This window comes from Hyphomicrobium sp. 802, assembly GCF_000526135.1.
In the GTDB taxonomy this organism is placed as follows: domain Bacteria; phylum Pseudomonadota; class Alphaproteobacteria; order Rhizobiales; family Hyphomicrobiaceae; genus Hyphomicrobium_B.
Window position 1 is genome coordinate 1,882,416 of the sequence record NZ_JAFM01000001.1, and the last position, 457,686, is coordinate 2,340,101.

Genomic DNA, 457,686 nt, shown 5'->3' on the forward strand with positions numbered 1-457,686 from the left:
GAAAGCCGCGTGGCGCAGGCGCAGAAGATGGAAGCGGTCGGCAACCTTGCGGGCGGCATCGCACACGACTTCAACAACGTGCTGACGGCGATCATCGGGTTCTCGGATTTGCTGCTGCAGACGCATCGCCCGAGCGATCCGGCTTATCGCGACATCAAGAACATTCAGTCGGCGGCCAATCGCGCGGCTGGTCTGGTCAAGGGGCTGCTCGGTTTCTCGCGTAAGCAGACGCAGCGGGTCTCGGTCTTCAATGTCGGCGAATTGACGTCCGACATGCTGCCGGTGCTGAAAACGCAGTGCGGCGAGAAGATCGAGCTCAAGACGCATTCCGAGCGCGACCTGTGGTACGTGCGGGCCGACAGCGACCAGCTTTACCAGGTCATTCTCAATCTCGTTCGCAACGCGCGTGACGCGATGCCGAACGGCGGCAAGCTGACGATCAACACGCGCAACGTCACGGAACGCGAAAGCCAGAAGATGCGCGACGTCGTCGGCTTTACACCGGGCGAATACGTGCTGGTCGAAGTGGCCGATACCGGCACCGGCATGAGCCCGGAAGTTATGGCCAAGATCTTCGAGCCGTTCTTCACGACGAAGGGTGTCGGCAAGGGCACGGGTCTTGGTCTCGCGTCGGTCTACGGTATCGTCAAGCAGTCGGGCGGCTTCATCCAACCGGAAAGCGAGATCGGCAAAGGCACGGCCTTCAAGATTTTCCTGCCGCGGCATTTCGTGGAAGAAGGCGAGGAAGTCGCGAATGCAATGCCGGAGTCGATTGCTGCCGCGAAGAAGCAGCTTAAGGCAACGGACCTGACCGGCACCGGCCGCGTGCTGCTGGTCGAGGACGAAGTCGAGGTTCGCCAGTTTGCAGTTCGCGCGCTGAAGCGGCAGGGCTATCAGGTGTTGGAAGCGACCGATGGCGTCGAGGCGCTGGAGATCATGGCCGAGAACGAAGGCATGATCGACATCGTGGTGTCTGACGTCGTCATGCCGGAAATGGATGGGCCGTCGCTCTTCAAGGAGCTGCGCAAGCGCAATCCGTCGATCAAGGTGATCTTCGTGTCGGGCTATCCGAACGAAGCATTCCGCGAGTCGATGGGCTCGGACGATTTTGCGTTCTTACCGAAGCCGTTCTCGCTGCCTCAGCTCGCCGCGAAGGTGAAGGAAGAACTCGCGAAGTAGTTTTCGATGGCGCCGGGCGACTCTCCTCCGGAGAGCCGGCCGCCCGGCGCGAGGCTTGGATTACACCTCGCCCTTGAGGCCCTTCTCGAAGTATTTGTGAATGATCTTGTCCTGGTTTTCGAGCAGCCAGTCGATGTCGGGCTTGAAGTTCATCGCCTTGTGAATGGCGAGCGCGGTCGCCTTGCGATGGATGTCGAACAGGATCTTGTGATCAAGCTTGTCGATCGTCGAGACGACGGGGTTCAGCCACACCGAAACGATGATGCCGAGATCATCGACTTTGTCTTTCGGCAGGTCGCCGGCGCGTACGGCGTCGAGGACGCCCATCGCGGTCGCGTATTGCACGGTGCCCATCAGGATGTTGGTGTAGCGCTCGTTGTCGACCGTCACCTTGCTGACGCACAGCGTCGGCGGACGCACCATCACGTCGGTGTTCAGAAGCGACAGCACGCGGCTGTGGCCCTTTACCTGGTCGCCGAGAAGCGTCGCGAAGGCGGTGCCGAAGGGGCCGTCCATTTCGCCGATCGCGACTTCGGGTTCCGCTGCCGTTCCCGGAGGGCCGCCTGCGACCAGGGCCTCGCCGACGCGAATGCCAAAACGCCCCGACGGGCGCGATGCAATGCTCATATGTCACCACCTTGTGCTCGGTTATCAATTGAGCGCCGAAGCCGACGCACGGGGTGGGCTTAAACCAGAGTGGCCAGAGACGCGCCATAAGTTCTGGTTATGGCGCGTCTCACGGTCGCGATGCGATGGGGGGGCAATCGCACGCGCTAGTCGCAGGGAATTTCGATGACGCTGTCGGCAGCGGCGGAATAGCGGCGGCAGACTTGCGGTGCGGCTGCTGCTGTTTTCGTTGCGGTCGCGGTTGCGTTTGAGGCCGTCGAGACAGGCAGCAGATCGCTTTTCTTGGCGATGTTCGTGGCGTCCGTCGATGCCGTTTGCTGCGCGATCGTTTTCGTTCGTGTGGCTGCAAGCGTCTGAGCCTGCTTTGCGGCTGCAGCTTTCTTTTGGGCGAGCGCTGCGAGACGGGCGCGTTTTGAGGCAAGGGCCGCAGCCTGTGCGCGTTCGGCGCGTAATTCGGCGAGCCGCTTTTCACGCGCTCTCGCAAAGGCTTCTTCGAGATTGCGGCGCTTGTCCTTCTCGCAGGGCTGGGCCGGCTGGCGGCCCTGGTTGCGGAAGAACGGGCTGGCATAGAACGAGCCCATGCCGTGTGCTTCCGCGTTCGATGCGACGGTGCTGGCGACGACCAGAACGGCGATGAGTGTCGAGATCTTGAGCATGGGTGCCTCCCACGAATTTGCGATGGAGGCATCTTGGAGCAGCGCGATTTTTCCCGCTGTTTCGGACGGAACACGTCTGCAAATCGTGCTGGGGTGTTGAAAATAAAAACGCGGCCCGGCCGAAGGACGGCGAGCCGCGTTTTATGAGTGAAGGGCGAATGCGAATTACTGGCAGGGCGCCTCGATCACACTATCGGCAGCTGCCGAATATTTGCGGCAGGTGACGGTCGTGGCGGCCGGAGCGCTCGGTGTCGTCGATGACGTTTCGATAGCGTTCGACGGTGTCTTTTCAACTGTCGTCGTCTGCGCTGAGCTATCTGCCGTTGTGGCTGCAGGCGTACTGTCGCCCGAGGTCAGCCGGTCGCCCTTTTTGAGCGCGGGCTTGTCGTCGCTCGTCGTGGATTGGGATGCAGTCTCGGCAGCGGCGATCTGGGCCGCTTTCTGCTTCTGCAGCGCGATCTGGCGGGCGCGTTCGCGTTTGGCGGCCGCGGCGGCGATGGCGCGCTGGCGGGCACGTTCGCGGGCGGCGATTTCCCGGCGAGCGCGCATTCTCTCGTAAGCTTCCTCACGACGGCGCTCCTCGGCGGCGTGCGCGAGCATGCTGGCGGCCGCCATGCCGCCGAGGAAGAACCCAAGGCGGCGGCCGGGGCCGGCTTCGGCGGCTGATGTGAACGACGCGGCGACGACGGCGATGGAAATCAGAACTGCGAGCAACTTGGACACGGGCTGTCTCCTTCGGCTTGGGTTGCCAGGAGAGTGCCGCGAGTGGCCGCGACGCGCTGTCCCTAAGGAAACATGTGCGCAAGAGTGAGAAAATTCGGCGCGGAGACTCCACAATGAGAACAAAACGTGATTGACAGAGGTGGAACAAAAAGTGTACGTTTATCCTTAATTGATGGCGCGCGGCGCTTGCCATAAGGGATTGAGGGTGACGACATGGAACGGCCGGACTTGACTGTGCTCGAAGGGGGCAAGATGGACAAGAAGCAGGCGCTGGAGCAGGCACTCGCGCAGATCGACAAGACCTTTGGCAAGGGGTCGATCATGCGGCTCGGCGCCAATGAGAAGCTGGATATCGAAGCGATCTCCACGGGATCGCTCGGGCTCGATATTGCGCTCGGCATCGGGGGATTACCGAAGGGACGCATCATCGAAGTCTATGGACCTGAATCCTCGGGCAAGACGACGTTGGCGCTGCAAGTCGTGGCGGAAGCGCAGAAGAAGGGCGGCACGTGTGCGTTCGTCGATGCCGAGCATGCGATTGATCCGGGCTATGCCAAGAAGCTCGGCGTCAAGGTCGAGGATCTTCTGATTTCGCAGCCGGATACCGGCGAACAGGCACTGGAAATCGCTGATACGCTGGTGCGTTCGGGCGCCGTCGACGTGCTCGTGGTTGACTCGGTTGCCGCTCTGACGCCGAAGGCCGAACTCGAAGGCGAGATGGGCGACAGCCTGCCCGGCCTGCAGGCCCGCTTGATGAGCCAGGCACTCCGGAAGCTCACGGGCTCGATCTCGAAGTCCAATACGATGGTGATCTTCATCAACCAGATCCGCATGAAGATCGGCATCATGTTCGGCAACCCTGAGACGACGACGGGTGGTAACGCCCTGAAGTTCTATGCCTCCGTTCGCCTCGATATTCGCCGCATCGGCCAGATCAAGGAGCGCGAAGAGACGGTCGGCAACCAGACGCGCGTCAAGGTCGTCAAGAACAAGGTGGCGCCGCCCTTCAAGCAGGTCGAATTCGATATTATGTATGGCGAAGGCATCTCGAAGGTCGGTGAGCTGATCGATCTTGGCGTTAAAGCCGGTCTCGTCGAAAAGTCGGGTGCGTGGCTGTCGTACAACGGCGACCGTATCGGCCAAGGCCGGGAAAACGCCAAGACGTACCTCAAGGAAAATCCGCGCGTCGCGGCAGAGATCGAGCGGGCTATCCGTGCCAACGCCGGGCTCATCGTCGAGAAGATGCTGGCCAATCCGGAAGCCGGTGAGGACGACGGCGAAGAACCCGACGAGGACGGGGTCCTTCCCGACGAATCGGGCAAGAAAGTCGCCAAGGCGAAGCGGTAGAGTTTTGAGTGGCGCCATCCGACTTCCCTTCGGGAAGCCGGCCGGATGGCGCAGAAGCCGGCCGTCAGCGCCTGTCGTTCCGCCGCAGGCGGACGGCCTGCCGCAAGGACCGCCCCTTCCTAGACATGCCTCAGGGCCGCCGCTACAACGGCGGCCTTAACCCGTTTCGGGGCTGTGTCCCGGAACATGTTTTTTATCCAGATCAGGCCGAAAGCACCACATGGCTGGCGTCAGCGAAATCCGCGCTTCGTTTCTCGATTTCTTTGGCAAGAACGGACACGAGATCGTGCCGTCGTCGCCGCTCGTTCCGCGCAACGACCCGACGCTGATGTTCACGAACGCGGGCATGGTGCAGTTCAAGAACGTTTTCACGGGGCAGGAGACGCGGGCCATTCCGCGTGCGACGACGTCGCAGAAGTGCGTCCGTGCTGGCGGCAAGCACAACGACCTCGACAACGTCGGCTATACAGCGCGCCACCACACGTTCTTCGAGATGCTCGGCAACTTCTCGTTCGGCGACTATTTCAAAGAGCGCGCGATCGAGCTGGCCTGGAACCTGCTGACGAAGGATTTCGGCCTCAAGAAAGACAAGCTGCTCGTCACGATCTATCACACCGACGACGAAGCCTATCGCATCTGGAAGAAGATCTCCGGGTTCTCCGACGACAAGATCATTCGCATCGCGACGTCCGACAACTTCTGGCAGATGGGCGACACGGGGCCGTGCGGTCCGTGCTCGGAAATCTTCTTCGATCATGGCGACAAGATTCCGGGCGGTCCTCCGGGCTCGCCCGACGCCGATGCCGATCGGTTCATCGAAATCTGGAACCTCGTGTTCATGCAGTTCGAGCAGATCGCACCGGGCAATCGCGTAGACCTGCCTCGGCCGTCGATCGACACGGGCATGGGCCTTGAGCGCATCGCAGCGGTGCTGCAAGGCAAGCACGACAACTACGATATCGATCTGTTCCAGCATCTGATCCAGGCCATCCGCCAGGAAGCGGCGAAGGTTGGCGCGAAAGAGAACGCGGCGACGAAGGATTTCGATCACGTCGCGCGGCGCGTCATCGCCGACCACCTGCGCTCGACGAGCTTCCTGATCGCCGACGGCGTGCTGCCGTCGAACGAAGGCCGTGGCTACGTGCTTCGCCGCATCATGCGCCGCGCCATGCGCTATGCGCACCAGATGGGCTGCACCGATCCGCTGATGTATCTGCTCGTCCCGTCGCTCGTCCGCGAGATGGGTGACGCCTATCCGGAACTCGTGCGCGCGCAGCCGCTCATCACCGAGACGCTGAAGCTCGAAGAGACGAAGTTCAAGCACACGCTCGACAACGGCCTAAAGCTGTTGGGCGAAAGCTCGGCGGGTCTCACGAAGGGTGCAGTGTTCCCCGGCGATGTCGCGTTCAAGCTCTACGACACGTACGGCTTCCCGCTCGACCTGACCGAGGACGCGTTGAAGCCGCGCGGCATTACTGTCGATACTGGCGCGTTCGATGCAGCGATGAAGAAGCAGAAGGATGCCGCCAAGGCCGCCTGGAAGGGTTCGGGCGAAGCGGCGACGGAAGGCCTCTGGTTCGAAATCAAGGACAAGACCGGCGCGACCGAGTTCCTCGGCTATGACACCGAGAGTGCGGAAGGCATCGTCACGGCCGTCGTGGCAGGCGGCAAAGAGGCCTCCGAACTCAAAGCCGGTGAGGAAGGCGCGATCATCGTCAACCAAACGCCGTTTTACGGGGAGAGCGGCGGTCAGGTCGGCGACCAGGGCGTCATCAAAGGTCCGAAAGGCACGCTGTTCCGCGTGACCGATACGCAGAAGAAGCTCGGCGATCTGTTCGTGCATTTCGGCAAAGTCGAGAGCGGAGCGTTCAAGGTCGGCGAAGCGGTCGAGCTCGAAGTCGATCATGGGCGGCGCTCGGCGACGCGCGCCAACCATTCCGCGACGCATCTTCTGCATGAGGCGCTGCGGCAGGTGCTCGGCACACACGTCGCGCAGAAGGGCTCGCTCGTTTCGCCGGATCGTCTGCGCTTCGACTTCTCGCATACGAAGCCGATGTCAGCGGACGAGATCAAGCAGGTCGAGGACATGGCGAACGCCGTGCTGCTCGAAAACACGCCGGTCGTCACGCGGCTGATGGCGCTTGACGATGCGCGCGCGACGGGCGCGATGGCGCTGTTCGGCGAGAAGTACGGCGATGAAGTGCGCGTCGTGTCGATGGGTGCGACGCGGCCCGGCGCCAACAAGGCGTGGTCGGTCGAGTTGTGCGGCGGCACGCACGTATCGCGCACGGGCGATATCGGTCTCATTCGCGTCGTCGCCGAAAGCGGTAGCTCGGCGGGCGTCCGCCGTCTCGAAGCGCTGACGGGTGAGGGCGCGCGCGCCTATCTCGATGAGCAGGATGCACGCGTGAAGGAAGCGGCGAGCGTGCTCAAGACACGGCCGGAAGATCTCGTCGATCGCTTGAAGCATCTCGTGGAAGAGCGCCGCAATCTTGAAAAGCAGCTTGCCGATGCGAAGCGCCAGATCGCGCTTGGCGGTGGTGCGGGCGCGGATGGCGCGGCAACGAATGGCGAAGCGATCCGCAATGTCGGCAACGTCAAGCTGCTCGCGCGTACGGTGCAAGGGCTCAATCCGAAGGACCTGCGCGGCCTCATTGATGACGGCAAGAAGCAGGTCGGCTCGGGCATCGTCGCCGTCGTTGGCGTGACGGAGGACGGCAAGGCGGGCCTCGCGGTCGGCGTCACGGACGATCTCGTCAAGACGTGGAGCGCGGTCGATCTCGTCAAGGCCGGTGCGGAAGCACTCGGCGGCAAAGGCGGCGGCGGGCGTCCCGACATGGCGCAGGCGGGCGGACCGGACGGCGCAAAAGCGGGCGATGCGCTAAAGGCCATCGAAGAACGGCTCGCGAGCTGACACTGTCGTCATTTTCGGTCGAGCGCGGCGAAGCGTAATGCTGCGGTGCGGAAGCTTTTTCCCGTTACCTTGCAGGCATTTCACTAATGACCGTCGGGAAAATTGGGTATATACGGCCCGCTTTCGCCAACGAGGAATTTGAAATGTTTCGCATGGGTTCGCTGGCTTTTGCCGCTCTTTTGATCGCCGCCACTTCGGCTTTGGCCGATGATTCAATCGTGAAGCTTCCGGCAACTCCGGCACCTTCCGCGGGGCCGACGATGATGGCTGCGCAGGAATTCTGTGGCGAGGCTTCGGGCAAGGCGGAAGATCTGATTTCGCGCTACACGTCGAAGGCTGGCCTGCAGAAAGTGTACGAGAGCGATCAATACCTCGCGTATTCGGACGATCCGAAGAACGCGACGGTGATGTATACGTTCACGACCAAGAAGAATCCGGCGTATCCGGCTGCTGTCTGCCGCAAGATCGAACACAAGGGCGACAACCTTGTGATCGCGATGAAAGTCGTCTGCGATGGCAACGGCGAGGCCTGCGCGAAACTTCAGAACGACTTCAACGTGATGAATGCGCAAATGCAGGCGCAGGTCGATCAGCAGATCGCGGGCCAGAAGAAATAGTTTTACGTTTGCGCTTGGCGACTCCCCTCTGGGGAGCCGGCCGTCGAGTGCGGGGCTAGACCTGCTTGCTACGGGCGAGCCAGATCGTGTGGCCGCCGGCAGTCGGGTCGTTCTCGACGTAAGTGGCGACCTCGAACCCCTGTGCATCGAGTAAAGCGCGGTATTCCTCCGGCGCGAGGCTCGCGTGATAGAGCGGTTCGCCGCCGAATGTGCCCATCGCCACGCCATTCTCCGTTCCGCTCGTGAACATCAGAGCCGCGCCCGGTGCTGCGTGCGCGCTGAAAATCGTGAACATGCGGCGTTGATCGTCCTGGGTCAGATGGAAAAAACTGTCCCAAGCAAGAATGCCGTCGAACGTTTGGCCGAGCGCGAGGGTGCGCATGTCGGCGACGCGCCAGTCGCTTTGTGGAAAGCGGGCTTTGCAGCGCGCGATCATCGCCTGCGAACTGTCGACGCCGTGAACGCGATAGCCTGCGCGAACGAAGAAGCCTGCGATCGGTTCGCCTGATCCGCAGCCGATGTCGAGAATGGAGCCGCCGGCAGCGATCGACGCAAGGAAGCGGTCGAGCCATTCTTTTTCGAACAGGCTTCGCGATCGGACCTCGTCCCAGGTGTGGGCGTGTCTTTCGTAAAGAGCGATGATGTTCGCCGCGTCCGACGTCATGGCGTTGGATGTTTCTCCAAGGGCGTCGGTCAGCGTTTCACCTTTTCCCAGTCGATGATGGCGAAGTCGGTGATGAGGGCGACGACGCGCCCGTCTTTGTCGTAGCCGAAATAGGATGCGTAGAAGCCGTCACCCCAGCCGCTGGCGAACATCGCAACGTTCGTCTCGCCAGCAGGGAGCATCAGGAAGAGGTTCGGTTTGAGGTGCGCGGCCTTACCGTTGGCCTCGCCCTTGTCCTGCCACTCCTCCCAGGCGTCGGGGTTCGCTTTAAGGACGGATGTCAGCGTCTCGCCGGCTTTTGGATCGTAGAAGGCGCCGGTTCCGGCATCGACCGGATAGCCGAAGATTTCGCCGCCAGCGAGCGTGGACGCGTCTTGGCCGTCGGTCACGGCCATTTTCCATTTCACTGCCGGAGTGTCTGCGAAGTCGATGCGAGCGAATGCGATACGGCCATCGTTAATGCCGCCGACCGCGAGCGCGAGGCGGACCGGAAACGATCCGTTCGGCACCGGCTCGGAAAACGGCAGCCGCGCGTCGATCGAAACGAACGGATCGCAAGCGGCGATCCGGCCGCTCACGATCTTTAGATTGCCGAGTTCGAGGGTGCGAAAGGACGTCGGATGAAGACGTGGCGGCTTGCCTTCATCGGCCTCGTCGACCGTCAAGCGGTACGTCGCGTCGAAGGCGCGGGTGAAGGCCTCTGCGTAGTCGGGAACAGCCCCGGAAGCTCCATGTCCGGCGAGCAGCGTGAACACGGACGAGAGAAACGAGCGGACGCCGGCCACTTTGCTCTCCTCCTTTTCGACGCATCATCGTATCCCGCGCGTTACCATTATGTTGACTTTGCCATCGCTGCCTTCAGGTTTTCATCGACCTTGTCGAGAAAGCCCGTCGTCGACAACCATTTCTGCTCCGGCCCGACGAGAAGCGCCAGGTCTTTCGTCATGTAGCCTGCTTCGACCGTTGCGATGCAGACCTTCTCGAGCGTCTGACAGAATTTCAGAAGAGCATCGTTGTCGTCAAGCTTAGCACGATGGCCGAGGCCGCGTGTCCACGCAAAGATCGATGCGATCGAGTTCGTCGACGTCTCCTTACCCTTCTGATGTTCGCGGTAATGGCGCGTGACCGTTCCGTGCGCGGCTTCGGCTTCAACCGTCTTGCCGTCCGGTGTCATCAGAACGCTGGTCATCAGGCCAAGCGATCCGAAGCCCTGCGCAACCGTATCCGACTGCACGTCGCCGTCGTAGTTCTTGCAGGCCCAAACGTAACCGCCCGACCACTTGAGTGCGGAAGCCACCATGTCGTCGATCAAGCGGTGCTCGTAGGTCAGCTTGCGCTTCTGAAATTCTTCCTTGAACTCAGCGTCGTAAACCTCCTGGAAAAGATCCTTAAAGCGGCCGTCATAGGCCTTCAGGATCGTGTTCTTGGTGGAGAGATAGACGGGATAATTGCGCGAAAGGCCGTAGTTCAGCGAGGCGCGTGCGAATTCGCGGATCGATTCATCGAGGTTATACATCGCCATCGCGACACCGGCGCCGGGGGCTTTGTATACTTCCTTCTCGATGACATTGCCGTCTTCGCCGACGAACTTGATCGTCAGCACGCCCTTGCCGGGGAACTTGAAATCGGTCGCCTTATACTGGTCGCCGAAGGCATGGCGGCCGACGATGATGGGCTGCGTCCAGCCAGGGACGAGGCGAGGGACGTTTTTGCAAATGATCGGTTCGCGGAAGATGACGCCGCCAAGGATGTTGCGGATGGTGCCGTTCGGGCTTTTCCACATTTCCTTCAAATTGAATTCTTTTACGCGTGCTTCGTCGGGCGTGATCGTTGCGCACTTGATGCCGACGCCATGCTTCTTGATGGCGTTGCCGGCATCGATCGTCACTTGGTCCGCGGTCTTGTCGCGATTTTCGACGCTCAGGTCGTAGTATTCCAGGTTAACGTCGAGGTAGGGATGAATGAGCTTGTCCTTGATCAGCTTCCAGATGATGCGGGTCATCTCGTCGCCGTCGAGTTCAACGACGGTGCCTTCAACTTTGATTTTCTGCATTGGATGTCTCGCGGAGCGATTTGAGGACGGTGGATCTTGTTCTATGACGCAGGTGCGCAAAGCTTAATCGCTCATCACGCACTTGCGAAGAGAACCTTCGGCGAAGTGGTGCGTCAGATCAAGACGCGTTTCAAGTCTTGCTCGGCGGCGCCAAGTTCGTTCCACCTGCGCGGCGTGGTTTGTGCTGGGGAACGCCGGAGCGTTCTTGCCTGTCCGCAGGCGTGTCGCGCTGGGCCCTTGACGTGCGCTCCGGAATGACACCCTGTCCTGGCATATGGACGATGCGGGACGCCGGTCGAGTTACCGAGACCCACCTGGAGGAAACGATTGAACGTCGAGACTGAGACTTCGGCAGGCGATGCGCTCCGCATCATGGTCGGCAGCGGCGAGCCTGTGCTCGGACCGCGGGCGACGCGCGTTTGCGAAGTCGTTCACGCCTGTCACGCCGGCTCGATCGATCAAGGGCTTGAAAAGCTCGCCATTCCAGGGCTGACGCGCGATACGCTCGAACCCGTCTTGCAATACTGCGCCAGCCTCACGTGCATCTCGGACGAGGTGACGTGTCCGGGCTGCAAGCGGCGCACGGAAGTTCAGGGCATCGAGACGCTCGATCAATTCGTTCTCAGCAAGAAAGAAGTGATCGTCGGGCATGGGCGCGTGCGCCTGAAGGGGGAGGGGACGGAAACGGTCTCGACGCCATGTCTCGAAACGCTCGCCAAGCAATGGTCGGGTGAGAATTATTGGTTCTGGGCGCGGCGTGTCATTCGCAAGCTGCGTCACGGTTTGCGGCGGGCAAATATGCGCGGCGAGCCGGTGGCGGGCGAGGGCGAGACGCCGTCGGTCATTCTCATGGAGCCGCAGCTTGCCGACAACATCGGCATGGTGGCGCGCGCCTGCGCGAATTTCGGTCTCGACGATCTTCGACTCGTCAGTCCGCGCGACGGCTGGCCGAACGAGAAAGCGCGCATTGCGGCCTCGGGCGCCAATTACATCATTGACGACGCGCGCGCCTATTCCAGTCTCGACGAGAGTATTTCGGATCTCAACTGGATCGCGGCGACGACGGCGCGGCAACGGGATCTGCGAAAGCCGGTCCTGACACCGGAGCAGGCGATCGCCGAGATGCGCACCCGGATCGGCCGAGGGGAGCGGTGCGGGATTTTATTCGGGCGTGAGCGTAATGGGCTGGAGACCAGCGAAGTTGCCCATGCAGACGCTTTGATCATGATTCCTGTCAATTCCCGGTTCGCGTCGCTTAACCTTGCCCAGGCTGTGCTGCTAACGGGATACGAGTGGATGCGGGGGGATTCTGGGCGAAGCCTCGGCCGTGTCACAACCTATGAAAAGCCCCTGACCGAGGGGCTTTACATGGGCCGGGACAGGCCGGCGACGAAAGAGGAACTTATTGGACTATTTGAACATTTAGAACGGGAGCTGGAAGCGAGCGGGTTTTTCAATCCAGCCCACCGCAAGACGGTCGTGTCGCAAAATCTTCGCACACTGCTGACCAGAATGAACGCGACGGAGCAAGAAGTCCGCACCCTTCGTGGCATAGTTGCAACGCTCGCACAGGGCAAAGGAAAGGCCCGAAAAGGGGGGGATTAAGTGCCTTCATATGGCCAAGTTTTGGGCCGAGCGATGCCAAGCCGAGAGGCATACTCGCGATATGCAACGCGGCTGCCCATTGGGTCGCGCCCGAAACGTATTTTTGCAACGAGATAAAAAACGCAGAGGCTCAACTGGAGATGTGGATGAACACGAGGGCGGGGGTTGTGTTGGCGGGCGTGGCAGCGCTGTCGCTGTGGGGATCCACAGTGTCGGCTGGCGCGCAGGAACTCAGTGAGCATGCCGTAAGATCATTCATGGAGTATGCGTGGTCGCTTACCCCGCAGCAGTTCTCCAAGCCGGATGGATCGGTCATCGTTATCGACAAGAACAAGAAGGCGCAGGTCGAGGTCCCGCTCGATGTTGCGCGCCGGGTGATTATGGCTGGCCGCCTTTCGGCCCATGCTCAGATTTGCGACTTGCGCGACGAGCAGGTTCAGAACCACCGTGCCCTGATGCGCCGGGAAGAGGCGACACGGAAGTGGACGCAGCAGCAACTCGTTTACATCAGCCAGTTGCATCTGACGACGCTGATGCTGATGACCGGCCGTATCAAGCTGGTCGAGCAGGAAGGCGACAAGCAAGTCGTTGTCGACGAAAAGAAATCGCCGCCGCAGACGTGTACGCCCGAGCAAAAGGAAAAGGTTAAGGAGCTGATCGAGGCGTACGTCGCCAGCAGCCCGCCGCCGAATTTCGCTCAGGCGGGCCAGAAGCCGCCGGCCGGGGCTCCTCCTGCAGCCGGTGCGCCCGTTTCGACCGGGTCGACGTCCGTCAGCGAGACGACGATCGAGAAGAAATAAGCTTTCGAGGCGGTTCGGGGGCGGTTGACGCGGCTCTCGATGACCGTTATCAAGCACAACCTTCGCGGGCCTTCGGGCCCGCGTTTGATTTCTGCGCACCCGTGGCGGGACTGTCGAAGGTCCATGCCTGTCAAATCCCGAGAGGGGTTAGAGGAGGGGGCGCTCCAATCGGCTCCGGCTCTTCGGCCGGACCATAACTCATGGAGTGCTAGAAGATGACGAAGCGCATTCGCGCCAAGCATAAGATCGACCGCCGCCTTGGCGAGAACATCTGGGGCCGTCCGAAGAGCCCGCTCAACCGCCGCGAGAGCCGTCCGGGCCAGCACGGCGAGCGCCGTTCGGGCAAACTGTCCGACTTCGGCCAGCAGCTCAAAGCCAAGCAGAAGCTCAAAGGTTATTACGGTTCGATCTCCGAGCGGCAGTTCCGCGCCGCTTACGATGAGGCTTCGCGCCTCAAGGGCTCGACGTCCGAGCACCTGATCGGCCTACTGGAGCGCCGTCTCGACGCGCTCGTCTACCGCGCGAAGTTCGTGCCGACCGTGTTCGCTGCGCGCCAGTTCGTCAGCCACGGCCACGTTTCGGTCAACGGCCAGCGCGTCACCGTTCCGAGCTACCGCCTGAAGGTTGGCGACGTCATCGAAGTTCGCGAGAAGGCGAAGCAGATGACGCTCGTGCTCGAAGCGATCAAGAGCGCCGAGCGTGATGTTCCCGATTACGTCAACGCTGACCACGGCAAGCTGACGGCGTCTCTGACGCGCGTTCCTGCTCTGTCGGACGTGCCGTATCCGGTTCAGATGGAACCGAACCTCGTGGTCGAATTTTATTCGCGCTAGTTTTTTGTTTGTCGCTTCCGACTCCGCTTCGCGGAGCCGGCCGGAAGCGACGGACGTATTTCACCACGGCCCTTGGCCGAAGTGGATCGAGTTTCAAAAAGGCCGCCTTTCAGGGCGGCCTTTTTCATGGCCGGTGGCGATGCCGCCTATCGGTTCCGTCATGCCGACGAAGGTCGGCACCCAGACAACGATCCTCAATCAATCTGTTGATGCTTGGCTGGATCCCGGCCTGCGCCGGGATGACGGCAGGTTGCGTTAGGCGGCTGTGCGGCGGCGGGGTTTTGGGCCGGGCGCAATGGAGATGCCGGGGTTGGGCGTGATGGCTGGGCCGCCGCCGTCGCGGCGCTTGCGGCGACGCCGGGATGGCGTTTCAGCGTTGGCCCAGGCGTAGGCGAGCATCGTCATCAGCGCGGATGCGGCAAAGAAATAGACGCCCGGCAGCACTCGCGCTTCGGTGTAGCCCGACGAGTTCACGTAGAAGATCATCAGCGCCAGCACCATGACATCGGTCATCGAATAGCGGCCGATCCATTCCATCGTCGCGAACGATTTGCGGCGAAACTCCTGCGGCATGTCGTGCGCGGTAATGAGCGTCAACAGATAGAAGAGCTTCAGGAACGGGAAGAACACCGACACCGCAAACACAACTGAGCAGAGGAAGTATTCGTTGTTCTCGAACAGCGCGTAGATGATCGTCAGGATCGAGTGCTCGTTGGTCCAGACGTAGACGGTCGTAAAGCGGATCGACGGCATGATCAGGCCGAGCGCGAAGAACACCGTTGCGAGAATAATCAGGAAGCTCAGCGCGAAGTTACGCCACGCGGGCCGCGTTTCCTTCTGGCCGACGTCGGGCTGCGGCAGCACGGGGACGAGTTCGGGCGCGGCGGCCATGCCGTCTGTTCTGATCCAGGCATAGGCGAGGATCATCAGCACGACGGCGGCGGTGAAGAAATAGACGCCGTTGAGGCTCGATGCGTCATAGACCTCCTGGCTCTTGATGAAGAAGATCGTCAGCGCCAGCACGAGCACGTCATGCATCGACCATTTGCCGAGCCATTCGAGGGCGCGCAGCCGCGTCTGGTGGCGGACAATTTCGGCGGGCGGCAATGTCGAGACGAGCAGCAGGTAAAGTAGCTTGGTGACGGGCAGGAGGATCGAGAAGACGAGTACGATGAGGCCGAGGAAGGTCTGGTTGTCCTTCAGCAGTACGTCGACGGTCGAGAGCAGCGAATGCTCGGTCGTCCAGATGCCGAAGCTCGTCAGTTTCAGGATCGGCAGCGTGATGCCGAGCGCGAGGCAGACGCTGGCTGTCAGGATGGTCAGCGAAAGAAAGAAGCGCCTGCCGCTCAGCCACATGACCTGCACGATCGGTCTCCTTTCGCGGCGAAGCGGGCCATGCTCTGCCATGCCATCGAGGCATCATCCGGTTAGGGCAAAATTGAGACACTGCGGGTCAAGTCGCAAGCGCATTTGGAGGCTAGGGATGGGAGAGCAGAACAGGTGAGAGCATGACGGACAGCAGTACGACGCGTGATCCCGCGAAATTCGGTTCCACAGGCAAGCCGCGGGCGCGGGGGCTCGGATTGCCGATGCCAGGTGTAACGGGGCCGTTGAACGCGATCACGGACGTCGGCGGCGTGACGGTCGGCTTCACGACGCTGCGCAATGACGGCGGAAACGTGCACACGGGCGTGACGGCGATCCTGCCGCGTGCGCCGGAAAATCTGGCGCATCCGCTGTGGTCGGGCGTGTTTTCGATGAATGGCAACGGCGAGATGACGGGCGCGCACTGGATCCGCGATGCGGGCTGGTTTACAGGGCCGATCACGATCACGAATACATTCTCAGTCGGGCTTGCACATCATGCGACGCTGAAGTGGATGGCCAAGCGCTTCTCGGCGCTGGGGGAGGATCTTTGGGCATTGCCGGTCGCAGCCGAAACCTATGACGGGTTTCTGAGCGACATCTCGGGGTTTCATGTCACCGAAGCGCATGTGATGGCGGCGATTGATGGTGCGCAGCCGGGACCGGTGGCGGAGGGCTGTGTCGGCGGCGGCACGGGCATGATCGCCTATGAATTCAAGGGCGGAACGGGGACGGCGTCGCGGATCGCGAAGACGCGGCTCGGCGAACACACCATCGGCGCGCTGGTGCAGGCGAACCACGGCATTAAGCCGTGGCTGACGGTGTGCGGGAAGCCGGTCGGCGATCTGCTGCCGGGCGAGCGGGTCTATTCGATGGAGAAGGGCTCGATCATCGTCATTATCGCGACGGATGCGCCGCTGCTGCCGGGACAGCTCGAACGCCTGGCGCGGCGGGCGTCGATCGGCATTGGACGTGGCGGCACGCCGTCGGGCAATTCATCGGGCGATATCTTCATGGCATTTTCGACGGCGAACGATCCGGGGCAATTGCCGGAGCCTGCGGCGTTGACGTTCACGGCCGTCAGCAACGACGATCTCGATGCGGTTTATCTGGCCGTGGTCGAAAGCGTGGAGGAAGCGGTGTTGAATGCGATGCTCGCGGCCGAGACGACCACGGGCAAGCACGGTCGCGTCGTCAAGGCGATCGACACCGAGAAGCTGAAGGCGCTGGTCGTCGGATGAGTTTCGATTTGCGGAGCGATCCAGCGTTCTTCGAACTGCTGACAGGCAGTTATGCGCGGCTCGTCGGCGCGTCGCTGGTGCCGGAGGGCGCAAACGCGCAGTGGCTTTACGAGGACGCGCCGTTCGTCGTCGTGGCGCATAACACGGATGCCGATCCGCGCTTCGTCTATGCCAACAAGCGGGCGCAGGCGTGTTTCGAATATCCGTGGGACGAGTTCATCACGTTGCCGTCGCGGCTGTCGGCGGAAGCGCCGAACCGCGAGGAGCGGGCGCGGATTTTGGAAGCTGTTGCGCGCGACGGGTTCGTGCGCGGCTATCGCGGCGTGCGGATTTCGAAGTCGGGCCGCCGGTTCTGGATCGACGACGGGATCGTCTGGCAGTTGATCGACGCCGACGGGGCAAATCGCGGGCAGGCGGCGACGTTTGCATCGTGGACGGACGTTTGAATTTTGTTCGCAGCCGCGCTCCTTACCGCGCCATAAGGGGAGCGAGTGTCCAGTCGTCTCGCATCGTCATCCCGGCGCAGGCCGGTATCCAGTCAGACAGAAACAGTTTCTGTGCCGATGCTTGTCTGGGTGCCGGCCTCCGTCGGCATGACGGAGTGTATGTTTTGTTTTTGGAGACGTTCGACGAGGATGACGGGACCGCCAAAAACAAAAGCGGAGCTGAAACAGCTCCGCTTGGAATTTCACACTTGATTGCGAAAACTCAGCCGTGGTGGTGGCTGTGGGCGATGCCCTTTTCGCAGATAAGGTCGTGCAGCTCGCCGGCCGAATACATCTCGCGCATGATATCGCAGCCGCCGACGAATTCGCCTTTGACGTAAAGCTGCGGGATCGTCGGCCAGTTCGAAAACGTCTTGATGCCTTCGCGGATGCCTTGGTCTTCGAGCACGTTCACATCTTTGAACGGCACGCCGAGGTGCTCAAGGATCTTCACGGCGGTAGCGGAGAAACCGCACTGCGGGAACTGTTTCGTTCCCTTCATGAACAGGACGACGTCGTTGTCGGCGATCGTCTTGGCAATCACGTCATTGGCGGTGGTGGTGTCAGAGGCCATTCCGGGGCTCCTATCGTGCCGGGGCGGCCGTAGCGGCGCACCCGTGAAAGGTTGAGATGTGGGCGAGAGTTGTCCGATAGTCAATCGGGCGCTTTAGCTGGCGCGCCGGTCATTCGGCCGGCAGGGCGGTTGTCAGCTGCAGGGCATGCAAAACGCCACCCATGCGGCCGCCAAGCGCGTCGTAGACCATCTGATGCTGCTGGACGCGGCTCTTGCCCTTAAAGGCCGCCGAGACGACGTGCGCCGCCCAGTGGTCGTTGTCGCCCGCTAGATCCTTCAAGTGGATTTCGGCGTCGGGAAAACGGGCTTTGATCATCTTCTCGATATCGGCCGCGGCCATCGGCATTGGTGGTGAACTCCCGGTTTGATCGTGATCTGGAAGGTTTTCTGATCTATGGCGCTTCCGATCAGCTCCGGCAAGGGCTTCGATCAGGCAATCTTATGGAATTCTCACGTGATTGCGATTGGACGTTATCGGAGATCAGGTCTATCCCATACGCTATGTGGAGTGAGAAACTCCCTCAAAGTCTAATGGAGGACACCATGAAGACCTGGACAAAGCCTGAAGTTCGCGAGCAGGAAGTCGGCCTCGAAGTGACGTCGTACCTTCCGGCTGAGATCGACCTCATCTAAGGCGATCCGAGCGATTTGAATTTGGACGCGGTGGCAGGAAACCCTGCCGCCGCGTTTTCTTTTGTTAGCTTTTCAGGGTTTTCAAAGGGGTGAGACGCTCGCCACCTGCAGGTGTAGCGAGCGTCTCTGAAACGCCGAGAACGGGGGGAGGCCTCGGCGCAAGCGGACTTTCTTCGATCAGCGGTCGCAGTCGAGCGTGACCTTCACCCATGGAAGGTCGAGCTTGCATTTGCCGTCCTTCGTCTTCGTGAAGACCTTGTCCAGCTCCGTGCCGCCGATCTTCATTTTGCCGAGGTCGCTGCCGCTTGTGTCGCTGTCTTTCGCGGGTGGCGGCTCGTCAGCCTTGGCAGTTTCCTTGGGCGGTGTCTTACCCTGATCGGGTGATGCCGAAGGTTCTTTTGCTTTGGCTGTTGTGTTGGTCGCCGGTGCAGCGGCGTTGGCGTCAATGCCTGTGCCTGGCGACGGAACCGCGCTCTTGCCTGAAGTATTGGCGTTCGGTGTGATCGTAGGTGGGGCGGATGCGTTGGTCGCGCCGCCGTTGTCGGCATTGTTCGGCGATGTGTCGGTGCAAAGCTGAAGGTCGGTCGGCGCCGGCGTCCAGATCATCGTCCGCGACAGGAATTTGAGGCCGGCATAGCCGACAACTTTGAGATTGCCGTTGGAAAGCGGCGTCAGCTCGACATCGTACTTGCGGCCCTTTTCCGGCGAGTAGATCCAGCCGTTGTCCCAGTGGCCGCTGCCCGCGGGCGTGACGTTGCCTATGATCTGCTTGCCGCAGCCATCGTTATCCGTCGACGATTTCACCCAAACGACGTTGCCGCACAGCGCGTTGCCGCACGGCTTGATCTCGACGGCGCCGCGGCCGGTGTCGTCCAACCAGACGCCGACCGGATCGGAGCCGGCAAATGCGTTAGCGAACGTGGCCGGCGCCAGCGACAGGGCGATCGCGGCAGGGGCAATCAACTTTATGATCCGCATGACAAGATCCTTTTCGTAAGATCAGGTTTGCTCTGGATGACCGATGTTGCTGCCGTTGTGCCCTGGATCGTCGGAACCGGAAGTTCCTCCCGGAACACACTGATCGAAACGGCTATCGGCACGGTCGTGGGCTCCTCGCATTCCTTAACGTCCGCCGCGGAAACTTTCGCTGAAACTTTCTCCGCCAGCGCCTGAAACGAACCTCAAAAGCCCGACGTACCGATCATGCAAGAGCGAGAAACAGTCGCAGCTCGATGCGGCGGTCGAGCGTTTCACCGTACTGCGTTCCGGTCGCGCTCTGGACTGAACAATTTTTAACTTTTGAGATCAGGAGCTTGTACGATGAAAACGACGATTTTTGCAGCTTTGCTGTTGGCCCTTTCCGGTTCGGTTGCGCTCGCAGAGGACGGCAATCTCACCACCAAAGCGATGAAAGATCTTCCCGGCACGCATGGCGGTTCGACCGCTACGCCGACGGCCAAGCCGAACTCCGGCAGCCTGTCCGAAGCCCAGATGCAGCGTCAGCCGGGCGTCAACAGCGATAAAACCGGCAAGACCGCGACGCCGAACGCCAAGCCCGAGGACGGCTCTCTTGCTGGCGCTGAGATGGAGCAGAACGTCGGCGCCCATAAATAACATTCGATCTATATTCAAATTTCCACGGGAGCGACGACCTCGGCTGTGTGCTGACGGTCGTCGTTCCCGTTTACGAGGGTGTCTGGGAAGTATCTTCACGCGTTCGCGAGCGTAATCTCAAATTTTAATCACCAATGTTCACCTCCGGTTGCCGTCGGGTGGGCGTGTTTCATGACGATTGCGCGCAATCTCGAATGTTCCAGCCGCGGAGCGAAATATTTTTTTGGGGAAGGTGGCGATACGTAAACAGGCTCGGCCGCATGTCGCCCGAGGCTGCTAAGCGGAAGCGACAGAAAGCAGAATGCCGATTGCGACAATCTTAAGCTTCCATCGCGCCATGCAGTCCTTATGGGACGGCTATATCTTTGCGCCGGACCTCCCGTCGAAACTTTATGGGTAGGTGCCTACGTTTCTGTCGTGTGCCGATAACGCACATAGAAACGGTTAGAACCATGTCCAGCGATTTACTCAAATCCAAACAGCGCATCGGGCAAGCGGTACAGATGGTCCCGGCCAAGAAGCGCGATAAAAGCGAAGGGCCGCTTATTCTTGCGCTTCTGATCGGCGCTTGTGCGGCGCTCGGAATTATCATCGCCGCCAACAGCGAACCTGACGAGACTGTTTCCAATGCCGCGCCGACGCAACAGCTCGATGGCATCCGCCACTAGCAGGGAGGCCTTGTGCCATGCTCGCGATCAGGCATCACGCGCATATCCTGGAATATTGCGTGCTTCACAATACGACGCCGGAAGGCCCGGTGATTGGCCGGCTCGATGGGAGCGATTTTTCGGAATTCGTGTTGGATGAGTTCGGGCGGCGATTTGCCTATTCGGGCGTTGCGCCGCGCCTCAGCAACGGTCAATTCGACGATGCGGCCCTGAAAGACGGCGAATTTATCGTGCCGCCGGGGCTGATCTACAAGTATCGCGGCTACGCCGACAAGAGACGGCGCCTGCTGGGCTTTGCGACGACGACGTCGGCCTAGACCAAGTGAACGTGAGCCAGTCTGTCTGCTTCAGCGATTGATCGAATCGCAGCATATCTTTCCACCGGGATCAAACGCATGGCGCCTGATAGCTGTGGATGCCGCAGCGCGGGGCGGTGCTTGTTCGCTTGGGGGCTGAGATGCGGACGGTTGTTTGCCACTTCTTCAACGAGGAATATCTGCTGCCTTGGTGGCTCGCCCATCATCGCCGGATTTTCGATCACGGCATCATGATCGACTACAATTCGACGGATGCGAGCCGAGACATCATCAAGAAGATGTGCCCGGAGTGGGAGATCTATCCGACGCGGAATGCCTACTTCGACAGCGCCTGCATCGACCGCGAAGTGGAAGACTATGAGCGGACCTGCAGCGGCTGGCGGATGGCGCTGAATGTGACCGAGTTCCTTTATGGCAACGTGGCGCAGCTCGATAAAATCACGGTGCCGGCGCAGCACTTCATCGGCAACTATGTTTTCGTCGAGCCGCAGGGCGGCTATCCGGCGCCGCTCGATCACAGCAGGCCGCTGCACGAGCAGGTGCGCTTCGGCTATTACGAAACGGATCCGCGTCCGTGCGATAAGCTGAATTTCGGGTTGCGGGCCAGCCGCAGCATCCACAATTACCCCATCGCGTATGCGCGCGAGGGCGGCCGGCACTGGTATCAGATGCCGACGCTCGGCGATCTGGCGATCTTCTATTACGGCTATGCGGTGCTCAACGACAAGGGCATTTCCCGCAAGATGCAGATCAAGACCAAGATGAGCCCGGAAGAACGGCAGGCTCGCGGCGCTGAGCATCCGAACATGGTCACGCCGGAGCGCTTCCTGACCAACATCGAACGCTTCCACCGGCCGCGCTGCTCGGACCTTTCCGGCGTCGTTTCGCGGGTGGCCCGGCATCAATATCCGGCGGAGGCCCCGGTGTTGGCGACCTCCGCCGCATAAGGTTATTTCACGCCGAGCAATTCGACGTCGAAGATCAGCGTGGCGTTCGGAGGGATGACGCCGCCAGCGCCGCGTGCGCCGTAGCCGAGCTGCGGCGGAATGATGAGCGTGCGCTTGCCGCCGACTTTCATGCCAGCAACGCCTTCGTCCCAGCCCTTGATGACACGGCCGGTTCCGATCGGGAATTCGAACGGCTGGCCGCGATCGACAGACGAGTCGAACTTCGAGCCTTTCTTGCCGTCAACATAGAGCCAGCCGGTGTAGTGCATGACGCAGATCTGCCCGGTCTCGGGCGTCGCGCCGGTGCCGACGACGGTGTCTTCGTATTGGAGGCCGGACGGTGTGGTGGTCATTTTCGATCCTTGCGTTTGTGCGATTGCCTGGTTGTTGGGAAGGATGGCGCTCACGATAGCGAGCGTGGCGGCGATGGCCATCATGGTGGGGAAGCGGGCGTAGCGCATGTTGGTTCCTCTATGGGTGCGGCGCCCTTTGGCGGGCATTCGTCTTGTTTTTTCGTTATCCCGGCAAAGGCCGAAGTCTCGACAAACTTCAAAATTCGTTTGCAGGTCGGTGTCGTGGCTGGTCGCCTCCCCGGCCATGACGATTAAGAGATCGTTTTGCCGCGGAGATCGCGTGTTGCGCACGCCCGATTAGGATTGTGCCGCGGCCTTTTTCTGCAGCTCGGCGAGGCGACGCTGGTATTCTTCCTCCATGGCGAGGACGTGCTGATAGACGTTGTCGAGTTCTTCTTTGCGCACCCCGTCTTGGGCTTCCTCGACCCATGTCGCGAACTCTTCGCGCAGCGTAAAGAGTACGTCGAGGGCGCCCTTGATTTCGCTGAGTTCCTGCTGGGATTGCGGATTATCGCCGGTCGCCATGGTCCGTACTTTCCTTCCGTGTCAGCTAGCCAACTCACCCTGCATCAGCTTCGGCAGGAAGCCTTCGTTGGCGCTGCGGAGTTCGGAGAGCGGTAGTGCGCCTTCGCCTTTCAATGCAATGGTGTTGCCAGCGACGCGACCGATGATGCGGGCCGGGAGTTCAAGCAGTCGCGCGCGTTCAAGCACTTCCTCGGCTTTCTGCGGCGTTACCTCGACAACGTAGCGGCCCTGATCCTCGCCGAACCAGACGGCGTGCGCGGGAAGTTTGCCCTCGTAGGCGAACAGTTCGACACCAAGGCCTGATGCTTCGCGCGAAAGACCGTTCTTGCCGCCCGCAAGCGCCATTTCGGCGATGGCGACGAGCAGTCCGCCATCGGCGCAGTCGTGCACCGAGAGTGCGCGGCCTTCGCGGATCAGCGTGCGGATCAAACGTCCGGCCTTAATCTCATCTTCGAGGTTGACCGGTGGGGGTGCGCCTTCGAACTTGCCAGACGCGTATTGCTGATAGAGCGATTGACCGAGGTGGCCTTCCTCCCGGCCGATGACGATCAGCACATCGCCTTCGTTCTTGAGGCGAATGTCGGCGAGCTTCGCTGAATCGGGCACGAGACCGACGCCGCCGATGGCAGGCGTGGGCGGAATGCCGACGCCGTTCGTCTCATTGTAAAGCGAGACGTTGCCGGAGACGACCGGATAGCCGAGCGCGTTGCAGGCTTCCGCCATGCCGCGGCAGCTTGCAACGAACTGACCCATGATCTCTGGGCGTTCGGGATTGGCGAAGTTCATATTGTCGGTGATGGCGAGCGGATCGGCGCCGACGGCGGTCAGGTTGCGCCAAGTTTCGACGACGGCCTGCTTCGTGCCTTCTTCCGGATCGGCGGTGACGTAGCGGGGCGTCACATCGCAGGCGACCGCGATGGCTTTCTTCGTGCCGTGCACGCGGACAACGCCCGCGTCGCCGCCCGGCCGGCCGACGGTGTCGCCCATAACCATGTGATCGTACTGTTCCCAGATCCAGCGGCGCGACGCGAGGTGATGTCCTGCCATCAGATCCTTCAGCGTGCCGAGGATTGCGTTCGGCGCGGGCACCCATTCGGGTAAAATCTTCGCGGGCTTCTTCGGCTCGACATGCGGGCGCGTGTACATCGGCGCGGAGTTCGCGAGCACCGGCACGGGCAGATCGGCTTCGACCTCGCCCTTGTGCTTGATGATCATGCGCTGGGTATCGGTGGTGTGGCCGATGACGGCGAAGTCGAGGCCCCATTTCTCGAAGATCGCTTTCGCGTCGGCCTCGCGCTCGGGCTTCAGGATCATCAGCATGCGTTCCTGGCTTTCCGAGAGCATCATCTCGTAAGCGGTCATGCCGGTTTCGCGCTGGGGCACGAGGTCGAGGTTCAACTCGATGCCGACGCCGCCCTTGTCGGCCATTTCCGAAGTCGATGACGTGAGGCCCGCGGCGCCCATGTCCTGAATGGCGATGATCGAGTCCGTCGCCATCAGTTCGAGGCAGGCTTCGATCAGAAGCTTTTCGGTGAAAGGATCGCCGACCTGCACGGTCGGGCGTTTCTCATCGGACTTCTCGTCGAACTCGGCCGACGCCATCGTCGCGCCGTGGATGCCGTCGCGGCCCGTTTTCGATCCGACATAGACGACGGGGAGGCCGACGCCCTTGGCGGCGGAATAGAAAATCTTGTCCGTCCGCGCGAGGCCGACGCACATGGCGTTGACGAGGATGTTGTTGTTGTAGCCTTCGTCGAAATTCGTTTCGCCGCCGATGGTCGGCACGCCGGTGCAGTTGCCGTAATGCGCGATGCCCGCGACGACGCCTGAAACCAGGTGGCGGGTCTTGGCATGATCGGGGGCGCCGAAGCGTAGCGCGTTCATGTTGGCGACGGGGCGTGCGCCCATCGTGAAGACATCGCGCATGATGCCGCCGACGCCGGTCGCCGCGCCCTGGAATGGCTCGATGTAGGAGGGGTGGTTGTGGCTCTCCATCTTGAAGACGACGGCGTCGCCGTCTCCGAGGTCAACTACGCCCGCGTTCTCGCCCGGTCCCTGGATGACCTGGGGGCCGGACGTCGGCAGCGTTTTCAGCCAGACGCGGGAGGATTTGTACGAGCAATGCTCGCTCCACATGACCGAGAAGATGCCGAGTTCACAAATCGACGGCTCGCGGCCGAGGATTTCGAGTAGCCGCTCGTATTCGTCGGGCTTCAGGCCGTGCTCGGCAACGATTTGCGGGGTGATCTTGCGGGTGGTGGTCGTCTCGGTCATTCAGGATCTCGGGCAAATCTCTTGGGGCGCGCTTGATTTGCGACCGCTTATATGGGGTCGAGGCCGGTTTGTCGCCCTTTGGTTGCCACCTTGCGACTCCGCTTCGCGGAGCCGGCCGCAAGGCGCGGGTTTGCGGCTTCATTCTTCGCTGGCGGGCGGTTGCGAGCCCTCGTGCGAGACCCGGGACTTAGAATGCTTGGCCTCGGTATGGCCCTGGGGCCCAGCCCTTCGCTACGCCCCGGCCGGTATGGCAACCGCCATAGGGTTCACTTCGCGTTCTTGGCGAGCCAGGTTTTCATGAACGCGATTTCGGTTTCCTGGGCTTTGATGATGTCCTCTGCGAGCTTTCGAAGCTCGGGGTCCTTGCCGTACTGAAGCTCGATCTTGGCCATGTCGACGGCACCCTGGTGGTGCGGGAGCATGCCCTTGACGAAATCGACGTCGGTATTGCCGGTGAAGGACATCATCATGTCCTTGTGCATCTTCGCGTCCGCTTCTGCGAAAGCCTTGGACGACGGCGCGGCGTCGGCGGACGTACCCATATCCATCTTCATTTGGCCGCCCATGTTCATGTGGTCCATGGACTTCATGTCCATGTCTTCCGCCAGGGCAGGCGTCACGAGGAAGAAACCGAGGCATAGCAGTCCGGCAATGGTTTTCACGGGGTAAGTGTCCTCCTCGTTTGGATTGTCGTCGAGCCGAATATGGGCGTGCCCGGCGATAAAATAACTGTCGTAGTCGGACGCACTTTATAGCGGCGCATCGCGGTGTTGTCGCGGCCGCCGGCTTCGAGAAATGCTCCGTGCGGATCGCTTCAAAATTTCTGAATGCGATATGAACCGGCTGCACCCTATGCCGCGGCGGCTCAGCGCTGCTGACGGCGCATTTCAGTATTGCGGCGAGATGCCATTTTATTTGGCAGATTCTGCATCCTATATGCTCGTCAAATCGGCAGTGCAGGGAGCGACTGGATCTCCCTCAGCTGCGCATATGATGGGTCAGAAGGTCTACACACATGTCGTCGGGGAAGTTCGAGAGGCGCGCATCGTTGCTCGCGGGTGTTTCGTTCGCAGATGTTTGGCGAGCTGCCAGGTATCACCAACTCGGCGGCCATGGAGAGCATCCGTCGTCGCTCGAAATCGCGCACGCATCGCGCTTTGCGGCACCGGGGCAGCCTTTTGCCTCTGAGGCAAGTGTTGCCGGTGAGCCCGGACGTGCAGCCGACATCCGGCGTTATCGTCAGGCCGCTTGAGCGATTTCGTCACGTGGAATCGTGCGGCGTTTTTGCCGGCTCGGGGCATTTTGGGGCTGACGGACTATTTTGCGTCGCAAATCAGCCTTCGGCCAAGGTCCGTTGCCCAGTTATGGGGCAGGTTGGCACTTTCCGTCCTACCCGTTCGTACTGTGACCGTTTCGCGCTGCAAAAGGCGCAACACGGACTTGCGGGTATGGGGTATTTTGCTAATCAGCTCAGATGGTTATGTAATTCCGTGAAACGTGGCGCTACGTCTATCAGCCGTAGTGCGGACTTGAACATCGATCAATGCCGACGGCCCGCGAACTCGCAGTTCAGGATTGTCGGAAGGAATTGAGGGTTCGTTCGCAGAGTAGCGCCTTCGCGGTTGCGAAATCCGGCAGCGGGTTTGTCTCGGCGCTTCCAAGTCCACGCTTGCAAGCCTTCGAGCAAGGGAGGGAGTTACAACTCTCTCCCTTTTTTTATTTACGCTTTAGTCGCTGTAATCGTTGAGTTTTTGCGACACCCCCCGCGACAGAGGCGCGCTGCTGGGCGTGCATGATAGAGCTGCTCGGCACCCCCCTGGCGCGACGCACACGGATCACCTATCTACACTGTAGAAGAAAGCGGCCCGGGGGCTAATCCCGGGAGTTAGGTGGGGTTCTCCCGCTGGCTAGCTCAAAACAGGTGATACTATGAAGGCCATCGTGTTCGCTGTGTTCAACTCGCTGTCGTTCGGCTCTCAGCCGACGCGCAAAAACCAGCGGCGCGGGAACAGCCGCTAATCGAGCGGACTGTTTGACTGCACGGAAAAGGGGCCAGAGGGCCCCTTTTTTGTTTGTGCGCGACGACTCGCGTTCCGCGAGCCGGCCGTCGCGCACGGGGATGTTGCGAAAGCCGTTGCCGAGCCCTGGCGACTCCCCTTCCGGGAGCCGGCCGAGTCTCTTTGGAGGTGCTCGGCGACACGCGTTCCGCGCGCCGGCCGCCGAGCACAGGCTCGGTATCTCACCAATGGCCCGAGAGGGCGGGGGCGGAGCGGACGTTGCGGAAGACGACGTCCGGGCGCAGACGGGGGGCGGACGCCATCGCGATGATCCGTTTCTCCGTCAGGCTTCTGAGCCGACGTGAAATCATCAGATAGACCTGCTTCATACGCATCAGCCGGATGGCGTTTGGCGCCGATGACTGCTGTTCGCGGTCGATCAACTCGCGAATGCGGGCGGCTCGTTCGAGAAGGACCAAGAAGCGACGGGACATAGTTTTCCTCCGGTTCGGAATGTTGGAGGTATGTCCGGTGGAAAAAGTCGAAGCACCGGGCACACCCGATGCGGTCCGACATCGCAGCACCGTTTTGGTGCATGCCAGAGGGGCCCGGCCCCGCAATCTTCCAATGATTTAGGTGCGCTTGCGTGGGGCGCAAGTGGCCGCCCGCAAATGCCACCGAAAGATCACAATTGCGCGGCGAAAGCGGCTTTTCGGGCGGCTGCGGCCTTCGGCGCGTGTCATGTTTTGGCGGGGGTCAGAGCGAGCAAATTCCGCAGGGCCGGATTGAGATTGCCGGGCCGCCAGACAAGGACATGCTCGACGGCGGGGGCGTTCTTAAGCGACAGGAACGAGACGCTGGGCACCGTCAGCTTGCGCATGGAATCGGGGACGAGTGCGACGCCGAGATTTTCCGCAACGAGATTGACGATCGTGTTCTGCAACTGCGCTTCAAGGCGAATTGCGGGGACGTAGCCGCCGCTGCGGCAGTAGTCCTCGACGGCTGTGCGCGTCGTCGTTGCAGAATCGGCGGACGTGACGATCAGCGGCTCGCCTTCGAGATCGGAGGCGTTCGCCGTCTTGCGCTGCGCGAGCGGGTGGCTGTCGTGAACAGCGAGGCAGAGCTTCTCGTGAAAGATCGGACGGGTTTCGAGGCCGTGCACGGGACCGGGTGAAAACATGATACCGGCGTCGTAACGCGCGGCCAGCACGTCTTCGACGAGAGCATTCGGCACTACTTCGCGCAGTTTTAGGTCGACGTCGGGATAGGCAGCCAGAAAGCGGCGCGCGAGCGCAGGCAAAACCGTATAGGCTGCGTGCATCATGAAGCCGATGGAGAGGCTGCCGGTCTCGCCGCGGTCGGCGCGTTTGGCGTTATTGCAGGCCTGATCGAAGGCGGCCAGCACAGCGCGTGAATCTTCGAGAAAGCCTTGGCCTGCGCGCGTCAGTGATGCGTGACGCGAACTGCGGTCGATGAGCTTGACGCCCAGTTCCTTCTCAAGTGCCGCGATCTGTCGGCTGAGCGGCGGCTGCGTCAGGTGCAGGCGCTCGGCGGCGCGACCGAAGTGCAAGGTTTCGGCGAGCGTCACGAAATAACGCATCTGGCGGATGTCGATCATGATACCGAAAAGGTATGAATGGGGTCCAGAAACGGCATTGGATTATATCGAAGCCAAACCGTACGTATAGCGGCCTTTGTTTTCCTCAGAGCCGCATTCGATGCTGTCGACACTTCTGATCGTGTTGCCGATTTTCGCGCTGGTGCTCGCCGGGTGGCTCGCGCGGCGGATCGGCGTGCTCGGCCCGAACGCGACGACGGAGCTCAACCGGTTCGTCGTCTATCTGGCGTTGCCTGCGCTGCTGTTCGACATCACGAGCCACGCGCATTGGAGCGATCTCTGGCAGCCGGGCTTCATCGCTGTATTTGGGATCAGCACGCTGCTGATCTTTACGGTGACGGTTGCCGCGCGTCTGCGATCGCCGCGGCATCTGGCCGATGCGGCGATCGATGGGCTCAATGCCGGATATGCGAATACGGCCTACATGGGCTTTCCGATCACGCTTGCAGTGCTCGGCCAGCAGGCGCTGGCGCCGACGACGATCGCGTCGATCATTACGGTCTGCGTGGTGTTTGCCATTGCGATCGTGCTGATCGAGGTCGGGCTGCAGAGCGAGGCGCGGGCTCTGCATCTCGCGCGCAAGGTCGGCCTGTCGTTGATGCGCAATCCGCTGCTGGTGGCGCCGGTGCTCGGCGCGCTTTTTCCGGCGAGCGGATTGACGGTGCCGGTACCCGTCGAAACGTTCCTGAAGATGCTCGGAGGCGCAGCGTCGCCGTGTGCATTGGTGGCGCTCGGCTTGTTTCTCGCCGCCAAGACCGAACAGGAAGCCGACGTAACGCGCTCGACCGCAATGCTCGTCGGATTGAAGCTTGTGCTGCATCCGATTATTGCGTGGGTCTTGGCGAGCATGGTCTTTCATCTGTCGCCGACGCTGACGCGGACCGTCGTTTTGCTCGCGGCGCTGCCGACGGGGACAGGGCCTTTCATGCTCGCGGAATTTTATGCCCGCGAGGCGGCCGTTACGTCGCGCGTGATTCTCGTTTCGACAATGATCTCTGTTCTAACTGTTTCAGCATATCTCGCGATGTCGGCTTGAAGCTCGCCCGCTGCCAGAAATCATTGAGTTTTTAACTTATTCGCAAATTGTTTCAGATCACAGAATTACCCCGAAGCTGGCTTACAAGCCGTTCAAGCGCGGTTCATTGATCAAAGATCAGAATTGCGCTTCGAGGGACGAAGGGGAACTTCGATCATGAAACGCATTTTTGGCGCGGCTGTTGCCGCGGTCGCGATGATGGGGCTGGTGGCTCCCGCACACGCCGGTGGTGGAGACTTTGCTGCCGGGCTTTTTGGTGGTCTCGCAGCCGGGGCTATCATCGGCTCGACGGCGCGGCCCTATTACTACGATCCGCCGCCGCCTCCGCCGCCTGCATACTACTACGGCGGTGGTTATGGCGGTCCGTGCCATTGGGAACGTGGTCGCCGCTACTGGGATGACTATGAGGGCAGGTGGCGCTGGTCGCGCGTCCGCGTCTGCGACTAGGTTTGTCATTTGAATAACGCCTCTCCCTTAGGGAGAGGCGGACGCGGAGCGTCGGTGAGGGCGCTTCGCGACGATGAGCCTTGGTCCACGCCCATCCCCCCACTTTGGCCCTCTCCCCAACCAAGGTGAGAGAGGAATAAAAAATCAAGCAGCTTCGAGGGTCGAGAGCAGGATGCTTTCGAACACGCGGCGGCCATCGGTGCCGCCGAGAGCGCTTTCGTAAAGACGCTCGGGGTGGGGCATCATGCCGAGCACGCGGCCGGTTTCGTTGGTGATGCCGGCGATGTTGCGCTGGGCGCCGTTCGGGCAGGTCTCGGCGCTGACGGTGCCCTCGCTATCGGAATAGCGGAACGCGACGCGGCCTTCGCCTTCGAGTCGGTCCAGCGTCTCGCTGTCGGCGAAATAGTTGCCTTCGCCGTGCGCGACCGGAACCTTGATGACTTCGCCGTTGCGGTAGCACTTCGTGAAGAACGAGGTGTCGTTCTCGACCTTCAGGAACACGTCGCGGCAGATGAAGTGCAGCGAGGCGTTGCGCAGCAGCGCGCCCGGAAGCAGGCCCGACTCGCACAGGATCTGGAAGCCGTTGCAGATGCCGATGACGGGCGTTCCGGCGTTGGCCTTGGCGACGACGTCTTTCATGATCGGCGAATGCGCCGCCATCGCGCCGCAGCGCAGGTAGTCGCCGTAGGAGAAGCCGCCCGGCAGCACGATGACGTCCGAGGAGGGTACGCTGGCATCGCCATGCCAGACCATCTTTGGCGCAAAGCCCGTAACCCGCGAGATCGCGGTTTCGACGTCGCGGTCGCAGTTGGAGCCGGGAAAGACGATGACGGAAGCGCGGAGCATCCTGGATAGCCTCGGTTGGCGATTTCGATCGCTGGCAGGTGTCGTTGATTGACGGGCTTCAAGTAATGCGACTCCGGCCGCAAGTCCACTTGCGGGGCTGTCACAGTCCTTGAGGCGTTTAAGGCCCGCCGAGCGGCGACTGCTCGCGCTTTTGCTTTTCGACTTCGGCGCGGGAGGCGTTGGTCAGCCGCGTGTCCTCGGCTTTCATCGCATCGACAAGGGCCATGTATTCGGCCTGATTGCCGTAGCCGCATTCCTTGCTTTGCGCTGTCCAGACGCCGGTGACCTGTTTTATGAACTTGCGCAGGACAACGGCGGGGTGGGCGGGTTGACCCGGTTCGGTGAAGGTGATTTCGACGCGCCAGACGTCCGGGTTTTCAACCGTGACGACATTCGGATTGGCGGCTTCCTGTTTGGCGCCCGGCAGCCATGCGGACCAGTTGCGCAGCGCCTTGAAGCCCATTTGGCAATCGAGATCGGGTGCGGCCGCAGGCTGGGAGAGCGCCGGGCTGGACCCGAGCGCTGCGATGGCCAGCGCGATCCCGAGCGTTGCCCGCATCGTCAGCCGATTTCGTAGCTGTAGTTTTCGATGACGGTGTTGGCGAGCAGGTCCTTGCACATCTGCTCGACGAGGGCTTTCGCCTTGGCAGGGTCGGTTTCGGACAGATCAACTTCGATATACTTGCCCTGGCGCACGTCGCCGACGCCGGAGATGCCGAGGCCCTTGATGGCGCCTTCGATGGCTTTGCCCTGAGGATCGAGCACGCCGTTCTTCAGTGTGATTTTGATTTTGGCTTTCATCGTTGTTCCAAATTGTCATCCCGGCCGAGCGTAGCGAAGAGCCGGAACCCAGACGATGAACTCTCGCACATTTTGATTGAGTGAGCCTGGCTCCCGGATCGGCCTTTCGGCCGTCCGGGATGACAGGTGTGTTTAGTTCGGCTTGCCGTTGATGGGCGCGACCGGGCCGTTCGACGTTGCATTCGAGGCGACAAGCACGGGGCCTGCACCACGCGGACGCGGCGTTTCGGTCAGAACGCCGAGGCGGCGGGCAACTTCCTGATAGGCTTCGAGAACGCCGCCGAGATCGCGACGGAAACGATCCTTGTCGAGCTTGTCGCCCGACTGCGCATCCCAGAGGCGGCAGCAATCGGGACTGATCTCGTCGGCAAGAACGATCCGCACCTGCTCGTTGTCGTAGAAGCGGCCGAACTCAACCTTGAAGTCGACGAGGCGGATGCCGATGCCGAGGAAGAGGCCGACGAGGAAATCATTGATGCGCAGCGCGAGCTGCATGATCTCGTCGATTTCCTGCGGCGTGGCCCAGCCGAACGCCGTGATGTGCTCTTCCGAGACCATCGGGTCGTTCAATTCGTCCTTCTTGAAGTAGAACTCGATGATCGAGCGCGGCAGCTGCGTGCCTTCTTCGAGACCGAGGCGCGTTGCGAGCGAACCGGCCGCAACGTTGCGCACGACAACTTCGAGCGGCACGATTTCAACTTCGCGGATCAACTGCTCGCGCATGTTGAGCCGCTTGATGAAATGCGTCGGCACGCCGATCTCACCGAGCTTCATGAAGATGTATTCGGAGATACGATTGTTGAGTACGCCTTTGCCTTCGATCAATGCGTGCTTCTTCGCATTGAAGGCCGTTGCGTCGTCCTTGAAATGTTGAATAAGGGTGCCGGGCTCCGGACCTTCGTAAAGGACCTTCGCCTTGCCCTCGTAGATGCGCCGACGCTTGTTCATTCCTGGACCTCTGAGGATCAACAGATTGCTCTCACTCATTGCGGTATACAGATCTTCTCACGAGTTCGTACGCTGACGCTGACGCCTTGATTTTCCAACGTGTTTTCTTCATGTCGGGAAAGGAAGGGCGCACCTTTTTCGCGCTCGGATGTCTTGGGCGGACACTAGCCGAACGAGGGGGGCGACACAATGTAGACCATGAGCCGCAGCGGTGCTTATGGTGACTAAACGCCAAGCCGTTGATTTAGCTCAGGGCGCGCGGTAACGCTGCCGTAGATATGCGTTTTGCGGGCAGCTGAAATGCTCGTAGTGCTTGCGGAAATAGAGTTAATACAACCAAGGGTCAGGCGCCGCGGGGCGCTCGGGAGATCAGGGAGCAAACGGACATGACGACCTTCAACGAGCGCGAAAAGGGCTTCGAGAATAAATTCGCTTACGACGAAGAGCTGCGCTTCAAGGCGGAAGCGCGCCGCAATCGTGCTGTCGCGGAATGGGCGGGCGCGAAGCTCGGTCTGACCGGTGATGCGCTCGACGCGTACGTCAAAGAGGTGCGCAAGGCCGACCTTCTCGAGAAGGGCGACGACGATGTCTTCCGTAAGGTCAAGGCCGACCTTACGGCGAAGGGCATCGCGGTCGACGACACCGAGCTTCGCTCGATGATGTCGGAAGCTTTGGCGAAAGCTGTTTCCGATCTCGAGTCGGCGAAGGGTTGAAGTCTTAGTTTGCGCCCGGCGACTCCCGTTCCGGGAGCCTGCCGCCGGGCGCGGACGCTAGCCTAGCTTTTTCAAGAATTGTCCGAACTGCAAAAGACCTTCCGGCCAGGGACCGTGGCCGGAGGCGATGTTGATGTGACCGCTTTCGCCCGCATCGCTGATGGTTGCGCCCCATTTGTTTGCGAGGTGCTCGGCGCGGGCGTAGCTGCAATAGAGATCGTTGTTGGCAACGACGACGTGCGCGGGAAACGGTAATTTCCGTTCGGGCATCGTCTCGAAGCCGCGCGTGCCTTTTTCCGGCGGCCAGCGCTTGCCGCCGGTGTCGGGCCAGAAATCGGCGTGATCGACGTCGGCGGGCGCCACCAGAAAGGCGCCGATGACGCCGTTTTTTCTGAGCTTGTCGGCTGCAAAGACGACGGCCGGCACACCCACGGAATGGGCAACGACGACAACCGGCTGCGTGGCGCCGCCAGCGAATTTCGCGATCCTGTCACCCCAGCTTTCGACGTCCGGGTTCTCCCAGTCATGCTGGATGACGCGGCGCGCCGTCTTGAGATTGCGCTCCCAACGGCTTTGCCAGTGATCGGGGCCGGAATCCTGCCAGCCGGGTACGATAAGAATGTCGATTTCTGATGTTTTCATGGGCGGCTCTGATTAACCGAGAGCGCCGCCGGAGGGAAGAGTGGCGGAGAGGCCGAAAACGGGTTCCCGCGGTGCAGCGGGAATGCGCGGAATTTTTTCCGCGTGATCGGGCAATCGGAAGGCACTCGCGCTGGGAACCGGACGGCAGGCATGACGTTGCCCGGTGACACATAGTCCGTACCGTGAGGAGACGCCCCCCATGAAAGTCGAAAACCTCGAAGACCTATTCAATCATACGCTCGAAGACATTTACTTCGCCGAAACGAAGCTGGTGAAGGCGCTGCCGAAGATGGCCAAGGCAGCGGATTCCGCGCAGCTTGCCAAAGCCTTCATGGGACATCTCGAAGAGACGAAAGAGCATGTCACGCGTCTGGAAGAGGTGTTCACGAAGCTCGGCCGCAAGCCGAAGGCGACGGAGTGCCCGGCGATCAAGGGTATTCTGACGGAAGGCGAGGAGCTGATGTCGGAGATCAAGGATGCCGATACGCGCGACGCGGCGATGATCGCGGCGGGGCAGGCGGCGGAGCATTACGAGATCACACGCTACGGCACGCTCGTGTCGTGGGCGAAGCTGCTCGGCCACAAAGACCTCGCAACCATTCTCGAAAAAACGCTGAAGGAAGAATACGCAGCCGACGACAAGCTGACGAAGCTTGCCGAAAGCAAACTCAACAAGGAAGCGGCGTAAATTCTTTTTCTTTCCGGTCGTTTTTGAGTTGGCAGCATCGGCATCGTAACCATTCGACGTGCCGATGCTGACACATGCGAAAAGCGCATATACTCTGCCCACATATTCCGATTGATGTTTTGAGTTGATGTTGGGCAGGGGCAATATGCGCGAAATTTTCGCGTTGGCGGCGTGCGCCTTTGTGTTGTTGCTCGGCGCAAGAGACGCGCACGCACAATCCGCATCGGTGGTTGAACGCGAGGATGCAGAGCGTTTTTGCCCTCTCGTCTCTAAGCAACTGGCGGCAAAAGCGGCTGAAGCCGTCAAGACGATGAGCCATTGCGAAGTCTACTGTAGCGGATGCGGCTGCAAGGGTGGTCCTGGGTATCGCAGTAACAGCACGGGGCACTGTGTCGGCTGGAAAGACATCGTCTCGGTGTGCGGTCCGCCCCCTCATGCGCGGTGCACGCGAGAATGCGCGCCGGTTGTGGCGGGTTGCGTCGGGCGCGCATGGGTGAAGGTGCTTGCCGCCAAGATGGGTCTTGCAGCTCCGCTGTTTCTTCCTGGAACGAAGAAAGCAGATTCCGCGGATCGTCAGAGTGGAAATCCGGATACAAAGCATAGCGCCCCGGAAACGCTCATGGACCAAAAGGCGGGTGCTGCAACGTCATCTCAGCCTTGCGGCACGAAGAGAACGTGCCGCGAAATGTCGAGCTGTGAGGAAGCGCGCCACTATCTTCGCGACTGCGGCTTGAGGCGTCTTGATGGAGATGGCGACGGCGTTCCCTGCAACAGCCTGTGCCGAGGGCGCTAGAACTTATCGTCCATGGCGAGCGGCGGGGCGATGGGGTCGGAGACGAGATAGAGAACGTAGGTCGCGCCGCCGCTGCCGTTGTGGCGGGTCAGCGTGCCGATCTTCTCGATCTTACCGAACTTGCTCTTGAGCAGCGGAAGATCGACGCGGCGTTCAAGCTCGACGTAGAGCGCGGGCCGGTTGACGACGGTTTCGGGTAGCGAAGGTAGAAAGGCGTAGCGGATGCGCTCGTCGAGCTGCGCGACGGGACTGCGGCCTTTGATGGCAGACATGAGTTGGCCTGTCGTGGCGTAGCTGGATGTTGCCAGCCACGCTGCGCCGGTTTCCTCGCGTTTCTTTTCGATGGTGTCAGCGAGCGCGGGCCATCCGCGCATCTGTTCCGTCGGGTCTTTCGGAGAACTGAATAACGGGTGCAGCGCGTGGACGTAGATCACGGCGGTCATCGCAAAACCGAGCGCGAGTGCTGAGACAAACGCGGTGCGGCGCCACGCGACGGGAAGCGCTGCCACACCGAGCGCCGCGCAGATGGCGAATGATGGATAGAGCGGTCCGGGCCAATTGCCCTGCACACGATCGTGCAGCGCGTGAATGCAAAAATAAAGCAGCATCGGCACGATGGCCGTGGCCAGCAGAACATCGCTTCGGCTGCGATCCGATATCGCTCGGCGCATGACGCCGATGAAGCCGACGAGCGCGAGAAGAGCGATCAGCGGACTTTCCAGCAGCGCGAAGCCTCCGATCAGTTCGACGAGGTAGCCGACACCCGCTTTACCTTCGCGGCCGACGCGGCCGAACTGCTTGATGAAGGAGACCCAGCCGTGCTCGGCGTTCCAGATCACGACCGGGCTCGCGGTCAGTGCTGCGATGATGCCGCCGATCCAAAGTTCGGGCGCACGAAACCATTTCCGATTGTCGGGCGTGGCGAGAAGCCAGAGTAGGATCGTCGCGCCGAGAAAGAGGTTGGTGTATTTCGAGACAAGGCCAAGTCCGGCGAACAGGCCGATGGCAAGCCACCACCTGGCGTTACGGCTGCGGTCGAGTTCGGCTAAACCCCAGACGACGAGACCGGCGAAAAGAACGCTAGGCAAATCCGGCGTGACGATGATGCCGCCGACGGCGAGCAGGGGCATCGCGAGCAGGAACCAGACGGCGCGGCGGCCGATGTCTGGGCCGTAGAGAAGATAGGCCGTTCGCCAGAGAACCGCGGTGCCCAGAAGCAGGATGATCGGTGCGAGCAGGCGGACACCCAACGTGCTGTCGCCTGCGATGGCGCGTCCGGCCCCGATGACCCAGGCGATCATCGGCGGGTGATCGAGATAAGAGAGCGACGGGGCGAGCGACCAGATCCGATAGTAGGCCTCATCATCGACGAGGCCCGTGAAGCTTGCGATAGCGAAGCGCACTGCCGTCAAGCCGAGCAAGACGGCCAGCAAGACATTGTTCGCGGCGAGACCATTGCGCGGTCCTGCGGCCGGATGAATTCTGCTCGGCGCTGGCGAGGCCGCGACGTCCATCAGCGCCGCCACGTCAGCGCTGAGCTTGCTGCGTAATTGAAGACGGCGGCCATCAGTGCACCGGCGATGCCTGCGCGCCACCAGTTCGGATCGTGATTGTAGACGAGATCGGCGACGCCAATGTTCGCCAGCGTGCCGACGCTGCAAACGACATAGAACGTCAGCAGGCCGCTTATTATGTCGACACCTGAAAGGCGGCGATCACGGAACGTCAGGGCATTGTTCAAGAAGAAGTTGAAGGTCATGGCAACGAACGCGGCGAAGATCTGCGCCTCATTGAATGAGGCACGGGCCAAGACGATAGCGCTGCGCAGCGCCGCGAGGTGAATGATGAGGCCCGTTGCGCCGACCAGCGCGAACAGGAAGAAGCGCGGGGGAACGAGGTTGCCGGTCGTTTTTGTAAGCAGGAGGCCGAGGAAGTCGGCGATGACCAGACCGTCGAGCTTCGACTGGCCGACCTTGCGCGGACGGAACACATAGGGCTTTTCGGAGACGCGCACGCCTGAGGGAGCGGACGCCAGAATATCGAGTAGCAGCTTGAAGCCGCCGGGAGAGAGTTTTGGGGCGATGGTATCGATAATGCTGCGCTTCAACATGAAGAAGCCGCTCATCGGGTCGCTGACGTTGGTCTTGAGCAGCATGTTCGTCAGCGCGGTCGCGAGCATGCTCGATACGCGACGCGTCGCCGAGAAGCCTTCGCGGGCATCGCCGGTCTGATCGTAGCGTGTGCCGATGACGATGTCGGATTTGCCCGTCTCGATATCGCGCAGCATGTCGGGCAGGAGCTTTTCGTCATGCTGAAGGTCGGCATCGACCACGGCGACGATGTCGGCGCCGGACGCCAGCATGCCTTCGATCACCGCACCCGCCAGTCCTCGGCGGCCGACGCGACGCAGGGCACGGACGCGGCCATCGTGGGCGCCGATTGAGCGGATGGTGCTCATCGTGCCGTCGGGACTGTCATCGTCGACGAAGATGACTTCCCAGTTGATGCCGGCAAGCGCGGCATCGAGCGCCGAAATCATCGACGCGATATTGCCGGCTTCGCAGTATGTCGGCACAACGACCGACAGCTGTAGGCGCGCGGGTAAATTCGCTGCGCGAGGCGGGCGTTCTGTCTGCGTTTCAGTCATTACCACAGGCGCTGTCCCGTCAAAGGATCTTGTATTTTCTCGCCACGCCGGGCGTCGCGCTTTCGTGCGATCGTCCGAAAGACAAGATAAATGGCTACTACCGTCAGCGCCATCGTTACGCCGGCGAAGATCACGTCGGACAGAAAATGTGCGCCTTGCGATATGCGAATGAAGCCCGCGAGCAGTCCGAAGGCGACGCCGGCTGCGACGAGGGCGCCACCGATAGCAGGAAAAATAAAGGCGGAAGCGAAGAATGTTGCGTACATCATCGATGCTTCACCCGCGACGAACGAGCAATTGCGGCGGCATTGATCCGACCGAACGATGGGCAGGGAATACTTTTTCGAGCCGCCGAACTCTTTGATTTGAACGGGGCGAGCGCGGCCCCAGCCATCCTTCAGCATTACATTGCCGACGAGGCCCGGTCCGAGCGCGAGGCAGGCGGCGAGGAAAAGCCATCGCACGAAGCCGAGGCCAAACACGTCAGACTTCAGAACGGAGGAGGCGATCAAGCCGATCACGTTCACGACGCAGACGGCGATAAAGGAAAAATAGAGGGTGAGGCGGACGTAGTCGGCCAACGTCCTGGGTGCGCCACCGGCGAAGACACCGCCGCCTTTGCCGGAAAAGACGCCGTTGCCGAGGTAGAAATATCCGGATGTTGCGAGATCGAGCTGCGGGTACAGGCAAAACAGCAGACCCGCTACAATGGCGACGATCAGCGCACCCCAGAGCAGGATGGAGACGATATTGCCGTGGGCGTCTCGCTCCTGTCGTCCCAATCCGGATTGTGCCGTCATGATCCTCATCGGGTTCCCCGCCCCTCCGTCAGAGGTTCGCTTAGACTTTCGGTCTCAAGATGTCACGCGGAAGCGTTTCAAAGGCGAATTGGCCTAGGCCGTGCCTTGCTCGATCGGTCGTAGGCGTTCGGCGTCGAGCGCCTCAAAAACGATTTGAACACAGGCGGCTGTGATCGCCATTAGAACTCCGGCGAAGACGACGTCGGACAGGAAATGGCCGCCTTGTGCCATTCGCGTCAGGCCGGAGAGACTGCCGAAGACGATGCCCAGCGTGGCAAATTTTCGCGAACGCGATTTGAACAGAAGGGCGGCAGCGAACATGACGATGTAGATCGAGGAAGCCTCTCCCGAGACGAACGAGCAGTTATAGTCACATTGACCAGAGGGCTGGAACGGCGGCGTGAAGGCCTTCGAGCCGGCAAATTCAACGATCTGGCGCGGGCGGGCGCGGCCCCAATGATCCTTGAAGCCCAGATTGGTGACGACAAGCGGTCCGGTGACCAGACAGAGCGCGACGAACAGCCAGTTCCGCATTGAAAGGTCGAGCCACGGTCTGGCGTGGCGAGCGGCCATCACCAGGCCGACGACCGTCAGTGTGCAAACCAGATAGAAGAAGATCTGGAATGCCAAGCGGAGCAGCAGAAACACGTCGAGCTCATTGCCGATGAAGTGGCGATCGCCGACGTAGAATAAGCGAGCGACGACGAGATCGATGTCGGGTGCGAATACGAACAGTATCATCGCGAGTGCGCCGACCGTCAGCGCGCCGCGGAGCATAGCCGTTGCCGTTACGGGCGGCCGGGCAACGGCTTCGTCACTGTCATCGCCACGCTCATGCCAATCGAACGCAAAGTTCGGCGCCCACATCCCCGACTGTCCTGATTTTCCCCCAAAACTGCGGGTACCGTTATCAGTCGGCGTGTCAGAGGCATGTCGGTTTGATTACGGATTGGTGACAATAGCGAGTGCGCGGCTAGCCGTGTCTCAGGTCACCTCTCCCTTATTAGGGAGAGGTGCTTTTCTTGCCACTTCAAGCCGATCCGAACACGCGCTTGAAGATCGTGTCGACGTGGGCGGTGTGGTAGTCGAGGTCGAACATGGCATCGAGGTCGGCGGGCGAGATTTTCGTCGTCACGTCCTTGTCCGCCTTCAACTCGGCCAGGAAGTCCTTGCCTTGCTCCCAGGTCTTCATGGCGTTGCGCTGAACGAGGGCGTAGGAGTCTTCGCGGCTGAGGCCAGCCTGCGTCAAAGCTAGCAGTACGCGCTGCGAATTGTGCAGGCCGCCGAGCTTGTCGAGATTCTTCTTCATGTTCTCGGGGTAGACGACGAGCTTCTCGATGACGCCGGCCAAACGGGCGAGCGCGAAGTCGAGCGTCACCGTTGCGTCGGGGCCGATCATGCGTTCGACGCTCGAATGCGAGATGTCGCGCTCGTGCCAGAGGGCAACGTTCTCCATTGCCGGAATGGCGTAGGCGCGGACCATGCGGGCAAGACCCGTCAGGTTTTCCGACAACACGGGATTGCGCTTGTGGGGCATGGCCGACGAGCCCTTCTGGCCCGGCGAGAAATACTCTTCGGCTTCGAGCACCTCGGTACGCTGCAGGTGGCGGACCTCGATTGCGAGGCGCTCCATGCTGGAGGCAATGACGCCGAGGGTGGCGAAATACATCGCGTGGCGGTCACGCGGGATGATCTGCGTCGAGACGGGCTCTGGAACGAGGCCCATCTGCTCGGCCACGTATTCCTCGATGCGCGGATCGACGTTGGCGAAGGTACCGACGGCTCCGGAGATGGCGCAGGTCGCGACTTCCTTCCGGGCGGCGACGAGACGTTCACGCGCGCGCTGGAATTCCGCATAGGCGAAGGCGAGCTTGATGCCGAATGTGGTCGGCTCCGCGTGGATGCCGTGGCTGCGGCCGATCGTGATCGTGTTCTTGTGCTCGAAGGCGCGGGTCTTCAGCGCAGCGAGCAGCCGGTCCAGATCGGCGAGCAGCAGATCGGCGGCGCGGACCAATTGCACGTTGAGGCAGGTATCGAGGACGTCCGACGACGTCATGCCCTGGTGGACAAACCGGGCTTCCGGACCGACGTGCTCGGCGAGATGGGTCAGGAAGGCGATCACGTCATGTTTCGTGACTGCTTCGATTTCGTCGATGCGCTTCACGTCGAAGACGGCGGCCGAACCTTTTTCCCAGATTTTTTTTGCCGCGGCCTCGGGAATGATGCCGAGCTTGGCGCTGGCGGTCGCGGCGTGGGCCTCGATTTCGAACCAGATACGGAAACGGGTTTCGGGCTCCCAGATGCGGGTCATCTCGGGGCGGGAGTAGCGGGGAATCATTGAGCTAAATCCTTGATGCAACGCGGGAGGCGTAGCAGACGTGCAACGGCGCATCAATCTCAAGGCTGCCCAATGCCGCCGTCTGGGGGTGAGGGCCGCGCCATTCATGCTGAGATCTCGCGTGCTGCTTCGCAGCTAACGCTTTGCAACAATTCGTGAAGAGTTATCCAAAAGTCGCCCGCGTGCCGCCACGAATTGCTGGGCTAATCGACAGATTACGAGGGTGGCAATTCTGTTTCTTGTTCAGGCTGTATTCAGGGCAGATTAGTCACACTCGCAGAAATCGTCGGTGCACGTTCGAATCTGCCGTTCTTTTCGGAGATGGGTGCGCCTACATTCGAAGACCCAAGGAAGTAATGAGTCGAGGCGTTTTCAGGCGGGCTGGAAAAGCCCCCTGCGCTTCAGAAAGAATCAAAAGCGGGAGACTAAACGGATATGTCGGAACAGATGGGCAGCGGGGATCTTGCTGAATTGGTCCATCAGATGGAGCAATCGGAAGACGATCCGCGCCAGTGCTACGCGCTTGTCAAAGAGAGAATTAGCGAATTCCGGGATTCAGGTCGTGCCGTTCCGGACGAATTGAAGAAGCTCGAAAGGCGCTTCATGACGGAATGCATGCTGGCCTCGCAAGGCCGGTGAGGGACGTCGCATCGCAGGTCCGAGAGAACCTGCTCTCAATTTCATTTGGTCAATACATTTGGAAATGATCGAGGCTGACTGGCGCGAGTGTTCGCGCGAGGCGGCCTCTTTTCTTATGGCTCCTTTTGCGGGCTGACCTTGGCCGCGGCGCGGTCCCGATGGTGGCCGAGCTCTTCTGTTCGATAAAAGTGGGCAAGGCCCGCGGGCGACGCCAGCCTGATCTTCGGCAGGTTGATAGCATCGAACGTCGCGCGGTTGCGTTGGCGGTTCTTTCGGGTGGTGACCGCGATATGGCGGATCATCTCCCATTTCACGCTGTCCTGGCCGCCCTCCAGCGCTCCCACGCGTTCGCGCTCGAACCATGAGCGGCGCAAGTAGCGAAACAGGCTCGTGAGGGTGGAGGCGTCGAGCTGGATGACGCCTGTCGCCCGCGCGAGGCGCTGCGGCAGCAAGCGGGAATAGTTGCCATCCATGACCCAACGCTCCTGCAGGATGGCGGCGTCATGCAGGACTTTGAATTCCTCGTCGGGCCGTTCCTGCCAATCCGTTTGGGGCAGATGGCGAAGCTGGTCCAGATGGACGGGGACAAGGCCGCGCGCTCGCGCGATCGCGGCCGTGAGGGAGGACTTGCCGCTGTTGGACGGACCCATGATGCAGATGCGGGGTCCGAGATCGTCGAGCGTCACTGCCAGGCCTCCGTGATTGCGGTGATACCGCAGCGGTCTGCGCCTGCAAGGAGACGGGCCCGTCAGCTAAAAGATGCTGAGATCACAAGACGTTATGCGTGCCGTCGCAATAGGGTTCGTCGTCGGTGGCCTTGCAGCCGCAGAGATTGAATGTGCCGGTCCGGTCCGGGACGAAACGCAAGGGCTCGAAAGACGTCCCCTCATGCGAGCCGTCGCAGAACGGCTGCGTCTTCGAGCGACCGCAACGGCAATACCAATATTCCTGCCCTTCCGTCAGCTCGACTTGGAAAGGACTCGTTTGGGCGACGACGGCCTCGTCGGACATGGCATGCTCCATTATTGGCTCGGGGGCTCAGGCCCCCTGGCTCGTTCGAAGTTTAGACTCGCTATAAGGTTTGAGCGTGCGGGGCAAGGCTACAGCTGGACGCGGAATAAGCTGAATTTCTGACATCGGTCGTCGGCGCTGCCTAACATCTGGGCGGGCAAAATTATTCGGCAGCCCGGTTGTAGACATCGGCAAAGGCCTGGGCGAAGCTCGGCGCGAGCGGGAGACTCTGTTCATCGGCGCGACGGGGGGCTTTGCGGCCTGCAGGTGCACGGAGGACCCTCACGATGGCGGCCGCAAGGCCATAGCAGCCCGGACCTCTTACTGCGCGGGGGGACGTTCACATGAGGGGACCATTTCAGATGTCAGATCTGTTTCGGAAGAAACCTGTCGGCTATGACGGTGCCGACTACGGGCTGAAGCGCGTCTTGAGCGCCTTCGATCTGACGCTGCTTGGGATCGGCGCGATCATCGGTACCGGTATTTTCGTGCTGACCGGGCATGCTGCCGCAACTCAGTCGGGGCCTGCGGTCGTGTTGTCGTTCATCGTGGCAGGCGTCGCCTGCGCCTTTGCGGCGTTGTCCTATTCGGAACTCGCGGCTTCGGTGGGTGGCAGCGGAAGCGCCTATGGCTACAGTTATGCGGCGTTCGGTGAACTCATCGCCTGGATCATCGCGTGGGACCTGATCCTCGAATATGGCGTTTCGGTTGCGACAGTCGCTAACGGCTGGTCGGGCTATTTCAATAATGCGTTGACGGCAATCGGGATCGGATTGCCCGAGCAATTCACCAAGGGACCGTTCGACGGGGGCGTGGTCAATATACCGGCGATCATCGTCATCCTTATTTTGATGGTTCTGCTGATCATCGGTGTGAAGGAGACCGCACGGATCAATGCGGCTGCCGTGGGAATTAAGCTTTTAGCCGTTGCGATCTTTGTCGGGGTCGCAGCCTTTAACGTGCATCCGGCGAACTGGTCGCCGTTCCTGCCGTTCGGCTGGTTCAGTCATAATGGGGAGGGGCAGCCGGTGGGCGTTCTCGCCGGGGCTTCGCTCGTTTTCTTCGCATATGTCGGCTTCGACGCCGTTTCGACGGCCGTCGAGGAGGCGCGTGATCCGCAGCGCGACGTTCCGATCGGAATTCTCTCGGCCCTGGCCTTTTGCACGATCATTTACATTATCGTCTCGGCGTTGATGACAGGGATCGTGCCGTATCAATCGCTTAACGTGCCTTCGCCGGCGTCGTCGGCGCTCCTTCAAATCGGGCACGATGCCGCTGCAGGTCTGGTCGCCGCCGGGGTTATTTTCGGACTGACGACCGTGATGCTCGTGCTCTATTACGGGCTGACGCGGATCATCACCAACGTGTCTCGCGATGGGTTGTTGCCGCCCTATTTTGGTGTCGTCCATCCTCGGACACAGACCCCTGTCCGCACGACGGTGTTGACGGGCATCGTGATGGCCGTCATGGCGGGTCTCATCCCGCTTGGCGTACTGGCAGAACTCGTCAATATCGGAACGTTGGCAGCGTTTGTGCTGGTCTGCGCGGGCGTTATTACGCTGCGCACCTCCCACCCCAATCTGCATCGTCCGTTCAAGACGCCGGGGGGCATTATTCTGCCCGCGCTCGGCGTGCTCTCGTGCGGAGCATTGATCGCGTTCCTGCCGTTTGAAACGCACCTGCGCTTTATCGTTTGGCTGGCGCTGGGTCTGATCATCTACTTCGTCTATTCGGTCAAGCACAGTCGCCTCGCGACCGCATAGGGTTAAGGCGTCATCGAATAGTCATATAAAAACCCTTCCGCCGCAGGCGGCGCCGACTGGAAAAACGTCGGCGCCGGGGTTAGGGTCGCGCCGACTCGGCTGCCGGGAGGCCGTTTCGCGCCACCCGGGCCGATACCAAGGACAATCGACAATGGACTGCGACAGTCGCAGTGATGCTTCGCTTTCGCCAGCATCCTCCAGGCGCACCTGATGGCATAGGTGGCTCGGTCGGCTGCGCGGTGGCCGTCAACCGAAAGAGAGCCCGATGCTGCGCAGCTATCGTCGCGAAAACTCACACATCGTCCTGCAGCACGAAGGTATTCCGGCCGACGGTGTAGCTCCCATTCCGGGGCAAGCGGTCTGGATCGATCTTTACAATCCGGCGCCGCAGGACAATCGTTTCGTCGAGCAGCTTTTGTCGATCGATCTGCCGACGCGCGAGGAGATGCAGGAGATCGAGGTTTCGGCGCGTCTCTATCAGGAGGACGGCGCGGAGTTCATGACGCTGACGGCCGCGTCGCAGCTCGAAACTGACGAGCCGATGACGTCGCCGATTACGTTCGTGCTGAAGGGCAGCACTCTGGTGACGATGCGCTACGCCGAGCCCAAGGCGTTCGCCAATTTTGTGACGCGCGCGCAGCGTCCCAACAACGTGCCGGTCGCCAACGGCGAGCAGATCATGATGGGCCTGATCGAGGCGCTGCTCGACCGCATGGCGGACGCGCTGGAGCGGGTCGGCACGAATATCGATCAGGTTTCGCGGCAGGTCTTCCGCAAAGGCAAGATGAAGGCGGCGCCGTCGAGCGACGATCTGCAGCTTGCGATCGAGCGCATCGGCCAGGACGGCGACCTGCTGACGAAGGTTCGCGAAAGTCTCGTCAGCATCAACCGCGTGCTGACGTATCACACCAATGTCGATCAGCAGGTCGACAAGAAGGTGACGAAGGAAGCGAAGGCGCGCACCAAGGTGCTCTATCGCGATGTCGTCGCCTTGACCGATCAGGCGACGTTCCTGTCGAGCAAGGTGAACTTCCTGCTCGACGCGACGCTGGGGCTCATCAACCTGCAGCAGAACCAGATCATCAAGATTTTCTCGGTGGCTGCCGTAGTGTTTCTGCCGCCGACGCTGGTTGCGTCGATCTACGGCATGAACTTCGAGGACATGCCGGAATTGAAATGGCTGTTCGGGTATCCGTGGGCGCTGGCGATGATGGTCGTCTCAGCGATCCTGCCGTACCTCTACTTCAAGCGGCGCAGGTGGCTTTAATGATTGGCATCGGGGACACGCGTTCCGCGCGCCGGCTGCCGATGCCGACGAAATGTCTGAAGGGGAGCCGGCCGGAAGCGCCGGCTGTGTTTCGTCGTCCTTAAGCTGGACAGCGGCGATAACCATCCGCGCGCGAGCCGCTGATCGGGGCACAGCATTATCGACCCTGTCATGCCGACGCAGGTCGGTACCCAGACAAGCATCCAAATTCTCATTGTGAATGGCTGACGGGATCCCGGCCTGCGCCGGGATGACGGAGTGTTTGTAAACTTGTGAGCAGCGGGCGTCCTGGCAGTGTGAGCTAGGACTCGAGCAAGCGGCGCGCGGCTTTGTCGGGGGACATGGTGCCGGAGAGAACGGCGTCGGCGAGAGGGTCGAGGCCGTCCTTGCCGCCGGCTTTGATGCGAGCGGCGACGATGTCGGCGGCGGCGCGGGCGATGAGGTAGCGCGCGCGGCGGCGGCGGCGATGCAGGGCGCCACCCGCAACGACGCGCTTGCCGATGGTATCGAAGGCGTCGACAAGCTGGCCCACTCCGTCGCCGTTGATGGCGCTCGTCTTCAGTACCGGCACCTTCTCGTTTGGCATCGCGCGGATCGACAGCGCGCCGATCAACTGCTGCATCGTCTGTTCGGCGCCCGGGCGGTCGGCCTTGTTGACGACGATGATATCGGCGATTTCGAGCAGGCCCGACTTCATCGCCTGGATATCGTCGCCCAGGCCTGGCGCTGCGATGACGACGCGAATGTCGGCGACCTCCGCGACGTCGATTTCGTTCTGACCGGTGCCCACGGTTTCAAGAAGTACGATGTCGAAGCCCGCGCCGTCGAGGGCGTCGACGATACGGACCGCAGCCGGCGACAGGCCGCCGAGATAGCCGCGTGAGGCGAGCGAGCGGACGAAGACGCCGTCATCATCGAGTGCGGCGGTCATGCGGATGCGGTCACCGAGAATGGCGCCCCCCGAGATCGGGCTCGATGGATCGACGGCGATGACGCCGACGCTGCGACCCTGCTGTCTCAGATGCGCGATGACGGCGTTGACAAGGGTCGATTTGCCGGCGCCCGGCGGTCCGGTGAAGCCGACGACGAGGGCGTGGCCGAGGTGCGGCTGCAAAGCCTGAAGCAGGCCCGGCGCGGCTGCCGATAGGCGTTCGAGCTCGGTGATTACGGTCGCAATGGCGCGGCGCTCGCCGGCCCGCATGCGGTTAACGTAACCGGCGATATCGGCGTCGCTGATGCGGGCGGCTGGGGGAGGTGTTTCTGCGGTCGTCTTGGCCATAAGCGCTGATAAAAGGGAAGCGGCCGGAAGGCAACGGTTAGGATGTTTTGGCAGGCGGTAGTGCACTTCCTCCACAGGCCGGGGCGTGCATTCCCGGACGTCCTATGCAACGCTCGCTTCCAACGGGGGAATGGGGGAGTGAGACGGGTGTTAAACGTCAACCGGGCAGCCGCACCGGCACATGCCGGGTCGGCATCTCATTATCGGACCTGTTCCGGAGAATGTTTTCAATGCCAGCCTAGCGTTTGCTCGTCATCGCGCTTGGAACGAGCCTCTGCCGCAGAAGACAGCATTATCCGATTTCTTCGAACGCGAGCGGCACGTTTTGCCGGTGTTGGCCAAGCTCGACGCGATGCCGAATGTTCGAGTCCTCTATCTGCATCTGCTTCTCTGTGATGAGCTGGTCTGCCGCTACGGCAAGAGCGGACGTCCGCTCTATCGGGACGCAAATCACCTCAACGCTGATGGGCTCGCCGAGCTTGCGAGCTTCTATCCGAAGCTGTTTGCGTCCGATGCGATGGGTTTTGATCGAACAGTCGACAGCGCCTTTTCTTCCGAGATGGCAAGTCGCGGCCTCTAGAACTTCCGCAGCAGCTCCTGCTCTTTGCTCTCCGACGTCGGGGCGGCCTTGCCGAGGATGGTGGGCAGGATCTCTTCCGCCGTATCGACGACTGAGAAATGGACATCCAGTCCGGCGCGAATGAAGGTTTCGGCCTTCATGTGATCGAGCAGGTTCAGGAATGGATTCCAGAAGCCGTTGATGTTGGCAACGACGATGGGCTTGGAATGGCGTCCGAGCTGCGACCACGTCAACTGCTCGACGAGTTCTTCAAGCGTGCCGACGCCGCCGGGAAGCGCCACAAAGGCGTCTGCGCGGTCGAACATCAGCTGCTTACGGACGTGCATGTTCTCGACGACGATCAATTCGTCGACATCCTGCAGCATGTGCTCGCGGCTGCCGAGAAATTCCGGGATGATCCCCGTTACCTTGCCGCCCGCTCCGAGCGCGGCGCGCGCGACTTCGCCCATCAGGCCGAGACTGCCGCCGCCATAGATCAAGCGGATGCCGTTATCGGCGAGCGTCTTGCCGAGCTTTCGCGCTGCGATGGTATAGGCGGTATCGAGGCCTTTGCCAGAGCCGCAGTAGACGCAGACGCCTTCAATCCTGGCGGGCGTTTCAGATTTCAGAGCTGAATTTTGGATGGTCTTGCTGTCGGCCGGTTTCGTGACCGGCATTTTTGTCATTTCGTTCATAAGTATTCCGATCTCAGACGATCTGTCTGCATTATTTAGTGTCGCCGCGCCGCTCTGCCCAGGTGCGCCGGAGGGTGCCACCCTCAGATGTCTCATGTGACCGTTGTGAGCATCCGGTCACGCTTCCGAATCAATCCACGGTCATTACGCCGGGAAGCATGGCGCCGCTACAAGACGTGTGCTTAGGTCCCTTAATATAGGGGCTACAAGGCGATGTTATGAAGGACGGGGAACCTTCAGAAACGGCAGTGAAAACGGCGTTTCGTTACGCTCGAACGGGCGCTGCTGCGGGCCTTCTCGTCTCCGCGGCGCTGTTGGCGTTGCCGCTCGATGCTGCCAGTGACCGGCCGGACGCAGAGCGGGGGCTATCGCTGCCGGTTATCGACCGAAATTTTCGCGCTGTGGTCGCTCTCAATGACGAGGACACGCTGGAGTCTGCGCAGGCCTCGCAGCGCGTGGTGGCGCAGGATGCTCCGGATGAGATACAGGCCCAGGCGGACACTCCGGCGCAGCCCGATCCGAGCGACAAGCAAACGCCGTGGCAAACGCGCGAGCTAGGATTGGTCGATCGCCTGCAGGATTGGCTGGCGCGTGCCAATCGCGAGTTTCAGGGCGTCATCATCCGGCGATTGTCGGTCGCGCCTCCAGGCGGGGGCGGCGACGACATCGCGCGCAAGCTGGAACAGGTAAAAGAGGAAGACGCCGAAACGGCGCGGCAGCATGCAGAGGAGGCCATCCTCGCGGCACAGGCGAAGCGGGCAGCCGACATCAAGCATAGCCAGGAGCTGGCGGACGAAGCGAAACGCAAGGCTGACGCAGCCGAGGCCGAACTGAAGGCCGAGGACGAGGCGGCGAAACGCAAAGCGGCGGCGCTGGCGGAAGCGCAGCGTCGCGAGAGCGAGCGTCTCGAGGCCGAAGCAAAACGTATCGAAGACCAGCAGCGACAGGCGGAAGAGCAGCGCAAGGCCGACGAGCAGAAGCGTCTCGAAGCGGCACGTCTGGCAGCACAGGCGCAGCATGACGCCGAGGAAAAAGCTGCCGCCGAAAAGAAGGCCGCTGACGAAGCGGCGCGCGAGGCGGCTGCGAAAGCCGAAGCTGAGCGTCAGACTCAGGAAGCGAAAGCCCGCGAACTCGCCGACGAGCAGCGCCGTCGTGAGGAAGAAGAGCATCGGCGCGCTTTGGCCGAGGCCGCGTCTGCGAAGGCTGCAGAGGAGAAAGCCAAGCAGGAAGCCGCCGCCCGTGCCGCCGCTGAAAGGCAGCGGGTTGCCGAAGAAGAAGCGCAGAAAGCGCGGATCGCGAAAGAGGCCGAGGAAAAAGCTCAGGCGGAAGCCGCTGCGAAGGAAGCCGCCGAGAAGCAGCGCCTCGCCCAAGAGGAAGCTGCTGCCGCCAAAGTAGCGGCAGAAAAAGCCCAGCAGGAAAAGCAACGGCTCGCAGACGAGGAAGCGGCGAAGGCGGTTGCCGCGAAGGTTGCGGCGGAACAGCAGCGTCTCGCTGAGGAAGAGGCAGCAAAAGCTGCTGCTGCAAAGGCCGCCGAGGACAAGGCCAAACAGGAGGCTGCGGCAAAGGAAGCGGCGGACCGTCAGCGCATTGCCGAAGAAGAAGCCGCGAAAGTGGCTGCGGCGAAGACCGCCCAGGCGAAGACTGCCGCGGCTTCACCGCCTGTCGCCGACCGCCAAACGCCCGCCATCGAGGCGAAGACGCCTAAGGCGCATGCCATCCGGGAGGCCCGAAACACGCACGTTGCGCACGGCCCGGTCGTCAAGCGCTGGGTGCGTCGGGCGCGCGTCCGCCGTGCCGCGCCGAGCCAATGCCGATATGCCGGGCGCAAGGCGTTCGTGCCGGGCCGTTACGTCGTCGCGCGCGGCGATACGCTGTGGCGGATCGCGCTCCGCCACTACCGCAACGGCCTCTATTACATCCGCATCTATCGCGCCAATCGCGACACGATTCGCAATCCGAACCGGATCTATCCGTGCCAGACCATTTATCTGCCGCGAAAGCGGGGGTGATGGACTTTCCAGCCGGTTGACCCTATTTCAGGCCGAATGCAGAGAACTTCCGTCAGCGTGCGCGCGCCCCGAAGCGGGCTTTTGGCGCGCCTTATTCCGTCCACCGAAACATCTCGGGTTTTGAGGGCCTTGTGGCCCTATGTCTGGCCGCAGGACCGGCCGGATCTGCGGCGCACTGTGGTCTGGTCGTTCGTCATCGTCGTCATTGCGAAAGCGGTGACGGTCGGCGTGCCGTTTACGTTGAAGTGGGCGACGGACGCTCTGGTCGCTGCGTCGGGCGGCCATGTCGCATCGAACCAGACGCTGCCGTGGCTCGTCGGTGCGCCAGTGCTGGCTGTGCTGTTCTACGGCATCGCCCGCATCGTGATGGCGCTGTTGGTGCAGATCCGTGAAGGCATGTTCGCGCGCGTCGCGATGCATGCAGTACGCAAGCTCGCCTTGTCGACATTCGAGCACATGCACCGGCTGTCGCTGCGGTTCCATCTCGAACGCAAGACGGGCGGTCTGACGCGTGTGCTCGAACGCGGACGCACCGGCATCGAAAACATCAGCCGTATGGCGCTGATGACGCTGATCCCGACGATCGTCGAGTTCTTCATGATCATCGCAGTGTGTGCGTATGAATTCGACTGGCGCTACATTGTGACCATCGTCGGCATGATCGCTGCGTATCTGTGGTTCACGATCCGAGCGACCGATTGGCGGCTGTCGATCCGCCGCGTGATGAACGAGAGCGACACTGACGCCAACACCAAGGCGATCGACAGTCTGCTGAATTACGAGACGGTGAAATATTTCGGCGCCGAGGGCCGCGAAGCCGGGCGCTACGACAAGTCGATGGCTGCTTACGAGAAGGCGAGCATCAAGACCTACACGTCGCTCGCGGTGTTGAACTCAGGGCAAGCGGTCATCTTCACGATTGCGCTGACGATCTGCCTCGTGATGGCGGCGAACGATGTCGTCGCCGGCAAGGATACCGTCGGGCATTTCGCGATGGTGAACCTGCTGATGTTGCAGCTCTTCATGCCGCTGAACTTCATGGGCATGGTCTATCGCGAGATCAAGCAGGGGCTGACCGACATCGAACGCATGATGGAGGTGCTGGAGCAGAATCCGGAAGTTGCGGATCGGCCGGGCGCGAAGCGGCTCGATGTTTCGGGCGGCGCGATCCGGTTCGATCATGTTCGCTTCGGCTACGATCCTGAGCGCATTATTCTGAAAGACGTATCGTTCGAAGTGCCGGCGGGACAGATGGTCGCCATCGTTGGGCCGTCGGGTGCGGGCAAGTCGACGGTCGGGCGGCTGCTGTTGCGTTTCTATGATGTAACGAGCGGGCGTATTCTGATCGACGGGCAGGACTTGCGCGACGTGACGCAAGCCTCGCTGCGGGCGGCGATCGGCGTGGTGCCGCAGGATACGGTGTTGTTCAACGATACGATTTTCTACAACATCAAGTATGGCCGCGCCGACGCCACGGACGAAGAGGTTTACGCAGCGGCGAAGCTGGCGCAGATCGACGATTTCGTGCGGGCGCTTCCCGACGGCTACGAAACGATGGTCGGCGAGCGCGGGTTGAAACTCTCGGGCGGCGAAAAGCAGCGTGTTGCGATTGCGCGGACGATTTTGAAGTCGCCGCCGATCCTGCTGCTGGACGAGGCAACGAGCGCGCTCGACAGCCATACGGAAAAGGAAATTCAGGACGCGCTCGACCGTGTGTCGAAGGACCGGACGACGGTGGTCATCGCGCACCGTCTATCGACCATCGTGCATGCGGACATGATTTTGGTGTTCGAAGATGGACGCGTTGCGGAGCAGGGAACGCACGTCGAGTTGATCGCCAAGAACGGGCTTTATGCGAGCCTGTGGGCGCGTCAGCGGCAGGCGGAGAAAGCGCGTGAGGATCTCGTGCATGCGCTGGAAGAGGCTGGCGAGCTGCCGCGGCGCTCCGATGTCAACGACGCGTCGTTACTGGAGCGCGCCGAGCAAGAGTAGGCGCTCGGGCAATCGTACTGGCGGAGGAATGGATCCTCGGCATAAGCCGAGGATGACATTTTGGGGTTGGACGGAGATCAGTCTTCGACGACGATCCAGTTGTCGGGATTTGGAAGTTTCGCGCGTTTCGTTTCGGCTTCGTCGCGGGTGGCGAAACGGATAGCGAGCGGGCGGCCGACGAAGACATCGCCGTTTCCGAGATAGGTGTGGCGATTGCCCGGCGCGACCAAGTCGCGCCGCTTCTCTTCAAGCAAATAAGCCATGGGCAATCATCCTCGCGTTTCAGCAGAGGCAGAATAACGCAAAGCCTGCAAAAGTCGCATTGCGTTTGATCATTGCGAGGCCCTGAAATGAAAAAGCTAACCCCGAGATCTGGGGCCGGGAGACCCATCTCGGGGTTAGCACGAGCTTAGCCTTCGGCCCTTCCAGGACAACCTCGGGCTCTACTCGATTCCGTTACGGCGTCACCTTCGCGACTTCGGCGTCGAGACGCTGTTTCGCCTTGCCCGTTGCGACGAATGACTTCACCGCGTCGAGGTTGACGGGCTTGCCGATCTGGACGAGGGCGACCATGCCCATGCCGTAGTGGGGCAGGCATTTGAAAACGTAGAGGCCATCTTTCTCGGCCTTGAAGACGACTTCCTTGCTAAACGGGCCTTTCACTTCCGGTACGTCTGCCGGCCAGATGTTCGGCACGCTCTGAGCGTTGTGGCCCTTGTCGGTCGGGACGAACTTAATGGTGTCGCCGACTTCGGCCTTCACGAAGCCTGGAACGAAGACCATGAGATTGCCGGCGTCGTCCTTGTTGCGCATTTCAATGATGTGCTCGGTAGCGCTGGCGACATGCGGAGTGGAGACTGCAGACAGGGTGATGGCCCCCGCCATCAGAATTTGATGGGTTAGCTTCATGTGTTTCCTCACCCCGGCTTTTTGTTTACGAAAAACGTATAGAATAGGATCGCCGACTTCTCAAGCGCCGTTTTGCCGCGCTCTTTAGGTTGCGCGTCTGACTCCCGGCCGGAACGCGCATATCGGGCGCTGCCAAAAAGACGCGCGGCGCACGGGGGGCGGAAACACTTATCCCCGGTTCAGCAGCGGATGATACAATTCGCTTCAGTCGCCAGCATGGTTTTGAAAGAGCGAGAAACGGTTGAGTACGGATCAATTTCGGCAGACGGTTAAAACGATTCTCGGCGCTCTCTGGCGCGGTACGGTCATTGCGATCTGGACACTTCGCGAGCTTCTGCGGACGGCCTGGAGCATCGTGCGCGGGCCGCTGATAACGGCGCTTAATATTACTGCAGCGCTGATCATCCTTTTCGAAGAGTGGGGATGGCGGCCGCTTTCGAACCTGCTCGGGAGGCTCGCAGCGTTCGCGCCGATCGCGGCGATCGAGCGGTTGCTGGCGCGTCTGCCGCCTTATGCGGCGCTCATTGCGCTGGCCTTGCCAACCTCGCTGTTGCTGCCGCTGAAGTTCGTGGCGATCTGGCTGCTCGCGAATGAGCATTTTCTGTCGGCGACCTTGCTGTTCGTCGGGGCCAAGATCGCGTCGACGGCGCTTATCGCGCGCGTCTTTCTGTTGGTGAAACCGGCGCTGATGCGGATCGGCTGGTTTGCTGCGCTCTTCAACTGGTTCATGCCCTGGAAGGATGCTCTTTATGCGCAGATCCGGGCATCGTGGGTCTGGCGCTACGGTCGTGTCGTCAAGGCGCGGGCGATGGCGGAGGTCCGGAAGGCCTGGGCGGCCGCACGTCCGCAAGTTGCGGCGGTCTGGCGGCGGTGGACGGGGCGGGAGCTGCCCTTTTCTGACGCGGCGCGCAAAAGCGCTGATCTTTCTTCGAAGTGATTCGTGCTTCGCCTGCGCCGGAAGATGAGACGCCTACTGACGGATGGAAAAGTTCCCGCTCTGCGACATGTCGGACCTGATCGGCATCCCCAATGATTGCAAAATGGCAACAGCTCCTCGGCAGGCAGTGGGCAACGATGCTGTTTTTGAATTCCAATGTTGACTGGTTGCGTCAAGTATCTTCTGTTCAGTTCATTGGGCCGGGAGGCAACAGGTTCAATAGCCGGGACGTCGAGGTGCGGGGTCCGGCGTTTGGGGGAATGACGATGGGATCGAAACTCGTGGCCGGCATCTTGCCGGTCTTTGCGCTGGGCACTCTCGTGTCCACCGTCGCCGCAAAGGCTGACGACGCTTCTGCCAACGGCGTGCCGGAGGATTCGATTGCTCACGATTGGGATGATCCGATGCGGGCCTCATTGGCGAAGCAGGGCATCCTCTACGGTGTGGGGTACATCGGCGAGTACTGGAATGTCGCTAAGGGCGGCAACTCGCAGGGCTCGAACTACGACGGCTTGGTTTCCGCGTTTACGGATTTCGATCTCGACAAGATGTTCGGCTGGAAGGGCGGGGCTATTCACGCCAGCGCCTATTACCTGAACGGTGTCGGTCCGGCGACGCAGCGCATCGGCAACATCTTCCCACCGAGCAACATCGAAGGCGACGAGCGGTTGCGCTTGTTCGAGTTGTGGTTCGAGCAGTCGCTGCTGGATGACAAGGTGAAGGTGCGTATCGGTTCGCTGGCAGCCGATAGCGAATTCTTTATCAGCGATACGGCTGCTGTGTTTCTCAACAGCACGTTCGGGTGGTCGGCAGCGACAGCCAACAACATGGCTGCCGGTGGTCCTGGATATCCGCTGGCGTCGCTCGGCGTGCGTGTCCAGTATCAGCCGACGGATAATCTCAACATTCTCGCTGCGGTGTTCAACGGCAGCCCGGCGGATCCGTTTGCGGATGATCCGCAGGCCGACAACCCGCATGGCGTGAACTTCCGTCTGCAGGATGCGCCGCTGCTGATGGTCGAAGCGCAGTATAAATATAACATCGGCATGCCCGGCACGTTCAAGTTCGGCGGCTGGAAGCAGTTCAATCATTACGCGCCGGAATTTCTCAATCCGAACGAGCTGGATACCAGCTCCGGCGTCTATGGCATCATCGACCAGCAGATCTGGAAGGGTGCGCATGATGACGCGGTCAGCGCATTCGTTCGCCTCGGTGGTTCGCCGGATAAGCAGAACCTGATCAACACCTACGTCGATACCGGCATCGTGTTCACTGGCTTCGTGCCGGGGCGCAAGGATGATTCATTCGGCGCCGCCTTTGCCTATGGCCATGTCTCGAACAAGCTGCAGCAGGCTCAGATCGATGATGGCCAGACGGTCATCTCCGACTACGAGTCGGTGGTCGAACTGAACTATACTGCGAAGATCTCGCCCGGCTTCTCGGTTGCGCCTGATTTCCAGTATATCTGGAACCCCGGTGGTCGGGTGCCAAGCGAGAACAATCCGGCCGTGCCGGAGAAAGACGCGGCCGTGTTCGGCGTCCGGACCACGCTCAATTATTAATCTGACTTCTACCGTCTGACTTGCGCCTCCTAGTGCCACAGCGCTAGGAGGCCTTTTCATGAGTAGCACAGAAACAGACCTGCGCCCCATTTTGATTGCCGGCCCGACGGCCAGCGGCAAGTCGGCGCTCGCAATGGCGATTGCGGAGCAGGTTGGCGGCACGATCATCAATGCCGACAGCATGCAGGTCTATCGGGAGCTGCGCATTCTGACGGCGCGTCCGACGCCGGCCGACGAAGCGCGGGTGCCGCATGCGCTCTATGGCTTCGTGCCGGCGCAAGAAGCGTATTCGGCCGGCCGTTTCGTCCGCGATGCGGCAGAGGCGATTGCAAGCGCCCAGGCGCAAGGACGGCGGCCTATCGTCGTCGGGGGCACCGGGCTTTACTTCAAGGCACTGCTCGAAGGGCTCTCACCTGTTCCCGAGATCGATGAAGACGTGCGCGCGCATTGGCGAGCGGAGGCGGCACGGCGCGGTGCAGAGGCGATGCATGCAGAGCTTGCGGAGCGGGATGAAGTCATGGCAGGGCGGCTTCAATCCGCGGATACGCAGCGGATCGTGCGTGCGCTCGAAGTTCTGGAGTCTACGGGGCGGTCGCTGGCCGAGTGGCAAACCCTGAAGGGCGCGCCCGTCTTGAACGAAGCGGAGACTGTGCGTCTGGTGGTTCGCGTCGACCGGGCTGAGCTTCACGCTCGTGCGGATACGCGTTTCGCCGCGATGATGCGCCAAGGGGCGGGCGAGGAGGCTCAAGCTTTGTCCGAGATGCAACTCGATGCCGGGTTACCGGCGATGCGGGCAATCGGCGTTCGGCCGCTGATCGGAGTTTGGCGAGGCGAGATAAGCGTCGAGGAGGCGGTGGCGGCCTCGCAGGCGGAGACCCGTCAGTACATCAAACGGCAGGAAACTTGGCTCAAAAGTCATATGATTTCTTGGATGCCTGTCCATACGAAATATATGGAAAGTTCACTGCGTGAAATTTTCGCATTTATTCACCGTTAGCGTTGACCAAATAGGATCGTGCGCCTAGGTTCCCCGCAATTTCGAAATGTTGGCAGGCGGCAAGCCTGTAGAGGAGTTTGACGATGGCACGCACGATGACCGGCGCGGAAATGGTGTTGACTGCGCTGGCTGACCAAGGCGTCGAGTTCGTTTTCGGGTATCCGGGCGGCGCCGTTCTTCCGATCTATGATGAGCTTTTCCAGCAGGAGAAGGTTCGTCACATCCTGGTTCGCCAGGAAGGCGGGGCGCTGCATGCGGCTGAAGGCTATGCGCGCTCAACGGGGAAGGTCGGCGTCTGCCTCGTGACGTCGGGGCCCGGCGCAACCAATGCGGTGACGGGCCTTGCCGATGCGCTGATGGATTCCATTCCGCTCGTCTGCATCACCGGCCAGGTGCCGACGCACCTCATTGGCAACGACGCGTTCCAGGAATGCGATACGGTCGGCATTACGCGGCCGTGCACGAAGCACAACGTGTTGGTGAAGAACATCAACGACCTCGCTCGTGTTCTGCACGAAGCCTTCCACATCGCGCGTACGGGCCGTCCGGGTCCGGTGGTGGTCGATATCCCGAAGGATGTGCAATTTGCGACGGGCAACTACGTTGGGCCCTCCAACATCCAGCACAAGACCTACCGCCCGAAGCTGAAGCCGGAACAGCAGTCCGTGCGCGAAGCGGTCGATCTGATCGCGAATGCGAAGCGCCCAGTGTTCTATACGGGCGGCGGCGTCATCAACTCCGGACCGAAGGCGAGCCAGCTGTTGCGCGAGTTCGTGCGGCTGACAGGGTATCCGATCACGTCGACGCTGATGGGGCTTGGCGCTTATCCGGCCTCGGATAAGCAGTGGCTCGGCATGCTCGGCATGCATGGCACCTACGAAGCGAATCTGGCGATGCACGACTGCGACGTGATGATCAACATCGGTGCGCGCTTCGACGATCGCATCACCGGCCGTGTGGATGCATTCTCGCCGAACTCGAAGAAGATCCATGTCGATATCGACCCGTCGTCGATCAACAAGAACATCATGGTCGATATTCCGATTATCGGCGATTGCGCCTACGTGCTCGAAGACATGCTGCGTGTGTGGAAGGCGAAGGCGCCGATCCTCGACAAGGCTGCGCACAAGGCGTGGTGGAAGCAGATCGACGGGTGGCGGACGAAAAAATCGCTGTCTTATAAGAACTCCAAAGACATCATCATGCCGCAATATGCGTGTCAGCGGCTCAACGAACTGACGAAGAATCGCGACACCTATTTCACGACGGAGGTCGGGCAGCATCAGATGTGGGCGGCGCAGTTCCTCCACTTCGATGAGCCGAACCACTGGATGACGTCGGGAGGCCTCGGTACGATGGGCTATGGATTGCCCGCCGCGATCGGCGTACAGCTTGCGCATCCGAAGTCGCTCGTCATTGACGTTGCGGGCGATGCGTCGATCCTGATGAACATTCAGGAGTGCTCGACGGCGGTGCAGTACCGTTTGCCGGTCAAGGTGTTCATCATGAACAACGAGTACATGGGCATGGTGCGGCAGTGGCAGCAGCTTCTGCACGGCAATCGCCTATCGGAAAGCTACACCGAAGCCTTGCCGGATTTCGTGAAGCTTGCCGAAGCCTACGGGTGGACAGGCATGCGTTGCGAGCATCCCGCCGATCTCGATGATGCTATAAACGAGATGATCAACACGAAAGGCCCCGTGATCTTTGATTGCCGGGTTGCAAAGCTTGCGAACTGTTTCCCGATGATCCCGTCGGGGAAGGCCCACAACGAAATGCTTCTCGGCGAGAACATCACGGACGACGAAGTCGAGAATGCGATCGGCGAAGCAGGAAAGGTGCTGGTTTGACAAAGCACGGGGGAACAGGTTTCGGAATTTTTGGCGCCGTCATCGCGGTTTTCGCGATGGCACTCCTCGTCATGCCGGGGACGTTGGCTGCCAAACAAACCTGGGACCACGTCGCCAACATCAAAGATGCAGCGCGGCGGCTTGGGGCGCTGCATCAGCGTGAAGGCTCGGCAGGCGTTCTGAAGTTTCTCGACGCCTGCTACCGGACGCAGATGCTTGCCAGCGAGTATTCGCCGGGGCTCGAGTCGTGCTTGGCGCAGGACTACATGCACAGCCAGGTGCTGGCGCAGATCTATGCGCGTATTCCACAAGCAGACCGCGTGCGCATGGGAACTCCGGCGCCGGAAGACATCGCGCGCGGTATGGGCGCCCGCTTCGTCGCGGCGTTCCGGCAATACAAGATTTCGACGAAGCAAGCCGAGGCTCTCAAGAAGATGATCGACAAGGACGGCATGCCGATCTTTCTGAAGGCTGTGTTTCCGCCGAGGAAGCCGGGCGAGGCCGACAGTGACGACACGACGGGCAGCGGCAAATAACGATGTTGAAGCTCGTCATTGGCAATAAGCTCTATTCGTCGTGGTCGCTCAGGCCGTGGCTTGTGCTGTCCCACTTTGACATTCCGTTCGAGGAAGAAATCATTCCGCTGCGGATGCCGGAGAGCCGCGGGCGGATGCTGGAGTTTTCGCCCTCGGGTAAAGTTCCCACGCTTGTCGACGGCGATGTGGCTGTCTGGGAAAGCCTCGCGATCATCGAGTATCTCGCAGAGAAATTTCCGGACTTTGCGATCTGGCCGCGGAACGGCAACGCGCGGGCGCATGCGCGTGCGGTTTCCAATGAGATGCACTCGGGCTTTCAGGCCTTGCGGCAAGCGTGCCCGATGCACCTCGGCGCGCGCTTTGCAACACCACCGATCACCGAGGCTTTGCAGGCCAATATTGATCGGGTCGAAGACATTTGGTCGGAGGCCCGCAATCGCTTCGGCGGCGGACAGCCATTCCTTTATGGGGCGTTCTCGGCGGCGGACGCCATGTATGCGCCGGTCGTCACGCGCTTCGACAGTTATCAAATTCCGGTCCGCGAAGCGACGCGAACGTATATGGATGCGATGCTGGTGCATCCATCGTTCGTTGCTTGGCGCGACGCAGCCCTCGCCGAGCCGTGGAGCATTCCCGATTATGCTGCCGGCCACACCCTCGTTGAAAGTTTTGTTTGAGAACGCAGAGACCGACGATGTCCGAACCTTTAAAGCAGTCGCACTATCCGAGCCCCTCCCGTTCGCAGGAGATCGTGTCGCGGACGCTGTCCGTCGTCGTCGACAACGAGCCGGGCGTGCTGGCGCGCGTCATCGGTCTGTTCGCTGGGCGCGGCTACAATATCGAGTCGCTGACGGTGACCGAGGTCGAGCATGAGCGGCATCTGTCGCGCATCACCATCGTGACCAACGGCACGCCGGCGGTGATCCAGCAGATCAAAACGCAACTTGAACGCCTCGTGCCGGTGCATCGCGTCCGCGATCTGACGGAAGAGGGCGCTTCGATCGAGCGAGAGCTGGCACTCGTGAAAGTCGGCGGCAAAGGCGAGAAGCGCATCGAGGCGCTGCGGCTGGCCGAGATTTTCCGGGCGAAGGTCGTTGATACGTCGACGGAGCATTTCGTTTTCGAGGTCACCGGTAAGTCCTCGAAAATCGAGACGTTCATTCAACTGATGTCGGAGCTGGGCCTCGTCGAGGTTTCCCGTACCGGCATCGCAGCGATCGGCCGTGGCGCCGCAAGCTGAGTTCTTTCCTTCGGCGGCAGTTTCCTTTCTAGATCGGGACGCGCAGCCGGTTCACCGTGCTGGTGAAGAGACATGTCTCACGAACTTTTCCTCTCACTCGTTGCGTTTGCGTTCGTATCGGCGATGACGCCGGGACCGAACAATACGATGTTGCTCGCGTCCGGTGTGAACTTCGGTTTTTTCCGAACGCGCGCGCACATTCTCGGCGTCGTGATCGGCTTTACCGTTCTGCTGCTGGCGATTGCGCTCGGCGTGGGGCGGTTGCTCGTTCTGGTTCCCGGTCTTTATTCCGTTCTTCGCATCGTCAGCGTTGCTTATCTTCTCTGGCTGGCTTGGCGTATTGGAACCGCCGGCGCGACCGATCCGATCGCCAGCGAGGATGCGCGGCCTATGACCTTTCTGGAAGCGGCCTTATTCCAATGGGTCAATCCGAAAGGATGGATGGTTTGCCTCAGCATTGCAGCCAATTACATCACGCCGGATAACCCATGGGCGGATATCGCGACGCTTGCGACCGTCATTACGATCATGTCGACCGTTTCGGCGTCGAGCTGGGCGTTCTTCGGCACATCGCTGCGTCCGCTTCTCAAGGATGAGCGGTCGATGCGTATTTTCAACGTCGTCATGGCCGTCGCGCTCGTCGCGTCGCTATGGCCTATCGTGAAGGAGATGATCTGAAGGTTCGAGGACGCATTTTGGGTTAATTTCGCTATGCAGCATGGGCGAAAGGCTGCGGTGAAATATCCGAGTTTCGGCCTGCCGCCAGTGTCCGCGGGCCGTTGAATCCTCGATCCGATGTCTGTAGGTTCCGCCCAGATTTCAGGGCGCCCGGTTTCAGAACCATCCGGGCCGCCATTGCTTTCAACCCAGCCCGAACGTCGATTTCGACCGGGGAACCCGAGAGGCCGCCCATGCGCGTCTATTACGATCGTGATGCCGACATCAACCTCATCAAATCAAAGAAGGTCGCTATTGTCGGCTATGGCAGCCAGGGCCATGCGCACGCGCTGAACCTCAAAGACTCCGGCGTGAAAGACATCGTCATCGCGCTGCGCAAGGGATCGCCTTCGGCGAAGAAGGCAGAGCAGGCCGGTCTCAAGGTCATGGAAGTCGCGGACGCTGCGAAGTGGGCAGACGTCATCATGATGCTGACGCCTGACGAATTGCAGGCCGATATCTACAAAGAGCATCTTGAAGCCAACATGAAGAAGGGCGCGGCGCTGCTGTTCGCGCACGGCCTCAACGTGCACTTTAACCTGATCGAGCCACGCGAAGACCTCGACGTCGGCATGGTCGCGCCGAAGGGCCCGGGCCACACGGTGCGCGGCGAATACCAGAAGGGCGGCGGCGTGCCGTGCCTCGTCGCGGTGCATCAGGACAAGAGCAGCAACGCGCTCGACCTGTTCCTCTCGTATGCGTCGGCGATCGGCGGCGGCCGTTCGGGCGTGATCGAGACGACCTTCAAGGAAGAATGCGAAACGGACTTGTTCGGCGAGCAGGCCGTGCTGTGCGGCGGTCTCGTCGAGATGATCCGCGCCGGTTTCGAGACGCTGGTCGAAGCGGGCTATGCGCCGGAGATGGCGTATTTCGAGTGCTTGCACGAAGTGAAGCTGATCGTCGACCTCATCTACGAGGGCGGCATCGCCAACATGAACTACTCGATCTCGAACACGGCGGAGTACGGTGAATACAAGACCGGTCCGCGGATCGTGACGCCGGAGACGAAGGCGGAGATGAAGCGCGTGCTCGCCGACATTCAGACGGGCCGTTTCGTGCGCGATTGGATGCTCGAGTGCAAGGCAGGCCAGCCGAACTTCAAGGCGACGCGCCGTATCAACGATGCGCACCAGATCGAGGAAGTCGGCGCGAAGCTGCGCGGCATGATGCCTTGGATCGGCAAGAACAAGCTTGTCGACAAAGGCAAGAACTGATCCGCGACGCGCTTTGGCGCGCAGGAAGGTTTCGTTCGACAGACACACGGCGGCCTTTCGAGGCCGCCGTTTTTTTTCTGTTCTTAGATCCTCGTGGTCTGAACAGGCGAACGCCGTGCATCACAACTGTCGCCTATGTGTCACTTCGTGACGATGGAGTGCCCACGATGCGGCGATGACGGCTTGTTCTATACAAATTTGGTATATAATTGGGCATCGCGGGCTTGTTTTCGCGGGGGATGCACCGGCTGACGCCACAGACTTACAGGATACGTATATGTCTCGATCTAAGTACGTAAGTGTTGCCGCGTCCGTCGTTTTCAGCTCCGTCGCTTCTTCATGGCCGGTCTTCGCACAGACGGCGGAAACCGATCCTTCAGCCGCTGCCGGATCGCCTTCAGTCGGCGCGCCCGATAGTCCCCCTTCCGATTCGCCTCCGACCCCGGACGTGCTGCCGAGCATGGTCGTAGAGGGAAAGGTACAGAAGAAAAAGATTTCGAAAGCCAAAGCGAAGACCAAGCCGGTTCAGGCGGTGACGACGTCACAGCCATCCGCCGCCCCAAAGCCAGCGGGCATCATCAATTCAAGAGCGGGACGGAATACGCCGTACGGTCCCGTCACAGATTATCTTGCTGCGGCTACCGAAACCGGCATGAAGACCGACACGCCGCTTAACGAAATACCGCAATCGATTTCAGTGGTCGGTGCCGAACAGATCCGGGATCAGGATGCGCAGAGCGTGCAGGATGCCTTGCGCTACGTTCCCGGCGTGGTGGCAGATGGCTACGGCCTCGATAGCCGCACCGACGGTCCCATTATCCGCGGCAGCACCGAAGTTCCCGAATATCTCGATGGCTTGCGCCGCACCTTCAGCTATTACACCTACAATTACCGGCTTGAGCCCTATTTCCTCGAACGCATTGAAGTGCTTCGAGGCCCGGCATCCGTGCTTTACGGACAAGCGGCGGTTGGCGGCATCATCAATTCCGTCTCGAAGCGACCGCAGTCCGAAACCGCGGGCGAGATCGGCGTGCAATACGGTTCGTTCGATTTCAAGCAGGTCAATTTCGATCTGACCGGACCGATGACCACGGACGGCAAGTGGTCGTATCGACTAACTGGCGTTGCGCGCGATGCTGATACCCAGGTGAAGTACGTTCCCAACGATCGCTACGCCCTGGCCCCGGCCATCAGCTATCGTCCGGATAACAACACCACCATCACCGTCATTGGAGACTTTCAGCGCGATCGCACGGGCTCCACCGCGCAATTCTTCCCGCACATCGGCACCATCTTCCCCAACGTGAACGGGAAGCACATCAGTTGGGACACGTTCGCCGGGGAGCCGGGCGACCACTACGACACCGACGCCATGGCAGGCACAGTGCTCGTCGAGCACAAGTTCAACTCGTGGCTGAAGTTGCAGCATGCCTCGCGCTACGCCGATATTCACAATGACTACAGCGCCGTCGCTGTTAATTGGGACTATCTCGATGCGGCGCAGGAGGAGCTATCGCGGTATCGCTGGATGTCGATCACCGATACTCAGGTCTTCAACCAGGATACTAACCTCGAAGCTAAGTTCGGAACCGGTCCGCTGGAGCACAAGGTGCTGGCCGGTGTCGACTTCACACACTTCCATGCGACCCAGGGTTGGGATTATGCGTACGACGCGAACCCCGATTTTTCCGAGAGGCCGTTCAATATCTATCACCCTGTTTACGGCCAGGCGAATTGGGTGGGAGCCAATTGCGCGGGTGAAGCGTATGCTTTTACGGCAGCGCCTAAGACACCAGCTTGCGACCGGCAGTCGGTTGTCCAGACCGGGCTCTATGGTCAGGACCAAATTCGTCTTGGGAACTGGCTCGCGGTGCTTGGTTTGCGCCACGACTGGGTGGACAACACGACAAACGGCTCAAGCCAAGCGGACGAGGCGACGACATATCGTGCCGGGCTGATGTATGAGTTTTCGAATGGCTTCACGCCATATTTCAGCTATGCCGAGTCGTTCATACCGGTCGTTGGCTTCGCCCGAACAGGCGCTGCATTCAATCCGCAAGAAGGCCGCCAATATGAGGTCGGCTTCAAGTATCAGCCAGTCGGTTCAAATTTTTCCATCAACAGCGCGATCTACGACATCAACGATACCGGCCGCCTTGTCGCGGACCCGATCAATCCTAACTATTCTGCCCAGATCGGCAAGGCCGAAGTCAAAGGCTTCGAAATCGAGTTGGTTGGCAGGCTGACGAAAAATCTCAAGAGCGTTCTCGGCTATTCGTATACGCAAGCTGAATACGCTGGCGATTACGAGTACGCGGGCAACCAGATCGAATCGATCCCCAAAAATGTTGCGTCGCTTTGGGCGGTCTGGGATTTCGATCAGCCTGGTCTTAAGGGCTGGTCCATGGGCGGCGGCGTTCGTTACATCGGCGCATCGTGGGACGAAACGAACACGATACAAGTTCCGGATGTGACGCTCTTTGATGCCATGATCGCTTATGAAACCGAACATTGGCGCTGGCAGCTCAACGGCAAGAACCTCGAAAACAAGCTGTATTACAGCACTTGTCTCGCTCGTGGCGACTGCTTCATCGGCGAGGCCCGTACGATTACGACCAGCCTGACCTACAAATATTGAGCATTCATCGCGGGTTTTTCCTCTCGCACGATGCGCACCAGGTCGAGGAGGTCGGCGCGAAGCTGCGCGGTATGATGCCTTGGATCGGCAAGAGCAAGCTTGTGGACAAGGGCAAAAACTGATCCGCGACGCGCTTTGGCGCGCAGGAGGGTTTCAAAAAAGCGCGGTGGCCGTCCCGGCTGCCGCGTTTTTTGTTGCGCATTTGATTTCAGATGAAAGTGTCATCCTGGGGCTCGGCCCAAGACTCCGTTTCCATTGAGCGGCAAAGCTTGCGGCCGCCAGCAAATCGTCGAGCGGGCCGCGGCGTGATCTCGGGAGAGCTATGCGGCTGCATCCCGCCTGCGCCGCCCGATGACGTTAGGTCCAAAGTACAGGGATGGAGCGGGAGACTGTCAGCGATAACGCGGAACCAACCCGCACTGCCGCGCTCTTGGGGAGGGTTTACGTGCGGCAGCGCGGGCGGTCCACGTCATTTCCAGCCTTGGCCCTTGCGGGCGCAGGCCGGGACTAACGCGGGCGGCAGAGGAGCGGGGACCTCTGCCGCCCGTTTCCGAATACTGCCGCATACACGGCATCTTCGGATTTGAAGGGGCTCTGACGCAGCGCGACCGCTGCGTGAGCCCGATGGAGTTTCCATCGGGCGGCAGATGATCCCATGGGCACCTCACCGCTCTACAACCCTGGCGCAACACCAGGATTTGAAACCGGCTCAGAGGTGCTGGGAGATCTTGACTGTCGCCCCCCAGCGACGCTGTCGTTAACGGTATATGGCTGTCGAATCTTGGCCGCGTCATGACCAAACTTGGCTCAACAAAAGGCTGACGTGAAAATCTGCGAAAAGAGTCCGGAGCCGAAATCGATCCGAATATCGGCATGTTGAGCATTTGAATTTGCATGGAAGTGGCGCTTTTCGGTTTTAATCAAACCGAGACTTAATTGTGGCTGATGCGGCGGGGATTTTTTCTCCGCGCTGCCTATAAAGAAGGGTGAGAATGCAAGATATGTCCGAAGGCGGCTTTCCGCACGAAAATGGCGTGAAAGTCGTATCGAATTGCATGCTGAAGGTGATCGACGCGCCTTGGCCATTTGCCGAAGAGTATGCAGCGGAGATCAAGGCCAATTGGGAAAAGGCGAAAGCCTTCAATTCGAATTATTTCAACGGCATCGTTTATCTGACGAAAGACGCACGCTCTGTCGGCAGCGAAATTCACGCTACGCTCATTCGGACCGATTTCAAAAGCTATCTCTATTGGCGCGGGCAGGGATTTCCAGAATCCGGCGTTATCGACGGCTTTGGTTCGGCGCTGATTCGCTCGTCCGACGGGAATTTCATGCTGATCATGCAGCGGCCGGGGAACGTCAATCACGGTTTCGCCTATCTGCCGTCGGGCTTCATTGATCAGAACGATGTTCTTCCCGATGGAACGATTGATATCGGCCGCAGCGTCGAGCGCGAGGTCGATGAGGAAATCGGGGAAGCCGGAAGCAGCTTGAAGCGCGAAGAAGGCTTCATCGTTGCGCGGGCAGGCGTACACCTGTGCTTTGCGGTGCCGTTCTATCTTCCGATGACGTCGGAAGAGTTCGTCTCGCGGGTTGCGCGCCACAATGCGACGACGGACGATCCCGAAATCGAGAGCGTCATTCCGGTCGGCCACCTCGACGATCTCGCAAATCTCAAGGTTCTTCCGCATGCGCGTGTGTTACTCGAAGCACTTTTGGTCGGGCGCTAAAGAGCTTTCGAATGGGAAAAAAGGGCTTGGCGCAGGCAAAACCTTGCCGCATGGTGCCGCCGCTCGCGCGGGGTTTGGCTGCGCAGCCGACAGCGGGGAGACCGGCGCGTGGCGCTTAACTATCACGTTCTTGATGTTTTCACGGAGCGGCCGTTCGGCGGCAATCCGGTTGCGGTGGTTCTTGGCGCCGATCATTTGAGCGCCACGGAAATGCAGACCATTGCGCGCGAGTTTAATCTCTCCGAAACGGTCTTCGTGTTGACCTCGACGAGTCCCGGTCACACGGCGCGCATTCGCATCTTTACGCCAACGCGTGAGCTGCCGTTCGCCGGTCATCCGACGATCGGAACGGCGATCCTGTTGGCCGAGTTGCGTGCGCCGCTTGGCAACGGCCATGGCGATGCGATCATCGCGCTCGAAGAGGAAGTCGGCAGCATTCGCGTCGGCGTGCGGATGCGGGGCGGTGGGGCATCGTTCGGCGAGTTCGACGCGCCGAAGATAACGAACCCGATCGAATCGCTTTCCGAACCGGAGCAGATCGCGGCATCGGTCGGGCTCATTCCGGCGGAGATCGGGTTTGAAAATCACAAGCCGACGCTGATCCGCGGCGTTCCAGCGTTTGCCTACATTCCCGTGGCCAATCTCGAAGCGATGGCGAAGGTTCGCGTCGCGCCGCAGCACTGGGCGAGAGCGTTCGGCGACCGCGGGATTTTGGGCGTCTATCTCTACACGCGTCAGTGCGTGCGCACGCAATCGGCGTTTCATGCGCGGATGTTCGCGCCCGACATCGGCGTGCCGGAAGATCCGGCGACGGGGTCGGCGGCTGCAAGCTTTGCCTATGTTGTCCAAGGCTTCGACGCGCTTCCCGACGGCATGCACAAGCGCCCGATCGAGCAGGGCTTCGAGATGGGCCGGCCAAGCGCCATTTCGCTGACGATGTCGATTGTGCGTGGCAAGCTCGACGGCGTTCGCATCGGCGGCTACGCGGTGCGCGTGGCCGAGGGCGTGCTCAAGCTCTGAGCGCCTTGTCATCCTCGGCTTTATGCTGAGGACCCATTTTGATGGGGGTGGCGATGCCCGAGGGATCCTCGGGACAAGCCCGAGGATGACAGTGGTAAGCGGCGATATCTGACATCACAATCTCCTCTCTCCAGTGGGAGAGGAGATCACTTCAGCGCGCCGGCCGCACCATCCGTATCAGCGTGTTGTCCCTCAGCACGTAGTGGTGGAACAACGCGCCAACGGCGTGGAGGCCGATTACATAGTAAAGAGCGTTGCCGATGAACTCGTGGATTTCTTCCAGATTGTGGGAGAGGGCTTTATCCTCACCAACTATTGGCGGAAGTGAAAGCCCGTAGAAGGGCACGGAGTGACCGGCCGCGCTTACCATGATCCAGCCAAGCAGAGGCATACCGATCATTGCGGCGTAGAGGATGAAATGGGTCAGGTGTGCGATGGCGGTCTGCCATACTGCCGGGCGAGGAATGATCGGCGGCGTGCCGTTGTGCGAGCGAATGCCGATGCGGATGATGACCAGCAGCAACACCGTGATGCCTAGCATCATATGAATTGAAGCAAGAAGAGCTCGTGTCTCGCTGCCCTTCGGATAGTAGCCCTTCAGTTCGATGGCGGTGAATACAGCCGCGATCAATACTGCCATGATCCAGTGCAGCGCGATCGCTGACGGAGGGTAGCTGCTAGAGTTGACAGATGAATTTGTGGCGACGGTCACGAAAAATTCTCCACGAAACCTATTGGACTACACCGGCATATAAGCGCTCGGGCCGAATTGAGGCTGATCAATGTTGGCAATGTTTCAAAATTGGATGGCTTGAGGTTATGAAACGGCAAAGCCTGTAAAATCCGTCTCGGCGCCAGTTTGGCCCCCCGCAGCGGCGCGACGGTAGGACAGCTTGATTTTCGGGGGGCAGATCGGCTATTGACGCCAGACTGGACCTTTGGCCGGTTTTCTTGGATTAATTGCCGTTATGGCTTGCGCGACCGACATCGCCGTTTCTTTTGCGCCGCTTTCGAGCACGCGCGGCGGATCTTTTGCGCCCAAGCTCCTGCTTTCGCTTCTCCTTACCGGCCCCTGGGCCGCATGACGCCCGGCTGTCCGCCGGGTTGGTGCCCAGGGGATTGGACGGCCAGGACTTCGAGATTGAGAGCGATCGGTGGCGAGCCCCAGAGGTCGCCCGGCAAAGGATGAATACAATGACGTCCCCAAGCAAAGGCGCTGCGCCCGAACAGCAGCGCGACGACGATAAGATCATCATTTTTGATACAACTCTGCGCGACGGTGAGCAGTGCCCCGGCGCTACGATGACGTTCGAGGAGAAGCTGCAAGTCGCCGAGCTTCTCGATTCCATGGGTGTCGACATCATCGAAGCGGGCTTTCCGATCGCGTCGGAAGGCGACTTCGAGGCGGTGACGGAAATCGCCAAGCTCGCCAAGCAGTCGGTCATCTGTGGCCTGGCGCGAGCGAACTTCAACGACATCGATCGGGCGGGCGAAGCGATCAAGCCAGCGAAGCGTGGCCGCATTCACACATTTATCGGCACGTCGCCGCTGCATCGCCAGCACCAACTCCAGCTCAGCCAAGAACAGGTCTATGAGCGCGTCGTCGCTTCGGTGACGCGGGCGCGCGGCTACACCGACGACGTCGAGTGGAGCGCGATGGACGCCACGCGGACCGAGCACGATTATCTGTGTCGTGTGGTCGAAGCAGCGATCAAAGCCGGTGCGACGACGATCAATATTCCCGACACTGTCGGCTACGCGCTGCCGGAGGAATATTTCGACCTCATCACGATGCTGAAGACGCGCGTTCCGGGCATGGACAAGGTTGTGATCTCGACCCATTGCCACGACGACCTCGGCCTCGCGGTGGCGAACTCGCTGGCAGGTATTCGCGCGGGTGCGCGACAGATCGAGTGCACGATCAACGGTCTCGGCGAGCGTGCAGGCAACGCGGCGCTGGAAGAGATCGTCATGGCGATCCGCACGCGCCACGATCTGCTCTCCTATCACACCGGCATCAAGTCGGAGATGCTGTCGCGGGCCTCGAAGCTCGTGTCGGCAGTCACGAATTTCCCGGTGCAGTACAACAAGGCCATCGTCGGCCGGAACGCCTTCGCGCACGAGAGCGGCATCCACCAGGATGGCGTTTTGAAGAATACCGAGACGTACGAAATCATGACGCCCGAGTCCGTCGGCGTCATGAAGTCGTCGCTCGTCATGGGCAAGCACTCGGGTCGCGCAGCGTTTAAGTCGAAGCTCAAGGAACTGGGCTACAATCTCGGCGATAACGCTATGGAAGACGCCTTCAATCGCTTCAAGGCGCTCGCCGACCGAAAAAAGCACATCTATGACGAGGACATTGAAGCGCTGGTCGATGAGGGCGTCGCGCACATGAACGATGCCGTGAAGGTGACGGCGTTGACGGTCATTGCCGGAACGATGGGACCCCAGACGGCGACGCTGACGCTCGATATCGACGGCCAGTCGAAGACGGTGCAGGCTGTCGGCAACGGACCTGTTGATGCAACTTTCAACGCCATCAAGCAACTGTTGCCGAATAACGCGCGCTTGGCACTCTATCAGGTGCACGCGGTGACCGAGGGGACGGACGCCCAAGCTGAAGTTTCGGTGCGGCTCGAAGAAGAGGGCCGGGCTGTAACGGGGCGGTCGGCCGATCCCGATACGCTCGTCGCCTCGGCGCGGGCCTACGTCGCAGCGCTCAATAAGCTCGTCGTCAAACGCCAGAAAACGGCGCAGGCACAGCAGGCGTTCTAAGCAAAAAGCCCGAATTTCGTCGGACTTTGGTCGGGGCAGCGTGCCACGTTCGTAGCATGCTACCCCGCCGGCGCTTGCCTGTGTATGAACATGCTGTGACCGGTAACCATTCGGGCACTCAAGTCGTTCTCGATGGTGGGCGACCTTGATTAACGCCGTACGTCCCATAAGCTGGGCGACATGAAGTGGGCCGGATTCACGGGATGTTTGGTTTAGGTGTCAAAAGAGCTTTCTCCGACAGCATTGCCATCGATCTCGGCACGGCCAACACGCTCGTTTTCGTCGCCGGACGCGGTGTGATCCTGAACGAGCCTTCGGTGGTCGCCATTCGCTCGCGCGGCGGCGTTCGCGAAGTTCTGGCCGTCGGCGAGAAGGCGAAACAGATGCTAGGGCGGACGCCGGAAAGCATCGAGACGATTCGGCCGCTGCGCGATGGCGTCATCGCCGATTTCGTCGCCACGGAAGAAATGCTGCGGCAATTCATCGGCCGCACCAAGTCCCTCGTTGAGTTCATTCGGCCGCGCATCCTGATCTGCGTGCCTGCCGGCGCGACGCCCGTCGAGCGGCGCGCGGTCTATGAAACCGCGATGCTGGCGGGGGCGCGGAAGGTCTACCTGGTCGAAGAACCTGTGGCGGCCGCTATCGGCGCTGGGCTGCCGATTGACGAGCCTAAGGGCTCGATGGTGGTCGATATCGGCGGCGGTACGACGGACGTTGCGGTGCTGTCGCTAGGTGGCGTCGTGCAGGCCAGCTCGATCCGCTGCGGCGGCAATGCGATGGACGAAGCCATCGTGCGCTATGTCCGTCGCCGTCATCAACTGCTGATCGGCGAAGCGAACGCTGAGCGCATCAAGATCGAGGCAGGGTCGGCGTCGCGCGTCGTCAACGGCGAGACGGCCGAGATCGTCATTCGCGGCCGCGAGATTCGCGAGGGTAAGCCCAAGACGGTCACGCTGAGCCCGCAAGATATCGCGGAGGCGCTTGAGCCGCCGATCGAGAAAATTGCCGAGTTCATACAACACACCATCGAGGACCTTCCGCCCGAGATTTCGACCGATATTTGCGAGCGCGGCATTCACCTGTCGGGAGGCGGATCGAAGCTTGCAAAGCTCGATCAGGAACTCGAACGGCGGATCGGCGTCAAAGTTCATGTACCCGAACAGCCGGAGCAGTGTGTGATCTCCGGATCGGCCGCTATTCTGGAAGCGCTCAAGGAGCGCGAGCATCTTTTGATCAAGCCTTGAGTTTGATCGACGTTCGAATTTGAGAGCAGCGGAACCCCTTTATGACGCGCCTCAAGGAAGGTCATGTTTACTTCGGGCGCGGCGATGGCACGGCGTCGCGACGGCGTTTGCGTCCGCTGCTGCTTTTGCTCATTTTCATTTCAACAGCATTGATGCTGCTGAGCCGGCTCGATCACAGCATGCTCGGCGATGTGCGCTGGCAGATCGCGTCGTGGATGACGCCCGTATTCAAGACCGCGATGATACCGGTCGAGCCGATCCGCGAGATGGGGCACGCGATCTCGACGCAAGTGTCGCTGCAAGACGAAGTCGACCGGCTGCGGAAAGAGAACCAGAAACTCGGCAGTTGGGAGTGGCGGGCGCGCCAGCTTGAAGCGAAGCTTGCCGGTCTCGAGGCGATTGCGAAAGTTGTCCCGGAGCAGAAGCTCGATTTCATCACCAGCCGGGTGATCGCCGACTCGAGCGGCGCGTTCGTGCATAACGTCACCATCGACGCCGGGCGCGCGCGCAAAGTGAAATGCGGCTATCCGGTCGTCAATGCCGACGGGCTGATCGGACGCGTCGTCGATATCGGCCCCAATGCGGCGCGCGTGCTGCTGGCGACCGATCTTAATAGCCGCATTCCTGTGGTCGTCGGGCCGAAGGCGGTGCGCGCGATCATGGCGGGCGACAACAACTCGCAGCCGCGGCTGATCTACATTCCAGACGGCGCGAAGATTTCGCCAGGCGATGACGTTTCCACCTCAGGGCAGGGCGGGCTATTTCCAATCGGGCTGCGTCTCGGCGTTGTTGCTGACGGTGCGAAGCCGCGCGTCGCACTGCGCGCCAATCTTGATCGTCTCGATTACGTTAGCGTGCTTTTCTACGACGATCCGTCTGCGCATCTGACCGACGATCTCATGGGCGGCAAGGCTGCAAGCGACGCCGCGGGCACGGTGCCGAAATCATTCGAGAGAGCGGGCCCATGAGGTGGCTGCGGTTCCTGATGCCGGTCGCTTCCGTCGCAGCGCTGACGATCGTTGCGATCCTGCCGTGGGGCCTGCCGACAGTGGATCGCTTCGTGCTCCCGCTGCTGCCGGTCGTCGCCATTTATTATTGGACGCTCGATCGCGACGCATGGCTGCCGGAATGGAGCATTTTTCTAGCCGGGCTTTTGCTCGATGTGCTGACCCAGGGGCCACTCGGCTATTGGGCGCTCGTCTATCTCGTCGCTTATGTCATTGCGGTTTACTGCTCGCGCTTCGCGGTTGATACCACGGCGCTGAGGCTGGCGCTTTTCACCGGCGCGATCATCACCGTAACGCTCTTTGCGTGGCTTGCTGCTTCGGCGTATTTCATTGCGTTTCTCGATGCTGAACCCTATGTGCGCGGCGCTGGCGTCGCGGTGCTGGCTGCCTCTCTTATCACGCTGTTGCGCGGCGTTGCCCGATCCGCAGGAGCACCCGCCCGTCCCGTTCGACTGACGCGGGGGGATTGATGGCGGACAAGCCTGACGACGATCTGAGGCGAAAGAACCAGTTCACGCGGCGGTCGGTGCTGCTGGGCTGCGCGCAGGCGGCGGGGTTTGGGTTGATCGGCTGGCGTCTCTATGACCTGCAGGTGGCGAATGCACGCCGTTACGCGCCGATGGCGGAAGAAAATCGCCTTAACGTGCAGGTGCTGACGCCGAAACGCGGTCGTATTCTCGATGCATTCGGACGCGTGCTGGCCGACAACGAAGAACTGTTTCGCGTGACGATCACGCCGGCGCTGGCGAAGGACGTCGGCGGCGTCCTGCAGCGCGTCGGACAGATCGTGCCGCTGACGGACGATCGTATCGCGCGGATCATTGCCCGCGCGCGCAAGCAAAACCGCAATCTGCCGACAACCGTCGCGTCGGATTTGTCATTCGATCAGGTGGCGAAGATCAACCTTTATGCGCCGAGCCTTCCCGGCATCAAGACCGATTTCGCCTGGCGCAGGCGCTATCGCGACGGCGCGGCGCTGAGCCATGTCGTCGGCTTCGTCGGTAGCGTCGAGCGCTTCGGCATCGATGATGATGCCGTGATCCGCATTCCGGATATTCGCATCGGCAAGAGCGGCGCAGAGCTCGGTTTCGACGCCGATCTTCGCGGCACGGCAGGTACGCAGAAATCCGAAGTCGATGCTCGCGGACGCGTGGTGCGGAATATCGAGACTGTCGATCCGGTTGCCGGGAGCGATGTGCATCTCACGCTCGACAGCGAATTGCAGCGGCGCGTCGTCGATCGCATGCAGCGCGATGGACTGGCTTCTGTCGTTGTGCTGGACATCGCAACGGGTGCGATCCCGATCATGGCCTCGGTGCCGGGCTTTGATCCGGCGCAAATCGCGGGCGGCATCTCGGAAGCCGATTGGACGAAGCTTTCAGCGTCGGACGACAAGCCGCTGCTCAACCGGGCGGTCGCCGGTCTTTATACGCCGGGTTCTACATTCCTCATCGTAACGGCTTTGGCGGCGCTCGAAGCCGGCGTCGTTTCGCTCGACGAGCCCGTGTCATGCAGCGGTCGATACGAATATGGCGGGCAAATCTTTCGTTGTTCCAATCCGAACGGACACGGCAAGATCACCTTGCAGGAGGCCATCAGCGCGTCATGTGAGGTGTTCTTTTGCGAGATGTCGGCGCGGCTCGGCATCAAGCGCATCGCGCGTGCTGCGCGTGCGATGGGTTTGGGCGCGACGAACAACATCGGACTGCCTGACGAAAAGCCCGGCATCGTTCCGGATCGCGATTGGAAGCGCGGCAATCTCAATGCTGGTTGGCTCGGCGGTGAGACGCTGCTGACAGGCATCGGCCGCGGTTATCTGCAAGTCACTCCGCTGCAACTTGCCGTCGTCGCGGCGCGGATGGCGAGCGGACGTGCCGTCGTTCCGGTTCTGCGCAAGCCTGACAATCCGGCGGCGACGCAAGCGGTTGCGTTTGCCGACCTGCCTTTCCGATCCGCAGATTTCGACGCGGTGCGTGGCGGCATGTCGGCTGCCGTCAACGACACGAAGGGTTCGGCGACGGCGGCGCGGCTTGGTGACGGCAAAGGACCCGTTGCGGGCAAGTCAGGCGTTTCCGAGATCGGCGCGCGCGGGACGGATAGCGCCGACCGATCGAGACGCAATCACGCATTGTTCGTCGGCTACGAGCCCGCAAATGCGCCGCGCTATGCGCTTGCTACTGTCATCGAGCATGCCGGTGACGGCGCGGTAGCCGCGGTTCTTGCGCGCGATGTCCTTGCGCTTGTCATCGACCGTGACGATCACGATCGCAGCAAATCGGGTGCCGATGGCAGCGAGGTTCCGCCGTTGAGTAAGCGCGCGGAGGAGGCGGGGTAATGGAGACGATCTATTCCGCGTGGAATACCGGCCAGCCGCTTCGCATCGGCGCCAAGCTGTTGCGTATCCATTGGCCCGTGATTGCCACGGTGTGCCTGCTTGCGGGAATCGGCACGGCGACGCTTTATTCCGTGTCGGGCGGCTCGTTTGTCCCGTGGGCGGAGCGGCATACGCTGCGTTTTCTCGTCATGCTCGCCGTCGTCGTCATCATGGCGACGGTACGTCTCGAAGTCTGGATGAAACTCGCCTATCCGGTTTATGCGGTGGCCCTGCTGACGCTGGCCCTCGTGCCGTTCGTCGGTGTCGAGGCGCTCGGCGCGAAACGCTGGATCGGGGCGGGCGCGATCTCGTTTCAACCCTCAGAGTTGATGAAGCTCGCTTTGGTGGCGGCGCTCGCGCGCTACTATATGTGGCTGCCGCAGGAAGACGTGCGCCGCGTGCGTTATATTCTCATTCCTCTGGCAATGATCGGCATTCCGGTGCTGCTGACGCTGCAGCAGCCGGATCTCGGCTCGGCAGCGTTGTTTCTGGTGTTGGGGCTGTCGCTGATGTTTCTCGCAGGTGTGCCGCTGCGCTATTTCGCGCTGGGCGCGATCCTGGCCGTTGCGGCGATGCCGGCGATCTGGTCGGGCATGCACGGCTATCAGAAGCGTCGCATCGAGGTCTTTCTCAATCCAGGGATGGACCCACTCGGCGCCGGCTATCACATCATGCAGTCGAAAATCGCACTTGGCGCAGGCGGGATCGCTGGCTCGGGCTTCATGCACGGCACGCAGAGTCAGCTCGATTTCGTGCCGGAGAAGCACACGGATTTCATCGCCAGTATCATCGGCGAGGAGTGGGGTTTCACGGGCATGATGCTGCTCATCGCCATCTATGCGGCGCTCATTCTGATGATGATGCTGATGGCGCGCCGGTGCGATAACCGTTTTGCGCGCTTGGCCATCGCAGGCTCGGCGATGACGTTCTTCATATACGTCTTTATCAATCTGGCGATGGTGACAGGCCTCGTGCCCGTCGTCGGCATTCCACTGCCACTCGTGTCTTATGGCGGGACGTCGATGACGACGCTGATGATCGGGCTCGGCATTGCCATGTCGGCCTATGTGCACGGGCGCGACGGACGGCGCTGAAAGCCGCGGAACTTGCCCGTCCGGTCGTCCGGCGGGTGGTCAAAAAGCCCCATTTTCTCAATCGCGTGGCGAATGTGAGGGAGGGGGGTGGACAGAGCCCGCCAGCGATGCTATGCGCTCCGGTCTCGGGGCCCGTTCGGGCCCCTTCGCCGTCCTTGGAGGCTTCGCGCCTTCGATATTCAGGCGGTGTTGGTACGGGTGATTAGCTCAGTTGGTAGAGCAGCTGACTCTTAATCAGCGGGTCGAAGGTTCGAGTCCTTCATCACCCACCAATCAAAGATATTTCGCGTGAATTCAGCAAGCTAAGTCTTACAATTGCAGCTGATTAAAAAAATTCGCTGATTTTCTCGAGCTTAGGCGAACCGCTCCGGGTTACGAATTGTCCGTGAGGACAGGTCGCCCCTTCGAAGCGGAGCCGACAGCTTTAATCGTGCCCGCGTGTCTCGGGTCTGCTTGCTCTGTAGTCCCGCAAGCGTTCTCGCTGGAACAGGTCAATTTTGACAGCATGTTCAAGTACAGATGACTTAGACCAGCGATGTCCCCCTAGAAGCGTTGTCGGGCCTGCGGTTGTTTTGCTTGTCTGTCTCGATTGCGCACAGAATTTTCTGTAGCGGACGTAGTGTCACGGACATCCATCTTTTAGAGTAGCCGTAAGTCGGAGGTGGCGGCGAATAGTTTGTTTCGAGGTCACGGGGACAGGTGTCATGGCCGCTTTGCAGACTCAAAGTGTTTGCGGTGTCTCGGTCGTGATGCCCGTTTATAACAGTGCACGTTATCTCGACGCCGCAATCGACAGCATTCTGCGCCAGACATTTTCGGATTTTGAATTTCTTATCATCGACGACGGGTCCACGGACGGCTCCTACGAACGTCTTCTGGAATGGCAAAGGCGCGATGAGCGCATCCATTTGATTGGTCGTCCACATCGGGGTATTGTCGCTTGTCTGAACGAGGGACTCGCGGCTGCACAAGGCGCGATCATCTCGCGCATGGATGCAGACGATGTGTCTTTCCCCCAACGCCTCGAGCGACAAGTCGCGTTTCTGAAAGACAATCCCGGCATCGCTGTCGTGGGTTCGGCAATTCGCTTTATCGACATCGACGGAAATCCGCTTTCGACCGCCGCATATCCCACAACGCCGGATGAGGCGATGGTGGCGCTCGATCGGGGAAACGCGCCTGTAGCGCATCCCGCGATTGCGATGCGCCGCGATGCGGCACTCGCCGTTGGGGGATATCGGCCTCTCTTCGATTTTGCTGAAGATTTCGACTTGTGGCTCCGGCTCGTCGAGCACCATCAGATCAGCAATCTGCCGGACGTGCTGCTCGAGTTTCGCGTGCATGGTAAGAACGTCTCGACCACGCGACGTTGGGAGCAGGCACTGGCGGCACATATCGCCAGATTTTCTGCGAAGCGCCGACGAGCCGGGTTTCCGGACCCGGTCGAGGGCGTATCGAATTTAAAGTTGGAGCATCTTGAAGAATTACATCTTTCGGCTGCGGAACGTTCTTCTGTTCTTGCTGATCTGGCCGAAGCCGCGCTGGTTTCGTATGAGGCTGGGAAACGGCATAGCTATCTTCTGCATGCGTTCGATAGTCTCATGGCCAAAGATGAGCTAAAATCCTCACGAGACCGCCGTTCCGCACGAAAGCTCATCGCACGATTGTGGATGACGAGCGCACCATCAGATGCAGCTCGCCTTACGGCGCAGATTACGAGAAAACTCGCAACAGGGCGGGATTTGCGAGCCATGTCAAATCAGGACGCTGTCCATCGCTGGCTTCTGCACGGTTCTGATCCGACAGGGCCGCTGACAGGCGCCCCGCGGGACCTGCTGTCGGCCCAAGGGATGCAGCAGCTCGTGATTGAGGGAGACGCACACGGCGTTCTTCCTATCCTGATGGACAACATCCCCGGCCTCAAAGACAACGACGATTATGAGCTTGCCCGGAACGACGCGCTATCGAGAAGGCGCATCGGTACGACATTCTCCGCAATGCTGCGCATCCACTGCGATGCGATACTCCGTGCGGCCAAAGATCTTCCGCTGACTGTCGTTAAGGGACAAACCTTCGCGCGAGTGCTTTACCCGAAGCCTTCTTTCCGGCCGTTCACCGATATCGATCTGCTTGTTGCGCCGGATGCTGTTCCGGCTATCAGCGAAATTCTCGCAGGCCACGGATTCGTAATGGTCGAGGACGGTCATGATCCCGTACGGCTGGAAACGAAATGGCTCCATCGCGACAACGCGACGTTGATGGTCGAAGTGCACACGAACCTGGTCCATCATCCGAAGTTGAGGTCAGCTCTTTCGCTAGCTTACGAGGACATCGCCGATGGACCGGAGTCGGCCGCTGCTTTAATGACAATTGCGGCCCTCCATGGAGCGTTACATCGGTTCGAACGCCTCCGGCAAGTCGTCGATATCTGCCAAGCCGCCAGGCATCTTTCGACACCTAAAGACGAAGCTCTGTTCGCGCGGATGCTGGACAAGAGCGGGGCAAGATTTGCGGCGGTCGCTGGACTGGAACTAGCTTACAGCATTTTCGGTGAACCGCGTTGCCGGGAAATCGCGCGTGAGATCGGTCCGACGAGATATACTTTTTTTGCGCGGGCACTCGTTGGGCGATCGGCAGTCGTCTCGACAATGAGCAGCGCTCGCTTGTATCATTCCTGGCGACGGCAGTTATTCCGGATGATGCTCATGAAAAGTCGGACCTTCCAAGGGAGGCGTAACATTGCACACCCGGAAGGGGCCTTCGACCCGGCAGACACGTTGGTGCAAAATCGTTTAGAGTGAGGGTATCTCATGCTCCATCGAACTGTTCCCAGGCAAGCCTTCGGGTTCTTTACCGAAGAGATGGACGGCGAAAGCGTTCTGTTTCGTCTCGGCAGGCCTAAGGCCATTCACCTGAACGAGACCGCCGCTTTGATCTGGAAACTGAGCGATGGTACACGGTCGGTCCAGGATCTGATTGATTTTCTGAAAGCCGAATATCCGGATGCGCAGTCCGACGTGGAGGTCGATGTCGAGCGCGCGGTCGCCGACCTGATGCGGGTAGGCGCGCTTCTTTCAACGGAAGCAAAAAGCGCAACGCCTTAGAGAACGAGAGAAGCCGGCGATGACCGCTACAGGACGGAGATGGAGAACTCGCGTTCGATGTCATCGAAAATGCGGTCGGCCGGTCCAGCGCCTAGAAGCTCGCGAAAATGTTCTTTGATCTCGGCGGTCGGTAAGCCGAGCTCGTGAAATCCAAGCATGTAGTTTCTTATCCGGTCTTCCCAGATGTTTCGGTAGGGCGTGCCCATGGGCCGCTGAAAGCGATGGAGCCATCTGAGAAAAGGCAGACAGAGCGTACGTCCTCCGCGTTGCCTGAATTTCTCGTGGATATAGCCTTCCTCACCTCCGAACCCACGGAACAGCGGATTGAAGCCGGGCCAAACAGTGCGTCGGCACGCGAATAAGCCGAGCCCTTGCATGGGAATGTCAAAAGGTGGCGCGTCCACATGGACGGCGCGCTCGTCCGTCCCCCAATAACCGTACATTCCTCCGCGCCAAGCAGGCTCGAAATGTGTCGCCAGTTTTGTTAAGTCATCATAGACGAGGGGGCCTTGGACGAGGTCGCGGGTGTCTGGATTGGTGTCGAAGTAGTCGAGGAGCTTGGCGATCGCGCCCGGCTCGAGGAATACATGACAGTCCATGCACATGACAAACTTGCCGGTTGCTTCTTCGAATACCGCATCCCTGATGGCGGTTCCGGCGCGCGTGTTCGAAGGGACGTAGCGATAGTTTGAAATATGCGTCTCGAGCAGCTTCAGAGATTCCGAGCAGGGGCCGTCCGGGTGATTGTCAACGACCAGAAAGTCCGTCCGGTCGAGGATTTCCGGATGATACATCCGTAGAGCCTGCAGAGAAAAATAGACCCCGTCATAGTCGTCATAGGTCGCCATGCCGATCGTCAGCTTGCGCGGCTCCTTGCGCGGTGTCGGCGCTGGAATGGGGAAAGTCTTTTCCTTCTGGGCCGGTTCGGCGGCTGCGCCTTCGCGTCTTGGAAAAATAGACAGGAAGCGTCGCTTTTGATCGGCATTTTGATTGCCCTCGAGAAGCAGCCTGGCCAGCTCGTCGACTGTTCCGTCGAGCTGGCCAAATTCGCCGTAGCGCAGACCTATAGCCGGAGCTTTCCGTGCTAGTTGCGCGATGGCTCGGAATCCTCCGTCGGGGAGATTGCGGGCATTGAGATTGCATCCAACCAAGCGTGCCAGTGTTTCTGCTGAACTCAGGCTATGGATTTTAAGATCGGATCCCCGCTTGAACTCGGGGAAGATGATAAGCCCGCATTGACTTCTTTCCGTCGGCGATCTGGTCGCCGACTGAGGTCGCATCAGCGTGTGTTCACCGGCTGCGAACGTGATCTCGTTCCGAAAGTTCGGAAACTCCGCGACGCGTTCGGCCGCGCCGGGCTTGAGAACGAGTGCTCGCGGAAATCCCAATAACTTTGCGGTGTCGTCGGTTAAGAGGACGACTTCGTCTGTGAGGTAGTCGAAGCCACGTGCCGAAAACCAAGAAGTCAGGGACGATTTGCCGGCGCCGCTCTCACCGGCCAACAAAATCGCTTTATCGCCCCAGGCTACGGCACCGGCGTGAAGCGCGACCGCGCTTGCTAGGTCCGTCACGAGATCACGGACAACTGCTTCCATCACGAACGTGAGAAGATCGCCTTCGGTCAGGTCCGAAACGGTCTCCGCATTCCTGCTGCTCAGGGAAAAGAGCCCGTCGTCTTGCACAGAAACATCGATAGTACACGCGCGAGCTGATGGCTCGCCCGTGAGGTTATCTTTGAAGATCCATTTGACGGTCGAAGAGATCGCAGGGACACAACGGACCCCGACGATCTGATCATGCAGCTTGACCCATAAGGTCTTTGAAGCAACGGCATCCATAACCGCACCGCAGAACTAAAACTCATGGCATTTTGTTCAGAGGGCCCAGCCGCGTTACGGTATCGGCGCCGCTGTCGTCGTAGTAGTCACTGTCGTTGTTGGAGTGGGTGTGGTTGTTGGAGCGGCTGTCGTCGTCGCAGGTGCAGACGCCGCTGCGTGGGCCGGGACGATCACGCTGTTGACCAGCGGTTTGGTCCATTTCGAGGGCATCATGATGGTCGCGAGAACGCCACCAATGAGCACTGTTCGCATAACCTGTCGTCGATCAAATTTCTTGTCTTCGCTGTCCATAATGGCCCCGCGTTTTTGCCCAAAAAATTTCGACAAATGCATTACGAATTTGTAAATTATAGCCGATTCCGAATGTATAAATGTTGCGTAAAATCTACTTTCCACATTTTTTGAATCGACCTGCTGTCAGAAACAAAGGGGCTATGGCCTAAGAGCGAGGGCTTATATCGGCGGACCCACGTAAATGCTGCGTTGGCGACTGCCCGCAGACGTCGGCTCCCCAGAGCATAGCGGCACAGCGGAAATAAGTCGTCCGGGTTCGGATTTTGCTTCGGCAGCGGCTTTGGTGCTCTGGGCTTTGTAAACGTGCGGCACCCGTGATCACTCTTGACGCCCGCTGACTTCTCTTGACGATATCGAAGTGCAAAACCCAATTGAATTCGTTCGAAATTACGTTGTCTCTTAATCAGCGGGTCGAAGGTTCGAGTGCTTCATCGCCCACCATTTGATTCAACCGCTTAGCCCAAATGCTGCCTTTCATTCCGACTCTGTAGTCAACGTTCCATTCCGACTCTTGTCCGCCGATTGTTCTCGATTTCGGTTGCTTCCGATCCACGCACGGCGGCCTCTTGCAGGGGCGATGCGCTGGGTCTCGGTCCGCTTCACGTAGAGCCTGACTGCTTCCGGAGTTTTGCGCCCGGAAAGCGCCATTACACCTTGTTCGGTGAGTTCGGCATTCGCGAGTTCCGTGAGACCGCAAGCAAATCAATGGGACCGCGGCGAGATGTAGTTCGCCTGCTGTGACGAGCGCCTTGTGGAGTGCATCGGCTTCTTCGCGTGACGCCGGTCGCGTAGCTTGAGCATAGCTCTTGCCGAGGGATTGGCGATGAATTGGGCACCCCTGCTTTTAGATCACGAGTGGCAGGGGCCCAATTCTTCCTTGGCGCGGTTACCGGGCGACGATTTTGACCCTAAGCGGACGTCGCCTATCGCTCACCTGAGATATGCAGTGTCTGTAACTCCAACTCCAATCTGCGCATGGTTCTGCGCTTTTGTGGGCAGTCGCCAACCTTTCACCAATCCATAGATCGCCGGTATCACGATCAACGTCAGTAACGTGGATGAGACCATACCGCCGATCATTGGCACGGCGATACGCTGCATGACCTCAGAACCTGTGCCGGTGCTCCACATGATGGGCAGCAATCCAGCCATGATAGCAACAACCGTCATCATCTTCGGTCGGACGCGTTCAACTGCGCCGACCATGATGGCACGGTAGAGGTCTTCACGCGTGAATTGCCGTCCTTGAAGCAGACATTCCGCCTGGACTTCGCGCTTGGCGTTATCGAGATAAATCAGCATCACGACGCCGGTCTCGGCCGCAACGCCGGCAAGAGCGATGAAGCCAACGGCAACTGCTACCGACAGATTGAAGCCCAGCCACCATATCAGCCAGAAGCCGCCGGCGAGTGCGAATGGCAGAGACAGCATGACGATGAGCGTTTCAGTCAGTCGCTGAAAGTTCAGGTAAAGAAGTAAGAAGATGATCATCAGCGTTACCGGCACGACCATCTGCAAGCGTGCCTCGGCGCGCTCCAGGTATTCGAACTGTCCCGACCACACAAGATAGGTGCCGGGCGGCATCTTCACCTGTGCGTCCACCGCCTTCTTGGCATCGGCGATGTAGCCGCCGAGGTCACGGTCGCGGATGTCGACGTAAACGTAGGTTGCGAGCTTGGCGTTCTCGGTGCGGATCGTGGTGGGGCCGCGGGTAAGTTTAATATCGGCGACTTCCCCTATCGGAACCGTACCATTGCCGCCGGGCAACGAGACCACGACATCCTTCGCGATCGCCTGCGGATCGGAGCGCAGATCGCGTGGGTAGCGGATCGCAACCGTATAGCGCTCGCGGCCTTCGACAGTTGTCGTTATTGGCTCGGCGCCAAGCGCCATCGCCACGACATTTTGCACGTCGGCGACCATCAAACCATAACGGGCTAGCCGCTCTCGGTTCGGAATGATCTCCAGGTAATAGCCGCCCAACGTGCGCTCGGCATAGGCGCTTGAAGTGCCTGGTACAGACTTAACAGCCGCTTCGACCTGTCTTGCGACGTTGTCGATTTCGTCGAGATTATTGCCGATCACCTTAATCCCGACCGGCGTGCGAATGCCGGTCGAGAGCATATCGATCCGCGCCTTGATCGGCATCGTCCAGGCATTGGACACGCCGGGAAACTGCAGTGCTTTGTCCATTTCAGAGATGAGACTGTCCGTCGTGACACCCGGTCGCCATTCTTCCTTTGGCTTGAGATTGATGATGGTCTCGAACATCTCCGTCGGTGCGGGATCGGTGGCCGTTTGCGCGCGGCCCGCCTTGCCATAAACAGACGCCACTTCTGGAAAGGACTTGATGATACGATCCTGCGTCTGCAACAAATCAGCCGACTTCGTGATCGAGAGACCCGGTAATGTCGTCGGCATGTAGAGCAGCGTTCCTTCATTGAGATTCGGCATGAATTCGGTGCCGACCCTGCTCAGCGGCCATATCGAGATCGCGAGAAGGATTGCCGCCAGCGCAATGGTCAGCGTCTTCGCCTTCAGAACACCCTTGATGATGGGACGATAGACCGCGATCAGTGCGCGGTTGATGGGGTTCTTTTCTTCGGGAATGATCCGGCCGCGTACGAAGATGACCATCAACGCCGGCACCAACGTCACCGACAGAAGTGCAGCAGATGCCATTGCAAAAGTTTTGGTGAAGGCTAGCGGCCCGAACATCCGCCCTTCCTGTGCTTCAAGCGTGAAGATCGGAAGGAATGAGACTGTGATGATTAGCAGCGAGAAGAACAAGGCCGGTCCCACCTCGGCAGCGGCCTCGGTGAGGATTTGAATTCTCGGCTTGTCCTTTGGCGCTCGTTCCAAATGCTTGTGGGCATTCTCGATCATGACGATAGCTGCATCGATCATTGCGCCGATGGCAATAGCGATACCGCCAAGACTCATGATGTTGGAGCCTATGCCGAGTACCCGCATCGCAACAAACGCCATCAGGATGCCGACCGGCAACATCAGAATGGCGACTAGCGCACTTCGAAAATGCAGCAGGAACACGATGCATACGGCAGCAACGACGAGACTTTCTTCGAAAAGCGTATGTTTGAGCGTTTCGATGGCCCGGTGGATCAGCTCGGAACGGTCGTAGACCGGCACAACTTTCGTTCCCGCCGGTAGCGAAGGCGCGATCTCCTTCAGTCGCTCTTTGATATTGTCGATAACGGTGAGCGCATTGGCACCATAGCGTTGCAAGGCGATTCCGCTTGCCACCTCGCCGTTGCCGTTAAGTTCGGCAATGCCGCGGCGTTCGTCACCGGTTGTTTCGACGTGCGCGACGTCCTTCAAGAGAACAGGCGTACCGCCGTCAGACTTGACGACGATGTTCTGAAGGTCTTTGACGCCTTTGAGATAACCGCGCCCGCGCACCATGAACTCGTGCTCGGCCAACTCCAGTGTCCGTCCGCCGACATCCATGTTGTTGTCTCGAATGGCATCGCGGACTTTGTCTAAAGGAATATTGAAGCTTCGGAGCCGGCTTGGATCGACGACAACGCTATACTGTTTAACGAAGCCACCGACACTTGCGACCTCGGCGACTCCTTCAGCCTTCGACAATCCGTAGCGAACTTCCCAATCCTGCATCGAGCGCAAATCTGCGAGCGACTTATTCTTGGATTGCAAGGCATACTGATAGACCCAGCCGACCCCGGTAGCATCCGGCCCGAGCGTCGGAGTGACGCCGCTCGGCAGACTCTTTGCTGCGGTATTCAGGTATTCAAGGACACGCGAACGCGCCCAATAGATGTCGGTACCGTCTTCGAAAATGACGTAGACGAACGAGACGCCGAAGAAGGAAAATCCTCGCACCACTTTGGAACGGGGAACTGTCAGCATTGCGGTCGTCAGAGGGTAGGTGACCTGATCCTCGACTACTTGCGGCGCTTGACCCGGGAACTCGGTATAGACGATGACTTGCGTATCGGAGAGGTCGGGGATGGCGTCGAGCGGAAGTGTCTTTACCGCCCAGATCCCTGCCACCACGGCAAATGCGGCTGCGATGAACACCAGCATAAGATTCTTCGCCGACCAGGCGATGAGGCGCGCGATCATTGGCTGGCCTCCGTCGTTTGGTGCGTTTCGAAGCCCTTCAATGCCGATTGCAAATTACTTTCGGCGTCGATGAGGAAGTTGCCGTTGGAGACGACACGATCCCCTTCCACAACGCCGCTCATGACCTCGATATAGCCGTCGCCGCGCCGACCGAGCTTCACTTCTCGGGGCTCATAGCGACCGTTACCGAGATCAACGAGAACGACCTGTCGATTTCCGCTGTCGATCACTGCACTCGACGGCACGGTTAGCGTGGTAGCATTACCGGTGGAGATATCGACGTCGCCGTACATGTCCGGAAGCAGTGCCAGGTCCGAGTTTGGCAGTTCGATCCGCACTGGAATTGTACGCGTCTCCTTGTTCAATTGCGGATAGATGACTGTGACTTTGCCTTTGAATGTGCGGCCTGGACGCGCGCGCGCCGTGACCGTCACGGGTTCTCCTGGCTTCACGCCGTTTATGTCGCCTTCGGCAACATCAGCCATCATCCACACGACCGAAACATCGGCGATCCGGAAGCCAACATCGCCGGCTTTGAAGCCTTGTCCATCGCTCCAGTTCCGTTCGAGGACATATCCGTCAATGGGGGAGCGATACGTGAATGTGTCTGGCACGCTCCGCTCACGCTTCACCTCGTCCATGAATTCTTCCGGCACGCCGAGATTCTGCAGTCGACGTGTGGCTCCGACGACGCCGGCAGGTCCTTTGAGTCCTGGGAGCTCGGATGCTTCGTCAATTTTCGTCCAAGTCTGCTCGATCAACAGGCGCGCGGCTTGGTTCAAGACTTCTTGGCCGAACACCTTAGCCAACGCGTCACCTTTCATGACATGTGTGCCTGTCGTTACCGGTCCAACCGACACGACGTACCCGTCGAACCGCGGCGCCAACACGGCAATGCGTTGCTCATCAAGCTGCACCACACCAGGTGCCTGGATGGTTCTGACCAGCGGTCGTCTCGTTACCGCGACGGTCTCAACGCCCGTACGTTGAATTTTGCCGGCTGAAACCTTGATGGAGCCGTCGTCGCTATCCTCGCCTTCGTAGACGGGAATGTAGTCCATCCCCATCGAATCCTTTTTCGGCACGGGCGATGTGTCTGGCAGGCCCATGGGGTTGCGGTAGAATTTGATTTTCCTGGTGCCGCCGCTGTCGACAGGTTTCGTTTCCGGCTTTGCTGTCGGTGAAGACGATGTCCCGTCTTCACCGACATGAACAGCAATGTAAGGCCTGCCGTCATCGGTCGTTTTGGGTGTCGGCGAATAGAGCGGCTTGCCGTCGGGATCGCGGTAATAAATGACAGGCCGCGATTCCTCGGCGCGCGCTTCGGTAATGACCGCTGCGGGAGTCAGCGGAAGTTTGAGCAGGTTTGTTTGACCCGCCCAAATACCAGCTCCCGTCGCAGCCGCTAGCGCTGCGACGGGAGCCGTTCCCCTTATCAAGGCGTTCATTGGACGGCCTTGACGACGAGCTTGTTTTCGACTGTGCCAGTCTCGCCTTGCACCTTCGCGCCAAGTGAGAGCGCCCATTGGCCGGCCATGCCGAGATCGGTCTTGAACTTGTAGACACCGGGTTCCGTCGACGAAACCGCCTCGATTGGCGCGGTCATCGCTTCCATACCGTCAGGACCCATATCGATACGCTTGGCAAAGATCACAGCGTCAGCGACTGCGCGGCCGGACGGCTTGTGCACGAGCTTCACCGAAATGACGGCAGCGCCCTGCTTCACTTCCTTGTCCAGGAGCTGGAATTCGTAGTCCTTAGTGTCGGCAAGGGCCGAAGCGGCCATGCCCATGAGAAGCGCGACGCCGAGGGCAGCCGCACGCAATGAACGACGTTGCATATTGGTTGTCTCCGATTGTCATTGAGCCCGCACAGGCCGTCATGGCCATGCGTATGAGGGGCACGGCGACGAGCCGCGACCGCACAATCACGCTGACTGCGTGGGCTCAGACGCTCGGAGGTCGAAGTAAGGGCGGGATTTGAGAACCAGCGGTGACCGGCGTAGGCGCAGGCGCCACTCCGCGGCTGACAACATCACGATGAAAATGGGCATCAGAAATCGGTGCCGACAACGGCTGAAAACATTTAACGAGGCAGTTCGCCATCTCGGGGCAGAACTTCTGCGGGCAATGAGGGCAGGACTTGCCGGTTTTGTGGCAAGGCATCGCGTCAGATTGACCGGACATCGTCGTGTCGGCAGAGGCTGTCGCACCGCTTGAGATGGCGAAGGCATAGGTCGCCGTAAGCGGCATGGCAATGAGAGCGCTCAGTATGGCAAGCATACCGAGAATCCCAAACCAGCGCTGAAACAGACGCATCCTCATGGGGTGCAGAGTGCCATACCTCGTCGTGCGCCGCAATAAGGGGAGTGAGGCCGTTCAGTGGCTTTTGCTGACGCAATGCTTATGCTGCGACAGCACGTCGATGATGCGGCATTCCGCGATGCGGCCCTTCGCACAGCTACGGATCATCGTCTCCAGCTCGTTCTTCAAGGCCTGCGCCGAGTTACGGCACGCTCATCATAAAGCCGCCATTTGCCCTCGGGCCTTGGCGCCTCCGGCATCCGGCACTTTTAAAGCCTGTTGCCGCAATGAACCGACCGCTGGAAATATCCTTGGGAGCGCACCTCGATTACATTTTTGCATTAGTGCAGACGGCGGCCAAGGAACATGAGTGCTTTCATGGTGGCGTGTTGCCCCAACACCGACGTATCGCGATGGCCCGCATTGTAGTCATCGATAATTGCTTGAGCGATAATTTCGAAAAGTGATGCAAGCTCTTCATCTTCGACACGGTGTATTTCGATAAGTTCGGTACACGCGAGCCGTATTGCGGCCTTGAGTTCGATCGTTTCGAGATCGCCGCTCATCAGGCGGGAGCAAACGAGCTTCACGACAACACTCCCGTGCAGTTGAAGGCGGGAGCGTATCGATAATCACTCTCAGTCAGCAGAGCCCTTGCTGTGTAACTGCCGATGGTTTCGTTTATCAGAGTGCAGATGGAATGTCAGCTGCAACTCGCAAGTCTCAGCCAACCTGGGGCGACGTATTATTTTTCGCTCTTGTAATGCGATGATTACTACTTACATTGCATTGATCGAGCTTCGCTGAAACCGACTTGGCCTCGCCCGCGGAGCGCGCTTGACCGACGACCTTCCAAAAGAGTCTCGACCAACTCTTCCTGACTTCGTCGGGGGGCAAACGCGTTCATCTAATGAGAAATTTTATCTATGCAAACTGGAACCGTGAAGTGGTTCAATAGCCAAAAAGGCTTTGGCTTCATCCAACCTGAAGACGGCGGCAACGACGTATTCGTCCATATCAGCGCGGTAGAGCGTGCAGGTCTGGGAAACCTAAGCGAAGGGCAAAAAGTCTCTTTTGACGTTGTTGCCGATCGCCGTAGCGGCAAGTCTTCCGCAGATAACCTTCGCGCCGTGTAATGGCATGCCGGAGAAATAGATCGGGCTCGACCACGGATGTACTGGCGATAAGTTCGATCGAATGGACCCGCGCCTGGCTTAGCCGCCAGTTGCGGGTTTTTTGTTTTTTTCGAGCGCGTAGGAGACAAGCTGAATGGCAATGACGCCGAGAAATCCGACCAACACTGCCGCTACAAAGTTGCGCCGGGCTCAAGAAGCGTCGAAGGCAATGAAAGACCATGAAGCGGAGCGGCACGCTGTACGGGCGAAAACGGAACGTCTCCGTGCAGAGCGATTGGCGCGAGAGGCCATCGCCCCGACCAATAAGAAGAAGTCAAAAAGATAACCGCGCCATCAATAAGGAATATCGCGGTAATACACACCTTCCCGTTTCATTTTCCACCAATGCCGCATCTGAAGTGGGCCTATGTAGACACAGTCGCCCATCGCTATGCTAATTTCCAGCTTGTCGCCGCGCGCATCAAATTCGCTTGCCGCCATCGCGAACGCCTCGGCCTCGATATCAAACGACACTTCGCGACCGTCTATTGTAAGCGTGTAGGAAGGAAGCGCCATTTAGCAATCTGCCTTTCAATATGCTTCGTGACCCAATCAAAACTTGATGGCGCCGTAGGATCGGCCGCAACCGGTTGTGGTTAGCTGGATCCTCGGTGATGCTTCGGCAAAGTTCGCGTATCTTCGACCGGGCGAGCAACGTGATAGCCGTAGGACCTCAAGTCCGAGAGTGCTGTCATTGAATCGATGCGGAAAACATCTAGCGCGGCATCCGACATTCGAACTTCATAAGCGCGGCTCCAGTTCTCTTGATACGATGCGGCTGGCGGCAGATCTGATCCACACTTTTGGAGCGAAAAGCCAAGCACGCCGGAATTCCCGCTCGTGAATACGTAGACCATCGGTGCCAGCTCCATATTTCGACAATCCTCAGAAGAGCAACGACGTTCTAGTTGACAGATTTGGAAGTTGCAGACAGGTGGCGTGGTCGACCGGCTCTTGCGAACCCAATTGCGGCCGCAAGAGAATTCAGGGCTTTTTCTTTCCGCTGGTGCTCATCGTCGAGCCAAGTGCGGCGCTCTGGAACCTCGGCACGCCCGGACCTGGCTTCGGTTTGTCCGCCTTCGGTTTCCTAATTTCACGATTGCTTCTTCGCTGACCTTTGGGCATTCGTTCCACACCGGTTTTGAGAAAAAATCACATGGGTTAAACTTAACCGAGGCGGGGCCACCGATAGCCACGGTCCAAAAGCGACAAGTAATGTTCCATTGCCGGTCTGATGTCGGACAAGCGATCAGCACGATAGTCTTTGACCAGATGCTCGACTTCCTCCCAGCTGAAGAGCTGAGAGGGTTTCGATGCCGTGACATTTGCCGATCGGGTTTCTACAACTGCATCATTGTATGCTCTGATGAGGCAAACACTGCGCTCCCGCTCTTCGCTGGAGAGCAGTGCGAAGGATGCTAAACAACTGCTGATATCCGGCATTTGCGCGCTCCAAAATTCCTTGAGCTAAGCCATATCGTCGGTGGAGGCTTGTGGTGCTTCCACCTCGTCGTCATCTTCGATCTCAATTAAAAGATCTTCAGAAGGCGACGGGATTTCTGATTCCTTCTCGGCGCTCTCATCGGCCATTCCCGACTCATCGACGTCGTTTATTGGGACTTTGGCCTGAGGTTTTGTTGGCTCTGGCGGACGTTTGAACCTACCTGGCCGTTGTTTTCCGAGCGTCTCGAAATCGACCCGAACGATCGACGAGGTGTTGGAAATCGTGCCGCAGTGCGGACAAGCTGGCTGCAGGCTCATCAGATCATAGTATCGGCTGCCACAGGTTTCGTTTCCGCAAGTCTGCTTTGTCCCGCGCTTAGTCTGCAGGGCGGATCTTGTGACGACGTGACTTGGGAGCATATTCGTTACCTCTCGCCGGCGTTGGAGCGACGTGCACATGACGGCGGCGAAATGCACGGGGTCTTGAATTCATTCTGCTAGTTGAGAATCCTCGGGTAGGTGAGACTTGAAGACGACTGCCGAACTCCAATTCCAAATTTATCGTCGACAAAAAGCGCCAGCTTACGCGAAAACGAAATCGCACGTGCGTAAGCCACCGCGTGGGCTTTCACTCTGAATGCAAGCAGCGCGAGACCCTGGGAGCCGCGAAATACGGCCCAAGCGCCGTCACTGCGTCGCGTGACGCGAATAAAATCATTTTTCATAGCAGGGCTCCTTACGCGCTCCGGAACAAACAATCCGGAACGGGCTAATGATCAAAGCGATTCAAGCCAATAGCTGTCAGCCTGAGAAAGGCAGCATTGGCAGAGGCCCGAATTCGGGACGGAGCAGAATAATGCCAATGCTTAAGGCGCTGTTGAAGCTCGTGCGCCATATATCAAAATCACAGTAGACCTTTGGCATCGGGATGTCCAACCTTTAATCCCTTCGCCGAACGAGACTACTTCTAACAGTTCGATATGTCGTCAGCAGCTCGCTTGTCAGGCGGAATATCAGGTGATGGCCCGATGTTCAGAAGGCCGGAAGGTTCGAGTCCAAATCCCAATCTTGAAGTGTCCGCTTCGCGTTGGCGGGCGACTATAAAAATCTTGAGTACTAGTTGTCCGCTGGCGGGTGGCACCGTTACTCGGGATAGGATTTTTCAGTGTCGGCATGAACGCCTTCGTGCTGTGGTGCGCCCGGCTGACTAAATAGTATGAACGCCAGCACGTTGCCGGGATCTGACGAGGCGTCGGTGCGATAGGCGGCCAATTTGCCATTCACCGCGGTGGTATACTCGGCGACCACTTCGCCAAACATATTCCGCTGCACGGCGATGGTCTGACCAGCTTTGACGTCCTCGTCGAGCTTTGCGTGAAATTCGACTAAGCCCCCATGCGTAGCAATGATTGGAAACGCGGCGTTGCCAATGAGCATTTTTGCGTCTGCCGCGGTTCGGCCGATAGGCCCGCTAACGACGCCATAATGTTTGAGGACGTTCAAGGTCCCTTCGACGAACAGGGCGATCATATCCCGATCGAGGATGCGCGCCGCTCCGACTTCCGGCGTGAAGCATGGAATGCCGACGTCGACGAACGCGTTGTGCAAGACGCCCGGATAAGCCGCGTCATCCCACATCAAGCCGACGGGATAGAGGTCGGCCATGGTCTTCACGTCGGGGAGGTGGCGATCCCCGATGAGGAAAGCAGCGACTTCCAGACCGGTCGTGCCGGTGTGGAAATCAATCGCCAAGTCGGAGTTCGGTTTCAGGAGGCGATTGAACAAAAGGCCCGCGTGACGGCTTGTGGCGCTTGCGCCGTTCTCGTCTCCCGGCCATTCCCGGTTCATGTCGATGAGATCGGTCCCGCGCCCCGAATTGGGCCAGCGGCGCTGCATGCTTTCGACGGCCGGGCGTGCAATGTCGAGAACGGCCATGACTGTGCCTGACATCTGCGCCGGATCCAGCCGGTCGATCACCGTCTGGACCGTTTGGATCGAGCTCATCTCGTCGCCGTGCACGCCGCTGGTCAGGGTGAAGCGCTTGCCGGGCCGAACGCCCTTGGCAACGACAACGGAGACGTACCAGTGCTGGCCGCCAGGCGTCTCAACGCCTTGGAAATAGAGAAAATGTTTTCGACCCGGTTCGAGGTCGTCGACGTTCAGCCGACTGACAACTTTCTTGCCTTGGATAGACTCGCCCGTGAAAACGGTTTCCGAGTTTGAGCCAACAGTCTTCGCAGTTTCTTCAGAAGCCGCCGCGACAGCGTCGCTGGCGATGATTGCAGAGGTGCCGGCGAGGGCAATCGAATGGGTCATGAAATCGCGACGATCAATCTTGTTAGGCGACATGACAGAGGCCTTTCGTCAGATGGATCCGATAGCTACTGGCAGACCATTTTCGTGTAGCGGCAGGAGAGCGCTGGGAACGGCGGGCGTCAAACGAATTCGCGACGCGACCGTTGCAAAGATTAACCGGCTGTGAAGCTTGGACCCTTCATGAGATCATTGAGACAATGGCTATCGGCCCAGAGTTTAGACCTCGGCAGGTTGGACATGTTGGAGGCAACCTAAAGACATCCTTTGCAATAGGTCTCGCCGAGGCGATCGTCCGTTTCACTTTGTTGCGGGCCGACTTCCGAGTGAAGCCCACGCTCTCAAGGCGTCCAGCGCCGGGCAAAGATCTTGTCCCCACTGCGTCAGTGCGTATTCGACCTTAGGCGGGACTTCCTGATGAATCGTTCGCGCGACCAGACCGTCGCGCTCGAGTTCCCGCAACTGTTGAGCGAGCATCTTCTGGGTGACCTCGGGAATTGCGCGTTCGAGTTCCGAGAAGCGCATCACGGGAGTGGCGTTGAGGTTGAAAAGGATGCGCAGCTTCCACCGGCCATCAATCGCCCTCAGCGCATCTTCGGCAGTGCGCGAAGCATTATCTGTTGGGGCAACGGTATTGCGGCGGGTAAGGGACCTTACTTTTTTGTGCGTACTTGTCATGGAGAAACGATCATCGCTAAGAGGTCCATCGTTAAGCGTTGCGTGCTGTCGATAGGGTCGAAATCCGGCTTATTCGATGCGCGCAATTGGAGGAAGCTTCAGATTGGAGACAATATCCCAAAAATCGACGAACCAACAATGTGACGTCAATCACTCATTCCAAGATGAGGGCGATCGGCTGCACATCGCGGGCAGTATCTGCCGAACAATACGCAGATGGACCTGAAGACGCGATGAGACACGCGGCTATCGAATAATGAGCCGTGGCCTGGAAACGGGAATAACCGGCCGGATCAAGTCAGCAGTACCAACATTTAAATAACGTTCGCCGTCGCGGCGCGCGACTGCGGGCGATTGGCAACCCTCATGGAGGTCTAATGAGCGCCAAAGCCGTTTTCTTAAGTAGCGTTTGCGGTCTGTATCTGATGATCGGTTCCGCCTACGCTGCCGGTCCAACGCAAGAACAGCTGAACAATGCGGAGAATGACGGAGCCAATTGGCTCTATGCCGACCATGACTATCGCGGCCATCGGTATTCGCCGCTCGGTCAGATCAATACGAAAAATGCCGCGGACTTGGCTCAGGTCTGCAGCTACCGCTTCCCTGAGAAGATGCCCGCGCAGACTGCGCCCATCGTGTATAATGGCGTCATCTTCGCAACGACGGCACACTACACGGTGGCGCTCGATGGTGCGACTTGCAAGCCAATCTGGCAGTATCAGTGGAAGCCGCGGGATCACGAAACATTCGTCACGCAGCGTGGTGCTGCGATCAAAGACGGCAAGATCGTGCGCGGCACGGCGGATGGCTATCTCATCGCGTTAGACGCAGAAACCGGCAAGGAAGTCTGGGTCAGGCAGGTCGTCAAACCGACCGACGGCTATTTCTTCAGCATGCCTCCGCTGATTTATGACGACCTCGTACTCATCGGTCCTGCAGGTTCGGAATTTGCCAGCAAGGGCTGGGTCGGTGCGTTCAAGCTGAGCGATGGCGAGCAAGTTTGGAAATTCAACAATGTGCCGGATCCGGGCGAACCCGGTGCCGAAACGTGGGGACCGGATCCAAGCATATTGAAGCACGGTGGCGGCAATCTCTGGACTCCGATGTCGCTGGATGTCGAGAAGGGCTGGCTTTATGTACCCGTCGGTAACCCGGCGCCGGACTTCTTCGATCGGCATCGTCCGGGCGACAATCTCTATACCGGCTCGGTCGTTGCGTTGGATGTCCACACCGGCAAGCTTGCCTGGTATTATCAGGCCGTCCCGCATGACGTGCGTGACTACGATCTAAGTCACGCGTCGCCGGTTTTCACGACGAACATTGATGGCAAGGCGCACACGCTCCTGGCTCTCAACGGCAAGGATGGTCTGCTGCGCGGGTTGGATCGCGACACGCGCACGATTGTCTACAGTGTGCCGTTCACCACGCGCGAGAATGCCGAGGGTGACTTGAAGCCCGAACTTGGACGCGTTTGTCCGGGTCTTCTTGGTGGCCATGAATGGAATGGCGGCGCCTATAGTCCACGTCTGCATGCCTTGTTCATGCCCGCGACCGACTGGTGCAACCACATCGTTCCGGATAAGGAGGCGCCGAGTCCCAAAGGCCAAAACAAGCAAGGTCAGTTCTTCGGCGGAAAGTTCGAGTTTGAGCCTTGGGACAAAGCGCGAGGCTGGGTCGGTGCCTTCGACGATGCGACGGGCAAAAAGCTCTGGCAGTATCAATCTGCGAAGCCGGTGATCGCCAGCGTTGCCGCGACAGGTGGCGATCTGGTTTTTGTTGGCGAGTTGACCGGTGATTTCCTGGCCTTCGACGCCAAGGACGGCAAAGTCCTGTTCAAGCACGATCTCGGCGGACCTGCTGCAGGCGGCGTTGTAAGTTACGCGGTCGGCGGCAAACAATACGTCGGCGTCGTCTCAGGTTTTGTGGGCGGCTATTATCATCAGTTGGCGCCCGCCATCGAGGGCGGCAACCCGACGATTACAGTTTTCACGCTGAAACCGTAACGAAAATCGCTCGGCGCTTCCCTCGGATGCCAAGGTACTTGGAGCGCGGCCGGAGATTTTTCGGCCGCGCTGTTTTTGGGTAGAGATAAAGAAACCTGCGTCGTTGCCTTTGATTAAAGCTCTAGCTTGCTCTTCGTCTTCCAGATTTCACTTCTTATTCGCGCAAGCTTGTAGGCGTCGGGGATCGACAAAGCCCAGACGAAAAGTCCCGCCGCCGCGCGACCGACGAATGATTGGGCCGGCGTCGAGAAATGCCACGTCAGAGCCGCGAGCAGCATCGTGAAGAAGGCAAAGCGCAGTCCTCGTTGCGGTTCGCCGATCGCAACGTGACCGGCGCCTGGTGCTAGGATCGCAAGAGCCAACACAAGATAGGGGTTAAGCGGTCGACGCTCGATCGCAGCAATCATGCGGCCTGCGCCTCATCTGGTGTGTCTAACGAAGAACTGAGATCGCCCAGAGCTGAGAGGAGGCTCTCGAAGATCTTGGGATCGACGCCGGAGCTGTCAAAGCGGCATTGGCGAAAGAGCAGATGTTCGCCGCGTGCGCCTTCGGCGGCCTGCCAGACGAGGCGAAGTCCCCGGGCTGTCACTGCTGCTTCTTTCATCCGAGGATCGGCGAAAATGCGCCGAAGCGCAGGCGCGGAACCGTCGAGCGAGTTTTGCGACGCGTGAGCGCTGCCCTTTGCGAGAATTTCAGCGGCGATGCCGGTCGGTGGATCGAGGACGACGGCATGCGCAGCCGTCAGCGAATAGAATTCGGTGCCGCAAGGTCGAATGAGCAATGAAAATTCCGGAAAATGCGGGCGGGGTTCGATCCGCGTCAATTTCAGCCACAACTGAGGCAATCGACGAATGGTCATCGTATCGGGGACCAGCTCGGCGCGGAGATAGTGTCCGCGGTGAAGTCCTTCAAGCGTCGGGAAGCCGTCGCCGCCGTGTGTGATCTTCGCTTCGGATAGCGCTGCAGCACAACCGTCCAGCAGCGGGCGTCGGGCCGCGATAATCCTTCGGTGCTCCCGCATCGCGACGTTGACGACGATCACGAGGCCGATGAGGGCGAATGTCAGAGATAAGGTCAAGGAATGTCTCCAGCCTGAAAGAGAATGGCGGCGCCGACCGCCATTCCCTTTTTCACCTTCAATAGCCCTGTGGTCGGGGCCATTGCATCGTGAACTGATCTCCACGCCGCACATATTGATAGCGGTGGAAGTGGAACCAGAGCGACGCGACCATGAAGAAGACGAGCATCGCGATGAGCTGGGTTCCATATCCGAGGAACACCGCGAAATATGTTGCCGAGCATAGGATCAGCAACACCAACGCGGGCAATGGGTGGAAGGGATGGATGTAGCCCCGCTTGATCGTTCCGAGTGGCCATTTTCTGCGGAACAGGATCACGTTGAGCGACATGTATGTGTAGCCAAGTAGGCCCGACAGGATCGAGAACGTGATGACTTGGTCGAGCGGCGCGAAGTAGGCAAACACCAGTGCTACCGGAACGAGGAACACGATCGATCGATAGGGTGTCCGGTTCTTCGGATGTACAGCACCAAACCAGGTCGGAAGATAGCGATCGCGCCCCATCGAGAACCACGCGCGGGATGCGTCGTTGATGCAGCCATTCGCCGAGGCGAGTGTCGAAAATACGGTTCCGACGAACAGCAGCACCATCAGCGGCATCGAGCTTGTAAGCCGTGCGGCATCGAACAACGGCGTGACGGCTTGGCCGAGATATTCCCACGGCATCAAGCCCGAGCAGATGTACCACGTCATCGTCGCCGCGATCAGGAGCGTGATGATTCCGGTCATGGTGCCGAGAGGCAATGAGCGCGCTGGTGAGCGAACCTCCTCTGCGGCCTGACAGGTTCCTTCGATGCCGAGGTAATACCACAGGCCAAAATGCAGCGATGCGATGACGCCAAGCCAGCCGTAAGGAAGACCGTTCAACAGGTCCTGATGATGCAGCAGGTCGTTTGTCCAAGGCTTCACCGCTGTAAACAAGATCAGGATCGCGATGAAGGCCACGGCGGTCAGCACCAAGTTCACGGTCAGCGTCGCGTAAACGCCGCGATAGTTGAGCCATGCGAGGAACATGATCGTCAGCACGATGAAGGGCTTATCGTGCACGTCGGCAAACCCGGCCATCGTCCCGACCGTCTGCACGAGATACCCGAGCGTAATAGCATTCGCCGCTTCGAGCATCGTGTAGGCAAACACCAGATAGAGTCCGACGTTGAACGCCATAAGCGGTCCAACGATATGTTTCGCCTGGGCGTACTGCCCGCCGGCTGCTGCGACAGTCGATGTCACTTCGGAATCGATCATCGCGACGCAGGTGTATAGCAAGCCGGCAACCCAACATGCGATAAGCGCCGCGATCATGCCGCCCTTGCCGACGGCGAAGTTCCAACCCATGTATTCGCCGACCAACACGATGCCGACGCCAAGTGCCCAGACATGGCCCGGGCCGAGCACACGCAGCAGAGAGATTTTCTCGCCGTGAACCGCAGTAGACTGTGTCATCGATGGCCCCCTTGGTGCGGCGGATCAATGACAAGCGTGTCGTCGATTTCACCTTCTCTGGATGAGGTCAGAAGCTCTTCATCGTAGGACCTGTCGGTGCTGATCATATCGAAGAGCATCCATAGCCCGAGGATCGCAGACAGAGCCCAGGCCGCGTATTCCAAAAGTACGAAACTATTCATGAGATGCCTCACTTTTTGCCGAAGCGTTCTTCGATGACGTCGCGGTATTCAGTCCGTGAGAAAATGAAGAGCAGGACGAAATACCCGATGATTACGACGGCAGTGACGGCAAGCTCGGCGGTGTTGAAGCTGTAGTCGAAGCGCGATGTGATGAGCGAGGCTGCTGTGTCAGGCGTGAAGCCCAACTTTTCCCATTGAGCCTGTTGCACGGCATTCTGGCCGAGTCCGGCCCATGTCGATTTGTCGGCAACGGGGAGATCAATCTTTCCGCCGCCGGCAAGTTTCAGATAGAGCGGCGTGAACAATGCCGCGAGAACGAGCACGAGAAGAAACAGACTGTCGACGAGCTGGCCGAAGGCAGATTGCTTCGGAGGCTCGTAGTGTGAGTTGGCCACGTTTCCACCTATCAATTCGAATTTGTTATTTTTTCTTGAGGTCGAGGTAGTGCAGGTCGAGACCGTAGATCTCGTCGCGCTCTTCGCTCAGGTGGAAGAGCATCGCGAGGATGGCTGCGGTATTGAAAAGGATGACCAACGCCCCCGCGACGAGGAGCGCGCCGACAACTTCCGATGAGCCCGCGTAATCTTTGATCTCGTAAAAGACGAATGCGTAGAGAAGCCAGAGCACGATAATCGCGGACAGAGACCACATGCGATCGCCGGAGAACTTCCCGGTGATACGAGGGTCTGAATTCGTTTTTTGCATTTTTTCTCCCTTCGCCTCACAGTGCTGCTCGGGTGCAAGGCCGTTGGCGCGCTCTCCCAAACGTTGCGATTTGAGCGTTGCTCCCTGCGACATAAGTGGCGCAGGGGGGCGGCGTTTCGTCAATATTTTTTCGTGATAAGAAACAAATATTCGATGCTGCGATGCGCATGTTCGTGCCGCAGAGCACCAAGCAACTTTAGCCAAAATCAAAATGTTACGCTGCGTGCGCTGCAATGACGTGCCCGGTATTTGAGCAAGATGTTTTATTGAGCGGGCGTCAGCGAGCGTTCATTGGGCGTTTGCGAAGTTATCGGGATGCGAATTTCGCAAGTGCAGGACGGCGGCGGATTTGGGCCTTGCGCTTCTTAGTCAGCCGCTTGATTGGCGTCGGTCGGATAGGAATGAGATGATGATCGCTCGTGCGATCAGTCCGACGGGATAGCGCTTTCTGTTGGCGTTGGGACAGACGCCGACCTGATGAATAAAGAGCGTCAAGTTTTCGTGCGGCTCATTTCCAAGCCTGCAACAAATTCTTTGTTCGGGCATGGGTGCGCTGGGCCCAACGCACCGGCTGTCGGAAGCATCCGTCCATTGTTATCTTCATGCATCGTTGCCTTCTATGCATCGGGTGCTGAGTGCCTCACGCGTATCGCAGCATGAGGCGGAGAGCGCGCGGCGTGCCGATCCACAATCGATTTTTTGACGAGCCGACAGTCGCCGTTGAACGAGCGCTGGCGTCCTCAGTGTTTCTACGGAGGTGTCCAACCGGGGTCTTATCGTTACACGCCTGTTAACGCCCACTGATGACCTGCTCGTACCGGGCAATCGAACAAGGATGCACGTCAGCACACTGCTGTCTTGCTCGCTTCGACAACCGGGGCCGCGCTGCTGAGCGCGGTGAGGGGGTTTCTTCAGGGGAGAATTCAACTTATGAGCTACCGCATCGGCAGAGCGCAATTGGCTCTTTGCACTATGTTTGGTACTGCGGCTTGTGCATCGACTGGTGCCTTCGCCGCGGATCTTTCAATTCCGAACGTTCCCGATGACGAGCAAGTCGTGACGGTCATGCCGAACGGCACTATTCGTCTCGGTGCGATCAAATTGAAGTTCGGGGGCTTCAGCGAATTCGCAACGTTCTGGCGCTCTCGCAACGAAACGGCGGACGTCGGTAGCTCGTTCGGTGGAATTCCATTCGGCAATAGTCCGTTGGCGCATGAGCATGAGACCCGCTTCAGCGCCCGTCAAAGCCGTATTTCGGCGTTGGCCACGGGTGATCTCGACCAATACACGCATCTGTCGATGTATGTTGAGTCGGACTTCCTGGCTGCCGGTACGACGTCCAATTCCAACGAGAGCAACAGCTATACGCCGCGCATTCGCCATTTCTACGGTGCCTACGATAACGACCTGACGGGCTGGCACGTTCTCGCTGGTCAGACGTGGAGCCTGCTGACGACGAATACGAAGGGAATTCAAGCGCGCAACGAAGACATCCCGCTGACGATCGATGCGCAGTACGTCGTCGGCTTCAATTGGACACGAAATCCGCAGTTCCGCGTGGTGAAGGATATTGCTCCGTGGCTTGCGGCCGGCGTTTCTATCGAAAGCCCGTCGACGCAAATCGCCGGTTCGCCTCCTTCGGGCGTCGATGCAAACCATCCGGGCGGATCGCTGCTTAACAGCACGGCGAACTACAGCAACGACATCATGCCTGACGTTGTCGGTAAGTTGGCGTTCGATCCCGGCTGGGGGCACTATGAAATCAAGGGTATCGTTCGTGGGTTTACGGATCGCGTGAACCATAGCAACAACACGATCCTTGCAGGCGGTGGCGGCGCCTCAGCATCGCTGCCGATCATTCCGAAGGCGCTGGAACTGCAGGCGAGCTTCATGGCCGGCAACGGCATCGGCCGCTATGGCGCGGGGCAACAGCCGGACGTCACCTTCAACAGTGATGGAGACTTCGTCGCAATTCCTGCGGTGCAATTGCTGACGGGTCTGGTTGCGCATCCGTTCAAGGGCGACACCATGTATGCCTATGGCGGCCTCGAGCAGAACTTCAAGAAGGTCGATGGCGACGTCGGCTATGGCCTCGATACCGTCAACAACTCAGGTTGCGATATCGAAGGGGGAACGTGCCAAGCGCAAACTAAACGCCTCTGGGAAGTCACGGGCGGCGTCTGGCAGGATATCTATAAGGGCTCGTTCGGGCGTGCCGCTGTTGGTGCGCAGGCCGAGTACATCAAGCGTGAGGCTTTCGATAGCACAGATGGCGGCGCGCCGACGACCGATGACATGATCGTGCTCGGATCGTTCCGCTACTATCCCTTCCAGTAAAGACACTCACCGTCTCTACACTCCAGGCGCTGCTTCGGCAGCGCCTCTTTTTTGAGGGGCTGAGACACACGTCAACTTCCCAAGCGCGAAAACATGCAGCTGCTCGTGCATGTTTCGGAGAACACACGCCGTCAGTATTTACGCGGATGTACGTCTGCGTTCGTCATCTGTCGGACGGCATCGAGCGGAATAACGCTCCATCGGCGATCAAACTAAATTTGTCTGCACGCAATCGAATTGCGCCGGTGGCTACGTTCGCGCTCATGCATTTGCGGCTTGCGAGCACCGAACTTTCAAACTCCCGGATGGAGTGTTCGCAATGCATAAATTTTCACTCGCAGTCTCTGTTTCTTTGCTTGCTCTTGGTTTCGCCACGGCTGCCAGCGCTCATGCCCGGTGCGACGGCGATTTTCAATTCATAAATGGCAGTTGGATCGCAACGCGATATTGCCAACGAGCGGAAGCTGAGCATGTCGCAAGAGCTGAGCACACGCATATCACCCATCATACGGTGAGTTCACGCGACGAGACGCCGGAGGAGTTCTGCCGGTGGCACAACGGTCAAATCGAGACCGATACCTATTGCTCCAGCTACAACGACTGATCCTGTCTCGGAGGGCATCACCGGCGTTGTTTGCAGTTGCAAACGGCGCCGGTCATGCTGAAGCATTCGGTTGCGTCGTAAGGATCAGGCGCTTTCGGTGTTGCCCTGATGCCGATTTTTTTCTGCTCGCATCGGAAGCAACATCTCTTCGAAGCGTACGGCAATCCGCACGAGATCGGCGATGTTGCGAGCGCCCGTCTTTTCCATCACCCAGGCGCGATATGTTTCGACGGTACGTGGGCTGATTTTTAGTGTCAGAGCGATTTCCTTGTTCGAAAGGCCCTTGACGGCAAGATCCATCACTTGCCGTTGACGGTCCGAGAGCTCGTTGACACGGGTCGCGAGCTTGACGGCCTCCTGGTCGTGGTTGCGCTGATTTTCGGTCTCATTAATTGCCGACGAAATGCTTGCGATCAGGCGGTCGGGTGAGAAGGGCTTTTCAATGAAGTCGCGGGCACCCGCTTTTAGCGCTGCGACCGCCATCGCGACGTCGCCGTGTCCGGTAATGAGCACTAGCGGAATCATGGGCCATTTTTTTGCGAGTTCTTTCTGAAGTTCCAGGCCGGACATTCCGGGCATGCGGATGTCGCAGACGACGCATGAAGGAATCTCATTCGCTTGCAAGGCAGAGAGAAACTGTTCGGCCGATGCGAACGAGCATACGCCGAAGCCGTGATTGCTGAGCATCAGAGACAAAGAATCTCGGACGGGTTCGTCGTCATCGATAATCGCGACTGCTGATGCGAGTGTCATGATACAGTACCCCTTGGGAATGAATTTAATCGAATGCGAACGAGGGCACCTTTGCCTTCGTTTTCGAGGATGAGCTCGCCTCCGTGTCCTTCGACAATCGTTTGGCTGAGCGAAAGGCCAACTCCGAGGCCGTCTTTCTTGCTGGACGAACGAATTCCGGATTTTTTCAGATTGAAACCCGGGGGAAAGCCGGGGCCGCTGTCACGAACCTCGATTTCAATGCGGTTGCCGTCGATGTTGTTGGCGCTGATGCTAATCAGTCGATCCTTCGAGGGATCATTTTCGCTCATCGCGTCGATGGCATTGGAAATGATATTCATAAGGACCTGCTCGATCTGCAGCCGATCAACGGCGGCGTTGCGGATATCGCGTGCAACGGTGACCTTTACCGAGGCGCCGGTCCGTTGAAGGTTGGGTTCTAAGAGATCAAGCGCCTCTCGAATTAAAAGATGCGGAGATTGCTCGCCGATCTGCCTGCGTCCCAATCTGATGAAATCGCGAAGGTTGCGGACGACGGCTGCGGTGCGATCCACCTGGCTTGCGACTTTCGAGGCGGCTTCGATAGCGATCTTCCGATCGCCTTCGCCCTTCACGAGATATTCCTGCACCAGCTGAGTATAGTTCGAGATGGCGGTCAAAGGCTGGTTGATTTCATGCGCGATGGCAGTCGTGACTTCGCCGGCGCTGCCCAGGCGGAAGATCTGCGAGACCGAATCCTGGTTGAGGCGCAAGTCCTGTTCGAAGCGGCGACGGTCGGTCACGAGACCGCCGATGGCCAGTCCGGTAAAGGCCAGCACAAGCATCAGCGACTGGTACGTTGTCACGCCCGCAACCTGCGGTCCTGAAATCAGAAGCGCAATGATCAACCCGACCTCTGTCACCACAAGGGCGTAGGTTGCGCCTTTCAGGCCATGGCGCAGCGCAATCCAGATGATGGGGAAGAACATCACGTTGAAGAGCCGAAAATGGGGAAGGCTGCTGAAGCCGAATGCAAAGACGAGCGCGGCGACGATCGCCAATCCTTGGATGCAGGCTTCGAAATTCGGCTTCGGAATTCCGCCGGTGCCTGCGACGATAAGAATGAAGGGTGTGATGATCGAGACACCGATCAGGTCGCTAACGGCGTACCTAAAAATATTGTAAGGAATTCCGGAAGCCGTAAGAACTCCTGAGGCGTAAAGGAGCATTACCGATGCGGTGGCCACGAGGGCAGAACTGATAATCGCGGTCGCCTCGAGGAGCAAAACGTCGCGCAGCGTTCCGAGTCGGATGTCGAATTGCCATCGCGAATGCTGGACCCAGTTCAGCGCGACCGCGTATCCCCCGCCTACGATGATCGGTGAGAGAAGTTGCGCAAGAAGCGGGAGATCGCGGCGCAGAATTATGTCTGAGGCTGCAACGGCAAGTAAGAGGTAAGGCCAGAATCGCCTTCCGAACATAAGGAACGCGGCGAAGGTCAGGCCGATTTCAGGGCTCCACGGCACGATATCGAATGACCGGGTGGATGAGATGATGCTCAGCCATTCCAGTACGACGTAGGCAATGATGTAGGCGGGGCCAATCAGCCAAATCGGGGCAGCTTGCATTCGAGCCATACGATTCGCATGCGTTCTTTCTGTCACCACTACTTGCGACATCGTTCTTTTCCTACGCTGCCTAGCGTCCCGCCACTCCGTACGGGAACGGAGGCTTAGTCACGGACGGTGCGCCACGCAAGCGGACGGCCGGAATTTCCCTCGGTGATAATGGCTCGAATATAGGTTGCTGTCGCGGCGCATTTCGTGCGGCGCGTCGCAACATGACATGATTGTAATCGAGTGCGCGTCTCTGCAATCGGCGAGGTCCAGCACACGGGAAGACTTCCACCGATCGAACGGCGACGAAGCTTGGATTGTGTGCGAGCGAGAGAGCGTCGGGTCGGACGAAATTAGCCGCAGAAACTTCGAGCATCGAACGCAACGCTCGGGGCGGTCGGCTGCAGAAGGTCTGTAACGGCGGAATGAGCCGCCTAGGAACATAGAACGCATGTCGCTGCCAAAATTTTCTTTAACTCATCCGCATTCGGTGGCGGCGATCATCATTCTTATTTGCCTGCTCGGGTTCGGCGCGGTGTCGCGCATGCCGACGGACATTTTTCCGGAAATCAACATTCCAGTCGTCAGCGTCGTGTGGACGTACAGCGGAATGAGTGCGGAAGAAATGCAGGACCGCATTCTCATCAAGCACGAGCGGCAGATGGCGTCGCTCGTTGATGATATCGATCGGATCGAGGCCAACAGCTATACCGGCGTCGGCGTCATCAAGGTCTATCTGCATGAGGGGGCCGACGTCAGCCGCGCCATTACGCAGCTGTCGAGTTGCGCGCAGACTGTGCTCAAGAGCATGCCGCGCAATATCACGCCGCCGCTCATCGTCCGTTATAGTGCTACGGACGTTTCGGTTATTCAGCTCAGCCTCGCGAGTAAATACCTGCCCGACTCGCGCCTGACCGATCTCGGTCAGCAGGTGCTCAGACCCAATCTTGCGGTCGTGCATGGCGCACAGGTTCCCTATCCCTATGGCGGCAAAATCCGCGTCATCATGGTCGATCTCGATCCGCATGCGCTGCAGGCGCGCGGGCTGACGCCGGCGGAAGTTTCCGATGCGCTGGCGAAGCAGAACATCATCGTTCCGTCGGGCGATGTGAAAGTCGGCCAGAATGACTATCCGGTCGCGATGAACAACACGCCCAACGCCATCGCGACGATCGAGAATTTTCCGCTGAAGCAGATCGACGGAAAGACGATCTTCGTCCGTGACGTCGCGCACGTGCATGACGGACATCAGGTGCAGACCAATTCGGTCAGCCAGAACGGCGCGCCGGGTGCGCTGATGCTCGTGCGAAAGACGGGTGGAACATCAACGCTGGACGTTATCAACGGCGTCAAAGCGGCATTGCCTGGCCTGCAGCGGATGATGCCGAAGGGCGTGACAATCAAGGCGATCTTCGATCAGTCAATTTTCGTCAAAGCGGCGTTGAATAGCGTCGTGATGGGCGGCTTGATGGCAGCCGGACTGACAGCGTTGATGATTCTGCTATTCCTCGGCAACTGGCGGCTGACCATCATCATTCTGGCATCGATCCCGCTGTCCATCATCACTGCGCTGTTGATGCTCTGCCTCGCCGGACAGACGCTCAATACCATGACGCTCGGCGGTTTCGCGCTGGCGGTGGGCATTCTCGTCGACAACGCGACGGTGGTGATCGAGAACATCGAGCGTCACGTTGGACTGGGCGAGGAGATCGAAGAGGCAATTCTCAATGGCACCTCGGAAGTCGGCATTCCGACACTCCTTTCAACTCTGTCGATCAGCGTCGTCTTCGTGCCGGTTTTTCTTCTGACCGGCACCGCCAAGTATCTGTTCTCGCCACTCTCGCTGTCGGTGATCCTGTCGTTGTTTGCGAGCTTGTTGCTGTCGTTCACGCTCGTACCCGTGCTCTTCATGTATTTGATGCGGTCGCAGGTCGGAAAGCATGGCGGAGGACACGGCGAAGAGCACAAGCCGTCGCGCTTCAATCCGTTCAGCATAATTCATCGCGGTTTCGAAACCGGCTTCGGCGCTTTCCGCGAGAGGTATCGCAACGCTGTGTCGTGGTCCGTGAACCATCCTATTCCAACGATAGTTTTCTTCGCGGTTCTGCTCGGCGCGACCGTTCTGCCGTTAATGAACCTCGGAATGGATTTCTTCCCGCAGATCGATGCCGGACAGATGCGGCTGCATGTTCGCGCACCGCCTGGGACGCGCATCGAGGATACGCAGAAGGACTTCAGCGAAGTCGAGCAGGCTATCCGCAAGATCGTCGGCAACGATCAGATCGATGTCATTCTCGACAACATCGGCCTGCCGTACAGCGGCATCAATATCGCCCTTAGCGATACGGCTACCGTCGGTCCGATGGATGGCGAAATTCTCGTGTCGCTGAAGGAGAAGCATACTTCGACACCTGCTCATATTGCAGAACTTCGCCGTAAGTTGCCGCGGATGTTCCCTGAGCTTCAGTTCTTTTTCCAGCCGGCTGATATCGTCAATCAGGTCTTGAATTTCGGGCAGCCTGCACCGATCGACGTTCGTATTTCCAGCCGGAACGCGGATAAGGCGTATGCGCTCGCATCCAAGATTGCGCACGATTTAAAGTCGGTGCCGGGCATCGTCGATTCGCATGTCTTCCAGGTGCCCGATGCGCCTGCCATCAAAGTGGACGTCGATCGCACAAAGGCGAGGGATCTCGATCTCGATCAGCATGGTCTGGCAAACGACGTGCTTGTCACGCTCAATTCCAGCGCGCAGGTCTCTCCGAATTTCTGGCTCAATCCGCATAATAACGTCAGCTATCCGCTGGTCGTGCAAACGCCGACATATCGCGTCAAATCAACGAAGGATTTGTGGACGCTTCCCGTTACGGCGCCGAACGGCAAACATTCCCAGCTTTTGATGAATGTCGCCAAGTTCGGCCGAACGAAAGTGCCGATGGTGGTGTCGCAGTTGAATATTGCGCCGGTGTTCGACGTCGACGCCGACGTTCAAGGCCGGGATCTCGCATCGGCAGCCGATGCGATCGACAAGGTGCTTGCGAAAGATCGCCCGCCGGTGACGAGCGGCATCAAGGTGAAGCTTAGCGGACAGATTGAAACAATGCGTCAGAGCTTTGCAGGATTGTTCGGCGGCATGGGCCTCGCCGTCGTCCTGGTGTTTCTGCTGCTGGTCATCAATTTTCAAAGCTGGCTCGATCCGATCATCATTTTGCTGGCGGTACCTTTTGCTCTCGCCGGCATCGTCTGGATGCTCTTCCTCACCGGAACGCACATCAGCGTTCCGGCACTGATGGGCAGCCTGATGTGTATCGGTTTGACGACCGCAAACGGCATTCTTGTTCTGACATTTGCTAATCAGCAGGTCGCGCTTGGGATTGATCCGATGCATGCGGCAATCGAAGCGGGCTACACGCGACTTCGGCCAGTTTTGATGACTGCGGGCGCGATGATCCTCGGTATGATCCCGATGGCTCTGGGCGTGGGCGAAGGCGGAGAGCAGAACGCGCCTTTGGCTCGCGCGGTCATCGGCGGCCTTTTGCTAGCAACGGTCGCGACACTCATTGTTGTCCCGACGATGTATCGGCTTTTGCGCCGTGACACTTCTCGAAAAACCGCAGACGGGAGGATGCCCCTTGCGCACGCTTAAGAAGAGCGAGACTGACGTGAACGCCCTGCAGACGGAGCCTTGCGAGGCTGATCCACTTGCGCCTTCGGACTTTCCGGCGAAGGAAGGGCTCGGCGACGTCGCGAAAGAAGATTATCCGAAATCAACAGGGCGCTGGATGACGATGATCGCGATCGTTGTCGGGCTCGGATTGACTGCCGGCTTTGTCGAGGTTAGCCGAATTAAGGCTCAGGAAGCTGAGAACCTAGCGCAGGAAACGCAAAAGAACGTCGCGATGCTTCCGCTGGTCGACGTTGCTGTCGCCCAGTCGGGACCAGCATTCAAATCCCTTATTCTCCCGGGCGATACTGCGTCCTGGTATCGGACGATACTGTATTCGCGCGTGAACGGTTACCTGGCAGACTGGAAGGTCGATATTGGGGACAAGGTGAAGAAGGGGCAATTGCTCGCCACGATCGACACACCTGACCTAGATTCGCAGTTGGTAGCGGCGCGCGCGGAACTGGAAGCGGCAAAAGCTGAGGCCAAGGTCCGGCAAGCGGATGCCGATTTTGCGAAAAGCAGTTACGATCGCTGGCGTGATTCGCCAAAGGGCGTCGTTTCTGATCAAGAGCGAGAAGAAAAGAAAGCCGCTAACGACAGCAGTCTTGCGAAGCTCAATGCCGCGATTGCGCAGGTGGCGGTCGATCAGGCCAAGGTTGATGGGTTGATGACGCTCACGCAATTCAAAAATGTGACCGCGCCGTTCGACGGTATTATCACGGATCGCCGCATCGATCCCGGCGATCTGGTGACGGCGGGCAGCTCCGCTAATACATCACCGCTTTTCGTTATTCAGCAAACCGATCAAATCCGTATTTTCTCGCGCGTTCCTCAGGGCGTGGCTGAGCGGCTTACGATCGGCTCTCCCGTGAAGGTTATGACCGCAGACGGCTCCGGCCGCGTTTATGAGGGCAAGATCGTGCGCACGACCGGATCGGTCGACCCGCATGCGCGCACGATGCTGGTGGAGGTCGTTCTGCCAAACAAGGCTTATGCGCTTTCACCGGGCATGTACGTCCGCGCCGAATTTCAGGTCGCGCAGTCGAAGAGCGTTGTTGTGCCGGCTGCCGCGATTTTGTTCCGGGGCAAGGGCGCTCAGGTCGCGGTGATCGAAGACGGCCGGGTTGCGTTTAAGAATGTTTCCATCGCGACTGACGATGGCGACAGCGTTGAACTGGCATCAGGCATAAAGGTCGGAGATCACGTGGCGCTCAATATCAACAACCAGATTTCCGACGGCGACAAAGTCGAGGTCAACGGCTCCGGGAAGGCCCAAAGCTGATGATGAGACGGGGGGGACTGAAATTTCTCCTGCCAATCCTAGCCGGGGGGCTTACGGGTTGTGCAGTCGGGCCGGACTATCTGATGCCGCATATCGGCACGCCGGCGATGTTTACGACCGGTAGCCTCGGCGGCAGCTCGGGCGGTGCTGTGTCGGTGGCGCAATCGCAGTCGCCCGCGATCGCCAGGTGGTGGTCGTTGCTTCGGGATCCGCAACTTGAAACGCTGATCCAGCAGGCTGTCGTCGCGAATCCGGATATCGAAGTTGCTGCCAATCACATCCGCGCAGCCCGCGCCAATGAGGTCGCGGTTCGTGGATTGGCGCTGCCGATCGTAGAAGCGAATGCCGCGGCAGGCCGAGGTACCGGTACAAATTCGACGAAGGGACGCGTCGCTGGTCCGTTGAACGCCGGGACGAACACCAACGGGCTCGAAGAGATTACACACGTCGCTGGCTTTGACGCCGCATGGGAGCTGGATCTCTTCGGCAAGAACAGGCGCGCATACGAAGCAGCCCAATATTCGACGGATGTTGCCATCGAACAGAGGCGTGCGGTTCTAGTCTCAGTCGTTGCGGAAGTCGCGAGAGCTTACGTCGAGACGCGTGGCATTCAAGCCAAGATAAAAGCATCGAAAGAGAACGTCGCGCGGGCGCAGAAGATCTTCGATCTGATGAAGACGCGTTTCGATCGGGGCCTGACGAACGAACTCGACGTCAAGCTCGCATCGCGCCAGCTTGCGACGCTCAAGGCGGAACTCGCACCGCTTGCGAGCGAAGAATATGCTGGGTGCGCACGCATTGCGGTTCTGCTTGGAACCTATTCCGGCGGTGTTTGCCAGGAGCTCAGTGCTTACCGGCAGATTCCCACAACGCCGAGCCGTTTGAAAACGGGATTGCCGGCGAGCGTGATCCGCCGTCGCCCGGACGTTCGCGCGGCGGAACGCCAGCTTGCGGTCGAGACGGCGAGGATTGGCGTTGCTGTCGCGGATCTCTTTCCGCGCGTCGAGATTACGGCGGGTGGCGGCTTACAGGGACAGGGTATCGGTGTTGTGCCTGTGGTCACCAAGAGTATCTATTCGGTGGGACCTTCGGTCTATTGGCCGCTGCTCGACTTCGGGACGCTCGATTCGCTCGTGCACATTCAGCAGCTGCAGGCGGATTCGCAGTTCCTCACATATAAGCGCGTCGTTATTTCGAGCGTCGAAGAAGCGAACGTTGCGCTGTCGCGTTATCGCGCGGCGATGGCCACTCTCAGGTCTCTGGGCATCGCTGTCAAGGAGAGCAAGGGCGCGGTCGATCTCGCAACAGAGCGTTATGATCGCGGCGTAACGGACTCGCTCAATGTGCTGGATGCCGAGCGGCAGGATGACGAACTTCAGCTGCAGTATGTCCAGGCGAAGGCCGACGCGGCCACGGCGTTCATTGCGCTCTACAAAGCTCTAGGCGGCGGCTGGGAAATGTTCGAGCAGGATCTTCCTGCGCCGCGTGCAAGGCCCGCTGTTCTTGCCGCGTTCGATCACTTGCACGATCACTGAAAAATGCAGCGATAAATCCTGCAGGCGCCGTGGATGCGCCTGCGGGAGGTTTGCGTCCCTGTTTTTATTTGGTCGTTGTCGCGATTGATTGACCAAGCGGTGCGCGAGACTGACTTTCGCGCAATTTCTCAATCGCGAGCTTATTGGTAATCGCTGCATTGTTCATCGGATCGATGGTGAGAACGCGATCGAAGTCAGCCTCGGCATTTTTCAAGTCGTGGCCGGCGGCGCGCGTATTTCCGCGGGCGATGTAGGCGTTCAAAAACTTGCCGTTAAGTGTGATGGCATAATCGTAATCGTGGATTGCATCCTTCGCGCGACCGAGCGCGCGTAGTGTATTTCCCCGATTGAAATAAAGGGTCGGTTCATTTGGGGACAGCTCAATGGCGCGATCATAGCTTGCTAGCGCGTCCTGCAGATGCCCCTCAGCCTTATATGCGTTCGCTAGGTTGTTGTACGCCCGCGTGCTTAGCGGATCGATATCGATAGCTTTGCGGTCATCTGCAATTGCATGTGTGTAGTCGCGCTCCGAGGCGAAGACGATGGCACGCGCTTCATAAGCGCCGACATCTCGCGGAGCTAACGCGACGGCCTGATCGAAGTCGGCAACGGCCTTCGGAAAGTCCTTCGTGGCAAAATAGGCGAGACCGCGATTGACATACGCAATCTCGACTTTCTGAGAGTCCAATGCGTTACCTTCGATGGTCGCGGTGCATGCAAAGATGTGCAGTGCAGGCGTCGCCGCATCGGCACATTGGTCGCCGCCCGCCGCCCATGCAGATGACGCTGCCGATAGCGACGAGACGGCTATCGCGAGGGCGAACATGTTGATTGATGTGCGCGAGAAGAGCATGGCGTTCGGTCTCCGACGTGTTGGCAATCGGGACAGCGCAGCGGCGATAGAGGATGCCGCTATTGGTTCTCGAACAGCCCCGGAATAATCCCCACGAATGGTCTCCTGCCCACCTGCATCCGGCTTTCCTAGATCCGTATGAATACGGACCAGCTATTACCGATGTGATGTTCCCGGCGCGACGGTTGTGAGACTCTCGCGATATAGCTTTGAGGATATATGCCTCTGGGGGACTGCAATGGGGATAGCTAAAGCGCTTGGGACGACGCTCGTGTTCATGGGAGTCGGCGTCGCTCCGGCTACTGCAGGCGATTTGCTGCAAACATCGGCGAACGGCAGTTCATCTCTTCACGATTTGAATATTCCGTCACCCAGCTATCTCGGCGCGACGTCGTCCGATGAGGACGCAGGGGACGCCATCCAGGACTTCTTTCAGCGTTGGCAGGAAATTGCGCACGCCGCAAAAGCCTCACAGCCGGATTGGATGACACCGCTCGCGACCGTGACGCCGCGGTTAGAACAAGAGTTTCGGTCCGACCAGTTTTTTGAGCAGATGGGAAATGGGGCGCATCAGAATGTCTACGACGGCGGCAAGGGCTTCGAATTCATTCCGACGATGACCAATGAAGTACTGATCAACCTGCCACCCTATGAAGAGCGGACGCATGCCAAACAGGCGTCCGGTTGGGGGGACTGGCCCGCTGTCACCATCAAGCAGCGGCTTATCAGCGCCAACAAAGAAAATGGCGATTACATCGTGTCGGCGTTTTTCGGCGTGCAGGCTCCGACCGGCGACGATCCTTTTACGAACGATGCGTGGGTCGTGACGCCGACGTTGGCGGCGGGCAAAGGCTGGGGCGATTTCGATATTCAGGCGACGGTCAGCGTTCCCATTCCGTTGGAACGCGAAAGTGAAATCGGGACGTCCGTCGTTACCAACGTCGCGTTTCAATATCATCTTGCGAAATATTTCTGGCCCGAATTCGAAGTCAACTATACGCATTGGGCCGACGGCGAGCGAAGCGGCAAAGACCAAGTCTTTTTGACGCCCGGTCTCATTCTTGGTCGTTTCAAACTGTGTGACGACAGCAATCTGATCGTCGGCGCAGGCTATCAGTTTGCGGTTTCGCCGAAGACGACATCCCCGGTTCTCACGCCGACTTACGATAGCAACTGGATCGTCACGACACGGCTTTCGTTCTGACGACGTAGAACTACGGAGGGGCTTGCCGGGTGTTTAATACCATGCCGGTTTGCTTAATAGTCCCAGCGTTACAGACCTCAACTTTGGCCCCGGCTTTTACCCGAAGTCCGGGGCCTTTTTCTTTTTGAGTTGTCTCAATCGATGTAAAAATTGAGATGCAAGGGCGCCAAGAAAAGACGAGTTGCCGTCAAGGCGGTGCTGCAGCGATTAGCGCGGATACGGGATCGTCGTTTGCAGCCGGCTTTTGCTTGCCTCGGAGGGCGAGCGCTGGTCCCGCGCGGATGGAGAGCGATCCGAATGCGGCGGCCAATTGCGCGGCAGATTATCGGAGACATGGCAATAGGCACGTCTCGCCATATGATGGCAATGGCGGTAGTCGCGCGCATCGACAGGGTTGAGAGTCGCTGCCTTGTCGCCGACAAAAAATGCCGGAGCGTATGAGTTCGCCGCCGCCGATACCGTACCTGCAAAGATGAATGCGAATGCCGCGCAAGCGGCGAGCGAGCGGTTTTGTTTGTGGTTCAGTGTCATTGTCAAAGATCCTTTCGAATGGGTTCACATTTCGGCGGGACGCTTATTTCCATGCGTCATGCGCACCGTGAGGCGATTGTCTTTAGTGGAATTCAGGATGACGGTGTGGACGTCACAGCCGTGGTGATGCGGCGTCCAATATTCGAGATGTTCTGAACCGGCTCCGTCAGCGGTCTCCACGGTGGCTGTTTTGGTCGCCGCCGTCTCGGTGTGTTCGTTAAAAGCCGCTCTAAAATCCTTGAACAGATGAGGCGTGATGCCTTCGATCGTAATGGAACAGACAGTCCGTCCCGGTTGCTGGACAGATTGTGCAAGGACAAGACGTGCTTTGCCAAAGCTTGTCTTGCCGGTCCAGGTTTTCAGTCCAGCCGATGTCATTGTCGGTTGGCCCCGCCAAGGCGTGGCTTCAACAGCGCGGCCTAGAGCACGGGTGTCCTCGCCGTTGGTGAAGCATGTCTCGTCGATGTCCCGAATGAGGTCCGCGATCAGTTTGGCGTGTACAACTTCTCTCGAGAGACGATCGGCGGCGGCTGTATTATCATCGAGCCTCTTTAGTCCAGCTTCGGCGCGTGCGTTTGCGGGCTGGTATTTAAGCGTGGTCTCGAATTGGGTTCTGGCTTTGTCGCTGTCACCTTGTTGCAGAGAGAGAAAGCCTTTCTCGGCGTAGGCGGGTGCATAGGTCGATGATACCTCAAGCACGCGGTCGAAGGCTTTGTTCGCTTCTTCCAACCGCCCTTGCTGCGCCAGGATCAAGCCGCGATTGTAGGCGATGAAGCGATCGTCGGGTCGTATCTTGGCCGCGGTGTCGTAATCCGAAAGTGCTTCGTCGAAGCGCTTGGCTCGAAAATGAAGGCTTCCGCGATTAACTAGAGCGGCTGCGAAATCCGGCGCGCGGGCGATGGCAGCGGTATAGTCAGCGAGCGCCCTATCGAACTCATCCAGCTTGGAATAGCTGTTCGCCCGATTATAGAAGACGCGCGCGTCGTTCGGTTGGAGCTGAAGAAGCACGGAATAGAGCTCCACTGCAGTTTTGTATTCGCCACTGCCGTAGGCACGGTTTGCCTTGTCAGCGAGGTGTTGTGCGCGTTGCGTTTCGATAGCTGCTGTCGACGCCGGTGCGTCATCAGGCGTTGCGCCGAGCGCGATGTGTGAGCTGAAAGCGGTTGCAGTGAGTGCAATTGCTGTGCTCAGCGCCGCAGTCAGGAGTGTCGTCGGCGATATGGCTGGGATCGTCGTTGCGATCTTGGACGCTTGGCGAGCCAAGGCAGCAGAACACGACCTCTCCCTGCCAACAAAAATTGGCATGAGTTTTTCTCCAATAAAGCAAGATGGATTTGCCCGCGCCAGCGGCGCGGAGCGCAATCAATGCACTGGGGGCCGCGCTCTAAATCTGGAGAACAATCGTGCGGCGGTCGCTAAGCGTGGACCGCAGATGGAGCGGATCATCAAACGTTGCGTGTGAGATGGCGCAGTGAAAGCGCGCGGCAAGCAGCTCGCCGGACGTGGGTAGAAGAGCCGGTGCGTAACCACCTAAATTCGCGCCATTCCGGTCAGACGGCTTGGACTGATGCGGTTGTTTGAAAAACGATGCATGCTGAAGCCGGTAATCTGTGCAGGGCTCGGATTCGGCTTGCGCGTGGGAATTCGAGAAGAGAATGAAGTGATCGTTCGATCCGGATTGCGTGTCGTGGTGAAGACGCTCGATCTCGACCGCAACGCTATGGGTGCTGCTCACACACAGAACCAGCGGCAAGCCTGCGACGGATGTCGCGAGCAGGACCGCTGATGTGATCAGATATCTGACGAAGCGAGTGAGCATGCGCTATTTAAACATCTTCCAATTCATATTGCCGCTGGAAAGTGTTTGTAAGATGTCGCATTGGCAATCCCGTCGCGACATATCTTTCGATATGTTGTGAGCTTGCAACAAAATCAATCCCGAACTGCGCAGTACTCTTTCGGTTTGGCCGAAACATTTGGAGGCAGAGTCCATGTGACGGTTCGCTGTCGGCGGTTCAGGGTCTTGACTAAGTAGAGTTTGGACATAAACCTAATCGCGATGCACCATTCGGCAAACCACACCTCAAAATCGTCTCTCGCTGCCACACGCAGCGGACGGTCGGTCGTGTGTGCGTTGCTTGCATTACTTATGATGGCTCTCAGCGGTCCCTTCAGTCTGTCGCATGCGGTTGCCGAGCATGGGCATGAGAATTGTGCAGGCCATGGCATCGACGCGAAAAAAACATCGCAAGATTCGGAGGTTCCTCAGGGGCTCTCAGGGCAGCATTGCGTGCTTTGTTTTTCCGTTCAGCATCTGATTTCGAAACCGAGTCTCCCCACCCGCACCGAGGCTATCGCGCCGGTCACCTATACAGCATGGGAAACGCTCGATGGGCCGTTGGAAGGTCCGGGGCCGCTGTTCAAGCCGCCGCGCGTTTAAAGCGCTTTTCAATCGCGATGACGTGGCTGCGCAGTCTCTTTCTGCGCGCCGCGATCGCGTGAACCTCCGTCAAAATCGCAACGCGGCGCCCTAAGCGGTCTCCGCAACACGGGATTGTTTCGACATGCAGCGAATGCTGATCGCTGGTGGCGGGCGCTTGTGCGCCGCTGCTCTGGCACTGGCCGTGCTTTGCGCGGCTACTTTCGCACCTGGCCTTTCCAGGTTTTTCACCATCTCAAGCGACGCCAAGGCGCACGCGCCAGCGGAGACCAAGGGTCATTCGGAAGGCGGACATCAGCATGACGAGGGGCATGCACGTGACGCCGGTGGAGAGGCCGTAAACGAGGAAAACGGATCGGATGCTGCGCACGGCGAAGAAGCCGGTCACGAGCATCATGAGGGCCTCGAAGTCTCGCAGGATCGGATCGATGCCGAAGGCATTGCGTTGACGGAAGCCGGAGCGGGTGTGCTCGATCGGAGCCTGACAGTGCCGGGAACGGTGATCGCAGACCGCAATCGCGTGGGGCGCGTTGCAGCCCAGGTTGTCGGCACAGTGGCCGAGTTGAAGAAGCGCCTTGGCGATGTCGTCGCGAAGAATGAAGTCGTCGCCATCCTGGACAGCCGGGAAGTGGCCGATGCGAAGAGCGAATACATCAACGCGCTTGTCAACGCGAACCTGCAAGAGACGCTCTTCGATCGCGAAAAAACGCTCTACGAGAAGCAGATTTCGGCGGAGCAGCGCTATTTGCGGGCGCAGGCTACCGATACCGAAGCGAAAGTCCGATTAGGCGTCGCGCATCAGAAGCTTGCTGCTCTGGGCGTCAGCGAATTGGACATCCAAACGTTAAAGCAGCGCGGCCAATCCGCAACGAACCTGCAACGTTACGAAATTCGCGCGCCGATCGGCGGGCGCATTGTCGAGCAGCTTGTCGATCTCGGAACACCCGTCGGTCGCGAGGGCGAAGCCAAGGAGCTTTATGCCATTGCCGATCTTTCGGTGGTGTGGATCGAGCTTGCCGTTTCGATCAGTCACCTTCCCGATATCAAGGAGGGACAGAGCGTGCTGGTCAGCGGCAGCCAACCGGCTGAGACGACATCAGGAAAAATCATCTTTACGAGCCCGATGATCAATGAGGAGACGCGGACGGCGCGCGTTATTGCGTCGGTCGAGAATAGGGATCTGGCGCTGCGGCCGGGTTCGTTCGTCAACGCCGACATTCTTTTTGGAACGAAACCGGTTGGGCTGAAGCTTCCGAAAACCGCGCTGCAGACAGTCAAGGGTGAGACGATTGTTTATGTCCGCACCGAACACGGCTTCGAAGCGCGCAAAGTGGCAGTGGGCGGCACTGATGGCTCGTCTGTTGAGATCGTCGCCGGGATAGAGCCGGGTGAGATGGTCGCGGCGACGAACACGTTCCTGCTCAAGGCCGAGAGCGGGAAATCCGAAGCTACGCATTCGCATTGAGGACGTTCCGATGATTGCACAGGTGCTCGAATTTTCGGTCCGCCGCCGTTGGCTCGTCATTCTCCTGACGCTGCTCGCCGCAAGCTACGGCGTGTGGTCGCTTAATCGGCTGCTGATCGACGCCGTTCCCGACATCACGAACAATCAGGTTCAGATCAATACCGTCGCGCCATCGTTGCCGCCGTTCGATATCGAAAAGCAGGTGACGTTTCCGATCGAGACGGCGCTTGCGGGGATACCGGGTCTTGAATACACGCGCTCGCTTAGTCGCAACGGCTTTTCGCAGGTCACGGCGGTTTTTACCGAAAGCACCGATATCTATTTCGCGCGCCAGCAAATCAGCGAGCGCTTGCGCGAAGTGGACGAGCGACTGCCGGCAGATGCTAAGCCGAGCCTTGGTCCGATTTCGACCGGCCTTGGTGAGATCTATATGTGGACCGTGGCTTTCGCGTCCAAAAGCGAACAGATGGGCGAGGTCGGGCCTCAAAGCGACGGCTCTTATGTGACACCCGAGGGTCAACGTCTGACCAACGATATCGAGCGTGGCGCCTATCTGCGTACGGTCCAGGATTGGATCATCAAACCGCAGATCGCGAGCGTTCCCGGAATCGCTGGCGTCGACGTTGTCGGTGGATACGAGAAGCAATATCTCGTGCAAGCGGATCCCGCGCGTCTGACAGCCCTCAATCTTTCCTTTGGTGACATCGTCGAAGCGCTTGAGAAAAATAACGTCAACCGCGGGGCCGGCATTTTCGAGCAAAGCGGCGAGGGGCTTGCGGTTCTCAGCACCGGACGGCTCGAAAACATGCCCGATATCGGCAACGTCGTCGTGACGACGCGTGGCGGATCGCCGGTGAGGATTAAAGACGTCGCGCAGGTCACGATCGGCCGCGAGTTGCGCACCGGCAGCGCAAGCATTAACGGGCAGGAGGCCGTCGTCGGCACGGCGCTAATGCTGATTGGCGAGAACAGCCGGACGGTGTCGTCGGCCGTCAGTAAAAAGATCGACGAGCTTTCGAAGTCGCTGCCACCGGGCATTGCGTTGCGACCGGTGCTTGACCGGACCGTGCTGGTCGATGCCACCATTTCGACGGTCGCAAAGAACCTGCTCGAAGGTGCGCTTCTTGTCGTTGTTGTTCTGTTCGTTCTGCTCGGGAATATTCGTGCGGCCGTTATAGCGGCGCTGGTCATACCCATTGCCATGCTGCTGACGCTCACCGGGATGGTACAGGCGAAGATCAGCGCCAACTTGATGAGCCTCGGTGCGCTCGATTTTGGTCTGATCGTCGACGGTGCTGTCATCATCGTCGAGAATGCACTGAGACAGATTTCTGAGCGACAGCACGCTTTGAAGCGTGTGCTCAGTCTCGATGAACGCTTGGAAACGGTGACCAAGTCGGCGGAGGAGATGATCAAGCCGTCCGTCTACGGTCAGGCGATCATTATTCTAGTTTATGTGCCGCTGCTGACGTTTTCCGGCGTTGAAGGAAAAATGTTCGAGCCGATGGCGGTCACCGTTATCATGGCGCTCATCGCGGCTTTCGTTCTGTCGCTGACATTCGTTCCAGCGGCCATTGCGGTTGCAATCAGCGGGCGTGTTGTCGAGGCCGAGAGCTTGCCTGTTCGGGCGATCAAGAGTGTGTATGAACCTCTGCTTCGCGCGACGCTCAACAGGCCTTTGCTACCGATCATGGTGGGCGTGGCGCTCTTTGCCGGAGCGCTGATGCTGTTCGGACGGCTCGGGCAGGAGTTCATCCCGACGCTTGATGAGAAGAACCTCTCGATGCATGCGATGCGGATACCGAGTACGTCGCTGACGCAATCGCAGGATATGCAGCTTAGAGTCGAAAAAATCGTCAGCTCGTTTCCGCAGGTTTCGCTTGTGTATTCCAAGACGGGCACTGCCGAGGTTGCATCCGATCCGATGCCGCCGAACGTTTCGGATACATTTATTATTCTGAAGCCGGAATCGGAATGGCCTGATCCTTCGCTCAGCAAGCAAGCGCTCGTTGGGAAAATTCAGGAGAAGCTCGAAAAGCTTCTAGGAAATAACTTTTCGTTCTCGCAACCAATTCAGATGCGCTTCAACGAGCTGCTAGCCGGTGCGCGTGGTGATCTCGCCGTTAAAGTTTTCGGCGATGAATTCGGCCAGATGCTGGAGGGCGCAAATGCGATCGCCCGGATTTTACGCGGCACGGAGGGTGCGACGGACGTCAGTATCGAACAAGCTCAAGGTCTGCCGTTCCTTGAGATCAAGCTGAAGAAGAACGAGATCGCGCGGTTCGGATTGAGCGCGTTCGCTGTGCAAGAGGTGATCGGCGCGGCGATGGCCGGGCGCTCTGCCGGGGTGATTTTCGAAGGCGATAGGCAGTTTCCTGTTGTCGTCCGGTTGCCGGACGCGATGCGCGCGGATCTCGAAAAGCTGAAGCACATTCCTGTTGCGTTACCGCCGAACAGCGCAGGCCGCATTGCCACCATTCCGCTGGAACAAGTTGCGAGCTTTGCCGTGACTGAGGGACCGAACCAGGTCTCACGCGAGAATGGCAAGCGGCGCATCGTCGTGACGGCAAACGTGCGCGGGCGCGATATCGCGTCCGTCGTCGCGGAGGCACAAACGAAGGTCGCAGAAGAGGTGAAGCTGCCGACGGGCTATTACATCGCCTGGGGCGGCCAGTTTGAAAATATGGCTGCAGCGCAGCAGCGTCTCGCCGTCGTTGTGCCAGCCTGTTTTCTGCTGATCTTTCTGCTGCTCTATTCCGCCCTTGGCTCACCACGCGATGCCATCCTGGTATTCAGCGCTGTCCCACTCGCTTTGACCGGCGGCGTCATTGCTCTTTGGTTTCGCGACATGCCGTTCTCGGTTTCGGCCGCGGTCGGCTTTATCGCGTTATCGGGTGTCGCGGTTCTCAACGGGCTCGTCATGCTGACATACATCAAGCAACTGATGGCGGCGGGATTGCCGGCGGCGGAAGCAATACGCCAGGGTGCGCTGGCCCGTTTGCGGCCTGTCGTGATGACGGCGCTTGTCGCGTCGCTCGGGTTTTTGCCGATGGCGCTCGCAACGGGAACGGGGGCGGAAGTGCAGCGGCCGCTGGCAACGGTCGTCATTGGCGGGTTGTTGAGCGCAACGCTGCTGACACTGCTCGTACTGCCGGCGCTGTCAATTTGGTTTGGTTCGCGTGCCGCAGCGGCGAAACGGACGCCAACGGCTGTTCCTGCGGCCGCGGAATAGGTGCGGGCTGCAATCAGGCCGTCAACCGCGCCGTCGCTTCGTTATCCTTGAACCAGTTGTAGGCTTCGGTGAGGCCGTCGCGCAGGCCGTAGCGCGGCGTCCAGCCCGTGGCCTTCAGCTTGGAGACGTCGAGCAGCTTGCGCGGCGTGCCGTCGGGCTTCGTCGGATCGGTGACGATCTTGCCGTTGAAGCCGACGACGTCGCATACCAAGCGCGCTAGGTCGAGAATGGTGATGTCTTCGCCCGTGCCGACATTGACATGCTCAGAACCTGAATAGACTTTCATCAAATGCACAACGGCGCGGGCAGCATCATTGACGTGAAGAAATTCGCGTCGCGGTGTGCCCGAGCCCCAGATGGTAATTTCTCCGGCGCCGGACTTCTTCGCGTCATGTACTTTGCGTAAAAGTGCCGGGATGACATGGCTTTTGAGCGGATCATAGTTGTCGCCCGGGCCGTAAAGATTGGTCGGCATCGCCGAGACGAAATCGGCGCCATACTGACGGCGATAGGCTTCGCAGAGTTTCAGCCCGGCGATCTTGGCGATGGCGTACCATTCGTTCGTCGGCTCCAGACTTCCCGTCAGAAGGGCGCTTTCGGGGATCGGTTGCGGCGCGAACTTCGGGTAGATGCATGAGGAACCGAGATACAAAAGCTTCTCGACGCCGCTGCGGAAGGCTGCGTCGATAACGTTCATTTCGATGGCGAGATTGTCGTAGAGAAATTCCGCCGGGTAGGTGTCGTTTGCGAGAATGCCGCCGACTTTCGCTGCCGCAAGAAACACGGCGTCCGGCTTTTCGCGATTGAACCACTCTCTGACGCGCGCTTGATCTCGGAGATCGATCTGGTCGCGACCAACCGTCAGGACGATGCAGTTTTCGTTCTGTAGCAGACGGAGGATCGCCGATCCGACCATGCCGCGGTGGCCGGCGACGAATATGCGCTTGTTGGTCAGATCAAAAGACATCGCTTCCTCGCATGGTCTTCGCACTTGCTATTCGTTGAGGCTATTGCGCCAGCTTTCGCGTTCGAGGAGCGCGAGGTCGGCGGCGACCATTTCTTTAACGAGCTCCTGGAAGCCGACCTTGTGGTGCCAGCCTAGTTCGTTGCGGGCCTTGCTTGGATCTCCGAGCAAGAGATCGACTTCTGTCGGACGAAAATAGCGCGGATCAATGCGAACCAACTCGTCACCGGTTTTGACATCGTAGCCGATCTCATCGACACCGTGGCCCTTCCAGGCGATGGACTTGCCGACTTCGGCAAATGCTAGCCCAACGAATTCGCGCACGGAATGGGATTCTCCCGTTGCTAGCACGTAGTCGCCCGGTTTTTCGTTTTGGACCATCATCCACATGCCTTCGACGTAGTCTTTCGCGTGGCCCCAATCGCGTTTGGCGTCCAGATTGCCAAGATAAAGTGCTGACTGCAAACCTGCGGCGATGCGAACAACGGCGCGCGTGATCTTGCGGGTCACGAAGGTTTCACCGCGGAGCGGACTTTCGTGGTTGAACAGAATGCCATTCGAGGTGTGCATGCCGTAGGCTTCGCGGTAATTGACGGTGATCCAGTAGGCATAAAGCTTGGCGACGCCATAAGGCGAACGCGGATAAAATGGCGTCGTTTCCTTCTGCGGCGTTTCATGCACCTTGCCGTAAAGCTCGGATGTGGAAGCCTGATAGAAACGGACCGAATTCTCGAGTTTGAGGATGCGTAGCGCTTCGAGGAAACGCAGCACGCCCATGGCGTCGGCGTTTGCCGTGTATTCCGGCGTCTCGAAACTTACCTGGACGTGGCTTTGTGCGGCGAGATTATAGATTTCATCGGGCCGGGTTTCCTGGACGAGGCGGATGATGTTGGTTGAATCCGTCAGGTCGCCATAGTGCATGAAGAATGACGTGCTCGCCTCATGCGGATCCTGATAGATTTCGTCGACGCGTTGGGTGTTGAATGATGACGATCGTCGCTTAATGCCGTGGACGACGTAGCCCTTATCGAGAAGAAAGCGCACAAGGTAGGCGCCGTCCTGACCGGTGACACCCGAAATCAATGCAGTCTTGCTTTTGCTCATGCCATTTCCCCCAAGTCCCGCCGAGATTTATGTGGGGTTGTCGCTTTGAGCGCAATACGAATGCGCGAGATTCTTTTTTTGTTTGATCAGTCCGTAGACATTTTTTGGGAGGGCTGAAACGGCGGCACGGTCCGTCCGAGGCTGTTGCGAAGCTTGCAGTTATTTTCGAAACTGATGCCGATGAAATTTGCGGCAGAAACTTACGTCGCTCTCGGTATTCCGAAAGTTATCGGCTGGCGGTCGCTGTATGAACCGGTTGGTGCCCTTCCGTCGCCTTCATGAAGACGACGGCAATTGCTGCGACCACCAGGACGACGGCCATGACATAGAACGCGTCGGAGAAAGCCATGATCAGCGACTGCTGGGCGACAAGGTTGCCGAGCAGAATTTCTGCTTGATGGTAGGCGCGTCCGGAGTCCGGCAAGCTGTGAGCTTCGAAATAGTGCTGCATGCGGGTAAGGAAGGATTGATCCGTCAGATTGTAAGGCGTTACCGACTGACCGATGATATTGGAATGAAATTGTTCGCGCTTGGTGATGATGGTCGCGAGAGCCGCCGTCCCGATCGCGCCTCCAAGGCTGCGCAGCATGTTGAATAAGCCTGACGCAGCTGCGGACTCTTTCGGAGCCACGCTGTTCGTCGCCAGAACCGAGAGCGGCGAAAGTAGGATCGCCTGGCCGAGGGCGCGTACGATGTTGGTATAGAAAAACTGTTGTCCCGCGTCGTTGAAGCTCAAATGCGTATTCATGAAGCAGCTGACTGCGAAGATGCTGAGGCCTGTGCAAACGATCAAGCGGGCATCGAAACGCTGCAAGAGGAAGGGGACGAATGGAATGATGAGCAGCTGCGGAAGTCCGGCCGATGCGAGCACGAGGCCGATCTGTTGGGCGTTGTAGCCCTGGACCTCGTCGAGATACGCCGGAAGCACATAGATTGATCCGAACAGCGCGAAGCCGACGAGTGTATTCGCCAACGTTCCGAGGCCGAAACTCCGTCGAGCGAGCAGGCGAAGTTGCACGGCGGGCTTCTCGACGGTGAGTTCAATGACGACGAAGATCGTCAGCATGACCGCCGAGATGATCGCAAGATGCACGATGAATGGCGAGCCAAACCAATCGTCCTTGTTGCCTTCATCCAGGACGGTTTGCAGGCAGGCGAGACCGATTGCCATTGTCGCGATGCCGAACCAATCGCCTTCCCGCAAAAGGCGAAGCTGCATCGGTTGACGATCGAGCGTCGGGTAAAGCAGTGATAGCATCACCGCGCCGGGAACAAGATTGACGAAGAAGATATAGGGCCAGCCGTATTGTTCGGTGAGAATGCCGCCGATGGTCGGGCCGATGGCGGGGCCGAACGTGGCGGTGAGCGCGAATGCAGCCAAGCCGATGGGGCGCTGGCTTTCGGGGAGCTTTGTCAACACGGCCGTGAAGGCCATCGGGATCATGACGCCGCCGGTGAAGCCCTGGAAGCCGCGCATCACGATCATGGTGCTGAGATTGCCCGCAAAGGCGCAGGCGACTGAGAAGATGAGGAACAGCACGACGTTCGACAACAGGAAGCGGCGGAAGCCAAACACGCGGCTGAGGTAATCCGTCAACGGGATCATGATGATTTCGCCGATCAGATACGAGGTCGAGATCCAGGTTCCATTATCGACTCCGGTGCCGATGCCGCCTTCGATTTCAGGCAGGGACGAATTGACGATCTGGATATCGAGGACGGCGATAAGCGCACCCAACATGCATCCCGAAACTGCGATCCATGTCCGTAGCGAGGCCCGCTCGCTGTCTGGGCTGGCGGGAGCATCGCTCATGGCGCTTGCTTCGTTGTGGGCTTTGCGGACGGCGTTTTGTGGCGTGTGTCGATCGTCGTGATAACCGACATGCCGGGACGCAGCTTGCCGGCAAACGGATCGTTCAGGTCGACGTATATCTTCACCGGGATGCGCTGGACGATTTTCGTGAAGTTGCCCGTTGCGTTGTCCGGTGGGAGAAGAGCGAATTCCTGGCCGCTCGCCGGAGCGATGCTGCCGACATAGCCCTGTACGGTGTTGTCGTCGAATGTGTCTACGGCAATCGTGACCGGCTGCCCGGGGCGGACATCAGCGAGTTCCGTTTCCTTGAAGTTGGCAATGATGTAGGCCTTCTTGAGCGGCACCACCGCAAGCAGCTCGGTTCCGGGTTGGGCATACTGACCGACCCGCACCGTGCGATCGCCGATGATGCCATCTACCGGTGAGGTAATCGTCGTATAGCCTAGGTTGATCTCCGCCTGTTCAAGCGTCGCATTGTTCTGCGAAAGCATGGCCCGTGCTTGCTTGAGTTCGGCAGTCAACGTCGCAATCTGTTTTTTGGCTGCTTCCAGTGCCGCCCTATCTTTCGCAAGCGTGGCCTGTGCCGTGCCGATTTGCGAGGCCGCCTGTTGCTCGTCTTGAACGGAACCGTATCCTTCGTTTGCGAGTGTGCCGAACCGCTGATTGTTCTGTTGGGCGTATTTTTCGGTCGCTTCGTCGGCCTTGATGGTCGCCTCGGCTTCGCTCACGATGGCTTGCTGTTCGCCGATCTGAGCCTGGTCGGTGGCAATGGCCGCTTCCGCCTGTCTGACGCCGGCTTTCGCCTGATCGACGGCCGCCTTGTAATCGCGCTGATCAATGATTGCGAGGACCTGGCCGGCTTTGACGCGCTGATTATCGTCGACGTACAGAGCGGCGATATCGCCGGATACTTGTGGAGCGATGGCGACGACGTCAGCTTGCACATATGCGTCGTCGGTCGAGACTTCAAAGCGCCACCCGGTCCAATATTTCCAGCCGGTATAGATGCCGCTGCCGATAACTGCCGCAGCAACAACAGCGATAAGAATGTGCCGGGGACCGAAGGGTAGCCAATGATGCGATTTTCCCGCCGTGTTTGCAGAATCCTGATCCGGTAAAGCGCTCGGCGCGGGCGCGATTATTTCCCTTGCCGTCGGGACCATGCTTTCAGACTTCGCAGTCTCGTGCGCCATTACGTGCGTCGTTTCGGGTGCCGCCTCGGTTGCGACGATGTCGGTGCCTGCGGTCAACATAGTCCACATCTCCATCTCGGCTCTTGCCAAGATATAAAAGACCACTCGGCAGCTCAGCTATTTAACCTTTGGCGCCGTTGGCCATACGTTTGGAAAGACCAGCTATACGTGTGTTTAATGATGTGCCCGCTTTGCGCCGACGTCGGCGAGAATGAAGAAAAGGGGCGCGCCGTTCAGCGCTCCCCCTCCGAGATGCATCTTCTTTTGTAGGCTTATGTCTTGCGGTTTTACCGGATCACGAAACACTGTGCCGTGCCGGACGTCTTGAAATCACCGTTGCAATGGGGCGATGCGAATGCGCCCGAAACACCAGAGACCAGAAGCGCCACTGCGAGGATTGCGACTTTCATTTTCATATCTCCAATTCACCCAAGCGCCGTTTCGTCCCTGACTGGATGTCGGCGCTGTTGAAAGCGATGCATTGGAGATAAGTGCGGTCGGCGCCCATTCCATAATCTCTTGGTATATGGGGCAGATGGCGTCATGCGATCGTTCGTCGGCGGCATACCGGAACGTTCACTCGGCAGGCTCACCAAATCTCAAGATGGTTTGGTTTAAGCTCTTGCTGCTGCACAGCGGGCGAGGCGACCACCGCCTCGCCGCCCGGCGCTGGTTATGCAGCGGGGAGCAGTCAACCAGCACCGTACCGGGACCGGCTACACATTTGTGTTGTCGGTCTCGGGTTCCTTCATTGGTGCATGGATGAGCCGTTACCCCGCCCGGATCAGCCTCGGCGAGAGGATGCGCAGGAGATGGTTTCCAAGTTTTAAACCTAAGGAAGATTTACGAACACTCGCGCAATTGCTCCGACTGTAGAAAACATAAATGCCGGAGTTGCTGTCGTGCGCCGAGCCAAAGCTGACTCGGCAAAACAAAACGGCACAGGCTCGCTTGTGCCTGCGCCGTTCGCGGGAGGAGAGAGGAAGAGGCGATCAGATGCGAAGCGGCGAAGTTTTGCCGCCTCAGTGCACCGCCGCGATCGCGATTTCCGTGAAGAGAAGCGAAAACAGCAACACGCCAGCAAACATGCCGAAAAAGCTTTGTCCGGTCGGTTTCATTGTTATTCTCCCATTCGGGCATCGTGGCTAATGGAAGTCGTACGCGTCGCTTAGCCACCTTGTTACGAGATGGGGGCTTTCAGTTGGCGAGCAACAGCGTCCTCACGCACTTGTGCGCGTTTTGCCCTTACGGATTGGACAGCTTTCGGATAGGGCCGCCGGGTTTAGAGATTGCGGCTCGGCGATGGGGTTACTCTGCGGCGGCAGCGCTCTTTGGCGGTACCGCTAGCGCCTGCTCTTCATCGCTCGCGCTTGCGGAGACGTGAACGACGCGGTCGTGAAGCTGCAGCAGCGACGAGCGATGGCCGATGGAAACAATGGCCGTATCGGGCAGCTTGTTTCGTATCGCGGTCAGGACGCGCGCCTCGGCGGCCTCGTCGAGCGCAGACGTTGCCTCATCGAGGAAAAGGATATCCGGACGGAGCAGAATGGCGCGTGCAAGCGCGATGCGCTGCTGCTCGCCGACTGAGAGGATATTGTTCCAGCGATCGACGACGTTAAGAGATGGCTCCAGGTGTTCGAGGCCCGTAAGTTTTAGGATGTCGGAGATTTCTTCGTCCGACGGTTGGGCTTCCGTCGCTGGGTAGGTGAGCACGCTATGGAGGGAGCCCAGCGGGAAATAGGGCTTTTGCGGCAGCGCGAGGAGGCGGGCGCCGGATCTGGTGAGGATCTCGCCCGTCGCGTGGGGCCAGTAGCCAAGAATGGTGCGCAGCAACGTTGTCTTGCCGGCGCCTGATGGAGCCATCAGGAGCACCGACTCGCCCGGTTCGATATTGAGATTCACCGAGTTCAACAGCTTCTTGCCGCCGGGCGTCGCAAGCGAAATGCCGGCAAGGCTCAGCACCCCGTTGGCATTCGTCGTGCCCATCGAGACAGCGGATGTCTCGCTCGCGGTCGAGGCGAGCTGCATCTGATCGGAGAAGCCGGAAAGCCGGTCGACGACGGCGATCCATTCCGCCAAGTCGGTATAGGAATTGACGAAGAACGACATCGACGATTGCACCTGGCCGAACGCGCCCGCCGTTTGAGTCATGACGCCGAGCATGATTGCGCCTGCGAAGTAATGCGGGGCCATGATGAGAAACGGCAGCACGACAGCGATCTGATTGTATCCAGTCGTGAAGAACGTCAGAAATTTCTGGCGCCGCATGATGTCGTGCCAGTTGGTGACGATATCGGAGAAACGATCGCGCAGGATATTACGCTCTGCGTTCTCGCCGCGCAGCAATGCGATCTGTTCGGAGTTCTCGCGAAGGTGCACCAAGCCGAAGCGAAAATCGGCTTCGCGCCGCTGGCGACTAAAGTTGAGGCTCGCCAATGTGCGGCCGATGAGATGCGCACCGACGCTGGCCACGAGCGCGAATATGGCTGCGAGCCAGACGAGATAACCATGGGCGCCGATGTGATATCCGGCGATCTGCAGCGGGACTTCGGCTGAAATTCCCCACAGGATGATGCTGAATGAAACGAGGCTCGTGATCGACGACAGGAAGCCGATGCCGAGGGAGAGTGTTCGTCCGATATAAAGCGCGATGTCCTCAGCGATACGCTGGTCGGGGTTGTCGGCTGTCTCGCCGTGAAGACGCATGCGGTAGTGGGTGCTGTTCTGGAGCCAGCGGTGAACATAGCGCTCCGTCATCCAGCGCCGCCACCGGATCTGCAGCCATTGATTGAGATAGAGCTGATAAACCGACGAGATGATGAAGGCCGCGGCGATCACCGAGAATATGGCGAGCTGGTGCCAGAAGGCGCCGACGTTTTTCGTCTGAAGCGCGTTGTAGAACTCGGCGTTCCAGCTGTTGAGCAGGACGGACAGCCCAACCTGGCCGAATTCGATGGCCAGGACGACTAAGAGAAGGCTGCCGCCGATCCAGCGTTCCGCAACGGTGAATTTCAGTCGGGAGCTAATGCGAACGACACCCGGATCTTTCGAGAAGAAGTAGGGCGTCGTCAGTTGCCAAACCGCGCTCAGGCGCGAGCGCGTATCATTTCCCATCACAATTCCACATCACGGTTGCCTTGCATCCTCAGCTGGCCAGCTGCGGTTTTGAACCATCCGCAAGGCCGTGTGGCTCCTCATTTCGTCGAGGGTGGCGCGAGGCACATTTCCGGAGGGTGGCCAGAACCTTAATTATTTGCAAGCGTTGGCGGGATGCCGCGCGACTTGGCTGGGCCGTCAAACGCCGATGCACTCGTGACGCACACAAGCTAGTTTGGGCCGTCCCGAAAATCGTGTACTTGAGTAAGCGATGGGGATGGGGTTCCCCCGATAACCGCCATTGTGGCTGATGACTCCTACGATAGCCGTTTCCGACGGGAGACGGCCGTTGGCTGAAATGCTGAAGAGGAGCCTCATATGAATTTCACGACATGTCTTGTCGTTATGTTCGGCGGAGCTATCGGGACTTTGTGTCGGTATGCCGGGTCATATCTTGCCCTTCCGATCAGCGGCACGCTGCCGTGGGGCACGATCCTTATCAATATCGCCGGGTCATTTATCATAGGCTTTTTCGGCACGCTGACCCTGGCGCATGGGCGTTATCCGGTCAGCGAAGAATTCCGCCTGTTCGTGATGGTGGGGATTTGCGGGGGCTTTACAACTTTTTCGTCATTCAGTCTGCAGACGCTCGATCTCCTCCGCTCGGGCGCTATCGGGCGCGCCGCGATCAACATTGGGTTGTCCGTCGTGCTTTGCATCCTGGCCGTGGCGGCAGGACACTTCGTCGCCGCCTACTTCAACGGCGGCGCAACGGAAATTGCACAGACGACATTGGAAGAAGACGCCTAGGGCGTCTCCTTTCCTTCGGCGCAGTGTGTCAGGTCGCGATCTGGGACTTCGCCAGCGTGACGTTGATGCTGTGCACTGCGCAGCTTTGAGCGAGGTCGGCTTTTTCTCCGGGGTTGAGGACGTTGATATTGGCTCCGGAGGCTGATGCCTTCGGCCATTGGCCTTTGGGTGCCAGCAGCACGCCCGCTGGAACCGCCGATGAAATGCCAACACTCAACTCGATGGAGCCGGTCTTGCTGCTCACCTGCAACCGGTTCCCGGATTCGACGCCGATCGTTTCGGCGTCGGAGGGATTGAGCCAAGCTTCGCACATTTGCAGACGGCGGGCGATCTTGCCGTCATTGGCGTAGCTGCTGTTCATAAGCCATTCGGAGGCAGGCGACAGCATGCGGTATTCGCCCAGAGCCGGACGGCGCTCCGATAGTGGGGCAGGGGCTGACGGCAATCCGGCCTCGACAAATTGCGCGCCGGTCATTTCGATCTTTCCTGACGGCGTGCGATAGTCGTGGGATGCAAACTGAACATTCGGGTCTTCGGGCACGTACATCGTGCCTGCGGCTGCGAGTGTTTTGAAATCGAGTCCTGGGCGCGCTTGGCTCAGAATCGTTTCGATGATGACGCCGTCGGTCTCACGCAGCTCAGGATCGGTGAGACCCATTGCAGCCGCAAGGCGCCGGAAGATCTCCTGATTGGGGAGCGCGTCTCCTAGCGGCGGAAGGGCTGCAACCTGTGCCGAGACGGAATGAGTAAAATACGACATGACGACGTCGTCGAACTCCAGAAAGCTTGCCGCGGGCAGAACGAAATCCGCGTAGTCGGCCGTATCAGTCTGGAATAGATCGACCGTGACTTGGAGAAGATCCTCGCGCCTCAGCGCCTGACGCAATCGCGCCTGCTCCGGGCTCGAGGCTGCGATGTTGTTATTCCAGGTGAAGAGCGCTTTCGTCTCGCCGCTTTCGAGCCGCGCCGCGAGATCCATATGGCTGACGGATTGGGGATCGGCGTTGAGATGCGAAGCGGAAAGATAACCGCCGTCGACGCCTCGGGCGTCCCAGCCGTTGAGATAGAGGAAACCGGCGCCGAGCTTTCCGATGTTGCCTGTCGCTGGTGGCAGCAGGCCCACCGAACGCATGGCGTTGCCGCCGAATGTCTGGCGCTGGAAGCCTTGTCCCATCCATAGCAGCGATGGGCCGTCCGCATAGAGCAGCGCCGCTTTTTCGATGAGGGACGCAGGAACGCCGGTCGTTGCCTCCGCCCAACTCAACGTGCAAGCGTCGAGCTGCGGTTCGATGTCGTCCCAGCCGATACAATGGCGTGCAAGAAAATCGCGGTCGAGCTTTCCGGCCGATTTGATGACGGCGAGCATTGCGAAGGCAAGCGCCGCGTCGGTGCCGGGAAAGAGCTGCAGATGAATGTCGGCCGCTTCAGCCGTCGCGTGGCGGATCGGATCGACGACGATCGTTGGGACGCCGCTGCGCGCTACCCAATGCTCATGGACGTGAGGCGCTGAGGCTGACGGGTTCGCCCCCCAGATCAAGACGCACTTGCTGGAACTGACCGTGCGTGGGTCGAACCCGCGGGTCGATTCCCCGAATGCGAGTTGAAGCGCGACGTGGCCCGCCTTGTTGCAGACCGTGTCAGGGTCGACTTCAGTCGCTCCGATGCGATTGAAGAAACGCAGCGGAAACAGCCCGGCGATCAGCGAGCACGTTCCAGTGTAATGGGTCTGCAGGATGGCTTGGCCGCCGTCGGTCGCGATAATGCTCTGCAGCCGTTGCGCGATCTCCGATATGGCATCATCCCAGGAGACCTCGGCAAACTGTCCCGATCCTTTCGGGCCGACACGCTTCAACGGAGTCGTAAGCCGATCCGTCTTGCTGCGCCACACGCCGTTGTAGGCAATCGAGCACTTGCCGCAAAGCTTGCCGCGACTCATGTCGTGATCGGGATCGCCGACAACCGAGACCGCGCCGTCGCTCGCCATTTTTACGATCATGCCGCACGCGTCGTAACAGTCCCGGGGACACGTTGTCTTGACGATTGCCTGCGTTGCCATTGCGCCGAACCTTCCTGGAAGCGTAGAGCCGCTTTAAATCTAGTCCGGAATTTCAGCGCCGGTAAAGGCTTTCGCGTCGGGCGCACGTTCGGGATTGGCGAGGGGTGATCGGAGCTTAGGTTATGCATGAATGCACCGCACGATGGCGTTTTATCCGGCAGTAGAGGCATCCACGAGCAGGCAGGCTTGCATCGTGTTCTGTGTCACCCGTGAGCCCCAGATGGAGACTGACGGTATGACCCGCGTCGCTCGCAAACGACGACGCGATGATCTCAGGCCTTCGGGACGATTGCTGTGTCCGAGGCGAGCTTCGATGCTTTGCATCTTGGTCGCCTCTGCTCTGCACGAGGTTTTCTGGTGCGGCTTGTCGCAACCGCGCCATGCCATGTGCTGCTATTCTTAGCGGGTTGAGCCGATTCTTTTTTGCCGGGAGCCGTGATGCGGGGACGCTTGGTTTTTCCCGCAGCTTGTCTTGCGTTCTGTCAGCTGCTGTGGGGATGCGCGATCGAAAACGCCGACATCGCCTTGCGTGGGAAGTCGGAACTGGTCGGACTTCGTGAGCGGGACGTTCTGATGTGCGCCGGGCATCCGACGAGCGAGGATAGCATACCCGGCGGCAAGATCTGGATGTACGAACACGGACAGGCGACCGGCGGCTTCACGGTTCAGCCGGTCATTCCGTTGGCAGGAGCGCAACTCTCGGACCCCAACAGCGGCTATTGCCGCGTCCAGTTCCGCTTCTCAGGCGGCAAGGTCGCCGAGGTCTCCTATGCGGGTGCGACGAGTTCCTGGGGCCGCAAAGACGCCGTTTGCGCGCCGATTATCCGCAACTGTCTCGATTATCGGGGACGGTAGGTAGTGCCGTTTCAAGACCAGACCGCTACCTGAACACGCGCGCGGCGAGCGCCTTGGCGACGAGGTGCGGCTTGATTTGGGTAACGGCCGTCGACGCTTTGCCTGAAAAGATGAGCTGAAGGACCTGAGCTTTGGTTTGCTCCGTCAGCTCGAATTCCAGTCCGAAGCCGTTTGCCGTCGATCGGCGGATGTGGGCGTCGACGTCGATGCCGGCGAAGTGGGCGTTGACGGTACTACCGATCGGAAGCGGCGCATTGCCGAGAAGATGCATTCCGCTCACAGATATATCGGATGCGCGATAGACGGCGCTCGAAGTTTTCGCCGACAACCTGACAGGAAGGTCCATTTCGAAGCGCTGACCAGTGCGCCGCTGTTGCTGCTCGCTACAGACGTAGCAGCAGAGCGTGAGCACGACGATGTTATACCAGCTCCAGAAAAGAGCGATGGCGCTCGACTCTGCAAGCGGGCGTGATTGATCCATAAGAAACGCGTGGGCAATGCCGAGCATCGTAACGACGAGGAGCGTGCCGAAGATGCGCAGCAGCGGCCACTGGACGAAATGCCGGCTGCGATCGCCGCCCTTTGCCGTGACTTTGAATTTCTGGCCTTTCGGCTTGACGAGGCCGGAGACGACAGCTTTCAAGACGTCCATGGAACAGAGCATCTGATAGAGGTCCGTCATCAGCGGCAGCACGCGGCCTTCCGTCAACCACGTGAAGATCGCCCACTGCGCGACGAGGAACGGCGCCAGATACCAGATCGCATCAATGACGTTTGCGTGGACGGCCTCTATCCCAAACAGCAGATAGAGAGCCGGCACAATCACACCGAGAAGTCGAAAAAGGTGGGTCGCCGACCAATGTAGGAACGTCTCGCAGAGCATGATGCGATCGACGATCGGCAATTTGTTCCCGAGGCGTAGCGGTCCGCTCGGGCCGCGGCAGATTTGAACGAAACCCAAGGCCCAGCGGCTGCGCTGGCCGCTATATTCGGCGAGGCCCTCGGGTGCTAAGCCCAGTGACAGGGCTTCGTTCAAGTAGACGGTCCGGAAGCCCTTTTCGCGCAAGCGGAGAGAGAGGAGATAATCCTCGGTGACGGAATCGGTCGGAAAGCCACCAATGCGTTGCAGTGCGTCGAAGCGAATGACTGAGGACGTGCCGCAGCAGAAGGCGGCGTTCCAGGCGTCCTTCGAGGCCATGACGATATCGAAGAAAAAGCGCTGCTCATCCGGCCAGACGCGCGTTAGCGCGAGATTGCTTTGCACCGGGTCGGGATTGAAGAAATGCTGGGGCGTCTGGACGACGCCGACGTCGGCATCGAGCGCCAGCGATACAGCGCGTGTCAGAAATGAGGGCAGTGGTACGAAATCCGCATCCAGGATCGATACGAAGTCGGGCTTTTCATCGAGCTTGGCGAGCTTTTTCAGCGCGGCGTTGATGTTGCCGGCTTTGGCGTGGGAATTTTCTTCGCGGGTGATGTAGCCGACGCCATGATGCTCGCAGAGCGCTTTCAGCCAGGCCCGGCGTCCGTCGTCGCAAACCCAGACGCGGAAATTCGGATACGTCAACGCGAGCGTGCCGATGATGGTGCGCTCGAGAATGCTTTCGTCTTCGTTATAGGTGCAGATCAGGACGTCGACTTTAGGCGGCTCGTGCAGGGCTAGCAGGCGCGGGACGTTGCGATCGGCGTCGCCAGAGCGGTTGCGGGTGCGCGTCAGGAACAATTGCGAGATGGTCGCGCCGATCATTGTCAACGCTTCGACGGCTGTGAAAATCACGCCGGTGGTGAAATTGACGGGATTGTCTGCTGAGGGAAGGGTATCGAAAATGCGCCATGACATATATCGCCAGCCAAGTGCGATGCCGAAGAGAATGGCGCAGGTGCGAATGATCGTGTTGTTGCGATTGACCCACGGCAGGATGGCTGTCGCCAGTAGGGCAACAATCAGCGCCGGCAACAGCGCGTCGGCATATCCCATTCCTGCGGCAGCGCTCATTGTGCGGTCCGTCAGTAGAGGCTGCCAGCGAAGACGCTGCCGCCGTCGGCGAACTTGACGAGGCCAGATCGGCCAACCCTGCAATCGAAGCTCTTCGACAGTTCTGGAAACTTGAGGCTGACGTGATAGGGCTCGCGCGAGAGGGCGCTCTGCTGGATTGCAGTATTGGACTCGACTGCAGCGAGACCATTCAAGCCGACCACGATGCCATGCAACTCAGGGCCGCCATCGCGGGGCGTAAACGTCGCCGGTTGGCCGATCGAGAGGCGCTCGTAGGCCGTCTCGCTGACGCTGGCAGTGACGATGGCGCTTCCGCAATCGAGGAGCTTCATCAAATCCTGTCCGGCATTGACGTGCTCGCCCGGGGCGGTGAGCATTTCCCAGACCCGTCCATTGACGCTGGCGTGAATATCGGCTTTCGCCAATTCCGCCTGACGGGCTTGTTCGGCGGCAATCGAAGCGTCTATAGCGGCGAACTGAATTTGACTGCCATCGAGGCGAGCCTGAACGTCGGAAAGTTCAAGGGAAACTTCCATTTTACGCTGCGCCGATTGCGGTGTGTCGTTATAGCTGTCGCCGACGTAGGTTCCATTTTTTGCGGCATTAAGTTCGACGAGAATGCCCTTCTTGTGCTCGATTTGCGCCTGGATGGCTTGCTCAGTTACATGAGCTTCGCCCTGGGCCTTATCGAGGAACGCTTGGCTGGCGGCGTCGGTCTTTCGCAATGCAGCTGCTCGTTTCAGCGCTTCGGAAGCAACCGCGTATTGGGCCTGTGCCGAAGCGATATTGGCATCTGCTTCCCGTACGCGCTGCTCTAGCTGAGCGATGCGCCCGAGGCGAAATCGCTCTTGCTGGGCATTGAGTTCTTCCAGGCTGCTGCGAAGCAGATTTTTCTTAGCTTCGAGCGCGCCAATGTTCGTGCGCAGTTGGTCTCGATCCCGCTGCAGGTTCGTCAGATGTACTGAATCGGCGCGGGTGTTGCGGATCGTCAGGATATTCTGATCGGCGCGAAAAGGACTGCCTATATCCGTGCCGTTTTGCGCCATCGTTACTTCACCTTCGATCGGCGCCCTTATCGTGATGATGCGGGCGTTCACGACGGCTTCGGCGCTGGTCGTGGCAAGAAGGCGCTGAACAGGGAACCATCCGAGCGCGATCGCGACTGCGACGGCAACGAGAGATTTCAGTAGAGTCATCGACCTGACGGCGGGGCGCGACGACAGCTTCGGAGGCGTGTCAGCGGGTGGCTCAGCATCTGCTGCAGGAGGCGGCGCGGCGTTTGGCGCTTGCCATTCGTTTACGACTGACTCGAGATACGCGAGTTGAGCGGTTGCCGTAAATTTATCGTCGGCCAGGGTCTCGGCGTCTGTTTGCTCAGCGCTCGGAAGCTCCGGCGGCGGCGGCTGTACGGCGCGGATCTTCGCGCCGCGGGCAAATGCGGTTCGGCGTTCGACGGGTTGGGAGGACATTGGTACCCACGCAAGCAAAATTGTCTGCGTGGAATGTTACATTCGATATATAAATTAATAATCGCATATTTTCTAAATTAGATATTAAACCGGCAGTAAAAATGATCCGAATAGAGACGATTTTCTGACCGTATATATGCTTATTTAAGCATGTCTGTCTTTTGGTCCTGAGAGGATTGACGTATTTGAATCCGGCCTGAAACGACCGGTGAGGCGACTTTTGGGGACGAGTGCATGCTAACGACGCGATACGCGAAAATTATGATGTGTTTCGTGCTGGGCCTGTTTTGCCTGCTGGTCGCATTCAACAACATCACGGACTACGGAACGAATTATGTGTTTGTGCAGCACGTTCTAAGCATGGACACGACACCGACTGCCAGCGCTCTCAAGTATCGGGCGATAGCAGAACCGCTGCTTTGGCAGATCGCGTATGCCGCCATCATCACGGCCGAGGCGTTGACCGGTATTTTGTTCGTTGCGGGGGCGACGGCGTTGTGGCGTGCGCGTCGCGCCTCTGCCGAAACATTCAATGACGCGAAACGCTATGCTGTTGCTGCGTCCACGCTAGCGTTTCTGATCTGGTTCTTCGGCTTCATGGTGGTGGGCGGCGAGTGGTTTGCGATGTGGGAGTCGCCGGCTTGGAACGGTCAGCAGGCGGCTTTTCGGTTTTATGTCTCCGTGCTCGCCGTCTTGATCTTCGTGAATCAATCCGATCGCGATCTTCCCTGAAACGTTGCCGCGACCGAGGCGGCGTGGCGTCGGTCGCGACTTGAACTCAGAGCAAGTGTTCGGCGACCCGCGTGAGAAGTTCCTTCTTGCCATGCTTTGCTTTTCGTTCAGCGAGCAGCCCCAGATAGTGCTGCAGGACGGCTGCGCCTGCGATCGACGTGACGTCGGCGTGGTCGTAGGCTGGGGCAACCTCTACGACATCCGCGCCGACGATGTCGAGATCGCCTAAGCCGCGTAGGATCATCAGCGCTTCGCGCGATGACAATCCACCGGCGACCGGCGTGCCCGTGCCCGGTGCATACGCCGGGTCGAGGGAGTCGATGTCGAACGTCACATAGGTCTTGGCGTCGCCGACGCGCGCCGCGATGTGCTTCAGGACGCCGGAGACGCCGAGGTTGGCGACGTCATGCGCGTAAAGGATCTCGATGCCGCAATCCTCTGGCGCGTGCGTTCTGATGCCGACCTGGATCGAGCGTTCCGGCATGATGATGCCGGCGTGGACTGCGCGCGCTACAAACGAGCCATGGTCGATGCGTTCCTCCTCGTCGAACCAAGTATCCTGGTGAGCGTCAAATTGCACCAGCGCCATAGGTCCATGCTTTTCGGCGTGTGCTTTCAGCAGTGGCCAGGTGACGTAATGATCGCCGCCGATCGACAGGAGCGTCGCACCAGCTTGAACGATCTCTCGCGCCTGGCCTTCGATCTGCGCGGGTACGTCGAAATGCCGGCCGTAATCGAGCGAGCAGTCGCCGTAATCGACGACGGCCAGCGTTTCGAACGGGTCGGCGTGGAAGGGGTACTGCGGGTCTCCTTCCAGGATCGCCGAGGCGCGGCGCACGCCTTGCGGTCCGAAGCGTGCGCCGGGCCGGTTCGAGACAGCGGCGTCGAAGGGGATGCCCCAAACGGCGACGTCGACATTGCGCAAATCGCGGGACAGCTTGCGGCGCATGAATGACAGCACGCCGCCGTACATCGGTTCGTGCGAGCCGCCCATGATGTTTGGAGCGAAGACGGCCGAGTCGGTTTCCCTCGGGCGGAGCGGAGCGTGGGACGTTTTCGACATTGTTTCTCTCCTGTCTTGATATGCAGGGTATTGAATACTGGGGCGCTGCTGTCGGCGTTATTCGCCGGTCATGAAGCGCGTCCAGATGCGATTGATGTCGCGGAGCGATTTCGGATCGCGGGGGCGGGCGGCAAAGAGCTTGGCCATCATGTCCTTGGGCGGATAGATGTTCGGATCCGACTTGATGTCCGCGGTGACGAACTCCGTCGCGGCGGTGTTCGCGTTCGGATACCAATAGTTGTTAGTGAATGTCGCGATGTTCTTCGACGCCAGAAGAAAATTGATGAACGCATAAGCGTTCTCGGGATGCGGCGCGTCGGCGGGAAGCGTGATCATGTCAGCGAAGATTTCGGTGCCTTCTTTCGGGATCGAATAGCGCACCTCGACGCCTTTCTTGGCGTCGGCGGCGCGGCCTGCAGCGATATAAGCGTCGCCACTCCAGCCGAGCGCCAGGCAGACGTCGCCCTGGGCGAGGTCGTTGATGATTGCGCCGGTTTTGAAGTGACGGATATAGGGGCGAATGGAGTCGAGCAACTTGCTCGCCTTTTCGAGTTCGGCTTTGTCGGTCGTAAACGGATCGAAGCCGAGATAGTTGAGCGTAATCGACATGACGCCTTCAGGCGAGTCGATCATGGCGATGCCGCAGTCTTGAAATTTCGCTGCAAGCTCGGGCTTGAAGATAATGTCCAGGCTGTTGACCGGCGCGTTCTTCATGCGCTTCTCGATCAATGCCGGATTATACATGATGCCGGTGGTTCCATAAGCGTAGGGCACACCGTATTGATTGCCGGGATCTTCAGTCGCGACGAACTTCATGATGTCGGGATTAAAGTCTTTCAGTACGGCGAGCTTGCTCTTGTCGAGCTTCTGGAGCGCGCCTGCCTGGATGAGCCGGCCGATTGACGAGGCGGTCGGCAGGACGATGTCGTAACCGGTTTTTCCGGTCAGGACCTTTGTCGTCATCATTTCCGTCGACTCGAACGTGTCGTAAACGACCTTGTCGTCGGTTTGCTTCTCGAAGTCCTTGATCACGTCCGGCGAGACGTAGTCGTACCAGAAGTAAATGTTGACGTTCTTGTCTTCGGTCGAAATGGCATTTGCCGCAGGCGAAGCTGCGACCAGAGAAAGTGCAATTGCACAAGATGCGAGCAGGCCGAGCCGACGCATGACGTCACCCTCCAGAAAAGGTTGAAGACCGGAATTGCGAATGAATGAAGCAAACGATGCGGCTTGCACGTTGCGGCGACAAACGGTATTTCCTGAGGAATGAGTTGAGTAAAACTCATCTGAAGGCCCGTCTTGCATGCCATTGCCTTCTCTCAACGCGATCCGCGCATTCGAAGCCTCGGCCCGGCTGCTGAGCTTCAAGGATGCGGCGGAGGAATTGAAGCTCAGCCCATCGGCTGTGAGCCGCCACATCCGTACGCTGGAAGATGCGCTGGGCGTTCCTCTCTTCGAGCGCGGGTTCCGTCAGGTGCAATTGACGGAAAAGGCCGTGCATTACGCGCGCCGTCTCGGCGAGGCGTTCAAGATCATTCAGGATTCAACAGAAGAAGTGAGCGCTTACGGTCCGGCGCGGCGGCGCAAGCGCCAGCGGGTGACGCTGTCGATCAATGCGACGTTCATGAACCTATGGCTTGCGGATCGGCTGCCGCAGTTCCGGGCGCTGCATCCGGAGTGCGAGCTTGAGGTTTCGACACATGACGACGCCGGCAAGGGTGGCAATGCGCGGGCCGATCTGCGCGTGCTTTTTACGAGCGACGAGATTGACGATCCGGCGCTGACGCCTCTGCTCAAGCTGATCATCATTCCGGTTTGTGCGCCGTCGCTGACGACCGGCAGAAAGGCGCTCCGAAACCCGCGCGACCTGGCGAAACATCGTCTGCTTCACGAAAACACGACGGCGTGGTGGGAGGAGTGGATCGTCGGAGAGGGTGCCAAGGGTGTTGATCCCAATACGGGGGCGATTTTTCACGATCCGTCGCTCGCCATTCGAGAGGCCGTCAATGGCGGTGGCGTTGCGCTTGCCGATAATATCATGGCTGAAGATCTGTTGGCCCGCGGGCTGCTGGTCGAGCCATTTCGCATTCGGCGGCGCATTCCCAATTGCTACAGTCTTGCCCAGCGATCGGGGGCGTCTTCACATGCCGGGGTCCGTGATTTCCGCGCGTGGCTGATCGCTGAGATCGCCCGGCATAAGGCCGTCATGGGGCTCAATTAGGAGCTGTGATTTGATTCCTGGTGGTGGCCGGAGATTTGTGTGCTCGCTGCACAGCACCAGTGAGACGCACATCTGGACTTAAGTGCACAAGACAAATGCCGGCGCCGAGGTTCTTAGATTCGTAGCGAGCAATACCCGCAGCTTTTGGGGCTGTCGCAAAACCACCACGGCGTGCTCGGTTTTACTGGATCGGGTATTTTGTCGAGCAGAAAATGAGTGCCCGGACTTTCATCGCGTTTGATGTGTATTCTTCATGTGCAATGTTAGCTTTTTCATTCAAGCACCTGATGTGAATAAATTTTTCTTCCGTTTTTTCTAGAGTGCCCGGCGTGCCCAAAAAGCACGCATCCGCTGATCCAATTTCGAGCACGCAAGCTATTGGATTCGTTTCGGAATTTCCGGAAGCGTGACTAGAGTCTTGGAGCTGCAGATTTTCAAGGTGCCGAGTTTGGCACTGCCGTCTGCTTCGAATTTCACGCTTTTGGCTCTCGTCGAATTCCGGGGGGAATTTTCTGATGACACGATCTAGGTGGGGATTGGCTGCGGCCGTCTGCACGTTGGTTCTCGCAAGCGGTTCGGCCGCTTCTGCAGGAGAGAAATTTCAGCTTTGGGACGATGACTCTTGGATCAGCTTCGGCGCTGGCATTCGAGGGCAGTACATCTACAACCCGGATGCCAAAAACACCGATGACTTTTCATTGAACAGCGCTCGCATCTACGCCAACGGGCAGTTCACCAAAATCATTGGCTTTACCTACAACACGGAAATTGATCACGCGCCGGACGACACGTCGGACATTTCTCGCATAAGGACGCTCGACGCGATTTTGCGCCTCGAGTTTACCCCGTCGTTCAACATCTGGGCAGGCCGCATGCTGGCGCCGAGCGATCGCGCCAACCTTGACGGTCCGTACTATTTGGGAACCTGGGAATATCCGTTTGTCAGCGCCTACCCCGCGATCTTCGCCGGTCGCGACAACGGCGGCTCCGTTTGGGGCGACATCGGCAAGTTCAAATATGAGCTTGGCGGATTTCAAGGCTGCACGGCCGGAGACAACAGCTGCAGTACGCCAACTGCGAGTGGGCCGTTGTTCGCGGGCCGTTTGCAGTATGACTTCTGGGACAAGGAGTCTGGCTACTACACGTCGAGCGACTACTACGGCGAGAAAGAAATTCTCTCAGTCGCGGTGGTTGGGCAGTATCAAAGCGGCGCGGCAAGCGACGGAACGCACTCCGGCGACTTTGGTGGCTTTAACATTGACGCCTTGATGCAGAAGAAAGTTTGGGGCGGTGACGTCTTCACGCTCGAAGGTGCCTATTACGTCTATGATACGAGCGGCATCGATACATCGCTCCCGACGGGCAATGGCTTGGCGGATGGCACGAGCTACATGCTGCTCACGAGCTATCTCATCAATCAGAAGGTCGGGCCGGGTAAATTCCAGCCGGTGTTCCGCTACCAAGAGTTCGACCAGGATCACGGTCCGGACATCAGCGAATATTCGGTGGGTACCAACTACATCATCAAAGGCCACGATGCGCGCCTGTCCGCTCTCTATTCCCGGCAGAACGTCGACAACGCAGGAGACAGAGATATCGACCGGTTCATAGGCGGTCTGCAGCTTCAGTTCTAAGAAAACACTTCTGCCACTTAGGAGACATGCGCCTTCATCCCTTCTCCCGGGAGGTTCGCATGTCTCCTTTTATTTTTCTGATGATTTAACGAGAAAGACCCTTCATTCATTCTCTGTAAGCCAATCGCGGGACGACCGCCGCCGGTGATTTCTTGTTTGCGAAGCAGGAGGGAAACCGCCATCATCGCCGTCCGCAGGACTTCGAATTTGCGCAAGAGTTGAGTGACGGCTTTGTTGCAGTCATCTCTTGCAGTCGTGGAGCGAGGCTTTATCGTGTTATCCGGTGGCCAAGCAGAGTTGCAATCGCCCGATGTTCGCCAACGCGTTTCAGTCTAGCCTTCCGGCCATCCCCTTTTATGTGCGTGCGAGCGCCGAGGTACGCGGCACGTTCGCGTGCGCCGGGCGCACGACCAAGCTGATCGATACGTTCGAAACCGGTGGCTTGCGCCTCAGAACTCCCAAGGCCGGAGAATGGTGCGAGGCTGTCGTGTTGAATACCGCTGGTGGGCTGGCTGGCGGCGATGAAGCGCGGATGAGCTTCGTTGCTGAGAGTAACGCCAACGTCTGTATCACCACACAATCGGCCGAGAAGATCTATCGCGCGGAGGACAAGCCCGTTGTACTGGCGGCGGACGTTCACGTCGGCGACGGCGCGAACCTCGTATGGATGCCGCAGGAGACGATCCTGTTCGATGGTAGCGGGCTCGAACGTTCGCTGATGATCGAGATGGCCGAGAATGCCTCCGTTCTTGCGGTTGAAAGCACAGTGTTCGGTCGCGTGGCGCGCGGCGAAAGATTGAGTTCGGGTGCATTTCGCGATCGCTGGCGTATTCGCCGCGGCGCTGGGCTGGTATTCGCCGAAGACGTCCGACTAGCCGGCGCGATTTCAGAAATTGCGGCTAAGGCAGCGGTCGGTAATGGCGCGTGTGCGATCGCTACTCTCGCGTTTCTATCGCCGGACGCCGAAGAGTGTTTGCCGATCGTACGATCCGTTGTCGAGACCGACAGTGTCGATGGCGGCGCCAGCGCCTGGAACGGCATGCTGATCGTCCGTCTCGCCGGTCGCGATCCGTTCGATGTCCGAGCCGTCGTCACGGCGGTTTTGCGGCGGTTGTCGCGAATTCCGTTGCCACGTGTCTGGTCGATTTAGCTTAAGAGGGCCGAATGCTTCTAACTCCGCGAGAGAAAGACAAGCTGCTGATCGCGATGGCTGCGGATGTGGCGCGGCGCAGGCTCGCGCGCGGCGTCAAGCTCAATTATCCGGAAGCGATCGCGCTGATCACCGATGCAGTGGTGGAGGGCGCACGCGACGGCCGGTCGGTTGCTGAGCTGATGCAACAAGGTGCGCGTGTACTGACGCGCGATCAGGTGATGGACGGCATAGCGGAGATGATCGAAGACGTGCAGGTCGAGGCGACGTTTCCGGATGGAACGAAGCTCGTCACCGTCCATCAACCGATCCGGGGCGGCAGCGATGCGACGACGATCATCGCGGGCGAATTCATTACACCCGATGGCGACATTGAACTCAACGTGGGCGCGTCTACGGTGACGCTGAAAGTTGCGAACACAGGTGACCGCCCGATTCAGGTTGGCAGCCATTATCATTTCTTCGAAACCAATCCGGCGCTCGAATTCGAACGCGAGAAGGCGCGCGGCATGCGCCTCGATATCGCTTCCGGTACGGCCGTGCGTTTCGAGCCGGGACAGACGCGGGAAGTAACGCTGGTTCCCTATTCGGGAGCCCGAACGGTTTATGGATTCCGCCAAGACGTGATGGGAAAACTCTGATGGCCGCCCGCATTTCTCGCGCCGCTTATGCCGACATGTTCGGCCCCACGACCGGCGACAAGGTTCGCTTGGCCGATACGTCGCTCTTCGTCGAGGTCGAGAAGGATTTCACAATCTACGGCGAAGAGGTGAAGTTCGGCGGCGGCAAGGTCATTCGCGACGGCATGGGGCAGTCGCAGGTGTCCCGCTCACAGGGCGCCGTCGATACGGTGATCACGAATGCGCTGATCATCGACCACTGGGGAATCGTCAAGGCCGATATCGGTCTGAAGGACGGATTGATTGCGGGCATCGGTAAGGCCGGTAATCCTGATGTTCAGCCGGGCGTCGACATCGTCATCGGGCCGGGTACGGAGGTGATTGCGGGCGAGGGCAAGATCGTTACCGCAGGCGCGTTCGATACGCATATCCATTTCATCTGTCCGCAGCAGATCGACGAAGCGCTGGCGGCTGGCATCACGTCGATGCTCGGTGGCGGCACGGGGCCCGCGACCGGAACCAATGCCACCACGTGCACGCCGGGCGCTTGGCATCTTCAGCGCATGATCGAAGCGGCCGACGCTTTTCCGATGAACCTCGGGTTTGCGGGTAAGGGCAATGCGTCGCTGCCGCAAGGATTGGTGGAGCAGGTCGAAGCCGGCGCGTGCGCGCTGAAGCTGCATGAAGATTGGGGGACGACGCCCGCAGCCATCGACTGCTGCTTGTCCGTCGCCGACGAGCACGACGTGCAGGTGATGATCCATTCGGATACGCTCAACGAAAGCGGCTTCGTGGAAGATACGATTGCCGCTTTCAAGGGGCGCACGATTCATGCGTTTCATACCGAAGGTGCGGGCGGCGGCCATGCACCGGATATCATGAAGGTTGCGGGATACGCGAACGTCTTGCCGTCGTCGACCAATCCGACGAAGCCGTTCACCGTCAATACGCTCGACGAGCATCTCGATATGCTGATGGTTTGCCATCATCTTCATGCGTCCATTCCCGAAGATCTGGCATTTGCGGAAAGCCGGATCAGGAAAGAGACGATTGCAGCGGAAGATATTCTGCATGATCTCGGCGCGCTCTCGATGATGTCGTCGGATAGCCAAGCCATGGGGCGTATCGGCGAGGTGATCATTCGCACGTGGCAAACCGCAGACAAGATGAAGAAGCAGCGTGGCGCGCTTCCCGGCGATGGCGAGAACGATAACCAACGGGCGAAGCGCTATATCGCCAAGTACACGATCAATCCGGCTATCGCTCACGGTGTATCGCAGCACATCGGCTCGGTCGAGGTCGGCAAGCTTGCCGACCTGGTGATCTGGTCGCCGGCGTTGTTCGGAGTAAAGCCCAATCTTGTCTTGAAGGCGGGTTCGATTGCCGTCGCGGCAATGGGCGATCCGAATGCTTCAATCCCGACGCCGCAGCCTGTCCACTACCGGCCGATGTTTGCATCCTTCGGCAAATCGCTGACGCGAAGCTCGCTAACGTTCGTTTCGAAAACGTCGCTCGACAAAGGCTTGGCGGATCGACTCAAGGTCGAAAAGAAGCTCGTTCCGGTTGAGAACGTGCGAGAGGGGATTTCGAAGAAGAGCATGGTTCACAATGGCGCTACTCCGCATATCGAGATCGACAGCGAAACTTATCGGGTGACGGCAGACGGCGAGCTTCTTGTTTGCGAACCGGCCAAGGAGCTACCGATGGCGCAACGCTATTTTCTGTTTTGAGGCGAACGATGCTTCGTGCCATTGCATGCGAGCCCCAGGGCGCTCGTCACGGGTTGATCGATGATGAGGTAACGCTCGATTTCGACAATCGCCATCGCCGTCGTTTGGCGATGACGGGAAAAGATGGACTTGAATTTTTGCTCGATCTGCCGCGTGCGCATCGGATTCGACAGGGCGATACGCTCCTGCTGGAAGACGGCCGCAGAGTTCGGGTAATGGCGGCAAAAGAAGAACTTACGGAAATCACGACGACATCGGCTGCCGATCTCGTGCGCGTTGCCTGGCATCTCGGTAATCGCCATCTGCCGGTCATGCTGCTGCCGGATCGCATCCTGATCCGCCGTGATCATGTTATTGAAGATATGGTCCGGCTTCTCGGTGCTTCGGTCGCGATGGTCGAGGCAGCGTTCGATCCGGAAGACGGCGCGTACGCAGGCGGCGGCCATCATCACCACCATCATGACGACGATCACGGCCATGGATGACGTGTCCGAGCGTCAGCATAAAATAGGCGGCGAGCTTTCGTCTCAAGACGCGTCTACGCCGGTCGTGAAGGAAGATAAGTCATCCGATGCGGCTGCGAAGCTGCTGATCTGGCTTTCTCCTGCATTTCCTGTTGGAAGCTTTGCATTCAGTCATGGCCTGGAATGGGCGGTCCAAGCTGGGCAGGTTAGAAACGTCGCCACAGTCATCGCGTGGCTCGATGCTCTTCTTGAGTATGGAGGGTTACGTAATGATGCAATCTTTGCCGCGCATGCGTGGCACGCTGCGATGGTTCGCGACGCGCGTGCGCTCATTGAGGTCAACGAGCTAGCGCTAGCGATGGCCGGTTCGAAAGAGCGGTATTTGGAAACAACAGCGCAGGGTAATGCCTTCGTCACCATTATCCGAGAGGCATGGCGCGCACAGGATTTCGATTGGGGGATTGCGTCGGTACGAGGAGATGTCGCTTATCCGGTCGCAGTCGGCTTGACCGGTGCGGCACATGAGATTTCCCGGCACGAGATGCTGCGCTGCTTCGTGCTCGCCCAGGTTCAAAATCTGGTGTCGGCTGTGATCCGCCTCAGCGTCATCGGGCATACGGACGGACAGCACGCGATTGCGTCGCTGCTTCCCGCGATCGGGCGGCTGGTTCTTGTGGCAGAAACTGCTACCCTCGACGATATCGGTGGCGCCGCGTTTCAGTCGGACATCGCCGCCCTTCGGCATGAAACACAATATTCAAGGCTCTTTCGCTCATGACCTCCTTAGATCACGGACCTCTGCGGGTCGGCATTGGCGGTCCGGTCGGCGCAGGAAAAACAGCCTTGATGGAAGCGCTGTGTAAACAGTTTCGCAGCGAGCTCGATATCATCGCGATTACAAATGACATTTATACCAAGGAAGATGCGTTGATCTTAACGCGTGCCGGTGCGCTGCCGTCGGAACGCATCATGGGGGTAGAGACGGGCGGTTGTCCGCACACCGCTATTCGTGAAGACTGCTCGCTCAATCTCATGGCGATAGCCGAGATGCGCAGCAAGTTTCCGAATGCCGATCTGGTTCTGATCGAGTCGGGAGGTGACAATCTGGCCGCGACCTTTTCACCGGAGCTGGCCGATATAACGATCTACGTGATCGACGTTGCGCAAGGCGAAAAAATTCCGCGCAAGGGTGGTCCAGGGATCACGCGCTCCGATCTGTTGGTGATCAACAAGATTGATCTTGCTCCATATGTGGGCGCGAGCCTTGAGGTAATGGAGCAGGACACCAAGCGGATGCGCGGCGAACGGCCGTATGTGTTTACGAATATCAAGGATGGCAAGGGCGTGAGCAAGGTTGCAGAGTTCATCATTCGCTCGGGCGGCCTGTCGCTGACGAGGCCCACCGCGACCTCAGGCCATTAGCATGCTGGCCAATCCGTTTGACGACCAGCCGACTCGCGGTGTCGCGAAAGCCGTGGCGATGTATGCGTTGCTGATCGCCTCGAACGTCGGTGCATGGGTGTGGGCATTCGCTGCTTTTTCCTATCGGCCGACGCTGATGGGGACGGCGCTGCTCGCCTACGTATTTGGTCTTCGACATGCGTTCGATGCCGACCATATAGCGGCTATCGATAACGTCGTTCGTAAGCTGATGCAGGAGGGAAAGACGCCGTATTCCGTCGGCTTCTTCTTCTCTCTCGGGCACTCGACCATCGTTATTATCGCTTCGATTGTCATTGCGGCCACTGCAGCGGCTATGCAGGGGACGCTTGAAGAGTTTCACGGCATCGGGGGCATTATCGGAACAATTGTGTCGGCACTGTTTCTGCTTGTCATCGGGATCATCAATCTCTTGATCCTGAAGAATGTCTGGGCGGCGTTTCTGCGCGCACGTCGCGGCGAGCGGCTTACGGACGCGGATCTCGAGACGTTACTTGCGGGACAGGGCGTCTTTGCGAGATTTCTGCGGCCGCTATTTCGGGTCGTGTCGCGATCCTGGCATATGTATCCGGTCGGCTTCCTGTTCGGTCTAGGTTTTGACACCGCGACGGAAGTTGGATTGCTCGGAATTTCCGCTGCTCAGGCCGCCCAGGGCATGTCGTTCTGGACTATCCTGGTTTTTCCGGCGCTCTTTACGGCCGGAATGTCGCTGATGGATACGACGGACAGCATTCTGATGACGAAGGCCTATGGCTGGGCGTTCGTCAATCCGATCCGCAAACTCTGGTACAACATGACGATCACGGCGGCGTCGGTCGTTGTCGCCATCTTTATTGGCGGCGTCGAGGCGCTCGGGCTGATCGGGGACAAGCTTGGGCGCACGGACGGGATCTGGGGCGTCGTCAGCGAGTTGAACGACAACCTGACGAATTTTGGCTTCATCGTGGTCGGCATTTTCATGGCGAGCTGGATGATTTCGGCGATCGTCTATCGCGCCATTGGTGTCGAGACGCGAGAACGCTCTGCGCGGTAAATGACACGCGAAGCAATAATCTCGTGTGCTGACCTCAGGGAAGATGGCGGACGGCAGTTGCGGCCGCGGCGGCGCGGTTCTCGACGCCGAGCTTCACGTACACCTGTTCGAGATGCTTGTTCACGGTGCGCGGACTCATTCCGAGGATCTGGCCGATATCGCGGTTCGATTTGCCGCGCGCGATCCACAACAATACCTCGGCTTCACGCGTCGTCAGACCTAGCTTTTCCTTCAGCAGGCTTGCGTCAGCGGATGAGCTTTCTTCGGAAACGCGCATGAGGCGCTCGTCGCCGCTCATGCGGCCGACGAATGAGAGACTGAGTGTTTTCTGCTCTGCGCCGATTGTGAGTGTACTGGACGACGGGTCGCCGCTGCCTTCGATGCGCGCTGCGAGCCATTTGACCACTAGGGATGGGAACGCGAAGCTTCGCTCGTCGAAATCTTCAAATGCGGTTCCGAGAAGCTTGCTCGCCTGCGGTGTCGACCATAAGAGGCGTCCGGCGGAATCGGCGGCGAAGAGGTAACGTCCGGTGGTATCCAAGGCCGCGCGTGCGCTACGCGACATGCGCGCGTTGCCGACATGGACGCGGATTCGTGCAAGAAGTTCTTCGATGATGACGGGTTTTGTCACGTAGTCGACGCCGCCGGCTTCGAGCCCTTCGATGATGCGCTCAGTGTCGCGAAGGCCCGTCATGAATATGATCGGAACGTCTGCGAGCGCCGGCAGTCGCTTCATGCGCCGGCATGTTTCGAACCCGTCCATGTTCGGCATAACTGCATCGAGCAAGATGATGTCGGGGACAATGCGCGCCACAGTTGTCATGGCACGTTCGCCATCAGTTGCAATCAGGACTAACGCACCGATTTGCTCGAGGGCGGCTGTGAGCATTGCGAGCGTATCGGGATTGTCGTCGACGACGAGGACGATCGTTTTCGCTTCAGCGTCAGTCATCGGCGTGCTCGGGCTCGGCGGGCTGTGCGAGGAGCGCCATGTAGCCGCGAAGGTCGAAGGCGCGAATACGATCTCGTGCGGCATTGATGAATACGAGGGAGCCGTTGCCGGCAGCCTCCAGCTCATCGAGCTTGGACTCGATGCCGGAGACAAAGCCGATTTCGCCAAGCCGCATGAGTTCCTCGATTTGACGGGCATCAGGACGGCTTGCGTATTTGATTCCCTGGGGCGGGGCCGAATATTCTGGCGCGCTGGTCGCTGTGACCACCCGGAGGTTCAGCAGCTTTCGGATGTGATTGAGCAGCGTCTGCATGTCGACCGGCTTTGACAGGGCGGCATCGTGATCCGGTACGTCATCGCCACGTGGAGCCTGGTCGCCGATGTTGGCGGACATCATCAGAATTGGAGCGGTGTGGCCAATTTCTCGGAGACGTTTTGCCACCTCCCAGCCGGACATGCCGGGCATCGAGATATCGAGAATGAAAAGATCCGGTGCGCACTCTTCGGCAATGGTGAGCGCGGAGGAACCGTCCGGCGCGGAGATGATGGAAAATCCGACCGGCTCCAAAGCTTCCTTGATCAGCTCGCGATGATCGGTGTCGTCGTCCACGATCAAGATCAGCTTGCGCTTGCCGAGATAGCCGACGATACGCTCCTGAGCTTTTGCGGGCGGACGCGAGTCGGCGACGTGCGCCAGCAGCAATTTGATGCGAAACTGGCTCCCCTGGCCAGGTGTGCTCTTGACTGAAATTTCACCCCCCATGATTTCGACAAGCAGCTTCGTAATGGTGAGGCCCAACCCCATTCCGGGTCTCAGTTTGGCGCGCATGATCTCGCCGCGCTCGAACGGTTCGAAGACGCGTTCCAGATCTGTCTGCATGATGCCGATGCCGGTATCTTGGATTTCGAATTCGGCAACTTGACTGCGATAGGAGACGCGTAGCGCGACGCTGCCCGTATCGGTGAATTTGACGGCGTTCGAAAGCAAGTTGATCAAGATCTGGCGAAGGCGCTTCTCGTCGGTGCGCACCACGGGCGGAAGCGACGACGCGCCTTCGAAGATGAACTCGATCCCCTTCGAATTGGCTTGCAGGCGGAACATGTCTGCAAGCTGATCGAGAAAGTCGCGGATACGGACTTCGCTGGTGGCAAGTTCGAGCCGTCCGGCTTCGACCTTTGAAATGTCGAGCAGTCCGTCGATCAGGCCGGAGAGGTGCTCGGCGCTGCGACGAATGACGCGGACGCCTTTCTGGGCCTTGACGGGCAGCATGTCGTCGACATCGAGAAGCTGCGCATAGCCAAGCACTGCATTGAGCGGCGTGCGTAGCTCATGATTGATGGCGACGACGTAGCGGCTTTTTGCGAGGTTGGCGGCTTCGGCGACTTCTTTCGCCTTATGCAGTGCGCGGTCCGTGCGTTTATGGGCTTCGATTTCGCGGGTGAGCAATGTCGTCTGGCGGGCGGATTCGTCCTGGGCGATTTTGCGACTTTCCTGAGCGAGAACGAAAAGCCAGCTCGCGACGCCCGCGATGATTGCAAGGATCAGGAACGTTGCCCAGAGCGTGCCGGCAATCGCGCCGGCGTCGTGCGGAACGGCCGTCACCGCCAGATAGTGCACTAGCAAAAGCACAAGCCCGAGAATGGTGCAGAACAGCGTGAAGACGCCGAAGAAGTGACCCGTTCGTGAATTGAGCCCCTTGACCAGATGTGGGGGCAGGGCGCCGCGCAGGAGATTGACGAGCTGCACCTGATAGCGTCCGTGCGGCTTGCAGCCGTCGCGGCAGCGGGCGTCGATCGAGCAGCAGAGCGAGCAAATCGGACCCGAGTAGACCGGGCAGTGCGCCATGTCCTCGGGTTCGAATTCGTGTTCGCAGACAATACAACGGATTGCGGACTTCTGGCCCCAGGATGCGCGCGGCTTGCGTGCGAGATAGTATTTTCCGTTGGTCGCATAGGCGATGGCAGGCGCCGTGATAAGCGCTACGATCAAGGCTACCAATGGCGCCAGTGACTGGGCATAGATCCCAAAGGTGCCGCTGTACGAGAACATGGCCGCGGCCGTTGCGATGATCATCGCGCCGACGCCGACGGGGTTGACGTCGTAGAGATGGGCGCGTTTGAACTCGATGCGCTTGGGGCTCAGTCCGAGGGGCTTGTTGATGCAGAGGTCGGCGACGATAGCGCCGAGCCATGCCACTGCGACGACCGAATAGAGACCTAGAGTGTGCTCAAGTGTTTTGTATATTCCAGCCTGCATTAGCAGGAGCGCGATGGCGACATTGAAAAACAGCCATACGATTCGGCCGGGATGGGCGTGCGTCAGCCGTGAAAAGAAATTCGACCAGGCAATCGACCCGGCGTAGGCGTTCGTGACGTTGATCTTCATCTGGCAGAGCACGACAAAGGTTCCTGCCAGTGCGAGAGCCAACTGTGGAGAGTTCGTCACGTAGCCGAATGCGACCAAGTACATCTGCATCGGCTCGCCGGCCTGTGAAACAGGGACGCCGTGCCGGAGACACAGGACGGCAAGGAACGATCCGATCAGGATTTTGATGGCGCCGGGGACGATCCATCCGGGGCCGGAGACGAGGAGGGCGGTCCACCAGGCCACGCGGCCCGTTTTCTCCTTCGGCGGCATGAATCGCAGGATGTCGACCTGTTCGCCGATTTGCGCGATGAGAGCAAAAACAACGGATCCGGCAGCGCCGACGCCCAGCAGGTTGAAGGTTGCGCCCGGCACAAGATCGCCGCGATAGCCGATCCAGGCGTCGAAATTCTCCCGGTGTTGTAATGCAATGATGATGGGCGGGGTCAGCTGCAGCAGAATCCAGAACGGCTGTGTCCAAAGGTGGAACCGGCTGATCCACGTGATGCCGTGGGTGACGATTGGGATGACGACGATGGCGCTGATCACGTAACTGACGGCCAGCGGAAACCCAAAGCAAACGCTCAGCGCGAGAGCCATAATTGCGGCTTCGATCGCGAAGAAAATGAACGTGAAGGAGGCATAGATCAGCGACGTGACTGTCGAGCCAATATAGCCGAAACCGGCACCGCGGGTCAGCAAATCGATGTCGACGCCGTCACGTGCGGCATAATAGGCAATCGGAAGGCCCGTCAAAAAGATCAGGATCGAGACGGCCAGAACGGCCGTAACTGCGTTCGAGAAGCCATAACTTATGGTGATGGCGCCGCCGATGGCCTCGAGCGCCAGGAATGACACTGTTCCGAATGCTGTATTCGCAACGCGCGCAGCGGACCACCGGCGCGCACGTTTGGCGGTGAAGCGAAGCGCGTAGTCCTCCAGGGTCTCGTTGGCGACCCACTGGTTATAGCTGCGGCGAACAGGAACTATCCGAAGCCGGTTAGTCATTCACTCAAATCGCCTCCCCCCGAACGGTAACCATACCGCGCCGCAAAAATGTAGCTGTCGCTGAAACCTACCTCTCACACTCCCTGAGACAAACCTATTTCGATCATGCGGTTGGTTCTCGTCGAGCCGTCTGCCACGCGCGCGGGCGCGCGTAGGCAACCTACGCAGGGGGTGCGGCGCACCATATACGTTAACTGACGTATGTGCTGCGGCGCAAAATCCGTTTCCTATGTTCGCGCGATGTCCGGGGTGGGCAGTTCGAACGGAGGATCTTGATGGCGACGGAAGATAACGGACCTCAATCGCGGCTACGGCGTAAATTGTTGATGGGTATGGCCGCGGCTCCGTTTGCCGGGTTGTTGCCGAAAGCCGCATTTGCCGACGCACCAGCGACGTCGGCGATCAATACGACCGGATTGGCGGTCACCGACAAAGAAGTGACGGTCGGTATTCTTCACTCGGTCACGGGCACGATGGCCATCAGCGAGACGGGTTCGGTCGAGGCCGAGAAGCTCGCGATCCAGCAGATCAACGATGCGGGTGGCGTGCTAGGTCGTCAGATCAAGATCATTCAGGAAGACGGCGCCAGCGATTGGCCGACATTTGCGGAAAAAGCGAAGAAGCTACTCGTCAACGACCACGTCGCGGCGATCTTCGGTTGCTGGACGTCGGCGTCTCGCAAGGCGGTGCTGCCGGTTCTCGAGCAGTACAACGGCATGCTCTACTATCCAACCTTCTACGAGGGCCTGGAGCAGTCGAAGAACGTCATCTACACCGGCCAGGAAGCGACGCAGCAGATTCTGTCCAGCTTGAACTGGATCAACAAGGAGAAGGGCGCCAAGACCTTCTACCTGATCGGCTCGGACTACATCTGGCCGCGCACGTCCAACAAGATCGCGCGCAAGCATATCGAAAACCATCTGACGGGCTGCAAAGTCGTCGGTGAAGAGTACTTCCCGCTCGGCGCGACGCAGTTCAACTCGGTCATCAACAAGATCAAGTTGAAGAAGCCCGACGTGATCTTCATGGACGTCGTCGGCGGTTCGAACGTCGCCTTCTACAAGCAGCTCAAGGCGGCGGGCATCAACCTCGACAAGCAGCTTTTGCTGACGATCTCGGTTACGGAAGACGAAATCGACGGCATCGGCGGCGAAAACATCGCGGGCGCCTACGCCTCGATGAAATACTTCGAGTCGCTGAAGAACCCGAACAACGAAGCCTTCGTTAAGGCGTTCCACAAGATGTGGGGCGACAAGACGGTGATCGGCGACGTGACGCAGGCGGCCTATCTCGGCCCGAACCTGTGGAAGCTCACGGCTGAGAAGGCAGGCAGCTTCGACGTCGACAAAATCGCCGCGGCATCGCCGGGTATCGAGTTTAAGGGCGCTCCGGAAGGCTACGTCAAGATCCACGAGAACCACCATCTCTGGAGCCGCGCACGTATCGGTCGGGCGCGGATCGACGGTCAGTTCGATCTGGTCTACGAGACGCCCGAGCTGATCGAGCCCAATCCGTTCCCAAAGGGCTACCAGTAAGGTCCTTTCCGGCGGGCTTTCGAGTCCGCATCGCTTGAGTGCTTCGCGCCGATACGCACATGCGCGGCGCGAAGCCATCAACGTCCGATACTCCGGAGCGCGCAATGTTCGGCGATTACTCGTTCAGCGATCTTGGTTCAATCTTTGTGATGCAAGGCTTCGCGGGATTGATCCTGTTTTCGGTCTTCGTGCTCATGGCGCTCGGACTGGCCATCATTTTTGGCCAGATGGGCGTGATCAACATGGCGCACGGCGAGTTCATGATTCTCGGTGCGTACGTCACCTGGATGACGTCGGAGTTCTTCAAATCGCACTTGCCGATGCTCTTCGGCGGATACTTTTTCGTCGCGATGATCCTGGCATTCATAGCGGCTGGTGCGCTTGGGATGTTCGTCGAGTGGGCGCTGATCCGACATCTTTATAAGAGACCGCTCGATACCTTGCTGGCTACGTGGGGCCTCAGCCTCATTCTGCAGCAGGTTTATCGCTCTGTTTTCGGCGGCCGCGAAGTCGGCGTCGATCTGCCTGAGTGGATGATGGGCTCCTGGCAGGTGACGGACACCATCCAGATTCCCATCAACGGCATGTTCGTGATGGCGCTGACATTAATCATCACGCTGATCGTCGGCTACATCATGTATTATTCCAGCTGGGGTCGTCAGGTTCGCGCCGTGATGCAGAACCGCGTCATGGCCAGCGCCGTCGGCATCAATACCGAACGCGTGGATCGCTTTACCTTCGGGCTCGGTTGCGGAATTGCCGGCGTCGCGGGGAGTGCCTTCACGATGATCGGCTCGACCGGTCCGACGTCGGGTCAGCTTTATATCGTCGATACGTTCCTTGTCGTCGTCTTCGGCGGCGCTGCCAGCTTGCTCGGCACGATCGCATCGGCCTTCACGATCTCGCAGACGCGTTCGACGCTGGAGTTCTTCACCTCCGGATCGATGGCGCAGGTCATCACGCTTCTTGCGGTCGTCATCATCCTGATGCTGCGTCCACAAGGACTGTTCGCCCTCAAGGTCCGCAAATAGCCGCCGCCGACTTCAGATCCAAGCGCGAGAGCACACTGACATGAACGCCAATCCTCGCTTCTTCTCCCGTTCCGAGTTGGTCGGCCTCGCCGTCCTGGCATTGCTATTGGTTGTCGTGCTGCCGATGACGCTCGATAATTTCCGCCTGAACCTCGTGGCGAAATATCTGACCTATTCGTTCGTCGCGCTCGGCTTGGTGATCTGCTGGGGATACGGTGGCATTTTGAGTCTGGGGCAGGGCGTGTTCTTCGGCATCGGCGGTTACTGCATGGCGATGTTTCTCAAGCTCGAAGCATCGAGCGTCGCCAACACGAAAATCCAGTCGACGCCCGGTATCCCGGACTTCATGGACTGGAACCAGATCACGCAGCTTCCCTTCTTCTGGGAGCCATTCCACAGTTTAACGTTCGCGATCCTGGCCGTGTTCGTCGTGCCGGCGGTGTTTGCATTTATCATCGGCGCGGCGATGTTCAAACGTCGTGTCAGCGGCGTCTACTTCGCGATCATCACGCAAGCGATTGCTGCCATTCTAACGATCCTTATCGTCGGGCAGCAGGGCTACACGGGCGGCATCAACGGCATAACCGATCTTCGCACCTTACATGGGTGGGACATCCGGACCGACAGCGCCAAAGTCATTCTCTATTTTGTTGAAGTCGCGGTGCTGTTCGCCTGCCTGCTGGTGGCGCTGTTCGTGAAGCGTTCGAAACTCGGGCGCATTCTGGTGGCGATGCGCGAGAAAGAGGATCGCGTGCGGTTCTCGGGTTATAGCGTCGCCAACTTCAAGATTTTTGCATTCTGTTTGTCGGCCGTGTTCGCGTCGATCGGCGGCGCGCTGTTTACGCTTGAAGTCGGTTTCATGTCGCCGTCATTCGTCGGCATCGTTCCCTCAATCGAAATGGTCATCTTCGCGGCGGTCGGCGGCCGCATGTCCATCTTCGGCGCGGTCTACGGCACGCTGCTCGTCAACTATGCGAAGACGAGCCTTTCTGAAAGCTTCCCGCAACTTTGGCAGCTGGGTTTCGGCGCGCTCTTCATTGCCGTTGTGCTGCTCTTCCCAGGCGGCCTGGCGGGCGCTTGGAATGACTATGTCCAGCCGACAATCGACAGGCTCTTCTCGCGGAATAAAGGCAAGTCTCTTGCGAGCGGCCAGCCGATCGCAGACGGCGCACCGGCAGAATAGGAGAGCGATATGGAGATCGGTCAACAACCTCGGGATTTCCTGCTCGCTGTCAGTGGGCTGACGGTATCCTTCGACGGCTTCAAAGCGGTCAACGATCTGTCGTTCTATGTCGATGAGAACGCGATCCAGGTCATCATCGGACCGAATGGCGCGGGTAAGACGACAGTGCTCGATTTGATCTGCGGGAAGACCAAAGCGACTTCCGGATCCATCACCTTCCGCGGCAAGGAACTCACGAAGCTATCCGAGAACGCCATCGTGCATGCGGGCGTCGGCCGGAAGTTCCAGACGCCGTCGATCTACGACGATCTGACGGTTTTCGAAAACTTGGAAATCTCTTATCCGCGCGGACGCAGCGTGTTCGGCGCCTTGACGTTCAAACGCGATGCTGCCGTGCGTCAGCGCGTCGAGGAAGTCGCGGAGATGATCTTCCTGAAAGACAAGCTCGGCATGAGCGCGCAGCTACTAAGTCACGGCCAGAAGCAGTGGCTGGAGATAGGCATGCTGCTCATCCAGGATCCCGAGCTTTTGATGCTTGATGAACCCGTCGCAGGTATGAGCGTCAGCGAGCGCGAAAAGACCGCCGAGCTTCTGCATCGGATCATCAAGGATCGTTCGGTGCTGGTGATCGAGCACGACATGAAGTTCGTCGAAGACATCGCGCACAGGGTGATCGTGCTCCATCAGGGCAAAATTCTATCGGAAGGCTCGATGGAGAAGGTCCAGAACGATCCCAAAGTGATTGAAGTCTATCTCGGCCATTAAGGAAGCAATCGACAATGCTGGATATCTCCGATTTCCACGTCGCCTATGGCCAGAGCGAAGTTCTGCACGGCCTCAATCTGTCGATTGCGCCCAATGAGATCGTCGCGATCATGGGCCGCAACGGCATGGGCAAGACGACCATGATGAAGGCCCTTATGGGCATCCTGCCGACGAAGCAGGGTTCGGTGTCGATGAATGGCGCCGACATCACCAAGCTCAAAAGCTACGAGCGTGTTGCGAAAGGTTTGGCCTACGTTCCCCAAGGTCGAATGATTTTTTCGACCATGACAGTCGAAGAGAATATCGAGACGGGGCTTGTAGTCCACGGCGGCAGCAAGGTTTCGCCCGATATCTACGAGCTTTTTCCGGTTCTGCTCGAAATGAAGAAGCGCCGCGGCGGTAACCTGTCTGGCGGCCAGCAGCAGCAGCTTGCGATCGCGCGCGCGCTTGCGACCAAGCCGAAGGTCCTGCTGCTCGATGAGCCAACGGAAGGCATCCAGCCGTCGATCATTCGCGAAATGGCGCGGACGCTTCGGCGCATTCGCGATGAGCGTGGGCTGTCGATCATTGTGTCGGAACAGGTTTTGAGTTTTGCGCTCGATGTCGCCGACCGCGTGCTCGTCGTCGAGAACGGCGAGATCGTACACGACGAGCCTCGTTCATCGGTCGATGAGGGGAAAGTCGCGAAGTATCTCTCAGTTTAAGTCTGAATTCGGGTGTCTGCAGAAATAGAAGGGGCAGTATGAATGACCGAAACGCTCATTAAAGTCGACCTGTCGAAGTCCGCTTATGAAAACGACATGGTTCACAATCGATGGCATCCGGACATTCCGATCGTCGCCTGGACCGAGCCTGGTTCGGACTTCATCATCGAGACGTACGACTGGACCGGCGGCTTCATCAAGAACAATGACGATGCGTCGGACGTGCGCGATATCGATCTGACGATCGTGCACTTTCTCTCAGGCCCCGTTGGCGTCAAGGGCGCGGAGCCTGGCGACTTGCTCGTTGTCGAGATCCTCGATATCGGCGCGAAGCCGGAGAGCAATTGGGGTTTCAATGGCTTCTTTTCGAAGAACAACGGCGGCGGCTTTCTGACCGAGCATTATCCCTCGGCGCAGAAGTCGATCTGGGACTTTGAAGGCATGTTCACGAAGTCACGCCACATTCCAGGCGTGCGGTTTCCGGGACTCATCCATCCCGGCTTGATCGGCTGCTTGCCCGATCCTGCACTGCTCAAGACCTGGAATGATCGCGAAATTCCGTTCGTGGAGGCTAATAAAGATCGTGTGCCTCCCGTCGGCACGGTGCCCTTTGCGCCGACCGCGCACATGGGCCGCCTCAAGGGTGATGCGCGGGACAAGGCTGCAGCCGAAGCGGCGCGTACGGTTCCGCCACGTGAGCATGGCGGCAACTGCGATATCAAGGATCTGTCGCGCGGCTCGAAAGTATTCTTCCCGGTCTACGTACCCGGCGGCGGCCTTTCGATGGGCGACCTTCACTTCAGTCAGGGCGACGGCGAAATCACGTTCTGCGGTGCGATTGAGATGGCCGGTTGGCTGCATCTCAAGGTCGACGTGATCAAAGACGGCATGTCGAAGTACGGGATCAAAAATCCGATCTTCAAGCCGTCGGTCATCACGCCGAAGTACGACGACTATCTGATCTTCGAGGGCATCTCGGTCGACGAGATGGGCAAGCAGCACTACCTCGACGTCCACGTCGCGTATCGTCAGGCCTGTCTCAATGCCATCGAATACCTGAAGAAGTTCGGCTATTCGGGCGCGCAGGCTTACTCGATCTTGGGAACGGCGCCTGTGCAGGGGCATATCTCCGGCGTCGTCGACATTCCGAACGCCTGCGCCACCCTGTGGGTGCCGACCAAGATCTTCGATTTCGATATCAATCCCTCTGCCGCAGGACCGACAAAGTTCCTCGACGGATCGATCCAGATGCCGATTGCGCCCGACGCGTAAGCGCGTTCGAACGTACACGAAAGCTGGGTTGGCTGTGTTGGCCAACCCACCTCAAGGGAGCCGCCAATAATGCCGGTTTACGATTATGATTGTCCCAATTGCGGACCGTTCTCAATTCTACGTTCGATGTCTGAGTTCGAGTTGCCGCACGATTGCCCGGATTGTGGGACCGAGGCGCCGCGAGCGATTTTAACAGCACCCGCCATAGCGGGAATGAGCCGGGCTCGCCGCATTGCAGCTGAGACGAACGAGCGCTCATCGCACGAGCCGCGAAAGTCGAAAGGGCATGCGCCGGGATGCGGCTGCTGCTCCAAGACGAAAGCCAAGCCAAAACAAGACGGCGGGACCGCGATGAAGAGCTTTCCTTCGTCCCGCCCCTGGATGATCAGCCACTAATCCTGCGATTCAGCAGCTGTTCGCGGCGGTTTGTAGGTTACGGATGGATCATAGCCCGACACCAAAGAAGAACGCGAAAACGCCCCGGGGGGCGAACTCGCACGATAGTGGCCAGTGTGCTGTTTCGGATATGCGGCGGCCCGGCGCTTCTCGGTGCGATCGCGATCCGATCTTGGATGTTGGATATCTCAGCTCTGCGCGTTGCCGGACGTCGATGTCAACGAGGACCACAAAGTTTCTGACGGATTGGCTGCGGTGGCACGTCGTGGGGCGCGTCGCGAGCGCCGAGGATATTCCCGCGCTCGCTGCGAAGTGTCTCCATGATGCTTGGAGCGAAGGCATATCTCGATACGATCTCGAAGGCGCCGTCGGCTCCCTCGAAGACTGCATTCGCGAGGGCCTGCTTCAGGTCAAGAAGTGAGCGCCACTATATTTGCGTGCCGACCTTGGACCGCGCATGCCTATAACTTCGCCTTGCGACGCATGAAGTCCGTTATCTGGGCGGCGATAAACGTGCTGTGCGTGGCGATCGCGAAGTGGCCGCTGTCGACGAACTTGATTTCTGCGTCAGGGATATCGCGCTTGAATGCTTCGGCGCCGGGAGGAATGAAAAAGAGATCGTTCTTGCCCCAGACCGCCAGCAGCGGCGGCTTGCTTTCCCTGAAGTATTTCTGCCAAGCTGGGTAGAGCGCAACGTTGTTGCGGTAATCGTAGAAGAGATCGAGCTGAATCTCATCGATGCCTGGCCGCTGAAGATAGGCGTAGTCGAGCATATAGCCGTCCGGAGACACCAAGCCTGCATCGGCGCCGTGGAGATACTGGTCTTTTGTGGCGTCCAGAGTGAGCACGGCGCGCAGCGCGTTGCGGTTTTCAAGCGAAGCGTCTTTCCAATACGCCTGGATGGGTTTCCATGCGTCGCCCAATCCTTCTTCGTAGGCGTTACCATTCTGGGTGATCAGCGCGCTGACACGTTCGGGGTGCGCGGCGGCAATGCGGAACCCTATCGGTGCGCCGTAATCGAACAGGTAAAGTGCATATCTCTTCAAGCCTAACGCATCAGTGAAGCCGTCGATGGTCTTGGCCAGATTGTCAAACGTATAGGTATAATGCTCGCGATCGGGTGCTTTCGTCAGACCGAAGCCCGGCAGGTCCGGTGCGATCAGCCGGAATTGGCCCGCGAGTTGAGGAATGAGGTCCCGGAACATGTGACTGCTCGTCGGATAGCCGTGAAGCAGCAGGATGACTGGTGCATCTGCAGGACCGGCTTCGCGGTAGAAGACTTCGACATCGCCAATCTTCACCGTTTTATAATGAACGGAATTCGGAGGAACGGAATTGCCGAAGGTCACGATGTCTCCCGCATTGACGGCACTCGCGCGCAATGTCAGCCAGGCGGTGGCGGCTGCGGCTCCAAAAATTTTTAGCGCAACTCTGCGATCGGTCTCGGTCAGCATGCTCAACCTCCATTGAAACTAGGTAGGGAGGTAGGCGATCGGCACTCGGGCCTAAAGCCGGAGATGTTGGGAGACACAATTCCAGATTTTGGAAGGGGGACACGGCATTCTCGTGCTTCGCATACCCACGTTTTTGCTAATGGTGCGGGGTAGTCGTGGACGGGGCGTCGAACAAGGCCATATGTTTTGTCGTCTCTCGACTGGGTTTGCGTTCGCCCCGGCATGGTAAATCGTGCGAATTCGCAATGCGTGATCGATATTTGAAAGATTATCGTCGCAGTTGCAGGATATCGCTGCGCTAAGCCACCACCGCATACTTTCATCACAAGCAATAGCGAGGTCTCAATGTCAGACTCTCACCGATCACCGCCACTTGGTTCGTTGGCGCTGATCGCTGTCGTCATCGCAGGCGGCGCGGCAGCGTTCGCCTATACGGCCGGCTGGTTTTCACCACACCGTCTCACTCCGATGAAAATGGTCGAGGCTTTTGCCCCGCCTGGCGGTCCGGCTCTGGGCCATCGCCGTAACCATGCCAAAGGCATCTGCTTTACCGGTGAGTTCGAAGCGAACGGCGCCGGCACCGAAATCTCGAAGGCGGTTGTTTTCGAGAAGGGGGAGTATCCTGTCGTCGGGCGCTTCAATCTAGGTACTCAGGACCCTAATGTAGACGACGCTACTGTTCGTGTGCGCGGCATCGGCCTGCAGATCACAACTCCGGATGGGCAGGTCTGGCGAAGCGCCATGATCGATCCGCCATTCTTCCCGGTTTCGACGCCGCAAGCGTTCTACGATTTGCTGAAAGCATCGAAGGACAAGGCTGCGGACGCGATGAAAAACTTTATAGCGGCCAATCCCGAATTTTCGCATTTTGCTTCGTGGGCGGGTAGCGCGCCGTGGACGGCGAGTTACGCTGAGGAGCCCTACAACAGCCTAAACAGCTTCGTCATGACAAACAAAGAGGGCGAGCAGAAGACAGTTCGATGGGGGATCGTGCCGGAAGCGCAAGTCGTTCCGGTATCGCAGGATGACCTGAAAAAGCTAGGGCCGAATTTCCTCGACGTTGATATCGCCAAGCGTGTTGCGGCTGCGCCTCAACGCTGGAAGCTGGAAGTGATCATCGCAAATCCAGGAGATCCGACGGCAGATCCCAGTAAGGAGTGGCCTGCCGACCGCCGCAAGATCGATGTCGGCACGCTGACGGTTACGAAAATCGAACCGGAGGCGGACGGTCCGTGTCGAGAGATCAACTTCGATCCAACCGTTTTGCCGACGGGCATTACGACATCCGACGACCCGTTCCCGGCCGCACGGTCAGCGGCGTACATGAAGTCATATGATCTGCGTACGGCTGAATCCAAGTACTATCCCCGCACCCCGACTGGAGAAAAGCAATGACCGGAGAAACGCCGCGTTTCAATCCATTGCAGCGCCTTCTGCATTGGGTGATGGCCGTTTGCATTCTAGCGATGCTGTTCATCGGCGTGGGGATGCTCTCGACCGTCACACCGAAGTTTTTGCCGCTGATGGAGACGCACAAATCGCTTGGTGTCGTCATCCTCGTGCTCGTGCTCATTCGGCTTGCGGTACGGTTGCGGTACGGCGCGCCGGCGTTGCCGAAGGATTTGCCGGAGCCGATGAAGCTCGCGGCAGAACTGTCTCACTACGCACTCTATGCGCTGATGATCGCGATGCCGTTGCTGGGATTGGCGCTGTTGTTTACCGCAGACTATCCTGTCGTGATCTTTGGGCGCACCTGGGTTCCACAGATCCTGCCGCAAAGCGACAGTCTTCATACCCTGTTCTGGAACGCCCACTACTATCTGGCGTTTTGTTTCTTCGCACTGGTTTTGCTGCATATCGCGGCGGCGCTCTATCACGCGCTCGTCCGGCGTGACGGCGTGTTCGAGGCAATGGCCTCTGTGTCGACGCATCATCAGTCGGCTGCCGCCGAGTGAGGGCGTGAAGCACATCTGAGGACGCGTCGTCCACGAACCTATGATGGGTCTTCCTGCAAATGTCGGCAGGGAGGCCCATTGCATTTTTATATCTCTCCATGTCGAGGCACATGGAATCCCTATGCCGGTGTTCCTAGTTTGATGGCAAAGCGTCCACACTGGAGGCGGCCATGGAAAAAGACCTCGAAAGCGTCCCTGCGGCGTCCGATGTGTCTCCTCGCATTGAGGCATGTGCGGAGTGGTCTGACTGCGAACTCAAGGATGCGCCCGCTCACGCTGTGGATTGGTCGACGCGGACCATCGGCCTGACAGACGATCAGATGCGGAGTGCTGCAATGCTCTTTGGCGTGATCATTCTGTTCTTTGCCGGGATCGGAATCGCTTTAACGGAATTCATGTCGGCTGAACCGCAAGTGGCGCTTATGGATTGCGTTCAAATCGTTGGCGATACCGAGCGACTCGCTTGCTACGATAAAGCGGCAACGCAATCGTCGGCGCCTTTCAAGGGGGGATCGCCCTTTTCCACTTATTCACGACCGGACGTCGATGGTGGCTAAGAGCTCTTCTCTATCCGGCAATCGGTTGCGGGACAGCTGACGCTATCGTCGCTGCGAAATGTCTCGCGTGACGCTCGGAAGAAGTCCTTAGTTCCCGCATTTTGAGGGAAATTTTCCCATAAATTTCAATTCCGTTGCCACGATGCCACGGGAGGGTTGGGAATGCGGCGGCCGGGAAAAAGTCAGCCTGTGCATCGGATTGACCCACCCAACCAAAATCCATTTTGCTGACTTTGGGGAAAATGGTCCGAGTCGAGACCAAAGGGGAAGTTCGCGTTGCGATGCCTGCCAGGGAAGCAGGGGATTGTGATGCGCAGATAAAGGGAACCGGGGGATGATGCGTCAGTTAATGGCTTCGGCCGCGGCTGTGGCGCTGTTCGCAGCCAGCGGAACGGCCGTCGTTTTTGCTCAGGATGCGGACGGGACGGGGGCAGCGCAGCCAGCGCCTCAGCAAGGTCAGCAGCTTCCTGAAGTCGAAGTTATTCAGGGACAGCCCAAGCCGAAGCCGACGCAAGTAAAGAAGGCCACCAAGCCGAAGGCCAAACCCTCCACCGCGGCGGCGGTGACGGCTCCATCAGCAGCGCCGGATACTACGGGATTTGCGACCGAGAGTTCGCAGGAGTTTGCTGCCTCGCCTGAATCGAACACGGTGAAGATGTCGCCGGTCGGCGGCACGATCCCGGTCGATAAGGTGCCGGGCAGCGTCTATCAGATGAATTCGGAAGCGCTCAAACGTGGCGAGCAGGTCATTCTGCAGGACGCCCTTACGAGCCAGATCCCGGGCCTGATCGTCAATGACCTTCAGGGCAACCAATTCCAGACCAACATCCAGTTCCGTGGGTTTGAAGCATCGCCCGTCAACGGTGTTGCGCAGGGGCTTGCGGTCTATCAGAACGGCGTCCGCATCAACGAATCCTTTGGCGATATCGTCAACTGGGACTTCCTGCCGTCGAACGCGATCAACAACGTTGCCGTTGTCGTCGGCAATCCGGTGTTCGGACTTAATGCGCTGGGCGGCGCCGTCGTTGTCGATATGAAGGACGGCTTCAATTACCAGGGTTGGGACGTCGATACGATGTTCGGCTCGTTCGGACGCAAGCAAGTCTCGACGGAGGCCGGATATCGCAGCGGCAACTGGGCGGCTTACGGCGCCTTCGAGGCCATCGACGATGATGGGTTCCGCGATTTTTCCGATGCGCAAATCCGCCGTGGATACTTCGATGTCGGCGTCAAAGGCGATAACGCCGAGTTTCATTTCAACTTCACCGGCGCAGACAACAATGTCGGCGTGACGGCGGCGGCGCCTGAACAGCTTCTCGACATTAGCCGCAGCCTGACGTTTACATCGCCGCAGACGACCGAAAACACGATGCAGATGTACTCGGTCAACGGCAAGGTGCGGGCAACCGATACGTTGACGCTGTCCGGCGTCACCTATTACCGGCATTTCAATCAGAAGCATCTCGACGGTAACCTCTTTGACGATCCCGAAGAGTGCGAAGGCGCCGGCCAAGAGGGAACGCTGTGCTCCGGAGATGATCAGGTTCTCAATGCAGCCAACGGCAGCCCGATCCCGTTTACGGACAATGTTTACGGCTCGATCGACCAGACGTCGCAGAATGCCGATACGGCTGGCCTGACGCTGCAGGCCCAAGAGAACGCCAAGCTTTTCGGACACACGAACCAGTTCATTGTCGGCGTCAGCTATGATCATGGCCGCGTCGCCTATACGGCGAAAAGCGAACTTGGGTTCATGGAGCCGAAGTTCGTCGTCGACGGTCAAGGTATCATCATGACCGGTACGGATGATTTCAATCCGCGCTCACTCACGACGACGAACGATTATTTCGGCGCCTACTTCACGAACACCTTCGACATCACTGATCAGTTGGCTTTGACTGTCGGAGGTCGTTACAACTTTGCACGAATCGAGATCGAGAATACCGGCAGTCCGGAAAACGACGAGCTCAATGGCGTCAACAAGTACAACCGCTTCAATCCGTCGGCAGGTCTGACCTACAAATTCTCGCCGGGCCTCAACTGGTATGGCGGATACTCGGAAGCCAACCGCGCGCCGACGGCTGCGGAGCTGGCCTGCGCTGATCCTGAAAATCCGTGCTTGATCGAAAGCTTCCTGACAGCCGATCCGCCGTTGAAGCAGGTCGTTTCTCATACCTGGGAAACGGGCTTCCGCGGCACGATCAAGAACTGGCAGAACCGCTCGCAGTGGGATTGGGGTATCGGCCTGTTCCGTACGCTAAACACCGACGACATCTTCGATGCGGCTTCAACCGATACCGGCCACGGCTATTTCCAAAACGTTGGTAAGACGCTGCGTCAGGGCGTCGAGGCAAATATCGCGTACCGCACACAACGTGTCTTTGCTTACGCGAACTACACCTATACGGACGCAACGTTTGATACGAATGCGATTTTTCCATCACCCAATAATCCGCTGCCGGGTAATGTTTCGTGCGGCGATGCAGGTGGCGGTGGTGATGACGATGAAAACGGACCTGGCAACTGCTTCCTGGTTCACAAGGGCGACAGGCTCCCCGGTATTCCTGCGCATACCTTCAAAGCCGGTGTCGATTACTGGATGACGCAGAAGTGGAAGGTCGGTGCGGATTTGGTGGCTGCCAGCGATCAGATCTTCTTCGGTGACGAAGCGAACCTTAATCGTCCGCTGGCAGGCTATGCGAAAGTCAATCTGCACACGTCCTACGACGTCACGGATCACGTGCAGATCTATGGCCTGTTCGAGAACCTCTTTGACAAAGACTATAATATCTACGGAACGTATTTCAGTGTGGACGATGCCAACGATCTGACGCCGGCAACCGGTGTCGCGTTCAATGAGAACAATCCGCGGACCGTCGTTCCGGCCATTCCCTTCGCGGCTTATGGCGGTGTGAAAGTGAAGTTCTAGACTACTCTACCTCTAAGACCTATCCCGAAACTCGATGCGGCGGACCCCAAAGTCCGCCGCTTCTTTGTTTGCAGCCCTGGACAGCGACGAAGCACTCAGAATTTACCGTCTGCCATGTGAAACACCGTCAGGCAGATGACGGCGGTGAGAACGAACAGCAGGGTGATGGCGATCTTATCCATATGAGCACTCCTAATAGGTTATATCGAAGCATCTTCTTTATATGATCGTCCCGCCGGGGAGAAGTTCGGTGGCCGCAGGTGCCGTGAGTGCGGCTGTTACAGCGTTGGCGATTGAAGGCGCGCGCTTATCGCGGTCGCTGCGGCCTAGTCCAAATAGCCGATAATCGCTTTGCGCCCATTGTACCAATTTGCAGAGCGGCGTTCATCAGAGCGCCATGTGCCGGCCGATAAGGTCCAGGACGCCGTGGGATGTCTGCGAAGGAACAAAAAGTGACGGAAATATATCATTGCTCCCCCATGTCACTGGTGCGGTCCGTTCCTACATCTCCCTGCGTTGCACAATACCTAGCCGATGTCGGCTAATTACAGCGGAGGCGATCCCATGAACCGGGAAGAACAGCAACTAATTGAAGATTTGTTTTCCCGCCTGCGCAGCTATGGAGGCTCGGGCGGCAAGGATCCGGAAGCCGAGGGCTTGATCAACGATCTCATTCGCAGGTCGCCGGATGCCCCTTATTACCTAGCCCAGACGGTCATTATTCAGCAGCAGGCGCTCGAGCGGGCGGAAGCCCGTATGCGCGACCTCGAGGAAGCAGCGGCGCGTCAGCCGCAATCTGCGTCGGGGCGCGGCAGTTTCCTTTCTGGTGGATCGGTTCCGTCGGCCGGTGGCCGCTTTGGTAGCCTTGGCGGTTCTGCGCCAGAGCCGCAGCGCGGACCGGAGCCGATGCCGCCTCCGCAGCAGTCGCGTAGCCCTTGGGGCTCTGCGGCCCAATCCGGAGGGGGCGGCGGTTTCCTGTCGTCAGCTCTATCGACGGCAGCAGGCGTCGCCGGTGGCGTTTTCCTGGCGGATGGCATCCGCAGCCTCTTCGGTGGCAGCAACGCCTACGCCTCGGGCGGTGGGACAAACGCCAACGATCAAGCGACTATCGATAGTTTACAGGATCAGCTGCAAGACGCTCGCGACGATGACAAGCAAAATCAGAAAGACCTTGCTGCGGATGACGCCGAGCTCGATCAGATGCAAGACGCGCAGGATGACGACGACGATACGTGGACCGATGACGACAGCATGGATGTCTGACGTTCCGTACGCCAACTGACGTTTCCGCTCATCGTGCGATGGCAAGTACGATGAGCGGCAATAAAAGTGCGGCAGCGATCCCGCCGATGAACACGGCGCGCTGCCAGGGTTGTTTCAAGATGATTTCGCCCTGCGATGCCTTTTCCGCGGGGTAGGCTGGGGCGTCCGGCTTTTTCGTGGTTTGTGCCATTATCGTCAGTCCGGGTTTCGCGTCGTTATCAGAATAATCCGCAGACGCGCCTTTCGTTGCTTCGCAAATTGAGGACGTTGGATTTCTGCCGCCTGCAGACGGCTAAGCTTCGCTTCGTCCGCACGCTTACAAAAACGTCACACACGCTTTGCGGGAAACATCGGAACCGCCTTGCTGCAGGACCGTTGGCCAAGCAGTTGTCGAGCTGCGTGTTGAAAAGCGCGGCGCGTGGCCGGCGGCAGTGGCCTGAAACAGCAGGCAACCTGAAACACGAAAGCAAAAGGTAGTTGTGATGGCTCAAGAGGACAGAACATCAAAACGCGGCTTTGCTTCGATGGATGAAGCCAAGCAGCGCGAGATCGCCCGAAAAGGCGGCGCAAGCGTTCCCGATCATGAGCGCAGCTTTTCGAAGAATCACGATCTTGCCGTGTCCGCCGGCCGCAAAGGCGGCCATGAAAGCGGCGGCAATTTCAAGCACGATCCGAAGCGCGCCGCTGAAGCCGGTCGAAAAGGCGGCCAGCACTGATGGTGTGAGCGTATTATTAGAGACTATTGCGGGAGGCCGGAGCGATGCTCCGGCCTTGTCGCGTTTCATCGTCAGGCGCTGCTCGAAGCGGTCAACCATTTCGGATTGAACCAGCGGTCGGCTGGGCCATCGTACGGGAGACGAGTAACGTCCCAGTGGCTCACATATTTGGCGTAGATGTCCCAGACAGGCGGGCCACCCCCGATGAAGACGACGCGGCCGGCGTACTGCTTCAGTGTCTCTTCGGGGTCCATGTGGGAACGCAGGACAACGAGCGTGCGATCGGTACGTGCGAATTCGGGGACAGCGCCGATGGTTTTCGGCCCGGCCATTAAAACATGGCCGCGGGTGATATCGAAAAAGCGCGCGACATCGGCGACGTATTCCGGATCCGTATTACCCTCCCAGGGGAGTTGGCCATGAAGGCCGAGTTGGCCCGATTGGCCAATCGCGCAGATGACCCGCACGATCGTTTGCTGCATTTTGCACTTCCTTCAATCTGTCGTTCAGCACGCGTCGATCCCACGCGATGGGCGTGGGCGTCTATTCGCACAACTGCCTTCTCTGTGTGAAATTCGCCGATAGATGTAAAGGCCGGGCCGCGTCGTCAGCGCAGCAGATAGCGGATGACCCAATCGGACGTGCGGTTGAAGGGGGGGCGTAACAGACCACCGAGGTTCCAGCGGCTTTGCTCGAAGACGCCCTTCGCGTGGCTGAGCGATTTAAACCCTTCGATACCGTGATAGGCGCCCATACCGGACATGCCGACGCCGCCGAACGGCAGCGCGTTCTGAACGTAATGCATCAAGGTATCGTTGACGGTGACGTTGCCTGAGGTCGTGCGTGTGAGAACCTTCAGGCGATCCTCGCTGCTGTTGCCGAAATAATAAAGCGCCAGCGGCCGGGGCCTGTGGTTGATGTAGGCGATGGCTTCATCGAGCGTGCGATACGTCACGATGGGCAGAATCGGTCCGAAGATTTCTTCGCGCATGATCGCCATGTCGTCGGTGACGTTCAGGACGATCGCGGAAGGGAGCTTTCGCGTCAGGACAGCGGTTTGAGGTCCAGTCTGGATAACGCGAGCGCCCTTGTTCTCGGCGTCTTCGAGGAGACGGCGGAGACGGGTGTAATGTCTCGCGCTCGCAATGGCAGAGTAGTTCTTGTCGGCGGCGCCGTCGGGATAAAATGCTGCTGCCGTTGCGTCGTAACTGGCGACGAATGATGCAGCGTCTTTCTCGTGGACAAGTACGTAGTCGGGAGCGATGCAGGTCTGACCGGCATTCGCAAGTTTGCCATAGGCGACGCTGCTGGCCGCGGTCTCGATATCGGCGTCTGGCCCGATGAGCGTCGGTGATTTGCCACCGAGTTCCAACGTTACCGGAACGAGGTTTTCGGCGGCTTCACGCATGACCATGCGGCCGACCTGCGCGCTGCCGGTGAAGACGAGGTGATCGAAGGGGAGGCGCGAGAAGGCGGCGCCAAGCTCCGGGCCACCGGTGACGACGGCCACTTGGTCTTCCGGGAAGATATCACGCAATGTTGATTTCAAGAGTTCGCTCGTCGCGACCGTTAGCTCCGAGGGCTTTAGGATCGCGCGGTTGCCAGCCGCAATTGCGGACAGCAGTGGCATGATGGCGAGCGAGAGCGGATAGTTCCACGGCGACACGATTCCGACGACGCCTAGCGGCTGGTAATGGACGCGGGCGCGACCGGGAATGAAGTGGAGCGAGATGCGCCGTTTCTCTGGCCGCATCCATTTTGCGACGTTGCGGCGAAGGAAGTTGATGGCCTGGATGATGGGAATGACTTCCATGATCCGGGTTTCGTATGCGGACCGGTAGCCGAAATCCTTGCTGATGGCGGCTTCGAATTGAGCGCGGCGCGCGAGCAATGCGCGTTTGAGCTTGCGAAGGTCGGCTCGGCGCTGTGCAGCAGACGGCGGCCCGTCGCGCATGAACGCGGCTCGCTGCTTCGCCAGCAGCGGGCTTAGCAGGAAGTCATCTTTGACCGGGAATTGAGCAGTCATTAATCGGTCTCCAATGTAGACGGTGAGAACATATAGCGATTCAGGACGCTACGTTTCTCCGTCGACACGAGTATGTGGGCTTTCGCCTTCGGCATCGTCCGCCTGCCATCATGCCCAACGACCATACGATCGTGGCGATCTCAAGCGCGCATGATCGAAACGCCGATCGGCACGCTTGTGGACGGGATAGCCGGCAATTTATCCTGCGCGAAGTGGCGCAGCACCCGGGTCAGCCCCCGAACTTCGTAAATAAGCTCCTCGCCAGCAATGCGGAAGCTTCACTCTGAGATTGTTGCGTATTTTATCTGCAACTTTTTGGCGAGCAAGGCTCGGCAGTAGAAAAGAGCGTTGAGGGTACGCGGCCGGTCAAGGCCCCCGGTCTATTCGAGGAATAGCGGCTCAGGGTGCGCAGCGATCAAGCGGCGATGTCGAGCGTGCCGAGAACCCACTTCTCGTACTCATCGCTCAGATCCTGCAGCCACTGCTTGGGCACAGTGTCGATCTTCTTACTGCCGTTGTTCGCGCGGACAGGAAGCGTGACGAGGATCTGCTTGTAGCCATTCTCCATCGGGGGCGAGGAGATCGTGCCGCCGATGTGGCCAATCGAAAGTGCGGCGCGGAGATAGTCGCTGGCGCGCTTCGGCGCGGTGTGCAGTGGTGCCGTAAAGAGCACGCAATCCTGAATCGCACGCTGAGGTTCGCAGTTGCGCAATTCGAACTGGAGTTCCACGCTGGCGTCTTCGCTGTTGTGCGTATCGCTCTTGATGTTGACCTGAACCGTGCTGCCGGACGACGGCCAGAGGCTCATCGGCTCCATCAGCTGAATCATGATCTTTTGCATCGTCGTCGGGTCGGCAGCGACGATCATCTCGGGCTTATCGGCATTGACATAGATCTGCTGCGCGCCAATCTCACGATTGATTGCTTCCGCGCACGACGTCACGATCGAGACGATGTCGGCGTCGTGACCCGGACCGATATCGGCATGCAGCGTTTCGCGTGACAGTTCTTCAGAAAGATCGATGGCGCGCTGGGTTTCTTCGACAGGAATGCGCCAGTGGTCGCGAATACGAAGCTGCGACCAGAGTTTCTGTGCGGACGGGCGCCACGACGTCTCGGCGATCGCATCCTTCAAGTAGTGGTACATCGTCAGGGGGGCGTTGTTATACGGCAGTAGCCCCGAGAGCATCGCAAGATCGTTCATGCGATCGCGCAGCAACGTACGATGCAACGCGCTGAGCTTGTCGCGCAGAAGCATATCGTATTCGTTCTTCAGCAGATAGAACGTGATCGCCTGCTCGATTTCGGCTTCGAGAACGCGCAGGTCCCAGGGTTTCGAGATGTAGCGGAGGATCTCGCCCTTGTTGACCGCATCAATGGCGCTGTCGAGATCGGCGTACGCCGTCGTCAGCATGCGAATGATATCGGGCCGTTCATTGCGGATGCGGTTCAGCAGGCTGACGCCGCTGCGGCCGGGCATACGCTGATCGGAAATGACCAGTCCGATGTTGTGATTGCCGGACAGGATCAAGGTTTCGGCTTCGTCGGCGCTTGTCGCAGTCAGTACATCGTACTTCGCGCCAAACGCCTTCTTGAAGTATTTGACCGCCTGCGGTTCATCATCGACGATGAGAATCTCGACGGGCTGGTCAATACGAAACGACTCCATGGGAGACCTGGTCTTCTCTTTCCGACGCGATCGGCAAGTTGAAACGGAACTCGGTCCACTCTCCAAGACTACTCTTAACACTCAGTGAACCGCCGTGGTTGGCGATGATCCGGTGGCTGACCGCCAAGCCTAAGCCCATGCCTTCGCCGACGTCCTTGGTGGAGAAGAACGGATCGAAGATCTGGCTCTGGATTTTCGGGTCTATGCCGGTGCCGTTGTCGCGGACGGAAACGATGATTTCGTTGCCTTCGACGGCTGTCGTGATCGAGATTTCAGGCTTTCGCTGCTCTTCGACGGTGCGGACGGCCGCCACGGCATTGACGATGAGGTTGACCAGCACCTGCGCGATTGTGGATTGCGATCCAAAGACCTCGCCTTGCGCGGCGATATCTTTCTTTATGGTTATTCCTTTCTGAACGTGTGCGGTGAAGCGGAGCGCGTGGTCAATGGCGGATTCGATATGGAACGGCCGCGGATGCTCGGGGCGGTGGGGCGCCGTGAAGCCGCGAAGGTCGGTCACGACGCGATGAATGCGATCGTAGCCGGCGTGAATGTCCTTCAGCGTGTCGGCGGTATCTGGATCGGATTGAATCGTCGGGTCGCGGGCGGCGAGCTGCAGTGCGGTACCCATGAAGTTCAGCGGATTGCCGATTTCATGCAGCAAACCGGCGGCCATCGTGCCGAGCGCGCTTAGGCGTGCGTTCTGAACGAGGGCAGCCTCGGTTTCACGCAACTGCTGCAAGCTCTGCTTCAACTCGGCGTTGGTTCGGTGCAGGTCGCTTTCGAGCTGGGAAGCACGGATGAGGTTCGCGATGCGTGAGCGGACTTCCAGTCCGCTGAACGGTTTGATCAGGAAGTCGTCGGCGCCGTGCTTCAGCGCGATGATCTTGGCGTCCTCGTCGACGCGGGCCGTCAAGACGATGATCTTGATGGCACGCGTTTCCGCGCGCTCTTTCAGAGACCGGCAAACCTCCAAGCCGCTGACGCCGGGCAGCATGACGTCAAGCAGGATGAGGTCGGGTTTTTCCTGCTTGGCTTTTTCCAGCGCGCTGATGCCATCGGGGGCTTCGATGACGCGATAACTTTCGCGCAGCATCGATACGAGGTAGCGGCGCATGTCGGGCTCGTCGTCAACGACGAGAAGGAGGGGAAGTTCGGATCGTCCGTCGGGCTGGTTGGCGGCGTTTGACGCCGTCGGATCCGACGTCAAGCTGGGGTTCTCGGAAACCATTATTGCTCGCGCGGAAGCTTTGCGGTCGAAGGCCCGCAATGGATCGTCAGCGAGGCGATCAGGCTTCTCTTCGGAGTTGGTCATGTCAAATTGCGTATCCTCTAGGGCGTGAGGAAAACGTAAAACAAATGTCGTGCCGTGGCCCGTATCGCTTGTGGCGGTGACGTCGCCACCGTGGCGGGTCATCAGCTCGCGTACCAATGCCAAGCCGAGCCCGAGACCCTGATGGCGCCGCGTCGCGGAGCCATCGACCTGATAGAAACGATCGAAAATATGCGGAAGCTGCTCGGCCGGGATGCCGATGCCGGTATCTGAGACTTTGACCGTCACGAAGTTTTCTTCGCGGACTGCTGAAATATCGATCCGGCCTTCGGGCGGCGTAAACTTGATGGCGTTGGCGATGACGTTGCTGACGATCTTCTCAAGCGCATCCTGATCGGCGTTGATCAGCAGGTCGCCTGGCGGTTCCTGCAGATCGAGATGAACGCCTTTTAGCGCCGCGAGATGCTTCATCGAGGCAGCGGTGTGCTTCAGGAAGTGGCCCATGTCGATCGGCCTCTTCGCGAGCGTAGCCCGACCTTCCTCCAAGCGAATGAGGCTCAGAATGTCGTTGACGAGGCGCAGCAGTCGCAGCGCGTTGTTCTCGATCACGTCCAGGAGCTGCTGTGACGATGGGCCGAGACGGGCGGCGTCGGACTTCAGCTTTTCGACAGGCGCGAGAATGAGCGTCAGCGGTGTCCGCAACTCGTGGCTGACGTTAGCGAAGAACTGGGATTTGAGGCGGTCGAGCGCCGACAGCTCCTGATGCTGGGACGCCAGCTTGTACTTTAAGCGGAATTCGTTGAAGCGCCGCCGGTAGTTGAAGTGAACGGCCGTGACCGAGATGATGCAGGTCAGGACGAGAAAATAGAGGTTGTTCAGAAGCGTATTGGTGGTGTCGTGGGCGCTCGGCACGCGCGAACAGGCGATGATGTAGATGCCCAGCGTAGAAATGCAGAGCAGGGCCGCTTCGAACGGCTGCATCGGCGCCAAGACGCCGACAGCGAACAGAATAAGAAACAGGCCGTTGTAATAGGTCGAGTTGGCGCCGTCTGTGATGCCGATGATGACCGCGATCGAGGCGACCGCGATCAGCAGGCCCGCCATCGTCAGATAGCGGACGTAGACAGCCGATTTTTCCCAGAAGTGCAGGGCATAGAGAATTGCGATCAGCCCGGCCGCGACGAGGCGAATAACGGTCAGCGTTCCGAGCTGATCGGCATAGGTAATGCGATCGAGCGCAATACCCGCAGGTATGAGGACGATGCCAAGGATGCAGGCGACCTTCGACTGCCTTAGCCGAAGCTCGTGCTCCTCAGCCTCGAAGGCGCGTCTCAGGTCGGTGCGGTCATCCATGCGGTCAGACGAGTGGTTTGTCGATCTCCAGGAATACGTTGATACCCGTGTCGTCTGTATAAATCTTTAGCGGACCGAGATCCGGTGCAAGTCTTTCCATGTCTGCTTCGTCGCGCAGAACCAAGTGCCATTCCATGACGTGCTCCATCAATCCTTTCACAGGGTTTGACGAATGCACATTTGTGACAATCACCCGGCCGCCGGGTTCGCACCACTGGTAGAAGAGGCGTACCAATTTGGTGCAGACGCGATCGGAAAGGTAATCAAAGAGGCCGGCGCAGTAGATGATGTCATAGGTTTTGGCAGCTTCGGGCAGCTCGATGGCCTGCCGAAGAAGCTCCTGCACGGTCTTGAGGATGTAAGTGACCTTCGGCGGATCGTCCTGACTGTCGGTGATCGCCTCGATCTGATTTTGGGCATAGGCAAGCGTCTCGGCATTGAAGTCGAGCAAGTCGAACGAGAAACGCTTGGCTTCCTTGTTGTTGGCAAAGAACAGCTGGAGTTCCTGAACGGGACCGCAGCCGACATTGAGGACACGCACTTCTTTGTTGGCGGCTACCGCGTCCTCGGCGGCCTTCGACAGCATCTTTTCGAGCATATAGATGCGGTTGCGATGGGCTTCCGGCGGGCCGCCGTTGAGCAGCCAATCGTTGATGATCTGGCCGTACGTCGTCTTGCCGCCGCGCTCCTTGCGGAACATCATGTTGACCATTTCGTAGTCGCCCGCATAGCCAAGCGGCTTCGAATAGACGCGATTGAAGAAGGGCGAAGCCATCATCAACGGCAGAAGATCGCGCTGGGCGAGCTGTTTGTGGTTTTCGACTTCGTCGGCTTCGAGCTGTCGGCAGGCCTTTTCAAGCTCAAGGAAGAGCTCGGTGATACGCGGCATCACTGGCGCCTTGATTTCCTCAAAGCGTTCGGCATCGAGCATCGCATTGCCTGCGCCGGGTTCGCCTTCGATGGCCAGGTCGACCTGGTCGAGCCAGAAGCTCAGGTCGCTCAGAAAAGACCGGAGATCGGCGACTTTCAGCTGGTAGTTCGGATCGAGCTTGTTGACTCGTTCCCATTCTTCGACAAAGCGCCCGACTTCCGATCCGAGCCCGGCGGGGTCGGAGATGATAGTGTCGATTGCCGACCATTGATTGACCAGCGTTGCTGAGACAACCACCAAGATGCTCGTTGTAACGACCCCCGTTACGACGGCGTCTCCCTGGTAGACCAGGTTCTTGCCGCGGCGCACCTTAAGGTCGCTCAATACCTCGCTCGTCTGGACGGGCGAAAATGGATTGTAAATCTCAAAAACAATGTTACGCCGCGACAGCTTTCTGAGGGTGCCCCGGAAAATAGTACCTTGGCTACTTCTAAAGGAAACCGTGCGATCAATATCTCGCTCGATGCGCAAGGGGTGTGCTCCTACAACTGAACGATGTGGACTTCGCGAACGTAAGGTTACCACAATCGTTCAGTTTTGCGCCGCGTGATTTAGAAACAGTTGAGATGATTTCTAAGCATCAATGGCTTGGAGGTACATCTTTGCTACGCCTCCTTAGGGAGGCACACCGTGAACGTTGATTTGCACAAATTTTCATCGCTGGAAGTCAGCAGCTCGCCGCCGAAGGCCCAAAGGGCGCTGCGGATCGTCCGCCACGTCTGATGATCCTCCAGAGTGCCAGGCACATCCTTGGCCGGCACGCTGAGCCGCACTTCGTTGTGTGCGGCACCGCAAAAGAGTTCGATCTCAGCCGATGGCGTCGACTGGCGGCCGTTGGCGCCGCTGTTTCGCAGCAGGTTGGCGAGGATGAATTTCATAATCTCGCGCGGCATCCGATAGGTGAAATCGCCGGAGGTAGCGAGCGAGAGGCCTTTGGCGGGCCCTCTTACATTTTGCTCGATCACTTCGTGCAGCGTATCCGCCATGGAGGAGGACTGGCCAGCCGAGGCTTGGACGAGGCCGCGGGCGAGTCTGCCGATCGAATTGGCCATGGACCTGCATTGCTCCACGTCTTGCAAAATTTGCCCCGAGCATGCTGCGATTTTGGACTGACGCAGGCGCGCCGACCAAGATTCGAGGTACGCATTCGTATTCTGCGGCGCTTCCAGCGATCCTTGTCCAGCGAGATGGGCCAAGTGCTGGGCCTCGCTGTGAAGGGATTTCAAAGGTGCGTCCAAACCACCGGCAAGAATGGACAGCAGTGCGAGATTAGCTTCGCTGGCATCGCCGGTTGAGATCGGGCCGACGACGGGTTCTGCAAGCTTGGATGCCGAACGTTCGACGCTCAGCGCGTCCTGCATTGCCGCGCAAAGCTCATCGAGGTTCCAGGGTTTCGGCACGAAGCGGTAGATCGCTGCATCGTTGATGGCGTGCTGCAGATTGTCGATGTTGGCGTAAGCGCTCGTCAGTACGCGGATGGTTGACGGCCAGGACTTGCGGACATCGCTGAGAAAAGAAACGCCGCTGTCGCGCGGCATGCGTTCGTCGCTGACGACGACGGAAATCTCGTCGCCCTCGGACTCGAGAATTTCCATAGCCGCATCGGGACTGCTGGCCGTTCGGACGTTCGCATATTTGCCGACCGACGCCTTGAAGTATTTCAGCGATAAGGGTTCGTCGTCGACAAAGAGAATTGTGGGGTTCTGCTTGTCGCTCGTCTCTGAGCGGTTTGACATGGTTCAAGAGGCCTTGCTTGAGGCGAAGTGTGAAAATGACTTCTGATTTGCGTGCATGCCTTGGATATATATACGTGCCTAGATAATTCAATCTGGCTACTGATATTCAAAATCAATATCGGATTGAATGAAAATTTGAGATGTTGGCAGTCAATCTTAATAGTTTCTGACTGCTATTTTCATAGCGATACAAAATGGAGTTCGGCGTATGGCGGAGGCATACTTCGCTAAGGCGGGCGGAGCCGATGAGCAAGGAACTCGTTAACGTCTGCCTATGCAGCCTGACAGTATCTTTATCTTTTGGAAATTCGGAAATCGCTGTCGTTTCTGCGAGCGCCGACGTGGGCGCTCGCTATCGGAATAGGATCGGGCAGCCGGTCCTCAGACGCTGAGCAGCAGATGTTCTCGCTCCCAAGGGCTGATGACGCGCATGAATTCTTCGAATTCACTGCGCTTCAGGGCCAGATACACGTGGCAGAAACGTTTTCCGAGAATGTCGTGAAGGGCCGTGCTTTCCTCGAAATCGGTCAGCGCTTCGAGCAGGCCGCGTGGTAACTGATGATCGTTGCGGTAAGCGTTACCGACCACGGCTTGGCGTGGTTCAAGCGCATTCTTCATTCCGAGGTAGCCGCACGCGAGGCTCGCGGCGAGTGCCAGATAGGGGTTTGAATCGGCGCCCGCGAGGCGGTTCTCGACGCGCCGGGCCGAGGTGTTGGCGACCGGCACGCGCAGGCCTGCAGAGCGGTTGTCGAAACCCCATTCGACGTTGATTGGCGCAGCTCCATTCGGCACGAGGCGGCGATAGGAATTCACGTACGGGGCAAGCAGGCACATGGCTGCCGGAAGGTACGTTTGCTGACCGGCGAGAAAGTTGAAGAATAGCTTGCTCGGTTCGCCGCTCTCCAGCGTGAAGATGTTTTTTCCGGTCTTGGCGTCGACGATGCTTTGATGCACGTGCATGGCGCTGCCGGGCTCATTGGCGAGTGGCTTTGCCATGAAGGTCGCGTAACAGTTTTGCGCGAAGGCGGCTTCGCGGATTGTCCTTTTGAAAAGGAAGACCTGATCGGCGAGGTCGACAGGGTCACCGTGAAGGAGATTGATTTCGAGCTGCGCGGCGCCGCCTTCCTGGATGATGGTGTCGATCTTGAGGTACTGGCGCTCGGCGAATTCGTAAATGTCATCGACGATCTTGTCATATTCGTCGACAGCGCCAAGGCTGTAGGCTTGGCGGCCTGCGCCAGGACGACCGGAACGGCCCGTCGGCGGCTCCAAGGGATAATCGGGATCGGGGTTGGTTTTCGTCAGATAGAATTCGAGTTCCGGCGCAACGACTGGCACCCAGCCTTCCTTGGCGTAGAGATCGACGACGCGCTTCAAGACGTTGCGCGGTGCTATTTCAACCGGACCGCCGCTCTGCCATTGGGCGTCGTGAATGACCTGCGCGGTTGGGCTCGAAGCCCACGGAGCTGGGCGGATGGTTGACAGATCGGGAACCATCATCAGGTCGCTCTCGGCGTAAAGCTCCTGACCGTCTTCTTCGAAACCGACGTAGTCGCCGGTGATAGTCTGATGAAAAATCGATATCGGAAGATGGACCGCATCGAGTTTCACGAATTTCTCAGCGGGCATCGTCTTGCCGCGCGCGACACCTGCAATATCGGGCACTGCACAATCTATTTCTTCGATGCGATGTTCGCGCAGCCAATCCCGAAGTCCTTCAGGAGTGGAGCCGACGCCGAAATCACTTTCCTCGTGGATGGGACGTACTGGTGGGGCGTTCATGGAGCACCTGGGTATTGTTCAACTATATTCGGCTGACGCGTTGTGTTCGGTCTAACGAACGTCATCGCCAAGCGTCGAGGTCATGTGACAGCCATGGCTTTGATAAGGAGGGCTTGCCCTCTAAGTTCAGACATCGGTCAGACGCATTGAGCCGTCGCTCGGTAGGCTAGAAGAGACTTAACCTTTTACATGGGGGGACCTCAATAGCCGCCACGATGACATATCTTATCGCCAAATATCGTTGCCGTCGCCCAATAGGGCGGCGCCCTGACTTGAGATCGGGCAATCGTCCATTGGACGAACGTTTTTCGTTGCGCGTCGCAGTGCAAACAAGAAATCTCCGACAAGCCCCGTTGTGCTTCGCAATTTAAATGCGCAGTATGGTCGGTGTTTAGCAAAACGCTGTGCGAGCGGCGTTGGGTGTGGTCCGGCCGTTTAACGTGGCCGGGTATGGGACTGATCCGTGGAGGATTTCGGATGTTGTGGCTCAGTAAGGCGGCGCGTAGCGTCGCGTACTCTATTGTTGCGGCTGTGGCGACAGTCGGACTCGTTGGCCATCACGCGCAGGCAGCTGATAGAGTCGTAAAAGTCTACAACTGGTCGGATTATATCGATCCTTCGATCCTTACCGATTTCACGAAGGAAACCGGTATCAAGGTCGTTTATGACGTCTTCGACAGCAACGAAGTTCTGGAAACAAAGCTTCTCGCAGGCGGCAGCGGATATGACGTCGTCGTTCCGACCGCATCGTTTCTTTCGCGCCAGATCAAAGCCGGCGTGTTCCAGAAACTCGATAAGGCCAAGCTTCCAAACTTAAAGTACGCATGGCCCGAAGTTTATAATCGTATCGCGCAGTACGATCCGGGTAACGAATACGCCGTCAACTGGATGTGGGGTACCACGGGCGTCGGCTATAATGAAGGCAAGATCAAAGAGCGCATGGCTGATGCGCCGGTCAACTCACTCGATATGATCTTCAAGCCGGAGATTGCCGCGAAGTTCAAGGACTGCGGCATCTATATGCTGGATTCACCGGAAGACATCATTCCGGTTGCACTCAATTACCTCGGCCTCGATCCGAATACGAAAAATCCGGAAGACTTCCAAAAAGTCGAAGATATGCTGCTGAAGATCAGGCCGTATATCAAGAAGTTCCATTCCTCCGAATACATCAACGCGCTGGCGAACGGCGATGCTTGCATGGCGCTCGGCTGGTCGGGCGATATTCTTCAGGCCGCGTCGCGCGCTGAAGAAGCGAAGAATGGCCAAGTCATCAAGTATAATATTCCGAAGGAAGGTACGCAGATGTGGTTCGACATGATGGCGATCCCGGCGGACGCCAAGGATGTCGACGAAGCTCTGACCTTCATCAATTATCTCAACCGGCCAGAGGTCATGGCGAAGGCTTCAAACTTCGTCCAGTATGCGAACGGCAACCTCGGTTCGCAGAAGTTCATCGATAAGAGCGTCCTCGATAACCCGGCGGTCTATCCGGATGCCGATACGATGAAGAAATTGTTCGTCCACTTGACGTGGGATAATAAAACCCAACGTGTCGCCACGCGAATGTGGACGAAAATCACGACAGGCCAATAAGTTCAGGGCCGCGCCAGAAACATACTGGCGCGGCTTTTTCTTTCTTCACTGTCGCCGGTGTCCCGGCGGTCAATTTCGATCGGTTGAAGGGAACTCTCATCATGTCTGTTGCGACTGCTCCATCCCAGGCGAACGCTGCTTCCTCGCAACGTGCAGGTCCGCGGACGGCCGCACCGCAGACCGGGTTCGCGCCGTGGAAGAATCCAGACCTTCCGCCGATGGTTCGCTTCGAAGGCATCACGAAACGGTTCGATGACTTTGTCGCCGTCAATAATGTGACACTCGATATTTATGAGAAAGAGTTCTTTGCGCTTCTTGGGCCTTCTGGGTGCGGAAAGAGTACGCTTCTCCGAATGCTCGCCGGGTTCGAGCGGCCAACTGAGGGTCGCATCATCGTCGCCGGGCAGGACATCACCGACATGCCTCCCTATGAGCGGCCGGTAAACATGATGTTCCAGTCGTACGCGCTGTTTCCTCATATGACGGTCGAGCGCAACATCGGTTTCGGCCTCAAACAGGAGGGGATGCCGAAGGACAAGATCGAAGAGCGCGTCGATGAAGCCATGGGGATGCTTGAGCTTCGTCAGTTCGCGAAACGCAAGCCCAATCAGCTGTCCGGCGGCCAGCAGCAGCGCGTGGCGCTTGCGCGCGCCATCGCCAAGAAGCCGCGCCTTGTTCTGCTCGACGAGCCGCTCGGCGCGCTGGACAAGAAGCTGCGGCAGCAGGCTCAGTTCGAATTGATGCGTATTCAAGAAACGACGGGGACGACCTTCATCATCGTCACGCACGATCAGGAAGAGGCGATGACGGTCGCGAGCCGCATCGCCGTGATGGAGAAGGGCCTTCTTCAGCAGGTCGCGACGCCGGGCGATATCTATGAGAATCCGAAGACGCGGTACATCGCGGGCTTCATCGGCGACGTGAATGTCTTTGAAGGCACCGTCTCGAATGTTTCGGAAGGCTGCGTCGAAATCGATGCGGCGGACGGCTACAAGTTCAAGACAAGAAGTGCAGAGCCCGTGACCGTTGGGCAGAAAGTCGGGCTGGCGCTGCGGCCTGAGAAAATCCGGATCGGGCGTGAGAAGCCCTCATCAGACGTCAACGCCATTCCCGGCAAAGTCGAAGATATCGGCTACCTTGGCTCAATTTCGCATTATCACGTTCGTACGGCTTCGGGCGAACGCATAACGGCGCTTCGTGCCAACGCGGCACACACGGTCGAGCAATCGATCACCTGGGAGGACGGCGTCTGGCTCGATTGGCCGGTCGATGCAGGCGTGGTGCTGACGGGCTGAGGTTGCACATATGCGTTCAAAAACTTCCGATCTGAAGCGCTGGTACGTGATCGGCGCGCCGTTTCTCTGGTTGCTCGTTTTCTTCCTCATTCCGTTCTTTATCGTCTTCAAGCTATCGCTTTCCGATGTCGCGACCGCGATCCCGCCGTACACGCCAACGTTCAGTTGGTCGAAGGGGATCGGCACGTTCCTCTCGCAGCTCGATTTCGAGAACTACACATTTCTTTTCAGCGACTCTCTTTACATCAATTCGTATCTCTCGAGCCTCAAGATCGCGTTCTTTTCGACGATCCTGACCTTGCTTGTCGCGTACCCGATGGCTTACGGCATGGCGCGGGCGCCGAAGTCTTGGCAGCCGACGTTGATGATGCTCGTTATCCTACCGTTCTGGACCTCATTTCTGATCCGCATTTATGCCTGGATCGCGATCCTGAAGCCCGAGGGCTTTCTGTCGTTGTTCCTGATAAAGCTCGGCATCATCAGCGAGCCCTTGCAAATCATGAATACGACGACGGCGGTCTATATCGGCATCGTGTATTCCTATCTGCCCTTTATGATCTTGCCGCTCTATGCCAGCCTCGAGAAGATCAATCCGTCGTTGCTTGAGGCCGCGCAGGATCTCGGCTCGCAACCGTGGCGCGCCTTCTGGCAAGTGACGTTTCCATTGTCGATGCCCGGCGTATTCGCTGGATGCCTGCTCGTTTTCATTCCGGCGGTTGGTGAGTTTGTCATCCCGGACCTGCTTGGCGGCTCGGATACGCTGATGATAGGTAAGACGCTGTGGACGGAATTCTTCAATAACCGCGACTGGCCGTTGGCGTCGGCGGTGGCGGTGCTGCTGTTGCTGGTGCTGATCATTCCGATCGTCCTGTTCCAGCGGCAGCAGGAAATGCAGCGGGAGGCCGGACGATGAAGGGACGCTTTTCCTGGTTCAACGCGACTTCGATCACGTTCGGATTTGCGTTCCTTTACATTCCGATCCTGCTGTTGGTGATCTTCAGCTTCAACGAGTCAAAGCTCGTTACCGTATGGGCCGGATGGTCGACGAAGTGGTACGGCTCGCTGCTTCAGAACCAGGGTCTCAAAGATGCGGCGTGGGTGACCATTCGTGTCGCCATTGTTTCGGCGACAGTCGCGACGGTGCTCGGCACGCTTGCGGCCATCACGCTTGTCCGCATGGGACGGTTCCATGGTCGAACACTTTTTTCGGGAATGATCTTTGCGCCGCTCGTCATGCCGGACGTTATCACCGGCCTGTCGCTGCTGCTGGTGTTCGTGGCGCTGGGCTTCGATCGCGGCTTCTGGACGATCACGATCGCGCACATCACATTCACGATGTGCTACGCCGCTGTCGTCGTGCAGGCGCGCCTGCAGGACTTCGACAAGTCGGTCGAGGAAGCTGCGATGGATCTCGGAGCGACGCCGGTCGGCACGTTCTTTCAAATAACGCTGCCGATCATCGCGCCATCGGTCGTATCGGCATGGTTGCTTGCGTTCACGCTTTCACTTGATGATCTCGTGATTGCGAGTTTCACGACAGGCCCGGGTGCGACGACCCTGCCGATGAAAATTTACAGTCAGGTCCGGCTTGGCGTGACGCCGGAGATCAACGCCATCTCAACGATCCTGGTCGGCATCGTAACGGTTGGCGTACTTTCCGCGGCGTTCTTTACCAAGCGGCAGACGGATCGGGCTGAGCGCGAGCGCCGGAAGGCTTTTGGTGCCACGGGCTGAGTTGCGACGAGCGGGTGGCTTAACGGCCGCTTGGCGGTATTGCTTCTATCCATTGCAAGGGCGGATTCCGATTGCGCGGAATAGGGAGCGGTGCGCGATGCTGGAGATGAGAAGTCGCATTTGTCTTTCGCGCCAGAGCGCGCTAAGCACCGGGCCATCGTGACAGCACAAGATTACATACGTTCCTATTACGCCGCGACGGCCAATGACCAGACGCGCTATCCGGTGCTCGAAGGCACCGTTAAAGCCGATGTCTGCATCGTTGGCGGCGGTTTTTCCGGCGTAGCGGCGGCGCTGACGCTGGCGGAGCGCGGACGGTCAGTCGTTCTGCTCGAAGCCAACCGCATCGGGTGGGGCGCGTCGGGACGCAACGGCGGCCAGATGATCGGCGGCATCAGCGGCGAAGAGGCAATCAAGCGGCAGCTTGGTTCGGCGGGCGCCAAGCTCGTGCGCGATATGCGGTATCGCGGGCATCAGATTATCGAAGAGCGGGTCGCTAAATATAAAATCGCCTGCGATCTGGCTTACGGCTGGATGGAGGTCGCGGCCCGGCCGAAACATATGGATCATATGCGCGCCTACGTCGAAGGCCGGATGAAAGATGGCGACGGCGATCAGATCGAGGTCGTCGAGAAGCATCGGATGCCCGAAGTTCTCGGCACGGAATCCTACTATGGCGGTTACATCGACCGGCGCAGTGGTCATGTGCATCCACTCAATCTGTGTCGCGGGGAAGCAGCGGCGGCGGCTTCGCTCGGCGTCAAGATTTTCGAAGGAACGAAGGTCGTCAATCTGTCGGGCGGCGCAAGGCCCTGGGTTCAGACCGAGCGAGGCCGCGTCGAAGCTGGAACTGTCATCATCGGCGGCGAGATTTTCGAAAAGTTCGGCCAGCCGGGGCTCAAGGGGTTGATGCTGCCCGCGGGCAGCTACATCATCGCGACCGAACCACTGACGGGCTCAGAGACGGCATCCGTCGATCCGCAAAATCTCGCGGTCGCTGACAGTAACGTGGTGCTCGATTATTTCCGGATGTCGGCGGATCGCCGCATGCTGTTTGGCGGCCGCTGCAACTATACCAACCGCGATCCGAAAGATATCGCTGCGGTCATGCATCCGCGAATGGTGCAGGTGTTTCCGCAGCTCAAGAATGCGCGGGTGGAATTCAAGTGGGGTGGGACGATCGCGATCGTCGTCAATCGCGTGCCCGCCGTCGGGCGGCTGTCACCGAACCTTTATTACTTCCAGGGCTATTCGGGGCACGGCGTCAACGCTACGCACATCATGGCCGAAATCGTTTCCGACGCCATTTGCGGTACGACAGAGCAGTTCGACCTGATGTCGCGGATCAAGCATGTGCGGCTGCCGCTGAGCGACGTGTTCGGCAACTACATGCTGGCGCTCGGGATGCTCTACTACCGCATGCGCGATTTGATGTAAGCGCCGCAGCAGCAGCGCCAACTACCAGCGAAGGACGCGCGGTCCGAGCAACGCGCCGAGGCCCGTCATCACCAGAACGCCGATCGAGTACCAGACCGCCAGAAACAGCGGGCTGTCGTCCGGGCAATGCGCTGCATAAAGCGTTGCGGATATGCCTGCCGATAGCAGGCCGCCGACGGCGCCGGCAATGACCGGGTGGGTCGTCGCGCCGTTGCGCAAGGCATAAAGCACGGCGACCAGCGGCGTCAGCGACAGCAGCGGAATGACGATCAGGCAGAAGACGGCGTTGTGTCCGACCATATTGGCGCGCCAGGCATCGCTCGGCAGGGCGAAAAGTTCGAGGAGGACACCGACGGCAAGCACCAGCGGTGCCAGGGCTAGCCACCACATCATTTTGCCCGGCTTAAAGTCCGGCCGCGCCAAGTCGCGAACCAAGAAGAACGCGGGAATGGCGACGCTCAGCGTCAGAACGAATTTGAAAAGGAAGCGCGGCGACGAGGTCACCAGTTCCATGAAGTGATCGCGAATGCCGAACAGACCGTAAAACACGAGGGCCGTGATCAACGTGCCAACGCCGACCGCCGTCGCCAAGGTCTGGGCGACAGGCGGCTCGACGCTTTTGGCGTCGGCAGCAAGGGCTTTGATCAGATCTTCGGTTCTCATATCTTCTTCTCTTGATAGGTCTCCGAGAGGGCCTTCAGGCTTCGGTGCAAAGCGACGCGTACTGCGACTTCCGTCATTCCAAGGCGTTCCGCGACGTCGCGTGCGGAATGCCCATCGATGCTTATGGAACGTACGATATCGCGGTTTTTCTCCGACAGACCATCGAGGATGCGATCCACGTCGCGGGCGTCGATGGAGGCCTGCTGATCGTCGCCTTCGATGTCGAATTCGGTGAGATCAACTGCCACTTCGGGACGTCGGCCGCGACGGCGCAAGTCGTCGATCATCTTGTTGCGCGAGATCGCCGAGACCCAGGGGCCAAGCGGCATCGATTGATCCCACGTATGCCGTTTCAAATGGATGGCAAGCAAAACGTCTTGCACCACATCCTCTACGTCATCACGCGGCACACCGATGCCGGCAAAGCCGCGCCGAACAACCCCTCTCAGAACCATCGACAGTTCGGACAGGAGTTTATGGTAAGCGTTCTCGTTGCCCGCGATCGCCGCGCGCATCAAGGTCGACCACTGAGCGTCTCGAGCCTTTCGGTCCAAAATAGCCCTTCTTCGTCGTCTTCGCTGCTCGTAGAGCAAACGTTACATCGTGAAGAAAATATTTCTGCTGCCGCCGAACAGCATATTTCGACTCCGCGCCGCATATGGCAGGGATGGCATAAACTGCGCAAGGTGACACGAAGCAAAAAACGCACTTTGGGGGTTAGTTAGCGGGCAGCCAAAGCCAGAGAATGGCGATGTAGGTCAGTCCGTGGAGAAGCTGGTCAATCCCCAAGGCCCACCAGAAGCCCGTATCTTTCGGCGTCCAGCCTTCGCGCGCGACGAGCCGCTGTTTCAGCCAATCGATATGATAGTGCAGGAGAAATTCGCCAGCGAGGAGAGCGGCGGCAAGCGGCAGGCCGCCACCCGGAAACAGCCAAAAAACGGGCGCCGTCAATACGATATGGATGAAGGCATGCAGCAGGCCGCCGGGCGCGCCATAGTGCCCTTTCTGCCGGAAAATCCCATCCGATTGCAGGATGAAGTCCGCGACGGCATGTTTCACAAGCAGATAGGTGATCGCGGCAAGCGCCGCGTGACCGGGTGACATGAAGCTCCATCGCTGCCGGACGGCGATGGGCAGACACCGCTCGCTTCGTCCTTTTTCGTGGTTTTTAGCGTAACCGGGCTGTCTGGAATGTCACCTGGGGAACAGGTGGCCTGGGCAACGCGGTGCCGCCCAGGACCAATTTCGGTGTGCAGATGGCGTCTTAATTCACGCGCTGAACTTCGACGAGGTTATCGGAGAACGTCGGGGCGCGGCCTAATCCGCTCCAGGCGTCCGACGAGATGCAATTGACGGAACCATCCGAGCGATTGAGCGACCGCCAATACCCGAGCGTCGCGACGACAACGCCGTCGGGAACGTCATCTGTTACGCGCGCGACGCCTTCGAAGTCGCCGCGGTCGTTGTAGACGCGAACCGGATCACCGTCGCGCACCGAACGCCTCTGGGCATCCCCGGGGGAGATCATCACGAACTGGTCGCCCTGCACTTTAACCTTGTGCGGCTCGTTGGCGTAGCACGAGTTCAAGAACGCGTGGCTTTTCGGCGAGATGATGTTGAGGGTATAGAGTTTGGCGCGTGTTGGGTTCGTTTCGGGCGTTTCGCGCGGCGGTACGAAGCCGGGAAGGGGATCAACAGGTTCGCCCGATTGCTCGCCCTCGTACATGGCGCGGAAGGGACCGGCTACGAAGTTTTTAGCGTCGTGCAACAGGAACTCGACCTTGCCTGACGGCGTCGGGAAGTTGCCGTTGGCGTGTGGAGTGCGGGTGTCGGCTGCCCCGACGTTGATCTTGAAGTAGCCGTGGGTCTTGAAATACTCCATGTCGACGCCGCCCATCTTCGGGTCGGTCCAATTTATGTACTCGGCGCACAATTCGCTGTCGGTCATTTTGAAGACGGGATCGTCGAAGCCCATTTCCTTCGCAAGCATCCGCCAGAGATCGCTCGTCGGCTTGCATTCGCCTGGCGGCTCAACGGCCTTCTGATTGTACGTCAGATAGAAGTGGCCCCACGACCACATCATATCCTCGGCTTCACCTGCCATCGCTGCGGGTAGGACGATGTCGGCATATTTCGCGGTGTCGGTGAGGAAGTGCTCTGCGACGACCGTGAACAGGTCCTCGCGCTGCAGGCCTTCGACAATTTTGTTCGTCTCGGGCGCCTGACTGACCGGATTGGTGCAGAAGACGAAGAGGCTTTTGATCGGCGGATCCAGCTGCATTTCGCCGGTCAAAGCCGCACCGAGACGCAAGTTGTTGACGACGCGGGTGCCGGGTTTGATCCATTCGGGGCGTGCGGCTTTTACCCAATCGATCGGGAAATCCCAGAGCGGCATCTGCAGCAGGCCGCCGCCGACGTGACGCCAGGAGCCGACGAGGGCAGGCAAGCTGCAGACGGCCCGGATCGCTTGACCACCGCCCGCGCTGCGTTCAAGCGCAACACCCAAGCGAATGACGGAGGGCTGCGCTGTTGCGAATTCACGAGCGAATTTTTCAATGTCCCCGGCGGGGACGCCGGTCGTGCGTGCAACGTACTCGGGCGTGAATTCGGCGGCGCGTTCTTTCAGCTCGGGAAAGCCGTAGGTGTGATTGTCGACGTAGTCTTGATCGACCAAGCCTTGTGCGATGATGGAATTGATGAAGCCCATTGCCAGCGCGCCGTCGGTGCCGGGCTTCGGGCAGATGTGCCAGTCCGCGGCTTTTGCCGTGCGCGAGCGATAGGCGTCGATCACAACGAGCTTCGCGCCGCGTTTCTGCGCTTCGAGCACGAACGGCCAATGATGCAGATTGGTCGAGATCGAATTGGACGCCCAGATCACGATGAATTTGGCGTGGACGAAGCTTTCCGGATCAACCGCGCCGGTCGGTCCGACTGTCAGAAGCCATGCCGTCGAGGAGCCCGAGGCGCAGAACGTCTTTTCATTCACGGTCGTGCCCAGGCGATTGAAAAACGGGTCGCCCGAATTGATGCCCTGCACGAGGCCCATATTGCCGAGATAGCTGTAGGGCATGATTGCCTGAGAGCCATGCTCCGCGATGATGTCGCGCCAGCGCGCGCCGATCTCGGAAATGGCCTCATCCCAGGAAATGCGTTTGAATTCTTTTGAGCCTTTGGGGCCGGTGCGTTTCAGCGGATAGAGCAGGCGGTCTGGATTATGATGATGGTCGGCGAAATCCTTGAGCTTCACACACAGGCCGCCGCGGGTCATCGGATGCTGTTTGTTACCGCGAACCTCGACGAGGCGGCCATTCTGGACCTCGTAGACCATTGCGCAGGTGTCTGGACAATCGTGGGGGCAGGCGCCGAAGAATTTCTCCCGCTGCGGTTGCTCGTTCATGTTTCCTCCGTGGAAAGCCCGCCCATTCTTGAGGCGTGTTCTTAACGTGCGTCAGTTTGGCACCGAAGCGACGGAGAGCGCAACGCGAAAGCGTTTTGGCGACAGAGAGGGAAACGCGTTCAGAGGTCGGCGGGAAATAAAAGTGGTCCCGCCATTGGGCTGAATTGGCACGAAAGTCTGAAAGCGCGCCATCTTCTGTCTTCAGATGAATTCACTAGCTTTTCCGGCATGCTAAGACGACAAATTGGGAAGACCGCGTGGGAAGGGTCGCAGGATATGTCGAAGGCGCTATTTCCAGGGCGACGGGTGCTTTGGATGCCCTTGAATCTCGATTGGGCGCCTCCCAGTCGGGCCGTCCAGCACTGTTGCGCCTCAATGGTCGATGCATTGCGATTCGACTGCAAGGACCATGAGGATCCCTTCGCGTGCGCGGATTCGCTGATCGTCTACAATGAGGTCATGAACGAATACGGGCTGATCATCCACGACGGCACGGCATCGTATGTCTTGATCGATCGATGCCCGTGGTGCGGGACGCGCTTGCCGCAGAGCCTGCGGGATGAATGGTTCGATGCCGTCGATGCGCTGCATCTGGAAGATGGCGTGCCACCGCCTGAACGTTTCCTATCGAGCGCGTGGCGCAGGATTTGATCGCGGCTGGCGATCAAGGGACGTCCGGAGCGGCGCAGGCATCCTCGTAGACGTGTATTGCTCCCTCGCGGTCGACAAATATTTCGCTGCCGTCTGCAGCAGTCTTCGAATGTCGCTCGACCGGGACCTTGCCGTGCGCGCCTGGAAGGTCGAGCACGTAGGTTGGCAGCGCCAAGCCTGAGAGGCGGCGGCGCAGTTCGATCATCAGTTGGCGGCCTTCGGCGATCGTTGTCCGAAAGTGCGTGGTGCCCGGGGCGAGGTCACCGTGGTGAAGGTAATACGGCTTCACGCGCAATTCGACGAGGCGGCGCATCAGAGCTTCCAGCGTGTCGGCATTGTCGTTGATGCCTTTGAGCAGCACGGTTTGGCTGACGAGCGGTATGCCAGCATCGACGAGGCGGTCGATTGCGCCGCGCGCCGAGGCGTTCAACTCTTGCGGATGGTTTGTGTGCAAACCAACGAATACCGTCAGCCGCGATGCTTTCAGCGCCGAGATGAGATCGTCCGTCACGCGCTCGGGATCGACGATCGGTACGCGGGTGTGCCAGCGCAGGATTTTAACGTGCGGGATATTTGAAAGCGCCTCCGTGATCTCGCGGACGCGGCGCGGCGAGAGCACGAAGGGGTCGCCGCCGGTCAGGATCACTTCCCAGATTGCCGGCGTTTTCGCGATGTAGTCGAGCGCCGCGTTGAGTTCCGCGGCGGAGAGCGCTTCACCGTTGTCCGGTCCCACCATCTCGCGGCGGAAACAGAAACGGCAGTAGACGGGGCAGACGCTCGCGATTTTCAGCAGGACGCGATCGGCGTAGCGATGGACGACGCCGGGGGCCGGACTTTTGATGCGATCACCGATGGGGTCGTCGCGCTCATGCGGATGCAATTCGAGTTCGCGGGCGCTGGGGACGAATTGGCGGCCGATGGGATCATCCGCAGAAGACGGATCGATCGCATTGGCGATGGCGGGTGTGATCGCAACGGCGTAACGCTTGGCGATATCGTGCAGTGTGGCACGATCTTCGGCGCGGGCGAGGCCCGCGTCGATGAGATCGTCAATCGATGTCAGCTTGCGTTCGATCAGCGTCATTTGGGCGGCCAGATCTCCGTATCGTGATCGGGGTGCTGGTAGGAGACGAGCGTTTTAAGGAACGGCGCCGCGTTCGGGTCTTCGAGCGTCTCGTGCTGCGGAAGACCCGCAACCCAATCGACATAGGGTAGCTTGGCTTCGGTGCCCCATTGGATTTTCGGGACGATTGTTTCTGGGTGATCGAAAGCGCCGATCGCGATTGCAACGCCGTCCGGCGCTTCGTAGGTTAGAGGCGTGCCGCAATCGGCGCAGAAGCCACGCGCGGCCGCGTTTGACGATTGGAATTTTTTCGGTTCACTGCGCGTCCAGACGAGATTGGCGCCGCGCACGCTGACCAGCGGCGCGTAGAAGCTGCCGAACGCTTTCTGGCACATGCGGCAATGGCAGACCGATGCGTCGATGAGTTCGCCCTCGACGCGAAAGCGGACCGCGCCGCATTGGCAACCGCCGGTGTGGATCTCTTTGGTCATCGGTCAATTCTCCCTCTCCCCATTCTCCTGCACTTTAGAATGGGGAGAGGGGACTTTGGCTGAGCTTATTTGCCTGGTTCCGGAAAGGGCGTCCATAATACTTGATCAATTCGCTCGGCGCCGGTGGCGAGCATGACCAGACGATCGAAGCCGAGCGCACAGCCTGACGATGGCGGCATGACGCTCAGAGCTGCGAGGAAATCCTCGTCGATCGGATAACGCTCGCCGTAGATGCGTTGTTTCTCCACCATCCACATTTCGAAGCGGCGGCGTTGTTCGTCGGCGTCCGTCAACTCGCCGAAACCGTTCGCGAGTTCGACGCCACAGGCGAAAAGCTCAAAGCGTTCGGCGACCTGCGGATCACTCGATACGGGGCGTGCAAGCGCAGCCTCCGCGACGGGATATTCATAAAGGATCGTCGGTGCGGGTGACCCGAGGCGGTCGTCGATCTTCTCGACGAGCACGCGGCTGAAGATATCCGACCATGTATCGTCAGAGGCAATGCGAATGCCGGCAGCTTCCGCGGCGGCGGCAAGTACTGCGCGGTCGAGAATGTTCTGCGATATCGCTTCGCGCAGCGGCATCCCGGCGAATTGCAGAAAAGCTTCTTCCAGCGTCAGCGCTTGGAACGGCGCGCCGGGATTACAGGTCTTGCCGCGAAAGGTCCAATTCGAGTGCCTGGCTGCTTCGGAGGCGATTTTCAAGATCGTCGCACAATCGTCCCAGAGCGTTTGGTAGGGCTCGTCGGCACGATACCATTCGAGCATGGTGAATTCCGGGCTGTGCAGGCTGCCGTGTTCGCGATTGCGAAACACCGGTGCGAACGCGAAGATTTTCGTTTCGCCGGCCGCCAGCAGTTTCTTCATCGCAAGCTCGGGCGACGTATGCAGATAAAGTTCGTGCCGGGAAAGATCCGTACCGATCAGATCCGTCCGGAAGGCATGGAGGTGTGTTTCGTTGCCGGGCGACACCTGCAGAATGCCAGGCTCGACCTCGGTAAAGCCTTCGCCCACGAACCAATTGCGGATTGCGGCCTTGATACGGCCCCGCCCGGCCAGAAATGGGCGGCGGTCGGCGTGGCGTTCGGGGCTCCACCAGGGGGATTGCTGCGACATGCTTGCAAATTGGGCGTTCAGGACAGGGTTGCCGCACTTGGCGGCAAGGGGCTAAGCGGGTATGAGACGCGACAGATTCCCTGAAGGCTTCCGCCGGCTGGCCGCCCATGAGGCGGCCGCAGCGCTTTGATTAAAACGGAGACGTACCCGTGGTGAAGGTTATTGCAAGCTCGGTCCGCAAAGGCAATGTGCTCGATCTGGATGGCAAGCTTGCCGTCGTGATGCATGCGGAAAATATCCATCCGGGCAAGGGTACGCCCGTCACACACCTTGAAATGCGCCGCATCGCCGATGGCGTGAAGGTTACCGAGCGCTACCGCACGACGGATCAGGTCGAGCGCGCCTACCTCGACGAAAAAGACTTCAATTTCCTTTATGAAGACGACATGGGCTACAACTTCATGCAGCCCGAAACCTTCGACCAGATCACCATTCCGAAGGATGTGCTCGGCGATCAGGGCCAGTGGCTGCAGGAAGGCATGACGTGCCTCGTGTCGCTGCACGAGGGCAATCCGATCTCGGTGGAACTGCCGCAGCGCGTGACGTTCGAGATCGTCGAAGCCGATCCGGTCGTCAAAGGCCAAACGGCGTCATCTTCTTATAAGCCCGCGAAGCTTTCGAACGGCGCCCGCGTGATGGTGCCGCCGCACATCGGCGCTGGCACTCGCGTCGTCGTCATGACGGAAGACGGTTCGTACGTCGAACGCGCGAAGGATTAGTTTTTGTTTACACCGGGCGCTCCCCTCCGGGGAGCCGGCCGCTCGGCGTGTTTTTTTAAGCCGCGCGTGACGAGAGTTCTTCGGCGCGCTGGGGCGCGACTTCCTCACAAATGACCTTGAACTCGGCCAGATAGTGCTGGCCGAACGACGTCACCATCGCGACGTCGGCAGCGTCGCGGCCGCGCGCGATGACGATGCGGCCGGTGCGCGGAACATTATGGCGCGCGTCGAACGTGACCCAGCGATGGTCGACGTAGGCTTCGAACCAGGCGCTGAAGTCCATCGGAGCCGGATCGGGCGGCACGCCGATATCGCCGAGGTAGCCGTTGACGTATGCCGCGGGAATGTTGAGGCAGCGGCAGAACGCGATGGCGAGATGCGCGAAGTCACGACAGACGCCGGTCCCTTCTTTGTAAGCTTCGAACGCCGTGCGGGTGGAGCGCGCCTGCTGATAGTCGAAGCGAATATGATTGTGTACGAAATCGCAGATCGCTTTCACACGTGCGTAGCCGGGCGGCACGTTGCCGAAGAGTTGCCAAGCGATCTGTGTCAGCTCATCGGTCTCGCAATAGCGGCTGCCGCTGAGGAAGTGCATGGCGTAATTCGGCAGGTCGGCGACGGGAATTTCTCGGGCGCCAAGTGGCGCTTCTTCCTGCTCACCGCTGTCGCGCACCACGGCGCGATAGCTCAGCTTCAGTAAGCCTTTGGGCGCAACGAGGCGCTGAGTGCGGTTGCCGTAAATATCCAGTCCGCGTTCGATAGCGATATCGGGAACGTTGAGTGCATCTTCGTAGATGATATCGCGACGACGGCCGGGGTGGACGTCGAGAAGCAGGAGCAGTGGCGTGGGGGCAGAAACTTCAAGTCCAATATCGTATCCGACATGAATGAGCATAATCGTACGCCCTCGCGACAAACAAGTTTGCCAAAAAACGTCATGCAGCAGTCGAATGTTCCGAAATAAAAGGCTGAGATCTGCACAAATATCCAGCAAAAATGCGCTGTTTGGCGTGTTCAGCCAACAAATCCGGCGCACACGGCCAACTTTAGTTCTGATTTTGCGCCGCGTTTTATTTTGCGTTGAAGATACTCAGCACGCAATCAAATATCCAACCGCAGTACTTTCACGGTCGTTCCGGCATGGAGCGATGGCGCGTCCGCGGGGATTACAACGAGGCAATTGGCGCGCTGGAGAGATTTGACGAGGCCGCTGTCCTGGTTTGTGAACGGCGTGACACGAGCTGGTGACGTCGAAACATCAAGCAAGCCGCGCATATAGTGTTCGCGTGGGCCGTTGGCGGGCACGGGGTCTGTCAGCGCAGCATCGATGGCTTGGAACGGCTTCTCAAGGCCGAGCAGACGACCGATGAGTGGCACGAGAAAAACGCGCGCACAGATCATCGCAGCAACGGGGTTTCCGGGGAGACCGAGGCAGTATTGCAGTTTACCGCCGACGTGACGTGAGCCGAAGAAGAGTGGCTTTCCCGGGCGCATCGCGATTTTGTAGAAGTCGAGCTTAGCGCCTGCGTTCTCAAGTGCCGGTCGAACCAAATCGTGGTCTCCGACGGACGCACCTCCGCTCGTGACCAATACATCGGCATCGCCGGCGGCTGAGATGAATTCTTCAAGCGAAGCAAGTGAATCGCGCGCGATGCCGAGGAAGCGCGCTTTGCCGCCCACCATTTCGACGACGGATGCGAGACCGTATGCGTTTGACCCCGAGATCTGGCCGAGGGCCAAAGGGTTTCCCGGAGTGACCAGTTCATCGCCTGAGGAAAGGATCGCGACAACCGGCTTGCGGACAACAGAGAGTTCACCGTAGCCACAAGACGCCGATATCAAAACATCGCGTGCGGTCAGGAGACGACCGGGTTCGATAAGGCACTCGTCCTTCGCAAAGTCCTGGCCTTTCGGGCGGATGTTGGCGCCGCACTTCGCGGTTTCTAGAACGGTAACGGTCGGGCCTGACGCGGTGGTGTTTTCCTGAATGACGACGGCGTCGGCGTCGTCTGGTACGCGGCCACCGGTAAAAATGCGGACCGCTTCGCCCTTACCAAGAGAACCATCGAAAGGATGGCCTGCACCTGATTCACCGACGAGGTTGAGCGTAGCGGGAACGCTCGCGATATCGTCCGCGCGGACGGCGTAACCGTCCATAGCGGAGGCATCAAAAGGTGGGTTGTCGACTTTTGAAATGACTGGGCTCGCCAGCGTGCGACCGTGGGCACGGAGCAGATCGACCGTCTCGGCGCTGAGCGTCGTGGCGTTTTCAAGGATGCGTTGCAACGCGACGGAAACGGGAAGCAAAGCCATGTGCGTCAGCCGCCTGCCGGGCGGAGACCGGCTTTGTAGGTGCCCGACTTGCCACCCTTTTTTTCTACGAGGCGCACGTCGCTGATGACCATGCCGCGGTCTACGGCTTTCAGCATGTCGTAGAGCGTGAGGCAGGCGACGGAAACAGCCGTCAAGGCTTCCATTTCGACGCCGGTCTGGCCGGATACTTTCACTTCCGACGTGACGCGAATGCCGGTCGGCGCATGCGAGATTTCGAAATCGACGGTCGCCTTCGTGATGGCGAGCGGATGACAGAGAGGGATCAGCTCATGCGTGCGCTTGGCCGCCATGATCCCCGCGATGCGGGCAGCAGCGATGACGTCGCCTTTCTTGGCTGTTCCGGTTTCGACGAGAGCGAGCGTCTCGGGCCGCATCGCGATGAAGCCTTCGGCGACGGCGTGACGTGCGGTGACAGCCTTATCTGATACGTCGACCATGCGGGCGTCGCCCTTGTCGTCGATGTGCGAAAGCTTGCTCATGACACCGGCGCGAGCAGGGTTTTGGTCGCGGCCGTCACGTCGGACTGCCGCATCAGGCTTTCGCCCACCAGGAAGGTATTGACGCCGACCTTTGAAAGACGCGCAAGATCAGCCGGTGTGAAAATACCGCTTTCGCCGACGATGATGCGATCGGCCGGCACTTGCGGCGCCAGATCTTCCGTCGTCTTGAGCGTCACTTCGAACGTTTTGAGATTGCGATTGTTGATGCCGACTAGGCGACAGTCGAGTTTTAGCGCGCGTTCAAGCTCGGCGGCGTTGTGGACCTCGGCGATGGCGTCCATGCCCCAGTCTTTCGCCGCTTCGGCGAGGTCGTGGGCCGTCGCGTCGTCGACTTCGGCGAGGATGATCAGGATGCAGTCGGCGCCCCAGGCGCGGGCTTCGGCGACCTGATAGGTATCGATCATGAAGTCCTTGCGCAGAACGGGAAGCGAGGTTGCTTCGCGCGCCGCCGTCAGGAATTCGGGCGCACCCTGGAACGACGGCCGATCGGTCAGCACTGAGAGGCAAGCCGCACCGCCGGCCTCATAGGCTTTTGCAAGCGCAGGAGGATCGAAGTCGGCGCGGATCAGGCCTTTCGAAGGTGAGGCCTTTTTGACCTCGGCGATGAGCGCCGGTTTCTTTTTCGCATGCTTCGCCGCAATGGCATCGGCAAACGGGCGTACGTGCGGTGCGGAGCGAGCGTATTCGGCAATGACGCGCAGCGGCTTGATGGTCTTCGCGCGCGCGACCTCATCGAGCTTGTATGCGGTGATTTTGTCGAGGATGTCGGCCATGGCTTAGATCCGGTCGTTCGTTACCGCGACGAGGCGGTCGAGCGCTCTAGCCGCGCGACCGCTGTCGATTGAAGCTTCGGCTTTGGCGATGCCGTCCGGCAGCCCATCGGCCTTGTCGGCGACGACGAGCGCGGCGGCGGCATTCAGCACGACGATATCGCGATAGGGGCCGGGCTCGCCCTGCAGCAGCGAATGGATAGCGGCAGCATTTGTGGCCGCATCACCGCCTTTCAGCGCTTCGATAGTGCTGCGCTTCAGGCCCGCGTCTTCCGGCGTCAAGTCGAAGGCGTAGATGTCGCCGTCCTTGAGTTCGGCAACGTGAGTGATGCCGGTCGTCGTCAACTCGTCCATGCCGTCCGCGCCGTGTACGACCCAGGAATGAACGGAGCCGAGCTTGCGCAGCACCTCTGCGATCGGTTCGACGAGTTTGCGGTCGTAGACGCCGAGGATCTGGCGCTTCACTTGCGCCGGATTACACAGCGGTCCGAGCAGATTGAAGATCGTCCGCAGGCCGAGATCGGTGCGGATCGGTGCCCAGGCCTTGAACGAGGGGTGATAGAGCGGCGCCCAGAGAAAGCCGACACCGGCATCGGCAACGGCCCGCGAGACCATGACGGGCGGCACGTCGAGCTTGACGCCGAGGGCTGCCAGAACGTCGGAGGCACCGGAAAGGGATGTCACGGCGCGGTTGCCGTGTTTCGCGACGATCGCCCCCGCGCCGGCCGCAACAAACGTTGCCGCTGTCGAAATGTTATAGGTGCCGCGGCTGTCGCCGCCAGTACCGACGATGTCGATGGCGCCGGGCGGCGCGTCGACCGTCGTCATGCGGCTGCGCATGAACTTGGCAGCGCCGGTGATCTCTTCCGTCGTCTCGCCGCGGACACGGAGGCCCATCAGAAAGGCGCCCATCGCGACAGGAGGGGCGATCCCGGACATCAGCAGGTCGAGGGCCTGTTGCGTGCCTTCGTCACCGAGCGTTTCGCCATCGGCGATGCGGTTCATCAGGCGCTTCAGTTCGCGCGCGGGATTTGTGACGGTGCTGGTTGCTGTCACGGGTCAGGCTGCCTTGCGGCTCTTGGGAGCAAGTCCTGCGAGGTCGAGGAAGTTGGCGAGGAGGGCGTGACCCTGCTCGGAGGCAATGCTCTCGGGATGGAACTGCACGCCGTGCACCGGATGCGACTTGTGCTGCAGGCCCATGATCAAGCCGTCGTCCGTTTCGGCGGTCACCTCAAGGCAGTCCGGAAGTGTCGCCCGGTCGACGATCAGCGAGTGATAGCGCGTGATCTCGAAGCGTTCCGGTAGGCCCTTGAAGATGCCTTTGCCGGTATTGGTGATGGCCGACAGCTTGCCGTGCATCGGGCTTGGCGCACGGACGACGTTGCCGCCATAGGCCTGGCCGATGGCTTGGTGACCGAGGCAGACGCCGAGCAGTGGAATGGTCGCGCCCGCCTTCTTGATGAGGTCGAGGCAGACACCGGCTTCGTTTGGGGTACAGGGACCGGGCGACAGCACGATGGCTTTCGGCTTCTGGGCCAACACCTCTTCGGCGGTAACCTTGTCGTTGCGAATGACGACGCTTTCGGTGCCAAGCTCGCCCAGGTAGTGGACGAGATTGTAGGTAAAGCTATCGTAGTTATCTATCAGGATCAGCATATTGGCCCTTGGTCTGCCGACATCCGACGTGCGCGCTGTCCTTCTAGCAGACCATGACATGCGCGCGACACGGAAAAATATGGATATCAGGACCTTCGTTTCAACGTTTGCAGCGTTCAGGTCTGCGGACGCTTAGGCGCGGTCGCGAGGCGTCAGGAAGGCTTCCAGATGCCCTGAAGCCGGCAGGAGGTCCTGCCAGCTTGTTTGCTCGAACGAGAAAACGGCCAGGGCGCAGGTGGGGAACTTGTCTTCCAGGCGGGAAATGGACTTGGCGTCGCCGGTTCCGGTGAGAAACAGCGCGAGGCCGTGCATGCCTGGGTTGTGGCCGATCATTAGCACCCGTTTGATGCCGGCGGGGACGGCCTTCAGGCGGCTGTAGAGGGTTTCTTGGCTGGTGAGATACAACTGATCGTCAAACGTCACTTCGGCGTCTTTAACGCTGGGGGTAATGAGCGCCAGCGTCTCGCGGGTCCGTTTTGCGGACGAGCAGAGAATAAGCTCGGGAGCGAAATTCAGCTCTTTAAGGGCCGCGCCCATCAACGGAGCCGCCATCCGTCCGCGATCGTTCAGAGGCCGATCGAAATCGTCGATGTCGGTGGCGTCCCAGCTCGATTTGGCATGGCGCAGAAGGGCGAGTGACAGCATTTCGGCCTTGGGCTGGCGTTGTGCGACGAGCGAACCTTATAGCAGGTCGCTCGTGCCGTTAAGCGATAGGCCATAGATTCGCGCCGTCGTCATGACAAGGTCCATCAGCAATGGATTACCTTCTGGCGCCGCTTTTCTGGATCCTGGGTCTCATCGCCAGCATCGTCTGGTGGGTGATCGTACAAGTTTTATGGATCGTGCTGTGGCTGCTGCTGCCGCTGGCGGTCGTCGCATTCATCGGTTTGCGCGTGGCCGAGCGCGTGCTCGGGCAGGAGAAGGTGCGGGGCTGGGTCAAGACCCGGACGCAGCGCTACGGCTCGGCAGCTTCGAAGCGGATGCAGCGTTGGATTTTCGCGCTCGGGGTGCTGCCGATCCGCGTGCTGTTCTGGTTTCCGATCTATGCACTCTGGCACAGCATCGTCAGCCTGCTGTGGCGGCCGAAGTGGTCGCCGTGGCAGCGGGCCTGGGCCAAGCGTTGGAAGGCAGATGCAAAGCCGCGCGGGGCGGGTAAATCAGCGACCTGAATACGGCACGTTCGATGCGCGCGATGCGAAGCGCACGGCTTCTTCGGCGGCGCGAACAACAGCCATGGCCTTATTGATGCATTCCTGTTGCTCGTTCTCGGGCACGCTATCGTGCACGATGCCGGCGCCGGACTGCACGTGGATCATGCCGTCCTTCAGAATGGCCGTCCGCAAGACGATGCAGGTATCCATTTCGCCGTTGGCGGAGAAATAGCCGACGCAGCCCGCATAAGGTCCGCGCTTGCCCTTCTCGAGTTCCGCGATGATTTCCATGGCGCGGACTTTCGGCGCGCCCGACACGGTGCCGGCCGGAAAACCCGCCATCAGCGCGTCGATGGCGTCGTAGTTTTTTTCGTCGAGCTTGCCGATGACGTTCGAGACGATGTGCATCACGTGGCTGTAGCGCTCGATGATGAACTTGTCGGTGACGGTGACGGTGCCTGGCTCGGAGACGCGGCCGACATCGTTGCGACCGAGATCAAGCAGCATCAAATGCTCGGACCGCTCTTTCGGATCGGCAAGCAACGCGGATGCGAGAGCTTTGTCTTCGGCATCGGTGGCGCCGCGGCGGGCCGTGCCGGCAATGGGGCGGATGGTGACGACGCCGTCGCGGGCACGAACGAGAATTTCGGGCGACGAGCCGACGAGCTGCATGTCGCCGAAATCAAGATGAAAAAGGAACGGCGACGGGTTGAGGCGGCGAAGCGCGCGATAGAGCGCGAACGATGGCAGATCGAACGGTGCGGAGAAGCGCTGCGAGAGGACGACCTGAAAGATGTCGCCCGCCTTGATGTATTCCTTCGCCTTCGCGACCATCGCCATATATTCGGCGGGTGCGGTGTTCGATTGCGGCTCTTGCAGCGCGGCGCTTGGGGACATCGTTGATGTCGAATGCGGGAGGGGCGCTTCGAGACGATCGATCGCGGCGGTGATGCGTTTCAGTGCCGTCGCATAAGCGTCTTCCGCTGGGACGTCGGGATGCGGCCGGACGGGTGAAACCAGGATCATCTCATCTTTGACGTTGTCGAAGATCAGCATCAACGTCGGGCGGATGAGTATCGCGTCGGGCACGCCGAGCGTGTCGGGCAGCATTTCCGGCAGGTTCTCGATCAGCCGGACGGTATCGTAGCCCATGTAGCCGAAAATACCGGCGGCCATTGGCGGCAGCGCTTCCGGCAACGTGATGGCGCTTTCCTGCAGCAGGTTGCGCAGCGATTGCAGCGTCGGACGATCGTCGCGCTGGAAGGCATCAGGGTTGGCTTCGGGCGAGCGATTGATTTCGGCGGTGTCGCCGTTCGCTTTCCAGATCAGGTCTGGGGCCAAACCGATGACGGAATAGCGGCCGCGCGCCGAGCCGCCCTCGATCGATTCCAGCAGGAAGCTCATCGCGCGATGCTCGGCGAGCTTCAAGTAAGCTGAAACGGGTGTTTCGAGGTCGGCGATGAGGCGCGTCCAGACGACCTGGGGTTTGCCCTCATCGTAGATGCGCGCGAACGCATCTGCGGGCGGACAGATTTCCGTTGCGGGTAGGGCCGAAAGGACGCTCACGTCATTCTCACTCGTCGCTGACGCCAATTGCCGACTTCAACTCAGCCTCGTTGACGGAGGCGCCGAGCTGTTTTTTCAACGTTTCGGTGTATTCCGTCAGCGTCTGGTTCGCGAGTTCCCGATCGAGCTGTTTGTTCAGCTCATCGGTTTCCGTCAGCGACGCCGGGGGCGCTGGAATGACCTCGGTGACCTTGAAGACGACTTGGGTCGTGTTGTCCGGCGACGGACCATAGCTCGCCTTGCCTTGCGGCAGAGCGAACGCTTGCGTGACGACGCCTTGAGATACGCTCGGCGGAATGGTCTTGCGTGTGAGCGGATCTGTCTTTTCGACCTTGTTCTTGGCTTCCTCCTCGATCGCTGTCATCGGTTCACCGCCGTTGACACGATCTGCAAGCTTTTTGGCGAGTTCGTCGATGAGGCGGTGGCGTTCGGCCGTGATGAAATCGGTTTTGACCTGATCCTTCACGGCGTCGAAAGTCTTTTGCTTCGGTGCATCGGTCGAAAGCACGTTGACCCACGCAAAGCCGTCGTCGCCAAGCTCGATGCCGGCGTCGTCGTTGCTGCTGTCGGGAGCGAAGGCGCGTGAGACGATCTTGCGAAGGTTCGGCGTCTCCATCACGGGCTTGCCGTCAGGCCCCAGCCCGGTGGCATCCGTCGCGGGAATTTCCTTGAACGGCAGCTTCATGCTGTCGGCGATCTCTTTCAGAGATTTGCCGGCGATGCGATTGTCTTCGATCTCGTCGTGCTTGTCCTGCAACTCGGCCTTGGCCTTTTCGGTGGCGAGCTTGTCGCGCACCTGATCCTTGACGTCGGCGAGGGTGCGGGTCACCCCCGGCACGATCTGGGTGACGCGCAGGATGACCGTCGCAAAGCGGCCTTCGACGACGTCGGAATACTTGTCCTTTTCGAGCGAGAAAGCGACGTCGGCGACCTTTGGGTCGATCAGAGACTTTTTCGCGACGAGACCGAGATCGACGTCGGTGTCCTTGGCGCCGGTTTCCTTGGCGATGTCGCCGAACGTCTTCGTGCCGTCTCGAAGGGCTTTCAACGCCGCTTCGGCTGTCGCTTTGTCTTTGAATGAGATCTGCTGGATGCGGCGCTCTTCGGGCGTATCGTAGGTCGCTTTGGACGCTTCATAAGCCTTGGCGATATCTTCGTCGGTGATATTGATCTGCTTCTTCAACGCGTCGACGTCGAGGGTGAGCACCTGGATCTTGCGATACTCAGGCGTCATGTATTTCGACTTGTCCTTGTCGTAGAGTTCCTTGAGCTTGGCTTCCGTCGGGTCGGCAACGGTCACGGCCTCGGGATCGATCTTGACCCATTCGATGACGCGCTTTTCCTGGTTGTAGGCGTGCATCAGATCGAACAGCGGTTTGGGAACCGTCTGAGCTTCGACCATGGAACGGATGATGGCCGCGCGCAGCTCGTCCTTGCGGCGCAGGGAGAGGAAGCCCTGTTCGCTCATGCCGATTTGCTGCAGCAGCGATTCGAAATTCTGTCGCGAGAATTTGCCGTCGGTCTGGAAGTCGGGATCGGACTGGATGCCTTCGACGAGCGTTTTATCCGACATCGCAAGGCCGAGCTGTTTGGCGTGCGCCTCAACGGCCGCTCCGGCAATGAGCTGCGCCAGCACGCGGCGGTCGAGACCGAACGCATGGCCTTGCTCGGCCGTGATGCGGCGCCCGGCCTGCTGCGAGAACCGGTCGAGTTCGTTCTGGAAGGTGCGACGGAATTCTTCGTCCGAAATTTCGGTGCCGCCGACCTTGGCGACGAAGCCCCGGCCCCAGCCGTTGAACACGTCATGGACGCCCCAGATGCCGAAGCTCATGACGAGCAATCCGAACAGCAGCTTGGCGACCCGGGTTTGGGCGCCGCGTCTGAGAGCTTCGAGCATGGGTAATGACGTCCCGTTGATGGAAGCGTGACGCAGCCGCGCGGAACGGCGTAGGGTCAGCAGGCTTCGAATGGCAGTTTCCGCGCGGGGCGCGGGTTGGATGGGCGTGATATGAAGCCCAGGCCGTTTCGGATTGCAAGGGTGCCTCTGATGAGGTTACGGAGTGTTCACTGGGGTGAGCCTCTAAAGAGGGCATGTTAGCGTCCGCAAAACGAGGAACGGCATGGGGAAAACTGGGCGCGGAATTCGGCCTCTGGTTGCGGGAAACTGGAAAATGAACGGCCTGAAGGCGAGCCTCAGTGAGGCGATGGCCGTGCGGGAGGCCCTTCAAGGGCCGCTCGCGTCGCTCCCTGCCGAGGTGATGATCGCCCCACCCGCGACGCTGATTGCCGGGTTTGCGGCGGCGCTGGGGAGCGGCCCGGTGCTGCTCGCCGGGCAGGACTGTCACCCGAAGCCGTCAGGCGCCCATACGGGCGATATCGCCGCCGAAATGCTGAGAGATGCGGGGGCCTCGGCCGTCATCGTTGGGCATTCCGAACGGCGAACCGATCACCGCGAGACGAGTGCAGACGTCAGGGCGAAAGCCGAAGCCGCCCACCGCGCAGGGCTCGTTGCTATCGTTTGTATCGGGGAGACGCATGCGGAGCGACTCGCTGGTTCGACGCTCGCCGTTGTGTGTGGGCAACTCGAGGAATCGATGCCGGAATCGTCCACCGCGGCGAATACGGTCGTCGCCTATGAGCCGGTCTGGGCCATCGGGACCGGGCTGACGCCATCTCCGGACGACGTGAAAGACGTTCATGGAGCGATTCGCGCGCGCCTGGTCGCACAGTTCGGTGCGGAAGGCGAGGTGATGCGCATTCTCTACGGCGGGTCGGTCAAACCCGACAACGCGGCGACGCTGATGGCGGTGGAAAACGTCGATGGCGCGCTCGTCGGTGGCGCCAGCCTTAAGGCGAGCGATTTTCTCGCCATAGTTCGGGCATATGAGAACGTCTGATGCACTTTATTCGCCGAACCATTCTCGTTGCCGTGCTGGTCCTTGCGCCGAGTGCCGCTTGGGCCACGAAGCCGAAGCTCGATCCGGAAACCTGCAACTCTTTGAGGCTTGAGCAGATCAAGTTTCGGCAGTCGGGCATCCTTAACGACATGAGCAAGGGCGCAGCCTGGGGTAAAGCCAACCTGTCGCCGGAACGGTTGCGCGAGATCCAGCACTATCTGGAGCTCGACGAGCAGGTTCAGTTCGGCTGCCGTGATGCGAAGGTAACCGCCGAGGCGAAGCGCGCCAGCGAGGCCGCGGCCCGGATCGAAATCAATTCCGACGCCGATCCGACGGCGCCGGTTGCCAAGGACCCGCCGAAGCCTGGGGCGGCAGGGGCGGACGGCAAGGACACGGCCCCTAAGAAGGCGGCCAAAAAGACCGTTCACAAAAGCAAACCGACGAAATCGTCAAAGGCGAAGAAGGCTGGCGACAAAGAGTCGAATGCCGGCTCGAGCAAGGGGGCGAATGCAAGCTCCTCTGTCGCGGAGGGTGAGGTTTTGCCCTGGGCATCACCTTGAATTGATAAGATATATGACCGATATCCCGTAGCTGCGTCCGAACGGCTTTTCGGCGCGGATTTGAGGACTGGCCGATTGGGCGAGGGTGGTGTATAGCCCGTCGCTCATCGGGTCTCGACCCGAACATTTCTGGAACCGGATTTCATGGCTACCGTACTCCTCGTCATTCATTTGATGATCGCCGCGACGCTTGTCGGCGTGGTGTTGCTGCAGAAATCGGAGGGCGGTGCCCTCGGAATCGGCGGTGGCGGCGGTGGCGGCTTCCTGACGGGGCGGGGCACCGCCAATCTTCTGACGCGGACCACGGCAGGCCTTGCGGCAGCCTTCTTCACGACCAGCATCCTATTGACGTTGCTCGCTAATCATTCGTCGCCGCGCGGATCGGTGTTCGATTCGGTTCCCGGTGCGGCGGCACCTGCGAACGGCTCGGCGCCTGCTGCCGGCAAGACCGAGCCGGGCCGCGGCGGTATTCTGGACAAGCTCGAACAGCCGCACGGGCCGCTCGTTCCGCAAAACCAGTAGTTCGGTTTCTGCACGTTTTATGTGCGTGACTTGAGCCTATAGATCGCGAGGGTCTGGACCCTCGCAGTGTTCCCTGCGAATGTGCGCCGGTGTGGGGGACTTGATCATGGTAGATATGAGCATGGGCAGGCTTTCGGCTGTGCTGCGCGCTGCGCGGCTTTTTCCAGCTTTTGCGGTCGCGTCCGGCGTCATCGCGGCTCTCAGTCTTGGGGGATGCGGCTCGAGCTTGAGCGATCTCACTACAGCGTCGGTGACCAATTATGAGGCTGCGAACCTTTTTGCGCCGGCTGGATACAGCATCTCGCAGAATTCCGATGGCAGTCTCCATGTCACCGCTGCCGGTTCGCCGAGCACGCCTGCCGACCGGCTAAGCAAGATCGCGATGGCGGCGGCGGCCGATTACGGCGACCAGCAGCACCAAAAGACGTTTACCGCGACGCCGCCGCAGACGACGTTCAAGTGCGGAAAAACAAAGACGACCGACAAAGGCAAGGTCATCGACATCAAGCCGATCGACCTCCGGGTCGTTTCGATCGACGTGACCTACGGACGGGATGGGATCGCGCCCGCGGCGCGGAACTCGAAAGAGACGGCGGCGCAGCTCAAGTCCGAGCTGGCGTCTGAGACCGTTCCTCCCGACGTCCAGGCGGCCGCGACACAAGAGGTCGCCCAGCAGTGCGGACGGAGTTAGAGTGGCCCGTTTGTTTCACTTCTGAGCGTTGCGACCTTTTCTATTGGTGAAGGTGCAAAAAAACCGCTTCCGAATCCGGGGGCGGGTGTGCCACAACCAAGGCCCATGCAGCGGTATATCTTCATCACCGGCGGCGTGGTCTCCTCTCTCGGCAAAGGCCTAGCGTCCGCCGCTCTCGGCGCGCTTCTTCAGGCGCGTGGCTATTCGGTTCGGCTCAAGAAACTTGATCCCTATCTGAATGTCGATCCAGGGACCATGAGCCCCTATCAGCACGGCGAAGTGTTCGTCACGGACGATGGCGCCGAGACGGACCTCGACCTTGGTCATTACGAACGTTTCACCGGCGTGCCGGCGAAGCGGTCGGACAATGTCACGACCGGTCGGATCTATCAGGACATTCTCGCGAAAGAGCGGCGCGGCGATTATCTTGGCGGCACCGTGCAGGTCATTCCGCACGTCACCGATGCAATCAAGAATTTCGTGCTGTCGGGGAACGAGGACGTCGACTTCGTCCTAACGGAGATCGGCGGCACGGTCGGTGACATCGAAGGACTGCCGTTCTTCGAAGCCATCCGCCAGCTCGGTAACGAGCTGCCGCGCGGCGCGTCCGTCTTCATCCATCTGACGCTGATGCCGTACATCCCGTCGGCGGGCGAGCTGAAAACCAAGCCGACGCAGCACTCGGTCAAAGAATTGCGCTCGATCGGCATTCAGCCCGATATTTTGCTCTGCCGTTCGGACCGCGATATTCCGGTCGGTGAGAGGAAGAAGATCGCGCTGTTCTGTAACGTCCGGCCCGAGGCGGTCATTCAGGCGCTCGACGTCGCGTCGATTTACGACGTGCCGCTAGCGTATCACCGTGAGGGCCTCGACCGCGAGGTGCTGCACGCGTTCGGCATCACCGGCGCGCCGAAACCTGATCTGGCGCGCTGGGAAACGATCTCCCGCGGCGTCGCCCAGCCCGAAGGCCAAGTGACGATTGCCATCGTCGGCAAGTACACCGGCCTCAAGGACGCGTACAAATCGTTGAACGAAGCGCTGGTGCACGGCGGCATCGCCAATCGCGTCAAGGTCAGGCTCGAATGGATCGAAAGCGAAATCTTCGAGAGTGAAGATCCCGCACCTTATCTCGAAGGCGTCCACGGCATTCTGGTGCCGGGCGGCTTCGGCGAGCGCGGCTCGGAAGGCAAGATCTTAGCGGCGAAGTTCGCGCGCGAGCGGCGTGTCCCGTATTTCGGCATCTGCTTCGGTATGCAGATGGCGTGCATCGAGGCGGCTCGTAATCTCGCGGGCATCAAGGATGCAAGCTCGACGGAATTCGGCGAAACCAAAGAGCCGGTCGTCGCGATGATGACGGAATGGATGCGCGGCAACGAGCTTGAGCAGCGCCGTCAGGGCGGCGAGCTCGGCGGCACGATGCGGCTTGGTGCTTACGAGGCGCTGCTTGCGGAAGGCAGCAAGATCGCGAGCATTTACAAGTCGAACGACATCTCGGAACGGCATCGCCACCGCTACGAAGTCAACATGCGGTATCGCGCCGATCTAGAGAAAGCGGGCCTGCGCGTTGCGGGCACATCGCCGGATGGTTTGCTGCCGGAGACGGTCGAATACCCGGACCATCCGTGGTTCATCGGCGTGCAGTACCACCCGGAGCTAAAATCGCGGCCGTTCGATCCGCATCCGCTGTTCGCGAGCTTCATCACCGCGGCCGTGGTGCAGAGCCGGTTGGTGTAGGTCGAAGGCTTTTCCATGCCTTTTGTCCGTGACTATAAGTTAGTATGGCTGTCGTATCCATTGAAAGACTCATCTCACACAAATCGTATTTGATGGGGCATTCCGTGTTAGCATCTCTCACCGTTGAGCAATGGAAAAGCCTCGAAAAGGCTACGCTAAATATAGATCCACTTACTGTTCTTATCGGAGCGAATGCGAGCGGCAAGTCGAACGTTTTGGACGCCTTGTCGTTTCTGGCTCGCATCGCAAGTGGTGCGTTGTTGACGTCGGCTTTGCAGGGTGATGGCGCCTTAACACAACTCCGCGGCGGGCTGGAATGGGCGCCGCGGCGGCCGGGCACCACGTTTGCGATCAGTGCAACGGTTCGCGTTGGTGAGGGACAAGACTTAGAATATAAAATTGAATGTGAGGTGAGTAGCAAGCAGTGCCAGCTTGTGTCAGAGAAATTGCTGCGAACCAAATTTCGGCAAAACAAATCAGGAAAGCGTTTGGGTGCAGCGTCCAGTATAACCCTTTTTTCTACTGATCCGGTTACTACGGATTCTCCAACAGTCACTGCTCGCCTTTATAATGCTAAAAGTGGAACTAAGCGGCAGCTGAGTCGCGCCATCAGTGTTCTTATGCAGCTTTATGGGCAAAGCACGCTGGCTGAGACTCAGGAAGGAATCGAAAGAGTCTTAGGGACGTTGAGAAATATATTCATTCTTGATCCCATTCCTTCGCATATGCGCGATTTTTCGGTGCTTTCTGAGAAGTTGAACCCAGACGCGGGCAACATCGCGGGAGTTCTTGCGGCATTGCCGCCTAGAGAAAAAGCGACGATAGAAAAGACACTTACGGAATACGTGTCTCAATTGCCAGAAAAAGAAATTGTCAAAGTATATGCTGAAGCTGTGGGCAAGTTCGCTTCAGATGCGATGCTTTATTGCGAGGAACATTATGGCTCTTCAAAAAAAAATACGCTTGTGGATGCGCGCGGTATGTCTGATGGGACACTGCGTTTTCTTGCAATCCTGACTGCGCTTCTCACTCGCCCTCCGGGCAGTTTGCTTGTGATAGAGGAGGTCGATAATGGGTTGCATCCCTCGCGTTCGAATCTTTTGCTGACGGTCCTTCGCAAAATTGGCAAGAGTAGATCTGTCGACGTGATGGTCACGACGCACAATCCAGCTCTACTGGATGCTATGGGAACCGAAATGATTCCTTTTATTACAGTTGCTCATAGGGATGCGCGGTCTGGAACAACCGAACTAACTTTGCTGGAGGACATCGCGCAATTGCCCAAACTCTTGGCACAGGGGCCGGTGGGACGGATTTCGAGTAAGGGTCTAATCGAGAAAGCACTAGAGAAGGCGGTCGGAGAAGATCTCTAATGCCGTTGCGTGTATTAATATTAGACACGTCGGTATTGTGTTGCCTGCTCGAGATTCCCGGCAAGGAAATCTGTGGGCCAGACGGCGATAAATGGGATAAGGAGCGTGTTACCAAGTTGCTTAAGGAAGAAAAAGGAAAAGGCAGCTCTTTTGTTATTCCTTTAGCGACAATAATTGAAACTGGAAATCATATCGCGCAGTCTCCAAAGGGTCGATTTGAACTCGCGACTGCGTTTGGTGGCTATATGAAAAAGGCTGCTGATGGTTCTAGCCCGTGGGCGGCGTTTATCGAGCAGGCCGATCTTTGGACGGCGGAGAAACTCAATAGTCTAGCCGATAATTGGCCTACGCTTGCTGCAGCTAAGACATCTCTCGGGGATGCCACGATCATGGATGTAGCTGAGTTCTATGCCAAGGGTGGTTTCGATGTCGAAATTGTTACCGGCGATTTAGGCCTTAAGTCATATGAACCGAGAAAAAAGCCTATGATCCCGCGTCGACGAAATTAAACAATTACAGTGTCTCCGCAAACGCCGCCGCCAACGCCTTGGCACCCGGCAATTGCGCTTCGCTTTCCATCTTGGCATCGGTTGCGGCCAAGAGCTTCGCGACCGTGTTGTTGCGGATGGCGACGGGGTTTCGCTCGTAGCCGCCCTGCTGGAAGAAGTTCGATGTTGGAACTTTCTTGCGCAGCGCGTCCGACATCGTGACCATGTCGAAGCCGTTGCCGTCGCCGGTCAGGTTCATCATTTCAAGCTCGGCGGCGGTGAGCGGCGCCGTATAACCCTTCCGCTTCGCGTAGTTGACCGACGTCAAAAGTTTGTGGACCTGTAGCAGCGGTCCGACGTCGACATCGAGAATGAGCGCGTGGATGGCCAGCCCCTTCGACGTGCGCGCAAGGCGGGCGTGGGCGGACCAGCGATCCGGTACGCTGCGGCTGAAGGCGATCATGCGTTTGAGGGTGGCGATTTTGTCCTCGAGGTTGGCCTGGCGCGGGCCGCTGGCATCTCGCACTTTTGCGCGCAACGCCGCGAGGATCTTGTCACCCGCTTCCGCAAGCAGCTCGATGCTGTTGGTGGTGAGAAGCTGGTTGTAACCAAGGGCAGTCGTGATGGCGCGCGCGCCGGGGCGATCGTATTCGAGGCCTGCCTGCACGGCGTAGCCGCCGTTGCCGCCGGATTCAAAGGCGTAGACTTTCACGCACTGCTCTGGCGTCAGGCCTGCCGCAAGCGCTGCGCGCGCGTAGGCGCGGCGGTAGGCATCGTCCGATGATGGTTGGTCCGGCGTAAAGCCAAAGTATGCCTGCGCTTGTTCCAGGAAGTCGGCGGCGACGGGGACATATTCGCCTTCGGCGCGCGGACTTTCAGGATTGATGGGCTTCGGAGGCCCGGTATAGAGCGGCGGCTGTTCGAGCACGTAATCGGCGGCAGTTGGTTGCTCGCCATTTCGCTGTTTGGCGATGCGCCGTTTCCGTTTGCTTTCGACGACCGTCCAGTAGGGATCGGCCAACTCGTCATAAGCCGCACGCGCTGCTTTGTAGATTGCCAGCTTCTGCCTGTAATCGGCTATCTGCTGCGTGAGGTCGTCGGCGTGCGCGTTAAAGGGCACAGGGGAGAGCGCGACGAAAGCAACCGCAGCGCACACGCTCGCGAATGCATTTCGAATTTTGGTCCGCAAGCTGCCCATCGTTCGCACCGTATGTGGATTTGCGCCGTTCATGCCCTCGTGCCGCTGCAATCGCGTGCCCTTCTTTTCCAAGCGGGACATGCCCTTTTCTTATGTTCAGAGTGGATCAATCCGAGGGGGTTTTTATGTTCAGTCGCGAGTCACGAGCAGAAACGGCACGACAAACGTCAACACCAGCGGCCCCGCCGCGATTTTCCGGACCGATGGGAATCGTGTCGAATAATCCGAGTTCAGGCTATTCATCCGTGTCCCCCGACCGGCCGACATCTATCCTTGGGCCGGATATTTCGATCTTCGGGCAGCAGCTTATCTTAAAGACCAAAGGCTCGCTGCTGATTCAGGGCCACATCGAGGGCGACGTTCACGGCGAGTCCGTGACGGTTGATAATGGCGCACACGTCAAAGGTGTCATCACCGCGCGCACGATTGCCATTCAGGGCGGCGTCAAAGGCGAACTGAAAGGCTCGAACGTCATTCTGCATGAGCATTCGGTGGTGGAAGCCAGCATCGTGCAGGAAAAGCTGACGATCGCCGAGGGTGCGCACTTCGAAGGTAGCGTCAAGAAAGCGAAGGACGCCAGCGAAGTCACGCCCGATCTTTCGTAATCGCGCGTTGCCTTGCGAAACAAAAATCCCGGCGCATCGGCGCCGGGATCGCATGTCGTACAATCGGTTTTCTCAGACGCGCGTTATGGCGTCGTTGCCGGAGCGGCTGGCGCAGCCGGAGCGGTGGTGGCAGGTGTCTCGGTCGTGACCGTCGTCACGTCGAGCGTCAGGATGCCGGTGTAGAGCAGGCCGCCGAAAACGATGGCGAATATGATTGCCGTCGCGAGAGCGTTCAGCACGCGGTTCGAGAATGAAACCAAGTTCCCCACGAGATCGAGGATGAATACGATCACTGCACCGAGCAGAACGGGTTCCAGCCAAGGATATTTTTCGAACATCTTCGTAGTCCTCACCTATTTATTTTTGCCGCCTCCCGAGTCGCGGCTTGCCGTGCAGCCTTACCATGTCTGATGCGCCGTCGAGGCGACAACGGGTTTTAATGGCATTGTGAGCGGCCCGGCTGACGCTCCAGGAGCACACCTGACTGCCTCCCTGTGGTTATCGCCGACGCGTTCAAACAACCTCAAATAAGTCCGTTTGCAGGCCAGGGTTGTTGCAAAATCGCATTGCATCGGTGACGGGAAATCGATTGCAGATTCAAAAGCTCAGCGAATGAAACGATATAACGCATCACCATTTCGTGATCACGAAAAGTTTGAGCGGCGTTAGCGAAAAGAGATTGGAATTTTGGCAGTTATCTAACTATGTGAGTTCGCAACAGGAACAAACCTGTCGGAATACGTGGAGGACACACCATGAAGACCTGGACGAAGCCGGAAGTTCGCGAGCAGGAAGTTGGTCTGGAAGTTACGTCGTACCTTCCGGCTGAGATCGACCTGATCTAACGAATTCGAACCTTTTGGTTCCTAAAACGGCGGCCTTGGGTCGCCGTTTTTGTTTTGGGGAACTCGGTGTCGGGGGTCGCGGACGGCCGTGTCGGCGGCTATAACCCTCGCCATGACACAGCATGAGACCCTAAAGCCTGCTCGCGAGGTGCGCGTCAAAGATGTCCGCTTTGCGAATGATGCGCCGATTGCGGTGCTCGCCGGGCCTTGCCAGATGGAGAGCCGGGCGCACGCGCTGGAGATGGCGGCGGCGCTAAGCGAAATCTCAAAGACGCTCGGAATCGGCCTCGTCTACAAATCGTCCTTCGACAAGGCCAATCGGACATCGCTGACGGGGCGGCGCGGCATCGGGCTTGAGGCTGCGTTGCCGGTCTTCGCTGAAATCCGCGAGACGTTCGGGCTGCCCGTCGTGACCGACGTGCATGAAGTTGGGCAATGCGCGGCTGTTGCCGAGGTGGTCGACGTCCTGCAGATCCCGGCATTCCTGTGCCGGCAGACGGACCTGCTCATCGCGGCAGCTAAGACCGGGCGTGTCGTCAAGATCAAGAAAGGGCAATTTCTCGCGCCCTGGGACATGAAGAATGTCGTCGCCAAGGTAACGGGCTCGGGCAATCCGAATGTTTTGGTGACGGAGCGCGGGTCGAGCTTCGGCTACAATACGCTCGTCGTCGATATGCGGGCACTGCCGCAAATGGCGGAAACCGGTGCTCCGGTCATTTTCGATGCGACCCATGCCGTGCAGCAGCCGGGCGGGCAGGGGACGTCGTCGGGCGGAGATCGGCGGTTCGTGCCGGTGCTGGCGCGGGCTGCGGTGGCCGTGGGCGTTGCGGGGTTATTTATCGAGACGCACCAGGATCCGGATAAGGCGCCGTCCGACGGCCCGAACATGGTTGCGCTCAAAGACTTCGGTGCGCTCATTGCCGAACTGCAGGCGATCGACAACATCGTCAAAGCACAAAAGGCCGCGAGCCAGACCTGAAGCTCGCGCCCTTCTGTACGTGCCTAGCTCTTTTGGTTCCGCTCCAGCCGGTTCGGAGCACGACCAAAAGGCTTCGTTTGGTCTTGTCGTGTATCGAGTGACTTCCGTCCGTGCGCCCGGACGGCATGCTTTCTATGCGGGTCGTGACTTCAAGAGTGCTTCAAAGTCGTAGTGGCCTTGGGCATTTCCCTCTTGCCGCCGTTTCCGCACGAGCCGTCGCGATCGGCTTTTGCATCCGCATCGGCGAGAGTATTCGTTTTTCAGGCTTTGGCGGACCAGAGCTCAGTAGCCAACGCATTGACTTGAGCGGGGCTCGTGAGAGCGCCGAACTGTCCGTCCTTCGTGACCATGATGCCGGCAACGCAGGCATGCTGGGCGCAGGAAGACAGCGACGTTCGTCCGACGTTGATGGCGGCGATCGCCATCGACGTCATGAGCAGGCTCATCGTCGAAATGCAGGAGACGTAGGCAAGGGCACGCGAGACAAGTTCTTGGTGCATGGTCAACCTCACAACGCGAGACTAGGGATGACGACACGTTTCACTTGCGGTGTTGGCTTCGGGGCCGGAACAGAACCGGCGGCGAGAGCCGATGTGTTGACAGTGCATCAACCTTGGTTAAGGACGCGTTAAGGCTAACGAAGCGTGAATAAAAAAATCGGGCGGCGCGTCACCCGCCGCGCCACCCGAATAGAGCCGTTGATGGTTGAAAACGAGCGCCCTAGCTTTTCATCTCGGCGCGAATGGCACGAGCGAGGGCGCCGGCGCGTTCGTCAATCAGCTGGGGAATTTCACACGCAATCGGGATGTTCGCCTGCTTCTCCTGGAAGGTGCGAATTTCCCATTTGTATTTTTCCTGCTTGTTCGAAAGCTTTGAAATTTCGCCGGCGGGTCCGCTCGACTCGTCGGTTATGCCCATTTCGTTTTCCGGCGGAAGCTGCAGCCCTTCGGCCTCAATTTCTTTTGCGCGCTCCATCTGGCGTTTATGGAAGCGCTCGATACCCGACATCACGACCTTGCGGTTTTCGTTGGTGCGGGTCAGGACGGCCGAGAAGAGTTCCGTCAGCTTTGCGTCGCGCTGATCAGCGGGAATGCTGGCGGCATACTTTTTGATCGCGGCTTCGGCGTCTTCTTCCTTGATGCGACGCGAGATCAGATACTGCGAAAGCGTGCGGATTTTTTCGTCGTTCCGCCAGCTCTTCGTGTCTGTGATTTCGGGACCATCCCAGATCGTGGCCGCCGACAGCATCGGCACCTTGCGGTAAACGCACGGCCACTCATTCTTGTCCGGTTCATCGGCGAATGCGGGCGATACGGCGGACCATGTCAGCGGTGCCAGCATAACGAATGCGGTTCCCAGGGCGGCGCGACGGAGAAAGTTCATTTTCATTGTCAATCAAACCTCAGGCTGCTCCTCCAGGGCCGCCGCGCCGAGCGATCAACCCTTTCGAGGGATTATAGGCAAATACCGCCGCGGCAAGGAAAACGATCGTGCAGCCGACGACGATGGCAAGGGACACGGTATCGACCTGTCCATATAGCCCAAAGCGGATGAGTTCTACTGCATACGTGAACGGATTGAGGCGGCAGATCTCGAAAAGCGCAGGGCTCGCTTCGCGGATGCGCCACAGCGGGTAGAGCGCGGACGACGCAAAGAACATCGGAAAGATCACGAAATTCATGACGCCCGCAAAATTCTCAAGTTGCTTGATGACCGACGACATCAGGAGGGCCAGGGAGCCCAGCATTAAACCCGCCAGCACGATTGCGGGAATTACAGTTATGTAACCTGCAAACGGCTGGATGAAGTCGGGCAACGAGAAGAGTGAGGTCGTAACGGGATCGGACATGGTCGGGATCACACCGCCTGCCCAGGTCGGCGGATCGTAGAACGTAAAGAGCTTCACATCGGTGATGGGCGGTGGCTCGATGCCCCAGAACCATGCAACCAGCATGAACGCGTAGGCTTGCAGCAGAGCAACACACACGCCGCCGAGCAGCTTCGAAAGCAACAGGAACGAGCGCGGAAACGGACTGACGAGCAATGTCCGCATCGTACCCGTCTCGCGGTCATAGACCATCGATAGCGACGACTGCATGGCATTGAAAAGGAGGATCATCGCGATCAGGCCAGGTGCGATGAACTCTTCATAGAGGACATAGGTCTGGTAGGGCGGGATGATCGAAATGCCGAGCGTCTGGCGGAAGCCAGCGGCAAAGATGAAAAGCCAGATCAACGGTCGAACAAGGGCGGACAGGAACCGTTCGCGCTGATGCAGATAGCGAAGAATCTCGCGCCAGACGATGCCCTTGAAGCAGGCGAAATAACCCGCGATGCCAAGACGGCGGCGCGCGTCGTCCTCGCTGCCGTGATACATGGCGGAAATGTTATCGGGACTCGTGGTCGCCGCTTGCGATGACATCAGGCGGCCTCTTCGATCGTTGTTTTGGTTCCCGTCACCGTGCGAAACGCTTCGCGGACGCTGGACGTTCCCGTCAGCGTCAGGAGCTGCGGTACCGGGCCGTTATAGAGAATGACGCCCTTGTGCAGAATGACGACCTGATCGGTGCGCAAGACTTCGTCCATCAGGTGGGTCGCCCATAAAACGCCGAGCTTTTCCTTGGCGACGAGATCGCGGACGATCTTCAGGACGCTTTCGCGCGAGCCGAGGTCGAGGCCAACGGTTGCCTCATCGAGCAACAGCAGATCGGGACGGTGCATCATCGAGCGCGCAATCTCGACGCGACGGACCTGACCGCCGGACAGCGCGCGGACTTTTTCGTTGGCGCGATCCGCCAGTCCGACGAGCTCCAGCGCTTGTTGCGCGCGCCGTGTCGCCTCGCGGCCAGCGAAGCCATGCAGGGCGGCATGGTACTTCATGTTCTGCATCAGCGTCAGATCGACGTCGAGCGTGCGGCTCTGGAAGACGACGCCGAGGCGTTGCAGCGCCTGCGACGCCCGTCTGCGGACGTCGAACCCGCGAATGAAGATTTCGCCGGTGACGTTGTCATAGAGGCGCGTGATCAACGAGAACAGCGTCGATTTTCCTGCACCGTTGAGGCCCAACAGCACGACGAACGCGCCTTGCTCGACAGTGAGCGAGACGCGATCGAGAACCTTCCGGTCACCGAAACTGTGGCTCACGCCGTTGACGACGAGGGCCGGCGTTTGCTCGGCTTCGGCCGTGACAGTCGATGCCATAATTGTATTCAGTCCTTTTCGTTCGTTACTTCGGCGAGACCACGACGCCCCAGGGATAGCGACCGACCTTGATCGATTTGATCGCCTTCAAGTTGGCAACGTCGATGGCGGTCACATCGTTCGAAGCGCCGTTGGTCGTGAATAAAAGCTTGCCATCGGGGGTGAAGTACATCTGCCAGACGCGCTGGCCAACCAGAATATACTTCAAAACTTTGAACGTCTTCGTGTCGATGACGGCCACGCGGTTGGCTGGGCCGAGCGCGACGAAGGCGATCTTGTCATCCTTGGTGATGCGGATGCCAACCGGCTGGATCGCTTCCTGCTCGATGCCCGGGATAGAGAAGTTGATCTTGGCGATGATCTTGCGATCAGCCGGATTGATTACCGCCACCGTGCCGCCGACCTCAGATGACACCCACAGCTGGGTCTGGGCCGAATTGAACATTGCGACGCGCGGGCGGCTATCGACGAGGACGTTGTCGAACAGCTTGTGCGTGGTGGTGTCGATGAAGTGGGCCATGTTCGTCGTTTCAGACGTATTGACCAGCACTTTGCCATCCGGGCTCATGCCCATGCCCTCGGGTTCGACGCCGACGGGAATTTCGGTGATGACCTTCGAGGTTTGGATGTCGACGACAGTTACGAGGTTGTCGTCCTCATTGGCGATGTAAAGGCGACGCCCGTCGGGGTGCAGCGTGAGCAATTCCGGATCGGGTCCCGACGGAAGAGATTTTATGTATTGGAGCGTTTTTGCGTCGTAGACCTTCACGTCGTTGTCGTCGCTCGTGCAGATGATGATCCACTTGCCGTCATTCGACATGACGATGCCGCGCGGGCGCTGGCCGACTTTTGCGGTCTTGATGACTTCGAGTTTGTCGGTATCGATGACCGAGACGGTGTTGTCTTTTTCGTTGGTGACGTAAGCCGTATAGGCGTCGGCAGGCGTCACGCCGAAAGATGCAATCGCGGCGGTGACCAGCGCGGGCATGAGCGTTGAAAGTCGCGACATTCTAAACTCCGGTTGAGAAATACGCGCCGAATGACGGGCGCGCGAACGACTGCGGATCATTGCGTATAGGTTTTGCACTTGGTCTCCGGCTTATCGATGCCGAGCGTATCGAGCAGACTGAACTGATGCAGGAAACCCGGTTGTGGGGAGACGCTGACAAATATCTTCTGGGTGCTGACGAGCAGCGGTTCGCGGAGCTGGCCGTTCCAGCCGCGGAAGCTAACAGCGACTCCTTTGAAGGCGGCAACGTCGAATTTCGGCGAGTGAATGAAGTCGTGCAGCGTTTTGAAGTCGGTCGACCGCGTCCGTGATGCCGCTTCGCCGACGACACGCGTTGCAATCCAAGCGTCGTAATCGAGCGGTCGCATGATGCGGCCGGTCAAACGTTTGAAGCGGTTTTGGAACTGGGTCGCGCCCCATTGTTCAAGCGCTGGGTGCCAGCTTCCGGGAACGAGGCCCGCAGAGCCGACGATCGGACGCGGAACCCAGGTCCGATAGGGGAAGTAGTCGCCGAAGATCTGGTCTTCGTCGACAACGAGGACGACGTCGTGGTCCTTGGCCCCCTGCATGAATTGCGAGATTTGCTGCTGGATTTGCTCGAATCCGCCGTCGGCGCGGCGGTTGCCGGTGTCGACGTTGAACTTGCGCTCCTCGACGATTTTTGCGCCGAATTTTTTCGCTGAGCGGCGGTAGGCATCGGCCAGAAGCTGGTCGTTGGCGCTCGGGCCGATGACCATCAGCATGTTCGGCCAGCGCTTCCAGACCAGATACTGCACGAGTGCATCGGCCAGCATCGTGCGTGTCGGCGCCGTATGCAGGACATTGGCGCGGCAGTCTTCCTCACGCAGGCGATCGTCCGGGTTGCCGACGTTGAAAATCTGCGCAGGCTTGCCCTTCATGCCATCGGCAAACTTCAAGAGTGAGTCCGGTCCCATGTCGGCGACGATGAAAGAGTTGCCGGCGGCGACCTTGTCGGTCGCCTGCTTGATCAGGTCGTCGATGTCGCTGCCCTCGATGACATCGAGCCTGAAGGTTTGGTTGAGAAAACGGCCCGTCGTGTTGTCGTCGGCGATGCCGAGTTTGGCACCCGCGATGCCGTCATCGGCGTTGGGCTGATCGAGGAGCGAAAGAGGCAACTCCTTTTCCCGGTCCTCTTTCACGTAGAGCATCTGGATAACCGCACCTTGCGGTTGCGATGTCTGCGTCGGGATCGGGATAGGCTGCGGCGTCGTTTGCGCTGCAGCATAATTGCCAAAAGCAACGCTGGCGGCCGCAAAAGCCGTGAAAAAGACGCCGAAAATAGCTGTTTTGGATGACATCAAGCGTATGAAAGGGCCGGGAGTTGCAATGGGCAAATGATCAAACTCCAATTCGCCTCGCAGCACACGGCAGCGAAGCTCTCGGGCGTCAAAGTGTTACTGTGTTGCTAAAAGGGGGCCGTTGGCCGCCTTGTCAAGCTGGAGGCTTTCGCCTCGCGCGTTTGTGACCAGTCATTCTATGCAAACGGCGGGTGAACCTCTTGCAATGGCGGGGGGTTAGCGGGCACCTACAGTCTTAGAGCGCTTCGGCCGGGCGCGATGCTCCTCTTACTGTATGAATCCGCTCAGTTACGTGGAAACGAATGCATATGCCCTTGCTCAAGCGCACTTTTCTCGTCTTTTTCGCATCTTTGTCGATGACGCCCGCAGCTCATGCCGTCACGAAAGCGGCGGTCTTTCCGTTCGATCTTCACGATGCGGAGCAGGACGGACAGCTTATTCCGCAATACAACCCGGAGGATTTGCGGCGACTGAAGCTGATTGCCGACGAGCTTCGCTCGCTGATGCAGAAAGACGGCAAATACCAGGTCGTCGATCTGTCTTCGAAAGAGAAGGAAATCGAGACGGCCGCGCCGTTCAATCAGTGCAATGGCTGCGAAGTGCCGATTGCGAAGGAAGCGGGCGCCGACATTGCTGTCACGGGCTATGTCGATAAGGTCTCAGGCGCGTTGATCAATCTGGCGATCGTGGCCCGCAACACGAAGACGGGCGAACTGACGAAAACGATGTCGGCCTCGATCAACGGCAACTCCGATGATCTTTGGCTGCACGGCGTGCGTTATCTCTGGAGAAACCGGTTCAACGTCGAGGCGACCTCAAAATGACGATGCTCAACCGCCGAGGCATTCTGGCGGCCGGTTCCGCGCTTGCAGCCTCCGTCATGATACCTCGCTTCGCATTCGCGGCCGCTCCAGTGCGCCTAACGTCGGTTAAATTTGGCTCGTTGAGCTGGGTGATCGATACAATCCGCACGCAAGGGATCGACAAGAAACACAAGCTCGATCTCGATGTGGTCGAGGTGGCGAACAATCCGGCGGCGCCGGTGGCGTTGCTGTCGGGCGCCGCTGACGTGATCGTGAGCGATTGGACCTGGGCGCTTCGTCAACGCGCGCGCGGCGATGATCTGAAGTTTTTTCCGTACTCCTCGGCGCTCGGCAGCGTAATGGTCGCCAAGGATAGTCCGATCAAGTCGCTTGCGGATCTCGAAGGAAAAAAGATCGGCGTCGCGGGAACGGGCATCGACAAGAGCTGGATCCTGCTGCGCGCCTATTCGCGCAAGAAACTTGGCAAGGACATTGCCGATTTTGCAGAGCCGGTGTTTGGAGCAGCGCCGCTCGTGTCGGAAGAATTCAAGAACAAGCGTCTGGACGCGGTGCTGAACTTCTGGACCTATGCGGCGCGCTTGAAGGCTGGCGGCGCCGAAGAATTGCTGGCGATGTCGGACGTCATCAAGGGGCTCGATGTGTCGCCAACGCCGGCGCTCGTCGGATTCATCTGGTCGCAAAAGGAGGTTCGCGCTAAGGGGGTGCCGGTTGACGCGCTTCTGGCGGCTGTCTCCGACGCCGACGCGGTGCTGGCGACGTCGGATGCAGCTTGGGAGCGTTTGCGGCCGTTGATCAAGCCCAGCTCAGACGCCGAGCTTGTCGCGATCAGAGACTACTATCGGTCGGGCATCACGCGCTCGTGGGGGCCGGAAGATACCGCGGCGGCGGAGAAGCTTACGAACCTTCTCATTGAACTTGGCGATACGGAACTCGTTGGTGATGGCACCCATTTCGACCAGGATCTCTTCCACACCTAGGCTGATGGCGGCGCCGACGGGTTTCACGGCATCGCTTGAGAGGCTCGCGTGGATGGCCGGGTCGCTGCTGGCGCTGGCTGTTCTCTGGCAGATCATCGCCGTGTACGCGGACAATCGCTATCTGCCGACGCCGCTCGCCGTGTTTGACGTGCTCTGGCGGGAAGGCGCGAACGGCAATCTCTGGAAGGATACATCGGCAACGCTGGCGCGCGTCGCGGTGGCGTTCGTCGTCTCGATGTTCATCGGCACGACGATCGGGATTTTTCTCGGCCGCTACCGGACAGCCGATAAATTTTTCGACGCATGGCTGATCCTGTTTCTCAATCTGCCGGCGCTCGTCACGATCACGCTTTGCTACATCTGGTTCGGGCTGACGGATGCGGCGGCGATCACGGCGGTGGCGCTGAACAAGATTCCGAACGTCGCCGTCAATATGCGCGAGGGCGCGCGCAGCCTGTCGAAAGATCTCGACGAGATGGCGCAGATCTACAAATTCGGCTGGTGGAAGACGTTGCGTCACGTGACCCTACCGCAGCTCGCGCCGTTTTTCGCGGCGGCGGCGCGATCCGGCCTGTCGCTGGTTTGGAAGATTGTGCTGGTGGTCGAAGCCTTCGGGCGGTCGAGCGGTGTGGGTTATCGGCTCAGCATCGCGTTTCAGGAATTCGACGTAAGCACGATCCTGGCGTATGCGCTGGCGTTCATTCTGGTGGTGCAGATCATCGAGTTTGCGGTGTTGCAGCCGCTGCAGGAACGGGTGACCGCATGGCGCCGATGAACGGAGTGAATCGGTCTTCGCCCATACGCGTCGAAGTTCGCAGTAAGGTTTTTCCGGCCGTCGGCAACAGGCCGCCGCAACCCGTGCTGAAGGATATCGCGTTCGAGGTGGCGCCGCGGTCGTTCCTCGTCATCACGGGGCCGTCGGGCTGCGGAAAGTCGACGCTCCTGAACGTCATCGCCGGGCTCGACAAGGATTTCGAAGGCAGCGTCGATCTTGGCGCAGCGAAGGATAAGCTGACCTTTATTTTCCAGACGCCACGTCTTCTGCCCTGGCGGACGGTTTACGAAAACATCGCGCTGGTCCTGCCGGAGGGCGATCCGCGCCACGCAGAAATTCCCGACATGCTCGAGCGCGTCGGGCTGAAGGACGCCATGAACGCTTATCCAGAGCGTCTCTCGCTCGGGATGCAGCGCCGGGCGTCGCTGGCCAGGGGCTTTATCGTGGAACCCCAGATCCTGCTGATGGATGAGCCGTTCGTCTCGCTGGATGATCCGACGGCGATCAGCCTGCGGGCGCTGTTGACCGGGCTCTGGCACCGCCATCCGACCACGGTCATTTTTGTTACCCACGACCGGGCCGAGGCAATTCAGCTCGGAACGCGCATCTTGCGCTTGGCGCCCGGAAAGGCGAGTGTGGCGCAGGATGTGACCATCAACCTGACCGAGGCGCAGCGACACGACCGGGCTGCCGTCCTCGCGGAGCAAAATCGCATCTTCGCGGCCTGAAGGCCGTCGGCGGACCAATCTCGGAACGACGAAATGATTGACGGTTTGAGACGAGGCACGCCAGCCTTTCTCGCCAGCGTGACGACCGCGGGCGAGGCGGAGATCGCGCTGGCCGGCGGTGCCGACATCATTGATTGCAAAGATCCGGCAGCCGGGGCGCTGGGAGCGCTTAGCGCCGCGACGGTTCGTGAGATCGTGGCAGGCGTCGGCGGCCGCTTGCCGGTCAGCGCAACCATCGGCGATCTGCCGCCCGAACCTGATGTTCTGACGAACGCCGCATCCGATATGGCCGCGACAGGTGTCGATATCGTCAAGATCGGCTTTTTCGGCAGCGAGGACCCGCGGCGCGCCATTGCAGCGTTAGGGGCGGCGCATGCGAGGTCGACAAAGTTGGTGGCGGTCCTGATGGCCGACCAGAATCCGGATTTTGCGCTGGTTGCCGATTTGGCGGCCGCAGGATTTTCCGGTGTGATGGTCGACACGGCGGATAAGTCCGCAGGCAGACTGACGACCGTATTATCCGCGGCGCGATTAATGGAATTTGTACGTTTGGCGCGGGACAATCGGCTTTTTGTCGGGCTTGCCGGATCGTTGCGAGAGCGCGACATCGACGTGCTGGCCGGCCTTGGCCCCGACTTGCTCGGTTTTCGTGGTGCGTTGTGTGCTCAGGGGCGCGTGAGCGCCATCGAACTTAGCCGTGTGGTTTCAGTTCGCCGGGCGCTCGATAATGCAAAGCTGTCACTGGCGCGGGAGACGTCCGTCGCATGAAAGACAAGAGAAAGCCAGTCAAATCCAAGGCCGCCGATGTCAGCAACGCACTGAAGCTCAAGAAGGCGACGGCGAAAGCGCGGGAAATCGGCGATACCATTTTTGTCAACGACTTCGTCGTCGATTGCAATGTCGGCGTCTATGCCGAAGAGCAGGGCGTGACTCAGAAGGTGCGGTTCACCGTTGAAGCGCGGCTGGCACCGGACGTGTTCAGCCTCGATGACGAGATGGCCGAGGTGCCGTCCTATGCCGACATCATCGACATGATCGTCGACTTGGCGCGCGGCGGGCATATCAATCTCGTCGAGACGTTCGCCGAACGGATTGCGTCGCGGGTGCTTGTCGATCCACGCATCGCTGCCGTGCGCGTTGCGCTTGAGAAGCTGGAGCGTGGACCCCGGCGCGGCGTTGAAATCATTCGTCCGGCAACGCGTGCTGCTGCGCGCGAGTTTGGCCGTGGCTGAGCGCCATGCGATGAGCGTTCGGCCGCTCGTCATCAAGATCGGCGGCAGCCTAGCCGAGACGGGGCGTCTGGCACCCGTGCTCGCGATGATCGGTGGCGCGCGCATTCCTGTCGTGATCGTGCCGGGCGGCGGTCCCTTTGCCGATGCGGTTCGCCATCTGCAAGCGGAAATGCGGTTCGACGATGCTGTCGCGCATCGTCTCGCCATGCTGGCGATGGAGCAGATGGCGGAATGCATCGTGGGGCTGCAGCCCGGCATGACGGTTGCGCGATCGCTGGACGACATTTCCGAAGCGGTGATGGATGGACAAATTCCGGTCTGGGCGCCGCTGCAGATGATCGGCAGCGATAAGACGATACCCGAGAGTTGGGATGTTACGTCAGATGCGCTTGCTGCGCGGCTGGCGGAATTGCTTGAGGCGCGCCTCGTGCTTTTGAAATCGGTCGGTGCGAGGGATATTTCATCAGCAAAGGACCTGACGCGCGAGGGGATCGTCGATCCGGTCTTTCCGGAAATTGTTGCGCGCGCCGATCTCGGCTGGTCTATCTTCGGGCCAAACGACGACGCCGCGCTGGCGGCACTTCTGACTGGTGAAGGAAACACCTGATGCCTCGGATCGTCGAAACGATCGTTACGACGTTTAACGCCAACGGCGAAGCGCATATCGCGCCGCTCGGTTTGATCGACGATGGCGAGCATTGGGTGATTGCGCCGTTTCGACCATCAACGACGCTTGAAAACCTGCGCATCAATCCGTTCGCGGCTGCGAGCCACACGGACGATGTGCGCGTGTTTGCGGGTGCCGTTACAGGGCGCAAGATCTGGCCGCTCCTGCCGACCCGAACGATCAAAGGCGAGCGGCTTGCAGATTGCGTTTCGCATTGGGAGTTGAACGTCGAGAAGGTCGTTGAGGACGAGCAGCGTCCGCGCTTTCTGTGCACGATCGTCGACGAAGAGATGCATAAGGCGTGGGAAGGCTTCAATCGTGCGCAGGCTGCCGTTCTCGAATTGGCTGTGCTGACGACGCGTCTTCACATGCTGCCGCCGGAAAAGGTGGAGAGCGAGTTGAAGTATCTCGAGATTGCGGTTTCGAAAACGGCAGGCCCTCGCGAAGACGAAGCCTGGGAATGGCTGATGGAGAAGGTTTCGGCGTGGCGGCAAGCGCGTTTCGATCAGAAAACGCCATGACTTCTGCAACAGATGTGAAGGGCGAATTTATCTCGGCGCTCGCGGCGGCTGCCGATGACGGTTCGTTCGCCAAGCTGGCGCTGGGAAAGTTTCGCGGCGAAGGGGACACGCGTAAGGCGGTCGCGACGCTCGTTCTCATAAAGGATAAGCCGCATCTGAAGCTCGTCACCAGCTATCCGCGCAAGGATGAAACGAAGACACTCACCATCGACGAAGGCGTCGAATTCATCGCGGATCTGATCGGTGCGGATTATATGAGTGCGACGCTGTTTACGAACGTGCGGGATGTTCGTCTCGACTACAGCCGCAAAGGTGTGCCGCACCTCAGCACCGGCAAGCCGACGATGACGTCATCGGCGCCGCAAGCCCATGACCGGCAGAAAGCTTATCTCGTTCCGGCAAATCGGCCCTATCTCAAAGGGCTGGAGGTTGCCGATCGCGATGGCCGCATTAAGCCGACGATGCAGGGTAAATATCGCCAAATTTGCCGCTTCATCGAAATTGCAGCGGATCTCATTCCGGAATGCGCGTTCGAAAAATCAACGCCAATTACCGTTGTCGATATTGGCGCAGGCAAGGGCTATCTAACATTCGCGTTTTACGACTATGTCACGACGATCTTGCAGCGCTCATGCCGATTGACGGGCGTCGAGCTGCGCAGCGATCTCGTGACGCTATGCAATAACCTTGCGCGCGATCTTCATTTCGATGGATTGAAATTCGTCGCAGAGGAAGCAGCGCAGGCCGAATCGCCGGTGGTCGATATCGTGATCGCGCTGCATGCCTGCGATACCGCAACAGACGATGCTATGGCATTCGGGATCCATTCGGGAGCGCGGCTTATCCTTTCCGCGCCCTGCTGCCAGCATGAAATTGCACCGCAAATCAAAGATACCGGCGAGGGATTGAAAGGGCTGATCAAATATCCGCTTTTAAAACAGCGCCAAGCTGATCTCGTGACCGATGCGGCGCGGGCGTTGCTGCTTGAAGCCTCGGGCTACAAGGTCCGGTTGATTGAATTTGTTTCGACCGAACACACCTCAAAGAATATTCTGATCGCGGCTGTCAAGTCGGCAACCGTTGATCGTTCTGCTGCACTTCAGCAATTCCGGGCATTGCAGAATACAATCGGCTTCTCGGCACATCATCTCGCATCACAACTCAAGGATGCCGAATAGGCCGTATTGGACTTTTTGGCCTCGCCTCATTTGTTGCTCACTGACATGGAAAGCATGTAAAGGGAACTGAACCGGATTAGCTGTGTTTGTTTCCGGTCACCCCCCAGAATGAGCAATACCCAAGAGAAGGCAGAATTCGATGATTGAAGTTTCCCGTATCGTGCGCCTCGCGTGTGCCGCGACCGCCATTGCGCTGGCCACGGCTGTGCCCGCGAGCGCTGGCCACCGTCATGTGGTCCAAGATGATCCGGCTATCGTCGCTGACAGACTGCATCACATGGGCTTCGTCGAGTGGCGCAAGCTCCGTTGGGACAACGACGGTTACTGGAAGATCGACGATGCCCGTCGCGAGAACGGCCATGTCTATGATCTGATCCTCGAGTCCGGCTCGTTCGATCTCGTTCGTCTGAAGCGCGAACGCGGCTGAGCCTCGTCGGCTTTTTGAGAATTCGGCCGCGGCGGTGACGCTGCGGCCGATTTTTTATGCACCGAGCAGGAGCGCGACCGCGACAGCCGGTGCGCAGCGGGTCGCCCAGGGCTTCTGATCGCCGTCAGATGATTCGATCAGATCGCCGAAAAATTCGGAGGGGAGGCCGAGGCGCATGGCGATTTGCTTTGCGGCCGAAGCGCCTATCCCTGCGGCGATCACGCTTTCGACCGTGCTCCCAGGTCGCGACAGAACTTGCAGCACACCGTCGTGCATCGACCTCAGCTGCTGCTCTTCGATGTAAGCGGCCGAGACCTGCCACGTCGAAAGATGGCGGATGTCCGCGTCGCGTCCAAAACCGCGCGCGAAGCGTTCCAGGCTTTCCTTCTGCGTCTTGCCGCGGCCATCGGCTGTTGCGTGCTGATCGACATCGTCAGGCAGCGTGCCGAGGATGCGGCGCACGTCCGCCATGCTGGCGAAGGCGTCGCGGGCGAGGCTTTGCCATTGTCCGGCGAGTGGCGCACGTGTCGAGACCGACGGCACAGCCGTCCGCGTGAAGCCCGTGTAGACGAGTTCGCCGGTTTGCATGCGCTCGGCATCGCTGAGGCCGAGAGGGCGATCGCAGGCGATGATGTCTGTCGTCGTCGAGCCCATGTCGATCAGGAGCGATCGCGGGCGCAGGCGCGAGACAAGGGCCGCTGTCGCGAGAAAATTCGCGGAGGCGACGGACAAAGGATCACCGGCGGCGACGTTGGGCGCGGCGAGCCCTTTCAATCCCATATAGATTCGAAGTTCGCCCTGTAGTCTTTCGCGCAGATGGTTGAGAATCGCGAGAACACCAGACTCGCGGCTTTCGAAAATCTCGGTTAGCTCCGCCGTCATCGTGATGGCGAAGGCATCGGCGCCGCCTATCAGTGGTGCGGCTTCGCGAATGGCTTTATCCAATTGATCGAGGCCCTGCCAAAGCGGGCAGGCGATCTGGCGGACAGCAACAAGGCGCGTGCCTTCGACGCGTGCGACCTTCAAGTGCGCGCCGCCGACGTCGAGACCGATGGTTACCTTGCTCATTTGGGCCTTCGCTTCCTTATCTCAAGCCGTGATACACTCGCCGGGTGAGGAGGCAAGCGGTGGACGTAATTCCGGTTATTGATGTCGCGCGCGGGCAGGTCGTTCGCGCGGTGAAGGGCGTGCGATCCGCATATCAGCCGATCGAAACCCCGCTTGCGCCGTCGTCGGAGCCCGTGGACGTCGCGCGTGGGCTGGCGCGGCTCTTTCCTTTCCGGAAGCTCTACCTTGCCGATCTCGACGGCATAGAGGGACGCGGCCGCAATACGCATATCGTGCCTGTGCTCAGTCAGGCATTGCCGCGTGCGGAAATCTGGATCGACGCCGGGACGGGCTCACGCAGCGCGGCGCGCGCGGTTCTGGCGGCTCCTGTCGCGACGCTCGTCGTTGGAACGGAGAGCATCGAAACGGTGCGCGGCTGGGAGGATATCGTCGCGGAAGCGCCGTTGCGCACGGTTCTCTCGCTCGATTTCCGCAATGGCGAATTCATGGGGCCGGAAGCGATGCTCAACGATGCTTCGCTGTGGCCGTCGCGCGTGATCGCCATGACGCTCGACCGCGTCGGCGCCAACGAAGGCCCCGATCTCAATCGGCTGCACAATATCGTGACGCGGGCCAAGGGACGGCGTGTCTATGCGGCGGGCGGTGTTCGCGACCGCGGCGATCTCGATGAGATTCGAAAAATCGGCGTTTCGGGAGCGTTGATCGCTTCCGCACTGCATTCCGGAAAGATTTCGGCCGACGACCTCAAGGAGATCGCCGGCCGATGAATGTCCGGTTTCAGTGAATTGGCAGGAGCCACTCCAGCCGAAAACAAATCCCAGTTGCGGCCAAGGTTTGTTTTCGAAGTTAACCGCTGTAACGGCCCGAGAGCAGTCTACCCAATCGCTGCAGCAGACCCCCCTTCATGGGAGGGGCAGTCTCATTTTTGTTTTCTACCTGCTGAGGACGGTTTCCGCTTCAAGCCTTCGCACCGAACGGATGCTGGACCGAGTTACGCTGAGCGGTCGCTTCGGCAGCCGTCGGCTTGCCAGCAACAGCGCGCGCGATCGATTCCTTAACGGCGCGATAGTTGTAGTCCTGGATCTTCGCGTCGTCGGCAGCTTCCCAGTGGATGAACACGCCAACGGCGATGTAGAGATCATCAGCTTCAGCAGCCGGGATCACGCCTTCAGCAACCGAGTCCTGAACGGCCTTAGCAACGCCGTACTGAGCCGGTCCGAACATCTGAACGGCCTGACGGGCGTCCTTGATCGTGACCTTGTTGTAAAGGATCGTGTTCGGCTTGCAGGGGAGGTTCGGCGCAATGACGGCGAGAAGAGTCGTGAAGCCGTCCTTGTTGTTCGTCAGGGCGTTGCAGAACGCCGTCTCAGCAGCCGAACCGCGCGGTCCGATGATGAGGTCGATGTGAGCGACTTCGTTGCCGTCGCCGACGAGCGACTCGCCGACCATGACTTTGTTGATTTTGGCCATCAGGGGGGTTCCTCCCACGAATGAAACGATATGGATATGAGCAACAACGCTCCCCCGTCAGAAGTCGGGACTTCGCTGTACTGCTCTGGCGATGAATATCCACGCGCTTAGCGCCCAGGTTGTCATGAGTACCAGCCTCGGCGCGTTGGATCGGCCCGCGGAGTGCGCGGACACGGCGCCTGTATTGCCCTAGGTCACCGGGAGAGACAAGCCCTTAAGTTGGGGCCAATCGCCGTTCAGGTGCGTTTCCGCTCGATCAGCGCGTCGGCAAAAAGGGTCGTGACCACAAAATCGGCAGTGGTGCCGGGATTGAGGCCCTCATGTTTCAATTTTGCGTCGAATTCCTGAAGCGCCGGTAGCGATTTCGCAGTTGCAGCAGGTGACCACTGCGGCCTTAACACGCGTGCTTCGTTTTGCACCTTCGCGGCAATTTCGGCACCGAATTTGCGTGCAATATGCGTATCGGGAAATTCGGCAAGCAGCGCCATATGCAACGTCGTTACCGCTAAAGTCGCATCGCGACCAGATACCGCTTTGGCATCGCGAAATACCGGCAAGGCAAAATCGAAAACATCTGCGTACACGCTAATGTAGGCGTTTGCGATGCGGTCACGTTCGGCTGCGAGCTCCATGGCGCCGAGCAACGTCAAATGCTGCGGTTGCGAATGGACGTCGCCCTGTTCGACCTTGCCCATGCCGGCCGGATTGGCGACGCGGATGGCGGCGAATGCATCTTCGGCGTCCTGCTCATCGAGCGACATTAGAATCATGCCAAGGCGACGGCGCAGGCCGACATCGAAGGTAGTCTCGCTCGCAGCTTTCGCGAGAGGTGCGCAAAGCAGCACGATGCCGAGGTTGGTGTTGATGCCCGTTGCAGCGACGCTTGCCTCCGTCGCGCGAAGGATGCGTTTGCCGACGCTCAATTGCGGGTCTGCGATCGGCCCTGCCGCAGCGTTTGCGGCCTGTTCGAAATGCAAAACCTCCATGCCGTGACCGGCGGAGTAGCGATGGACGTTGCCCGGCTTCAGCGCTTCGAGTTCAGCGTTGCACGCGTATAAAAACGCGGCGCTGATTTCGGCAGCGGTTCGGGCGGCTTTCATGAGACTGCTGCGACGGCAGGCACGTGCAATGCCGCGCGATGCGCAACGACTGTTTTCAGAAAGTCCTCGGCGATGGCCCAGGCGATATTAACGTCAGCGACGCCTTGAAGGCCGCGCCATGCCGGATTTGAATTTACTTCGAGGACCTGCAATTCGCCCGATGCCGAGCGAATAAGATCTATTCCGGCGTAGTCGGCATCGACTGCGCGCATGGCGGCCATCGAGATGCGAGCCATCTCGTCGTCAGGCAGATGGACGCGCGCCTTGCCGCCCTGATGGATATTCGTGACCCACGTCGTGCCCCGACGCGTCATGGCGGCGACGACGCGATGGCGTGTCGCAAGCACGCGCCAGTCTTCGTAGAAGCCATCCTTCGGCGGGACGTAATCCTGCATGTAGTACATCTGATCGACTGTCTCGGGGGCCGGCAATTCGCTTTGCTGCGCGATCATGCCGATGCCTTTGCCCTGACTGCCGAACAGCGGTTTCAGGACAAGCGGACGGTCGAGACCCTCGGTATATTCGAGGGCATGGGGAAGCGTTTCGCAAACGCGCGTGCGTGGCGTCGGAATGCCGTTCTTGTGCAGAAGAAACGTCGTTTGCGATTTGTCGACACAACGCTCGATCGCGCGCGCGTCGTTCCAGACGCGAACGCCGCTTTCGCGCAGCGCATGCAGAAGGCCTAAGCGAAATGTGATCTGCTCAAGCGTTCCGGCAGAAATCGAGCGGACGAACACGCCATCAGGCAGGCGGCCCTGAAAACCCGGAATGTCGATGCCGCTTTCAAGGCCAGTATCGAATGCGCAGTGTGGAAGCGATGAAACGGTGACGCGCGCGCCCATCGCTTCGAGCGAACGGACGATGCGGCGCGCATGCCATTCGCCTCGCCCCTCTTCGATCAGAAGGGCGAGGTGAAGTCCATCCCCTAGGCCTGGCAGAGTGTCAGGCTGTTTCTCAGCGGAAGCTCGCATCGACGACTCCCGGCGCCAGTTCGCCAGCACGGAAGGTATTGCCTGTTTCGACGTTCGACACCATCACCTGCGCGGGTGAGAACAGCATCGGGTCGATCTTGTAGAAGTCGCCTTTGACGTCGGCGAAGATTTCAGCGAACGGCTTGCCGTACGCTTCGCTGTTGCTCGCGGGCAGGCTTTCGGCGAGACGCTTCGCGTCGCTGTCCGGGCCTTTCACAAAGAGATGAATGCGGCCGCCATAGATGATGGCGTCGTTCGTGCGACCCATGGCCTTGACGAAATCGGGGATGGGCGGCGCGATCGGTGTGGTACCCATGCCGTCGAGAATGTTCTCAAGCGGGAAATGCAGAGCGTGGGCTTTGTGGATCGCGACTTCGAGAACGCGCGAGGCGATCTGGACGATGCCTGCGAAGCTCCACGTCGTCGCGTAGATGATCGTCAGTCGCGTCGGGTTGATGCCGCAGTTCTCGGAGATTTTTTTGATTGCGGCTGCGGGCGGGGCCTTGTCGCCTTCGATGACGAGCGTCGTCTCAGGATTGCGGTCGGCGTAGCCCAGTTCCTTGAACAACTCTTCGACGCGCGAGACGGCGCGGGCAGGACCGGAGCCGAGCGCGAAGAAGCCGCTCGCCTCATCCGAGATCGACCAGCCAGCATATTGGCTGCCGAGGCAGGCGATAACCGGATCATTCGACGTCACGACGACGCCGAGGGGCCAGTTCGCAAGCCCGGACGATTGCGTGATCGCCACCTGACCCAGGCCGCCCATGCAGACTTCGCCGAGGCGACGGCCGGCTTCGAGACCGCCGACGACTTTGGCGCCCATATCGATCAGGCGTTCGCCTTCGCTGCCCGTGCTCACGTCGATGCGAAGGGCATCGGCGTCATTCACGATGCTCTCTACGAGCTTGGCGGCGCGTGCCGAGACGCTGGGCTGCTTAACCATCTTTGAAACTCCCGTCAGGTCAGGATTTTGCGTGTCCGTATATCAGGTCTTCGAGTTCCGCCAAGCGCTCACGGGCGAGGGCTTCTGCCGCATCGGCGGTTGGGGCCTCGGCAAACGCCGTCGCGAGAGGGGCGCCGAGGGGAACAAAAGTGCCGGGTGTGCCACGGTCGGTGCTCCAGGCGGGCCACGGCGTGTCACCAAGCGTTGTCTCTCCGCGGTCAGCGTGGAGGATCGCTATGGCTTTGGCGGGGGAAGGATGGCCTTGTTGCGACGATACCGGCTTGCCCGTGTAGGCGGCGATATGTCTTGCGAACAAAGAGCCGAAGCGATCGTCGAGAACGTCAAGTGATGCGCCGGGCCGCGGGTTCACTTCCAACAGGTAAGGCACGCCTTGCGCGGCGATGAAATCGAACGATACGAGGCCGCGCAATTGCAGTTTTTCAGAAAGTTCGCGGGCATAGCGGATCATCCCGGACGATAACGAATCATCGATGGCGGGCGCGGAGACGCAGCCGCCGAAGCGATAGGGGTGTGCAGGTGATGGAGATATCCATTGCCGGCTCACAGCGAATGTCGATGAGGCTGCGCCGTCCCCCGCGCACAATGCGCCGACGGAATAGCGCGTGCCGGTCAGTCGCTTCTGAAAGTAACGGCGCGGTTTTGCGTGTGGGGTGCCGGCGCAATCGCGAATATGTCGGCCGCCGCTGCCGCCGATGCGCTTCGAGATCCAGCCCGATGCGTCCCCCGGCGGTGTGCTTTGCGTCTCGGGGTGCTGGATTGCAAGGTCGTCGAGAAGTGCGAAGAATTTTTTCGGATCTTTGCAGGTTGCGAGCGTCCGCGCATCGCAGCCAAGCAGGCGAAAGCGCGATGCAAGGGCATCGACAAGCCGCGGCTTATCTTCAAGGCCCGAGCCGAGCACGAGGCCAATCGGCGCTGCGGGCGCCGATTGAGAGAGTTCGTTCAAAGCAGCGATCAGCGGCTTCGTGCGGAAACCGGTCTCCATCGCGCCATCTATAACGCGAAGACCTTCCGCGGCATCGCGGGTGTCGAGATCGCCGAAAGCGTCGACGACGAAGGGCCTAAATCCAGCGCGCCGGGCGGATTGCGCGAGGCTCCGCCCGGAAAATGCTGCGATCAGGACAACGTCGCCGGTCAATCTCAAGCCAACCCGACGAGCTTCTTCGACAGCTCGTACGCGTGACGGAAGTCGAGAGACAGCGGCACGTCGGAATCGATCATCTGCTTGAACAGGCCCGATTCACATTTGTACTTGATGTCGCCGATGGCGAGCGGGCCGACGCCGAGCGTTTCGGTATCGAGCAGCTTCTCGCCATTCATGAACAGTTCCATGCCTTCGACGCCCGGCGGCGGAACGGCGTTGACGTCGGCCATGACCAAAAGATTTTTGGCCTTATGCATGTTCTCTTTCGAGACGACGCGGACGCCAGCGGCGGCGGCTGCGAAGATCACTTCGGCGTTGGCGATGATCTCGCTCTTCTGCTCTTCTGTTTCGCCGGGTACGGGTTCGAGATCGACACCGAAGCGCTCTTTCGAAATCTTCGCGTTCTTGATGACGCGATCGATACCGCGATGTGCAACGAGCTTTACTTCCGCACCTTCAAGAGCGGAGATGATCGAGGACGCGAAGCCGACAACGCCGGTTGCGCCGAATACGGCAACCTTCGTGCCTTTCCACGTCTTGCCGAACTTTTCCTTCAGCACCTTCTCGACGCAGGCGACCATCGCAGCGGCCGTGGTGAACGAACCGGCCGGGTCGGCGAAGCACGAGCATTCGAACGGGGGCACCATCGCCTTCTTGGCGGCTTCGAGCATGTCGAGCGCGAGGATGGCGTCCTTGCCGCCCATGAAGAAGCCGGTGCGAACGCCGTAGTTCGGGGGGCGCGAGAAGATGGCGTCCTGGATCAGCCCGGTGACTTCCGCAAGCTCGACGTTGATGTAGGGAATGATCACCTTGTAGCCGGCGTCGGCTGCCATGTTCACGTCGAAGGGGCTCATATGCTTCTGCGGCGCCAGCATGTGCAGGATTGGGGTTGCGTCGCTCATTTGTTCTAATGCTCCGTTCGTTATGAATTGCGCAGCGTTTCGATGCTGGCGCCGGTGTTGCGGCCATGAATGATAAGGATTTCGAGCCCGTCGCGTTTAGCGTCTTCGCCTAAAGAATGATAGAGGCGTTCTGCCGCTTTCTGGCTCTCGACGAAGGCGAATCCGGTCGGCCCCCAGGAGCTTTGGCCGATGCCGGTTGCGCCCATGTCTCGCATCCGCGAAGCGATTTCGCCGACTGCCCGGCTGGTCCACGGGCTGCCCCCTTGTTTCGACGCAAAATGCCCGCCCACGATTTCCTGGATTTCGGTGATGGCCGAGCCAAAGGCCTCGATATCCAATTCCTTCAAGCCGGGAACGAGCTTCATCAGGACGAGGTGGCAAATGTGCGCCGCCTGACGTTCCGGGAAGGGCGGTAGACCAGCGAATGCGGTCGTTTCGGCTTCACCGGAGACGCCTGAGAAATTCGGATCGAGGATCAGCATCACGCGCCAGTCCTTGGGGAAATCCGTGCGTAGCGTCAGCGGGGGCGGGCGGTCGGTTTTGCCTTTGCCACCATCAATGATGAAACCGCCGGAAGCAAAGGCTTCGAGGCCGATGCCCGAGCGGGCGCCGCGCTCGCCCAAGGAGGCGAGGTCGGCGGGGGAAAGATTGCGGCCCTGGAGGCGGGCGATGGCTGCGCCGACTGCGAGCGCGAGCTGCGTGCCGGAGCCCAGGCCCGCGTGTGCCGGGATGGCATTCGCGATATCGACGGCATAAGCGCCCGACTTGCCGTCGTCGGTATATTTGCGCAGCAGCTTGAGGACACGCCGGCTTTCGGGGCCGGTCGCGGAATTCTCCGTCGACGGGGTTATGGTGAGGTCGGTGCTGGGACGGTCGATGGCGATGCCGATGCTGCCGTAGCGCCGCCCGATCTCGCCATTCAAGTCGAGGAAGCCTAGGTGCAGCCGCGCCGGAGCTGTAACGCGGAGCGCGGCAGAAGTTGCCGGAATAGGCTTCACGTAAACCAGTCCTTTCTTTTGAATTTCCGCCTGTTCAGGCCGTTTGCCATCCTGGCTACGGGGGCGGTAGGATTTCGGAACCGAGTTGTCCGATAATTGGAGGTCGAGGGCAAGATGAGTGCAGAACGCGAAAAACCGATGGCGGAAGCCGATGTCAAGGCATGGCTTGCCGCCAACTTGCCGGCCTGGAAGCTCGAAGACGGGTGGATCCGGCGCACCTACAAGACGGCGAGCTGGAAAGGCACGCTCATGGTCGTCAATACAATCGGCCATCTGGCAGAGGCCGCGTGGCACCACCCGGATATCACCTGTTCGTATGCCTGGGTGGAAGTGCGGTTGATGACGCATTCGGCCAAGGGCATCACGTCGAAAGACCTCGAACTCGCGAAAAAGATCGAAGAGGTCGTGCATTGGCAGCCGGGCAAGGAAGGCAAGGGTCTCGAAGGTACGCCTGAGAGCGATATGCGATTTGCGTACATCAAATACGATTGATCCGCGCATGGGGCTTGAGATGGGAGCCTGAGATGGCGGAGACGAATTGTGCTTCGGCGGCCGTGCAGGGAATGCCGCCGACGCTTGACGCCATCCTGGCGCTCGGCACGAACATGGGAAACCGTGTCGAGAACATCGACGATGCCGTGCGCAGGCTGGAAGCCGACGGTTCGATCATCGTCGTCGCGCGTTCGAAGCTTTATCGCACGGCGCCATGGGGTGATACGGATCAGGACTGGTTCGTGAATGCCTGTATCGGCGTGCGGACTGCGCTGTCACCGCATGAGCTGTTGAAGCGCTGTCAGGCGGTTGAAAACGACATGGGCAGGGTGCGCACACGGCATTGGGGGCCGCGGATTATCGATGTTGATATTCTGGCGATTCGAGATCGTCAGATCCGCGATCCGGATCTTGCCGTACCGCATCCGCTCATCGCGGAACGGGCATTCGTTGTTGTGCCGCTCAGGGACGTCGCGCCTGCGCTCACGATCGGCGGCAAAACGCTCGATGACATGATCGAAGCTCTCGACGCTAGCGATGTGACGCCGCTTCAATAAGCTCTGATAAAAAGAAAGCACCGCGGAGAACCCCTTCCCCGCGGTGCTTTCTGCAGTCGTTACGAAGCACGAATTACTTCAACGTCGCGAGATACGCGATCAAATCGGCGCGCTGCGTTGCATCCTTGACGCCCGGGAAGATCATCTTCGTGCCGGGAACGTCCTTGCTCGGGCCCTGGAGCCACTTGTCGAGCGAAGCTTCATCCCACGTGATGCCCGACTTCTTCAGGGCTTCAGAGTAGTTGTAGCCTTCAACCGAACCAGCCTTACGGCCGATCAAGCCGCCGAGGTGCGGGCCAACGCCGTTCTTGTCGACTTGGTGACAAGCCTTGCATTTCGCAAAGACCTTCTCGCCGGCAGCCGCATCAGCGGCCATGCCAGCGCTCGGTGCAACAGCGATCATTGCGATCGCCAGAACCCACTTGCGCATTTTTGAATTTTCCTTCCCGTTTCGCCTGAGCGATACTTTAGAAACGTTGCAACTCATAGCTCAGTCTCTGGAAATTGGCATTTAATTTCTGAACTTCGCCCGAACAGAATGCCGCACCGACTAGTGAATTAGTCGGATGTCTTTTGCGTCGCAAACACACGTCAAGCGGGCGTTTTCTTACAAATTATTCAGCCGCCGGCGCCTTCACTGGGCTCATGCGCCGATAGACGAACGGCGGCGGCGTCTGCTCGGCGCTTTCGCGTTCGGCGGCGGCCACGAATGCTTCGTGGTAAGGTGAGAGCTTGCACGCCGGATCTGTATTTGCTGCGTCGCCGGTGAAAGCCATGGCCTGGCAGCGACAGCCGCCGAAATCGATTTCTGCGCGCGGACAGCCGCGGCAGGGTTCCTTCATCCAGCTCGTGCCACGATACATCTGGAAGGCTTGGCCGTTAAGCCAGATATCGGCCAAGCGGCGATCCTTAACGTTATCGAAGATAAGTCCCGGAACGGTCTCCGATGCGTGGCAGGGAAGGACGCGCCCCTGTGGTGTGACGTTCATCACGCCGCGACCCCAGCCGCCCATGCAGGGTTTCGGTGTTTTGGCGTAATAGTCCGGCACGACGAAGTCGAAGACCATGACGCCCTTCAGGCGCTCTTTTGCAGCTTCGACGATTTCAGCGCTTTTCAGAACTTGGGCGCGAGTCGGCATCAGCGCGGCGCGATTCTTCAATGCCCACGCGTAGTATTGAATATTGGCGACCTCGATGCGGCCAGCGCCCATCTCGACGGCGAAGTCGATGATGTTCGGCAGGTTCTCGATGTTGAGGCGATGGATCGGCGCATTGATGGTGAGCGGCATCTCAAGCTCGCGCACCCACTTGCCGACTTCGCGCTTCTTGGCGAGGCCGTTTTTGTAGGCGGAGATTTTTTCGGCATTCACATCATCAACGTCCTGGATCGACAGCTGGACGTGGTCGAGGCCCAGGTCCTTCAGGCGTGCGAGGCGATCCCGCGTCAGCGTAACGCCGGCGGTGATAAGATTGGTATAGAGGCCAGCCTTGGCCGCGACTTCGACGATGTCTTCGAGATCCTTGCGAACCGTCGGCTCGCCGCCGGAGAGATGGATTTGCAGGATGCCAAGCTCGGCAGCCTGACGCATCACGTCCTGCCACTGCTCCGTCGTCAGCTCGCTGTTGACGCGATCAAGCTCAAGCGGATTTGAGCAATAGGGACATTGCAGAGGGCAACGATGCGTCAGCTCGGCGAGGAGGCCGACCGGGGCTCGCGCACAAGCCTCGACAACGGGCTTTTCGGAGAATTGCTCCATCGGCGCTATTTCGTTCATGACGTCAGCTCCGTTCTGTTCCTCAAGCAGCTTTGATCACGCCTTTGTCCGAAAGCTCCTGAAGCATGGCTATCGTGTCGATCAGAATTTCCTGCACAGGCGCGTTGTAGTCTTTGGCAAGATCATTCGCGATCTGCTCGACCGAAGTGACGCCGTCACAGCGCTTCAGGATTTCGATGGCGATCGGGTCCGGTTCGAACACGCGTTCCGGTGCCAGAACATGCCAGCGACCGCGTCCGGGATCGTGTCTCAGCTTAATGTGGGGTGGCAGCGCCGGTTTTGAAGCCGGCGCTATAATCACGCGTGTGCGAGTGGTTTCGCTCATCAATCAAGCCTCTGGCCGGAAGGCGCCGGGCGGAATGTGTCCGTCGACGTAGGCATGATAGAGGGCGTCGAGCTGCACCCACAGCACGTTGCACTTGAAGCGCAGAGCTTCGATGCAGGCTTCCTGCTCGTCGCGGGTCTTGGCGTTTTTCAGCACGTATTGCAGCGCGAAATCGGCATCGCGTGGCGCTTGCGTCAGGCGGCGCTTGAAATACGCCATTACCTTATCGTCGATGAAATCGTAGTTTTCGAGCATGCCGACGATCCGCTCTTTGTGGATCCTTGGAGCGAAAAGCTCGGTGAGGGAGGAGGCCACAGCGATGGTCAGCGGCTGTTCGCGAACGAACGTGACATAGGCCTCAACCGCGAAAACCGTGGCGGGAAGAGCGCCGCGGCGCGAGATGACGTATTCGCGGTCGAGGCCCAAGCCGTCCGTCAACACCAGCCAGCGTTCGATGCCGCCTTGCTCGTCCGGCAGCAGTCCATCGTGATCGAGGATGCGATGCGTCCACTCGCGGCGGAGTTCGCGGTCGTAAACGCGGCTGACGAGAGCGGCGTCCTTTCGCGGCACGGCAGACTGATAGCAGTAACGATTCAGCGCCCAGGCCTGCACCTGGCCCTTATTCAGCTTGCCGCCATGCAGCATGTGATGAAACGGATGCAAGTCGTGATAGCGCTCGGGGCCGATGGCGCGAAGTGCTGCTTCAAAATCGGATGTCGACATCGGCGGCTCGTTGCCAAGCCGTTCTGCGGTTTTCTTTTCGAGACTGACCGGGTTCATAGGCGGACCTCCATGCCATCGAAGCCGACTTCCCAACCGGATGCTTCGACGACTTTACGGGCTTCTGAATTTTCGTCCAGGATTGGGTTGGAATTGTTGATGTGGACGTAAATCCGGCGCTTCACGTTGAGCTTGCTCAAGGCGGCGATCGAGCCATCGGAGCCCGACACAGAGATGTGACCCATGCGCTTGCCGGTTTTGTTCAGCAGCCCCTGGGCCAGCATTTCGTCATCGGTAAACAGCGTGCCGTCCAAAAAGATCAGCTCAGCGCCGCGGATTTTTTCCGCCAACGGCGGATCGATCTCGGCGACGCCCGGAATATAAAAGAATGCTTTGCCGGTTTTGGCGTCGGTAATCTTGAGGCCGATCGTGTCGCCATCGCGACTGCCGAAATTGTTGCTGGCGTCGCCCTTCTCAAGGAACAGCGCGATTTTGCCGGGGACCGCGAAAGCTTCAACGACGAGACCGAGATCCTGGCCTGCGCCTTCGAGGCGGGTCGGCTTGTCGAGTTCGAAGGTGATGCGTTTGACCTTATCCGCCGCCAGGACGTCGAAGATCGAGTTGGCGGCGAGCGTCGCGAGCACGCGATCGGAGCCGTAAATCGAGAACGGCTGACCTTCGCGCAGGCTCAAGAGGCCGGTGATGTGATCGACGTCGGCGTTGGTGACGACGACGGCCTTAATGGGTGAAGTTCGCAGCGGACCGGAGCGCGCCGGCTGAAGCTCGGGCGTTTCGTTGATCTGCTGACGAATATCCGGGGAGGCATTGAGCAATACCCAGTTCACGCCGTCAGAACTGACAGCGAGAGAGGATTGCAGCCTTGCCTTATATCCCGCTTCTCCGGCGCGCACTCGCGATGAGTGATAGCCGTTGCAATTCCATTGCGGGAATCCACCCCCAGCGGCGGATCCAAGCACTTTTATAAGCATCGCTGATTTTTTGATTTACGCCGACGGGTCGCCAAAGCCGGCAGCGCTCTCTGTCCTTTTTCGAGAGCCATAAGGCTGCGGCGGCCGATTCGCCAAAAATCGACCGCTGCGCCGGTATCTCACAAGATTTGCGAGACCGAAGACTTCATCTGATTAGATGAGGTCGATCTCTGCCGGAAGGTAGCTCGTGACTTCGAGACCAACTTCCTGCTCGCGAACTTCGGGCTTCGTCCAAGTCTTCATGGTGTTTCCTCCAAGCGGTGAACTGCTTTCCCTACTCAGCAGACCCCGCCGAGGGTCCACTCAATTGGTGCAGGCACTTATGTTTGTGCCGGCCCAATCTGCGGATCGGCCTTTCAAAGTCAAGGCTCGAACCGCCGCCGACCGCAGAAGATCACGTTTCGAGACTTCTTTTCAAATCAATGCCCTTCACGTCTGCGTGTGGGTCTGATCCAGGACGTTCTGTGTGCATGTGCGAGAGGATGATCGGCAGGCTCGGAATGGGTCCGGAGCGGAAGAGGCGTCCCGGCGCCTCCTGTGGAAGCTTCGCGATTTTGGGGCTGGCGCATCCAAATCGGGTGGAATGCCTGGCACGTTAGAATATTATTCTTATATTTGGGGTGGAATGCCGCAGGCATGTAGAAAATTGTTCCAAAATGACGTATGCAAACCAGCGTCGGGCTGGGCCAGTTATCGGATGGTCCGTTAGCCATTGATGGCTAAATGATCGATTAAAGTGATTGGTTCGATCACGAAGATGGGGCTTTCGCTGAGATCAAAGGCGCGTTAGGCCCGCGTCTCAATGTTCCGAGCTGAAGGATTTCGGGCTGAGGGCCCTGATTAAGGAGAGCTTTTTGTGACCGCCACCCCTCTGCTTCCGCGTAACGCGCCGTTTCTGCCGGAAGAGATCGAGATGCTGAACAAAGTGGTTGCGCGGACAACTCCGCAGCAGCGCTCTTGGCTTGCCGGTTTCTTCGCAGGTTTTGAAGCGGCTCAGGGCGGCAGCGCAGGGCAGGCAGTTCCCGCCGCAAGGCCGCGGGCGCCGCTGACCATTCTTTATGCCAGCGAGAGCGGCAACGCTGAAGCATTGGCGAACAAGGCCAAGAAGGCCGCCCAGAAGCACGGTCTCGATGCCAAGGTTTTCGATATGGCCGACGCCGACATGGCGCTGCTGGCCAAGGCGAAGAACATCGTCGTTTTTGCTGCAACCTGGGGCGAGGGCGATCCGCCGTCGCGCGTGGTCGACTTTTATCAGACCCTGATGAGCGACGCGGCGCCACGCATCGACGGCGTGCGGTTCGCGGTTCTGGCGCTGGGCGATACGGCGTATGCGCAGTTCTGTGCCGTCGGTCGGGCCATCGACGCCCGCCTTGAGGAACTCGGTGGCGTGCGGTCGTTCGATCGGGTCGATCTTGACCTCGATTACGCGAAACAGGCGGCGGACTGGACGGAAAACGCGCTCGCGAAACTCGCGCCGAAGGAAGAGGCAGCGAGCGGCACGGTCGTCCATGTGGATTTCGGGGCGGCTGCTCAGTTTGCCGATGACGATGAGCCGAAGTATACGGCCGAGCATCCGCTCGAAGCCGAGATTTCCGCGCTGGTGAACTTGAACGGCACGGGCTCGACGCGCGAGACGTGGCACGCTGAGTTCGCATTCGACGATCCGGCATTCACCTACCAGCCCGGCGACGCGATCGGCATGTATCCGGAGAACGATCCCGCGCTCGTTGACGACGTGCTGCAGGCGGTTGGTCTCGGTTCGGATGCGGCGCTGCTTTTGAAACTGCAGAAATCCTATGACGTCACGACGCTGTCGCGCTCGTTCGTCGAGAACTACGCCAAGCTGACGGGACGCGCTGACGCGAAGGCGCTGCTTGAAGGCGAGGCCTATCCGAAGTTCGCTTCAGATCGGCAGCTCATCGACTTCTTTCAGGCTTATCCGGAAAAGCTGACGGCTGAGCAATTGACGAGCTTGCTGCGACCGTTGCCGGGACGGCTCTATTCGGTGGCGTCGAGCCTAAAGGCGCATCCAGGTGAAGCGCATCTGCTCGTCGGTGCGGTGCGCTGGGAATCTCACGGCCGTGTTCGCAAGGGCGTGTCGTCGACGTTCCTCGGTGAGCGGCGAAAAGTCGGACAGACGGTGCGTCTCTACGTTAAGCCGAACCGGCATTATCGTCTGCCGCCCGATGGGCATACGCCGATTATCATGATTGGTGCGGGCACGGGCGTTGCACCTTATCGCGCCTTTGTCGAAGAGCGCGTTGCGGATGGTGCAAAGGGCAAGAGCTGGTTGTTCTTCGGTGAACGCAACTTCACCAACGATTTCCTGTATCAGCTCGAATGGCAGGACTATCTGGCATCGGGCGATCTTACGCGGATCGACGTGGCGTTCTCGCGCGACCAGCCGGAGAAGATTTACGTGCAGCATCGCCTGTGGGAGCGTCGGGACGATCTCCGCGCGTGGCTCGAAGAGGGTGCACACATCTACGTCTGCGGCGACGAGAAGGGCATGGCGAAGGACGTCGATCAGACGCTCGTCAAAATCCTCGCCGAGCCGCTGAAGGGTGACGAAGAAGCCGGCCGCGCCAAGCTCAAGGAGCTGACGAAGGCTGGGCGCTATCAGCGCGACGTGTATTAAGAATTGAATGTCCCTCTCCCCCATCACAGGGGTGATCTCGGAGAGGGGGAATGCCGGGAACAGTCGAAATGACCGATAAACGCTCGAAGAACGAGTTCATCAAAGAGAAGAGCCATCAGCTGCGCGGGACGCTGGCTGAAGGATTGCGGCAGGTCGAGACCGGCGCGATAGCCGAGGACGATCAGCAGCTCATCAAGTTCCACGGTTCGTATATTCAAGACGACCGTGATGTGCGCGGCGAGCGATCCAAGAAGAAGCTCGAGAAGGCCTACGCCTTCATGATCCGACTGCGCATTCCCGGCGGCTTCCTTGGTGCCAAGCAGTGGATCGGCCTCGACAACATCGCGAGCACCTATGCCAACGGTTCGATGCGGCTGACGACGCGCGAGACGTTTCAGTTTCACGGCGTCATCAAGTCGAACCTTAAGCGGACGATGCAGGGGTTTCACGACATCTGCCTCGATACGCTCGCAGCCTGCGGCGACGTCAACCGCAACGTCATGACGGCGGCGAATCCTGATCTGTCGAAGGCGCATCGGCAGGCTTATGATCTCGGCAAAGCGATCAGCGAGCATCTTTTGCCGAAGACCGGCGCCTATCACGAGATCTGGCTCGACGGCGAGAAGGTCGAAGATAAATCGGGTCCGGCGAAAGAGGATGTCGAGCCGATCTACGGCGTCCATTATCTGCCGCGCAAATTCAAAGTCGTCGTGGCGGTGCCGCCCGACAACGACGTCGATATTTACGCGCACGATCTGGGTTACATCGCTATCGTCGAAAAGGGCGAGCTTGTCGGCTGGAATGTAACGGTCGGTGGCGGCATGGGCATGACGCACGGCGATCCCAATACGTTTCCGCGCACCGCCGATCTGCTTGGTTTCTGCACCCCAGAGCAGGCCGTTACGCTCGCCGAAAAGATCGTGACCGTGCAGCGTGACTGGGGCAACCGCGAGAACCGGGCGCGGGCGCGTTTGAAATACACGATCGAGGATCGTGGGCTCGATAACTTCCGCGAGGAAGTGGAGAAGCGGGCCGGGTTCAAGCTTGGCAAGCCGAAGCCGTTCAAGTTTGCGAGCACGGGCGACAAAATCGGCTGGCGGCAAACGATCGACGGCAAGAAGAGCGCCGATAAGCCCTGGCATCTGACGCTGTTCGTCGAGAACGGCCGAATCAAGGATCGGCCAGGTTTCGCGCTGAGAACGGCGCTGCGCGAGATTGCCGATCTCGGTATTTGTGATTTCGTCTGCACGGCGAACCAGAACGTCATCCTCGCCAATGTGGCGGGAAAATCGAAGGCGAAGATCGAAGGCATTCTGACGTCGCATGGCGTCGAACTCGGTGTCTCTTCGGGACTGCGCCGCAACGCAATGGCGTGTGTGGCCTTGCCGACATGCGGTCTTGCCCTGGCGGAGAGCGAGCGGTTCCTGCCCGATCTCGTAACGGCGCTTGAGGAAAGCCTCGATCGCGCGGGTCTAAAGGACGACGACATCGTCATCCGCATGACGGGATGCCCGAACGGCTGTGCGCGGCCGTATCTGGCCGAAATCGGGTTGGTCGGGCGCAACCCAGGGCTTTACAACCTCTATCTCGGTGCGGCCTTCAACGGTTCGCGGCTGTCGAAGCTTTATGCGCAGGACGTCGACAAGCAGCGGATCGTGTCGCTGCTTGAGCCGATCTTCATCAATTACGCAAAGACGCGGAATGATGGCGAGCGCTTTGGCGATTTCGCGATCCGGTCGGGCTATGTGAAAGAGACGACGGCAGGCAATCAGTTCCACGCGGACGTGAAGCTGGTTTGAACTCGTTTCTTGCGCTTGGCGACACGCGTTCCGCGCGCCGGCCGCCAAGCGCAAAAAATCGCTTCGATCTTTCTCGTGCCGACGAAGATCGGCACTCGGGCAAGCCTCAACATGACGAAGGTTGCGATTTGACTGGATCTCGGCCTGCGCCGGGATGACGTTGTTGGTATGTGCGCTATAGTTTGTGTGCGAGCTGGTAGGCGGCGAAGCACAGGATCAGCGCAAGGAACGCGCGCAGCAGCCAATCGGGCAGTAGGCCCGTCAGGCGTGAGCCAATGGCGATTCCGGGGATTGAGCCAACGAGCAGTAGGCCCAGCAGCGTAAAGCTGGCGTTGCCGATCGACAGATGGCCTAGGCCCGATATCAGCGTCAGTGGCACGGCATGGACGATATCGGTCCCGATCAGACGGCGAGTTCTGAGCGTCGGATAAAGTAGCGTCAGGACCACGACGCCGATCGCGCCTGCTCCGACCGACGTCAGAGTTACAATTGAGCCCAACGTCAGCCCAAGAAGAAGCGTCGGCACGTGACGGATTTTGAATTCGGGGGGCTCGCCGACCTGTGCGCGACCGCGGACGACAAGCGGATAAATCAGAATGGCGACGGAACTGATGATCAGGGCCGCGATCAGCGCTTCCTTGATGAACAGGCCGAGAGCCGTGGTGTCGGGATCAAGGAGATGCAGAAGTACCAGCATCGCGAGCGAGCCTGGGACGCTTCCGGCCGCAAGCCATCCGACGAGGCGCCAGTTGACGTTGCCGAAGTTATGGTGCGGCCACGCGGCCGAGGCTTTCGTGATGGATGCGAAAAGAAGGTCAGTTCCGACGGCGAGCGTTGGCGGTACGCCGATCTGCGTGATGAGAAATGGTGTCATCAGCGAGCCGGCGCCAACCCCTGTCAGGCCGACAAGAAATCCGACGACGAAGCCGCCAGCGACGACCATGGGCCAGAGAGTGCTGAGATCGAATTCCGGCATGGGATTCCGCAGGGAACGTGACAGTCAGACCTACGCGAGATCGCCGCCGTCTGCAATCTTGGAGTTTCGTTGAAATGGGCTGAGCAGGGCCGTCATCCTCGACTTTATGCCGAGGATGACTTTCAATCGTGATGAAACCTAAAGCCCAGGATCCATGCCGTCGTCGACGGGGGGCGGCGGCTCAATGGCGACTGCGATGCCGGCCGCACGGAGAATGATCGCCACTTCGTTGGCGCGGCGCATAAACTCTTCGCGATCTTTCGAACTCATCGACAGGTCGCGATTGAGGCCGTTCGCCAGCATGTCACGCTTCAGGACGAAGTGACCTTCGGTCGGCTCTTCTGCCTTGGCACTGACGGCCGTCGCGACGCCACCGGCCATCGTTGCTCCGGTTACGGAATCGACGAGCAGCAGCGTGCCGGTTTCCGGCGTTTCGGTGAAGACGTCGATGGCCGCAGCGCGTCCCAATGAGATTTTGGCGATGGCGATGTCGTTGGCACCGCAGCTGCGCGCCGGGCGCGAGGCCATGGTCTCGAGATCGAGAAGCGCCTTGACCTCGATGTTCGAGATCGGAATGAGATCGGTCGACGTCCGCAGCAGATAACCTGCGGTGGGGCTGAAGGCGTCTTCCGACAGCCAAACAAAACGCGCTTCGACGGTCTGGGCAGCGACGGGAAGCATGTCACGCTTCGATAGAACCGCGCCCCGCGAGACATCGATATCGACGTCGAGCTGAAGCGCGACGGCCTGTCCGGCCGAGGCGCTTTGCAGATCACCATTCATCGTGGCGATGCGAACGACTTTGCCGCCAGCGTTGCTCAGAGTGTCGATGACTTCGTCGCCGACCTTGATCGAGCCGGACGTGACGGTGCCTGCGAGGCCGCGGAAATCCTGGCTGTCGCGCAGAACCGTCTGCACGGGGAAGCGGAACACGGAGCCGGCTTCGCTGACGCGGCTCGGCGTCTTCTCCAGGTGCTGGATGAGCGTCGGGCCGGTGTACCACGACATGTTGCTCGACTGGGTCGTGACGTTGTCGCCGAACACAGCCGAGAGCGGCACGGCGGTCGCGTCCCAGAAATTGAATTTCCAGCAGAGCGTGCGGAAGTCGGCTTCGATCTTGCGGAACACGTCTTCCGACCAGCCGACCAGGTCCATCTTGTTGACGGCGAGCACGACGTGCTTGACGCCGACGAGATCGAGGATGGCCGTGTGTCGCTTGGTCTGTTTCTTCACGCCCGAGCGGGCATCGACCAGAACGATCGCGACATCGGCGTGAGATGCGCCCGACGCCATGTTGCGTGTGTACTGCTCATGGCCAGGTGAATCGATGATGACGAAGCGGCGCGTCGGCGTGTCGAAATATTTCCACGCAATGTCGATCGTGATGCCTTGTTCGCGCTCTGCGACGAGGCCATCGAGTAGCATCGAGAAATCGGGGAGGTCGGTGCCAGCAGCTTTGCGGCCCGACTTGCGCACGTTCTCGCGCTGATCCTCGTAAAGGTCGGAAGCATCCCACAGCATGCGGCCGATCAACGTCGATTTGCCATCGTCAACAGAACCGCACGTCAGCAGGTGTGTAATGCCGCCGAGATCGCGCACGAGGTTCGGCACTACTTCCAGGCGCGGCGCCTCGTTGGCGGCGGGCTGAATTTTATGCAGGGCGTGCACCGACATTAGAAATAGCCTTCCTGCTTCTTCTTTTCCATTGCGCCGGCTTGGTCGTGATCGATCAGACGGCCCTGGCGTTCCGACGTCTGCGCGTTGAGTGTTTCGGCGACGACGGCTTCGATCGTTTCGGCATCGGATTCGACCGCAGCCGTAAGCGGGTAGTCGCCGAGCGTGCGGAAGCGGATCTTGCGCATCTCGACTTTTTCGCCGTCCCGCGGTTGCAGACGTTCGTCATCCTGCATCAGGATTTGCCCGTTGCGCACGATGGTCGGCCGCTCGGCCGCGAAATAGAGCGGAACGACATCGAGCTTTTCGCGCAGAATGTAACGCCAAACGTCTTTTTCGGTCCAATTGGACATTGGGAAGACGCGTACGGTTTCGCCGGTACCGAGGCGCCCATTCAACAGGTTCCACATCTCGGGGCGCTGCTTGCGCGGGTCCCACCGATGGCCGGGGGCACGGAACGAGAAAACGCGTTCTTTCGCGCGGCTCGCTTCTTCGTCCCGGCGAGCACCGCCGAAGGCCGCGTCGAAGCCGTATTTGTCGAGCGCTTGTTTCAGGGCCTGTGTTTTCAGCACGTCGGTGTGGATCGAAGGCGCGTGATCAATCGGATTGATGCCGCGCTTGATGCCGTCGTGATTGGTGTAAACGATCAGATCGAGACCAAGTTCACGTGCCGTCCGATCGCGAAAAGCGATCATATCCTTGAACTTCCACGTCGTGTCGACGTGCAGCAGCGGAAACGGCACCGCCTGCGGGAAGAAGGCCTTCCGCGCCAAGTGCAGCAGGACGGTCGAATCCTTGCCGATGGAATAGAGCATCACGGGCTTGCGGAACTGCGCTGCAGCCTCGCGGAAAATGTGGATGCTTTCTGCTTCGAGCAGATCAAGATGCGATGGCGAGGCCGTCATGCCGCGCGGTCCTTCGGTTCGAAACCAGGGTCTTGGGGCTGCGTATGAAGTCCGCATTCTTTGCCGTTCTCATTTTCCCACCACCAGCGGCCGGCACGGATGTCTTCACCCGGTTTGATGGCGCGTGTGCACGGTTGGCATCCAATCGACGGGAATCCCTTCGCATGCAGAGCATTCACGGGAATTTTGTTGGCTGCAACGTAGTCTTCGAGTTTTTCAAGAGACCAGTCAGCGATTGGGTTGAGTTTGATGAGCTTTTGCACAGGATCGTAGCTCGCGAATGGAACATGCGAGCGGCCCTGTGATTGCTCGCGGCGCAAACCCGTCACCCAACCCGCAGCGCCATGCAGCGCGCGATTCAGCGGACGGACTTTGCGAATTTCGCAGCAAGCTTTGCGCGCTTCGATCGAATAGCGAAAACCGTAGACGCCGTCGTTTTCAACCAGCTCTTCGACTTCGGCGGACTCAGGGAACATCACACGGATCTTGATGCCGTACTTGCCTTCGGTATCGAACAGCGTGTCGAGCGTCTCGGGAAAATGCCGGCCGGTGTCGAGCGTAAAGATGTCGATATCCGTTCCGCTCACCGCGATGGCGTGCGTGATCGCCTGATCCTCGATGCCGAGGCTGGTGGAGAAGGAGACGGTACCGTCGACGGCGGCGCGGATCGCCGACAGGCGCTCTTCGAGCGTCGTCAGCTCTGCGAGCTTGTGGTCGAGTTCGGCTGCGAGCGCATGTTGCGTCGCGGAATGAATGTCGGTCGGCTGGCCTGCGGGGGCGGATGCCGGTGCTTCGAACAGCGTCATGAAGGACCTCCGTGTGCCGCTACATAGTGGAAAACTATTCTCCTGAGAAGGCATTTCTATAAATAAGAATAGGATATTATTTCTCAAACTATCGCGAAATGGCCGCGTTCCTTTCTCGCAGTGCTTGAGAATGGCGTTCGCTGCGCCGGCAGCAGCGTGTGGAAATCATTGTCGTCCAGCGAGCCATCCGAGCAAGCCATTTGCTGCCGATGCGGCGGTTGCGAAGGTCCCCTGCAGCAAATAACCGCCGGTGGGTGCTTCCCAATCAAGCATTTCGCCTGCGACAAACAGGCCGGGGCGGTCTTTGAGCATGAGGTTCTCGTCCAGCGCGGTCCAAGCGACGCCGCCAGCGGACGAGATGGCCCTGTCGAGGCTGGTCACCCCCACAACCTGGAGGGGCAGAGCTTTGATGCGGCCGGCAAGGGCCTCGGCGCTGTCGGGTAGCGCGGCATTCCCTTCGCGAAGGAGAGCGACGGCGACCGGATCGAGATGGGCTGCTTTGCGCAGAAAGTTCGTCAGCGTTTCGCCGGAGCGGCGGCGGCCGAGACGTTCGGCGAGAGCCGACTGCGTGAGGTCCGGTTTGAGGTCCACTATAAGTGTCGCGCTTTTGCCGTCGCCAAGTGCGGCGCGGATTTGCGGGCCGAGAGCATAGATTGCTCCGCCTTCCAGGCCGTTTGCCGTGACGACGGCTTCACCCCGGACCGTTGTCGATGCGATAGAGAGCGCAATGCGCTTTAAAGCCAGACCCTCGAAACGCGATTTGAAAACTTCAGACCACGATACGAGGACGCCGCAGTTGGCCGGCTCGAGCGGTGTGATGGCAATACCGGTGTTCCGGAACTGATTAACCCAGGCGCCGTCGGAGCCGAGCTTCGGCCAACTGCCCCCGCCAAGCGCGAAGAGCGCCGCATCGGGTGTGATCGTACGTTGGCCATCAGTCGTTTCAAATACCAGCGCGCCAGTATCGTTGAACCCGACCCAGCGGTGGCGCGGTTTAATGGAAACACCGAGGCTGTCGAGACGCCGTAACCATGCGCGCAACAGTGGCGAGGCTTTCATCGCCTTCGGAAAGACACGACCGCTCGTGCCGACGAAGGTTTGAGCATCAAGGTCGTTCGCCCAGGCGATGAGCCGCTCAGGCGGAAAAGTTTCGACGGCCATTCGGACTTCATCGGCGCTTTCGCCGTAGCGTGTCAGGAACCGTTCGAGCGGCTCGCTATGAGTCAGGTTCAGGCCGCCGCGGCCGGCGAGCAGAAACTTGCGCGCGGGCGACGGCATCCTCTCATAGATAGAGACGCGATGTCCGGCGTTCGCGATGGCCTCGGCGGCAAACAAGCCTGCGGGTCCGGCGCCGATGATGGCGACGTCCTTCGCGTCGACGGTTTTGCTCACCATGTTCCCGTGTTCGCCATCGAGGTCCACGGTTCCTGCGGTGGCAGGGACGTACCCTTCTGCAGGAGTTCGATAGAGATCAGGTCAGGGGAACGCACGAAAGCCATGTGACCGTCGCGCGGAGGGCGGTTGATCGTGACGCCTGCAGCCTGAAGTTTTGCGCAGGTCGCGTAAATGTCATCGACGAGAAATGCGAGGTGCCCGAAGTTGCGACCCGTGCCGTATGGCTCAGGGTCCCAGTTGTAAGTGAGTTCGAGCATCGGCGCTTTCTCATTCAGCGCGCGCTCTTCGTCTTCGGGGGCAGCGAGAAAGACGAGGGTGAAGCGCCCCTTCTCATTCTCCATCCGGCGAATCTCCTTCATACCGAGTGCATCGCAATAGAATTTGAGACTAGCCGCGATATCGGTCACGCGAACCATAGTGTGCAAGTAGCGCATCACTCACCTTTTGCCTGCTGTGTGATCGTCTTAGTGGTCGTGTTGCTCGCGCGAAAAATTCTTCCGTACACGCGAATGCTGCACCTCTGCCACAGTGCGTCCTGAAACGTCTTACAGCGCCCGCTCGCTCGAGATGCGCGATTTCGTCCTGCTGTGGATGAGCATTGGAGATCTTCGTTTTCGCCGTTTGGATCAGCACCATCGAAGACGCGGAAAATCAAGTGCCGATGAACGAATCACTTGGAGGTGATTCGGAGCGCGCGGCGCTATCCACTCATGTGGAGGAAAGTTTGCCGGAGATCGACGCGTGATCGAACCTGGGGAAGAATCAGGATGCTTTTTAATGACGTTTTATCATGCTCTTAGGCGAGTAAACAGGATGTGGATTCAAGCATCACAACCGACGGTCAAGGGGGATGCGCCAAAATATTGCCCCTAGTTCCAGCCAGAGCCGGTGTTATGGTTTCCCACGTTTCGCGGTGGTGTTCGGTGTTTCGTTTCTGAAGAGGGCTCTTCCAGAAGCGAGATGTTCGGCGGCACGGCGCAACGAAAGAGTTATCGTTTGACGCACAGTATATGCGGGGTAAGCAAGTATGGGGGATAATAAACGTCCCGGGCTTTCTGAATTTTTGGAAGTGGGCGGTATCAGCCCAGAAGCGCTCGACGACGCGGCAACCGAAGTTTTTGAAGTTGCCGGAATGATCAAGTGGTTCGACGCTTCCAAAGGCTACGGCTTTATTGTGCCGGACAATGGACTGCCCGATATCCTTCTTCACGTGACCTGCCTCCGGGCCGGAGGTTTCCAGACTGCCTACGAAGGCGCGCGCGTTCATTGCGAAGTTTTGCGCCGTCCGAAGGGCATGCAGGCTTTCCGCATTCTCAGCATGGATGAGAGTTCGGCGATCCATCCGTCGCAACTTCCTCAGCGCACGCATGTCATCGTGCAGCCGGAAAGCGATTGGTGCCGGGCATACGTCAAATGGTTCAACCGCGTTCGCGGTTTCGGCTTCTTGACGCGCGGCGAGGGCACGCCCGATATCTTCTGTCACATGGAAACGCTGCGCCGCTTCGGCTTCACTGAGCTGCGTCCGGGGCAGATCGTTCAGGTTCGTTGGGGTTACGGATCGAAGGGCTGCATGGCCGCGGAACTCAGGCCGGATGGCGTGCCGACGGGGCTGCCGTCTCGTAACTGACGCGAGCAAAATGGCGAATATGGTGCCGAGTTCAACGAAGGGGGCCGCGATCAGCGTGGCCCTTTTTATTTTTCCGCCGCTGTTCGTGGCAGCGTGGCCGTGGATGAACGCGTTCGTCGATCTGGTGCCGCCCGCGCATGCGAAAATGCAGCAGGACACGTTGCGGATCGTCTCCGCCGGGGGCGCCGAGCACGCGTTTACGATCGAGGTCGCGACCACCGAGAAGGAAAAAGCTCTTGGCTTGATGTTCCGGACGGAGCTCAGCGACAACCAAGGGATGCTCTTCCCTTACACCGTCGAGCGCGGCCTTCAGATGTGGATGCACAACACGTACATCCCGCTCGATATGCTTTTCATTCGCGCCGATGGCACCATTACGCGCATCGAGGAACGCGCCGAGCCGCTGTCAGACCGAGTGATCTCGTCGGGGGCGCCGGTTCTGGCTGTGCTCGAAATTCCGGGCGGCGCGTCGGCGCGCCTTGGCATCAAGGCCGGCGACAAGGTGCGTTATCCAATTTTTTCGGGTTCGTGACGCCCGCGGCTATTAGGGATGGTGTGTCCGACCAGCGGCGACTTGACCTTAACGAGCGAAAGCGGCAGATGAGAGCGCAAGTCGGGGCGTAGCTCAGCCTGGTAGAGCATCTGCTTTGGGAGCAGAGGGTCGCGTGTTCGAATCATGTCGCCCCGACCAATATTTTCTGTAGGTTCGCCGAAAGCGCATTTTCATTCTGACTTTCCGGCAGCGGCGCCGTTCTGGCTTTCGGCCTCGGAACGTTCATCATTACTTCCACTTTCGACCCAAGCGCGCCGCTTGCGAGCGGCCATCGTGCGCTGGGTTTCCGTGCGCTTGTACAGTCGCGCCGCTTCGGGCGAAGTGGCTCGCAGGACGTTCTCCGGGCGCTGGTGCCATTCGAAACAGACGAGGGGTACAGCCGCCAGGTGACGCTCTCCGGCTGCCACGAGAGTCTCGTGTAGGGCATATCATTGCGCGTCGCAGGACGCGTGCTGCCCTTCCCGTGGTCCATTTCTACTCCGACGGGAACAACTGCAGCGGCGATATCGACCGATATCGAAGTGCCCGCCGAGAACAGCGGTTCTCCTTAAACCGGCGTTAGGCTATGAAGAACGCTGTATACTTGAAAGGGGGGGATCATGCCACGATGCGAGTGTCCAGCCACCGTTCAGGCCGAGATCAGCAGTTCATTAGCGTTTGCGTATATCTGCGATCTTGTCGGCTATGAAAGTCGCGTCGATCCTCCGACCACGACGTCAAATAAGCCCCTAAGGCTCCCATCACCCCCGCTCCCGAAATGGCGTGACGTTACGATCTCTCTCGATGGCTGGTTGGCGATGGGGAACGCGGCCAAACAAAGCAGCATTTCAGAACCGCATTGCGCCCAAAACCTACCGTTCGCGGATGCTGAATAATGAACGACCATCTATTCTACCTTTTTACGTCCGTCCCGCCGCACTTAGTCGGGGATCAACTTGAAGAACAGCGCCGCATTATCGCTTCGTGGACAGCTGCAGGCTTTTCGCCGGTATCCGTCAATGGGCCATCGGAGATTGAACGGGTTCTTGCCTACGGATTTGATCTCGATATCGAGCCATGCAGCAGCGAGGGCAAGCCGCTTGTCGGCGATATTCTCGACGCCGTTCGTAAGCGATCGTGCCCGCGCGCGGGGATCATTAATTCCGATTGCGCTATTCTTCCCTATCCGAATTTAGCGGCGGTTCTGGCAGACGAATTGGAAGGCGGTCTGCTCTACGCCGAGCGCATTGATGTCGGCGGCGACGACCCTCCGTCTATCGGTAATTGTTACGGGTTTGATGCCTTCTTTTTTGATACTGCGCTGAGCCGCGGTATTGTTGATGGTCATTTCCAGCTCGGCGAAACATGGTGGGACTACTGGTTTCCGACACAGATGGCGGCTCGTGGCGCGACATTGGGGAATATTGATGTACCCCTCATCACGCACCGGAGACACACATCCAGATGGAGCCGTGAACTCTGGCGATTCAATGCGATGCGCCATTGGAGTGAGATGAAGCTAGCGATTGAGGCTAAACAGTTGCCTTCTTTTTCGACGGTCATTTGTGACGAAGAGGAAGGATACTTAACTCGTCTTGCGCCAGCTACGTTCTGCTGGCTGCAGTCTCAGAAATGGCCGCGCCCACTTTCATTTTTACCGCCGGAGTTAATCGGCCTCGAAAACATTCTGCGTGCAGGTCATTATGCCATGCACATTCGCTTGCCGGAAATCCCGGAGACGCGGCCCGCGATCGTTGCCCCTGAAGCACCCAAGAGGCCGAAGAGCATGTTGAGTCGCGCCAACCGCGCCCGGCTGCATTTCCAGCGCCGATTGTTCCGGCGAGAGGCGGCTAGCAGTCAGAATGCACGTTGATTTTTCACATTTCCTGCGTACTTTGGCAGCAGCGGGTCGCGTGTTCAAGTCATGTCGCCCCGACCAAATTGCGATCGTTCTTCGTTTGGACTTTCTCGTCATTGCGGAGCCACTATGACGGCACGGATCTTCAAACCTGCGAAAACCGCCATGCAGTCCGGCGAGGCGCGGACGAAGGAGTGGGTGCTCGAATTCGAGCCGGCCAGCGCGCGCGACATTGATCCGTTGATGGGCTGGGTGAGTTCGCGAGACATGCAAGCCCAGGTTCGGCTCGAGTTCGATACCAAGGAAGAGGCCATTGCCTACGCGACGCGCGTGGGCCTCGCCTACACGCTCAGCGAACCAAAGCCGCGCAAGCCGATCAAGAAATCGTACGCGGATAATTTCAAGTTCGGGCGGACGACCAACTGGACGCACTGATGAGTTGGTGGCGAGCGACGCGCGTTTCGCGAGCCGGTCACTCGCCGCGGGCTTGCTTTGTGACTGCGTACGCCATTGGGCGGAGTAGGCGACACCGTTTCGCGGATCCGGCCGCTCACGCAATCTCGATGGCGCATTTCGCCTATCTCTCAAAACGTCGAACCTCTCTCGCGCGGCGGCACGGTCGCTCGGTGGCGCTACACTGATGCCGTCGCCCTGGCGCAATCGCCTGATCTGGGGCGCGATGATCCTTCTTCTTGTCGTGCTTGCATTCAAGACGCGGGATCACTTCGAGATCTATTTCGCGGGCGTCGGCAAACTTGATATCCGGCCCGTTCCAGGCGACGACACGCTCTATCTAAGCTGGCGCGGAAAGATCGATGCTCCGATGGCGTCACGCATTGCGGAGGCATTCGAGCGCCATAAGGGCGAGGCGCATAAGATCATCTTGTCGCTTTCATCGCCGGGCGGGTCGCTCGATCAGGGCGCGGACGTCGCGCGGCTGCTGGGCAGGATCCGACAGACGCATTCGCTTGTCACGCTTGTGGAAACCGGCGGCATCTGCGCGTCGATGTGTGTGCCGATCTATCTGCAAGGGCAGTTGCGTCTCGCGGCGCCGGGCGCGGAGTTCATGTTCCACGAAGTGGCGTTTCGCGATTTCTTTTCCAAGAAAAGGGATAGTAGCGTGCCGGAAAAGGCGATCGGCTCCGAGACCGATCGCTTCTTCGAGAAATACTTCGAAGCTGCTGGTGTGCCGCAATCGTGGATCAATAGCGTGCGCGCGCAAATGACCGGCGGCCATGAGGTCTGGAAGACCGCTCGCGAGCTGGTCGACGAGCACGCGGACATCGTGCAGCAACTCATCTGAGGCACGGCTAAGCGTCGCGCCTGAGCAACCCTTTGGCCGGGGCCTGCCGGAGGCCCGCAAGCGAGCCCCCGACAGGGAAATTATTTTTCCTAGCGGAACAGCACGGTGGCTTTGCCAAGCGTATTCCAGACGCCCCAGAAGAATGGAATCGCGACCGCGATCCACGCTACGATGGCGCCTGGGCTCACACCGCCGAAGCCGATGCCGTGCGAACCTGTGCTGACGTTTGCCGTCGACTTCGCTGCCTGGAGCTTCGCTACTTCTGCGTCGCTCATCATCCATTTGTCGGCGACCGGGCGAATGAGCGCGTTGGCGATGAAGCCGATGAGCAGGAAACCCGCAAGGATATACATCGTGCGATCGTAGACGAGGGCGCGCGGTACACCTGCCGAGATCTGCGCGTCACGAAGATAGCCGATCACCAGTGGGCCAAGGACGCCCGCCGTCGACCACGCCGTCAATAGTCGTCCGTGGATGGCGCCGACGAATTGCGTGCCGAAGATGTCGGCGAGATATGCAGGCACCGTTGCGAAGCCGCCGCCATACATCGTCAGGATCACGCAGAACGCCGCGACGAACAGCGCGATCGAGCCGGCATGTGCGAGCGTAGGCGCCAATGCATAGAGTGCCATGCCGAGGACGAAAAAGCAGAAGTACGTCGTCTTCCGGCCGATGATGTCGGAGAGCGACGCCCACAGGAAACGGCCGCCGCTGTTGAACAGCGATAGCAAGCTGACGAAGCCGCCTGCAATTCCTGCGATGATCGTGGCTTGCGCCGGCGTCAAATCCTTGAAGGAGACGTCATTAAGGCCGATCAGCTTGCCGGCGAAGATCTCCTGCAGCATCGGTGAGGCCATCGCCAGGACGCCGATGCCCGCCGAGACGTTCATGCAGAGCACGATCCAGATCAGCCAGAACTGAGGGGTCTTGTGGGCATTATCGAGGTGGACATGGCCGTGCGTGATCAGGGCTTTGGTTTGGCTGCTTGGCGGGGTCCAGCCGTCGGGCTTCCAGCCATCCGGCGGCACGCGGTAGCCAAAGGCGCCGCATAACATTGCGATGAGGTAGATGACACCGATCACGGCCATCGACTCTTGAACGCCGACGGATTCAGCGGTCTTGAAATGGTTCATCAACAGGATGGCAATCGGCGAGCCGATCATCGCGCCGCCGCCGAAGCCCATGATGGCCATGCCGGTCGCCATGCCGCGGCGATCGGGGAACCATTTGATCAGCGTGGACACCGGCGAGATATAGCCGAGACCGAGGCCGATGCCGCCGATCACGCCCAGGCCGAGCCAGAGAAGCCACAACTGGTGGAGGTGTACCGCCAGAGCCGAAATCAGGAAGCCGCCGCCCCAGCATAATGCTGCGACGAGTCCGGCCTTGCGTGGCCCGGCGCGTTCCAGCCAGCCGCCGAACACCGCGGCGGATAATCCGAGAAACACGATGCCGAGTGTGAAGGTGACGAGGAGGTCGCTGACGCGCCAGTCGCAGGTTGTCGTGATAAGGGCCTGGGCCAGCGTCATGTCTGGACATGTCACCGGCTTTGTGATGCCGAGCGCTTGCGACAGCGGGAGCCAGAACACGCTTAGGCCATAACTCATGCCGATGCAGAGATGGATGGCGAGCGCTGCAGGAGGTACCAGCCAGCGGTTAAAACCCGCCTTGGCGATGATTCTTTCTCTATCGAGCAATCCCGGAGCGTACGGGTCTGCGGAACTGGCCACTGTCATGCGTTTATTCCCCCAGGTTTATTGGCTGCTTTGGTGCGACCGTTTTTCCGGCTTTTGTGCACCTCGGCTGCGACACAATCAACATTGCACCGCGACGAGCCCCGGAAATTCCATCCTAAATCGTGCAGGGCACAATTGCCCGGAAGGGATCGCACGGGCGTGCGTCCCGGGAAATTCGACCTTCGCCACGTGCCGTCGCAAAGGCGTTTGCTCTTGAGAAAAAATTCGCTACAAAGCGCCTTCTTCGCGACTGCCGCGGGTGTAGCTCAATGGTAGAGCAGCAGCCTTCCAAGCTGAATACGTGGGTTCGATTCCCATCACCCGCTCCAACCGCTCTCCAGGAGTAGCTGCGAAGCGGCTCCGTTAGGCGTCCTGCTCGGAGATCTCGACGCGATCGGGATAGAACGCGACGTGATCCTGGATGGCGCTAACGGCCTCGTAGGGCGCCTCATAGCTCCATACTGCATTCTCGGATGAACCGCCGGGAGCGGAGAGGCTGAAATACGAAGCGTCGCCTTTGTAGGGGCAATACGATGTGTGGGCGGACCTTTGCAGAAACTGCATATCGACATCCGTCCGAGGGATGTATTGGACGGCAGGGTAGCTCGCTTCCGTCAGGACGATCGCGTTCGTGGTGTCAGCGACGACCTTTCCCGCGAACCTGACGAGGACGCGGCGCGGATTTTTCTCAAGCGTTATTGGGTGCTTGCTGTCGGGAATAAGCCGCGCACGGTCTTTCGTTTTGATTGCTGTCATCGTTGCCTCCTTGGCATGACGTAATGAGCAGGGGGGAAAACGCAAGGGATCCTGCGGAGGTGTCATAAGCTTCCGCTCGGCGGCGCCGTAATGGCTTCGCGGATATGAGCAAGCGGAGCCGTTTGCGAGAACATCACCGTGGTTCCTGATGGCGTTACGCCCAAATCGTTCCAAAGCTTGGCAAGATCGGGTGCATAAGGTTTGTCACGCATCTTGGCGTAAAGCTCTTCCATGACCGGGTAGCCGGCTGTCTGGTCGGCGACTTTCAAGATGCGTTCGATGGGCCAGTCCTGATCGTGGGTACCGCCCGCGGCAAGGACTCCACGCATCGCCTGCTGCAACCCGACCTTGTTGTGGCTTCGCTCGCGATACGTGATGTCGGCGAGCAGGCAGAAGATGGCGCCGCCCCAATAGGTCCGACCCCAGGTGTGGGTGCGGTCGAGGCCTTCGTCCCCCTCCTGCGGCAATCCCTTCGGCATGTCCCGAACCATGTCGGCCCAGATCTTATCTGCTTTGAGATCTCCTGCCTGGACGCGGGCAATCGGCTCGACATAAACGGCCAGCCCTTCCGCGAGCCACAGGTGGTCCTGCGAGACGTCGGGTAAGGCGAGATGCACCATCTCGTGCACGGCTTTCCAATCGGCAACCAGATCGTCGTCGGTTGTAAAGTCACCGACGAGAAGCCGGATGGCAGGGCCGCGATAGCCGAACGCCTGCCCGCCTTCGACGCCTTCACCTTCAACGGGAACGATCAAGATCTTCGCGCTGGGTACGGGAAACTTCCCATAATAAGTGGTGACGGCCTTCGCCGAAGTCTTCAGCCATTTGAGAATTCGGTCGTGACTTAGGCGGAGGGGACCAGGTGCAAACGCGATCGTTTGCGTGGCTCCCCCGATATGCAACTTCGTGGCGTGGAGTTCGTCGAAGGCATCGTAGGGCATGCCGGTCCCCCGAAACGCCTGCGATGAGACCGCTGCCGGTGCCGGTGACATCGGGAAGGGGATCAGAAGTCCCGCTCCGAACAGGATCCATTGCCATGTGCGCACAGGTGTTCTCCGAGATGCATAGCCTTCCGCTGCGTGCAGAAGCTACGGACCGCGACGTGCCGGCGTTACATTGGGTTCGTCATGGGGATCTTGGGGGGGGCGACGCCTTTGACAGGAGGGCTGATCGCCAGATTCTATCCCTCGGTATGTTGCCGGATGGACTCTGCCGCCCGGCTGCTTTGAGTTGTCCTGAACGCCCGCGCATCGGTTCGAAAAAGCCGGCCGGCATCTGATGTGCGCGCATAGAAGCGCGGAAAAACAAGGGATTTTCCAAGTTCGCGACGGCGCTCTCTCCGGCGTTAGTCATCGGTATTTTTACGGATGTGCCAGTCCGGCGGGCAGCAGCCCGATGGCACCGGCCGGAATAACGCGTGCGGAGGTTCCGATCTAGCTTTCACCGAAGACGAACTCGATTGCACAGAGAAGGCGGCGTTGGTGGGCGTCATCAGCGACGGCCGATTTCCGGCTCGGGTTTGCGAGCGGCCTTGTGGCCCTGACCAGAGAAAGGTGAAGGCAATGATCAGACTTCCTGTCGCCCTCGTTGTTTCGCTCATTGCGCTCGGTGCCGCGGCGAGTGCCGCGAGTGCGCGAGGCACGTGCTCGGGTGATTTCGAAAATGTCGGCGGAAACTGGATCGCAACAAACTATTGCCAGCGTGTCCACGCCAAACACGTTGCGAGTCAGGAAGGGATGCACCTGACCTCGCATCCCGTGCTAGCCCATGACGAGACGCCGGGTCAGTTCTGTCGCGAACACGTCGACGATAATCGCACCTCGACGTACTGCTCAGAGTATAATGACTGACGGACGCGTTTGAGGTTGACTGAGAGTTTTTGAAAGCGGGTCGGCAAACTGCCGGCCCGCTTTGCGTATCGGCGCAATTCTACCAGCGCAAAAGCCCCGACAGGAGCATTCCGCCGCCGACCACGATCAACACGCCGAGCGAATACCACGTGGCCAGGAACGGGATGCCGTATTCCGTGCAGTGCAGGGAATAAATGCAGGCACCGTAGCCGCCTGCCATGAAACCTGCTGCCGCGCCGGCGACGGCGTAGTGCGTCGGGGCGAGTTGGCGAAGCGCGAGGAAAGCTGCAACCAGAAGTGGGATCGAGAGCGCAACGATTGCCCACGGACAGAACGACGAGGAACTCCCCAGCCAAAGCTGGCTTCGCTCGTCTGGCGGAGACATGAAAAATTCCATGCCCGCTGACAGCGCGACGATTGCGAAGATCGCGGAAAGCAAGGCAAAAGACGAAGTTGCTGTCGCCCCGGGCCGTCCGAGACGCTCCAATGCGAAAAGGCCTGCCGTGCCGATCATGAATGTGTAGCCAGCCTTGATCCAGAACGGCGCGGAATGCATCGCCGTGCCGAGTTCTGGCCGGAGCCCCAGCCACAGGACCATGACCGTCAGCGAAAAGATGATCGAAAGCAAAAGGCTCGCCGTGATGATCCGCGCAACCGAACCGGGCGAGGTCGGGAGGTCGGCGACAAGGCTTCTGATAAGTTGTTCTGTTCTCAATTGATGTCTACTCCGAGGGAGCGGCCGAACTTCCGCGCTGCAAAAGAGCGGACGGCGCTCATAGACGTGTCGTTTAAAAGACATTCGCGCGCGCGGACGCCGGAGTTACATCGTTCAGGCACTTTTTTGAGCACATGCGCGGAAGGGGTACGACGGCCATTCGGATGGGATCGCGAAAACGAACTCCCTTAGGCTGAGATACAACCCGAGTCGAATAGGAGGCCACCCCATTCGCCGGCAAGCGGTGCGGGTATCTCATGAGCAATGTCAGAAAAGTTGTCGGCAATCGACTCGGGCGAAAGTAACCTTCGTGCTGCTTTCAGGTCGTCTTTCGGGCGTCGGAGTTACGATTTGAAATGTTCCTCGCCTATACGGCTATTGAGAGATGACCTACTATGCTCTCAACGGTTCTTAGATGTTCCGCATTCGCATACGTCGGGGTGAGCGCTCGAATGGGTGAAAATTTTCAACTGTGGCCGGCAGGGATGTCGAGCCCGGCACGAACTGGTTGCGCGCGGCAGAATTCGCGGCTGTTTTCTCGGGTGGTCCCCATTCTTGCCGTTGCCGCGACGCTGGCTCTCTCGGGATGTGGGGACAGGAATACCTTCATCCCGCCGCCCCCGCCGAAAATCGAACTGGCGTCGCCGCTGAAACAGAGCGTGACGCGCTATCTCATGGCGACGGGCAACACGGCTGCGGTCAATACGACCACGCTCGTCGCGCGTGTTCAGGGTTTCATCCAGAGCATCGATTATAACGATGGCGACTTCGTCAAGGCGGGCAAGACGCTGTTCGTCATCGAGCAGCAGCCTTATCAGCTTTCCCTGGAGCAGGCCCAGGCCGGGTTGGCGAGCGCTGAGGCGCAAACCAAGAAGTCAAAAGCTGATTACGAGCGTCAAGTCGATCTTGCCGCCAAAAACATCTCCAGCCAAGCGACGCTCGATGCGGCGACCGCGACCTACGACGCTGCGGTCGCGGCGCAAAAGCAATCTCAGGTCAATATCGATCAGGCGCAGCTCAACCTCAGCTATACTGAGGTCAAGGCGCCGTTCGACGGCATCGTGACGGCGCGTGAGGTTTCGCTCGGACAACTTGTCGGCGCGGGAAGTCCGACGACGCTCGCAACGATCGTTCAGCTGCAGCCGATCTACGTCAACTTCTACGTCAGTGAATCGGATGTGCAGTCGATCCGCGATAACATTCGGGCGCGCGCGATAACCGCGGAAGAGCTGAAGAAAATTCCGGTCGAAGTCGGGCTGCAGAGCGAGACGGGGTATCCGCACAAGGGCACGCTCGACTACGCCGCGCCGACCATCACTGCAAATACCGGCACGTTGCTGGTACGCGGCGTTTTCCAGAACGAGAATAAATCGCTGCTGCCAGGGTATTTCGTCAGGGTGCGCGTGCCGCGCGGCAAGGACAACGATGCGCTGCTGGTGCCGGATCGGGTCGTCGGCAGCGATCAGGCCGGCCGCTACGTCTTCGTTGCCAACAAGGATGATATCATCGAGCAACGCAAGGTCGTGCTCGGACAGCAGGTGGGCGATCTGCGCGTGATCGAGAAGGGGCTTGCTCCAGATGATCGCGTCGTGATCTCCGGGCTAATGACGGTCGTGCCGGGCCAGAAGATCGAACCTGTCGTGAAGACGATCAGCGCTCCGGCGCCGGATGCGGACACCGCGCAATGATCTCAAAATTCTTCATCGAACGGCCGGTTCTCGCCAACGTCATTGCGATCCTGATGGTCGTGATCGGCGCCGTGTGCGTGTTCGAACTGCCCGTAGCGCAGTACCCGAACGTGGTGCCGCCGACCGTGTCGGTTACGACGCGATATCCCGGTGCGAGTGCGCGGACCGTCGTCGATAACGTTTCCCTGCCGATCGAGCAGCAGGTGAACGGCGTCGAAGACATGATCTACATGCAGTCATATGCTGCATCCGACGGCACCTACACGCTCACCGTCACGTTCCAGATTGGCACCGACCTCAACGCAGCGCAGATCCTGGTGCAGAACCGCGTGCAGGCGGCGATGGCATCGCTGCCGCAAGCGGTTCAAGTGCAAGGCGTCGTCGTGCAAAAGAAATCGACGTCGATTCTGCAGATTGTGACGTTGACGTCGCCGAACAGCACCTACGACAGTCTTTATCTCAGCAATTATGCGACCATCCGGCTAAAGGACGAGATTTCGCGCCTGCCGGGCGTCGGCAACGTCAATGTGTTCGGTGCCGGGCAATACGCGATGCGCGTGTGGCTCGATCCGGACAAGATGCAGGCGCGCGGGCTCGACGCGCAGGATGTGATCCAGGCGCTGCAGCAGCAGAGCGAGCAGGTGACGGCCGGGCAGGTGGGCATGCCGCCGGTTTCCGGATCACCGTCGTTTCAATATACGATCGACGTGCAAAGCCGCTTCGACGATCCTGAGCAGTTTGCGAATGTCATCGTCAAGACGGGCACCAATGGTGATCTCACGCGCGTGAAGGACGTCGGGCATGTCGTCCTCGGGGCTCAGACCTATGCGCAGTATTTCAATCTCGATGGCAAGCAGGCGGCGGGTCTTGCGATCTTTCTGACGCCGGGCGCCAATGCGCTCAACGTTGCGAAAGAAGTGTCGGACAAGATGAAAGTCCTGGCGAAGGAATTTCCCCAGGACATGATCTACCAGATCCCGTTCGATACGACGCTGTTCGTGCAACAGGCGATCGACGAGGTCTACCGCACACTGATCGAAGCGGCCGTTCTGGTCCTCATCGTTATTCTCGTCTTCTTGCAGGACTGGCGGGCGACGCTCGTTCCTGCGACGACCGTTCCGGTGACGATCATCGGCGCGTTTGCGGCGATGGCCGCGATGGGATTTTCGATCAACCTTTCGACGTTGTTCGCGATCGTGCTCGCCATCGGCATCGTCGTGGATGACGCCATCGTGGTCGTGGAAGGCGCGGCGCATAACATCGAAAAAGGTATGTCCGGCCACGACGCAGCCATCGCGGCCATGAATGCGTTGATGGGGCCGATCATCGGCATCACACTCGTTCTGATGGCGGTGTTTCTGCCGGCATCGTTTCTTCCGGGGCTGACCGGACAGATGTACGCGCAGTTCGCGCTAGTCATTGCGGCGACGGCGATGATCAGCGCCATCAACGCAGCCACGCTGAAGCCGACGCAATGCGCGCTATGGCTGCGGCGGCCGGTACCGCCTGAAGAACGCAATTTCTTTTTCCGCAGTTTCAACGCCGTCTACCAGCGGTTCGAGAACTGGTATACGAAGGTCATCGATTGGATGGTTCACCACAGCATTGCGATGTTCATCATCGCCTTGCTGATTATTTCGGGGGCCGTCTATGGCATGACCCGGGTCGCGACTGGCTTTCTGCCCATCGAAGACCAGGGCTATCTGATTGCATCGGTGCAGCTTCCCGAGGGCGCGTCGCTTGGGCGTACGCAAAACTCGTTGCAGCAGGTCGAGCAAATTGCCGACGCGGTGCCGGGCGTTGAGCGTGTCATCACCATCGCCGGTATTTCGCCGCTCGATAACAGCGCATCGCTCGCCAATGCGGGCGTTGCGTACATCATGCTGAAGGATTGGAGCAAGCGCGGCAAAGACGAGGATCTTGCCTCGCTTTACAAGAAGCTCAACGGCGAGATGGCCGCCATCGAGGATGGCGTCGTGATGGTGCTGCCGCCGCCGCCGATCCAGGGCATCGGCAATGCCGGCGGCTTCACGATGCAGATCGAGCTGCGCGACAGCAGCTTCGATCTCGTGAAACTCGGCAGCGCCGTGGATGCCGTGGTGAATGCCGCCAATACGCAGTCGGGCATTCAACGCGCGTCGACGACATTCCGTGCGACGGCGCCGCAATACAAGGTCACAATCGATCGAGCAAAAATTCAGACGTTGCTGCTGACGACGGATCAGGTGTTCCAGACGCTGGCGAGCTATCTGGGTTCCAGTTATGTCGATCAATTCAACAAGTTCGGACGCATTTTCCAGATCTACGTGCAGGCGGATGCGGATTACCGCATGGAGCCGAGTGAGATTTTGCGTCTCAAGGTGCGCAATCAGAACGGCGACATGATCCCGCTCGGAACGGTGATGAATATTACGCCGATCGTCGGACCGTCGCTCATCAGCCTTTACAACCTCTATCCGTCGGCAACGATCGTGGGCGTGCCAGCGAAGGGCTTTTCGTCGGGTGATGCGATGTCGCTGATGGAACAAGTCGCGGAAAAAACGCTGCCGCCGGGCGTTGGCTACTCGTGGACGGCGCTGTCCTATCAGGAAAAGATCGTCGGCGGTCAGATCTACTATGTCTTCGCGCTCGCCATGCTGCTCGTTTATCTGGTGCTCGCGGGACAATATGAGAGCTGGTACTCACCGCTCTCGGTGCTGTTTGCGGTGCCGCTGTCGCTGGTCGGGCCGGTGTCGGTCATGCTCGGCCTCGGCATCGACAACAACCTCTACGTCCAGATCGGTCTGGTGCTGCTGATCGCATTGTCGGCCAAAAATGCGATTCTGATCGTCGAGGTTGCGCGAGAGTTGCGTGCAGAGGGCAAGAGCATCGCTGTGTCTGCCGTCGAAGCGGCGCGCGCTCGGTTCCGTCCCATCCTGATGACGTCGTTCGCCTTCATTCTCGGTGTGGCACCACTGGTGTTTGCGACCGGCGCTGGTGCGTCGGCACGAAAATCGATCGGCATCACGGTCTTCAGCGGCATGCTGGCGTCGACCCTGCTTGCGGTGCTGTTCGTGCCCTCGATGTTCGCTGTCATCCAGCGCTTCGAAGAGTGGCGTCAGTCTCGCAAGGGGGCTCCGACCAAGGCTGCCGAGGACACACCGCCTGCGGCATAAGCTGCTGCGGCGGCCGCCAGTATGACCTCGCCGCAACTGAACCACGTTCTTGGTCGAACGTGCAATTGCTGCGAGATCGCTGGCCGGGCGATCGGACATTGCCTATTTTAGGTGAAAATGGGCGGCTAGGAGTTTGCTTTCGCAATCTCAAAACAAAGCGTAGAAGTACGTCGGGTACGAGTTCAGAGGGTATTATGGCCAAGTGGCGTCGACGTAGCGAACCGACTGAGACAGTCGAGCCGCGTCAGGAGACTTTCGATGTCCCGCGCTTCATGAAGCTTTGTGGCATGCTGGCGTCCCCCAATGAAGGCGAGCGTGCGTCAGCCGCAGCGAAAGCCTCGGAAATGCTGAAAGCGGCCAATCTGACCTGGAACGACGTCATCAAGGACGCCAAGACACTCAACGATCACATCGCGTTGGGTAATGCGCGGGAAGAGGAACAGCGGGCGCATCGGTTCTGGAAGACGAGCGGCTCGTCCGAACGCGCGAGAGCATAGTCCGCTCCAGCGCGCGCTGGCGTCCGGCGCTCTGTTTATCGTTCCGCCTCGAAGCCTTTGATGGCCCAAGCTGCGGCATGGCCGAATAGCCAGAGGGCAATCGGGGGCGCGAAAAGCAAAATCGGAACTTCGACGAAATCACCGCGCGTGGTGAGGCTGCCTTGTACGCCCTCAAGCAGCAGGTAGATCGTCCAGCCCATGATCCAGCCTGCCGAGACCAGGATCCAAACGCGAAACAGGCCGCGTTTCCAGTTCAATGGGGGAGGGGTGTCCGCCCTCAAATCGTTAGCCGCAGCCCGGCGCGGAATTCCAAAGTTCGGCATATCACCCTCCAGTCTCGAAGGACGCGGGCCGCGCCGATTCCGGCTGCGCTGCGTCCATTCCCGCCGTTCGCCCTTGTCATCGCACAAGAGAGAAAGTGCGCTGGCGGCGCGGACGTTACCACGGCCCATCCCTCTCTTGCACGCCCTACCCTGGCATAGGGAAAGCGAGCGTGATTATGTCGCCGCGATGGCATCGGGCCGCCCGGCGGGCAGATGCTACACTTTCCCGCGGAAAGATACGGTCGGGACAGCCCTTCAGTCTCCAGCGGCGCAGGACGAGCGGTACCAATGGAACAATTGACGAAACTCTCGGTCTTGGATCTCGGCGAACATTTGCTCGGATTTTACGACGGGCGCATTTCGGGCGTGCGTTATTATTCGGACGCGCCGAATTGGCTCGATGACGGAGGGTTTGCGCTCGGCATTTGCAGCTATGCCGTCGTCGATGGGGCGAGTGCGGTCGTTTACGATACGCATCTGTCAATCGCGCATGCGCGGGACATTCGCAACATTCTGGAAGCGCGTGGAGTTCGGGACATCCGCATCGTGCTGAGCCACTGGCATCTGGATCATGTCGCCGGAAACGCCGTCTTCGATGATTGTGAGATCATAGCGTGTGCAAAGACTGCGCGTCTGTTGTCCGAACATAGGGCAGCTATCGAGGCTGGAACGCACGATGGATTGCCGGCGATCGCGCCGCTGGTGATGCCGACAACGATTTTCTATGGCGGCTTGGATCTGACGTGCGGCAACGTTGGCATCGAATTACGTCCGCTCGACATCCACAGCAGCGACGGTGTGGCGATGTTCCTGCCCGGCGATGAGACTTTGCTGGTGGGCGATACGCTGGAAGACACGGTGACGTATGTCGTCGAGCCGGATCGGCTCGCGCAGCATTTGACTGATCTGGAGCGTATGTCGGCGTGGGATTTCTCGCGCATTCTGCCGAACCATGGCGCGAGGGAGCGGATCATGGGCGAGGGCTACGATCGGGGCCTGATCGAGGCGACGCAAACGTATGTCGAGCGGCTTCTTCAAGTGCCCCATGACGAGCGGTTGGCTTCGGTCGCACTGCCAGATTTTATTCCTGAAGCGCTTGCCAGCGGGGCCGTAACGTTCTTCGAACCGTATGAGGCCGTCCATCGCGGGAATGTCGCGAAGGTCCTGGTGCTTCGGCCCGAAGCATCGGCGTAAGCGAGGACGGACGATGGCAAGCGGGCCGCGCATATCGAGGAAGGGGCAGCAATTCGCGCGCAATCTCGATTGGAACCTCGTGCGGCTCTTTCTCGATATCGTGCGTTCAGGGGGGATCAGCACGGCGGCGCGGACACTGAACAAGCAACAACCGACGATCAGCGCCGGGCTGAAGCGGCTTGAAGATCATGTCGGTGCACCGCTCTTTGTGCGCTCTGCCCGCGGTGTCGCGCTGACGCCTGCCGGGCGGTCGCTTCTAAAATCCGCAGCAGAGATCGAAATTCTGATTTCCGGTATGCCGGGTGACGTCGCGCAGTCTTCGGGTCGACTGCAAGGCGTCGTGACGTTGCGCGTGATTTCGGATCTCGTCGCTCCGGCATTCGATCGGGCGATGGTGGCGTTTCATCAGGTCAACCCGGAAGTCGAAATCCGTTTCGACATTTCACCGTGGCGCGACGTGGTTTTGTCGGTGAAGGATGGCAGCGCCGATATTGGCATTGCCTGCGACGCGGCGACCGGCATGGAACTACGCCATCGACCATTGATGCGCGAATGGCAACAGCTTTATTGCGGCAAGGCGCATCCAGCCTTCGGTGCTGCGCCGGTTTCGCCAGAGAGCGTTGCCGACGAGACGTTTGTCTTGACCGGAGAAGATGAGCCGGCCGAACTTGCCGCTTTCCGCCAACGCCACCGCTTAGGTGAACGCTCGGGCGGGTCCGCCGAAACGCTGCATGAAGTCAAACGGCTCATTCAGATCGGCATCGGCATCGGCTTTCTACCGACGGTCGTCGCGGCCGAGGCCGTGGAGGCGGGCGAGCTTTGGCCGATGCTGCACCCGGACGTCCTGCCGACTTATCCGGTCTATCTTGTCACTCGCGATGAAAGCCTCAGTCCGCCCGCGCGGGCGCTTCTCGACATGATCGAAATGCACGTGAAAGACGCCGATCCGGAGGATTCGGACGAGGCATAGAGCCATAGATCAAATCTATGGCTCGTATCTGCACTCAACGGCTTCTGAGGCTCGGTCTTCGATGACAGTCTTTTGTCATCGGAGATACGCAGATGGTCGAAATCAAAGATACGCTTGGTCTGTGGGAGCGCTCGCTCATTGCGTGGCCTGACGGTCAGGAGGATCGCACCACGTTCGTCGCGTGGCTCCAGGGACCGACGTTGTTTGCGGATCTCAGGCAGCCTGCCGATCGCCCATCGTTTGACGGCGTCTCCTGTCTTAACCATCTCGACTCCCAGCATTTCGAGTGGCTTTCCCGACAGGAAGGATTTGCCGGGATTTTCGTCCTTTCAGGAGACGCCTTCGAATGGCGTCGTGCGATTGATTTTCAGTGCCCGAGCGACGCGGCAGACGCTGGTTATCTTTCGTTCGCAGACGGCGTCCTGATCGAGCGCGGCCGGGACATCCCTTACATTGAGCATTGGCATCACACGTCGCCGAACATCAATCCGCACTTCGCCATTCGGATGCGCGATGAAACCGGCATCGACGGTTTTCTCGTCAGGGTCGGCGAAATCTTCATGTATGTGCGAAACCGCGCGGTTGTGCTGCCGCACGGTGGTTCGCTGGCCGATCTTGTCAATACGTCATCGCCGGATGCTGCCAGGGCGATGCTCGATTGCGAAATTTCGCTCGGCCGCGTGCGCGATGGGAAGTGGCTGATCGGGCGATCAAGTCTGCCGTTCCGTATCGGGGCCGATCTCGCACCTGAGGGCTATGGTGACGGACGCAGCTTGACCATTCACGACGTGTCTTCGGCCGGTGAGCCGTTTGCACGGCGATGGACGATTGCCGACCTCGATGTCGGCGCGGAACAACAAAACATTCCAGGGCAGGGACACGACGAAGGAGCGCTTTCCATTTTCCGCTCGATGACAGGGAGTGCCTGATGGCCATGCGTTCAATGCTTCGACTCGTACTTTGTACCGTCGCCGTTCTTTTTGCGGCACCCATGCACCCAGCACGCGCGGCCGAGCCGACATTTAAAGTCGCTTGGTCGATCTATACCGGATATATGCCGTGGCCCTATGCGCAGCACGCCGGGATCTTGCAGAAATGGGCGAAGAAATACGGCATCAACATCGAGTTGGTGCAGGTTAACGACTATATCGAGTCGATCAATCAATACACGGGCGGCAAGGTCGACGCCGTCGCGGCGACAACGATGGACGCGCTGACCATCCCAGCGGTCGGCGGTGTCGATACGACCATTCCGATCCTCGGTGATTATTCGAACGGCAATGACGGCATCGTGTTGAAGGGTGCGAACAAGACGTTCGCCGATCTCAAGGGCAAGCGGATCAATCTCGTTCAGTATTCGGTTTCGCACTACATGCTGGCGCGGGCGTTCGAAACTCACGGCATGGATCTCAAGGACGCCAAGCTACAGAACATTTCCGACGCCGATTTCGTGGCGGCCTTCCAGACCGATGATGTGGACGCGGTCGTCGCGTGGAATCCCGCCTTCATACAGCTGAAGAAATTGCCGAATGTCAGCGTCGTCTATCAATCTTCAGAGATGCCGGGCGAACTGGTCGATGCGCTGCTCGTCAACACCCAAACGCTGAAAGAGCATCCCGAACTCGGGAAGGCGCTGACGGGTGCGTGGTTCGAGACGCTCGCAGTCATCAAGGCGAACGACGAGAAGAGCAAGGAAGCCCGCAAGTTCATGGCCGATCTCTCGGGCACGAGCGTCGATAGCCTCAATTCGCAGATCGAGACGACGGCGTTCTATTACGATCCCGCAGCTGGCGCGGCGTCGGTCCGGTCGCCCGACATGGTCAAGGCCATGGACCTTGTCCGCACGTTCTGTTTCGATCAGCAGCTGATGGGAACCGGCGCCAAGTCGAAGGACGCGATCGGTATTGCCCTTCCCGGCAAGACGCTCGGCGATGCATCGAATGTCAAGCTGCGGCTCGACGATACGTACATGCAGCTATTGGCTGACAAGAAGCTCTGAAAATAATTGGCGTGGTCGCTAGCTTTAAGAGGAAAGAGATGAGCACGGCAGGTAACTTCTCGAGTATTCCGATCGTCGATGTCACCAAGCTTCGTACGGGCACGCCCGCCGAGCAGATGGTGGTTGCGGAAGAGCTTGGCAAAGCGGCCCGCAACGTCGGCTTCGTCTACGTCACTGGTGGTGGCGTAGATGAGGCCCTCTTCGAGGGCGTTCTCGATGCGACCAAGCGCTTCTTCGCGCTGCCTTACGAAGAGAAGATGAAGGTCTATATCGGCAATTCGCGCAATCATCGTGGTTACGTTCCTGAAGGCGAAGAAGTCTTCGCCTCAGGTTCGAAAGACAAGAAAGAGGCCTACGACCTCTCGATCGATTTGCCCTCGGACGATCCGGATTACGTTGCCGGTAATCCGCTGCTCGGGCCAAATCAATGGCCCGAACTGCCGGGCTTTGCGAAGGCGGTCGACGACTACTACAGCGCCGTTTTCGCACTCGGTCGCGTGCTGCTGCGCGGATTTGCGATGGCGATCGGTGAGGAGCCGACGTTCTTCGATCAATACGTGACCAAGCCGCCGAGCCAGTTGCGCTTGATCCATTATCCCTTCGACTCGAGTGCCGAAGACCGTCCGGGCATCGGCGCGCACACGGACTACGAGTGCTTCACGCTGTTGAGGGCCACGTGTCCCGGCCTCGAGGTGATGAACGGCAAGGGTGAGTGGATCGACGCGCCGCCGGTTCCGGGTGCCTACGTCGTCAACATCGGCGATATGATGGAAATCTGGACGAACGGCGAATTTGCTGCCACTTCGCACCGCGTGCGCAAGGTGCCGGCAGAGCGCTACTCGTTCCCGCTGTTCTTTGCTGCCGACTACGACACGGTCGTGGCTCCGCTGCCGCGTTATGTTGCGGGCGACGCGCCTCAGAAGCAGTCGCTCAAGGCTGGCGAGCATCTCTTCGCGCAGACGATGCAGAGCTTCACGTATCTGAAGGAGCGCCGGGCGCGCGGCGAAATCACATTGCCCGAGGGATCGGCGCCATTGTCGTCGTTCGGGCAGGAAGCGCGTCAGAAATACTGAGCGCGGCGCGCTTCCTGCGTTTTACGGGCGGTCGCGGCTAGCGGGTGATGTTGACCTTCGCAAGGTCGATCAGCTGCTTGGCGCGGCCGTCCAGAACAGCTTTTAGCATGAACATGCTGAAGTGCGTCGCTTCGGCGAGCGTCGCCTTTGGCGGCATGATCATTTCCTGACGAGCGCTGACGACATCGACGAGTGCGGGGCCGTCATGATTGAAGGCTTCGGTTATTGCACTGCGTAAATCCTGCGGGCGCTCGACGCGAATGCCTTTGACGCCCATTGCTCGTGCGGTTGCGGCGAAGTCAGGGTTCTTCAAATCGCAGCCTGTATCGGGAAAGCCCGCGGCTTTCATCTCGATCTCAACGAAGCCTAGCGTGCCGTTATTCAGTACGATGACTTTCACCGGCAATTTACTCTGGATCAGAGTGATGAAGTCGCCCATCATCATCGTATAACCGCCGTCGCCGGACAGCGATACAACCTGGCGCTTCGGGAATGCCGATTGCGCGCCGATGGCTTGCAGCATGGCGTTGGCCATCGAGCCATGATTGAACGACCCCAACAGGCGGCGCTTGCCATTCATCTTGAGGTAGCGTGCGGCCCAAGCGGTCGGCGTGCCGACATCGCAGGTAAAAATCGCGTCGTCGGCTGCGACTTCGCTCACCACGCGCGTTACGAATTGCGGATGGATAATCGTGCTCTTCTCGTTTTCGTCGGCGAGGGCGTCGAGATCGCGACGGGCCGTTTTGTAGCTTTCGAGCGCATCATCGAGATGCTTGCGGTCGTCATGGACGGTGAGCTTCGGCAGCAGCGTTTTGATTGTTTCCTTGAGGTCGCCGAGGAGGCCGATCTCGATTGGTGTGCGATTGCCGAGTGCTTCCGGGCGAATGTCGATCTGGGCAACACGAGCGTGGTGAGGGAGGAACTGGCGGTAGGGAAAGTCCGTGCCGAGCATCAGGAGCGTGTCGCAGCTTTCCATCGCGAAATACCCCGACGTGAAGCCGAGGAAGCCGGTCATTCCGACATCGTAGGGATTATCGTATTCAATGTATTCCTTGCCGCGCAGGGCGTGCACGATCGGGGCTTTGAGGCGCTCGGCCAGTTGGATAACTTCGTCGTGCGCGCCAGCGCAACCAGCGCCGCAGAGCAGCGTGATTCTCGAAGAGCCGTTGAGGAGCTTCGCCAGGCTTTCGATATCCGACGGGTTGGGAAGCACAACGGGCGGCTTCGGTGAGGTCCACTTTGGTGCCGGTGTCGCGAGTGGCATGAGGGCGATGTCGCCGGGCAGCACCACAACCGCAACGCCTTTTTTGGCAACGGCGACGCGCATGGCGCGTTCGAGGATTTGAGGCAACTGGTTCGGGTTCGAAACGAGCTCGACGAAATGGCTGCATTCCCGGAAGAGGATCTCGGGATGCGTGGCTTGAAAATAATCGATGCCAAGCTCGCTACTGGGCAAGTGTGCGGCGATGGCCAGCACGGGTACGCGACTGCGATGACAATCGTACAGGCCGTTGATGAGATGCAGGTTACCTGGTCCACAGCTACCGCAGCAAGCGGTGAGTTCACCCGTCAGCTGGGCTTCGGCACCGGCCGCAAATGCTGCCGCTTCTTCGTGGCGCATGTGCACCCATTCGATGGTGCCGTGGCGGCGGAGAGAATCCGTGAAGCCGTTGAGGGAATCTCCGACCACGCCGTAGACGCGCTTGATGCCGGCCTGCTGCAATGTCTCGGTCAGAAAGTCCGCCGCAATTCGTGCCATTCTTCACCTCCGGAGATTTCGGCATCAGTTGGGATCGTCGAAGACAAGCGATCGGCGATTAACGTGGCGTTGCATTTGGAAGGCTCTTTCACGACGAGCGCCGACTCGTCAACGAACTGCCTTCACGATGTAGTCTACGAAGGCGCGTACCTTCGCTGCTGGATGGTGACGCGAGGGGTAGTAGGCATTTAGCGGAAAGCGCTCATCGGCCCAATCGGGGAAGAGTTCGATTAGCTTACCGCTTTTAATGTGATCTTTGGCGACGACGGTAAAGACTTGGGCGATGCCAGTTCCTGCGAGACATTCGGTCAACATTGTTGATGCATCACTGAGCAATAAGCGGCTTTTCGTTTTCACGATCTGAATCTTGCGCCCTTTGTGAAATTCCCAGTCGAAGGGCTGCCGCGTGATCGGATCGCGGTAGTCGATACAGGCATGGCCAGCAGCAAGATCGCTTGGCGTTCGAGGACGGCCGCAGCGTTTCAGATAGTTCGGAGCCGCAACCGTAATCACCTGGAGGTCCACGAGCTTGCGTACAATTAGAGATGAATCGGGAAGATCTCCGAAGCGAACCGCAACATCGATACCGTCGGCAACGAGATCGCCGATCTGTTCGCGTGTCACACAATCGAGCGATAAGTCGGGATAAAGGTCGAGGAATTTACCGAGCCGACCCGGCAAGATGAGTTGCGAAACGACGGGATCGATGTTGACGCGCAGGCGGCCGCGCACGACGTTTGCAGAGCCCGATGCGATAGTCGCTGCGTCCTCGATGTTGGCGAGGCTCGGTTTCACCTGCTCGTAGAACCGACGCCCCTCGTCAGTGAGGGAGACAGATCGCGTCGTGCGGTCCAGGAGGCGAGCGCCAATGCGCGCTTCAAGGCGCGATACGGCGCGGCTGACGCCCGATGTTGTGATGCCGAGCGCGTCTGCTGCGCGGGCGAAGCTACCGCCTTCGACGACTGCGGCGAGAACCGATACGCCGGAGAGCAAGCGTCCGTCGAACGGCATTGCCACCTCTGTCTGTTGATTCACAATCAACAATATGTGGACAAGAGCGCACTTCAGTCAACGGCCTACCGCATGAGATCTTTGGCGCGGGTTATTCGATCTGGAGCCAAGAGCTATGTATGCAATCACAGGAATTACCGGGCAAGTCGGCGGCGCGATGGCGCAAGCACTGCTTGATGCGGGACTACCTGTTCGGGCCGTCGTGCGAAACGCCGAAAAAGGTGCGGCGTGGGCCGCAAAAGGGTGCGATGTCGCGATCGCGACGATGGAAGATGCCGACGCGCTCGCCAAAGCCTTCATGGGTGCGGAAGGTGTTTTCATTCTGCCGCCTAACGCGTTTGATCCCTCTCCCGGCTTTCCCGAGGCGCGTGCGGTTATCTCTGCCGTAATGCAAGCGTTGAATGCGGCGCGTCCTGCTCGCGTCGTCTGTCTCTCAACGATCGGTGCACAAGCGCGGCAGCCCAATCTGCTCACGCAGCGAACGTTGATGGAAGAGGCGTTGAGCGCGCTGCCGATGCCTGTCACGTTTCTGCGGCCGGCCTGGTTCATGGAGAACTTCGCCTGGGATATCGCCGCGGCGATAGACACGGGTGTCTTCAAGTCCTTTTTGCAACCACTCGATAAGCCCGTTGCGATGATAGCGACCGTCGATATCGGCCGGCTGGCGGCGAAGCTCATCCAAGAGCACTGGGAAGGCCGTCGAATTGTCGAACTTGAAGCGGAACGACGCTACAGCCCCAACGACGTCGCAGCAGCATTTGCGAGCATTCTGGGGCGGCCTGTTCTCGCAGAATCCGTGCCGCGAGAGACATGGGGCCCTCTCTTCAAATCGCAAGGCATGAAGGACCCGATACCACGGATGCAGATGCTCGACGGTTTCAATGAGGGCTGGATCCAGTTTGAGGGCGAATCGTTAAGCATAGAGAAGGGCCCAACAGCTTTGTCCAGCGTGCTGGCTGGGTTGACCTCTGCAGTCGGCTGAAGACCCCAATATTTAGGAAATTGGGCCTGCCTTTCGTCGTTAGGCAGGCCGGTCGCGCCGACGGTGTTGTTATTTGGAACCCGAGCGTGTCTTTAGCGTTCAGCAGGCATGGTTTAGCGGGGGTGGACGCATGTCCGGTCTCTCGATGCGGGAATGACGGAATGGCGCGGTTTGTCGGGATCGACCATATTTCGGTGCGTGTGAGCGATTTTGCCCGCTCCAAGTCTTTCTATAGCGGGCTGTTCGATTTTCTCGGGCTGGATGTGCTCGACGAATATGAAGACGCTATGGGGTGGACCAACGGAAAAACGCGGTATTGGATCGGGCAAGCGGATGCCAAGGGTGCTGCCCATAAGCACCGGACCGGAGATGTCGGTCTCCATCATTATGCGTTTGAACTCCGGAGCCGGAAGGATGTCGATGACCTTCAAGACTATTTACGGCGCCACCATGTAACGATCGTGGACCCGGCTGACGTATATTACGACGACTATTATGCCGTTTTTTTCCTCGATCCCGACGGCATTAAGCTCGAGGGCATGAAATACGGCGAAGAGAAAGAGAAGAAACGCAAGAGGAAGACGTAAGCGTCAATTCGTAATGACAGCCTTCTATTGACGCTGCAATCTTGGAACCAATTTGTGTGGCGACGCGTTTCGGACGACCAAATCCGGAACGAGGGGCCGCACGTATGTGCTAGGGGATGGGACATCATGCCATTCACGCCGAACCATGCCAGCTTCGACCGACCGGATAGTCAAGGCAGTGGCTTCGCATCGGCATCGCCGAAGCGTGGCCAGGAGAGCAGGGCAACCGGAACAAGTCTCGCCGAACGCCTGTTCGATACACGCAACCATTCTTTAAAGCTCGCCGAGCCTCTGTCGACGGAGGATATGACCGTTCAGGCTTCGGACGACGCCAGTCCGACGAAATGGCATTTGGCGCACGTGACGTGGTTCTTCGAAAACTTCGTGCTCGTGCAGCATCTCGACGGCTATCGCATCTTCGACGACGACTTCAATTATTGCTTCAACTCTTATTATGAGGCGCTTGGGCCGAGGCATCCGAGGGCGCGCCGCGGGTTGCTGACCCGACCTTCTGCTGAGCGCGTTCTAGCGTATCGCCAGCACGTCGATGAAGCGCTTCAGCGCCTTCTTGCCAGGGACGACGCGCAAAACGGCGAGATTGCCCGACTTCTCGAAATAGGGATCAACCACGAGCAACAGCATCAGGAGCTGTTGCTTACCGATATTCTTGCTCTCTTTGCAGCAAATCCGTTGCATCCGGCCTATCAAGCGGGGCCTACGCAAACCGATGCCAAGGCGCCCGATGCGCTGGGGTGGCTCGACATTGACGGCGGTATAATCTCGATCGGACACGGTGGCGAGGGGTATAGCTGGGACAACGAGCTTCCGCCTCATGATGCGCTCGTTCGGCCATTCAAGCTCGCGGATCGGCTTGTTTCGAATGCCGAATGGCTGGCATTCATCGAAGATGGTGGCTACCAGACCGCATCGCTCTGGCTTGCTGACGGCTGGATGACCGTCAATCGCGAGGCGTGGGACAGTCCGCTCTATTGGCACAAGACGGATGCAGGTTGGGCGCAGATGTCGCTGCAGGGTTTGCGGCCGGTCGTGCCCGCTGAGCCCGTCGCGCATGTGTCATATTACGAAGCGGATGCCTTTGCGCGCTGGGCTGGCAAGCGACTGCCGACCGAGTTCGAATGGGAGGCCGTTGCGCGTGCGCATCCCGAGATGCCGGCACGAAATGCGGATGTCTATCGTCCGTGTGTGGCGGATCCGGTCGGAAACGGCGCGTCGCCGCCGCGGCAACTCTTCGGTGAGGTCTGGCAGTGGACCGCGAGTGCTTATCTCGCGTATCCGGGCTATCGGCCTCCAGAGGGAGCGATCGGTGAATACAACGGCAAGTTCATGGTCGGTCAGCACGTGCTGCGCGGCTCGTCCTGCGTGACGCCCGCCGGGCACTCGCGGCCGACCTACCGCAATTTCTTCTATCCTCATCAGCGCTGGCAGTACCTCGGCTTGCGCCTGGCAGCGGAGATCGATTGATGCGCTACATTCCGACCCTTGAACGGTCGCCGACAGACGTTTCGAAAGCCGACGGAGAATTTGCCAGTGCGGTGATCGAGGGGCTGTCGCTCCTTCAAAAGGAGCTTCCGTGCCGTTATTTCTACGACGCGCGGGGGAGCTTGCTGTTTGAGGAAATCACGCGTCTTCCCGAATACTATCCGACTCGAACGGAAGCGCAGATTCTCCGGGTTGCAGCCTGCGATCTCGTGGCCGATTTTTCGGACGGCAATCTCTTTGTCGAATTCGGCTCGGGTTCGAGCTTGAAAACTGAGATCCTGCTGGATTGTGTCGATGCTGATATCGTCTACGTGCCTATCGACGTATCGGAAACGGCATTGGCAGATGCGGTGGTGCGTCTTGCTCTGCGCTATCCGTCGCTCGAAGTACGGCCGCTGGTGGCAAATTTTTCCGAGATGAAAGGTCTGCCACGCGATCTTTCCGGGCGTCGCGCGGTTGGCTTTTTCCCAGGCTCGACGATTGGCAATTTGGCGCCGGAGGAGGCCGAGGGGTTGCTCGCTGGCTTCAAGCGTGTTCTGGGCAAGCGCGGACGGCTGGTCATCGGCGTCGATCTGAAGAAGGACGAGCAGACGCTCACCCGCGCTTATGACGACGATGCAGGTGTTACGGCGGCTTTCAATTTGAATTTGCTGTCACGCATCAATCGTGAGCTTGGCGGCACGTTCGATCTGGGCGCGTTCAGGCATCGTGCCATCTATAATTCGGATGCAGGCCGGATCGAGATGCACGTCGTCAGCGATCGTGCGCAAGATGTGGCCGTGTGCGGAAGGGTGTTTCATTTTCGCGAAGGCGAGAGCATTCACACGGAGAATTCCTACAAATATACCATTCCGGAATTCCGCGATCTGGCAGTGCGTGCAGGGTGGCACGCAGAACGTGTCTGGACCGATGAAGCCAATCGTTTCAGTGTGCACGAACTCGTCTGATCGTCAGGCAGAGATTTGTTGCATTGCCGATGTCCCCCGTCTTTGCTGCCGCCATTGAACGATGGAGGTGGCGTGGCCTTGCGTCTTCGGAGCGCGACGTATAATCGGAAACCGGTGGCCTGGATCGGGAACCAATGCGGTTCTGGGCCATTTAAGGTCGTATGGGGGAAGGGAGACGCAAAATCGAACCGGCGCCCGCAGGAAAGGGCCAGGTCCTGGCACAGCGTTCGATATTGGTCGTGGAAGACGAAGTTCTTATCCGGCTGCATCTGGCGGAGGAGCTTCGGGATTCCGGATACAATGTTATCGAGGCCGCGACCGGGGACGAGGCGATAACGCTGTTGTCGAGCGTCGACGACATCGGCTTGCTGTTGACCGATATTCGCATGCCCGGAAATGTCGATGGTATAGCGCTGGCCAACTGGACACGCAGTCAGTTCCCTTCGATCAAAATCGTTCTCATTTCCACGGAAATTCGTGCTGGAAGTCCGGTCGAATTCGATGCCTGTTTTACGAAACCGGTGCGTTTCGTCGAGTTGATCCAATGCGTCCGAAAGTTGCTTCCCGAGACGGAACAGGGCCATTCCCACGGTCGTTAGAGGGGAGTGATTGAACAAGCGACCAAACAGAAAACTCTCGCGACGGTCCTTGTCGTTGAAGGTGCCGTGCTCGTGCGGATGGCGATTGCGGGATACCTTCGTGAGTGCGGGTATCGCGTCATTGAGGCGTCGACGAGCGATGAAGCACTGCTTGTGCTTGATCGCAGTCACATTCGGGTTGACGTAATTTTCAGTGCCGTCGATGTTTCAGGGGCGCTCGATGGGTTCGCGCTGACCCGGTGGGTGCGGAGCAACCGTCATCAGACCAAAATCGTAATGGCAGGTTCTCCCAAGAGCGCATCCGCTGCGGCCGGAAAGCTTTGCGAAGAGGGGCCGCATCTGAAAAAGCCGTATGAGCCACAGGCCGTCGAAGACTATATTCGCCGCTTGCTCGCGCTTGCGCAATCCACTGAGCCGCAGTGAGCGTAAAGGCTTGATCCACCGTTAACAAATTGGCCGCGTTGCATTTCTTGCCATCGCGTGTTGCTATCGGCTGGTGGCAAGCGAGGTGGAATCGGCCGTGGTTCAGACCAGTTGCACTGTTAGCACGCACGCGCTCCCGAAAGCGCCGTGGTATGCGGGATCGTGGGCTGCGGGATTATCCGTCTTTCTGGCTACCGTCGGTCTGATACTCGCGGCCACTTGCCCGGCCGAGGCGCACCATCCCCGCAAGAGCACGGACAAAACTTCTGGTATCTCGATCCCGAATCTTACGCACGGACAGTTGCACGTGCTGACGCGGTATCAATCGGCAATCATGAGCCTTGCGAACCGCCAAGTCCGTCCAAGCCTCGAAGCTCGAACGCTCCAGAATTTCGTTAACCTGCAGCTGGCGTACTGTCTCTGGGGCTTGGTGCCGGGAAGCATTTCCGACGAGGCCAGCCCGTTCAACGAATGCTCGCACGCATATCTTGCCGCGACCAAGTTGCTTTTGGAGCGGCTTCAGCGAGCGGACGACACGCGCGCGAAGGCCGACGCGCTGGCTGACCAGATCAATCTCGCGATGCTGGAAGATGCGACTGCGCTCGAAATTTGCAGCAACAGCTTTGAGCCTTTTAACACCGCGCAGATCATCATGCCGATGTGGGCCGATATGACCTTCAATCCGCTCGGAATCCTGCTCGGCTGTTTTATCTTTGGGGCATCGGCCGGCGGCTTGGCGATGGCTCGCGGCGGCCGTCGGTCAGCTCCGAGCGCGCAGTGATCGAAGGCGGATGCGTCCGGTTTTTCGGCTCGGCGCATTCCAGGCATTGATTAATCGGTGCGCAAATGCTGCTAGTAGCGGCATGACGATACGACGTATCCAGCGGTTTCGAATGCTCGTCGGCGCCCTTGCCATCCTGGGCGCTGCTTTGAACGCGTGGGTTCTAGCGGTCCACATCACATCTGTCGCGCTGACGTCGATGCGAGCCAACGGCGGCGGGGTCGTCATTTGCGGCCAGAGTGGAACCAGGACGGCTCCCTGGTCCGATGACGGTAAGTCGGTCCCACGGAAGCATTGCCCCATTTGCTCAGGCTTGGCGGCGCTACACTTCGGCGTTTTAAGCGATCCAGGTCTCAATGTTCCTCTGCGCGCCACATCCATGCGCGTCGTCTCGGAGACGGCAGAGGCGCACGTTCTCGACCGCCGGCCCGACCGGCTTCTCAATCGCGGTCCGCCATCGCTGCGTGCCTGAGCGTCCGAGCGTTCAGCAGACATCAAGCTCTACGCGCGCAAGACTGTCGCCAAAGGGTGCCGGTCTCGTATCGCTGCCCATAAGGGTCTGGCGGATACAGCGCGTTCCAAACTCAAACATTTAGCATTCGCATTGGAGAACTCATGAAACGGTTGATGATGGCGTTGGCGCTTGTGGTTGCGTGCAGCACGCCCGGAATGGCGCACAAGTTCGAAAAGGACGGCATTGCGATCAAGCATCCGTGGACGCGTGCGACGGCACCAGGCGCCGCGGTGGGCGTCGGTTATCTGACGATCACCAACACCGGCAAAGAACCCGACACGATGATGGGCGGGACGTTCGAAGGCGCAGGCAACGTCGAAATTCACGAGATGAAGATGGACGGCGACAAGATGCTGATGCGTCAGCTGAAGGATGGTCTGGAGATCAAGCCCGGCGAGACAGTCAAGTTCAGTCCTGGTGGCTATCATCTCATGTTTACGGGACTGAAGACGCCGATTGCGCAGGGACCCAACATCAAGGGGTCTCTAACCTTTAAAAAGGCTGGCACGATCGATGTGACCTACAAAGTGGAATCGATCGGCGCAATGACGAGTGGTGACGGAGATCACGGTGCCATGAAAATGGACGGCACGATGAAGATGGACGACACTGATATGAAGCACGAGCACGCGCAGTGATACTGACGTGTGTCAGTTTTCGTGACTTGGCAAGTTTGCGATCGGACAGCGGCGATGTCGGCTCGTTGCTGTCCGACCAATTGTCGTAGTCTAGCTTTTCGATCTCGCAAATTCCGAGTTGCGCTCTCGGGTTTGTTTTCATTCGCAAAATCGATCAAATTGACGGTGCAGTCGCGACGTTTGAGCGCTTGACTTAGACCTCACCGGGTTGTGAACGTCGACGTCATGGGCTGGCTTCGTCGCAATGACTTGACGCGCGGATTGCTGTTTGCACTCTATGTGCTCGCAGCGGCGACGTTTGGCTTTGCGCATAAACCGATCACGCCCGCGTCAAATGTCGACCTCGCCGCGTATGCGTTGCCCGATGGCTCGCTTCCTTTCATTTGCGGAGGAGGCAAGGGCGTGCCGGGCGGTAAGCATGCCTGCTCGGCGTGTGCGGCATGTCTGTTGTCGGCTGCGCCGGGACTCATCACCGAGCACGACAGGCAGCTATCCGTCGCTCAACGCTTTGTCGTTGAGGCGTGGCCTGATGGCTATCGCGCCGATGTCGGCGCCGATTGGCCGCCGAACTTCCGTTCGCGGGCGCCTCCTTATCCTGATGTCTAATTGCTAAGGCCGCGGCGGCGTGGAGTTCAACTCTGCAAAGCTGCGTCGCATCGGATTCAGCATTTGTGAGGCTGTCATGTCTTCGCCATGTGCAACAGCGCATGCGCAGTCACAGAGGGGCTGCGCGCGGGAGCGCGTATCGTTTGTTGTTGTTCCAAATCAGAGTCTAAGCGATCGCGGGGCTTATATGCTCTACGGCGCGCTTAGCGGAGCGGTCGCTATTTTTCAGGCGCCGTTTCTCATGCGAGGTTACTGGCCGGTTACGATGTTTTCCGTCATCGATTTATTGGGAATGGTGTTTGCCATCCACGCCTTTCGGCTTTGCCAGCAGGAGCGGCGGGAGGAAATCGTCGTTGAAGATGGCGCCGTCAACATTCGCCGTTTTGCCTTCGGAAAATCCGTCCGCGAGCTTCGGCTTGCGTGTTATGGCCTGAAGCTTATCCGTTCCGATGATCCTGACTTTGGTTGCCGTCGTCTCGCCTTTTCCGTTCGAGGAAAGCGCGAGGAGATTGCGCGCGATCTCTCGCCAGCGGAGCGGGCAAGCTTTGCCGATGTGTTGTGGCAGAGCCTGCGGCGCTATTCCGTTCCGCTTAGCACCGAAATGGCCTTTGGCTGGTCACTCTTTACCAAAGGGCCGTACGCGCCATGACGTTCGGAGACATCGGGCGCCGCGTGGAGACACGGACGGCCAGAAGCGTGTTGTTGGCGCTGTATGCGCTGGCGTGCGTGTTCTCGGTCAGCATTTCCAAGCCGCATCCCGTGCGGCCACCCATTGATGCAAGCGCGTACGCATTGCCCGACGGATCGCTACCGCCAATCTGCTCGCCAGCGAACAGGGACGGGCATGTCGGCGCGTACGGCGATGCTTGCGGGCTGTGCTGTCTCGCCAAGCTCTCTGGGCTGCAGCCGCCGGGCGCGAGAGATCTCGTGCCGGCCAGAAGCGCCGGCGAACGTCTGGCGATTGCGAATGTCGCATTTCGCGAGCCAGCGCAGCGCTTCGCAGCGTTGGGCGCGCGAGGACCGCCGATGATTTGAAGCACCATTAATCACAGGGAAGCGTCTTCGCAGTCCTAGCCATCGACGTGGCTCGTACGCGAGCGCTCAACAATCACTAGCTTAAGGATTCAGGAAACCCTCATGGACAGCATGCTTGGCATGTATCCGACCTTTTACGTGCCCTACATCGGCACGGCATGGGTCATGGGGATCATCGGCGTCATTCACGTCGTTGCCTCCCACACTTCCGTCGGCGCAGCATTTTTGTTCGCGCTGCTAGAGACGAAAGCCTATCGGGACAAGCAGCCGCAATTGCTCGACTTCATCAAGCGTTACGGTCTGTTTCTTCTGGTCTTCTCCTACATCATCGGGTCGATCACGGGGCCGGGCATCTGGTACGCGATCACAGTCGCGAGCCCTCGCGGGGTCAGTGGCCTCATTCATAACTTCGTCTGGGTCTGGGCAGCGGAGTGGGTCTTCTTCACGGTCGAGGTCATCGGGGCATACGCGCTGGTCTACCTTGTGGGCAAGATTGATCCGATCTCGCATCTCAAACTGACGTGGTCGTTTGCGCTGGCGTCCTGGGGGACGATGCTGCTGATCGTCGGCATCCTGTCGTTCATGATGTGGCCGGGAAGCGATACTTGGTATCAGACGGGTTCGACGAACGACGCCTTCTACAACATCAACTTCTTCGCGCACCTTGGCGTGCGAACGGGTTCGATGCTGGTCATGGCAGCTATCGTCGGCCTGATGGTTGTCCCAGGTGTCAAGGATAAGGCGCTCCGCGCGAGCGTCGTTCGCCTGATTGCGCCCGTGGGCCTCGTCGGCGGCCTCTTCTCCGTCGTCATGTTCCTCTACTATCTGCAGACGCTACCGAACAATGCGCACGTCATGCTGCAGGCGCATCTTCTGCCGGTCTATGCCCACGCCATGATCGGGGTTGCGGCAGTCACGGCCGTTTATCTCATCTCGGCGATGCTTTGGCCGCAGATGGTTCGGCTTTGGGTGGCGGTACCGCTATTCCTGTTCATCGCCATTGTCGGCGTCTGGCCGGAGGAACGCATGCGTGAAAGCATGCGCAAGCCCTACGTGGCCGGGCAGTACATCTATGGCGACCAGGTGATCTCCCGCGATGTTCCGGGCAAGGGCATCGTCGGCGAAGTGGATACCATCGCGGAAAAGGGCTTCTTGAAAGTCCATCCGTTCATTCCGGACCGGTTGCGAAAAATTACCGACAGTAACAAGCTAGAGGTCGGCGAACTGCTGACCAAGATTGCGTGCTCGAATTGTCATTCGCTCGATCCGGGTGCGCCGCTTCGCAGCTTACCCGACATATTCCATCGCTCGACGGATGAAGACATGATCGCAGCGTTCCTCAAGGGACCGCTACGGCACGGCAGCATTCCTTACATGCCGCGCATCGATCTTCCCGACGACGAGATCGGAGCGATCGCGCATTACATCGCCACTGTGGATGCAAAGGCCGGTCCCTTGAAGGAGGACACGACGCCAATTGCAGCCGCCGCGCCTAATCCCGAGACTAAGAAGGAATAGCAGACATGGATGTCGGCACAGTCATAAACACGATGAGGGATCCGGCAGGCGTGCCTGCGACACCCGTCGTGTTTCAAATTCTTGCCGTTGCGACGTGGGTGTTTCACATCGCGTTCGTGATGTTGACGATGGGCACCGGTGTGCTCGCCGTATATGCGTTTTTCAGGCGGGCAACCGGTCCCTTCTGGGAGCAGCTATCGCTGGCGATGACGAAGGTCGCAAAGGTCAGCGTTTCGCTGCTGATCGTGCTCGGCGTTTCGCCGTTGCTCTTCACCCAGGTCATCTATGATCCGCAGTGGTACACGTCCAACGTGCTCTCGGCGGCCTGGGTGATCGGGTTCATCTTCACGCTGATCGTCGGCTATTGTCTTTGGTTCGTTTTTTATGAGGCGAACCACGACGGCGCAAAGCAATACGTAGGCTTCTATGCTGTGATGAGCTTGGCGATTTTCGCGCTCGATGGCTTGATCATGCACGTCCTGGCTTATCAGGCCATCCTGCCCGGTGAGTGGATGTCGTGGTACGCGCCGGGTGGCGTCGTTGATACAAGCGGCACGAAGCTGCACGCAATCGAGTGGGCGCGCTATCTCTTCATCATGAGCCTGTCGGCGCCTGCCGTCGGTCTCTTCCTGCTCGCCTACAGCGAATATCTCACGGTGCGTCGCGATAAGACGCGGGAATACCTCGAGTTCGCTCGCGACCTCGGGCGTAAGATCGCGGCGCGCGGTGCGATCATTTCGGCGCTTCTTGCCGTCTGGTGGCAATTTGACCTCCCGGCTTCGACCGGTCTGCGGTCACAGCCGCTCGGATGGTTGATCCCGGCCGGTCTCGTCATCCTGGCTTGGCTCGCCTCGCAACGGCATCCGCGGCTTCATGGCTACACCATGCTCAGTCTCGGCCTCGTGATGGTCGCTCTGCTCGCGATTTGGCGTGAGGTCATTCGCGTCGCGTACCTGAAGCCGTTCGGCTACAACGCCGACACTTACACGGTGCACGCAGACTGGCCGTCAACGATCCTCTTCTTCTCGACGATCCTTGGCATCGGCAGCTTGGTGGGCGGGTACTACCTGACATTGCTCTACCGTGCAGGCCGGGTTGAGGGCGTCTATACCGCAGAAGCGCGGGTTGATCGGCTTGGCTCGGCGGCCGTCGCTGTCCTCGTTGTGTGGATTGGCGTGTTTTTCGTTTATGGCGTCGCGATCTGGCTTCGCAACGCGTTTCTCGCTTAGGATCGGAGGATACAATGGCGTTGATCAAACAGCGCGCCGTAGTCAGCTATATCGTGGCTGCATGCGCGATCGTTCAAACGGCTTCATACGCACAGGCTGCCGATCTGGCCGCCGGCCGAAAGCGGGCTGAAGTCTGCATGGCGTGTCATGGTGAAAATGGCATCAGCCAGATCCCGGGCATTCCAAGTCTCGCCGGACAGGACAACGACTATATCGTCTCGGCGCTAAAGGCGTATCGAGGCGGCACAGAGCGCACCAATCCGACGATGGCGGAAATGGCAAAGCCTCTGAGCGATGCCGATATCGATAACCTTGCCGCGTTCTGGCATTCGCTCGCCTCGCCGTTGGCGCAGAAATAGCAAACGATCCCGATCCACGGAGAGGCAAGTCTCTTGCATCTTCATGATCCGAAGCGGGGCCGAAATCGCGGATGGCAGTCGCTTTTACAGGCGGCTGCCATTTTTTGTGGCTATTGAACGACAATAGCCGGCCGCTAAGCGCCAACCTGCGCCGTTTTGTCGATCTTCTGACTGGAGATTTTGTAATCCGGCTCTACATCTCCTTGCGATGCCCTCGAAGCGACATCAGCCAAGGAGTTTTTCCCATGACGAACCTCGACCGACGATCGTTTCTCAAGGCGGCGCGCGCCGTTTCCGTTGTTGCGGCAGTTTCTTCCTCTGCGACAGTCAAAGCTTTCGCCGAAACGACCGGGGCCGGTTGGCCGTACAAGCTTCCGCCGCTTCCTTACGCATTCGGAGCGTTGGAACCGAATATCGACGCGCAAACCATGGAGCTGCATCACGACAAGCATCATGCGGCCTACGTCAAGAATCTGAATGCGGCGCTGAAGGATCATTCACAGCTCGCATCGCTTCCGCTGGAAGAGCTGCTCGTCAAGCTCAGCGACGTGCCGGAAGACATTCGCATGACCGTTCGCAATAACGGTGGCGGTCACGCCAATCACAGCATGTTCTGGGAGATCATGGGGCCGCCCGGGGGCGCTGGGCCGGATGGTGAGGTGAAAGCGGCCATCGACAGGGATTTCGGCGGGCTCGATAAGCTACAGCAGCAGTTCAATGCAGCAGGCGGAAAAGTTTTCGGATCGGGTTGGGTTTTCGTCACCGTCGACAAGGATGGAAAACTCGCGCTTGTCGCCAAGCCGAACCAGGACACGCCACTCATGGACGGCGGCCGCGTGTTGTTGGGAAATGACGTTTGGGAGCACGCGTATTATCTCAAATATCAGAACAGGCGCCCTGAATATCTGAAAGCGTGGTGGAACGTCGTAAATTGGAAAGCCGTCGGTGATCGCTATTCGGCGGCAAAGGCCGGCAAGCTCGCCATTTGATTTCACTGTAAAATCGACAAAGCCGTCCGGATGCGTTTCGGACGGCTTTTTGGCGGCTTAATTCAGTCCGAGCTGCGCGCCGATCCAGCTGAGAGCCGCCGCGTTATTGAATGCGATATCGAAGGCAATGCCGGCAAATATCGCCACGATAACGATGAGTACGCGCATGTCGTCCATACTAGGAGCAACGCCGAGTGGAAAACGGTTGTTCCGCTGCGAGACGGGGAACGTCACGGCGTCTTCTTGTTGACCGTTGCGTCGGGTGGAGGTGGTGTCGGGCTGATCGGATATGGCTCAGGCGCTGCCTTTGGCGGTGATGATTGATTAGTTCCTGAGGGTGCGGGTTTGGCCGCATCCACCGTCGAAAGATCAAGGCGCTGCCAATACCAAATGGCCCCAGCGATTATGATGATCGACAGAATGATGATCGGCCACTTCATAGCTTTTATCCGCGCGGCTTTTTCCGCCAACGAACGCCAGGAATGCAAAGTTCCCACCGTGCTTTCGCGAACGTTGTGGCCGGCGCGAGATTAACGCCTGTGGCGGATGAGATGATTTCACGCGGCGCTAACCAAGCGCTCAGTTGTCACGTGTTGTCCTGATTTTTCGGCGTAGATTCGACCTATCGTTGAAGGCAAACAGGAGTTCCCGCATGTCGAAGCGTACCTTATTCGCCGCCGCAATGGGAGCTGCAGCGCTCGTCTCGCTGCCTGCAGTCTCAGAAGCTCATTGCCTCGGTTACAAGCACATGAAATCCGAATTCAACTCTGCGGTCGACGGAACGACGACGATGGTTAAGCGCGTTGCGTATCGCACGGAGGCGTTTGGCCGTCGCATGTTCGGCTGGTTGGATTGCAAGAAATACTAGGACCGGCAAGCGACTTTCGCAGGCCTTCGGGACGCGTTTGAACGGCTGGGTCGTAATGCGACCTATGCCGCCAAGGGCCGAGGCTTGAGCGTGTCGGCAAGCGAGGCGCGGACGCGTTCCTCAAGAGCGACCATGTCGAAAACAGACTCCGAGGCGGCGAGGATTGTCATCACAATTCTCGCCCGCTGCTTATGGTTTGGATCGAGATTCCGTTCGCCACCGTCGATCTCATCTCGAAGTCTTATGTAAAGATCGACAAGCACGCTTCCCGGAAGGGGAGTACCACTATCCATGCTTGAGCTTTCGTTCGATGCTGCAGAGCATGAACGTCGGTGGGTCGCTTTTGGTTGCGTGTGATGGTGCGCGCCGGATCCTCTTCGAAATCTGCGATGCGCTATTGGCTAGGAGATCTTTCTTTACCGCCTGCGACGCGCCTGATCTCTGCTTCCAAGCCGCCAGTCAGCCAGAGTCCGTACATCTTCAAATCTGCCTCCAGCGACCAAAGTGGATTTTCAAAAGCGGCGGGGTTGTTTCGCTCAAAGGCGAAGTGGCCTGCCCAGGCACTGGCGTATGAACCAGTTATGCCTGCGGCCAGGTATCGACCTCGGCCGGTTTTTAGCCATCCGGCAACGCCAAGAAGACCGAGCGTCGTTCCTATCATATGCATCGCGCGCGTCTCAGGCTTGGAATGCGCCTTGAGATAATATGGCCAGAATTCATCGAATGATGCGAACTTCGGCGCGGGCTCTGTTGTCGAATTTCGTTTGCTCAAAGAGCGGGTCGCCATCTCTCTTACCTCCAAGCTGTTATGCTCAATGCCCAAGTGCTGCGGCGATACTCTGGGGGATCGATTTATTAATCGTCCCATGGCTTAGTTCCGTTGCCCGTCCGGGGCAGGCCTCGGATTTGGATCTCGCAATAAGGTCTTTCAGGTCGTCCTCTGTCCTCACGATATAGGGCGACAGGTGCTTGACGACTTTTGCGCTCGCTGCGATGCCCCACAAAATTCCCGTATTAAGCGGCATCGACGTGATGTCTCCTGCCGCGGTGATACAGTTCATCGATCTCGGAAGCGAGTTGATCATCGAATAACTGACGCGGCCTGACTGCAAGAGGGCAAGACGCATCTTTGCTCTCTCGAATAATTCCGCCGTGATCTCGTAGGGTCCCCAGGACTTTACGCGTCGGCCGGCGTGACAGGCCATTTGCAAAGTTTCGGAAAGTGAAAAGTTATGGCCTCGCTCAGATCCAAACGGCTGTACTTTTTTCGTGGCGGGTAGCCAGCTTATTGTCAGCGGGCTGACCACGCCCTTCGCCAAGTCATTTCCGCGATAGAAGCTGATGAATGTATGGGCATGTACTAGATCATCGTCCGGCCCCTGATAGGCCCACACCACCATAAAATAGCGACCATCCAAGCTTGCTGTCTCGGCGGCCCTTCCGAAAGAAACCTGCAAGAAACAGAGCGACAGTACGCAAATCAACGTCTTGAAGAATTTTCCGGTAGAGATCGACATTGTCCCTTCTCTCATCCGCAATGAAGATCCGGTGAGATCATTGAAATCACTCCGCACTTAAATTCGATTGGCCTTAGGAATGTTCCGCCGCAGGCCAAAACGTTGGGTTCGCCTTGGTCGCACATCCAATCTAAGTCTCGAAAATTTTCCTATCTATCCTCTTGAACGATCCAATCGACGAAATTAAATCGCCGCTCGGACGGCCCTGATGTGGCCGTCCCTTGCTCTGGTTGTCGCTTCTGGAAGGAGGATAGCTATGGCGACATTCGACTTCACGCCGATGTTTCGTTCGAGCATCGGGTTCGAGCAAATTCCCGATCTTCTGGCCCAGGCGTTACAGCGCCAGGGCGATGGATATCCCCCGTACAACATTGAAAAAGCCGGGGCCGACGAATTTCGCATCGTAATGGCGGTGTCTGGCTTTTCTGCGGATGATCTTGAGATCGTCCAGGCTGAAAATCGCCTAACGATCAAAGGCAGAGCCGAGAACGACGATCAGAAAATTTACCTTTACCGAGGTCTTGCCGCCCGGCAGTTCGTCCGCGAATTCGATCTCGCGGATTACGTCGAGGTTACAGGCGCGGAGCTCGACAATGGGCTGCTGGTCATTTCCTTGAAACGCGAACTGCCGGAGGCGATGAAGCCTCGGTCCATCCCGATCACGATTGGAAATGGTTCCGACGCGCCGGCGCGCATCGAGAAGAAAGCCGCGTAGATCATCCACTGAGAGGCAGGGATGAGCGTGGTTGCATTCTCCGGCCGTTCAGTTGCGGCCGTTGAGAGCGTGATGCCGGTGGCGACAGGACATGGCGCCGGCATCTCCGCTCGACAGGGACGGCTTTCGGGCCGTCCCTCGTGTCGGATCTTTCCGATGGGAAAGGGATGGGGCCTCGAGATTGAGCGCAATAGCGCTTGGCTCATCGGCTTAGGCATTCCTGGAAGCTGCAGATTCTTCAGATCGCTGAGAGCGGCAATCGCTTTCGCCGAGGCCCGCGGCCTCGACTACCACGTCGTCCGCCCGGCGCGTCTGTTTGAGAGTTATTGGCGTCGCCGCTGGCGGGGCAGGGGACGTGGGCGTGATTTTGGACGCCCGATCGTCTCCAAAGCTTCATCGGACTGATTAGCACGAGAGGGGATCATGCAAGCAATGCTTTCGGGAAAGCGAGTACTCATCGTCAAAGGTTCGCTTCTTGCACCTTGTGCGCTGGAAAAAACGCTGCGTGATCGCAGCGCCAAAGTGATCACCGCTACCAATGTCATCTCCGCATTTTCCATTATTGAACAGGAGGATATTGATGTCGCGGTTATCGACAAAGGCTTGCACAATGAAGCGTTCGATCTTTGCGCTGAACTGAATATGATGGAGGTGCCTTATCTTTTGGCGGACGCGCCCCATGAACTGCAAAGGCCTGTGGTCCAGAGAGGCGCTGCGGCCCGCGTCGTGGCCGACTTAGAAAATATGCTGCGCACGAAAACGTCCGCGCAAGCGCGAGTGGAGTCCAGCTTCCCCGCCGGAAGATTTCCTGCCGCTCGGAGTACGAGCGCGATGGTCGTCCTCGATCCAGAATGGTCTTAAGGTGATGGCGATGTTCGACGATACCCGGCAGAACTGGAGGCGCCTGGACCTTTATCAGCGGTTCGAGCAGGTCATCGTTGTTATTTTGGGCCTGCTCATATCGGTGGTCATTCTGGCGGCTATGGTCAATCTGCTTCGCTCTGTTTGTATCCTCATTGCTGAAGGAGTGATTGACCCTGCGCGTCCGAAGATTTTCCAGTCGCTCTTCGGCATGATTATGATTGTCCTGATAGCATTGGAGTTCAATCACACCATTCTCGGCATCCTCGAGCGTGGGCTTAGTATCGTGCAGGTACGCGCCGTTGTCTTGATCGCGCTCCTCGCCGTCCTCCGCAAATTTATCGTGATCGAGGTCGCAGAAGCGGATGCCATGCTGCTTCTCTCCCTCTCTGCGGCGACGATTGCGCTCGGAAGTGTTTATTGGGCTGTCCGGGAACAGGAAAGCCGGAGCGAAGACCGTCCTAAATGAAAAAGCTGATGATAGCGGTCGAGAGTAGGCCACGGTGGGGGGCGCTGAACCCGGCGACGTTGATCTGACCGAGCAGGGGTGATGGCGCTCAGCGGGCACAAGACACCGCAGGCTGCGCGTCGACGTCGTGCGTGGATCGAAAGCAGACAGAATAGAGAACGCAATGGCGATGCAAGTCAGAAGGGCGTCGATGGCGGAAAATCAGATTGACGACTGTATTGGTCGGCAGGCTTAGCCGATTCTCAAATTGTCACGTTGGATCTGAATACGGTGGGGATCAGAGGGCTGTTCGTGAGCCTTGGCAAGCCAATACGCTGCAACAGCAATGAGAACCAACAGCGACAGACCGGCCATCAGAATTCGAAACTTCATCAGACCTAATCGTGCTGCGCGCCGAGGAGCGGGTGCGTGTCGGTTAGCACCGTCTATAATCCGAAAACAAGTAAAACGAGTGAACAATCCGGCTACAAAAGTCAGAATGGCGCCGCTGTTAGAAAGTCAGAATGACAATCGGAAGCGGGCTAAGTATCGGAAAACATTGGTGCCGGCTGTAGGATTTGAACCTACGACCCCCTGATTACAAATCAGGTGCACTACCACTGTGCTAAGCCGGCGGACCGTTTGAAAATCAATAATTTAGATCCGAGCGAAACTTCAACGCTCGATTTTGTCACGCATTTGTCAGGTCGGACGAGGCCGAGCGAAGGCGCTTGATACAGGAGGTTGGGTGCTGGGTGCAAGTCGACGATGCGACTTCTCCGCTTACGTGCTAGGCTTTCAAAAGTAGAGGAGGCGATCACATGCAGTTCACAGTCGGCTTTAAGTACGACGGGCAGGTTGGGCATGTCGTCGTCGAGGGGGACGATGCCCTTGTAGCGGCGCTCAAACTGAAGGCGGAGCGACCGGCGGCCCGGATTATGTACGTGCGTCCTCAAAATCGGCGCGGTGATGCTCGACATCCTCCGCTGGCGGTCCTGCAGATCAATTGATTTTTGATCACCTGACCGCGCGAATGATTTAGGAATGCGCGCAGCCGCGGCTGGCGCACTCATGCGCAAGCGGCCGCGACGGATATAAGAAGCGGATTTAGCGCGAAAATCCGCAATCGAGAGAGGTTGCCCGCGCGAAACTGAGGGGCGTGGCCTGAAAGCATAAAAAAAAGGAGCGGAGATTATCTCCACTCCCAATCGCATCTCTTAGCGGTTTAGTCCGCGCTCCGTGGAGCGTCAGGGGCACCACCAGATCGGGCCAACGATGATGCAGCCACGACGCTGCCAATCACCCGGACGCTTTTTGTAACGATGCCAGTTGGAGGGCGCCCTGTCATAGCGGTGGCCGGCCCGGTATTTTCTACGGTCGTAGTGATGTTTATTTTTCTTGTAATCGACCTGTTGCAGGTTCGGGAGCGGCGCGAAGCCCGAGGGCTTCGTGACGGTCATCGCTGATGCAGCCGAGGCCAAGCCTACAGTAAACGCTGCGACCAGCGCGATGGTTTTAAGGCGCAAGACAATCTCCGTTTGTATTGTGTTTCCCAAAGACATAGCTGAACGCGTAAAGGGCATTTAAGTTCCGTGGGGGGCAGGTATTTGTTATGACTTGGAGGGTATTGAGCCGTCAGATTTGAAGCGGCGAGCACACCGCCGCCATTTCTGCACGTGTCCGTACTCATGCACTTTGGCAGAGATGTAACGGCTCGGAAGATTTTGATACCGGGCGACGATCGCAAGATGCCCCGTAAGGGATCTTAAGATAAGCTCTGGCAATGATTCTCGAACCTTTGCAGGGCATCGTTCCGCTCTGACTGGAACCACGCAGGAGTTCTGCCAATGCGCTTTAGGTCTTTCATGGCGCTCGCCGTAATCGCAACGGCCGGGGTTGCGGCTGCGCAGCCGGCGTCGGCGTTCGATCTTTTCAATAGCCCGGACCTCCGCGACCGCCCTTATTATCGGAACGACGCGCTTGAGGAGTACTATTCATACTTCTATTCGCCGCGTGGTTATTATCCCTACTACAACTCAGGTGAGTGGGGTCGACCCATCATCCGCCGTTCCCGACTGCAGCTGCCGCCCTATTACGCTGCGTGGGGCGCGCCGAACCGCCGGTACTATCACGTTGAATGGCATCGCCGGCATTATGGCGGCCATCGTCGCGGAGATTGGTGAGCAACGTCTGCTGTTTCGTCACGAAGACAGTTTGCGGCGCCCGGAACACCTGTTCCGGGCTTTGCTTTTGTCAGACCCGCTTTCGGGCGAGGAGCGCCGTATGAAGCGCGATGGCGGCGGCATTGGAGACGTTGAGGCTCGCGAGCGCGTCGTCTGTCGTGATGCGCGCCACGCAATCGCAGGTCTTGCGTGTCAACTCGCGTAAGCCTTTGCCTTCAGATCCCATGACGAGCGCGGTGGGCTTCGACCAATCAAGAGCTTCAATGGTCTGCTCACCCTGGCCGTCGAGCCCGACGATGGTAAAGCCGGCCTCTTTAAGCTCATCGAGCGCTCGGGCGAGGTTGGCGACGAGCGCCACGGGAATGAGTTCTAGCGCACCGGAAGCCGACTTTGCGAGCACGCCATTTAGCGGCGGGCTATGACGGCGCGTCATAACGAGACCGCTGGCGCCGAAGACGGCCGACGACCTCAGGATGGCTCCGACATTGTGCGGATCGGTGACCTGGTCCAGGACAATGAGCGGGCGTCCGTTAGCTGAGGCAGCCAAATCACGCCAATCAGGCTCGGGCAGGGGCTCCGTTTCCAGTGCGGCGCCCTGATGGACGGTGTCGGCGCCAAGGAGCTTGTCCAGGTCGCGCGGGCTGACGTGTTCGACCGGCGGTTTGATTTCGCCAATGGCTTCCCGGATCCGGCGCTCGGCGTTTTCCGTCAACAGCAGGCGCAGGATGCGACGATTGGGATTCTTGAGGGCCGCCTCGACGGCGTGGAGGCCAAAGAGGCGTATGGGCAAGTCTTCGTCGCCGGTACGGTCATCGGTGCGCTGGGATTTGCCGCGAAATGGCGCATTTGGTCCGCGCGAGGCAAACCCACTGGGGCGCTTCTTGTCGCGCCACGGCTTGTTAAAACGTGGTTTCTGCAGGGCTTGGCCTCAACTCTATAGGCGGTGCGTTTCTTTCCGCCTCGGGAAATACTGTTCTTTGCCCGGCCGTGGTTGGGGGCGCAAGAGCACATCGGCGCTTTTCCGATTGACAGGAGCGGCCGTCGTGAAGATAACCCGACGAAAGGCCCTGCCCCGTTTGGCAGGGCGCTTTCATTTCTGGGCCGCGGCACGCGGCTTCGGGGAGAGGTGCCCGAGTGGCTAAAGGGGACGGACTGTAAATCCGTTGGCTTCGCCTACGCTGGTTCGAATCCAGCCCTCTCCACCATACCCCCATCCAAAACAGTTCAAATCAGTCCATATAAACCTCCGAAATCATTAGGATTTTCGGTGGTTTTCTTTGTCGCGCCAGATGGCGCCGAAACCCCGTAATTTTATGCCTGATTTATGCTGGAATTTATGCTTGGCGCCGTAACAGCCGGAAATAAAACTAGTATGGGGAAGACATGGTGGATTGCTCCGTTGAGGCGATCCGTTGGCTCGGTTGGGGACAAGTCCTGGTGGCCATTGAACCCGATGTTCCCGCGCCCTACCTCTCGACTTAAGCCGAAGCGTGAGGGGGAACCCCGCCGGGCTTTCACGGAAAAAATCCCCGAACCGCTGGCCTCATGCGCGCTTGATTATCGGCACGGAAAGGTCGCGCTAGAGAGGAGGGGCGCATGCTTGTGTTCATCCAGCTCGAAGCCAGCCAGCCAAACGGTGCATGCTACCGTCTCGGCGCCGGGTGCCTGTTGCACCCTGTAATTGCTTCGATGGTAGCTGCATGTTGCGGTTGTTCTAAGTGGAGGGCGTCTCGTTCGCTGGGCGCCCTTTTTGCCACGAGCCTGCGTTTTGGATGGCTGATCACTGAAGGCGGATCTAAGGGGATTGGATGCTTTCCGAGAAGCACTGGCAATGGATTGGCCGGATCGGAGACGCCTATGGGCTCTATAGCCTTGGCGTCGCGATCATCGGCGCCGCTGCAACCTGGCTAGCCGCGTCTCATGACACGCGAGATGCGCTGACGCCCTTGGGTTGGCTCCTATTTTTCTTCGTCGGCACAGGATTTCTAATTATTTGCCTAGCAATTGGAGTCCGCATCGTTTCGCGAGCGCCACAGAAACCAAGCCATGCCGGTACGCCAGAACTACAGCATACTGCTGCAGATTATCGCCGAATACTTGAGGAAGGTTGCGTTGGCGCCGAGGGCGAGTCGGTGACAGTCCAGATGGATGCCGTAAAGAATTCTTTGCCGATCAATTCTGCCGGCAAGAACTATCAAATTATGATTAGCAAATCAGGCGGCACCGGAGTTTGGGTTTATCCGGAAAGCGGGGCCAAAAAGATGTCAACAATTGCAACCTCTGCGGCAAAACGCAGTGAGTTGATTGATGTCCGAACCGCCAGACCACTTCGCGACTCTGGACACCTGACGATAGGGGACCGCGTTCTCGTGGAGATGAGCGACGGATATTTCGTTCAGGCGCTTCTCACCGGCGTCCTATATTACAATGCCGGCGATGATCGAGATGAAGCTCGATTCAAATACAAAGTTTATGAGCCAGGCGAGTTCCTAATACCCGCGCTTTAGATCACGTTTCTAAAAAAGGCTGACCTGCGCGATCTCGTGCGTTGGTTTCGGCAGCGCTGCTGGCGTGCGCTTCTTCTTAGCTGGCGCTGGATGACTTTCGCCCAAAACATGATCGCGAATTCGCGCCATGGCCTTCTCTGCATATTCTTCGTCGCGCTCGATTAGAATCCATTTTCGTTCCGTCGTCTCTGCCGCCAATGCCGTTGTGCCGGAACCCCCAAACGGATCAAGCACCACGACCGAGATGTCTTGGCACGGGAAGCCGCCACAGATGGCGTCGACCATAATGCCGTCTGCCCGAAGGCGCTCGGCGGTGAGGGCTCGAATGTCTCCATAGATTGGTACTCCAACAAACCGCCGCGCCAGAACGCTTTGCGGGAAAGTGTCGATTTCGCAGAAGGCAACCGGCTCAAAATAACCGGATGCTTCAAGCCCGAGACTGAAGCCGCCAATGCCGCTGAAAAGATCGAGAAGTTTTAGTTTCTCCATACACCTCTAGAAGCACGGCGTTGTCCCCACCGCGTGGCCGTTTCGGTGTCCATCCGACACCTCGGAGTCGGCCCTAGCCGCAACGGATTAATCCGTCAACGGATGAATTTCTTGCGTCCTAATTTTGAGTGGGTTGGTGGAGGGTTTTTCCACCCATCTGGCGAGCGTAGGCGCGTAAGCGTCAATGTCCGCTTTGCCGAGAGGCTGTGTGAGAACGAAGATGCGGCCCCCCGCTGGCCCGGCCGCGGCCTGCGGGCAGAGCCTCAGATGGCTCTGAGCAGCTTCGGTACTCCAAGGATCGCCATCACGCGCTTCAGATTGTAGGCCAGGACGTGCAGCGCCATCTCGGTGGCGACATGCTTGAGTGTCTTCATCTTGAAGTGAGTGGCGCCCATCCACGCCTTGATCGTCCCGAACGGGTGCTCGACGGTCTGGCATCGTAACGACATCTTATTGGGATCATCGTCGAGGCGCTCCTGGACGCGTTCAAGGATGCCCTCGTGCTCCCAGCGACGGACGCGGCGTTGCTTACTGGTGGTGCACCGGCCTTTGATGGCGCAGCTTCCGCAAGCATCCGTCCAGTAAGAATGCAGCGTCTTGCCGGCCTCTGCATTCGTGAAGCGGTATGTCAGTCGCCCGCCGGCCGGACAGACGTAGGCATTATCGTCCGCGATGTAAGTGAAGTCGGCGCGATCGAAGCGGCCATGGGCTGCAGCGTTTGACGTATGTGGCTTGGGCAACGTGACCGGGATACCGGCTTCCTCGCACGCGACGATTTCCTCGCCCTTATAATAGCCCTTGTCGGCAATCGCCTCGATGTCGGGGCGGGACATCTTTTCACGCGCTGCACGCGCCATCATCGCCAGAGCGTCGCGATCGTAGCCGAGGTTCGTCACTTCATGCGCGACGATAAGGTGATGCTTCGTCTCGACGGCAGTTTGTACATTGTAGCCAATCACGCGGGGCTTTCTGCTCGTCGTCGCCATCGCACGCGCATCGGGATCGGTCAGCGAGACCTGCGTCTCGCCGCTGATGTCCATGCGCTGTTCGATCGCCTTCAAGGCATTGGCCTCTCGCCGGCAGTAGGCCAACTTCTTGACTGCGCGAGCGAGGCGCGCCTCGGGAACCGACATTCCGGTCTTGCTCGCCACTTCGTCAGCACGGTCAAGCTCGACGAGATATTTTTCAATGGCCGCATCGATCTCGCCAAGGCGCCGCTTGAGTTTCTCACGCGTGAAGCTTTTAGTCTTCGCATTGACGGCTTTGAACTTACTGCCATCGATCGCGACGATGCTGGCGTCCAGAAGATCGAGGCCGCGACAAAGAGCGACGAACTGTTGGCATACCTTGCGGATGGCCGGACCGTTCTCACGGCGGAAGTCGGCGATGGTCTTGAAGTCGGGAGCCAGGCGACCCGTGAGCCAGATCAGTTCTAGGTTCCTCCGACACTCGCGCTCAAGACCACGCGAGGACTGCACTTGGTTGAGATAGCCGTAGATGTAGATCTTGAGGATCGTTGCCGGATGGTAGCTCGGACGGCCCGTCTCTTGAGGAACCACCCCGTCGAAGCCAAGCGTACCGAGCTTAAGCGCATCGACGAAGGCGTCGACTACGCGCACAGGGTTATCTTCGTCGATGTAATCATCAATCGTGTCGGGAAGAAGCGTCGCCTGCGTCCGATCCGCGCCCTCGATGAACCGCCTCATTTGATCCCTCCTCAAGCTCGCGGGAGTCGTACATCTGTTCGTCTGAATGGGCGCGTTTTCACACAGCCTCCCGAGAAAGCGGACATCAGCATTTGTCCCGGCGATAGTTTGCGATCTCTGATAAGGTCCGATGGATAGCAAAAGGCAGACTTCATCGCTTTGTCCGCTTAGTGTTAAATCAACTGCCGCAATTCCAGGGTCTTTTCAATGAACGACGGTTGGTGTTCATAATCGAACATCATCGGCTTTCTGGCGTCTGGACTGCTGCAGCCTTGAGCAGCCCGCTTTCCCGGGCCACGCCGGAACGACTTGTTTCGCAGTCGTTAAAACCCTTACAAATAGCGGGCATGGTAGCTGGCCGAATGCTAGACGAATGGAGACGACCCTGGAATTATCCGCCAGCGAACGCGCTCAGCGCATTTTCTCGTTCGGGTGCTACAGGTTGATTCCTGGTCGGCAGCTTCTCCTTCGAGACGGTGTCCCAATTCCTCTCGGTTCACGCGCGTTGAGCCTTTTGACCACGCTGGTGCAACGCAGCGGCGAGTTGGTGACGAAGGAAGAGCTCATAGCCGCCACGTGGCCAGACGTTTTCGTGCATGACAGCAATCTCAAGGTAAATATGTACAGTCTGCGACGCTCCTTGGGCGATACGCAGAAGCGGCCGACTTATGTAGCCACGATTCCGGGCAGAGGTTATCGGTTTGTGGCTGCTGTTCAAATGAGCATGTTCGATATCGCGGACCCGCTTCCTATGGCAGCCGCGGGACCCAACAAGCTTCCAGGCCAAAGCGACATCATTGGTCGAGAGCGAGAAATCGCAGAGCTTCTAGGCCTTCTACGCACGAACAAGCATGTGACGATCGCGGGCGCCGGCGGTGTGGGCAAAACGACAGTTGCGATCGAAGCGGCCCGTGCCTGTGAAGAGAATTGCGCGGACGGAATATGCTTTGTCGATCTCTCGACGGTCGACAGCCCGACGGCTGTTCCGACGGTCCTCGTGGACGCGCTCGGAATTCGCGGCAATCCAAGCGATAGCCTCGCCGCGGTGCTGGACCATCTTCGTCGGCGCCACATGCTGGTTGTTTTGGACAACTGCGAACACATCCTCCCTGCTGCATCGATTTTCGCTCAAAGACTGATTTCCGAACAGGGATCGAGCACACTCCTCGCGACCAGCCGCGAGCCGCTCGCGACGTCCGCTGAAAATGTTTTCTGGCTAAGGCCTCTTGATTGCCCGCCCGACGACGACGGAATGATTGCTGAGGAGGCACTGCGGTTTCCGGCACTTAATTTGTTTGTGAGGCGGGCATCGGAGGCGAGCGAATATAAATTGATCGATGCCGATTGCGGCGCGATTGCGCAGATATGCCGTTCGCTCGACGGGCTTCCGCTTGCCATCGAACTGGCTGCGGCAAAGTTGGAGACCAACGCGCCACAAGAATTGCTTGCCGCCCTCGGCGAGCATCTCAACTTTAACAATCAGCATAACGAAGGGGTCCATTCGCGCCAGGAGACGCTTCTGGCGACAATCGACTGGAGCTTCAGGCTCTTGTCGCCCGACGAGGCAATGATCTTCCGTCTCGTTTCTGTTTTTGCTGACGCATTCGAACTCGATGATGTGGTCGACATCGCAATTGCGGCGGGTTTGAATCCCGCCGCCGTTACCATCGGCTTAGGCGGCCTCGTTGCCAAATCTCTCGTTACCGCGCACGTGAGAGGGGCGGGACTGCGTTACCGGCTGCTGGACAGCACCCGGCGCTATGCAACACAGCGGCGCCACGAGGATCCGATTGAGGCACAGGCGCGCCTCTGTCATGCCCGGCGGATGCTCACGGTCTTCGAGCAATCCGATGTGGAATGGGATTGGCGCGAAACTTACGACTGGACTCGTCGCTATCGCGATCGCCTCGCCGACCTGCGCGCGGCACTCGCCTGGGCTTTTGGTGAAGGGTGCGAGCCGGAACTCGGCATTAGGCTTACCGTAGCCGCGATTCCGTTATGGTTTGAGGTTTCACTTGTCTCGGAAGCGCAAGCCCAGGTCGAGCTGGCACTCGACGCTGCAGATACCTTCCCGTGCGATGACGTATTGAAGGCAAAGCTGGCGTGCGCTCGGGCATGGAATCTCGCCTACTCACGCAAGGTCGTCCCCGAGCTGCAGGAGGCTTGGATTGCTGCGATTGATCTCGCGAAACGCTCCGGAAATGTTGGCCTTATTCTGCAATCCGTATTGGGGCTCTCTCTGTATCTGCTTGAGACTGGATCGATTCCCGAGGCAATCGAGAGCCTAAAGGAGCTGGGTAATATTTCCTCACGTCACCGAGATTGGTCGGTTAGTCCCGAATACGAACGGGCAATGGCCCTCGCGAGGGCCTATTCGGGGCATTTGGCGGAAAGCCGGGAAGTCTTCGATCGGCTTGCCTTGACCTATGCGCAGCCCGATCGGCGATCGCGGATGGCGGGCTTCCAAGTGGACCGCTATATCGGGATACGATCCCTCCTTCCATTTGTCGCGTGGATGAACGGTCACCCGGACTACGCGGCAGCAACTGCGCGTGACGCGGTGGAGAAGGCCGGTAGCCTTGGGCATTTGGTCTCGCAATCCAATGCAATTGCTATGGCTGCGTTACCCGTCTCACTGTGGAACGGCGACCTGGTGTCGCTCGACCGCTACCAAGCTCGATTGAAATCCATTGTCGAGCTGGAGAACATAGCGATCTGGGTTCCGGATCAGCAGTTTCACGAAGCTGCGCTTCGAGAGCTACGAGGCGAGCAGCACGCCGTCGACGATTTGCGGACGGCGATCGAGGGGATTATCGAGTCCGGTCTCTGCTCTCGTATCGGTATGAAACTTGGCATCCTGGCCGATGCGCTGACCCGTCAAGGCAGGTTAGATGAAGCGAGCAACGCGCTAGCCAGAGCGTTCCATCATCAGGCTTCGCAGGGCGAACGTTGGTGCTGCTGTGAATTGCAGCGGATTGAAGCGTCAATCCTCCGTCGCGGCGGCGAGTCCGCCCGTTCGGAGAGGTTACTTGAAGTCGCGCTGGATGAGGCTCGCGAGATAGGCGCCGTGTCGTTCGAATTGCGCATCGCGAGCGATCTTGCGAGCCACCATCTCGAATCGGATCGCTACAGCGATGGACTCGCGTTGCTCGATCCCGTCTATCGCAAATTCAGCAAGGGCTTCACTACAAAGGATCTAACAACAGCCTCGCAGCTTTTGCATCGACTGAACGGCCGTTTAGGGTAACGGCACGGTACCACAGGGGAACTTGGCGGAGACAGAAGTGATGGAGGGGGACGGAATATCGCCGCGATTGAGGGCTTCTCCAGTTCGGGACAAGGTGACGGTAGCGCCCGCGGACGCGCAGGGAGTTCGGGCAAGAAGCGATGCGCTCCATCCGATATTCATCATGGCCGGCGCGACAGCAGCCCAGCTGATCGGCGGATTGTCCGCGCAGATGTCGCCGTTAGTGATCGATGGGTTGATGAAGGGACTTTCGCTATCGGAACGAGATGCCGGGTTTATTCTCACCATTGAACTCGTCACTCTCGCTTTGACTGCGATGGCGATCGCGCCTGTGCTTCCGAGAGTATCGGCGCGACGAGCGAGCCTCTTCGCCGTTACGCTGACGTTGCTTGCCCAAGGCGCATCCATCTTCAGCACGTCGTGGGCGTCGCTCGTTTTATTGCGCAGCGTCGGCGGCGTCGGCGAGGGCGCCCTTTGGGCGATATCGCTCTTTATCGTAGCGTCCCGCTCCAACAATCCGGACAAAGACTATGGCTACTTTACTGTTGTCTGGGCGCTGGGGAGCATTGCGCTCTTTGCCATAGGAGCCGAGGTTACCGCTGCCTTCCAGCATCGCGGCATTCTTGCTCTTATCGCGCTTGTCGATCTGGCCCTCGCTCCACTTCTGTTTTTAACGCCGGATACGTATCTCAGCCGTGTCGACGGGGCTGCGCCGAATAGAACAGTTCAATCCTCGTTACCCGGACTGATGACGCTCGCTGCGATCGGCCTTTTCCTGACGGCCGGTGCCGCCGTATATGCTTTTAGTACGTCATTGGGGGAGCGCGCGGGTCTCGATGCCCGAGCAGTCGCATACACGCTTACGATCGCCTCCGCGCTGGGCCTTGTGGGTGCCGGTACTGCTACTGCTCTTAACGTGCGCTGGGGACGAGGATTGCCAATTTCGGCCTTCTGCATCGGCTTCGCTTTCGCGGTGCTCACGCTCTGCCTCTGGCGCGACCCGACGGCCTATGTCGTCGCTCTTGTCGTGTCGGTCATCATTTACAATTTTTCGACGCCTTACCTTTTTGGACTTGCGGCCGCGCTCGACCGCAGCGGTCGTTGGGCGGCGGCGGGCGGGTCGGTCTATCTCCTCGGCTTCGCTGCGGGCCCACTACTCGCCGGAACAGTGATCGCGACTGCCGGCTACCTCGGCCTTGCAACGATCTGCGTTGCGATTACGATTATCGTTTGGGTACTCACTATGATCGTCAATCGGCGTCTTGGTACAATCGGTTCTTGAGCACGCTCCCTTTCACAGGCCGATCAACGTCACTCCGACACCGACCAATCCGGCGGCTGCAGCTTTCCTCTCCAGTTCGGGTCTTGAAAGGTCTTCTCGACCCCACTGAGGCGCTATGAGGCTCAAGGCGACGCCGATGATGAATACGAACACGCTCGTCGTGCTGCTGATTGCTTGAACGATGCTGAGAGGCGCAATCATGAGGGCATACCGCATGCCAAGGCTGCCCAAGAGATTGACGGTTTCATTCACAAGATTAATCCCCACTACGGCTCTTGCATTCGCTCGCACCATCTGGACGAGCTCTCTCCGGAATGTGCCGACGAACAGCAAGCAGCAGCCGAATATCGCCTCTCCGAAAAACATCCAGAATGTCGTCGGCCAGAAATTTCCGGCCACAGAGAAAATCTTGAAGATTAGAGAGCTCAACGCAGCCATCGCTGCGCACAGCAACATGAGCGCCGCGAGGCCGTGATGGGGGCGACCTGCGCCGACGGTCGCTACGACCAAGGCACCGGCAATAGTCAAGAGCGATCCCAGCAACTGCATTCCGGTGAGTTGCTCCCCCAAAACTCCGAACGCGAGTGCCATGCCGAACAACGGTGAGGCTTGGAAGAATGGAGCAACCACTGAAGCCTCATTGTACTTCAATGCCATCAAATAAAAGAGGATAGCCGACATCAGCATTCCCCCCGATAGCGTCATGACAGCAGCAGTCCGGAGATCGACATTCAATATCCGGGGGTCGATGAGTAAGAAAATCGGGAGTGCCGCGACATTGACGAGCCCGGTGAAGGCCAACGAAACCGCTGGATGGATATCTTTGAAATATTGATCGAGAAGATATTTATCGAGATGCGTGGAAATTGCCCAAAGCAACGGGCCCGATAATGCGAACAAGAACGAGTAAAGCGACATGAGGTCCGTGGCTCCGGCGGGCGCCCTCTTTGTATCAGGCGCCGTCCATTAAACTTCATCACTGGGCGCTCGTATTTGGATCGCTCGACGATGCCGGGGGAACTAACGCCGCAACCGCGGCCCGGGCGACGGCATTGTCCTGCTCAACTGTGCCTGCGCTGGTTCCGACCGCGCCGACGATGGTCCCATCGATCGTAACTGGAAGGCCGCCGCCGAAAATCACAACCTTGCCGGAATTGCTTTGGTGAATGCCGAACAGAGGTTTTCCCGGAGCCGCCAGAGTTGCGAGCTCCGCAGTCGATTTATCGAAAATTCGAGAGGTCACAGCTTTGTCGATTGCGAGATCGATGCTGCCTATGAGAGCTCCATCCTGACGAACAAAAGCAAGTAAGTGTCCTCCGGCATCGACCACGGCGATGTTGTAGGCAATTCCCAGGCGTGTAGCCATTGCCTCACCGGCAGACGACATCCGCTTCGCATCCTCAAGCGTCAGAGTTTGATAGGATCTAGGCATCTCGTTCTCACTTGCGGCGCGCCTCGTTGGCTCCTCGTCTTCTGTGTGAGCATCGTGTGCATTGTCACGCTTCGGGCGTGTGTCCGGGCAAGAGCCGGTGCACCTAAGCTGGGGCAAGCGGGTTAAGGGCGCCAGTTAATCTAGGTAAAAAAGCCGCCGAGCGAGCAGTCTGATAGGGGGATTCCCTTCATTACAGGCAGCAATCGCACGATTTAACCCGGTTTAACCGGTCGCCGTTTCGTTTCTGGGGTACATTCGCCGCGATTGGAAATGACCTCAGGAGCAACTGAGGGCGCTTTCTACATACGCAACTCATTCGTCCGAGAGAGTTCAGAGCAACGGCGGTCGGATGTGATTTCATCAGCAGCAGGAAGCTCGTCGCCATGGAGGTGGCTGCGAATTCTTCAATCGAGGAGAAGGCTGTGACGCTGCATGTCCTGTTCATCGTCACTAACGCGGCTGCCCTTGGTCCGCGCAGTCGTAAGACTGGTTTTTTCTTCGCAGAGGTCGCTCACCCGTTCGATGTACTCGACAAGGCCGGTATAGCAATCGAGTTCGCCTCACCCGCTGGTGGATGGACTCCTTATGATGCCTATGATGAGAAAGACCCCGCGCAAAAGGCGTTTTTTGAGAGCAAGGCGTTCCGTCGGTTGAATCGCAGCCGCAAGTTGTCCGAGGTGGACGCCGCGGACTACGACGCGATCCTCGTGCCCGGCGGTCTGGGGCCGATGGTCGACATCCAGCACAATGCGGACGTCCAGAAGGCCGTCGTACGCGCCTGGAGCACGGGCAAGCTCGTGACCGCGGTTTGCCACGGACCTTGCTGCCTTCTCGGCGTGGATCTCGGCGATGGCGCGCCGTTCGTGCGGGGCAAGAAGCTAACGGCATTCTCGAAGAAAGAAGAGCACGATTACGCTCGTGAGGATGTGCCCTACGAACTCGAGGACGCGTTGATAGCAGAGGGTGCCGAGTACTCATCTACAGACAACTGGCAGCCTAAGGTCGTCGTCGATGGTCGTCTCATCACCGGTCAGAACCCTGCTTCGGCGGGACCACTGGCAAAAGAATTGCTCACCGCCCTCGGACACACCAACCAAAGGGAGATGACATGATCGAGATTACGGTCAACGGCACAAAGCACCAGGTCGACGTTATCCCCGAAATGCCTTTGCTCTGGGTGTTGCGCGATGAACTTGGTGTCACGAGTGCCAAGTATGGATGCGGCGTGGCTCAGTGTGGGGCCTGCACGGTGCACATAGACGGAAGCGCTGTTCGCTCCTGCCAAGCCCACATAGGCGATGTTGCGGGAAAGGCAATCACCACGATTGATGGGGTGGATAAGGGTGAGCAGCATCCAGTGCTCCAAGCCTGGATTGAGCATCAGGTTCCTCAATGCGGCTACTGCCAAACTGGGCAGATTATGCAAGCCATTTCGCTTCTTGAATTGATCCCGAAGCCGACCGACGAAGATATCAATGAGGTGATGTCAGGAAACCTCTGCCGCTGCGGAACATATCCGCGTATCCGTGCGGCCATTCACTCTGCCGCTGCAAAAATGGCGGAGAAGTGAGATGGGCGAGGTTCAAAACCTTTCACGCAGGGCTTTCGTTTTCGGTTCTGCGGCTGTCGCGGGCGGAGTCGCCTTCGGATCGTATGCGGCTGCCGAAGCCATCCTCATGACTTCAAGCGGCAATCCGTTAACAGCTGGGCTTGCGCCAGATGCCGTAACTTTCAACCCATGGGTGGAAATCAGCCCTAATAAAATTACGTTGATCGCGCAGCATGCCGATATCGGTCAAGGCGTTGGCTCCGTGCAACCTTACATGATTGCCGAGGAAATGGACCTCGATCCAGGCCAATTCGAAATCAGGTTTGCTAGCCCAAGTCCTGCTTATTTCAATACCGGTTTTGCGGATGAATTCGCACCATTTCTGGCGGCAGACCAAAGTCCAGCGGCAGAAAAAGCTCGAGCCAATACGCTCGAGTACTTGAGAAAAACAGGGCTTCAGATGACGGGCGGTTCGAGCACCGTGCCCGACACATATGAAAAACTTCGGGTCGCCGGCGCGATTGCGCGAGAGACTCTAAAAGCCGCGGCGGCGAAGCGTTCGGGCGTCACTGCCGGTGAGCTTCGCACGCAATCCGGCCATGTTATCCTGCCAGACGGAACCAAAATCCCTTACGTGGACCTTTCGGCGGACGCCGCGAAAATCCCGCCTATCGTGAACGCCGAACTACGCGATCCGTCTAAGTGGCGAATGCTGGGCAAGCCCATGACGCGACTCGACGTTCGATCGAAAGTGACTGGCGAGATGAAGTTCGGGATCGATATGAAAATGGACGGGATGGTTTTTGCCTCCGTCAAGCTAAACCCGAACAAGGGTCAACCTTTGAAATCGTACGACGCCAGCAAGGCTCAATCGATGCCGGGCGTAAAGAAGATCCTGGAAATTAAAAATGGTGTCGCTGTCATCGCAACAAATAGCTGGTACGCGATGCGAGCTGTCGAGGTGATCGATTGCGAGTGGGCACCCTCTGCGTATCCTGCCGAGCAAGCCGATCATTGGAAAAACCTAGAGAGTTCGTTCAAGCCGGAGTTTTTGGGAAAGGAGTGGCGCAAGGTCGGTGATATCGAGACGGGATTGAAGGGTGGTACACACGTTGAAGCCGAGTATCGCGCACCATACGTGGCACACCAGCCCCTCGAGCCGCTCAACGGCATCGGCCTCTTCAAAGACGACAAACTGGAATTATGGTTCGGTCATCAGAGCCCACAATTGGTCCAGAACGTTGCGGCTGACGCGATCGGCTTGAAGCCGGAAAAGGTGACTTTTCACAATCAGTGGACCGGCGGCAGCTTCGGGCACCGGCTTGAATACGGGAATGTCCCGGTCTTGGCCGAAATCGCAAGCCAAATGCCCGGCACGCCGGTGAAACTCATCTTCTCGCGCGAAGAGGATTTCCGGCAGGACATTCCCCGACAGATTGCGATCGCCCGTCACAGCGGGAGTGTCGACGGGAATAAGATCGTCGCCGCAGATCTCAAATTGGCGTCGACGGCTCCCTTGAACGGCTTGCTGGAGCGAAGCCTCATACCATCGAAGGATCCTGACGCCCAATTAGCTGCCGGCCTGTGGAACGTGTATTACGACATCCCGAATTTTCGGGCGACGACCTACGAAGCCAAGGGGCTGTCGCCATGTACAACTTGGCGATCGGTGGGAGCCTCCACAGCTGGCTTCTTCACGGAGAGCTTCTTTGATGAATTGATACATGTAGCCGGTCTCGACCCGCTCGATGCGCGCATCGAGATGTGCACTGTTCCTACGCATCGCAAGGTATTGGAAGCGGTTGCCGAGATGTCGGATTGGAAGGGTCCGCTCGGCAATGGCAAAGGGAGGGGGGTGGCATTCGTCGAGTCATTTGGCACGGCGACCGCGGAAGTTATCGAAGTCTCGGTGACCGATCGGGGCATCAAAATCGAGAACGTTTGGGTTGCGGCCGAAGTCGGTAAGGTCGTCGACCCGGTCAACTTTGAAAACCAAGTTCAAGGCGGCGTCGTCTGGGGATTAGGTCACGCGATCAATTGTGAACTTACGTACGCAAACGGCTCCGTGCAGCAGACCAACTACAATCATCACGAGGCGATGCGGATCTATCAATGTCCGGTCATCCACGTTCGTGGATTGGAAAACGGACCGAAGGTCAGGGGCATCGGAGAACCGCCAGTTCCGCCAGCAGCGCCAGCACTTGCAAACGCCATTTTTGCTGCGACGGGAAAGCGTATCCGGGAAATGCCGTTCAACAAGTTCATCGACTTCGTATGAGGGCCGGTTATGGAAAGAGCTTGGGTCGCGATGGTCTTGGCCACTTCATCTATGGCCGCGCTGGCGGGATATGTCTTTGCCGAAGGCGAAACGAACAAGGATGCTCTGCCGGCTGGAAGTGTCAGCCGCACCGACGGCCTCGAAGCGTGGAAGCGCATCGAGGCGGTGGTCACGCATCCTCGTTGCGCCAACTGTCATGTTGATGCCAAAGCTATACCGATTTGGACGCCGGCAGGCGAGAGCAAGTCTCGCGTTCACGGTATGAACATCCATGGCGGAGAAAGTCGTATCGGGGCTGAGGCGCTGGTTTGCCAGACCTGCCACGTAACCTCGACGGTGCCCAATGACGCCGCGCCGGCGCCGCCGCACGCTGGCATCGACTGGCAGCTTGCGCCGGTCGAATTCATTTGGTTCGGCAAAAGCGGCGCGGAGATTTGTGCGCAGCTCCGGGATCCGAAGCGCAATGGTGGCCGCGACGCTGCGGGACTTCTCGCGCACTTAAGGCATGATGCATCACTGAATGGATTTATTCCCCGAAGCTGGGAGCCCACGGGGCGTCCGATCCCACCGGGGACGTTTGAGGATCATGTGAAAGATATGGCCCTCTGGGGAGCTGCGGGGCAGCCGTGTCCCGACTGATCAGAAGGGTGAATCGGCCAGCCGGGTCCCTACAACTCTACTCGCGCCGCTAAGGAACTGCTCAAGCATGAAGATATGATGTCTGCTCTGGGCCAGAAGCAGAAAATTACGCAAACCCGATTACTTCTGCTCTTCATTCGAAAGCAGACCTGCACAAAAACGCGTTCGGCCGCTTTGTGAAGCAGAGTTAAATGTCCGCAAATGGGATAAAGCCGACGCTGTCTGACTTCCACAAAGCAGAGATAGCGTTCATCGGCGGAGTACGTCAGCAGGTATTTTCGCAGTTTTTGCGGATGTCTGCTTTGGCTAAAGACCGGCCTTCTGCTTCGGTCTCAATGCAAGCAGATTCCCTTGATAGCTGGCCAGGGCACATAGATGGTCGCAAATCCGGCTAGGGCTAAGGCCATGCCAGCTGCGAACCGCACAGGCCATTTGGCGTTTATCGTGCGCAGGAAGGTCAAACCACTCGCGGCAGCAAAGACAGCCGGTAATGTGCCAAGCCCAAATCCGGTCATGAATAGAAATCCGTGAAGGGCAGAACCTGTCAGCGAAGAAAAGAATACCGCCCCGTAGAGCATCGGACAGGCATTGAGCCCCCACGCGACGCCTAACACGTATGGTCCGGCCGTTCGCCTCGTTCTGAGTGGCGCAGCGATCGTATCAAACCCTTGGGCGAGGTAAGACACTCCGCGGTCCAGGAAAGAAAGACGTGGCATAGCACCGGCAAGAACGAGCCCCATCCAAATTAGAGAGACGGCGGCGGCCCATTGCATGATCTCGAAGCTTATTCCGCCTCGGCGTGCTGCAAGTCCGGCGCCGATTGCGCCTCCGACTGCGCCTAAGGTTGCGTACGTCGTGATGCGGCCAGCCTGCATGATGGCCAATTGCCGATATCGCTCTTTGGGTGTCGGTGCGTCGAGCAGCAGCAACGCGCCGCACGCTATGCCACCGCACATCGCCGCACAATGAAGAGCGCCCGCAAGCCCGAATGCGAAACCCGATATGAGCAGCGACTCAGGCATGGCGGTCCGTAGGTTCTTCCTGCACGGCCGTGTTCGCAGGCTCTCCATCATCCAGGGCGCGCCAACCGGCACCCTCCAGATCTTCGAACTGGCCGTCGCGCAGCGCCCATAAAAAACCGCCAAGTCCCATGAGACCGAGCGTTAATGCTGCCGGTATAAGCCACGCGAGAGATGTCATGCGCTCCTCCTGACTGGCCGCAGACGAAGTTTCTTTGTCCTAAGACGGAGCGCGTTTGTGGTTACGACGATCGACGATGTCGACATAGAGAGCGCAGCGACCAAGGGCGTCACATGTCCGAGCATCGCAATCGGAACGAAGACAGCGTTGTACCCAATCGCGATCGCAAAATTTTGCAAAGCCATTCGGCGTGCCGCCTGCGCAACCTTCAGTGTTTCGATAATCGGGCCCAAGCGATCGCCTTGAAATACGGCATCTGCCGCCGCCTGACTGATATCCATGGCCGAGGCGGGCGACATCGAGGCATATCCCGCCGCCAGTGCGGGGGCATCGTTCAGTCCGTCGCCAACCATCAGCGCCTTGTGACCATTCGCGCGTAAATCGCCAATGCGCTGAAGCTTGTCGGACGGACGCAGCGCTCCCTGCCAATCGGATATCGCGCACGCGGTTGCGGCGCGCGCGACGGCTTGCGGCCGGTCGCCTGACAGCAATTCGACGGCATAGCCGGCATCTCTCAGTGTTTTGACCGTCTCACGCGCGTCGGGCCGAATGCGATCGATGAAACGGAAGCCGATCACCGCTTCATCGGCAGACCTATACCAGAGAGAGGCCTCGACATTCTGATTGATAGCGGCGCCGGCCCAATGCGCCGAGCCGAGCCGCTCTTCGCGTCCGTCCCCGACATATGAAAGCCCGGAGCCCGGAACCTCGCGGACGCCCTCGATCGCGTTGATGGCGATCCCGCGGTCATGCGCGGCGCGAACGATGGCTTGCGCATAGGGATGTCGGCTCGCAGCTGCGAGTGAAGCAACGCGAGCCAGAAGGCCAGACTCGATATTCTGGTCGTCGGCCAGCGCGATCTGCTCGAGTGTCAACGTACCCGTCTTGTCGAAGACCACGCTGTCGATTTCGCTCATCCGCTCGAGACCATCGGCCGCCTTCACGATGACGCCGCGACTGAAGAGCCTGCTGATCGCCGCGACCTGAACCGCAGGCACCGCGAGCGCCAACGCGCACGGGCACGTTATGATCAACACCGCGATGGCGTGAGTGAGCGAAACTTCCCATCCGCTTCCAAGCATCATCCACATCGTGAACGTCAATAGCCCGAGAACGTGAACGGCTGGTGCGTAGAGCTGAGCCGCCCTGTCGGCGAGCCGCACATAGCGACCGCGGCTTTGCTCGGCCGAGAGCATCAGGCGACCGATTTCGGCGAGCAACGTGTTCTCATCTGTGACGCTGACACGAATGTGCAAAGTTCCGCCGCCGTTGACGGTGCCGGCGTGAACGTGAGCGCCCGACGTGACGCTCCGCGGTACGGTTTCGCCGGTGATCAAACTCTCGTCGACTTCGCTGACGCCTGAGACAACGATGCCGTCGGCAGGGATACGCTCTCCAGCGGCAACGGCGACGCGCATACCAGGCAAAAGGGTGCGTGCGGGAAGCAAGCGCACCGAGCCGTCTTCGGAAACCACGGTCGCGCTCATGGCGCGAAGGCTCAGCAGATTTTCCGCGGCCCCTCTGGCGCGCATGCGCATGCTTTCGTCAAGCGCCCGGCCGATTAAAAGGAAGAAGACGAGTGTCGTCGCGGCATCGAAATAGACTTGGTCGGAGCCGCGTATCGTCTGGAATAGGCTCATCGCCGTCGCGAGGATGATACCGAGAGTGATCGGCACATCCATGTTGAGGCGGCGGGCGCTCAGAGCCGAGAAAGCCGAGCGGAAGAATGGCTGCCCGGCATAGGCGATGGCTGGCAGGGCTATAAGCGCCGATACCCAATGAAAGAGATCGCGGACCGAGCTGTCCATATCGGACACTTCGCCCGACCAGACAGACACGGATAGCAGCATGATATTGGCCGCTGCGAATCCTGCAACGCCGAGGCGGGGAATGAGCTCGCTCGTTCGCCCGCGCGAGGCGGACGTTTCGGCGCCTTCGACAAGCTCCGCGGCTGTGTAGCCTACGGCCTTTAACGCCGCGACGAGCTCAGGCACATCGGGACTCGAGCCGTCCGTCTGACGGCAGAGAGTGACCGTGACGCGGCGCAAAGCGAGGTTGGCTCGGGACGCTGAAACGCCTCGAACGCTTCTCAGCGCCGTCTCTACGGTGTGGATGCATGTTCCGCAGACGATATCCGGGACAGACAACGTTATCGTCTCGACGTTCGCCGTTGTGTTATCAGCCGGCGCGCGTCGTTGCGGCGATAGTGAATTGATCAGGGCTGCTTCCATAGCCGCACCTTGGATCGATAAACGACGCTCTTTTGGCCGGTATCGCCCTGGCTGACGAACAAGGAAACGTCCCAGTTACCTTCGGCCAAATTCGGCAATGTGACCGTGTAGACTCCCTCTCCAAGGGAGGCGAGAACGAGATTGCGATCCGCCACGTCCGTGGCGGGACGGCCGATGCTTCCGCTGATTTGCAGATCGTCGATGCTACGTCCCTCGCGATCTTTCAGCGTGACACTGAAGACACCGGTGGCGCTGTCGAATTTTGTTGCTTCCGTCCAACCGAGCTCATCCTGCCGGCGCTCGTCGGCGATGCGCTGGTTGTAACGCAGGCCCGTCCGGTAAGCGTCAGGCGTGTCGCCTCCGAAGGTCGAAATGGCATCGTAGATCATCACGCTGTCGACCGCAGTGACGGTGACAAAGAAGGCAATCATGCCGAAAAGCACGTGCCAGCCATTGATCCCACTTCGTACCGGAAGGGCTTGTTTCATGGCAGCTTGTTTCATGACGGTGGCCCGCTGAACGTCGTCGAACGTGAAGTTGTGTGACCTGTTGCAGTGTCCGTTACAGTAATCGTGATGGGTGTCGAATCTCCTTTGAGTTCTCTCCGTTCCGATGGCTCGATCAAGACGAAGAACTTCACCGCCCGAACCTCCGCGGGTTTGACGTCGATCACCGGGTCCTGTTCGTCGAATTCCACGAACTGGAGCTGGGCTCTCTCGAGACCTAAAACGGAAATTTTGAAATGCCGTGTCGCTTGGAGCTTGTTGGTGATCTTCACCGTATAACCATCGCGCAGACCGCCGTCGCTCAGCGTAACGAACAGCGGATTGCGATCGGGCGCGACACTTAGCTGTGTATCGGCGCGATTGAGCAGCGACCAGACCATCAGGCCTCCGACTGCAACAATCAGGACCGAATAGAGGATCGTTCGCGGCCGTACGATCCGCCATCCGTCACGAGGACCTTTGGTAGCGTTCGCAAGGTTGGCAGCCGTCGTATAGGCGATCAATCCGCGCGGACGACCCACGCGATCCATGATCTCGTCGCATGCATCTATGCATAGCGCGCATTGAATACACTCGAGCTGCGCGCCGTCGCGGATGTCAATGCCCGTCGGACAGACGGCGACGCAAGCCTTGCAGTCGACGCAGTCGCCCCTCCCTTCCCAGCTTTCATCGCGCTTATGTGATCCGCGCGGCTCGCCGCGAACCTCGCGATACGAAATGAAGAGGGAATCGTGATCTAGCATTGCTCCTTGGATGCGTGGCCACGGGCACATGTAGATACAGACCTGCTCCCGCGCAATGCCACCAAGTATATAAGTCGTGAAGGCGAACACGCCGACAAAAGCATATGCTATTGGCGAAGCAGTCCCATGCACGAGCTCGGCCGCGAGCGTCGGCGCGTCGCGAAAGTAAAAGACGAAAGCCCCTCCTGTCGCGATAGCAATGAACCCCCAGGTCAGATGCGTCGCCGCTTTCTTCCAGAGCTTTTCGAATGACCAGCCGCTCTGATCGAGACGCAGGCGCGCATTGCGGTCGCCCTGCCAGAACCGCTCGACAGCGATCATCAGATCCGTCCAGACTGTCTGCGGGCAGGCATATCCGCACCACATGCGCCCAGCGATTGCGGTCACAAGAAAAAGCGAGAGGGCCGAGATAACGAGCAGCCCCGTCACATAATAGAATTCCTGCGCCCAGATCTCGATCGGTCCGAACAGCAGGCGCTGATTGGCAAAGTCGAGCAGAAAAGCTTGATTAGGAAGGCCCGGTCCACGATCCCATCTGAACCACGGCAACATGTAATAAACGCCGAGCGTGAGCCCTAAGGCCACCCATTTGATGGCGCGGAAGGTGCCGTGCGCTTCCTTCGGATATATCTTTCGATGTGATGCGTAAGCGCTTGTCTTGGACGCAGCGGCTTTCGCGCCGGACGATCTGTTGTCCGTATCAGCTATGAACTTGTTATGTTCGCCCATCATCGTCATTTGGGCGCCTCATGGCCCTCTTCCTTATGTTCGGCCTCGCCCTCGTCGTCTTTTTTCGGCTCGGGTTTTCCGCCGCCGAGCGAATGGACGTAGAGCGCGACCATCTTGATATCCACGGGATCCAGGCGACCGTTCCACGCCGGCATCATGCCGCCACGGCCGGTCTCGATGCTACGCACGACCGCTTGCTGGCTGCTGCCATAAAGCCAGATAGCATCGGTTAGATTCGGCGCACCGACGTCGGTGTTGCCTTTGCCGTCGGCACCGTGACACGCCGCACAGTTGTCTGCGAATAGCGCAGCACCTCGCGAGGCGGCCGCGGCATCGACATCAAGATGCGAGAGCGAACGAACATAATTGGCGAGGTCGCGGATCTGAGCTGGCTCGAGGATCTTGTCGAGACCGAACCGTGGCATAGCCGTATAGTGGGTTTCGGGATCGCCGGACCTTGCGCCGTGCGTAATCGTCTTTTGGATGCTTTCAAGATCGCCGCCCCACAGCCAATCGTCGTCGTTGAGATTGGGATACCCAATGGCGCCTTGCGCACCACGACCGTGGCATGGGGCGCAGTTGTCGCCGAAAATCGCGGCGCCGCCATCGCGAGCGAATTCGAATAGCTCGGGATTCTTCTTTATGTCGGCAATCGGCATCGCGGCGATCGCGGCGCGATATTTATCTTGCGCTGCCTTTGCTGACGCGACGTCTTTTGCGACCTCACCGCGCTGGCTGTAACCGAACAACCCCTTCGTATAGCCGTTTAGCATCGGCCAAGCCGGATAGACGAGCCAATAGCCGAACGCCCAGACGATACACGCGTAGAACGTGTAGAGCCACCACCGGGGTAGTGGCTTGTTGAGCTCCATCAGGTCGCCGTCCCACACGTGTCCCGTGGTTTCGGCGCCCGTTACTTCGTCGATGCGCTTCTCGCTCGCCATGGGCTGTCACTGCTTTTCTAGCTTGTCGTCCTGATCGATTGCTGCTTTCGCCACGTGCTCGAACTTTGCTTTGTTGGACGAGCGAAACGCGTAGACGAATGCCGCGACGAGAAGAGCCATGAAAATCGCCATCGACACGAGTTGCGAGACGACCTGTGCTTCATCGTAAGTCATGGTCTCACCGCAAGTTGGGCCCGCTGGCGTCGAATTTCGTGAAATCGACAAGCGTGCCGAGCATCTGCAGATAGGCGACGACGGCATCGAGCTCACTCGGCGGAACGTCATCGCCGGGCTGACCGTCGAACCTTCTGACCTGCGCCTTCGGATAGCGTTGAACCAGCGCCTTCGCTCCGGTTGTATCGGGAGAGATCTGAGCGAGGACGTCGGCCTTTGCATTGGCGATCATGTCGTCGCTGTAAGGCACCCCGACCTCTTGCAACGTCTTCATGCGCGCGGCGATGTTGTCATAGTTGAGGGGCGTTTTTTCCAGGAACGGATAGCCCGGCATAATGGAAGCGGGAACGACCGAGCGTGGATCTCGCATGTGCTCGACGTGCCAAGCGTCGGAATACTTCCCGCCAACGCGGGCGAGGTCCGGACCGTTACGCTTCGATCCCCATTGGAACGGGTGATCGTACATGCTTTCGGCGGCGAGCGAGTAATGGCCGTAACGCTCGATCTCGTCGCGCAAGGAGCGGATCATCTGGCTGTGGCAGTTATAGCAGCCTTCGCGCACGTAGATATCGCGGCCAGCGAGTTCCAACGGCGAATACGGGCGCATGCCTTCAACCTTTTCGATGGTCGACCGCAACATGAAGAGCGGTGCGATTTCGACGATGCCTCCGATAGAGACGACGATCAGCGCGCCAATCAAAAGGATGAGGGAGTTCTTCTCAAAAATAGCGTGGTTCATGGTTTGCTCCCGTCACTCAGCCGGCACGGCGACAACGCCGGGACGAAGTTCGGGAGCGGCCGCCACGCCAGGCTGATCCTTGATATCGACGGGTTTGTCGCCTCTGATCGTGCGCCACACATTGTAGGCCATGATCAGGCCCCCGAGCAGGAAGAGCGCTCCCCCCGTTGCACGGATCACGTAAGGCCAATGAAGGGCCTCGACCGTTTCGATAAACGAATATTTGAGGAAGCCGAGGTGATCGTAGGCGCGCCACATCAATCCCTGCGTGATGCCGGCAACCCACATCGACGAGATGTAGAGAACGATGCCGATCATCGCGAGCCAGAAGTGCCATTCGACTAAACGCATCGAATAAAGACCCTCGCGCTTCCATAGCCAGGGAACCATGCAATAGACAGCACCGAATGAGATCATGCCGACCCATCCAAGCGCGCCTGAATGCACGTGCCCGATGGTCCAATCCGTATAATGAGAAAGCGAGTTCACGGCCTTGATCGACATCAGCGGCCCTTCGAATGTCGACATACCGTAGAACGCGACGGAGACGACGAGAAGCCGGATCACGGCGTCGGTCCTAAGACGATCCCAAGCGCCTGAAAGCGTCATCAGGCCATTGATCATGCCGCCCCATGACGGCATCCACAGCATGATCGAGAACGTCATGCCCAGTGTCTGCGCCCACTCGGGCAGAGCCGTATAGTGAAGATGATGCGGACCGGCCCAGATATAGAGAAAGATCAGCGACCAGAAGTGTACGATCGATAGCCTGTAGGAATAGACAGGCCGCTCGGCGCGCTTCGGAATGAAATAATACATGATGCCGAGGAAGCCCGCCGTCAGCAGGAAGCCGACCGCGTTATGCCCGTACCACCACTGTGTCATTGCGCCTTGAACGCCGGGGAACAGCGGATAGCTTTCTGAGCCCAACAGCGAAACCGGCAGCGATAGATTGTTGACGATATGCAGCATCGCGATCGTCACGATGAAGGCGAGATAGAACCAGTTGGCGACGTAGATGTGAGGTTCTTGGCGCTTTCTGAGCGTGCCGAGAAACACGAGCAAGTACGTGACCCATACGATCGTCAGCCAGATATCGGCATACCATTCGGGTTCCGCGTATTCCTTTCCCTGCGTGATGCCGAGCACATAGCCCGAGGCGGCTATCACGATGAAGAGCTGATATCCCCAAACGACGAACCAGGGCGCCCATCTGCCGGGAAGCCGCGCGCGGCACGTTCTCTGTACGACATAAAGCGATGTTGCGATCAGCGCGTTGCCGCCGAATGCGAAAATGACGGCGGACGTGTGCACAGGTCTAAGCCGACCAAAATTCGTCCAAGGCAGATCGAGATTGAGCGATGGAAAAGCCAGCTGCCATGCAAGGATATCGCCAACGAGAAAGCCTATGACTCCCCAGAACACGCAAGCAATCGTCGCGACACGAATGGGTCCGTCGAAGTAGCCTGATACTTTTTCTTGTCGAGTGGTCGGGTGAGAAAGGATGTAAAGGGCTGCGGCTGCGCTCGCACCTAGAAGAAAAAGCCCATGCAGACGCATACCGCCATCGACACCGGCAATGGCCAAAATCAATCCAACAATCGCAAAGAGCAGAGCCGCTCCAAGAGCCGGCATGTCGTTGACGCTGGATCTTCCGCCCGCCGTGTTCTCCACGGTTATCCTCCCCGCTTCCAGTCCGTTGGACGCGGACGTTATTTTTGACTAGCCTATTTGCTTGATCATTCCTGCGGGACTGAGCCTTGACTTGCGTCAAAGGGGGCGGAGCCCACTGGCGAGCTGCGTCTAAAAACTTCCCTCAGCGCAGCATCAAGCGTCGACCCTTGCGGGGCGGCACTGGCAGCTCGGTCATCGACAAAACGCGGGCCTATGCTTTGCATCACTAGAGATGCTTATCCTGTGAACCTCTGCGCTTGCCACGCTGACGAAGGTAAGTGTCTGCTGGTGAGCCCTCGTCGGACATGTCAGATCGTGACTTCCATAGCGCAAGCACGGTATGCTCCAATGCTTGGAAAAGTTGCGAAGCAGCGTCGCACCACTCACGACCTCGAAAACACTCGATGTCCGCAGTGATGCAAAAAATCGATTGTCGGTGCGCCGGAAAGGCTTCCGCTTTGCCCCCGAAAGCGGAGATCCGTGTTCGTGTGAATGCCCGCCTGGTCGAGCATCAAGTCGATGTCGGCTAATGGGATAAAGCGGCGGTGTCGAGATGCCGTTTCCGCAGGCGAACCTTCGAGTTGAGGAGGTAAGTTCTCATCACGCTCCGGTTTGTGGACTAATTTGTGGATCGGAGCGGAATAACAGGAAATAATATAATGAAATCAAAGGCAATTGGCGGAAGCCCTCTCCACCATAGGAATGTGGACCGAGATTAGGCGGCCTGTACACTAACGTCGGAAAAGCCGAGATCGCAGACATCGAATTGGCTTTCCGCCTTGTCCCTGAATGCCGATAACGAAGTGGCTGGTCTTCTATGCGAAAACCGACTTTGGTAACCAGATGAGATGCGCCCAAGCTAGTAAGCCCCCCTGTAATGTACGGCCCTGCTTATCGCCGCTTCGCGCTGAGGTAGCTCGTGAGCGCCAGCATGATCATAATCTCGACTGTGAAATAACCCGCAAAGAAGCTCGCCATTTCGCCGAAGGCTTCCAAGGGGAGCAATAGCCGACCCAATGTAAGTGCGACGCCGATATTTCGAACTCCGCTTTCGATCACAAGGACATCACGCTCCGCGGCAGTGAGTTGAAATCCCGACATCCAACCGCAGAGCATGGCCCCAAGGATGAACATCGCACCGATCAGGAGACTTGGAGCGAGGACTGCCGATTCTTGTGTTGCTGAAATCGTGAGAATGAGCACCAGAAGAACGAAGGCGAGAGATATTTTGCGAAGTAGCGTACCACTGGTCTCGACTTGGTTCGGACACACCTTTCGGAGCAACATGCCGCCGGCCATCGGCAAGATCATCAACGCGAAGAGCTGGAGAAGAATTGTGGACATCGGCACGGCTCGGATACCAGCGCTTGTTCCGACGAATGTTTGGAGAACTTTCATCCAAACTGGAATTGTAATGAGCGAAAGCACTGTACCGAACGCGGTGATCGATGCTGATAGCGAAACATTCCTGCGTGCGAGATAACAATAGAGATTCGAAATCCCTCCGCCGGGACTGAGCGCAAGCGAAAGCATGCCAAAGGAAATTGCCGGAATGCTTGAATAAGCCGCGGAGATGAGCAGAGCCATCGGCGGCAGAAATGCCAGCTGCCCGATCGCGCCCAAGAGCAGAGCGCGAGGATGCCGGACGGCCGTCGTTATATCGACAGCCATTATCTCGGTGCCTGCTACCAGCATCAGGAACGCAATTGCCGTGGGCACACCGAAATCTGTCAGCAGAGGGAGCATCGGATCTGAATTTTGATGGCGCTATGCCTAACAGCAATTGCAACATTTGAATCATTGTTCGTCTTCGTAGGATTGAAGCACGTCAGCATCGAGAACGCGTACTTTGCGGTAGAAAATCTCTATCGCGCCCTGGTCTGCGAGGTCCGCCAGGCATCTCCGCGATGTTGCGCGCGTCACGCCGATGAGCTCTGCTAGTTCATCCTGAGTGATCTCGACTTCCTGTGTGGTGGTCGCAAGCCGTAGCAATTGTCTGCACATACGTGCCCTGACTGTCAGAGACAGCGCTTCCGATAAATGCACGATCGCCGCTGCAGTGTTGATTGCGCTAAGAAAGTAGAAGCAGCGCCAATGATCGGGAACGTCATTCAAATGTGCCGAGATTGCCGAACTCGGCAGATGGAGAAGCCTGCTCTTCGTGCCGGCCATTAAGGAGATGAGGCGAGATCGTCCCGTGAATTCCGCGTTGTCGCCGACCCAGAAGCCAATTTCGGCGCGGTGGATAACTACTGCCTCCTTCGCAGTGAGCGGAAATGTTACCCGGAGGCTCCCTTCCGCCAATCCATAGATGCCGTCGGATGGATCCCCTGCATGGTAGATGAACTGCCCAGGGTCGTACGTCCGCCATCTCCCGGCGCGCTCGACCCATTCGCAAAACTCCTTAGGCTGAGTGGTGAGCCAGCCAACCGAATCAAGCGGCGCCAATTTCGATAAGGATTGCGATCGACGATGCGTAATGGCCCCTCTCCATTGCAAAGATTTTTATAAAATGCGGTGCGATCCTATGTAACGAGTCCCATTGTTAAAGGGCTAAATGGAGAGTTACCTGCAACGACTGTTATCTTTTGTTTGTTCAATTCGCCCCCCTGTCGGGATGTTGATGACGCGCCGCAAAACAATGCGCTGTGGCAGAATTCCGAGCGCGATATTTCTTCTTAATTGGTTCATTTTATCCAGTTGAGCATTTTTGAATATGTTTTGATCGCGTCGTGTGGGCGGGTGATCGGAGCACAGGCTGATCGCCAGCTTTGGGGGGCTCGAATTGGAGAGCCCGTCGTGAAATTGTTTCAGTACTTTGTCGGCATTGGTCGTCCGGCAAAGCATAATCTGACCGGATGCAAATTTGCGAGCGCGACTTCGAGTTTGGTGAGGTCGCGGTTGAAAAATTTTTATTGTTATGGCCCGAGCGTGACGGTGTGCTCGGACGGCAAGACAAAAGCAAAAAATCTGAACCAGCCGAGCGACGGTGTCTGAGACGCCGCCGCAAATTGTTGTGACATCACGAGGTGCATTATGCGTAAAACGGACGTTCAACCGCTTGATCAATGGGGCTGCTTTGAGCGGCCGCGGGGGTCCAAAAGACTAGTATTTCTTGCGTCTATGATCGTCACAGCGGTGCTTGCTGCGGTGGGATTGATGTCTCCAGCGTCTGCACAAGTTGCCACGCCCAATATTGTCCTGATCCTTTCAGACGACTTTGGCTACGGAGATGGAGGTGCATACGGCGGCGGCGAGAACCGCGGCATGCCGACACCTAGCCTCGACCGCATGGCGGCCGAAGGCATGACATTTCTGTCTTTCTATGCGCAGCCAAGCTGCACGCCTGGCCGTGCCGCGGTCCAGACCGGTCGCATTCCGAACCGTAGCGGCATGACGACGGTGGCGTTTCAGGGCCAGGGCGGGGGTCTTCCGCACGCCGAGTGGACGCTGGCGTCGGTGCTGAAAACCGCCGGCTACAGGACCTTCTTCACCGGTAAATGGCACCTCGGCGAAGCTGATTATGCTCTGCCCAACGCGCAGGGTTACGACGAGATGAAGTATGCGGGCTTATATCATCTCAATGCCTACACCTATGGCGATCCGACGTGGTTTCCGGACATGGACCCGGAGCTGAGAGCGATGTTTGAACGCGTGACAAAGGGGGCGCTGTCGGGGAATGCGGGGGAGCCCGCGAAGGAAGACTTCAAGATCAATGGTCAATACGTAAATACGCCTGTCATCGACGGCAAGGAGGGCGTTGTTGGTATTCCGTTTTTCGATGAATATGTTGAAAAGGCTTCGCTCGATTACCTCGACCGCAACGCTAAATCTAAAGAGCCGTTCTTCATGAGCATCAATTTCATGAAGGTCCATCAACCGAACATGCCGGCTCCAGAATTCGAGCATAAGTCTTTGTCGAAGACGAAATATGCCGACTCGGTCGTAGAGAACGATACCCGCATCGGTCGCATCCTGGACAAGATCCGCTCCCTCGGTCTCGACAAAAATACATATGTGTTCTGGACGACGGACAACGGCGCCTGGCAAGACGTCTATCCCGACGCCGGATACACCCCGTTCCGAGGCACGAAAGGAACTGTTCGCGAGGGCGGCAATCGTGTTCCATCACTTGCGTGGGGGCCCGGGATCAAAGCGGGTTCGAAGAATTCCGATATTGTCGGCGGCTTGGATTATATGGCGACATTCGCCCATCTCGCCGGCATCGCGAAACTTCCCGACAAAGATCGCGAAGGCCAGCCGATTATCTTCGACAGTTACGATATGTCGCCGATCCTCTTCGGGACAGGCAAGTCGGAGCGCAAGTCCTGGTTCTATTTCACTGAGAATGAACTGACGCCAGGTGCAGTCCGCTTTGGCCATTACAAGGCCGTCTTCAACCTGCGTGGCGATGACGGCGCAACAACCGGTGGTCTTGCAGTCGATTCGAATCTCGGCTGGAAGGGCGCCGAAAAATACGTCGCCATCGTACCGCAAGTGTTCGACATCTGGCAGGATCCGCAAGAGCGTTATGATGTCTTCATGAACAACTACACCGAACATACCTGGGTCATGGTGAGCATAGGTGAAGAAATTCAGAATCTGATGAAGACTTATCTTCAATATCCGCCGCGTAAAATGCAGAGCGAAGGCTATACCGGTCCACTCACTCTCTCGAACTACGAAAAATTCCAGTGGGTAAGAGAAGAACTCAAAAAGGACGGTATCAGCATTTCCATGCCGACGGGCAACTAACGCTGAAAGCCAATCGATGGGTGCGCTTCGGATCCCGTCGACTTGAGCCAGAGCGCAGCGAGGAGAAGTTGGAGAGGGTGGTTCACCCCGACTTCTGTGCACCCCCGTGTAACCTCCTGCGTTCTGGCTCATCCATCACGAGCAGGTAGATTTGGAAAACATGCGATGCGTCTCGCGTTCTATGCTTTGCTCTGTGCGTTTTTGTCGATCCGACCGAGTTTTGCGGATGATGCACTGCCATCTTGGAACGACGGGCCGACGAAGCAGGCGATTGTTTCATTCGTACAGCGCGTAACAACCAAGAGCTCACCCGATTACGTGCCTCCGCCCGAGCGGATTGCGACCTTCGATAACGACGGGACGCTGTGGGCCGAGCAACCGATGTACGTTCAGCTTGCCTTCGCTCTGGACCGCGTCAAGGCCTTGGCTCCCCAGCATCACGAGTGGAATGACCAGGAGCCCTTCGCTTCGCTTCTGAACGGCAATTTAAAAAGCGTGATCGCGGGCGGCGAACACGCGATCGCTGAGATCGTGATGGCAACGCACGCCGGCATGACATCGAATGAATTCGAAAAGATCGTAACCGATTGGATTACGACGGCGCGTCATCCAAAGACGGGCAGACTCTACACAGAAATGGTCTACCAGCCGATGCTTGAATTGCTCGCATATCTTCGCGCCAATGATTTCAAGACATTTATTGTTTCAGGCGGCGGTATCGAGTTCATGCGGCCCTGGACAGAAAAGATCTATGGTATTCCCCCCGAGCAAGTCATCGGCTCGAGCATCAAATTGAAATTCGAGATCCAGAACGGAAAGCCGGCTCTTGTACGACTGGCCGATATTGATTTCATCGACGACGGGGTGGGAAAACCCGTTGGCATCCAGAAGCACATCGGCAGGCGCCCGATTGCGGCGTTCGGCAACTCCGATGGCGACCTTGAAATGCTGCAATGGACAACCAGCGAGCAAGGCGCGCGTTTTGGGTTGATCGTCCACCACACCGACGCCGTACGTGAATGGGCCTATGACCACAATTCTTCATTTGGTCACCTCGAAAAAGCGCTCGATATGGCGACATCACAGGGGTGGATCGTAATAGATATGAAAAACGATTGGAAAACAATTTATCCGCAGGATTAGCACGCCAAAATGAGTGAAAGATGAGAGTCGTATATTCGCTTTTCCTGCTTCTACTCCTCATCGCATTCCCGTCGAGTGCGCTACGAGCCGATGAGCAAAAGTTCTCGAAGCAACAGCTCGATCAGATGCTGGCGCCGATTGCGCTGTATCCCGACGACCTGCTGTCAAATGTTTTGATGGCGGCGACGTATCCGCTCGACGTCGTTGAAGCTGAGCGCTGGCGGAGCGCCCCTGCCAATTCAAAACTGCAAGGCGACGCTCTCGTTGACGCGCTCAAAAGCGAAGATTGGGACCCGAGCATCAAGGCGCTCGTGCAGTTTCCAGATGTCTTGAAAATGATGAGCGACCAGCTTGACTGGACAAAGAAGCTTGGCAACGCGTTTCTCGCACAACAAAATGAGGTTATGGACGAAGTGCAGCTGCTTCGCCAGAAGGCCGACTCGAGCGGGCATCTCAAAAGCAATTCGCAGCAGACGGTGACCCAGGATGATGGCGCGTATGTCATTCGGCCTGCGGATCCAGACACCGTGTACGTGCCGGTTTATGAGCCGTCGGTCGTTTACGGGTCCTGGTGGTATCCGGATTACCCACCCTACTATTGGGGGTATCCGGGCGCGACCTTCATCAATGGTTACTTTTGGGGAGCGACGGGCGTCGCCATCGCGGGCGGCATTTGGGGCTGGAACCGTTGGGACTGGCACAATCACCGCATCGACGTCGATGTGAACCGCTGGAACCACATCGACGTCAACCGCCGCAACATCAACAACAACGTCTGGAAGCACGATCCCAATCATGGAAGGCGTTCCGGCCACGACAAGACCATCGACCGCGCGCGCATTGACGATCGGCTGAAGAATTCCGATCACAAGGCGCTCGACAACAAATTTACGCCTGGGAACAAGCCGCGCCCTGCCGATCGCCCGCTCGACAAGGGAAAGATCGGTTCTGGTAACGTCGGCAAAGACAGGGTCGGCAAGGCGAAAGTCGGAAAACCCAAGGCTGCTCCGCGCCGCACGTCAGGTCAGAAGAAAGTAGCAAAACCCGGGAAGAAGCCAGCGGCTCGCGCTCATCGCGGTGGCGGCGGCAGAGGACGCAAACGACGTCGTTGACGGCTTCGCCGTGTGTAGAAGAACCTGTTGAGGTCGACTATGGCGCTCGACTATTTTGCATTAGTGATGCTGATCGTCATCATCGCTGTCGTCGTTTATGGCGTGGTTGCGGTCTATGGCGTTCCATACCAGATTGCCAAGGCGCGCCATCATCCTCATCAGGACGCTATTCGGGCTGCTACCTGGGCGAGTCTGTTCACGCTTGGCGCGCTTTGGCCCTTTCTGTGGATCTGGGCCCTGATGTATGACCCGGAGCGCGGCTGGGGCAACACGGTAGGCCTGGCTTCGGATGAGACATCGAAGGCCATGGCGAGGCTTGATGCGCGCATATCGGCTCTCGAAAAAACGCGGCAGGAGGGTTGATGGCTCTCCTGCTCCTTCTTGCGTACGCCGCAATTTGCATCATCGTATTCAAGCTGCTTCGCGTTCGCGTCAACGAATGGACGGTTACCACCGCATGCCTCGGAGGCGCGGTCGTCGTCGGCGGCATCCTGCTCGGCATGAACTACAACCACCCGTTCACGACGGACGGTCGCTTGTATTTCTATACGACGCCGATTATTCCGACCGTCAAAGGGCACGTGATCGATGTCGCGGTTCAGCCGAACGTTCCGTTGAAGCAAGGCGATCTTTTGTTTCGTATCGATCCGCGACCGTATCAGTATGCCGTCGACCAGAAGAAAGCGCTGCTCGCCGAGGCCGAGCAAAACGTCAAGCAGCTTAAGGCATCCTTGGATCAGGCGACGGCGGGCGTTGAAAAAGCCCAGGCGCAACTGGCGCTCTCCCAGGAAACCTACAATCGCCAAGCCGATCTTCTGAGCAAGGAGGTTGTATCGCAGGCGGCCGTAGATAAGGCGACGCGCAACCTCGAGGCCGCACGGCAGACGCTTGTCGAAAGCCAGGCCGCCGCAGAGCGTGCGCGCTTGGCATTCAGTTCGGAGATTGGCGGCGTCAACACGACGGTCGCGAGCCTGCAAGCCGACCTGGCGAATGCAGAGTTCAATCTGTCCGAAACGAATGTCGTCGCTCCGACCGACGGGTATGTGACACAACTCATGCTGAAGCCCGGCATGACAGCGAGCCCTTTGACGCCGACGATGGTGTTCATCCACGCCGATAGGAACTCGCTAATGGCATCGTTTCCGCAAAACGCTTTGCAGCGTGTCGAACCGAACGATGAGGCAGAGGTCGCGTTCGATGGCATACCCGGCCAGGTTTTCCGCGCGAAGGTGTTGGTCGTGCTTGATGCGATTTCGCAAGGCCAGCTGGAGCCGACAGGAGCGCTCCTCAACCCGCAGGACCGGAGCGGCGAGCGTGGTCGGGCCGTCGTGAGATTTAAAGTGTTGGACGATCTTTCGGCTTTTCAGTTGCCCGCCGGGTCCACCGCGCAGATCGCAGTCTACACAGATCATTTAGCGACGTTTGCTATCATCCGGCGCGTTCTCCTGCGGATGAAGGCGTGGTTGAATTACGTGGTATAGTTGTCGGAGGATTCGGTTGCGCTGATACATTCCATCATCGAGGCTATGCGACGACCCCTGTCCGCGCACAAATGGATAAGTCGCATAAGCGGCTCAAGCTTGGCATTTCTGACAGCCGTCGCAATTCTTGCTACCGGGAACGGCCGCGCCGAGGAGCAGCGACAGCAGCCGGCAAAAGCGGCTGTGGCGGAATTTGTCGGCTCAACGGAGTGCGCGAGCTGCCATAAGGCGGAGCATTCCGACTGGATGTCGTCGCAACATCATGCTGCGATGCAGCTTGCGAACGAGGCGGCCGTCCTCGGCAACTTTGCCAATGCGAAGTTCGCCAAAGACGGAAGCGACACTACATTCTTCAAAAAGGGAAATACATATTGGGTTCGGACCGAAGGGCCCGATGAAAAACCCGGAGAATTCGAAATTCGCTACACCTTCGGCGTCTACCCTCTGCAGCAATACCTGGTCGAACTTCCCAAAGGGCGCCTGCAAGCGTTCGGCATCGCGTGGGACACGCGCCCGAAAGAGGCTGGCGGTCAACGCTGGTATGATCTTTATCCGGACCGCAAGCTCAAGGCCGGCAATCCCCTGCACTGGACCGGCATTGACCAGAACTGGAATTATCAATGCGCTTGGTGTCACTCGACGAACCTGCAGAAGAATTACGATCGCTCTACAGGCGCATTTAAGACGACGTGGTCCGAGATCAGTGTCGGTTGCGAGGCCTGCCACGGGCCGGCGTCGAAGCATCTCGAATGGGCAAAATCCGGCGCCGGCGCCTCCTACGATCACGCAGGCTTCGCGTTCAGTCTCGATGAGCGAAAAGGCGTTGGCTGGCCCGTGGATTCAACCGGCCAGGCGCATCGCTCGCAGCCGTTGAAGTCGCAAAAGGAAATAGCTGTCTGCGCCACGTGTCATTCTCGCCGCGAGCAATTTTCTTCGCTCCCGGAGGATATCGGACGGCTTTTCGACGCCTTCCGACCAACTTCTCTCGAAGCTGGGTTATATTTTGCTGACGGACAGCAGCACGACGAAGTTTATACTTACGCCTCGTTTCTGCAGAGCCGCATGCACGCAGCAGGCGTCACGTGCGCCGACTGCCATAATCCGCATTCTGGAAAAGTGCGCTTAGGGGGAAATGCGCTCTGCGGCCAGTGCCACGCGCCGGAACGTTTCGATGTGCCCGCGCACCACCATCACCTCGCTGGCGCGAGCGGATCGAAATGTGCGTCGTGCCATATGCCGACAACGACCTATATGGGTGTCGACGCCCGCCACGATCATTCGATACGCATTCCCCGTCCCGATCGCAGGATCGGCCTTGGGACGCCGAACGCATGCAGTCAATGTCACACCGACAAATCCGCGGCCTGGGCGCGCGATGCGATCAAGGTGTGGTATCCGACCGCGAACCCTGGAGCCCAGACTTTCGCTGAGGCGCTGGCGCTAGGTAATCAAGGCGCGCCTGGCGCCCAGGTCGCGCTTCAGGATATCGCAACATCGCAAATTGCCTCTCCAATCGCCAAGGCGAGCGCTCTCGAGCGATTGAGCCGTTTTCCTTCGTCTTCCGCCATCGAGGTCGCAAGCCAAGCGTTAAAGAGCGACGATCCGATGGTGCGATCCGCCGCCGTCGCCGTTGTCGCTACGACGGACGATGCGACGAAAGTTCGACTGCTTGTTCCGCTGCTGAAGGATCCGACTAAGATGGTTCGGATGGATGCAGCAAGTGCTTTGGCGGGGAGGCCCGCAAGCACATTGGATCCGGCCGATCGTCCGACATTCGAAAAAGCCCTCCAAGACTACGTCGACGCTCAAATGTTCAACGCGGAACGTCCGGAAGCCTCACTCAACCTTGGAAATCTTTACAGGACACAAGGCAAAATCGATGAGGCCCGCCAAGCCTACGAACATGCCATTGTCATTGGCCCCTCATTCGTCGCGGCCGCCGTTTCTCTGGCCGACTTGATGCGATCTTCGAACGATGAGCAAAGCGCCGAAGCCTTGTTGCGACGGACACTGGACGCAAACCCCAACTCCGGACCGGTTGAGCATGCACTCGGACTCAGTCTCGTTCGCCAACACCGCGCGAACGACGCGATCATTTATCTTTCGAAAGCTGCGACCGATGCCCCTGACGATTCGCAGTACAGTTATGTGTTCGCTGTCGCGCTTCACGATACGGGAAAACCCGCCGACGCTATCGAGACTTTGAAAGCAGCACTCTCCCGCCATCCATACGACCGGAATCTCTTGTTGACCTTGGCGGCCTATGAGTATGAGCGCGGCAACAAAGCCGACACGGTGAAATATTTGACACTCCTTCGCCAACTCGAGCCGGAACGCAACGATATCGCGCAAATGCTTAATTCAATCTCTCGATAAGCGAACGGCACAGGAATGCGCGGGGAGCATTGGACATGATCGTGCAAAACTTACTCCGGACCAAGGTCGTGCCGATCTATCGTCGAAAGGGACGTGCGCAATCTCAGCATCAAGGTTGATGTGCGATATAGATCGATATGACAGTGCCAATCGGACAGAGCGCGGGGAATACTCAGGCCACATCAAACGCGTTTTTGTGAGGCGTGGCCGTCGATGTCCAAAGATCATTCGAAAGCGGTCGTGGCTGTATGGCGCGGCTGATTACTGTCAACGAACCGCAAGAGTCCACAATTGGGACCGACGGTCGATTGACCCTCAGCTGTTCGCATTCTGACTCAATGGTTTGAAAGCAGCCATCTGCCTACCCGCGCTTCCGGCCAGAAGCAGACAAAAAAGGACTTCATCTTCTGTCGAGCGGGAATTCAGAAATGCAGGGTTGATCCTATGACTGGTCCCTGTTGAAGAACATCGTACTTGTAGAGCGTACCGCCAGAACCTTGCGAGTAGTCCACCGACAACGCGCGATAGCCGACGTAGCCATCAAGCACATAGCCGCTCAGGAGGCACATCTGCCAATTGTATGTTGCCAAAACCTGCCAAGAAAAGTCGCTGCCGACGCCGAAGCCGCCGAAGTCCGCACGCACAACGAGTTCGTCGCCGGATGCGAGTTTGTTGCGCAGCCGCGCGCCGACAAACGGATCAACCCAATCGACCGCGCCTGACCGCTCTGTCTCCCGCACAAATGGGTCGAGCACGAGCGACCCCGTGAGGTCAGCCTCCTGGTGCCAATATCTGCCACCTGCCAAGAGATCGAAAGCGGACGATCCCGATACGACAGGATTTCTCCCGCGCCAAACTTCATATGCGCCGCCGAATTCGACTGTCACCTGCGTATAATCGGCTGAAACATCGGCCTGCAGCGGGCCGCCACGTCGCCCATTGAACCCCTTCGAGCCGTCGACCGATGCGTAAACGACGTCGTTGAAAAGGCCGATCGGTCCGTTCCGTGCCTCCGCGTAGCTCATCCAAGCGGGCAGCGTCGACCAATCAAGATGTCCCAAAATATCGGATGGATCGGCAGCTACATTGAAATTTTTGCCCTTAACCGTCGTGCTTCCCGACATCCATGGTATCCAGCCGTAAGTGGTGAATGTCAGAGACCACTGTGGATCGATAGGGGGCTTCGGTGAGGATCCGAAATCCGCTGCGGATGCGCTGACCGGGCTAAGTGCCATTGCGAAGAACAGGACCGCGCCGTGACTGCATTTCATTTTTGCCCCACGGAAAGATAGGAATTTTGATTAACTGAGTATACTCCGCTTACGGTTCAATGACTGTGATGCTTTTGCTGCAACCCGCAGTATGCCTGCGATCTGCATGCATTAAAGAACTGGAATGCGATCTGAAATCCACACACGGCGGCCGCTAGGCACTCCTGCCAAGGGATTTCAGGCCCGGTGGCCGTCCGTGAACGCGCATCTCGGTCAACCTTTTTCACTGGCGAAATTTCCAACTCGCATCGAGAATTGATAGTGCCAAAAGTAGACATGCGGCCATCATCTTAAGCCGTTCCTTCCTGGAAGTGCTTCAAAGCTTGGGCAACGACAGCTCAGGATGCGGTCGGCCCTAAAATGTGGTTCGACGGCTGTCGATGGCGAAGACAGCCGGACGCCCAAGATTCGTTATTCTCGCCCAGGGGTACCTCTGCCCGGACACGCGTTGAAATGTGATCAAGAGGCGGCGCCAAGCAGAAGGGGGGGAAATGCTTAGCGCCTCCTCGAGGCTCGCACGGGGGGATCAGCGGAGCACCTTTTTTGCAAGGGCGAGATATTCTATGCGAGGTATCCACTACTGACTAAGCCGGATTTTATTATCTCAATTGCGGTACGTGTGCCGGTCTCAATTTACTGCAAACATTCTCGCACGAATTGAATCCGCCCGAGTGGTTCGAGCTTTTTTGCGTCGGCTTGCTTTCGGCACTCTTTTAATTTGTCGACCTTCTCTTCCAATCGCTGGACCAAGGTCAAATCCTCCGAGACTGGTCCGTCTGCGGAAGCTTGCATGGCAGCCTCGAACTTTTTGATGTCGTCGGGGGACAGATGCGGTCGATCCACATTGATCGTCAACTTGTTGAGTTTGGCAGTCAGCGGAAACGGCGGCTTGTAATCGGCGTCGTTTACTCCGGTCAGGGTATCTGAGCCGATATCGAAGCTCTCGTCCCATTGAAGGATCATCGGCAAAGTTCTCTCCATTGTCTGGCTGGCGACAACGTTGCCGTCAACCTTCAGAACGCCGGTGCCGGAGCGGCCTACGCCGGAGAAATTGTTGAATGCCAGCGTACCAGGACCCAACCCATCGTATTTGAAGTCGAACTCGATCACATGTCTGCCTGGCGTGAGCGGATTAGGGCCTTCCCATTTCAGGCGTTTGAGGTCGACGAGATTCCACAACCAAACCGGTTTGCCGCCGAGCAGATAGAAGCCGTAACCGCCGAAACGGCCACCGGAGGTTAGAATCATACCTTCGGCGCCGTCTTGCGGAACGTCGATGTCGGCAGTCACCGTGTAGGATGTATTGAGCAACAGCGGAGAATCGCCCTGAGGCAGGCCGGTCATCGGTCGCGTGTAAACAAATTCGGTGCGCCCAGCCGTGATATTCGGACGGGGCGCAACAATGCGCGCGGCCACCGAGGCGTCGAGCGGGAAGACTTGGTATTTCTTTGCTTCCGCGACAAACTTCTCACGCATCTGTGCGACTTTCACAGGGTGTTTTGCAGCGATGTCGTCAGCCTGGTTGAAGTCCTTATGTAGATCATAGAGCTGGAACACTTGGTTATTCAGTGGATCGGGGTTGGCAGGGCCAAAGGCCTCCCAAGGTGCTCGGTTGACTTTGGTGCTGAGCAGCCAGCCATCATCGTAGAGCGCCCACTGCCCCATCATCTCGAAGTACTGCGTCTTGTGTCGCGACGGCGCGTTCGCGTTCTTGGCATCAAAAGTGTAGAGGAAGCTTGTTCCTTCAATCGGCTTTTGCTTGATGCCGTCAACCGTTTCGGGTGCGCGGATGCCGGCAGCCTCAAGAATTGTAGGCACGACGTCTATGACATGCATGAATTGCTCACGCAGTCCCCCCTTGTCCTTTATGCGCGCCGGCCACGACACCACCATGTTTTGATTGATGCCGCCAAGTCTCGAAGCATTCTGCTTGAACCAGTCGAACGGCGTGTCAAAGGCCCAAGACCATCCGGCCGACATGTGATTATACGTCTGCTCGGTGCCCCAGACATCATAGAACTTCATTTGTTCTTCAGCAGGGATTTTGTTGAGGCCGTTGAAGAAGGCGACCTCGTTGGGTGTTCCCAATGGTCCACCTTCGGCGCTCGTACCGTTATCCCCGTTGATATAGATGATGAGTGTGTTGTCGAGTTTACCGAGATCATCGAATGCCTGCACCACCCGACCAATCTCATGATCGTTGTAGGCTGCATAGGCGGCAAAGACTTCGACCTGGCGTATGAAGAGTTTCTTTTCGACGTCACTAAGCTCGTCCCACGGCTTCAAGACGTTAGTCGGCCACGGCGTCAGTTGAGCATCTTTCGGAACCAACCTGAGCCTCTTCTGATTTTCGAAGATGCGATCGCGCAGCTTGTTGTAGCCGTCATCGAACAGGTGCATCTCATGAATCTTGTCCACCCACTCCTTCGTCGGATGATGCGGTGCGTGGGTGGCGCCGGGCGCGTACTTGATGAATATCGGCTTGGAGGGATCGGTCTGGTGAATTCGTGTCATGTAGTCGATGGCATCGTCCGCCATGCCCGTAATCAGATTCCAGCCGGGATTTCCTTCAAATGGATAAATCTGCGTGGTGTTGCGGAATAGGTTCGGCTGCCACTGGTTGGCGTCTCCGCCGACGAAGCCATAAAAGTATTCAAAGCCAAGGCCGGTCGGCCATTGGTCGAACGGCCCAACCTGACTGGCTTCGAAGGCGGGCGTATTGTGGTCCTTGCCGAACCATGCCGTGGCGTATCCATTGTCGAGCAGAATGCGCCCGATGGTCGCCGAATCCTTACCTATGATGCTGTTGTAGCCAGGAAAACCTGTCGACTGTTCGGATATGACGCCGAAACCTGCCGAGTGATGATTGCGCCCAGTGATGAGGGCGGCGCGCGTCGGTGAACACAGCGCGGTGGAGAAGATCCGATCATAACGAAGGCCCTCTTGTGCAATGCGGTCCATCGTAGGGGTCGGAATGACGCCACCAAAAGTGCTCGGCACCCCGAAGCCGGCGTCGTCTGTGATAATCAGCAGGACGTTCGGCGCGTTCTTCGGAGGTACGATGCGAGGTGCCCACCACGGCGTCGATTGCAGAGCATCATCCTTGATGACGCCGCCAAATCGAGGGTCCGGTGACGGGAGCCGTTTACCATCGATCGTAGTCGTCGCGTCGGGCGATCCGGGTACGCCAGTGGTCCCTTGGGACATTGCAGCGGTAGGCCCGACCATAAGCCCGCAAGTGACGGCAGCGAATACCCAACTACGCTTCATAACTGCGTCTCCGCGCTGGAATTCACGCTTCAGGTTGTGGTCCTCGTGAGCTATGTATCATGAACTTTGCGCGTTCGACCTTGCAGATTCGGCCATTTCATCATGAAGCAATCTCATGCCCGGCGCGGCGCGAAAACCGTAAGACGCCAGAAGGTTGTGACTGCCAGCCGTTCCCCTAAGCCTCGTACAACCAGCGACTTGGCCATGAGCAATCTCGGTGAAGTTCGCGTTGGACCGATCATGGCTATTCCGACGGTATTGCGGGAGTTCGGCGTAAAGCCGCAACGCGCATTCTCTGTCGCGGGCATTGATCCACGGATCTTTCAGAATCCGGATAACCGCATTCCACTTGATGAGGTAGGCCGCCTCCTGGAGGTCTGCATAGAACTCACCGGTTGCGGCCACTTTGGTGTTCTAGTTGGCGAGCGTTTTGATCTTCGATCATTCGGTGCCTTGGGCTGCCTTCTTCGCAACTCCGCCTCAGTCGGCGATGCGCTTCGCAGTCTCGTGCTTCATCTACACATGCACGATAGAGGTGCGGCGCCGGTACTATTGGCACCCCATCCGTCGAAAATTATTCTCGGATATTCGGTCTACCGCAGCGAGACGCCGGCGATCCCGCAAATATACGATGCTGCAATTGCTATCGCTTACAAAATACTTCAGGAACTTTGCGGTCCCGCGTGGAAACCGCAAACTGTCCAATTCTCGTATCGCAGGCCGAGCAATATAGAGCCTTACCGGCGCATTTTTCAGTCGCCCGTCCGCTTTGGCGCCGAAGTGTCAGGAATTGTCTTTCCTGCCTTTTACCTTCAGCGCCCCATCTCGGATGCCGACCCAAGTCTGCATGATATCCTCGTGGCGGCTATGGAGAATGCCGCAAACGGTCGACTGAGTTTGAGTGAGAAGGTGCAAGAGGTGCTTCCTCAAATGGTGCTTGGGGGCACTTCTGCAGCCAATGTTGTTGCACGTCTTTTTGACATGCCCGAACGGACGCTTCGAAGGCGTCTGGCAAAGGAAGGGAAGAACCTGCAACACCTTGTCCAGCAGGCCCGTTTCGAACTTGCGCAACAGATGCTGAAGAATACCGAACGTCCAGTGACAGGCATTGCAGCCTCTCTGCGCTATGAGGATGCGAACGCCTTTTCCCGTGCTTTTCGGAAATGGGCCGGTGTCAGCCCCCAACAATGGCGACTAGCCGCGTGCCCTCCTTAACCAAGAAAAGACAAGCCTGGCTTGATCGGCAGAACGGCCCGAAAAGTGTCTTCCGCTACACCCTCCGTGGACGGCGCGGTGGAACATGGACCTTGGCGCCTGCGTTGCCATCGAAGTCGACGAATCCAGAAATACCGATCCAGCAAGGTGTTGGGGCGGCACATCAACTTTCTGCTTGATGCTACTCCCGCGCTCGGAATATGGCGCTGCTTGCCAGAAAACAGAGCAGGGTATCCTCCGCCATGACGCGACGCTTCGTGCCTGCACACTTTCGTCTTGCTATCCGCCGGTCGTTCAGCGGCAGAGGTCTTTTCGCTGACGAACGCATACCTGCAGGATCATGCGTCATCGAATATCTCGGACGCCCTGCCACCGCCAAACAGATGAAAGAGAATCGCGGAAAGTACCTTTTCTGGACGAGCGAGAGGAGCATGATCGACGGGAACATACCGGCGAATACAGCTCGCTTTATCAACCACTCCTGCGCGCCGAATTGTGAGGTCGATATCCACAAGCGTCGCGTGTATGTCTTTGCCCTCCGCGACATCGCGCCCGGCGAAGAGCTTTCCTACGATTACGGCGAGGAATATTTCGAGATGCATTTGGCAGGAAGCTGCCGCTGCACCAAGTGCTCCCGATTATGAATTTCTGCAAACCGCGCCACCTGCGAATGGCGAGGGCTTCACTAATTCCACTATGCGCCGATCCTTGCCATAAGGCCTTTCGATCCGCCAGTCGGCGGGGTCGTGCCTGCTGTACGCGCGGTACCGCCATGATGTCATGCAGGGCATCTAGCGGCCGATGGCACGCAGGTTTTACGGCCTTCGCGCATTAAAGAAGTGACGCGCCGATTGAACGCGCCTGCGCGGGCGGGAAGAGGTTCGCTATTTTGCCACAATTTTGGACTTTACAGTCCAATCTAAAAAATGAGCATGCGTCTGTTTGGTGGTTTGATCCGAGATGCGCAGAAAACAAAAAATTCACGTAAGCAAACGCGATGCGATCATGGACGCAGCGGCAGATCTCTTTGTCTCGCATGGGTATGACGGCGCTAGCATGGAGATCATCGCTGAGGCGGCCGATGTCTCGCGTCAGACGATCTACAATCAGTTCGAGAGCAAGGAGGCGCTGTTTCGTGCCATCATTGACAATCTTGCAGATGAGTTCTTGGCGCCCCTGGCTAAGGCGAGCCGACGCGTGAGCGTTCGCGAGACGCTGATTGCGTTTGCCGAGCACACTCTTGATCTATTGGTCCAGCCTAAATTTGTCGGCCTCTATCGCTTGACGCTCACCGAGACCACGCGGTTTCCAGACTTCGGTCCTTCCGTTTACGAGGCTGGTGCGCTCCGAGCGCAGGAGACGGTGGCGCTATACCTTCGCGAGCAGGCACAAAGCGGCAATCTTGAATTGGCCGATCCCTTCCTCGCTGCTGGTCAGTTTATGGCACTGGTTGGTCGGGATACGGAACTCAAAGCGCTTTTCGGGGTCGAATCCCACCTTTCTTCCCAAGAGATCCGGCGGCGGGCCAAGGCCGGTGTCGACGTGTTCTTGAAGGCGTATGGGACACGAGGCGTGGTCTTGCCATCCAGAGTTCCAAAGACGGCTCGAAGATCATTGCGACTGAGGTAGGCGATGTTTTCGAGGGGGGAGAGCAAAGGTGACCGGAGCAGGTTCGTAGTGCACGCTACGTTGCTTTTGGCTGCGATACTTCTTGCTTTTCTCAATGCTGGTTGCGCGGCGACGCTTCCTCGCATCACCGTTCCAGAGACGCTAGTCGACGAAGCTCATCTAAGTGGAATGGAAGGTGTTCGCATTTGGGGAGATGCGTCTGAGGAATCGCTGCGACAGCTGGTGCGGGCGGAGACTCCCAAAATGCAAGCCCTCGTGCAATCGCGCACGCGTCAGGGCGAACGTCCTGTTATCAATATCGCTGCTATATCAGGCGGTGCCGACGATGGTGCATTCGGAGCAGGACTTTTGGTTGGCTGGAGTGATGCTGGCACGAGGCCCGATTTCGATCTCGTCACAGGTGTGAGCGCAGGGGCGCTGATCGCTCCGTTCGTATTTCTTGGACGGCGGAAGGATGCTGAGCTCCAAGATATTTTCACCAAGTATACGCAACAGGACATCTTCACGAAAAACGTCATATCCGGGTTGGTTGGGGGCCCGGCTTTAGCTGACAGTTCTCCTCTTGCGCGTCTTATCGCCAGATATGTCGACAAGGCGTTCCTGCGTGAAGTCGCCCGTGAGCGGGCTAAGGGGCGCATCCTCTTGGTCGGAACAACGAACCTCGATGCGCAGCGTCCAGTGCTTTGGGACATGGGACGCATTGCGATGAGTGATAATCCTGAAGCTCTTGGTTTGTTTCGGAATGTCTTGTTGGCCTCCGCCTCCATTCCCGGCGTCTTTCCCCCTGTGCACATTCAAGTCCGTGCGGACGGCAGGACGTATGACGAGATGCATGTCGATGGTGGCGTGACCCAGCAGGTGTTTGTGGCACCGCCTTCTTTGTCGCTCAAAAGTGCCGGACTAGGATCAAAGCCATTGGCCAGACGGGTTTTCATCATCCGAAATGGCAAGATAAGTCCCGAGTGGCAACCCGTGGAGGCGAACACGTTATCCATTACGGGGCGCTCGATCTCAACGCTCATCAAGAACGAAGGCCTCGGCGATCTCTACCGCATCTATGCGACCGCCAAACGCGATCACATGGACTTCAATCTCGCAGCTATCCCCGCAAACTTCGAAATGAAAAGTCCGGCGCCGTTCGATCAAAAGTACATGCGAGCGCTCTATGATGTCGGTTATCGCGCGGGACGCCTCGGTTTTAAATGGATGAAGGCGCCGCCGGGTCTTGAAGAACAACCCATCTCCCAGACAAAAGCTCGAGATTTAGCTGTGTCTACGAACAATTGAGGACCACGAATGACGTCAGCAATAGCATTGAGGTTTGCCAAGCAATTTGCGGCGGCAAGCTTCGTCTTTTTTCTCGCTTCCCCTGTATTTGCCCAGGTCCCGGGTGGTCCGCCGGTCGTCGGCTATGTCGTTGCTGAAAAGAAGCCGGTCACGCAGATCCAGGAGTTCATCGGGCGCATCGAAGCCGTCAATAAGGTAAATGTCGTCGCGCGTGTCTCTGCGGAACTTGAGGAAGCGCCGTTCAAGGAGGGCACAGAAGTCAAGAAGGGAGACATTCTTTATCAGCTAGAAAAGCCGCCCTATGAAGCGGCCGTTGAAAGCGCGAAGGCATCTGTCGATCAATTCCGTGCGCTCCTTCGCAACGCCGTTTTGACCACGGAGCGCTATAAAAAACTTTTGTCCAGCCCTGCGGGCCAGCAATCGAGCGTCGATAGTGCGCTCGCACAGCAGCAATCTTATGAAGCCCAGATGCTCGGCGCCCAAGCGCAGCAAAAGACGGCCGAGATCAACCTCGGCTATACCACCATCCGATCGCCAATCGACGGTAAGGTTGGACGCATCGCCGTCACGGTCGGAAATATCGTGGGACCGACTTCGGGCACGCTGACCACCATCGTCAGCCAAGACCCAATGTATGTGACGTTTCCGGTCCCATCGCCGACGCTGCTCGAGCTCGGACGAATGTACGCACCAAAGGGAGGCTTCGACGCGGTTGTTCTTCGTATCCGACTACCGGACGGCACTCTCTACGCTGAAAAAGGGAAGCTTGATTACGTCGATCCTTCGGTCGCAACCAATACGGACACCGTCACGGTACGGGGAACCATTCCCAATCCGCTTCGCAAGTCTGGAAATGAATCGCTTCGCCCGTTGATTGATGGAGAATTCGTCACTGCTCTCGTCGAGGGCGTCGAGCCGGTCGTCGCTCTGGCAATTCCAAGGTCAGCGGTCTTGTCCGATCAGCAGGGCGATTACGTTTACGTTATCAGCGCTGACAATGTCGTAACCCAGCGGCGAATTCAACTTGGCCAGTCGACGGCCGCCGTCGCGATGATTTCTGCCGGACTGAGTGAAGGGGAAAAGGTCGTAACCGAAGGCATCCAGCGCGTTCGCCCCAATCTCAAAGTCGCCCCGCAGCCTGCCGGGCCCGATCCAATCAAAGCGAATGGTCAATAAGCCATGTTCTCAGCAATCTTTGTCGACCGGCCCCGGCTGGCGATCGTCATCGCCATTGTCATCACGATAGCGGGCGCGCTTGCAATATCGCGTATTCCCGTCGCGCAGTTCCCTGACCTTGTGCCGCCTCAGGTGCAAGTTTCGACGACCTATCCGGGTGCCTCCGCCAGCGTTGTCGAAGCCGCCGTCGCCCAGCCGCTCGAATCCCAGATCGTCGGCGTCGACAAGATGCTTTACATGAAGTCGAACAGCGGCAACGACGGCAGCTATAATCTGACGGTGTCATTCGCGCTCGGGACAGACCCGGACATAGATACGGTGAACGTCAACAATCGCGTGCAAGCTGCGCTGTCGCGTCTGCCGCAAGAGGTTCAAAAGCAAGGCATCACCGCGCAGAAGCAGTCATCGGCTATTCTTCAATTCATATTTCTCTATTCCGAAAGCGGTAAACAGGATCCGCTCTTTATCACCAACTACGCCACGATCAATGTTCTCGATCGCTTGAAGCGGATCGAAGGCGTCGGGCAAGCGAGCCTTTTCAGCACGCAAAATTACTCAATGCGCATTTGGTTCGACACGCAGCGTCTGACGAACCTCGGTTTGCAACCATCCGATATCGTATCGGCCATCGAAGCACAGAACGTTCAGGCACCTGTCGGAAGGATCGGTGCTCAGCCGGCTTTGGATGATCAGCAGTTCCAGATGAATGTGCAGACCCAAGGACGTCTCGAAACGCCGGAGCAATTTGGCAATATCGTCGTCCGCGCGAATCCGGATGGGTCGGTCTTGCGCGTGCGCGACGTTGCTCGGACCGAGCTTGGAGCGCAGAACCTCGATGTCGGTTCGCGATTGAATGGCAAGCCCGCGGTGGCAATCGCAATCTATCTGTCTCCTGGCGCCAATTCCGTTCAAACGGCGGCCCGCGTCACGGCAGCGCTAGAAGATATGTCGAAGAGCTTTCCTGAGGGCCTTAAGACGCGCGTGGTCTATGACACGTCCGAGTTTGTAAGCGACACGATAGATGAAGTCATTCGCACAATCGGCGAGGCATTCGTGCTGGTCATTCTCGTCGTCTACCTATTTCTTGGAAGTGCCCGCGCGACCATCATTCCGGCGATTGCTGTTCCCGTCAGTCTGATTGGTGCGTTTGCCGTTATGCTGGCGCTCGGCTATTCGGCCAACACCGTTTCGCTTCTCGCAATGGTGCTTGCTATCGGCATCGTCGTCGACGACGCGATTGTGGTGGTTGAGAATGTGGAACGCGTGATGGAGGAAGAGCCTGAGCTTTCGCCAGCCGAAGCGACGAAGAAAGCGATGGCGCAGATCACAGCGCCGGTGATTGCCATCACGCTTGTTTTGCTGTCGGTATTTGTGCCCATCGCCTTCATTCCGGGACTGACCGGAGAACTCTTCCGACAGTTTGCCGTCACGATCTCCGCCGCCATGGTTATATCGGCGCTCAATGCTTTGACGCTATCTCCAGCGCTCTGTGCCATCGTGCTCCGACGCTCGGAGAAGCGCGGCCCAATGGCTTATGTACTGCGCAGCATCGATCACGTCCGCGATGGCTATACGGCCGTCGTTCGTCGCCTTGTGCGCGTTTCGATTTTGAGCCTTGCAGCAGTGGCTGCGGCTGCAGCCGCCGTCTTCTTCGTGGCTAAAGTAACGCCGACAGGATTTGTGCCAGAGGAAGACCAGGGGGCCTTCTTCATTATGATCCAGCTACCGGATGGAGCCTCGGTCAATCGAACCACGGAAGTCGTCGAGCAGACTGAAGCGATTCTCAAGCGCTATCCCCAGGTTCAAGATAGTCTCGCAATTGTTGGTTTCTCCTTGTTGGACAGCGGGGCACAGCCAAACTCAGCATTTATGGTCGCTCGTCTCAAACCCTTCGCCGACCGCAAGACAGCAAAGGATTCAGCGCAGACATTGATTGGCGAAGTGACGATGGCCGCGCAGCAAATAAGCAGCGCTCAAATCTTTGCATTCAACGTCCCGCCCATCATCGGGTTGTCGACGAGCGGTGGCTTCGAATATCAGCTCGAAAATCTCGAAGGCGCTGATCCCGCAACCATGGGCAACGTGATGCAAGGTCTGATCGCTGCGGCAAACCAGGATCCGCGATTGCAGCGCGTGTTCTCGACCTTCACGGCATCCAATCCATCGATCTATTTGAATATCGATCGCGATAAGGCGCAGGCCCTTGGCCTGGAGATCAGCGACATCTTTTCCGCACTGCAGTCGACATTGGGGGGTACCTATATCAACGACTTCAATCTCTTCGGCCGGGTCTGGCAGGTCAATCTGCAGGGCGAAATTGCCGATCGCAGCAATATCGGAGCTATCTGGAAGATCTTTGTTCGCAATAAAACAGGGCAGATGGTACCGCTGCGCTCAGTTGCAAACATTTCGACAGTTCTCGGTCCACAGACCATAGGTCGTTACAACAACTACAGGTCGACCACCATCAATGGCTCGCCGGCGCCGGGCGTAGCTTCCGGCACTGCGCTCGAGGCAATGACGGAGGTTTCCGCCAAGACGTTGCCGCCAGGCTATAGTTTCGAGTGGACCGGGACAGCGTATCAGGAGCACCAAGCGCAGGGGCAGACAGCGATTGTCTTGGCGCTTGCGGTGCTGTTCGCTTTTCTGTTCCTGGTCGCGCTTTATGAGAGTTGGATGATTCCTGTGCCGGTATTGTTGTCAGTCACGGTTGGCGTACTCGGTGCCTTCCTCGGCATCAAGATCGCGGGCTTGTCCCTCGACGTTTATGCGCAAATCGGCCTCGTCGTCCTAATCGCACTTGCCGCGAAAAATGGCATTCTCATTGTCGAGTTCGCCAAAGAGCGTCGCGAGCACGGCGACACCATCGAGGACGCGGCGGTGCTGGGAGCCCAGATGAGATTTCGTGCCGTTATGATGACGTCGATCGCGTTCATCCTCGGTCTTTATCCGCTCGTTATCGCGACGGGGGCCGCGATGATCAGTCGTCGCGATGTCGGAACTCCCGTGTTTGCAGGAATGCTCGGGGCAAGCATCGTCGGCATTTTTCTCATTCCGATGCTTTATGTGCTCTTTCAAACAATCCGCGAGCGCGTCAAGCGAAGTAGGAGTTCCGTTGTGGAATCCGCACAGAAGCCATAACCATCTTGACGGTCTTCCGTTGATCGGGAGAGGGACGACATTTAAGTTCAGCACGATGACGGATGCTAATCTTTTTCATCGGGCGATGACTGCAGGTGGGACACTCTGGTCCGCGTGCTCTGAAAACACCAAAGACCGCTAGGTCGACGGCGGTGAGAATATCACCGCCGTCGTTGCTTCTTTTGCACTTTGGTCACGCCACAGCGGGATTGGTGTTGTTCGTTGATACACAGACACCGACGTCCCAGGCCATTTTGTACGCGATCGCCAGTGCGTACCATGGAAGTAATAATAACGATCGTTCCTAAGGCGAAATCCCCAGTCGAAATTGCAAACGTGCGCTCTTTCCTTGCAACTCGTCAGGACTTAATTATTTTTGCGTGTCTGGAAATCCAGCGAAATTCTACGCCAGAGATTGTGGTAACTCGATAGATATACCGGTCGCCATATAAATTAGTGAAGCCGGCTGCTTTACCTATGAGCTGCTCTAAATGCTCTCCATCTTCGGATGAAAGAACGACGTAGGCTGGGTTGGTGAAGGCGATGAGCTTTAGCGCCTGCGCGATTTCCCTCGCAGCTTTTGAAATTTCTTGTGACAGCATTTGTTACGCTTTAAATCCTGAGCGAAATGCAACGAGAGCGTTGGTGCTTTTGATCGAGAGAAAGAAACTGTTTAGTTTGTTCTTCCGGAATTTGATGCCTAACGCATCGTAAAGAGTTCTTGGTGGAACCGCTTCTCGACCGGGAATTGATGATCTGCAAAATCCCGGCGCAAGACTTCTCCAAATCCGACAGGTCCACAAAACCAGATGCTCGCAGCTGCCCATCCGGGAACTTCCGCACGGATGCGGTCGGCGTTAAGACGTCCGTGGCGCGCGTCGACAAGAAAATGCAGGCGCACGCCGGCAGCCTCAGCATCCGCTCTCAGCTTGCGCTCCGCTACCTGATCGTAATCGGCAGTGGGATGAAAGAGATCGATATTTTGAGGTGAAGGCGCGTGGCCATCGGCGCGCAATTTGGCGAGGTATTTCATTCGCGCGATAAAGGGTGTGATGCCGATACCTGCGCCGATCCAGATCTGGTGCGGGCAGGTGTCGTCGAAAGTAAAGCATCCATATGGACCTTCAATTCTCACCTCCTGCCCTACGACAAGCTTGTCTTTGATCCGTCGCGTGTGATCGCCAAGCTCTTTGACGATAAAATTGATATGATGGTTCGCATCATTCCATGCGGACGCGATTGTGTATGGGTGCGCGCCCTCAGAGGGATCCGATACAACGAAAGCGAATTGGCCTGGTTTATGGCCTGCCCACCCAGAAGGGACATCGATCTCGGTCTCAAGAACCCGAACTCCGGGATAATACTCAAGAGACGCGATGCGGCCCTTCGCCTGTCGCCCGACCCCGATGCGCCTTAGAAGAACGATGACAGCTGACCAAACACCGCCAACAATCAATAATGCCGCGACAATACCGATTGGAGAAGACCAGTAAGAGAATTTGATAAGTACGGCGGAATGGAACGCGAGCACCAGAAATGCGAGAGCAAGGAGTTTGTGAGTCTGATAGAAGAAACGGTAAGGGATGCTGCGGATTAGGGCGATGGCGATGAGAATCACTGCCGCATAGAAAGCCCATTCCCCGAGTTCCTCGGCGTTATGGCGAAGTGTTAAAAGAATCTGTTCGATTTGGTTGGCCGCCGGAGGTCGTGGCCCGCGGACAGGTCGTTCAAGAAGTCCGAAGCCTACGGCCCATTTGGGACCCTTTGCCCACAACCAATGTGATATGGCGAGAACCAATGCGCCAATACCGAGCCATTTGTGGAGACGGTACATTTTATCGAGACCGCCGAGCCATGGCTCAACCCATCGCGGACGGAGCGAGAGCATCATGGCTACGCTCATGCATCCGACGGCGAGAACGCCCGTGTATTGCATCATCAGGGAGCGGAGGCCGAAGAAGTCTTTCGTTGTGAATGCCGCGGGCTCGGCGAGTATCCACAACGCCGTCAGCGCCGTGAGGAAGATCCAAAATGTGTATTTGATTGTGCGCATGGTGCCGAAAGTATGAAAGCATTTCTGCAAGCGGTGCTTGACACCTGTCAATGCTGCTGCGGTTTTTCATTCACGCAATCGATTTACGTGGTTCTGCCTGTTCACTCATTTCAACACTCGCATTTGCTTTACGGCCGCGGGAAATTCGATCGAGTTTGAGGAACCTATTCGGTCTTGGCGCGGCGTATCGGAAAGCGGGGGCCAATTCACAGGTAGCCTGTCGCCCTTGTGGCAGTAAACACGCGTGTGGATGTTGTGGCAGTGGCGATAGCTTCGAGCATCTGCAAGCCGAGTGAACTTTTCGGAAGTTGTCCTTTCCGTCAGCGTTTCGACAATTGAAGCTCTTGCCATGTCAAATCTGCCATTGGCGAAGCAAAGACAGGCGGTTATCGCAAATAACTGTAGAGCAGGGATACTGCGCATATTTAATGTCCCTTTAGTTTAGCAACATTGCATTTGGATTCAGGCGCGGAAGATCGATCAGAGGGGGGTGTCGAAATCCTGCGGTGCGGAGAAAGGAAATGATGAAATCGACGCGTTTGCGCGTCCGGCAGATTGAGCGCCCACACCGCCAGAGCCCAGACGCCGCCGACGAAAAGGGCTGGCCCGACAAGGGTCAGGATGGTTTCGGTAAAAAAGCTGACGCTCATCGCTTGCTCCCTTTGTTAGGGATAGCCTCGTTGGCTGATGCAAGCGGCTGGAGCCGGGCAAAGCGCTCAACGGGTTCAATCCAAAAGAGCATGTGAAAAATGGGCATTCGTTGTGCGATGGCTTCCAGAATATCGTCGGCCTCGGCACGCTCGAGAACGGCGCTTATGAGATGTCTTTTGACACGGCCGCGCACGCGCTCATTCACTGTCGTGCCGGTGAAACCAAAGCTATGTCCCTCAGCTTCCCATGTCGTGAAGCCGGGCATGGGCGGATCGCGCGAAAGCATTAGTTCGATGATGTTGTCGATGGCATCGGGCGGGCAGACGAGCGTGAGTTTGCAAAGGGATTTGTCCATGAGAGCTGTCCGGTGAGATTGGTGGAGCGTGTTCCGGCTACTCCGAAACGTTGAAAGAGGATCGGCAGCAAAATGAGAGTCAGCGCCGTCGATGTTGCTAGGCCGCCGATGACGACGATCGCGAGCGGCTTCTGGATCTCAGAGCCCGGCCCATTCGCAAACAGCAGTGGGACGAGCCCAAATGCGGCAATACTGGCCGTCATCATCACCGGCCTAAGCCGCCGAAGCGCGCCTTCATATACGGCCTCGCCAATGCTCGCGCCGGCTGCCAGCAGCTCATTGAAATGGGTGACGAGGACCAAACCATTCAGAACGGCTATGCCGAGAAGGGCGATGAAGCCGACCGAAGCAGGCACGGACAGGTATTGACCAGAAACCCAGAGCGCAAGGACACCGCCGACGAGAGCAAACGGCACGTTGGCGAGGATAAGGAGCGATTGGCGAAGCGAGCGCAGAGTTGCGAAGAGCACACCGAAGATGAGCCCTAGGGCTATCGGAACGACGATCGTCAGACGGGCGGCGGCGCGCCGCTGATTTTCGAACTGACCGCCCCAGACGAGATAATATCCTTGGGGAAACTGTACCTGGGCTGCGACCGCCCGTTGTGCATCATCGACGAATCCAACGAGATCGCGGCCAGTGACATAAGCCTGAACAACGGCAAACCTTGATGCGTTTTCGCGATCGATTTTGACTGGTCCAGCAACGCGCTCAAGCTTTGCAACATCGCCGACACGAATGAGGCCGCCGTCTCCAGTCGCGAGCTGCGTTGCGGCGAAGATCTCGGGAGCATCGCGAACCTCCCGTTCGCCACGTATGATGATGTTTGTTCTGCGCCCGGGCTCCGCGACGATCCCTGCGGAAGTCCCCTCGAGTGTCGAGCGGAGTTCATCTTGCAGCTTCGTTGCCGAAAGCCCCGCACTACCCGCTAGGAGCCGGTCGACATTGATTTTCAGATAGTCAACAGTATCGTTTGCGACCGTAGAGACTTCTGCGGCGCCGGGGACCTTGCTCAACGTCTCTTGAATTTTACCAGCAAGATCGGACAGTGTTTTCAGGTCTGGACCAAAAATCTTGATGGCGAGGTCGCCGCGTGCACCCGTCAGCATCTCGTTGGTTCGCATTTCGATCGGCTGCGTAAACGCGAATTCGTAGCCTGGTACGTTCACCATCGCCTCGCGGAGCTGTTTGAGCAGCCAAGACTTGTCGGGAACTCGCCATTCGCTCTTCGGCTTGAAGACCATGAACGTATCGGTCTCATTGAGCCCCATGGGGTCGAGGCCCAGTTCGTCCGAGCCCACACGCGCGACGATGCGTTCGATCTCGGGGACTTTCTCCTTGAGGACGCGCTGGATCTGAAGGTCGCCTTCAATGCTGGCCTTGAGATTGATGGAGGGATGCTTCGTGATCTGCATGATCACCGCTCCCTCATCCATGGTCGGCATGAATGATTTTCCGATCGCGCTGTAAGCAATTCCGATAAGACCTACGCCCGCCGCCGCGATCAGATAGACCGGCAGCGGGAAGGCGAGGCAGGCGGCCAGCAACGCGCGATAGCCTCGATTTAAAAGCCGCATGAGTAGCGGCTCGGAATGGGATCCGGCTTTCAGTGCCAACGAGCAAAGAACCGGGATCAGGGTCAATGACAGGATGAGGGAGCTGCTCAGCGCGAAAATGATTGTCAGCGCCACTGGCCCGAAGAGTTTGCCCTCAAGTCCCTGTAGTGACAGCAGCGGCAAGAAGACGAGGCAGATAATCAGAATTCCGGCCGCGACGGGCACTGCAACTTCGATCGCCGCCCGATAGACCGTATGCAGCTTCGGAACGCTTGCCGGTTCTCTGTTGTGCTGCAAATGCTCGACTGTGTTTTCGACAACGACGACTGCTGCATCCACGATTAAGCCGATGGCGATCGCCAGGCCGCCGAGGCTCATCAGATTTGCGGACATGCCAAACAGCTGCATCATGACAAAAGTCATAAGAGCTGCGAACGGCAGGGTGATTGCGACGACGAGAGCCGCGCGGAAGCTGCCCAAGAAGGCAACAAGCAGAACCACCACGAGCACTGTAGCTTCGATCAGAGCTTTCTTGACGGTGCCAACCGCGCTGGAAATCAGATCGGAGCGGTCATAGAAAACGTTGATCCGCACCCCTTTGGGCAGGCTGGGGCCGAGATCAGCTAGTCGTTGCCGGACGGATTTGACAATGGCGCTGGCGTCAGCGCCGCGCAGCGATAAAACCAAGCCTTCAACAGCTTCGCCTTTTCCATCTTCGGTCACGGCACCGTAACGTGTCAGGCTGCCTACCTCGACTTTCGCGACATCGCGGAGGCGCAACACGCGGTTGCCGTCGCGTTTGAGAATGATCGCCTCAAGATCTTTAGGGGTTTGGACGGCCCCCTGGACGCGTACGACAAGCGCTTTCTCGCCTTCGCTCAATCTCCCCGCACCGTCGTTGCGATTGTTCGCTTCTATGGCCTGAGCGATATCCGAGACGCCGAGACCGGAAGCCGCCAAAGCTGCGTGATTGGGTATGACTTCGAACGTTCGGACTAGGCCGCCGAGTGCATTGACGTCAGCAACGCCGGGAATTGTCCGAAGCGCCGGACGTATCGTCCAATCGAGCAGGCTTCGCCGCTGTTCGAGCGATAGGTCGCCACCTTCGATGGTGAACATGAAGACGTCCGAGAGCGGGGTTGAGACTGGTGCGAGGCCGCCTGTGACGTCCGTTGGCAAGTCGCCGCGAATTCCCGCCAAGCGTTCCGCGACCTGCTGGCGTGCCCAGTAGATGTCCGTCCCGTCCGCGAAATCGAGGGTGATATCTGCGATGGCGTATTTCGCGGCAGATCGCAAAACGACCTGTCCTGGAATTCCCAGCAGTTCCATCTCGATCGGCGTGATGACACGTGTCTCGACTTCTTCCGGCGTCATGCCGGGCGCTTTGAGAATCATCTTCACCTGAACCGGCGAGATGTTCGGGAAAGCATCGATTGGGATCGTTCGAAACGCGTAGCCTCCCGCCGCGGCGACGAGGCCGAACACCAACAAAGTGAAGGCTCTTTGCGTGAGAGAGAACTCAATAAGACGGCGAAGCATTCTTTTAGTTCCCGGCCGAAAGACGTTCGAGCTGGGGCAGCCCGCTTGCCGCTACCTGGGCGTCGCTTGTGATCGAACCCGAGATCGTGGCGATGCTCGAGGATTTGCCGCGCAATCGCACCGGAACGACTGCGAACCCGCCTTGGCTGCGGACGAATACCGCTGCCTGTTCACCTATCCGGACAACAGCCGAAGCCGGAACGTTCACGGCTCCCGTGACGGTTGAGCGTTGAATAGCTACCGAAACAATCTGGCCGGCGAAGAGGTGAGAGTTGGCCGGAATCGCCGCGAACATCACAGCCGAACGCGTGGTGCGATCGAGAGAGCCTCCTACGGAAACCACCCGGCCCTCGGGCCCGTTGGCTATCTGTACGATATCACCGGGCTTCACGAGCGCGATGATGTCCACGGGCACTTGGACCTGCACCCACAACTCGTCGCTTGTATCGATGGTCGCGACTCCGGCCATCGCCTCGACTTTTTCACCAGGCATGACGAGCGTCTCGGCAACCGTACCGTCTGCTGGCGCAGGAATGGTGTACTGTCCGTTCTCGCGAGTGATTATTCCGTTCAGCGCCGTCGCGCGCCTATGCTGGTCAAGGACGGCGCGTACTTTCGCCACTTGTGCTTCGGCTTCATCCGCCAACGTTGGATTCTGGAAATTCTTGTCGGCGAGCGCGCGCCTTCGACGTGCGATAGCTTCGGCTGTTTGCAATTCGGCTTCAGATTGCGCGAGCTGGCTTTGGGCATCAAGTAGCTCACGACTGGAAACCGTGATCAGTGGATCGCCCTTCCTCACGCGCTGACCCGGAAGCACGTGCACCTGTGTAGTCGTTCCCGCGAATGGCGCTGCCGCAACGAGACGGGAATTCAGAGGAGGAACGACGGTGCCTGGCAGAATAGCTATCGTCTCCCTGCTTGCCGGCTGGGCAGGCTCGACATGGATATTGAGATTTCGGATCTGCTCTTCGGTAATTCGGACGTCCTTTGCGTAGACGCTTACCGGCGATATAAGTGCAATAAATGCAAATATCTGGGAGAGGACTGTTCTTCGGTCCATCGATGAATCCTTTCACGGCGATGCCGTGCGCGGAGACATGCGGTGCCGAGCTGAAAAGAAGCTGAATTGAACCTGCAGCAAACCTGACGACACTTTTTCAGGTTCGTTTCAGGCTGACTGTGCTAATTTTTCTGCAATGTGCAGGAGAAGCCCATTCGCATTTTGCTAGTCGAAGATGATGACGAGATCGCCGACCGCCTCGTGACAGGACTTGGGCGATCGGGATTTACCGTCGAGCGCGCCGACAACGGCAGCGATGGCTACGCCATGGGGATCGAAGATGAGTATGCTGCGGCAATACTCGATCTCGGCCTTCCGCAGATGCAGGGTCTCGACGTTCTCAAGCGCTGGCGTGCGAGCGATTGCAAGATGCCTATCTTGATTCTCACGGCACGTGGGACATGGGCCGAGAAAGTCGACGGTCTTAACGCAGGGGCGGATGATTACATCACGAAGCCCTTCCACATCCCAGAGGTCGCGGCACGGCTCAAGGCGTTGGTCCGCCGGGCCTCGGGAATTGCAAGCCCGGTCATAGTCCATGGCGGCCTCTCGCTCGATACGGCTTCAAGCCGCGTCCTGCTCGATGGTGAACCTGTCGAATTGACAGCGAGCGAACTCAAGATGCTCACTTATTTCATGCACCGCATCGGCCGCGTCGTATCGCAGGCCGAGCTCATCGACCATCTCTATGCTCTGGAGGATACTCGGGAGTCGAACACCATCGAGGTATACGTCAGCCGCTTGAGGCGGAAGCTCGGTCCGAACGTCATTACGACGTTGCGCGGGCTTGGCTACCGGATGGATTGAAACGGCATGACCAGTTTGAAACGCCGGCTGATCGTTGCTGCGACGCTTTGGATTGCCATTGGCATGATTGCGGCGGGCTTCGTGCTCTCGGGCGTCTTCAAACGCCATGTGACCAATCAGGTTTATTTGGAAATCTATGAGCACCTCGACGAACTTGTCCATTTGACGGACTTCAAACTCACCGGGGCGCCACAACTCAAGCGCGGCCTAAGCGATGTTCGCTACGATATCCCGATGTCCGGTTACTATTGGGAAATCACGAAAGCAGGTGATGTTCTTGCAAGGTCTGCCTCTCTCAATGGCAAACAGCTTTTAATTCCAGCGAATGATGCGGCAGACCTTGGAACGCGGACCAGCGCTGTCGTGGGGCCGTCTGGAACTGTCCTTATTGCGGAAAGGGCTGTCTCAATATCGCCCGGCGCTCGTCCGATACGCTTTGTTGTCGGGACGGATCAGCGACATGTCGATGACGTCGTATCCCGATTTCGCGGCATCCTGTCGTGGTCGCTTGCGGTGTTTGGACTTTCGATGATCCTTGGCGCCGCGCTTCTGATCTTGTACGCAATGAAGCCGCTGGATGCATTACGAACGGCTCTTGCGAATGTGCGAACCGGTGCTGCCAAAAAGCTTGAGGGCACGTACCCTTTGGAAGTTCGCCCGCTGGTGGACGACCTCAATGCATTGCTCGTGTCAACCTCAGAGTTGATTAAGAGAGCCCGGACGCAAGCAGGTAACTTGGCGCACGGATTAAAGACGCCTCTCGCTGTTTTGGTGGATGAGGCTTATCGCATTGATGAACAAGGACTGCCGCAATCGTCGGCGACAATCCTGTCCCAGTGCCGCAAGATGCAAACACAGATTGACTATCAGATCGCCCGCGCGCGCGCCGTCGCTTTGCGTTCGGTGCCAGGGACTGTAGCTGAAGTTCACAAGGCTGCAGAAGAAGTCGCTAGAGCCCTTGACCGATTGTACCGGGAGAGCGGCATAGAGATATCGAACGACGTTTCGAAGGGGTTATTGGTCTCCTGCGATCCGCAAGACCTGAACGAGATGTTGGCGAATATCGTCGATAACGCGTGCAAACATGCCAACTCGCATGTTCGCATCTCCTGCGATGGGCGGCCTTCTGACAAAAGCTTTAGCTTGTGTGTCGAGGATGATGGAAAAGGGCTTCCGCCTGAGGCATTTGAGGTTGTTTTCGAAATCGGTGAACGATGGGATTCCCGTGAGGCCGGTTCCGGACTTGGACTTTCCATCGTCCGCGATTTGGCAGAACTCTATGGCGGCAATATCAAGTTGCAGAAATCAGGCATGGGCGGCCTTGGCGTTGTTCTGACGCTTCCAGCCGCGTTGCAAGTCGATGTCGCGCCCCTCACGTAGTTCTTTCTGGAAGGGACTTAGAACGGTCGTCGGCGAAAACAGCTAGGCACAGTAACGTGTGTGGCGATCGCGATGTCTATCACGAGATTGCCATCTAAGGCGTCTAGTCAGCCGGATTTGCCGAATGGAAAAAAAGTCAACGACCGACGTCCTTTCAATTCCAGTTCAGGTTTCTGAGCTGCGAGCATCGCCAGCCGTAATAGGCGCAATCGCTTCTGCACCGGAGTTTCAAAGTCGCTTTGGGTCTTTCGCGACTGTGGGAGCCGATCTTACTGTCCAATGTGGGACGCGACGCTCGGCGCTCGTGAGATTTAGATCTCTGGCAGCCCCGCAATGCGCAGGCCCTCTGAGAAGACGTCGACGTCTTGCTGGCGGCGAATGGATAACCAATCCTTTAAATTTGAAATGCGGAGCGATGGATCCAGCTCCCGAAGCTGAGCCATTGCCTGTTGGGCTTCGCCCACCCGTCCGGAAAGCGCTCTCGTCGCCGCGATGAGCCCGATCACCATAAGAAAACTCGGCAAGTTTCTGTAGGACAATTCCGCCCAGCGAGACGCTTCCTCAATACGTCCCGCAAAGAGATGCGCCATGCCGATTCCCGCCTGCATACGATAGAGTTCGGGATCCAATGGACTGAGCCGCATGGCGCGCTCGAAATGCGCGATGGCGCTCTCGCTTTCACCGTGCCAGGTTCTCAGGAAGCCGCCGAGAAACCAAGCCGAGGCAAGATTGGGATTGAGAAAGACCGCGCGGTCGAGGAGGGCAATCCCAGCGTTCAGATCGCCTGCAAGATGGGCCAAGGCATGGGCGCCGCGTGTTATGGCGATAGCATCGTCGCGTCCCAATTCGACAGCCCGATGTGCTAGTCGCGTTCCCTCTGCAATTTCCGTATCGCGATCCGCACACCAACCATTGATCTTGCGCCAAAAATAGCACCAGCCCGCCATTGCATACGCGGCCGCATAATCGGGGTCGAGTTCAATGCTTTTTCCGAAGAGTGGAAGGGCCAGTTCAATTGATTCTCGCGTTCCGCGATGCACATGGGCAAGGCCGCGCAAATATAAATCGTAGGCATTGAGGCTGGCCGTCGGCTTGCGTTTCGCGCGTTCGATTTCAGCAAGTTCGACGTGCGGGCCGATTGCTCCGGCGACGCCGGCCGCGATGCGATCCTGAAGCTGGAATATATCGTCGAGCGTTCCTTCAAAACGCTCTGCCCAGAGTTGTGATCCGGTCGTTGCATCTATGAGCTGGCCGGTGATGCGAATGCGGTCGGCCGCCTTACGCATGCTGCCTTCAAGTACATAGCCAACGCCGAGTTCTCTCCCGATTTGCTTAACATCGAAAGCGCAGTCTCGATAAATGAAACTTGAGTTGCGAGCGATCACGAACAGCCAACGCACGCGCGACAGGGCCGTGATGATCTCTTCGACGACGCCGTCTGCGAAATACGCTTGTTCGGGGTCACCGCACAGACTTTGAAAGGGCAAAACGGCAATCGAAGGTTTGCCGAGATTAGAAAGTTCGGAGGGCGGAAAGCCGATCGGAAAATCCGCTGAAGCAGCTGTAGAGCCGTTCGGCGGCTTGGCTTCCCTTACATCGCCGATAAAGCGAAATCCCTTGCGCGGGATCGTCTTCACGAGCTGCTGAGCGCTTCCGGTATCGCCGATTGCCCTGCGGACGGCATTAATATGGCTGGTGAGCGTCGATTCCGAAACAATTCGCCCGGCCCAGACGGTATCGAGCAAGTCGTCCTTGCTCACGACGCGATCACGGTTGCGGAGAAGAAAAAGCAGGAGATCGAAGACTTGCGGGCCGAGGGCAATGGCTTGCGATGCCCGCGTCAATTCCCGCCGCTCCGGATCGAGCACGCAATCTCTGAAAAGAAAATGCACGTAAGCGCTCCATCCAAGCCGCACAACGCGAACTCCCGCACGCTCTGATACGCACGGTCTGCGAAAATGGGCGCATTGCCTTCAAAGTCGAGCTTGGACGGATTTTCAAGAGAAACTCAAGCCTTTTTCAAGGTGCCGGCAAAGTCGTCGTGGCCGCGTTCCGGCATTCTCCGCAAAGACAGCGACGGATGCGCTGCGCTTGATTTGGAGAGCCTTTATGAAAATCGTGGTCATCGGCGGAAGTGGGCTCATCGGGACGAAGCTTATTCGTCATCTTCTGGAAAAAGGACACGAAACCATCGCGGCATCGCCCAACACAGGCGTTAATACCATCACGCGAGAAGGACTTGCCGGGGCATTGTCTGGCGCACAAGTTGTCGTCGACGTCGCCAATTCGCCGTCGTTCGAAGACAAGGCTGTTCTTGAATTCTTTGAAACGTCGGGACGCAATCTTCTCGCCGCCGAGGCTGCGGCCGGAGTTGAGCATCACGTGGCGTTGTCGGTCGTCGGTGCTGACCGCCTTCCTGAAAGCGGTTATCTTCGCGCCAAAGTTGCACAGGAGGCGCTAATCAGGGCCTCCAAAATTCCGTTCACGATATTGCGGTCCACGCAATTCTTCGAATTCGTCGCTGCCATCGCCCAATCGGCGACTAAGGATAACGACGTTCATTTGTCGCCGGCGTTTCTGCAACCCATCGCCTCGGACGACGTGGCGCGGGCACTGGCTGATCTTACTGTCGGAAAGCCGGCGAACGGTATCGTCGAGGTGGCAGGGCCGGAAAAGGTCCCACTCGATGAAATCGGCCGTCTCTATCTCTCCGCGACGGGCGATCGCCGGCGGGTGATTGCCGACGTCCATGCTCGTTATTTTGGAACCGAGCTCAACGACAAATCCTTGACGGCCGACGACAACGCGATCCTCGGACAGGTCCGCTTTGTGGATTGGTTGGCGCAGCGGTCTGCAGCATGAACGTTATCCCTCCGTTGTTGTCTCCGTCTCATTCAACGCATAGAAATCAAATCGATATGCTGAAAATCCTTTCTCTTGCCGTTGCCGTCGCCCTCGGCGTTGTCGCGATAGCGAACGGCATCTTCATGCTTGTTGCGCCGGAGAATTGGTATTTCGCCGTGCCAGGCGTCACGACGACCGGGCCCTTCAACCAGCACTTCGTGCGGGACATCGGACTGATCTTCGTTTTCATCGGCGGCGCGTTTCTTCTCGGTGTTGCGCGAGCCGATCTCCGGATCGTCTTTTGGGCTGCGCCGTCACTCTGGCTCGCCGGGCACGCACTCTTTCACTTCTGGGAAGTTGCGGTTGGCATCTGCTCAGCTTCCGTCATTCCTAGGGACTTTCCTGCGGTGACCCTGCCGGCGGTCCTCGGCCTTTCAATCACCACCTGGGCGATGACCGAGAAGTGTTCGAAACGCGTCTTAGGAGCCAAAGGCGGTCAGGCGATCAGCAAACTCTAGCGCGACGCGCTGAAGGTCTCGCGATTGAACGACTGCACGTGCCGTCATCCTGCTCCGCTATCGCCGAAACTGCTCCAGTGAAGCACGCTTCAAATCTACGAGAAGTTGCCGCGCAGCATGTACACGGCGCACGCGGATCTCGTGAACAGCGGACTTTTGTCTTTCATCATCGCCTGACATTTCACGAAAGACGTCACATTTCTTTCAGGAGACCAACATGAATCTGCACAATCCACTGCAACCCGGTAATCGGATTTCCGAAGAGCTTGTTCCCTCGCGTTACGCTGTGCGTGTCGGCGACATTGATGTGCTTGTCATCAGCGATGGAGTGCTCCCGCTACCGACGGCAATGTTGGGACCCAACGTCGCGGCAGCAGACAGGGCTGACTGGCTGAAAGACATGTTCCTGCCGCCAGATGCTTTCGACTGGGCGCTGAACGCGGTTGTGGTCCGCAGCGGAGGAAGGACGATCCTCATCGACGCGGGTTTAGGATCCGATCCGGACTTGCACCTGCCTCGCGCAGGGCAACTGATCAAGCGACTGGAAGCCGCCGGCATCGATCTTTCGACCGTGACCGATGTGGTACTGACCCACATGCACATGGACCACGTCGGGGGACTGCTTGTGGACGGAGTGAAGGACCGGCTGCGTCCTGACCTGCGGATCCATGTTGCTGCCGCCGAGGTTGCGTTCTGGAAGTCGCCTGATTTCTCTCGTACCGCGATGCCTCCGGGTTTTCCGGACGCGCTTCGGGTGGCTGCCCAACGGTTTGTGCAAGAGTACAGCGGTCAGCTACAGCAGTTCGATGAGGAGCAAGAGGTGGCGCCGGGAGTAATTATTTATCGCACTGGCGGCCACACTCCCGGACACAGCGTGGTTCGCTTGGCATCTGGCGGCGATCGGCTGATGTTTGCTGGCGACGCCATGTTCGCGGTTGGGTTCGAGCACCCAGACTGGCACAACGGGTTCGAGCACGACCCAGAGGAAGCAGCCCGCGTCCGCATCCGTCTTCTGCGGGAGCTGGCAGAGACCGGCGCAATGCTGGTGGCCACTCATCTTCCCTTTCCGTCCGTTGGCCGGGTGGCGGTAGATGGTGATGCCTTTCGATGGGTACCGCTCTTCTGGGATTACTGATGGCTTGTCAGGCTAGAGCCGAACGAGTCCGTGTTCATTAGATGAACTGGCTGATCGGTTGCGGTTCCCTCCGTGCAGCCGACCGACCTGGGAAGCAGCCGCCAGTCTGCTTCTTTCAGGCTGCGCGTGCCGCCGTGGCCGCCCTCTTTATCTCGTCTCTTCGGGCTGGCGATTGTAGATGTCGTCGGTGCGCTGAATATCGTCCTCGCCGAGGTACGATCCGATCTGCACCTCGATGATCTCGACGGGAACCTTGCCGGGGTTCTGCAGCCGGTGCCACTGCGTCGCGAAAATGTAGACGCTCTCGTTCTCGCGAACGAGCTGTTCCTTATCGCCGATCGAAACCTGCGCCGTGCCCTGCACCACGATCCAATGCTCGGAGCGATGATGATGCATTTGCATCGACAGCTTGCCGCCGGGCTTGACGTGCAACAGCTTGACCTGGAAGCGCGGTCCGATGTTCAGCGTCTCGAAGTAGCCCCACGGCCGATAGTTTCGCAGGTGCTGTTCCTGCTCCTTGCGGTTCGACAGCTTCAGGCGCTGCACGACTTTCGAGACGTCCTGCGTGCGGGTCTTGTCGGCAACGAGCAGCGCATCCGGTGTGTTGACGATGATGAGATCGTTGAGCCCGATCGTCGACACGATCGACTTCTCTGAGTGGACATAGCAGCCGGATGTATCTTCCAGCACGGCTTCGCCCTTGATGAAGTTGCCCTTGTCATCGCGCGGCGCGATATCCCACAGCGACGACCATGAGCCGACGTCGTTCCAGCCGACATCCATCGGCAGGATCGCGGCCTTGTTCGTCTTCTCCATCACCGCGTAGTCGATCGAGATGTTCGGCGACGCCGCAAAGCTCGGCTTATCCAGCCGGAGGAAACCGAGGTCTTCGCTGGCGCCCGCAAGTGCTGCGCGCGCTGCGTCCAGAATGACCGGCTCGTAGCGTTCGATCTCGGCGAGGAACGTCTTGGCATTGAGCGCGAAGATGCCGCTGTTCCAGAAGTAGGAGCCGTCCGCCAGATAATCTTCGGCGGTGGCGCGGTCGGGCTTTTCGGCAAAGCTCGCAACCTCGAAAGCGTCGCCGTCAAATCCTGACAGCGCCGCGCCGCGCTTGATGTAGCCGTAGCCGGTGTGCGGCTCCGTCGGCGTGATGCCGAAGAGAACGAGCTTGCCCGTCTCGGCCACGGCGGCAGCCCGCCGGATGTTCTCTGCAAAGAGCGCCTCGTCGCCGATGACGTGATCGGACGGCATGACGGCGAGGATCGCATTTGGATCGTCACGCAGCGCGATCAGCGCCGCAACTGCAATCGCCGGCGCCGTATTGCGCGCGATCGGTTCAAGAATGATGGCCTTAGGCTCGATGCCGGCGCGGTCGATTTCTTCGCGCACGAGAAAACGATGATCGTTATTGCACAGCAGGATCGGTGCTTCGAAACCGGCCTTCTGCGGCAGGCGCGCTAACGCCGAGCCGAGAAACGACGTGTTCTGACCATTGAAGAAGCGAATGAATTGCTTCGGATACATCGAGCGCGACAGCGGCCAAAGCCGCGTACCCGAACCACCCGACAAGATCACTGGATAAATGGTGCTCATGAAATAATTCCTTCTCTCCGGCGAGCCGTGTCCACATTAGAGTGCAGGATAGCTGTCAACTAATTGACCTGGTTAGCCCAGTCGCGATGCGTTCAGCCAATTGCTCAGAAGCTGGTCCTCTTGGGGCGAAAAGGAAATTATTGACGAAGTCCATCTCCCGCCGGGAACGTGACCAGTCGAGAGCTTTGCGGTCCTGCAGCCGGTCCTCGAACGCGTCGATCGGATGAAGCGCATTTTTGTAAATATAGTAGCCAGCGTAATTGCGCTCTTCGAAGAACTCGCGGATGAGGGCAATTTGACCAGGAGCGACGAGCGTCTCGATCTCGATTAGGAACGTGGGTGAGTTCGCCTCGATGAATTGCTTTGCACCGCAAAGAACGTCGTATTCATGGCCTTCGACGTCTATCTTTACGAAGCCGACATCATGGCCTGCCAGTTGGTCGAGCGTGGCGGTCGTAACTTCGGTGACGTCTGTTGAACCGTTTTGAGCAGTTTGCTCGAGGGTTGAGTGCCCTGTTCCTTCGGAGGGAAGAAAGAAAGGGCGCGTTTGATCGGCGGCCGAAGATGCGGCCTTCTCGACAATTGTCACATTGTCTATGCCCTTGCGGCGAACAAGTTCTTTCAACAGCCGCGCCACTTCGTGATGCGGCTCGAATGCGATGACGAACTCAGTATGTTTCGAAAGCAGGATCGTATAGCGGCCAAGGTTTGCGCCAACATCTATGCTCCCACGATTGGGATCGACGATGTCGCCGATGATGTCCTCTTCTCTCTCAGCAAATTTATCATGAGCCAAATATCGATCATGCATGTGTACCGGCGCGAGCTTCCACGCTAGGTGCGAAAGTGTCGTTCTCAGACCATTCTGCATATTACACTCCTATGACTGGGGGGATGGCGTGCGTACTTGGTAAGGATCGTGTGCGCGGTAGACAGCAACCAAAACGTACATCAGTGCCAACGCGAGGGCGCATCCGTAAACGCCGCCGGTCCAGATGCCTGTGGGCAGGAATACGGCAGTGAGCAAGGCGGAAAGCAAAGTGCTTTTCATGAGCAACGGATCGCGGCTCCTGCAGTAGAGACGCAATGCCCCCATCTCGGCGATGATCCGTGCGAGCGTCGCGGCGAGCAAGAGCCAAAGCAAGGCTTGGTATTTGATAAGGAGGGGGCGGTCTAGATAAGGCACGATGAACCAGACCACGCATGCAGCAGCCAATCCGAGGAGCGTCGCCTCCATAAGGGCGCTCCGCGTGGTCTGAATGTCGAGATCTCGGAATGCATCATCGTCTCCAGCCTGAAAAGCAGACACGAGGTGAGGCCGTGCAAATGACATAAGCCCAGAATTCACGAGATTATATATGGCCGTTCCGACTTGCCAGAAAAAGAAGTACACGCCAGCAAGTTCGAGTGACAGGAACGCGCCAACGAGATAGCGGTCGAGATAGATTGTGGCTGTCGATGCCAGACTATTTCCATAAAGAAGTGCGGATGCGCGAATGGATCGGCGAACCCGCTCAATAGAGGGAAGGTGAAATGCCGAGAGATGGGATCGAAGAAACAATGTGATCAGAATCGTCGCGGCTACGCTGCCGCCCAGCCAGAATGCCGACAGCGCATATATCGTGCGCCAGGCGGGCTCGAAGTATGCAGCAACTATGAATGCGATCGGCCACGATGTCGAAAGGACGCTCAGCACCACATTTGCCGCAAATGGGCGCCGGAGCTGAATCAAAAAGTCATAGCCGTCCATAACCAAGTGTTCGCCTGCCACGAGGCCAACAACAATAACAGCGAGCCAGGGGATCACGTCCGCCATCGCAAGTGCCGCGGCGATCATGAGCGCAAGAGCGTACAAGATGACGTACGGCGAAAAGTATCCCGAAATGAGCAGCGACTGTTCGGTGTGGCTGACGTCTGTCAACTCGCGCGCCACTTGGCGATTTAAACCGAGGCGAAGAACGATCGGCAAAATTGCGACTTGCCCCTGAAGCAGACCATATATACCGAGATCGGTCAGCGACATGAGTTTCGCGATGAACAAGCCGAGAAGGAACTTGCTCGCAATGCCAGATATGCGCATCGCAAACACGCTAAGCCGCAACACTGGCGATGACATTGTGAGTGACATCAGTTCTGACGCTGCTCCGTCGGATCGCCGTGAATGAATTGGGCGGCCTGTGCTGACAAAATTTCCAACTGAGGTCGTGGAGACCCGTCCTTTGCTGGCGAAAGATTCAAAGGATAGTCGTCGGGCCACCAGTCGCCGCCGGCCCACGCGGCCCAACCCATCCAAACATCACGGTTGTCGCGCATGGTGACACAGATGTTTTTCAAAGCGGCCAACGATTGCGGGTCACGACCGGCACCAAACTCTCCAAGAAATGCTCTAATTTCGTTTGCGCGGGCCCAAGTTTGGAACTTGTGCAATCGGTCCGATCCCACGTCGGGTCCCACAACATCCCCGGTCTTCCCCGAGGAGTCCTGATCAAGGTACTGATGGACCTCAAGCACGAAGTTTCTTTCCGGATCGACGACCTCCGCCATCAGGTCGTTTCCGGAAGAAAACCAAGAATGGGCTCCGGTGTAGTTCACGCCCGGAACAAAGACGAGTTGCTTTGCTTGGCTCGCTCGGATGGCCGCGAGCGCAACATTGGCTATCGGCAGCCAATTATACGCGACAATTCCAGTTGGCTCGTTCATCAATCCAAAGATGATCGAGTTATGATCTCTGAACGCGGCAGCGAGCCGCCCGCAAAAGTCGGCGAAAGCTGCGGCGCTCACAGCTTCCGATCCGATGACGTGTGCTTCCTTCCAGTCGTCGGTCTTAAGGCGGCGCTGCGCATAATTATGAGTGTCGAGAACAACTTTGAGGCCGGTAGCTCTCGCGGCGTCGACGGACGCCTTCAGGCGTTCCAACTCTTGCCGATCTAAATCCGAGTTGAGTGCCGGCTGCAGGCGTTCCCACCGAAAAGGCAGGCGCACGAGATTGAAATTCCTCTCGGCGAAATAGGTGAAGCTCTCCTTCGAAGGATACGAATAGTCGGTGCCATATCTTCCCGGTAGCTTTCCGAATTCGCCGCCCGCGATATTGACGCCCGCGCAGTAGGCAGGAGAATTTTCAGACAGCGCCGGTGCGTTCAAAGCCTGCGCGGCGATCGCAGCGGCGCCCGTGGCAATCACAGTTCGGCGCGTTGGTTTGAGAACCATCTTATGCTCCTTTTAACGCGGGTATTTGATTTCTTTCCGCGTCGCCCCCCGCCTGGAGGGCGCCTTGGATGAACCACAGGAGCGCGGCGGTTTTAATTGTCAGAAGCGAATAGCTGACCAACATGGACAGGGTGAGGTAGATACAGAGCGCGTGCGTAAAGCGAACCTGCTCCGTTGTCTTCTCGGAGACATGCCACGCGATGAAAGTCCAAAGCAGGATGAGGCCCGGGAGAGATTGCGTCACAATAAGATAGGCAAGGCCGCTATCAACCGTGGAGTTGACGAATTGTTCGGAGATTCCAAGAAGGTCCGGAAGTTCGAACCGATGAATGATTTCGACCGTTCCGGCCAGTCGCCCTGCGAAATCGTCCTCTCCAGATTTTAGTCCGAAGAGACCCGCGGCAGAAAATAACGTAAGCCCTGCCAGCGGAAGGTAGATGATCGCGGAGTACGGAGGCAGGTACGGCGTCACAAACGCTGCCGCCAAAATAATGACCGAGGCGAGTACAGCGAGCCGGCCGTCGCAGCCCATAAGCAATAGGACGGTCGTGACTGCGAGATAGATTGTGGCAGGCAAGCCAATGCGGCGAAAGCATGAGGTCGTAAACGCAACGATGATACTGCAATAATTTCCCAACGATACCGGCTCGAGAAATATCGATGACATCCGCAGTTCGTTGACCCATGGAAAATAGCGCGCATTCGGACGCGTGGCGCTGACGAAGAGATCGGAGTTCGAATTGTAGAACTGATCGGCGCGGGTTCCGCGGGTGTTTATGTAGTATTCCTGAATTTTGAAAATTGCCGAGTGAATGTCCGGCAAGAACGACTCGAGCAGAAAGACCGCAAGCACAACTGTTTGGATGAACAGCACAGTGCGCACCAGATAGCGTTCTGACGATGCCATTCCCAGGAGCAGAAACACGGGGATGATCATCACGTCGCGGATGTATTTGGGTTGCAGCTCTCCGGTGGCGATGGCGCGAACAACACCGAACAGGAAAATGAGACTCATTACGACGACGATAGGCGCCATCTCAGGTCGCCATCGAAGCAGTGCAACCGCGAGCGCAGTGGCAGTCAGCATCCCCTCGACGAGCATGACGAGGGATGGCGTGAGCGCCATCACGTTCGCATTCACGACGGCCAGCCCAGCGTTGAACATGATGGCGGCGATTACGATGGCGGATGGGGCAACGTCCAGCAGCCAACTGTTTGCTAGGCCGGATGAACGAAAATTCGCATTGCTGTTCGATAGGCTGGTTACGTCGCTCATGGCGCGAAGCCGGTGCGACGGTCGCGAGTGGCAAGATGCAAGAAAACGATATTTCCCACTACATAACGAGAGAACAGTCGGCGAGGCTCGAGCGCTAAGCGATACAACCACTCGCATCGGGCACGGCGAATCCAACCTGGTGCCCTTCTGATGCGTCCAGACGCGAAGTCAAAAAGGGCGCCGACGCCGAGCTGAAGTGGTACCGGGAGATCATGGCAGTGCTTGTCGATCCAGATTTCTTGAAGTGGATTTCCCATGGCGACGAGAAGTATGTCGGCTTTGGAGGTCTTTATCTCGTGGCGTACAAGTTGGATGTCTGTTTCTTGCGACAAATATCCGTCGCGGGCTCCGACGATGGAGTGGCGCGGATATAAAGCGGCAAACCGGGCGGCGGTGGAGCGGACAATTTCCGGGCGCGCGCCCAGCAGGAAAATGCGCAATTTATGCCGCGTATTGGTCAGATAGTGCGGGACAAAGTCAGTTCCGTTCAGATTGGCGGGAAATCGTCTGCCGAACTTCATGCGGCTGGCGATATCAACACCGAAGCCATCGTTGAGAACAAGAAAGCGCCGTAGCGCCTTACGTAAATCGGGATTTCGTGCCGCTAGGCGAAGCGTGTGAGCATTGGCAAATGCTATGCGCTGTTGAAAATTCTGGGCGACGGCCTGATCCAACGCATCGACGGCATCATTGCGCGACATCACGCTGATTTCAACGCCTAGCAGTGTGCGTGTCTTGTGACCGACGACACGCTCATATTCGTTACGATATAATTGCTCGACTTGTGCCCAATCATAAGGCGCTGCTGCCGCTATAGCTGCAGATCGCAGTTCGGTGTAGCGCTCGGAAGATGCCCGCATGAATCTGAGAAGATTATCGGCTGCTACTTCTGGCTTGTCGAAATTTGTGAGAAGCCCGACGCCGGCGCGTCGCAGGATCGCTTCGAAGCTTGGAATTTCATTTGCAATCGGTATGAGCCCGGCAGACATGGATTCGACGAGCGTCAGCCCAAATCCTTCATACTGGGACGCCGACGCGAAGAAGCTGCAGGTAGAAAGTTCATCGGCAATCTCTCCGTCATTTCGGTCGGTCAGAATTTTGATGCTGCCGTCGCGCAAGCCGTCGGCGCAGGCCGCCTCGATAATGCGTAGCATTCCGTCACTATCGTTTCCGATCAATACGAGACGGGCATCCGGGATCGCATGGCGAACGCGGTCAAATGTGTTGATGAGGTTCAGAATGCCTTTGTGCGCCGCGAATCTACCGAAATACGCGATCTTAGGTTGGTATTCTCGACTTGAGACATCTCTGAATTTTTGGATGTCGACGCCATTTTCGATCGCTACAACACGTTCACCCGCGATTGTGCGGAAGGTCTGAGCGTCGTTCTCGCTGCAGGCGATGACGCGACGGTAATTGCGGACCGAGGACTTTGTGATGGTCCTGAAATAGAAGCGCTTCAGGTGTTGCGCAAACGTCGTGTGGAAGAACCCCCCATGGGTCGTCAACACCATTGGTTTTCTGTGCCATGGCACGGTGGCTGATAGAAAATCCGCAAAGAAGTCGACACCGTGAACGTGAACCAAGTCGAAATCTTCAAGGTGCGACAAAACTTGCGGCGCAAGTGGGTAGCGCCGCGAGCCACGGAATGGAATTCTCCTGACAGGAATATCTTCAACGCAATCGCGTGAAGGAAGCACCGTGTCGAGATCTTGAAAGCGACGGTTGAGAGTGAGCACCTCTGCTTGCAGCCCAGCTCTCAGTTGGGCGCGTGCTAACGACAGCACCATATTTTCGAGGCCGCCCACGGCCGGATGAAACTGGCGAACGACATGCAATACACGCATGGACAACCTCCTAGAGCCAACGGGACGATCTCAAGCTGACCGCAAAACCTCCAACGGAGCCTTGTTGATGATGACGCCTGCTGCACGGATGCCAACCGCAGGCGACGTTTTAAGCGCCCGCATGAGTGTGAAGGTCGATGTGGATCCCCACTCCGCGACGATTACGCAGACATCGAGTGAAGTCGCGACGGCCTCGGCATCCGCGTGGTTTGTAAGCTCGGGCAGATCACAGATTATGAGATCATAGCTGCCGCGCGCGCTGGTGATCAGCCTGTCCAGCTCAGGTGATGCCATCAGCACAGCGGGCCGCACGTCATCGGAAATGCTGCGTTCGCCCAGAAAATCAAAGCCGAATTCGGTCGTCGTGACATTGTCGACGAGATCCGTAGGGTTCTTTAATGCGCTCAGCAATTCTGTTGCCGGCGTGCCGGTCAGTCCGCGCGCAAGTGCGGGTCGATGAAGGTTGCCGTCCATTAAGAGAACGCGTGCGCCGCCTTCAACACCGAGCACCGCGAGGTTGAACGCGAGCGTTGATTTTCCCTCGCCGTTGCGCGTTGAGGCAACGCCGACAACACATTTGCCGTTATTGAGGTTTTCTCGCAGGCGTAGAAGAATACTGCGCAATCCGTCCTTGTCGTCATGCAAAAGAAGTGGCGGTTCAGCGCCGTTCTTTGGATACAGTTTGCGGCCGGGCACAAGCGAGACTACGCCAAGTACAGGTAATCCCAGGCTGAGCTCCAAATTTTCTGGAGTGCGAACAGGACGAAGAACGAACTCGCGACGGGCAGCAAATGCGAGGCCAATGAAGCTGCCACCCAAAAGTGCTGCAGCAAGTATCGCCGTACTGAAGGTGGGCGAAGTGCGTGATGCGCTCGCCCGCGTCAGAATTCTTGGTCCCGTCGCGGCCATGGGCTCGGCGTTGAGCGCGTTGGCGTACTCACTAAGAGTCTGCTGATGAAGCGAGCGATAGGTGCTTGCTAAGGCTTCGAGCTTTTTGCGTTCGACGGGTCTGCTGGGTCCTGCCTGTGCCTGTTCCTCTGCGGTAGCCGCACGTTCTTGCAACGTATCGAGGCGTTGCTGCAGCTCCTGCACCGCTTGTTTTGGCCCATTTCCGATCGTTTTTTTGTAATCCTCAATGTAAGCATCAAGCACGGCATTTACGAGCTTCGCGGCGTTATATGGATCGCGCGACGCAAGCGTGATTCTGATCGCGGATCCCAATGCCACGGGAGATACGGTTAGAAGGTCCTTGATCTTTCCGATCGTCTTGAGTCTTTCGGCATCCGTCTCCGCGACAGATGACATCTGTTGCTGCTCGCTACTGGCGAGGGATGTTGTCAAAAGAGCCGGCTCGGAAAACGCCGGACCGTTCGCTTCACCCCAAAACGCGAGCCTGTCGAGTGTTTCGGAAATAATGTGATCGCTTTTGATTGTCTCGATCTGAGCCGCGACGAAACTTTCTCGTGCATCGGCATCCGACGCTGTGACGCTTGCGTTCAACGATGGCAGCAAGACTTCGCCTGTCACGACGTGGCGGCGTTGTTCAGTGCCAAGCGCTAAAGCTCCTGCAGCGAAGCCTAAGAGTGTCCACGTAATGATTGTTCCACGGCGCCATCTGATGGCAGCGCGCCATGCGGATAAATGTATCTGGCCGTAAGATGGAACGTTAATGCGATGCATCAGGTCGCGTCCGACTTTTACACGTCTAGAGCAATGACGTCAGCGGATGGTGATAAGTAGACAACGCATCGAGCGCGTTCGCGGAAGCGAACAAAACGTCGCATTACATAGTATTTTCATGAGAGTAACATTGAGTGCGTTGCACCATAATTGTGCCTCATGGTCAGTGGAGAGGTTGCCTCTCGATCGGCAACTCACTTGCCTTTCACTCATCTGGATTGCCGTTAGTGCGCAGTCCAATCGAACCAGTCAGTGTGCGGAGACGGTATCGATGGCCTTTCTCAATCGTCCTCAGTCTTTGTCTTTTTCCGGTGCCGAACTTGCCTCGTCGCCGAGCACCAACACTCTTGGAATTCAACTTGCAATTAAGCGCGCGGTCGATGTTTTTGCCGCGTCAACACTCATCGTTGTGGCATCGCCGATCCTTCTTGGGGCGGCGCTGGCAATCAAAGTGACATCGCGCGGACCGATCTTGTTCAAGCAATCTCGCTACGGTTTGAACAACGAGCTTTTCGGTATCTACAAATTTCGCAGCATGCGAATTGATTTGGGGGATGCCACAGGCGTCAGACAAACCAAAGCTGACGATCCACGCGTCACAAGTGTTGGAAAAATCCTTCGCCGCACCAACATCGATGAATTGCCGCAACTCTTCAATGTTCTGTTCGGCGACATGTCTCTTGTCGGACCTCGTCCGCATGTTCCTGGAATGCGTGCGGGCGGTCTACTCTATGAGGAGCTTGTTCCTCATTACTTCAAGCGTCATCGCATGCGTCCCGGAATTACCGGCTTGGCTCAAATCAATCGATTAAGGGGCAGCACGACGGACGCAAAATTCGCCAAGGCGCGTATAGAATACGATCTCGCCTATGCTGAGAGCTGGTCTCTTTTTCTGGATTTTCGGATCCTTTGGCAAACTTTCAAATCTGAGGTGTTCCGCGGCACCGGGAGCTGAGGCAGCAGTTGATGAAAAAAATGCGTTTTGTTTTTCTATGTCTGCCGATCCTTCTGGCTACGACGAGCGCAAGCCTGGCTGACGATAGCTATCGTATTCAGCCTGGCGATAGCATCGAGTTCAGCGCGGCCTCGGCACCAGACCTCAAGACGCGCGCGACAGTCGACATCGATGGGCAGATCAATTTTCCCCTCGTTGGGGAATTGAAAGCCCAGGGCATGACTGTGTCTGAGCTCCAAGCGAAGGTTCGCAGTGAGGTATCCTCACAAGTTCTCCAACGCCGTTCGAGTGATGGCCGCCAACTCTCAGTGATGTTGGCGGCTGATGAGATATCGGTCGTTATCGCCGAATATCGTCCGATCTATGTTAATGGCGACGTCTCGCAGCCCGGACAACAGTCATTCAGGCCCGGAATAACCGTTCGCCAAGCTATTGCTCTCGCGGGTGGCGTGGATGTCATGCGGTTTCGAGCGCAGAATCCACTTTTGGAGGAAGCCGATTTCCGAGCAGACTACGACGCCCAGTGGACGCTGTTTGCTACGCAGCAAGCGAAGATTCTGCGGTTGAAAGCGGAACTTGCAGGGAAAGCCAACTTCGATCCCAAGGCACTCCAGGCAACGCCGATCTCTGCGAGCAGTGTGAAGAATATCGTTGACCTAGAGGAGGCTCAGCTCTCTGCACGCAATAGCCTCAACAAGAAGCAAAGCGACTACTTGCAGTCAGCGATAGCGACCGAAAACGATCGTATTTCGGCACTCTCTCAACAAGAGGACAAAGAGAAGCTTGGTGTCCAGGCGGATACTGAGGAATTGGAGCGCGTAAAGGAGCTGTTCGGACGACAAACGCTGCCCATCACGCGGGTCATCGAAGCTCGTCGCACAATTCTCCTGTCATCGACGCGGTATCTGCAAACCGTAGCGCAGCGAGGCGTCTCCGAAAGGGATCGAGCGGACTTGGCCGCACAACTTCAAAAGCTCCCTGATGAACGACGCCAAGGGATTCTGACGGAATTGCATGATGCGCAGCTTGAATTGAGCCAAACGCGCGCGCGATTGCAAGCTCTTGGCGATAAGCTGATCTACACAGGGCTTGTTCGATCCCAACTTGTGCGCGGAAATGGCGGAGAGCCCAGCATTCTAATTCATCGGAAAACGGATGCCGGCGTCAGTAGCCTCAAAGCGTCACAAGATGAGGAACTGAGACCGGGCGATGTCGTTGATGTTGCGCTGCGCTTCCCCGAGAGCAGTGCGCCTGCTCCGCAAACCGATGAGAAAAGATCAGAATAGTGCTGCAATTTAATCAAAACGTGCGTGAGCTGAGATCGCCTCGTTGGTCGATCGGCGAAATCGCGAGCGTGCTTAAATACCAGCATAGCATAATCATCATTAGCGTGATTGGCTGCCTTTCCGCGGCGCTGTTATTTCTCGCGGTTACGCCCAAAAAGTATATCGCGACAGCGGTTCTTCTTACCGAAACCCGACAGGCTCCCGATGACGACGCGGCATCGAGCGACGCTGTTGTCGACAGCACGGTTATTGAATCGCAAATGGAGGCAGTCCGCTCGGGAAGCCTTGCGTTGCGGGTAATCGACGAACTCGGGCTCGCTGACGATCCTGAGTTCGGCAAGCCAAGACCAGGCTTTCTTTCGCGGTTGCTTGCTATGTCTCCGATTGGCAAAAGTCCGGCGCACAAAGCGAATCCACGCGAGATCGCACTAGACAATCTTCAAGCGAAATTGAAGATCGAGCGCATCGGGCGGAGTTACGTCGCGGAGATAGACGCGACGTCCATCGATGCGGAGAAAGCTGCAAAAATTGCGAACGCAATTGCCGACGGCTACATCGAAGAACAACTTGGCGCGCGTCAGGAATCGCAACTGCGCGCTAATAAATGGATGCAAGACCGTCTCGTGGTTTTAAGAGATCAAGCAACGCGCGCTGAGAAGGCGGCGCGAGATGCGACTCTAACCGGTTCCAGTCCGGGTCAGACGGCAGCGTCGGGTGTAGTTCCCGCCGACAACGGAAAAGCGTTAGATCTGGCTGCCAAAGCAAGAATAGCGCGGGCAGGGTACGAAGCCTACTTGAACCGTTACACCCAGGCGCTGCAGCTTCAGAAAGTTGCAATTCCATCGACTTCCGCCCGCGTGCTAACCAGAGCCATTCCACCGAACATTCCCGGTTCGCCGCGCACCACGCTCGTGTTGGCGCTGTCGTTGATTGCCGGCTGCACGCTGGGGACGCTCGGCGCCTTCGGCGCAGAGTTTGTGCAAGCTCCAGTGCGGTCGCGATCACAGTTGTCGACAGCGCTTGGAGTACGAGTCTTCGAGCCGCTTCCGTTATGTAAAGTGCGTACCGGCCTATTCGGTCGCGACAAAGGGATGCCGATTGTACTCGTCGGGAATTCCGGGATCGGCGCGAATGCTGCCGAAAATGAGCTTAGGAAAATCAAGATCGCGCTCAGTCAGTTTGACTTGCAGAAGCCAACTCGCGCGATTGGCGTGACCTCACCGAAATCTCATGATGGCAAGACGACGATTGCGTACAATCTCGCTTTGCTGTCTGCCCAATCTGGAAGTCGAACGCTACTGATCGACGCCAATTTGCGCAATCCGACATTGGCGAAATGTTTCTGCGAGCGAGACGGAGAATTATTTACGAAGTTCATTACAGGCGTAGACGAAGCACTCACGGTCGTACGCTTGGCGGACAATCTGAGCTTTGTGGGGCAGAATAATTTTGCAATACCAGCGCACCCCGCCGATATCCTGAGTTGCGACGCCATGCATCAAGCGCTGCAGCGAGCTCAAGGAAACTTTGACTACATTATCATTGATCTTCCGGCGATGCTCGATCATGTCGATGCGCGCGCCATCGCACCGCTTTTAGATCGCGTTCTTATGGTGTGTCGCTGGGGCAGTCCGATTGCCGATTTGGAGCGGTGTCTTGAGAACGCGGAGGTGATCTCAAGCCGCTTGCTTGGCATCGTGATTAATAAATCTCCGGAGACCCGGAGCAGTGGTTTCGTCCGTCCGATCAAGAAACCCGAACAATCCGACGGAACCGTCGACCGTGTGGAAGCGTGAAAGGTGCTGAACTGAGCGTTCTTTGCTTCAACGATTTTTTCAGCGCCAATCTTGGTGATCGGCTGCTTGGTCGATGTCTTCATGCAGCCTTGCGATCCGAACTGGATTGCGGTGTTGATGGTTGGGATATCGACGGAAAGAGCGGACCCGAGGGCGAACCGGCTACAGCGGCATGGTCTGCAAAAGATGTGGTTCGCACGCTTGTTCCGCGTCGTCTCAAGACGCAGCTTAACGTGCGTCGTGCGCGCAGCCGGCTGCTGTCTCAGTGGAAGACGGCTGTGCACCAGCGACCGGTGTCCGCGATTGTCGTCGGAGGAGGTCATTTAATTACTGCGACGACTGAATACTTCCCCGTGCGTCTCAACGCTGTCGCTGAATTTGCGCGCGAACTGGGTGTCGGTATCCACATACACTCCGTGGGCGTATCCCATCCCAATACGTGGCAGCAGGCGGCCGGCAAACAATTGCACCGCTTTCTGCAGGATGCTCCCATCGCAAGCATAAGCGTGCGTGACGAACAATCGGCCGATCATCTCGTCGCTACCGGCTGGCGAAAGGAAAATATCCGGATCGCGCTTGACCCAGGCTTGCTTGCGGCAAGGACTTTCGAGATTGGGAAGCGCTCGCCCCGTCAGCGTCTTTGCGTTGGGCTTGGCATCATGTCGCCCGCGGTCGTGAGGGCTGTTCGCGATGCGCCGACTGGGATTGACGATGCTTTTTGGGTCGCCGCTGCGGAGCATTTGGTTGCTGCCGGTGTGGACGTCTATCTATTCACGACCGGTGAGGTCGGTGACATCCGTGCGGCACATCGCTTGGGGTCGAAACTCAGCGAACGTGGCATAGCGTACGATGGTTCCGCCATCGCTCCCAGGGACGACGCCGATTTGGTCAGTCGTGTCGCTGGTTTCGACGCCATCGTGGCGCAGCGCCTTCACGCCTCGATCATTTCCTACGCAGTCGGAGTTCCTTCGGTGGGACTTGGATGGGATCCCAAAGTTCGCGGCTTTTATCGATTGACGCGGCGCGTGGATTACTTCTTCGACGACCGAGATGCACAGCCTGATGATATTTCGGTGCGCGTTCTGCAGGCCGCACAAAGTGGTTTAGATGGAGGCCTACGTGATCATCATATCGCTACGTGCGAAGATGGAGTCCGCTCCCTTGCAACTCTGATCGCAAAGGGGAATTGACGTGCGGGTCGTCCATGTATTGGCGGGTAGGCCCGACAACCGGTGCGGTGTCCTCGATTACACGACGAGATTGGTCGATGCGCTTTCACAAATGAATGGTGCAACGGAATGTGCGCTCGTCGATCGATGGTCGCTTAAAGAGACGCTGCGGGTCGCCAGCGCATATCGACAAGATGTTATCCATATACAGTACCCGAGTATGCAAATGGGCAGAGCACCATGGTGGGGGCTTTTGACCTTTTTGTGCACAAACTCTGTGGTGACGCTGCACGAGTTTCGGATATTCAGTGCGGCGCGCAAACTTTATTGCCTGCCAATTGCTGTGGGGGCAAAGCAGATCATCTTTTCGAATGCCGAAGAACGGCGCGCCTTCCTCTCGTTGTATCCTTTTGCGGAGCGTGTGTGCACGGTCGTTCCGGTGGGCAATAACATACCGGTTCATGCCGTTCGCCGAGAGAACCGGCCGCGACGTTTGATCTATTTCGGGCAGATAGGGGAAAATAAGGGCCTCGAGCGTGTCATCGAAGCCGTAGCCGCGCTGCGTGCACAAGGCTCAGACATTCCTGTTGCATTCATTGGAGCTGTCGTTGATCCGGCTTCGCCAACTGTGGCATTTGTCCGTGCGAGTGCCCAAAAAAACGCAGTCGATCTTCGCCTCAACTTGGACAGTAGAGAGGTATCACAGGAGCTGGCGCAAGCTAGTCATGCCTATCTCCCGTTCCCTGACGGCATCACCGACAAGCGGGGGTCTGCATTGGCTTGCCTGAAGCACGGCGTGACCGTACTAACGACGCACTCCGTACAGACGCCCGATTGGCTGCGTGCGGTTACAACTCATTGTTCTGGGCCGCTCGATGCTGTGGCGCACGTCATGGCACCTGAGCCTCCCGTAATTGATGACGCAGCACTTGCCAACGGCTTGGCGGAGCGTGAGTGGCCCGCTATCGCAATCCGCCATCTGGATATTTACGGCGATCTCGCCGCCCGCGGGTGAAGCAATCGCTGAGCCGGCTCCTCATTTCGTTTAGTGCTACCATCGATAACGCAAGCTGCCGATCACGGTGCGGCCCTGGTCGAGGTAGCAATAATCGGACGAGCATACGTCGACACGCTTGTCGGCAATATTATTGATGTTCAACTGCAAACGAGCGCCACGCAGGGTTGGGTCGAGACGGACGAGATCGTAATGCGACTCCATATCGAAGAGCGTATGCCCTGCGTTCTTGAATGTGTTCTCATCATTGCCGAAGCTCGATCCGATATAGCGGACGCCGAGGCCAAATCCGAGCCCAGCCGCCGGTCCTGACCGGAGCGTATAATCGCCCCAGAATGATGCGGTGTTGAAGGGAATGCTCGAAAGCACATTGCCTTCATTGCCATTTGCATTGTCTTCGATACGCATGTCGACATAGGAGTAAGAGGCCAAGAGGCTCAACCCGTTGTCGAGTGTGGTTATGCCCTCGATCTCGAAACCACGTGACCGCAGCACCCCGGTTTGGACGGAGCCGCATTGGGTGACGCCGTTGATATCCGCGCATTGGTCTTGGACGCCATCCGTTTGCTGAATGTCGAAGACGGCAGACGAGATGGATGCGTTGTAGCCCGGTACGAAATACTTGAAGCCGACTTCCTTCGATTCCGACTTTGAGGCGTTGAACGGTTTGCCGGTAATGAAATCTGTCCCGGAGTTTGCGACGAAGCCTGTACCGTATGCGATGTAGGGCGCGAAGCCGGAGTCGAAGAGATAGGTGAGGCCGGCGCGGCCGGTCCAGTCTGCATCGCTTTGCTTGAGATCGTCGCCATCCGTGTCGGTGTCGGTCGTAACCCAATCATGGCGGCCGCCCAGGGTCAAAACCCATCGGTTGAGTTTGATCTGGTCCTGCAGATATGTGCCGGTCAATATCTGATCCTGATGCGTCACCGTTTGGATCGCGGGCGCCGGGATGTGTGTCTGGCCATAATTGTAATTGACGAGGGGAGGGACGATACCGCCATCCTCGATGGGTTCGCCGAAGCCCATACCCTCTTTATACCAGACATAGGCGACGTCGACGCCGGCCAGCGCCACGTGTTTCAGCGGCCCCGTCGAGAAACGGGCTTCCAACTGATTGTCCGCCACGAAATTATTCACGTCGCTGATGACGATGCCGTTGGCACGGCTCCAAATGTCCGGCTCGATCTCATCTACGATATCAATGTATCTGCCGGTCGACGAAAGATGCGAATAGCGCGCTTTCTGACGGAAAGTGAAAATGTCGTTGAAGCGATGCTCGAACTCATAGCCAATGCGCTCTTGCGTCTGGTCGAAGAGCTGAAAATTCGGGTCGCCGGACCAGATGTTCGTTCGATGCGCGTGGCCGGAGCTATAGTCATTGTACCAGGCCGTGTTGGCGCCGGTCGTAGCATCCATGTATTCGCCGAGCACCGTCAGCTTCGTGTCCGGATCGAACTTTAACGTGACGGCCGGTGCCAGATAGAGGCGATCGTCAGGCGTTCCCATGAGTTCGGTATCGCTATCGCGCACAAGGCCGGTAAAGCGATAAAGCACATTATCGCCAAGTGTGGTCGGGCCGGAGAAATCGAAGTTGCCTTGGTAGCGATCGTAATTGCCGATCTGCACCTCAAGCTCGCGAAAGGGCGTTTCGGTCGGGCGCTTCGTGTACATATCGACGATGCCGCCGGCGTTGCTCGAGCCGTATAACGATGCCGTCGGACCGCGAAGAATGGTGATGCTGTCGAGGCCATAGGGTTCGGTGCGGAACTGTCCGAAGCCGCTGCTCATCTGACGCAAGCCGTCGCGATAGATGCCGGTGTACGTTGCGTCGAAGCCGCGAATATTGAAGGTGTCGAAACGCGGATCGTAGCCGGAAAGATTGGTCCGGATGCCGGGCACATATTGGATTGCGTCGCTAAGATTCTGTGGAGCGCGATCCTCAATCTGCTTGCGCGTCACGGTCGAGATCGACTGCGGTACTTCGATCAAAGGCGTATTCGTTTTCGTCGCGGCGAAGCTTTCCTTGGCGACGTATCCGTCGATTGCTGAAAGGGGCACGCTCGATCCGTCGCTCAGTGGAGGCGGAGTCTTAGGGGCATTCGTTTTCGTGATCTGCGACTTTGCCGCCGCAGTCTTCGCCGGTTTGGAAACGGATTTCTTCGCAGTAGGCTGCTTTTGGCTTTGGCCCTGAACCACGATTTCCGGCATCGGAACGGGCACGGTTTCTTGTGCGCGGGCGGCAGGCGCCGCTAGAATCGAGGACGCAGCAACACTTAGCGCCCGCACGCGGGCGCTTGGCCATTTCGCAAACATTGTCTTCCCCCACACAACTGGAACGCGATTGCCACCCCGCAATCACGTCCAATCAGAACACGCTAGCGACACATTCTTTACTTTTCAAGTCAATATTTGTCGGGGTACAATCGTCTTCGTTTGCAATGGTGCGGCAGGGAGGCGAAGTGCGCGGCTTACTCGTTATTGTCCATAGGTGGGCCGGTCTCTTCATTGCAGCTTTTCTGTTTGTGGCCGGTCTCACCGGAGCCGTGATCTCTTGGGATCACGAACTCGACGAATGGCTCAATCCAGATCTTTTCGAAGCGAAGCTGGCCGGGCCGCCGCTGCCGCCGCTCGAACTTGTGGCGCGTTTTGAAGCGGCGAATCCGCAGGCGCGCGTCACCTATTTTCCGCTGTCCTACGAGCCAGGAAAAACGGCGGGACTATTCATCCAGCCGCGAGTCAATCCGGCGACGGGGCGCCTCTTCGAACTCAACTACAACCAAGCTTATCTCGAACCGGCGACAGGCGAGGTGAGGGGTGAACGCTATTGGGGCCGGATCTCGCTGGATCGCCGGGACATTCTCCCCTTCCTCTATAAGCTTCACTACTCGATGCACGTTCCGGACTTCTTCGGGTTCGACGGTTGGGGAATCTGGTTGATGGGCATCGTCGGCATCGTCTGGATGTTCGATTGTTTCGTCGGCCTTTGGTTGACGTTCCCGCAGTCGAAGCGGGGGGCTACCAGCCTGATTGCCGTCTCATCGCCGCATCGGGAAAAAAGCTGGCTTGGCCGCTGGGCGCCGGCGTGGCGCATCAAGAGAAATGCCAGTGCCTATCGCCTGAATTTCGATGTTCACAGGGCCTTTGGGCTGTGGACTTGGCTCTTTCTTTTGATCCTCGCGTTTACCTCGATCTCGATGAACCTTGGCGATGAGGTCGTGCGTCCCGCTCTCTCCAAAGTGTTTTCCTTGACGCCGGACGTCGGAGAATCGCGGACCCCGGCTCCGATCGGCAAGCCCATCTCACCGCAGCTGTCGTTCGCGTCCGTTTTGAATATCGCTGCAGCCGAAGCGGCGAAGCGCGCGTGGCAGGAGCCGCTGGGAAGCACGTTCTATAATCAGCAGACCGGCGTCTACAGCATCTCGTTTTTCGAAGCCGGCGAAGAGCACGGCAGCGGCGGAATGGAGCCGAAAACCCTCTATTTTGATGGCAAGACCGGCGCCATGCTTGGCGACAGTATTCCGTGGGCCGGGACAGCTGCCGACATTTTCATGCAACTCCAATTTCCTCTGCACTCCGGCCGCATAGCAGGCCTTCCCGGCCGCATATTGCTGTCGCTCATGGGGCTCGTCGTTGCCGTCTTGTCGCTTACCGGCATTGTCATCTGGTTCAAGAAACGGCTGGCGCGCATGAAGAGAGTTGAGTACGGCAACGCGGCCGTCGGTGCGACAGGGGCCGGATATGTCCATGTGCTTACGTCTGGAAGCTATCGCTTTATCGGTAGCCTGGGAGATGAGAACGGGCTGCGTCTACGTCTAAGTGAACTCGGCGAAAAAGCGGCGCTTCTGAGCGTCACGCGCGGAGCGTTGCCTTTGGGACGTATCGCGCTTCTGTCTTGGGAAAGTTCGTTCTTGCTCGTCGTCGTGATCATCGTCGGTGTCCGGCGGATGCTTTATCGCGGTGGCCGCCTTGGTATGCTGATGGGGATGCTGTTTCGGAGCGTAGGCACCGTGCTTTTCAGTCGAAATTTCTGGCAGGCCGGCATGCTCGATGCATCTTACTACGTGCGCCATGTTCGATTGCGCGTCATGCGCGCCAAAGAATAGAGCTTTGGTGATCTAAAAAGGGATTTCACGAATGCTCTTCTTTTCCTCGCCACGCGCCTAAGGCGATCGTCTCTGAAGGGCACCCGCTCTTACTGGTAAGCAGACCTCGTCGATGATGACGATCATTTAGGTGCTCAAGCCTGGATGAGGTTCGCTAAAGGGCGGCCCGGAATTTCCGGACCGCCCTATGGCGCTTTAATGAGCGAGGGACCCTGCGTCAGACGTTTAGCGCGGCTGCTCGTTCAGGACACGTTGAACGTCTTCCTTCAGAATGTAGACAGACACCGCGAGCAGCACGAGATCCTTCAGAAGAAAGGCCGAATTAATTGTCATCGCTGGAAAGCCTAAACGCGCAATCGAGCCGAGATGATCGATTCCCGCTCATCAGGCAAGAATACCTGAAGCTTATGCTCGCATGCGGTCACTCGGCGTTGAGCCCGACATCGTTTTCATCGATGCGCTTAAGCATCGGGAAGATTATATCGAAGCTCACGAGCAGTTTCCGAATGCGATTATAACGGGGGACGACTGGTCGTGGGGAAAGCGGAAGGACGGAACTTATCCTATCCGGCCCTTCGTCGAGGAAGTCGCGAAGGCGCGAAATGCAACAATCTATGCTGCTGGCGCAACGTTCGTGGTTGTGGAGCCCCGGCACGGCCTCAACTTTGAAGAGAAGTATCGCTACGTAGCTTAGCTGTCCTTCTGGTGTCGACTGAAATTGCAACGATCAGGTGTCTGGAGTTATCGATGCTCGTTCGGCGTTGCTCTCGTCGAGCCAGGATTTATGATGTTGCGTCTTGCCCCGGCATCGTATTTCAAGTTCCTGTAAGGGTAGCGTCTCTTGTCTGTCCGTGATTATACTGCTTCCAAAGTGATAGCCTTTTGGGGGGGAGCATCCGGACCAAATCGGTTCGGTGTGACTGGGGTCTAGAAAGCAAGTTCGTGCCGATAAATGACTGCAAGATCTTGGAATTGCCAAAGATTTCTGATGTCCGAGGTAATCTCACATTCGTGGAAGCTAATCGGCATGTGCCGTTTGCCATCGAGCGAGTCTATTACCTTTATGACGTACCGGGGGGGTCCGAGCGTGGTGGCCACGCCCACAAGGAACTTCACCAATTTATCGTTGCCATGGCGGGAAGTTTTGACGTTGTAATTAGCGACGGACGAGATGAAAGGCGATTTCGTCTCAATCGCTCCTACTTCGGATTATATTTGTGTCCGATGATTTGGCGCCAACTGGACAATTTTTCTTCTGGTGCAGTTTGCATGGTGCTCGCTTCGGCAAAGTACGACGAGGCCGACTACTATCGAGATTACGATGAGTATCTCTCGGCCGTTGACAGGGCTCTCTCGTGATTCCCTTTTTGGACGTCAAAGCCTCTTACTTGGAACTTCAGGGGGAGATAGACGCCGCCATTGCAAAGTTTTTGCAAAGTGGTTCTTACGTTCTTGGCAATGAGGTTGAAGCGTTCGAGGCTGAGTTCGCTGCCTTTTGCAACTGCCAACACGCGATCGGTGTGGGCAATGGTCTCGACGCGCTTTCACTAGCACTTCGTGCGGTGGGCGTGAAGGCGGGCGATGAGGTGATTGTGCCGTCAAACACGTTCATCGCCACTTGGCTTTCCGTTTCTCATTGCGGAGCCATACCCGTGCCGGTCGAACCCATCGATGCGACGTTTAATCTGAATGCCGCTCTCATCGAAGCTGCAATAACTGCCCGAACAAAGGCTATCGTTGTCGTCCATCTTTACGGACAGCCAGCGGATATCGATCCAATTTTATCTCTCGCGAAGCGACACGGCTTACGCGTCGTCGAAGATGCGGCGCAGGCGCATGGAGCAAGATACAAAGGAAACAGGATAGGCGGACATGGTGACGCTGTATGTTGGAGCTTTTATCCAGGCAAAAACTTAGGCGCCATAGGGGACGGAGGAGCAGTTACGACTAATAGCGCAGATATTGCGAGAGAAATCCGTATTGCGCGGAATTATGGCTCCTCAAAAAAATATGTGCATGAGAGCAAGGGGCACAACAGCCGCCTCGATTCATTGCAGGCCGCGATCCTTCGCGTAAAGCTGCACCATTTGGAAGAGTGGAACATGCGGCGGAAAGAAATCGCGGCACGCTATACCGCTGGTTTGTCCGGTTTGGGAATTATCTTGCCAATAGTCCCGGAGTGGGCTGAACCTGCATGGCACCTCTACGTTGTGCGCCATCCCCATCGCGATTTTTTTCGCGAAGAGCTTTCCCGCCGGGGAATTGGTACGTTGGTGCATTATCCCATCCCTCCCCATCTTCAGGAAGCTTATAAGGGAGAGAGTGTGCAGCAAGCGCAATTACCAATAGCCGAGCGCATGGCCGCAGATGTTTTAAGTCTTCCCATTGGCCCGCAGCTCGCGAGCGCAGATCTTTGTGAGGTTATCAAAAATCTCGGGCAGATCGCTGCGGCAGCGCCCGCGGCCTGATTTGCAAATTTCGGATTGGGCTATTCTGTCTGACAATATGGACCTGATATCTAATCATCGCGCTGTGGATAATCTTGTGCGCCAAGCCAAGGCGCAATTTAAAAATAATGATTATTTGGCTAGCGCTGTCTCTCTTCAAGGCGCTGCCGAAACCGCATGGCACAAGCACGCCGGCATGTTTTTTTCGGCGGAAATTGAATCATTGCTTGTCGAAATGGCGAAAAAAATTACGCCATTTCGTGCGCGCCAAGCGAAACAGGCTGGTGGTCCCGAACGCGTCCTCCACGTTCTTACGCAAGGTTATAATATCGGTGGCCATACGCGACTTGTATGGCGCTGGATCGAAAAAGATTCGTCGCGCCAGCACTCGGTTGTGCTGACTCAGCAGGGCGAGTGGCCCAAGCCTCATTGTCTCGATATGGCCGCATCTAAGTCGGGCGGCAAGCTTGTTTTGTTAGAATGTTCCAAAAATTTATTGCAACTCGCTCAGGAACTTCGCGATATTGGAGAGCAATTCGATTATATTGTTCTCCACCAGCATCCCTTCGATGTGGTTCCGTTTCTTGCCTGGGGCAGTGGAATAGACCGTCCACCCATTATACACTTCAATCACGCCGATCACGTCTTCTGGATCGGCGCTTCTCTCGTAGATATCAACGCTGAGTATCGTGCTTCTGGGCAAAAAATATCAATCGCGCGCAGAGGCTTGGGTGATCGACAAATTATGCGATTGCCTATCCCGCTTCCCAACCCTCTCACCCGGTTGCGATCGAAAGCGGAAGCTAAAGTTCAATTGGGTATTCCCGCCGACGATTTTCTAGCTCTTACGGTTGCCTCTGAGCTTAAATTCCACCCGATCCACGCTTTCGATTATGCTCGGGTTCATGGCCCTTTATTGGGTAGATGCGAGAAGCTGCGTTTTCTTGTTGTCGGGCCTTCGCCTCATGCGGATTATTGGAAAAATCTGTACGCTTCGAGTGGAGGGCGCATACAGGCGGTTGGGACTCAGGGTTCCACAGATGTGTATTTGGAAGCTGCAGATATCTACCTAGATTCAACGCCTATTGGCTCGTTGACGTCCATGCTTGAGGCCGCATTGGCTGGCATCGCGTGCGTGAGTTGGAGGCCGTACAAACCAGAGGCCCCCGAAGCGGTATTGGCTTGCGATGACATAGCGTTCGGGAGTTTGCCGATAACATTTAACGAATATGGACCGTACCTTGACCATGTAGAGACGTGTCTGAACAACGCTTCCTTTGCGGCGAATATTTCGGCGGCATTGCAAGCGGCAGTGATCCAAGAACACTCCGGCGCGAAGTGGCTCAAGGCGTTGGAGTTAGTTTATAGTGCCGCGAAGGTCGAAGCCCTTGCCCGTCCTCATCAGCCTGACGAAAGCCGGATTGGCGGCCCAGCAGAGTACGACGAAATTCTTCTTCGAACGCAAGGTGGTTTCGTCGACGTGGGCGAGAAGCCTCATCGCAGGGACGACGGAGGTGGGCGCCTTCGCAGAAGTCTATCGAAGCGCAAATACACTTTTAAGCGTAGTATCACCAAAAGACTTCTACGTTTAGCTGAGCGAAATAAGATAAAGCGGTTGCCGTTCCGCTTTTTTACTCCGCCCCAAATGCAACTCGATACTGCTCTGTCCTTAATGCGACTCTCCGAGAGCGGTGGGGTGGTAGCCTATTGCGAGGCGGCCTATCAGCTCCTTGGCGAGGTTGATGAGCATTCGGCTCGTGAACTGCCACTCTCCACCTTGGAGAAGATACTACGCTGTTTTGCAGCAAACGGAGATCACAAGAGAATAAGTGCTATTGCCTCGGACATCCTACGCCGGAGCCCGGTACTTCCTCCTGCAAGTGAGGGGCTAGCGGTCGCCTCCGCTTTGATAGATGTCGACGCAGATGCGAAGGCGGACAAATTATTTGCGGGCTGGCGTTCCATCGCACCTAAGCTTTTCGGCGATAGGCACCTTTCGGGCGCGTTCAAACTCCGCACTTTGTTTCCAGAGCATTTATCAAGATCGGAGCCAGGAGGAACGTGCAGCTTCCAATTGCCGTCGATAAATGGCGAGCCACGCCTTGATAGAGATACTTTGCCATTACCATATGATGGTTGCAAAATTCTCGAGAATGCAGCCGTGGCTGGGTTCGACACAATTGTCGATAGTTCCAACCATATCGTGGTCTACGATCTCGCAGGACATCCGCGTTATCCGCATGTTGCCGGCCACGATGGGCTTTTGAAAGGTGCTCGGCGACGATCGGACCAAGCAATTTTGCATTTCCCATACGAGCGAGTCATTAAATTACCAAGCGCTGTTCATCTCGCTGGACGCTGCTCGTGGAACTATTTCCACTGGCTCGTTGAATATCTGCCCCGCTTGCTCAACGCGATCGAGGGCGGGCCCGATAGGAATGTTCCGGTTTTAATTCCGGATAATCTGCCCAACTCCATGATGCGGGCGCTTGAGATTGTTAACTCGGGTCGTTTTCAAACGTTCATTGTTCCGGCAAGCACTGCATTGGAGGTTGAACGCCTTTTTATCCCGTCAATGCATACATTCATTGTCGATGGGTTGGCCGCACCGCTCCGGTCCATTGGTGCTATGTCGCGACGGCATATGCAGTTTCTTCGCCAAAGAATTCTTGAGGCGCTCCCACCTGCTCCAGCGTCCAAATTCCCAACAAAAATTTTTCTATCGCGAGGTAATCGACCACGGTCGATCACGAACGAGGTCGAGATTCAAGAGATGTTAATGCGAGATGGTTTTACGGCCGTTGATACGGCGACGATGAGTTTCGATGATCAGGTATGCCTGTTCCGGAACGCGGAAATATTGGTTGGAGCGACGTCGGCGGCCTTCGCGAACATTCTTTTTTGCGAAAGAGAGCCCATTGTGCTCTCATTGATTTCGGCCCATATCTCCGACTTCAATATCTATTCAAATTTATTGCAAGTTGCGGGTGGGGGTGTATTCAGCCACGTTCTTGGTACGCCAATTGAAGGACGGATGACATCCACTGACGACGAACGCTATATGCACGTAAATTTTACCGTCAGAGCTGAAGACGTGCGCGCAACGCTACAAGCGTGCAAGGCATTGAGTGGTAATCGCGACAGGTTTCGCTTGTCGCACGCCGTATAAAGGCGTTCGCATGGGCTCGTGATTATTGGGTGTCGTCTGAATTCCTTTTTTCTCGAAAAGCTTCGTAATCATAGATGTAATCGCTTTGTTCGTGGGGGCGCGACTCGGCGATTAGTAAAACTGTATTGGGCGAGTAGTTGTGTCGGGTGATCCATACCATCGGCGCCAAGTGCAACCCGACCGAAGCGTCTTCTAGGCGAACTTCTTTTCTGTTTCGTCCATCGTCGAGAAGGGCTGAAAATCCCCCAGTGACCGCAACTATGAATTGCTTGCACTCGCGGCGCGCGTATTCCGTGCGAACATTGGGATTGGTAATACTAAGAACCGCTATAGACGCTGGCTGGAACTGTACTCTCTTCTGAATTTCTATGGGGGTAACGCTACCTTCCATATCTTTGGTGTGGGGAAGCTGTTCGGCCCAACAACCACCCACTCCAAGATCTGTTCGTTCCTCAATTTTTGACTTGATGATAACGGGCGTGTCGTGAATAGGACGACAGTCAGAGTTATTATAGCCGACGATAACAGCTGGATTTCCGACTACGGTGGCATGGGCAGGGACATTGCGCGTAACAACCGATCCTGCTCCCACCATTGCGCCGCGGCCGATTCGTAGTCCTGGGAGAATGGTCGCGTTGGCGCCGATGGAAACATTATCTTCCAAGATCGTTTTTAAAAATGCGTCGGGGTACGACTTTGATCGTGGAAACCTATCATTGGTAAAAGTGGCATTCGGTCCGATAAAGACGCCGTCACCGATTACAATTCCGTCCCACAGTTGCACGCCGCATTTGACGGTAACGTCATTGCCAAGCACAACGTCATTTTCGATGAAAACATGATCGCAAATATTACATCGGGTTCCAATGCGGGCACCTTTGAGAACATGTGCGAATGCCCAAATCCGCGTTCCCTTCCCCACGGATTGCGAGTCGCATATCCCGTGGGGATGTACGAAGATTGTGGGCTGGTTCGACATATTAGCGCGTAACTCCCTTTTCGAATTTATCAATTGACATCAGTTCTATGATCGCTTGGCCTTGACGTGCCTACGCTCTTGGTCGCAGGGATGGGGGCATGGGACTGCTATCGAAACTTCCGCGCATCATCTCCGATAATATATGAAGCGACAGGAAAATCATCGCGATGAAGGACGAGCACGTCGCGGAGGCGTGGCAAGACGCTTTTCGACCCGGAAGGCGACCAACACACCGATCCTGATGACTTACTGGAGCGGCGGAGATAAAGGTAAGCCAGCCGCTCTGAAATTTCCCGAATTGGCGTGCTGGCCCAGTGTTGCCGCCCGTGGTGCCTCGCGTCAGCTCCGCAGGATTCTCAACCGCTGAGAAGTGGCTATTGTTTGTGATTTTGGCCATGTAACGGGTGCGCTGACGCCGCGATAAAGATCTAGCGCTTTGATCCAAGATCGCCATCCGGCCTGCGCCATCTTTGGATCGTGTGCTTCACGCGTGCGAAAAAGCTGACTTCGCGAATGGTCATTTCCTTGAGACGCATCTAGCGTGATAGTCTGCGAGACACGCCCGCGCAAGGTTGCTGGGATGTGCAACTGAAGGGCGTTGTCAGCCGAAAGTTAAGCCTGCACGTGCTGCGGATGATCGCCGTCGTAAACAGACCGCCACTTTTTTGGCCGACTTTGCCTTCTTGCAATTTTCCTATACCATTTTTTCCTATTCTATCTCAAACAAGCACCTGCGCGCTGCAGTGCTCGAAATCGCCGGCCCGTCATCGAAGTCCGGAGAGTCGTCGCGATTTGGCCACATCCTACAGGGAAACACATGTGGACCACCGAGGCAGTGCGGTACCCTCGCCATTGGATTTGGTCTACAATATGGCGTCCGTCTGCGAGGTTTGGGCAGAAAGGCTTAGTTCTGTCAGCTTTGTCGCGCATACGAATGCGTTCGTTGACTTTGGCCCCTGTACAAATCAACGTGCTTTGACGTTGCGCGAGCCGGTGCGGCGGTCAGTCGAAAAAGCAGAGAGAAGCGGATGCCGACGCCGTCGACGACGCCTACAACCCTCGATTTATTGAAACGCCTAGCGCGCGAGAATGGCCGGGAGTACGCCCCGCGATACGCGATCGCCATCATTTGCATGTTGCTTGTCGCGGGCACGACGTCTCTAAGTGCTTATGTGCTGAAGACCGTTATCGACACGATCTTCGTGAACCAGAATCGCGAAGCGTTGATCGGCATTACGTTCCTTATCGTCGGGATTTTCATCGCCAAGGGTGTTGCGGCCTATTTCTCTGAGGTCATCGTCGGCAACATTGGCAACCGCCTCGTTGCGGATACGCAAAAACGCATGTTCAACCACATGTTGAAAGTCGATGTCGCCTTCTTTCAACAATACAGTTCGAGCAATCTCGTCACCCTCATATCTTATAATGCCAGCGCGGTGCGGGACATGCTGACGCTTGTTTCGTTGAATGTGGGTCGCGACTTATTCACGATCGTGGGTCTCGTTTGCACGATGATCGCGCTAGATCCCGTTCTGTCGGCGATCGCGCTGATCGGCGGCCCTGTCGCTGCAATCTCATCGCGCAAGATGGTGGCGCGGATTAAGAAAGCGACGAAGGGTGAAATTCATTCGATGGCGGGGATCATCCAGGCGACGCGCGAACTCAGTCAGGGAGCGCAGGTCGTCAAATCCTTCCAGCTCGAGAATACGATGCGCGGTCGGATGTTTAATGCCATCGAAGCCGTCCAGCGACTGTCCAACAAGATGCTGCGCATTCAGGCCGGCGTTAACCCTTTGATGGAGGCTATCGGCGGCTGTGCTGTTGCCGCCGTCATTTTCTATGCCGGCTGGCAAAATCTCTATCATGGCGCAAGCCCTGGCCAGTTCTTTGCGTTTATCACCGCCTTGCTCATGTGCTCCGATCCAGGGCGCCGTCTTTCGCGTGTCCAACTGCAACTCGCCTCCGCCTCGATTGGTGTGCGGATGATGTATGAGATCTTGGATACGCCGGCGCGAGAAGACGAGCCACCGGGCAGGCCTGAGCTTGATGTCAAAGGCGGCGAGATTGCCCTTCGCGACGTCGCTTTCAGATATGTGGCGAACAAGCCGGTCATTGAGCATATGACCTTTTCCGTGCCTGCGGGAAAGGTGACGGCGCTGGTTGGTCATTCCGGCGGCGGTAAGACCACGGTTTTCTCGCTCCTCCAGCGTCTGCGTGTCCCGGACGCCGGCACCATCGAGATCGATGGCCAGTCGATTGCTGACGTCTCGCTGAAGTCCTTGAGGCAGAACATCTCGGTCGTCGGCCAGGATGCTTTCCTGTTTGAAGGGTCGATCATCGATAACATTCGGGCCGGCCACGAAACTGCTTCTGAAGAGCAGTGCATCGAAGCAGCCAAAGCAGCGAGCGCACACGAGTTCATCAAATCACTGCCGCGTGGCTATGATACGCAGGTCGGCGAACTTGGCGCACAAGTCTCAGGCGGTCAGCGCCAGCGCATTGCCCTGGCGCGTGCCTTTCTGAAGAATGCGCCGATCATTCTGTTGGACGAACCGACGTCGGCGCTCGACAGTGAGACGGAAGACGTCATCCAGCGCGAATTGCGACGCTTGACGGAAGGGAAGACGACGCTCGTCATCGCTCATAGGCTGTCGACGATCCTGCATGCCGATTTGATCCATGTGATCGAAGCCGGTCGTGTCATCGAGAGTGGCACTCATGAGCAGTTGATGGCCGCAGGCGGCGCTTATAGCCGTCTGTTCAAGCTGCAGTTTGCGAAGTTCCTCGAAACCAAGCAGCCGCTCGCGGAAGCTATTTAGACATTTGCGCGATGTTGCGGGTTTGTCGGATCTTTGTTTGGCTTGACTGTGCAGTCAAAGGCACGCACTCAGGTTGAGGCTTGGAGGGGTAAATCGGACTGGATGCGCATAACCTGTTTCATGCCCCGAAATATGCGCTTTGGTCCCTCCAATGCGACGTCGATTGATCTTTGCGTATATGATCTCATCAAAGCCAGTCGTTATCGAGATACGACAAAAATACTTTGTTGTGAGAATGAGACGCTGTTTTCGGGGTTGAACATCTCAACGTACCCGCCGTCAATAGATCGCCACAAGACAAAAAAGACGAAGTTTGCGTTGGACCAAGCGCAGGAGAGCTCGGCCGATCTTATTGTCGTTCAACAGCATCTTCCGACTGCAGCCGGAGTGGCACGCAGAGTTTCTACGCCTGTGATCTTGCACAAGCACAACATGATCAAATCGGTGCCGGCAAAAGGCGTACTGAACGTGCTGAAACGTAGATGGCACGTTAATCAATACAAAGCTCTGGCAGGAATTATTTTCGTCAGCGAGACGTGCAGAGATCAATTTCGCGCAGATTGGCCCGAAGTTACAACCCCTATGTCGGTTGTTTACAATGGCTTGGATTTCAGTGATTGGCAGCCTGCGAATACGCGCCGGCGCGAGATTATCTGCGTCGGCCGCGCGGCACCGGAAAAAGGCATTAAAGAAGCCGCCGAGGCCGTTGTCGATATTCTGGGTAGAGAGCCATCTTGGTCCGCCCGATTCATACTGAGCGAGACACAGCGGTTTCCCGATTATCTTCAGGATGTCATGGCGACGTTACGTCCAGTCGCGGATCGGGTGATGGTGGAGGTCAATCAAACACTGGCCGTCGTTCGGGAGCGGTTAGAAGAAGCTGCGATTGCACTTGTGCCATCTCGATGGGAGGAGCCATTTGGCCGTACCGCACTGGAAGCTCACGCTGCGGGCTGTGCAGTTGTCAGTTCTGGGACCGGTGGACTGAAGGAAGTCAGCGGCAAATATGCATTGTTTTTGCCTGATCGTTTTTCTGCTGGAGATATCTCTGATCAGGTGTCCACCTTAATTGACTCTCCGGGGATGATGAACCGGCTCGCGCAAGAGGGCCGCAGCTATTGCGCGCAGAAGTTCGCCTTGGGTGCCGTTTCAGCCAGCGCCGACAATTTTTATGAGCGGATCGTTGGGCGGTTGAGAGTGTACGCCGCTTAAATTGGCGGCCGGACTGGGCCGGGTTCAAGTGGAGTGAGATCAGATTGTTGCGATAGGAAATAGCCTGTAAGTGCGTGATCTCTCAGAAGGGGGAAGCGTAAAGGTGAGCTTCCTGAATGCTGAATGTTCCTGACAGTTAGCTCGGTGCGCGTGCGGTCGAAGTTCAGTTGCGACGCTGGAATGCCATTCAAGCTCAGGCCTTTCTCAATTGTCGATCTCCATTGGCTAGCAGCTGTGCTGTGGCAGCGGATTTAAAGCAGCAAGGTCGGGATGAGGGTGAGATGAGCAAAATTCTGTCTGTCATTATGCCCGTCTGTAATGCGGAGAAATATTTATCTCAGGCGATTGAAAGTGTCCTTCGACAGGAACTTCGCGATTTTGAACTCATTTGCATCGACGATGGATCGAGTGATGCTTCCAGTGCTATTTTGAAGAACTTCGCAGATCGCGATTCGCGAGTTCGCGTCATCAGTCGTGGCAAGCTAGGTCTAGTTTCCGCCCTAAATATCGGGCTTGAGAGTGCGATTGCTCCTATCGTCGCCCGCATGGATGCGGACGATGTTTGTTTGCCTGGTCGTCTTGCGCAGCAGCTTGAATATTTGGCCCGGCGCCCGGACGTTTGGGTTGTCGGCACGGCGAGGAAATTGATCGACGGTCGCGGTCGCGTGCTGCGCGCTCCGACTGTTGTGCAGGGAGAAGGAGCGGTTTCGGAAGCGTTGCTTCGCAGCTGTGAACTATGTCACCCGACGGTAATGATGCGCCGCGTGCCTATCTTAAAGCTTGGAGGCTATCGGGAAGCTTTCCGGCATGCCGAAGATTATGATTTGTGGCTTAGAGTAGTGCAGCACGCGAAGGTGGATAATTTGCCATTTGTCGGAATTCTTCATCGGATTCACGGAGCGAGTGTCTCGGAAAAGCATAAAATTCAGCAGCGGGTGTCGGCGGCATTGGCGCAGGCTTGTTATCATTTGAGAATGGCGGGCCATTCCGATCCGGCGAGCTTCTATCGTGGTCCTCCCGATCTTTGGAATGACCGGCTGCTGGATGACCTCATATCTGAACATATTGAATTTTTTCGAGCTACACTCATTCTTCTCGATCCCACGGCTTTGTTTGACGCCAAATTCTCGGCTGTAAAGAAGATCGAGAGTGCTTCGCCTCGAATGAAGAGACAAAATAAGAAGCTTTATCAGGAAGCTCTATTGTTCGCTGCGAGCCACCATCGTCGCCTGGACTTCTTCAAGCTGCGTATGTTTGCCAACGCCGTCCGCTTGCATCCCGGAAGATTTGTTAGATTGTCATTTTCTTCATAAATGAGACAGCGCAATTTCCAATCACAAATGGGCACGCGGTCTGATGTCGACCTCGCCGTGCGAAGCGAACAATGACTGCGATCTGGACAATCCGGCCGAGGCATAAGCTCGCGAAGCTGTTGGCCTATATCCGGTATCCGCTCAACTCTTCCGAACGTAAATTGTTTCGCGGACGTCTTATCGAGACGATCGAATTTAATGGTTTTCAGCGTCGGCAATTCGCCGGGCCAAAATCGGTTTCCTATTCGGGGCTGCTCCTGGATGCAGAATACGGGATATCGGTTGAAGACGGGCTTCCGGTCTTTCGGGACGCGCGGACGCCGACGATATCGGTGATTATTCCGAATTATAATCATGCCGCATTCCTTAAGGAGCGAATACGGTCGATTCTTGATCAGGAAATAGAATTCCACGAATTAATTATTTTGGACGACGCATCTACCGACGATAGTCGAAATGTCATTCTGGAAACGATTCGGGACATTTCCGTGCCCGTGAGGCTTGTGTTCAACGAAACGAATTCCGGAAGCATTTTTCGCCAATGGGAGAAGGGATTTGAATTGGCGAAAGGGGATTTAATCTGGCTGTGCGAAAGTGACGATACGTGTGATCCCAGGTTTCTTGGCACGCTTGTTCCATATTTCAGTGATCCGAGCGTGATGATGGCGTTCGGCCGGATAGATTCGATCGACAGAGAGGGGATCGTCGTTCCGCAATCAGGTCTCTCGCTCTCTGCATCGAAGTTCTGGGGGGCACCGATAATCGCGAGTGCCTATTCCTGGTTCAATGGTCCGTTTGGCAACAAAAACATTGTTGCAAATGTTGGTGGCTGCCTCTTCCGAAGACAGGAGTTCAGTCCGGACATCTTCTCTGAATTGGCTTCTTATAGAATTTGCGGCGACTGGTATCTCTACAGTCGCGTCGCGCGGGGCGGCCGAATTGCCTATGATCCGAATGCAAAGGCTTATTTCAGGGTCCACACGTCAAACAGCTCAAAAGCAAGCTTAAAGAGTGAGAGCTTTTATAATGAACATGTTCGCATCGCCCAAGCTTTAAGAAGGCACTACGAGGTAAATAAATCCGCGATCAGATTATTGTTGCAAAACGCGTGGGCGATATGCGTCGCCAATTTGGGATATGCCGCGGGGCGTGAATTTGCCCAGGGGGGTCTCATTGGCGAAGTCATGAAAACTCCGCGAAATATAAATCATATACTGCTGATTTTGGCGGCGTGTGACGAACATGTTGTTTCCGCAGCGTGCCGTTTGGCTAATACAGTATCGGGACGCGGTGAAGACGTCACCGTTCTGTTGAGCGGCGATGCCTCTTTCTTTGATCGTGCGCACGGATTTCTGTCACCGTCCGTTTCAATCCTTCCGTCAATTTTTGCCGAGAGGATGGGGCTTGATCTCTTTTTGACTGAGTTCGGAATTACAATGGTCTGGGTCTCTGATCATGAAATCGGAGGCATGGGCGAGGCATGTAGATCTTTGCGTATACCGTTACATAAATCGAGCTTCGAGGGTTTGGATTTCTCGGCTTTGGGCCCTGAAGCTCGTTCCGGGTGACTTACAGTGTCAGCCGATACTGCATTTATTGGGGAGATGCGGGTAATCTGCATGTCTCGCGCTTCGGGCGATTGATAGGCGTTATTCGGCTGCCAAGATGTGCTTTACATATTCCGCATAGGCGCTCTTTCCCAGGCGACCGAGCGATGCGGCTATTTCATCTGCAGACAGATATCCCATGCGAAGTGCGATTTCTTCGGGGCAGGCAATTTTGAGGCCCTGTCGCCTTTCAATGGTGGCGATGTAATCGCCCGCATCCATCAGGCTCTCGAACGTTCCTGTGTCGAGCCACGCGAAGCCGCGACCCATTTTTTCGACGTGGAGCGCATCGAGCGTCAAATACATCTCATTCAATGTCGTTATCTCGAGTTCGCCGCGCGCCGATGGCGTGACGCGGGAAGCGAGTTCGACAACGCGTTCATCATAGAAATAGATGCCGGTGACAGCCCATCTTGATTTTGGCGCTTTCGGTTTTTCGACGATAGTCTGGGCTTTTCCCGCAGAGTCGAACGTGACGACGCCGTAGCGTTCCGGATCAGCGACCTCGTAGGCAAAGATTGTCGCTCCGTCCTCTCGTGCAGCGGCTGTGCGCAGCAAGTCCGCAAGGCCGTGACCGTAGAAAATGTTATCACCCAAGACGAGGGCGCAACGATCGTGACCGACGAATTCCCGGCCGATGATAAACGCCTGCGCGAGTCCTTCGGGCGCTGGCTGGACGGCATAGCTCAAACTGATACCGAATTGCTCTCCTGAGCCCAGGAGATTTTGGAACAATGGTTGGTCGCGCAAGGTGGTGATGATCAGGATGTCGCGAATGCCAGCGAGCATAAGCGTCGACAGCGGATAATAAATCATCGGTTTGTCGTAAACGGGAAGCAGCTGCTTCGAAATAGCAAGGGTCAGAGGATAGAGCCGCGTGCCGCTGCCTCCGGCAAGAATGATGCCCTTCAATTTGCCCATGCTGTCGAATCAAAGCCTTGTTGCAGATGTTGCTGTTTTTTCGCCATGAGGTACGCTGAACAATCGATCGAGCGCCTCCGATAACGCATCTGACCATGGCCGGAGCTTTATGTCGTAGACATATGAAAGCTTTTCGTTGGAGAGCACGGAATAGGCAGGGCGGCGAGCTTTCGTCGGATAGTCGCTTGTCGGTATTGGATGGACGATTGCGTGTGGCGCGCCTCTTTGTGCTGCTCCGTCGACGATCGCGCGGGCGAATCCGTACCACGACGTCTTGCCGCCGTTCGTCGCGTGAAACGTACCGAAATGTTCGGGGTTTGGCGGAAAGGTGTGAAGACGGTCGATGATTCGGCAAACTGTCGCGGCGAGATCCGGAGCGTAGGTCGGACTGCCTTGCTGATCGTCGACGACATTGATCTCCGGCCGTTCGCGGTTGAGGCGAAGCATTGTCTTTACAAAGTTTGAGCCAAACGGACTGAAGACCCAGGCCGTGCGCAGAATGATATGCTTTGGATTGGCTTCGGCGACGAGGCTTTCACCGATGAGCTTGCTGTGTCCATAGACACCGAGCGGAGACACAGTATCGGTCTCGACGTAGGGTGCGCGTTTGGCGCCATCAAATACATAATCAGTCGAAAAATGAATGATTGGCGCGCTGACATTAGATGCGGCTTCGGCTGCAGCCTGTGCGCCCGCCGCGTTTATTGCGAAGGCGGTTTCAGGTTCATCTTCCGCCTGGTCGACGGCCGTATATGCCGCGGCATTGACGATGAAATCGGGCCGCGACGCCAGGATTGCTTTAGATACCAAAGCTGGATTGCGAAGATCGGCTTCCGGTCGTCCGATCTGCACAACATGATATCCGGATGCGCTCAGGATTTCCTCAAGAGAGCGGGCGACCTGGCCGTCGCGACCGATGACTAGAACGAATTTTCCGTCTGATGTCACGCGGAATTGTCCGCAAGCTGAGTTCCTTCCATCGGCGAATTTCCTATCAGGCCAAGCCTAGCTCCGGAATAGACATTTTCGCGCAATGGACGCCACCACCAGGCATTATTCAAGTACCAGTCGACAGTCGCGGCAATGCCCGTCTCGAACGTATGTTGGGCGCGCCAGCCTAACTCCGTCTCGATTTTGGTAGGATCGATGGCGTATCGCCGGTCGTGACCCGGTCGGTCAGGGACGAACGTGATGAGATTTCGTCGGGCGATATCGCCAGGAGCGCGATCGTCCAGCAGGTCACATATGCGCTCGACCACTGCGATGTTCTCAACCGGCGCGCGGCCGCCGATATTGTAGGTCTCGCCAATCCGTCCGCGCTCGAGCACAGCCGTGAGCGCCTTCACATGATCATCGACGTAAAGCCAATCGCGTACGTTGCGGCCGTCGCCATAGACGGGCAGCAGTTTGTTTTCCAGGGCATTGAGTATGATCAGCGGGATCAGCTTCTCAGGGAAATGATAGTGGCCATAGTTATTCGAGCAGTTTGTAATCAGGGTCGGCAGGTCATAGGTCTCGTGCCAGGCGCTGACGAGATGATCGGATGAAGCCTTGCTGGCGGAATAAGGCGACCTTGGATCGTAGGCGGTGCTCTCCGTGAAGAAGCCGTCACCATCCAGGCTGCCGTAGACTTCGTCGGTCGAGACGTGCAGGAAGCGGAATGTCGTGCGAAGCGGTAAGGATAGTTCGCTCCAATATTTCCTGCTGGCCTCGAGAAGGACGTGCGTTCCAACAACGTTGGTTGCGATGAAAGCGGCAGACGACGAAATCGATCGGTCAACATGAGACTCGGCGGCAAGATGCATGACCGCATCGGGGCGGTACTCAGCGAAGATCCGATTAATGCCGTCGGCGTCGCATATATCGGCTTGGGCGAAGCGATAGTTAGCATGTCCCGAAACCGAGGCGACCGATTGTAAATTAGCGGCGTAGGTAAGTTTGTCGACGTTCAGCACGTCCCAGCCGCGATTACGCACAAGATATCGGACCAACGCAGATCCGATGAAGCCAGCTCCGCCTGTGACGATGACCCTCATGCCTTCCCTCCCGAAATCAGTAAAATCAAAAGACCGGAGTGAGGTCCTTCAGCAAAGGAAGCACGGCATCTTTATCAGAGACAATGGCGGCATCGCAACTGACCGGCCAAGCAATTTTCAGGGCTGGATCGGACCATAAAATTCCGCCTTCGGCCCGAGGATTATAATAATCAGAGACTTTGTAGACGACCTCAGTGTCCGGTTCCAGCGTGCAAAAACCGTGTGCGTAGCCGTGAGGAATATAAATTTGGAGGCCATCTTCGGCTGAAATTTCGCAGGCTATGTGTTGTCCGTATGTCGGAGATGACGCTCTTAAGTCCACAGCAACGTCGAGGATGCGCCCACGGCTCACGCGGACGAGCTTAGCTTGAGAATAAGGTGATGTCTGGAAGTGCAGCCCTCGAATGGTTCCAATCTTGGAGGTGAGTGACAAGTTATCCTGCACGAAGGTGTGCATTATGCCTGCCTCCGCCAACGCATTCGCATTGTAGAGTTCGGTGAAATAACCTCGCGTATCATGAAATCGTACTGGGGCGATTTTGAGAACGCCAGGAAGGTTGAGTTCGGTAAATTTAGCCACTTCGCCACTCAAGTTATTCTTTATTCGGGCACTTTGCATGCCGGCCACCAAGAACACAAGGCCAACCAATTCGAAGGACTTAGATCATTCCATGGCGATTGTGCTGTGCCCCATGCGCCACAGTGATCGATGGAAATCTGGAATTGACCGACGGCGCGCTTTCTCATGTCGTCACGTTCGTTTGAGGACGGCGCGAAACTCGTCCGTATTGCGCCTCGAACGTTTGGCTGTCCTAATTTTACTCGAACATGATCCACAGGCTTGAACAGGAAACGAACTTGGCGATACGCGCCTTATAAATCGACGAAAATTGATGAAGTCGACTTCAATAGACGTAGACACGAGTCGTCATTGGCGAAGCGCGTGACGATTTTACTCGTCAATAGCGTGGAAAAAGGGTTGCCTCAGACTTCGCTCATTGCGAATCGGACTATGCTTTCCTCGTAAGAACGGTCTTCTTCGGACATGTAGGAGAGCAAGTAAGCGGTATGGCCTCGCGAATATTCTTACATATTGGTGGCGAGAAGACGGGCACCACAACGCTCCAGTGTTTTCTAACTCGGAATGCGGAGGCTTTAAAGCGTTCGGGATTCTATTATCCTTGTGATGGGGACGATATATTTTTCGAACGCGAAGCTCACTTCCCGATTGCCGCACGTTTTATGGAAGAAAGAGCCGAGTTTATAAGCCAAGCAAATCAGGACGCTCTTCCTTTCGTCATGCAGGCATTGGCCCGGAAGCTGTCCGATATAAACGAGAGGGTCATCCTGTCGTGTGAGCAATTATCGTCTCGCCTCACTAAAGTATCGCAGCTATTGGCACTGCGCGACGCTTTGCCGGCCGATGAAATCAAGATTGTATTTTATGCGAGAGAACCGTCGTCTCTTGCGCTGGCTGAGTGGTCTACAAGTATTCGTTGCGGCGCGAAGCACGAATTCAATGTCGAGGACGTAAACCCTGAAAAGGCCTACTATAACCATTTGGAAAGGCTTAAATTGTGGGGGGGCGTTTTCGGTGAAGAAAACCTGATTGTGCGTGAATATAATCGAAGCCGTCTTGTCGGCGCCGACGTTCGAAGAGATTTTTGCGCTTCGTTGGGCATCGACTTCGGCGGTATGCGAATTGAAGAGGAGCAAAATCAGTCTTTCGATGTTCAGCGGCTTGAGGTGCTCAGATTTATCAATTGCGCGTTGGCGGAATTCGAAGGATCTGGGATGGAGTGGAGAAAGGCCCAAAAGGTGAGGGACCTTTTGTCGGCATACATTCCGCCGACGGGCGCTCTTGACGATTTGCTTGATGAGAGTGAAAGAGCGTCAATCAAGTTGAAGTTTGAAGCCGTTAATCGGGAGCTAAATGAACGGTATTTTGCGGGACAACTTTCTGAGGATTGGTTCCCGAATTTGAACTCGAATGCCGCTGTTCGTCGGCGACCGTATAAGCCTCCAACTGATATTTCCGCTGTTTTACGAGAAACCATTATCCGGATGGCGGGAGAGAGAACAGTTGCCTGATTTGAGAAGATGCCTGCTTCTTCGATATGGTCGCAACATAGTCGTGCATGAGAGCATCGGCGTGCGGACTCCGATGGATTTGTCCAGCACTACTGGCCATTCAAATTAATGCATGTTCGAGACTGTTTTTAAACCTTCATCACTGACAGCGGCTCTGAGACCCGTTTGCCTTATGATAGTGCAGTCAAGTGACAATGAGCATGGGGCAGTTCTGGCCTTAGTTGGCGGAGTTGGAAATAGCTTTACTCCTTCAGTCACCCGGGTGATGTTTCGGCGGGAGCAGGGCATATGCAATTAGCTCATTCTGTTCGACAAGTCCTGACCGGGGGCGGCAATCGGCAGTCCTAAATCCTCCAATAAATCTGAAATGGATTTTTTGACTGCCTCGATTGAAAATCGAGATTTAGCAAAATGCCTTCCATTTTTGGACAATGTTTCCCACAGGGCATCGTTGCGCTCAAGGCTAACGATCGAGTCTGCAAATTCAACTGGGTTCTTTGCTACAAGAATGTGCTTCCCCGTCACCAATCCCATTCCTTCGGTCGCTACAGGTGTTGCGACACAGGGAATGCCGTGCATAAGACTCATCACGATTTTTCCCTTCACGCCGGCTCCATAGCGAAGGGGTGCAATGGTTACCCGACACTTATCCAAAATTGGATTTAAGTCCTGGACGAAGCCAAGTACATTTATGCCAAGATCTTCATTGTCGAGCTCCAAAATTTCTGGGGTTGGATTACTACCGACGACGAGTAATTTGATATCCGGGCACTTTTCTCGGACAAGCGGCCAGATGGTTTTGGTAAACCATAAGATGCCATCGACATTTGGCTTATGATCGAATCCGCCGATAAAAAGAATATCGTTGCGTCGTGTTATATCTTCTGAAACTGCTGGAATTTCACGCACGACCGGAATTAGACGAATTGTTGCGCCAGGCAACAATCCTTCGATCAAATCGTACTCGGCTTGGCTCAATAAAATTGAGCAGTCGGACTTTTGAATGAGAGAAAGTTCGAGTTCCCGCAACTTTTTGGCGGATTTATGTGCTTCGTCATCGCCGGTGAGCTGCGCTTCGCGTTCGGCTCTTAGGAAATGAAGATCTACGGTATCAAATATGATTTTGGTCTTCGGCGCCTTCTCGCGAATTAGATCGATCAACATGTCAGCGACAACGCACCGGTAGATTAAGATGACATCAAATCTACTTCCATTTTTTTTCAAGTACACTTCAGCATCGAGTGCTGCCGGAGCCGAAACGCAAACGATGCCGAGGTCGCGGAGGGCGTCGGTATATCCTGCTACAGGCCAAAGTGAGAAAGCTGGTAGAAAAGTGACTTCGTAGCCGAGCTCGTTGAAGATCTGCATATAATTGAAGATGTCGACGGAGCCAGAATCATGGTCTGGCTTAGGGGTGATTGCGTCGATAAAAAGAACTTTTGGACGGACGTTTTGAGAACATTTGTCAACAGAATCAGCATTTGACCGACGCTCTTCGCGCGGCGTTGAGCCGACATCCTGATAAGCCACCGCGCGAGGTTCGCAGTAATTGTGTAGTCCTTCATTGCGTGCAAGGATTGATGCCTCTTCGATTGACGAGCGAAGGCTTTTGTTTTCGTTAAATCCAGATCGTTTAGTCCAATTGGCGACATTCAGTCCAAAAAAGGCAGCGCCTATCCCATCAACTTCCGCGAGGGAACCAAATTCGAAATCTTCGGACTCTGCTCCTTTCCCTCGTTCCAGCAATAAGTCGCCGGATCCGAACATCAAGCCGGCAGATATGGTTCTCCAATCGGGTCCGAGTAGTTTACCGCAGATTAGATAGCTTTGGCGCTTGAGCTCGAGGGCCTTTAACAGGCGACTAAGCGAGCCGAGCGAAATTTCTATATTTCTATCTATATATAATACATAACGTGAGTTGGTTGTGCGCAAAATTCTATTTAGAATGATTTGGCTTTCCTCATCGCTCATAATTATCTTGACGTCATCGACGCGAGGTTCGGAATGGCCTTTTGAAAGTATGGCGATTATTTCAAACTGATTAAGATAATCGTCTATCATCAACACGCCGAGATTGTTTTCGAAAATTGCGTTTTTGCCTCGAGCGTCGAATACAATTGTGGTCGATGGATTTGATGGACGAGCGCGCCTGATATCCTCTAGGCGTATTGACTCTCCTCGTCTGAAGGCAGTGATTGACGAAGGCTTTCCAAGATCTAGTCGATTATTTAGAATCGCATCAAAAAGTGGATTGCTCCACCGCGGTAAACGTGGCACTTTTTTGCTATACTCTTCCACAGAGAACGCGATGCTGGGATCGCGCCCTTCCTGCGCTCCCCATTTTACGAAATGCATTTCTGCGTCTATTTTACTTTTCGCCACATCAGGATACGTGGCCAGGTACCAACTGGGATCGAAATATCCGCTGGACCTTATTTTTTTTCGCATTCGGCGCTCCATTCGCCGGCGAGATAAAATTAGGCGAGATGCCCACCATTTTAGATCTGCGCGTGTATAGCCGATGCTTTTGCGGGGCTTTTCTATCGAACTCATCAATGCGGAGTTCATTTTTCGAATAGCCTCGTTCACGGCAATCCTATACTGATACTTGCTTTTCAGGATGCACATCTCGTTCTTAGCGTCCTGGATTTGGGCCTGAAGACGTTTGACCTTACTTTCGAGTTCTGCGATCTCTTGCGCCGGACGTTCCGCCCTTTGCTTCTGATTGGAAGCTGTGAGCCCTGGCTCGCGCAATTGATCGAACATCCAACGTAGATATTTTTCGCCATGAAGAACGCTGTTGTTTGGCTTCGGCAAAATTCCGTCTGATGCGATTGCTATAAAATAATGAGGCGTTGGAATGCCAACATTGGAGATGTATTGGCCGGCGATGTCGCGTTCTTCCCAGCCATCGATCGTGCCGACAGCGTCGGATTCAGCTGCCAATACAGAACCGAGAACAGCACGCTGTTCGAGTAATGTGGTATGCTTGAAATAACCACTTAGCAGCTGCCGAAATTCAGTTCGGTCCATTTCCCGAACGTGAAATTTATTCCAATGTTCATCCAATTCGGTATAAACGGCGCGGTTGGGCGAAGAGATTATGAGTAGACCCTTCGGTCTGAGGATTCGACGGACTTCGTCCATAAATGCTTCATGCTCTGCGAAGTGTTCTATTGTCTCAAAGCTTATAATGACATCGAAAGAATTTGCCTCTGCTGAGATCTTTGCTGCGCTGCTCAAAACAAAGTCGAGATTGCCCAGTCGGTAAGAGCTTTTCGCAAATTCGATAGAGCGCTGGTCGATATCCATACCGACCACATGGCGAGCGACTTGGCTTAAGAGAGCGCTGCCATAGCCTTCACCGCATGCAATATCTAGGACGTCTTTGTCCGTGCAGAATTGCCGAGCAAATAGGTATCTATGATGGTGCTCATACTGAATCAGACCGGAAAGCTTTGAAACGTAGCGTTCTCCGGTGAATTCGAAAGGTTTGTCGGGCGTAAAAAATTGAACCATAGCAGACGAAGAAGGGTTTTCCGGATTCGTCATTTCACGAACTCCCTAAGGAGCTGCCTTTTCCCAGGCGCCGACATGAAATCATAGAACTCGGTGCGCTCCTTGAATCGGGAACGCCAGAGGAGCGACGTGCATACGAGTTCCGTCAAATTCTTGTTTTGCAGAAAGCGATGGAACGCGTGAAGATTGCCCGCTTCGAATGCATCGTTGATCACTCGCGTTCCGCTATCATGCAGTGCCGCTGCAATGACCAATGCGATCTCAACGCGAATGGCGGCAAGATCTTCTTTGATCGTGTTGTGGCGATGAAGCCTGTAAATGATGTGGTCGTTTTCTCTGTCGATCGCGACTTTCCCAAAATTATATGCCGCCATGAGGAAGTCGAGATCATGACAGTATCGGAGATCTTGAAAGCCGGCACATCGTTGCCAAAGCGAGCGAGAAAAGACCATATTTGAAGTTGTTGTTATCGAATTTTCGTTCAGAATCGCCAGTTGTTCCAGGTTGAATTCCCGAAAAAAATTGTCAGCTCTTTCAAGCCAGTCGACGGTGACGCCGGATCGAACCGGTCGACTTTCATCGTCCATGAGCTGCACTTTTCCAGCAATGAGTTCGATCTGGGGTGTCCGACTAAGAAGGCTCCGGCAGCGCTCGATCTTCGTCGGTACGAATGCATCATCTGAATTCAAGATGGCGAGATAGTCGCCCCGGCTATCCTCGACTAGACGGTTGATCGTATTGTGGGCGCCTCTGTTCGTCTGCCTAATGACTCGAGCGTTTGCTTGGCCTCTCAGGGCAGCTTCCGCGACCGCCGCTGAGTTATCTTTGGAGCCGTCGTCCAGCACGATAATTTCGTCCACTGGAGAGGTTTGTCCAAGGACGCTTTGCAGAGCCTCTCCAATGTAACGTGCATGATTGTAGAGTGGGATTATCACCGAGATGGAAGGCATAGCTACTGAATGTCCGTATCGAAAAGTGGGAAATAGGAAGTTCGATATCGAAGATCTCGATTTCGTTCCTTGATTGCGCGGGCGGGATTTCCGGCCACGATAGTGTAGGGGGGGACGTCTCGCGTAACCACCGCGCCAGCTGCGACGACGGCGCCTTCGCCTATTGTAACGCCTGGGCAAATAATAGCTCGGGTGCCGAGCCAGACGTGGTCTTCAATTCGAACGGGTTTCTCAAGGCAAACAAAATCGGGATTCTGCGGGTCATGCGTCAGAGTTTGTATGATGACGTAATGCGAAATGTTGACGTTGTTTCCAATTTTCAGGGGAACCCTGCCGTCCAGATACGTAAATCTGTTTATTGCAGTATTTTCCCCGATTTCAATTTTGTATCCTGTTATAAAGCAGTAAGCGCAAATGCTGCTTTTCTTGCCGATTTTTACTCCGCAAAATTTTCTCAAAAAGCCATGCTTGATCGAATATGGCGTCCAATTCATGAAAAGCCCATTTGCCAGCCAAAACGCAATGGCCGGTAAATATCTTTCGTGCATGTTCTTGATGATTTTCATTTGTTGCTAACTCGATTGACCGCGTCGAGATTGGGTTAGCTCGTCGATTGCGGCTTCGTAACGAAGGACAATTTTGGAGAAATCGTAGGATTCATAGATTTTATCGCGGCCTCGCAAGCCTGCAGAAAACCATTTTTCTCGATTGTCCGCGAAACTTGCCATTGCTTCGGCTAAAAGCGGAGCAAGCCGATAATCGCGAGGCTCGAAGGCGAGGCTGTCCAGGAGACGATAATCGAGTGTTTTGAAGTCCGGATACTCGGTGGGGAGAAGTATGCCGATGTCGTTGTTGTGGATCACTTCGGAAGCTCCACCGGTATCCGTTAGAATGAGAGGTTTTCCGTAAAACATCGCTTCATTCATGGCAATGCTCCAGCCCTCAATGAAGGAAGGCAAGAGACAAGCGTCTGCAATTTTAAACGCGTCCTGAATTTCTGGAATGTAGCCCGGAAGCTTTATATTTTCGGTCAGTCCGTTGTCGGCAAGAAATTTCCGAAAGGCTTCTGCGTGAGGTGCGTAAACTTCGTTGCCGACGCAAACCACTTTTATATCTCGACGTGATGTCAGGAGTATTTGCATTGCGCGCGCGATGACGTAATGACCTTTATGCAGGTTGTAGGATGCAGGATGGACAAAGACGTAATCGGACGATACGAGGCCAAGGGATTCTCTGCTCAGGTGTAATGCAGTCTTATCGCGCCTTTCGTGTTCTTCGATAATAAGGCCATTGGGAATTACGACGATTTTTTCCTCGGGAAGTCCAATGTTGAAAGCAGCGTAGTCTCTGACTTTCGGTGAAACGGCTATGTATTGTGAAACATGGGCGTCGAGATATTTTAGTGTCTTTTTCCGGTCGGGGGGCAAAAATGCATATACGTTATGGATAAAAGAAATAATTGGGATATTGCGCTCAGCAAGGAACGGATATCCGTGGTGCGAGAAGTGTGAAATCGCTATATGTGGCTCGTATTGGCGCAGGAGGGCGCGATAATCTCTTGAGACGTTATCGGCAGATAGCTGGATAACTTCGAGTCCTTGCCGTCGCGCAACTTCCGCCAAATGGCCAAGGGGGCCAGTCGTTACGATCAGCGACTGATAACGGCTCTTGTCGAATGCAAGCGTCGTGTCAAGCGCGACTTTTTCCAGTCCGCCTTTATCGAAAGAGGATAGTTCAACGAGGATGCGAGTTTTATCTTGCCGGCTAATTTTCTTGAACTTATTAAAATTCCAGAGACTGCTTAGCTTGAATTTTGCCATTTATTCGCACCAGTATGTCTTTTTGGATTCGGTCGCATCCGAAACACTTCCTTTCAGGAATAATGATCGGATTTTTTTAATAGAGATGTCCATCTCTAACATTCTAAATCTCCTTCTCATCCGGTTTGACAGGAACCCCAGTCAACCCGCCGAGAGGTAGTTCTCTGCACCGGCGAAGAAGATTAGAGTTTCAAACACGAAGGTATTTCGTTCGCACTGAAGTGCCCTTGAGCCATTACCCCCATCGTGGCTCGCAACGTTAGTCTCGACCGTTGAGGGCGTTCCTTGATAATGAGCGAACTCCAACCTTGACGGCGACACATCGGGCATCACCACGAGGCGTCAGCAAACATCTATGATGATCTGGACTCGTTCATTTCCGCCCCATCGTGTATCGGATGAACAGATTGTTTTGCCAACACTTTGGTGGGGCCGGGCGCAACTGTAGACGAGAGAACATGGGAGTGGCAAGGTTCCCTCGCATCTCCGGTGGTAGCCAAGAGATGGCGGTCAAGAGGCTTTGAAATCCGTTATTTTTACTTCTCGTTTTGCTGTCGCCGAGGCGCCTTCCGTTCCGCTGGAGCGCGTGTTGCGCAGATGGCACAGGCATTGGTATGTCAGGCCAACGTGAGGTAGGCGAAACTGATTTGTGCGTGCGTCTAAGGGGAGGGGAAGCTAGGGTAGGAGCCGAGATTTACGCGATGATATGAGATTGGTTCTCCAACGTCGCTGTAAGTGAATTGAGATGAACTTCCTGCAGATTATGGCCGCCACCCGTTCCGCCGGCAAAGCCGAGATAGGCATATTGTGAGCCACCCTGATACGTGGCGACGATGTCTTGCGTCAGTGAGCCTTTCTGCACGCCATCGAACCAGTAGGTCATGGTGTGGTCTGTGGCATCCCAGCTGACAAGGACGTTATGCCATTGGTTGTCGGTTACCGAGCCGTTGCCGATAGACATCTGATCGCTGATCCTGCTCAGCGGCAGAGGTAGGCTGGTGTCGAAGAAGTCGGTGTGATCTCCAGCAATGTCGCCAAGCTTGGGGTTCTGCCAAGTGTCAAAGGCGATGCCCAGTCCGTTGTTGATGCCGACGGCCCCGTAGGACGCGCTGGTGGCTCCCAAGGCATTTTCCCCACGTGGGTCGTTCTGTAGCATGAAGGCCAGGCCGTCGCCGCCTGCGCCACTATTGCCTAGATAGACATCGAAGGAGATCTGAAAGTCGTAGGTGAGATCGACACGTTGGTCGAGCATCACCGAGCCTGCTTGATTGGCAGCATTGGGCGTCAAAATGAAAGTGTGATGACCGCTGTCGTAGCTCGCCGAGCCGTTGAGGGCGGCATGGTCCGACAATGCGATCGGATCCTGAATGTTGGAGTAGTTGTTACTTACTTTGTCGAAGTAAGCATCGACGGCGGAGACGCGCACCTGCTGGAGGTCGGAGGTGCCGCCGCTCCCTCCGGTAAATCCAGCATAGGCGGTGGTCTGGCTTCCGAGATATTTGCTGACGATGTCCCCGGTTAGGGTTCCACCGAGTTTGCCATCGACCCAATACTGGAGGACGTGGGCCTGAGAATCCCAGGTGACGCCGACCTGATGCCATCCACCATCGACGATGTTGCCGAGATTTTTCGGAGCTGTGAGGGTCGCTCTGGGGCCGGCATCGGTATCGATGATATCGGTGTGTTTATAGGCCGGATCGTTGAAAACGCCTTTATTGCTGAAAGTGTCGAATTCGATGGCGAGGCCATTCTGAAGGCCCAAGGCGCCGAGGCCTGCGCTCCCGATGCCGATGGCGTCGGCGCCAGCAGGATCGTTATGGAGCACGAAGGCCATGCCATCGCTCGGCTGCCCCGGTCCGAAGTAGACGCTGAATGCGATGTTGAAATCGTGGGTCAAATCGATCTTGTCATTGAAGATCGCGCTTCCGGTCTGGTTCGTGACATCCGGCGTCAGTGTGATGGTCTGGTGCGTGTCTTGTTGGCTCGCAGCGCCATTCAACGTCATGTGCTGACTGGTCGACGTTACATCAAATATGCTGCCGTCGTGGGGACGGCCTTGTGGCAAGTTAGGTTCCAACGTCGCTGTAAGTGAATTGAGATGAACTTCCTGCAGATTATGGCCGCCACCCGTTCCGCCGGCAAAGCCGAGATAGGCATATTGTGAGCCACCCTGATACGTGGCGACGATGTCTTGCGTCAGTGAGCCTTTCTGCACGCCATCGAACCAGTAGGTCATGGTGTGGTCTGTGGCATCCCAGCTGACAAGGACGTTATGCCATTGGTTGTCGGTTACCGAGCCGTTGCCGATAGACATCTGATCGCTGATCCTGCTCAGCGGCAGAGGTAGGCTGGTGTCGAAGAAGTCGGTGTGATCTCCAGCAATGTCGCCAAGCTTGGGGTTCTGCCAAGTGTCAAAGGCGATGCCCAGTCCGTTGTTGATGCCGACGGCCCCGTAGGACGCGCTGGTGGCTCCCAAGGCATTTTCCCCACGTGGGTCGTTCTGTAGCATGAAGGCCAGGCCGTCGCCGCCTGCGCCACTATTGCCTAGATAGACATCGAAGGAGATCTGAAAGTCGTAGGTGAGATCGACACGTTGGTCGAGCATCACCGAGCCTGCTTGATTGGCAGCATTGGGCGTCAAAATGAAAGTGTGATGACCGCTGTCGTAGCTCGCCGAGCCGTTGAGGGCGGCATGGTCCGACAATGCGATCGGATCCTGAATGTTGGAGTAGTTGTTACTTACTTTGTCGAAGTAAGCATCGACGGCGGAGACGCGCACCTGCTGGAGGTCGGAGGTGCCGCCGCTCCCTCCGGTAAATCCAGCATAGGCGGTGGTCTGGCTTCCGAGATATTTGCTGACGATGTCCCCGGTTAGGGTTCCACCGAGTTTGCCATCGACCCAATACTGGAGGACGTGGGCCTGAGAATCCCAGGTGACGCCGACCTGATGCCATCCACCATCGACGATGTTGCCGAGATTTTTCGGAGCTGTGAGGGTCGCTCTGGGGCCGGCATCGGTATCGATGATATCGGTGTGTTTATAGGCCGGATCGTTGAAAACGCCTTTATTGCTGAAAGTGTCGAATTCGATGGCGAGGCCATTCTGAAGGCCCAAGGCGCCGAGGCCTGCGCTCCCGATGCCGATGGCGTCGGCGCCAGCAGGATCGTTATGGAGCACGAAGGCCATGCCATCGCTCGGCTGCCCCGGTCCGAAGTAGACGCTGAATGCGATGTTGAAATCGTGGGTCAAATCGATCTTGTCATTGAAGATCGCGCTTCCGGTCTGGTTCGTGACATCCGGCGTCAGTGTGATGGTCTGGTGCGTGTCTTGTTGGCTCGCAGCGCCATTCAACGTCATGTGCTGACTGGTCGACGTTACATCAAATATGCTGCCGTCGTGGGAATGTGGGGCCAATGGAGGCGGGCCACTCTCAAATGTTGCTGAGAGCGATTCGATCTCGATTTGATGTTCCGAACTCAATCCGCCGGTCGAGGCTGTAAATCCAAAATACGCAAATTTATCTCCGCCGAAATATTTGGCGAATTGAGTCGATGTCAATTGAAGATTGCCGACCTGGACGCCGGCGAATGTGTAGGTGAGGGTGAGTGTAGAAGCGTCCCAATGCACGCTGACATCATGCCACCGACCATCTGTCAGGTTGTTGAGCGCGACCTGGGGACTCAGCCGATAAATGCCGACCATTGTATCGGTGGTGACGATGTCCGTGTGTGGTGAGGCTATATCACCTTGAAGAATGTTTTGATAGGTATCGAACTGAATGGCGATGCCGTTGCGCAAGCCGCCGGCACCAAGACCGCCGCCGCCAGATCCTAGAGCCGCGCTTCCGAACGCGTCGTTGTGCAAAACGAAAGTTAATCCGTCGGCGCTTTTTTGATTGTTGCCCATAAAGAGGCTGAACGAAAGATCGAAGTCTTGCCTAAGATCAACGCGCTTGTCGCTCATAACCGACCCGAGTTGGGCATTGTTGTCTGTATTAAGCGTGTAAATGTTACTGCCGAACGCATGCGACGCTGTACCGTTCAGCATTAGGTTCGTACCCGACACGCTGGGCGCAGTAGTATCGACGCCGAACTGGCTGATCTTAATCGATGCAGCAACCGATGGCGTACCGTCGTTGTTGTTGGCGAACAACATCCAATAACCGTTCGTAAGGGCATTGACGTTCGCCGGCAGCGTGACCGAAAGCGTGTGCGCGTCGATATGCGTAAAATTGAGACTGAAGGCGCGCTGTTCGGCGTCGGTGGAATGCGTAGTGGCGTTGAACTTAATGAGTTCGAGCTTCTGGATCACGTCGGCATTGTCGAGCGTGATCAGGAAAGTCTGCCCCTGCTGCAACGTTTGCGGAGCGCTCGTAATGACGGGTCTGTCGGCGCGGAGGCTACCGTCAGCATTGAGCAGATATCCGGGGGTATAGATTTCTGCGTTGAGGTTTGTTAGTGGACCAGGGGCGCCACCGCCAGCGGAGAGTACAGTGCCATCGGGCAATAGAGTTGTTGTTGAATGATAGAAACGGCCTACAGCAGCACTGGCGTCATTAGTCCAGAGCCCGGTGGCCGGATTCCAGATCATTGCATTATTTGTCTCGGTGGCAACGTTGCCTGCTCCGCTCGGGCCGAGGTCTTTGCTGCCGCCCGTAAGTAAAACTGTGCCATCCGCTAGGTCGGTGAGGTTTGACCAAGCGCGGTTGGAACCGACTCGTCCCACTTGTTTAAACGTCGGTACTGCCCCGCTGATATCTATCGACCAGGCCATGCCGGTCATATCAATCGTCAGGATTTTGTCTTGGGCGAACATCGTCGCTGGGTCGTATTGTGATGCTACGAACGGGGTGTGCCCAAGATTACTGATCGTACCTGCGCCGTCAGTTGTTATCTTGAATAAGGTTCCAGCGTTGGACTTTTCTGCACCTGCTGAAAAACCATAGATTGCGCCGCTGCTCGATAGCCATGCGCGCGGATAGAACCAGTTCGTGGCGATATCGGCGCTTGCAATGCCGGGCATCGTCTGCCAACCGACCCCGTGCGTATAGATTTCTGGAGTCCCGACACCAGCTTTGTTGCCGTCGATGCCGCCTAGGAGAAAAACTCTCCCATCGGCGAGCGTAAGGGATGTGGCGTACCAACGCGAATAGTTTAGGGTCTCTGCCTGATCCTGGCTTATCTGATTTGTATGATAGTCAAAGGTCTGCACGTAAGGCACGCCGGCATTAAAATGCCCGAGAGTGCTGGCGTCGCCGCCAGCAATGATAATCTGATCAGTTATCGGGTCAATCACACAGCATGAGCAGAAGATATTTGTGTTCTGTACATAGCTGAGTGTCGTATGCACACCGGTGTTCGGATCCCAAAGGTCATAGAGCATATGGCTGCCCTGCTGGCCCTGTTGGTCGGTGCCGAATGTGAGGATCTTTCCGTCCGGCGTCATGACGGAATGAATGGCCACGATAGGCCAGGGTGCAACGTCGCTCCAACTGCCAGAACTCATCGCTGTCCCGCTCCTGCTTTCAAGTCACAGAAAATCTCGGCGCCCGTTCCTCGCTGCCGAAGATATGAACTGTGCGCCCCCATGAATTTCGTTTCATTTTGGGGCAGTGAAAAACCTGAGCGGCGATAACTACTAGCGGCGGTTTGGACGAACTTGAAGATGGGTGACAGAAAATGATTGCATTTTAAGTTAAGTCGATCTTCTGCGATGCGACGCACTCTGTTCAAACGCCGACGGCCATCGGCGCCAATTAACTTCAAATTGAAACGGTAATTGATGAAAATCAGTGTGAGGATATTTTCAGGCGAGTCGCTCTGGTGTGCTGGTCGGCGGCGTTGACACATCGGTATCATGGCTTTTTGGCCAGCGGCACGTCTCGGAGTATCGCGGAATGCTGATGAATGATACGAGCACGAATATTCGCTCTCAGGATGCGAATGTCGCTAGGTTGACATCTGATGAGCCCGCGCAAGGTCGGCGCGCGATCATGAACTCATCAATGGCATTGGCTCAGATCGTCAGGCTGATGCTTCAGTCGCCTAATCATCGGCATTTCAGCTTGTCGGATCTTGAATGGATGGTGCTGCCCGCTTTGAGCACGGGCCAGCTAGCCATGGCTGAAGCAAAGCCGGATCAGAGCGGCCTCCGGGAGCCTCTTGCTGTGCTCTTTTGGGCTTCTGTCTCTCCCGAAATCGACCAACGCCTGTCTTCTAACCTTGAAGCGCCCATTCGTTTGCGTCCGGTCGAGTGGAGATCGGGTGATGTCCTTTGGATTACCGATATGATCGGCGATATGCGAACGGGTCATGCGCTTGTCAAAAGTGTTCTGGACAGCATCCTCGCGGGGCGAACAGTCAAGGTGCGTTCTCTCGATAGTGCAGGAAAGCGGATTTTGCTGGAAGTGAACGCCTCGTCCGTGTCTGTCGTCGCCACATCCGAACCAGATCACTGCGACCATTCTGGATCATGTCCACCGAACGGGGTGCTTTGTGCATCTTGCGTTAAGACGGGATGCACGGGGCGTTGCCGCCAAGGAAAGGCAAGCAGCAGCAATCCGGTCAACCACTAAGAGTCAGCTTGGGCCGAACCTGCCCAGAGGCATCGCGGATAGGAGCCCGCTGCCGTGTCATACTCGGAATGCCATAGCATTGTACCAATTGTCGGTTGGAGAACCTCGCTCGCGGAATGTGCGATCGGCGCGGGAAGCCAGTTGGCCGCACATGCAGCGTGTTTCTTTGCGGCCTTGTCGAACATGGTCCTAGGTGGCGCCGTGTTCGCCATTGGCCACGACCTCCGCTCCACGCTTATCCTTGGCGTATTGGTGTATCTGGGAACGATCGGCGCACGATGGGTTTTCGTTGGTCGTGGCCAATTGCCAAGTTTGAAGGTGGCGATATTCGGTCTTGCGCTAGGCGTTGCCATTTCTGCCGGACTCTATTCCACGCGAGTTCATAACCATCGTGAAGAGCTTTCCGACTGGTACGCAGGACTTTCGCATTCCGACCGACAGAAGGTTCGCGAGAATATTCGTCAGTGGATGGACGCACAGGCTGGTGTGCAGCGAGATTCGCTGTTGGTTATGGCGCAGCTCACAGGGTACGAGAATCCCGAAGACTATATCGTCTTCAATTACTGTTCGCCCTCGAATAAGGAGCTGGCCGCGATCTGGGAGCGTCACGGCCTTTCCATCGCCCGTCAGCAATAAGGGAGCAGGCTGTAAGCGGCTCGCCGGATGAGATGCTTGCGATAAAAATCCGTCGGTTCAAATTGGGGCGACGTCTGATTAATAATTGTGATCGCTCTTTCCGGCTGCCGACAGAGCCGACTTTTTTCCGCATTTTGTTCCAGATTGGTGCTTTTTCGCGGCACGCCGCTTGCTCCTTGCCGTCTGTCACGCGGGAGCGTTCTTTCCAATGAACCTTAAAATAGCGAATTCATCGAATTTAGGAGCAGGAACAAGCCTAATGAAAGCGGCTTGGTCCACGTGTCGTCTGGGGATCGCTGGGGCGGTTCTCATAAGCATAGCGATGAACGTCCTCGTTCTCACGGGACCGTTCTACATGCTGCAAATCTATGATCGCGTGCTTCCGGCACATAGCCTTCCGACGCTAGTCGCGTTCAGCGCCTTGGCGCTTATGCTGTTCATTGCCTATGGCGTACTTGATCTGATCAGGACGCGTCTTATGGCGCGCCTCGGCTCCGTTATCGATATGAAGTTTGCGGACGCAGCTTTTGATCGAAGCACGATGCGCAGCCAGCCGGGTGATGGTGCGGGCTACGCGCTTAGAGATCTTGCCGTTGTGCGGCAGTTTCTCAGCGGCCCGGCAGCCGTAGGTCTTTTGGATATTCCGTGGCTGCCGTTCTACATGGCGCTGATTTTCCTTTTGCATCCTCTTATCGGCTGGGTGGCAACGGGAAGCGCAGTGATCTTCCTGGTCATCGCGGGTCTTAACGAATGGACAAGCCGCAAGCCGGCGCAATTTGCGGAACTCCAGTCGCGGAGTGAAGAACAGTTCGTCTCGGACGTTCGCTCAAACATGGATACCGTGGATGGTATGGGAATGGCTCCGAATCTTCGGCGCCATTGGAACTTGACCCATGCACGCACGATCGAAAGCACTCAGGGCGGTAGCGACCGCAATGCATCTTATGCTGTGGTGTCGCGTAATCTGCGTCTCATCATGCAGTCTACGATTCTTGGACTCGGCGCCTATTTGACCATGCAGATGGAGCTTTCAAGCGGCGCCCTGATTGCTTCGTCAATTATTTTCGCGCGAGCATTGGCTCCCGTCGATCAGGCGGTGGCTCATTGGCGCACCATTCTTACCGCTCGTCGTTGCTGGAAGAGGCTCAGCGTACTGACGTTGCGCGGTCCGGATTTAAGTGATCGAACGGAACTCCGGCCACCGAGCCGCTCGCTTGCCGTATCAAATATTGCTGTCGGTACCCAAGGCAGCAGAAAGCTGCTCTTACCCAACGTCTCATTTCGCGTAGAGGCTGGCGATTGTCTTGGTGTCATTGGGGCGAGCGGTGCCGGAAAATCTTCGCTTTTGCGCGCACTGGTCGGATCGTCTCAGACGCTTTCCGGTGAGATTCGCATTGACGGCGCGACGCTCGATCAATGGAGCGAGGCGGCGCGCGCGAAGCATATCGGCTATCTCGCGCAAGATGTTCAGCTGCTGGATGGGACCATCCGACAGAATATCTCCCGATTTCAGAAAGACGTATCTTCGGAGGCGGTCATCGCTGCGGCGGAAATGGCCGGCGTTCACGATCTCATCTTATCGCTTCAAGATGGATACGACACTCTCGTTGGGGCGAACGGGTTCGCTTTATCCGCGGGACAGAAGCAGCGTCTCGGATTGGCAAGAGCCGTCTACGGAATGCCTTTCCTGATCGTGCTCGACGAACCAAACGCGCACCTCGACCGGCACGGGGAGGACGCTCTTGCTGTCGTTCTGCACAATTTACGTGCCGCGGGGTCTATCGTCATCGTCGCCGCGCACAGATCCGCCATTCTATCCGAGGTCAATAAGATGCTTTTGCTTGAGAATGGCCAGCCTAGCGTCTTTGGAAGCAAGGAGGATGTCCTTGCCCAACTCGCGGCAAATGTACGAAAGCAGGCTGAGCGGGGTCTTCATGTCGTTGGCGCATAATCTGGAAGGTGCCGTCAGAAGTCTCAATCGCCATGCGGCGCTCGGAATCGCCGGGACAATGGTGATCGTCGGCGCGACGGGAAGTTGGGCATCCTTTGCAAAAATTCAGGACGCGGTAATCGCGCCTGGAACAGTTTCCGTAAATTCTCAGAAAAAGAAAGTGCAGCATCCCGACGGCGGCATCGTCTCTGAGATTTACGTCGACGACGGCTCGCACGTCGATGCGGGAAACATCTTGTTCCGGCTCGATGGCAAGCAGCTCTCGGCCGATATGGGTACGGTGCGCCGACGCATCTTCGAACTTGCGGCGAAGCGATGGCGCCTGCAGTCCGAACGCGACCGCCTTGAGAAGCTGCCTGATTGGGTCCCTCCGCAGGAAGCCGGCGGGGGAAACGACGTTGATGCGGATTTGAAAGCCATCGTCGATGGGCAGAGGCAACTGTTCGCAACCAAGCTCGAAGTTTTGAAGCAGCAGAGGCTGCAACTCAGAGAGCAGATCAATCAGCTGCAACAACAAGTCGTTGGCTTGACGTTTGCGGAAGATGCACGCAACAAGCAGCTTGATATTGCCCGCGAGGAAATTGGCAAGCTCTCCGAGCTTGCAAAAAACGGTTTGGTGCCATTGACCCGATGGGGGCCAATCCAGCGCGAAGAGGCAGGGCTGGTGGGCGAAGTCGGTCAGGCACATGCGGAAAAGGCAAGGGCGAAGGGACGAATTTCTGAGCTTGAGCTCAAATTAATCGAACTTGAGCAGGACTATCGAAAAGAGGCGCTTGTGGATTTGCAGGCCGTCGAGGGTGAACTCAGTCAACTCTCGGAGAAGCGTGTTGCGATTGAGACCAAGCTGCAGCGTCTCGACGTCCGTGCGCCGGCCTCCGGACGCATTCATGAGCTTACAGTTCATACGGTCGGTGGCGTCATTTCCGCGGGCGATACGCTAGCTTATATCGTTCCCGACAACGATAAGTTGATCGTCGATGCGCTCGTGCCCCCCAAGGACATTGACCGTGTTCATAACGAGTCATCGGCGCGTATCCGTTTCACATCGTTTGACCGCACGACAACTCCCGAGCTTACTGGCAAGGTGATGTGGATTTCACCGGATCAGGAACTCGTCGGTGAGTACAAACGGCCGGCCTTCCGAGTCCGGATCGGCTTCGATGCTGGTGAGATCGCGCGCCTCAAGGGTGCAGCAATCGGGCCTGGTATGGAAGCGGAAGTCATGCTGACGGGAAGCGAGCGCACAGCATTGAGCTTCATTATGAAGCCGATGTCCGATCAGATTTATCGATCTTTCAGGGAGCGTTAGAGACGGAATTCAGAAGATACCCGATCAAATGCTTTGCTCTAGCCCTTCTGCGGACAAGCTTGAAAAACGGCCACTGTCCCAAGTCGGCAGTTTTCGTCTGCTGTTTCAATAATCAATAGTCGCGATGGTATGAGACACCGTGAAAGCGATTGTTGCGATTTGCGTTTATCGACCAACTATGTTTTCGGTCCCAGAACAACGCAATCGCGCTTTCAATTCCAGGAATGTGCTGACCTATCTTCGATAAGGTCGTCGGGCGGCTCTACAGGATATTTGATACTTCGATCACCGCTATTTTGCGATCGGAGAGGAAAGCGATTTCTGTTACCGAGCGCGGAAGGTTGGATGGCGACGCCGAGTGGCTGGCGATGTTTTCGTCGAACATTTTGGGGCGAAATTAGTCGGTGAGGCAAAACAAAGACATATGAAATCTAAGTTGGAAGTCTTTGCGCGTCTCCATCCGGAATTAGAGCTCCACGTTGGCAGGTTTACTCGACACGATCCGCTCCTGCCGTGTCGGAAAGCTCTTTTTCATCGCGGGTCAAGTAAAACGAAATGAGCCCGGAAACGGGATTGCAGATGAGCTGAGCAGGGCTTTCCATCGGCCCTCGGAAGTTTCCGAATGCCTCTTGCGGTTTAGAAAGGTGCAGAGCGTCAAGTTACGGGGCGTAACTTATGCTCGGGCGAGCGCCGCGAACCGGAGAGCTGGAGTCTGTTGATCCAGCTGAATGCGAGTTTTTCTATTGGCGAGTTAGCCTGGCTTGTTACTGATCGTCATCTCGTCACTGCGAGTTTTGCACGGCCTCGCCATAAAGCTTGAGCGTCGAATTTTTCCAAGGGTATGTCTTTAAAAGAATTTTGCCCGACTGAGAGGCCACCAAGTGATCAACCGCTTTGAGGTTCTGCGAAGCAGGAAATTGCTTGCCAAGCATATAGCCCGCAACATCGTTCGCGCCTGCCGGATCGAGCGTCAACACAAAATTGGCGCGACGGATTTGGCCTAGTGCGTCTGCTGCTGGAATGAGATTGTCCATCCGGCTGACATCTGGAAGCATGCGGTTCTTCTCGAAATGCAATAGAGCGATATTCGGATATCCCGCGATCTCGTCCTCGAACGTCACCAGCACCGAAGGATGTGCCGACGTTTCACGGGCGATGATATCATTCACGAGCTGGACGTAGGTCGCCCTCGATTGTTTCCGCGCGTCGTCCAATTTGTCTTCGAGCGGGTAGTATGTGCCAAACGCCATCACACTCGCTACGCCGAAAACAAGAACCCGACACGTTCGGTTTAACGACCCGACGTATGACGCTAGAAACAAAACGCCGCCCATGACGACGCCCAGAAATGTCGATCCGTAAGAACCGCCCGAAGTTCTCGCCAGCACAAGAGGCAGCAAAAACATCAGAGCAGCGAAAAAACTGGCGAACCATACTTTGAGAGAATCCGATTTCCCAGTCACCCAAACATGCACAATTAGAGCCGTCAAAAGCAGCACGAGCAAATACTGCAACGTGCCCCATGCCAGCTCACCTCCGGGAAGATAAACTCGAAGGCGTTCCGGCGCCGACAATCCGTCATACCAGGTACTGCTGAGGCCATAGCGGATATACCCGATAATGCTGTCATAGCCGATCGAGGCCCAGGCAAAGAAAACAACGAACGGTAGCGTCGCGATGACTGATCCGATACACAGACGCCTCTGATTACGAGACAAATAATCAGCAATCGCCGCCACCCGTGAGCTAGCCGACATCGACCCGAAACTTGAAATCTGGGAATCCATAAAGAAACGCGAGAGCTCAAAGCAGAGCAGGACGCAAATTGCGAGCACCGGAAAATAGAACGTCGTGAGTTTGGATATAATCGCTAGCCCTAAGAGCGAGGCACCCAAGAGCCAAAGCCGGTTGTTCTGATAAATGGTTGATTGGCACAGGACAAAGATTGCCGCCGCCATCAAGACGCCGCCTCGTAAATCGCTTTTCAGAACGATGAGGGAATGAACTACAAGAGGTTGTTGGAGAAAGATTATGGTCAGCGCCAGGAGAAGAAGAGGTTCGAACTTTCGCAGAGCCAGAAGAATAGCTGATAGCGCAACGATCGGAGCCCAAATGCTCAAGAAATATGGCGCCCGGACATTCCCATTCGAAAGCAATAGCCCGAAGAATGCTTGCGCATCTGCCAGCGGGCTATGCGGAGCCAAAATCCGCGCACTCCGGACGAGGCCATACAGCGTTTCCTTTTCTGAAACCGCAGTGAGTGAAACCAGCGCCTTTTGAACGATCGCGCAGTCATCCCACAACAATAATCCCGTGAGCCGGCCGAAATTGAAAGCGCGGAACAGCACGAAAGCCTGCTGCAGCGAACAGACCAACACGACCGCCGTTACGATAACCGCCACCTGCTTCGCGCGAGAATGGCTTATAGACGCCAGCATTGTGAACAACTAATTCCCTATTTGTCGCCATTTGGCGAAGCGTTCTTACTGGTTCCCAGTGGCAGACGGGCATGCAGACAACCGCTGTCACTAATTCTGAGGCCCTATGACTATCGCGCTTTTCCGTGTCGATGGCGGCGGGTACGTCAAAAAAAATCAGAAGTCATCTGATTTGAGTTTCTATTCGCCTGGTCCTTTTGAACCAGCCCTTGAGCGTAGGTCTTGAAGCTGAACTCCCGGAGAGCAGGCGGCATCCTTTCGACTGATTTTCTGAGCCAGTTCTTCGATTAATCGGCAGGCCTCGACACGGCTAGTTTCCTTAGTCGAACGGACCTTGTAGGCTCCCGTCCTTGGATCCAGGATACGAGCGAAATAGTACGGGCTGGCGTGAGTTTGGTAGAGCGCTATTCTCCTACGAAGCTTGATGATCGAGCCTTTCAAACGGTGAGGAGAGCGTTTGAGCATTGGAAGAGAGCAAGCTGAGGCTGGAGCCAACGACTATAAAGCATGGCTATAGAAATTTATGCAACTTATTGAAGTTATTAGCGTGAATAATAACTCTTAATCAGTGGGTCGAAGGTTCGATTCCTTCATCACCCACTAAACGCAAGAAATTCCGGGGATTTTTTTTGACGGTTTTGCACTTTCTGCTGACTCTCGAATTATCGATCGCGAAGTTTCCGTACTTCCTTCGAAACGAGCCGAAATGATCTGCGCCTGCCATGACGGCTTCGGGCCAGAAGTGGAACTGCCATCGCTGTGGGCTTCCCGATCCACGATGACCGCTCGGTCCCAATTACAGACATCGGCTTGGTATGCGGAGCTACCGTCGGCTTCCACTGGCAGACGTCGGCATTTGGGTTAGGAGCCGACGTCACAAACGATCCAGGTATCTTCGACCCTAAGCGGCAATCACGCAAACGTAGCACCTTATAGCTCGAGGCAGCGCTCGGCCAAGAAAGCGTACGCGTCTGCCAAGGATCTGAAGATTGGAAGCCCGCAAGTCGAGTGCATTTCTCATCCAAAAGCTCGCCACTCGATGAATTCTGTCGCCTAGAAACACTCGCGGACGTCGGCTCTTCAAGAATTGGATGCGGAATTGAAAGACACGTATCTTCGCGATGAGCGAAACAGAGATGGTCTGTCTCGTTCACTCGGAGCTTTCGGCGATGTACACTTTTTTCTGGTCTATCTTGGAGTTCATCGCATCCCCCCTCTCTTATCGTATGGGGATCGCAGCTACAAAAATCGCAATAGCAATCGTGTTTATTTGGATCGGCGCGCTGAAATTTGTGCCGTACGAAGCCGATAGCATTACGCCGTTCGTCGCGAACAGCCCCCTGATGTCGTTCTTTTATGAGCATCCTGCAGACTACAAAATTCACCTCACACACGAGGGTGAATTGAAGCCAGAGCAACGTGCATGGCAGACATCAAATAACACGTACGGCTTTTCCAAGGGGCTAGGCACCGTAGAACTTGTTATCGGCTTCCTGACATTGGCCGGACTATTCTCGATGCGTCTGGGCCTTGTCGGTACAGCACTCGCTTTCGCCACACCATTCGTAACGCTGTCGTTCTTGCTTACCACGCCTGAGGCTTGGGTGCCGGCGCTCGGGGATACTGAGCATGGATTTCCATTTTTGTCCGGCGCAGGCCGTCTTGTCTTGAAAGACACGGTCATTCTTGCCGGTGCCTGGTTGGTGCTTGTCGATACGGCGCGGCGATTGCTTGGCGAAATGAATACCTCCGCCGCGCGAACAAGCACGAAATTGTCAGCCCTATAACATTTTTATTTGGCTGGCTGGCAAGCCAACCCGGACTGCCTTACGGGTGGCATCCATGGCCACGTCGATCGCAAATATCCCTGTGAACGGAGACCTTCGGTGACAACCTCGACAATCACGAGCGCGATAACACGGCGCGGCTTCTGTATGTGCTGTGCGGCCAGTGTCCTTGCCAAAGGTTGGCTGTCGCCAAGAGAGGCCTTTGCAGCTTCTCGCAGTCTCGTCGACCTCATTAGAGATTCGGCCGCGAAGACTCCGATCTCGACATACAAACTCCGCGGGAACGTTGCTGTCTTTGAAGGATCTGGAGGAAATATCGCGTTTTTGCATGGGCAAGATGGAAAGGTATTCATCGACGCCGGCATTACCGCTTCCCGTCTGCGCATCCTCGACGCGGCGAACGCTCTCAGCAGTGAGCCCATCCGCTATTTGATAAATACGCATTGGCACTTCGATCATGCCGATGGCAACGCTTGGCTGAACGCTGAGGGTGCCGCAATTGTTGCGCATGAAAATACGCACAAGCATCTTCTCTCGGCGCAACGTGTCGAAGACTGGAACTTCAATTTCCCAGAGTCGCCTTTGGCGGCCATTCCGACGGAGGTCTTTTCGTCGGAGAAATCCCTGAAGCTGAATGGCGAGACATTGGCGCTCAAGCACTATGGGCCGGCACATACGGATAGCGATATCTCGGTCATGTTTTCCAACGCCGACATTCTTCACTGTGGTGACACGTATTGGAACGGGATCTATCCGTTCATTGATTACTCAACTGGTGGCAACATTCAGGGAATGATCAAAGCGGCTGATGCAAACCTCGCCGCCACAACGGACAAAACCATTATCGTTCCGGGGCACGGCCACCCCGTCAGCAATCGGACTGAGCTTCAGGCCTATCGCGATATGCTGCTAGCCATCCATGAAATTGTCGCCAAGCTTAAACAGAGCGGTAAGTCGCTCGACGAAACAATAGCGGCGAAGCCGACTGCTGCATTCGACGCCAAGTGGGGACAGTTCGTCATAGATCCGGACTTCTTCACGCAGCTTGTGTACGAGGGAGCGTAGGCTTGGCTTTGGAGCAATCGACCGAACGACTACACGACCACCGTCGCCGGCGCCTTCATGCCGTCGATCAGAAACTGAATGAGTGGTTGGGCAAGATCTCTGCGCGCGTTGTCTTGCCCAAGAACGACGATTTCCGTCTTCGGCAAAGGAGGCCAATGGTCGGGAACGCGCAGAATCTTCATATTGGATTTGATGAAGGACTGACCGAGAAGCGATATGCCCAGCCCGCCTTCAACCGCGGCCTGCACGCCCATCAAGCTGCTGACGGTGCAAGCTATCGTCCATTCTTGGCGGGCGGCATCGAGGGTCGAGAACATCAAATCGCGATACATGCACGGCTCTCGCAACAAGACGAGCGGAACCGGGCGATCGAGATTGAATTGAAAATCATCGGCGGCAAACCAGACCATAGGCTCCCGCCAAATAATGCGCCCTCTGTCATCAAACTGTTTGGTTCCGATAACGAGATCAAGTGAATCGTTATCGAATGCTTCCATGAGCTCGTGAGTGAGGCTTGTGTTGATGTTGAGATGCACATCGGGATAGAGCCGCTGAAAACGCAGTAGTAAGCGAGAGAGTTGATGAGGGACGAAATCCTCACAGATACCAACGCGAAGCGTTCCGCTGGATATTGGCGCCCGCAGCGAGCGAATAATATCATCATTGAGTTCGAGCAATCGTCGTGCCCCTACCAGAAGCTGAGCACCGGTTGCGGTGAGCGACAAAATACGGCTGTTCCTATCAATCACAGGCAACCCGACGAGATCCTCAAGTCTTTTGATCTTTTGGCTCACTGCAGATTGCGTACGCCCCAGCGTGTCCGCAGCGGCGGTAAAGCTGCCGCCGTCCGCGACTGCAACAAGCGCGCGAAGGAGATCGATTTCGAGATCAGGCGTGGCGGATGTCATTAGCAGCCTTACTGACCCTATTAGAAATATGCGTTTCACATGCACTGCTGCAGCGTCGATATACGCCGCATCGAAACGAATTTATTGGAAATTCCGATGAAGGCAATTGGCTACAGGGTTGCGGGTCCGATTACGGCTAAGGATGCGCTGATCGATATCGAACTTCCGGATCCAACACCCCGTCCACGAGATATTGTGGTGGCGGTGAAGGCCGTGTCGGTTAATCCAGCAGATGTCAAATTGCGCGCGGCTGTGTCGCCACCTGACTTTGATGGCAAACATCCGAGCGACCGAGCAAGAATCCTTGGCTTCGATGCTGCGGGAATTGTGAAAGCCGTCGGCTCGGATGTCTCCATGTTCAAGCCAGGAGACGAGGTATTTTATGCGGGCACGATCGATCGCCCTGGCACCAATAGCGAACTTCACCTCGTCGATGAGCGCATCGTCGGCAGAAAACCAAAGACGTTGAATTTTGCCGAAGCTGCAGCCCTGCCGCTGACCTCGATTACGGCGTGGGAACTTTTGTTCGATAGGCTAGGCGTCGCATTTGGAAATACGAACCAGAAGGGTTCGCTGCTCATTATCAACGGAGCGGGCGGAGTGGGGTCCATCCTGACCCAAATCGCTCGTAAGCTGACCGGGTTGACAGTTATCGCCACGGCCTCCCGGCCGGAAACAATTGCTTGGTGCAAGACGATGGGTGCGCACCATGTCGTCGACCACCACAAACCGCTTATGGAGCAAATAGCGACGCTTGGGATTTCTGGTGTCGAGTACGTTGCGGGTCTGACAGCGACGGACAAGCATCTTCCGGAGATTGAACGCGTTCTGCTGCCGCAGGGCAAGCTTGCGCTCATCGATGATCCTGCTGTGCTCGATATCGTGAAGTTCAAGCGAAAGAGCATCTCCGTCCATTGGGAGCTGATGTTTACGCGTCCACTCTATCAGACGGCTGACATGGTCGCGCAGCACAAGCTGCTCGATAACGTTGCGGACCTCGTCGACACCGGCGTTTTAAAGACGACGCTTTCTGAAATTGCTGGTCCGATAAACGCCGATACTTTGAAGCGCGTCCATCAGATCGTCGAGAGCGGGAAAGCGTTCGGCAAGATGGTTCTGGAGGGTTTCTGAGCCGTGTGTGCGCATGTCAAAAAGCCAAAAATCAGAAGATGGTCTTGTTCACGTCGGTCAGCGGTGTTGGCTTTTGCCTTCAGCCTTTCATCACAATGGCCTGTATATGCGGATGAGATGGTGCCAGCGCGATCGCTGATTAGCGCCGTATCGAATGCGCCGGGTCGAGGGGTTCAACCGAGTATCACTAGCCATAGCGCTATGATGCCAATCCCCTATCAGCTGGACGATCAGCCCGTCGAGCAGATCTCGCCTCTCATCCAACGGCAAGTGATCCATGGAACACAGTCCACGTTCGTGAAATGGATTGTAAAAAAGGGCGGCACGGTTCCGCTTCATCACCACGCCAACGAGCAGATCACTTGGATTCTCAAGGGGCGTTGCGATGTCTATTCGCAGGGAAAGAAGTTCACTTTAACAGCCGGGACGCTTCTCGTTATTCCTCCGAACATCCCTCACGAGTTTGTCTGCCCCGAAGATACCGTCGACATGGATTTCTTTTCACCGCAACGGCAGGATTGGATCGACGGTGCGCCCTCTGTCGCCGCCACCGGAAAGTGAAGTGACGCCGTTGGCACGCATCGATACTTCAGCTTGGAGCAGAAATTATGCGCATGTCGCTTTCGAAAGCCAAACGACAGCTCACATATGAGGGCGCCGCCGCGGCGGTAATGGCTGCTGTCGCCAAATCAAAGGAAATAGGCGCCCCCGAATGCATCGCAGTCGTCGACCCGGGCGGCAATCTTCTAGCATTCGCACGCGTCGATGGTGCAGCGACGCTAGCGCGAGACCCAGCCATTTCAAAAGCTGTCACAAGCGCGTCGCTGGGAATTCCGACAGGACAAATCCCATTTGAGTTTGGTGCAAATCTAAGCTTTGCAAGCCATGGCGATATCGTCAACCTCGGGGGCGGTCTTCCGATCATATTCCAGGATGAGATTATCGGTGCAATCGGCGTCGGTTCTGGGACAACCGAACAAGATATAGCTGTCGCAACGGCCGGACGCGACGCTGTCCTTCACGCACTGGCATCTGAAACCTGACGGGCGAGACAGAGCATGAGAACTCTACAAGCAACAACGATTGCAATTTTCTTTTCCTGTGCGACCCTAGGCGCAAGCATAGCCGGCGAGAAGCAGACAATAGAAAGCACAGACGCTTCCGCGTCACTTCCGAGCGACCGGACCATCGGCACGATCGAACCCGTTTTTGAATTCCGCGAAGCCATGCCAACCGGTGTTACTGTGTCGGCGAAAGGCCGCATGTTCATCAATTTTCCCAGATGGGGTGACAATGTTCCCTTCACGGTTGGCGAAATTCGCAACGACAAAGTCGTTGCATTTCCCGACTTGGCTACGAACACCTTCGATCCCAGTCGCGCCGCCCAAACATTGAGCAGCGTGCAAAGTGTCGTTATCGGTCCCGATGACAAGCTCTGGATTCTTGATACCGCCGCTCCAAAATTCTCCAAGCCCCTGATCGGTGCTGCGAAGCTGATGGCCGTCGATCTTGAGACGAACAAGGTTGTGAAGACGATCGCGCTATCCTCCTCCTCGGTTCTGCCAACAACGTACATCAACGACGTGCGCTTCGATCTCCGCAAGGGCAAGGCGGGATTCGCATATATCACAGACTCTTCCGTCAGCGGTCCAGGCGGCATTATCGTCGTCGATCTGGACAGTGGAGAAAGCTGGCGAACACTTACAGGCGATAAATCCACGTCTCCCGATCCAAATTTTATTCCGGTTGTTGAGGGAGAACGCCTAGCGGTGCGTGCGAAAGGTAGCAAGCCTTCGCCATTTGCAGTTGCCTCCGACGGAATCGCGTTGTCAGCGGATGGCGAAACTCTGTTCTTCTGTCCCCTTTCCAGTCGCCATCTCTTTTCTGTCCCGACGCGACTGCTCCGAGATCGGTCTGTTAACGACGGGGACGTCGCGAAAGCAGTGAAAGATCTCGGCGAAAAAGGTGCTTCCGACGGTCTTGAGGCGGATGACCAAGGTCACGTTTACGCAGGCGACTACGAGCGCAACAGTATTCGGCAAAGACAGATCGATGGCGAATGGATCACGATCGCCCACGATCCTCGCATCCTGTGGCCGGACACACTTTCGGTGGCGCACGATGGCTATCTCTACTTCGCTGCCAACCAGCTTCATCGTCAGCCTCAATTTCATGAAGGACAGGACCAGCGGCAAAAGCCTTACACGCTATTCCGCATCAAAATTGGTGCCGGTCCCGTGTTGCTGAAGTGAGCATCCATAGAGACCGCGTCATGAAGAGAACTTCAATCGCCGGAAGACGACGTGGCGTTGCGGCATCCACGCTGGGGCCGGTATTGTTGTTTTTTCTGTCTTGCGGGGCGTCGGCGGCCAACGCACAACAGATGCGCGATCTCACCGTTGAATTTCAATCGCCATCGCTAATTATCAATGGCATCACGACGACTCCGTCCGGGAGGAAATTTGTCGTTATTCAGCCCCTAACGGCGAAGCAGCCGCAGGTAGCGGAAATCACTACAGGCGAGCCGATTGCCTATCCGAATGCTGCCTGGAATGGCAGGAAGCCAAGCGAGGACGGTAGTATCCGTTTTGTAGGCGTAAATTCGTTGCGTGTTGGCCCCGATGGCATGTTGTGGGTTGTCGACCGGGGGGCGCCGGGGATTGGAAAAGCCCTCGTTCCAGGAGGTCCAAAACTCATTCGCATCGATCTGGCGAACAACAAGGTGACGCGTATCTATGACCTTTCGACTGTCGCCCAAGGCAAGAGCTTCGTCGATGACGTAAGGTTTAATGGCAAGCATGCTTATCTGACCGACGCAGGCCGCCCGGCAATTATCGTTCTAGACCTCGAAACCGGCAACGCGCGCCGCATTCTGGAAAACCATCCTTCAACGGTGGCGCATCGCCCCCTAACGGCTGAAGGCAAGCAACTCCGCGACTCCGAAGGCAAACCGATCATCATCCATGCCGATCAGCTTGAAGTCTCTGCCGATGGCAAATGGCTTTTCTATCAACCCTGCACAGGGCCTATGTCGAGGATCGAAACGCGCTATCTGGACGATCCGACGTTGACGCCAGACGCGTTGGACAGGAATGTTCAAAGTTTTGCCGATACCCCTTCGACGGGAGGCACGGCAATCGATGCGAACGGCACAATCTATTCAAGCGATACCAATCGCTCGCGCATTTTGAAAATAGCGGAAGACGGCAGCATCTCGACGCTTATCGCGGACCCGCGGCTCGCCTGGGTAGACGCAATGTGGATCGATGACAGCGGGAAGCTTTGGATGCCGGCTGCGCAACTTAATCGCGTCGCCGGGCTAAATGACAGCGTCGACGCGGTATATTGGCCGGTCACGGTTTATTCCATCGAGATTGGAGAAAAACCTGTCAGACGCTGACGTTTGCCCAGGACTTTCCACGAAGCCTGAGCAGACCCTGCTCGCGGTGACGAACTCGTACTCGGTCGGCATTCCGTCGAATGTTCCGCCCAATGCGGAATCTCAGGTTCGTCTGGTAACCTCGTCGCCCCTGCAGAAATGGCGATTAAAGCGAGTACTACTTTACATCGACGAAAAACTCTCGGAGCCGCTCCGTCTTTCTGATTTAGCTGCTGTTGCGGGGATGAGCCGGATGTACTTCGCGCGAAAATTCCGAGCGGCCACCGGCAAAAGTCCCCACGCGTATGTTCAATTCCGCCGTATAGAGTGCGCTCAATTTTTGCTCCTAACCACTGATCAGTCGATTTGCGCGATATCTCTAGAGGCAGGCTTCCACTCCCATGCGCATTTTTCGACGTTCTTTCGAAAGGCAACCGGCGAGACGCCCACTCAATGGCGTCAACGACAAATGAGCGAGAATGTGCCCAACTGGAACGCAAATAAAGAGCCTGCACATAGAAATAGAAAATCGCCGGCCATTTAGAGACGCATGCAGCGGGCTGCGTGACAACACTGACGAGCGGTCCGACTGTTTTTGGCCGTTTGCGTCGGAAGGCTATGTCCGCTCATTGGCTGTATGCGGTCATAAGGTCCCTTGATTCAGCAACCTAGACCGCAGCCGACGTCAACGTCAGCAAACTCGGCAAAGCATGCTGCTGCGCCGTCTCGGACGTCGCTTGCTGCAAAAGTCGGCCACAATGATATTTGGTTGGTCAGCGCGGCAGAAGCGCTGCGACGGCTGCCTCTTGAGCATTACCACTGCGCGAAAGCCCCTCAATGACGCCCGCTCGATCTGCTGCGCTGTAGTTCTGGCTCAGCTTGCGTTTACCTTCGAGCTTGGTGATCGGCATCCGAACCCCAACGATGCCCCTCAATTGCGCCTTGATGTAATCAGCAGGCGCATCGGACACGGCCCATGGCTCGGCACGCGTCTGTTCGTGCAGGTTCGTAAGCCGGGTGATAACATCGAGCAGGCTATCGGCGTCCTCGAAGAACTCGACCAGACCATAGGCGTGTACGGCCACGTAATCCCATGTCGGCACGACCTTGCCGGTTTGCTGCTTGGTCGCATACCAGGACGGCGTGATGTAGGCATCCGGCCCCATGAAGATCGCCATAGCTTCGCCTGAAGGTGCGACCTTCCACTGGGGATTGGCGCGCGCCAAATGGGCGTAGAGCGTTCCCTTCTCGCCCTCGCTCGTGTCGAGGAACATTGGCAGCGGCGTGCCTGTTAGGCCGCCCTCAGCCGCTGTGACAAGCGTAGCAAGGCCAGACTCGCGGATGGTCTGATGAATGCGAGTCAGGTCATCGTCCCGGAATGCAGGGGGGATATACATGAGAACTTTCCAGATGTTGACTGATCTTGTTATGACCGGAAATAACCTGCAGACTGGCCCGCGAGAAGAGCCAGTTATGAGAAAAACATATGGGCCAGTCGCGTAGCCATAGAACGACGAGTACCCGAACGGTCTACGAGACCCTGAAGGCACAAATCGAGGAAGGTCTTTACGGCCTCGGCGCGCGGTTGCCTTCGACACGAATGCTGGCGCTGGAACTTGGCGCATCCCGGACGACCATCAGTGCGGCCTACGAACAACTGGCTGCAGAAGGCTATATCGACACCTCGCAAGGTCGACACGCACGTGTGTCGACAAGACCTGCGCCAAAGCCCTCTTCATCCAGCCGTAGATCCGGGCGGTCGAAGCCACGACGGCTGTCTCGTCTCGCCGGACTGATAACCTCGTTTCAAGGATCTCCTTCTCCTGTCGAGGCGGGGCGATTGGCGGTTGATTTCCGCTACGGCGACGTTGCTGCATCCGATTTCCCACTTTCCGTCTGGCGGCGCGCGCTCAAGGTCGCGTCACAGCAGCGGCGGGGAAGCCTGCGCTACGGCGCTCCACAGGGAATAATCGAGCTACGTTCCGCGTTGCAAGCCTATCTCTGGCGGGGGCGAGGTCTCCGCTGCGAGGCAGAGCAGATCGTTGTGGTCAACGGTTCACAGCAGGGCCTCGACCTTTGTGCGAGACTCCTTCTCGATCCAGGCGACCGCTTCATCATCGAGGATCCATGTTATGTTTCCGCTCGGCAGATCTTTCAAGCCGTTGGCGCCGTTCCGGTCGAGGTTCCGGTAGATCACGAGGGGATGCAGACCACCGGCTTGAACGAAATCAAGCAGGCGCGGCTTTGTTATGTGACGCCTTCACATCAATTTCCGCTGGGCGGAGTACTTACCGCGCCGCGCCGGCAGCAACTGCTGGCCTGGGCAGAACGCGCGGGCGCCTATATCGTGGAAGACGACTATGATGGCGAGTTTCGCTACGATATCCGTCCCGTTCCGCCGCTGCAGGCGCTCGATCACCGCGCGAATGTCATCTACCTGGGCACGGTCTCTAAGACCCTGTCTCCGCTGCTTCGGCTTGGATATCTGGTGGTGCCGGGCGAGCTCGTGGCCGCTTTTTCGGCAGCGAAGCGCCTTGCCGACCGCCACGCACCGGCACTCGAGCAGCGGGCGTTGGCAGAACTAATCAACACGGGAGCTTATGAACGCCATATCAGACGAGCACGACGACGCAACGCTGATCGTCGCGCGACGCTACTCGCAGCGTTCTCCGACGGTTTTGGTGATGCGGTGACGATCGAAGGTTCAGATGCGGGATTGCACGTGGTCGTATGGGTCAATGGCCTGTCTCAGAACCAGGAAGCGCGTTTCGCCGAGACGGCGCGAGAAGCAGGCGTGGGCATCTATCCGATTTCCCCTCTATACTCAGAAGCGAAACGACGTAGGCAGCGTGGAATTGCGGGTTTCGTCGTCGGTTACGCGGCCCTCGATGAGCGAGCGATCCGACGGGGCATAATGCTTCTAGCCAAGGCATTTTCTTAATCGGCGATGACTTTATTGTCTGCTTGTGGCCCTGAGTGGAAGAACCGGCAGGTCTGCTTAGCAGTGAACTGCGGATCTGCCTCATCCGCCGTAATCCACTCTCGCCAAATTTCAGCCAATGTCCGCTTTCTCGGCAAAGCGCACAGTGACGCTTCCGCTGCCTAGTCACATTCGACTGCAGATTCCGTCCTCGTAAAGCATGCTCCTAGTCGGCATCTGCGAGCGCCTTGATACTCTGGAGTACTACGCGCACCCCGAATTCGGTCATTCGGAGCCGCTCCGCAACGTCGCGAGCGGAATACCCTTCAATGCTCATGAATCGAACAACATCGCGATTGCGATCAGGAAGACATCTCAGAACGCGGCCTAGATCCTGAGAATCGATTGAAGCGTGTTGATCCTAGTCTTCGACATCGCACAGATTGAGGGGGACCTCTGGATGTCGTCCTTGCCGTCGCAAATTATCGATTATCCTGTTGCGCGCCACCGCCATAACCCACGACGTCAATGATGTCGATGCGTCCCACGTGTGGCGTTTCCGATGTATCGCGAGCAATATGTCCTGCACCAACTCCTCGACATCATTATCTGAAGCGCAGAGGGCGCCAATCTCGCGTCGAACCGGATTTCTCAATATGAGAGAGAGATCTTCGAGAAGCTTGCGATAGGCAGTCTCATTTCCGCCTATCGCGGCGCGCATCACATTCGACCACTCTATGTCTCGAGCTTTCCGTTTCAAAATTGCCTTTCCTGGTGTTTTCCCTTTTCAGGTTATGAATGCGCTCGTCGCGGGCTCATGCGGACGAAGGCGTCAGGCGTTGAAAAATGCGTTGCCCGAACTAGCTTCGCTAACCTCTTTGACGAGTTACTCAAGGTGAGATGGCGCTATGCGTCAGGATTGAAAAAGTAGTACCGCGCTTTAGCCAGCCGCTTTGAACAGTGCTGCCTCGAGCTCATGATCGAGATATCGCGCAACTTCGCCAATCTTCTCGTCCTTGAATTGGCCGAAAAGGGTGGATGGCTTGTCGTACTCGAATACGACGTCTCCCGCCTCTGTTTCAAAAAGCACGACGCGGAGTGGAGCGTAGAGCGCTGCGCCCAGATTGTGACGCGTCATCTTCGAAGCCGTAATTGGATTTCCGATCTCGTACTGGACAGCATTCCGCTTCTGGCCGGCGATTGCTAATAGCTCTCCATGATCCCGTGAAAGGAACATGAAGAGCTTGGGGCCGTGGTCTTCGATCTCCTTAATCCGCTCTTTGTCGCCATTCCTCAATAGAACTTGGATGTGCTCATCGAGCTTCGGGAGACCAGTCTCTAGGGCCGCACGCACCTCATTAAATGCTCGTCTGCAAGTAATCCGTACGTGTTCGACTGCGATCGGCGCGAACGATACTTCGACAGCAGGCATGGCTTTCTCCCTGAGACAGTCTCGAAGATGATAATGCGTGTCACGTCGACTTAGCGGAGCGTCGCCTCGCGGCCGTGTTCGGTCTCCGAGGCCGAGCACCGACGGATGTTTGGAGACCAAGGCGACGATCCAGAAGCGTCGCCTCGATCGGCTTATCAGCGGAGGAAGAGCAGAACCTGCTGAACAAACACGGGGTAGTACTGGAAAATGCTCCCATGGCTAGCATCAGGGAAAATGCTTAGCTGTGCGTTGGGAAGCCGGCGCGCAAGCTCGAACGAGTTGATCGTCGGCGCCATCACGTCATTGTCGCCGTTGGCAACGAGAACGGGGTGAGGAATCTCGCTAAGCTTGGAAGGATTTCCCTGCCCCCAGGCATGAATGGCGGTTAGCTGTGCACCGATGGTCTCGTTGCTAATGCTGGCATTCCGATCTGCCGTACGCTCGTTCAGGCGAGCGAGGAAAGCATTCGCCGCTGCTTGGCCGTTGGCACTCTGAGAGAAGAACAGAAAATGCTTCGGATGCTTTCCTGAGGCGCTCGCCTTAGCAAGCGCGTCTTGCAGAACGGCTCCCATGTTCGAGATCCCTTCACCGCCCGCCGGGCCGGAACCGGCGATGATGATCTTACGGACGAGATCGGGCTCTTTCTGCGCGATCACCTGCGCGATGAAGCCACCCAACGAGAAACCCAACAAATCGACCTTGCTCAGACCCAAAGCACGTATGAACGCGACCGCATCGCTGGCCATCGCTTCGACGGACGCTGGCGTTGCGCCTCCAGATGCGCCGACGCCACGATTGTCGAATGCAATGACATGATGTTCAGCCGCCAGGCCATCGATGACCCTGGGATCCCAATCATCGAGCACCGCCGTCAAATGATGGAGGAGGATGATGGGCACACCGCCCTTCTTCCCCAACTCACGGTAGACGAACGGGGTTCCGCCAACATCGATCGATTGGTTAAGGGCATCAACGAAAGACATTTCTCATTCCTCTCAGTTTCAATCGCGGCAGCATCGAAGGCAAATGCAGGACTCCCGGCGTATGTGCGCCGGGAGTTCAACGTCACTTCGCAAGCGCCGCCTTTTCGATGACCGCTGCGACTTCGGCCGCATGAACAACGAGCGAGGCGTGACTGCCCGCGACATCGGTGACGTGGGCATGCATCCGCTCGGCGAAGATCTTCTGCACCTCAGGCGCGATGACTTTGTCCTTGGTGGTGATTACGTAGAACGTTGGCTTGTCGCGCCAAGCCGCCGTATCGACGGGAGCCTCGAAGGCCACGTGATTGAGCGGAAGCTGATGGTTGGCCAGGGATTCTGCAATTTGAGGAGGCAGGTCGGCAGCAACCGCTGACGGGAACACTTTGGGATCGATATAGAGGTTGCCTTTTGCGTCCGGATGAATTGCAGCCGTGCCTTCAGTGGCGGGGCCGCTATCCGACAGGGTCTTCAATGACTGTCCTACATCGGGTGCGAACGCAGAGACATAAACAAGCGCCGAGACTTTGGGATCGTTGCCCGCTTCTGTGATGACGACGCCGCCCCACGAATGACCGACAAGCACAGTCTTGCCGTCCTGCTTTGCGAGCGCCTGTTTGGTAGCATCGACGTCTGCAGCAAGAGACGTCAGCGGATTTTCAACGAGAGTTACGTTGAACCCTTTTTTAGAGAGGATATCCGCTACCGGCTGCCAGCTGGTTTGATCGACAAAAGCGCCATGGACCAGCACAATGTTGTGAGCCGCCCCTTTAGGAAGCTCAGCTGCTTGGGCAGAGGTAACGATTGCTGCTGCGCCGGCCGAAAGAATGGAGGCAGCGGACAGTAGAAGATTTCGCATCGATTGTTCCTTTGGGAAAGTCGGACCGCCCGGGTCCAATGGGTGGCGGGCGCTTCCAGCAGGAACAGGGTTCTTCTGACACCGATTTCGGGATGATCGGTGCACGCCGCTTCAGCCTGCGCGACATCATCTAGGTCGGCGGCATTTCGGACGATAGGCTTCTTCCGTCCGAATATTGTGTCGGATCGTCCGGTGGCTTAGAGTAGCGGGTATGGATGTGCTCGCCGACGTTCTTGATCGTGTCCGCTTCGGGGGAACGCTGCTCTACCACTTTGAGCTCGGGCATCCCTGGAGCTTGGCAGTCTCCAAACGCCCCTACGCGCGGTTCCATTACCTCAGTCGAGGCACAGCCACTCTGTCCGTTGACCAGGGTGAAGAACTGCATTTAAGCGCGGGTGACTTTGTCGTCGTCACGCGCGGCCAACAACATCTGCTCTATTCTGATCGCCTTGAGAAGCCGTTCCCACTCATCAACCTTGAGCGACCAGTAGGACGTCTCGGTGTCGTGCGCCACGGCGGCAATTCCGAGCCGAGAGCGACAATGATCTGTGGTAATTTCACAGTGTCGCAACCCTTGCGCAGCAGTGTTCTTGAATTCCTTCCCCCCGTGCTCGTGCTGCGACCGCCAACGAATGGCGAGGGACTCGATGCGATTCTGCAGCGCATGGTTTCCGAGTCGGCATTAGTGCGACCGGGACAGGACATTGCGCTCTCGCGATTGACGGAAGTCCTCTTTGTCGAAGTGTTGCGCAGCTGGATTACATCGCTTCGTCCGGGAGAAGGTGGATGGCTTGGAGCGATGGGTGATCCACATATTGGACCTGCGCTGCAACTAATTCACGAACGACCGGAAAGACGCTGGACGCTTCAAGAACTAGGAACTCGTGTGGGACTTGGCCGCTCAGCTTTCTCTGCACGCTTCACACAGCTGGTCGGTCAACCAATGCAGCGCTATCTGATCTCGCGTCGGATGGCTGAGGCCGCGCACCTGCTAGAAACGAGCGATGAGGCTATTGCGAAAATCGCAAGTCGCGTTGGCTACGAGACGAGCGCCGCGTTCTCGAAACTCTTTCAAAGGCACTACGGCTCGTCGCCCGGCCGCTATCGCGCAACGCGGGGGAAGACAGACAGCGAACGTTAAACGGTACGACGACGTTGGAGAAGCTTACCGCCAACTTGGCCCTCCCGGACGAGCAATCGATCGGTCTAGAACTGTCGTTCTCGGATGAATTGCAGACGTCGTTTGATAAGCGCGTCTTGCGCATACCGCTGATCGACTCGTGTCCGCTTCCTCGGCACTGCTGACTCCACCGGTCAGGTGTCACGGCGAACCCTGATGTCTGCAACGGGCCAAAAGCGGTTTTGACCGGGAAGACATTTGAGTTCTGCGTGCGTCGAGCAGAATTCGCGTCGAAGGTTTGTGCAAAACGGGTGATGCCCATGATTGCTCTTGGGGCCCTATGACCGCTCATGACGACATCGAAGTGCGAGTCGGCGCGGTGACGCCATGGGTAAGGGATCATCAGTATGCCGTGGATTTGAGCATTCGAACCGTCGCGAGGGTTTCTAAATCATCGCCGACGGCGAATGCGGCCGTCGCGAGCGCAGTTGCATTCAAAGCTCGTGGTGCTGCGGCCACATTCCGGGAGCCCACGGCCACATGAATTGCGATTAACTTGCACCGCCAGGGAATATTTCTTAGGTTCAGAATCGAACTGGTAATAAGTTGGAAGCATGCGCGCTTTACTTAAAATGCTGGCGGTGATCGCACTAACCGTTGTCGGTTGGTCGTCCGTTGCTAGCGCGCATGGCGGTGTGTCTCATGTCGGGCAGCGTTCGTCGCCAAGTTCCGCCGCTAGGTCCTTGCACCAAGCGACGCAAACAAAGTTAGCTGCTGAAACAGTGATCGAAGCTTCGAATGTCGGGGCTCCGATTTCCGATTGCAATGGTCCGTGCTGCTGCCAGGGGATGTCGCACTGCAGCTCCTCGTGTGGCACGCCATCCGCCCTCAACAGCGCGTCAGTCGCTGCGCATGATTTAACTGACGCTGGAGCGAAGGTCCGAGCATTTCTCGGCGGGATCGCGAGTCTTGACCGTAAATTCGGTCTCGAAAGGCCCCCCAGAGTCTAACTGCGCCTTTTTGCGCGCGGCCTAGCAAAGGCCGGTCGTGGCGGCATGATTTAGCGCTACGCGAATTTTTCAGCGAAAAACACAATCGGTCTGACGCGTCATCGTCGAACCTATCGGTTCGTCGTCAGACCTCTCTTCCGCGAGGTACCGATGCTCGTGCGCGTCTTCGTCGCCACGTCTGTTGTCTTAACAATGTCCGCTTGGGGTGAACCACCGCCGCCATGGCCAGTAAGCGGGCCAATGCCGGACCGCCCCGCACGCGTTCCGTCCGCCCATTACAGCAATGTGGGGGCGGGAACCAAGGTCTATGTGCCGGTCGAACCGATGCCATGGGGAGACGCGAACAAGCGCGTCGCCCCTCAGCAATCGAAGCCTAGTCAAAAGGGAAACTAGCCGCGCCGGAATGCGCGATGAGGGGATGGAATGATTTGGGGGAATGATTGGCACACGCGCACGTGTAGACGCACCTGCACTCGTGTCTTGGCCGGGATCTCAGGGCTGCTGCTCGCGGGATGCGCGCATTTTTCGAAGGATGGCGGGATGACACTCGTCGCAGACCAAACTGGCAGCGTGCTCGGCACGCCGGCGGTAAAAATCAGAAATGAAGCGGAAGCCGCCGCTGCGCAGGCGCGGGTCAAATCGCTTTTGTCGGCGCCGTTATCGGCCAAAGCGGCCGTAGAGGTGGCTTTGCTCAATAACCGCACGCTGCAGGCGGCTTACAACGACCTCGGCGTCTCAGAGGCGGAGATGATTGAAGCTAGTGTTCCTCCGGCACCGTCGTTTTCATTCGTACACTTGACCGGCGCAGAGCTGGAGATCGAGCGGCAGGTCACACAAAATATCCTCGCGCTGTTGACGTTACCGCGTAGACGACAGATCGCCGAAGATAGGTTCAAAGTTGCACAGTTGAAGGCGGTTGAGGCGACGCTTCAAACTGCTGCCGAGGCACGCCGCGCTTATTACCGTGCGGTGGCAGCCGCGCAGACAGTAAGGTTCCTAGAGCAATCACGCGCATCTGCCGATGCCAGCTCTGAACTCGCAAAGAAACTCGGCGAGACCGGCGCGATGCCGAAACTCGAACAGGCTCGCGAACATGCCTTTTACGCTGAGGTTAGTGGCCAGCTAGCCGTCGCGCGGCTGAGACAGCGTAGCGAGCGTGAGAAACTCAATAGAGTACTTGGTCTTTGGGGCAGCACACTTGCGTATCGGCTTCCTCAGAAGCTCCCGGCGTTGCCTGCCAGACCGCGCACAGCTCCGGAGATTGAGACTGAGGCGGTGGCGTCGCGTATTGATCTGCAAATTGCGCGCATGAATCTGGTGGCGCTCGCAAAGGATTACGGTCTCACGCGCGCAACGCGTTTCGTCGATGTTCTCGAGGCCAGCGGTGTCGACCGCAATGAAATCAAACCGGGCGAGCGGACGCCGCGAAGCGGTTACGAACTCAGCTTCCAGATCCCGATTTACGATTTTGGCGAGGTAAAGGTCAAACGCGCGGAAGAGACCTATCTCCATGCAGTGAACATGCTGGTTGCCAAGGCAGTCAACGTGCGCGCGGATGCCAGGCAGGCCTATCAGGCATATCGCGGATCTTATGATATCGCACGCTATTACGAGAAAACGATCCTGCCCCTCCGCGAGACAATCTCGGAGCAGACGCTGCTCAACTACAACGGCATGCTCTCGGACTTGTTCGGGCTTCTTACCGACGCCCGCGCACGGATTTCCGCGAATATGCAGGCGATCGATGCCAAACGCGATTTCTGGCTCGCCGACGTTGACCTCCATGTAGCGATGATCGGCGGAGGGGGGCTCGGTGCCAGTCCCGTCGAGGCGCAGCAAGTTTCATCTCAATCCGATTAACGAGGACATGCCGTCATGAGCGTCACGCGTCGTAATTTTCTCGCCACCTCCGGGCTCGCGCTAGCGAGCGTAACACAAGTGACCGGCCGCGTTGCCGCCGCGTCAATTCCGGAAGCGCCTATTCAGGCTTCGCCACTGATGCAACCGCCGCTCCATCCGTCGAGCGGTCCTGATTATCAGCCGGTGGTTACCCTCAATGGCTGGACGTTGCCCTGGCGGCAGAACGGAGATTGGAAGGAGTTCCATCTCGTCGCTGAGCCGGTGGTGCGAGAGTTTGCACCCGGCATGAAGGTCCACCTCTGGGGATATAACGGCCAAGCGCCAGGCCCCACGATCGAGGTGGTTGAGGGCGACAAGGTCCGCATCTTCGTCACCAACAAACTTCCCGAGCACACGACTGTCCACTGGCACGGCATGATCATTCCCAACGGCATGGACGGAGTCGGGGGGCTCACTCAGCCGCACATCCCGCCCGGAAAAACTTTCGTCTACGAGTTCCAGCTCAATGCCAGCGGCACCTTCATGTACCATCCGCACTCCGACGAGATGGTGCAAATGGCGATGGGAATGATGGGCATGTTCGTCGTCCATCCCAAAGACCGGGCGTACCGGCCGGTTGATCGTGATTTTGTCTTCATCATGAGCGCGTACCGCGTCGACGCCGGGGCCTACCTCCCAAAAGTCAACGAGATGCTCGACTTCAACATGTGGACGTGGAACAGCCGCGTCTTTCCCGGTATCGACGTGCTTCCCGTGCGCCTTGGCGACCGCGTTCGCGTGCGCATGGGCAATCTCACCATGACCAACCATCCCATCCATCTGCACGGCCATCACTTCGCGGTCACCTGCACCGATGGTGGATGGGTGCCGGAGAGCGCGCAATGGCCCGAGACCACGGTTGACGTGCCTGTTGGCGCGGTGCGCGCCTTTGACGTGGTTGCGGACAACCCCGGCGATTGGGCCTTCCACTGCCACAAGACGCACCACGCGATGAACGCGATGGGGCACGACGTTAACACCTACATTGGCGTCGATCTCAAAAGCATGAGTCCGAAGATCTCCAAGGCGGTGCCGGATGGCTTCATGCCAATGGGCCAAGCCGGCGGTGCCGATATGGCCGAGATGGAGATGCCGCTGCCTGACAACACCCTGCCTATGATGACGGGCTTCGGCCAATACGGCCCAATAGAAATGGGCGGCATGTTCACAGTCGTGAAGATCAGGGAAGGCCTGGACCGGAACGATTACAAGGACCCGGGCTGGTTCAAGCATCCTGAGGGCACAGTCGCCAGACCCTGGAACGGCAATCTCGCCGATGCTGAGGAGGCTGCGCCCGCCCGCGTCAAGCCCAACGACACGGAACTTCGCGTCATCAAGCCCAAGGGATCGATGAATCACTGATCAGAAAAATCGAGGAGACGTACCATTCATGCTTCTTAAGGCACAATTGTTCGCGGCGGTGATCGCTTTCAGCTGCGTGACGCAAATCGGCACGATGCCGCAACTCATATCTTATGCAGATGCGCATGAAGCAGCAGACGACGATGATTTCGCCGCTGGAGAAGCCGGCGACCCCAGCAAGCCCTTCCGCGTGCAAGAGATCACCATCTCCGAGAAGGACGGGGCGATGCTTTATGAGCCCGCCGAAGTCGACGTGAAGCTCGGAGAGCAAGTGAAGTTCGTCATTCACAATGGCGGTTCGCTGAAGCACGAGTTCCATCTGGCATCGGTGGAGCAGAACGCGAACCACCGCATTGAAATGCAGAAAAATCCCGAGATGGAGCACGACGATCCGAATGTACAGACCGTCCAGCCCGGAAAGGACGCTATTATGCTCTGGCGATTTTCGAAGCCGGGTGAATTCGAGTTCGCCTGTCTAATTCCCGGCCATTACGAAGCTGGGATGCACGGGAAGGCCGTCGTCAAATGACACCGACCGGATGGGGCGAACAACTCAACATCAACTGTGAACTGGAGTTTGTATGATGAAAAGATCGAAAGCGCTTCTTATCTCTAGTGTGGTCGCCTCTTTGATATCCGTTGCGGCGAGCGCGGAAGATGCCAAGTCCCTGCCGATCATCAACGGCGTGGTGAAAAAGATCGACTCAGCTGCCGGCAAGATGACGATCAAGCATCAGGCGATCACCAATCTCGATATGGGCGCCATGACGATGGTTTTTAAGGCGAATGATCCAGCGATGCTGAAAACGGTGAAGGCGGGCGACAAGATCAAGTTCAGCGCTGACAAGATCAACGGACAGATCACGGTCATGATGGTCGAGAAGGCCAAGTGACCGCGCGGATGGCCGGCATGACCCCCGCTGGCCATCCGCAATTCAGACAAAATCAAAATTGAGCTTTATGGAGGCACCCATGTTGTCTCTCTTCACAGGCGTCGTCGTATCGAGCACGCTGCTTGCAACCGCGCCTCAGACGGGAGTCGGTTGGATCACGAGGCCGCACCCGGAACGCTTTTTAGTCTTGGTTGACACACGAACCTACCGCCACTGCCATAACAAGCGCGGCAAATATGCCGTCTGCTTCAAGAAGGATCCGCGCGATCCGCCGCGACCCGTGTCGGAGCAAGCCGGACGGAGAGATCCCGATCAGTCGCAAAGTCATCAACACCACGAAGGTCATTTTTGTGTGCTGTTACCCCGAGCGGGCGGTTGCTCCGTATGGCCTACCATCAGCTTCGCGGCTTCTTGCAGGGGTGCTCTTTACCGAGAACTATTTCCTCTTTCTCTCAGAGGCAGATAACGGACCATGTCGCGGATGCCGTCGATAGATAGATGGCGCCTTGCACGGGCGTTCCTCTGGCGTTCTTCTGTGGAGGTTTTTCAATAGCGCGAAGCCATCGCATGCTGGAGCGCATAGAAGTTTGTGGTACTAACTGCTTAGTCCCATCCGATTCTGGCTACGCTCGATTCCATGAAAACACGAGATCCTAAGTCTGTCGATCTTCCGACCTATGCCGTACTGGTCAGCGCAGTAGGGGAAATCATGGACATACGAGCTCAGCATTGTGGGCCGAGGCCCCTCGACCCTAGGATAATCGGCCGGGCGTACACGCAGGAATGCGCGTCACGTTATCGTCCGGCGATCAAGGAGTTGCTCAACCGAGAGCGTCCGCTTCTGTCGGCCGTAATGCCGCCGCCGACTCTGGGCCTTGATGTTTGGTTTGCGGTTGTGGGCGTGCCTCTTTCCGATTCTAAAGAAAGCGGCGCGTTGTTCGTCCACACGGATATCTCGGCTTGGGTGACGAACTCTGGAGCGCAGAAAGCTCAACCAGAAAAGCTGAGCATGGATCTTGTGCAAAAAGCGATGGCAACAACGTTTGTGCGGCTTGATGCGGAGGAACCGAAGTCGCGCAGATCGAAGATTCATTATGACGGCATCGAAAGTCTGACCGCACGCCAGCGTGACGTCCTGAAGCTTATCGGAATGGGAAAAAGCAATGTTGAGATCGCGCAAGATCTGTCTTGTTCCCTCAACACTGTTAAGCGTCACGTTACAGCCGTGCTTCAGAAGCTCAAGCTCCCAAATCGTACGCGCGCGGCGATGCTCATCAATCAGACGGACTTCAAATCTGAAAATTGAAATCTGAAAATTGATGGCTCAGGCGGCTCCCTGACCGGAATCAATCAGTCGACGGAACTCAGCGTGTATTTCTTGGTAGTTGCGTTCTAGGTAGCGAGAAATTCGCGGGTTATCGGCAAGCTTTCTGAGATACCCGATCGTTAAAACCAAATCCAAGTGGTCGCCGCCGTATGTTTGCTCGACGATTTTGAATTCTTTGTCGAGGCTGGCGGATTCGCGGGCCATCAGGTCCATCTGTCGCTCAGTCAGGCCTTTTACCTTTTTTGGTTTGTCGGGCTCTACAAGGTGCTCTTTAGACGTGCTCGCAAGCAAAGAAGCGGCATATCCTTGGGAGAAGATGTTCATGGAAATCATCAACTCCGCCGCTTCGATTTGCCGAAGGGGGGTCATCTTCTTGAGCACGCCAAACGTGTGAATCGGCACGTGCTTATCTTTTAGCAGTTCCACCACTTCGGGGCATATTCCCTGAAGCATGTGAGTTTTGGCGTGCAACGTTGGCATCCGAATGTCTAACGCCTTTGCGATGGTCTTTTCCGGGACGCCTCGCTCGATTGCTCGCATGATCATCTTGTGTTCTTGGACGCTGGCGAGGCGGCTGATGTGCCTGTTGTACGTGAAGGCTTCGTCGTCAGTGGCGATCAAGCAAACCAGATGTTCATGACCTAGATCCCTGCAGGCCTCTAAACGGAGATGGCCGTCAAGCATGATGTACTTGCCCTTTTGGCCCGACCGGATGACGACAGGTGGTTCTATAATTCCAATCTCTTTGATTGATGAGCAGATTTGCCGGTATTTTATGCCCTTCTTGATCGCTGGCGTTATCTGATGAAGCGGCGCGATATCGTGAATTGATATGTGAAGTGTGGTGCGTTCGAAGCTGAGCTTAACGGGAGCGCGTGCTTTCTGGTTCATTGTGCCGACACTGCTCCTGTTTCGATGCGAGACGCCAAGTTTTTAGGAAGACTGTCTAGGCCTTCGGATTGCAGCAAAGCTTGAAACTGCTGATCGCGAAAAAGCGTGCGCAGCGCGTGCGCAGCAAAAATCAGCTTGTCTTTGGTCGCTGTTGCTTTTCGTATGAGCACTCTCTTTCGGTCGACGTCCTGTTGAAACGTCTTGACGAGAGCATGAGATGTCAGGGCCGTTTGACGCTTCGGGTATTTTGATGGGAAGCCCTTGCCGTACTGGCGGCGGCGATCGATGAGGCGCTTTACCGCCATCAGCTTTCGGCCGCGAAGAATTTTCTTTTCGTAAGCATGTGTGAGCGCTTTCTGCACGCCGACGTCGTCGGATTCCGCTATCTCGATCGCGACGCTAATCGGGATCTGTCCGGCTTCGACGGCTTGTAAAAGCCGTTCTTCCCCGCGATCGAAAAGCCTATTGATGTCGCTGACATAGTTCGAGTGCAAGCCAGTTTTGGTGGCAATCTCTCCCACCGAGTAGCCGCGGATCTTCATGCGTTGAATGTCTTTAAAAAGATCCAGGGCGCCACGGCGACGGCGAGCGCAATTTTCTACCAAGCTTCTAACCAAACAATCATGCTCGTCGGCTTCAATCACGACCGCGGGAATTTGCTTCTCGCCGAGGGCCAAATACGCCTCGTACCTTCCTTGGCCGCACACGAGATCGTATCTCACACCAACGGATTGGATACGTTTAGCTACGGTGATGGGCCGCTTGAGACCTACAACCGAAATGTTGCTCTTTATCTGATCGAACGAACGCGACGAGCGCACGCGAGGATTTAGAACGTCGATTAGATCGACGGAGATTAATTCAATTTCCTGAGCCGCTTCTTCTGTCATGCTGCCAACTCCGCTACCTTGTTCCTGGCTGCGAGTTCGAAGAGAACAGATAAATCTTCTATACGATAAGCCTCGATCCAAATGCCGTTGCTTTCACCCAGCCGGAGCTTTTGTTCGAGGATGTCCATGCGCGGCAGAAGATAGTAATCGCGGGGGCGCTCGTTGGTGCTGTCCATACGCACGGCGATCGTTAGGTCGGGACGCGGATCGCGTTCCAATCTTATGATCCAACGCGGCGTTCCCGCTTGGGTCGCCCGGCACCGGCTAATAGAGATCGAAGCAAACACTTCTTCGTTTATGAGAAGCGTACCGGTATCTTGAAGAACGCGCGCCCGGCCGCCTCGGCTAACGATGCCCTCAACTATGTTTGAAATGATTTCTGGATGAAGGCGGCGAAAGGCCTGATTAATCGCGACATACCGCTCATCGCGGTCCGGAGCATATCCGATCAGCTTGTAAGCACGTCTTAGACCTCCGAAACGACGTGCGTAGCTTTGACTGGAGGGGGCGTTTTCGCACTCGTCAATGATTATTCCCGATAGTTGGCCGTTTGCGTCGAGGATTTGCTGCAAAATCTCGAGCATCTGGTCGTCCGAAAGTTTGGTGGCGCGCCTATCAATTATCTCTCTTGCAGCGATGAAATCTTCGGCAGCTATGACGGGCGCAAAGGCGCCCGTTGCACGTATCCACATGTCCGGAGAGTTGGTGACGTACTTTCTTTTGAGCTTGAAAGAGCGTCGGTTCCAAACGTTGTTGCCGACATATTTCTCGTTCGTGAGGAGTTGGTGGACCGTTCCGCGCGTCCAAGGCCTTCCGTAGTCGGTGAGGAACCCCCGGGCATTTAGAAGCTTTGCGATTTCCGACTCGGAGCGATGATCGCTAATGAAGCTCTTGTAAATCCAGCGCACGGTATCGACTTCTTCGAGCGGCCCGTGGACTAAAATGACGCGATCTGTCTGGATGCTTTTGTGTTCGCCCGGCGCTAGTTCGCCCTTAGCATTTCCCGCTTGGTCGATGAGTTTTCGACGGAGACCGTAGCCGGGTGGCCCGCCTTGTCGAAAGCCTAGCTCGATCAGCCTGCATTGTCCGGCGAACACTTTAGCGGACAATTCGCGACTGTATTCGCCGGCCATAGCCCGCTTAACGCCTTTGACAATTGTCGAGACGGGACTGCCATCATTTTCGAATTGTTCGGCGCAATACTCAACGCGAATGCCGGAGCGCTTGCAGATATACTCATAGTAGGCGCTCTCGTCAGCGTCTTGGAACCGACCCCAGCGGCTAATATCGTAGACAAGAATAGCTTCGAAATCAGCATTATTGGATTGCACATCATCGATGAGCCGCTTCAGGCCGTTCCTGCCATCGATGCGCAGGCCGCTCTTGCCTCGATCGGAATAGGTTTTAACAATCTCGTAGCCACGGCGCGTTGCATACTGCCGGATGGCTTCGGATTGGTTTTCCGTCGAATATTTTTGATGTTCGGTAGACATCCGAACATATTCGGCAGCACGAAATCCCACGGGCTGTTACCCGTTACTTGCTGGATGGACCTTGGGTAGGAATAAGCTACGCTGGTTATGTGACACGGCCAATACAACGTGGAGGCGGTCAGTTGTTTCCTGGTCGTTTCTGATGCCTTTCTGATTTTGCGGTTGTGATTGCCAAAGGACCTGCCTGATGCCATCTGATCCAACGCGCGTCCTCGCAATCATCTATGAACTTGAGCAATCGTCGCCGGACGCGCTGAAAGCGATGGACCGAGACCTGCTGTTCGCTATTCGGAAGACGTTGCTAGATCACAGGCATGAAGTCGATAAGCTGCTTCTGCGCTTGTCCTTTGCTGTCGAACAGAAACTCAACTAACCAGACTTGACCCTGCAGACGAGCCACACGGGCGCCAGCGCAGAAATCCTGTTGCGCGTGGCCTTCTTTGGCGAGAGCTAGCTCAATTGCTAGCAGCGCGCACGAGCCAAGCGACCAGGCGTCCCAATCCCATGGAGGCGGGTATTAGGAGGGCGCGGCGTGGGCTCACCGGCGGTCCACTGCCATAGTCGGTTGAATGCTCATATCCTGAGGGTATTATCTACGTCCCATGCATCGCATCTTTTACGGAGAGGCAAAGACAATTCGCTGCGACCGGCTTCATCCGGCAACGGATCGCGGTTCGACAGAATCACCGTTCTGTTCACTGCGGCAGTTGTGAGCGTGCGCCGCACTGCGGCCCTCCGAGCCGGTGCAAGGTCTGGTGAACCAATGCAAGCTGCTGCTCATTCCATGATTTTGGTGGCTGGTTTTCGGAGCGGTGGTTCATTGAACTCTTCTTCCGTGTCAGGATTGAAAACTTGACTGGGCGACGGCTTGTTCTGTTCATGCGATAGTGCCCAGTATTTGGCCGCATGTTCCAGCGGATTTGAAATTTCTTGGCTATGCCAATAGGCCGGTTCATCGCCGCTTCTGTGCAATTGATCGTGATGGGTAACGCAAAGCGGCACCGTAAACTCATCAGAGACTTTCAGTGACATCGCTCGCGATTGAGCAAAGCGCAAGTGATGCGCCTGCGCTGGGCGTCGACCGCAGATCAGACAAGGCTGGCTTGCCACAAATGCCAGGTGCTGGCGATCGCGGATCCGCTTTTCTTTTGGCAGAAGAAAGGAGCGGGGAGGACGCCCATCTGAGATTGGATGTCTCTCATCGGCGACCGGACTCGATTGAAGCTTGTCTGTCGTTAGGCGGCGGGCCCGATCTTTCAGGGTGCTAATAATTCTCTGATTAAGCTCGCCTCCATGAGGATCGGCAGCGAGCACTTTCATCGTGGCGGCATTAAGGGCCCACAAGGTATACAGATCGTCTATGGTGGCCACTTCCTCAGCTTGGCGAAGCACTTCCTGGCTGAAGGCTAGTGGATCAGTAAAGCTGCACTCTTTGCCGCTCAGGCTGACGACGACGAGTTCGGGCTTGGTGCCTTTTCGCCAACGCTTCTTGCTTCTCGTGACGTGCGTTTGCTCAGGATCGTAGAGTGCCAGCCCAAAGGCATTGCCGAAAGTCGCCAGAGCCCGTTTCGTCGCATCTGTTTCGGCCGACTTGATCGCCACATCGTGGGCGATTTCGGGCTGCGCTGATCGTCCGAGCCCGGTTCCAAAACCATCGCGGATCGTCACGGTATCGCCGCTCCTGACTGTGACGCGGACGCGAGTCGAATAAAGACAAACGGTTTGTCCGGATCGCTGGAGCGTCCAGTGACAGTGCGGAGCAAGCGTCTGGCGATCCCACTGTGCGAAGCCAAAGATACGATTGGCTTCGGCAATGACATGCCATCCTTCGAGATAGGAAAGGCGTTCGCCGTCCATGGTTCGTGTTTTCACGTGACGCCGTTTCAATTTTGCCTTGAGAAGCCGTGTTTGTTCGTCGCTAAATGTCATGTTGAATTACTCGCTACGCAGATTATTTAGTCCTACCTTCCATTGATATGTTTGATCGTCAGTTGTTCGGCTGACCAACATAGTGCTGCCTGTACTCTCGCTTTTTACACGACGCTGCATTGGCAGTGCCGAACTCGCCTCGGATCTTCGCGCGCCGCTAGTCGGCTTCTGGGGAAAGGGCCCTCAGAAGGGCCTCTTCCTTGCCCGAGAGACTGTATTGAGATCGCCTACTGCGCACCGCGCCGTGGGCCAAAACGACTTTTTCCAGGCGCCTGTACTGTTCATCGGACAGATATAAGACCAGAGGTCTTGTGCCAGCGGGTTGCAGGGCAAGATTTCTTGCGAGGTCTTTTGCCGTCATTTGTTCCGCAAGCTCGAGCAGTTCGTCCTTATTTGAGAAAGAGATGTAGTCGCTCAGGATTACGAGCTTGGGCCATCCCAGTGTGAGCAGCCGTTCTTCGTCCAATTCCAGTTCTTTGAAGGTGCGAGCTATCCGCGCCATGTAAGCAGCGTCGCGACGCTCTATTCCTAGGAGCTTAGCAACGAGAGGAAGTTGCTGGGGATGTTCGTCCTCGATCTGGCGAAGAGACTGGGCGACATCAATCAGGCCGGATCCGGCGAGAGTGGCCATCAGGTCGGTTTCGATTTCAGTTTTGTTGCTCACGATTGTGCACTCTTTGAAGGTTATGGGTGCAGATGATCGTAGAGTTTTGGCGGCCTAAGTCATTGAAAAAGCGAATATTTACTGTAGAAATTATGGTGTCTCGCTATGGGGTAGCGGGTCTGTTGTCCTGCAAGACTGCATCAGTCTCTTCATCCTCGTAACTTCTTCTCGACCGAGCTTTCTAACCGGAAAGGGATCTGCTTGCGCCAACGGTTGGGGTTCATGCTCCGGCGGCGGCAATTGCGCCACGACTTGCGATGCTTCAAACGCGTTGAAGCGCGCTGATGGTTTCAGTCTCTGCCGGGCTTTTTGCGGTGGGCTTGATCCCGCTCGCCGCTATCGGGTTGCGATACTCGCTCTAAATGTTTCGTCGCCGAGTTGTAAGGTTTTGCCCAGAAGGTCCTGTCAGGTGCTCAGGGGGCAACGTGCTTTTCATCCAGGTTAGATGCGCCTTGCATGCGGTGCGGTTTGTTGATGTGTTGATTTAGCTCATCTTTGATGTTTGTCGAGGTTGCGCTTCAGCCAGCTTTTGAGCATGCGTCGACAACGACAACGACAACGACAACGACAACGACAACGACAACGACAACGACAACGACAACGACAACGACAACGACAACGACAACGACAACGACAACGACAACGACAACGACAACAGGGCGATCGGAAACAACGAACGCGGCGCTGCCGGCGATGTCGACGAGGTTCTTCCTTTGCGTAAGGAAGCAGGGACGGGGATATAGAGCAGGCCGCGGGAGCCCGCTCCACTATCAGTTTCCTAAAGCGAGGCGCCTACTCTGGTGTCTTATATGCGGTTATCGGTGTTAGGATTGTACCCTTCGAAGGGTCGAGATCGGTCCGCGATGCTTCATCCTGTTCCCTCGCACTCAGTTGTGGCGGTGGCGCATTTTGCGGGGCGCGTGGTGCAGGTTCGTCATAGCAAATGCGTGTGTCCGAACCTAATGGCTGTGAGAACTGATAGCCGATTTGTCCGCGCTTAAATCCTTCGCGGTGCTGCCAGTCTGCGAGTTCTTCAAGCTCCTTGTTGTTCTTCCGGACTTCTTCCGACAAGTCAGCCTCGTATTGCGAAAGTTTTTTCAATCCATCGGTTCGCAATATCATTTCGAGAAGGTCTGTGAACCACTGTCTTCTCTCCGGATCCACCGAAGTGTTCACGTCGGCTACTTCTTCGAGCGAGGCAAAGAATTGATCCTTAAATCGGTGCATTCTTTCCAAGCCGTATCTTAATTGCGTCGCACGTCTCACCATGTCGAAATGCAGAGGGAGATATGGCTCGTGCCTCTCTATCATCTCATCGTGGAATTGGTCGTAATGTTTGAGGCTGCGCCGCGGTGCCGTTGAATTGTTTTGACGGAAATCCGTCTTCAGAATTGCGATCGCTGTTTCCTTATCTGTCCGCTTCGTTCGGCGCGACCTAGCGTGTTGCCCTTGCCGGCTTGCTTTGTAGGATTTGCGTTTTTGAGGTGATGCCATCAGCTACTTCCTTTGCGAATCTGCTGTCTAGCTTCACATATTCGCAAGATGCTCACCGTCGCGGCAGGCCCTTATGTGGTTAAAATGGAAAGCCATATCAAGCACCCGTCTGCGCCGGGCGAAGACGGCAATGATGGCTATTAACCTTAACGTGGAGATCGCTTCGCTAAGCCCGCAGTCGTTTGTGAGCCAGTGGCGAGATGCCCTCGATTCACAGAGCCAGTCGGGCAAGCGCGATGAATAGAGGTGATGAATAAAGATGGAGGCCGTAGGGGTATTTTGGATGTCCAGTTCGAAAAGATACTTGGTTGAAATTGTTGTGTGCCGAAAAGCATTTAGCTCAATTTTCATAGCCAAATAAAGATGTCTCTTTGGATGTCCAATAGGGACAATTGGTCATGAATTTGGCTATGAAATTAGCCCTTGGAGACATACCAAGGACCGGACAGCTCGGTTCTTGCAGCGCCAGCGTGCTCGCCTTCGTCGTCGACGCTATCGGCGCGGGGCGATACGGCAGGGCACCCGCTGGATGATACCGGCTTCTTTTTCCTCTTAGAGCTTAGCCGTGCCGAGCCAAGCGTCTTGAGGCCGGCACGCTCAAGCTCTAGCCTTGGCTTCGATCTTGATTTGTTTGCGAGGGGCAGGTCGTCATGTCTGTCGACACATCGGGTGATTATCTGAGCCGTGTCGAGCGCGCCTACCAGGGCGAAGTCTACGGCGAGGCGCTCTATCGCGGCATTGCCGAGGCTCTCGATGATCCGGAGCGGGCGGAAAAATGGCGGGTGCTGGCCGAGCTTGAGGTCGTGACCAAGGCCCAGATGCACGATCTGGTGGCGAAGCTCGGCGGGGATACGGCCGAGAGCGAGGTCTTCCGGCAGAGGGGCGTCAATAATGTGCAGAAGTACGTCAGCCTGCACTGGGCCGACTTCATGGCGCTTTATAGCAAGGAACTGGTGCCGGTCATTGCCCGCTATGGTGAGCTTGAGCAGCTGTGCGCTCCCGAAGATGCCAAGACCTTACGATTTCTGACCGAGCATGAGGTCGTTACGAAAGCCTTTTGTGACCTCGAACTCGCAGGGCGGCCGGACATTTCGATCGCGCCAACTGTGGCCCTTATCGCGGCGATGCGGGCAGCATAAAACGCATAGGCGATATGTAGCTGTTTCAATGTGTTAGGTGGCCTGCGGACCTCTGAACGAGGTCGCCGTTGCGACATGTCGTAATTAGCAAAATTCGCGTCTTCCCTGGAAGGCCGATATTCGGCGCGGTCGTCTAACTCTCAGTTCGTGCCCGAAGAAGCCGCGCCACGTTCGCGCCGGGCCATATCGTCGGGGAATTGCGATGAAGAAGGACTACTCGATCTGGTCGCTTTTCGCGAAAGGTCTGGGCCACAACGAGGGCTGGGACCCGGCCTGGCGCAGCGCGGACCCTAAGCCCTCTTATAACGTCATAATCGTTGGTGCAGGCGGGCACGGGCTTGCGACGGCATACTATCTGGCGAAAGAGTACGGCATTCGCGACATCGCCGTCATCGAGAAGGGATATCTCGGTGGTGGTAACACGGCGCGCAACACGACGATCGTTCGTTCCAACTATTTATGGGACGAAGCGACGATGCTCTACGAGCATGCGTTGAAGCTGTGGGAAGGTCTTACCGAGGATCTGAACTTCAACGTGATGTTCAGCCAGCGCGGCGTCTTTAATCTCGGGCATACATTGCAAGATATGCGCGACATCGAGCGGCGCGTGAACGCGAACATCCTGAACGGCATTGACGCGCAAATGCTCGACACAGCGCAAGTCAAGCGGATGATTCCGATCCTCAATACGTCGAAGAACGCACGTTACCCTGTGCTTGGCGCGAGCTATCAACCGCGCGCGGGCGTCGCGCGCCACGATGCGGTGGCGTGGGGCTTTGCGCGAGCGGCCAGCAAGTATGGCGTCGACATCGTCGAGAATTGCGAAGTCGTCGGCATGGATATTGTCAACGGCCGCATTCAGGGGCTTGAGACGACGCGCGGTCCGATCCGAGCCGAACGGGTCGGCTGTGTGGCTTCCGGCCATTCATCGGTACTGGCGAAAATGGCCGGTATCCGACTTCCAATCGAAAGTCATCCGCTGCAGGCGTTCGTATCGGAATCGATGAAGCCCGTGCTCGACACGGTCGTCATGTCGAATGCGGTTCATGGATATGCAAGCCAGTCCGACAAGGGCGAGCTTGTCATCGGCGCCGGCATCGATTCCTATACAAGTTATACGCAGCGCGGCAGTCCGCACATCATCGAGCACACCGCGGCGGCGATCATCGAGATGTTCCCGATTTTCTCGCGCGTTCGGATGAACAGGCAGTGGGGTGGTATCGTCGATACGACGCCGGACGCCTGTCCCATCATCAGCAAGACGAAGGTAAAGGGCCTATACTTCAATTGCGGTTGGGGCACGGGCGGCTTCAAGGCTACGCCAGGCTCCGGCAACGTCTTCGCACACACGATTGCGAAAGACGATCCGCATCCGCTCAACAAGGCTTTCAGTCTCGATCGCTTCGCGACGGGACATCTGATCGACGAGCACGGCGCCGCTGCTGTCGCACACTAATTCAGGATAATTCGATGTTCGTTCTGTTCTGCCCGCACTGCCAGGAAAAACGCGAGGAAGAGGAGTTTGGATATGCGGGCGAAGCATTTCGCGTTCGCCCGTCAACGCCTGAAACCGTCAGCGATGAAGCCTGGGGCGACTACCTCTTCATGCGGACCAATCCGAAAGGCTGGCATTGGGAGCTGTGGTCGCACGCAACCGGGTGCCGGAAGTTTTTAGTTGTGAAGCGCAATACTGCGACGAACAACATAGCAGGCTCTTGGACGCTTGCCGAAGGCCGCAAGGCCTATGATGCGGAAGGTGGCGCGCAATGACGGATCATCGCGTCAAGCACGCCAATGCGCGTGTCGATTTCGAGCGCCCGCTGTCGTTCTCGTTCGATGGCAAGTCCTACACCGGATATGCTGGCGATACACTGGCCTCGGCGTTGCTGGCCAACGGCGTGCGCATGATTGGCCGCAGCTTCAAGTACGGGCGGCCACGCGGCATTGTCGGCGCTGGACCGGAAGAGCCGAACGCGCTGACGCAGGTCGAGACTGGCGCGCTGACGATTCCAAATCTCAAGGCCACGCAGGTTGAGCTGTACGATCAATTGATCGCCCGGCGCACGACCGGCTATCCGACCTTGGAGTTCGATCTCAAGAGTTTCTGCGGGCCTTTCGCGCGCTTCATGCCCGCCGGCTTCTACTACAAGACGTTTCAAAATCAGAAGCTCTGGCCGCGCTTCGAACACATCATCCGGCAGGCTGCGGGGTACGGCTCGGCGCCGGAAGAGGCCGATAGCGAAAGCTACGATCATCGCAACAGCCATGCTCAGGTCGTCATCGTCGGCGGCGGAGCCTGCGGGCTGCTGGCGGCGCTCGATGCCGGGCGCGCGGGACTGGACGTCGTGCTTCTCGATGAACAAAACGAGTTGGGCGGATGGCTATTGTCATCGCCGAATATGGTCATCGGCGGTGAATCGGGGACCGCGTGGCTGAAGGCGGTCATCGGCGAGCTGCAGAGCCTCGCCAATGTGAAGGTCATGACGCGGACAAGCGCGTTTGCTCTTCATGACATGAACCTGATCATGGCTGTCGAGCAGCTTCAGGATCATCTGCCGTTGAAAGACCGCGATGAGGCGACGCCGCGGCAGAGGCTGCATCGCATCCGGGCAGAACGCATTCTGCTGGCGACGGGCGCCATCGAGCGGCCGCTGGTGTTCGGCAACAACGATCTGCCGGGTATTCTGACGGCCTCGGCTTTGACGACCTATCTCAATCGCTATGGCGTCGCGGTCGGCAAGCGCATGCTTTTGCAGACGAGCAACGATTACGCCTATCAAGGGGCTTGCGATCTGGCGCGCGCCGGGTGCTCGGTCGTGCTTGCTGATACGCGAATGCGGCCGAACACCACTTGGGAGCAACGCGCCCATGCAGTAGGTGTCGATGTCCGACCGGGATGCGGGATTGCGGTGGCGCATGGCGGTAGGGCGGTCAAGGCCGCGCAACTCGTCAAGCTCGATGGCAACCGCAACGCCGTTGCAGGGCAGGGCGCGTCATTCGAGTGTGATGCGCTGGGAAGCTCCGGCGGTTTGTCACCAACAGTGCATCTCTATTGCCATGACGGCGGCCGTCCATATTGGGACGAGAGCAAGCTGGCGTTCGTCGCGCCTGCGACGGGGCGTGCCGCTGCTGGTATCTATTGTGCCGGCGCGATCACGGGAACGTTCGGACTGCAGGCGGCCCTGACGGAAGCCGAAAAAGTGACGGCTGCATTGATTGCCTCCTTTGGCAAGGAGCCGGCCGCCGAAACGCGGAGCCTGGAAACCGATGAGCCAGAGGCCACACCGGCGCGACGGATCTTCCGTGTTCCGGATGGCAAGCCGGAAGGACATGGCAAGAAGGCGTTCGTCGATTTCCAAAATGATGTGTCAGCGGCCGATATTCATCTTGCCGTGCGCGAGAACTATCGCTCGATCGAGCACATCAAGCGCTATACGGCCCTGGGATTCGGGACGGATCAAGGCAAGCTATCGAACGTCAACGGTTTTGCGATCGCAGCGGACGCGCTCGGCAAAAGCATTCCTGAGGTTGGCACGACGACGTATCGTCCGGCCTACACGCCGGTAACGTTCGGGACGCTGGCTGGCGCGAACGAGGGTGAGACGTTCGAACCGCGGCGCACGACGGCGATGCATGCTTCGCACGTGGCGCGCGGCGCGGTGTTCGAAGACGTTGGGCAGTGGCTCCGGCCGCAATACTTTCTTCATCGCGGCGAAGATCAGGACGCTGCCGTGCGTCGGGAATGTCTGGCGGCTCGCCGCGGCGTCGGCATCATGGATGCCTCGACGCTCGGCAAGATCGACCTTCAGGGTAAGGACGTCCGCGAATTCCTCAATCGCGTCTATGCGAATGCGTGGACGCAGCTCGCGCCGGGCAAGTGCCGTTACGGCTTGATGCTCGATGAGAACGGCATGGTAATGGACGACGGCGTCACGGCGTGCGTCGCGGACGATCACTTCCTGATGACGACGACGACGGGAGGTGCTGCGCGCGTGCTCACGTGGCTGGAGAACTGGCACCAGACCGAGTGGCCGGAGCTTGATGTCTATATGACGTCGGTCACCGATCATTGGGCGACAGCCGCCGTGGTTGGGCCGAAGAGCCGCGAGGTGCTGGCGAAGGTCTGCACTGACATCGATCTTTCGCCGTCGGCATTCAAATTTATGGACTGGCGCGAAGGGACGGTCGCGGGCGTTCCAGCCCGCGTGTTCCGGATCAGTTTTTCGGGCGAGCTGGCATTCGAAGTGAATGTCGATGCAAGCTATGGCCGTCATGTCTGGGAAGCGCTGATGACCGCGGGAGATGAATTCGGCATCACGCCCTATGGCACAGATGCCATGCACGTGCTGCGCGCCGAGAAAGGTTTCATCATCGTTGGCCAGGATACGGACGGTTCGCAGACGCCGTTCGATCTGGACATGGCATGGGCTGTGTCGATGAAGAAGCCGTTCAGCTTTATCGGCAAACGGTCGTTTGCGCGCAGCGACACGGCCGCGCCGAACCGCAAGCAGCTCGTCGGTTTGCTGACAGATGATCCGACTGTCGTTCTGGCGGAAGGGGCGCAAATCATCGAGCAACCTGATGTGACGCCGCCTGTCGCGATGTTAGGTCATGTGACGTCGAGCTATTTCAGTGCCGAGCTTGGCCGGTCGATAGCAATGGCCGTCGTGCGAGATGGCATCAACCGGCGAGGGGACGACGGTCGGAGCGCCGGGCGCGATACGTTGTTTGCATATGCAGGCGGCAAGACGCACAAAGTGAAACTGGTGTCACCCGTTTTCGTCGATCCGAAGGGAGAGCGGCAGAATGGCTGAGCCGACCATGCAATCGCCGCTTCTTGCTTTCGATCTTGCGGCTCAGGCGCAGCCCGCAGACGACGTCCGCGGTGTGTGGGCGAATGAAATTCCGCTGCGGGGCTATGTCAGCCTGCGGGGCAACTCCGCAGATCCGGCCTTCGTCGAGAAGGTGTCGACGGCGATCGGCGTTCCGCTTCCGGTCGATCCGTGTACGTTCACCGTGGCTAATGGGGTGAAAGTGCTGTGGATCTCGCCGGATGAGTGGATGGTCGTTTGCGCACGGTCTCGGCTGGGTGAGCTGATTGCCGCCCTCCAGGCCGGTCTTCAGGGGATCAGAAGCCAGGTCGCAGACAATTCTGGCGGGTACACACAGGTTCTGCTTCAGGGCCGGAACGCGCTCGACGTGCTTCAGCACGCCAGCGTTTACAATTTTGCGGCCTTGCAGCCTGGACGGGTTGTCGGCACGACGTTCGGTAAATCATCCGTCTATGCCTATCGTTCGGGCAATGGCTTCTGCCTTTTAATGCGCCGCAGTTTCGCCGACTATATTTGGCGCTATCTTGCCCGCGCCGCGGCGCCGTATGGACTGGGGATTGCCGCTATCGAGGCAACGGGCCACGCCGGGGATGGAGTGGCAGGATGAACTACAGCGTCTTCGAAGTTTTTCGCATTGGGATTGGCCCATCAAGCTCGCATACGGTCGGGCCGATGAGCGCAGTCAACAGTTTTATCGCGGAGCTTCGGACGGCGAACCTGATGCACTTGGTTGAACGCGTTGTCGTCGATCTTTATGGATCTCTGGCGTTGACGGGCGTCGGCCACGCGACCGATTTTGCCGTCATCGGCGGTTTGCTCGGCGAAACGCCGGAAGACGCGGACCCTGCAACGCTGGCGCAACGCGTCGATGATGTCCGGCGAACGAAACGTCTGGCGTTCGGCGGTGAAGGCGATATTGCCTTTACACCCGAAACGGACCTTCTGTTCCATCGCGATAAGATGCTCAGCGAGCATCCGAACGGTATGATCATCGAGGCGTTCGACGCGCTTGGCGTTTCGCTCTACCGAAACACCTATTTCTCAATCGGCGGCGGTGCCGTTCTCGATAAGGCGGCGCTGATTGCAAGTCGCAGCACGGATGAGGTTCCGCATCGGCCAGTGCGCTATGCCTTCAGTAGTGCGAAGGAGCTTCTCGCGCTCTGTCAGCGCCACAACCTGACGATCGCCGAGATCGTCTGGCGCAATGAGCTTGCCTACCAGGACGAAGCTGCGACCCGAGCCAAGGTTTTGAAAGTCTGGCAGGTGATGAACGATTGTCTGCAGCGCGGGCTTGCGACAGAGGGCGTTCTGCCTGGTGGTCTCAGAGTGAAGCGTCGTGCCCCGGCGCTCTATCGGCAGGCGAGCGATGTCGATGGTAAGCTCACGGCTGATTTTCGCGCGATGGATATGGTCAGCGCTTTCGCCATAGCCGTCAACGAAGAGAACGCGGCGGGCGGGCGCGTGGTGACGGCGCCGACCAATGGTTCGGCAGGCGTCATTCCGGCGGTGCTTGCCTATTATACGCGCTTTTGCGATGCGGCGCCCGATGCCGACGCCCGTGACGATCATATCGTCACCTTCCTGCTGACGGCAGCGGGCATCGGCATGCTCTACAAGAAGAACGCTTCGATTTCTGCCGCAGAGATGGGCTGCCAGGGTGAGATCGGTGTCTCTTGCTCGATGGCGGCCGCCGGGCTTGCCGCCGTTATGGGAGCTACGGCAGAGCAGATTGAGAACGCGGCCGAGATCGGCATGGAACACAATCTCGGCATGACCTGTGATCCGATCGGCGGCCTGGTGCAGGTGCCGTGCATCGAGCGCAACAGCATGGGTGCGATGAAAGCGATCAACGCCGCGCGCCTCGCAATGATGGATGACGGCGGGCACCTCGTTTCGCTTGACGCTGTGATCGAGACGATGCGGCAGACCGGTCACGATTTGCAATCGAAATACAAAGAAACGTCGCTTGGCGGCCTCGCCGCGACGGTCGTTTATTGTTGACGCGAAGCGGCGCAAGGATCAGGCGATGGCGGCTTATCCGCATATCTTCACCCCGATCAAGCTCAATCAGCTGACATTGCCGAACCGCATCTATTCGACGGCGCACGCCGAGGTCTATGCGGATGCAGGCGGCATGCCCGGCGACCGTTACATCCGCTATTACGAAGAGAAGGCCAAGGGCGGTCTCGGCATGGCGATCTGCGGCGGGTCGAGCCCTGTTTCGATCGACGTGCCGCAAGGGGCGTGGAAGCCCGTAAATCTGACGACGGATCGCGTGATCGAGCCGATGGCGCGTTTGGCCGACACGGTTCATCGCCATGGCATGAAGATCATGATCCAGGCGACGCACATGGGGCGGCGTTCTGCTTATGCAGGCGACCCCTGGCCGCATCTGGTGTCGCCGTCGGGTGTGCGCGAGCCGGTGCATCGCGGCAATGCCAAGGCAATCGAGATCGAAGACATTTGGCGGATCATCGGCGATTTCGCAGCAGCCGCGAAGCGCGTGCAGAAGTCGGGTTTCGACGGGATTGAGATTTCAGCCGCGCATCAGCAACTCATTGATCAATTCTGGTCACCACGCACCAATATGCGAACGGACGAATGGGGCGGCAGTCTCGCCAATCGCATGCGGTTCGGGATCGAGGTGTTGCAGGCCGTGCGTGAAGCTGTCGGCCGTGACTATTGCGTCGGCATGCGCATGTGCGCCGATGAGTTTCATGACGACGGCCTTGATCACGAGACGCTGAAGGAAATTGCGCAAGCCATGTCCGAGACGGGGCTTATCGATTTCATCAGCGTCATCGGCTCGGGCGCCGATACGCACAACACGCTTGCCAACTGCATGCCGCCGATGGCGTTACCGCCTGAACCGTTTGTGCATCTGGCGGCGGGCATCAAGTCGGTCGTGAAGGTTCCGATCCTGCATGCGCAGGGCATTCGCGATATCACACAGGCCGAGCGAATTCTGGCAAACGGCATGGTCGATATCGTCGGCATGACGCGCGCGCATATTGCCGATCCGCACATCATGAAAAAAGTGCGCGAAGGCCGGGAAGATCAGATCCGCCAATGCGTGGGCGCCAACTATTGCATTGATCGCATGTATTCGGGATCGGATACGCTGTGCGTGCAGAACGCGGCAACATCGCGCGAAGCCACTATGCCTCACATCATCGCGCCGACAACTGGCACAAAGCGGCGTGTTGTCGTGGTTGGCGCCGGGCCGGCTGGACTTGAAGCGGCGCGCGTGTCGCGGTCGCGCGGACATGACGTCATTTTGTTCGAACGGAACCAAACTGTCGGCGGGCAGATCAATCTCGCATCGAAAGCACCGCAGCGCGAGCAGATGGCAGGTATCGTTCGTTGGTTCGATCTCGAAACGAAGCGGCTTGGCGTCGATCGCCGCCTTGGCGTTGAGGCGACGCCCGAAATGATCGTCGGCGAGCAGCCGGATATCGTTGTTCTGGCGACGGGCGGGCGAAGCCATGTCGAGCAGGTAGAAGGGTGGGGCGCGGCCGAAGGACTGTCCGTCAGCGCCTGGGATATTCTTTCCGAGAAAGTGCCGCCTGCTGAGAACGTGCTGGTCTATGACGGTATCAGCACACATGCGGGTTTCGGCACGGCAGACTTTCTTGCGAGCCGCGGCTGCACGGTCGAGATCGTGACGCCGGACGTTAAGGTCGGCGATGATGTCGGTGGCACGACGTTTCCGATCTTTTATCGCCGTATGTATGCGCAGGGTATCATTCCCACGCCGAACTTCTGGCTCGACCGTGTGTATGCGGAGGGGAATAAGAAGATTGCGGTTCTGCGCAACGAATATACCGACGAGCTTGAAGAACGCGTGGTTGACCAGGTCGTCATCGAGAACGGCATAACGCCGAACACGGAGCTTTACTGGTCGCTGAAAGAGAAGTCGATAAACCGCGGTCAGGTCGATCTCAACGCACTCTATTCCAATACGCCGCAACCTGTGCTGAGCGACCCGACGGAAGGGGACCGTTTCGTGCTGTTCCGCGTGGGCGATTGCGTGTCGATGCACAACATCCACGCGGCGATCTACGACTCGCTCCGGCTCTGCAAGGATTTCTGATCGTGTCTGTCGCGCCTGTCATCACCGTGCTGTTTTGGGTGTCGGTGGTGACATTGGCGCTCGGTATAACGCGCCGCGCGTTGCTGTGGCGTGCAGGACAGCCGGCCACGGTTGCATGGTCGGGATTGTTTGCCGTTCCGAGGCGCTACTTCGTCGACCTTCACCACGTCGTTGCTCGCGAGCCCTACATTGCGCACACGCACGTTGCGACAGCAGGCGGCGCGGTGCTCGCAATCGGGTTAGTTGCGATCAATTATGGGCTGGGGATTTATTCGCGGCTTCTCGATTGGGGCATCGTTCTGGGCGCCGCCGTGATGCTTGCCGGCGTCTATTGCGTTTGGCAACGGCGGCGGAATCCGCCATCACGTCTGTCACGCGGTGCCTGGGATCGACTGCCGTTCACGCTTGCAGCGTTCGCGCTGGGGCTGCTCATTGCCGTGGCTGTTCCGCCGGGAATGCTTTCGGCTGCGATTGCAACGCTGGCGATATTTTTTCTGCTTATCGGCTCCGCCGAGTTGGTTCTCGGGATCGGCTTTGCGGAGCCGATGAAGCACGCTGTGGCGGGGCTTCTGCATCTCGCGTTTCATCCGCGGCCTGAGCGGTTCTCGGGTGTCCGATCAACGGCTCTCAAGCCGTTGCATCTCGATGAACGCGAATATGGTGTCGACGCACCGACTGATTTTCGCTGGAACCAGCTCTTGAGTTTTGATGCCTGTGTTCAATGCGGAAAATGCGAACAGGTATGTCCTGCTTTCGCTGCGGGGCAACCGCTCAATCCGAAAAAACTTATTCAGGATCTCGTCTGCGGGTTCTCGGGCACAAGCGACGTGAGTTATGCGGGCAGTCCCTACCCCGGCATCGCGATTGGTACACATCGCGGTGCGCCGAATGACGCGATCGTTCCGCAGCTTATCGAGGCGCAAACGCTTTGGTCGTGCACGACCTGCCGGGCCTGCGTCGAGGAATGTCCGATGTTGATCGAGCATGTCGACGCGATCGTCGGCATGCGCCGGAGCTTAAACCTGACGCAGGGCGATGTCCCTGGGACGGCGCCGGAGATTCTCGCCAATTTACGCGAGACCGATACGCAAGGCGGCTACGCAAAAACAACGAGATACAACTGGGCGATTGACCTCGACGCGCCGACGGCTGAACCTGGGAAGCCGATCGATCTGTTGCTGTTCGCCGGGGAGGGCGCTTTTGACATGCGCTATCAGCGGACGCTTCGTTCGCTGGTGAAAATTCTGAAAGTTGCTAACGCGGATTTCGCCGTGCTCGGCGAAGATGAGCGGGATAGCGGTGATACGGCTCGTCGGTTGGGGGATGAAGCAACGTTTCAATCCCTCGCCCAAAAGAACATCGCGACGTTGGCCAAGCTCGATTTCAAGCGCATCGTGACGGCAGATCCGCACGTGCTGCACAGTCTTCGCAACGAATATCCGGCGCTTGGCGGGCGTTACGTTGTCGTACACCACACCGCTCTGATCGACGAGTTGATGGAGCGTGGCGCATTGCAATTGGTCGAGCGGCAAGATGCGGGCGCACTTACCTATCATGACCCATGTTATCTCGGTCGCTATAATGGCGAGTTCGAAGCGCCGCGCTCGGTTCTGCGAAAGCTCGGTGCGACCGTTCGAGAGATGGAGCGCTCCGGGTTTCGCGCGCGGTGCTGCGGCGGTGGCGGCGGTGCGCCACTGACCGACATCCCCGGCAAGCTGCGCATTCCGGATATGCGCATGGATGATATTCGCGCTATCGGCGCCGAAGTTGTGGCTGTGGCCTGTCCGCAATGTACGGCAATGCTGGAGGGTGTGGCTGGCGATCGCGCGGAAGTGCTCGATATCGCGGAACTCGTCGCGGCTTCGCTGGAGGAACGGCCATGAGCGGGGCGAAACGGGTTGATCCGCGCCGTCCGTATCGCATCGGACCGAACGGCCTGCGTAGGATCGTTCTCGGCGAGACCGGTGCGGGGGACCTCGCCGTTGGCGCTTCACGAAATTCGGAAGCGCCTCGGGCGAAACCTTTGCGGACCCAAGTCGCCGCCACAAGTTGGCATATGGCCATCGCGCATGCCTATCAAGGACGGCTCGACGACCATGCCCGAGAGGCGATTGCAGCCGCTGCCATTCTCGCGGCGTCGGAGAAGGGCGTGATTGCCGTGATTCTCGGCGCCTTTCATGAGAATGCGGCGGCGCTGGGCGCTGATAAGGTCGTGATCGTGGACGATCTCGATGCCGCCCGCTTCGAACCTCGGCGTGAAGAGGGTGTGGTCGAAGCGCTCATCAATGATTATCAGCCAGAGCACATTTTCCTGCCTGACAACGCGCTGGGTGATGGCGATCTCGGGCGACGGCTGATTGCGAAGCTTCGTGCTTCTGCAGCGACACACGTTTCAGAAATCGACGACAAGCACGTCGCCGTCGGGTGGTCCGGCGGTGGGTGTCTTGCGGATGCGCCGCTGCCGCGTTTCGTGTTGCTGCAGGCAGGCGCGGTTGATAGCAATCTGCCCTTCCTTGGTGCCGGAGAAGTGCTGTCAGCGCCGTTGGCTGCCGACGTCAAGGACGTGTGTCGCGATCTCGGGCTTGAAGCGACGGAAATGGGCTCTATTGCACTGGAGGAGGCGGACTTCATCGTTTCGGCGGGTAATGGCGTGACGAACGTGGCGACGCTCGAAAAGCTGGCGGGCTGCTTCGATGCGGCGGTGGGCGCCAGTCGCGTTGCGGTAGATGATGGGAAGTTTCCGCGCAGCAAGCAGATCGGCGCGTCGGGCAAAACCGTGACCGCGACGACTTATATGGCGGTTGGCATCTCGGGCGCCGTTCAGCATCTGCAGGGTATCAAGGCGTGTCGTCATGTGATCGCAATCAACAGCGATCCCGGTGCGCCGATAATCAAGCGCGCGGATTTAACGGTGGTTGGTGACGCGGAAGAGGTGATGCAAGCTTTGATCGCGCGCGTCGGGCAAGCAAGAACTCAGTCGGAAACGCCGGAGGGGCAGGTATGAGCGCGCCCATTTCCGTCGCGGTACTGGTTTCGGCCGGTCGCCATCCGGTGAGCGGTGCGGCGCGCGCCTGTCGCGGCGATACGGTTGCCATGGCCGTTGGCAAGGCTTTATCCGGCGATGCCTTACGCATCGTTCACGCCGGAGAAAAAGAAGACCCCGCACTCAAGGATTACATGGCGCTCGGAGCCAGCAGGATCGAGGTGCTGGAGGGGACATCCGGCGGTGTTTCGATTTCGGCGCTGGCTGCGGCGTTGAGAAACTCCGACATCATCCTGACGGGGAGCCGGGCAGAGCAGGGCGCAGGCAGTGGTCTGTTGCCTTATGTTCTGGCCGAGGCGCTCGGGCGGCCGATTATCTCAAATGCGCTCGAAGTTAAAATTGAAGTCGGCGCGTCGGGATGCGGGGCAACGATCCGCCAGTTTCTGCCGAAGGGACAGAGGCGGCAGGTGGCCTGCCCGTTGCCGGTCGTTGTCGCCGTGCATCCCTTGGCGCCTGTGCGTTTGAAATATGCCTATGTGCGCCGTGTTTCCGGAAAAATCGTGCCTTTGCCGAGCGCTGGTCTGGATGAGAGCGTGATGCTCCAGCCTAGCTGGGCAGTGGAAGCCGAGCCGCGTCATCCCCAGCGTCTTAAGGCCCAGGAAAAAAAGGCGGCACACGCTCGATTGCTCTCAGCGATCGTGTCTGAGGTGAAAGGCGGTGTTGTCGCTTTTGAGGGGACATCCGTCGATAAAGCACAAGTGGTGCTGAATTATCTGAGAGAACATCGCCTCGTTGATTTTTGAGCTGAGCCCCTGCAATGGGAGGACCACATGCAATTATCAAATGAACTGCGGTCCCTGATAGCCAGACGGCGACCGGGCTATAGCCTGGAAGCGCCATTCTATCAGAGCAAGGAAATTTTCGATCTCGATATGGAGGTCATTTTCGGCGGGACGTGGATTTACGTCGGCTGCGAACCTGACATTCCCGAGCCGGGTGATTATTTCACAGTTCCGATCGGAAAGACGTCAGTCGTCGTGGCTCGTGACGACGACATGTCGATCACGGCGTTTCACAACGTGTGCCGCCATCGCGGCGCGCGCCTTTGCGACGGAGACAAGGGCAGCGTTGGCAATGTCGTTTGTCCTTACCATCAGTGGACTTACGACCTGCGCGGCAATCTGATCCACACGGAGCACATGGGCGATGACTTCGACCGGAGTAAATTCGGTCTGAAGATGGTCCATGTCGGGAATGTTGCTGGGCTGATCTTCGTTTGCCTTGCGGACAATCCGCCTGTCGACTTCGAGCAGATGCGGCGCGAGATGGAGCCCTATATTCTTCCGCACCGCATCAGCGATTGCAAAGTCGCGTATGAGGAAGATCTCATCGAGAACGGCAATTGGAAGTTCACGATGGAGAACAATCGCGAATGCTATCACTGTAAGGGCAATCATCCGGAACTTACTATTTCGCTCTATGAGTTCGGATTCGGGTATCAGCCATCCCCTGAGAATGCAGACGATGTGCGCGCGTTCAAGGATCTGACGACGCGCGAGCATGCAAGGTGGGAATCATGCGGATTACCGTCCGTTGAATTGGAGTTTCTCGACAGCAGGGTGACAGCGTTCCGAACGGAACGGCTTCCGCTCGATAAGGCGGGAGAATCCCAGACGCTCGACAGCAAGGTTGCGTGCAAGAAATTGCTCGGCGATCTTTCTCTGCGCAATCTTGGTGGCCTGTCGTTCTGGACACAGCCGAATTCGTGGCACCATTTTATGAGCGATCACATCGTGACGTTCAGCGTGCTGCCGATCGATGCGGAACGTACGTTGCTGCGGACGAAGTGGCTCGTTCATAAGGATGCCGTGGAAGGGCAGGACTACGATCCCAAGGCGCTCAGCGCTGTTTGGCACGCTACCAATATGCAGGACGGAGCGCTCGTCGAGAGGACACAGGTCGGTTCGTATAGTGCAGCCTATGTTCCTGGGCCTTATTCGCCTTATACGGAAGAACTGGTCGAGAAGTTCATGTCCTGGTATTTCCAGCGGCTTCGGACGGCAACCGGACATGAATCGGCGACCGTCAGCCCGTTTGCCGCGAGCGCCTGAACGACATGAGCGAGATGCAGGACAGGCTCGGCCCGGCGCAGTGGGATGCCGTGCCGGGCAAGTGGAATTCTGACGAAGACGATGTGCTTGTCTGCACGCATGTTCGGGCGGAAACGCATGACGTCAAAAGCTTCTTGTTTCGCACGCCGACGGCAAAGCTGTTTCGTTTTCGTCCAGGGCAGTTCATCACCCTCGAACTCGAGATCGATGGCGAGACGATCAATCGCTGCTATACGATGTCGTCATCGCCGACGCGGCCTGACACGCTGTCGATTACCGTGAAGCGCGTGCCGGGCGGCAAGGTTTCGAACTGGCTCCATGACAATCTGAAAGCTGGCGTTGCTATCAAAGCTTTCGGACCCTCCGGCGAATTCAGTTGCACGTTGCACGCAGCACCGAAGTACCTATTCTTGTCCGGCGGGTCCGGTGTCACGCCGTTGATGTCTATGTCACGTGCGCTTTACGATCTTGGCGAAGATCGCGACGTTGTTTTCGTTCACAGCGCGCGGACGCCGCGGGACATTATTTTCCGCAATGAACTTGCCACTATTGCGCATGGGATGAACCGATTTCGAACGGCATTCGTTTGCGAAAATATCGGCGAGCAACGCGACTGGAGCGCGCCGACAGGCTTTCTGACGCTGCCGCTCTTGAAGTCGATGGTACCGGATCTGTCAGAGCGCGAAATCTTTTGCTGTGGCCCTGAAGCGTACATGGCGAATGTTCGCGCTATGCTGGCGGCCGCCGGTTTCGACATGGCACGCTATCATGAAGAAAGCTTCTCGTTCGAACGATTAAGCCCGGTTGAGCAAGAGGAAGTGCAGGCGGCC

411 protein-coding genes, 5 tRNA genes, 2 pseudogenes and 1 riboswitch (2 of these 419 running past the window's edge) are annotated in these 457,686 nt (G+C 57.9%); of the genes and pseudogenes, 225 read left to right on the forward strand and 193 right to left on the reverse strand.

The genetic code is table 11. From position 1 onward, the window contains the following. Window positions 1-1,179, forward strand: partial view of a PAS domain-containing sensor histidine kinase gene (locus HYP802_RS0109490; RefSeq protein ID WP_245261484.1) — the final stretch only. The gene continues 1,380 nt to the left of window position 1, outside the view; 1,179 of the gene's 2,559 nt are visible here — the last part of the coding sequence; its start codon lies off the left edge, out of view; it ends in the stop codon at window positions 1,177-1,179. Window positions 1,180-1,239: 60 nt separating this feature from the next. On the opposite strand, the gene HYP802_RS0109495 is transcribed toward HYP802_RS0109490, so the two are convergent. The 3 genes from HYP802_RS0109495 to HYP802_RS0109505 all read right to left on the reverse strand — a co-directional run bounded on the left by HYP802_RS0109495 (window position 1,240) and on the right by HYP802_RS0109505 (window position 3,185). Continuing rightward, entirely contained in the window at window positions 1,240-1,806 is a 567-nt protein-coding gene (locus tag HYP802_RS0109495) for a formaldehyde-activating enzyme (RefSeq protein ID WP_013947033.1), read from the reverse strand. A 146-nt stretch (window positions 1,807-1,952) separates the two neighbouring features. Further along, window positions 1,953-2,462, reverse strand: coding sequence for a hypothetical protein (locus HYP802_RS0109500; protein ID WP_013947034.1), 510 nt, complete (start codon window positions 2,460-2,462; stop codon window positions 1,953-1,955). Window positions 2,463-2,627: 165 nt separating this feature from the next. Further along, window positions 2,628-3,185 carry a hypothetical protein gene (locus tag HYP802_RS0109505; protein ID WP_024275632.1) on the reverse strand — a complete coding sequence of 186 codons (558 nt, stop codon included), beginning with the start codon at window positions 3,183-3,185 and terminating at the stop codon, window positions 2,628-2,630. A 213-nt stretch (window positions 3,186-3,398) separates the two neighbouring features. On the opposite strand from HYP802_RS0109505, the gene recA reads away from it, so the two are divergent. The 3 genes from recA to HYP802_RS0109520 all read left to right on the forward strand — a co-directional run bounded on the left by recA (window position 3,399) and on the right by HYP802_RS0109520 (window position 8,063). Then, window positions 3,399-4,532, forward strand: coding sequence for a recombinase RecA (recA, locus tag HYP802_RS0109510; protein WP_024275633.1), 1,134 nt, complete (start codon window positions 3,399-3,401; stop codon window positions 4,530-4,532). Between the two features lie 220 nt (window positions 4,533-4,752). Continuing rightward, window positions 4,753-7,446, forward strand: a complete 2,694-nt coding sequence (gene alaS / locus HYP802_RS0109515; RefSeq protein WP_024275634.1) for an alanine--tRNA ligase — start codon at window positions 4,753-4,755, stop codon at window positions 7,444-7,446. A gap of 143 nt (window positions 7,447-7,589) precedes the next feature. Continuing rightward, entirely contained in the window at window positions 7,590-8,063 is a 474-nt protein-coding gene (locus HYP802_RS0109520; protein ID WP_024275635.1) for a hypothetical protein, read from the forward strand. Between the two features lie 55 nt (window positions 8,064-8,118). On the opposite strand, the gene HYP802_RS0109525 is transcribed toward HYP802_RS0109520, so the two are convergent. The 3 genes from HYP802_RS0109525 to HYP802_RS0109535 are packed head-to-tail and all read right to left on the reverse strand — an operon-like array spanning window position 8,119 to window position 10,780. Further along, window positions 8,119-8,727: a class I SAM-dependent methyltransferase gene (locus HYP802_RS0109525; protein WP_024275636.1), complete on the reverse strand. Its 609-nt coding sequence runs from the start codon at window positions 8,725-8,727 to the stop codon at window positions 8,119-8,121. A gap of 29 nt (window positions 8,728-8,756) precedes the next feature. Further along, on the reverse strand, window positions 8,757-9,512 hold the full coding sequence (locus HYP802_RS0109530) for a DUF4241 domain-containing protein (protein ID WP_024275637.1): 756 nt from the start codon (window positions 9,510-9,512) through the stop codon (window positions 8,757-8,759). Between the two features lie 47 nt (window positions 9,513-9,559). Next, a complete protein-coding gene (locus tag HYP802_RS0109535) occupies window positions 9,560-10,780 on the reverse strand; it encodes an NADP-dependent isocitrate dehydrogenase (RefSeq protein WP_013947041.1) in 1,221 nt (406 codons plus the stop codon). A 327-nt stretch (window positions 10,781-11,107) separates the two neighbouring features. Here HYP802_RS0109535 and HYP802_RS22855 point away from each other — a divergent pair, with 327 nt between their 5' ends. The 3 genes from HYP802_RS22855 to rpsD all read left to right on the forward strand — a co-directional run bounded on the left by HYP802_RS22855 (window position 11,108) and on the right by rpsD (window position 14,018). Continuing rightward, window positions 11,108-12,385 carry an RNA methyltransferase gene (locus tag HYP802_RS22855; RefSeq protein ID WP_013947042.1) on the forward strand — a complete coding sequence of 426 codons (1,278 nt, stop codon included), beginning with the start codon at window positions 11,108-11,110 and terminating at the stop codon, window positions 12,383-12,385. 146 nt (window positions 12,386-12,531) lie between these two features. Next, the gene (locus HYP802_RS0109545) at window positions 12,532-13,185 is read left to right on the forward strand and encodes a hypothetical protein (protein WP_013947043.1); all 654 of its coding nucleotides are present in this window, start codon (window positions 12,532-12,534) and stop codon (window positions 13,183-13,185) included. A 215-nt stretch (window positions 13,186-13,400) separates the two neighbouring features. Continuing rightward, complete coding sequence (gene rpsD / locus HYP802_RS0109550; protein WP_013947044.1) at window positions 13,401-14,018, forward strand: 30S ribosomal protein S4; 618 nt, start codon at window positions 13,401-13,403, stop codon at window positions 14,016-14,018. Between the two features lie 255 nt (window positions 14,019-14,273). On the opposite strand, the gene HYP802_RS0109560 is transcribed toward rpsD, so the two are convergent. After that, window positions 14,274-15,374, reverse strand: coding sequence for a paraquat-inducible protein A (locus HYP802_RS0109560; RefSeq protein WP_024275638.1), 1,101 nt, complete (start codon window positions 15,372-15,374; stop codon window positions 14,274-14,276). Between the two features lie 152 nt (window positions 15,375-15,526). Here HYP802_RS0109560 and HYP802_RS0109565 point away from each other — a divergent pair, with 152 nt between their 5' ends. Together HYP802_RS0109565 and HYP802_RS0109570 are read left to right on the forward strand one after the other, a co-directional pair. Continuing rightward, window positions 15,527-16,624 (forward strand): P1 family peptidase, encoded by a 1,098-nt coding sequence (locus tag HYP802_RS0109565; protein WP_013947047.1) that lies wholly within the window; start codon window positions 15,527-15,529, stop codon window positions 16,622-16,624. Continuing rightward, window positions 16,621-17,070: an MEKHLA domain-containing protein gene (locus HYP802_RS0109570; RefSeq protein ID WP_013947048.1), complete on the forward strand. Its 450-nt coding sequence runs from the start codon at window positions 16,621-16,623 to the stop codon at window positions 17,068-17,070. Before HYP802_RS0109565 ends, HYP802_RS0109570 begins: the two co-directional genes overlap by 4 nt. 262 nt (window positions 17,071-17,332) lie before the next feature. Here HYP802_RS0109570 and grxD read toward each other — a convergent pair whose 3' ends face one another. Then, window positions 17,333-17,683, reverse strand: coding sequence for a Grx4 family monothiol glutaredoxin (grxD, locus tag HYP802_RS0109575; RefSeq protein WP_013947049.1), 351 nt, complete (start codon window positions 17,681-17,683; stop codon window positions 17,333-17,335). Between the two features lie 109 nt (window positions 17,684-17,792). After that, the gene (locus HYP802_RS0109580) at window positions 17,793-18,029 is read right to left on the reverse strand and encodes a BolA family transcriptional regulator (protein WP_013947050.1); all 237 of its coding nucleotides are present in this window, start codon (window positions 18,027-18,029) and stop codon (window positions 17,793-17,795) included. A gap of 197 nt (window positions 18,030-18,226) precedes the next feature. Between HYP802_RS0109580 and pqqA (HYP802_RS22235) the strand changes: the two genes are divergently transcribed. After that, the gene (gene pqqA / locus HYP802_RS22235) at window positions 18,227-18,316 is read left to right on the forward strand and encodes a pyrroloquinoline quinone precursor peptide PqqA (RefSeq protein WP_013947273.1); all 90 of its coding nucleotides are present in this window, start codon (window positions 18,227-18,229) and stop codon (window positions 18,314-18,316) included. A gap of 177 nt (window positions 18,317-18,493) precedes the next feature. Here the strand turns inward: pqqA (HYP802_RS22235) and HYP802_RS0109590 are convergent, their stop codons facing one another. Continuing rightward, window positions 18,494-19,294, reverse strand: a complete 801-nt coding sequence (locus tag HYP802_RS0109590; protein ID WP_013947052.1) for a DUF2147 domain-containing protein — start codon at window positions 19,292-19,294, stop codon at window positions 18,494-18,496. A 342-nt stretch (window positions 19,295-19,636) separates the two neighbouring features. On the opposite strand from HYP802_RS0109590, the gene HYP802_RS0109600 reads away from it, so the two are divergent. The 4 genes from HYP802_RS0109600 (at window position 19,637) to HYP802_RS22860 (ending at window position 21,862) form a co-directional block, all read left to right on the forward strand. Further along, the gene (locus tag HYP802_RS0109600; RefSeq protein ID WP_013947053.1) at window positions 19,637-19,930 is read left to right on the forward strand and encodes a hypothetical protein; all 294 of its coding nucleotides are present in this window, start codon (window positions 19,637-19,639) and stop codon (window positions 19,928-19,930) included. Window positions 19,931-20,382: 452 nt separating this feature from the next. Next, window positions 20,383-20,598, forward strand: a complete 216-nt coding sequence (locus HYP802_RS22240; protein WP_013947055.1) for a hypothetical protein — start codon at window positions 20,383-20,385, stop codon at window positions 20,596-20,598. 17 nt (window positions 20,599-20,615) lie between these two features. Next, on the forward strand, window positions 20,616-20,915 hold the full coding sequence (locus tag HYP802_RS22245) for a hypothetical protein (RefSeq protein WP_013947056.1): 300 nt from the start codon (window positions 20,616-20,618) through the stop codon (window positions 20,913-20,915). 140 nt (window positions 20,916-21,055) lie between these two features. Further along, a complete protein-coding gene (locus HYP802_RS22860) occupies window positions 21,056-21,862 on the forward strand; it encodes a glycosyltransferase family 2 protein (RefSeq protein ID WP_024275639.1) in 807 nt (268 codons plus the stop codon). A gap of 2 nt (window positions 21,863-21,864) precedes the next feature. Here HYP802_RS22860 and HYP802_RS0109620 read toward each other — a convergent pair whose 3' ends face one another. The 6 genes from HYP802_RS0109620 to HYP802_RS0109655 form a co-directional block, all read right to left on the reverse strand. Continuing rightward, entirely contained in the window at window positions 21,865-22,296 is a 432-nt protein-coding gene (locus HYP802_RS0109620) for an FKBP-type peptidyl-prolyl cis-trans isomerase (protein WP_244421034.1), read from the reverse strand. 216 nt (window positions 22,297-22,512) lie between these two features. Continuing rightward, on the reverse strand, window positions 22,513-22,740 hold the full coding sequence (locus HYP802_RS0109625; RefSeq protein ID WP_013947059.1) for a hypothetical protein: 228 nt from the start codon (window positions 22,738-22,740) through the stop codon (window positions 22,513-22,515). Window positions 22,741-22,761: 21 nt separating this feature from the next. Next, window positions 22,762-25,014 carry a phosphoribosylformylglycinamidine synthase subunit PurL gene (purL, locus tag HYP802_RS0109630; RefSeq protein WP_013947060.1) on the reverse strand — a complete coding sequence of 751 codons (2,253 nt, stop codon included), beginning with the start codon at window positions 25,012-25,014 and terminating at the stop codon, window positions 22,762-22,764. Window positions 25,015-25,280: 266 nt separating this feature from the next. Beyond that, window positions 25,281-25,586, reverse strand: coding sequence for a DUF305 domain-containing protein (locus tag HYP802_RS0109635; protein WP_245261530.1), 306 nt, complete (start codon window positions 25,584-25,586; stop codon window positions 25,281-25,283). Window positions 25,587-27,253: 1,667 nt separating this feature from the next. After that, a complete protein-coding gene (locus tag HYP802_RS0109650; protein ID WP_013947063.1) occupies window positions 27,254-27,505 on the reverse strand; it encodes a hypothetical protein in 252 nt (83 codons plus the stop codon). A gap of 245 nt (window positions 27,506-27,750) precedes the next feature. Beyond that, the gene (locus HYP802_RS0109655) at window positions 27,751-28,629 is read right to left on the reverse strand and encodes a LysR substrate-binding domain-containing protein (RefSeq protein ID WP_024275642.1); all 879 of its coding nucleotides are present in this window, start codon (window positions 28,627-28,629) and stop codon (window positions 27,751-27,753) included. 100 nt (window positions 28,630-28,729) lie between these two features. Between HYP802_RS0109655 and HYP802_RS0109660 the strand changes: the two genes are divergently transcribed. Next, window positions 28,730-29,665: an AEC family transporter gene (locus HYP802_RS0109660; RefSeq protein ID WP_024275643.1), complete on the forward strand. Its 936-nt coding sequence runs from the start codon at window positions 28,730-28,732 to the stop codon at window positions 29,663-29,665. Between the two features lie 156 nt (window positions 29,666-29,821). Next, window positions 29,822-30,112 carry a hypothetical protein gene (locus HYP802_RS0109665; protein WP_024275644.1) on the forward strand — a complete coding sequence of 97 codons (291 nt, stop codon included), beginning with the start codon at window positions 29,822-29,824 and terminating at the stop codon, window positions 30,110-30,112. A gap of 144 nt (window positions 30,113-30,256) precedes the next feature. Here the strand turns inward: HYP802_RS0109665 and purQ are convergent, their stop codons facing one another. From purQ to purC, 4 genes are all read right to left on the reverse strand, one after another. Next, window positions 30,257-30,958: a phosphoribosylformylglycinamidine synthase subunit PurQ gene (purQ, locus tag HYP802_RS0109670; protein WP_024275645.1), complete on the reverse strand. Its 702-nt coding sequence runs from the start codon at window positions 30,956-30,958 to the stop codon at window positions 30,257-30,259. Between the two features lie 118 nt (window positions 30,959-31,076). Next, complete coding sequence (locus HYP802_RS0109675; protein WP_013947068.1) at window positions 31,077-31,517, reverse strand: hypothetical protein; 441 nt, start codon at window positions 31,515-31,517, stop codon at window positions 31,077-31,079. A gap of 2 nt (window positions 31,518-31,519) precedes the next feature. Next, window positions 31,520-31,759, reverse strand: coding sequence for a phosphoribosylformylglycinamidine synthase subunit PurS (gene purS, locus HYP802_RS0109680; RefSeq protein WP_024275646.1), 240 nt, complete (start codon window positions 31,757-31,759; stop codon window positions 31,520-31,522). Between the two features lie 132 nt (window positions 31,760-31,891). After that, window positions 31,892-32,707 (reverse strand): phosphoribosylaminoimidazolesuccinocarboxamide synthase, encoded by an 816-nt coding sequence (purC, locus tag HYP802_RS0109685; RefSeq protein ID WP_013947070.1) that lies wholly within the window; start codon window positions 32,705-32,707, stop codon window positions 31,892-31,894. A 386-nt stretch (window positions 32,708-33,093) separates the two neighbouring features. Here purC and HYP802_RS0109690 point away from each other — a divergent pair, with 386 nt between their 5' ends. After that, window positions 33,094-33,420, forward strand: a complete 327-nt coding sequence (locus tag HYP802_RS0109690; RefSeq protein WP_013947072.1) for a DUF1476 domain-containing protein — start codon at window positions 33,094-33,096, stop codon at window positions 33,418-33,420. A 57-nt stretch (window positions 33,421-33,477) separates the two neighbouring features. On the opposite strand, the gene HYP802_RS0109695 is transcribed toward HYP802_RS0109690, so the two are convergent. After that, a complete protein-coding gene (locus HYP802_RS0109695; protein ID WP_013947073.1) occupies window positions 33,478-34,062 on the reverse strand; it encodes an alpha/beta hydrolase in 585 nt (194 codons plus the stop codon). Window positions 34,063-34,261: 199 nt separating this feature from the next. Between HYP802_RS0109695 and HYP802_RS0109700 the strand changes: the two genes are divergently transcribed. Beyond that, window positions 34,262-34,750, forward strand: a complete 489-nt coding sequence (locus tag HYP802_RS0109700) for a ferritin-like domain-containing protein (RefSeq protein ID WP_013947074.1) — start codon at window positions 34,262-34,264, stop codon at window positions 34,748-34,750. A 789-nt stretch (window positions 34,751-35,539) separates the two neighbouring features. Here the strand turns inward: HYP802_RS0109700 and HYP802_RS0109710 are convergent. The 5 genes from HYP802_RS0109710 to purB form a co-directional block, all read right to left on the reverse strand. Then, on the reverse strand, window positions 35,540-37,057 hold the full coding sequence (locus tag HYP802_RS0109710; RefSeq protein WP_024275647.1) for a glycosyltransferase family 39 protein: 1,518 nt from the start codon (window positions 37,055-37,057) through the stop codon (window positions 35,540-35,542). Then, window positions 37,057-38,190 carry a glycosyltransferase family 2 protein gene (locus HYP802_RS0109715; protein WP_024275648.1) on the reverse strand — a complete coding sequence of 378 codons (1,134 nt, stop codon included), beginning with the start codon at window positions 38,188-38,190 and terminating at the stop codon, window positions 37,057-37,059. The genes HYP802_RS0109710 and HYP802_RS0109715 overlap by 1 nt, the downstream gene beginning before the upstream one ends. Beyond that, on the reverse strand, window positions 38,190-38,990 hold the full coding sequence (locus HYP802_RS0109720; RefSeq protein WP_024275649.1) for a phosphatase PAP2 family protein: 801 nt from the start codon (window positions 38,988-38,990) through the stop codon (window positions 38,190-38,192). Before HYP802_RS0109720 ends, HYP802_RS0109715 begins: the two co-directional genes overlap by 1 nt. A gap of 93 nt (window positions 38,991-39,083) precedes the next feature. After that, a complete protein-coding gene (locus HYP802_RS0109725) occupies window positions 39,084-39,857 on the reverse strand; it encodes a phosphatase PAP2 family protein (protein WP_013947079.1) in 774 nt (257 codons plus the stop codon). Between the two features lie 163 nt (window positions 39,858-40,020). Beyond that, window positions 40,021-41,328, reverse strand: a complete 1,308-nt coding sequence (purB, locus tag HYP802_RS0109730) for an adenylosuccinate lyase (RefSeq protein ID WP_013947080.1) — start codon at window positions 41,326-41,328, stop codon at window positions 40,021-40,023. Window positions 41,329-41,763: 435 nt separating this feature from the next. Here purB and HYP802_RS0109735 point away from each other — a divergent pair, with 435 nt between their 5' ends. Next, entirely contained in the window at window positions 41,764-41,967 is a 204-nt protein-coding gene (locus HYP802_RS0109735) for a hypothetical protein (protein ID WP_013947081.1), read from the forward strand. Between the two features lie 113 nt (window positions 41,968-42,080). Here the strand turns inward: HYP802_RS0109735 and HYP802_RS0109740 are convergent, their stop codons facing one another. Further along, entirely contained in the window at window positions 42,081-42,653 is a 573-nt protein-coding gene (locus HYP802_RS0109740) for an ATPase AAA (RefSeq protein ID WP_013947082.1), read from the reverse strand. Window positions 42,654-42,735: 82 nt separating this feature from the next. Beyond that, complete coding sequence (locus HYP802_RS0109745; protein ID WP_013947083.1) at window positions 42,736-42,978, reverse strand: CDGSH iron-sulfur domain-containing protein; 243 nt, start codon at window positions 42,976-42,978, stop codon at window positions 42,736-42,738. Between the two features lie 362 nt (window positions 42,979-43,340). On the opposite strand from HYP802_RS0109745, the gene HYP802_RS0109750 reads away from it, so the two are divergent. Next, complete coding sequence (locus HYP802_RS0109750) at window positions 43,341-44,741, forward strand: amino acid permease (RefSeq protein ID WP_024275650.1); 1,401 nt, start codon at window positions 43,341-43,343, stop codon at window positions 44,739-44,741. Between the two features lie 265 nt (window positions 44,742-45,006). Continuing rightward, a complete protein-coding gene (corA, locus tag HYP802_RS0109755) occupies window positions 45,007-46,008 on the forward strand; it encodes a magnesium/cobalt transporter CorA (RefSeq protein ID WP_013947085.1) in 1,002 nt (333 codons plus the stop codon). 301 nt (window positions 46,009-46,309) lie between these two features. Here corA and meaB read toward each other — a convergent pair whose 3' ends face one another. Further along, window positions 46,310-47,287 (reverse strand): methylmalonyl Co-A mutase-associated GTPase MeaB, encoded by a 978-nt coding sequence (meaB, locus tag HYP802_RS0109760; protein ID WP_013947086.1) that lies wholly within the window; start codon window positions 47,285-47,287, stop codon window positions 46,310-46,312. A gap of 181 nt (window positions 47,288-47,468) precedes the next feature. Between meaB and HYP802_RS0109765 the strand changes: the two genes are divergently transcribed. Beyond that, on the forward strand, window positions 47,469-47,867 hold the full coding sequence (locus HYP802_RS0109765) for an SGNH hydrolase domain-containing protein (protein WP_013947087.1): 399 nt from the start codon (window positions 47,469-47,471) through the stop codon (window positions 47,865-47,867). On the opposite strand, the gene HYP802_RS0109770 is transcribed toward HYP802_RS0109765, so the two are convergent. Next, window positions 47,864-48,541 carry a TIGR00730 family Rossman fold protein gene (locus tag HYP802_RS0109770; protein WP_013947088.1) on the reverse strand — a complete coding sequence of 226 codons (678 nt, stop codon included), beginning with the start codon at window positions 48,539-48,541 and terminating at the stop codon, window positions 47,864-47,866. The two genes, HYP802_RS0109765 and HYP802_RS0109770, sit on opposite strands and share 4 nt — an antisense overlap. 248 nt (window positions 48,542-48,789) lie before the next feature. On the opposite strand from HYP802_RS0109770, the gene HYP802_RS22865 reads away from it, so the two are divergent. Beyond that, a complete protein-coding gene (locus tag HYP802_RS22865) occupies window positions 48,790-50,550 on the forward strand; it encodes a LysM peptidoglycan-binding domain-containing protein (RefSeq protein ID WP_157135407.1) in 1,761 nt (586 codons plus the stop codon). Window positions 50,551-50,586: 36 nt separating this feature from the next. After that, complete coding sequence (locus HYP802_RS0109780) at window positions 50,587-52,542, forward strand: ABC transporter ATP-binding protein/permease (protein ID WP_013947090.1); 1,956 nt, start codon at window positions 50,587-50,589, stop codon at window positions 52,540-52,542. A 77-nt stretch (window positions 52,543-52,619) separates the two neighbouring features. On the opposite strand, the gene HYP802_RS0109785 is transcribed toward HYP802_RS0109780, so the two are convergent. Both HYP802_RS0109785 and HYP802_RS0109790 read right to left on the reverse strand, forming a co-directional pair. Then, window positions 52,620-52,805: a hypothetical protein gene (locus HYP802_RS0109785; protein ID WP_024275651.1), complete on the reverse strand. Its 186-nt coding sequence runs from the start codon at window positions 52,803-52,805 to the stop codon at window positions 52,620-52,622. Between the two features lie 193 nt (window positions 52,806-52,998). Beyond that, on the reverse strand, window positions 52,999-53,451 hold the full coding sequence (locus HYP802_RS0109790) for a pseudoazurin (RefSeq protein ID WP_013947091.1): 453 nt from the start codon (window positions 53,449-53,451) through the stop codon (window positions 52,999-53,001). 241 nt (window positions 53,452-53,692) lie between these two features. On the opposite strand from HYP802_RS0109790, the gene HYP802_RS0109795 reads away from it, so the two are divergent. The 12 genes from HYP802_RS0109795 to HYP802_RS0109855 all read left to right on the forward strand — a co-directional run bounded on the left by HYP802_RS0109795 (window position 53,693) and on the right by HYP802_RS0109855 (window position 67,892). Then, entirely contained in the window at window positions 53,693-54,388 is a 696-nt protein-coding gene (locus tag HYP802_RS0109795) for a hypothetical protein (RefSeq protein WP_013947092.1), read from the forward strand. A 266-nt stretch (window positions 54,389-54,654) separates the two neighbouring features. Beyond that, window positions 54,655-55,950: a carbohydrate porin gene (locus tag HYP802_RS0109800; protein ID WP_024275652.1), complete on the forward strand. Its 1,296-nt coding sequence runs from the start codon at window positions 54,655-54,657 to the stop codon at window positions 55,948-55,950. A 58-nt stretch (window positions 55,951-56,008) separates the two neighbouring features. Next, window positions 56,009-56,947 (forward strand): tRNA (adenosine(37)-N6)-dimethylallyltransferase MiaA, encoded by a 939-nt coding sequence (gene miaA / locus HYP802_RS0109805; RefSeq protein WP_013947094.1) that lies wholly within the window; start codon window positions 56,009-56,011, stop codon window positions 56,945-56,947. Between the two features lie 83 nt (window positions 56,948-57,030). After that, complete coding sequence (locus tag HYP802_RS0109810) at window positions 57,031-58,797, forward strand: acetolactate synthase 3 large subunit (protein WP_013947095.1); 1,767 nt, start codon at window positions 57,031-57,033, stop codon at window positions 58,795-58,797. Continuing rightward, complete coding sequence (locus tag HYP802_RS0109815; protein ID WP_013947096.1) at window positions 58,794-59,333, forward strand: hypothetical protein; 540 nt, start codon at window positions 58,794-58,796, stop codon at window positions 59,331-59,333. Before HYP802_RS0109810 ends, HYP802_RS0109815 begins: the two co-directional genes overlap by 4 nt. A 2-nt stretch (window positions 59,334-59,335) precedes the next feature. Continuing rightward, on the forward strand, window positions 59,336-60,010 hold the full coding sequence (locus HYP802_RS0109820; RefSeq protein ID WP_013947097.1) for a glutathione S-transferase family protein: 675 nt from the start codon (window positions 59,336-59,338) through the stop codon (window positions 60,008-60,010). Between the two features lie 17 nt (window positions 60,011-60,027). Beyond that, on the forward strand, window positions 60,028-60,573 hold the full coding sequence (gene ilvN / locus HYP802_RS0109825; RefSeq protein WP_024275653.1) for an acetolactate synthase small subunit: 546 nt from the start codon (window positions 60,028-60,030) through the stop codon (window positions 60,571-60,573). 72 nt (window positions 60,574-60,645) lie between these two features. Then, complete coding sequence (locus tag HYP802_RS0109830; RefSeq protein WP_013947099.1) at window positions 60,646-61,251, forward strand: LysE family translocator; 606 nt, start codon at window positions 60,646-60,648, stop codon at window positions 61,249-61,251. Window positions 61,252-61,484: 233 nt separating this feature from the next. After that, window positions 61,485-62,504, forward strand: coding sequence for a ketol-acid reductoisomerase (gene ilvC / locus HYP802_RS0109835; RefSeq protein WP_013947101.1), 1,020 nt, complete (start codon window positions 61,485-61,487; stop codon window positions 62,502-62,504). 277 nt (window positions 62,505-62,781) lie between these two features. Further along, entirely contained in the window at window positions 62,782-65,142 is a 2,361-nt protein-coding gene (locus HYP802_RS0109840) for a TonB-dependent siderophore receptor (RefSeq protein WP_013947103.1), read from the forward strand. Window positions 65,143-66,134: 992 nt separating this feature from the next. Then, window positions 66,135-66,872, forward strand: a complete 738-nt coding sequence (locus tag HYP802_RS0109850) for an NUDIX hydrolase (protein WP_013947105.1) — start codon at window positions 66,135-66,137, stop codon at window positions 66,870-66,872. A gap of 108 nt (window positions 66,873-66,980) precedes the next feature. Then, window positions 66,981-67,892, forward strand: coding sequence for a PhzF family phenazine biosynthesis protein (locus HYP802_RS0109855; protein WP_013947106.1), 912 nt, complete (start codon window positions 66,981-66,983; stop codon window positions 67,890-67,892). Window positions 67,893-68,043: 151 nt separating this feature from the next. On the opposite strand, the gene HYP802_RS0109860 is transcribed toward HYP802_RS0109855, so the two are convergent. Further along, window positions 68,044-68,604 carry a cytochrome b gene (locus HYP802_RS0109860; protein WP_013947107.1) on the reverse strand — a complete coding sequence of 187 codons (561 nt, stop codon included), beginning with the start codon at window positions 68,602-68,604 and terminating at the stop codon, window positions 68,044-68,046. 482 nt (window positions 68,605-69,086) lie between these two features. Here HYP802_RS0109860 and HYP802_RS0109870 point away from each other — a divergent pair, with 482 nt between their 5' ends. The 9 genes from HYP802_RS0109870 to HYP802_RS0109910 all read left to right on the forward strand — a co-directional run bounded on the left by HYP802_RS0109870 (window position 69,087) and on the right by HYP802_RS0109910 (window position 79,490). Continuing rightward, window positions 69,087-70,667, forward strand: coding sequence for a 2-isopropylmalate synthase (locus tag HYP802_RS0109870; RefSeq protein ID WP_013947108.1), 1,581 nt, complete (start codon window positions 69,087-69,089; stop codon window positions 70,665-70,667). 203 nt (window positions 70,668-70,870) lie between these two features. Continuing rightward, the gene (locus HYP802_RS0109875) at window positions 70,871-71,911 is read left to right on the forward strand and encodes a rod shape-determining protein (protein WP_013947109.1); all 1,041 of its coding nucleotides are present in this window, start codon (window positions 70,871-70,873) and stop codon (window positions 71,909-71,911) included. A 41-nt stretch (window positions 71,912-71,952) separates the two neighbouring features. Then, window positions 71,953-72,879 carry a rod shape-determining protein MreC gene (gene mreC, locus HYP802_RS22870; RefSeq protein WP_013947110.1) on the forward strand — a complete coding sequence of 309 codons (927 nt, stop codon included), beginning with the start codon at window positions 71,953-71,955 and terminating at the stop codon, window positions 72,877-72,879. Beyond that, window positions 72,876-73,388 carry a rod shape-determining protein MreD gene (gene mreD, locus HYP802_RS22875; RefSeq protein WP_024275655.1) on the forward strand — a complete coding sequence of 171 codons (513 nt, stop codon included), beginning with the start codon at window positions 72,876-72,878 and terminating at the stop codon, window positions 73,386-73,388. The genes mreC and mreD overlap by 4 nt, the downstream gene beginning before the upstream one ends. Next, window positions 73,388-75,253 carry a penicillin-binding protein 2 gene (gene mrdA, locus HYP802_RS0109890; protein WP_013947112.1) on the forward strand — a complete coding sequence of 622 codons (1,866 nt, stop codon included), beginning with the start codon at window positions 73,388-73,390 and terminating at the stop codon, window positions 75,251-75,253. Before mreD ends, mrdA begins: the two co-directional genes overlap by 1 nt. Further along, the gene (gene rodA, locus HYP802_RS0109895; RefSeq protein ID WP_013947113.1) at window positions 75,253-76,386 is read left to right on the forward strand and encodes a rod shape-determining protein RodA; all 1,134 of its coding nucleotides are present in this window, start codon (window positions 75,253-75,255) and stop codon (window positions 76,384-76,386) included. Before mrdA ends, rodA begins: the two co-directional genes overlap by 1 nt. Window positions 76,387-76,582: 196 nt before the next feature. Then, window positions 76,583-76,658 (forward strand) — tRNA-Lys (locus HYP802_RS0109900). Window positions 76,659-77,090: 432 nt separating this feature from the next. Further along, the gene (locus HYP802_RS22880) at window positions 77,091-79,187 is read left to right on the forward strand and encodes a glycosyltransferase (protein ID WP_013947114.1); all 2,097 of its coding nucleotides are present in this window, start codon (window positions 77,091-77,093) and stop codon (window positions 79,185-79,187) included. A gap of 9 nt (window positions 79,188-79,196) precedes the next feature. Beyond that, window positions 79,197-79,490 (forward strand): PqqD family protein, encoded by a 294-nt coding sequence (locus tag HYP802_RS0109910; RefSeq protein WP_013947115.1) that lies wholly within the window; start codon window positions 79,197-79,199, stop codon window positions 79,488-79,490. A 26-nt stretch (window positions 79,491-79,516) separates the two neighbouring features. On the opposite strand, the gene HYP802_RS22885 is transcribed toward HYP802_RS0109910, so the two are convergent. From HYP802_RS22885 to HYP802_RS0109950, 5 genes are all read right to left on the reverse strand, one after another. Continuing rightward, window positions 79,517-81,172 carry a glycosyltransferase gene (locus HYP802_RS22885; protein WP_197022721.1) on the reverse strand — a complete coding sequence of 552 codons (1,656 nt, stop codon included), beginning with the start codon at window positions 81,170-81,172 and terminating at the stop codon, window positions 79,517-79,519. Window positions 81,173-82,552: 1,380 nt separating this feature from the next. Further along, window positions 82,553-85,726: a CusA/CzcA family heavy metal efflux RND transporter gene (locus HYP802_RS0109925; protein ID WP_013947119.1), complete on the reverse strand. Its 3,174-nt coding sequence runs from the start codon at window positions 85,724-85,726 to the stop codon at window positions 82,553-82,555. Beyond that, the gene (locus HYP802_RS0109930; protein WP_013947120.1) at window positions 85,723-87,174 is read right to left on the reverse strand and encodes an efflux RND transporter periplasmic adaptor subunit; all 1,452 of its coding nucleotides are present in this window, start codon (window positions 87,172-87,174) and stop codon (window positions 85,723-85,725) included. The genes HYP802_RS0109925 and HYP802_RS0109930 overlap by 4 nt, the downstream gene beginning before the upstream one ends. Further along, the gene (locus HYP802_RS0109935; RefSeq protein WP_013947121.1) at window positions 87,171-87,566 is read right to left on the reverse strand and encodes a FixH family protein; all 396 of its coding nucleotides are present in this window, start codon (window positions 87,564-87,566) and stop codon (window positions 87,171-87,173) included. The genes HYP802_RS0109930 and HYP802_RS0109935 overlap by 4 nt, the downstream gene beginning before the upstream one ends. Before the next feature lie 804 nt (window positions 87,567-88,370). Next, a complete protein-coding gene (locus HYP802_RS0109950) occupies window positions 88,371-88,619 on the reverse strand; it encodes a hypothetical protein (RefSeq protein ID WP_013947123.1) in 249 nt (82 codons plus the stop codon). Window positions 88,620-88,955: 336 nt separating this feature from the next. On the opposite strand from HYP802_RS0109950, the gene HYP802_RS0109955 reads away from it, so the two are divergent. Next, window positions 88,956-89,165: a cold-shock protein gene (locus HYP802_RS0109955; RefSeq protein WP_013947124.1), complete on the forward strand. Its 210-nt coding sequence runs from the start codon at window positions 88,956-88,958 to the stop codon at window positions 89,163-89,165. 333 nt (window positions 89,166-89,498) lie between these two features. On the opposite strand, the gene HYP802_RS0109965 is transcribed toward HYP802_RS0109955, so the two are convergent. The 5 genes from HYP802_RS0109965 to HYP802_RS23215 all read right to left on the reverse strand — a co-directional run bounded on the left by HYP802_RS0109965 (window position 89,499) and on the right by HYP802_RS23215 (window position 93,638). Continuing rightward, window positions 89,499-89,720 carry a hypothetical protein gene (locus HYP802_RS0109965; RefSeq protein WP_013947125.1) on the reverse strand — a complete coding sequence of 74 codons (222 nt, stop codon included), beginning with the start codon at window positions 89,718-89,720 and terminating at the stop codon, window positions 89,499-89,501. A gap of 651 nt (window positions 89,721-90,371) precedes the next feature. Beyond that, window positions 90,372-90,647 carry a hypothetical protein gene (locus HYP802_RS23590; protein ID WP_013947128.1) on the reverse strand — a complete coding sequence of 92 codons (276 nt, stop codon included), beginning with the start codon at window positions 90,645-90,647 and terminating at the stop codon, window positions 90,372-90,374. 24 nt (window positions 90,648-90,671) lie between these two features. Further along, the gene (locus HYP802_RS22265) at window positions 90,672-91,106 is read right to left on the reverse strand and encodes an FYDLN acid domain-containing protein (RefSeq protein WP_035575761.1); all 435 of its coding nucleotides are present in this window, start codon (window positions 91,104-91,106) and stop codon (window positions 90,672-90,674) included. 684 nt (window positions 91,107-91,790) lie between these two features. Next, the gene (locus tag HYP802_RS0109990; RefSeq protein ID WP_013947132.1) at window positions 91,791-92,996 is read right to left on the reverse strand and encodes a succinylglutamate desuccinylase/aspartoacylase family protein; all 1,206 of its coding nucleotides are present in this window, start codon (window positions 92,994-92,996) and stop codon (window positions 91,791-91,793) included. A 264-nt stretch (window positions 92,997-93,260) separates the two neighbouring features. After that, the gene (locus tag HYP802_RS23215) at window positions 93,261-93,638 is read right to left on the reverse strand and encodes a helix-turn-helix domain-containing protein (protein ID WP_013947133.1); all 378 of its coding nucleotides are present in this window, start codon (window positions 93,636-93,638) and stop codon (window positions 93,261-93,263) included. A 377-nt stretch (window positions 93,639-94,015) separates the two neighbouring features. On the opposite strand from HYP802_RS23215, the gene HYP802_RS0110000 reads away from it, so the two are divergent. Next, window positions 94,016-95,641 (forward strand): PQQ-binding-like beta-propeller repeat protein, encoded by a 1,626-nt coding sequence (locus HYP802_RS0110000; RefSeq protein WP_024275663.1) that lies wholly within the window; start codon window positions 94,016-94,018, stop codon window positions 95,639-95,641. Window positions 95,642-95,754: 113 nt separating this feature from the next. On the opposite strand, the gene HYP802_RS0110005 is transcribed toward HYP802_RS0110000, so the two are convergent. Genes HYP802_RS0110005 through HYP802_RS0110030 form a run of 6 tightly spaced genes read right to left on the reverse strand, consistent with a single transcriptional unit; the run spans window position 95,755 to window position 99,050 of the window. Next, on the reverse strand, window positions 95,755-96,048 hold the full coding sequence (locus HYP802_RS0110005; protein ID WP_013947135.1) for a hypothetical protein: 294 nt from the start codon (window positions 96,046-96,048) through the stop codon (window positions 95,755-95,757). After that, on the reverse strand, window positions 96,045-96,719 hold the full coding sequence (locus HYP802_RS0110010) for a hypothetical protein (RefSeq protein WP_013947136.1): 675 nt from the start codon (window positions 96,717-96,719) through the stop codon (window positions 96,045-96,047). The genes HYP802_RS0110005 and HYP802_RS0110010 overlap by 4 nt, the downstream gene beginning before the upstream one ends. Window positions 96,720-96,777: 58 nt before the next feature. Then, a complete protein-coding gene (locus HYP802_RS0110015; protein ID WP_013947137.1) occupies window positions 96,778-98,163 on the reverse strand; it encodes an APC family permease in 1,386 nt (461 codons plus the stop codon). Beyond that, entirely contained in the window at window positions 98,160-98,345 is a 186-nt protein-coding gene (locus HYP802_RS0110020; RefSeq protein ID WP_024275664.1) for a hypothetical protein, read from the reverse strand. The genes HYP802_RS0110015 and HYP802_RS0110020 overlap by 4 nt, the downstream gene beginning before the upstream one ends. Before the next feature lie 8 nt (window positions 98,346-98,353). Continuing rightward, entirely contained in the window at window positions 98,354-98,740 is a 387-nt protein-coding gene (locus tag HYP802_RS0110025; protein WP_013947139.1) for a hypothetical protein, read from the reverse strand. Between the two features lie 25 nt (window positions 98,741-98,765). After that, window positions 98,766-99,050, reverse strand: a complete 285-nt coding sequence (locus HYP802_RS0110030) for a hypothetical protein (RefSeq protein WP_013947140.1) — start codon at window positions 99,048-99,050, stop codon at window positions 98,766-98,768. 930 nt (window positions 99,051-99,980) lie between these two features. Between HYP802_RS0110030 and HYP802_RS0110045 the strand changes: the two genes are divergently transcribed. Further along, window positions 99,981-101,387, forward strand: a complete 1,407-nt coding sequence (locus tag HYP802_RS0110045) for a hypothetical protein (protein WP_013947143.1) — start codon at window positions 99,981-99,983, stop codon at window positions 101,385-101,387. A gap of 688 nt (window positions 101,388-102,075) precedes the next feature. Here HYP802_RS0110045 and HYP802_RS0110055 read toward each other — a convergent pair. Both HYP802_RS0110055 and HYP802_RS0110060 read right to left on the reverse strand, forming a co-directional pair. Next, window positions 102,076-102,744, reverse strand: coding sequence for a response regulator (locus HYP802_RS0110055; protein WP_013947145.1), 669 nt, complete (start codon window positions 102,742-102,744; stop codon window positions 102,076-102,078). Then, complete coding sequence (locus tag HYP802_RS0110060) at window positions 102,741-104,339, reverse strand: MASE1 domain-containing protein (RefSeq protein WP_244420990.1); 1,599 nt, start codon at window positions 104,337-104,339, stop codon at window positions 102,741-102,743. The genes HYP802_RS0110055 and HYP802_RS0110060 overlap by 4 nt, the downstream gene beginning before the upstream one ends. A 430-nt stretch (window positions 104,340-104,769) precedes the next feature. On the opposite strand from HYP802_RS0110060, the gene HYP802_RS0110065 reads away from it, so the two are divergent. From HYP802_RS0110065 to HYP802_RS0110075, 3 genes are read left to right on the forward strand one after another with little or no spacing between them, the layout of a single operon-like run. After that, entirely contained in the window at window positions 104,770-107,964 is a 3,195-nt protein-coding gene (locus tag HYP802_RS0110065; RefSeq protein ID WP_013947147.1) for an efflux RND transporter permease subunit, read from the forward strand. After that, the gene (locus HYP802_RS0110070) at window positions 107,951-109,267 is read left to right on the forward strand and encodes an efflux RND transporter periplasmic adaptor subunit (RefSeq protein WP_013947148.1); all 1,317 of its coding nucleotides are present in this window, start codon (window positions 107,951-107,953) and stop codon (window positions 109,265-109,267) included. Before HYP802_RS0110065 ends, HYP802_RS0110070 begins: the two co-directional genes overlap by 14 nt. A 2-nt stretch (window positions 109,268-109,269) precedes the next feature. Continuing rightward, window positions 109,270-110,802, forward strand: a complete 1,533-nt coding sequence (locus tag HYP802_RS0110075; protein WP_280949188.1) for an efflux transporter outer membrane subunit — start codon at window positions 109,270-109,272, stop codon at window positions 110,800-110,802. A 64-nt stretch (window positions 110,803-110,866) separates the two neighbouring features. On the opposite strand, the gene HYP802_RS0110080 is transcribed toward HYP802_RS0110075, so the two are convergent. After that, entirely contained in the window at window positions 110,867-111,655 is a 789-nt protein-coding gene (locus HYP802_RS0110080; protein ID WP_013947150.1) for a tetratricopeptide repeat protein, read from the reverse strand. Window positions 111,656-111,893: 238 nt separating this feature from the next. On the opposite strand from HYP802_RS0110080, the gene HYP802_RS0110085 reads away from it, so the two are divergent. Further along, window positions 111,894-112,859 carry a transporter gene (locus tag HYP802_RS0110085; protein WP_013947151.1) on the forward strand — a complete coding sequence of 322 codons (966 nt, stop codon included), beginning with the start codon at window positions 111,894-111,896 and terminating at the stop codon, window positions 112,857-112,859. 207 nt (window positions 112,860-113,066) lie between these two features. Here HYP802_RS0110085 and HYP802_RS22890 read toward each other — a convergent pair whose 3' ends face one another. From HYP802_RS22890 to HYP802_RS23905, 3 genes are all read right to left on the reverse strand, one after another. After that, entirely contained in the window at window positions 113,067-113,390 is a 324-nt protein-coding gene (locus HYP802_RS22890; RefSeq protein WP_013947152.1) for a hypothetical protein, read from the reverse strand. A 24-nt stretch (window positions 113,391-113,414) separates the two neighbouring features. Beyond that, window positions 113,415-114,695 (reverse strand): tetratricopeptide repeat protein, encoded by a 1,281-nt coding sequence (locus HYP802_RS0110095; RefSeq protein ID WP_013947153.1) that lies wholly within the window; start codon window positions 114,693-114,695, stop codon window positions 113,415-113,417. A 79-nt stretch (window positions 114,696-114,774) separates the two neighbouring features. Beyond that, window positions 114,775-115,209, reverse strand: a complete 435-nt coding sequence (locus HYP802_RS23905) for a hypothetical protein (protein WP_024275668.1) — start codon at window positions 115,207-115,209, stop codon at window positions 114,775-114,777. Window positions 115,210-115,954: 745 nt separating this feature from the next. On the opposite strand from HYP802_RS23905, the gene HYP802_RS0110110 reads away from it, so the two are divergent. Both HYP802_RS0110110 and HYP802_RS0110115 read left to right on the forward strand, forming a co-directional pair. Next, window positions 115,955-117,295 carry an efflux RND transporter periplasmic adaptor subunit gene (locus tag HYP802_RS0110110; RefSeq protein ID WP_024275670.1) on the forward strand — a complete coding sequence of 447 codons (1,341 nt, stop codon included), beginning with the start codon at window positions 115,955-115,957 and terminating at the stop codon, window positions 117,293-117,295. Between the two features lie 10 nt (window positions 117,296-117,305). Next, window positions 117,306-120,527, forward strand: a complete 3,222-nt coding sequence (locus HYP802_RS0110115; protein WP_024275671.1) for a CusA/CzcA family heavy metal efflux RND transporter — start codon at window positions 117,306-117,308, stop codon at window positions 120,525-120,527. A 13-nt stretch (window positions 120,528-120,540) separates the two neighbouring features. On the opposite strand, the gene HYP802_RS0110120 is transcribed toward HYP802_RS0110115, so the two are convergent. From HYP802_RS0110120 to HYP802_RS0110155, 6 genes are all read right to left on the reverse strand, one after another. After that, a complete protein-coding gene (locus HYP802_RS0110120; protein ID WP_013947158.1) occupies window positions 120,541-121,494 on the reverse strand; it encodes a GDP-L-fucose synthase in 954 nt (317 codons plus the stop codon). A 27-nt stretch (window positions 121,495-121,521) separates the two neighbouring features. After that, entirely contained in the window at window positions 121,522-122,595 is a 1,074-nt protein-coding gene (gene gmd / locus HYP802_RS0110125; RefSeq protein ID WP_024275672.1) for a GDP-mannose 4,6-dehydratase, read from the reverse strand. Between the two features lie 226 nt (window positions 122,596-122,821). Continuing rightward, window positions 122,822-124,408 carry a DHA2 family efflux MFS transporter permease subunit gene (locus HYP802_RS0110130; RefSeq protein WP_013947160.1) on the reverse strand — a complete coding sequence of 529 codons (1,587 nt, stop codon included), beginning with the start codon at window positions 124,406-124,408 and terminating at the stop codon, window positions 122,822-122,824. Further along, a complete protein-coding gene (locus tag HYP802_RS0110135) occupies window positions 124,405-125,661 on the reverse strand; it encodes an HlyD family secretion protein (protein WP_013947161.1) in 1,257 nt (418 codons plus the stop codon). Before HYP802_RS0110135 ends, HYP802_RS0110130 begins: the two co-directional genes overlap by 4 nt. Window positions 125,662-125,888: 227 nt before the next feature. After that, complete coding sequence (locus HYP802_RS24115) at window positions 125,889-126,011, reverse strand: hypothetical protein (RefSeq protein ID WP_256380112.1); 123 nt, start codon at window positions 126,009-126,011, stop codon at window positions 125,889-125,891. Window positions 126,012-126,909: 898 nt separating this feature from the next. Then, a complete protein-coding gene (locus HYP802_RS0110155) occupies window positions 126,910-128,715 on the reverse strand; it encodes an ABC transporter ATP-binding protein/permease (protein ID WP_013947163.1) in 1,806 nt (601 codons plus the stop codon). Window positions 128,716-128,961: 246 nt separating this feature from the next. Then, window positions 128,962-129,024, forward strand: a riboswitch (Fluoride riboswitch). A gap of 51 nt (window positions 129,025-129,075) precedes the next feature. Here HYP802_RS0110155 and crcB point away from each other — a divergent pair. Next, a complete protein-coding gene (crcB, locus tag HYP802_RS0110160; RefSeq protein WP_013947164.1) occupies window positions 129,076-129,507 on the forward strand; it encodes a fluoride efflux transporter CrcB in 432 nt (143 codons plus the stop codon). 28 nt (window positions 129,508-129,535) lie between these two features. Here the strand turns inward: crcB and HYP802_RS0110165 are convergent, their stop codons facing one another. After that, window positions 129,536-131,563, reverse strand: coding sequence for a molybdopterin-dependent oxidoreductase (locus HYP802_RS0110165; RefSeq protein ID WP_013947165.1), 2,028 nt, complete (start codon window positions 131,561-131,563; stop codon window positions 129,536-129,538). Window positions 131,564-132,001: 438 nt separating this feature from the next. On the opposite strand from HYP802_RS0110165, the gene HYP802_RS0110170 reads away from it, so the two are divergent. Beyond that, window positions 132,002-132,418, forward strand: a complete 417-nt coding sequence (locus tag HYP802_RS0110170) for a hypothetical protein (protein ID WP_013947166.1) — start codon at window positions 132,002-132,004, stop codon at window positions 132,416-132,418. 25 nt (window positions 132,419-132,443) lie between these two features. On the opposite strand, the gene HYP802_RS0110175 is transcribed toward HYP802_RS0110170, so the two are convergent. After that, entirely contained in the window at window positions 132,444-134,414 is a 1,971-nt protein-coding gene (locus tag HYP802_RS0110175; RefSeq protein WP_013947167.1) for a glycosyltransferase, read from the reverse strand. A gap of 11 nt (window positions 134,415-134,425) precedes the next feature. Beyond that, window positions 134,426-135,883, reverse strand: coding sequence for an HlyD family efflux transporter periplasmic adaptor subunit (locus tag HYP802_RS0110180; protein WP_013947168.1), 1,458 nt, complete (start codon window positions 135,881-135,883; stop codon window positions 134,426-134,428). A 234-nt stretch (window positions 135,884-136,117) separates the two neighbouring features. Here HYP802_RS0110180 and HYP802_RS0110185 point away from each other — a divergent pair, with 234 nt between their 5' ends. Further along, window positions 136,118-136,615 (forward strand): DUF2165 domain-containing protein, encoded by a 498-nt coding sequence (locus HYP802_RS0110185; RefSeq protein ID WP_013947169.1) that lies wholly within the window; start codon window positions 136,118-136,120, stop codon window positions 136,613-136,615. Window positions 136,616-136,661: 46 nt separating this feature from the next. Here HYP802_RS0110185 and speB read toward each other — a convergent pair whose 3' ends face one another. Together speB and HYP802_RS0110195 are read right to left on the reverse strand one after the other, a co-directional pair. Then, window positions 136,662-137,678 carry an agmatinase gene (gene speB / locus HYP802_RS0110190; RefSeq protein WP_013947170.1) on the reverse strand — a complete coding sequence of 339 codons (1,017 nt, stop codon included), beginning with the start codon at window positions 137,676-137,678 and terminating at the stop codon, window positions 136,662-136,664. A gap of 57 nt (window positions 137,679-137,735) precedes the next feature. After that, window positions 137,736-138,845, reverse strand: a complete 1,110-nt coding sequence (locus HYP802_RS0110195; protein ID WP_013947171.1) for a polyamine ABC transporter substrate-binding protein — start codon at window positions 138,843-138,845, stop codon at window positions 137,736-137,738. A gap of 136 nt (window positions 138,846-138,981) precedes the next feature. Between HYP802_RS0110195 and HYP802_RS0110200 the strand changes: the two genes are divergently transcribed. From HYP802_RS0110200 to HYP802_RS0110245, 9 genes are all read left to right on the forward strand, one after another. Continuing rightward, window positions 138,982-139,899: a LysR substrate-binding domain-containing protein gene (locus tag HYP802_RS0110200; protein ID WP_013947172.1), complete on the forward strand. Its 918-nt coding sequence runs from the start codon at window positions 138,982-138,984 to the stop codon at window positions 139,897-139,899. Window positions 139,900-140,414: 515 nt separating this feature from the next. Then, window positions 140,415-141,533 (forward strand): porin, encoded by a 1,119-nt coding sequence (locus HYP802_RS0110210; protein WP_013947174.1) that lies wholly within the window; start codon window positions 140,415-140,417, stop codon window positions 141,531-141,533. 283 nt (window positions 141,534-141,816) lie between these two features. Beyond that, on the forward strand, window positions 141,817-142,683 hold the full coding sequence (locus tag HYP802_RS0110215; protein ID WP_155831203.1) for an urease accessory protein UreD: 867 nt from the start codon (window positions 141,817-141,819) through the stop codon (window positions 142,681-142,683). A 14-nt stretch (window positions 142,684-142,697) separates the two neighbouring features. After that, entirely contained in the window at window positions 142,698-143,324 is a 627-nt protein-coding gene (locus HYP802_RS0110220) for an urease subunit gamma (protein WP_013947176.1), read from the forward strand. Then, entirely contained in the window at window positions 143,324-145,033 is a 1,710-nt protein-coding gene (ureC, locus tag HYP802_RS0110225) for an urease subunit alpha (RefSeq protein ID WP_013947177.1), read from the forward strand. The genes HYP802_RS0110220 and ureC overlap by 1 nt, the downstream gene beginning before the upstream one ends. Before the next feature lie 110 nt (window positions 145,034-145,143). After that, a complete protein-coding gene (locus tag HYP802_RS0110230) occupies window positions 145,144-145,518 on the forward strand; it encodes an urease accessory protein UreE (protein WP_348623894.1) in 375 nt (124 codons plus the stop codon). Next, window positions 145,511-146,275, forward strand: coding sequence for an urease accessory protein UreF (locus tag HYP802_RS0110235; RefSeq protein ID WP_197022722.1), 765 nt, complete (start codon window positions 145,511-145,513; stop codon window positions 146,273-146,275). Before HYP802_RS0110230 ends, HYP802_RS0110235 begins: the two co-directional genes overlap by 8 nt. Further along, on the forward strand, window positions 146,272-146,919 hold the full coding sequence (gene ureG / locus HYP802_RS0110240; protein ID WP_013947180.1) for an urease accessory protein UreG: 648 nt from the start codon (window positions 146,272-146,274) through the stop codon (window positions 146,917-146,919). The genes HYP802_RS0110235 and ureG overlap by 4 nt, the downstream gene beginning before the upstream one ends. Window position 146,920: 1 nt before the next feature. Continuing rightward, on the forward strand, window positions 146,921-147,970 hold the full coding sequence (locus HYP802_RS0110245) for a HoxN/HupN/NixA family nickel/cobalt transporter (RefSeq protein ID WP_013947181.1): 1,050 nt from the start codon (window positions 146,921-146,923) through the stop codon (window positions 147,968-147,970). 34 nt (window positions 147,971-148,004) lie between these two features. Here HYP802_RS0110245 and HYP802_RS0110250 read toward each other — a convergent pair whose 3' ends face one another. Both HYP802_RS0110250 and HYP802_RS0110255 read right to left on the reverse strand, forming a co-directional pair. After that, a complete protein-coding gene (locus HYP802_RS0110250) occupies window positions 148,005-148,922 on the reverse strand; it encodes a DNA-binding response regulator (protein ID WP_013947182.1) in 918 nt (305 codons plus the stop codon). Then, window positions 148,915-152,295, reverse strand: coding sequence for an ATP-binding protein (locus HYP802_RS0110255; RefSeq protein WP_013947183.1), 3,381 nt, complete (start codon window positions 152,293-152,295; stop codon window positions 148,915-148,917). Before HYP802_RS0110255 ends, HYP802_RS0110250 begins: the two co-directional genes overlap by 8 nt. A gap of 275 nt (window positions 152,296-152,570) precedes the next feature. Here HYP802_RS0110255 and urtA point away from each other — a divergent pair, with 275 nt between their 5' ends. From urtA to HYP802_RS23830, 8 genes are all read left to right on the forward strand, one after another. Further along, a complete protein-coding gene (gene urtA, locus HYP802_RS0110260; protein ID WP_013947184.1) occupies window positions 152,571-153,830 on the forward strand; it encodes an urea ABC transporter substrate-binding protein in 1,260 nt (419 codons plus the stop codon). Window positions 153,831-153,934: 104 nt separating this feature from the next. Continuing rightward, entirely contained in the window at window positions 153,935-154,861 is a 927-nt protein-coding gene (gene urtB, locus HYP802_RS0110265; RefSeq protein ID WP_024275675.1) for an urea ABC transporter permease subunit UrtB, read from the forward strand. Between the two features lie 40 nt (window positions 154,862-154,901). Next, window positions 154,902-156,044 (forward strand): urea ABC transporter permease subunit UrtC, encoded by a 1,143-nt coding sequence (gene urtC, locus HYP802_RS0110270; protein ID WP_013947186.1) that lies wholly within the window; start codon window positions 154,902-154,904, stop codon window positions 156,042-156,044. Window positions 156,045-156,053: 9 nt separating this feature from the next. After that, the gene (gene urtD / locus HYP802_RS0110275; RefSeq protein ID WP_013947187.1) at window positions 156,054-156,809 is read left to right on the forward strand and encodes an urea ABC transporter ATP-binding protein UrtD; all 756 of its coding nucleotides are present in this window, start codon (window positions 156,054-156,056) and stop codon (window positions 156,807-156,809) included. Window positions 156,810-156,823: 14 nt separating this feature from the next. Further along, window positions 156,824-157,513 (forward strand): urea ABC transporter ATP-binding subunit UrtE, encoded by a 690-nt coding sequence (urtE, locus tag HYP802_RS0110280; protein WP_013947188.1) that lies wholly within the window; start codon window positions 156,824-156,826, stop codon window positions 157,511-157,513. Window positions 157,514-157,555: 42 nt separating this feature from the next. Beyond that, a complete protein-coding gene (fmdA, locus tag HYP802_RS0110285; protein ID WP_013947189.1) occupies window positions 157,556-158,785 on the forward strand; it encodes a formamidase in 1,230 nt (409 codons plus the stop codon). A 69-nt stretch (window positions 158,786-158,854) separates the two neighbouring features. Further along, the gene (locus tag HYP802_RS0110290; protein ID WP_024275676.1) at window positions 158,855-159,181 is read left to right on the forward strand and encodes a zinc ribbon domain-containing protein; all 327 of its coding nucleotides are present in this window, start codon (window positions 158,855-158,857) and stop codon (window positions 159,179-159,181) included. A gap of 214 nt (window positions 159,182-159,395) precedes the next feature. Next, window positions 159,396-159,602 (forward strand): DUF768 domain-containing protein, encoded by a 207-nt coding sequence (locus HYP802_RS23830; protein ID WP_157135409.1) that lies wholly within the window; start codon window positions 159,396-159,398, stop codon window positions 159,600-159,602. A 40-nt stretch (window positions 159,603-159,642) separates the two neighbouring features. Here the strand turns inward: HYP802_RS23830 and HYP802_RS0110300 are convergent, their stop codons facing one another. Beyond that, window positions 159,643-160,635 (reverse strand): alpha/beta hydrolase, encoded by a 993-nt coding sequence (locus HYP802_RS0110300; RefSeq protein ID WP_013947191.1) that lies wholly within the window; start codon window positions 160,633-160,635, stop codon window positions 159,643-159,645. Between the two features lie 345 nt (window positions 160,636-160,980). Between HYP802_RS0110300 and HYP802_RS0110305 the strand changes: the two genes are divergently transcribed. The 5 genes from HYP802_RS0110305 (at window position 160,981) to HYP802_RS0110330 (ending at window position 167,339) form a co-directional block, all read left to right on the forward strand. Next, window positions 160,981-162,030: a catalase family peroxidase gene (locus tag HYP802_RS0110305; protein WP_013947192.1), complete on the forward strand. Its 1,050-nt coding sequence runs from the start codon at window positions 160,981-160,983 to the stop codon at window positions 162,028-162,030. Next, window positions 162,027-162,590, forward strand: a complete 564-nt coding sequence (locus tag HYP802_RS0110310; RefSeq protein ID WP_024275678.1) for a cytochrome b — start codon at window positions 162,027-162,029, stop codon at window positions 162,588-162,590. The genes HYP802_RS0110305 and HYP802_RS0110310 overlap by 4 nt, the downstream gene beginning before the upstream one ends. Window positions 162,591-162,760: 170 nt before the next feature. Then, window positions 162,761-163,147 (forward strand): hypothetical protein, encoded by a 387-nt coding sequence (locus tag HYP802_RS0110315; protein WP_024275679.1) that lies wholly within the window; start codon window positions 162,761-162,763, stop codon window positions 163,145-163,147. Window positions 163,148-163,481: 334 nt separating this feature from the next. Next, window positions 163,482-166,076, forward strand: a complete 2,595-nt coding sequence (locus HYP802_RS0110320) for a TonB-dependent receptor (protein ID WP_024275680.1) — start codon at window positions 163,482-163,484, stop codon at window positions 166,074-166,076. A gap of 564 nt (window positions 166,077-166,640) precedes the next feature. Continuing rightward, the gene (locus HYP802_RS0110330; protein ID WP_024275681.1) at window positions 166,641-167,339 is read left to right on the forward strand and encodes a DUF2076 domain-containing protein; all 699 of its coding nucleotides are present in this window, start codon (window positions 166,641-166,643) and stop codon (window positions 167,337-167,339) included. A 28-nt stretch (window positions 167,340-167,367) separates the two neighbouring features. Here the strand turns inward: HYP802_RS0110330 and HYP802_RS23835 are convergent, their stop codons facing one another. Then, on the reverse strand, window positions 167,368-167,529 hold the full coding sequence (locus HYP802_RS23835) for a hypothetical protein (protein ID WP_013947198.1): 162 nt from the start codon (window positions 167,527-167,529) through the stop codon (window positions 167,368-167,370). Between the two features lie 292 nt (window positions 167,530-167,821). Between HYP802_RS23835 and HYP802_RS23225 the strand changes: the two genes are divergently transcribed. Beyond that, complete coding sequence (locus tag HYP802_RS23225) at window positions 167,822-168,055, forward strand: general stress protein (RefSeq protein ID WP_013947199.1); 234 nt, start codon at window positions 167,822-167,824, stop codon at window positions 168,053-168,055. Window positions 168,056-168,126: 71 nt separating this feature from the next. Here the strand turns inward: HYP802_RS23225 and HYP802_RS0110345 are convergent, their stop codons facing one another. The 7 genes from HYP802_RS0110345 to HYP802_RS0110380 all read right to left on the reverse strand — a co-directional run bounded on the left by HYP802_RS0110345 (window position 168,127) and on the right by HYP802_RS0110380 (window position 178,825). Further along, on the reverse strand, window positions 168,127-168,537 hold the full coding sequence (locus HYP802_RS0110345; protein WP_024275683.1) for a dihydrofolate reductase: 411 nt from the start codon (window positions 168,535-168,537) through the stop codon (window positions 168,127-168,129). Between the two features lie 125 nt (window positions 168,538-168,662). Next, entirely contained in the window at window positions 168,663-170,081 is a 1,419-nt protein-coding gene (locus HYP802_RS0110350; RefSeq protein WP_024275684.1) for a coniferyl aldehyde dehydrogenase, read from the reverse strand. A gap of 415 nt (window positions 170,082-170,496) precedes the next feature. After that, on the reverse strand, window positions 170,497-171,750 hold the full coding sequence (locus HYP802_RS0110360) for a response regulator (RefSeq protein WP_013947202.1): 1,254 nt from the start codon (window positions 171,748-171,750) through the stop codon (window positions 170,497-170,499). Further along, window positions 171,731-174,376: an ATP-binding protein gene (locus HYP802_RS0110365; protein WP_013947203.1), complete on the reverse strand. Its 2,646-nt coding sequence runs from the start codon at window positions 174,374-174,376 to the stop codon at window positions 171,731-171,733. Before HYP802_RS0110365 ends, HYP802_RS0110360 begins: the two co-directional genes overlap by 20 nt. Window positions 174,377-174,380: 4 nt before the next feature. Continuing rightward, entirely contained in the window at window positions 174,381-175,631 is a 1,251-nt protein-coding gene (locus tag HYP802_RS0110370) for a class I SAM-dependent methyltransferase (RefSeq protein ID WP_244420991.1), read from the reverse strand. 281 nt (window positions 175,632-175,912) lie between these two features. Next, on the reverse strand, window positions 175,913-177,043 hold the full coding sequence (locus tag HYP802_RS0110375; RefSeq protein ID WP_013947205.1) for a response regulator: 1,131 nt from the start codon (window positions 177,041-177,043) through the stop codon (window positions 175,913-175,915). 381 nt (window positions 177,044-177,424) lie between these two features. Next, window positions 177,425-178,825, reverse strand: a complete 1,401-nt coding sequence (locus HYP802_RS0110380) for a glutamine synthetase family protein (protein WP_024275685.1) — start codon at window positions 178,823-178,825, stop codon at window positions 177,425-177,427. 477 nt (window positions 178,826-179,302) lie between these two features. Between HYP802_RS0110380 and HYP802_RS0110385 the strand changes: the two genes are divergently transcribed. The 5 genes from HYP802_RS0110385 to HYP802_RS0110405 all read left to right on the forward strand — a co-directional run bounded on the left by HYP802_RS0110385 (window position 179,303) and on the right by HYP802_RS0110405 (window position 184,887). Further along, entirely contained in the window at window positions 179,303-180,421 is a 1,119-nt protein-coding gene (locus tag HYP802_RS0110385) for a polyamine ABC transporter substrate-binding protein (protein WP_013947207.1), read from the forward strand. 101 nt (window positions 180,422-180,522) lie between these two features. Further along, complete coding sequence (locus HYP802_RS0110390; RefSeq protein ID WP_013947208.1) at window positions 180,523-181,716, forward strand: ABC transporter ATP-binding protein; 1,194 nt, start codon at window positions 180,523-180,525, stop codon at window positions 181,714-181,716. Window positions 181,717-181,726: 10 nt separating this feature from the next. Continuing rightward, window positions 181,727-182,629 (forward strand): ABC transporter permease subunit, encoded by a 903-nt coding sequence (locus tag HYP802_RS0110395; protein WP_013947209.1) that lies wholly within the window; start codon window positions 181,727-181,729, stop codon window positions 182,627-182,629. Next, window positions 182,626-183,450: an ABC transporter permease subunit gene (locus tag HYP802_RS0110400; protein WP_013947210.1), complete on the forward strand. Its 825-nt coding sequence runs from the start codon at window positions 182,626-182,628 to the stop codon at window positions 183,448-183,450. The genes HYP802_RS0110395 and HYP802_RS0110400 overlap by 4 nt, the downstream gene beginning before the upstream one ends. Before the next feature lie 159 nt (window positions 183,451-183,609). After that, window positions 183,610-184,887 (forward strand): FAD-binding oxidoreductase, encoded by a 1,278-nt coding sequence (locus HYP802_RS0110405; RefSeq protein ID WP_024275686.1) that lies wholly within the window; start codon window positions 183,610-183,612, stop codon window positions 184,885-184,887. Between the two features lie 21 nt (window positions 184,888-184,908). Here the strand turns inward: HYP802_RS0110405 and HYP802_RS0110410 are convergent, their stop codons facing one another. The 4 genes from HYP802_RS0110410 to HYP802_RS0110425 form a co-directional block, all read right to left on the reverse strand. Next, window positions 184,909-185,550, reverse strand: a complete 642-nt coding sequence (locus tag HYP802_RS0110410; protein WP_024275687.1) for an NrsF family protein — start codon at window positions 185,548-185,550, stop codon at window positions 184,909-184,911. After that, the gene (locus HYP802_RS0110415; protein WP_024275688.1) at window positions 185,547-186,104 is read right to left on the reverse strand and encodes a sigma-70 family RNA polymerase sigma factor; all 558 of its coding nucleotides are present in this window, start codon (window positions 186,102-186,104) and stop codon (window positions 185,547-185,549) included. The genes HYP802_RS0110410 and HYP802_RS0110415 overlap by 4 nt, the downstream gene beginning before the upstream one ends. A gap of 163 nt (window positions 186,105-186,267) precedes the next feature. Further along, the gene (locus HYP802_RS0110420) at window positions 186,268-186,654 is read right to left on the reverse strand and encodes a DUF3307 domain-containing protein (protein WP_013947214.1); all 387 of its coding nucleotides are present in this window, start codon (window positions 186,652-186,654) and stop codon (window positions 186,268-186,270) included. A gap of 160 nt (window positions 186,655-186,814) precedes the next feature. After that, window positions 186,815-188,947, reverse strand: coding sequence for a molybdopterin oxidoreductase family protein (locus HYP802_RS0110425; RefSeq protein WP_013947215.1), 2,133 nt, complete (start codon window positions 188,945-188,947; stop codon window positions 186,815-186,817). A 276-nt stretch (window positions 188,948-189,223) separates the two neighbouring features. On the opposite strand from HYP802_RS0110425, the gene HYP802_RS0110430 reads away from it, so the two are divergent. Beyond that, complete coding sequence (locus tag HYP802_RS0110430) at window positions 189,224-189,598, forward strand: hypothetical protein (RefSeq protein WP_013947216.1); 375 nt, start codon at window positions 189,224-189,226, stop codon at window positions 189,596-189,598. A 13-nt stretch (window positions 189,599-189,611) separates the two neighbouring features. Here the strand turns inward: HYP802_RS0110430 and HYP802_RS0110435 are convergent, their stop codons facing one another. The 3 genes from HYP802_RS0110435 to epmA all read right to left on the reverse strand — a co-directional run bounded on the left by HYP802_RS0110435 (window position 189,612) and on the right by epmA (window position 192,267). After that, window positions 189,612-190,682 carry a lysine-2,3-aminomutase-like protein gene (locus tag HYP802_RS0110435; protein WP_013947217.1) on the reverse strand — a complete coding sequence of 357 codons (1,071 nt, stop codon included), beginning with the start codon at window positions 190,680-190,682 and terminating at the stop codon, window positions 189,612-189,614. Continuing rightward, complete coding sequence (locus tag HYP802_RS0110440) at window positions 190,679-191,152, reverse strand: GFA family protein (protein WP_013947218.1); 474 nt, start codon at window positions 191,150-191,152, stop codon at window positions 190,679-190,681. The genes HYP802_RS0110435 and HYP802_RS0110440 overlap by 4 nt, the downstream gene beginning before the upstream one ends. Before the next feature lie 65 nt (window positions 191,153-191,217). Continuing rightward, window positions 191,218-192,267, reverse strand: a complete 1,050-nt coding sequence (gene epmA / locus HYP802_RS0110445) for an EF-P lysine aminoacylase EpmA (RefSeq protein ID WP_013947219.1) — start codon at window positions 192,265-192,267, stop codon at window positions 191,218-191,220. 149 nt (window positions 192,268-192,416) lie between these two features. Between epmA and efp the strand changes: the two genes are divergently transcribed. Continuing rightward, on the forward strand, window positions 192,417-192,986 hold the full coding sequence (efp, locus tag HYP802_RS0110450; protein ID WP_013947220.1) for an elongation factor P: 570 nt from the start codon (window positions 192,417-192,419) through the stop codon (window positions 192,984-192,986). 55 nt (window positions 192,987-193,041) lie between these two features. Here the strand turns inward: efp and HYP802_RS0110455 are convergent, their stop codons facing one another. From HYP802_RS0110455 to HYP802_RS0110485, 7 genes are all read right to left on the reverse strand, one after another. Then, window positions 193,042-193,881, reverse strand: a complete 840-nt coding sequence (locus HYP802_RS0110455) for a transglutaminase family protein (RefSeq protein WP_013947221.1) — start codon at window positions 193,879-193,881, stop codon at window positions 193,042-193,044. 206 nt (window positions 193,882-194,087) lie between these two features. Beyond that, on the reverse strand, window positions 194,088-195,299 hold the full coding sequence (gene glp, locus HYP802_RS0110460; protein WP_013947222.1) for a gephyrin-like molybdotransferase Glp: 1,212 nt from the start codon (window positions 195,297-195,299) through the stop codon (window positions 194,088-194,090). A 5-nt stretch (window positions 195,300-195,304) separates the two neighbouring features. After that, on the reverse strand, window positions 195,305-195,799 hold the full coding sequence (gene moaC, locus HYP802_RS0110465; protein WP_013947223.1) for a cyclic pyranopterin monophosphate synthase MoaC: 495 nt from the start codon (window positions 195,797-195,799) through the stop codon (window positions 195,305-195,307). After that, window positions 195,796-196,593: an indole-3-glycerol phosphate synthase TrpC gene (trpC, locus tag HYP802_RS0110470; RefSeq protein WP_013947224.1), complete on the reverse strand. Its 798-nt coding sequence runs from the start codon at window positions 196,591-196,593 to the stop codon at window positions 195,796-195,798. The genes moaC and trpC overlap by 4 nt, the downstream gene beginning before the upstream one ends. 3 nt (window positions 196,594-196,596) lie before the next feature. After that, window positions 196,597-197,595, reverse strand: coding sequence for an anthranilate phosphoribosyltransferase (gene trpD, locus HYP802_RS0110475; RefSeq protein ID WP_029670921.1), 999 nt, complete (start codon window positions 197,593-197,595; stop codon window positions 196,597-196,599). Between the two features lie 54 nt (window positions 197,596-197,649). Continuing rightward, window positions 197,650-198,246, reverse strand: coding sequence for an aminodeoxychorismate/anthranilate synthase component II (locus HYP802_RS0110480; protein ID WP_013947226.1), 597 nt, complete (start codon window positions 198,244-198,246; stop codon window positions 197,650-197,652). Window positions 198,247-198,378: 132 nt separating this feature from the next. After that, window positions 198,379-198,891 (reverse strand): histidine phosphatase family protein, encoded by a 513-nt coding sequence (locus HYP802_RS0110485; RefSeq protein ID WP_013947227.1) that lies wholly within the window; start codon window positions 198,889-198,891, stop codon window positions 198,379-198,381. Window positions 198,892-199,001: 110 nt separating this feature from the next. Between HYP802_RS0110485 and HYP802_RS0110490 the strand changes: the two genes are divergently transcribed. Continuing rightward, a complete protein-coding gene (locus HYP802_RS0110490) occupies window positions 199,002-199,415 on the forward strand; it encodes a hypothetical protein (RefSeq protein WP_013947229.1) in 414 nt (137 codons plus the stop codon). Here HYP802_RS0110490 and trpE read toward each other — a convergent pair. Together trpE and HYP802_RS0110500 are read right to left on the reverse strand one after the other, a co-directional pair. Continuing rightward, complete coding sequence (trpE, locus tag HYP802_RS0110495; protein ID WP_013947230.1) at window positions 199,404-200,963, reverse strand: anthranilate synthase component I; 1,560 nt, start codon at window positions 200,961-200,963, stop codon at window positions 199,404-199,406. The two genes, HYP802_RS0110490 and trpE, sit on opposite strands and share 12 nt — an antisense overlap. Before the next feature lie 7 nt (window positions 200,964-200,970). Next, window positions 200,971-202,860 (reverse strand): SurA N-terminal domain-containing protein, encoded by a 1,890-nt coding sequence (locus tag HYP802_RS0110500; protein WP_013947231.1) that lies wholly within the window; start codon window positions 202,858-202,860, stop codon window positions 200,971-200,973. Window positions 202,861-203,083: 223 nt separating this feature from the next. Here HYP802_RS0110500 and tpiA point away from each other — a divergent pair, with 223 nt between their 5' ends. The 7 genes from tpiA (at window position 203,084) to HYP802_RS0110535 (ending at window position 209,249) form a co-directional block, all read left to right on the forward strand. Beyond that, a complete protein-coding gene (gene tpiA, locus HYP802_RS0110505; RefSeq protein ID WP_013947232.1) occupies window positions 203,084-203,860 on the forward strand; it encodes a triose-phosphate isomerase in 777 nt (258 codons plus the stop codon). After that, window positions 203,860-204,420 carry a hypothetical protein gene (locus HYP802_RS0110510; RefSeq protein WP_013947233.1) on the forward strand — a complete coding sequence of 187 codons (561 nt, stop codon included), beginning with the start codon at window positions 203,860-203,862 and terminating at the stop codon, window positions 204,418-204,420. Before tpiA ends, HYP802_RS0110510 begins: the two co-directional genes overlap by 1 nt. A 144-nt stretch (window positions 204,421-204,564) precedes the next feature. Next, window positions 204,565-204,942, forward strand: coding sequence for a preprotein translocase subunit SecG (gene secG / locus HYP802_RS0110515; RefSeq protein ID WP_024275689.1), 378 nt, complete (start codon window positions 204,565-204,567; stop codon window positions 204,940-204,942). A gap of 106 nt (window positions 204,943-205,048) precedes the next feature. Continuing rightward, window positions 205,049-205,633: a hypothetical protein gene (locus HYP802_RS0110520; RefSeq protein ID WP_024275690.1), complete on the forward strand. Its 585-nt coding sequence runs from the start codon at window positions 205,049-205,051 to the stop codon at window positions 205,631-205,633. Between the two features lie 105 nt (window positions 205,634-205,738). Continuing rightward, window positions 205,739-207,367 carry a CTP synthase gene (locus tag HYP802_RS0110525; RefSeq protein WP_024275691.1) on the forward strand — a complete coding sequence of 543 codons (1,629 nt, stop codon included), beginning with the start codon at window positions 205,739-205,741 and terminating at the stop codon, window positions 207,365-207,367. 44 nt (window positions 207,368-207,411) lie between these two features. Beyond that, window positions 207,412-208,740 (forward strand): ATP-binding protein, encoded by a 1,329-nt coding sequence (locus HYP802_RS0110530; protein WP_197022723.1) that lies wholly within the window; start codon window positions 207,412-207,414, stop codon window positions 208,738-208,740. Beyond that, on the forward strand, window positions 208,740-209,249 hold the full coding sequence (locus HYP802_RS0110535; protein ID WP_024275693.1) for a hypothetical protein: 510 nt from the start codon (window positions 208,740-208,742) through the stop codon (window positions 209,247-209,249). Before HYP802_RS0110530 ends, HYP802_RS0110535 begins: the two co-directional genes overlap by 1 nt. A 4-nt stretch (window positions 209,250-209,253) precedes the next feature. Here HYP802_RS0110535 and HYP802_RS0110540 read toward each other — a convergent pair whose 3' ends face one another. Further along, on the reverse strand, window positions 209,254-210,507 hold the full coding sequence (locus tag HYP802_RS0110540; protein ID WP_024275694.1) for a hypothetical protein: 1,254 nt from the start codon (window positions 210,505-210,507) through the stop codon (window positions 209,254-209,256). 131 nt (window positions 210,508-210,638) lie between these two features. On the opposite strand from HYP802_RS0110540, the gene HYP802_RS0110545 reads away from it, so the two are divergent. Continuing rightward, entirely contained in the window at window positions 210,639-211,031 is a 393-nt protein-coding gene (locus tag HYP802_RS0110545) for a polymer-forming cytoskeletal protein (RefSeq protein WP_245261486.1), read from the forward strand. An 83-nt stretch (window positions 211,032-211,114) separates the two neighbouring features. Here the strand turns inward: HYP802_RS0110545 and HYP802_RS0110550 are convergent, their stop codons facing one another. Continuing rightward, window positions 211,115-211,369 carry a hypothetical protein gene (locus tag HYP802_RS0110550; RefSeq protein ID WP_024275696.1) on the reverse strand — a complete coding sequence of 85 codons (255 nt, stop codon included), beginning with the start codon at window positions 211,367-211,369 and terminating at the stop codon, window positions 211,115-211,117. Window positions 211,370-211,786: 417 nt separating this feature from the next. On the opposite strand from HYP802_RS0110550, the gene pqqA (HYP802_RS22280) reads away from it, so the two are divergent. Both pqqA (HYP802_RS22280) and kdsA read left to right on the forward strand, forming a co-directional pair. Then, window positions 211,787-211,876, forward strand: coding sequence for a pyrroloquinoline quinone precursor peptide PqqA (gene pqqA / locus HYP802_RS22280; protein ID WP_013947273.1), 90 nt, complete (start codon window positions 211,787-211,789; stop codon window positions 211,874-211,876). 112 nt (window positions 211,877-211,988) lie between these two features. Next, window positions 211,989-212,855 (forward strand): 3-deoxy-8-phosphooctulonate synthase, encoded by an 867-nt coding sequence (gene kdsA / locus HYP802_RS0110560; RefSeq protein ID WP_024275697.1) that lies wholly within the window; start codon window positions 211,989-211,991, stop codon window positions 212,853-212,855. Between the two features lie 260 nt (window positions 212,856-213,115). Here the strand turns inward: kdsA and HYP802_RS0110565 are convergent, their stop codons facing one another. From HYP802_RS0110565 to HYP802_RS0110590, 6 genes are all read right to left on the reverse strand, one after another. Continuing rightward, complete coding sequence (locus tag HYP802_RS0110565; RefSeq protein WP_013947242.1) at window positions 213,116-213,355, reverse strand: hypothetical protein; 240 nt, start codon at window positions 213,353-213,355, stop codon at window positions 213,116-213,118. Between the two features lie 220 nt (window positions 213,356-213,575). Beyond that, window positions 213,576-214,238, reverse strand: a complete 663-nt coding sequence (locus HYP802_RS0110570) for a hypothetical protein (protein WP_244420994.1) — start codon at window positions 214,236-214,238, stop codon at window positions 213,576-213,578. A 19-nt stretch (window positions 214,239-214,257) separates the two neighbouring features. Next, the gene (locus tag HYP802_RS0110575) at window positions 214,258-215,277 is read right to left on the reverse strand and encodes an ABC transporter permease (RefSeq protein WP_013947244.1); all 1,020 of its coding nucleotides are present in this window, start codon (window positions 215,275-215,277) and stop codon (window positions 214,258-214,260) included. Continuing rightward, a complete protein-coding gene (locus tag HYP802_RS0110580) occupies window positions 215,277-216,056 on the reverse strand; it encodes an ABC transporter ATP-binding protein (protein WP_013947245.1) in 780 nt (259 codons plus the stop codon). The genes HYP802_RS0110575 and HYP802_RS0110580 overlap by 1 nt, the downstream gene beginning before the upstream one ends. Before the next feature lie 25 nt (window positions 216,057-216,081). Then, on the reverse strand, window positions 216,082-217,065 hold the full coding sequence (locus HYP802_RS0110585) for a YVTN family beta-propeller repeat protein (protein ID WP_013947246.1): 984 nt from the start codon (window positions 217,063-217,065) through the stop codon (window positions 216,082-216,084). 56 nt (window positions 217,066-217,121) lie between these two features. Then, on the reverse strand, window positions 217,122-218,384 hold the full coding sequence (locus HYP802_RS0110590; protein WP_024275698.1) for an ABC transporter substrate-binding protein: 1,263 nt from the start codon (window positions 218,382-218,384) through the stop codon (window positions 217,122-217,124). 308 nt (window positions 218,385-218,692) lie between these two features. On the opposite strand from HYP802_RS0110590, the gene HYP802_RS0110595 reads away from it, so the two are divergent. The 10 genes from HYP802_RS0110595 to HYP802_RS0110640 all read left to right on the forward strand — a co-directional run bounded on the left by HYP802_RS0110595 (window position 218,693) and on the right by HYP802_RS0110640 (window position 225,713). Then, window positions 218,693-219,208: a DUF3280 domain-containing protein gene (locus HYP802_RS0110595; protein WP_244420995.1), complete on the forward strand. Its 516-nt coding sequence runs from the start codon at window positions 218,693-218,695 to the stop codon at window positions 219,206-219,208. Further along, a complete protein-coding gene (locus tag HYP802_RS0110600) occupies window positions 219,205-220,185 on the forward strand; it encodes an ABC transporter substrate-binding protein (protein ID WP_013947250.1) in 981 nt (326 codons plus the stop codon). Before HYP802_RS0110595 ends, HYP802_RS0110600 begins: the two co-directional genes overlap by 4 nt. Next, a complete protein-coding gene (locus HYP802_RS0110605) occupies window positions 220,148-220,960 on the forward strand; it encodes an ABC transporter permease (protein WP_024275700.1) in 813 nt (270 codons plus the stop codon). Before HYP802_RS0110600 ends, HYP802_RS0110605 begins: the two co-directional genes overlap by 38 nt. Next, on the forward strand, window positions 220,957-221,688 hold the full coding sequence (locus HYP802_RS0110610) for an ABC transporter ATP-binding protein (RefSeq protein WP_244420996.1): 732 nt from the start codon (window positions 220,957-220,959) through the stop codon (window positions 221,686-221,688). The genes HYP802_RS0110605 and HYP802_RS0110610 overlap by 4 nt, the downstream gene beginning before the upstream one ends. A 33-nt stretch (window positions 221,689-221,721) precedes the next feature. Next, complete coding sequence (locus HYP802_RS0110615; RefSeq protein WP_013947253.1) at window positions 221,722-222,456, forward strand: (5-formylfuran-3-yl)methyl phosphate synthase; 735 nt, start codon at window positions 221,722-221,724, stop codon at window positions 222,454-222,456. After that, on the forward strand, window positions 222,453-222,920 hold the full coding sequence (locus HYP802_RS0110620; protein ID WP_013947254.1) for a dihydroneopterin aldolase: 468 nt from the start codon (window positions 222,453-222,455) through the stop codon (window positions 222,918-222,920). Before HYP802_RS0110615 ends, HYP802_RS0110620 begins: the two co-directional genes overlap by 4 nt. Beyond that, the gene (locus HYP802_RS22285) at window positions 222,913-223,527 is read left to right on the forward strand and encodes a uridylate kinase (RefSeq protein ID WP_024275701.1); all 615 of its coding nucleotides are present in this window, start codon (window positions 222,913-222,915) and stop codon (window positions 223,525-223,527) included. The genes HYP802_RS0110620 and HYP802_RS22285 overlap by 8 nt, the downstream gene beginning before the upstream one ends. Beyond that, a complete protein-coding gene (locus tag HYP802_RS0110630; RefSeq protein ID WP_013947256.1) occupies window positions 223,527-224,108 on the forward strand; it encodes a DUF447 domain-containing protein in 582 nt (193 codons plus the stop codon). Before HYP802_RS22285 ends, HYP802_RS0110630 begins: the two co-directional genes overlap by 1 nt. Then, on the forward strand, window positions 224,105-225,286 hold the full coding sequence (locus HYP802_RS0110635) for an SAM-dependent methyltransferase (protein ID WP_013947257.1): 1,182 nt from the start codon (window positions 224,105-224,107) through the stop codon (window positions 225,284-225,286). Before HYP802_RS0110630 ends, HYP802_RS0110635 begins: the two co-directional genes overlap by 4 nt. A 139-nt stretch (window positions 225,287-225,425) precedes the next feature. Continuing rightward, entirely contained in the window at window positions 225,426-225,713 is a 288-nt protein-coding gene (locus tag HYP802_RS0110640; protein WP_024275702.1) for a hypothetical protein, read from the forward strand. A gap of 54 nt (window positions 225,714-225,767) precedes the next feature. Here HYP802_RS0110640 and HYP802_RS0110645 read toward each other — a convergent pair whose 3' ends face one another. Next, complete coding sequence (locus tag HYP802_RS0110645) at window positions 225,768-226,781, reverse strand: hydantoinase/oxoprolinase family protein (protein ID WP_013947259.1); 1,014 nt, start codon at window positions 226,779-226,781, stop codon at window positions 225,768-225,770. Between the two features lie 59 nt (window positions 226,782-226,840). Here HYP802_RS0110645 and HYP802_RS0110650 point away from each other — a divergent pair, with 59 nt between their 5' ends. Next, window positions 226,841-227,548, forward strand: coding sequence for a HisA/HisF-related TIM barrel protein (locus tag HYP802_RS0110650; RefSeq protein WP_024275703.1), 708 nt, complete (start codon window positions 226,841-226,843; stop codon window positions 227,546-227,548). A 190-nt stretch (window positions 227,549-227,738) separates the two neighbouring features. Here HYP802_RS0110650 and fae read toward each other — a convergent pair whose 3' ends face one another. From fae to HYP802_RS0110685, 7 genes are all read right to left on the reverse strand, one after another. Next, complete coding sequence (gene fae / locus HYP802_RS0110655) at window positions 227,739-228,251, reverse strand: formaldehyde-activating enzyme (protein ID WP_013947261.1); 513 nt, start codon at window positions 228,249-228,251, stop codon at window positions 227,739-227,741. A gap of 236 nt (window positions 228,252-228,487) precedes the next feature. After that, complete coding sequence (locus HYP802_RS0110660) at window positions 228,488-229,351, reverse strand: triphosphoribosyl-dephospho-CoA synthase (protein ID WP_013947262.1); 864 nt, start codon at window positions 229,349-229,351, stop codon at window positions 228,488-228,490. Then, complete coding sequence (locus tag HYP802_RS0110665; protein WP_024275704.1) at window positions 229,348-230,322, reverse strand: RimK family alpha-L-glutamate ligase; 975 nt, start codon at window positions 230,320-230,322, stop codon at window positions 229,348-229,350. The genes HYP802_RS0110660 and HYP802_RS0110665 overlap by 4 nt, the downstream gene beginning before the upstream one ends. Then, the gene (mch, locus tag HYP802_RS0110670; RefSeq protein WP_013947264.1) at window positions 230,306-231,265 is read right to left on the reverse strand and encodes a methenyltetrahydromethanopterin cyclohydrolase; all 960 of its coding nucleotides are present in this window, start codon (window positions 231,263-231,265) and stop codon (window positions 230,306-230,308) included. Before mch ends, HYP802_RS0110665 begins: the two co-directional genes overlap by 17 nt. Before the next feature lie 19 nt (window positions 231,266-231,284). Continuing rightward, window positions 231,285-232,421 carry an ATP-grasp domain-containing protein gene (locus tag HYP802_RS0110675; protein WP_024275705.1) on the reverse strand — a complete coding sequence of 379 codons (1,137 nt, stop codon included), beginning with the start codon at window positions 232,419-232,421 and terminating at the stop codon, window positions 231,285-231,287. A gap of 2 nt (window positions 232,422-232,423) precedes the next feature. Further along, entirely contained in the window at window positions 232,424-233,329 is a 906-nt protein-coding gene (locus HYP802_RS0110680; RefSeq protein WP_013947266.1) for an NAD(P)-dependent methylenetetrahydromethanopterin dehydrogenase, read from the reverse strand. 20 nt (window positions 233,330-233,349) lie between these two features. Continuing rightward, entirely contained in the window at window positions 233,350-234,327 is a 978-nt protein-coding gene (locus tag HYP802_RS0110685) for a beta-ribofuranosylaminobenzene 5'-phosphate synthase family protein (protein WP_024275706.1), read from the reverse strand. Between the two features lie 114 nt (window positions 234,328-234,441). Between HYP802_RS0110685 and HYP802_RS0110690 the strand changes: the two genes are divergently transcribed. Both HYP802_RS0110690 and folK read left to right on the forward strand, forming a co-directional pair. Beyond that, complete coding sequence (locus tag HYP802_RS0110690; RefSeq protein ID WP_013947268.1) at window positions 234,442-234,819, forward strand: 4a-hydroxytetrahydrobiopterin dehydratase; 378 nt, start codon at window positions 234,442-234,444, stop codon at window positions 234,817-234,819. A gap of 32 nt (window positions 234,820-234,851) precedes the next feature. Beyond that, a complete protein-coding gene (gene folK, locus HYP802_RS0110695) occupies window positions 234,852-235,376 on the forward strand; it encodes a 2-amino-4-hydroxy-6-hydroxymethyldihydropteridine diphosphokinase (protein WP_013947269.1) in 525 nt (174 codons plus the stop codon). A gap of 73 nt (window positions 235,377-235,449) precedes the next feature. Here folK and HYP802_RS0110700 read toward each other — a convergent pair whose 3' ends face one another. From HYP802_RS0110700 to pqqA (HYP802_RS22290), 6 genes are all read right to left on the reverse strand, one after another. Then, window positions 235,450-235,806, reverse strand: a complete 357-nt coding sequence (locus HYP802_RS0110700) for a cytochrome c family protein (RefSeq protein WP_013947270.1) — start codon at window positions 235,804-235,806, stop codon at window positions 235,450-235,452. A 184-nt stretch (window positions 235,807-235,990) separates the two neighbouring features. After that, window positions 235,991-237,151, reverse strand: coding sequence for a pyrroloquinoline quinone biosynthesis protein PqqE (pqqE, locus tag HYP802_RS0110705; RefSeq protein ID WP_013947271.1), 1,161 nt, complete (start codon window positions 237,149-237,151; stop codon window positions 235,991-235,993). 22 nt (window positions 237,152-237,173) lie between these two features. Next, on the reverse strand, window positions 237,174-237,476 hold the full coding sequence (gene pqqD / locus HYP802_RS0110710) for a pyrroloquinoline quinone biosynthesis peptide chaperone PqqD (RefSeq protein ID WP_024275707.1): 303 nt from the start codon (window positions 237,474-237,476) through the stop codon (window positions 237,174-237,176). 3 nt (window positions 237,477-237,479) lie between these two features. After that, window positions 237,480-238,256 carry a pyrroloquinoline-quinone synthase PqqC gene (gene pqqC, locus HYP802_RS0110715; RefSeq protein WP_024275708.1) on the reverse strand — a complete coding sequence of 259 codons (777 nt, stop codon included), beginning with the start codon at window positions 238,254-238,256 and terminating at the stop codon, window positions 237,480-237,482. Further along, the gene (gene pqqB, locus HYP802_RS0110720) at window positions 238,253-239,185 is read right to left on the reverse strand and encodes a pyrroloquinoline quinone biosynthesis protein PqqB (RefSeq protein WP_013947272.1); all 933 of its coding nucleotides are present in this window, start codon (window positions 239,183-239,185) and stop codon (window positions 238,253-238,255) included. Before pqqB ends, pqqC begins: the two co-directional genes overlap by 4 nt. A 153-nt stretch (window positions 239,186-239,338) precedes the next feature. Then, window positions 239,339-239,428 carry a pyrroloquinoline quinone precursor peptide PqqA gene (gene pqqA, locus HYP802_RS22290; protein WP_013947273.1) on the reverse strand — a complete coding sequence of 30 codons (90 nt, stop codon included), beginning with the start codon at window positions 239,426-239,428 and terminating at the stop codon, window positions 239,339-239,341. 613 nt (window positions 239,429-240,041) lie between these two features. On the opposite strand from pqqA (HYP802_RS22290), the gene HYP802_RS0110730 reads away from it, so the two are divergent. Together HYP802_RS0110730 and HYP802_RS0110735 are read left to right on the forward strand one after the other, a co-directional pair. Next, the gene (locus HYP802_RS0110730) at window positions 240,042-241,823 is read left to right on the forward strand and encodes a flavodoxin domain-containing protein (RefSeq protein WP_013947274.1); all 1,782 of its coding nucleotides are present in this window, start codon (window positions 240,042-240,044) and stop codon (window positions 241,821-241,823) included. A 68-nt stretch (window positions 241,824-241,891) separates the two neighbouring features. Beyond that, window positions 241,892-243,622, forward strand: coding sequence for an NADPH-dependent assimilatory sulfite reductase hemoprotein subunit (locus tag HYP802_RS0110735; RefSeq protein WP_024275709.1), 1,731 nt, complete (start codon window positions 241,892-241,894; stop codon window positions 243,620-243,622). 175 nt (window positions 243,623-243,797) lie between these two features. On the opposite strand, the gene HYP802_RS0110745 is transcribed toward HYP802_RS0110735, so the two are convergent. The 6 genes from HYP802_RS0110745 to gloA all read right to left on the reverse strand — a co-directional run bounded on the left by HYP802_RS0110745 (window position 243,798) and on the right by gloA (window position 249,812). Further along, a complete protein-coding gene (locus HYP802_RS0110745) occupies window positions 243,798-244,598 on the reverse strand; it encodes a sulfite exporter TauE/SafE family protein (protein WP_024275710.1) in 801 nt (266 codons plus the stop codon). Between the two features lie 138 nt (window positions 244,599-244,736). Continuing rightward, complete coding sequence (locus tag HYP802_RS0110750; protein WP_013947277.1) at window positions 244,737-246,272, reverse strand: GTP-binding protein; 1,536 nt, start codon at window positions 246,270-246,272, stop codon at window positions 244,737-244,739. Continuing rightward, complete coding sequence (gene cysD / locus HYP802_RS0110755; RefSeq protein WP_013947278.1) at window positions 246,272-247,177, reverse strand: sulfate adenylyltransferase subunit CysD; 906 nt, start codon at window positions 247,175-247,177, stop codon at window positions 246,272-246,274. The genes HYP802_RS0110750 and cysD overlap by 1 nt, the downstream gene beginning before the upstream one ends. Then, window positions 247,174-247,983, reverse strand: coding sequence for a phosphoadenylyl-sulfate reductase (locus tag HYP802_RS0110760; RefSeq protein WP_013947279.1), 810 nt, complete (start codon window positions 247,981-247,983; stop codon window positions 247,174-247,176). Before HYP802_RS0110760 ends, cysD begins: the two co-directional genes overlap by 4 nt. Before the next feature lie 165 nt (window positions 247,984-248,148). Further along, on the reverse strand, window positions 248,149-249,378 hold the full coding sequence (locus tag HYP802_RS0110765; protein WP_024275711.1) for a TIGR03862 family flavoprotein: 1,230 nt from the start codon (window positions 249,376-249,378) through the stop codon (window positions 248,149-248,151). Then, window positions 249,372-249,812 carry a lactoylglutathione lyase gene (gene gloA, locus HYP802_RS0110770; RefSeq protein WP_013947281.1) on the reverse strand — a complete coding sequence of 147 codons (441 nt, stop codon included), beginning with the start codon at window positions 249,810-249,812 and terminating at the stop codon, window positions 249,372-249,374. Before gloA ends, HYP802_RS0110765 begins: the two co-directional genes overlap by 7 nt. A gap of 164 nt (window positions 249,813-249,976) precedes the next feature. Here gloA and HYP802_RS23595 point away from each other — a divergent pair, with 164 nt between their 5' ends. From HYP802_RS23595 to HYP802_RS0110790, 4 genes are all read left to right on the forward strand, one after another. Next, the gene (locus HYP802_RS23595) at window positions 249,977-250,123 is read left to right on the forward strand and encodes a hypothetical protein (protein WP_155831205.1); all 147 of its coding nucleotides are present in this window, start codon (window positions 249,977-249,979) and stop codon (window positions 250,121-250,123) included. 282 nt (window positions 250,124-250,405) lie between these two features. Beyond that, window positions 250,406-251,005, forward strand: coding sequence for a cold-shock protein (locus HYP802_RS0110780; RefSeq protein WP_013947282.1), 600 nt, complete (start codon window positions 250,406-250,408; stop codon window positions 251,003-251,005). A gap of 55 nt (window positions 251,006-251,060) precedes the next feature. Then, window positions 251,061-251,537, forward strand: a complete 477-nt coding sequence (locus tag HYP802_RS0110785; protein ID WP_035576113.1) for a DUF192 domain-containing protein — start codon at window positions 251,061-251,063, stop codon at window positions 251,535-251,537. Between the two features lie 82 nt (window positions 251,538-251,619). Beyond that, window positions 251,620-251,696 (forward strand) — tRNA-Pro (locus HYP802_RS0110790). A gap of 32 nt (window positions 251,697-251,728) precedes the next feature. Here HYP802_RS0110790 and HYP802_RS0110795 read toward each other — a convergent pair. Continuing rightward, window positions 251,729-251,965 carry a hypothetical protein gene (locus HYP802_RS0110795; RefSeq protein ID WP_024275712.1) on the reverse strand — a complete coding sequence of 79 codons (237 nt, stop codon included), beginning with the start codon at window positions 251,963-251,965 and terminating at the stop codon, window positions 251,729-251,731. A gap of 467 nt (window positions 251,966-252,432) precedes the next feature. Between HYP802_RS0110795 and HYP802_RS0110800 the strand changes: the two genes are divergently transcribed. The 3 genes from HYP802_RS0110800 to HYP802_RS0110810 all read left to right on the forward strand — a co-directional run bounded on the left by HYP802_RS0110800 (window position 252,433) and on the right by HYP802_RS0110810 (window position 254,698). Beyond that, the gene (locus HYP802_RS0110800) at window positions 252,433-253,410 is read left to right on the forward strand and encodes a hypothetical protein (RefSeq protein WP_013947285.1); all 978 of its coding nucleotides are present in this window, start codon (window positions 252,433-252,435) and stop codon (window positions 253,408-253,410) included. A 114-nt stretch (window positions 253,411-253,524) separates the two neighbouring features. Continuing rightward, entirely contained in the window at window positions 253,525-253,830 is a 306-nt protein-coding gene (locus HYP802_RS0110805) for an ETC complex I subunit (protein ID WP_013947286.1), read from the forward strand. A 205-nt stretch (window positions 253,831-254,035) separates the two neighbouring features. Next, window positions 254,036-254,698, forward strand: a complete 663-nt coding sequence (locus HYP802_RS0110810) for an ATP-dependent Clp protease proteolytic subunit (RefSeq protein WP_013947287.1) — start codon at window positions 254,036-254,038, stop codon at window positions 254,696-254,698. Window positions 254,699-254,787: 89 nt separating this feature from the next. Here the strand turns inward: HYP802_RS0110810 and HYP802_RS0110815 are convergent, their stop codons facing one another. Further along, window positions 254,788-256,434, reverse strand: a complete 1,647-nt coding sequence (locus HYP802_RS0110815; protein WP_013947288.1) for an OFA family MFS transporter — start codon at window positions 256,432-256,434, stop codon at window positions 254,788-254,790. Between the two features lie 255 nt (window positions 256,435-256,689). On the opposite strand from HYP802_RS0110815, the gene HYP802_RS0110820 reads away from it, so the two are divergent. After that, a tRNA-Gly gene (locus tag HYP802_RS0110820) sits at window positions 256,690-256,763 on the forward strand. Between the two features lie 34 nt (window positions 256,764-256,797). Here HYP802_RS0110820 and HYP802_RS0110825 read toward each other — a convergent pair. Then, window positions 256,798-257,190, reverse strand: a complete 393-nt coding sequence (locus HYP802_RS0110825) for a DUF427 domain-containing protein (RefSeq protein ID WP_013947289.1) — start codon at window positions 257,188-257,190, stop codon at window positions 256,798-256,800. Between the two features lie 62 nt (window positions 257,191-257,252). Further along, window positions 257,253-258,236 carry a hypothetical protein gene (locus tag HYP802_RS0110830; RefSeq protein ID WP_013947290.1) on the reverse strand — a complete coding sequence of 328 codons (984 nt, stop codon included), beginning with the start codon at window positions 258,234-258,236 and terminating at the stop codon, window positions 257,253-257,255. A gap of 516 nt (window positions 258,237-258,752) precedes the next feature. Between HYP802_RS0110830 and HYP802_RS0110835 the strand changes: the two genes are divergently transcribed. Further along, window positions 258,753-259,040: a hypothetical protein gene (locus HYP802_RS0110835; RefSeq protein WP_013947291.1), complete on the forward strand. Its 288-nt coding sequence runs from the start codon at window positions 258,753-258,755 to the stop codon at window positions 259,038-259,040. 79 nt (window positions 259,041-259,119) lie between these two features. Here HYP802_RS0110835 and HYP802_RS0110840 read toward each other — a convergent pair whose 3' ends face one another. After that, window positions 259,120-259,755, reverse strand: a complete 636-nt coding sequence (locus tag HYP802_RS0110840) for a DUF1109 domain-containing protein (RefSeq protein WP_013947292.1) — start codon at window positions 259,753-259,755, stop codon at window positions 259,120-259,122. A 542-nt stretch (window positions 259,756-260,297) separates the two neighbouring features. Here HYP802_RS0110840 and HYP802_RS0110845 point away from each other — a divergent pair. From HYP802_RS0110845 to HYP802_RS22295, 3 genes are all read left to right on the forward strand, one after another. Then, window positions 260,298-261,443, forward strand: a complete 1,146-nt coding sequence (locus HYP802_RS0110845) for an efflux RND transporter periplasmic adaptor subunit (RefSeq protein ID WP_245261487.1) — start codon at window positions 260,298-260,300, stop codon at window positions 261,441-261,443. Continuing rightward, complete coding sequence (locus HYP802_RS0110850) at window positions 261,440-264,598, forward strand: efflux RND transporter permease subunit (RefSeq protein ID WP_013947294.1); 3,159 nt, start codon at window positions 261,440-261,442, stop codon at window positions 264,596-264,598. The genes HYP802_RS0110845 and HYP802_RS0110850 overlap by 4 nt, the downstream gene beginning before the upstream one ends. Window positions 264,599-264,792: 194 nt before the next feature. After that, window positions 264,793-265,095 (forward strand): hypothetical protein, encoded by a 303-nt coding sequence (locus HYP802_RS22295; RefSeq protein WP_013947295.1) that lies wholly within the window; start codon window positions 264,793-264,795, stop codon window positions 265,093-265,095. A gap of 35 nt (window positions 265,096-265,130) precedes the next feature. Here HYP802_RS22295 and HYP802_RS0110860 read toward each other — a convergent pair whose 3' ends face one another. Beyond that, entirely contained in the window at window positions 265,131-265,418 is a 288-nt protein-coding gene (locus tag HYP802_RS0110860; protein ID WP_013947296.1) for a hypothetical protein, read from the reverse strand. Between the two features lie 288 nt (window positions 265,419-265,706). Here HYP802_RS0110860 and HYP802_RS0110865 point away from each other — a divergent pair, with 288 nt between their 5' ends. From HYP802_RS0110865 to HYP802_RS0110885, 5 genes are all read left to right on the forward strand, one after another. Then, window positions 265,707-266,612, forward strand: coding sequence for an MBL fold metallo-hydrolase (locus tag HYP802_RS0110865; RefSeq protein ID WP_013947297.1), 906 nt, complete (start codon window positions 265,707-265,709; stop codon window positions 266,610-266,612). A gap of 13 nt (window positions 266,613-266,625) precedes the next feature. Next, window positions 266,626-267,582 (forward strand): LysR family transcriptional regulator, encoded by a 957-nt coding sequence (locus tag HYP802_RS0110870; RefSeq protein WP_024275714.1) that lies wholly within the window; start codon window positions 266,626-266,628, stop codon window positions 267,580-267,582. Between the two features lie 92 nt (window positions 267,583-267,674). Continuing rightward, the gene (locus HYP802_RS0110875; RefSeq protein ID WP_024275715.1) at window positions 267,675-268,511 is read left to right on the forward strand and encodes a hypothetical protein; all 837 of its coding nucleotides are present in this window, start codon (window positions 267,675-267,677) and stop codon (window positions 268,509-268,511) included. After that, window positions 268,511-269,581, forward strand: a complete 1,071-nt coding sequence (locus HYP802_RS0110880) for a putative urea ABC transporter substrate-binding protein (protein ID WP_024275716.1) — start codon at window positions 268,511-268,513, stop codon at window positions 269,579-269,581. The genes HYP802_RS0110875 and HYP802_RS0110880 overlap by 1 nt, the downstream gene beginning before the upstream one ends. A gap of 38 nt (window positions 269,582-269,619) precedes the next feature. After that, on the forward strand, window positions 269,620-270,654 hold the full coding sequence (locus HYP802_RS0110885; RefSeq protein WP_013947301.1) for a 2-oxoglutarate and iron-dependent oxygenase domain-containing protein: 1,035 nt from the start codon (window positions 269,620-269,622) through the stop codon (window positions 270,652-270,654). A 37-nt stretch (window positions 270,655-270,691) separates the two neighbouring features. On the opposite strand, the gene poxB is transcribed toward HYP802_RS0110885, so the two are convergent. Together poxB and HYP802_RS0110895 are read right to left on the reverse strand one after the other, a co-directional pair. Continuing rightward, on the reverse strand, window positions 270,692-272,413 hold the full coding sequence (gene poxB, locus HYP802_RS0110890; RefSeq protein WP_024275717.1) for a ubiquinone-dependent pyruvate dehydrogenase: 1,722 nt from the start codon (window positions 272,411-272,413) through the stop codon (window positions 270,692-270,694). Between the two features lie 108 nt (window positions 272,414-272,521). Beyond that, a complete protein-coding gene (locus HYP802_RS0110895; RefSeq protein ID WP_024275718.1) occupies window positions 272,522-273,424 on the reverse strand; it encodes a LysR family transcriptional regulator in 903 nt (300 codons plus the stop codon). Window positions 273,425-273,539: 115 nt separating this feature from the next. On the opposite strand from HYP802_RS0110895, the gene HYP802_RS0110900 reads away from it, so the two are divergent. The 16 genes from HYP802_RS0110900 to HYP802_RS0110975 all read left to right on the forward strand — a co-directional run bounded on the left by HYP802_RS0110900 (window position 273,540) and on the right by HYP802_RS0110975 (window position 286,131). Then, window positions 273,540-274,406, forward strand: coding sequence for an NmrA family NAD(P)-binding protein (locus tag HYP802_RS0110900; RefSeq protein WP_024275719.1), 867 nt, complete (start codon window positions 273,540-273,542; stop codon window positions 274,404-274,406). Between the two features lie 161 nt (window positions 274,407-274,567). Next, on the forward strand, window positions 274,568-274,993 hold the full coding sequence (locus HYP802_RS0110905) for a VOC family protein (RefSeq protein ID WP_013947307.1): 426 nt from the start codon (window positions 274,568-274,570) through the stop codon (window positions 274,991-274,993). A 126-nt stretch (window positions 274,994-275,119) separates the two neighbouring features. Further along, window positions 275,120-276,475, forward strand: a complete 1,356-nt coding sequence (gene egtB / locus HYP802_RS0110910) for an ergothioneine biosynthesis protein EgtB (RefSeq protein WP_013947308.1) — start codon at window positions 275,120-275,122, stop codon at window positions 276,473-276,475. After that, the gene (gene egtD, locus HYP802_RS0110915; RefSeq protein WP_013947309.1) at window positions 276,475-277,440 is read left to right on the forward strand and encodes an L-histidine N(alpha)-methyltransferase; all 966 of its coding nucleotides are present in this window, start codon (window positions 276,475-276,477) and stop codon (window positions 277,438-277,440) included. Before egtB ends, egtD begins: the two co-directional genes overlap by 1 nt. Window positions 277,441-277,679: 239 nt before the next feature. Next, entirely contained in the window at window positions 277,680-278,039 is a 360-nt protein-coding gene (locus tag HYP802_RS0110920) for a response regulator (RefSeq protein WP_245261488.1), read from the forward strand. A 6-nt stretch (window positions 278,040-278,045) separates the two neighbouring features. Continuing rightward, window positions 278,046-278,462 carry a response regulator gene (locus HYP802_RS0110925; protein WP_013947311.1) on the forward strand — a complete coding sequence of 139 codons (417 nt, stop codon included), beginning with the start codon at window positions 278,046-278,048 and terminating at the stop codon, window positions 278,460-278,462. Between the two features lie 97 nt (window positions 278,463-278,559). Further along, window positions 278,560-279,243, forward strand: coding sequence for a hypothetical protein (locus tag HYP802_RS0110930; RefSeq protein ID WP_155831206.1), 684 nt, complete (start codon window positions 278,560-278,562; stop codon window positions 279,241-279,243). A gap of 112 nt (window positions 279,244-279,355) precedes the next feature. After that, window positions 279,356-279,715 (forward strand): DUF2946 family protein, encoded by a 360-nt coding sequence (locus tag HYP802_RS0110935; protein WP_013947313.1) that lies wholly within the window; start codon window positions 279,356-279,358, stop codon window positions 279,713-279,715. A gap of 143 nt (window positions 279,716-279,858) precedes the next feature. Continuing rightward, window positions 279,859-280,395 (forward strand): copper chaperone PCu(A)C, encoded by a 537-nt coding sequence (locus tag HYP802_RS0110940; protein WP_013947314.1) that lies wholly within the window; start codon window positions 279,859-279,861, stop codon window positions 280,393-280,395. Between the two features lie 210 nt (window positions 280,396-280,605). Continuing rightward, the gene (locus tag HYP802_RS0110945; protein WP_024275721.1) at window positions 280,606-281,001 is read left to right on the forward strand and encodes a hypothetical protein; all 396 of its coding nucleotides are present in this window, start codon (window positions 280,606-280,608) and stop codon (window positions 280,999-281,001) included. 76 nt (window positions 281,002-281,077) lie between these two features. Beyond that, a complete protein-coding gene (locus HYP802_RS0110950) occupies window positions 281,078-281,650 on the forward strand; it encodes a DUF2244 domain-containing protein (RefSeq protein WP_013947316.1) in 573 nt (190 codons plus the stop codon). Between the two features lie 23 nt (window positions 281,651-281,673). Further along, window positions 281,674-282,036 (forward strand): hypothetical protein, encoded by a 363-nt coding sequence (locus tag HYP802_RS0110955; RefSeq protein ID WP_155831207.1) that lies wholly within the window; start codon window positions 281,674-281,676, stop codon window positions 282,034-282,036. 102 nt (window positions 282,037-282,138) lie between these two features. Next, window positions 282,139-283,554: a cytochrome c gene (locus tag HYP802_RS0110960; RefSeq protein ID WP_013947318.1), complete on the forward strand. Its 1,416-nt coding sequence runs from the start codon at window positions 282,139-282,141 to the stop codon at window positions 283,552-283,554. A gap of 5 nt (window positions 283,555-283,559) precedes the next feature. Next, on the forward strand, window positions 283,560-284,783 hold the full coding sequence (locus tag HYP802_RS0110965; protein ID WP_013947319.1) for a hypothetical protein: 1,224 nt from the start codon (window positions 283,560-283,562) through the stop codon (window positions 284,781-284,783). Between the two features lie 14 nt (window positions 284,784-284,797). Beyond that, entirely contained in the window at window positions 284,798-285,142 is a 345-nt protein-coding gene (locus HYP802_RS0110970; protein ID WP_013947320.1) for a c-type cytochrome, read from the forward strand. Between the two features lie 245 nt (window positions 285,143-285,387). After that, on the forward strand, window positions 285,388-286,131 hold the full coding sequence (locus HYP802_RS0110975) for a superoxide dismutase (protein WP_013947321.1): 744 nt from the start codon (window positions 285,388-285,390) through the stop codon (window positions 286,129-286,131). Between the two features lie 57 nt (window positions 286,132-286,188). Here the strand turns inward: HYP802_RS0110975 and HYP802_RS23600 are convergent, their stop codons facing one another. Further along, the gene (locus HYP802_RS23600; RefSeq protein ID WP_155831208.1) at window positions 286,189-286,365 is read right to left on the reverse strand and encodes a hypothetical protein; all 177 of its coding nucleotides are present in this window, start codon (window positions 286,363-286,365) and stop codon (window positions 286,189-286,191) included. Next, on the reverse strand, window positions 286,362-286,571 hold the full coding sequence (locus HYP802_RS0110985; RefSeq protein WP_013947324.1) for a hypothetical protein: 210 nt from the start codon (window positions 286,569-286,571) through the stop codon (window positions 286,362-286,364). Before HYP802_RS0110985 ends, HYP802_RS23600 begins: the two co-directional genes overlap by 4 nt. A gap of 212 nt (window positions 286,572-286,783) precedes the next feature. On the opposite strand from HYP802_RS0110985, the gene HYP802_RS0110990 reads away from it, so the two are divergent. Continuing rightward, entirely contained in the window at window positions 286,784-286,999 is a 216-nt protein-coding gene (locus tag HYP802_RS0110990) for a hypothetical protein (protein WP_013947325.1), read from the forward strand. Window positions 287,000-287,061: 62 nt separating this feature from the next. Here the strand turns inward: HYP802_RS0110990 and HYP802_RS23605 are convergent, their stop codons facing one another. The 3 genes from HYP802_RS23605 to HYP802_RS0111010 all read right to left on the reverse strand — a co-directional run bounded on the left by HYP802_RS23605 (window position 287,062) and on the right by HYP802_RS0111010 (window position 288,516). After that, entirely contained in the window at window positions 287,062-287,292 is a 231-nt protein-coding gene (locus HYP802_RS23605) for a hypothetical protein (protein WP_013947326.1), read from the reverse strand. Window positions 287,293-287,393: 101 nt separating this feature from the next. Continuing rightward, window positions 287,394-287,786: a DUF962 domain-containing protein gene (locus HYP802_RS22300; RefSeq protein ID WP_013947327.1), complete on the reverse strand. Its 393-nt coding sequence runs from the start codon at window positions 287,784-287,786 to the stop codon at window positions 287,394-287,396. 25 nt (window positions 287,787-287,811) lie between these two features. Beyond that, window positions 287,812-288,516 (reverse strand): hypothetical protein, encoded by a 705-nt coding sequence (locus HYP802_RS0111010; protein WP_013947328.1) that lies wholly within the window; start codon window positions 288,514-288,516, stop codon window positions 287,812-287,814. Between the two features lie 256 nt (window positions 288,517-288,772). On the opposite strand from HYP802_RS0111010, the gene HYP802_RS0111015 reads away from it, so the two are divergent. The 3 genes from HYP802_RS0111015 (at window position 288,773) to HYP802_RS0111030 (ending at window position 290,561) form a co-directional block, all read left to right on the forward strand. Next, window positions 288,773-289,231, forward strand: coding sequence for an Hsp20 family protein (locus HYP802_RS0111015; RefSeq protein WP_013947329.1), 459 nt, complete (start codon window positions 288,773-288,775; stop codon window positions 289,229-289,231). Between the two features lie 423 nt (window positions 289,232-289,654). After that, the gene (locus HYP802_RS0111025) at window positions 289,655-290,092 is read left to right on the forward strand and encodes a hypothetical protein (protein ID WP_013947331.1); all 438 of its coding nucleotides are present in this window, start codon (window positions 289,655-289,657) and stop codon (window positions 290,090-290,092) included. A 10-nt stretch (window positions 290,093-290,102) separates the two neighbouring features. Continuing rightward, complete coding sequence (locus HYP802_RS0111030) at window positions 290,103-290,561, forward strand: phosphate-starvation-inducible PsiE family protein (RefSeq protein WP_244420999.1); 459 nt, start codon at window positions 290,103-290,105, stop codon at window positions 290,559-290,561. Between the two features lie 539 nt (window positions 290,562-291,100). On the opposite strand, the gene HYP802_RS0111040 is transcribed toward HYP802_RS0111030, so the two are convergent. Next, window positions 291,101-291,175: transfer RNA gene (locus tag HYP802_RS0111040), tRNA-Thr, on the reverse strand. A 186-nt stretch (window positions 291,176-291,361) separates the two neighbouring features. Between HYP802_RS0111040 and HYP802_RS0111045 the strand changes: the two genes are divergently transcribed. After that, entirely contained in the window at window positions 291,362-291,550 is a 189-nt protein-coding gene (locus tag HYP802_RS0111045) for a hypothetical protein (protein ID WP_024275726.1), read from the forward strand. Window positions 291,551-291,787: 237 nt separating this feature from the next. Here HYP802_RS0111045 and HYP802_RS0111050 read toward each other — a convergent pair whose 3' ends face one another. Further along, a complete protein-coding gene (locus HYP802_RS0111050) occupies window positions 291,788-292,066 on the reverse strand; it encodes a hypothetical protein (RefSeq protein WP_013947333.1) in 279 nt (92 codons plus the stop codon). 321 nt (window positions 292,067-292,387) lie between these two features. Here HYP802_RS0111050 and HYP802_RS0111055 point away from each other — a divergent pair, with 321 nt between their 5' ends. Further along, entirely contained in the window at window positions 292,388-292,723 is a 336-nt protein-coding gene (locus HYP802_RS0111055; protein WP_013947334.1) for a hypothetical protein, read from the forward strand. Window positions 292,724-292,793: 70 nt separating this feature from the next. Here HYP802_RS0111055 and rlmB read toward each other — a convergent pair whose 3' ends face one another. Continuing rightward, window positions 292,794-293,513, reverse strand: coding sequence for a 23S rRNA (guanosine(2251)-2'-O)-methyltransferase RlmB (gene rlmB / locus HYP802_RS0111060; protein ID WP_013947335.1), 720 nt, complete (start codon window positions 293,511-293,513; stop codon window positions 292,794-292,796). Between the two features lie 330 nt (window positions 293,514-293,843). Here rlmB and HYP802_RS0111065 point away from each other — a divergent pair. Both HYP802_RS0111065 and HYP802_RS0111070 read left to right on the forward strand, forming a co-directional pair. Next, window positions 293,844-293,928, forward strand: a tRNA-Tyr gene (locus HYP802_RS0111065). A gap of 603 nt (window positions 293,929-294,531) precedes the next feature. Further along, window positions 294,532-295,230, forward strand: a complete 699-nt coding sequence (locus HYP802_RS0111070; protein WP_013947338.1) for a hypothetical protein — start codon at window positions 294,532-294,534, stop codon at window positions 295,228-295,230. A gap of 9 nt (window positions 295,231-295,239) precedes the next feature. On the opposite strand, the gene HYP802_RS22900 is transcribed toward HYP802_RS0111070, so the two are convergent. Continuing rightward, on the reverse strand, window positions 295,240-295,719 hold the full coding sequence (locus HYP802_RS22900; RefSeq protein WP_013947339.1) for a DNA cytosine methyltransferase: 480 nt from the start codon (window positions 295,717-295,719) through the stop codon (window positions 295,240-295,242). Between the two features lie 263 nt (window positions 295,720-295,982). Continuing rightward, window positions 295,983-297,425 (reverse strand): IS1182 family transposase, encoded by a 1,443-nt coding sequence (locus tag HYP802_RS0111085; RefSeq protein ID WP_013947914.1) that lies wholly within the window; start codon window positions 297,423-297,425, stop codon window positions 295,983-295,985. Between the two features lie 373 nt (window positions 297,426-297,798). On the opposite strand from HYP802_RS0111085, the pseudogene HYP802_RS23985 reads away from it, so the two are divergent. From HYP802_RS23985 to HYP802_RS0111095, 3 genes and pseudogenes are all read left to right on the forward strand, one after another. Then, a pseudogene (locus HYP802_RS23985) lies at window positions 297,799-298,116 on the forward strand (winged helix-turn-helix domain-containing protein); the annotation flags it as partial. A gap of 306 nt (window positions 298,117-298,422) precedes the next feature. Further along, the gene (locus HYP802_RS0111090) at window positions 298,423-300,672 is read left to right on the forward strand and encodes a transcriptional regulator (protein ID WP_245261537.1); all 2,250 of its coding nucleotides are present in this window, start codon (window positions 298,423-298,425) and stop codon (window positions 300,670-300,672) included. A 163-nt stretch (window positions 300,673-300,835) separates the two neighbouring features. Then, complete coding sequence (locus HYP802_RS0111095) at window positions 300,836-301,954, forward strand: MFS transporter (protein WP_035575772.1); 1,119 nt, start codon at window positions 300,836-300,838, stop codon at window positions 301,952-301,954. 12 nt (window positions 301,955-301,966) lie between these two features. On the opposite strand, the gene HYP802_RS0111100 is transcribed toward HYP802_RS0111095, so the two are convergent. Together HYP802_RS0111100 and HYP802_RS0111105 are read right to left on the reverse strand one after the other, a co-directional pair. Then, entirely contained in the window at window positions 301,967-302,872 is a 906-nt protein-coding gene (locus tag HYP802_RS0111100) for a DMT family transporter (protein WP_013947344.1), read from the reverse strand. A gap of 58 nt (window positions 302,873-302,930) precedes the next feature. After that, entirely contained in the window at window positions 302,931-303,386 is a 456-nt protein-coding gene (locus tag HYP802_RS0111105; protein ID WP_013947345.1) for a heme-binding protein, read from the reverse strand. A gap of 422 nt (window positions 303,387-303,808) precedes the next feature. Here HYP802_RS0111105 and HYP802_RS0111110 point away from each other — a divergent pair, with 422 nt between their 5' ends. The 4 genes from HYP802_RS0111110 to HYP802_RS0111125 all read left to right on the forward strand — a co-directional run bounded on the left by HYP802_RS0111110 (window position 303,809) and on the right by HYP802_RS0111125 (window position 307,852). After that, window positions 303,809-304,498, forward strand: a complete 690-nt coding sequence (locus HYP802_RS0111110) for a type 1 glutamine amidotransferase domain-containing protein (protein ID WP_024275729.1) — start codon at window positions 303,809-303,811, stop codon at window positions 304,496-304,498. Next, entirely contained in the window at window positions 304,495-304,956 is a 462-nt protein-coding gene (locus tag HYP802_RS0111115) for a (2Fe-2S)-binding protein (RefSeq protein WP_013947347.1), read from the forward strand. The genes HYP802_RS0111110 and HYP802_RS0111115 overlap by 4 nt, the downstream gene beginning before the upstream one ends. 106 nt (window positions 304,957-305,062) lie before the next feature. Next, a complete protein-coding gene (locus HYP802_RS0111120; RefSeq protein WP_245261489.1) occupies window positions 305,063-307,213 on the forward strand; it encodes a molybdopterin cofactor-binding domain-containing protein in 2,151 nt (716 codons plus the stop codon). A gap of 9 nt (window positions 307,214-307,222) precedes the next feature. Further along, window positions 307,223-307,852 (forward strand): hypothetical protein, encoded by a 630-nt coding sequence (locus HYP802_RS0111125; protein ID WP_024275732.1) that lies wholly within the window; start codon window positions 307,223-307,225, stop codon window positions 307,850-307,852. Window positions 307,853-308,184: 332 nt separating this feature from the next. Here the strand turns inward: HYP802_RS0111125 and HYP802_RS0111130 are convergent, their stop codons facing one another. The 11 genes from HYP802_RS0111130 to HYP802_RS0111180 all read right to left on the reverse strand — a co-directional run bounded on the left by HYP802_RS0111130 (window position 308,185) and on the right by HYP802_RS0111180 (window position 319,240). Beyond that, window positions 308,185-308,874 carry a sulfite exporter TauE/SafE family protein gene (locus HYP802_RS0111130; RefSeq protein ID WP_024275733.1) on the reverse strand — a complete coding sequence of 230 codons (690 nt, stop codon included), beginning with the start codon at window positions 308,872-308,874 and terminating at the stop codon, window positions 308,185-308,187. After that, window positions 308,867-309,052, reverse strand: a complete 186-nt coding sequence (ccoS, locus tag HYP802_RS0111135) for a cbb3-type cytochrome oxidase assembly protein CcoS (protein WP_024275734.1) — start codon at window positions 309,050-309,052, stop codon at window positions 308,867-308,869. Before ccoS ends, HYP802_RS0111130 begins: the two co-directional genes overlap by 8 nt. Next, on the reverse strand, window positions 309,049-311,283 hold the full coding sequence (locus tag HYP802_RS0111140; protein ID WP_024275735.1) for a heavy metal translocating P-type ATPase: 2,235 nt from the start codon (window positions 311,281-311,283) through the stop codon (window positions 309,049-309,051). The genes ccoS and HYP802_RS0111140 overlap by 4 nt, the downstream gene beginning before the upstream one ends. After that, window positions 311,268-311,771 carry a FixH family protein gene (locus HYP802_RS0111145; RefSeq protein WP_029670929.1) on the reverse strand — a complete coding sequence of 168 codons (504 nt, stop codon included), beginning with the start codon at window positions 311,769-311,771 and terminating at the stop codon, window positions 311,268-311,270. The genes HYP802_RS0111140 and HYP802_RS0111145 overlap by 16 nt, the downstream gene beginning before the upstream one ends. Before the next feature lie 11 nt (window positions 311,772-311,782). Then, on the reverse strand, window positions 311,783-313,270 hold the full coding sequence (gene ccoG, locus HYP802_RS0111150; RefSeq protein ID WP_013947354.1) for a cytochrome c oxidase accessory protein CcoG: 1,488 nt from the start codon (window positions 313,268-313,270) through the stop codon (window positions 311,783-311,785). Continuing rightward, complete coding sequence (ccoP, locus tag HYP802_RS0111155; RefSeq protein WP_013947355.1) at window positions 313,267-314,205, reverse strand: cytochrome-c oxidase, cbb3-type subunit III; 939 nt, start codon at window positions 314,203-314,205, stop codon at window positions 313,267-313,269. Before ccoP ends, ccoG begins: the two co-directional genes overlap by 4 nt. Before the next feature lie 6 nt (window positions 314,206-314,211). Next, a complete protein-coding gene (locus HYP802_RS23840) occupies window positions 314,212-314,379 on the reverse strand; it encodes a cbb3-type cytochrome c oxidase subunit 3 (protein WP_013947356.1) in 168 nt (55 codons plus the stop codon). A gap of 4 nt (window positions 314,380-314,383) precedes the next feature. Next, window positions 314,384-315,118, reverse strand: a complete 735-nt coding sequence (gene ccoO / locus HYP802_RS0111165) for a cytochrome-c oxidase, cbb3-type subunit II (RefSeq protein ID WP_013947357.1) — start codon at window positions 315,116-315,118, stop codon at window positions 314,384-314,386. A 12-nt stretch (window positions 315,119-315,130) separates the two neighbouring features. Then, complete coding sequence (gene ccoN, locus HYP802_RS0111170) at window positions 315,131-316,753, reverse strand: cytochrome-c oxidase, cbb3-type subunit I (RefSeq protein WP_050976869.1); 1,623 nt, start codon at window positions 316,751-316,753, stop codon at window positions 315,131-315,133. 930 nt (window positions 316,754-317,683) lie between these two features. Next, window positions 317,684-318,538 (reverse strand): bile acid:sodium symporter, encoded by an 855-nt coding sequence (locus tag HYP802_RS0111175; protein WP_013947359.1) that lies wholly within the window; start codon window positions 318,536-318,538, stop codon window positions 317,684-317,686. Between the two features lie 51 nt (window positions 318,539-318,589). Then, the gene (locus tag HYP802_RS0111180; RefSeq protein ID WP_013947360.1) at window positions 318,590-319,240 is read right to left on the reverse strand and encodes a Crp/Fnr family transcriptional regulator; all 651 of its coding nucleotides are present in this window, start codon (window positions 319,238-319,240) and stop codon (window positions 318,590-318,592) included. A gap of 711 nt (window positions 319,241-319,951) precedes the next feature. Here HYP802_RS0111180 and HYP802_RS0111190 point away from each other — a divergent pair. The 6 genes from HYP802_RS0111190 (at window position 319,952) to HYP802_RS0111215 (ending at window position 327,659) form a co-directional block, all read left to right on the forward strand. Further along, a complete protein-coding gene (locus HYP802_RS0111190; protein WP_035576123.1) occupies window positions 319,952-321,547 on the forward strand; it encodes an arylsulfatase in 1,596 nt (531 codons plus the stop codon). A 42-nt stretch (window positions 321,548-321,589) separates the two neighbouring features. Beyond that, on the forward strand, window positions 321,590-322,690 hold the full coding sequence (locus tag HYP802_RS0111195; RefSeq protein WP_244421000.1) for an HAD family hydrolase: 1,101 nt from the start codon (window positions 321,590-321,592) through the stop codon (window positions 322,688-322,690). A 20-nt stretch (window positions 322,691-322,710) separates the two neighbouring features. Continuing rightward, complete coding sequence (locus HYP802_RS0111200) at window positions 322,711-323,802, forward strand: DUF3300 domain-containing protein (protein WP_013947364.1); 1,092 nt, start codon at window positions 322,711-322,713, stop codon at window positions 323,800-323,802. Between the two features lie 39 nt (window positions 323,803-323,841). Further along, the gene (locus HYP802_RS0111205; RefSeq protein ID WP_013947365.1) at window positions 323,842-324,165 is read left to right on the forward strand and encodes a DUF3302 domain-containing protein; all 324 of its coding nucleotides are present in this window, start codon (window positions 323,842-323,844) and stop codon (window positions 324,163-324,165) included. Next, window positions 324,165-325,283: an HlyD family secretion protein gene (locus tag HYP802_RS0111210; protein WP_013947366.1), complete on the forward strand. Its 1,119-nt coding sequence runs from the start codon at window positions 324,165-324,167 to the stop codon at window positions 325,281-325,283. The genes HYP802_RS0111205 and HYP802_RS0111210 overlap by 1 nt, the downstream gene beginning before the upstream one ends. A 99-nt stretch (window positions 325,284-325,382) precedes the next feature. Then, entirely contained in the window at window positions 325,383-327,659 is a 2,277-nt protein-coding gene (locus HYP802_RS0111215) for a tetratricopeptide repeat protein (RefSeq protein ID WP_013947368.1), read from the forward strand. Window positions 327,660-328,081: 422 nt separating this feature from the next. On the opposite strand, the gene HYP802_RS22905 is transcribed toward HYP802_RS0111215, so the two are convergent. Together HYP802_RS22905 and HYP802_RS0111225 are read right to left on the reverse strand one after the other, a co-directional pair. Beyond that, on the reverse strand, window positions 328,082-328,783 hold the full coding sequence (locus HYP802_RS22905; RefSeq protein ID WP_024275737.1) for a hypothetical protein: 702 nt from the start codon (window positions 328,781-328,783) through the stop codon (window positions 328,082-328,084). A gap of 780 nt (window positions 328,784-329,563) precedes the next feature. After that, window positions 329,564-332,200, reverse strand: a complete 2,637-nt coding sequence (locus HYP802_RS0111225) for an arylsulfatase (protein WP_029670931.1) — start codon at window positions 332,198-332,200, stop codon at window positions 329,564-329,566. A 204-nt stretch (window positions 332,201-332,404) separates the two neighbouring features. On the opposite strand from HYP802_RS0111225, the gene HYP802_RS0111230 reads away from it, so the two are divergent. From HYP802_RS0111230 to HYP802_RS0111255, 6 genes are all read left to right on the forward strand, one after another. Further along, window positions 332,405-333,415, forward strand: a complete 1,011-nt coding sequence (locus HYP802_RS0111230) for an AraC family transcriptional regulator (RefSeq protein ID WP_029670932.1) — start codon at window positions 332,405-332,407, stop codon at window positions 333,413-333,415. 200 nt (window positions 333,416-333,615) lie between these two features. Continuing rightward, on the forward strand, window positions 333,616-334,059 hold the full coding sequence (locus tag HYP802_RS0111235) for an SET domain-containing protein-lysine N-methyltransferase (protein WP_245261490.1): 444 nt from the start codon (window positions 333,616-333,618) through the stop codon (window positions 334,057-334,059). A gap of 361 nt (window positions 334,060-334,420) precedes the next feature. Continuing rightward, the gene (locus HYP802_RS0111240; RefSeq protein ID WP_035575778.1) at window positions 334,421-335,044 is read left to right on the forward strand and encodes a TetR/AcrR family transcriptional regulator; all 624 of its coding nucleotides are present in this window, start codon (window positions 334,421-334,423) and stop codon (window positions 335,042-335,044) included. A gap of 48 nt (window positions 335,045-335,092) precedes the next feature. After that, a complete protein-coding gene (locus HYP802_RS0111245) occupies window positions 335,093-336,331 on the forward strand; it encodes a patatin-like phospholipase family protein (RefSeq protein ID WP_348623326.1) in 1,239 nt (412 codons plus the stop codon). A gap of 9 nt (window positions 336,332-336,340) precedes the next feature. Further along, the gene (locus HYP802_RS0111250; RefSeq protein ID WP_013947375.1) at window positions 336,341-337,507 is read left to right on the forward strand and encodes an efflux RND transporter periplasmic adaptor subunit; all 1,167 of its coding nucleotides are present in this window, start codon (window positions 336,341-336,343) and stop codon (window positions 337,505-337,507) included. Window positions 337,508-337,510: 3 nt separating this feature from the next. Then, window positions 337,511-340,648 carry a multidrug efflux RND transporter permease subunit gene (locus tag HYP802_RS0111255; RefSeq protein ID WP_024275743.1) on the forward strand — a complete coding sequence of 1,046 codons (3,138 nt, stop codon included), beginning with the start codon at window positions 337,511-337,513 and terminating at the stop codon, window positions 340,646-340,648. Window positions 340,649-341,007: 359 nt separating this feature from the next. Here the strand turns inward: HYP802_RS0111255 and HYP802_RS0111260 are convergent, their stop codons facing one another. The 6 genes from HYP802_RS0111260 to HYP802_RS0111280 form a co-directional block, all read right to left on the reverse strand. After that, window positions 341,008-341,250, reverse strand: coding sequence for a hypothetical protein (locus HYP802_RS0111260; RefSeq protein ID WP_013947377.1), 243 nt, complete (start codon window positions 341,248-341,250; stop codon window positions 341,008-341,010). Window positions 341,251-341,348: 98 nt separating this feature from the next. After that, window positions 341,349-342,701 carry a ferric reductase-like transmembrane domain-containing protein gene (locus HYP802_RS0111265; RefSeq protein WP_024275744.1) on the reverse strand — a complete coding sequence of 451 codons (1,353 nt, stop codon included), beginning with the start codon at window positions 342,699-342,701 and terminating at the stop codon, window positions 341,349-341,351. A 425-nt stretch (window positions 342,702-343,126) separates the two neighbouring features. Next, on the reverse strand, window positions 343,127-343,351 hold the full coding sequence (locus tag HYP802_RS23235; protein ID WP_013947379.1) for a hypothetical protein: 225 nt from the start codon (window positions 343,349-343,351) through the stop codon (window positions 343,127-343,129). Further along, window positions 343,348-343,638, reverse strand: coding sequence for a DUF3240 family protein (locus HYP802_RS22305; protein ID WP_024275745.1), 291 nt, complete (start codon window positions 343,636-343,638; stop codon window positions 343,348-343,350). Before HYP802_RS22305 ends, HYP802_RS23235 begins: the two co-directional genes overlap by 4 nt. Beyond that, window positions 343,638-346,802: a CusA/CzcA family heavy metal efflux RND transporter gene (locus tag HYP802_RS0111275; protein WP_013947381.1), complete on the reverse strand. Its 3,165-nt coding sequence runs from the start codon at window positions 346,800-346,802 to the stop codon at window positions 343,638-343,640. The genes HYP802_RS22305 and HYP802_RS0111275 overlap by 1 nt, the downstream gene beginning before the upstream one ends. Before the next feature lie 4 nt (window positions 346,803-346,806). Next, window positions 346,807-347,862 (reverse strand): efflux RND transporter periplasmic adaptor subunit, encoded by a 1,056-nt coding sequence (locus tag HYP802_RS0111280; RefSeq protein WP_013947382.1) that lies wholly within the window; start codon window positions 347,860-347,862, stop codon window positions 346,807-346,809. A 153-nt stretch (window positions 347,863-348,015) separates the two neighbouring features. On the opposite strand from HYP802_RS0111280, the gene HYP802_RS0111285 reads away from it, so the two are divergent. Next, the gene (locus HYP802_RS0111285) at window positions 348,016-348,669 is read left to right on the forward strand and encodes a response regulator transcription factor (RefSeq protein WP_024275746.1); all 654 of its coding nucleotides are present in this window, start codon (window positions 348,016-348,018) and stop codon (window positions 348,667-348,669) included. A 63-nt stretch (window positions 348,670-348,732) separates the two neighbouring features. After that, on the forward strand, window positions 348,733-350,049 hold the full coding sequence (locus tag HYP802_RS0111290) for a HAMP domain-containing sensor histidine kinase (protein ID WP_245261492.1): 1,317 nt from the start codon (window positions 348,733-348,735) through the stop codon (window positions 350,047-350,049). 311 nt (window positions 350,050-350,360) lie between these two features. On the opposite strand, the gene HYP802_RS0111295 is transcribed toward HYP802_RS0111290, so the two are convergent. Further along, window positions 350,361-351,941, reverse strand: coding sequence for a winged helix-turn-helix domain-containing protein (locus HYP802_RS0111295; protein ID WP_024275747.1), 1,581 nt, complete (start codon window positions 351,939-351,941; stop codon window positions 350,361-350,363). Window positions 351,942-352,158: 217 nt separating this feature from the next. On the opposite strand from HYP802_RS0111295, the gene HYP802_RS0111300 reads away from it, so the two are divergent. The 4 genes and pseudogenes from HYP802_RS0111300 (at window position 352,159) to HYP802_RS0111315 (ending at window position 354,546) form a co-directional block, all read left to right on the forward strand. Then, complete coding sequence (locus HYP802_RS0111300; RefSeq protein WP_013947386.1) at window positions 352,159-352,911, forward strand: SDR family oxidoreductase; 753 nt, start codon at window positions 352,159-352,161, stop codon at window positions 352,909-352,911. Window positions 352,912-352,967: 56 nt separating this feature from the next. Beyond that, the gene (locus HYP802_RS0111305) at window positions 352,968-353,411 is read left to right on the forward strand and encodes a hypothetical protein (RefSeq protein WP_024275748.1); all 444 of its coding nucleotides are present in this window, start codon (window positions 352,968-352,970) and stop codon (window positions 353,409-353,411) included. 51 nt (window positions 353,412-353,462) lie between these two features. Further along, window positions 353,463-353,588: pseudogene (locus HYP802_RS23990) on the forward strand (alpha/beta hydrolase); the annotation flags it as partial. Window positions 353,589-353,628: 40 nt separating this feature from the next. After that, window positions 353,629-354,546 (forward strand): MBL fold metallo-hydrolase, encoded by a 918-nt coding sequence (locus HYP802_RS0111315; protein ID WP_013947388.1) that lies wholly within the window; start codon window positions 353,629-353,631, stop codon window positions 354,544-354,546. A gap of 147 nt (window positions 354,547-354,693) precedes the next feature. Here the strand turns inward: HYP802_RS0111315 and HYP802_RS0111320 are convergent, their stop codons facing one another. The 7 genes from HYP802_RS0111320 to HYP802_RS0111350 are packed head-to-tail and all read right to left on the reverse strand — an operon-like array spanning window position 354,694 to window position 363,996. Next, window positions 354,694-356,139, reverse strand: coding sequence for a mannose-1-phosphate guanylyltransferase/mannose-6-phosphate isomerase (locus HYP802_RS0111320; protein WP_024275749.1), 1,446 nt, complete (start codon window positions 356,137-356,139; stop codon window positions 354,694-354,696). A 55-nt stretch (window positions 356,140-356,194) separates the two neighbouring features. After that, complete coding sequence (locus tag HYP802_RS0111325) at window positions 356,195-357,010, reverse strand: FkbM family methyltransferase (protein ID WP_013947391.1); 816 nt, start codon at window positions 357,008-357,010, stop codon at window positions 356,195-356,197. Between the two features lie 9 nt (window positions 357,011-357,019). Then, window positions 357,020-358,267, reverse strand: a complete 1,248-nt coding sequence (locus HYP802_RS0111330) for an oligosaccharide flippase family protein (RefSeq protein WP_013947392.1) — start codon at window positions 358,265-358,267, stop codon at window positions 357,020-357,022. Then, a complete protein-coding gene (locus HYP802_RS0111335) occupies window positions 358,267-359,346 on the reverse strand; it encodes a glycoside hydrolase family 5 protein (RefSeq protein WP_024275751.1) in 1,080 nt (359 codons plus the stop codon). The genes HYP802_RS0111330 and HYP802_RS0111335 overlap by 1 nt, the downstream gene beginning before the upstream one ends. 1 nt (window position 359,347) lies before the next feature. Next, window positions 359,348-360,622 (reverse strand): hypothetical protein, encoded by a 1,275-nt coding sequence (locus HYP802_RS0111340; protein ID WP_024275752.1) that lies wholly within the window; start codon window positions 360,620-360,622, stop codon window positions 359,348-359,350. Continuing rightward, complete coding sequence (locus tag HYP802_RS22910) at window positions 360,619-362,469, reverse strand: WecB/TagA/CpsF family glycosyltransferase (RefSeq protein WP_024275753.1); 1,851 nt, start codon at window positions 362,467-362,469, stop codon at window positions 360,619-360,621. The genes HYP802_RS0111340 and HYP802_RS22910 overlap by 4 nt, the downstream gene beginning before the upstream one ends. A gap of 30 nt (window positions 362,470-362,499) precedes the next feature. After that, window positions 362,500-363,996 carry a hypothetical protein gene (locus HYP802_RS0111350; protein ID WP_024275754.1) on the reverse strand — a complete coding sequence of 499 codons (1,497 nt, stop codon included), beginning with the start codon at window positions 363,994-363,996 and terminating at the stop codon, window positions 362,500-362,502. 424 nt (window positions 363,997-364,420) lie between these two features. On the opposite strand from HYP802_RS0111350, the gene HYP802_RS0111355 reads away from it, so the two are divergent. The 5 genes from HYP802_RS0111355 (at window position 364,421) to HYP802_RS0111375 (ending at window position 370,370) form a co-directional block, all read left to right on the forward strand. Then, complete coding sequence (locus HYP802_RS0111355; protein WP_029670938.1) at window positions 364,421-365,104, forward strand: sugar transferase; 684 nt, start codon at window positions 364,421-364,423, stop codon at window positions 365,102-365,104. Window positions 365,105-365,124: 20 nt separating this feature from the next. Further along, window positions 365,125-366,390, forward strand: coding sequence for a polysaccharide biosynthesis/export family protein (locus HYP802_RS0111360; protein WP_245261531.1), 1,266 nt, complete (start codon window positions 365,125-365,127; stop codon window positions 366,388-366,390). 1,007 nt (window positions 366,391-367,397) lie between these two features. Then, entirely contained in the window at window positions 367,398-368,186 is a 789-nt protein-coding gene (locus HYP802_RS23845; RefSeq protein ID WP_197022724.1) for a CpsD/CapB family tyrosine-protein kinase, read from the forward strand. Beyond that, entirely contained in the window at window positions 368,183-369,376 is a 1,194-nt protein-coding gene (locus tag HYP802_RS0111370) for a polysaccharide pyruvyl transferase family protein (protein ID WP_013947401.1), read from the forward strand. The genes HYP802_RS23845 and HYP802_RS0111370 overlap by 4 nt, the downstream gene beginning before the upstream one ends. Window positions 369,377-369,446: 70 nt before the next feature. Then, window positions 369,447-370,370: a hypothetical protein gene (locus tag HYP802_RS0111375; RefSeq protein ID WP_155831211.1), complete on the forward strand. Its 924-nt coding sequence runs from the start codon at window positions 369,447-369,449 to the stop codon at window positions 370,368-370,370. A gap of 36 nt (window positions 370,371-370,406) precedes the next feature. Here the strand turns inward: HYP802_RS0111375 and HYP802_RS0111380 are convergent, their stop codons facing one another. Beyond that, complete coding sequence (locus tag HYP802_RS0111380; RefSeq protein ID WP_024275759.1) at window positions 370,407-372,683, reverse strand: TonB-dependent siderophore receptor; 2,277 nt, start codon at window positions 372,681-372,683, stop codon at window positions 370,407-370,409. A gap of 146 nt (window positions 372,684-372,829) precedes the next feature. Here HYP802_RS0111380 and HYP802_RS22315 point away from each other — a divergent pair, with 146 nt between their 5' ends. Next, on the forward strand, window positions 372,830-374,473 hold the full coding sequence (locus tag HYP802_RS22315) for a PepSY-associated TM helix domain-containing protein (RefSeq protein ID WP_024275760.1): 1,644 nt from the start codon (window positions 372,830-372,832) through the stop codon (window positions 374,471-374,473). A gap of 225 nt (window positions 374,474-374,698) precedes the next feature. Here HYP802_RS22315 and HYP802_RS23615 read toward each other — a convergent pair whose 3' ends face one another. Beyond that, a complete protein-coding gene (locus HYP802_RS23615; RefSeq protein WP_348623898.1) occupies window positions 374,699-374,848 on the reverse strand; it encodes a DUF417 family protein in 150 nt (49 codons plus the stop codon). 40 nt (window positions 374,849-374,888) lie between these two features. Here HYP802_RS23615 and HYP802_RS0111395 point away from each other — a divergent pair, with 40 nt between their 5' ends. The 4 genes from HYP802_RS0111395 (at window position 374,889) to HYP802_RS0111410 (ending at window position 380,089) form a co-directional block, all read left to right on the forward strand. Beyond that, window positions 374,889-375,167 carry a hypothetical protein gene (locus tag HYP802_RS0111395; RefSeq protein WP_024275761.1) on the forward strand — a complete coding sequence of 93 codons (279 nt, stop codon included), beginning with the start codon at window positions 374,889-374,891 and terminating at the stop codon, window positions 375,165-375,167. A gap of 248 nt (window positions 375,168-375,415) precedes the next feature. After that, window positions 375,416-375,832: an FdtA/QdtA family cupin domain-containing protein gene (locus HYP802_RS0111400; RefSeq protein WP_024275762.1), complete on the forward strand. Its 417-nt coding sequence runs from the start codon at window positions 375,416-375,418 to the stop codon at window positions 375,830-375,832. A gap of 8 nt (window positions 375,833-375,840) precedes the next feature. Then, window positions 375,841-376,941, forward strand: coding sequence for a DegT/DnrJ/EryC1/StrS family aminotransferase (locus tag HYP802_RS0111405; RefSeq protein WP_245261493.1), 1,101 nt, complete (start codon window positions 375,841-375,843; stop codon window positions 376,939-376,941). A 1-nt stretch (window position 376,942) separates the two neighbouring features. Then, window positions 376,943-380,089 (forward strand): glycosyltransferase 61 family protein, encoded by a 3,147-nt coding sequence (locus HYP802_RS0111410; RefSeq protein WP_155831212.1) that lies wholly within the window; start codon window positions 376,943-376,945, stop codon window positions 380,087-380,089. 22 nt (window positions 380,090-380,111) lie between these two features. Here the strand turns inward: HYP802_RS0111410 and HYP802_RS0111415 are convergent, their stop codons facing one another. Then, entirely contained in the window at window positions 380,112-381,068 is a 957-nt protein-coding gene (locus tag HYP802_RS0111415) for a WxcM-like domain-containing protein (RefSeq protein WP_024275765.1), read from the reverse strand. A gap of 1,028 nt (window positions 381,069-382,096) precedes the next feature. Here HYP802_RS0111415 and HYP802_RS0111425 point away from each other — a divergent pair. From HYP802_RS0111425 to HYP802_RS22915, 4 genes are all read left to right on the forward strand, one after another. Next, window positions 382,097-383,887, forward strand: a complete 1,791-nt coding sequence (locus tag HYP802_RS0111425) for an ABC transporter ATP-binding protein (protein WP_024275766.1) — start codon at window positions 382,097-382,099, stop codon at window positions 383,885-383,887. Between the two features lie 318 nt (window positions 383,888-384,205). After that, window positions 384,206-385,099: a glycosyltransferase family 4 protein gene (locus tag HYP802_RS0111430; RefSeq protein ID WP_197022726.1), complete on the forward strand. Its 894-nt coding sequence runs from the start codon at window positions 384,206-384,208 to the stop codon at window positions 385,097-385,099. Between the two features lie 281 nt (window positions 385,100-385,380). Beyond that, window positions 385,381-386,412, forward strand: coding sequence for a glycosyltransferase (locus HYP802_RS0111435; RefSeq protein ID WP_024275768.1), 1,032 nt, complete (start codon window positions 385,381-385,383; stop codon window positions 386,410-386,412). Between the two features lie 71 nt (window positions 386,413-386,483). Next, window positions 386,484-387,980 carry a glycosyltransferase family 2 protein gene (locus HYP802_RS22915; RefSeq protein ID WP_024275769.1) on the forward strand — a complete coding sequence of 499 codons (1,497 nt, stop codon included), beginning with the start codon at window positions 386,484-386,486 and terminating at the stop codon, window positions 387,978-387,980. Window positions 387,981-388,061: 81 nt separating this feature from the next. Here the strand turns inward: HYP802_RS22915 and rfbA are convergent, their stop codons facing one another. The 4 genes from rfbA to rfbC are packed head-to-tail and all read right to left on the reverse strand — an operon-like array spanning window position 388,062 to window position 391,556. Next, on the reverse strand, window positions 388,062-388,931 hold the full coding sequence (gene rfbA, locus HYP802_RS0111445) for a glucose-1-phosphate thymidylyltransferase RfbA (RefSeq protein WP_035576134.1): 870 nt from the start codon (window positions 388,929-388,931) through the stop codon (window positions 388,062-388,064). A gap of 18 nt (window positions 388,932-388,949) precedes the next feature. Next, window positions 388,950-389,888, reverse strand: a complete 939-nt coding sequence (rfbD, locus tag HYP802_RS0111450) for a dTDP-4-dehydrorhamnose reductase (RefSeq protein WP_024275771.1) — start codon at window positions 389,886-389,888, stop codon at window positions 388,950-388,952. After that, window positions 389,885-390,976 carry a dTDP-glucose 4,6-dehydratase gene (gene rfbB / locus HYP802_RS0111455; RefSeq protein ID WP_024275772.1) on the reverse strand — a complete coding sequence of 364 codons (1,092 nt, stop codon included), beginning with the start codon at window positions 390,974-390,976 and terminating at the stop codon, window positions 389,885-389,887. The genes rfbD and rfbB overlap by 4 nt, the downstream gene beginning before the upstream one ends. A gap of 25 nt (window positions 390,977-391,001) precedes the next feature. After that, window positions 391,002-391,556: a dTDP-4-dehydrorhamnose 3,5-epimerase gene (rfbC, locus tag HYP802_RS0111460; protein WP_024275773.1), complete on the reverse strand. Its 555-nt coding sequence runs from the start codon at window positions 391,554-391,556 to the stop codon at window positions 391,002-391,004. Between the two features lie 488 nt (window positions 391,557-392,044). Between rfbC and HYP802_RS0111465 the strand changes: the two genes are divergently transcribed. Next, window positions 392,045-393,067: a hypothetical protein gene (locus HYP802_RS0111465; protein WP_024275774.1), complete on the forward strand. Its 1,023-nt coding sequence runs from the start codon at window positions 392,045-392,047 to the stop codon at window positions 393,065-393,067. A 294-nt stretch (window positions 393,068-393,361) separates the two neighbouring features. Here HYP802_RS0111465 and HYP802_RS22920 read toward each other — a convergent pair whose 3' ends face one another. The 5 genes from HYP802_RS22920 to HYP802_RS0111490 form a co-directional block, all read right to left on the reverse strand. Then, on the reverse strand, window positions 393,362-396,619 hold the full coding sequence (locus tag HYP802_RS22920; protein ID WP_081740967.1) for a glycosyltransferase: 3,258 nt from the start codon (window positions 396,617-396,619) through the stop codon (window positions 393,362-393,364). Beyond that, the gene (locus tag HYP802_RS0111475) at window positions 396,616-397,536 is read right to left on the reverse strand and encodes a glycosyltransferase family 2 protein (protein ID WP_024275776.1); all 921 of its coding nucleotides are present in this window, start codon (window positions 397,534-397,536) and stop codon (window positions 396,616-396,618) included. Before HYP802_RS0111475 ends, HYP802_RS22920 begins: the two co-directional genes overlap by 4 nt. Window positions 397,537-397,538: 2 nt before the next feature. Continuing rightward, window positions 397,539-398,102 (reverse strand): acyltransferase, encoded by a 564-nt coding sequence (locus HYP802_RS24120; RefSeq protein WP_081740968.1) that lies wholly within the window; start codon window positions 398,100-398,102, stop codon window positions 397,539-397,541. Window positions 398,103-398,108: 6 nt separating this feature from the next. After that, entirely contained in the window at window positions 398,109-399,356 is a 1,248-nt protein-coding gene (locus tag HYP802_RS0111485) for a glycosyltransferase family 4 protein (RefSeq protein ID WP_024275777.1), read from the reverse strand. Between the two features lie 694 nt (window positions 399,357-400,050). Then, the gene (locus tag HYP802_RS0111490; RefSeq protein ID WP_024275778.1) at window positions 400,051-404,862 is read right to left on the reverse strand and encodes a galactose oxidase-like domain-containing protein; all 4,812 of its coding nucleotides are present in this window, start codon (window positions 404,860-404,862) and stop codon (window positions 400,051-400,053) included. Window positions 404,863-405,253: 391 nt separating this feature from the next. Between HYP802_RS0111490 and HYP802_RS0111495 the strand changes: the two genes are divergently transcribed. The 4 genes from HYP802_RS0111495 (at window position 405,254) to HYP802_RS0111510 (ending at window position 409,827) form a co-directional block, all read left to right on the forward strand. Beyond that, window positions 405,254-405,931: a toxin-activating lysine-acyltransferase gene (locus HYP802_RS0111495; RefSeq protein WP_155831214.1), complete on the forward strand. Its 678-nt coding sequence runs from the start codon at window positions 405,254-405,256 to the stop codon at window positions 405,929-405,931. Between the two features lie 141 nt (window positions 405,932-406,072). Beyond that, window positions 406,073-406,567 (forward strand): hypothetical protein, encoded by a 495-nt coding sequence (locus tag HYP802_RS0111500; protein ID WP_155831215.1) that lies wholly within the window; start codon window positions 406,073-406,075, stop codon window positions 406,565-406,567. Between the two features lie 259 nt (window positions 406,568-406,826). Beyond that, on the forward strand, window positions 406,827-408,518 hold the full coding sequence (locus HYP802_RS0111505) for a type I secretion system permease/ATPase (protein WP_024275781.1): 1,692 nt from the start codon (window positions 406,827-406,829) through the stop codon (window positions 408,516-408,518). Then, the gene (locus tag HYP802_RS0111510; protein ID WP_024275782.1) at window positions 408,502-409,827 is read left to right on the forward strand and encodes an HlyD family type I secretion periplasmic adaptor subunit; all 1,326 of its coding nucleotides are present in this window, start codon (window positions 408,502-408,504) and stop codon (window positions 409,825-409,827) included. Before HYP802_RS0111505 ends, HYP802_RS0111510 begins: the two co-directional genes overlap by 17 nt. A 782-nt stretch (window positions 409,828-410,609) precedes the next feature. Here HYP802_RS0111510 and HYP802_RS0111525 read toward each other — a convergent pair. After that, on the reverse strand, window positions 410,610-412,175 hold the full coding sequence (locus tag HYP802_RS0111525) for a hypothetical protein (RefSeq protein ID WP_155831216.1): 1,566 nt from the start codon (window positions 412,173-412,175) through the stop codon (window positions 410,610-410,612). 1,259 nt (window positions 412,176-413,434) lie between these two features. Here HYP802_RS0111525 and rclC point away from each other — a divergent pair. Both rclC and HYP802_RS0111535 read left to right on the forward strand, forming a co-directional pair. After that, entirely contained in the window at window positions 413,435-414,052 is a 618-nt protein-coding gene (gene rclC / locus HYP802_RS0111530) for a reactive chlorine resistance membrane protein RclC (RefSeq protein ID WP_024275784.1), read from the forward strand. Between the two features lie 147 nt (window positions 414,053-414,199). Next, a complete protein-coding gene (locus HYP802_RS0111535) occupies window positions 414,200-415,117 on the forward strand; it encodes an MBL fold metallo-hydrolase (protein ID WP_024275785.1) in 918 nt (305 codons plus the stop codon). A 29-nt stretch (window positions 415,118-415,146) separates the two neighbouring features. Here HYP802_RS0111535 and HYP802_RS0111540 read toward each other — a convergent pair whose 3' ends face one another. Then, window positions 415,147-416,025: a LysR substrate-binding domain-containing protein gene (locus tag HYP802_RS0111540; RefSeq protein WP_024275786.1), complete on the reverse strand. Its 879-nt coding sequence runs from the start codon at window positions 416,023-416,025 to the stop codon at window positions 415,147-415,149. Window positions 416,026-416,121: 96 nt separating this feature from the next. Between HYP802_RS0111540 and HYP802_RS0111545 the strand changes: the two genes are divergently transcribed. From HYP802_RS0111545 to HYP802_RS0111565, 5 genes are all read left to right on the forward strand, one after another. Then, a complete protein-coding gene (locus HYP802_RS0111545; RefSeq protein ID WP_024275787.1) occupies window positions 416,122-417,156 on the forward strand; it encodes a zinc-binding alcohol dehydrogenase family protein in 1,035 nt (344 codons plus the stop codon). Window positions 417,157-417,222: 66 nt separating this feature from the next. Next, the gene (locus HYP802_RS22325) at window positions 417,223-417,717 is read left to right on the forward strand and encodes a cupin domain-containing protein (RefSeq protein ID WP_029670950.1); all 495 of its coding nucleotides are present in this window, start codon (window positions 417,223-417,225) and stop codon (window positions 417,715-417,717) included. Window positions 417,718-417,764: 47 nt separating this feature from the next. After that, complete coding sequence (locus HYP802_RS0111555; RefSeq protein ID WP_029670951.1) at window positions 417,765-418,199, forward strand: heme-binding protein; 435 nt, start codon at window positions 417,765-417,767, stop codon at window positions 418,197-418,199. A 219-nt stretch (window positions 418,200-418,418) separates the two neighbouring features. Further along, window positions 418,419-419,408 (forward strand): major royal jelly family protein, encoded by a 990-nt coding sequence (locus HYP802_RS0111560; RefSeq protein ID WP_245261532.1) that lies wholly within the window; start codon window positions 418,419-418,421, stop codon window positions 419,406-419,408. 20 nt (window positions 419,409-419,428) lie between these two features. Further along, complete coding sequence (locus HYP802_RS0111565) at window positions 419,429-420,556, forward strand: L-dopachrome tautomerase-related protein (RefSeq protein ID WP_024275791.1); 1,128 nt, start codon at window positions 419,429-419,431, stop codon at window positions 420,554-420,556. 752 nt (window positions 420,557-421,308) lie between these two features. On the opposite strand, the gene HYP802_RS0111570 is transcribed toward HYP802_RS0111565, so the two are convergent. Then, on the reverse strand, window positions 421,309-421,932 hold the full coding sequence (locus HYP802_RS0111570) for an FMN-binding negative transcriptional regulator (protein WP_024275792.1): 624 nt from the start codon (window positions 421,930-421,932) through the stop codon (window positions 421,309-421,311). 89 nt (window positions 421,933-422,021) lie between these two features. Between HYP802_RS0111570 and HYP802_RS0111575 the strand changes: the two genes are divergently transcribed. Then, entirely contained in the window at window positions 422,022-423,476 is a 1,455-nt protein-coding gene (locus HYP802_RS0111575) for a PLP-dependent aminotransferase family protein (RefSeq protein WP_024275793.1), read from the forward strand. Between the two features lie 400 nt (window positions 423,477-423,876). On the opposite strand, the gene HYP802_RS24000 is transcribed toward HYP802_RS0111575, so the two are convergent. The 4 genes from HYP802_RS24000 to HYP802_RS0111595 all read right to left on the reverse strand — a co-directional run bounded on the left by HYP802_RS24000 (window position 423,877) and on the right by HYP802_RS0111595 (window position 426,726). Further along, window positions 423,877-424,176 (reverse strand): sigma factor, encoded by a 300-nt coding sequence (locus tag HYP802_RS24000; RefSeq protein WP_245261494.1) that lies wholly within the window; start codon window positions 424,174-424,176, stop codon window positions 423,877-423,879. 219 nt (window positions 424,177-424,395) lie between these two features. Then, the gene (locus HYP802_RS0111585; RefSeq protein ID WP_024275794.1) at window positions 424,396-424,887 is read right to left on the reverse strand and encodes a DUF302 domain-containing protein; all 492 of its coding nucleotides are present in this window, start codon (window positions 424,885-424,887) and stop codon (window positions 424,396-424,398) included. Between the two features lie 155 nt (window positions 424,888-425,042). Further along, entirely contained in the window at window positions 425,043-425,870 is an 828-nt protein-coding gene (locus tag HYP802_RS0111590) for an alpha/beta hydrolase (RefSeq protein ID WP_024275795.1), read from the reverse strand. 82 nt (window positions 425,871-425,952) lie between these two features. Beyond that, a complete protein-coding gene (locus tag HYP802_RS0111595) occupies window positions 425,953-426,726 on the reverse strand; it encodes an alpha/beta hydrolase (RefSeq protein ID WP_024275796.1) in 774 nt (257 codons plus the stop codon). Window positions 426,727-426,937: 211 nt separating this feature from the next. On the opposite strand from HYP802_RS0111595, the gene HYP802_RS0111605 reads away from it, so the two are divergent. The 6 genes from HYP802_RS0111605 (at window position 426,938) to HYP802_RS0111635 (ending at window position 434,316) form a co-directional block, all read left to right on the forward strand. Beyond that, complete coding sequence (locus HYP802_RS0111605; protein ID WP_024275797.1) at window positions 426,938-427,867, forward strand: AraC family transcriptional regulator; 930 nt, start codon at window positions 426,938-426,940, stop codon at window positions 427,865-427,867. 1,529 nt (window positions 427,868-429,396) lie between these two features. Further along, window positions 429,397-430,716: a TolC family protein gene (locus tag HYP802_RS0111615; RefSeq protein WP_245261495.1), complete on the forward strand. Its 1,320-nt coding sequence runs from the start codon at window positions 429,397-429,399 to the stop codon at window positions 430,714-430,716. Between the two features lie 15 nt (window positions 430,717-430,731). Continuing rightward, window positions 430,732-432,117, forward strand: a complete 1,386-nt coding sequence (locus HYP802_RS0111620) for a copper oxidase (RefSeq protein ID WP_024275800.1) — start codon at window positions 430,732-430,734, stop codon at window positions 432,115-432,117. A 28-nt stretch (window positions 432,118-432,145) separates the two neighbouring features. After that, entirely contained in the window at window positions 432,146-432,646 is a 501-nt protein-coding gene (locus HYP802_RS0111625) for a cupredoxin family protein (RefSeq protein ID WP_024275801.1), read from the forward strand. A 52-nt stretch (window positions 432,647-432,698) separates the two neighbouring features. After that, window positions 432,699-433,010 carry a copper-binding protein gene (locus HYP802_RS0111630; RefSeq protein WP_348623349.1) on the forward strand — a complete coding sequence of 104 codons (312 nt, stop codon included), beginning with the start codon at window positions 432,699-432,701 and terminating at the stop codon, window positions 433,008-433,010. A 637-nt stretch (window positions 433,011-433,647) separates the two neighbouring features. Continuing rightward, a complete protein-coding gene (locus tag HYP802_RS0111635; protein WP_029670954.1) occupies window positions 433,648-434,316 on the forward strand; it encodes a helix-turn-helix transcriptional regulator in 669 nt (222 codons plus the stop codon). Between the two features lie 18 nt (window positions 434,317-434,334). On the opposite strand, the gene HYP802_RS0111640 is transcribed toward HYP802_RS0111635, so the two are convergent. From HYP802_RS0111640 to HYP802_RS0111650, 3 genes are read right to left on the reverse strand one after another with little or no spacing between them, the layout of a single operon-like run. Then, window positions 434,335-435,228 carry a plasmid partitioning protein RepB C-terminal domain-containing protein gene (locus HYP802_RS0111640; protein WP_024275804.1) on the reverse strand — a complete coding sequence of 298 codons (894 nt, stop codon included), beginning with the start codon at window positions 435,226-435,228 and terminating at the stop codon, window positions 434,335-434,337. Beyond that, window positions 435,225-436,118: a plasmid partitioning protein RepB C-terminal domain-containing protein gene (locus HYP802_RS0111645; protein WP_024275805.1), complete on the reverse strand. Its 894-nt coding sequence runs from the start codon at window positions 436,116-436,118 to the stop codon at window positions 435,225-435,227. The genes HYP802_RS0111640 and HYP802_RS0111645 overlap by 4 nt, the downstream gene beginning before the upstream one ends. Next, the gene (locus HYP802_RS0111650; protein WP_280949179.1) at window positions 436,115-437,641 is read right to left on the reverse strand and encodes a recombinase family protein; all 1,527 of its coding nucleotides are present in this window, start codon (window positions 437,639-437,641) and stop codon (window positions 436,115-436,117) included. Before HYP802_RS0111650 ends, HYP802_RS0111645 begins: the two co-directional genes overlap by 4 nt. Before the next feature lie 157 nt (window positions 437,642-437,798). Between HYP802_RS0111650 and HYP802_RS0111655 the strand changes: the two genes are divergently transcribed. Further along, entirely contained in the window at window positions 437,799-437,984 is a 186-nt protein-coding gene (locus HYP802_RS0111655) for a hypothetical protein (RefSeq protein WP_024275807.1), read from the forward strand. Between the two features lie 404 nt (window positions 437,985-438,388). Here the strand turns inward: HYP802_RS0111655 and HYP802_RS0111660 are convergent, their stop codons facing one another. From HYP802_RS0111660 to HYP802_RS0111670, 3 genes are all read right to left on the reverse strand, one after another. Further along, window positions 438,389-439,540, reverse strand: coding sequence for a Rad52/Rad22 family DNA repair protein (locus tag HYP802_RS0111660; protein WP_024275808.1), 1,152 nt, complete (start codon window positions 439,538-439,540; stop codon window positions 438,389-438,391). A 157-nt stretch (window positions 439,541-439,697) separates the two neighbouring features. Further along, window positions 439,698-440,204 carry a hypothetical protein gene (locus tag HYP802_RS0111665; RefSeq protein ID WP_013947478.1) on the reverse strand — a complete coding sequence of 169 codons (507 nt, stop codon included), beginning with the start codon at window positions 440,202-440,204 and terminating at the stop codon, window positions 439,698-439,700. A gap of 792 nt (window positions 440,205-440,996) precedes the next feature. Beyond that, window positions 440,997-441,698: a hypothetical protein gene (locus tag HYP802_RS0111670; protein ID WP_024275809.1), complete on the reverse strand. Its 702-nt coding sequence runs from the start codon at window positions 441,696-441,698 to the stop codon at window positions 440,997-440,999. 650 nt (window positions 441,699-442,348) lie between these two features. Here HYP802_RS0111670 and HYP802_RS0111680 point away from each other — a divergent pair. The 12 genes from HYP802_RS0111680 to HYP802_RS0111735 form a co-directional block, all read left to right on the forward strand. Then, the gene (locus HYP802_RS0111680) at window positions 442,349-442,837 is read left to right on the forward strand and encodes a hypothetical protein (RefSeq protein WP_024275811.1); all 489 of its coding nucleotides are present in this window, start codon (window positions 442,349-442,351) and stop codon (window positions 442,835-442,837) included. Window positions 442,838-443,039: 202 nt separating this feature from the next. Next, window positions 443,040-444,293 (forward strand): sarcosine oxidase subunit beta family protein, encoded by a 1,254-nt coding sequence (locus HYP802_RS0111685; RefSeq protein ID WP_024275812.1) that lies wholly within the window; start codon window positions 443,040-443,042, stop codon window positions 444,291-444,293. Window positions 444,294-444,307: 14 nt separating this feature from the next. Beyond that, window positions 444,308-444,607, forward strand: a complete 300-nt coding sequence (locus HYP802_RS0111690; protein ID WP_024275813.1) for a sarcosine oxidase subunit delta — start codon at window positions 444,308-444,310, stop codon at window positions 444,605-444,607. Further along, window positions 444,604-447,651 carry a sarcosine oxidase subunit alpha family protein gene (locus HYP802_RS0111695; RefSeq protein WP_024275814.1) on the forward strand — a complete coding sequence of 1,016 codons (3,048 nt, stop codon included), beginning with the start codon at window positions 444,604-444,606 and terminating at the stop codon, window positions 447,649-447,651. Before HYP802_RS0111690 ends, HYP802_RS0111695 begins: the two co-directional genes overlap by 4 nt. Further along, window positions 447,644-448,276: a sarcosine oxidase subunit gamma family protein gene (locus HYP802_RS0111700; RefSeq protein ID WP_024275815.1), complete on the forward strand. Its 633-nt coding sequence runs from the start codon at window positions 447,644-447,646 to the stop codon at window positions 448,274-448,276. The genes HYP802_RS0111695 and HYP802_RS0111700 overlap by 8 nt, the downstream gene beginning before the upstream one ends. Continuing rightward, window positions 448,273-449,670 (forward strand): L-serine ammonia-lyase, encoded by a 1,398-nt coding sequence (locus HYP802_RS0111705; RefSeq protein WP_013947487.1) that lies wholly within the window; start codon window positions 448,273-448,275, stop codon window positions 449,668-449,670. The genes HYP802_RS0111700 and HYP802_RS0111705 overlap by 4 nt, the downstream gene beginning before the upstream one ends. Before the next feature lie 25 nt (window positions 449,671-449,695). Further along, window positions 449,696-451,762 (forward strand): NADH:flavin oxidoreductase, encoded by a 2,067-nt coding sequence (locus tag HYP802_RS0111710; protein WP_013947488.1) that lies wholly within the window; start codon window positions 449,696-449,698, stop codon window positions 451,760-451,762. A 2-nt stretch (window positions 451,763-451,764) separates the two neighbouring features. Next, a complete protein-coding gene (locus HYP802_RS0111715) occupies window positions 451,765-453,645 on the forward strand; it encodes a (Fe-S)-binding protein (protein ID WP_013947489.1) in 1,881 nt (626 codons plus the stop codon). After that, complete coding sequence (locus tag HYP802_RS23620) at window positions 453,642-454,766, forward strand: electron transfer flavoprotein subunit alpha/FixB family protein (protein WP_013947490.1); 1,125 nt, start codon at window positions 453,642-453,644, stop codon at window positions 454,764-454,766. The genes HYP802_RS0111715 and HYP802_RS23620 overlap by 4 nt, the downstream gene beginning before the upstream one ends. Beyond that, on the forward strand, window positions 454,763-455,548 hold the full coding sequence (locus tag HYP802_RS23625; protein ID WP_013947491.1) for an electron transfer flavoprotein alpha/beta-subunit: 786 nt from the start codon (window positions 454,763-454,765) through the stop codon (window positions 455,546-455,548). Before HYP802_RS23620 ends, HYP802_RS23625 begins: the two co-directional genes overlap by 4 nt. Before the next feature lie 27 nt (window positions 455,549-455,575). After that, a complete protein-coding gene (locus HYP802_RS0111730) occupies window positions 455,576-456,856 on the forward strand; it encodes an aromatic ring-hydroxylating dioxygenase subunit alpha (protein WP_013947492.1) in 1,281 nt (426 codons plus the stop codon). A 5-nt stretch (window positions 456,857-456,861) separates the two neighbouring features. Next, window positions 456,862-457,686, forward strand: the 5' portion of a protein-coding gene (locus tag HYP802_RS0111735; protein WP_013947493.1) for an FAD-binding oxidoreductase. Its footprint extends 288 nt past the window's final position; the window shows 825 of its 1,113 coding nt (coding positions 1-825); the start codon lies at window positions 456,862-456,864; its stop codon lies off the right edge, out of view.

What these genes read in the sequence shown, in the direction of transcription:
- HYP802_RS0110950 (WP_013947316.1), top strand. Translation starts at nt 281,078, where the DNA reads ATGTCTTCGCCATGTGCAACAGCGCATGCGCAGTCACAGAGGGGCTGC.
- HYP802_RS0111275 (WP_013947381.1), bottom strand. Translation starts at nt 346,802, where the DNA reads ATGCTTCGCCGTCTTATTGAGTTCTCTCTCACGCAAAGAGCCTTCACT.
- HYP802_RS0110400 (WP_013947210.1), top strand. Translation starts at nt 182,626, where the DNA reads ATGAAGGGACGCTTTTCCTGGTTCAACGCGACTTCGATCACGTTCGGA.
- HYP802_RS0110810 (WP_013947287.1), top strand. Translation starts at nt 254,036, where the DNA reads ATGCCGTCGCCCTGGCGCAATCGCCTGATCTGGGGCGCGATGATCCTT.
- HYP802_RS0110815 (WP_013947288.1), bottom strand. Translation starts at nt 256,434, where the DNA reads ATGACAGTGGCCAGTTCCGCAGACCCGTACGCTCCGGGATTGCTCGAT.
- HYP802_RS23830 (WP_157135409.1), top strand. Translation starts at nt 159,396, where the DNA reads ATGTCAACGAGGACCACAAAGTTTCTGACGGATTGGCTGCGGTGGCAC.
- HYP802_RS0109500 (WP_013947034.1), bottom strand. Translation starts at nt 2,462, where the DNA reads ATGCTCAAGATCTCGACACTCATCGCCGTTCTGGTCGTCGCCAGCACC.
- HYP802_RS0111260 (WP_013947377.1), bottom strand. Translation starts at nt 341,250, where the DNA reads ATGCTGTCACAAGAAATTTCAAAAGCTGCGAGGGAAATCGCGCAGGCG.
- HYP802_RS0111130 (WP_024275733.1), bottom strand. Translation starts at nt 308,874, where the DNA reads ATGCCTGAGTCGCTGCTCATATCGGGTTTCGCATTCGGGCTTGCGGGC.
- HYP802_RS0109580 (WP_013947050.1), bottom strand. Translation starts at nt 18,029, where the DNA reads ATGCCGATGGCCGCGGCCGATATCGAGAAGATGATCAAAGCCCGTTTT.
- HYP802_RS0109520 (WP_024275635.1), top strand. Translation starts at nt 7,590, where the DNA reads ATGTTTCGCATGGGTTCGCTGGCTTTTGCCGCTCTTTTGATCGCCGCC.
- HYP802_RS0110635 (WP_013947257.1), top strand. Translation starts at nt 224,105, where the DNA reads ATGACTTCTGCAACAGATGTGAAGGGCGAATTTATCTCGGCGCTCGCG.
- HYP802_RS0111505 (WP_024275781.1), top strand. Translation starts at nt 406,827, where the DNA reads ATGAAAGCGGCTTGGTCCACGTGTCGTCTGGGGATCGCTGGGGCGGTT.
- HYP802_RS0109765 (WP_013947087.1), top strand. Translation starts at nt 47,469, where the DNA reads ATGCCGGGTCGGCATCTCATTATCGGACCTGTTCCGGAGAATGTTTTC.
- HYP802_RS0111070 (WP_013947338.1), top strand. Translation starts at nt 294,532, where the DNA reads ATGCTTTCCGAGAAGCACTGGCAATGGATTGGCCGGATCGGAGACGCC.
- HYP802_RS0110490 (WP_013947229.1), top strand. Translation starts at nt 199,002, where the DNA reads ATGGATTACCTTCTGGCGCCGCTTTTCTGGATCCTGGGTCTCATCGCC.
- speB (WP_013947170.1), bottom strand. Translation starts at nt 137,678, where the DNA reads ATGTCGAAAACGTCCCACGCTCCGCTCCGCCCGAGGGAAACCGACTCG.
- fmdA (WP_013947189.1), top strand. Translation starts at nt 157,556, where the DNA reads ATGACCGAAACGCTCATTAAAGTCGACCTGTCGAAGTCCGCTTATGAA.
- HYP802_RS0109545 (WP_013947043.1), top strand. Translation starts at nt 12,532, where the DNA reads ATGAACACGAGGGCGGGGGTTGTGTTGGCGGGCGTGGCAGCGCTGTCG.
- HYP802_RS0111210 (WP_013947366.1), top strand. Translation starts at nt 324,165, where the DNA reads ATGGCTCTCCTGCTCCTTCTTGCGTACGCCGCAATTTGCATCATCGTA.
- HYP802_RS0110630 (WP_013947256.1), top strand. Translation starts at nt 223,527, where the DNA reads ATGCCTCGGATCGTCGAAACGATCGTTACGACGTTTAACGCCAACGGC.
- HYP802_RS0110640 (WP_024275702.1), top strand. Translation starts at nt 225,426, where the DNA reads ATGATTGAAGTTTCCCGTATCGTGCGCCTCGCGTGTGCCGCGACCGCC.
- HYP802_RS0111010 (WP_013947328.1), bottom strand. Translation starts at nt 288,516, where the DNA reads ATGTCGATCTCTACCGGAAAATTCTTCAAGACGTTGATTTGCGTACTG.
- HYP802_RS0110185 (WP_013947169.1), top strand. Translation starts at nt 136,118, where the DNA reads ATGCTAACGACGCGATACGCGAAAATTATGATGTGTTTCGTGCTGGGC.
- HYP802_RS0110315 (WP_024275679.1), top strand. Translation starts at nt 162,761, where the DNA reads ATGGAAAAAGACCTCGAAAGCGTCCCTGCGGCGTCCGATGTGTCTCCT.
- HYP802_RS0111015 (WP_013947329.1), top strand. Translation starts at nt 288,773, where the DNA reads ATGGCGACATTCGACTTCACGCCGATGTTTCGTTCGAGCATCGGGTTC.
- HYP802_RS0110660 (WP_013947262.1), bottom strand. Translation starts at nt 229,351, where the DNA reads ATGAAAGCCGCCCGAACCGCTGCCGAAATCAGCGCCGCGTTTTTATAC.
- HYP802_RS0110735 (WP_024275709.1), top strand. Translation starts at nt 241,892, where the DNA reads ATGACCGATAAACGCTCGAAGAACGAGTTCATCAAAGAGAAGAGCCAT.
- HYP802_RS0110690 (WP_013947268.1), top strand. Translation starts at nt 234,442, where the DNA reads ATGAGTGCAGAACGCGAAAAACCGATGGCGGAAGCCGATGTCAAGGCA.
- HYP802_RS23835 (WP_013947198.1), bottom strand. Translation starts at nt 167,529, where the DNA reads ATGGCACAAACCACGAAAAAGCCGGACGCCCCAGCCTACCCCGCGGAA.
- HYP802_RS0110120 (WP_013947158.1), bottom strand. Translation starts at nt 121,494, where the DNA reads ATGTCTTTTGATCTGACCAACAAGCGCATATTCGTCGCCGGCCACCGC.
- HYP802_RS0110875 (WP_024275715.1), top strand. Translation starts at nt 267,675, where the DNA reads ATGGTCGAAATCAAAGATACGCTTGGTCTGTGGGAGCGCTCGCTCATT.
- HYP802_RS0109695 (WP_013947073.1), bottom strand. Translation starts at nt 34,062, where the DNA reads ATGAAAACATCAGAAATCGACATTCTTATCGTACCCGGCTGGCAGGAT.
- HYP802_RS0110200 (WP_013947172.1), top strand. Translation starts at nt 138,982, where the DNA reads ATGCCATTGCCTTCTCTCAACGCGATCCGCGCATTCGAAGCCTCGGCC.
- HYP802_RS0111395 (WP_024275761.1), top strand. Translation starts at nt 374,889, where the DNA reads ATGCGGTCACTCGGCGTTGAGCCCGACATCGTTTTCATCGATGCGCTT.
- HYP802_RS0110060 (WP_244420990.1), bottom strand. Translation starts at nt 104,339, where the DNA reads ATGGCTCGAATGCAAGCTGCCCCGATTTGGCTGATTGGCCCCGCCTAC.
- HYP802_RS0111695 (WP_024275814.1), top strand. Translation starts at nt 444,604, where the DNA reads ATGACGGATCATCGCGTCAAGCACGCCAATGCGCGTGTCGATTTCGAG.
- HYP802_RS0111320 (WP_024275749.1), bottom strand. Translation starts at nt 356,139, where the DNA reads ATGAGCACCATTTATCCAGTGATCTTGTCGGGTGGTTCGGGTACGCGG.
- HYP802_RS0110480 (WP_013947226.1), bottom strand. Translation starts at nt 198,246, where the DNA reads ATGCTGATCCTGATAGATAACTACGATAGCTTTACCTACAATCTCGTC.
- urtA (WP_013947184.1), top strand. Translation starts at nt 152,571, where the DNA reads ATGGCGACGGAAGATAACGGACCTCAATCGCGGCTACGGCGTAAATTG.
- tpiA (WP_013947232.1), top strand. Translation starts at nt 203,084, where the DNA reads ATGGGGAAAACTGGGCGCGGAATTCGGCCTCTGGTTGCGGGAAACTGG.
- HYP802_RS0110130 (WP_013947160.1), bottom strand. Translation starts at nt 124,408, where the DNA reads ATGAGCGATGCTCCCGCCAGCCCAGACAGCGAGCGGGCCTCGCTACGG.
- HYP802_RS0110870 (WP_024275714.1), top strand. Translation starts at nt 266,626, where the DNA reads ATGGCAAGCGGGCCGCGCATATCGAGGAAGGGGCAGCAATTCGCGCGC.
- HYP802_RS0110615 (WP_013947253.1), top strand. Translation starts at nt 221,722, where the DNA reads ATGATTGACGGTTTGAGACGAGGCACGCCAGCCTTTCTCGCCAGCGTG.
- HYP802_RS0111615 (WP_245261495.1), top strand. Translation starts at nt 429,397, where the DNA reads ATGACACTCGTCGCAGACCAAACTGGCAGCGTGCTCGGCACGCCGGCG.
- HYP802_RS0109745 (WP_013947083.1), bottom strand. Translation starts at nt 42,978, where the DNA reads ATGTCCGACGAGGCCGTCGTCGCCCAAACGAGTCCTTTCCAAGTCGAG.
- HYP802_RS0111240 (WP_035575778.1), top strand. Translation starts at nt 334,421, where the DNA reads ATGGACGCAGCGGCAGATCTCTTTGTCTCGCATGGGTATGACGGCGCT.
- HYP802_RS0109955 (WP_013947124.1), top strand. Translation starts at nt 88,956, where the DNA reads ATGCAAACTGGAACCGTGAAGTGGTTCAATAGCCAAAAAGGCTTTGGC.
- HYP802_RS0109535 (WP_013947041.1), bottom strand. Translation starts at nt 10,780, where the DNA reads ATGCAGAAAATCAAAGTTGAAGGCACCGTCGTTGAACTCGACGGCGAC.
- HYP802_RS22920 (WP_081740967.1), bottom strand. Translation starts at nt 396,619, where the DNA reads ATGACGAATCCGGAAAACCCTTCTTCGTCTGCTATGGTTCAATTTTTT.
- HYP802_RS0110085 (WP_013947151.1), top strand. Translation starts at nt 111,894, where the DNA reads ATGGGGATAGCTAAAGCGCTTGGGACGACGCTCGTGTTCATGGGAGTC.
- folK (WP_013947269.1), top strand. Translation starts at nt 234,852, where the DNA reads ATGGCGGAGACGAATTGTGCTTCGGCGGCCGTGCAGGGAATGCCGCCG.
- HYP802_RS0110055 (WP_013947145.1), bottom strand. Translation starts at nt 102,744, where the DNA reads ATGACACTCGCATCAGCAGTCGCGATTATCGATGACGACGAACCCGTC.
- HYP802_RS0111145 (WP_029670929.1), bottom strand. Translation starts at nt 311,771, where the DNA reads ATGAAACAAGCCCTTCCGGTACGAAGTGGGATCAATGGCTGGCACGTG.
- HYP802_RS0109635 (WP_245261530.1), bottom strand. Translation starts at nt 25,586, where the DNA reads ATGAACATGGGCGGCCAAATGAAGATGGATATGGGTACGTCCGCCGAC.
- HYP802_RS0110585 (WP_013947246.1), bottom strand. Translation starts at nt 217,065, where the DNA reads ATGTCGCGACTTTCAACGCTCATGCCCGCGCTGGTCACCGCCGCGATT.
- HYP802_RS0111620 (WP_024275800.1), top strand. Translation starts at nt 430,732, where the DNA reads ATGAGCGTCACGCGTCGTAATTTTCTCGCCACCTCCGGGCTCGCGCTA.
- HYP802_RS0109790 (WP_013947091.1), bottom strand. Translation starts at nt 53,451, where the DNA reads ATGAAGCTAACCCATCAAATTCTGATGGCGGGGGCCATCACCCTGTCT.
- HYP802_RS22300 (WP_013947327.1), bottom strand. Translation starts at nt 287,786, where the DNA reads ATGGCGACCCGCTCTTTGAGCAAACGAAATTCGACAACAGAGCCCGCG.
- moaC (WP_013947223.1), bottom strand. Translation starts at nt 195,799, where the DNA reads ATGAGCAAGCTTTCGCACATCGACGACAAGGGCGACGCCCGCATGGTC.
- HYP802_RS0110425 (WP_013947215.1), bottom strand. Translation starts at nt 188,947, where the DNA reads ATGAACGAGCAACCGCAGCGGGAGAAATTCTTCGGCGCCTGCCCCCAC.
- HYP802_RS0110680 (WP_013947266.1), bottom strand. Translation starts at nt 233,329, where the DNA reads ATGAGCGACGCAACCCCAATCCTGCACATGCTGGCGCCGCAGAAGCAT.
- HYP802_RS0109525 (WP_024275636.1), bottom strand. Translation starts at nt 8,727, where the DNA reads ATGACGTCGGACGCGGCGAACATCATCGCTCTTTACGAAAGACACGCC.
- HYP802_RS0110970 (WP_013947320.1), top strand. Translation starts at nt 284,798, where the DNA reads ATGGCGTTGATCAAACAGCGCGCCGTAGTCAGCTATATCGTGGCTGCA.
- HYP802_RS22265 (WP_035575761.1), bottom strand. Translation starts at nt 91,106, where the DNA reads ATGTGCACGTCGCTCCAACGCCGGCGAGAGGTAACGAATATGCTCCCA.
- HYP802_RS0111605 (WP_024275797.1), top strand. Translation starts at nt 426,938, where the DNA reads ATGGATGTGCTCGCCGACGTTCTTGATCGTGTCCGCTTCGGGGGAACG.
- HYP802_RS0110155 (WP_013947163.1), bottom strand. Translation starts at nt 128,715, where the DNA reads ATGGGAAATGATACGCGCTCGCGCCTGAGCGCGGTTTGGCAACTGACG.
- HYP802_RS0110590 (WP_024275698.1), bottom strand. Translation starts at nt 218,384, where the DNA reads ATGTCATCCAAAACAGCTATTTTCGGCGTCTTTTTCACGGCTTTTGCG.
- trpD (WP_029670921.1), bottom strand. Translation starts at nt 197,595, where the DNA reads ATGAACCGCATCGCCGATGGCGAAACGCTCGGTGACGAAGGCACGCAA.
- HYP802_RS0110985 (WP_013947324.1), bottom strand. Translation starts at nt 286,571, where the DNA reads ATGAAGTGGCCGATCATCATTCTGTCGATCATCATAATCGCTGGGGCC.
- HYP802_RS0111255 (WP_024275743.1), top strand. Translation starts at nt 337,511, where the DNA reads ATGTTCTCAGCAATCTTTGTCGACCGGCCCCGGCTGGCGATCGTCATC.
- HYP802_RS0110880 (WP_024275716.1), top strand. Translation starts at nt 268,511, where the DNA reads ATGGCCATGCGTTCAATGCTTCGACTCGTACTTTGTACCGTCGCCGTT.
- rclC (WP_024275784.1), top strand. Translation starts at nt 413,435, where the DNA reads ATGTACACTTTTTTCTGGTCTATCTTGGAGTTCATCGCATCCCCCCTC.
- HYP802_RS0109930 (WP_013947120.1), bottom strand. Translation starts at nt 87,174, where the DNA reads ATGAACGCCTTGATAAGGGGAACGGCTCCCGTCGCAGCGCTAGCGGCT.
- HYP802_RS0110435 (WP_013947217.1), bottom strand. Translation starts at nt 190,682, where the DNA reads ATGACGCTGATCGAACGCAAGCTGACATCGATTGACGATCTCATCGAC.
- HYP802_RS0110180 (WP_013947168.1), bottom strand. Translation starts at nt 135,883, where the DNA reads ATGTCCTCCCAACCCGTCGAACGCCGAACCGCATTTGCCCGCGGCGCG.
- ilvC (WP_013947101.1), top strand. Translation starts at nt 61,485, where the DNA reads ATGCGCGTCTATTACGATCGTGATGCCGACATCAACCTCATCAAATCA.
- ilvN (WP_024275653.1), top strand. Translation starts at nt 60,028, where the DNA reads ATGTCCGAACCTTTAAAGCAGTCGCACTATCCGAGCCCCTCCCGTTCG.
- miaA (WP_013947094.1), top strand. Translation starts at nt 56,009, where the DNA reads ATGAGTAGCACAGAAACAGACCTGCGCCCCATTTTGATTGCCGGCCCG.
- HYP802_RS0110610 (WP_244420996.1), top strand. Translation starts at nt 220,957, where the DNA reads ATGAACGGAGTGAATCGGTCTTCGCCCATACGCGTCGAAGTTCGCAGT.
- HYP802_RS0110940 (WP_013947314.1), top strand. Translation starts at nt 279,859, where the DNA reads ATGAAACGGTTGATGATGGCGTTGGCGCTTGTGGTTGCGTGCAGCACG.
- HYP802_RS0111415 (WP_024275765.1), bottom strand. Translation starts at nt 381,068, where the DNA reads ATGTCGAACCAGCCCACAATCTTCGTACATCCCCACGGGATATGCGAC.
- HYP802_RS0109655 (WP_024275642.1), bottom strand. Translation starts at nt 28,629, where the DNA reads ATGATCGACATCCGCCAGATGCGTTATTTCGTGACGCTCGCCGAAACC.
- HYP802_RS23840 (WP_013947356.1), bottom strand. Translation starts at nt 314,379, where the DNA reads ATGACTTACGATGAAGCACAGGTCGTCTCGCAACTCGTGTCGATGGCG.
- HYP802_RS0110360 (WP_013947202.1), bottom strand. Translation starts at nt 171,750, where the DNA reads ATGGAGTCGTTTCGTATTGACCAGCCCGTCGAGATTCTCATCGTCGAT.
- HYP802_RS0110575 (WP_013947244.1), bottom strand. Translation starts at nt 215,277, where the DNA reads ATGTCATCGCAAGCGGCGACCACGAGTCCCGATAACATTTCCGCCATG.
- HYP802_RS0110580 (WP_013947245.1), bottom strand. Translation starts at nt 216,056, where the DNA reads ATGGCATCGACTGTCACGGCCGAAGCCGAGCAAACGCCGGCCCTCGTC.
- HYP802_RS0109965 (WP_013947125.1), bottom strand. Translation starts at nt 89,720, where the DNA reads ATGGCGCTTCCTTCCTACACGCTTACAATAGACGGTCGCGAAGTGTCG.
- HYP802_RS0111465 (WP_024275774.1), top strand. Translation starts at nt 392,045, where the DNA reads ATGGCCTCGCGAATATTCTTACATATTGGTGGCGAGAAGACGGGCACC.
- HYP802_RS0110530 (WP_197022723.1), top strand. Translation starts at nt 207,412, where the DNA reads ATGGCTGTCGTATCCATTGAAAGACTCATCTCACACAAATCGTATTTG.
- HYP802_RS0109785 (WP_024275651.1), bottom strand. Translation starts at nt 52,805, where the DNA reads ATGGCTTATTTGCTTGAAGAGAAGCGGCGCGACTTGGTCGCGCCGGGC.
- HYP802_RS23235 (WP_013947379.1), bottom strand. Translation starts at nt 343,351, where the DNA reads ATGAGCGTCAGCTTTTTTACCGAAACCATCCTGACCCTTGTCGGGCCA.
- crcB (WP_013947164.1), top strand. Translation starts at nt 129,076, where the DNA reads ATGAATTTCACGACATGTCTTGTCGTTATGTTCGGCGGAGCTATCGGG.
- HYP802_RS0111595 (WP_024275796.1), bottom strand. Translation starts at nt 426,726, where the DNA reads ATGCGAAATCTTCTACTGTCCGCTGCCTCCATTCTTTCGGCCGGCGCA.
- HYP802_RS0110745 (WP_024275710.1), bottom strand. Translation starts at nt 244,598, where the DNA reads ATGCCGGAATTCGATCTCAGCACTCTCTGGCCCATGGTCGTCGCTGGC.
- pqqA (WP_013947273.1), top strand. Translation starts at nt 18,227, where the DNA reads ATGAAGACCTGGACAAAGCCTGAAGTTCGCGAGCAGGAAGTCGGCCTC.
- HYP802_RS0110115 (WP_024275671.1), top strand. Translation starts at nt 117,306, where the DNA reads ATGATTGCACAGGTGCTCGAATTTTCGGTCCGCCGCCGTTGGCTCGTC.
- HYP802_RS0109710 (WP_024275647.1), bottom strand. Translation starts at nt 37,057, where the DNA reads ATGGACGTCGCGGCCTCGCCAGCGCCGAGCAGAATTCATCCGGCCGCA.
- HYP802_RS0110800 (WP_013947285.1), top strand. Translation starts at nt 252,433, where the DNA reads ATGAACGACCATCTATTCTACCTTTTTACGTCCGTCCCGCCGCACTTA.
- HYP802_RS23625 (WP_013947491.1), top strand. Translation starts at nt 454,763, where the DNA reads ATGAGCGCGCCCATTTCCGTCGCGGTACTGGTTTCGGCCGGTCGCCAT.
- HYP802_RS0110935 (WP_013947313.1), top strand. Translation starts at nt 279,356, where the DNA reads ATGCTCGTCGGCGCCCTTGCCATCCTGGGCGCTGCTTTGAACGCGTGG.
- HYP802_RS0110455 (WP_013947221.1), bottom strand. Translation starts at nt 193,881, where the DNA reads ATGCTCATTCATGTCGGATACGATATTGGACTTGAAGTTTCTGCCCCC.
- pqqA (WP_013947273.1), bottom strand. Translation starts at nt 239,428, where the DNA reads ATGAAGACTTGGACGAAGCCCGAAGTTCGCGAGCAGGAAGTTGGTCTC.
- HYP802_RS0111510 (WP_024275782.1), top strand. Translation starts at nt 408,502, where the DNA reads ATGTCGTTGGCGCATAATCTGGAAGGTGCCGTCAGAAGTCTCAATCGC.
- HYP802_RS0109870 (WP_013947108.1), top strand. Translation starts at nt 69,087, where the DNA reads ATGACGTCCCCAAGCAAAGGCGCTGCGCCCGAACAGCAGCGCGACGAC.
- HYP802_RS0111105 (WP_013947345.1), bottom strand. Translation starts at nt 303,386, where the DNA reads ATGCCTAGATCCTATCAAACTCTGACGCTTGAGGATGCGAAGCGGATG.
- HYP802_RS0110780 (WP_013947282.1), top strand. Translation starts at nt 250,406, where the DNA reads ATGGGGGATAATAAACGTCCCGGGCTTTCTGAATTTTTGGAAGTGGGC.
- HYP802_RS0111660 (WP_024275808.1), bottom strand. Translation starts at nt 439,540, where the DNA reads ATGACATTTAGCGACGAACAAACACGGCTTCTCAAGGCAAAATTGAAA.
- ccoP (WP_013947355.1), bottom strand. Translation starts at nt 314,205, where the DNA reads ATGGCGAGCGAGAAGCGCATCGACGAAGTAACGGGCGCCGAAACCACG.
- urtD (WP_013947187.1), top strand. Translation starts at nt 156,054, where the DNA reads ATGGAGATCGGTCAACAACCTCGGGATTTCCTGCTCGCTGTCAGTGGG.
- HYP802_RS22245 (WP_013947056.1), top strand. Translation starts at nt 20,616, where the DNA reads ATGCTCGCGATCAGGCATCACGCGCATATCCTGGAATATTGCGTGCTT.
- secG (WP_024275689.1), top strand. Translation starts at nt 204,565, where the DNA reads ATGGCTACCGTACTCCTCGTCATTCATTTGATGATCGCCGCGACGCTT.
- HYP802_RS0109720 (WP_024275649.1), bottom strand. Translation starts at nt 38,990, where the DNA reads ATGACGGCACAATCCGGATTGGGACGACAGGAGCGAGACGCCCACGGC.
- HYP802_RS0109660 (WP_024275643.1), top strand. Translation starts at nt 28,730, where the DNA reads ATGCTGTCGACACTTCTGATCGTGTTGCCGATTTTCGCGCTGGTGCTC.
- HYP802_RS0111435 (WP_024275768.1), top strand. Translation starts at nt 385,381, where the DNA reads ATGAGCAAAATTCTGTCTGTCATTATGCCCGTCTGTAATGCGGAGAAA.
- HYP802_RS0109840 (WP_013947103.1), top strand. Translation starts at nt 62,782, where the DNA reads ATGTCTCGATCTAAGTACGTAAGTGTTGCCGCGTCCGTCGTTTTCAGC.
- HYP802_RS0110860 (WP_013947296.1), bottom strand. Translation starts at nt 265,418, where the DNA reads ATGCCGAACTTTGGAATTCCGCGCCGGGCTGCGGCTAACGATTTGAGG.
- HYP802_RS0109590 (WP_013947052.1), bottom strand. Translation starts at nt 19,294, where the DNA reads ATGCGGATCATAAAGTTGATTGCCCCTGCCGCGATCGCCCTGTCGCTG.
- HYP802_RS0110250 (WP_013947182.1), bottom strand. Translation starts at nt 148,922, where the DNA reads ATGACTGACGCTGAAGCGAAAACGATCGTCCTCGTCGTCGACGACAAT.
- HYP802_RS22910 (WP_024275753.1), bottom strand. Translation starts at nt 362,469, where the DNA reads ATGCGTGTATTGCATGTCGTTCGCCAGTTTCATCCGGCCGTGGGCGGC.
- HYP802_RS0111670 (WP_024275809.1), bottom strand. Translation starts at nt 441,698, where the DNA reads ATGGCATCACCTCAAAAACGCAAATCCTACAAAGCAAGCCGGCAAGGG.
- HYP802_RS0109600 (WP_013947053.1), top strand. Translation starts at nt 19,637, where the DNA reads ATGAAAACGACGATTTTTGCAGCTTTGCTGTTGGCCCTTTCCGGTTCG.
- HYP802_RS0109690 (WP_013947072.1), top strand. Translation starts at nt 33,094, where the DNA reads ATGACGACCTTCAACGAGCGCGAAAAGGGCTTCGAGAATAAATTCGCT.
- HYP802_RS0109925 (WP_013947119.1), bottom strand. Translation starts at nt 85,726, where the DNA reads ATGATCGCGCGCCTCATCGCCTGGTCGGCGAAGAATCTTATGCTGGTG.
- HYP802_RS0110350 (WP_024275684.1), bottom strand. Translation starts at nt 170,081, where the DNA reads ATGACTGCTCAATTCCCGGTCAAAGATGACTTCCTGCTAAGCCCGCTG.
- HYP802_RS0111140 (WP_024275735.1), bottom strand. Translation starts at nt 311,283, where the DNA reads ATGGAAGCAGCCCTGATCAATTCACTATCGCCGCAACGACGCGCGCCG.
- HYP802_RS0111250 (WP_013947375.1), top strand. Translation starts at nt 336,341, where the DNA reads ATGACGTCAGCAATAGCATTGAGGTTTGCCAAGCAATTTGCGGCGGCA.
- HYP802_RS0110235 (WP_197022722.1), top strand. Translation starts at nt 145,511, where the DNA reads ATGGATGACGTGTCCGAGCGTCAGCATAAAATAGGCGGCGAGCTTTCG.
- HYP802_RS0110600 (WP_013947250.1), top strand. Translation starts at nt 219,205, where the DNA reads ATGACGATGCTCAACCGCCGAGGCATTCTGGCGGCCGGTTCCGCGCTT.
- HYP802_RS0111730 (WP_013947492.1), top strand. Translation starts at nt 455,576, where the DNA reads ATGCAATTATCAAATGAACTGCGGTCCCTGATAGCCAGACGGCGACCG.
- HYP802_RS0110065 (WP_013947147.1), top strand. Translation starts at nt 104,770, where the DNA reads ATGTCGCTGCCAAAATTTTCTTTAACTCATCCGCATTCGGTGGCGGCG.
- HYP802_RS22880 (WP_013947114.1), top strand. Translation starts at nt 77,091, where the DNA reads ATGGCCGCTTTGCAGACTCAAAGTGTTTGCGGTGTCTCGGTCGTGATG.
- mreC (WP_013947110.1), top strand. Translation starts at nt 71,953, where the DNA reads ATGACGCGCCTCAAGGAAGGTCATGTTTACTTCGGGCGCGGCGATGGC.
- pqqD (WP_024275707.1), bottom strand. Translation starts at nt 237,476, where the DNA reads ATGAGCGAAACCACTCGCACACGCGTGATTATAGCGCCGGCTTCAAAA.
- HYP802_RS22860 (WP_024275639.1), top strand. Translation starts at nt 21,056, where the DNA reads ATGCGGACGGTTGTTTGCCACTTCTTCAACGAGGAATATCTGCTGCCT.
- mrdA (WP_013947112.1), top strand. Translation starts at nt 73,388, where the DNA reads ATGGCGGACAAGCCTGACGACGATCTGAGGCGAAAGAACCAGTTCACG.
- HYP802_RS0109715 (WP_024275648.1), bottom strand. Translation starts at nt 38,190, where the DNA reads ATGACTGAAACGCAGACAGAACGCCCGCCTCGCGCAGCGAATTTACCC.
- HYP802_RS0110310 (WP_024275678.1), top strand. Translation starts at nt 162,027, where the DNA reads ATGACCGGAGAAACGCCGCGTTTCAATCCATTGCAGCGCCTTCTGCAT.
- HYP802_RS24000 (WP_245261494.1), bottom strand. Translation starts at nt 424,176, where the DNA reads ATGCGCGCCGCGATAGGCGGAAATGAGACTGCCTATCGCAAGCTTCTC.
- HYP802_RS0111315 (WP_013947388.1), top strand. Translation starts at nt 353,629, where the DNA reads ATGAATCTGCACAATCCACTGCAACCCGGTAATCGGATTTCCGAAGAG.
- HYP802_RS0111645 (WP_024275805.1), bottom strand. Translation starts at nt 436,118, where the DNA reads ATGACAGAAGAAGCGGCTCAGGAAATTGAATTAATCTCCGTCGATCTA.
- HYP802_RS24115 (WP_256380112.1), bottom strand. Translation starts at nt 126,011, where the DNA reads ATGAAAGTCGCAATCCTCGCAGTGGCGCTTCTGGTCTCTGGTGTTTCG.
- HYP802_RS0111685 (WP_024275812.1), top strand. Translation starts at nt 443,040, where the DNA reads ATGAAGAAGGACTACTCGATCTGGTCGCTTTTCGCGAAAGGTCTGGGC.
- HYP802_RS0110805 (WP_013947286.1), top strand. Translation starts at nt 253,525, where the DNA reads ATGACGGCACGGATCTTCAAACCTGCGAAAACCGCCATGCAGTCCGGC.
- HYP802_RS22900 (WP_013947339.1), bottom strand. Translation starts at nt 295,719, where the DNA reads ATGGAGAAACTAAAACTTCTCGATCTTTTCAGCGGCATTGGCGGCTTC.
- HYP802_RS0110570 (WP_244420994.1), bottom strand. Translation starts at nt 214,238, where the DNA reads ATGAACTTTCTCCGTCGCGCCGCCCTGGGAACCGCATTCGTTATGCTG.
- kdsA (WP_024275697.1), top strand. Translation starts at nt 211,989, where the DNA reads ATGACACAGCATGAGACCCTAAAGCCTGCTCGCGAGGTGCGCGTCAAA.
- HYP802_RS0111305 (WP_024275748.1), top strand. Translation starts at nt 352,968, where the DNA reads ATGCTGAAAATCCTTTCTCTTGCCGTTGCCGTCGCCCTCGGCGTTGTC.
- HYP802_RS0111380 (WP_024275759.1), bottom strand. Translation starts at nt 372,683, where the DNA reads ATGTTTGCGAAATGGCCAAGCGCCCGCGTGCGGGCGCTAAGTGTTGCT.
- ccoN (WP_050976869.1), bottom strand. Translation starts at nt 316,753, where the DNA reads ATGCCGGCTCTTGGAGCGGCTCTGCTCTTTGCGATTGTTGGATTGATT.
- glp (WP_013947222.1), bottom strand. Translation starts at nt 195,299, where the DNA reads ATGGCTTTGCTTCCCGTTTCCGTCGCGTTGCAACGCATCCTTGAAAAC.
- HYP802_RS0110960 (WP_013947318.1), top strand. Translation starts at nt 282,139, where the DNA reads ATGGACAGCATGCTTGGCATGTATCCGACCTTTTACGTGCCCTACATC.
- HYP802_RS0110700 (WP_013947270.1), bottom strand. Translation starts at nt 235,806, where the DNA reads ATGCGCAAGTGGGTTCTGGCGATCGCAATGATCGCTGTTGCACCGAGC.
- HYP802_RS0109620 (WP_244421034.1), bottom strand. Translation starts at nt 22,296, where the DNA reads ATGGCCATCGCCGCCACGCTCGCTATCGTGAGCGCCATCCTTCCCAAC.
- HYP802_RS0111355 (WP_029670938.1), top strand. Translation starts at nt 364,421, where the DNA reads ATGGCCTTTCTCAATCGTCCTCAGTCTTTGTCTTTTTCCGGTGCCGAA.
- rpsD (WP_013947044.1), top strand. Translation starts at nt 13,401, where the DNA reads ATGACGAAGCGCATTCGCGCCAAGCATAAGATCGACCGCCGCCTTGGC.
- rodA (WP_013947113.1), top strand. Translation starts at nt 75,253, where the DNA reads ATGGAGACGATCTATTCCGCGTGGAATACCGGCCAGCCGCTTCGCATC.
- HYP802_RS0109910 (WP_013947115.1), top strand. Translation starts at nt 79,197, where the DNA reads ATGCTCCATCGAACTGTTCCCAGGCAAGCCTTCGGGTTCTTTACCGAA.
- HYP802_RS23620 (WP_013947490.1), top strand. Translation starts at nt 453,642, where the DNA reads ATGAGCGGGGCGAAACGGGTTGATCCGCGCCGTCCGTATCGCATCGGA.
- mch (WP_013947264.1), bottom strand. Translation starts at nt 231,265, where the DNA reads ATGGTTAAGCAGCCCAGCGTCTCGGCACGCGCCGCCAAGCTCGTAGAG.
- HYP802_RS0109570 (WP_013947048.1), top strand. Translation starts at nt 16,621, where the DNA reads ATGAGTTTCGATTTGCGGAGCGATCCAGCGTTCTTCGAACTGCTGACA.
- HYP802_RS0111200 (WP_013947364.1), top strand. Translation starts at nt 322,711, where the DNA reads ATGAGAGTCGTATATTCGCTTTTCCTGCTTCTACTCCTCATCGCATTC.
- pqqE (WP_013947271.1), bottom strand. Translation starts at nt 237,151, where the DNA reads ATGAACGAAATAGCGCCGATGGAGCAATTCTCCGAAAAGCCCGTTGTC.
- HYP802_RS0111175 (WP_013947359.1), bottom strand. Translation starts at nt 318,538, where the DNA reads ATGCTCCCTCTGCTGACAGATTTCGGTGTGCCCACGGCAATTGCGTTC.
- HYP802_RS0111535 (WP_024275785.1), top strand. Translation starts at nt 414,200, where the DNA reads ATGTGCTGTGCGGCCAGTGTCCTTGCCAAAGGTTGGCTGTCGCCAAGA.
- HYP802_RS0109990 (WP_013947132.1), bottom strand. Translation starts at nt 92,996, where the DNA reads ATGTCGCCTAACAAGATTGATCGTCGCGATTTCATGACCCATTCGATT.
- HYP802_RS0111190 (WP_035576123.1), top strand. Translation starts at nt 319,952, where the DNA reads ATGTCTCCAGCGTCTGCACAAGTTGCCACGCCCAATATTGTCCTGATC.
- HYP802_RS0110290 (WP_024275676.1), top strand. Translation starts at nt 158,855, where the DNA reads ATGCCGGTTTACGATTATGATTGTCCCAATTGCGGACCGTTCTCAATT.
- pqqA (WP_013947273.1), top strand. Translation starts at nt 211,787, where the DNA reads ATGAAGACCTGGACGAAGCCGGAAGTTCGCGAGCAGGAAGTTGGTCTG.
- HYP802_RS0110380 (WP_024275685.1), bottom strand. Translation starts at nt 178,825, where the DNA reads ATGAACGCCCCACCAGTACGTCCCATCCACGAGGAAAGTGATTTCGGC.
- grxD (WP_013947049.1), bottom strand. Translation starts at nt 17,683, where the DNA reads ATGGCCTCTGACACCACCACCGCCAATGACGTGATTGCCAAGACGATC.
- HYP802_RS0111635 (WP_029670954.1), top strand. Translation starts at nt 433,648, where the DNA reads ATGAAAACACGAGATCCTAAGTCTGTCGATCTTCCGACCTATGCCGTA.
- HYP802_RS0110165 (WP_013947165.1), bottom strand. Translation starts at nt 131,563, where the DNA reads ATGGCAACGCAGGCAATCGTCAAGACAACGTGTCCCCGGGACTGTTAC.
- HYP802_RS0109810 (WP_013947095.1), top strand. Translation starts at nt 57,031, where the DNA reads ATGGCACGCACGATGACCGGCGCGGAAATGGTGTTGACTGCGCTGGCT.
- HYP802_RS0111280 (WP_013947382.1), bottom strand. Translation starts at nt 347,862, where the DNA reads ATGGACCGAAGAACAGTCCTCTCCCAGATATTTGCATTTATTGCACTT.
- HYP802_RS0111325 (WP_013947391.1), bottom strand. Translation starts at nt 357,010, where the DNA reads ATGCAGAATGGTCTGAGAACGACACTTTCGCACCTAGCGTGGAAGCTC.
- HYP802_RS0109935 (WP_013947121.1), bottom strand. Translation starts at nt 87,566, where the DNA reads ATGCAACGTCGTTCATTGCGTGCGGCTGCCCTCGGCGTCGCGCTTCTC.
- recA (WP_024275633.1), top strand. Translation starts at nt 3,399, where the DNA reads ATGGAACGGCCGGACTTGACTGTGCTCGAAGGGGGCAAGATGGACAAG.
- HYP802_RS0109675 (WP_013947068.1), bottom strand. Translation starts at nt 31,517, where the DNA reads ATGCGGGCAACGCTCGGGATCGCGCTGGCCATCGCAGCGCTCGGGTCC.
- purB (WP_013947080.1), bottom strand. Translation starts at nt 41,328, where the DNA reads ATGATTCCCCGCTACTCCCGCCCCGAGATGACCCGCATCTGGGAGCCC.
- urtC (WP_013947186.1), top strand. Translation starts at nt 154,902, where the DNA reads ATGAACGCCAATCCTCGCTTCTTCTCCCGTTCCGAGTTGGTCGGCCTC.
- alaS (WP_024275634.1), top strand. Translation starts at nt 4,753, where the DNA reads ATGGCTGGCGTCAGCGAAATCCGCGCTTCGTTTCTCGATTTCTTTGGC.
- pqqC (WP_024275708.1), bottom strand. Translation starts at nt 238,256, where the DNA reads ATGAACCCGGTCAGTCTCGAAAAGAAAACCGCAGAACGGCTTGGCAAC.
- HYP802_RS0110525 (WP_024275691.1), top strand. Translation starts at nt 205,739, where the DNA reads ATGCAGCGGTATATCTTCATCACCGGCGGCGTGGTCTCCTCTCTCGGC.
- pqqB (WP_013947272.1), bottom strand. Translation starts at nt 239,185, where the DNA reads ATGCTTATAAAAGTGCTTGGATCCGCCGCTGGGGGTGGATTCCCGCAA.
- HYP802_RS0110620 (WP_013947254.1), top strand. Translation starts at nt 222,453, where the DNA reads ATGAAAGACAAGAGAAAGCCAGTCAAATCCAAGGCCGCCGATGTCAGC.
- HYP802_RS0110395 (WP_013947209.1), top strand. Translation starts at nt 181,727, where the DNA reads ATGCGTTCAAAAACTTCCGATCTGAAGCGCTGGTACGTGATCGGCGCG.
- HYP802_RS0110420 (WP_013947214.1), bottom strand. Translation starts at nt 186,654, where the DNA reads ATGTCACCCGGTCACGCGGCGCTTGCCGCGATCACCTATCTGCTTGTG.
- HYP802_RS0110665 (WP_024275704.1), bottom strand. Translation starts at nt 230,322, where the DNA reads ATGCGAGCTTCCGCTGAGAAACAGCCTGACACTCTGCCAGGCCTAGGG.
- HYP802_RS0110430 (WP_013947216.1), top strand. Translation starts at nt 189,224, where the DNA reads ATGTCGAAGGCGCTATTTCCAGGGCGACGGGTGCTTTGGATGCCCTTG.
- HYP802_RS0111225 (WP_029670931.1), bottom strand. Translation starts at nt 332,200, where the DNA reads ATGAAGCGTAGTTGGGTATTCGCTGCCGTCACTTGCGGGCTTATGGTC.
- HYP802_RS0110535 (WP_024275693.1), top strand. Translation starts at nt 208,740, where the DNA reads ATGCCGTTGCGTGTATTAATATTAGACACGTCGGTATTGTGTTGCCTG.
- HYP802_RS22890 (WP_013947152.1), bottom strand. Translation starts at nt 113,390, where the DNA reads ATGACACTGAACCACAAACAAAACCGCTCGCTCGCCGCTTGCGCGGCA.
- HYP802_RS0110210 (WP_013947174.1), top strand. Translation starts at nt 140,415, where the DNA reads ATGACACGATCTAGGTGGGGATTGGCTGCGGCCGTCTGCACGTTGGTT.
- HYP802_RS0111570 (WP_024275792.1), bottom strand. Translation starts at nt 421,932, where the DNA reads ATGTATATCCCCCCTGCATTCCGGGACGATGACCTGACTCGCATTCAT.
- gloA (WP_013947281.1), bottom strand. Translation starts at nt 249,812, where the DNA reads ATGCGCTACTTGCACACTATGGTTCGCGTGACCGATATCGCGGCTAGT.
- HYP802_RS0110750 (WP_013947277.1), bottom strand. Translation starts at nt 246,272, where the DNA reads ATGTCGGTGCACGCCCTGCATAAAATTCAGCCCGCCGCCAACGAGGCG.
- HYP802_RS0111085 (WP_013947914.1), bottom strand. Translation starts at nt 297,425, where the DNA reads ATGAGGCGGTTCATCGAGGGCGCGGATCGGACGCAGGCGACGCTTCTT.
- HYP802_RS0111560 (WP_245261532.1), top strand. Translation starts at nt 418,419, where the DNA reads ATGTTCATCAATTTTCCCAGATGGGGTGACAATGTTCCCTTCACGGTT.
- HYP802_RS0111045 (WP_024275726.1), top strand. Translation starts at nt 291,362, where the DNA reads ATGCAGTTCACAGTCGGCTTTAAGTACGACGGGCAGGTTGGGCATGTC.
- HYP802_RS0110885 (WP_013947301.1), top strand. Translation starts at nt 269,620, where the DNA reads ATGAGCACGGCAGGTAACTTCTCGAGTATTCCGATCGTCGATGTCACC.
- HYP802_RS0111095 (WP_035575772.1), top strand. Translation starts at nt 300,836, where the DNA reads ATGGCCGGCGCGACAGCAGCCCAGCTGATCGGCGGATTGTCCGCGCAG.
- HYP802_RS0110255 (WP_013947183.1), bottom strand. Translation starts at nt 152,295, where the DNA reads ATGACTAACCGGCTTCGGATAGTTCCTGTTCGCCGCAGCTATAACCAG.
- rfbB (WP_024275772.1), bottom strand. Translation starts at nt 390,976, where the DNA reads ATGAGGGTCATCGTCACAGGCGGAGCTGGCTTCATCGGATCTGCGTTG.
- HYP802_RS0110760 (WP_013947279.1), bottom strand. Translation starts at nt 247,983, where the DNA reads ATGACGCTGTTCGAAGCACCGGCATCCGCCCCCGCAGGCCAGCCGACC.
- HYP802_RS0110440 (WP_013947218.1), bottom strand. Translation starts at nt 191,152, where the DNA reads ATGACCAAAGAGATCCACACCGGCGGTTGCCAATGCGGCGCGGTCCGC.
- HYP802_RS0109700 (WP_013947074.1), top strand. Translation starts at nt 34,262, where the DNA reads ATGAAAGTCGAAAACCTCGAAGACCTATTCAATCATACGCTCGAAGAC.
- HYP802_RS0111330 (WP_013947392.1), bottom strand. Translation starts at nt 358,267, where the DNA reads ATGTCACTCACAATGTCATCGCCAGTGTTGCGGCTTAGCGTGTTTGCG.
- HYP802_RS23225 (WP_013947199.1), top strand. Translation starts at nt 167,822, where the DNA reads ATGGCTCAAGAGGACAGAACATCAAAACGCGGCTTTGCTTCGATGGAT.
- HYP802_RS22915 (WP_024275769.1), top strand. Translation starts at nt 386,484, where the DNA reads ATGACTGCGATCTGGACAATCCGGCCGAGGCATAAGCTCGCGAAGCTG.
- HYP802_RS0110005 (WP_013947135.1), bottom strand. Translation starts at nt 96,048, where the DNA reads ATGATTGCTGCGATCGAGCGTCGACCGCTTAACCCCTATCTTGTGTTG.
- HYP802_RS0110075 (WP_280949188.1), top strand. Translation starts at nt 109,270, where the DNA reads ATGAGACGGGGGGGACTGAAATTTCTCCTGCCAATCCTAGCCGGGGGG.
- HYP802_RS0109750 (WP_024275650.1), top strand. Translation starts at nt 43,341, where the DNA reads ATGTCAGATCTGTTTCGGAAGAAACCTGTCGGCTATGACGGTGCCGAC.
- HYP802_RS0111585 (WP_024275794.1), bottom strand. Translation starts at nt 424,887, where the DNA reads ATGCCTGCTGTCGAAGTATCGTTCGCGCCGATCGCAGTCGAACACGTA.
- HYP802_RS0111700 (WP_024275815.1), top strand. Translation starts at nt 447,644, where the DNA reads ATGGCTGAGCCGACCATGCAATCGCCGCTTCTTGCTTTCGATCTTGCG.
- HYP802_RS0109800 (WP_024275652.1), top strand. Translation starts at nt 54,655, where the DNA reads ATGGGATCGAAACTCGTGGCCGGCATCTTGCCGGTCTTTGCGCTGGGC.
- HYP802_RS0111490 (WP_024275778.1), bottom strand. Translation starts at nt 404,862, where the DNA reads ATGAGTTCTGGCAGTTGGAGCGACGTTGCACCCTGGCCTATCGTGGCC.
- HYP802_RS23605 (WP_013947326.1), bottom strand. Translation starts at nt 287,292, where the DNA reads ATGGATAGTGGTACTCCCCTTCCGGGAAGCGTGCTTGTCGATCTTTAC.
- HYP802_RS0110095 (WP_013947153.1), bottom strand. Translation starts at nt 114,695, where the DNA reads ATGCCAATTTTTGTTGGCAGGGAGAGGTCGTGTTCTGCTGCCTTGGCT.
- HYP802_RS0111710 (WP_013947488.1), top strand. Translation starts at nt 449,696, where the DNA reads ATGGCGGCTTATCCGCATATCTTCACCCCGATCAAGCTCAATCAGCTG.
- HYP802_RS0111625 (WP_024275801.1), top strand. Translation starts at nt 432,146, where the DNA reads ATGCTTCTTAAGGCACAATTGTTCGCGGCGGTGATCGCTTTCAGCTGC.
- HYP802_RS0109650 (WP_013947063.1), bottom strand. Translation starts at nt 27,505, where the DNA reads ATGTCCCGTCGCTTCTTGGTCCTTCTCGAACGAGCCGCCCGCATTCGC.
- HYP802_RS0110835 (WP_013947291.1), top strand. Translation starts at nt 258,753, where the DNA reads ATGATCAGACTTCCTGTCGCCCTCGTTGTTTCGCTCATTGCGCTCGGT.
- HYP802_RS0109665 (WP_024275644.1), top strand. Translation starts at nt 29,822, where the DNA reads ATGAAACGCATTTTTGGCGCGGCTGTTGCCGCGGTCGCGATGATGGGG.
- HYP802_RS0111475 (WP_024275776.1), bottom strand. Translation starts at nt 397,536, where the DNA reads ATGCCTTCCATCTCGGTGATAATCCCACTCTACAATCATGCACGTTAC.
- HYP802_RS0111540 (WP_024275786.1), bottom strand. Translation starts at nt 416,025, where the DNA reads ATGACATCCGCCACGCCTGATCTCGAAATCGATCTCCTTCGCGCGCTT.
- HYP802_RS0111655 (WP_024275807.1), top strand. Translation starts at nt 437,799, where the DNA reads ATGCCATCTGATCCAACGCGCGTCCTCGCAATCATCTATGAACTTGAG.
- HYP802_RS0110520 (WP_024275690.1), top strand. Translation starts at nt 205,049, where the DNA reads ATGGTAGATATGAGCATGGGCAGGCTTTCGGCTGTGCTGCGCGCTGCG.
- HYP802_RS0110540 (WP_024275694.1), bottom strand. Translation starts at nt 210,507, where the DNA reads ATGTCCCGCTTGGAAAAGAAGGGCACGCGATTGCAGCGGCACGAGGGC.
- HYP802_RS0111575 (WP_024275793.1), top strand. Translation starts at nt 422,022, where the DNA reads ATGGGCCAGTCGCGTAGCCATAGAACGACGAGTACCCGAACGGTCTAC.
- poxB (WP_024275717.1), bottom strand. Translation starts at nt 272,413, where the DNA reads ATGGCACGAATTGCGGCGGACTTTCTGACCGAGACATTGCAGCAGGCC.
- HYP802_RS0111055 (WP_013947334.1), top strand. Translation starts at nt 292,388, where the DNA reads ATGCGCTTTAGGTCTTTCATGGCGCTCGCCGTAATCGCAACGGCCGGG.
- HYP802_RS0109850 (WP_013947105.1), top strand. Translation starts at nt 66,135, where the DNA reads ATGCAAGATATGTCCGAAGGCGGCTTTCCGCACGAAAATGGCGTGAAA.
- HYP802_RS0111640 (WP_024275804.1), bottom strand. Translation starts at nt 435,228, where the DNA reads ATGAACCAGAAAGCACGCGCTCCCGTTAAGCTCAGCTTCGAACGCACC.
- HYP802_RS23215 (WP_013947133.1), bottom strand. Translation starts at nt 93,638, where the DNA reads ATGACAAGTACGCACAAAAAAGTAAGGTCCCTTACCCGCCGCAATACC.
- HYP802_RS0110850 (WP_013947294.1), top strand. Translation starts at nt 261,440, where the DNA reads ATGATCTCAAAATTCTTCATCGAACGGCCGGTTCTCGCCAACGTCATT.
- HYP802_RS0109780 (WP_013947090.1), top strand. Translation starts at nt 50,587, where the DNA reads ATGCAGAGAACTTCCGTCAGCGTGCGCGCGCCCCGAAGCGGGCTTTTG.
- HYP802_RS0111030 (WP_244420999.1), top strand. Translation starts at nt 290,103, where the DNA reads ATGTTCGACGATACCCGGCAGAACTGGAGGCGCCTGGACCTTTATCAG.
- HYP802_RS0111545 (WP_024275787.1), top strand. Translation starts at nt 416,122, where the DNA reads ATGAAGGCAATTGGCTACAGGGTTGCGGGTCCGATTACGGCTAAGGAT.
- HYP802_RS0111485 (WP_024275777.1), bottom strand. Translation starts at nt 399,356, where the DNA reads ATGGCAAAATTCAAGCTAAGCAGTCTCTGGAATTTTAATAAGTTCAAG.
- HYP802_RS0111425 (WP_024275766.1), top strand. Translation starts at nt 382,097, where the DNA reads ATGCCGACGCCGTCGACGACGCCTACAACCCTCGATTTATTGAAACGC.
- HYP802_RS0110895 (WP_024275718.1), bottom strand. Translation starts at nt 273,424, where the DNA reads ATGCCGTTCGACGGACGCTTGCTCTCCGGCGTATCGGTTCTCGCCGCA.
- HYP802_RS23905 (WP_024275668.1), bottom strand. Translation starts at nt 115,209, where the DNA reads ATGCTCACTCGCTTCGTCAGATATCTGATCACATCAGCGGTCCTGCTC.
- HYP802_RS0110900 (WP_024275719.1), top strand. Translation starts at nt 273,540, where the DNA reads ATGTATGCAATCACAGGAATTACCGGGCAAGTCGGCGGCGCGATGGCG.
- HYP802_RS0111705 (WP_013947487.1), top strand. Translation starts at nt 448,273, where the DNA reads ATGAACTACAGCGTCTTCGAAGTTTTTCGCATTGGGATTGGCCCATCA.
- HYP802_RS0109725 (WP_013947079.1), bottom strand. Translation starts at nt 39,857, where the DNA reads ATGTGGGCGCCGAACTTTGCGTTCGATTGGCATGAGCGTGGCGATGAC.
- HYP802_RS0110365 (WP_013947203.1), bottom strand. Translation starts at nt 174,376, where the DNA reads ATGGATGACCGCACCGACCTGAGACGCGCCTTCGAGGCTGAGGAGCAC.
- HYP802_RS0110865 (WP_013947297.1), top strand. Translation starts at nt 265,707, where the DNA reads ATGGAACAATTGACGAAACTCTCGGTCTTGGATCTCGGCGAACATTTG.
- HYP802_RS0110220 (WP_013947176.1), top strand. Translation starts at nt 142,698, where the DNA reads ATGCTTCTAACTCCGCGAGAGAAAGACAAGCTGCTGATCGCGATGGCT.
- HYP802_RS0111265 (WP_024275744.1), bottom strand. Translation starts at nt 342,701, where the DNA reads ATGCGCACAATCAAATACACATTTTGGATCTTCCTCACGGCGCTGACG.
- urtE (WP_013947188.1), top strand. Translation starts at nt 156,824, where the DNA reads ATGCTGGATATCTCCGATTTCCACGTCGCCTATGGCCAGAGCGAAGTT.
- HYP802_RS24120 (WP_081740968.1), bottom strand. Translation starts at nt 398,102, where the DNA reads ATGAAAATCATCAAGAACATGCACGAAAGATATTTACCGGCCATTGCG.
- HYP802_RS0111235 (WP_245261490.1), top strand. Translation starts at nt 333,616, where the DNA reads ATGGCGCTGCTTGCCAGAAAACAGAGCAGGGTATCCTCCGCCATGACG.
- HYP802_RS0111555 (WP_029670951.1), top strand. Translation starts at nt 417,765, where the DNA reads ATGCGCATGTCGCTTTCGAAAGCCAAACGACAGCTCACATATGAGGGC.
- HYP802_RS0110605 (WP_024275700.1), top strand. Translation starts at nt 220,148, where the DNA reads ATGGCACCCATTTCGACCAGGATCTCTTCCACACCTAGGCTGATGGCG.
- fae (WP_013947261.1), bottom strand. Translation starts at nt 228,251, where the DNA reads ATGGCCAAAATCAACAAAGTCATGGTCGGCGAGTCGCTCGTCGGCGAC.
- HYP802_RS0110000 (WP_024275663.1), top strand. Translation starts at nt 94,016, where the DNA reads ATGAGCGCCAAAGCCGTTTTCTTAAGTAGCGTTTGCGGTCTGTATCTG.
- HYP802_RS0109495 (WP_013947033.1), bottom strand. Translation starts at nt 1,806, where the DNA reads ATGAGCATTGCATCGCGCCCGTCGGGGCGTTTTGGCATTCGCGTCGGC.
- HYP802_RS22295 (WP_013947295.1), top strand. Translation starts at nt 264,793, where the DNA reads ATGGCCAAGTGGCGTCGACGTAGCGAACCGACTGAGACAGTCGAGCCG.
- epmA (WP_013947219.1), bottom strand. Translation starts at nt 192,267, where the DNA reads ATGTCGCAGCAATCCCCCTGGTGGAGCCCCGAACGCCACGCCGACCGC.
- HYP802_RS0110510 (WP_013947233.1), top strand. Translation starts at nt 203,860, where the DNA reads ATGCACTTTATTCGCCGAACCATTCTCGTTGCCGTGCTGGTCCTTGCG.
- HYP802_RS0110565 (WP_013947242.1), bottom strand. Translation starts at nt 213,355, where the DNA reads ATGCACCAAGAACTTGTCTCGCGTGCCCTTGCCTACGTCTCCTGCATT.
- corA (WP_013947085.1), top strand. Translation starts at nt 45,007, where the DNA reads ATGCTGCGCAGCTATCGTCGCGAAAACTCACACATCGTCCTGCAGCAC.
- HYP802_RS0109565 (WP_013947047.1), top strand. Translation starts at nt 15,527, where the DNA reads ATGACGGACAGCAGTACGACGCGTGATCCCGCGAAATTCGGTTCCACA.
- ureC (WP_013947177.1), top strand. Translation starts at nt 143,324, where the DNA reads ATGGCCGCCCGCATTTCTCGCGCCGCTTATGCCGACATGTTCGGCCCC.
- HYP802_RS0111025 (WP_013947331.1), top strand. Translation starts at nt 289,655, where the DNA reads ATGCAAGCAATGCTTTCGGGAAAGCGAGTACTCATCGTCAAAGGTTCG.
- ureG (WP_013947180.1), top strand. Translation starts at nt 146,272, where the DNA reads ATGACCTCCTTAGATCACGGACCTCTGCGGGTCGGCATTGGCGGTCCG.
- HYP802_RS0110385 (WP_013947207.1), top strand. Translation starts at nt 179,303, where the DNA reads ATGTTGTGGCTCAGTAAGGCGGCGCGTAGCGTCGCGTACTCTATTGTT.
- HYP802_RS0109625 (WP_013947059.1), bottom strand. Translation starts at nt 22,740, where the DNA reads ATGGCGACCGGCGATAATCCGCAATCCCAGCAGGAACTCAGCGAAATC.
- HYP802_RS0111125 (WP_024275732.1), top strand. Translation starts at nt 307,223, where the DNA reads ATGGAAAGAGCTTGGGTCGCGATGGTCTTGGCCACTTCATCTATGGCC.
- HYP802_RS22305 (WP_024275745.1), bottom strand. Translation starts at nt 343,638, where the DNA reads ATGCTTTCGCGCGATCCGCCCATGCCCGGCTTCACGACATGGGAAGCT.
- HYP802_RS0110390 (WP_013947208.1), top strand. Translation starts at nt 180,523, where the DNA reads ATGTCTGTTGCGACTGCTCCATCCCAGGCGAACGCTGCTTCCTCGCAA.
- HYP802_RS0111690 (WP_024275813.1), top strand. Translation starts at nt 444,308, where the DNA reads ATGTTCGTTCTGTTCTGCCCGCACTGCCAGGAAAAACGCGAGGAAGAG.
- HYP802_RS0110595 (WP_244420995.1), top strand. Translation starts at nt 218,693, where the DNA reads ATGCCCTTGCTCAAGCGCACTTTTCTCGTCTTTTTCGCATCTTTGTCG.
- HYP802_RS0110110 (WP_024275670.1), top strand. Translation starts at nt 115,955, where the DNA reads ATGCAGCGAATGCTGATCGCTGGTGGCGGGCGCTTGTGCGCCGCTGCT.
- HYP802_RS23590 (WP_013947128.1), bottom strand. Translation starts at nt 90,647, where the DNA reads ATGCCGGATATCAGCAGTTGTTTAGCATCCTTCGCACTGCTCTCCAGC.
- HYP802_RS0110015 (WP_013947137.1), bottom strand. Translation starts at nt 98,163, where the DNA reads ATGACACAGTCTACTGCGGTTCACGGCGAGAAAATCTCTCTGCTGCGT.
- HYP802_RS0110030 (WP_013947140.1), bottom strand. Translation starts at nt 99,050, where the DNA reads ATGCAAAAAACGAATTCAGACCCTCGTATCACCGGGAAGTTCTCCGGC.
- HYP802_RS0110965 (WP_013947319.1), top strand. Translation starts at nt 283,560, where the DNA reads ATGGATGTCGGCACAGTCATAAACACGATGAGGGATCCGGCAGGCGTG.
- HYP802_RS0111680 (WP_024275811.1), top strand. Translation starts at nt 442,349, where the DNA reads ATGTCTGTCGACACATCGGGTGATTATCTGAGCCGTGTCGAGCGCGCC.
- gmd (WP_024275672.1), bottom strand. Translation starts at nt 122,595, where the DNA reads ATGAGCAAAAGCAAGACTGCATTGATTTCGGGTGTCACCGGTCAGGAC.
- HYP802_RS0111630 (WP_348623349.1), top strand. Translation starts at nt 432,699, where the DNA reads ATGATGAAAAGATCGAAAGCGCTTCTTATCTCTAGTGTGGTCGCCTCT.
- HYP802_RS0110320 (WP_024275680.1), top strand. Translation starts at nt 163,482, where the DNA reads ATGATGCGTCAGTTAATGGCTTCGGCCGCGGCTGTGGCGCTGTTCGCA.
- HYP802_RS0110500 (WP_013947231.1), bottom strand. Translation starts at nt 202,860, where the DNA reads ATGCTCGAAGCTCTCAGACGCGGCGCCCAAACCCGGGTCGCCAAGCTG.
- meaB (WP_013947086.1), bottom strand. Translation starts at nt 47,287, where the DNA reads ATGGCCAAGACGACCGCAGAAACACCTCCCCCAGCCGCCCGCATCAGC.
- HYP802_RS0110135 (WP_013947161.1), bottom strand. Translation starts at nt 125,661, where the DNA reads ATGTTGACCGCAGGCACCGACATCGTCGCAACCGAGGCGGCACCCGAA.
- HYP802_RS0110195 (WP_013947171.1), bottom strand. Translation starts at nt 138,845, where the DNA reads ATGCGTCGGCTCGGCCTGCTCGCATCTTGTGCAATTGCACTTTCTCTG.
- HYP802_RS0111360 (WP_245261531.1), top strand. Translation starts at nt 365,125, where the DNA reads ATGCGTTTTGTTTTTCTATGTCTGCCGATCCTTCTGGCTACGACGAGC.
- HYP802_RS0109875 (WP_013947109.1), top strand. Translation starts at nt 70,871, where the DNA reads ATGTTTGGTTTAGGTGTCAAAAGAGCTTTCTCCGACAGCATTGCCATC.
- HYP802_RS22240 (WP_013947055.1), top strand. Translation starts at nt 20,383, where the DNA reads ATGTCCAGCGATTTACTCAAATCCAAACAGCGCATCGGGCAAGCGGTA.
- HYP802_RS0111100 (WP_013947344.1), bottom strand. Translation starts at nt 302,872, where the DNA reads ATGTCGCTTTACTCGTTCTTGTTCGCATTATCGGGCCCGTTGCTTTGG.
- HYP802_RS0110080 (WP_013947150.1), bottom strand. Translation starts at nt 111,655, where the DNA reads ATGCTCTTCTCGCGCACATCAATCAACATGTTCGCCCTCGCGATAGCC.
- HYP802_RS0111300 (WP_013947386.1), top strand. Translation starts at nt 352,159, where the DNA reads ATGAAAATCGTGGTCATCGGCGGAAGTGGGCTCATCGGGACGAAGCTT.
- purC (WP_013947070.1), bottom strand. Translation starts at nt 32,707, where the DNA reads ATGAACAAGCGTCGGCGCATCTACGAGGGCAAGGCGAAGGTCCTTTAC.
- urtB (WP_024275675.1), top strand. Translation starts at nt 153,935, where the DNA reads ATGTTCGGCGATTACTCGTTCAGCGATCTTGGTTCAATCTTTGTGATG.
- ccoO (WP_013947357.1), bottom strand. Translation starts at nt 315,118, where the DNA reads ATGAACCACGCTATTTTTGAGAAGAACTCCCTCATCCTTTTGATTGGC.
- HYP802_RS0111115 (WP_013947347.1), top strand. Translation starts at nt 304,495, where the DNA reads ATGATCGAGATTACGGTCAACGGCACAAAGCACCAGGTCGACGTTATC.
- HYP802_RS0110245 (WP_013947181.1), top strand. Translation starts at nt 146,921, where the DNA reads ATGCTGGCCAATCCGTTTGACGACCAGCCGACTCGCGGTGTCGCGAAA.
- HYP802_RS0110330 (WP_024275681.1), top strand. Translation starts at nt 166,641, where the DNA reads ATGAACCGGGAAGAACAGCAACTAATTGAAGATTTGTTTTCCCGCCTG.
- HYP802_RS0110300 (WP_013947191.1), bottom strand. Translation starts at nt 160,635, where the DNA reads ATGCTGACCGAGACCGATCGCAGAGTTGCGCTAAAAATTTTTGGAGCC.
- HYP802_RS0111120 (WP_245261489.1), top strand. Translation starts at nt 305,063, where the DNA reads ATGACTTCAAGCGGCAATCCGTTAACAGCTGGGCTTGCGCCAGATGCC.
- HYP802_RS0110170 (WP_013947166.1), top strand. Translation starts at nt 132,002, where the DNA reads ATGCGGGGACGCTTGGTTTTTCCCGCAGCTTGTCTTGCGTTCTGTCAG.
- ccoS (WP_024275734.1), bottom strand. Translation starts at nt 309,052, where the DNA reads ATGACATCTCTCGCGTGGCTTATACCGGCAGCATTAACGCTCGGTCTC.
- HYP802_RS0111290 (WP_245261492.1), top strand. Translation starts at nt 348,733, where the DNA reads ATGATTGCGGCGGGCTTCGTGCTCTCGGGCGTCTTCAAACGCCATGTG.
- HYP802_RS0110230 (WP_348623894.1), top strand. Translation starts at nt 145,144, where the DNA reads ATGACGGGAAAAGATGGACTTGAATTTTTGCTCGATCTGCCGCGTGCG.
- HYP802_RS0110975 (WP_013947321.1), top strand. Translation starts at nt 285,388, where the DNA reads ATGACGAACCTCGACCGACGATCGTTTCTCAAGGCGGCGCGCGCCGTT.
- HYP802_RS0110175 (WP_013947167.1), bottom strand. Translation starts at nt 134,414, where the DNA reads ATGAGCGCTGCCGCAGGAATGGGATATGCCGACGCGCTGTTGCCGGCG.
- HYP802_RS0109820 (WP_013947097.1), top strand. Translation starts at nt 59,336, where the DNA reads ATGTTGAAGCTCGTCATTGGCAATAAGCTCTATTCGTCGTGGTCGCTC.
- HYP802_RS0110765 (WP_024275711.1), bottom strand. Translation starts at nt 249,378, where the DNA reads ATGGTGAGCAAAACCGTCGACGCGAAGGACGTCGCCATCATCGGCGCC.
- purS (WP_024275646.1), bottom strand. Translation starts at nt 31,759, where the DNA reads ATGAAAGCCAAAATCAAAATCACACTGAAGAACGGCGTGCTCGATCCT.
- HYP802_RS0110825 (WP_013947289.1), bottom strand. Translation starts at nt 257,190, where the DNA reads ATGACAGCAATCAAAACGAAAGACCGTGCGCGGCTTATTCCCGACAGC.
- HYP802_RS0110485 (WP_013947227.1), bottom strand. Translation starts at nt 198,891, where the DNA reads ATGCTGTCACTCGCCCTTCTGCGCCATGCCAAATCGAGCTGGGACGCC.
- HYP802_RS0110645 (WP_013947259.1), bottom strand. Translation starts at nt 226,781, where the DNA reads ATGAGCAAGGTAACCATCGGTCTCGACGTCGGCGGCGCGCACTTGAAG.
- HYP802_RS0109770 (WP_013947088.1), bottom strand. Translation starts at nt 48,541, where the DNA reads ATGAACGAAATGACAAAAATGCCGGTCACGAAACCGGCCGACAGCAAG.
- HYP802_RS0110550 (WP_024275696.1), bottom strand. Translation starts at nt 211,369, where the DNA reads ATGTTCGAAAAATATCCTTGGCTGGAACCCGTTCTGCTCGGTGCAGTG.
- HYP802_RS0110990 (WP_013947325.1), top strand. Translation starts at nt 286,784, where the DNA reads ATGTCGAAGCGTACCTTATTCGCCGCCGCAATGGGAGCTGCAGCGCTC.
- HYP802_RS0109560 (WP_024275638.1), bottom strand. Translation starts at nt 15,374, where the DNA reads ATGTGGCTGAGCGGCAGGCGCTTCTTTCTTTCGCTGACCATCCTGACA.
- egtB (WP_013947308.1), top strand. Translation starts at nt 275,120, where the DNA reads ATGCCATTCACGCCGAACCATGCCAGCTTCGACCGACCGGATAGTCAA.
- HYP802_RS0110375 (WP_013947205.1), bottom strand. Translation starts at nt 177,043, where the DNA reads ATGTCAAACCGCTCAGAGACGAGCGACAAGCAGAACCCCACAATTCTC.
- HYP802_RS22905 (WP_024275737.1), bottom strand. Translation starts at nt 328,783, where the DNA reads ATGTCGGGAAGCACGACGGTTAAGGGCAAAAATTTCAATGTAGCTGCC.
- HYP802_RS0110410 (WP_024275687.1), bottom strand. Translation starts at nt 185,550, where the DNA reads ATGAGAACCGAAGATCTGATCAAAGCCCTTGCTGCCGACGCCAAAAGC.
- HYP802_RS0110045 (WP_013947143.1), top strand. Translation starts at nt 99,981, where the DNA reads ATGAGCTACCGCATCGGCAGAGCGCAATTGGCTCTTTGCACTATGTTT.
- purQ (WP_024275645.1), bottom strand. Translation starts at nt 30,958, where the DNA reads ATGCTCCGCGCTTCCGTCATCGTCTTTCCCGGCTCCAACTGCGACCGC.
- HYP802_RS0111495 (WP_155831214.1), top strand. Translation starts at nt 405,254, where the DNA reads ATGCTGATGAATGATACGAGCACGAATATTCGCTCTCAGGATGCGAAT.
- HYP802_RS0110020 (WP_024275664.1), bottom strand. Translation starts at nt 98,345, where the DNA reads ATGAATAGTTTCGTACTTTTGGAATACGCGGCCTGGGCTCTGTCTGCG.
- HYP802_RS0111205 (WP_013947365.1), top strand. Translation starts at nt 323,842, where the DNA reads ATGGCGCTCGACTATTTTGCATTAGTGATGCTGATCGTCATCATCGCT.
- HYP802_RS0110905 (WP_013947307.1), top strand. Translation starts at nt 274,568, where the DNA reads ATGGCGCGGTTTGTCGGGATCGACCATATTTCGGTGCGTGTGAGCGAT.
- HYP802_RS0111590 (WP_024275795.1), bottom strand. Translation starts at nt 425,870, where the DNA reads ATGTCTTTCGTTGATGCCCTTAACCAATCGATCGATGTTGGCGGAACC.
- HYP802_RS0110345 (WP_024275683.1), bottom strand. Translation starts at nt 168,537, where the DNA reads ATGCAGCAAACGATCGTGCGGGTCATCTGCGCGATTGGCCAATCGGGC.
- HYP802_RS0110305 (WP_013947192.1), top strand. Translation starts at nt 160,981, where the DNA reads ATGTCAGACTCTCACCGATCACCGCCACTTGGTTCGTTGGCGCTGATC.
- HYP802_RS0111335 (WP_024275751.1), bottom strand. Translation starts at nt 359,346, where the DNA reads ATGGTTCTCAAACCAACGCGCCGAACTGTGATTGCCACGGGCGCCGCT.
- HYP802_RS0111340 (WP_024275752.1), bottom strand. Translation starts at nt 360,622, where the DNA reads ATGAGCGACGTAACCAGCCTATCGAACAGCAATGCGAATTTTCGTTCA.
- ccoG (WP_013947354.1), bottom strand. Translation starts at nt 313,270, where the DNA reads ATGACGATGATGGGCGAACATAACAAGTTCATAGCTGATACGGACAAC.
- mreD (WP_024275655.1), top strand. Translation starts at nt 72,876, where the DNA reads ATGAGGTGGCTGCGGTTCCTGATGCCGGTCGCTTCCGTCGCAGCGCTG.
- HYP802_RS0111230 (WP_029670932.1), top strand. Translation starts at nt 332,405, where the DNA reads ATGAGCAATCTCGGTGAAGTTCGCGTTGGACCGATCATGGCTATTCCG.
- purL (WP_013947060.1), bottom strand. Translation starts at nt 25,014, where the DNA reads ATGACCGAGACGACCACCACCCGCAAGATCACCCCGCAAATCGTTGCC.
- HYP802_RS0109735 (WP_013947081.1), top strand. Translation starts at nt 41,764, where the DNA reads ATGTCGGAACAGATGGGCAGCGGGGATCTTGCTGAATTGGTCCATCAG.
- egtD (WP_013947309.1), top strand. Translation starts at nt 276,475, where the DNA reads ATGCGCTACATTCCGACCCTTGAACGGTCGCCGACAGACGTTTCGAAA.
- HYP802_RS0109830 (WP_013947099.1), top strand. Translation starts at nt 60,646, where the DNA reads ATGTCTCACGAACTTTTCCTCTCACTCGTTGCGTTTGCGTTCGTATCG.
- cysD (WP_013947278.1), bottom strand. Translation starts at nt 247,177, where the DNA reads ATGACGGCCTCGCCATCGCATCTTGATCTGCTCGAAGCAGAAAGCATC.
- HYP802_RS0111565 (WP_024275791.1), top strand. Translation starts at nt 419,429, where the DNA reads ATGAAGAGAACTTCAATCGCCGGAAGACGACGTGGCGTTGCGGCATCC.
- trpC (WP_013947224.1), bottom strand. Translation starts at nt 196,593, where the DNA reads ATGGCCGACATCCTCGACAAAATCACCGCATACAAGCTCGATGAGGTC.